This is a genomic window from Natronobacterium haloterrestre (assembly GCF_900112205.1).
Lineage (GTDB): Archaea > Halobacteriota > Halobacteria > Halobacteriales > Natrialbaceae > Natronobacterium > Natronobacterium haloterrestre.
On record NZ_FOKW01000003.1, the window covers coordinates 55,971 to 510,775 of the forward strand.

At 66.4% G+C, this 454,805-nt stretch carries 408 protein-coding genes, 4 tRNA genes and 4 pseudogenes (2 of these 416 cut by a window edge); 199 read left to right on the top strand and 217 right to left on the bottom strand.

Annotation, left to right across the window (positions count from 1 at the left end):
- The 4 genes from BM113_RS06910 to BM113_RS06925 form a co-directional block, all read left to right on the top strand.
- Window positions 1–98, top strand: the final stretch of a protein-coding gene (locus BM113_RS06910; protein WP_089786557.1) for a HEAT repeat domain-containing protein. It extends 1,315 nt beyond the left edge of the window; 98 of the gene's 1,413 nt are visible here — the last part of the coding sequence; its start codon lies beyond the left edge, outside the window; it ends in the stop codon at window positions 96–98.
- A 183-nt stretch (window positions 99–281) separates the two neighbouring features.
- The gene (locus tag BM113_RS06915; RefSeq protein WP_089786559.1) at window positions 282–1,715 is read left to right on the top strand and encodes a PAS domain S-box protein; all 1,434 of its coding nucleotides are present in this window, start codon (window positions 282–284) and stop codon (window positions 1,713–1,715) included.
- A gap of 46 nt (window positions 1,716–1,761) precedes the next feature.
- Window positions 1,762–3,540, top strand: a complete 1,779-nt coding sequence (locus tag BM113_RS06920) for a phospholipase D-like domain-containing protein (RefSeq protein WP_089786561.1) — start codon at window positions 1,762–1,764, stop codon at window positions 3,538–3,540.
- 232 nt (window positions 3,541–3,772) lie between these two features.
- Complete coding sequence (locus BM113_RS06925; RefSeq protein ID WP_089786563.1) at window positions 3,773–4,615, top strand: hypothetical protein; 843 nt, start codon at window positions 3,773–3,775, stop codon at window positions 4,613–4,615.
- A gap of 28 nt (window positions 4,616–4,643) precedes the next feature.
- Here BM113_RS06925 and BM113_RS06930 read toward each other — a convergent pair whose 3' ends face one another.
- The 5 genes from BM113_RS06930 to BM113_RS06950 all read right to left on the bottom strand — a co-directional run bounded on the left by BM113_RS06930 (window position 4,644) and on the right by BM113_RS06950 (window position 9,519).
- Window positions 4,644–5,078 carry a metal-dependent transcriptional regulator gene (locus tag BM113_RS06930; protein ID WP_007140908.1) on the bottom strand — a complete coding sequence of 145 codons (435 nt, stop codon included), beginning with the start codon at window positions 5,076–5,078 and terminating at the stop codon, window positions 4,644–4,646.
- Between the two features lie 133 nt (window positions 5,079–5,211).
- The gene (locus BM113_RS06935; RefSeq protein ID WP_089786565.1) at window positions 5,212–5,706 is read right to left on the bottom strand and encodes a M41 family metallopeptidase; all 495 of its coding nucleotides are present in this window, start codon (window positions 5,704–5,706) and stop codon (window positions 5,212–5,214) included.
- 196 nt (window positions 5,707–5,902) lie between these two features.
- Window positions 5,903–7,120: a Fe-S cluster assembly protein SufD gene (gene sufD, locus BM113_RS06940; RefSeq protein ID WP_089786567.1), complete on the bottom strand. Its 1,218-nt coding sequence runs from the start codon at window positions 7,118–7,120 to the stop codon at window positions 5,903–5,905.
- Between the two features lies 1 nt (window position 7,121).
- Window positions 7,122–8,552, bottom strand: coding sequence for a Fe-S cluster assembly protein SufB (sufB, locus tag BM113_RS06945; RefSeq protein ID WP_089786568.1), 1,431 nt, complete (start codon window positions 8,550–8,552; stop codon window positions 7,122–7,124).
- Between the two features lie 61 nt (window positions 8,553–8,613).
- Window positions 8,614–9,519, bottom strand: coding sequence for an ABC transporter ATP-binding protein (locus BM113_RS06950; protein WP_089786570.1), 906 nt, complete (start codon window positions 9,517–9,519; stop codon window positions 8,614–8,616).
- 314 nt (window positions 9,520–9,833) lie between these two features.
- Here BM113_RS06950 and BM113_RS06955 point away from each other — a divergent pair, with 314 nt between their 5' ends.
- Entirely contained in the window at window positions 9,834–11,675 is a 1,842-nt protein-coding gene (locus BM113_RS06955) for a histidine kinase N-terminal 7TM domain-containing protein (protein ID WP_245757997.1), read from the top strand.
- Between the two features lie 21 nt (window positions 11,676–11,696).
- Here the strand turns inward: BM113_RS06955 and BM113_RS06960 are convergent, their stop codons facing one another.
- Entirely contained in the window at window positions 11,697–14,417 is a 2,721-nt protein-coding gene (locus BM113_RS06960; RefSeq protein ID WP_089786573.1) for a DNA-directed DNA polymerase, read from the bottom strand.
- Window positions 14,418–14,556: 139 nt separating this feature from the next.
- Between BM113_RS06960 and BM113_RS22615 the strand changes: the two genes are divergently transcribed.
- From BM113_RS22615 to BM113_RS06975, 3 genes are all read left to right on the top strand, one after another.
- Window positions 14,557–15,255, top strand: a complete 699-nt coding sequence (locus BM113_RS22615; RefSeq protein WP_245757998.1) for a hypothetical protein — start codon at window positions 14,557–14,559, stop codon at window positions 15,253–15,255.
- Window positions 15,256–15,305: 50 nt separating this feature from the next.
- Complete coding sequence (locus BM113_RS06970; RefSeq protein WP_089786575.1) at window positions 15,306–15,707, top strand: universal stress protein; 402 nt, start codon at window positions 15,306–15,308, stop codon at window positions 15,705–15,707.
- 106 nt (window positions 15,708–15,813) lie between these two features.
- Window positions 15,814–17,331, top strand: a complete 1,518-nt coding sequence (locus BM113_RS06975) for an MATE family efflux transporter (protein ID WP_089786576.1) — start codon at window positions 15,814–15,816, stop codon at window positions 17,329–17,331.
- Window positions 17,332–17,336: 5 nt separating this feature from the next.
- Here the strand turns inward: BM113_RS06975 and BM113_RS06980 are convergent, their stop codons facing one another.
- From BM113_RS06980 to BM113_RS06995, 4 genes are all read right to left on the bottom strand, one after another.
- Window positions 17,337–17,831, bottom strand: a complete 495-nt coding sequence (locus tag BM113_RS06980; RefSeq protein ID WP_089786578.1) for a universal stress protein — start codon at window positions 17,829–17,831, stop codon at window positions 17,337–17,339.
- 418 nt (window positions 17,832–18,249) lie between these two features.
- Complete coding sequence (locus tag BM113_RS06985; RefSeq protein ID WP_089787214.1) at window positions 18,250–18,525, bottom strand: DUF7521 family protein; 276 nt, start codon at window positions 18,523–18,525, stop codon at window positions 18,250–18,252.
- 95 nt (window positions 18,526–18,620) lie between these two features.
- The gene (locus BM113_RS06990) at window positions 18,621–18,968 is read right to left on the bottom strand and encodes an ArsR/SmtB family transcription factor (protein ID WP_007140920.1); all 348 of its coding nucleotides are present in this window, start codon (window positions 18,966–18,968) and stop codon (window positions 18,621–18,623) included.
- Window positions 18,969–19,066: 98 nt separating this feature from the next.
- A complete protein-coding gene (locus tag BM113_RS06995) occupies window positions 19,067–19,819 on the bottom strand; it encodes an alpha/beta hydrolase family protein (protein WP_089786579.1) in 753 nt (250 codons plus the stop codon).
- 426 nt (window positions 19,820–20,245) lie between these two features.
- Here BM113_RS06995 and BM113_RS07000 point away from each other — a divergent pair, with 426 nt between their 5' ends.
- From BM113_RS07000 to BM113_RS07015, 4 genes are all read left to right on the top strand, one after another.
- Window positions 20,246–21,346 (top strand): polysaccharide deacetylase family protein, encoded by a 1,101-nt coding sequence (locus BM113_RS07000; RefSeq protein WP_245757999.1) that lies wholly within the window; start codon window positions 20,246–20,248, stop codon window positions 21,344–21,346.
- Complete coding sequence (locus BM113_RS07005; RefSeq protein WP_089786581.1) at window positions 21,343–22,725, top strand: hypothetical protein; 1,383 nt, start codon at window positions 21,343–21,345, stop codon at window positions 22,723–22,725. The genes BM113_RS07000 and BM113_RS07005 overlap by 4 nt, the downstream gene beginning before the upstream one ends.
- A gap of 100 nt (window positions 22,726–22,825) precedes the next feature.
- Complete coding sequence (locus tag BM113_RS07010; RefSeq protein WP_089786582.1) at window positions 22,826–24,442, top strand: lipopolysaccharide biosynthesis protein; 1,617 nt, start codon at window positions 22,826–22,828, stop codon at window positions 24,440–24,442.
- A 71-nt stretch (window positions 24,443–24,513) separates the two neighbouring features.
- A complete protein-coding gene (locus tag BM113_RS07015; protein ID WP_089786584.1) occupies window positions 24,514–25,335 on the top strand; it encodes an alpha/beta fold hydrolase in 822 nt (273 codons plus the stop codon).
- Window positions 25,336–25,397: 62 nt separating this feature from the next.
- Here the strand turns inward: BM113_RS07015 and BM113_RS07020 are convergent, their stop codons facing one another.
- Complete coding sequence (locus tag BM113_RS07020) at window positions 25,398–26,516, bottom strand: DUF354 domain-containing protein (RefSeq protein ID WP_089786586.1); 1,119 nt, start codon at window positions 26,514–26,516, stop codon at window positions 25,398–25,400.
- Between the two features lie 178 nt (window positions 26,517–26,694).
- Between BM113_RS07020 and BM113_RS07025 the strand changes: the two genes are divergently transcribed.
- The 3 genes from BM113_RS07025 to BM113_RS07035 all read left to right on the top strand — a co-directional run bounded on the left by BM113_RS07025 (window position 26,695) and on the right by BM113_RS07035 (window position 30,597).
- Window positions 26,695–28,116, top strand: a complete 1,422-nt coding sequence (locus BM113_RS07025) for a prenyltransferase/squalene oxidase repeat-containing protein (RefSeq protein ID WP_089786587.1) — start codon at window positions 26,695–26,697, stop codon at window positions 28,114–28,116.
- Window positions 28,113–29,408 (top strand): glycosyltransferase, encoded by a 1,296-nt coding sequence (locus tag BM113_RS07030; protein WP_089786589.1) that lies wholly within the window; start codon window positions 28,113–28,115, stop codon window positions 29,406–29,408. The genes BM113_RS07025 and BM113_RS07030 overlap by 4 nt, the downstream gene beginning before the upstream one ends.
- A 169-nt stretch (window positions 29,409–29,577) precedes the next feature.
- A complete protein-coding gene (locus tag BM113_RS07035; protein ID WP_089786590.1) occupies window positions 29,578–30,597 on the top strand; it encodes a GNAT family N-acetyltransferase in 1,020 nt (339 codons plus the stop codon).
- A 37-nt stretch (window positions 30,598–30,634) separates the two neighbouring features.
- On the opposite strand, the gene BM113_RS07040 is transcribed toward BM113_RS07035, so the two are convergent.
- Window positions 30,635–31,945, bottom strand: coding sequence for a DUF7405 family protein (locus tag BM113_RS07040; protein WP_089786592.1), 1,311 nt, complete (start codon window positions 31,943–31,945; stop codon window positions 30,635–30,637).
- 10 nt (window positions 31,946–31,955) lie between these two features.
- Window positions 31,956–33,881: a twin-arginine translocation signal domain-containing protein gene (locus BM113_RS07045; RefSeq protein WP_089786593.1), complete on the bottom strand. Its 1,926-nt coding sequence runs from the start codon at window positions 33,879–33,881 to the stop codon at window positions 31,956–31,958.
- Window positions 33,882–34,033: 152 nt separating this feature from the next.
- On the opposite strand from BM113_RS07045, the pseudogene BM113_RS07050 reads away from it, so the two are divergent.
- Window positions 34,034–34,419, top strand: a pseudogene (locus BM113_RS07050) (GNAT family N-acetyltransferase); the annotation flags it as partial.
- A 127-nt stretch (window positions 34,420–34,546) separates the two neighbouring features.
- Window positions 34,547–34,804: a hypothetical protein gene (locus BM113_RS07055; protein WP_089786595.1), complete on the top strand. Its 258-nt coding sequence runs from the start codon at window positions 34,547–34,549 to the stop codon at window positions 34,802–34,804.
- Between the two features lie 17 nt (window positions 34,805–34,821).
- On the opposite strand, the gene BM113_RS07060 is transcribed toward BM113_RS07055, so the two are convergent.
- On the bottom strand, window positions 34,822–36,477 hold the full coding sequence (locus BM113_RS07060) for an alkaline phosphatase family protein (RefSeq protein ID WP_089786597.1): 1,656 nt from the start codon (window positions 36,475–36,477) through the stop codon (window positions 34,822–34,824).
- A gap of 121 nt (window positions 36,478–36,598) precedes the next feature.
- On the bottom strand, window positions 36,599–37,666 hold the full coding sequence (locus BM113_RS07065) for a polysaccharide deacetylase family protein (RefSeq protein WP_089786599.1): 1,068 nt from the start codon (window positions 37,664–37,666) through the stop codon (window positions 36,599–36,601).
- Window positions 37,667–38,227: 561 nt separating this feature from the next.
- On the opposite strand from BM113_RS07065, the gene BM113_RS07070 reads away from it, so the two are divergent.
- Entirely contained in the window at window positions 38,228–39,460 is a 1,233-nt protein-coding gene (locus BM113_RS07070) for a carboxylate--amine ligase (RefSeq protein ID WP_177209134.1), read from the top strand.
- A 45-nt stretch (window positions 39,461–39,505) separates the two neighbouring features.
- On the opposite strand, the gene BM113_RS07075 is transcribed toward BM113_RS07070, so the two are convergent.
- Complete coding sequence (locus BM113_RS07075) at window positions 39,506–39,778, bottom strand: hypothetical protein (RefSeq protein ID WP_089786602.1); 273 nt, start codon at window positions 39,776–39,778, stop codon at window positions 39,506–39,508.
- A gap of 110 nt (window positions 39,779–39,888) precedes the next feature.
- Here BM113_RS07075 and BM113_RS07080 point away from each other — a divergent pair, with 110 nt between their 5' ends.
- Window positions 39,889–41,124 (top strand): sulfatase, encoded by a 1,236-nt coding sequence (locus tag BM113_RS07080; protein WP_089786604.1) that lies wholly within the window; start codon window positions 39,889–39,891, stop codon window positions 41,122–41,124.
- Window positions 41,125–41,285: 161 nt separating this feature from the next.
- Here the strand turns inward: BM113_RS07080 and BM113_RS07085 are convergent, their stop codons facing one another.
- The 5 genes from BM113_RS07085 to BM113_RS07105 form a co-directional block, all read right to left on the bottom strand.
- Window positions 41,286–42,884, bottom strand: a complete 1,599-nt coding sequence (locus BM113_RS07085; protein WP_089786605.1) for a hypothetical protein — start codon at window positions 42,882–42,884, stop codon at window positions 41,286–41,288.
- A 417-nt stretch (window positions 42,885–43,301) separates the two neighbouring features.
- The gene (locus tag BM113_RS07090) at window positions 43,302–44,861 is read right to left on the bottom strand and encodes a flippase (RefSeq protein WP_089786607.1); all 1,560 of its coding nucleotides are present in this window, start codon (window positions 44,859–44,861) and stop codon (window positions 43,302–43,304) included.
- Window positions 44,861–46,558, bottom strand: coding sequence for an alkaline phosphatase family protein (locus tag BM113_RS07095; protein ID WP_177209124.1), 1,698 nt, complete (start codon window positions 46,556–46,558; stop codon window positions 44,861–44,863). Before BM113_RS07095 ends, BM113_RS07090 begins: the two co-directional genes overlap by 1 nt.
- 214 nt (window positions 46,559–46,772) lie before the next feature.
- Window positions 46,773–48,644, bottom strand: coding sequence for a hypothetical protein (locus BM113_RS07100; RefSeq protein ID WP_089786610.1), 1,872 nt, complete (start codon window positions 48,642–48,644; stop codon window positions 46,773–46,775).
- A gap of 339 nt (window positions 48,645–48,983) precedes the next feature.
- On the bottom strand, window positions 48,984–50,033 hold the full coding sequence (locus BM113_RS07105) for a DUF1616 domain-containing protein (protein WP_089786612.1): 1,050 nt from the start codon (window positions 50,031–50,033) through the stop codon (window positions 48,984–48,986).
- A 321-nt stretch (window positions 50,034–50,354) separates the two neighbouring features.
- Here BM113_RS07105 and BM113_RS07110 point away from each other — a divergent pair, with 321 nt between their 5' ends.
- The 4 genes from BM113_RS07110 to BM113_RS07125 all read left to right on the top strand — a co-directional run bounded on the left by BM113_RS07110 (window position 50,355) and on the right by BM113_RS07125 (window position 54,874).
- Window positions 50,355–51,365, top strand: a complete 1,011-nt coding sequence (locus BM113_RS07110) for a lipid II:glycine glycyltransferase FemX (RefSeq protein WP_089786614.1) — start codon at window positions 50,355–50,357, stop codon at window positions 51,363–51,365.
- Between the two features lie 39 nt (window positions 51,366–51,404).
- Window positions 51,405–51,599 carry a hypothetical protein gene (locus BM113_RS21815; RefSeq protein ID WP_143095814.1) on the top strand — a complete coding sequence of 65 codons (195 nt, stop codon included), beginning with the start codon at window positions 51,405–51,407 and terminating at the stop codon, window positions 51,597–51,599.
- A 266-nt stretch (window positions 51,600–51,865) separates the two neighbouring features.
- A complete protein-coding gene (locus BM113_RS07120; RefSeq protein ID WP_089786617.1) occupies window positions 51,866–53,482 on the top strand; it encodes an alkaline phosphatase family protein in 1,617 nt (538 codons plus the stop codon).
- A gap of 195 nt (window positions 53,483–53,677) precedes the next feature.
- Window positions 53,678–54,874: a tyrosine-type recombinase/integrase gene (locus BM113_RS07125; protein ID WP_007142964.1), complete on the top strand. Its 1,197-nt coding sequence runs from the start codon at window positions 53,678–53,680 to the stop codon at window positions 54,872–54,874.
- Between the two features lie 175 nt (window positions 54,875–55,049).
- Here BM113_RS07125 and BM113_RS07130 read toward each other — a convergent pair whose 3' ends face one another.
- Genes BM113_RS07130 through BM113_RS07170 form a run of 9 tightly spaced genes read right to left on the bottom strand, consistent with a single transcriptional unit; the run spans window position 55,050 to window position 63,476 of the window.
- A complete protein-coding gene (locus tag BM113_RS07130) occupies window positions 55,050–56,891 on the bottom strand; it encodes a Na(+)/H(+) antiporter subunit D (RefSeq protein WP_089786619.1) in 1,842 nt (613 codons plus the stop codon).
- On the bottom strand, window positions 56,888–58,789 hold the full coding sequence (locus BM113_RS07135; protein ID WP_089786621.1) for a proton-conducting transporter transmembrane domain-containing protein: 1,902 nt from the start codon (window positions 58,787–58,789) through the stop codon (window positions 56,888–56,890). The genes BM113_RS07130 and BM113_RS07135 overlap by 4 nt, the downstream gene beginning before the upstream one ends.
- Complete coding sequence (locus tag BM113_RS07140) at window positions 58,789–60,348, bottom strand: monovalent cation/H+ antiporter subunit D family protein (protein ID WP_089786623.1); 1,560 nt, start codon at window positions 60,346–60,348, stop codon at window positions 58,789–58,791. Before BM113_RS07140 ends, BM113_RS07135 begins: the two co-directional genes overlap by 1 nt.
- Window positions 60,341–60,697, bottom strand: coding sequence for a cation:proton antiporter subunit C (locus tag BM113_RS07145; protein WP_089786624.1), 357 nt, complete (start codon window positions 60,695–60,697; stop codon window positions 60,341–60,343). Before BM113_RS07145 ends, BM113_RS07140 begins: the two co-directional genes overlap by 8 nt.
- Entirely contained in the window at window positions 60,690–61,262 is a 573-nt protein-coding gene (locus tag BM113_RS07150; protein WP_089786626.1) for an MnhB domain-containing protein, read from the bottom strand. Before BM113_RS07150 ends, BM113_RS07145 begins: the two co-directional genes overlap by 8 nt.
- Window positions 61,263–61,802, bottom strand: coding sequence for a DUF4040 domain-containing protein (locus BM113_RS07155; protein WP_089786628.1), 540 nt, complete (start codon window positions 61,800–61,802; stop codon window positions 61,263–61,265).
- Entirely contained in the window at window positions 61,799–62,158 is a 360-nt protein-coding gene (gene mnhG, locus BM113_RS07160; protein WP_089786630.1) for a monovalent cation/H(+) antiporter subunit G, read from the bottom strand. The genes BM113_RS07155 and mnhG overlap by 4 nt, the downstream gene beginning before the upstream one ends.
- On the bottom strand, window positions 62,155–62,442 hold the full coding sequence (locus tag BM113_RS07165) for a cation:proton antiporter (RefSeq protein ID WP_089786631.1): 288 nt from the start codon (window positions 62,440–62,442) through the stop codon (window positions 62,155–62,157). The genes mnhG and BM113_RS07165 overlap by 4 nt, the downstream gene beginning before the upstream one ends.
- Window positions 62,439–63,476, bottom strand: coding sequence for a monovalent cation/H+ antiporter subunit E (locus BM113_RS07170; RefSeq protein ID WP_177209125.1), 1,038 nt, complete (start codon window positions 63,474–63,476; stop codon window positions 62,439–62,441). Before BM113_RS07170 ends, BM113_RS07165 begins: the two co-directional genes overlap by 4 nt.
- Window positions 63,477–63,734: 258 nt before the next feature.
- On the opposite strand from BM113_RS07170, the gene BM113_RS07175 reads away from it, so the two are divergent.
- Both BM113_RS07175 and BM113_RS07180 read left to right on the top strand, forming a co-directional pair.
- On the top strand, window positions 63,735–64,934 hold the full coding sequence (locus tag BM113_RS07175) for a thiolase family protein (RefSeq protein WP_089786635.1): 1,200 nt from the start codon (window positions 63,735–63,737) through the stop codon (window positions 64,932–64,934).
- A gap of 151 nt (window positions 64,935–65,085) precedes the next feature.
- On the top strand, window positions 65,086–66,162 hold the full coding sequence (locus BM113_RS07180; protein WP_089786637.1) for a quinone-dependent dihydroorotate dehydrogenase: 1,077 nt from the start codon (window positions 65,086–65,088) through the stop codon (window positions 66,160–66,162).
- Window positions 66,163–66,185: 23 nt separating this feature from the next.
- Here BM113_RS07180 and BM113_RS07185 read toward each other — a convergent pair whose 3' ends face one another.
- From BM113_RS07185 to BM113_RS07195, 3 genes are all read right to left on the bottom strand, one after another.
- Window positions 66,186–66,425 carry a hypothetical protein gene (locus tag BM113_RS07185; protein ID WP_089786638.1) on the bottom strand — a complete coding sequence of 80 codons (240 nt, stop codon included), beginning with the start codon at window positions 66,423–66,425 and terminating at the stop codon, window positions 66,186–66,188.
- Between the two features lie 320 nt (window positions 66,426–66,745).
- Window positions 66,746–68,128 carry an allantoinase AllB gene (allB, locus tag BM113_RS07190; protein WP_089786640.1) on the bottom strand — a complete coding sequence of 461 codons (1,383 nt, stop codon included), beginning with the start codon at window positions 68,126–68,128 and terminating at the stop codon, window positions 66,746–66,748.
- Window positions 68,125–68,658, bottom strand: a complete 534-nt coding sequence (locus BM113_RS07195) for a hypothetical protein (RefSeq protein ID WP_245758000.1) — start codon at window positions 68,656–68,658, stop codon at window positions 68,125–68,127. Before BM113_RS07195 ends, allB begins: the two co-directional genes overlap by 4 nt.
- Window positions 68,659–68,908: 250 nt before the next feature.
- Between BM113_RS07195 and BM113_RS07200 the strand changes: the two genes are divergently transcribed.
- The 5 genes from BM113_RS07200 (at window position 68,909) to BM113_RS07220 (ending at window position 73,901) form a co-directional block, all read left to right on the top strand.
- A complete protein-coding gene (locus BM113_RS07200; RefSeq protein ID WP_089786642.1) occupies window positions 68,909–69,916 on the top strand; it encodes an NAD-dependent epimerase/dehydratase family protein in 1,008 nt (335 codons plus the stop codon).
- A gap of 193 nt (window positions 69,917–70,109) precedes the next feature.
- Window positions 70,110–70,463, top strand: a complete 354-nt coding sequence (locus tag BM113_RS07205) for a hypothetical protein (RefSeq protein WP_089786644.1) — start codon at window positions 70,110–70,112, stop codon at window positions 70,461–70,463.
- 139 nt (window positions 70,464–70,602) lie between these two features.
- The gene (locus BM113_RS07210; protein WP_089786646.1) at window positions 70,603–70,836 is read left to right on the top strand and encodes a hypothetical protein; all 234 of its coding nucleotides are present in this window, start codon (window positions 70,603–70,605) and stop codon (window positions 70,834–70,836) included.
- 199 nt (window positions 70,837–71,035) lie between these two features.
- Window positions 71,036–71,533: a helix-turn-helix transcriptional regulator gene (locus tag BM113_RS07215; protein ID WP_007142947.1), complete on the top strand. Its 498-nt coding sequence runs from the start codon at window positions 71,036–71,038 to the stop codon at window positions 71,531–71,533.
- A gap of 166 nt (window positions 71,534–71,699) precedes the next feature.
- The gene (locus BM113_RS07220; protein WP_177209126.1) at window positions 71,700–73,901 is read left to right on the top strand and encodes a DUF7282 domain-containing protein; all 2,202 of its coding nucleotides are present in this window, start codon (window positions 71,700–71,702) and stop codon (window positions 73,899–73,901) included.
- 275 nt (window positions 73,902–74,176) lie between these two features.
- On the opposite strand, the gene BM113_RS07225 is transcribed toward BM113_RS07220, so the two are convergent.
- Both BM113_RS07225 and BM113_RS22250 read right to left on the bottom strand, forming a co-directional pair.
- Window positions 74,177–74,680 (bottom strand): DUF7344 domain-containing protein, encoded by a 504-nt coding sequence (locus BM113_RS07225; protein WP_089786648.1) that lies wholly within the window; start codon window positions 74,678–74,680, stop codon window positions 74,177–74,179.
- Window positions 74,681–74,869: 189 nt separating this feature from the next.
- On the bottom strand, window positions 74,870–75,040 hold the full coding sequence (locus BM113_RS22250) for a DUF7563 family protein (RefSeq protein ID WP_007142944.1): 171 nt from the start codon (window positions 75,038–75,040) through the stop codon (window positions 74,870–74,872).
- Between the two features lie 635 nt (window positions 75,041–75,675).
- On the opposite strand from BM113_RS22250, the gene BM113_RS07230 reads away from it, so the two are divergent.
- The 3 genes from BM113_RS07230 to BM113_RS07240 all read left to right on the top strand — a co-directional run bounded on the left by BM113_RS07230 (window position 75,676) and on the right by BM113_RS07240 (window position 77,921).
- The gene (locus tag BM113_RS07230) at window positions 75,676–76,008 is read left to right on the top strand and encodes a winged helix-turn-helix domain-containing protein (RefSeq protein ID WP_089786650.1); all 333 of its coding nucleotides are present in this window, start codon (window positions 75,676–75,678) and stop codon (window positions 76,006–76,008) included.
- A 302-nt stretch (window positions 76,009–76,310) separates the two neighbouring features.
- Entirely contained in the window at window positions 76,311–76,586 is a 276-nt protein-coding gene (locus BM113_RS07235) for a PadR family transcriptional regulator (protein WP_007142942.1), read from the top strand.
- Window positions 76,587–76,910: 324 nt separating this feature from the next.
- Window positions 76,911–77,921 (top strand): DUF1616 domain-containing protein, encoded by a 1,011-nt coding sequence (locus tag BM113_RS07240; protein ID WP_089786651.1) that lies wholly within the window; start codon window positions 76,911–76,913, stop codon window positions 77,919–77,921.
- A 287-nt stretch (window positions 77,922–78,208) separates the two neighbouring features.
- Here the strand turns inward: BM113_RS07240 and BM113_RS07245 are convergent, their stop codons facing one another.
- Window positions 78,209–78,745, bottom strand: coding sequence for a DUF7344 domain-containing protein (locus BM113_RS07245; protein ID WP_089786653.1), 537 nt, complete (start codon window positions 78,743–78,745; stop codon window positions 78,209–78,211).
- A gap of 457 nt (window positions 78,746–79,202) precedes the next feature.
- On the opposite strand from BM113_RS07245, the gene BM113_RS07250 reads away from it, so the two are divergent.
- The 6 genes from BM113_RS07250 to BM113_RS07275 all read left to right on the top strand — a co-directional run bounded on the left by BM113_RS07250 (window position 79,203) and on the right by BM113_RS07275 (window position 85,571).
- Complete coding sequence (locus tag BM113_RS07250; RefSeq protein ID WP_007142939.1) at window positions 79,203–79,790, top strand: acyltransferase; 588 nt, start codon at window positions 79,203–79,205, stop codon at window positions 79,788–79,790.
- Window positions 79,787–81,028: a DegT/DnrJ/EryC1/StrS family aminotransferase gene (locus tag BM113_RS07255; RefSeq protein WP_089786655.1), complete on the top strand. Its 1,242-nt coding sequence runs from the start codon at window positions 79,787–79,789 to the stop codon at window positions 81,026–81,028. The genes BM113_RS07250 and BM113_RS07255 overlap by 4 nt, the downstream gene beginning before the upstream one ends.
- Entirely contained in the window at window positions 81,025–82,077 is a 1,053-nt protein-coding gene (locus BM113_RS07260; protein ID WP_089786657.1) for a Gfo/Idh/MocA family protein, read from the top strand. The genes BM113_RS07255 and BM113_RS07260 overlap by 4 nt, the downstream gene beginning before the upstream one ends.
- A complete protein-coding gene (locus BM113_RS07265) occupies window positions 82,077–83,579 on the top strand; it encodes a nucleotide sugar dehydrogenase (RefSeq protein ID WP_089786659.1) in 1,503 nt (500 codons plus the stop codon). Before BM113_RS07260 ends, BM113_RS07265 begins: the two co-directional genes overlap by 1 nt.
- Entirely contained in the window at window positions 83,566–84,711 is a 1,146-nt protein-coding gene (locus BM113_RS07270) for a glycosyltransferase family 2 protein (protein ID WP_245758001.1), read from the top strand. Before BM113_RS07265 ends, BM113_RS07270 begins: the two co-directional genes overlap by 14 nt.
- A 188-nt stretch (window positions 84,712–84,899) precedes the next feature.
- Entirely contained in the window at window positions 84,900–85,571 is a 672-nt protein-coding gene (locus BM113_RS07275; protein ID WP_089786662.1) for a trimeric intracellular cation channel family protein, read from the top strand.
- 15 nt (window positions 85,572–85,586) lie between these two features.
- Here the strand turns inward: BM113_RS07275 and BM113_RS07280 are convergent, their stop codons facing one another.
- The 5 genes from BM113_RS07280 to BM113_RS07300 all read right to left on the bottom strand — a co-directional run bounded on the left by BM113_RS07280 (window position 85,587) and on the right by BM113_RS07300 (window position 91,104).
- Entirely contained in the window at window positions 85,587–86,699 is a 1,113-nt protein-coding gene (locus BM113_RS07280) for a DUF354 domain-containing protein (protein WP_089786664.1), read from the bottom strand.
- Window positions 86,700–86,772: 73 nt separating this feature from the next.
- Window positions 86,773–87,765 (bottom strand): NAD-dependent epimerase/dehydratase family protein, encoded by a 993-nt coding sequence (locus BM113_RS07285; protein WP_089786665.1) that lies wholly within the window; start codon window positions 87,763–87,765, stop codon window positions 86,773–86,775.
- A complete protein-coding gene (locus BM113_RS07290; RefSeq protein WP_089786667.1) occupies window positions 87,762–88,739 on the bottom strand; it encodes a DUF362 domain-containing protein in 978 nt (325 codons plus the stop codon). The genes BM113_RS07285 and BM113_RS07290 overlap by 4 nt, the downstream gene beginning before the upstream one ends.
- A 2-nt stretch (window positions 88,740–88,741) precedes the next feature.
- Window positions 88,742–89,917 carry a Gfo/Idh/MocA family protein gene (locus BM113_RS07295; RefSeq protein WP_089786669.1) on the bottom strand — a complete coding sequence of 392 codons (1,176 nt, stop codon included), beginning with the start codon at window positions 89,915–89,917 and terminating at the stop codon, window positions 88,742–88,744.
- A gap of 224 nt (window positions 89,918–90,141) precedes the next feature.
- Complete coding sequence (locus tag BM113_RS07300) at window positions 90,142–91,104, bottom strand: polysaccharide deacetylase family protein (RefSeq protein WP_089786670.1); 963 nt, start codon at window positions 91,102–91,104, stop codon at window positions 90,142–90,144.
- A gap of 380 nt (window positions 91,105–91,484) precedes the next feature.
- On the opposite strand from BM113_RS07300, the gene BM113_RS07305 reads away from it, so the two are divergent.
- Window positions 91,485–93,077 (top strand): alkaline phosphatase family protein, encoded by a 1,593-nt coding sequence (locus tag BM113_RS07305; protein WP_089786672.1) that lies wholly within the window; start codon window positions 91,485–91,487, stop codon window positions 93,075–93,077.
- A 97-nt stretch (window positions 93,078–93,174) separates the two neighbouring features.
- Window positions 93,175–93,603, top strand: coding sequence for a hypothetical protein (locus BM113_RS07310; protein ID WP_089786674.1), 429 nt, complete (start codon window positions 93,175–93,177; stop codon window positions 93,601–93,603).
- A 105-nt stretch (window positions 93,604–93,708) separates the two neighbouring features.
- Here the strand turns inward: BM113_RS07310 and BM113_RS07315 are convergent, their stop codons facing one another.
- Complete coding sequence (locus BM113_RS07315; RefSeq protein ID WP_089786675.1) at window positions 93,709–95,013, bottom strand: hypothetical protein; 1,305 nt, start codon at window positions 95,011–95,013, stop codon at window positions 93,709–93,711.
- Window positions 95,014–95,428: 415 nt separating this feature from the next.
- Here BM113_RS07315 and BM113_RS07320 point away from each other — a divergent pair, with 415 nt between their 5' ends.
- The 3 genes from BM113_RS07320 to BM113_RS07330 all read left to right on the top strand — a co-directional run bounded on the left by BM113_RS07320 (window position 95,429) and on the right by BM113_RS07330 (window position 100,846).
- Complete coding sequence (locus tag BM113_RS07320) at window positions 95,429–97,219, top strand: hypothetical protein (protein ID WP_089786677.1); 1,791 nt, start codon at window positions 95,429–95,431, stop codon at window positions 97,217–97,219.
- A 421-nt stretch (window positions 97,220–97,640) separates the two neighbouring features.
- Window positions 97,641–98,588: a hypothetical protein gene (locus BM113_RS07325; RefSeq protein ID WP_089786679.1), complete on the top strand. Its 948-nt coding sequence runs from the start codon at window positions 97,641–97,643 to the stop codon at window positions 98,586–98,588.
- Between the two features lie 476 nt (window positions 98,589–99,064).
- Window positions 99,065–100,846: a hypothetical protein gene (locus BM113_RS07330; protein ID WP_089786680.1), complete on the top strand. Its 1,782-nt coding sequence runs from the start codon at window positions 99,065–99,067 to the stop codon at window positions 100,844–100,846.
- Between the two features lie 444 nt (window positions 100,847–101,290).
- Here BM113_RS07330 and BM113_RS07335 read toward each other — a convergent pair whose 3' ends face one another.
- Window positions 101,291–101,890 carry a DUF7344 domain-containing protein gene (locus tag BM113_RS07335; RefSeq protein ID WP_089786682.1) on the bottom strand — a complete coding sequence of 200 codons (600 nt, stop codon included), beginning with the start codon at window positions 101,888–101,890 and terminating at the stop codon, window positions 101,291–101,293.
- Between the two features lie 739 nt (window positions 101,891–102,629).
- Here BM113_RS07335 and BM113_RS07340 point away from each other — a divergent pair.
- Window positions 102,630–103,595 carry a transcription initiation factor IIB gene (locus tag BM113_RS07340; protein ID WP_089786684.1) on the top strand — a complete coding sequence of 322 codons (966 nt, stop codon included), beginning with the start codon at window positions 102,630–102,632 and terminating at the stop codon, window positions 103,593–103,595.
- Here the strand turns inward: BM113_RS07340 and BM113_RS22255 are convergent.
- Both BM113_RS22255 and BM113_RS07345 read right to left on the bottom strand, forming a co-directional pair.
- Complete coding sequence (locus BM113_RS22255) at window positions 103,588–103,764, bottom strand: hypothetical protein (RefSeq protein WP_007142920.1); 177 nt, start codon at window positions 103,762–103,764, stop codon at window positions 103,588–103,590. The two genes, BM113_RS07340 and BM113_RS22255, sit on opposite strands and share 8 nt — an antisense overlap.
- Window positions 103,765–103,831: 67 nt before the next feature.
- The gene (locus tag BM113_RS07345) at window positions 103,832–105,559 is read right to left on the bottom strand and encodes a methyl-accepting chemotaxis protein (protein WP_089786686.1); all 1,728 of its coding nucleotides are present in this window, start codon (window positions 105,557–105,559) and stop codon (window positions 103,832–103,834) included.
- A 157-nt stretch (window positions 105,560–105,716) separates the two neighbouring features.
- Between BM113_RS07345 and BM113_RS07350 the strand changes: the two genes are divergently transcribed.
- Both BM113_RS07350 and BM113_RS07355 read left to right on the top strand, forming a co-directional pair.
- A complete protein-coding gene (locus BM113_RS07350; RefSeq protein WP_089786688.1) occupies window positions 105,717–107,672 on the top strand; it encodes a DEAD/DEAH box helicase in 1,956 nt (651 codons plus the stop codon).
- 188 nt (window positions 107,673–107,860) lie between these two features.
- On the top strand, window positions 107,861–109,732 hold the full coding sequence (locus BM113_RS07355) for a helicase HerA domain-containing protein (protein WP_089786690.1): 1,872 nt from the start codon (window positions 107,861–107,863) through the stop codon (window positions 109,730–109,732).
- 5 nt (window positions 109,733–109,737) lie between these two features.
- Here BM113_RS07355 and BM113_RS07360 read toward each other — a convergent pair whose 3' ends face one another.
- Entirely contained in the window at window positions 109,738–110,868 is a 1,131-nt protein-coding gene (locus tag BM113_RS07360) for a DegT/DnrJ/EryC1/StrS family aminotransferase (RefSeq protein WP_089786692.1), read from the bottom strand.
- A 270-nt stretch (window positions 110,869–111,138) separates the two neighbouring features.
- Between BM113_RS07360 and BM113_RS07365 the strand changes: the two genes are divergently transcribed.
- Entirely contained in the window at window positions 111,139–112,770 is a 1,632-nt protein-coding gene (locus BM113_RS07365; protein WP_089786694.1) for an alkaline phosphatase family protein, read from the top strand.
- A gap of 3 nt (window positions 112,771–112,773) precedes the next feature.
- On the top strand, window positions 112,774–113,790 hold the full coding sequence (locus BM113_RS07370) for a lipid II:glycine glycyltransferase FemX (protein ID WP_089786696.1): 1,017 nt from the start codon (window positions 112,774–112,776) through the stop codon (window positions 113,788–113,790).
- A 26-nt stretch (window positions 113,791–113,816) separates the two neighbouring features.
- Here BM113_RS07370 and BM113_RS07375 read toward each other — a convergent pair whose 3' ends face one another.
- Window positions 113,817–114,152, bottom strand: a complete 336-nt coding sequence (locus BM113_RS07375) for a helix-turn-helix domain-containing protein (RefSeq protein WP_089786697.1) — start codon at window positions 114,150–114,152, stop codon at window positions 113,817–113,819.
- A 222-nt stretch (window positions 114,153–114,374) separates the two neighbouring features.
- On the opposite strand from BM113_RS07375, the gene glmM reads away from it, so the two are divergent.
- Window positions 114,375–115,721, top strand: coding sequence for a phosphoglucosamine mutase (gene glmM / locus BM113_RS07380; protein WP_089786699.1), 1,347 nt, complete (start codon window positions 114,375–114,377; stop codon window positions 115,719–115,721).
- Window positions 115,722–115,937: 216 nt separating this feature from the next.
- On the opposite strand, the gene BM113_RS07385 is transcribed toward glmM, so the two are convergent.
- Window positions 115,938–116,147: a DUF7563 family protein gene (locus tag BM113_RS07385; protein ID WP_007142911.1), complete on the bottom strand. Its 210-nt coding sequence runs from the start codon at window positions 116,145–116,147 to the stop codon at window positions 115,938–115,940.
- A 406-nt stretch (window positions 116,148–116,553) separates the two neighbouring features.
- Between BM113_RS07385 and glmU the strand changes: the two genes are divergently transcribed.
- Entirely contained in the window at window positions 116,554–117,741 is a 1,188-nt protein-coding gene (glmU, locus tag BM113_RS07390) for a bifunctional sugar-1-phosphate nucleotidylyltransferase/acetyltransferase (RefSeq protein WP_007142910.1), read from the top strand.
- 279 nt (window positions 117,742–118,020) lie between these two features.
- Here the strand turns inward: glmU and glmS (BM113_RS07395) are convergent, their stop codons facing one another.
- Window positions 118,021–119,835: a glutamine--fructose-6-phosphate transaminase (isomerizing) gene (glmS, locus tag BM113_RS07395; protein WP_089786700.1), complete on the bottom strand. Its 1,815-nt coding sequence runs from the start codon at window positions 119,833–119,835 to the stop codon at window positions 118,021–118,023.
- A gap of 925 nt (window positions 119,836–120,760) precedes the next feature.
- Here glmS (BM113_RS07395) and BM113_RS07400 point away from each other — a divergent pair.
- Window positions 120,761–120,946 (top strand): DUF5786 family protein, encoded by a 186-nt coding sequence (locus tag BM113_RS07400; protein ID WP_089786703.1) that lies wholly within the window; start codon window positions 120,761–120,763, stop codon window positions 120,944–120,946.
- A 194-nt stretch (window positions 120,947–121,140) separates the two neighbouring features.
- Here BM113_RS07400 and BM113_RS07405 read toward each other — a convergent pair whose 3' ends face one another.
- The 6 genes from BM113_RS07405 to BM113_RS07430 form a co-directional block, all read right to left on the bottom strand.
- A complete protein-coding gene (locus tag BM113_RS07405; RefSeq protein WP_089786704.1) occupies window positions 121,141–121,971 on the bottom strand; it encodes a helix-turn-helix domain-containing protein in 831 nt (276 codons plus the stop codon).
- A 378-nt stretch (window positions 121,972–122,349) separates the two neighbouring features.
- Window positions 122,350–125,658 (bottom strand): bacterio-opsin activator domain-containing protein, encoded by a 3,309-nt coding sequence (locus tag BM113_RS07410; RefSeq protein ID WP_089786706.1) that lies wholly within the window; start codon window positions 125,656–125,658, stop codon window positions 122,350–122,352.
- A gap of 202 nt (window positions 125,659–125,860) precedes the next feature.
- Window positions 125,861–126,283, bottom strand: a complete 423-nt coding sequence (locus BM113_RS07415) for a universal stress protein (protein ID WP_089786708.1) — start codon at window positions 126,281–126,283, stop codon at window positions 125,861–125,863.
- Window positions 126,284–126,439: 156 nt separating this feature from the next.
- Complete coding sequence (locus BM113_RS07420) at window positions 126,440–127,114, bottom strand: cytochrome c biogenesis CcdA family protein (protein ID WP_089786709.1); 675 nt, start codon at window positions 127,112–127,114, stop codon at window positions 126,440–126,442.
- Window positions 127,114–127,752, bottom strand: a complete 639-nt coding sequence (locus BM113_RS07425) for a TlpA family protein disulfide reductase (RefSeq protein WP_089786711.1) — start codon at window positions 127,750–127,752, stop codon at window positions 127,114–127,116. Before BM113_RS07425 ends, BM113_RS07420 begins: the two co-directional genes overlap by 1 nt.
- A gap of 2 nt (window positions 127,753–127,754) precedes the next feature.
- The gene (locus tag BM113_RS07430; RefSeq protein ID WP_089786713.1) at window positions 127,755–128,564 is read right to left on the bottom strand and encodes an SCO family protein; all 810 of its coding nucleotides are present in this window, start codon (window positions 128,562–128,564) and stop codon (window positions 127,755–127,757) included.
- 262 nt (window positions 128,565–128,826) lie between these two features.
- Here BM113_RS07430 and BM113_RS22260 point away from each other — a divergent pair, with 262 nt between their 5' ends.
- The 4 genes from BM113_RS22260 (at window position 128,827) to BM113_RS07445 (ending at window position 132,448) form a co-directional block, all read left to right on the top strand.
- Window positions 128,827–129,000, top strand: a complete 174-nt coding sequence (locus tag BM113_RS22260; RefSeq protein ID WP_177209121.1) for a hypothetical protein — start codon at window positions 128,827–128,829, stop codon at window positions 128,998–129,000.
- Between the two features lie 217 nt (window positions 129,001–129,217).
- Window positions 129,218–131,038, top strand: a complete 1,821-nt coding sequence (locus BM113_RS07435) for an alpha,alpha-trehalose-phosphate synthase (UDP-forming) (protein ID WP_089786715.1) — start codon at window positions 129,218–129,220, stop codon at window positions 131,036–131,038.
- A 1-nt stretch (window position 131,039) separates the two neighbouring features.
- A complete protein-coding gene (gene otsB / locus BM113_RS07440; RefSeq protein WP_089786716.1) occupies window positions 131,040–131,930 on the top strand; it encodes a trehalose-phosphatase in 891 nt (296 codons plus the stop codon).
- A gap of 167 nt (window positions 131,931–132,097) precedes the next feature.
- A complete protein-coding gene (locus BM113_RS07445; protein WP_007142897.1) occupies window positions 132,098–132,448 on the top strand; it encodes a winged helix-turn-helix domain-containing protein in 351 nt (116 codons plus the stop codon).
- 101 nt (window positions 132,449–132,549) lie between these two features.
- Here the strand turns inward: BM113_RS07445 and BM113_RS07450 are convergent, their stop codons facing one another.
- Window positions 132,550–133,344, bottom strand: a complete 795-nt coding sequence (locus BM113_RS07450) for a peptidase M10A and M12B matrixin and adamalysin (RefSeq protein WP_089786718.1) — start codon at window positions 133,342–133,344, stop codon at window positions 132,550–132,552.
- Between the two features lie 60 nt (window positions 133,345–133,404).
- Window positions 133,405–133,710 (bottom strand): hypothetical protein, encoded by a 306-nt coding sequence (locus BM113_RS07455; RefSeq protein WP_089786720.1) that lies wholly within the window; start codon window positions 133,708–133,710, stop codon window positions 133,405–133,407.
- Between the two features lie 263 nt (window positions 133,711–133,973).
- Here BM113_RS07455 and BM113_RS07460 point away from each other — a divergent pair, with 263 nt between their 5' ends.
- The gene (locus tag BM113_RS07460) at window positions 133,974–134,570 is read left to right on the top strand and encodes a DUF5804 family protein (RefSeq protein ID WP_089786722.1); all 597 of its coding nucleotides are present in this window, start codon (window positions 133,974–133,976) and stop codon (window positions 134,568–134,570) included.
- 28 nt (window positions 134,571–134,598) lie between these two features.
- On the opposite strand, the gene BM113_RS07465 is transcribed toward BM113_RS07460, so the two are convergent.
- The 3 genes from BM113_RS07465 to BM113_RS07475 all read right to left on the bottom strand — a co-directional run bounded on the left by BM113_RS07465 (window position 134,599) and on the right by BM113_RS07475 (window position 137,545).
- Complete coding sequence (locus tag BM113_RS07465; RefSeq protein WP_089786724.1) at window positions 134,599–135,327, bottom strand: hypothetical protein; 729 nt, start codon at window positions 135,325–135,327, stop codon at window positions 134,599–134,601.
- A gap of 88 nt (window positions 135,328–135,415) precedes the next feature.
- Entirely contained in the window at window positions 135,416–136,390 is a 975-nt protein-coding gene (locus BM113_RS07470) for a PLP-dependent cysteine synthase family protein (protein WP_089786726.1), read from the bottom strand.
- A 93-nt stretch (window positions 136,391–136,483) separates the two neighbouring features.
- The gene (locus tag BM113_RS07475) at window positions 136,484–137,545 is read right to left on the bottom strand and encodes a Leu/Phe/Val dehydrogenase (protein ID WP_089786728.1); all 1,062 of its coding nucleotides are present in this window, start codon (window positions 137,543–137,545) and stop codon (window positions 136,484–136,486) included.
- A 161-nt stretch (window positions 137,546–137,706) separates the two neighbouring features.
- On the opposite strand from BM113_RS07475, the gene BM113_RS07480 reads away from it, so the two are divergent.
- Entirely contained in the window at window positions 137,707–138,036 is a 330-nt protein-coding gene (locus tag BM113_RS07480; protein ID WP_089786730.1) for a glyoxalase, read from the top strand.
- Between the two features lie 245 nt (window positions 138,037–138,281).
- On the top strand, window positions 138,282–138,653 hold the full coding sequence (locus BM113_RS07485) for a TlpA family protein disulfide reductase (protein WP_089786732.1): 372 nt from the start codon (window positions 138,282–138,284) through the stop codon (window positions 138,651–138,653).
- A 36-nt stretch (window positions 138,654–138,689) separates the two neighbouring features.
- On the opposite strand, the gene BM113_RS07490 is transcribed toward BM113_RS07485, so the two are convergent.
- Together BM113_RS07490 and BM113_RS07495 are read right to left on the bottom strand one after the other, a co-directional pair.
- On the bottom strand, window positions 138,690–140,915 hold the full coding sequence (locus BM113_RS07490; protein WP_089786734.1) for a thioredoxin domain-containing protein: 2,226 nt from the start codon (window positions 140,913–140,915) through the stop codon (window positions 138,690–138,692).
- A gap of 60 nt (window positions 140,916–140,975) precedes the next feature.
- On the bottom strand, window positions 140,976–141,473 hold the full coding sequence (locus BM113_RS07495; protein ID WP_089786736.1) for a small multi-drug export protein: 498 nt from the start codon (window positions 141,471–141,473) through the stop codon (window positions 140,976–140,978).
- A 146-nt stretch (window positions 141,474–141,619) separates the two neighbouring features.
- On the opposite strand from BM113_RS07495, the gene BM113_RS07500 reads away from it, so the two are divergent.
- On the top strand, window positions 141,620–142,036 hold the full coding sequence (locus BM113_RS07500; protein ID WP_089786738.1) for a hypothetical protein: 417 nt from the start codon (window positions 141,620–141,622) through the stop codon (window positions 142,034–142,036).
- A gap of 68 nt (window positions 142,037–142,104) precedes the next feature.
- On the opposite strand, the gene acnA is transcribed toward BM113_RS07500, so the two are convergent.
- From acnA to BM113_RS07530, 6 genes are all read right to left on the bottom strand, one after another.
- Entirely contained in the window at window positions 142,105–144,870 is a 2,766-nt protein-coding gene (gene acnA, locus BM113_RS07505; RefSeq protein WP_089786739.1) for an aconitate hydratase AcnA, read from the bottom strand.
- A 108-nt stretch (window positions 144,871–144,978) separates the two neighbouring features.
- The gene (locus BM113_RS07510) at window positions 144,979–145,857 is read right to left on the bottom strand and encodes a fructosamine kinase family protein (RefSeq protein ID WP_089786741.1); all 879 of its coding nucleotides are present in this window, start codon (window positions 145,855–145,857) and stop codon (window positions 144,979–144,981) included.
- Window positions 145,858–145,871: 14 nt separating this feature from the next.
- Window positions 145,872–146,435, bottom strand: a complete 564-nt coding sequence (locus tag BM113_RS07515; protein WP_089786743.1) for a dihydrofolate reductase — start codon at window positions 146,433–146,435, stop codon at window positions 145,872–145,874.
- A gap of 1 nt (window position 146,436) precedes the next feature.
- Complete coding sequence (gene thyA, locus BM113_RS07520; RefSeq protein ID WP_089786744.1) at window positions 146,437–147,453, bottom strand: thymidylate synthase; 1,017 nt, start codon at window positions 147,451–147,453, stop codon at window positions 146,437–146,439.
- A 62-nt stretch (window positions 147,454–147,515) separates the two neighbouring features.
- On the bottom strand, window positions 147,516–149,561 hold the full coding sequence (locus tag BM113_RS07525; RefSeq protein ID WP_089786746.1) for a prolyl oligopeptidase family serine peptidase: 2,046 nt from the start codon (window positions 149,559–149,561) through the stop codon (window positions 147,516–147,518).
- A gap of 105 nt (window positions 149,562–149,666) precedes the next feature.
- Complete coding sequence (locus tag BM113_RS07530) at window positions 149,667–150,635, bottom strand: C-terminal binding protein (protein ID WP_089786748.1); 969 nt, start codon at window positions 150,633–150,635, stop codon at window positions 149,667–149,669.
- A 166-nt stretch (window positions 150,636–150,801) separates the two neighbouring features.
- Between BM113_RS07530 and purD the strand changes: the two genes are divergently transcribed.
- A complete protein-coding gene (gene purD, locus BM113_RS07535; protein ID WP_089786749.1) occupies window positions 150,802–152,151 on the top strand; it encodes a phosphoribosylamine--glycine ligase in 1,350 nt (449 codons plus the stop codon).
- A 4-nt stretch (window positions 152,152–152,155) separates the two neighbouring features.
- Here the strand turns inward: purD and BM113_RS07540 are convergent, their stop codons facing one another.
- The 7 genes from BM113_RS07540 to BM113_RS07565 all read right to left on the bottom strand — a co-directional run bounded on the left by BM113_RS07540 (window position 152,156) and on the right by BM113_RS07565 (window position 159,234).
- Window positions 152,156–152,512, bottom strand: coding sequence for a hypothetical protein (locus BM113_RS07540; RefSeq protein ID WP_089786751.1), 357 nt, complete (start codon window positions 152,510–152,512; stop codon window positions 152,156–152,158).
- Window positions 152,513–152,640: 128 nt separating this feature from the next.
- Entirely contained in the window at window positions 152,641–154,245 is a 1,605-nt protein-coding gene (locus tag BM113_RS07545) for a globin-coupled sensor protein (RefSeq protein WP_089786753.1), read from the bottom strand.
- Window positions 154,246–154,618: 373 nt separating this feature from the next.
- Entirely contained in the window at window positions 154,619–155,965 is a 1,347-nt protein-coding gene (locus BM113_RS07550; RefSeq protein ID WP_089786754.1) for an aminotransferase class III-fold pyridoxal phosphate-dependent enzyme, read from the bottom strand.
- A gap of 50 nt (window positions 155,966–156,015) precedes the next feature.
- Window positions 156,016–157,311 (bottom strand): MgtC/SapB family protein, encoded by a 1,296-nt coding sequence (locus tag BM113_RS07555; protein ID WP_089786756.1) that lies wholly within the window; start codon window positions 157,309–157,311, stop codon window positions 156,016–156,018.
- A gap of 234 nt (window positions 157,312–157,545) precedes the next feature.
- Window positions 157,546–157,821, bottom strand: a complete 276-nt coding sequence (locus BM113_RS07560) for a PadR family transcriptional regulator (RefSeq protein WP_005576842.1) — start codon at window positions 157,819–157,821, stop codon at window positions 157,546–157,548.
- Window positions 157,822–158,280: 459 nt separating this feature from the next.
- Window positions 158,281–158,427, bottom strand: coding sequence for a hypothetical protein (locus BM113_RS22265; RefSeq protein ID WP_007142875.1), 147 nt, complete (start codon window positions 158,425–158,427; stop codon window positions 158,281–158,283).
- A gap of 132 nt (window positions 158,428–158,559) precedes the next feature.
- Window positions 158,560–159,234 (bottom strand): hypothetical protein, encoded by a 675-nt coding sequence (locus BM113_RS07565; protein ID WP_089786758.1) that lies wholly within the window; start codon window positions 159,232–159,234, stop codon window positions 158,560–158,562.
- A 233-nt stretch (window positions 159,235–159,467) separates the two neighbouring features.
- On the opposite strand from BM113_RS07565, the gene BM113_RS07570 reads away from it, so the two are divergent.
- From BM113_RS07570 to BM113_RS07580, 3 genes are all read left to right on the top strand, one after another.
- A complete protein-coding gene (locus BM113_RS07570; protein WP_089786760.1) occupies window positions 159,468–160,229 on the top strand; it encodes a DUF7117 family protein in 762 nt (253 codons plus the stop codon).
- Between the two features lie 217 nt (window positions 160,230–160,446).
- Entirely contained in the window at window positions 160,447–162,444 is a 1,998-nt protein-coding gene (locus BM113_RS07575; protein WP_089786762.1) for an OPT family oligopeptide transporter, read from the top strand.
- Window positions 162,445–162,467: 23 nt separating this feature from the next.
- Window positions 162,468–162,818: a PqqD family protein gene (locus BM113_RS07580; protein ID WP_089786763.1), complete on the top strand. Its 351-nt coding sequence runs from the start codon at window positions 162,468–162,470 to the stop codon at window positions 162,816–162,818.
- Window positions 162,819–162,847: 29 nt separating this feature from the next.
- On the opposite strand, the gene folD is transcribed toward BM113_RS07580, so the two are convergent.
- Complete coding sequence (folD, locus tag BM113_RS07585; RefSeq protein ID WP_089787216.1) at window positions 162,848–163,753, bottom strand: bifunctional methylenetetrahydrofolate dehydrogenase/methenyltetrahydrofolate cyclohydrolase FolD; 906 nt, start codon at window positions 163,751–163,753, stop codon at window positions 162,848–162,850.
- A gap of 183 nt (window positions 163,754–163,936) precedes the next feature.
- Window positions 163,937–164,866, bottom strand: coding sequence for a hypothetical protein (locus BM113_RS07590; protein ID WP_089786765.1), 930 nt, complete (start codon window positions 164,864–164,866; stop codon window positions 163,937–163,939).
- Between the two features lie 192 nt (window positions 164,867–165,058).
- Here BM113_RS07590 and BM113_RS07595 point away from each other — a divergent pair, with 192 nt between their 5' ends.
- Window positions 165,059–165,766 (top strand): class I SAM-dependent methyltransferase, encoded by a 708-nt coding sequence (locus BM113_RS07595; protein ID WP_089786766.1) that lies wholly within the window; start codon window positions 165,059–165,061, stop codon window positions 165,764–165,766.
- Window positions 165,767–165,782: 16 nt separating this feature from the next.
- Here BM113_RS07595 and glyA read toward each other — a convergent pair whose 3' ends face one another.
- On the bottom strand, window positions 165,783–167,030 hold the full coding sequence (glyA, locus tag BM113_RS07600) for a serine hydroxymethyltransferase (RefSeq protein ID WP_089786768.1): 1,248 nt from the start codon (window positions 167,028–167,030) through the stop codon (window positions 165,783–165,785).
- Between the two features lie 185 nt (window positions 167,031–167,215).
- Here glyA and BM113_RS07605 point away from each other — a divergent pair, with 185 nt between their 5' ends.
- From BM113_RS07605 to BM113_RS07640, 8 genes are all read left to right on the top strand, one after another.
- Window positions 167,216–169,507, top strand: a complete 2,292-nt coding sequence (locus tag BM113_RS07605) for a hypothetical protein (RefSeq protein ID WP_177209127.1) — start codon at window positions 167,216–167,218, stop codon at window positions 169,505–169,507.
- A 531-nt stretch (window positions 169,508–170,038) separates the two neighbouring features.
- On the top strand, window positions 170,039–170,857 hold the full coding sequence (tbsP, locus tag BM113_RS07610; protein ID WP_089786770.1) for a transcriptional regulator TbsP: 819 nt from the start codon (window positions 170,039–170,041) through the stop codon (window positions 170,855–170,857).
- Window positions 170,858–171,158: 301 nt separating this feature from the next.
- Window positions 171,159–171,593 (top strand): cytidine/deoxycytidylate deaminase family protein, encoded by a 435-nt coding sequence (locus BM113_RS07615; RefSeq protein ID WP_089786771.1) that lies wholly within the window; start codon window positions 171,159–171,161, stop codon window positions 171,591–171,593.
- Between the two features lie 123 nt (window positions 171,594–171,716).
- Entirely contained in the window at window positions 171,717–172,421 is a 705-nt protein-coding gene (locus tag BM113_RS07620) for an RNase P subunit p30 family protein (RefSeq protein WP_089786773.1), read from the top strand.
- Window positions 172,405–173,028, top strand: a complete 624-nt coding sequence (locus BM113_RS07625; RefSeq protein ID WP_089786774.1) for a class I SAM-dependent methyltransferase — start codon at window positions 172,405–172,407, stop codon at window positions 173,026–173,028. Before BM113_RS07620 ends, BM113_RS07625 begins: the two co-directional genes overlap by 17 nt.
- A complete protein-coding gene (locus BM113_RS07630) occupies window positions 173,025–173,519 on the top strand; it encodes an Rpp14/Pop5 family protein (protein ID WP_089786776.1) in 495 nt (164 codons plus the stop codon). The genes BM113_RS07625 and BM113_RS07630 overlap by 4 nt, the downstream gene beginning before the upstream one ends.
- 4 nt (window positions 173,520–173,523) lie before the next feature.
- Window positions 173,524–174,279 (top strand): archaeal proteasome endopeptidase complex subunit alpha, encoded by a 756-nt coding sequence (gene psmA, locus BM113_RS07635; protein ID WP_089786778.1) that lies wholly within the window; start codon window positions 173,524–173,526, stop codon window positions 174,277–174,279.
- 362 nt (window positions 174,280–174,641) lie between these two features.
- A complete protein-coding gene (locus BM113_RS07640; RefSeq protein WP_089786779.1) occupies window positions 174,642–175,367 on the top strand; it encodes a ribosome assembly factor SBDS in 726 nt (241 codons plus the stop codon).
- Window positions 175,368–175,418: 51 nt separating this feature from the next.
- Here BM113_RS07640 and BM113_RS07645 read toward each other — a convergent pair whose 3' ends face one another.
- Complete coding sequence (locus tag BM113_RS07645; RefSeq protein WP_029601710.1) at window positions 175,419–175,739, bottom strand: FUN14 domain-containing protein; 321 nt, start codon at window positions 175,737–175,739, stop codon at window positions 175,419–175,421.
- 349 nt (window positions 175,740–176,088) lie between these two features.
- Between BM113_RS07645 and hflX the strand changes: the two genes are divergently transcribed.
- From hflX to BM113_RS07660, 3 genes are all read left to right on the top strand, one after another.
- A complete protein-coding gene (gene hflX, locus BM113_RS07650) occupies window positions 176,089–177,390 on the top strand; it encodes a GTPase HflX (RefSeq protein WP_007142857.1) in 1,302 nt (433 codons plus the stop codon).
- 167 nt (window positions 177,391–177,557) lie between these two features.
- Entirely contained in the window at window positions 177,558–178,715 is a 1,158-nt protein-coding gene (locus tag BM113_RS07655) for a thiolase family protein (protein ID WP_089786781.1), read from the top strand.
- Complete coding sequence (locus tag BM113_RS07660; RefSeq protein ID WP_089786782.1) at window positions 178,712–179,071, top strand: OB-fold domain-containing protein; 360 nt, start codon at window positions 178,712–178,714, stop codon at window positions 179,069–179,071. The genes BM113_RS07655 and BM113_RS07660 overlap by 4 nt, the downstream gene beginning before the upstream one ends.
- 15 nt (window positions 179,072–179,086) lie before the next feature.
- Here BM113_RS07660 and BM113_RS07665 read toward each other — a convergent pair whose 3' ends face one another.
- Complete coding sequence (locus BM113_RS07665) at window positions 179,087–179,989, bottom strand: DUF7547 family protein (protein ID WP_089786784.1); 903 nt, start codon at window positions 179,987–179,989, stop codon at window positions 179,087–179,089.
- A gap of 119 nt (window positions 179,990–180,108) precedes the next feature.
- Between BM113_RS07665 and BM113_RS07670 the strand changes: the two genes are divergently transcribed.
- From BM113_RS07670 to BM113_RS07680, 3 genes are all read left to right on the top strand, one after another.
- The gene (locus tag BM113_RS07670; RefSeq protein ID WP_177209128.1) at window positions 180,109–180,768 is read left to right on the top strand and encodes a DUF7504 family protein; all 660 of its coding nucleotides are present in this window, start codon (window positions 180,109–180,111) and stop codon (window positions 180,766–180,768) included.
- Between the two features lie 55 nt (window positions 180,769–180,823).
- Window positions 180,824–181,576, top strand: coding sequence for a ribonuclease H-like domain-containing protein (locus BM113_RS07675; RefSeq protein ID WP_089786787.1), 753 nt, complete (start codon window positions 180,824–180,826; stop codon window positions 181,574–181,576).
- Between the two features lie 97 nt (window positions 181,577–181,673).
- Window positions 181,674–182,090 (top strand): acyl-CoA thioesterase, encoded by a 417-nt coding sequence (locus tag BM113_RS07680; protein ID WP_089787219.1) that lies wholly within the window; start codon window positions 181,674–181,676, stop codon window positions 182,088–182,090.
- A 76-nt stretch (window positions 182,091–182,166) separates the two neighbouring features.
- Here BM113_RS07680 and BM113_RS07685 read toward each other — a convergent pair whose 3' ends face one another.
- From BM113_RS07685 to BM113_RS07710, 6 genes are all read right to left on the bottom strand, one after another.
- The gene (locus BM113_RS07685; RefSeq protein WP_089786789.1) at window positions 182,167–182,460 is read right to left on the bottom strand and encodes a DdfA family disk-determining factor; all 294 of its coding nucleotides are present in this window, start codon (window positions 182,458–182,460) and stop codon (window positions 182,167–182,169) included.
- A gap of 944 nt (window positions 182,461–183,404) precedes the next feature.
- Window positions 183,405–183,478, bottom strand: a tRNA-Thr gene (locus tag BM113_RS07690).
- Window positions 183,479–183,494: 16 nt separating this feature from the next.
- Window positions 183,495–184,067 carry a GNAT family N-acetyltransferase gene (locus tag BM113_RS07695; RefSeq protein ID WP_089786791.1) on the bottom strand — a complete coding sequence of 191 codons (573 nt, stop codon included), beginning with the start codon at window positions 184,065–184,067 and terminating at the stop codon, window positions 183,495–183,497.
- A gap of 288 nt (window positions 184,068–184,355) precedes the next feature.
- A complete protein-coding gene (locus BM113_RS07700) occupies window positions 184,356–185,027 on the bottom strand; it encodes a CBS domain-containing protein (protein WP_089786793.1) in 672 nt (223 codons plus the stop codon).
- Window positions 185,028–185,173: 146 nt separating this feature from the next.
- Entirely contained in the window at window positions 185,174–185,935 is a 762-nt protein-coding gene (locus BM113_RS07705) for a GTP cyclohydrolase III (RefSeq protein WP_089786795.1), read from the bottom strand.
- A gap of 93 nt (window positions 185,936–186,028) precedes the next feature.
- Window positions 186,029–186,355: a DUF5785 family protein gene (locus BM113_RS07710; RefSeq protein WP_089786796.1), complete on the bottom strand. Its 327-nt coding sequence runs from the start codon at window positions 186,353–186,355 to the stop codon at window positions 186,029–186,031.
- Window positions 186,356–186,476: 121 nt separating this feature from the next.
- Between BM113_RS07710 and BM113_RS07715 the strand changes: the two genes are divergently transcribed.
- Entirely contained in the window at window positions 186,477–187,028 is a 552-nt protein-coding gene (locus tag BM113_RS07715; RefSeq protein WP_089786798.1) for a type IV pilin domain-containing protein, read from the top strand.
- A gap of 106 nt (window positions 187,029–187,134) precedes the next feature.
- On the opposite strand, the gene mct is transcribed toward BM113_RS07715, so the two are convergent.
- A complete protein-coding gene (mct, locus tag BM113_RS07720; protein ID WP_089786800.1) occupies window positions 187,135–188,307 on the bottom strand; it encodes a succinyl-CoA:mesaconate CoA-transferase in 1,173 nt (390 codons plus the stop codon).
- 137 nt (window positions 188,308–188,444) lie between these two features.
- Here mct and glmS (BM113_RS07725) point away from each other — a divergent pair, with 137 nt between their 5' ends.
- The 6 genes from glmS (BM113_RS07725) (at window position 188,445) to BM113_RS07750 (ending at window position 194,266) form a co-directional block, all read left to right on the top strand.
- Window positions 188,445–188,900: a methylaspartate mutase subunit S gene (gene glmS / locus BM113_RS07725; RefSeq protein WP_089786802.1), complete on the top strand. Its 456-nt coding sequence runs from the start codon at window positions 188,445–188,447 to the stop codon at window positions 188,898–188,900.
- Complete coding sequence (locus BM113_RS07730; protein WP_089786804.1) at window positions 188,901–190,349, top strand: methylaspartate mutase subunit E; 1,449 nt, start codon at window positions 188,901–188,903, stop codon at window positions 190,347–190,349. It begins immediately after the preceding gene.
- A complete protein-coding gene (locus BM113_RS07735) occupies window positions 190,349–191,638 on the top strand; it encodes a methylaspartate ammonia-lyase (protein ID WP_089786807.1) in 1,290 nt (429 codons plus the stop codon). The genes BM113_RS07730 and BM113_RS07735 overlap by 1 nt, the downstream gene beginning before the upstream one ends.
- A gap of 7 nt (window positions 191,639–191,645) precedes the next feature.
- Entirely contained in the window at window positions 191,646–192,713 is a 1,068-nt protein-coding gene (gene mch, locus BM113_RS07740) for a 2-methylfumaryl-CoA hydratase (protein WP_089787221.1), read from the top strand.
- A 28-nt stretch (window positions 192,714–192,741) separates the two neighbouring features.
- Window positions 192,742–193,785, top strand: a complete 1,044-nt coding sequence (gene citE / locus BM113_RS07745; protein WP_089786808.1) for an L-malyl-CoA/beta-methylmalyl-CoA lyase — start codon at window positions 192,742–192,744, stop codon at window positions 193,783–193,785.
- Window positions 193,786–193,876: 91 nt separating this feature from the next.
- On the top strand, window positions 193,877–194,266 hold the full coding sequence (locus BM113_RS07750) for a nuclear transport factor 2 family protein (RefSeq protein ID WP_089786810.1): 390 nt from the start codon (window positions 193,877–193,879) through the stop codon (window positions 194,264–194,266).
- 172 nt (window positions 194,267–194,438) lie between these two features.
- Here the strand turns inward: BM113_RS07750 and BM113_RS07755 are convergent.
- A tRNA-Ser gene (locus BM113_RS07755) sits at window positions 194,439–194,522 on the bottom strand.
- Window positions 194,523–194,589: 67 nt separating this feature from the next.
- On the bottom strand, window positions 194,590–195,372 hold the full coding sequence (locus tag BM113_RS07760) for a hypothetical protein (RefSeq protein WP_089786812.1): 783 nt from the start codon (window positions 195,370–195,372) through the stop codon (window positions 194,590–194,592).
- Window positions 195,373–195,522: 150 nt separating this feature from the next.
- Here BM113_RS07760 and BM113_RS07765 point away from each other — a divergent pair, with 150 nt between their 5' ends.
- Window positions 195,523–195,747 (top strand): hypothetical protein, encoded by a 225-nt coding sequence (locus BM113_RS07765; RefSeq protein ID WP_089786814.1) that lies wholly within the window; start codon window positions 195,523–195,525, stop codon window positions 195,745–195,747.
- Between the two features lie 22 nt (window positions 195,748–195,769).
- Here BM113_RS07765 and BM113_RS07770 read toward each other — a convergent pair whose 3' ends face one another.
- The 5 genes from BM113_RS07770 to BM113_RS07790 all read right to left on the bottom strand — a co-directional run bounded on the left by BM113_RS07770 (window position 195,770) and on the right by BM113_RS07790 (window position 199,277).
- Complete coding sequence (locus tag BM113_RS07770) at window positions 195,770–196,441, bottom strand: uracil-DNA glycosylase (protein WP_177209129.1); 672 nt, start codon at window positions 196,439–196,441, stop codon at window positions 195,770–195,772.
- Between the two features lie 95 nt (window positions 196,442–196,536).
- Window positions 196,537–196,836 (bottom strand): DUF7976 family protein, encoded by a 300-nt coding sequence (locus tag BM113_RS07775; protein WP_089786816.1) that lies wholly within the window; start codon window positions 196,834–196,836, stop codon window positions 196,537–196,539.
- Window positions 196,837–196,838: 2 nt separating this feature from the next.
- Entirely contained in the window at window positions 196,839–197,927 is a 1,089-nt protein-coding gene (locus BM113_RS07780; RefSeq protein WP_089786818.1) for an Mrp/NBP35 family ATP-binding protein, read from the bottom strand.
- A gap of 103 nt (window positions 197,928–198,030) precedes the next feature.
- Window positions 198,031–198,870 (bottom strand): AAC(3) family N-acetyltransferase, encoded by an 840-nt coding sequence (locus tag BM113_RS07785; RefSeq protein WP_089786820.1) that lies wholly within the window; start codon window positions 198,868–198,870, stop codon window positions 198,031–198,033.
- 77 nt (window positions 198,871–198,947) lie between these two features.
- A complete protein-coding gene (locus BM113_RS07790; RefSeq protein WP_007142831.1) occupies window positions 198,948–199,277 on the bottom strand; it encodes a DUF7969 family protein in 330 nt (109 codons plus the stop codon).
- A 392-nt stretch (window positions 199,278–199,669) separates the two neighbouring features.
- Here BM113_RS07790 and BM113_RS21820 point away from each other — a divergent pair, with 392 nt between their 5' ends.
- The 3 genes from BM113_RS21820 (at window position 199,670) to BM113_RS07800 (ending at window position 203,185) form a co-directional block, all read left to right on the top strand.
- Entirely contained in the window at window positions 199,670–200,053 is a 384-nt protein-coding gene (locus tag BM113_RS21820) for a nucleoside/nucleotide kinase family protein (RefSeq protein ID WP_143095815.1), read from the top strand.
- Window positions 200,054–200,974: 921 nt separating this feature from the next.
- Window positions 200,975–201,826, top strand: a complete 852-nt coding sequence (locus BM113_RS07795; RefSeq protein WP_007142830.1) for an eIF2B alpha/beta/delta subunit family protein — start codon at window positions 200,975–200,977, stop codon at window positions 201,824–201,826.
- A 75-nt stretch (window positions 201,827–201,901) separates the two neighbouring features.
- Window positions 201,902–203,185 carry a TIGR00341 family protein gene (locus BM113_RS07800; RefSeq protein WP_089786822.1) on the top strand — a complete coding sequence of 428 codons (1,284 nt, stop codon included), beginning with the start codon at window positions 201,902–201,904 and terminating at the stop codon, window positions 203,183–203,185.
- Window positions 203,186–203,282: 97 nt separating this feature from the next.
- On the opposite strand, the gene BM113_RS07805 is transcribed toward BM113_RS07800, so the two are convergent.
- A complete protein-coding gene (locus BM113_RS07805) occupies window positions 203,283–204,017 on the bottom strand; it encodes a ThuA domain-containing protein (protein ID WP_089786824.1) in 735 nt (244 codons plus the stop codon).
- Window positions 204,018–204,305: 288 nt separating this feature from the next.
- Between BM113_RS07805 and BM113_RS07810 the strand changes: the two genes are divergently transcribed.
- The 5 genes from BM113_RS07810 (at window position 204,306) to BM113_RS07830 (ending at window position 210,012) form a co-directional block, all read left to right on the top strand.
- Window positions 204,306–205,421: a Gfo/Idh/MocA family protein gene (locus BM113_RS07810; protein ID WP_089786825.1), complete on the top strand. Its 1,116-nt coding sequence runs from the start codon at window positions 204,306–204,308 to the stop codon at window positions 205,419–205,421.
- Window positions 205,422–205,611: 190 nt separating this feature from the next.
- Window positions 205,612–206,937, top strand: a complete 1,326-nt coding sequence (locus BM113_RS07815) for an ABC transporter substrate-binding protein (RefSeq protein ID WP_089786827.1) — start codon at window positions 205,612–205,614, stop codon at window positions 206,935–206,937.
- A gap of 42 nt (window positions 206,938–206,979) precedes the next feature.
- Window positions 206,980–207,957 (top strand): carbohydrate ABC transporter permease, encoded by a 978-nt coding sequence (locus BM113_RS07820; protein ID WP_089786828.1) that lies wholly within the window; start codon window positions 206,980–206,982, stop codon window positions 207,955–207,957.
- Window positions 207,957–208,850, top strand: coding sequence for a carbohydrate ABC transporter permease (locus tag BM113_RS07825; RefSeq protein WP_089786830.1), 894 nt, complete (start codon window positions 207,957–207,959; stop codon window positions 208,848–208,850). The genes BM113_RS07820 and BM113_RS07825 overlap by 1 nt, the downstream gene beginning before the upstream one ends.
- 10 nt (window positions 208,851–208,860) lie before the next feature.
- Window positions 208,861–210,012 (top strand): ABC transporter ATP-binding protein, encoded by a 1,152-nt coding sequence (locus BM113_RS07830; protein WP_089786832.1) that lies wholly within the window; start codon window positions 208,861–208,863, stop codon window positions 210,010–210,012.
- Window positions 210,013–210,027: 15 nt separating this feature from the next.
- Here BM113_RS07830 and BM113_RS07835 read toward each other — a convergent pair whose 3' ends face one another.
- The 4 genes from BM113_RS07835 to BM113_RS22270 all read right to left on the bottom strand — a co-directional run bounded on the left by BM113_RS07835 (window position 210,028) and on the right by BM113_RS22270 (window position 214,432).
- A complete protein-coding gene (locus BM113_RS07835) occupies window positions 210,028–210,774 on the bottom strand; it encodes a DUF4013 domain-containing protein (RefSeq protein ID WP_089786834.1) in 747 nt (248 codons plus the stop codon).
- A gap of 98 nt (window positions 210,775–210,872) precedes the next feature.
- The gene (locus BM113_RS07840; RefSeq protein WP_089786836.1) at window positions 210,873–212,576 is read right to left on the bottom strand and encodes an acetate--CoA ligase; all 1,704 of its coding nucleotides are present in this window, start codon (window positions 212,574–212,576) and stop codon (window positions 210,873–210,875) included.
- Window positions 212,577–213,237: 661 nt separating this feature from the next.
- The gene (gene psmB, locus BM113_RS07845; RefSeq protein ID WP_089786837.1) at window positions 213,238–213,969 is read right to left on the bottom strand and encodes an archaeal proteasome endopeptidase complex subunit beta; all 732 of its coding nucleotides are present in this window, start codon (window positions 213,967–213,969) and stop codon (window positions 213,238–213,240) included.
- Window positions 213,970–214,264: 295 nt separating this feature from the next.
- Entirely contained in the window at window positions 214,265–214,432 is a 168-nt protein-coding gene (locus BM113_RS22270; RefSeq protein ID WP_177209130.1) for a hypothetical protein, read from the bottom strand.
- A gap of 336 nt (window positions 214,433–214,768) precedes the next feature.
- Between BM113_RS22270 and BM113_RS07850 the strand changes: the two genes are divergently transcribed.
- The 4 genes from BM113_RS07850 to BM113_RS07865 all read left to right on the top strand — a co-directional run bounded on the left by BM113_RS07850 (window position 214,769) and on the right by BM113_RS07865 (window position 218,100).
- Window positions 214,769–215,125: a DUF555 domain-containing protein gene (locus BM113_RS07850; RefSeq protein WP_007142818.1), complete on the top strand. Its 357-nt coding sequence runs from the start codon at window positions 214,769–214,771 to the stop codon at window positions 215,123–215,125.
- A 111-nt stretch (window positions 215,126–215,236) separates the two neighbouring features.
- The gene (locus BM113_RS07855) at window positions 215,237–216,763 is read left to right on the top strand and encodes a DUF790 family protein (RefSeq protein ID WP_089786839.1); all 1,527 of its coding nucleotides are present in this window, start codon (window positions 215,237–215,239) and stop codon (window positions 216,761–216,763) included.
- Window positions 216,764–216,845: 82 nt separating this feature from the next.
- Window positions 216,846–217,109, top strand: a complete 264-nt coding sequence (locus BM113_RS07860; protein WP_089786841.1) for a glutathione S-transferase N-terminal domain-containing protein — start codon at window positions 216,846–216,848, stop codon at window positions 217,107–217,109.
- A 58-nt stretch (window positions 217,110–217,167) separates the two neighbouring features.
- Window positions 217,168–218,100: a VOC family protein gene (locus BM113_RS07865; protein ID WP_089786843.1), complete on the top strand. Its 933-nt coding sequence runs from the start codon at window positions 217,168–217,170 to the stop codon at window positions 218,098–218,100.
- Window positions 218,101–218,104: 4 nt separating this feature from the next.
- Here the strand turns inward: BM113_RS07865 and BM113_RS07870 are convergent, their stop codons facing one another.
- Together BM113_RS07870 and BM113_RS07875 are read right to left on the bottom strand one after the other, a co-directional pair.
- Entirely contained in the window at window positions 218,105–218,683 is a 579-nt protein-coding gene (locus tag BM113_RS07870; protein ID WP_089786845.1) for a DUF7122 family protein, read from the bottom strand.
- A complete protein-coding gene (locus BM113_RS07875; RefSeq protein ID WP_089786847.1) occupies window positions 218,680–219,588 on the bottom strand; it encodes an RsmB/NOP family class I SAM-dependent RNA methyltransferase in 909 nt (302 codons plus the stop codon). Before BM113_RS07875 ends, BM113_RS07870 begins: the two co-directional genes overlap by 4 nt.
- 221 nt (window positions 219,589–219,809) lie before the next feature.
- Between BM113_RS07875 and BM113_RS07880 the strand changes: the two genes are divergently transcribed.
- From BM113_RS07880 to BM113_RS07900, 5 genes are all read left to right on the top strand, one after another.
- Window positions 219,810–221,186, top strand: coding sequence for a geranylgeranyl reductase family protein (locus tag BM113_RS07880; protein ID WP_089786849.1), 1,377 nt, complete (start codon window positions 219,810–219,812; stop codon window positions 221,184–221,186).
- Window positions 221,187–221,258: 72 nt separating this feature from the next.
- Window positions 221,259–222,779, top strand: a complete 1,521-nt coding sequence (locus BM113_RS07885; RefSeq protein WP_089786850.1) for an amidase — start codon at window positions 221,259–221,261, stop codon at window positions 222,777–222,779.
- Window positions 222,780–222,845: 66 nt separating this feature from the next.
- Window positions 222,846–223,685, top strand: coding sequence for an aldo/keto reductase (locus tag BM113_RS07890; RefSeq protein ID WP_089786852.1), 840 nt, complete (start codon window positions 222,846–222,848; stop codon window positions 223,683–223,685).
- 108 nt (window positions 223,686–223,793) lie between these two features.
- The gene (locus BM113_RS07895) at window positions 223,794–224,564 is read left to right on the top strand and encodes a hypothetical protein (protein WP_089786853.1); all 771 of its coding nucleotides are present in this window, start codon (window positions 223,794–223,796) and stop codon (window positions 224,562–224,564) included.
- Window positions 224,565–224,628: 64 nt separating this feature from the next.
- Complete coding sequence (locus tag BM113_RS07900) at window positions 224,629–224,820, top strand: DUF7333 family protein (protein ID WP_089786855.1); 192 nt, start codon at window positions 224,629–224,631, stop codon at window positions 224,818–224,820.
- A 74-nt stretch (window positions 224,821–224,894) separates the two neighbouring features.
- Here the strand turns inward: BM113_RS07900 and BM113_RS07905 are convergent, their stop codons facing one another.
- From BM113_RS07905 to wecB, 3 genes are all read right to left on the bottom strand, one after another.
- Window positions 224,895–226,826, bottom strand: coding sequence for a methyl-accepting chemotaxis protein (locus BM113_RS07905; protein ID WP_089786857.1), 1,932 nt, complete (start codon window positions 226,824–226,826; stop codon window positions 224,895–224,897).
- Between the two features lie 209 nt (window positions 226,827–227,035).
- Window positions 227,036–228,007, bottom strand: coding sequence for a phosphoadenosine phosphosulfate reductase family protein (locus BM113_RS07910; protein ID WP_089786858.1), 972 nt, complete (start codon window positions 228,005–228,007; stop codon window positions 227,036–227,038).
- Window positions 228,008–228,168: 161 nt separating this feature from the next.
- Window positions 228,169–229,305, bottom strand: a complete 1,137-nt coding sequence (wecB, locus tag BM113_RS07915) for a non-hydrolyzing UDP-N-acetylglucosamine 2-epimerase (protein ID WP_089786860.1) — start codon at window positions 229,303–229,305, stop codon at window positions 228,169–228,171.
- A 538-nt stretch (window positions 229,306–229,843) separates the two neighbouring features.
- Here wecB and BM113_RS07925 point away from each other — a divergent pair.
- The gene (locus BM113_RS07925; protein WP_089786864.1) at window positions 229,844–230,164 is read left to right on the top strand and encodes a hypothetical protein; all 321 of its coding nucleotides are present in this window, start codon (window positions 229,844–229,846) and stop codon (window positions 230,162–230,164) included.
- Between the two features lie 159 nt (window positions 230,165–230,323).
- Here the strand turns inward: BM113_RS07925 and BM113_RS07930 are convergent, their stop codons facing one another.
- The 6 genes from BM113_RS07930 to BM113_RS07955 all read right to left on the bottom strand — a co-directional run bounded on the left by BM113_RS07930 (window position 230,324) and on the right by BM113_RS07955 (window position 235,895).
- Entirely contained in the window at window positions 230,324–230,905 is a 582-nt protein-coding gene (locus BM113_RS07930) for a DUF7110 family protein (protein ID WP_089786866.1), read from the bottom strand.
- Between the two features lie 137 nt (window positions 230,906–231,042).
- On the bottom strand, window positions 231,043–231,387 hold the full coding sequence (locus BM113_RS07935) for a glutaredoxin family protein (RefSeq protein ID WP_089786868.1): 345 nt from the start codon (window positions 231,385–231,387) through the stop codon (window positions 231,043–231,045).
- A gap of 72 nt (window positions 231,388–231,459) precedes the next feature.
- Window positions 231,460–232,821, bottom strand: coding sequence for a PQQ-dependent sugar dehydrogenase (locus tag BM113_RS07940; RefSeq protein WP_089786870.1), 1,362 nt, complete (start codon window positions 232,819–232,821; stop codon window positions 231,460–231,462).
- A 74-nt stretch (window positions 232,822–232,895) separates the two neighbouring features.
- Window positions 232,896–233,879, bottom strand: a complete 984-nt coding sequence (locus BM113_RS07945) for a deoxyhypusine synthase (RefSeq protein ID WP_089786872.1) — start codon at window positions 233,877–233,879, stop codon at window positions 232,896–232,898.
- A 94-nt stretch (window positions 233,880–233,973) separates the two neighbouring features.
- Window positions 233,974–234,771: a M14 family metallopeptidase gene (locus BM113_RS07950; protein ID WP_089787224.1), complete on the bottom strand. Its 798-nt coding sequence runs from the start codon at window positions 234,769–234,771 to the stop codon at window positions 233,974–233,976.
- A gap of 119 nt (window positions 234,772–234,890) precedes the next feature.
- Window positions 234,891–235,895: an arsenic resistance protein gene (locus BM113_RS07955; protein WP_089786873.1), complete on the bottom strand. Its 1,005-nt coding sequence runs from the start codon at window positions 235,893–235,895 to the stop codon at window positions 234,891–234,893.
- 430 nt (window positions 235,896–236,325) lie between these two features.
- On the opposite strand from BM113_RS07955, the pseudogene BM113_RS23020 reads away from it, so the two are divergent.
- From BM113_RS23020 to BM113_RS07965, 3 genes and pseudogenes are all read left to right on the top strand, one after another.
- A pseudogene (locus BM113_RS23020) lies at window positions 236,326–236,538 on the top strand (biotin/lipoyl-containing protein); the annotation flags it as partial.
- A gap of 252 nt (window positions 236,539–236,790) precedes the next feature.
- Window positions 236,791–238,200 (top strand): dihydrolipoyl dehydrogenase, encoded by a 1,410-nt coding sequence (lpdA, locus tag BM113_RS07960; protein WP_245758007.1) that lies wholly within the window; start codon window positions 236,791–236,793, stop codon window positions 238,198–238,200.
- A gap of 146 nt (window positions 238,201–238,346) precedes the next feature.
- Window positions 238,347–238,739 (top strand): OsmC family protein, encoded by a 393-nt coding sequence (locus tag BM113_RS07965; protein ID WP_089786876.1) that lies wholly within the window; start codon window positions 238,347–238,349, stop codon window positions 238,737–238,739.
- A 112-nt stretch (window positions 238,740–238,851) separates the two neighbouring features.
- On the opposite strand, the gene BM113_RS07970 is transcribed toward BM113_RS07965, so the two are convergent.
- On the bottom strand, window positions 238,852–239,346 hold the full coding sequence (locus BM113_RS07970; RefSeq protein WP_089786878.1) for a DUF309 domain-containing protein: 495 nt from the start codon (window positions 239,344–239,346) through the stop codon (window positions 238,852–238,854).
- 199 nt (window positions 239,347–239,545) lie between these two features.
- Here BM113_RS07970 and BM113_RS22840 point away from each other — a divergent pair, with 199 nt between their 5' ends.
- The 4 genes from BM113_RS22840 (at window position 239,546) to BM113_RS07985 (ending at window position 242,770) form a co-directional block, all read left to right on the top strand.
- Window positions 239,546–239,677, top strand: a complete 132-nt coding sequence (locus tag BM113_RS22840) for a hypothetical protein (protein ID WP_281244005.1) — start codon at window positions 239,546–239,548, stop codon at window positions 239,675–239,677.
- Between the two features lie 195 nt (window positions 239,678–239,872).
- Window positions 239,873–239,955, top strand: a tRNA-Leu gene (locus BM113_RS07975).
- Between the two features lie 318 nt (window positions 239,956–240,273).
- Window positions 240,274–241,860: an HTTM domain-containing protein gene (locus BM113_RS07980; RefSeq protein ID WP_245758002.1), complete on the top strand. Its 1,587-nt coding sequence runs from the start codon at window positions 240,274–240,276 to the stop codon at window positions 241,858–241,860.
- Between the two features lie 109 nt (window positions 241,861–241,969).
- The gene (locus tag BM113_RS07985) at window positions 241,970–242,770 is read left to right on the top strand and encodes an inositol monophosphatase family protein (protein WP_089786879.1); all 801 of its coding nucleotides are present in this window, start codon (window positions 241,970–241,972) and stop codon (window positions 242,768–242,770) included.
- Between the two features lie 88 nt (window positions 242,771–242,858).
- On the opposite strand, the gene BM113_RS07990 is transcribed toward BM113_RS07985, so the two are convergent.
- On the bottom strand, window positions 242,859–243,275 hold the full coding sequence (locus tag BM113_RS07990; protein ID WP_089786881.1) for a DoxX family protein: 417 nt from the start codon (window positions 243,273–243,275) through the stop codon (window positions 242,859–242,861).
- A gap of 322 nt (window positions 243,276–243,597) precedes the next feature.
- Here BM113_RS07990 and BM113_RS07995 point away from each other — a divergent pair, with 322 nt between their 5' ends.
- Window positions 243,598–244,722: a DUF63 family protein gene (locus tag BM113_RS07995; RefSeq protein ID WP_089786883.1), complete on the top strand. Its 1,125-nt coding sequence runs from the start codon at window positions 243,598–243,600 to the stop codon at window positions 244,720–244,722.
- 93 nt (window positions 244,723–244,815) lie between these two features.
- Here the strand turns inward: BM113_RS07995 and BM113_RS08000 are convergent, their stop codons facing one another.
- Window positions 244,816–245,631: a TrmB family transcriptional regulator gene (locus tag BM113_RS08000; RefSeq protein WP_089786885.1), complete on the bottom strand. Its 816-nt coding sequence runs from the start codon at window positions 245,629–245,631 to the stop codon at window positions 244,816–244,818.
- An 83-nt stretch (window positions 245,632–245,714) separates the two neighbouring features.
- On the opposite strand from BM113_RS08000, the gene BM113_RS08005 reads away from it, so the two are divergent.
- From BM113_RS08005 to BM113_RS08015, 3 genes are all read left to right on the top strand, one after another.
- Window positions 245,715–247,802, top strand: a complete 2,088-nt coding sequence (locus BM113_RS08005) for a COG1361 S-layer family protein (RefSeq protein ID WP_245758003.1) — start codon at window positions 245,715–245,717, stop codon at window positions 247,800–247,802.
- A 6-nt stretch (window positions 247,803–247,808) separates the two neighbouring features.
- Complete coding sequence (locus BM113_RS08010) at window positions 247,809–250,229, top strand: efflux RND transporter permease subunit (protein WP_089786887.1); 2,421 nt, start codon at window positions 247,809–247,811, stop codon at window positions 250,227–250,229.
- Window positions 250,230–250,351: 122 nt separating this feature from the next.
- Window positions 250,352–251,989, top strand: a complete 1,638-nt coding sequence (locus BM113_RS08015) for a potassium channel family protein (protein WP_089786889.1) — start codon at window positions 250,352–250,354, stop codon at window positions 251,987–251,989.
- Window positions 251,990–252,108: 119 nt separating this feature from the next.
- Here the strand turns inward: BM113_RS08015 and BM113_RS08020 are convergent, their stop codons facing one another.
- Together BM113_RS08020 and trkA are read right to left on the bottom strand one after the other, a co-directional pair.
- Window positions 252,109–253,644, bottom strand: a complete 1,536-nt coding sequence (locus BM113_RS08020) for a TrkH family potassium uptake protein (protein WP_089786891.1) — start codon at window positions 253,642–253,644, stop codon at window positions 252,109–252,111.
- Window positions 253,645–254,979, bottom strand: a complete 1,335-nt coding sequence (gene trkA / locus BM113_RS08025; RefSeq protein WP_089786894.1) for a Trk system potassium transporter TrkA — start codon at window positions 254,977–254,979, stop codon at window positions 253,645–253,647.
- A 467-nt stretch (window positions 254,980–255,446) separates the two neighbouring features.
- On the opposite strand from trkA, the gene BM113_RS08030 reads away from it, so the two are divergent.
- The 7 genes from BM113_RS08030 to BM113_RS08060 all read left to right on the top strand — a co-directional run bounded on the left by BM113_RS08030 (window position 255,447) and on the right by BM113_RS08060 (window position 266,065).
- A complete protein-coding gene (locus BM113_RS08030; protein ID WP_089787230.1) occupies window positions 255,447–257,834 on the top strand; it encodes an amino acid permease in 2,388 nt (795 codons plus the stop codon).
- A gap of 223 nt (window positions 257,835–258,057) precedes the next feature.
- Window positions 258,058–260,370, top strand: a complete 2,313-nt coding sequence (locus tag BM113_RS08035) for an amino acid permease (RefSeq protein WP_089786895.1) — start codon at window positions 258,058–258,060, stop codon at window positions 260,368–260,370.
- 189 nt (window positions 260,371–260,559) lie between these two features.
- Window positions 260,560–261,915 carry an acyl-CoA thioester hydrolase/BAAT C-terminal domain-containing protein gene (locus BM113_RS08040; RefSeq protein WP_089786897.1) on the top strand — a complete coding sequence of 452 codons (1,356 nt, stop codon included), beginning with the start codon at window positions 260,560–260,562 and terminating at the stop codon, window positions 261,913–261,915.
- An 83-nt stretch (window positions 261,916–261,998) separates the two neighbouring features.
- Entirely contained in the window at window positions 261,999–262,895 is an 897-nt protein-coding gene (locus BM113_RS08045; RefSeq protein WP_089786899.1) for an NOP5/NOP56 family protein, read from the top strand.
- Window positions 262,888–263,535, top strand: coding sequence for a fibrillarin-like rRNA/tRNA 2'-O-methyltransferase (locus BM113_RS08050; RefSeq protein ID WP_089786901.1), 648 nt, complete (start codon window positions 262,888–262,890; stop codon window positions 263,533–263,535). Before BM113_RS08045 ends, BM113_RS08050 begins: the two co-directional genes overlap by 8 nt.
- Before the next feature lie 97 nt (window positions 263,536–263,632).
- Window positions 263,633–264,901 carry an outer membrane protein assembly factor BamB family protein gene (locus tag BM113_RS08055; RefSeq protein WP_089787232.1) on the top strand — a complete coding sequence of 423 codons (1,269 nt, stop codon included), beginning with the start codon at window positions 263,633–263,635 and terminating at the stop codon, window positions 264,899–264,901.
- Between the two features lie 81 nt (window positions 264,902–264,982).
- Entirely contained in the window at window positions 264,983–266,065 is a 1,083-nt protein-coding gene (locus BM113_RS08060; RefSeq protein ID WP_089786903.1) for a glutamate--cysteine ligase, read from the top strand.
- A gap of 2 nt (window positions 266,066–266,067) precedes the next feature.
- Here BM113_RS08060 and BM113_RS08065 read toward each other — a convergent pair whose 3' ends face one another.
- The 5 genes from BM113_RS08065 to BM113_RS08085 form a co-directional block, all read right to left on the bottom strand.
- A complete protein-coding gene (locus BM113_RS08065) occupies window positions 266,068–266,655 on the bottom strand; it encodes a DoxX family protein (RefSeq protein WP_089786905.1) in 588 nt (195 codons plus the stop codon).
- A 96-nt stretch (window positions 266,656–266,751) separates the two neighbouring features.
- The gene (locus tag BM113_RS08070) at window positions 266,752–268,002 is read right to left on the bottom strand and encodes a hypothetical protein (protein ID WP_089786907.1); all 1,251 of its coding nucleotides are present in this window, start codon (window positions 268,000–268,002) and stop codon (window positions 266,752–266,754) included.
- A gap of 64 nt (window positions 268,003–268,066) precedes the next feature.
- Window positions 268,067–268,606: an SPW repeat domain-containing protein gene (locus BM113_RS08075; RefSeq protein ID WP_089786909.1), complete on the bottom strand. Its 540-nt coding sequence runs from the start codon at window positions 268,604–268,606 to the stop codon at window positions 268,067–268,069.
- A 73-nt stretch (window positions 268,607–268,679) separates the two neighbouring features.
- Window positions 268,680–269,105, bottom strand: a complete 426-nt coding sequence (locus BM113_RS08080) for a universal stress protein (protein ID WP_089786910.1) — start codon at window positions 269,103–269,105, stop codon at window positions 268,680–268,682.
- A gap of 91 nt (window positions 269,106–269,196) precedes the next feature.
- On the bottom strand, window positions 269,197–269,976 hold the full coding sequence (locus BM113_RS08085) for a sulfite exporter TauE/SafE family protein (protein WP_089786912.1): 780 nt from the start codon (window positions 269,974–269,976) through the stop codon (window positions 269,197–269,199).
- Window positions 269,977–270,179: 203 nt separating this feature from the next.
- Between BM113_RS08085 and gyrB the strand changes: the two genes are divergently transcribed.
- Both gyrB and gyrA read left to right on the top strand, forming a co-directional pair.
- Window positions 270,180–272,114 (top strand): DNA topoisomerase (ATP-hydrolyzing) subunit B, encoded by a 1,935-nt coding sequence (gyrB, locus tag BM113_RS08090; protein WP_089786914.1) that lies wholly within the window; start codon window positions 270,180–270,182, stop codon window positions 272,112–272,114.
- Between the two features lie 419 nt (window positions 272,115–272,533).
- On the top strand, window positions 272,534–275,038 hold the full coding sequence (gene gyrA, locus BM113_RS08095) for a DNA gyrase subunit A (RefSeq protein ID WP_089786915.1): 2,505 nt from the start codon (window positions 272,534–272,536) through the stop codon (window positions 275,036–275,038).
- A 289-nt stretch (window positions 275,039–275,327) separates the two neighbouring features.
- On the opposite strand, the gene BM113_RS08100 is transcribed toward gyrA, so the two are convergent.
- The 3 genes from BM113_RS08100 to BM113_RS08110 form a co-directional block, all read right to left on the bottom strand.
- Window positions 275,328–275,861 (bottom strand): Rrf2 family transcriptional regulator, encoded by a 534-nt coding sequence (locus tag BM113_RS08100; protein WP_089786917.1) that lies wholly within the window; start codon window positions 275,859–275,861, stop codon window positions 275,328–275,330.
- A 136-nt stretch (window positions 275,862–275,997) separates the two neighbouring features.
- Window positions 275,998–276,930 (bottom strand): ZIP family metal transporter, encoded by a 933-nt coding sequence (locus tag BM113_RS08105; protein WP_089786918.1) that lies wholly within the window; start codon window positions 276,928–276,930, stop codon window positions 275,998–276,000.
- 164 nt (window positions 276,931–277,094) lie between these two features.
- The gene (locus tag BM113_RS08110; protein ID WP_089786920.1) at window positions 277,095–277,775 is read right to left on the bottom strand and encodes a metal-dependent transcriptional regulator; all 681 of its coding nucleotides are present in this window, start codon (window positions 277,773–277,775) and stop codon (window positions 277,095–277,097) included.
- Window positions 277,776–277,988: 213 nt separating this feature from the next.
- Between BM113_RS08110 and BM113_RS08115 the strand changes: the two genes are divergently transcribed.
- A complete protein-coding gene (locus BM113_RS08115; RefSeq protein WP_089786922.1) occupies window positions 277,989–279,158 on the top strand; it encodes an NAD(P)/FAD-dependent oxidoreductase in 1,170 nt (389 codons plus the stop codon).
- A gap of 148 nt (window positions 279,159–279,306) precedes the next feature.
- Here the strand turns inward: BM113_RS08115 and BM113_RS08120 are convergent, their stop codons facing one another.
- The 3 genes from BM113_RS08120 to BM113_RS08130 form a co-directional block, all read right to left on the bottom strand.
- Window positions 279,307–279,927, bottom strand: a complete 621-nt coding sequence (locus BM113_RS08120) for an acyltransferase (protein WP_089786924.1) — start codon at window positions 279,925–279,927, stop codon at window positions 279,307–279,309.
- Window positions 279,928–279,989: 62 nt separating this feature from the next.
- A complete protein-coding gene (locus BM113_RS08125; protein ID WP_089786925.1) occupies window positions 279,990–280,829 on the bottom strand; it encodes an Nmad3 family putative nucleotide modification protein in 840 nt (279 codons plus the stop codon).
- A gap of 101 nt (window positions 280,830–280,930) precedes the next feature.
- Complete coding sequence (locus BM113_RS08130; RefSeq protein WP_007142762.1) at window positions 280,931–281,191, bottom strand: hypothetical protein; 261 nt, start codon at window positions 281,189–281,191, stop codon at window positions 280,931–280,933.
- A gap of 755 nt (window positions 281,192–281,946) precedes the next feature.
- Between BM113_RS08130 and BM113_RS08140 the strand changes: the two genes are divergently transcribed.
- Both BM113_RS08140 and BM113_RS08145 read left to right on the top strand, forming a co-directional pair.
- Window positions 281,947–282,399, top strand: a complete 453-nt coding sequence (locus BM113_RS08140) for a type IV pilin domain-containing protein (protein WP_089786929.1) — start codon at window positions 281,947–281,949, stop codon at window positions 282,397–282,399.
- Window positions 282,400–282,405: 6 nt separating this feature from the next.
- The gene (locus tag BM113_RS08145) at window positions 282,406–282,888 is read left to right on the top strand and encodes a type IV pilin domain-containing protein (protein WP_089787239.1); all 483 of its coding nucleotides are present in this window, start codon (window positions 282,406–282,408) and stop codon (window positions 282,886–282,888) included.
- A gap of 26 nt (window positions 282,889–282,914) precedes the next feature.
- Here BM113_RS08145 and BM113_RS08150 read toward each other — a convergent pair.
- A pseudogene (locus BM113_RS08150) lies at window positions 282,915–283,216 on the bottom strand (hypothetical protein); the annotation flags it as partial.
- 218 nt (window positions 283,217–283,434) lie between these two features.
- On the opposite strand from BM113_RS08150, the gene BM113_RS08155 reads away from it, so the two are divergent.
- Window positions 283,435–283,620 carry a hypothetical protein gene (locus BM113_RS08155; protein WP_089786930.1) on the top strand — a complete coding sequence of 62 codons (186 nt, stop codon included), beginning with the start codon at window positions 283,435–283,437 and terminating at the stop codon, window positions 283,618–283,620.
- A gap of 162 nt (window positions 283,621–283,782) precedes the next feature.
- Here BM113_RS08155 and BM113_RS22625 read toward each other — a convergent pair.
- A pseudogene (locus tag BM113_RS22625) lies at window positions 283,783–284,010 on the bottom strand (DUF7563 family protein); the annotation flags it as partial.
- Between the two features lie 109 nt (window positions 284,011–284,119).
- Window positions 284,120–284,190 (bottom strand) — tRNA-Pro (locus BM113_RS08165).
- Between the two features lie 117 nt (window positions 284,191–284,307).
- Between BM113_RS08165 and BM113_RS08170 the strand changes: the two genes are divergently transcribed.
- Window positions 284,308–284,607, top strand: coding sequence for a hypothetical protein (locus BM113_RS08170; RefSeq protein ID WP_089786932.1), 300 nt, complete (start codon window positions 284,308–284,310; stop codon window positions 284,605–284,607).
- A gap of 36 nt (window positions 284,608–284,643) precedes the next feature.
- On the opposite strand, the gene BM113_RS08175 is transcribed toward BM113_RS08170, so the two are convergent.
- The 13 genes from BM113_RS08175 to BM113_RS08230 all read right to left on the bottom strand — a co-directional run bounded on the left by BM113_RS08175 (window position 284,644) and on the right by BM113_RS08230 (window position 297,306).
- Window positions 284,644–285,666 (bottom strand): 3-oxoacyl-ACP synthase, encoded by a 1,023-nt coding sequence (locus tag BM113_RS08175; protein ID WP_089787241.1) that lies wholly within the window; start codon window positions 285,664–285,666, stop codon window positions 284,644–284,646.
- 85 nt (window positions 285,667–285,751) lie between these two features.
- Window positions 285,752–285,883, bottom strand: a complete 132-nt coding sequence (locus BM113_RS22845) for a hypothetical protein (RefSeq protein ID WP_281244006.1) — start codon at window positions 285,881–285,883, stop codon at window positions 285,752–285,754.
- On the bottom strand, window positions 285,880–287,328 hold the full coding sequence (locus tag BM113_RS08180; protein WP_089786934.1) for a branched-chain amino acid ABC transporter permease: 1,449 nt from the start codon (window positions 287,326–287,328) through the stop codon (window positions 285,880–285,882). The genes BM113_RS22845 and BM113_RS08180 overlap by 4 nt, the downstream gene beginning before the upstream one ends.
- A complete protein-coding gene (locus tag BM113_RS08185) occupies window positions 287,318–288,370 on the bottom strand; it encodes a branched-chain amino acid ABC transporter permease (RefSeq protein ID WP_089786936.1) in 1,053 nt (350 codons plus the stop codon). Before BM113_RS08185 ends, BM113_RS08180 begins: the two co-directional genes overlap by 11 nt.
- Window positions 288,367–289,098, bottom strand: coding sequence for an ABC transporter ATP-binding protein (locus BM113_RS08190; RefSeq protein ID WP_089786938.1), 732 nt, complete (start codon window positions 289,096–289,098; stop codon window positions 288,367–288,369). The genes BM113_RS08185 and BM113_RS08190 overlap by 4 nt, the downstream gene beginning before the upstream one ends.
- Window positions 289,095–289,970: an ABC transporter ATP-binding protein gene (locus BM113_RS08195; protein ID WP_089786939.1), complete on the bottom strand. Its 876-nt coding sequence runs from the start codon at window positions 289,968–289,970 to the stop codon at window positions 289,095–289,097. Before BM113_RS08195 ends, BM113_RS08190 begins: the two co-directional genes overlap by 4 nt.
- 9 nt (window positions 289,971–289,979) lie before the next feature.
- Window positions 289,980–291,347: an ABC transporter substrate-binding protein gene (locus tag BM113_RS08200; protein WP_089786941.1), complete on the bottom strand. Its 1,368-nt coding sequence runs from the start codon at window positions 291,345–291,347 to the stop codon at window positions 289,980–289,982.
- A gap of 140 nt (window positions 291,348–291,487) precedes the next feature.
- The gene (locus tag BM113_RS08205) at window positions 291,488–292,189 is read right to left on the bottom strand and encodes a helix-turn-helix domain-containing protein (protein ID WP_089786943.1); all 702 of its coding nucleotides are present in this window, start codon (window positions 292,187–292,189) and stop codon (window positions 291,488–291,490) included.
- A gap of 67 nt (window positions 292,190–292,256) precedes the next feature.
- The gene (locus BM113_RS08210) at window positions 292,257–293,831 is read right to left on the bottom strand and encodes an AMP-binding protein (RefSeq protein ID WP_089786945.1); all 1,575 of its coding nucleotides are present in this window, start codon (window positions 293,829–293,831) and stop codon (window positions 292,257–292,259) included.
- The gene (locus BM113_RS08215; RefSeq protein WP_089786947.1) at window positions 293,828–294,652 is read right to left on the bottom strand and encodes an alpha/beta fold hydrolase; all 825 of its coding nucleotides are present in this window, start codon (window positions 294,650–294,652) and stop codon (window positions 293,828–293,830) included. The genes BM113_RS08210 and BM113_RS08215 overlap by 4 nt, the downstream gene beginning before the upstream one ends.
- Before the next feature lie 79 nt (window positions 294,653–294,731).
- Window positions 294,732–295,646 carry an RNA-guided pseudouridylation complex pseudouridine synthase subunit Cbf5 gene (locus tag BM113_RS08220; RefSeq protein ID WP_089786949.1) on the bottom strand — a complete coding sequence of 305 codons (915 nt, stop codon included), beginning with the start codon at window positions 295,644–295,646 and terminating at the stop codon, window positions 294,732–294,734.
- Window positions 295,647–295,651: 5 nt separating this feature from the next.
- A complete protein-coding gene (gene cmk, locus BM113_RS08225) occupies window positions 295,652–296,227 on the bottom strand; it encodes a (d)CMP kinase (RefSeq protein WP_089786950.1) in 576 nt (191 codons plus the stop codon).
- Between the two features lie 134 nt (window positions 296,228–296,361).
- Window positions 296,362–297,306: a DUF106 domain-containing protein gene (locus BM113_RS08230; RefSeq protein WP_089786952.1), complete on the bottom strand. Its 945-nt coding sequence runs from the start codon at window positions 297,304–297,306 to the stop codon at window positions 296,362–296,364.
- Between the two features lie 111 nt (window positions 297,307–297,417).
- Here BM113_RS08230 and BM113_RS08235 point away from each other — a divergent pair, with 111 nt between their 5' ends.
- Together BM113_RS08235 and BM113_RS08240 are read left to right on the top strand one after the other, a co-directional pair.
- A complete protein-coding gene (locus tag BM113_RS08235; RefSeq protein WP_143095816.1) occupies window positions 297,418–299,886 on the top strand; it encodes a DUF7289 family protein in 2,469 nt (822 codons plus the stop codon).
- A 293-nt stretch (window positions 299,887–300,179) separates the two neighbouring features.
- Window positions 300,180–301,676, top strand: a complete 1,497-nt coding sequence (locus BM113_RS08240; protein ID WP_245758004.1) for a DUF7289 family protein — start codon at window positions 300,180–300,182, stop codon at window positions 301,674–301,676.
- A 3-nt stretch (window positions 301,677–301,679) separates the two neighbouring features.
- Here BM113_RS08240 and BM113_RS08245 read toward each other — a convergent pair whose 3' ends face one another.
- Window positions 301,680–302,315: an adenylate kinase gene (locus BM113_RS08245; RefSeq protein WP_089786958.1), complete on the bottom strand. Its 636-nt coding sequence runs from the start codon at window positions 302,313–302,315 to the stop codon at window positions 301,680–301,682.
- A gap of 72 nt (window positions 302,316–302,387) precedes the next feature.
- Between BM113_RS08245 and BM113_RS08250 the strand changes: the two genes are divergently transcribed.
- The 4 genes from BM113_RS08250 to BM113_RS08265 all read left to right on the top strand — a co-directional run bounded on the left by BM113_RS08250 (window position 302,388) and on the right by BM113_RS08265 (window position 307,248).
- Window positions 302,388–302,816: a DUF7975 family protein gene (locus tag BM113_RS08250; protein ID WP_089786960.1), complete on the top strand. Its 429-nt coding sequence runs from the start codon at window positions 302,388–302,390 to the stop codon at window positions 302,814–302,816.
- A gap of 398 nt (window positions 302,817–303,214) precedes the next feature.
- A complete protein-coding gene (coxB, locus tag BM113_RS08255) occupies window positions 303,215–304,282 on the top strand; it encodes a cytochrome c oxidase subunit II (RefSeq protein ID WP_089786961.1) in 1,068 nt (355 codons plus the stop codon).
- Window positions 304,279–306,789: a cbb3-type cytochrome c oxidase subunit I gene (locus tag BM113_RS08260; protein WP_089786963.1), complete on the top strand. Its 2,511-nt coding sequence runs from the start codon at window positions 304,279–304,281 to the stop codon at window positions 306,787–306,789. The genes coxB and BM113_RS08260 overlap by 4 nt, the downstream gene beginning before the upstream one ends.
- A gap of 192 nt (window positions 306,790–306,981) precedes the next feature.
- Window positions 306,982–307,248 (top strand): cytochrome C oxidase subunit IV family protein, encoded by a 267-nt coding sequence (locus tag BM113_RS08265; RefSeq protein ID WP_007142703.1) that lies wholly within the window; start codon window positions 306,982–306,984, stop codon window positions 307,246–307,248.
- A gap of 361 nt (window positions 307,249–307,609) precedes the next feature.
- Here the strand turns inward: BM113_RS08265 and BM113_RS08270 are convergent, their stop codons facing one another.
- Complete coding sequence (locus BM113_RS08270) at window positions 307,610–308,578, bottom strand: FKBP-type peptidyl-prolyl cis-trans isomerase (protein WP_089786965.1); 969 nt, start codon at window positions 308,576–308,578, stop codon at window positions 307,610–307,612.
- Between the two features lie 88 nt (window positions 308,579–308,666).
- Between BM113_RS08270 and cyaB the strand changes: the two genes are divergently transcribed.
- The 4 genes from cyaB (at window position 308,667) to BM113_RS08290 (ending at window position 313,349) form a co-directional block, all read left to right on the top strand.
- Window positions 308,667–309,305: a class IV adenylate cyclase gene (gene cyaB / locus BM113_RS08275; RefSeq protein WP_089786967.1), complete on the top strand. Its 639-nt coding sequence runs from the start codon at window positions 308,667–308,669 to the stop codon at window positions 309,303–309,305.
- A 93-nt stretch (window positions 309,306–309,398) separates the two neighbouring features.
- On the top strand, window positions 309,399–310,604 hold the full coding sequence (locus tag BM113_RS08280) for a methionine adenosyltransferase (RefSeq protein ID WP_089786969.1): 1,206 nt from the start codon (window positions 309,399–309,401) through the stop codon (window positions 310,602–310,604).
- A 276-nt stretch (window positions 310,605–310,880) separates the two neighbouring features.
- Window positions 310,881–312,110 (top strand): MFS transporter, encoded by a 1,230-nt coding sequence (locus tag BM113_RS08285; RefSeq protein ID WP_089786971.1) that lies wholly within the window; start codon window positions 310,881–310,883, stop codon window positions 312,108–312,110.
- A gap of 54 nt (window positions 312,111–312,164) precedes the next feature.
- On the top strand, window positions 312,165–313,349 hold the full coding sequence (locus BM113_RS08290) for a tRNA sulfurtransferase (protein ID WP_089786973.1): 1,185 nt from the start codon (window positions 312,165–312,167) through the stop codon (window positions 313,347–313,349).
- Here BM113_RS08290 and BM113_RS08295 read toward each other — a convergent pair.
- Window positions 313,346–313,996 carry a helix-turn-helix domain-containing protein gene (locus tag BM113_RS08295; protein WP_089786974.1) on the bottom strand — a complete coding sequence of 217 codons (651 nt, stop codon included), beginning with the start codon at window positions 313,994–313,996 and terminating at the stop codon, window positions 313,346–313,348. The genes BM113_RS08290 and BM113_RS08295 overlap by 4 nt on opposite strands.
- A gap of 87 nt (window positions 313,997–314,083) precedes the next feature.
- Between BM113_RS08295 and hutU the strand changes: the two genes are divergently transcribed.
- Genes hutU through hutH form a run of 4 tightly spaced genes read left to right on the top strand, consistent with a single transcriptional unit; the run spans window position 314,084 to window position 319,750 of the window.
- Window positions 314,084–315,880, top strand: coding sequence for a urocanate hydratase (gene hutU / locus BM113_RS08300; RefSeq protein ID WP_089786976.1), 1,797 nt, complete (start codon window positions 314,084–314,086; stop codon window positions 315,878–315,880).
- Window positions 315,877–316,869, top strand: a complete 993-nt coding sequence (gene hutG / locus BM113_RS08305) for a formimidoylglutamase (protein WP_089786978.1) — start codon at window positions 315,877–315,879, stop codon at window positions 316,867–316,869. The genes hutU and hutG overlap by 4 nt, the downstream gene beginning before the upstream one ends.
- Entirely contained in the window at window positions 316,866–318,101 is a 1,236-nt protein-coding gene (gene hutI, locus BM113_RS08310; protein ID WP_089786980.1) for an imidazolonepropionase, read from the top strand. Before hutG ends, hutI begins: the two co-directional genes overlap by 4 nt.
- Window positions 318,098–319,750: a histidine ammonia-lyase gene (gene hutH, locus BM113_RS08315; RefSeq protein WP_089786982.1), complete on the top strand. Its 1,653-nt coding sequence runs from the start codon at window positions 318,098–318,100 to the stop codon at window positions 319,748–319,750. The genes hutI and hutH overlap by 4 nt, the downstream gene beginning before the upstream one ends.
- 318 nt (window positions 319,751–320,068) lie before the next feature.
- Here hutH and BM113_RS08320 read toward each other — a convergent pair whose 3' ends face one another.
- The gene (locus BM113_RS08320; RefSeq protein ID WP_089786984.1) at window positions 320,069–322,138 is read right to left on the bottom strand and encodes a bacterio-opsin activator domain-containing protein; all 2,070 of its coding nucleotides are present in this window, start codon (window positions 322,136–322,138) and stop codon (window positions 320,069–320,071) included.
- A gap of 328 nt (window positions 322,139–322,466) precedes the next feature.
- Window positions 322,467–322,718 (bottom strand): MTH865 family protein, encoded by a 252-nt coding sequence (locus tag BM113_RS08325; RefSeq protein ID WP_007142691.1) that lies wholly within the window; start codon window positions 322,716–322,718, stop codon window positions 322,467–322,469.
- A 203-nt stretch (window positions 322,719–322,921) separates the two neighbouring features.
- Between BM113_RS08325 and BM113_RS08330 the strand changes: the two genes are divergently transcribed.
- A complete protein-coding gene (locus BM113_RS08330; protein ID WP_089786986.1) occupies window positions 322,922–323,308 on the top strand; it encodes a ribbon-helix-helix domain-containing protein in 387 nt (128 codons plus the stop codon).
- 14 nt (window positions 323,309–323,322) lie between these two features.
- Here the strand turns inward: BM113_RS08330 and BM113_RS08335 are convergent, their stop codons facing one another.
- From BM113_RS08335 to BM113_RS08350, 4 genes are all read right to left on the bottom strand, one after another.
- A complete protein-coding gene (locus BM113_RS08335; RefSeq protein ID WP_089786988.1) occupies window positions 323,323–324,921 on the bottom strand; it encodes a cobyric acid synthase in 1,599 nt (532 codons plus the stop codon).
- Between the two features lie 46 nt (window positions 324,922–324,967).
- Window positions 324,968–326,458 carry a hypothetical protein gene (locus BM113_RS08340; RefSeq protein ID WP_089786990.1) on the bottom strand — a complete coding sequence of 497 codons (1,491 nt, stop codon included), beginning with the start codon at window positions 326,456–326,458 and terminating at the stop codon, window positions 324,968–324,970.
- A complete protein-coding gene (locus BM113_RS08345; RefSeq protein ID WP_089786991.1) occupies window positions 326,455–327,291 on the bottom strand; it encodes an ABC transporter ATP-binding protein in 837 nt (278 codons plus the stop codon). The genes BM113_RS08340 and BM113_RS08345 overlap by 4 nt, the downstream gene beginning before the upstream one ends.
- 91 nt (window positions 327,292–327,382) lie before the next feature.
- On the bottom strand, window positions 327,383–328,069 hold the full coding sequence (locus tag BM113_RS08350) for a cob(I)yrinic acid a,c-diamide adenosyltransferase (RefSeq protein ID WP_089786993.1): 687 nt from the start codon (window positions 328,067–328,069) through the stop codon (window positions 327,383–327,385).
- Between the two features lie 116 nt (window positions 328,070–328,185).
- Here BM113_RS08350 and BM113_RS08355 point away from each other — a divergent pair, with 116 nt between their 5' ends.
- The 3 genes from BM113_RS08355 (at window position 328,186) to BM113_RS08365 (ending at window position 331,979) form a co-directional block, all read left to right on the top strand.
- Window positions 328,186–328,557: a winged helix-turn-helix domain-containing protein gene (locus BM113_RS08355; RefSeq protein WP_089786994.1), complete on the top strand. Its 372-nt coding sequence runs from the start codon at window positions 328,186–328,188 to the stop codon at window positions 328,555–328,557.
- Window positions 328,558–328,641: 84 nt separating this feature from the next.
- Window positions 328,642–329,658, top strand: a complete 1,017-nt coding sequence (locus BM113_RS08360; RefSeq protein WP_089786996.1) for an ornithine cyclodeaminase family protein — start codon at window positions 328,642–328,644, stop codon at window positions 329,656–329,658.
- Between the two features lie 173 nt (window positions 329,659–329,831).
- Window positions 329,832–331,979, top strand: coding sequence for a PAS domain-containing sensor histidine kinase (locus tag BM113_RS08365; protein WP_089786998.1), 2,148 nt, complete (start codon window positions 329,832–329,834; stop codon window positions 331,977–331,979).
- Window positions 331,980–332,168: 189 nt separating this feature from the next.
- Here BM113_RS08365 and BM113_RS08370 read toward each other — a convergent pair whose 3' ends face one another.
- Window positions 332,169–332,756: a response regulator transcription factor gene (locus BM113_RS08370; protein WP_007142682.1), complete on the bottom strand. Its 588-nt coding sequence runs from the start codon at window positions 332,754–332,756 to the stop codon at window positions 332,169–332,171.
- Window positions 332,757–332,883: 127 nt separating this feature from the next.
- The gene (gene purL, locus BM113_RS08375; RefSeq protein WP_089786999.1) at window positions 332,884–335,040 is read right to left on the bottom strand and encodes a phosphoribosylformylglycinamidine synthase subunit PurL; all 2,157 of its coding nucleotides are present in this window, start codon (window positions 335,038–335,040) and stop codon (window positions 332,884–332,886) included.
- Window positions 335,041–335,392: 352 nt separating this feature from the next.
- On the opposite strand from purL, the gene BM113_RS08380 reads away from it, so the two are divergent.
- Both BM113_RS08380 and BM113_RS08385 read left to right on the top strand, forming a co-directional pair.
- Window positions 335,393–336,079 carry a CehA/McbA family metallohydrolase gene (locus tag BM113_RS08380; protein ID WP_089787001.1) on the top strand — a complete coding sequence of 229 codons (687 nt, stop codon included), beginning with the start codon at window positions 335,393–335,395 and terminating at the stop codon, window positions 336,077–336,079.
- Entirely contained in the window at window positions 336,076–337,251 is a 1,176-nt protein-coding gene (locus tag BM113_RS08385) for an asparagine synthase C-terminal domain-containing protein (protein WP_089787003.1), read from the top strand. Before BM113_RS08380 ends, BM113_RS08385 begins: the two co-directional genes overlap by 4 nt.
- A 39-nt stretch (window positions 337,252–337,290) precedes the next feature.
- On the opposite strand, the gene BM113_RS08390 is transcribed toward BM113_RS08385, so the two are convergent.
- The 11 genes from BM113_RS08390 to BM113_RS08440 form a co-directional block, all read right to left on the bottom strand.
- Window positions 337,291–338,037 (bottom strand): ABC transporter permease, encoded by a 747-nt coding sequence (locus tag BM113_RS08390; RefSeq protein WP_089787005.1) that lies wholly within the window; start codon window positions 338,035–338,037, stop codon window positions 337,291–337,293.
- The gene (locus tag BM113_RS08395) at window positions 338,034–338,921 is read right to left on the bottom strand and encodes an ABC transporter ATP-binding protein (RefSeq protein ID WP_089787008.1); all 888 of its coding nucleotides are present in this window, start codon (window positions 338,919–338,921) and stop codon (window positions 338,034–338,036) included. The genes BM113_RS08390 and BM113_RS08395 overlap by 4 nt, the downstream gene beginning before the upstream one ends.
- Complete coding sequence (locus BM113_RS08400) at window positions 338,918–339,784, bottom strand: ABC transporter permease (RefSeq protein WP_089787010.1); 867 nt, start codon at window positions 339,782–339,784, stop codon at window positions 338,918–338,920. The genes BM113_RS08395 and BM113_RS08400 overlap by 4 nt, the downstream gene beginning before the upstream one ends.
- Complete coding sequence (locus tag BM113_RS08405) at window positions 339,781–340,956, bottom strand: ABC transporter substrate-binding protein (protein WP_089787012.1); 1,176 nt, start codon at window positions 340,954–340,956, stop codon at window positions 339,781–339,783. The genes BM113_RS08400 and BM113_RS08405 overlap by 4 nt, the downstream gene beginning before the upstream one ends.
- Before the next feature lie 152 nt (window positions 340,957–341,108).
- On the bottom strand, window positions 341,109–341,474 hold the full coding sequence (locus tag BM113_RS08410) for a cupin domain-containing protein (protein WP_089787014.1): 366 nt from the start codon (window positions 341,472–341,474) through the stop codon (window positions 341,109–341,111).
- Window positions 341,475–341,581: 107 nt separating this feature from the next.
- Entirely contained in the window at window positions 341,582–342,673 is a 1,092-nt protein-coding gene (locus BM113_RS08415; protein WP_089787015.1) for an Mrp/NBP35 family ATP-binding protein, read from the bottom strand.
- Window positions 342,674–342,806: 133 nt separating this feature from the next.
- Entirely contained in the window at window positions 342,807–343,121 is a 315-nt protein-coding gene (locus BM113_RS08420; RefSeq protein ID WP_089787017.1) for a hypothetical protein, read from the bottom strand.
- Window positions 343,122–343,301: 180 nt separating this feature from the next.
- Complete coding sequence (locus BM113_RS08425; protein WP_089787019.1) at window positions 343,302–343,631, bottom strand: hypothetical protein; 330 nt, start codon at window positions 343,629–343,631, stop codon at window positions 343,302–343,304.
- Window positions 343,628–344,995 (bottom strand): NrfD/PsrC family molybdoenzyme membrane anchor subunit, encoded by a 1,368-nt coding sequence (nrfD, locus tag BM113_RS08430; RefSeq protein ID WP_089787020.1) that lies wholly within the window; start codon window positions 344,993–344,995, stop codon window positions 343,628–343,630. Before nrfD ends, BM113_RS08425 begins: the two co-directional genes overlap by 4 nt.
- Window positions 344,992–346,674 carry a 4Fe-4S ferredoxin N-terminal domain-containing protein gene (locus BM113_RS08435; protein ID WP_089787022.1) on the bottom strand — a complete coding sequence of 561 codons (1,683 nt, stop codon included), beginning with the start codon at window positions 346,672–346,674 and terminating at the stop codon, window positions 344,992–344,994. Before BM113_RS08435 ends, nrfD begins: the two co-directional genes overlap by 4 nt.
- 360 nt (window positions 346,675–347,034) lie before the next feature.
- Window positions 347,035–347,712, bottom strand: coding sequence for a helix-turn-helix domain-containing protein (locus tag BM113_RS08440; RefSeq protein WP_089787023.1), 678 nt, complete (start codon window positions 347,710–347,712; stop codon window positions 347,035–347,037).
- Between the two features lie 135 nt (window positions 347,713–347,847).
- Here BM113_RS08440 and BM113_RS08445 point away from each other — a divergent pair, with 135 nt between their 5' ends.
- From BM113_RS08445 to BM113_RS08455, 3 genes are all read left to right on the top strand, one after another.
- Entirely contained in the window at window positions 347,848–348,075 is a 228-nt protein-coding gene (locus BM113_RS08445) for a DUF2249 domain-containing protein (RefSeq protein ID WP_089787025.1), read from the top strand.
- A 58-nt stretch (window positions 348,076–348,133) separates the two neighbouring features.
- Window positions 348,134–348,367 carry a DUF2249 domain-containing protein gene (locus BM113_RS08450; protein WP_007142665.1) on the top strand — a complete coding sequence of 78 codons (234 nt, stop codon included), beginning with the start codon at window positions 348,134–348,136 and terminating at the stop codon, window positions 348,365–348,367.
- Between the two features lie 110 nt (window positions 348,368–348,477).
- Window positions 348,478–348,747: a DUF2249 domain-containing protein gene (locus tag BM113_RS08455; RefSeq protein ID WP_089787027.1), complete on the top strand. Its 270-nt coding sequence runs from the start codon at window positions 348,478–348,480 to the stop codon at window positions 348,745–348,747.
- A gap of 1 nt (window position 348,748) precedes the next feature.
- On the opposite strand, the gene BM113_RS08460 is transcribed toward BM113_RS08455, so the two are convergent.
- The gene (locus BM113_RS08460; RefSeq protein ID WP_089787029.1) at window positions 348,749–349,651 is read right to left on the bottom strand and encodes an alpha/beta fold hydrolase; all 903 of its coding nucleotides are present in this window, start codon (window positions 349,649–349,651) and stop codon (window positions 348,749–348,751) included.
- A 150-nt stretch (window positions 349,652–349,801) separates the two neighbouring features.
- On the opposite strand from BM113_RS08460, the gene nirK (BM113_RS08465) reads away from it, so the two are divergent.
- From nirK (BM113_RS08465) to BM113_RS08495, 7 genes are all read left to right on the top strand, one after another.
- A complete protein-coding gene (nirK, locus tag BM113_RS08465) occupies window positions 349,802–350,893 on the top strand; it encodes a copper-containing nitrite reductase (protein WP_089787031.1) in 1,092 nt (363 codons plus the stop codon).
- Between the two features lie 45 nt (window positions 350,894–350,938).
- A complete protein-coding gene (locus BM113_RS08470) occupies window positions 350,939–351,520 on the top strand; it encodes a cupredoxin domain-containing protein (RefSeq protein ID WP_089787033.1) in 582 nt (193 codons plus the stop codon).
- 150 nt (window positions 351,521–351,670) lie between these two features.
- Complete coding sequence (locus BM113_RS08475; RefSeq protein ID WP_177209131.1) at window positions 351,671–352,435, top strand: SCO family protein; 765 nt, start codon at window positions 351,671–351,673, stop codon at window positions 352,433–352,435.
- A gap of 3 nt (window positions 352,436–352,438) precedes the next feature.
- Window positions 352,439–352,969, top strand: coding sequence for a TlpA family protein disulfide reductase (locus tag BM113_RS08480; protein ID WP_089787037.1), 531 nt, complete (start codon window positions 352,439–352,441; stop codon window positions 352,967–352,969).
- Window position 352,970: 1 nt separating this feature from the next.
- Window positions 352,971–353,633: a cytochrome c biogenesis CcdA family protein gene (locus tag BM113_RS08485; RefSeq protein ID WP_177209132.1), complete on the top strand. Its 663-nt coding sequence runs from the start codon at window positions 352,971–352,973 to the stop codon at window positions 353,631–353,633.
- A 272-nt stretch (window positions 353,634–353,905) separates the two neighbouring features.
- Entirely contained in the window at window positions 353,906–354,991 is a 1,086-nt protein-coding gene (gene nirK / locus BM113_RS08490) for a copper-containing nitrite reductase (protein ID WP_089787040.1), read from the top strand.
- Between the two features lie 60 nt (window positions 354,992–355,051).
- Window positions 355,052–355,630, top strand: a complete 579-nt coding sequence (locus BM113_RS08495; protein ID WP_089787042.1) for a cupredoxin domain-containing protein — start codon at window positions 355,052–355,054, stop codon at window positions 355,628–355,630.
- A gap of 158 nt (window positions 355,631–355,788) precedes the next feature.
- Here BM113_RS08495 and BM113_RS22850 read toward each other — a convergent pair whose 3' ends face one another.
- Both BM113_RS22850 and BM113_RS08500 read right to left on the bottom strand, forming a co-directional pair.
- Window positions 355,789–355,914 (bottom strand): hypothetical protein, encoded by a 126-nt coding sequence (locus tag BM113_RS22850; RefSeq protein ID WP_007142655.1) that lies wholly within the window; start codon window positions 355,912–355,914, stop codon window positions 355,789–355,791.
- A gap of 141 nt (window positions 355,915–356,055) precedes the next feature.
- Window positions 356,056–357,045: a transcription initiation factor IIB gene (locus BM113_RS08500; protein WP_089787044.1), complete on the bottom strand. Its 990-nt coding sequence runs from the start codon at window positions 357,043–357,045 to the stop codon at window positions 356,056–356,058.
- 196 nt (window positions 357,046–357,241) lie between these two features.
- On the opposite strand from BM113_RS08500, the gene gatC reads away from it, so the two are divergent.
- Window positions 357,242–357,520 (top strand): Asp-tRNA(Asn)/Glu-tRNA(Gln) amidotransferase subunit GatC, encoded by a 279-nt coding sequence (gene gatC, locus BM113_RS08505; RefSeq protein WP_089787046.1) that lies wholly within the window; start codon window positions 357,242–357,244, stop codon window positions 357,518–357,520.
- Between the two features lie 3 nt (window positions 357,521–357,523).
- The gene (gatA, locus tag BM113_RS08510; RefSeq protein ID WP_089787048.1) at window positions 357,524–358,795 is read left to right on the top strand and encodes an Asp-tRNA(Asn)/Glu-tRNA(Gln) amidotransferase subunit GatA; all 1,272 of its coding nucleotides are present in this window, start codon (window positions 357,524–357,526) and stop codon (window positions 358,793–358,795) included.
- 165 nt (window positions 358,796–358,960) lie between these two features.
- Here the strand turns inward: gatA and BM113_RS08515 are convergent, their stop codons facing one another.
- From BM113_RS08515 to BM113_RS22855, 10 genes are all read right to left on the bottom strand, one after another.
- Window positions 358,961–359,311, bottom strand: coding sequence for a helix-turn-helix transcriptional regulator (locus tag BM113_RS08515; RefSeq protein WP_007142649.1), 351 nt, complete (start codon window positions 359,309–359,311; stop codon window positions 358,961–358,963).
- A gap of 72 nt (window positions 359,312–359,383) precedes the next feature.
- Window positions 359,384–360,202, bottom strand: a complete 819-nt coding sequence (locus BM113_RS08520; RefSeq protein WP_089787049.1) for an NRDE family protein — start codon at window positions 360,200–360,202, stop codon at window positions 359,384–359,386.
- A gap of 52 nt (window positions 360,203–360,254) precedes the next feature.
- Complete coding sequence (locus tag BM113_RS08525) at window positions 360,255–361,892, bottom strand: class I adenylate-forming enzyme family protein (protein ID WP_089787051.1); 1,638 nt, start codon at window positions 361,890–361,892, stop codon at window positions 360,255–360,257.
- Complete coding sequence (locus BM113_RS08530; protein ID WP_089787053.1) at window positions 361,889–363,004, bottom strand: mandelate racemase/muconate lactonizing enzyme family protein; 1,116 nt, start codon at window positions 363,002–363,004, stop codon at window positions 361,889–361,891. Before BM113_RS08530 ends, BM113_RS08525 begins: the two co-directional genes overlap by 4 nt.
- 1 nt (window position 363,005) lies before the next feature.
- A complete protein-coding gene (locus BM113_RS08535) occupies window positions 363,006–363,953 on the bottom strand; it encodes a 1,4-dihydroxy-2-naphthoate polyprenyltransferase (RefSeq protein ID WP_394327713.1) in 948 nt (315 codons plus the stop codon).
- 77 nt (window positions 363,954–364,030) lie between these two features.
- Window positions 364,031–364,726 (bottom strand): cohesin domain-containing protein, encoded by a 696-nt coding sequence (locus BM113_RS08540; protein WP_089787057.1) that lies wholly within the window; start codon window positions 364,724–364,726, stop codon window positions 364,031–364,033.
- Window positions 364,723–365,919, bottom strand: a complete 1,197-nt coding sequence (locus BM113_RS08545) for a DUF7350 domain-containing protein (protein WP_089787059.1) — start codon at window positions 365,917–365,919, stop codon at window positions 364,723–364,725. Before BM113_RS08545 ends, BM113_RS08540 begins: the two co-directional genes overlap by 4 nt.
- A 10-nt stretch (window positions 365,920–365,929) precedes the next feature.
- A complete protein-coding gene (locus BM113_RS08550; RefSeq protein ID WP_089787242.1) occupies window positions 365,930–367,228 on the bottom strand; it encodes a DUF7405 family protein in 1,299 nt (432 codons plus the stop codon).
- An 82-nt stretch (window positions 367,229–367,310) separates the two neighbouring features.
- Window positions 367,311–368,204, bottom strand: coding sequence for a 1,4-dihydroxy-2-naphthoyl-CoA synthase (locus tag BM113_RS08555; protein ID WP_089787244.1), 894 nt, complete (start codon window positions 368,202–368,204; stop codon window positions 367,311–367,313).
- Between the two features lie 141 nt (window positions 368,205–368,345).
- Window positions 368,346–368,471, bottom strand: a complete 126-nt coding sequence (locus BM113_RS22855) for a hypothetical protein (protein ID WP_281244007.1) — start codon at window positions 368,469–368,471, stop codon at window positions 368,346–368,348.
- 348 nt (window positions 368,472–368,819) lie between these two features.
- Here BM113_RS22855 and BM113_RS08560 point away from each other — a divergent pair, with 348 nt between their 5' ends.
- Complete coding sequence (locus BM113_RS08560) at window positions 368,820–369,794, top strand: DnaJ domain-containing protein (protein ID WP_089787246.1); 975 nt, start codon at window positions 368,820–368,822, stop codon at window positions 369,792–369,794.
- Between the two features lie 22 nt (window positions 369,795–369,816).
- On the opposite strand, the gene menD is transcribed toward BM113_RS08560, so the two are convergent.
- From menD to BM113_RS08575, 3 genes are read right to left on the bottom strand one after another with little or no spacing between them, the layout of a single operon-like run.
- Entirely contained in the window at window positions 369,817–371,619 is a 1,803-nt protein-coding gene (menD, locus tag BM113_RS08565) for a 2-succinyl-5-enolpyruvyl-6-hydroxy-3-cyclohexene-1-carboxylic-acid synthase (protein ID WP_089787061.1), read from the bottom strand.
- A 4-nt stretch (window positions 371,620–371,623) separates the two neighbouring features.
- A complete protein-coding gene (locus BM113_RS08570) occupies window positions 371,624–373,036 on the bottom strand; it encodes an isochorismate synthase (RefSeq protein WP_089787063.1) in 1,413 nt (470 codons plus the stop codon).
- Between the two features lie 32 nt (window positions 373,037–373,068).
- On the bottom strand, window positions 373,069–373,671 hold the full coding sequence (locus BM113_RS08575; protein ID WP_089787064.1) for a sulfite oxidase-like oxidoreductase: 603 nt from the start codon (window positions 373,669–373,671) through the stop codon (window positions 373,069–373,071).
- A 270-nt stretch (window positions 373,672–373,941) separates the two neighbouring features.
- Between BM113_RS08575 and BM113_RS08580 the strand changes: the two genes are divergently transcribed.
- The 3 genes from BM113_RS08580 (at window position 373,942) to BM113_RS08590 (ending at window position 376,146) form a co-directional block, all read left to right on the top strand.
- Entirely contained in the window at window positions 373,942–374,241 is a 300-nt protein-coding gene (locus BM113_RS08580) for a hypothetical protein (protein WP_007142634.1), read from the top strand.
- A 312-nt stretch (window positions 374,242–374,553) separates the two neighbouring features.
- Window positions 374,554–375,804, top strand: coding sequence for an RNA-guided endonuclease InsQ/TnpB family protein (locus tag BM113_RS08585; RefSeq protein WP_089787066.1), 1,251 nt, complete (start codon window positions 374,554–374,556; stop codon window positions 375,802–375,804).
- Window positions 375,805–375,915: 111 nt separating this feature from the next.
- Complete coding sequence (locus tag BM113_RS08590) at window positions 375,916–376,146, top strand: ribbon-helix-helix domain-containing protein (RefSeq protein WP_007142632.1); 231 nt, start codon at window positions 375,916–375,918, stop codon at window positions 376,144–376,146.
- Here the strand turns inward: BM113_RS08590 and BM113_RS22275 are convergent.
- Window positions 376,143–376,313 carry a DUF7550 family protein gene (locus BM113_RS22275; RefSeq protein ID WP_007142631.1) on the bottom strand — a complete coding sequence of 57 codons (171 nt, stop codon included), beginning with the start codon at window positions 376,311–376,313 and terminating at the stop codon, window positions 376,143–376,145. The two genes, BM113_RS08590 and BM113_RS22275, sit on opposite strands and share 4 nt — an antisense overlap.
- A 156-nt stretch (window positions 376,314–376,469) precedes the next feature.
- Between BM113_RS22275 and BM113_RS08595 the strand changes: the two genes are divergently transcribed.
- From BM113_RS08595 to BM113_RS08610, 4 genes are all read left to right on the top strand, one after another.
- Window positions 376,470–377,246, top strand: coding sequence for a hypothetical protein (locus tag BM113_RS08595; RefSeq protein ID WP_245758005.1), 777 nt, complete (start codon window positions 376,470–376,472; stop codon window positions 377,244–377,246).
- A complete protein-coding gene (locus BM113_RS08600) occupies window positions 377,243–378,658 on the top strand; it encodes a transposase (protein WP_089787068.1) in 1,416 nt (471 codons plus the stop codon). The genes BM113_RS08595 and BM113_RS08600 overlap by 4 nt, the downstream gene beginning before the upstream one ends.
- 121 nt (window positions 378,659–378,779) lie before the next feature.
- Window positions 378,780–379,595 carry an imidazole glycerol phosphate synthase subunit HisF gene (gene hisF / locus BM113_RS08605; protein ID WP_089787070.1) on the top strand — a complete coding sequence of 272 codons (816 nt, stop codon included), beginning with the start codon at window positions 378,780–378,782 and terminating at the stop codon, window positions 379,593–379,595.
- Between the two features lie 78 nt (window positions 379,596–379,673).
- Entirely contained in the window at window positions 379,674–380,495 is an 822-nt protein-coding gene (locus BM113_RS08610) for a hypothetical protein (RefSeq protein WP_089787072.1), read from the top strand.
- A gap of 208 nt (window positions 380,496–380,703) precedes the next feature.
- Here the strand turns inward: BM113_RS08610 and BM113_RS08615 are convergent, their stop codons facing one another.
- Entirely contained in the window at window positions 380,704–380,988 is a 285-nt protein-coding gene (locus tag BM113_RS08615; RefSeq protein WP_089787075.1) for a DNA-directed RNA polymerase subunit L, read from the bottom strand.
- Between the two features lie 153 nt (window positions 380,989–381,141).
- Between BM113_RS08615 and BM113_RS08620 the strand changes: the two genes are divergently transcribed.
- From BM113_RS08620 to BM113_RS08635, 4 genes are all read left to right on the top strand, one after another.
- Window positions 381,142–382,956 carry a rhomboid family intramembrane serine protease gene (locus tag BM113_RS08620; RefSeq protein WP_089787250.1) on the top strand — a complete coding sequence of 605 codons (1,815 nt, stop codon included), beginning with the start codon at window positions 381,142–381,144 and terminating at the stop codon, window positions 382,954–382,956.
- A 226-nt stretch (window positions 382,957–383,182) separates the two neighbouring features.
- Window positions 383,183–383,977: an ABC transporter ATP-binding protein gene (locus tag BM113_RS08625; protein WP_089787077.1), complete on the top strand. Its 795-nt coding sequence runs from the start codon at window positions 383,183–383,185 to the stop codon at window positions 383,975–383,977.
- The gene (locus BM113_RS08630) at window positions 383,967–385,280 is read left to right on the top strand and encodes an ABC transporter permease (RefSeq protein WP_089787079.1); all 1,314 of its coding nucleotides are present in this window, start codon (window positions 383,967–383,969) and stop codon (window positions 385,278–385,280) included. Before BM113_RS08625 ends, BM113_RS08630 begins: the two co-directional genes overlap by 11 nt.
- Entirely contained in the window at window positions 385,277–386,539 is a 1,263-nt protein-coding gene (locus BM113_RS08635; protein WP_089787081.1) for an ABC transporter permease, read from the top strand. Before BM113_RS08630 ends, BM113_RS08635 begins: the two co-directional genes overlap by 4 nt.
- A 5-nt stretch (window positions 386,540–386,544) precedes the next feature.
- Here BM113_RS08635 and BM113_RS08640 read toward each other — a convergent pair whose 3' ends face one another.
- From BM113_RS08640 to BM113_RS08665, 6 genes are all read right to left on the bottom strand, one after another.
- Window positions 386,545–386,736: a CbaC protein gene (locus BM113_RS08640; protein WP_394327714.1), complete on the bottom strand. Its 192-nt coding sequence runs from the start codon at window positions 386,734–386,736 to the stop codon at window positions 386,545–386,547.
- Between the two features lie 36 nt (window positions 386,737–386,772).
- Window positions 386,773–388,521: a b(o/a)3-type cytochrome-c oxidase subunit 1 gene (locus BM113_RS08645; protein ID WP_089787083.1), complete on the bottom strand. Its 1,749-nt coding sequence runs from the start codon at window positions 388,519–388,521 to the stop codon at window positions 386,773–386,775.
- Window positions 388,514–389,314 (bottom strand): cytochrome c oxidase subunit II, encoded by an 801-nt coding sequence (locus tag BM113_RS08650; RefSeq protein ID WP_089787085.1) that lies wholly within the window; start codon window positions 389,312–389,314, stop codon window positions 388,514–388,516. Before BM113_RS08650 ends, BM113_RS08645 begins: the two co-directional genes overlap by 8 nt.
- The gene (locus tag BM113_RS08655) at window positions 389,311–389,493 is read right to left on the bottom strand and encodes a halocyanin (protein ID WP_089787086.1); all 183 of its coding nucleotides are present in this window, start codon (window positions 389,491–389,493) and stop codon (window positions 389,311–389,313) included. The genes BM113_RS08650 and BM113_RS08655 overlap by 4 nt, the downstream gene beginning before the upstream one ends.
- A 126-nt stretch (window positions 389,494–389,619) precedes the next feature.
- On the bottom strand, window positions 389,620–390,252 hold the full coding sequence (locus tag BM113_RS08660) for an METTL5 family protein (protein ID WP_089787088.1): 633 nt from the start codon (window positions 390,250–390,252) through the stop codon (window positions 389,620–389,622).
- 10 nt (window positions 390,253–390,262) lie between these two features.
- Window positions 390,263–390,664 carry a DUF7961 family protein gene (locus BM113_RS08665; protein WP_089787090.1) on the bottom strand — a complete coding sequence of 134 codons (402 nt, stop codon included), beginning with the start codon at window positions 390,662–390,664 and terminating at the stop codon, window positions 390,263–390,265.
- 166 nt (window positions 390,665–390,830) lie between these two features.
- Between BM113_RS08665 and BM113_RS08670 the strand changes: the two genes are divergently transcribed.
- A complete protein-coding gene (locus BM113_RS08670; RefSeq protein ID WP_007142616.1) occupies window positions 390,831–391,001 on the top strand; it encodes a zf-TFIIB domain-containing protein in 171 nt (56 codons plus the stop codon).
- Window positions 391,002–391,055: 54 nt separating this feature from the next.
- On the opposite strand, the gene BM113_RS08675 is transcribed toward BM113_RS08670, so the two are convergent.
- Window positions 391,056–392,081, bottom strand: coding sequence for a disk-shape morphogenesis protein volactin (locus tag BM113_RS08675; protein ID WP_007142615.1), 1,026 nt, complete (start codon window positions 392,079–392,081; stop codon window positions 391,056–391,058).
- A 97-nt stretch (window positions 392,082–392,178) separates the two neighbouring features.
- On the bottom strand, window positions 392,179–393,084 hold the full coding sequence (locus tag BM113_RS08680) for a cell division protein CdpA domain-containing protein (RefSeq protein WP_089787091.1): 906 nt from the start codon (window positions 393,082–393,084) through the stop codon (window positions 392,179–392,181).
- Between the two features lie 152 nt (window positions 393,085–393,236).
- Between BM113_RS08680 and dph2 the strand changes: the two genes are divergently transcribed.
- The 5 genes from dph2 to BM113_RS08705 all read left to right on the top strand — a co-directional run bounded on the left by dph2 (window position 393,237) and on the right by BM113_RS08705 (window position 399,512).
- Complete coding sequence (gene dph2 / locus BM113_RS08685; protein ID WP_089787094.1) at window positions 393,237–394,298, top strand: diphthamide biosynthesis enzyme Dph2; 1,062 nt, start codon at window positions 393,237–393,239, stop codon at window positions 394,296–394,298.
- Window positions 394,299–394,570: 272 nt separating this feature from the next.
- On the top strand, window positions 394,571–395,362 hold the full coding sequence (locus BM113_RS08690; RefSeq protein WP_089787095.1) for a DUF7344 domain-containing protein: 792 nt from the start codon (window positions 394,571–394,573) through the stop codon (window positions 395,360–395,362).
- A 176-nt stretch (window positions 395,363–395,538) separates the two neighbouring features.
- Complete coding sequence (locus BM113_RS08695; RefSeq protein ID WP_089787097.1) at window positions 395,539–396,378, top strand: MBL fold metallo-hydrolase; 840 nt, start codon at window positions 395,539–395,541, stop codon at window positions 396,376–396,378.
- A 53-nt stretch (window positions 396,379–396,431) separates the two neighbouring features.
- Window positions 396,432–398,483 (top strand): AAA family ATPase, encoded by a 2,052-nt coding sequence (locus BM113_RS08700; RefSeq protein WP_089787099.1) that lies wholly within the window; start codon window positions 396,432–396,434, stop codon window positions 398,481–398,483.
- A 75-nt stretch (window positions 398,484–398,558) separates the two neighbouring features.
- A complete protein-coding gene (locus tag BM113_RS08705) occupies window positions 398,559–399,512 on the top strand; it encodes a phosphoribosyltransferase HisG-related protein (protein ID WP_089787101.1) in 954 nt (317 codons plus the stop codon).
- A 241-nt stretch (window positions 399,513–399,753) separates the two neighbouring features.
- On the opposite strand, the gene BM113_RS08710 is transcribed toward BM113_RS08705, so the two are convergent.
- The 8 genes from BM113_RS08710 to BM113_RS08745 all read right to left on the bottom strand — a co-directional run bounded on the left by BM113_RS08710 (window position 399,754) and on the right by BM113_RS08745 (window position 409,445).
- A complete protein-coding gene (locus BM113_RS08710) occupies window positions 399,754–400,812 on the bottom strand; it encodes a tyrosine-type recombinase/integrase (RefSeq protein WP_089787102.1) in 1,059 nt (352 codons plus the stop codon).
- Window positions 400,802–401,194: a DUF5805 domain-containing protein gene (locus BM113_RS08715; protein ID WP_089787104.1), complete on the bottom strand. Its 393-nt coding sequence runs from the start codon at window positions 401,192–401,194 to the stop codon at window positions 400,802–400,804. The genes BM113_RS08710 and BM113_RS08715 overlap by 11 nt, the downstream gene beginning before the upstream one ends.
- 1,588 nt (window positions 401,195–402,782) lie before the next feature.
- Window positions 402,783–404,708: an aldehyde ferredoxin oxidoreductase family protein gene (locus BM113_RS08720; RefSeq protein ID WP_089787106.1), complete on the bottom strand. Its 1,926-nt coding sequence runs from the start codon at window positions 404,706–404,708 to the stop codon at window positions 402,783–402,785.
- Between the two features lie 147 nt (window positions 404,709–404,855).
- Window positions 404,856–405,089, bottom strand: a complete 234-nt coding sequence (locus BM113_RS08725) for an HVO_2901 family zinc finger protein (protein ID WP_089787108.1) — start codon at window positions 405,087–405,089, stop codon at window positions 404,856–404,858.
- 267 nt (window positions 405,090–405,356) lie between these two features.
- Complete coding sequence (locus BM113_RS08730) at window positions 405,357–406,772, bottom strand: class II fumarate hydratase (protein WP_089787110.1); 1,416 nt, start codon at window positions 406,770–406,772, stop codon at window positions 405,357–405,359.
- Window positions 406,773–406,857: 85 nt separating this feature from the next.
- Window positions 406,858–408,633, bottom strand: coding sequence for a PH domain-containing protein (locus tag BM113_RS08735; protein ID WP_089787112.1), 1,776 nt, complete (start codon window positions 408,631–408,633; stop codon window positions 406,858–406,860).
- 1 nt (window position 408,634) lies between these two features.
- Window positions 408,635–409,096, bottom strand: coding sequence for a PH domain-containing protein (locus tag BM113_RS08740; protein ID WP_089787114.1), 462 nt, complete (start codon window positions 409,094–409,096; stop codon window positions 408,635–408,637).
- A 94-nt stretch (window positions 409,097–409,190) separates the two neighbouring features.
- Window positions 409,191–409,445, bottom strand: coding sequence for a BolA family protein (locus BM113_RS08745; RefSeq protein WP_089787116.1), 255 nt, complete (start codon window positions 409,443–409,445; stop codon window positions 409,191–409,193).
- A gap of 113 nt (window positions 409,446–409,558) precedes the next feature.
- Here BM113_RS08745 and BM113_RS08750 point away from each other — a divergent pair, with 113 nt between their 5' ends.
- Window positions 409,559–410,089: a DUF7523 family protein gene (locus BM113_RS08750; RefSeq protein WP_089787119.1), complete on the top strand. Its 531-nt coding sequence runs from the start codon at window positions 409,559–409,561 to the stop codon at window positions 410,087–410,089.
- A gap of 27 nt (window positions 410,090–410,116) precedes the next feature.
- Here the strand turns inward: BM113_RS08750 and BM113_RS08755 are convergent, their stop codons facing one another.
- Both BM113_RS08755 and BM113_RS08760 read right to left on the bottom strand, forming a co-directional pair.
- Window positions 410,117–412,078 carry an MEDS domain-containing protein gene (locus BM113_RS08755; RefSeq protein WP_089787120.1) on the bottom strand — a complete coding sequence of 654 codons (1,962 nt, stop codon included), beginning with the start codon at window positions 412,076–412,078 and terminating at the stop codon, window positions 410,117–410,119.
- Window positions 412,079–412,207: 129 nt separating this feature from the next.
- Entirely contained in the window at window positions 412,208–415,249 is a 3,042-nt protein-coding gene (locus tag BM113_RS08760) for a PAS domain-containing sensor histidine kinase (protein WP_089787122.1), read from the bottom strand.
- 144 nt (window positions 415,250–415,393) lie between these two features.
- Between BM113_RS08760 and cysS the strand changes: the two genes are divergently transcribed.
- Entirely contained in the window at window positions 415,394–416,887 is a 1,494-nt protein-coding gene (gene cysS, locus BM113_RS08765; RefSeq protein ID WP_089787124.1) for a cysteine--tRNA ligase, read from the top strand.
- Between the two features lie 24 nt (window positions 416,888–416,911).
- Here the strand turns inward: cysS and BM113_RS08770 are convergent, their stop codons facing one another.
- Complete coding sequence (locus tag BM113_RS08770) at window positions 416,912–417,100, bottom strand: hypothetical protein (RefSeq protein WP_089787126.1); 189 nt, start codon at window positions 417,098–417,100, stop codon at window positions 416,912–416,914.
- 205 nt (window positions 417,101–417,305) lie between these two features.
- Window positions 417,306–417,794: a hypothetical protein gene (locus BM113_RS08780; protein WP_089787130.1), complete on the bottom strand. Its 489-nt coding sequence runs from the start codon at window positions 417,792–417,794 to the stop codon at window positions 417,306–417,308.
- Between the two features lie 171 nt (window positions 417,795–417,965).
- Here BM113_RS08780 and BM113_RS08785 point away from each other — a divergent pair, with 171 nt between their 5' ends.
- The gene (locus BM113_RS08785; RefSeq protein ID WP_089787131.1) at window positions 417,966–418,799 is read left to right on the top strand and encodes a manganese catalase; all 834 of its coding nucleotides are present in this window, start codon (window positions 417,966–417,968) and stop codon (window positions 418,797–418,799) included.
- A gap of 140 nt (window positions 418,800–418,939) precedes the next feature.
- Entirely contained in the window at window positions 418,940–419,659 is a 720-nt protein-coding gene (locus tag BM113_RS08790) for a DUF6517 family protein (protein WP_089787133.1), read from the top strand.
- Here BM113_RS08790 and BM113_RS08795 read toward each other — a convergent pair.
- Complete coding sequence (locus BM113_RS08795) at window positions 419,656–420,732, bottom strand: presenilin family intramembrane aspartyl protease PSH (protein WP_089787135.1); 1,077 nt, start codon at window positions 420,730–420,732, stop codon at window positions 419,656–419,658. The two genes, BM113_RS08790 and BM113_RS08795, sit on opposite strands and share 4 nt — an antisense overlap.
- Window positions 420,733–420,910: 178 nt before the next feature.
- On the opposite strand from BM113_RS08795, the gene BM113_RS08800 reads away from it, so the two are divergent.
- Window positions 420,911–421,390: a hypothetical protein gene (locus BM113_RS08800; protein ID WP_089787137.1), complete on the top strand. Its 480-nt coding sequence runs from the start codon at window positions 420,911–420,913 to the stop codon at window positions 421,388–421,390.
- A 21-nt stretch (window positions 421,391–421,411) separates the two neighbouring features.
- Here the strand turns inward: BM113_RS08800 and BM113_RS08805 are convergent, their stop codons facing one another.
- The 3 genes from BM113_RS08805 to BM113_RS08815 form a co-directional block, all read right to left on the bottom strand.
- Entirely contained in the window at window positions 421,412–421,657 is a 246-nt protein-coding gene (locus tag BM113_RS08805; RefSeq protein ID WP_089787138.1) for an H/ACA ribonucleoprotein complex subunit GAR1, read from the bottom strand.
- 2 nt (window positions 421,658–421,659) lie between these two features.
- Complete coding sequence (srp19, locus tag BM113_RS08810; RefSeq protein WP_007143021.1) at window positions 421,660–421,941, bottom strand: signal recognition particle subunit SRP19; 282 nt, start codon at window positions 421,939–421,941, stop codon at window positions 421,660–421,662.
- Between the two features lie 99 nt (window positions 421,942–422,040).
- Window positions 422,041–423,282 (bottom strand): PGF-CTERM-anchored ABC transporter substrate-binding protein, encoded by a 1,242-nt coding sequence (locus tag BM113_RS08815; protein ID WP_089787140.1) that lies wholly within the window; start codon window positions 423,280–423,282, stop codon window positions 422,041–422,043.
- Between the two features lie 59 nt (window positions 423,283–423,341).
- Here BM113_RS08815 and btuC point away from each other — a divergent pair, with 59 nt between their 5' ends.
- The 3 genes from btuC (at window position 423,342) to gatE (ending at window position 427,880) form a co-directional block, all read left to right on the top strand.
- A complete protein-coding gene (gene btuC / locus BM113_RS08820) occupies window positions 423,342–424,397 on the top strand; it encodes a vitamin B12 ABC transporter permease BtuC (RefSeq protein ID WP_089787141.1) in 1,056 nt (351 codons plus the stop codon).
- A complete protein-coding gene (locus BM113_RS08825; protein ID WP_089787143.1) occupies window positions 424,394–425,941 on the top strand; it encodes an ABC transporter ATP-binding protein in 1,548 nt (515 codons plus the stop codon). The genes btuC and BM113_RS08825 overlap by 4 nt, the downstream gene beginning before the upstream one ends.
- A gap of 64 nt (window positions 425,942–426,005) precedes the next feature.
- On the top strand, window positions 426,006–427,880 hold the full coding sequence (gene gatE / locus BM113_RS08830; protein ID WP_089787145.1) for a Glu-tRNA(Gln) amidotransferase subunit GatE: 1,875 nt from the start codon (window positions 426,006–426,008) through the stop codon (window positions 427,878–427,880).
- Between the two features lie 34 nt (window positions 427,881–427,914).
- Here the strand turns inward: gatE and BM113_RS08835 are convergent, their stop codons facing one another.
- Window positions 427,915–428,397, bottom strand: coding sequence for an Lrp/AsnC family transcriptional regulator (locus BM113_RS08835; protein ID WP_007143026.1), 483 nt, complete (start codon window positions 428,395–428,397; stop codon window positions 427,915–427,917).
- 179 nt (window positions 428,398–428,576) lie between these two features.
- On the opposite strand from BM113_RS08835, the gene BM113_RS08840 reads away from it, so the two are divergent.
- The 4 genes from BM113_RS08840 to BM113_RS08855 all read left to right on the top strand — a co-directional run bounded on the left by BM113_RS08840 (window position 428,577) and on the right by BM113_RS08855 (window position 432,892).
- Window positions 428,577–429,611, top strand: a complete 1,035-nt coding sequence (locus BM113_RS08840; RefSeq protein ID WP_177209133.1) for a DMT family transporter — start codon at window positions 428,577–428,579, stop codon at window positions 429,609–429,611.
- Between the two features lie 82 nt (window positions 429,612–429,693).
- On the top strand, window positions 429,694–430,335 hold the full coding sequence (locus tag BM113_RS08845; RefSeq protein ID WP_089787149.1) for an HTH domain-containing protein: 642 nt from the start codon (window positions 429,694–429,696) through the stop codon (window positions 430,333–430,335).
- A gap of 284 nt (window positions 430,336–430,619) precedes the next feature.
- Window positions 430,620–431,918 (top strand): HEAT repeat domain-containing protein, encoded by a 1,299-nt coding sequence (locus tag BM113_RS08850; protein ID WP_089787150.1) that lies wholly within the window; start codon window positions 430,620–430,622, stop codon window positions 431,916–431,918.
- 149 nt (window positions 431,919–432,067) lie between these two features.
- Window positions 432,068–432,892: a DUF7504 family protein gene (locus BM113_RS08855; protein WP_089787152.1), complete on the top strand. Its 825-nt coding sequence runs from the start codon at window positions 432,068–432,070 to the stop codon at window positions 432,890–432,892.
- A gap of 7 nt (window positions 432,893–432,899) precedes the next feature.
- Here BM113_RS08855 and BM113_RS08860 read toward each other — a convergent pair whose 3' ends face one another.
- Window positions 432,900–433,682 (bottom strand): RNA methyltransferase, encoded by a 783-nt coding sequence (locus BM113_RS08860; RefSeq protein WP_089787154.1) that lies wholly within the window; start codon window positions 433,680–433,682, stop codon window positions 432,900–432,902.
- A 1,371-nt stretch (window positions 433,683–435,053) separates the two neighbouring features.
- Here BM113_RS08860 and BM113_RS08865 point away from each other — a divergent pair.
- Window positions 435,054–436,283 carry a Cdc6/Cdc18 family protein gene (locus BM113_RS08865; RefSeq protein ID WP_089787156.1) on the top strand — a complete coding sequence of 410 codons (1,230 nt, stop codon included), beginning with the start codon at window positions 435,054–435,056 and terminating at the stop codon, window positions 436,281–436,283.
- 488 nt (window positions 436,284–436,771) lie between these two features.
- Window positions 436,772–437,473, top strand: a complete 702-nt coding sequence (locus BM113_RS08870; RefSeq protein WP_089787158.1) for a 6-hydroxymethylpterin diphosphokinase MptE-like protein — start codon at window positions 436,772–436,774, stop codon at window positions 437,471–437,473.
- 421 nt (window positions 437,474–437,894) lie between these two features.
- Here BM113_RS08870 and BM113_RS08880 read toward each other — a convergent pair whose 3' ends face one another.
- Together BM113_RS08880 and BM113_RS08885 are read right to left on the bottom strand one after the other, a co-directional pair.
- Window positions 437,895–438,911 carry a TIGR04024 family LLM class F420-dependent oxidoreductase gene (locus tag BM113_RS08880; RefSeq protein WP_089787161.1) on the bottom strand — a complete coding sequence of 339 codons (1,017 nt, stop codon included), beginning with the start codon at window positions 438,909–438,911 and terminating at the stop codon, window positions 437,895–437,897.
- 138 nt (window positions 438,912–439,049) lie between these two features.
- Window positions 439,050–440,207 (bottom strand): tubulin/FtsZ family protein, encoded by a 1,158-nt coding sequence (locus tag BM113_RS08885; protein ID WP_089787163.1) that lies wholly within the window; start codon window positions 440,205–440,207, stop codon window positions 439,050–439,052.
- Between the two features lie 517 nt (window positions 440,208–440,724).
- Here BM113_RS08885 and BM113_RS08890 point away from each other — a divergent pair.
- From BM113_RS08890 to BM113_RS08905, 4 genes are all read left to right on the top strand, one after another.
- On the top strand, window positions 440,725–442,686 hold the full coding sequence (locus BM113_RS08890; RefSeq protein ID WP_089787165.1) for an ABC transporter substrate-binding protein: 1,962 nt from the start codon (window positions 440,725–440,727) through the stop codon (window positions 442,684–442,686).
- Window positions 442,687–442,818: 132 nt separating this feature from the next.
- On the top strand, window positions 442,819–443,694 hold the full coding sequence (locus tag BM113_RS08895) for a phosphatase PAP2 family protein (RefSeq protein ID WP_089787167.1): 876 nt from the start codon (window positions 442,819–442,821) through the stop codon (window positions 443,692–443,694).
- A 126-nt stretch (window positions 443,695–443,820) separates the two neighbouring features.
- On the top strand, window positions 443,821–445,260 hold the full coding sequence (locus BM113_RS08900) for a cryptochrome/photolyase family protein (RefSeq protein ID WP_089787169.1): 1,440 nt from the start codon (window positions 443,821–443,823) through the stop codon (window positions 445,258–445,260).
- Window positions 445,261–445,445: 185 nt separating this feature from the next.
- Entirely contained in the window at window positions 445,446–445,760 is a 315-nt protein-coding gene (locus BM113_RS08905) for a HalOD1 output domain-containing protein (RefSeq protein ID WP_089787171.1), read from the top strand.
- A gap of 18 nt (window positions 445,761–445,778) precedes the next feature.
- Here BM113_RS08905 and BM113_RS08910 read toward each other — a convergent pair whose 3' ends face one another.
- The 7 genes from BM113_RS08910 to trmB all read right to left on the bottom strand — a co-directional run bounded on the left by BM113_RS08910 (window position 445,779) and on the right by trmB (window position 454,061).
- Window positions 445,779–446,747 (bottom strand): sugar phosphate isomerase/epimerase family protein, encoded by a 969-nt coding sequence (locus BM113_RS08910; RefSeq protein WP_089787174.1) that lies wholly within the window; start codon window positions 446,745–446,747, stop codon window positions 445,779–445,781.
- Between the two features lie 63 nt (window positions 446,748–446,810).
- Entirely contained in the window at window positions 446,811–447,878 is a 1,068-nt protein-coding gene (locus BM113_RS08915) for a Gfo/Idh/MocA family protein (protein ID WP_089787176.1), read from the bottom strand.
- Window positions 447,879–447,990: 112 nt separating this feature from the next.
- Window positions 447,991–449,172, bottom strand: coding sequence for an ABC transporter ATP-binding protein (locus tag BM113_RS08920; RefSeq protein ID WP_089787178.1), 1,182 nt, complete (start codon window positions 449,170–449,172; stop codon window positions 447,991–447,993).
- Between the two features lie 3 nt (window positions 449,173–449,175).
- Window positions 449,176–450,264 (bottom strand): carbohydrate ABC transporter permease, encoded by a 1,089-nt coding sequence (locus tag BM113_RS08925; protein ID WP_089787180.1) that lies wholly within the window; start codon window positions 450,262–450,264, stop codon window positions 449,176–449,178.
- The gene (locus BM113_RS08930; RefSeq protein ID WP_089787182.1) at window positions 450,264–451,307 is read right to left on the bottom strand and encodes a carbohydrate ABC transporter permease; all 1,044 of its coding nucleotides are present in this window, start codon (window positions 451,305–451,307) and stop codon (window positions 450,264–450,266) included. Before BM113_RS08930 ends, BM113_RS08925 begins: the two co-directional genes overlap by 1 nt.
- The gene (locus tag BM113_RS08935) at window positions 451,297–452,775 is read right to left on the bottom strand and encodes an extracellular solute-binding protein (protein WP_089787184.1); all 1,479 of its coding nucleotides are present in this window, start codon (window positions 452,773–452,775) and stop codon (window positions 451,297–451,299) included. The genes BM113_RS08930 and BM113_RS08935 overlap by 11 nt, the downstream gene beginning before the upstream one ends.
- Window positions 452,776–452,996: 221 nt before the next feature.
- Window positions 452,997–454,061, bottom strand: a complete 1,065-nt coding sequence (gene trmB, locus BM113_RS08940) for an HTH-type sugar sensing transcriptional regulator TrmB (RefSeq protein ID WP_089787186.1) — start codon at window positions 454,059–454,061, stop codon at window positions 452,997–452,999.
- A 182-nt stretch (window positions 454,062–454,243) separates the two neighbouring features.
- Here trmB and BM113_RS08945 point away from each other — a divergent pair, with 182 nt between their 5' ends.
- Window positions 454,244–454,805 carry the 5' portion of a mechanosensitive ion channel family protein gene (locus tag BM113_RS08945; protein WP_089787188.1) on the top strand. 500 nt of this gene lie beyond the right edge of the window, so only the first 562 of its 1,062 coding nucleotides appear in the window; its start codon is at window positions 454,244–454,246; its stop codon lies beyond the right edge, outside the window.

A 454,805-nucleotide genomic window follows, 5' to 3' on the forward strand; every position in this document is an offset into this window, starting at 1 on the left:
ACGCCGTCGAGATCGTCGCCGAGTACGAGGACGACCGGGCGTACCTCGTCCAGGTCGAAGCCGAGAGCGTCGACCTCTCGGAGGAGCCCGCGGCCTGATACGGATCCCTGTAGCGATTTCCCGGCGCAACCGTTCCGGGTGGCGATTGCGCCGGAAATGACGTACAGCCGGGTTGGACCTGGCCAGCGGACCGCAATCGATCGATTCGTCCCCGTTCCCGTCCGTCGGGGAGACCGGTGGCTTGTTATATTTCGCGGCCCTGTTCGTCTGCAGAACCGAGAATGGCACCGGATCTCGACAGGGCCCACCTCGAAGCGTTCTTCAACCGCTCACCCGATGCGATCGTCATCGTCCGGGAGAACGGCGAGATCAGCCACGCGAACGATCGCGTCGAAGACCTCTTCGGGTACGCTCCCGAGGAACTGGTGGGCGAACCCGTCGAGCGACTGATCCCCGAGGAGGACCGCGAGGATCACCCTCCCTTGCGCGAGGCTTACATGTCGGACCCGGAAACCCGCTCGATGGGGGCCGGCCTCGATCTGCGCGGGAGGCGAAAGGACGGGTCGACCGTCCCGGTCGACATCAGTCTGAGTTCGATCGAGACCGAAGCAGGCTCGGATCGCCTGGTCATGGCGTCGATCCGCGACATCAGCCGGCGCGAAACCCTCGAGCGAAAGTACCGGGCGGTCTTCGAGGTCGCCCCGGACGCCATGTTCATCGCCGACGCCGAAACCGGCGAACTGCTCGAAGTCAACCGGCGCGCGGCCGATCTGATCGGCGCTCCCAAAGACGATATCGTGGGGCGACACCAGACGGAGTTGCACCCGCCGGCCGAGCGCGACCGATACCGGGAACTGTTCGAGACCGCCGCGGAGTCGACGGAAATCGTCCAGTTGCGCTCCTGTGAGGGGGAGGACCTCCACGTCGTCACCGACGACGACGAACGCGTTCCCATCGAAATCAGTGCCCAGGTGCTCGAGTCCCGGGTCGAAAGTGAGGGAGGGCTCGTCATCGGCGCCTTCCGGAACATCGCGCCCCAGAAAGAGTACGAGCAAAAGCTCCACCACCAGATCGACCGACTGGAACGGTTCGCACACCTCCTTTCCCACGACCTCCGGAACCCTCTGTCGGTCGCCAGCGGCTACCTCGAGCAGGCCCGCGAGACCGACGACTCCGACTACCTCGACCGGGTCGAGGCCGAACACGAGCGCATCGAGGACATCATTGACGACGTGCTGACGATGGTCCGGCACGGCTACGAGGTCGAGTCGGTCGATCCTCTCGACGTCGAGTCGGTCGTCACGGAGTGTTGGAACCGGGCGGGAGCCGACGTCGACCTCGAGATCGAATCCCAGGGGCTCGTCTATGCCGACCCTGACCGGGTCAGGAACCTCTTCGAAAACCTCTTTCGTAACGCCGCCGAGCACGCCGGGACGGACGCGACCGTCAGGGTCGGCCTGCTCGAGGACGGCGACGGCTTCTACGTGGAGGACGACGGCCCGGGTATCCCGCCGGCGGACCGCGACGACGTGTTCGAACCGGGCTGGACGACCGCCGCCGACGGCACGGGACTCGGCCTGAACATCGTCTACGAGGTGGCCCGGGCCCACGACTGGACGGTCGAGATCGAAGACGGCCGCGACGGCGGCGCACGGTTCGTCTTTACCGGTGTCAGGACCGCCGTCGCGGACGGGTCTTTCGAGGGCGACGCCTGACGCGTCGCACACACGTTTAAATACGATCGCGGGGCCACCGTCGGTGATGGTTCGGGAGTCGACCTCAGCCGTCCACATGCTCGTCCTCGCGGTCGTCCTCGCGTGCATCGTCGCTCTCGGGAGTGGAATCCCCATCGCTGCATCCGCCCCCACGACAGACGGGGTCGTCGGCTGCCCTCACGACGAAACCGTTCTCGAGCCGGGCGGAACCGGGCCCGAGCCCGAGCCCGAACCCGACCTCGTCCCGGAGCCACGGATTATCGAACTCTATCCCAATCCGACGACCGACGGGAACGTCGGCGAATACGTGCTCCTCGAGACGCCCCCCGACACGCGCGTCGGAAACTGGACGCTGACGGACGGCTACCGGACCGCGTCGTTCCCGAACGAAACCGTTTCGGGCAGGGTTGCGGCCAGCGTCGACCCCGAGGCGACCGACCCGCTGACCGACGCGCCGGTCGTCGAACTCGAGGGTGCGGTCAGACTCGCCGTCGACGGCGACGACCTCGAACTCCGGACCGAGGCCGACGGGGGAACCGAACGCCTCGACGCGGTGAGCTACGACCGGGCCCCGACGGGGGACCGGTGGTACCGGGCGGACACCGAAACCACTGCCGACGCCGCCACTCCCGCCAGCGGCTACTGGTGGCCCCGTGACGCGACGTGTCGCCCCGTCGTGACCGGCGACGCGGCCGAAGCCACCGCGTTCGTCCTCCCCGACTCACCCGAAATTCCGCTCGAGACGATCCGGAGCGCCGACGAACGCCTCCTGCTGGCCGGCTATACCGTCACCTCCGACGCGGTCGCGGACGAACTGATCGCGGCCGCCGAGCGGGGCGTCGACGTCGCCGTGCTCCTCGAGTCCGGCCCCGTCGGCGGCATACCGAAAGACACTGCCCCGGTCCTCGAGCGCCTCGAGAACGCCGGCGTCGACGTGCGGGCGATCGGCGGCGAGGGCGCACGATACCGGTACCACCACCCGAAGTACGCGGTCGCGGACGACCGGCTCCTCGTCACGACCGAGAACTGGAAGCAGTCGGGGGTCGGCGGCGAGTCGAACCGCGGATGGGGAATCGTCCTCGAGGACGAGACCCTCGCCGCGGAACTCGAGACGGTGTTCGAAACCGACTTCGAGGGATGGGACACCCGGAACGGGGCCGAGTTCCGCCGGGAGGCTTCGTTCGTCGCCGACGACGCTCCACCGCGGGAGTTCCCCACAGTCCACGACACGGCGGCGGTCGAACTCGAATCGGCCGAACTACTGGTCGCACCAGACAACGCCGAACGACGGCTGGTCGAACTCATCGACGAGGCCGACGACGAACTCCTCGTCGTCCAGGGCAGCATCGACCCCGACGCGCGGGTGCTCGAGGCGGCCGTCGACGCGGCCCGTCGCGGCGTCGACGTACGGATCCTGCTCGACTCGACGTGGTACCGGGAGGACGAAAACGCCGCGCTCGCGACGGAACTGGAGCGAATCGCCGGAAACGAAGAGCTACCGCTCGAGGTACGACTCGTCGGGGACACCGATCGGTTCGAAAAGATCCACGCCAAGGGGCTCGTGATCGACCGCGAAGTCGCGGTCGTCGGTAGTGCCAACTGGAACGACAACGCCTTCCGGAACAACCGCGAGGTGCTCGTCGCCGCCCACGGCCCCGAGGTCGCCGAGTTCTACGCTGCGGTCTTCGAGGACGACTGGAGCGGCGACGGCGGATGGACACTTCCGCTCGAGTTCGGCGCGACTGCCGTTCTCGTCCTCGTCGCCGCAGCACTCGTCGGCCGCCGATACCTGCGGTTCGGGGACGAGCGACCGCCCGGCGCGTGAGTTGGCCGGTCCGCTTCCCGGTTCGTCGATCCTAACGATATCCGACACAACGAGGAGCGTCCTGCCTCGGGAACGAGGCGAGGACGTCCCCGGCCCCCGGCCCCCGGCCCCGGGGTCACCGGGTTACCGGGTCCTCGAGTCTCCGGCCCCCCGGCGCTCGATTCCGTCGCCGAACGCGACGTGTACCCGCTGCCTACTAAAGCCGGGCCGCGGCGTCGGTCGACCCGTCTCCATGTCCGGCACCGGACCCGGTACCGACGCCGACTCGCCGACCTCGAGCGCGTACCTGATCGCAGTCGTCTGTCTCGTCGGGGCATCGATGGCCGCCGTAACGTGGCTACTGGTCCCCGAACTGACAGTCGACGAGGGCCCCGAAGCGGAGGTGACGGAGCCACCCGACCTCGAGGAGACGAACGACCTACCGACCGAAACCTCGAGCGGGGACGGTTCCGAGAGCGCAGCAGGCCGGATCGACGAGGACGACGGTACGGAGACCGAAACGACGAATTCGGCCGCGAATAGCGCGTCGGAGACGGATTCCGGCGACGAGGACGATGGCGACGCGAACCCGGCGGATCGATCCGACGCCCCGCCGAGCGGAGGACTGGAGTCGTCACCCGACGAGCGGGGATCGGATGCGCAGGAGGCCGTCGGATCGGAGGGGGAGGAATCCGTTCCGCCGAACGACCCCGGGCCGGTCGACGACGGACCGCCGGTCGACGAAGGGTCCGCCGATGGTACGGGACAGCCGAGCGGTTCGGGGGGGTCCGACAACGATGGCTCCTCGAATGACGATGATCAACGGAGGAATTCGGGGCCGACGGACGATCCAGGCCCACCGATTGACGCCGGACCGCCGGAGGACGCTGGACCACCCGATGACGCTGGTCCCCCTGATAGCGCCGGACCGCCGGAGGACGCTGGACCGCCGGATAACGTCGGACCACCCGAAGACGCTGGACCGCCGGATAACGCCGGACCACCCGAAGACGCTGGACCGCCGGATAACGCCGGACCACCCGAAGACGCCGGACCGTCAAACGACGGAGGGCCACCCGGACGAAACGGCCAATAGACAAACCAAACGGGAGGAAACGAACGAATCAGTCCGCGCAACCGCTCAACTCGGCCTCGAGTCGCTCACAGCAGTCCTTTTCGGGGTCGAAACAGTCGGGACACTCCTCCGGGCGGTCGATGATCGTATCCAGCCGCTCCGCGACCGTATCGTCGATGACGCTTTCCAGCGCGCGGGCCTCCTCCCGGAACTCCTCGACCTCGAGGACGTTCGCGAGGAACCGCTCGATGATACAGTACGTCTGGAGGGCGTCGTGAGCGCGCTCGAGTCCCTCGTCGGTCAGGCTGGCACCCTTGTACTTTTCGTGGTCGACGAGGTCGCGGTCCTCGAGTTTCCCGATCATTTCGTTGACGCTTGCCGGACTCACCTCGAGCAGGTCGGCGAGCGTGCCGGTCGACGCGGGGCCGTCTTCGATTCGTTGGGCGAGGTAGATCGCCTTGAGGTACTGATCTGCGGTGTTCATCGCATCCCTCCGTCGGTGGCGTGTGCGTGTGCGTGTGCGTGTGCGTGTGCGTTCGCGTTCACGTTCACGTTCGCATGCTGTCTTTCGCGAACGGTCGATCCCGGACTCGTTCCCGTCGTCGCGGTCGCCCCGATCATGCTCTGTGCTCCATGATCTCGGTGACCTCTTCGACGCCCTCCTTCTCTTCCTCCCGAATGCCGTACAACGTGTCGAGAAGCCGGTCCTCGTCAAGGCTGTAGTCGGCGTCGGAGGCCTCGATCGCGTCGATGAGGTCGTCGTAGAACTTGTAGGCAGTCTCCTCGTTGGCCAACTGGTCGTAGAGGACGCCGTCCGTGTCCTCGGGCGGCCCGTACTGGGCGTCGACCAGGGCGTTTATCTCTTCGTAGGCGACCGTCTCGGCGTCGAGATCGTCGATCAGCGCCTCGAGTCGCTCGCGGTGTTCGGCCGACTCCTCGCTGGCCTCGACGAGCAACTCCCGCACCTCCTCGTGGACGTCCGCACGCTCTTCCGGCGAGAGCGAATCGAGGTGGTGGGCGGCGCGTGACTCGACGACCTCCTCCAGCACGACCCCGATCTGGAGCAACCGGGCAAGCTGGTGGTCGCTCGAGACGCGCTGTCCCAGACTCATATCTGCACAAGAGAGCCGGTGGCACTTAGTCGTCCCGGAGCGTGGTTTCGGGGATCGAGAGATACTCGGCAATGGAAAGACGAACGCGGGAGACGGAACTCCGGGTCTGGGATTCGGGGAGAGAAGCGAAACGAGGGAAACGGAACCGAGAGTTGAGAGGAGAGACGAGAACGGAGACGGGAGTCGAGTCGTTCCGTCAGTCCCGCTGGCGGAGACGAGCCGCGACCAGTTCCTCGAGGTCGTCACGAAGCTCGTCGACGTCGATCTCCTCGAGGACGGGCACGAAGAAGCCCTCGACGAGCATGTTGCGCGCGGAGCGGGGATCGAGGCCGCGGGAGGTCATGTACAGCAGGTCCTCCTGGTCGATCTGGCCGACCGTCGCCGAGTGGCTGGCCTCGGTGTCGTGGTTGTTGATGATCAGCTTCGGCGAGGCGTCGGCTTCGCTCTCGTCGGAGAGCATCAGCGTGTTCTCACGCTGGTAGGAGCTGGTGTCCCAGGCGTCCTTGCCGACGTCCTGGACCCCCTCGTAGACCGAGCGGGCGACGTCGTCGGTGACGCCACGGGTCACCAGATCCGCCGTGGTGTGCTCGGCGCGGTGCCAGACCTTCGCGTCGAGGTCGAAGTGCTGGTCGTTGTGGCCGTAGAAAGCCCCGACGATCTGGGTTTCGGAGGAGTCGCCGTTGAGCTCCGTCGAGACCTCGGTCTTCGTGAGCTGCGTGCCGAGGTTGGCCTCGATCCAGTCGATCGTCGCGTAGGTGTCGGCGTCGCCGCGCTTGACGGTGAAGTTGTAGGCGTCCTCCGAGAGGTTCTGGAGGCTGCCGTACTGGACGCGGCTGTTCTCGCCGGCGACGACCTCGACGATCCCGCTGTAGTACTGCTCGTCTTGCTTCTCGCCGGTCGACTGTCGCTCGAGGATGGTGACCGACGAGGACTCCTCGGTGACGACGAGCGTGTAGTTGAACAGCGAGCGGGAGTTCTGCTCGGTGCGGATCGTGACGTCCTCGGCGTCGACGCCCTCGGGGACGTAGACGACGGTCCCGGTGCTAAACAGCGCCGTCGACAGCGCCGTCAGATAGTTCTCCTGGGGATCGACGACGGAGCCGAACTGCTCGCGGATGAGGTCCTCGTGCTCGGCGACTGCCTCGGACCACGGAAGGACCTCGGCCTCGTCGGGACCGACCTGGTCTTTGTCCTCGGCCGCGTTCAGCGGGTCCACGAGCGACTCGAAGTCGAGTTCGTGGAGGTTCGTCCAGTCGCGACCCGGCGTCCGGATGACGTCGGGCATGTCGAGGTCCTCGAGGGCCTCGAGGGCCTCGAGACGGGTCTCCGTGAGCCACTCGGGCTCGTCCAAGTTCCCGCTGATTTCGCGTACCTGTTCCTCCGTCAGATTGGCGTGTACCTGCGTCGTGCTCATATTATCCGAGGCTTCCCTCCATCTCGAGTTCGATGAGGCGGTTGAGTTCGACCGCGTACTCGATCGGCAGTTCCTCCGTGATCGGTTCGATGAAGCCGGCGACGATCATCTTCTTGGCGTCGTCGTCGTCCAGTCCGCGCGACTGGAGGTAGAAGATGTCCTCGTCGCCGATCTTGCCGACGGTCGCCTCGTGAGCGACGTCGACTTTCGACTCCTCGATCTCCATGTACGGCATGGTGTCCGAGGTGGACTCGTTGTCGAACATCAAGGCGTCACACTCCACCGCGGTGGAGGAGTTCTCGGCGCCGTCGGCGATGTGGACGAGGCCGCGGTAGTTGGTGCGGCCGCCGTCCTTGGAGATCGACTTGGACTCGATGGTCGAACTCGTGTCGGGCGCGTTGTGGTAGACCTTCGCGCCGGTGTCGATGTCCTGACCCTCGCCCGCGAAGGCGATGGTGATGTGGGTGTCGGTCGCGCCGCGACCCTTGAGGATCGAGCACGGGTAGAGCATGGTGGCCTTCGAGCCCATCGAGCCCGAAACCCACTCCATGGTACCGTTCTCTTCGACGATGGCACGCTTGGTGTTGAGGTTGAAGGTGTTCTTCGACCAGTTCTGCACCGTGGAGTACTGGACGTGGGCGTCCTCCTTGACGAAGACTTCCACTCCTCCGCTGTGGAGGTTGTGGGTGCCGTACTTGGGCGCGGAACAGCCCTCGATGTAGTGGACCTCGCTACCGGGTTCGGCGATGATCAGCGTGTGCTCGAACTGGCCCATCCCTTCCGAGTTCATCCGGAAGTACGCCTGGACGGGCATCTCGACGGTGACGTCCTCGGGGACGTAGACGAACGAGCCGCCGGACCAGACGGCGCCGTGCAGCGCGGCGAACTTGTTGTCGCTCGGGGGGACGCAGGTCGTCATGAAGTGCTCCTTGACGAGGTCGGGATGCTCCTGGACGGCCTCGTCCATGTTCATGAAGATGACGCCCTTCTCCTCCCACTGCTCCTGCATGTTCTGGTAGACGACCTCGGACTCGTACTGCGCGCCGACGCCCGAGAGCGCCTTCTTCTCGGCTTCCGGAATGCCCAGCTTGTCGAAGGTGTCCTGAATCTCGTCCGGAAGTTCGTCCCAGTCGTCGACGCCTTCGCGCTTGTCCACGTCCGGGCGGATGTAGGGGACGATCTCCTCGATGTCCAGGCCCGAGAGGTCCGGCTGGCCGGGCCAGTCCGTCGGCATCGGCATGTTCTGGTACTGCTTGAGCGCGCGGAGACGGCGCTCGAGCATCCAGTCGGGCTCGTCCTTGTCCTCGGAGATCATCCGGATGATCTCCTCGGTCAGGCCCTTCTCGGATTTCACCGCGGCGTTCTGGTCTTTCTTGAACTCGAACCGCGCTTCGGTGTCGGTGTCTTTGAGGTGGTCTTGTTCGGAACTCATAATTTGATTGTGTATGTGGTTACGGCTGTAGGGTTATTACCGTTGTTCTAGCCGAATTCGGTTACGCCGTGCCGTAGACCTCTTCGCGGACCCAGTCGTACCCCTTGTCCTCGAGCTGTTCGGCGAGCTCGGGACCGCCGCTCTTTGCGATCTGACCGTCGAGCATCACGTGGACGTGGTCGGGCTCGACGTAGTCGAGGATGCGCTGGTAGTGGGTGATCTGGAGGATGCCGGTGCCCTGCTCGTCGCGAAGGGCGTTGATGCCGTTCGAGACGTCCTGCAGTCGGTCGATGTCGAGCCCGGAGTCGATCTCGTCCAGAACGGCGATCGAGGGCTCGAGGATCGCAGCCTGCAGCACTTCGTTTTGCTTCTTCTCGCCGCCGGAGAAGCCGGCGTTGAGGTAACGCTGGGCGAACTTCTCGTCCATGTCCAGTTGCTCCATCTTCTCCTGGAGGATCTTCTGGAACTCGGCGACGCCGACTTCGCCTTCGTCGACGTCCCCTTCCATCGGCGAGGATTCGAAGCCCTCCTCCTCGTCTTCTTCTTCACCGTCCTCTTCCTCGAAGAGCTCCTCGCGCTCCTCGATCTTGGCGTTCAGCGCCGTCCGCAGGAAGTTCGTCATCGTGACGCCCTCGATCTCGGCCGGATACTGGAAGCCGAGGAAGACGCCGAGTGCGGCGCGCTCGTTGGGCTCGAGGTCCAGCAGGTTCCAGGTGCGCTGGTCCTCGTCGATCTCGACTTCTTCGCCGAACTCCTCGTCCTCGAGGTGCAGGAGAACCTCACCTTCGGTGACCTCGTAGGCAGGGTGGCCCGCGATGACCTTCGCGGTCGTGGACTTCCCGGAGCCGTTCGGCCCCATCAGCGCGTGGATTTCGCCCGACTCGACCTCGAGATCGACGCCCTCGAGGATCTTCTCGTCGCCCTCTGCTACTTCAGCGTGCAGGTTGCTCAGTTCGAGACGTGCCATAGTACTCTGTCACCCGAAGAGTGGGTCGTATCACTGATAACGGTTTCGTATCCAATTGGATACGGTATCCTATCCGCAAAATAATTTTTTGAATGCGTAACTCCACTTTTATTCGTAGTACTTGTCGGACGGGATTCGAGAACCCGAACGGCCAACGATATAAAAACCGTTCGTACGTCGGTTTCGATTTCGATCGCCGGATCTCTCGGGACTACAGCGGCGCAGGGCGTCCTCTCGACTCTCTTCCCGTCGTCGAGTCCCTGATAAATCATGCGAAGACTTATCAAACGGAATGGAATATGGGATCCCATCCGATGGGGTGGCAATTTACCGCTCGCTTTCTCCCGCTTTTCGTCGCCGCGACCCTCGCTGTGATCCTTTGCGTGCTCGCGGTCCGTAATCGACAACGGGACGAACGAGCGGTCCCGCTCGTCGTCGGCGTGTTGCTGGGTGCCGGGATCTGGGCAGGGGCCGACGCGCTACGGCTTGCGCGTACCGATCTCGCCGCGAAATTCCTCCTGCACAACGTCCGGTTCGTCGGGTCGACGTTGCTTGTCCTCTCCACGCTGCTCTTTACCCTCGAGTATACGAATCGCGACGAGCAGGTCACGACGCGTACGGCCGCGGCGCTCGGCGCGCCGTTTCTCGTGACGCTCGGCCTCGTCTGGACCGACCACACGGCGACTCACGATCTGATCAGGACGAGCGTGGAACTCGTCGTCGTCGACGGGTTAGCCGTCGCCGAGTTCGAGTTCGGCCCCGCCTTCTACCTCAACGCCGCCTACTCCTACACGCTGCTCGGGACAGCGCTCGCGCTGTACCTGCTCGAAATGCTCAGGACGCAGGGCCGGGTGTATCGTCGCCAGTGTGCAACGCTCGTGACGGGGATGCTCGTTCCGTGGGTACTGAACGCGCTGTACCTTCGAGGAACGACAGTGGTGGATCTCACCGGCGTCGGCCTCGTCGTAACGGGGATCGCGTTCTACGCGTCGCTGTTCTGGTTCCAGTTGCTCGACCTGGGGCCGATCGCCAGGAGCACCGTCGTCGACGAGATCGAGCACGGCGTCGTCGTGGTCGACGCCGAAGGCCGCGTGGTCGACGTCAACGAGACTGCAGTGTCGGTGTTCGGTCGCTCCCGGGTCGACCTCGTCGGGTCGGACGCCGGGTCGTTGCCGAACTCGCCCCCTGACCTCGCCGAGCGCCTCGCACGGGAGGAACCGGTCCACGACGAGGTGACGGTATCGATCGGAGACGGCGCGCGACACTTCACCGTCGACGTTTCGCCGATCGCGGTTCGGGACGGTCGCCACGCCGGCCACGTCGTCCTCTTTCGTGACGTTACCGAGCAACGCCAACGGCAGCGCGAACTCGAGCGCCGCACCGAACAACTCGAGACCCAGACCGACCGATTCGAGCGGCAAAACGAGCGGCTGGACCGGTTCGCGAGCATCCTCTCACACGACCTCCGGAACCCGCTTACCGTCGCCCGCGGGTACGTCGAGACCATGGACGAGGATCGACCGCCGGATCCGGAACGGCTGGCAGCGATCGAGGAGTCGCTCGACCGGATGGACGAGATCGTCGACGACGTCCGAACGCTCGTCCGCCAGGAAAGCGAGCCGACCGACCGCGAGCCCGTCGACTTGCGGGCCGTCGCCACCGACGCCTGGAACGGGACCGCGACGAAAGACGCCTCGCTCGTCGTCGAGACCGACCGGACGGTTCGCGCCGACCGGAGCCGTCTCCGTCAACTGCTGGAGAACCTGTTCCGGAACGCGATCGACCACGGCCCGGACGACGTCACCGTCCACGTGGGCGACCTCGAGGACGGGGGATTCTACGTCGCGGACGACGGCCCCGGGATCCCCGAGTCCGAACGCGGAGCGGTCTTCGAGGAAGGATACTCGACCAGCGAGGTCGGAACGGGGCTCGGACTGGCCATCGTCTCGAGCGTCGCGGACGCTCACGGCTGGTCGATCGAACCGCTCGAGAGCGACGGCGGCGGTGCCCGGTTCGAGGTCGTCACCGGGAACGAGGACGGCGATGCCGACGCCGACACCGAGAGCGCGGGCACCGAGCCACCCGTGAACCGTCGGGACCGGGGACCGTTCGACGATCGGGGATCGTCGCAGGAGCCTCCGTCCCCCGTCGACTAACCGGGCGTAGCCGACCCGGGCTCACATGAAACTATCCAGCCCGGTCTGTTCCTGGCCCGACTTCACTTCCTCCCAGGAGACGTCCAGCGCCTCGAGGATGCGCTCGATCGGCCCCTTCAGGGTCTTCTCGAGCATCTTGTCGTAGTCGACCTCGAACTCCTCGGGGATCTGGTCCTCGTACTCGAAGCAGATCACGTCGGGGTCGCGCTTGAACGCGCCGTAGAGCGGATCGCGCTGCGGATCGAACCCTTCCTCGTCCTCCATCCGCCGGAAGAAGGCGGGGTCGACGCGCTCGAGATAGAGCCGCTTTGGCTTGCTGCCGCGCTGGAAGTTGGTATCCAGCAGGAGGTTGGCGTACTTCGCGCCGCGGACCTGTGCGGTGTCGGTATCGTAGTTGTCGAGTCGCTTGCCGATCCCGCCAGGGATGGCGATGTCCTCGAGGCTCACGTCGCCGGCCAGGACGTCCTCGATGACGCCGTTGACGTACTCCTTTGCCCCTTCGACGTCGCCCTCCTTGACGATCGTCTCGATGACCTGGTGCTGGACTTCCTTGGTGATCGGGGCGATGTCCGAGCGCTGGTACTCGAAGCCGACGATGTCTATCGTGTCGACGTCCTTGCCTTCCTTCCAGGTGATGTGTCCGGCGTAGCGTTTCTTCTTGCCCGCCTGGAAGAACCGCCGGTAGAGCTTCTCGAACTCGATCTGGAAGCGATGCTGGTCGGCGTTCAGGTCCTCGCGCGCGAAGTCCTCGTAGCGGTCGTTGATGTACTCCTCGATCTCGAAGGACTGCTCTATGGCCTCGTCCTTCGAGACGTCGGGGCCGAGTTCGAGCATGACGCTGTCGGTGTCGCCGTACGCGACCTCGTAGTCGAGTTCGTTGGCGGCGGTTTCGGTGAACTCGATCACCTCGCGGCCGGTCGCGGTGATCGCCGAGGCGGCCTCCTTGTCGTAGAGCCGGAACTGCTCCCAGCCGGAGACGCCGTACAGCGAGTTCATGATGACCTTCACCGCGCCCTGCTGGCGGTCGTACTGTTCGTACTCGGGCGATCCGGGCTCGTGTTCGTCGCGCAGCGACTTCTTCTCCTCGCGCTCGGCGAGCAGTTCCTCGATCATCTCGCGGTTGACGCCGTCGGGTTCCTTCCGGAAGTGGGTCCCCGTCGGCGCCTCGTAGGTCTCGCCGTCGTACTCGTCGGGGTCGACCTTCGTCTCGGGCGAGGCGTTGATCGTCACCATACACATCGGATACAGCGACTTCAGGTCGAGCACGGTGACGTTCTCCTTGACGCCCGTGATCGGCTCGAAGACGGCACCGCCCTCGTACTCCTCGCCGCCCTCCTGTTGGCCCTTGGAGGGGAGCGCGAACCGGCCGTACGCCTGGTGGAGGACGTACATGTCGACCGCGTCGCCCGGCGTCGGGGCGTCCTCCAGCTTACAGCCGACGAACGACCGCACCTCGTCCCAGAACGGGATGATCTCCTGCTGGCGGTCGAGTTCGACGCAGAGTTCGACGTCCCGGAGGTTGTACTCGAGCAACTGGGTCGGGTCGTCCTCCCAGAGGTCGCCGATGTCGCCGGCGTACCGCTCCTTGCCGACGCCGAGTTCCTCCTCGCCGACGGCGTCGAGCCGGTAGGAGTCGAGTTCGGAGAAAACCATCCGCTGGTAGCCATAGAGGAGGTCGAAGACGACCCGACCCTTGATGTCGGGACCGCCCCAGTTGCTGCGCCAGACCTCGTCGACCCGCGAGAGCCGATCGATCTCGAGGTCGTAGTCGTGGGGCCCCTGGAGTTCCTCGAGGCGGTCGAGGAAGTACGGCGCGTCGAAGTCCTCGAAGTTCCAGCCGGTGAGGACGTCGGGATCGGTCTCCTCGACGTAGTCGACGAACGCCTCGAGCATCGCCTCCTCCTCCCCGAAGGCCCGGACCTCGTGATCGATCTCGCCCTCGATCGGGTCGTACTCCTCGATTTTGGCCGGGATCTCGCCGTCGCCGATCGGGGCCTCGTAGAGCCACATGACGTACTCGTCGCGGTAGGAATCGTGGCTCGTGAGACAGACGATCGGCTCCTCGCCGTCCTCGGGGAACCCCGAGCGGTCGTCGACCTCGATGTCGAACGTACAGATTCGGGGATCGGCGTCGACGTTCGCCGGTTCGACCTCCTCGTGGGGGACCACGAGCGAGCCGTCCTCCGCGCGGCGCTCGGGCACCCGCAGCCCGCTCCGGATGTCCTTGTCGATCAGGAACCGGTTGGGGAACAGGATGTCGGCCTCGTAGTGTTCGAACTCGTCGCGGACCTTCCCGACGTCACGGGGGGTCTGACCGAAGATCTTGGTCAGTCGCTCCCCGCGGATGCTCTCGTAGGGCTCGCCGTCGTCGTCCTCCTCCTCGCTGCCCGTCAGCCGGTCGTACTCCTCCTCGGGCGGCCGCTCGAGGCTGTCCGTCGGCGCGTAGAAGTACGGCCGGAAGCCGACGACCTGGACGTGTTCCAGTTCGCCGTCGGGCGTCCGTCCGAAGACGTGTACGATCGGTCGTTCCTCGTCGCCGTAGCCCGCGACCGTGTAGTCGACCTGCATCACGGCGAGGTCGAGTTCGCCGTCGGGTTCGGGCAGCGTTTCTTCGACGACGTCGATCACGTCGGCCGCGCCGCCGCCGTCCCCGGCGACGGCGACCGCCTCTTCCTCCGGCCGGTCTTCGGACTCGGGTGGGGACGAGAACTCCGCAAGTCCGGTCTGGCCCGCCTCAGTCATGATAGCTGGCTTTGCAGTCGCCGGATAAAAACCCCCGCAATCCGCGGACGCCGTCGTCCTCCTCGGCGGGTTCCGGCGTCGATGACTGTCCCGAACAGGTGAAAAATGATTGATTGGTCCGGTCGGAAAAGGCCGGAGTATGCCACACCTCGAGCGGCGTACGAGGGAACGGCCAGCGAACCGGGTTCCCCTGCCGGTCCTCGACGCGTTCGGTTCCGGAATCTTCGGGGACGGGGTCGCCGGGTTCGACCTCGGTTCGTGGGTGCCCGTTCCGCCGTCGCTTTCACTCGAGCGGGCCGACGACACCGTCCGGAACGGGGAGCCGAACGCGACCGCGAGCGATCGGTCGTCCCCCGCCGATGACTCCAGAGGGGAGAGGAAAGCGAACTCGAGCACCGCGGGTTCGGACGAATCCGAACTCGAGGCGGGGAACGACGGCGAAGCGACGGTCGAGGTCGACGCCGAGGCCGACCTCGAGGTGACGTTCCTCGACTGCGAGACCGTCCGGATCGAGGGGTCGGTCGACGAGGTAATCCTCGCGGCGTTCTGGTGGGACGAGTCCGGCCTCCCCGGAACGATTGCGGAGCCGATCGGCGGCGTCGACGGCGAACGAGTTATCAGCGTCTCCGACGCGTTCGGCTCGTTCGTTCACGGACCGATCCTGTCGGAGGTCCAGGGGTTCCGGGCCGGCACGCCCACGGTCCCCGGCAACGGCGACTGGACCGTCTCGAACCCCCATCTCGAGCGGTGTATCGAGCGCGTCCGCGACCGCTACGACGGCCCCGGTGACCTCGAGGGCCCGTTCCCGGACGCGAAGCGCTCGGAGCGGAAGGGATAGCGGGTCACGGGAAACCGTCTTCAGCACACCCATTGAAGGGTTCGCCCACGATGTACGACGACATCCTGGTCCCGACAGACGGGCGGGACAACACCGAGCGAGCGATCGAGGAAGCCGTCGGCCTCGCGGTCGCCCACGACGCCACCCTGCACGCACTGTACGTCATCAACTCCGCGCAGGTCGCGCCGGGGATCGACTTCGACGACCTCGAGCCGATCGGCGAGGAGGCGGTCGGACACGTCGCCAGCCGGGCCGAAGCGGCGGGCGTCGAGGACGTCCGGACCACGGTCCAGCACGGACTTCGCCACCGGGCCATCCTCGAGTACGCCGACGAGGCGGACGTCGATCTGATCGTCATGGGCCGGAACCGCGGCCTGGAGCGGTTCCTCCGGAAGAGCGTCTCGGATCAGGTCGCCGAGTCAGCCTCGCGGCCGGTGCTGGTCGTCGAGTAGCGGGTGAGACCGCGACCCGTGAGATAGTGTATCGATTCGAAACCGGCTCCGTCTGCCGGGTCGGGAAGGTCTTTTATCCGGTGTTGATTAGCCCGAGTCGGTTCCCGTGGTTCGTACCGTTCCCAACCCGTTCCGGCTCGCGATCCTCTGGATCGGGCTCGCGCTCGCCAAGCTCGGCCTGATCGAGGTCGAGCGAGCGCGCCGAACCACGGACCTCGCCTGGCCGCGGATCGTAACCGGGCTCGCCCGGATGTCGAAAAACGCCGTCGACGTCGCGATGGTCGGCGTCGGCGTCGGATCGGCGGCCATCGCCGGCGTCGGGTTCGCCTCGCCGTTCTGGGGCCTGGCGTTCGCCTTCGGCGGCGGCGTCGCCGGCGGAACGATCGCGCTCGTCTCCCAGCGCTACGGCGCGGAGACGTACGAGCAACTCGAGCAGGCCGTCCGCTCGAGCGCCCTGCTGGTCGTGATGATCACGGTCCCGATCACGGCGGCGTTCTGGCTCGTCCCGACGGAACTGATCTCGCTTCTCAGCTCCGACGCAGAGGCGATCGAACTGGGAGCGACCTACCTCCGGATCGTCGGCCTCGGCGTCCCCTTCGCGGGGCTCAACCTCATCGGCAGTCGGACGTTCGTCGGGATGGACGATGCCTGGACGCCGATGGTCGTCCGCGCGGGCGGCGCGGTGGCCAACATCGTCCTCAACGCCGTGTTGATCTTCGGTCTGGGGCTTGGCGTCACCGGTGCGGCGATCGGGACCGTGCTCGCGAACGTCGCCGTCACGGCGACGTTTGCCGGGGGACTGATCGCGGGCCGGCTGCCGGGTGCCGGGGAGTTCCCGATCAGCGTCGACCCGACCGGGAGCTACGTCCACGAGTCGACGATCCGCGATCTGACGACCATCGGGCTCCCCGTGCTCGGGTCGAAACTCGTCTGGACGGCCGCCGAGTTCCCGCTGCTCGGCATCGTCGATCTGTTCGGCCAGCGGACCGTCTCGGCCTACGTCATCGCCCGTCGCATCCTGGGGCTGATGAACACGCCGGGCTGGGGGTTCGGACTCGCGGCCTCGAGCCTCGTCGGACAGGAACTCGGCGACGGCGACGAGCTACGGGCCGAACGGTTCGGTCGGGAGATCGTCCTGTTCTCGACGGCCGTCTACGCCGTCGGGGCGGTACTCGTCTTCGCCTTCGCGGAGCCGATCGTCCTCGCGTTCACGAACGAACCGGCCGAACTGGCCGTCGGTACCGCGGTGACGCTCGTTCAGGTCGCCTGCGTGGCAGTCGTCCTGAAGGGAGTCTCGACGGGCGCGGCCGGAGCCCTCAGGGCGAGCGGCGATACGCGGTGGCCCTTCTACAGCCAGTTGCTCGGGATGTTCGGGCTCGCGATCCCGCTAACGTATCTCGGAGCCGTCGGCCTCGAGATCCCGTCCTGGACTGTCCCGATCCCGGGACTCGAGGCAACGACCCCCGCGGTTTCCCTGCCGGCGATCGGTCTGCTCGGGCTCTATCTGGCCTTCCTCGCCGAGACCGCCGTTCCCGCAGCCATCAACTACTACCGGTTCTGGACCGGCCGGTGGAAGGCGATCAGTCGCGACTATCGGCCGGACTCGGTGCCCAGCGACGACTGAGGGGTTCATTCCGTCTCCGTCTCCGACTCCGACTCCGACTCCGAATTCGCCTCCGATTCCGCCGTTGCATCGGGCACGGGAACGACGACGACCGGCCGGGACGTCCCCTCGAGAACGCTGTCCACGACCGATCCCGCGCCGGTCGAACCGTCGCCGTTCGCTTCGGCTTCGCTGGAGGCGGTCGTCCGCCCCACGATTACTTCGTCGACTTCGTGCTCGGCGGCGACCTCGGCGAGTGCGGGGGCGAGGGCAGCGTCGCGATACTCCGTCCGAAGCGGGTCGACGAACGGCAGCCTGACACGAGCGACGTTTAGCGCCTCGCGGGCGTCGCGTTCACTCGGTTCCTCCCCGTCGCCGACCCTGTGGCCGCCCTCATCGCCGGACGCCGCGACGACGATAACCTCGATTTCCTTGCCGTCACCGGCTCCCCGTCGCTCGAGGTAATCACAGACCGCTGCCGTAGCGTGTACGGAGTCGGTGCCGACGAGATACACCTGCATACCCGTTCGAGCGGCCGATCGAAGAAGAACGTACGGGATCGATCGATTCTTGTCACTGCTCGCCGGCGGCGTTTTCCGACCCAGAAAACGCCCTCCCGACTCTATTAGTACCCCCGGTAAAGGAAAGGCTGGGGAGATCACAGGTCCGGTTCCCTCACACCACGTGATCCCCCGCTTCCCGACCGCCGGATCGAGCGACGGTCCGCACGCGGGAGCCCGCCACCTCTGCCCCGCCAGTTGACCTCGCGTCCGTCGTTCGGTCCCCTCGCCCCCTTTCGTCCGCCCTGTGGTCCGCTCCGCTTCGGCCCGACCGAACCGGCGCAGTCGGCCCCGATTCGCCTGCGTCTGGACCGGTTTCTCTCACTGTCACGTCTCTGGCGAAATCGAACGTCGGAAGCGTCGAGACTCGGCGCCCGGGTCAATGTCGCCCGTACAGCGAATAGGTGATCGCCACGAGCCCGAGCAGTCGGCTCACGTTCTCGAAGAAGACGGTGGCGACCTGCTGTGCGTCGGTGAACGTGTTGATCGTCACGTTCACGAGGAACGGACAGAGGGTGAGCAACAGCAGGCCGATCGCGAGGTACAACATCGACGGCGCATCGTTGCGGCGGTACCCCCGATACGCCTGGTAGGCGATGACCGTCCCGATCAAGGCGACGAGAAAGAGGCTCGCGACGGTCAGGAGCTCGAACATCGTCGCCTCGTCGATCCTGACGACGTCCGCGCTGGATCCGGGACCCGTCACGGCCCCCGGTTCGAGCCCGGTACGGATACTGATTCCGGCCCCGATCATCGTATCCCCTCCCACATTCGGGTGAACCTGTCCGCGACGTCTTCCTCACGGTAGGATAGTTCGAGGTCGAAGGCCCCGTCCTCCAGCGTCAACTCGAGTCGCTCGAGGTTCGCGCTGTAGACGCTGTAGTGGTTCCCGTCGGGGGCGAGCTCCGTCTCTTCGGTGACGAGCCGACACTCCTCGAGGCGATCGAGGCGGCGATAGATCGTCGGCAGGGACGCGTCACACCGTTCGCTCAGGGTACTGGCAGACATGGGTTCGACGCTCGTATGGGTGAGGATCTCCCGGGCGTACTCGTCGTCGAGAACGGCGAGCACCGTCGACAGATCCGACTCCTCACTCACTGGTACCCGGTCGTTCCGGCAGTAGTATCAAAAACGGTCCGGTTTTTCTGACCGAGAAAACGCCCGACACAACCGGTCGTTCGTGCCGGTTTTCACCTTCACACGTCCAGCCGGGCCAGCCAGTCGACCGTCGACTCGAGCAGTCGATCCTCGGCGACGCTCGAGAAGCGGTGTCCTTCGCCCGGAACCGCCCGGAGGAGGACGTCCGTCTCGAGGTGGCGGGCAGCCTCGAAACTGTCCTCGATGGCTACCGACGTGTCCTCGCGGCCGTGGACGATCAGGACCGGCACCGAAAGGGCGTCCGTAACGTCCTCGAACGCGTACGCGTCGAGGTCCTCGAAGAACCGCCCGTCCACGGACCGACCCTCGTCGAATCGGCACTCGCCCTCCCGTTCGACCGTGGCCCGATAGTCGTCGAACGCCCGCGCGTAAGTCACGGGCGCTCGGGCGACGATCGCCGCGACGTCCTCTCGGTCAAGTGCGGCGTGGAAGGCGACCTTGCCGCCGAAACTCGAGCCGAAGAGGACGGTCGACGGAGGATCGAAGTACTCGAGGACGGCCTCGAGGTCGGCGATGCGGTTGCCGAGCGTCGCGTCGGCGAAAGAACCGTCGGCGTCGCCACAGCCGCGGAAGTCGAACCGGACGGCCTCGTACCCCTCGGCGGCGACGCGTCGACAGCGGCGCTCGTAGCTCCCGGACTTGTCGCTGAGGAAGCCGTGGCAGCAGACGAACCAGGCATCGTTCGCCCCGTGATCGGCCCGTTCGCTCGCAGTCGCGCTCGAGTCGGGTCGGTGGTGGACCGCGAGAACCGACTCGCCGTCGGAGACGGGAACGTCGTGGGTTTCGGGCATCGGGTGGGGGTACGGGCTCGAGTAGGGAGTACGCTCCCATTCGCCGTGGCGTCACGCTCGAGGGGTCGACGGACGCGTCGAACACGGTCGCGTCGACGCCGCTCGGACGAAACCGCGGTAGGCGGGCCGTAACCCCCGCTCGAACGTGTCCGTCAGCCCGGTCCGGGAGTACGGCCTCATTTACTATCGTATCGATCGCGGAGAGTGTACGGACGAGATGACCGAACCGATTGCGAACAGGTACCGCCCGTCCCCGCCGCCGTGGATCGGCGTCGTTCGTGCCGATCGCGGCCGATCGTCGACGAGTCGCCGCTCGGACCCGTTCGCGCGCGCTCGAGTCGATAGCGATGGAACCGGAACCGATTCCGGAAACAGGAACGGAAACGGAACCGGAAACGGAACCGAAACCGGAACGGGGGGACGACCATGAGGACGGATCGCAGTCGTCGCCTCGAACCCGACGCCCTCCCCGACGACGCCGAGTTCGCGCTCTGTCTCACCCACGACGTGGATCGCCCCTACAAGGGGCTCCGCGGGTTGTACTACGCGACCCAGGAACGGCCCGGCTACCACCTCCGGACGCTACTGCCGGGATCGAACCCCTACTGGCAGTTCGAGTCGATCATGGAACTCGAGGCCGATCTGGGGGTTCGATCGGCGTTTTACTTCCTCAACGAACAGCACCTGCTGGCCGATCGGCCCGTCCGGGAGTGGTTCTCCCCGTCGAACTGGGTACAGCATCTCGGCCGGTACGACGTCACCGCCGACGAGGTAGCCGAGACGATACGCGCGCTCGACGACGGCGGCTGGGAGGTCGGCCTGCACGGGTCGTATCACACCCGCGACGACCGAGACCGGCTTCGCGAGGAGAAGCGATCCCTCGAGCGCGTCCTCGGGAAACCGGTCGCGGGCGGCCGACAGCACCACCTCCGCCTGGCAGTGCCCGACACGTGGGACCACCACCGTTCGATCGGCCTCGAGTACGACGCGAGCCTCGGCTCGGCGGCTGAGTGTGGGTTCCACTACGGGTATCGCCCGATTCGGCCGTTCGAGGACGACGGGAGCGACTTCCTCGTGTTCCCGCTGACGATCATGGACCAGGCGCTGCCGGATCCCGGGACCGAGTTCGAGGCCGCGCGGCGCACTTGCGAACGCCTGTTGCTCGACGCCGCGAGAAACGACGCCGTGATGACCGTCCTCTGGCACCCGCGCTATTTCAACGAGCGGGAGTTCCCCGGCCATCGACGCCTCTACCGGTGGCTCGTCGAACGGGCGGCCGAAATGGGGGCGTGGATCGGCTCCCCGGGCGCGTTCTGCCAGCACCTCGAGGAGCGAGTCGAAGCCGACGCCGAGTTGGATGCCCGGGACGACCCGGGCGTGACGCCGGTGACAGGGTCGACGGCGGACTCGGACGGGAAAAAACGCCCCGCTCGAGAAACCGACCCCGGCGGAGTCACGGACGCCGCCGACCCGGCCGAGTCGGGAACCGCCGGCACCGACTCGCCGACCGCGAGGGGTGAATCGTGAGTCCAGCGAAACCCGCGACGGTCGTCGCCGTCGTCGCGCTCGTCGTGTTCGGGACCGTCGGCGCGACTGGAATCGCGATCGCGACGACCCAGAGCGGATCGGGAGCAGGTACGGACGGCGCCGTCACCGGGAGCGGCCCGTCGGCCCAGCTGTCGGCCGACTCCTACGTCGTCGAACAGGGCGACGCCTGCCGGCAGATCGAACCCCTATCGACCGCCGAGTCAGTCGAGTCGTTCTACGACTATCGGAACCACGAGACCCACCCCGAAGGAGTCGACCGGATGTACAGCTCCTACGGCACGGAACACCTTCAGGAGAACAACGCGAGCATCCTCTTTCTCCACGAGGGAACCGACGGGATCAGTCTCGTTATGGTCCACGACCGCGTCGACGGCAACACGACGGGCGGCGTCGCGACGTTCGACATCGTGGGTCTCCCCCACGAGTCCGAGTGGGTCGTCAAGAACGACGATTACGATGGCGAGTCGAACATGGACGAGTTCGACCGCGGCGACGGCTGGGCCGGCGCCTCCTGGATCTGGACGGAGAGCCGAACCGCCGGCGGCGCGATCCAGGGCGGGTTGAACGAGCCCTTCGCCGTCACGATCCACCCGGCGTTCAACGAGGACGCGGAGTACTACGAGAACGAGGACCTCTACAGCCCCGACTGGCACGAGGACGGCGAGATCGAGGAGTGGCACGTCCTCTCCGGCGACGCCGACGACCCCGAACGCGCGGCCTTCTCCTCGCTCGAGGAGCCGGTGACGATCCGAACGGGGACCTGCGACGACCCGTCGGTGAGCTACGACCGCACCGACGACGGGATCAGCGCCGCGATCGAGGGCGCGTCGCCGGACGACGTCGTTCGCCTCCAGCCGACCAACGGAACGGGCGACGCCGTCAGGTTCGATCACGTCGACGTGACCGGCCTCGAGGGCGACGGAACGGTTACCTTCGAGAGCCGCGAACCCGACGACCTCCCGGCGTCGCCGCCAGACCGCGAGTCCCTTGGCTCGCTCGCCGGATCCGCGAGCGGGAACGTGAACCTGACGGCGACGGTCACCGTCAGCGTCCAGGCCGACGCGCTCGAGGAACGGGGGCTCGATCCCGACCGCGTGGCGCTCTACGAGGCTGACGGCGACGGCTGGAGCGAGGCCGACACCGCTCTGACCGCGGAGACGGGAACGACCTACCGCTACACCGCGGAGGTTTCCTCGCTCGAGGGACTGACGGTCGCGGAGACCGGAGAGGCCCCGGCCACGGACGGTGGCTACGCTTCGGCTATCCCCGGGTTCGAACTCGGCGCGGCCGCCGGCGCGGTCATGCTGTTGACCGTCGCGCTGGCGGCGAGATATCGGCTCCGATCGGGATCGGAGTAGACTGGATCGGGTCGGCCATCCGGACTCCCGACCCACCCTGTCTCTCACTTATCGAGAATTTTAACTTCCGGAGAGGATTCCCGGTGGGTAGGTACCGGTCGTGAGCAGCGAGTTACGCGAGGAGTCGAGAGAAAGGGAGCAGGACGGGGCAGAGCCGGGTACCGAGCCGGATACCGGGCCGCGCGCGGACGGTGACGTCACCCCCGACGAGCGCGATGCCCTGCTGACGATCGCCCACGGCGCGGTCGTCACCTCGGGCGGCGTCTCCGTCCAGCGCGGGCTGGTCGCCGGGACGGAGTTCGTCCTCGCGCGGGGGCTCGGCCCCGTCGCGTACGGCGTGTACGCGCTCGCCTGGCGGATCGCGCAGTTGCTCGTTCGGCTGGTCACGTTCGGGAGCGTCCCGACCCTCCAGCGGTACGTACCCGCGTTCGAGGACGATCCCGCGCGGCGGTCGCGGGTCGCAGGACTGGCCTACGCCACCACGACGGGCTTTGGCCTGGCCATCGCCGCGGCGGTGTGGGTCCTCGCGCCGCGGATCGACGCGGCCACGGTCGACCACCCGTCGTTCCCGCCGGCGATGCGGCTGTTCGGCGTTCTCGTCCTGTTGCTCGGCGTCCTGATGATCTACGCCGCACTCTTTCGCGCCGTCGGCTCGGCGCGCGGTGAGGTGATCTTCAACAAACTCCTCCGGCCCGCCGTACGGCTGGTCGGCGCGCTCGTCGCGCTCGCGCTCGGCTACTCCGTCGTCGGCGTCGCCGGCGCGTTCGTCGCGTGTGCCGCCGCCCTCGTGATCGTCGGGTTTCCGGCGACGACGAGCGCGACCGGCATTCGGCCGCGGCTCGGGGGCTCACGGGCCGAGGTCCGCCGGTTCTACGATCACGCCGCGCCGGTGGCGATGAGCAGCCTCGGGAAGGTGTTCCAGAACCGCGTCGACATCCTGCTCGTCGGCGCGCTGCTCTCGGCGACGGCTGCGGGGGTCTACAACGTCGTCCTCGTGTTGATCTCGATCGCGTGGATCCCCCTGCTCTCGTTCAATCAGCTGTTGCCCCCGGTCGCCTCCGACCTCCACTCGAGCGACAGGATGGAGACGCTCAACGCCGTCTACTCGTCGGTGACCCGCCTCATCGTCACCGCCGTCGTTCCGGTCCTGGCGATCCAGGCCGTGTTCGGCCGGGAACTGCTGGCGCTGTTCGGGGCGACCTACGCCCGGGGATACCTCCCGCTGGTCGTCTACCTCGGCGGCGTGTTCGTCGGCAGCGCCGTCGGAGCGACGGGCTGGCTCCTGATGATGACGGACCACCAGTACGCCCGGATGGCCCTCGACTGGCTGCTCGCGGCGTTGAACGTCACGCTGACCTACGCGTTCGTTTCGGCGTTCGGACTCGTCGGCGCGGCGCTCGGCACCTCGCTCGCGATCGCCGTCCAGAACTCGCTGCAGGTCCTGCTGCTCCGCCGGTTCGAGGGGCTGTGGCCGTTCGACGCCACGTACCTCAAGCCGCTGGGGGGCGGCGTCGTCATGGCCGGGGCGATGCTCGGCGTGCGGTCGGCGGCGGACGGAGTGCCCGCCGTTGCGGGAGGGATGGTCGTCGGGCTCTTCGCCTACGTGGCGACGTTGCACCTGTTAGGCGTCGATCCCCGCGATCGGCTCGTCGTCCGCGAACTCGCCGCCCGCTACCGCGAGGACCTCGACGAGGCGGTGTCACGGTACCGGGCGTAGCGGGCCTCCGGTCGAACGCGAACGAGGCCGAGGAGAAGCTATATTCCGCGCGGTCGAGTGTCGAACTCACTGTGAACGAACGGTTGCCGGAGAACTGGGTGGACGACGAGGTCAGGGTAAACGGCGTCCGGCTTCGCTACCTCCGAACGGGCGGGACGGGCCGCCCGCTCGTCGTCGCACACGGCTTCTACGACGACGCGCCGAGTCGGCTGCCACTGATTTCGACCCTCGCCGCCGAGTACGACGTCGTCGCCTACGACGTCCGCGGTCACGGCCTATCGGACGCGCCGCCGACGGGATATTCCGTCGGTGACAGGGTCGACGACCTCCTCGGGCTCCTCGAGGAACTCGGCCTCGAGTCGCCGGTCCTCCTGGGTCACTCGACCGGCGGGAACACGGTCATGGCGGCTGGGGCTCGCCGGCCCGAGCGACCGCACGCGATCGTGGCGATCGATCCCGCCGGCCTGCTCGATCTCGAGCCGGATCCGGCGGGGCGCGAGCGTCGCACTCGCGAGCGGATCGAGGAGTGGCACGGGCTTTCGGTCGAGGAGTTGCTCTCCGTCGAGGAGGGTCTCCAGGACCACGTATCAGCGGGCAACGAACGACTCGCGCGAACGCTCGCACGTGCCCGCCAGCGGGTCCATCCGCACGCCGCCGCGGTCACCCGTCACGGGTTCGCCGATCCCGAGGAAATCTATCCGGAGATCGCTGCCCCGACGCTGGTCCTCCGTGCGGACGGCGACGAACGACAGCGGGAGCGTGACCGAGCCCGCTGTGCCCGCCTCCCGAACGGCCGTCTCCGTCACGTCGACGGGGCGGGACATACGGTCGTCCGCGACGCTCGCGAGGAAACGACTCGAGCCGTCCTGGAATTTCTCGACGAGCGGTCGTAGTCCCTCGCTCCCGGTCTCGATTTCACTCTCGCTTTCGAGGCTCGCGGCGAACCGGTCCCCGGTCAGTCGCCGCCGATGCCGACCGACTGTGCCGGCTCGTGGTCCGGCCGCCGTCCGAACTGACGAACGGACTCTACCTCCTCGACTCGGCCGCGGACGTTCGCCACGTCGACGATGATCTCCGTGAGGTTCGCCGTCCCCGCGAGGAACTCGTCGCGGCGGCGTTGCCAGGTATCCTCGACGGTGTCGTCGGCCAGCAACTCCTCGACGCGCTCGAGGATGGCGTCGGCCTCGGCGACGTTGTGGATCAGTCCCTGGTTCTCCAGCGCGACGAAGTTGCCCATGTCGTCGTCGCCCACGAAGGAGTTCGAGCGGATCGCGGGCGTCCCGAGCAGGGCGGCCTCGGTCACCATCGTCTGGGTGTCGGCCACGAGCAGGCTCGCTTCCGCGAGCGCGTCGTGCATCAGCGCCGGGTGGAGGTCGAACCGGCGGGCCGGCAGCCCCTCGAGGTCGGCCTCGCCGCTCTCGTCGGAGACGAGGACGGTGACGTCCTCGGCGAGGCGCTCGACGATCCGGCGGCGGTCCGCGCCGGTCAGGCCGTGCTTGCCGACGTCGTGCTGGGAGCCGAAGGCGTTGAGTCTGAGAAGGGCGAACCGCTCGTCGGACTCGAGTCCCAGTTCCCCCCGGACCTCGGGGTTCGGCTCGTACGTGTCGGGGTGGAGGTACGCACACTCCTTGAACCCGGGGAAGACGTAGTGGTGTTCGCCGAGGTTCTTGCGGAAGGTGTTGGGCGTGAGGATCGCTCGGGCGAACGGCGTCGAGATCGTGTGGTCGAACGACGCCGGCTCGGAGTCGATGAGCAACACCGTCGGCGTCCGAACGACGGCCCCGGTGTGGGCGGCGTACCCGCCCATCCCGAAGATCAGGTCGGGGTCGTACCGCCTGGCGAGGCGGATCGCCCGGGCGTAGTGGGCCGGTAAACGACTCAACAGCGACCCCTTCGAGGTGTCACACGAGCCGTAGACCTCGTAGGGCAGGTCGTACCACTCGAGCAAGTCGACCGTACAGGTGTAATCCCGCGCGAGGACCAGGACGTCGTCCCCGCGAGCCGCGAGCCGCCCGATCGCGTGCTTGTACAGGTGGACGTGCGCCGGCGTATTCGTAAAGAACAGGTATCTCATGCTGACGGTATCGTCTCCTGACCGAACGGTGAGCGGCCGAGGGGGTTTGTTATCAGGCTCGTACCGACCGTAACGACCGCCCGACGGCGGGACAGTCCCCTCCTGTCCGTCGCGGTTCGAGGGCGGACCGGCGGTAGCGAGCGTATAATAATAGGAATACGTTGCCAGGTGTCCGTAGATGCAGTCTCAGGGTAGTAGCGACATGGACGGCGAGACGCGACCGGCGGGTGCGTACCGACTCGAGAACGAGGGCCACGTCGACGTCGGCGGAGATCGACGCGAGCGATACCTTTCAGTACTCGATTCGACGCTCGCGTACGCTCGCCGCCGGAATTACGTCGGCCCGGACTACGGCGACGGGCTCAGTAGCCGGCTGTTGCAGGCGCTGCCGATCGACAACCGGTGGCTCAACCTGGCCGTCCAGGAGACGGTCAAACGCGCGCCCGTCGACGTCAGACCACTCTTTCGCGTCGAGGAACGGCGCAACTACAAGGGGGCCGCGCTGTTTACGATGGCGAACCTGAACTACTACGACCTGGTCGGTGACGGCACCGAGACGGCTCCCTCGCTTGCCGCGTTCGACCCGCTGCTCGAGGCCGATCGGCTCGCGGACTGGCTGGTCGAGGAACGCATCACCGACTACAGCGGCTTCTGTGGGGGCCACCGCCATCCGATCCAGCACCTCCACACGAAGGGCGTCCCGAGCGATCCCGACATCGTGTCGACCACCTACGCGGTCCGGGCGCTGCTCGAGGTCGCGCGGTTCGCGGAGCGAGAAGACGTCGACCTCGACCCCGAGACCCGAGAGAAGTACGCCTCATACGCCGAACTCGCGCGAACGGCGACTGACTTCCTCGTCGAGGACCTGAACTACCGCGAGGTCGAGGAGGGGGCGAAGATCGACTACCACATGAACCACCCCGACGACTCCTACACGATCAACTCCGCGGCGCTCGGGGCGTCGATGCTCGTCGACCTCTACGACTACTTCGGCCACGACGACCTCCGCGAGCGGGCGACGAAGATCCTCGACCACGTCGCGGCCTGCCAGACCGACCGCGGCGGCTGGCCCTACCGGCTCCCGGCCGACGCCTCCCACCTCTCGATGGACAACCACCACAACGGGTTCGTCGTCGAGGCCTTCCAGCGGTACCGCGACATCGTCGGCGACGACCGGTACGAGGACACCCTCGAGGACGCGCTCGAGTTCTACCGGACCGAACTGTTCGCACTCGACGGCGCGCCGAACTTCGACGAGGAAAGCGCCTTTCCGCGCGACATCCACGCCAGTACCCAGGGAATGCTGGTCTTCGCCCGGGAAGGTGACCTCGAACTCGCCGAGCGTATCCTCCGGTGGACCCTCGCGAACCTCCAGGTGGAGGGCGAGCAGGGCCGGTTCTACTACCGGAAGTACCGCCACCACACGAAGCGGGTCACGCTGATGCGGTGGTGTCAGGGCTGGATGTCGTACGCGATGTCGGAGTTCCTGCTGGCCTGTGCCCGGCGGGGCCGGAGTCCGGAAGGTCCCTTCGAGGCCGAACCGTCCGGAGCCGATCGAGAGACTGACCGACGGGAAGCCGCACCGACGCCCGAGACATGAGCCGCCCCGCCACGGAAGGAGATCCGGCCGACACACTCCCGGAGGCGGGGTCGAGGCCGGATCCGGAAGCGAACGACTGCTCGAGCGACGACCGCTCCGGCCGGACCCCGCCGGACCCGTTCGGCTCGGATCTCGCGGGTTCCGTCGACGACGCCGATCCGGCACCCGAGGAGGCGCGGGTCCTCGTCGTCTCCGGACTCGGTCACAAGAACGAGCGCCACTACGGCCCGCTGGCCGAGGTCGCCGGGGAGACGACGCTCGTCTGCCTGAATCCGCGCCACGACGTGGAGCCTGCGAAATACCGCGAGGTGCCCGACGTCGGCCCGCGGCCGCTGCGGCTCGTCCTCCTGTTTTTCGTGGCGCTGCTCGAGGGGTACCGAACCGAGTACGACGCGGTCGCCTCGATCTCGCTGTTCCCCTACGGGCTCTACGCGCTCGCCCTGAAGGCCATCTACGGCTATCCGGCCTCGCTGGGGATCATCGGGATCGACCTGGACCACCACGCCCGGCAGTGGTACGGCGCGGTACCGCGGTGGGCGTTCGGGCGCTTCGATGCGGTCTCCGTGCCCGGTCCGTCACACGCCGACGCCCTCGAGGACTGTGGCGTCCCCCGCGAGCGGATCGAGATCCTGGCGAACGCGATCGACGTCGAACGGTACCGACCGGACGATCGCGGGACTGGGGACGCCGGGGACGACCACGACCACGACCACGACTACGACTACGACTACGACTTCGTCTGGGTCGGCCGCTTCAGCGACGAGAAAGCCCCCATGCGGTTCGTCGAGTCCCTCGTCGCGCTCGAGAGGCGGGACTCGACGGGCGAGTTCCGGGCCGTCATGGTCGGCGACGGCCCGCTCCGGGACGACGTCGCCGCGACCCTCGAGACCCACGGATTGGGCGACCGGGTCGACCTCCCCGGCTGGGTCGACGACCCCCGTCCCTACTACCGGCGGTCCGCGACCTTCGTCCTGACCTCGCGGCGAGACGCCCTGCCGCTCGTGATGCTCGAGGCGATGGCGTCGGGACTGCCGCCGGTAGTGCCGCCGGTCGGCTCGGTTCCCGACGTCGTCAGCGACGGCGACAACGGCGTCGTCGTTCCGGATCGCGACCCTCGGAGTTTCGCAGCGGCGATGGCTCGCTGTCTGGCCGAGCCCGACGAGCGGGCCGACCTGGGGGCGAACGCGACCGCGGTGCGATCCTCGTTCTCGTACGAGCAGGCCGGCGACGACTGGCGGCGGATCCTGGCGACGCTCGTCCGGTCCCGTCCCTGTTCCCGTTCCCGTTCCTGACCCCAGTCCTGTTCCCGTTCCCGTTCCTGATCCCGGTCCCGTCTCGATCTCGAGCGACCGAGGCGTAACCGGATCTCTCACCTACTTTCGGCCGACGAGGTGGAAACCGGCGGGTTATCGCCGGTAGCGACGCGATAACAAAACGAACACTCGCAGTACGACGACCTACATGGACATCGAACGACTGGACCTCGAGCGGTGGGACGACGCGCTTCCCAGGTCGGGGTTCGAAGTCTTCCACGACCCGGACGCGCTGGCCGTGCTCGACGCCCACACCGACGCCGAACTGCGTCTCTACGGCGCGTTCAAGGGTCAGCAAGCCGTCGGCCTCCTCCCCGTCTTCGTCGACGAAAACGCCGTCGGTCGAACCGTCTTCTCGCCGCCGGTCTCGATGGGCGTGCCGCGGCTCGGGCCGATCATCGACCCCAACAGTCCGAAGCGACGCAAGTGGGAGCGGATCAACGCCGAACTGGCGGAAGGGGTCCTCGAGGACGTCGAGGCAGACCGGCGCTCGACGCTGTTCCGGATGACCTGTCCCGTCGGCTACGACGACCCGCGCCCGTACGGCTGGAACGACCTTTCGGTCGAGCCGCAGTTCACCTACGTCGTCGACCTCGAGGGCTGTAGCGACCTCGAGGACGCGATGGCCGGCTTCAGCAAGAGCCTGCGAAACGAGATGCGCCGCTACGACGACGTCGATCTGACGATCGAGATGGAGGGGATCGACGCCGCCCTGCGGATCTACGACGACGTCGTCGACCAGTACGCGGAGTACGACGACGAAGCGCCGATGACTCCGCAGTTCCTCCGTGACTTGCTCGTGACCCTCGACGACGACAGGTGGCGAACCTACGTCGCCCGGACGCCCGACGGGGAGTACAAGAGCGGCATCCTCACGCTGTTTTCCAACGACCTGGCCTACTACTGGCAGGGCGGAGTGACCGCATCCTACGAGCACGTCAGCGTCAACAACCTCCTGCACCGGCGGATCCTCGAGGACGTCGTTACCGATCCGGACCTCGAGTCGGTCGAGGGGTACGACCTCGTCGGCGCGAACACGGAACGGCTCTGTGAGTACAAAGGGAAGTTCAACGGCGAGTTACGGCCCTACTACGTGGTCGAGTCCTCGGGTCTGGAGATGCAACTGGCGAAGTCGGCCTACCAGCGGGTGAGTGGCTCGCTGAAATGAGCCGTTTGACCGCCGAGTATCGGAACTGACGTCCCGCTTACCGTTCGGGATCGGGTCTCGGTAGCGCCCGATGTGTCCGCGGCGGGACGAGATAACTCCCCCAGTGCCGGAGCCGGAGGTACCGGAGAATTCCGTTGCTCTGGCGTGGGCCGAGTCCATGCTGTCGGAACTCCTCGCCGAGCATCGCTTCCCGGACGCGCCTGAACTCGGACATGGTCCGCTGGAGGGAGACGAAGTGGACACCGCAGCGATTTCCGTCGGTCGTATTCACGTCCCGTCGGAGCAACACCGGCTCCCCGTTTTCCCGTTCCCGGGCGAGCTTTTGGGCGTGGCCGACGGTGTTGCGCTCGCGGGCGTGCTCGTGAATGTCGTCGACGACGGATTCGACCCCGGTCGAACTCCCGAGTCGCTCACCGTACTCGCCGACTGCGTTTCGCTCTGCGTGCTCGGGGCTGAACAGTTGCGCCACGCGTTGCTCGTGGTCGCTCTCCTCGAACCACGCGTCGAGTTCGAGCTCGAGCGTCTCGAAATGCTGAATCGATCCGTCGGCGAACGGCCCCTCCTGGATCGTTACCCGGTCTTCGGTGGCCTGACTCTCGCGAAAGCCGGACCGGAATCCCATGAAGAACGGGGCTTCCTCGGGTACCGGTTCGCTCTCGGGCATCCCGTCGAGGCCGCTCTGTCGTTCGGCCGGAAGCCCCCGTCCGACGAACCCCGTTCGACGGTCAGTCCGCTCGAAAACACTCTCGAGAGACGCCGACAGCGAGTGTCCGTTGAGTTCCGTCCGGTCCCCGAACAGGGCCTCCTCGACCGCGAGTACCACGGCAGGCTCGTCGCTTCCGAGGTGTAACAGCGCATCGGTCGTGTCCACCGTCACGTCGCTCTCGGCGGAGAGCGTGACGATCGGGTCCGGCGCCGGAAGATCGACAGCCTCGTCGAGCGTCGCGTCGAACCGGTCGAAATACGCCGGCGTATATCCGAGCGTAAAGAGGAGGCCGGAACTGCTCCACTCGATGGCCCGTTCGACCCCCTGTAACGCAGCAGTGACGCTTTCCCGGGCGGCGGAATCCGGATCGCTGGACAGCGAGAGGTTGAGGAACACGTGATGGGACGGCGGCTCGACGTTCCCGTCCCGATCCGTCTCCAGCACGTCGTTCCACGCGTGCTGTCGCTCGGGAAGCGAGAGCGGCTCGGGGACGCCGTCGGGGACCTCGAGCGAGGAGCCGTTCTCGAGACACGCCGCGAGAGCGACGGTTCCGCCGGTCGCGACCGCCGAGCGCATAAACGCTCGGCGTGAACGCGCTCGCGTTTCACTCGTCTCCGTCCGATCGTCCGTTGGTGGGGACATCGGTGTGCGATCAGTACCCGGACAGCGTTAGCCGCGCAGTCGTGACGAAGTTCGTCACTCCTGCCGGGTACGGCAGCTGGTTCGTCGACCCGAGCATGAGTAGCCAGACGATGAGCCGCTCCCCCTGGATCGGCTGTTCGTCGACGTACTGTGCCGGATGATACAGTTCGGAGAGCGCGTCCTCGTCGTACAGGCGATGTGCCGGATACTCGCCCGGTCCGATCTCGTCACTGTCTCGACGAACGACGACGAGTTCGAGCGTTTCGTCGAGCGGAACGTCGACCGTCTCAGTCCCGTCGGGGTTACTGAATCTGACGATCGTCCCCGGTTCGCCCTCGAGGTAAAACTCCGATTCGGGCGTCGTCCACTCGTCGCCGTCGAACAGTTCCACCGCCGTGCCGTCTTCCGTCCCGGGAGTGATGTCGATGGCCTGAGCGGAGATGTAGTGGGGAACGACCGGCTCCTCGTAGGTGCCGTTCTCGCCGTAGCTGTCGGCGTTTTGCTCGAGCTTCTGCATGAAGTGAGTCATAAATCCTGGGCCGGCCCGACGGAAGACCGGCGTCAGTACGCCGTCCTCGTAGAATTCGTAGGCGATGTCGTAATTGTAGGGGCCAAACCGGACGCCGGAGTGAAAGTCGATGCTCTCCCGTCCGATCGCACTGGAGTGATAGTGGCTCTTCAACTGGAACCCGTTCGGGACGCCCTCGCGGGCCGGGAAGTCGAGTTTGCCGAGGAGTCCCGGGCCGCCGGTGACCGAGCTGTGGACGTCCCAGAAGAGGAGGTCGCCGCTGAAGACGGTATCGTCGTCGGGGAAGTACCACTCGCGAGTGTTCCGGCCCTCCCGTGGCGGCAAGTAGTAGCCCGTGTAGGTAATCGGGGAGTCCATCGCCTCGAAAACCGGGCTATCGTTGTAAGCGGCGGAAACGGTCGCGCCGTGAACTGCGGATTGCTCCCACTCGATGGTCCACCCGTCCTGCTCGAAGGACTCCGCCGGCGGCTCGATCCGGTGGTAGCCATCGTTGGCGGTATAGTAGGGTCGTTGTTCCGTCGGGACATCCGGAACGGTCGCCAGCACCGATTCCGAGCGTGGCTCGATCGTCTCGGCCAGCCGGTAGAGGGGATACTCTACCGCGTGATCGACAACGGCGACGTCGACGAGCTCCGGATTTCCCGGCTCCGAACCGTCGATGAGCGCGCTGATAACCCGGAGATCACCGTCGTCTTTCACGTGCATGACTGCAGTCGCACCCTCCCCGTGGCGGAGATCCGCCTGGCCGATTCCAGCGTACCCTCCCGCTGCACCCTTCCACGACGGATACCACTCCCGGTCGGTCATATCCCCGAAGGCGTCCTGGACCGTCTCGGTTCGATGAATCATCTGCCCGATCTCCATCTGGGCGGGGTTCTGGGTCACCGTCCACGTCACGTCCTCGGGCTCGGTGATCTCGAGGGCGACGAGCTCGTCGCGATAGCGATCGACGAGTCCGTAGACGGTTCGGCGATTCTCCGCCGTCACCTCGAATTCGGCTTCGTCGCCGTCGGGGAACCCCTGCTCGTCGATACGCAGCGAGGTCGGCCCCTGAATACTGATCGTTTCCAGGTGATTCGTGAGAACCTCGTAGGCCTCGAAGCTGCCGATCCAGTCGGTAACGAGGTCGTTGACCTCCGGATCGGCGAGCAGCGTCTCGATGGCCCGTCGCTTTCGAGAGGCGTGTATACGCTCGTAGTTGCCGTTCTCGAACTGCCGAGCAGAGGCGAAACCGGCGGTCTCCAGGCGGAGTGCGGGGATCGAGGCTGCCCCGTCAGCGTCGGACTGGGGCCCATCTGCCGGCGCTTCACTCGGGTCGGAATCGCTACAGCCCGCAAGCGCCGCGACACCGCCGCCGACCGCAGCTAATTTCAGGCACCTTCGCCTCGAAAACTCCCTGTTGACCATTATGCCGGCGGTACATCACTATGGCATAGGAAGCTTGTGCCGCGTTTCAAATTCCGGTACTGTCGCGACCAGTTTCCTGACCGGGTCACCGTACAAACCCAACAGCCTCCCCCTATACCAACAACTGAAGCGATTTGTACACCGATTGGACATTCCTCCGAGACCTGCTGGCGACGTCCGACGACGACCGGTGGCGCACCTGCGTCCCCGGGACGCCCGATGGGGAGTACAAGAGCGGCATCCTCGCGCTGTTCTCGAACGACCGGGGCTACTACTGGCAGGGCGGGGTGACCGCGTCCTCCGACCATGTCAGCGTCAACAACCTCCTCCATCGGCGAATCCTCGAGGACGTCGTCACCGGTCCGGACCTCGAGTCGGTCGAGGGGTAGGACCTCGTCGGCGCGAACACGGAACGGCTCTGTGAGTACAAAGGGAGTCCAACGGCGAGTTGCGGCCCTACTACGTGGTCGAGTCCTCGGGCCTGGAGATGCAACTGGCGAAGTCGGCCTACCAGCGCGTGAGCGGGTCGCTGAAGTAGCGCGACCACGACGGATCCCTCTCGATAGCGGCAAACGGGCTACGCTACGGCTTTCTTTCGTTCGGTGGACTGTCTGACCGGCTCCCGCAAAGTCAGCGTTTAGCTCGGCGACCTCCAACGGCCACACATGCACTGGCAAAGACGTCGCGACCTGGAGGGCGGGAAGGAAATGGGCGTCTGGCTGCTCGTCGACGACGGGAGCGTCGAGGAGGAACTCTACGTCGAGTCCCACGAGTACCGGGGCGGAGATTTCGACGTCTACGTCGCCACGCCGGATGGAGAGTGGGATCACGAGGGGACCTTCGAGACGGCCGACGAAGCGTTCGATGCCGCCAGGGGATACATCACCGATAGCGAGTTCCCCGTCGAGGGCGCGGGAGAATAGCCAGCCTCCCCGCCCCGTCACTCCATGTAGCCCAGTCCCTTCAGGCGATCCTCGACGTCGCCGAAGTCCTCGTCCTCGCCCCCACCCGCGTCCCCGCCCGCACCGGCGGCGGCCCGGGCCTCCACGCTCCGGACCGTCGGATCCGCGTCGGCCTCGAGTAGTTCCGTCCGGACGTCGCCGTCGATCCCGTCGGGGATCGGCTCGCCGATGCTGTGCAGCAGCGTCGGCGCCACGTCCGCAACCGAGAGGTCGGCGGGGTCGCCCGCCTCGCTCGAGCCGTCGATCGTCGGCCCGCGGGCGAAGAAGACGCCCTCGCTGCGGTGGCTCGCGGCCTTCTTCCCGGCGGGTTCGAAGACGTCGTCGGCGAGCCGGGTCTTCTCCTCGTACCCGGCCTCGCCGACGACGACCAGGTCCGGCGAGGCCTCGTCGTCGGGGAAGGCCTCGTCCCCGTCGGAGACCGACAGGACGCGGTCCCCGGTTTCGGGGTCGGTGACGTCCTCGAAGGCGTCTCGAAGTTCGCGCTTGACCGAGTCCACGTTAGCCGGCGCGACGGTCCCTGACTCGAATCGCTCGGTGTCGTTGACGTAGACGTAGCTCGGACCGTGGGCGAACGCGATCGTGTCGTCGAAGTCGACGTCGTACAGCCCGTGGTCGCCGGGTACCTGCTCTGCAATACCGTCGACCAATCCCTTGGGAAGCGACTGGATGAACCGTTTTTCGTCGATCCCGACCCGTTTCAGCGCGCCGAGGACGTTCGACTTCGTCACGCCGAGGCTGGCCAGCGAATCGCCGGCCGCGCTGCGGTCCTTCCGCGAGAGGAACCCCTCCCGCTCGAGGACCGCGTTCAGGTTGACGAACGTCGAGATCGGGCCGAAGCCGTGGTCGGAGACGACGAAGAGGTTGGCATCGCGTTCGTCGACGTACTCGAGGACGTCTCCGAGGATGTCGTCGAGCACCCCGTAGTGCTCGAGGATGACGTCCTCGTCCCAGATGAGATGCTGGAGGCGGTCGGGCGCGGTGAACACGAAGAAGAAGAGTTGCCAGTCGTCGACGTCCATGAGTCGGTCCATGAGGGCGCGACGCGCCGCGACCAGGGAGTTCAGATCGTTGCGGAACCGGGCCTCCTCGTCGGCGTAGTCGTACCAGTTCAGCCCGATTTCGTAGTCCGGAATCCCCTCGGTGATCTCGTCCGCGAGGCCGTCGGGATGGGCGAACCGCTCGTTGATCGCGGGCGACATCATCCCCGCGACCATCTTCCCGTCGATCTCGCTTGCGGGGTAAGTCATCGGGACGTTGCCGACGACGGCCGGCGAGAGCAGGTCCCACAGCGCCGGTTGCTCTCGGTCGGCACTCGTGTTCATCTGCTGGGTGTAGTCGCCCTCGACGCGCTGGAAGCCGTAGATGCCGTGGTTGTCCGGCCGTGACCCGGTCGCGATCGTCGGCCAGGCGGCGGGCGTCGTCGGCGGCGTCGTGCTCTCGAGGGGCGCGGCGACGCCCTCGTCTCGGAGGCGACGGAACGAGGGGAGTTCGCCGGCGTCGATCCAGTCCCGCAAGAGGTTCCAGGGGACGCCGTCGATGCCGAGGACGAAGGCGCGGTCCGTATCGCTGGCTCGAGTTCGCGCTCCAGTTCCGTTTCCAGTTCCAGTTCCAGTTCCAGTTCCAGTTCGAGTCATAGAGGCGGGTTCGTTCGTCACCCCACCGGGAGCACTGATTGTTATGGCCGGGGTTACCGCTCACAGCAAGGGAGTAACGGGACGAACCCACCAGCTACTCGCCCCTCCGAGATCGGACTGATTACCGGTTCCGTAGCTCCGCGGCAACAGGCGCGTCGGCGTCGCTCTGCTCGCGATCGGAGCGAACCAGCGGCGCTTCGGGTCCCGGCTCCGGCTCGAACCCGCGTTCTCCGGGGTCCCGTTCGGTCGTCGGTTCCGCCGGCGCGTCCAGCGTCGTCCTCGCGACCTCGGCCATCGTCTCGACACGCAGGTCGGTCTCCCGGCGGCGCTCGTCGAGGTACTCGAGGATTCGCCGGAGACGCCGGACGGTACGGGGCGTCGTGAGGTCGTTCGGGTGGAGCCAGAGGTGACAGATCTCGCCGCCGTTTGCCGCGGCTGCCGCGTCGATCCCGCGTTTCGCTTTCCGGACGACGGGGTCCCCGGCGAACGGCTCGACGAGCGATCGGGCCATCCCCTCGAAGGAGAATAGACACAGCGAGCCGGGAACGTCGACGAGCCCGTGCTCGTCGACCGTCGGCTCGACCAGCGGGGGCGGCGTCCGGCCGACGGAGTAGCTGGCGAACTTGCCGACGGGGTACAGCCACGGCCGATCGTACCACCGCGAGGGACCCCGCCCGCGGTAGCAGGTGAAGTCGTGCTCCGCGAGGACGTCACGGTGTCCGACGACGTTGCGCGGGAACACGAACGACTCGAGGTCGATCCCTCGATCCCGGGCGACCTCGCGACAGGCCTGGAGCTCGGCCGCGGCGACCGCCCGATCCGTCGTCTCGCCGTCGAACAGGACGTGCGAGAAGGAGTGACAGCCGATCTCGTGGTCGACGTCGGCGTCCTCGATGCGGTCGATCAGGTCGGGCCCGAACCAGCGGTCGCAGTCCGCGGCGGTTCCGCCGGGATCCGGGGCGAACCAGCCGTCGTCGGCCGCCGGGTGGGACGAGTGGGAACCATCACAGTCCTCCAGGAAGAGGTGGCCGACCACGGCCCAGGTGGCCGGCACCTCGTAGGCGTCCAGCCACTCGACCAGCCGCCGCCACCCGAGCCGGGCGCGGTCGATCCGTCGCTGGGGTGGGTCCTCGAGGTCGTGGAACCCCCACGCGAGTTCGGCGTCGATGGAGAGGACGACACGCCCCATACTACGGTTCCCCCCGGCCGGGATCGGCCGGACGTGTGACCGTCCCGGCTCCGGTGCCGGTTTCACGACGACTGCTCGGTTCGGCTCGGTTCTCGGCGACGGCGGAGAAGAACTCCAGTCGCCGTCGGCCGCCCATCGTCGCCGCCGTCGTTCGATCGATGCCCGTCATAGTAGTTCGGTCTTCGGTACGGCGCTCGGATCGGTACCTCCTGTTACAGAGGTTGAATTATTAAGTATGAATACAGTTATTCGGGCCGTTTCGTCTAGGCGGTTCCTACCGCGGACTCCGAAAACGCTCGTCCCAGCCCGATTTGTGGTCCGGACCGAGCGGCAGTCGGCGACGATGGGTTACTCCGTTGTTAACTAACGTTCAGAATCCGATATGACCTGTCATGATCGACGACGACGCGGGATCGCGCCGGCCTCGAGCGGATGGTTCGTCTCGGACGGGACCGCGAGTCGCCGGGGCGGCCTCCATTCGGACGCAACACGGCACCGGAGCCGAAGGTGGTCTCGATGGCTAAAGCCGACGAGGGAACGATCGATGCGGACGGTGAACCGATGGCCGTAGCGGACGACTGGGCCGACTCCTCGGTCGCGGTACCCGCGATCACGGCCCCGAGCACCCTCGCGTGTTTCCGATCGCTCGGAGGGCGGGACGGCACCGACGTGCGAACGATCGCGCTGGCCGAACGCGACGGGATTCCTGCGACCCGCTCGAGGTACTGCGACGAGACGGTCCCGGTGCCGTCCCCCCACGAGAACCTGATCGCGTACAAGGACGCGCTGCTGTCGGTCGCGATGCGGCCCGACGTGCGGACGATCATTCCGGTGAGGGACGTCGATGTCTACGTGCTGGCGAAGTACAAAGACGAGTTCGACGGCTACGTGAGCACACCCTGGCCCGACCTCGAGACGCTCGCGGCCGTCCAGGACCGGGTGCAGTTGTTCGACGCCGCGGAGGCCGCCGGTGTCTCCGTCCCCGACACCGCGTTGCTGGACTCGACCGACAACGACTGGGACTGGGACTGGGACTGGGACCGCGAGTGGATCGTCAAGGCACGGTACTCGATCCTCGTCGACGAGTACGTCGACCGCTGTACGCCGGCGGAGTACCTCGATCCGCCCAAAACCGAGTACCTCCCGCCGGGCGAGGAACCCGACGTCGACCGGCTCCGCCGGGAGATGAACCACGTCCCCCTGCTCCAGGAGTACGTTCCCACGACCGAGGAGTACGGGTTCTTCGCGCTGTACGACCACGGGGAACCGGTGGCGACCTTCCAGCACCGACAGCTCCGGGGCTACAGTTACGCCGGCGGCGCGAGTTCGTTCCGAGAGTCGGTCCGGATCCCGGCCCTCGAGGAGGCCGGTCGGGACCTGCTCGACCACCTCGAGTGGCACGGGCTGGCGATGGTCGAGTTCCTGCGAGACGACGAGACCGGCGAGTTCAAACTCATGGAGATCAACCCCCGATTCTGGTCGTCGCTGCCGTTCTCCGTCCAGGCGGGCGCGGATTTCCCCTACTACTACTGGCAGCTCGCGAACGGGAAACGAGCGGAGATCGACCACGAGTACGAGGCGGGGCTGGCCGGCCACCTGCTGCGTGGCGAACTCCTGTATCTACGGTCGATCCTCGTCGATGACGTCGAACTGGCCGAGAAACCGTCCTTCTGGTCGGCGGTCGGCGAGATCGCACACTCGATCGTCGAACATCCCCGATTCGACTGTGCGAGCATCACGGACATGCGGCCGTTCGTCCGCGACATGCTCGACGCCTACGACGCGTACAAGTAGCCGGTCGTTCCGTTTTCCGTGCTCTCGGTGTGAGCGTCGACGACCTTAATCCAGATATCCGAGCGACTTCAGCCGCGCTTCGATGTCGGCTTTCTCGACGGTGTCACCCACTTCCGCGTCCGTGTCCCTGCCGTCGCCCTCGCTCGGTTCGTCCAGGCGAGCGAGCACCTCCTCGAGTGCGTACGCGGCGTACTCGTCGACGGTGTCGAACTCGCTGTGGTCCAGTCGTGCTTCGATGCACTCGGTGACGGTCGTCGGAAGTTCGACCGTCGTCGACGTGACCGGTGACGACGTGCGGCCGAGGTCGTTTCCACTCATCGTGTTTTCCTCTGAGAGTGTCGATCGAATTGTTATGTGTTCGCTTCCCGTGGTCGGCGATCCGACAGCCCTCGGATAACTAAGTACGCTGTGACGAATTTCACGGTTCGATGAGCGACAGCGAGGACGTGGTACTGATAACCGTCGACAGTCTCCGCGCCGACCACTGCGGCTTCATGGGGTACGAGGAGGACGTGACGCCGACGCTCGACCACCTCGCCGAAGAGGGACTCGTGTTCGAGAACGCGATCGCCCCCGCCCCGGAGACGAACAGTTCCGTGACGACCATGTTTACCGGCCACTACCCGAACCCGGACCGGGAGTGGGACGCAGACGAGGTCATGCCGGACATCCAGCAGCACATGCAGACGCGACGGACGCTCCCGGAGCGGTTCCGCGAACTGGGCTACGAGACGGCCGGCTTCACGGCGAACCCCTGGACCTCCCGGTACTTCGACTTCGATCGGAACTTCGATCACTTCGTCGACACGATGGACGAGAACGCGACGAGCGATCTGATGGACGATCGCCGGGGCGGTGGCGTCGCGAACCTCGTCGTCGCGCCGATCCTCAACTGGTGGCAGGGCCAGGACATGTTCATGTCGTGGGAACGGCTCTACGAGGGGATCCTCGAGTGGGTCGGAGAGGTCGAATCCCCGTACTTCCTGTGGATATTTCTCGTCGACGTCCACATGCCCTACCTCCCGCCGGACGAGTACCGGACTCACTCCCGGCTGCTGACGTATCCGGCGAACGGGTCGCTGTTCCTCGAGAACCTCGATCTGCCGCTCCAGTCGCCGTTTCACGACGTCCTCGTTCGCACCTACGACGATTCGATCCGGTACACGGACGCGTTCCTCGAGCGGTTCGTCGACGACATCGACGGCGACCCCCTGATCGCGATCGTCGGCGATCACGGCGAGGAATTCGGCGAGAACGGCGTCTACGGGCACGGCTCGAAGGTCTCGGAGACCGCCCTGCACGTCCCGTTCGTCGTCGCGAACGGGCCGTCGGAGACGGTCGAACGCCCCGTCTCCCTGCGGCGGATGCCGGAGTTACTGACGGCGCTGGCGACCGACGGCTCCTACGATCACGTCCTCGAGCCGACCGTTCGCGCCCGGAACTACGACCCCGCAGTCGCCGTGCGCGGCACCCGCTGGCGATACGAGTGGCGGGAGTCGAAAGAAAAGGTCGAAGTCAGACGCGACGGTTCCTGGGAGGAACGGTCGATACCGGAACTCGAGCGGATCGGACGGGATCTCGTCGACGCACACCTCGAGCGGGAGCGCGAGAGAAAGCGTATTCACGAGGCTGCGACGGACGTCAGCCGTATCGAAGCGCTGTAGCTACGTCGGTTAGTTCGCGCCCGGGCACCCGGCCCACAGGAATCGCCGGTTCGGGACTGGGCTCGAGACGGCCGCTTTCGCACCGGTAGACGAGCGGGGTGAACGAGACGAACGCGGGGCCGTGAGGTCAGTTTAGTTCGGATCGTTCGATACGGGACGAATCACTCGTCTCGAGCGTCGTACTCGAGGTGAACCTGCGCGTCACCGAGCAGGCGGAAGTCCGTGATGTCACCTTCGAACCAGTACGCGTCGAGCCAGTTGCCGACGGCACCGCGGACCGTTCCGTCCTCGATCTCGTCCTCGTCGTCGATCGAGGCACCCATGCGTTCGGCCTTCTCGACCGATCCGTCGACGGTGAACGAGTACGTGCTCGGTTCGGACGCTTCGCGGCCGTCGATCACGAGCGCGTGGGGGAGCCCTTCGCCGTCGTCGCCATCGCCCTCGTTCCCGTCCTCGTCGTCCGTTCTGTCCGAGTCGTCCGTTCCGTCCGAGTCGTCGGACTCGTCGGTTTCATCGTCCCACGAGCCGACGCCTTCTAGCTTGCTCAGGTCGAACTCGTGTCCGTTGACGACGGCGGTAACGGTCGCGTCCGATTCGACGGCGGTGATCGCCCCGTCGACGTGGAAATCGTCGACGTAGCCGCCGAGATAGCCCGCGATCTCGAACTCGTCGCCGTCGGACGTTACACCGTCACGGTACGGATCGTCGGGATTCGTGTTCGCGTACTCGCCCGTGCCGGCGCTCCCGAGACCGGAAATGCGGTACTGGACGGCCTGACTTCCCGAACCGGCCTCGAGCTCGAGGTGGTTTGCGGCATCGTCGCGCCAGACGTCGTCGATGGACCGGTCCTCGTCCTCGGGCTCTTCGGGCGGCGATGGATCGGGGGCAGAGCCCGATCCCGAGGCGGCGTCCTCCGCGCTGAGCGGAACACCCGCGACGTCCGATGGCTCGAAGCGCTGTGGCGAGCCGACGGATTCGCCGTGGATCGCGTTGAGCGACGACTTGCGCACGCGGGCATCGTCGAACCGGCAGTTCTCGACGGTCACTTCCGCGCCCGTCTCCCAGCCCGCGCCGGCCTGAATGTCGCGTCCGGCCCGCGCACCGGAGAGATCGCAGTCGATCAGCGTCGGGTTGTTGTAGAAGCCCCAGAAGCCGCGGTCGCCGCCGACGGCGACGCAGTTTTTCAGGGTAGAGCCGTCGGTGCCGAGCCGGAAGTTCGAGGCCTGACAGTCGGCGGCAAAGGAGTTGCTGATGTGGACGTCACCGTTACCGCCGGGGATCGAGTGGTGATCCGGGTTCCCCGGCGCGCTGGCGTAGATCGCGTTGTCGGGACAGTTCTGAATGTTGACCCGATCGATGTGGAGCGTGCCGCGGTGGCGCGGAGAGACGAAGATACCGGTGATCCCGGGGTACGTGTTGTCTTTCTCGTTGCCCATGAAATAGAAGTTCTCGATGTGGCCCTCGGCGTCGGGGCTGTTGACTCGGCAGGCGATCACCTGGTTCTTCTCGAAACTGTCCCAGTTCCCGCGGAGGCCGACGTTTCGGATCGTCCAGTCGTCGGCCATCGCGTTGATGTTGAACGACGCGTTGTCGGCCGTGATGTCGATCAGGACGTTCTCGAACGTTTCACCGTCGCTCAGGGTTTTCGTTCGCGTCTCACCTGGCCCGAGTTCGATCACGTCGTACTCCTCGTCGCCGCCAGCTGCGGCCGCGTTGCCAGCAGCGATCGACGCTGCCGCAACGCCTCCGGCCACCTTCATGTACGATCGACGACCGAGTAATGAGCTATTACTGCCTTTTTCTCCCTCTTTGGGTGCTCTATCGGACGATTTGCTGTCATCCAGTTCCGCAAAGTCGCGTGCCATGCGTCCGGGTAACCGAATCATAACGATATAAGTTTTATCTTCCAGTAGGTCACATTCGATTAAGTATTCATCAATTCATGAGGATACATTCATGGAATAATGAATGAAGTGCCATATTGTTAAATAATTCATGGGGCGTCTGTTCCGGGACCGGGAGAGGCCACGAGTCGCGACCGGATACAAACCGCTTCAGTAGCGCACTAGGAGGAGTCAACCAGCCCGTTCGGTGACAGGACCCACGTCGGTTTCGCCGAGAGCAAGGACTATGGGCGGAACGGGCCCGAATAATACCGGATTACTCCCCGGAACGAGCTAGTTCGGGGAGCTCGCGTCGGAGATCGCCTCGTCGCTTTCCCCGTCGGGGAGCCATCGTCGGACGAACGGAAGCGAGACGCCGACCGTGTCCTCGAGGACGTCGACGACGACCGCGTCGTTGGCCTCGAGGCCGCCGGCGACGGCGACGACGCACAACGACGTGAGGCCGGCGACGACCAGGAACGGACCGATCGTCAGCACGGAGATCGAGATCGCCGGTGCCAGCACGTACGCGACCGGGAGCAAGACCGCGGGAAGCGAGAGATACGTCCGGTTCGCGGCGGGTGAGAACGGCGTAATCCCGTACTGGACCGCAAGGACCGTACAGATCACGAGGTGCAGCGAGATCAGCGAGGTGACCGAGGCGAGCCCAGCTCCGAGGAATCCGTAGCGCGGGATGACGATCAGGTTGATCACGACGTTGAGCGCCAGTGCGGCGACGTTGCCGACGGCGATCCAGGAGGTCGCGCCGAGTGCAGATAGCGTCTCCCGGTCGCGTCCGGCAGCGGCGCTGAAGAAGAAGCCGGCCGCGAGAACGGGCAGCACGGTCGCCGCGTCGGCGTATTCGGGCCCGAAGAACAGCCCGATGACGTCCTCCGGAAACACGACGAACAGCATGAACGCCGGGAACGTGACGACGTAGACCCATTTCGTCGTCGTCGCGTAGATGTCGTCGACGGCCTCGCGGTCGCCTTCCGCGTCGAGTCGCGAGGCGATCGGGAGATAGAGGAACCCGAACGCCGAGAGGACGACGAGCAGTCCGCCCGCGATCGGGTAGGCCGCGTCGTACATGCCGACCTCGTAGGAACTGCGGAAGTAGCCGAGCATCAAGGTGTCCGTCCGCGTAAGGAGGATGCTCACGACGGTCGAGACCACGAGCGGCGCGGAGAACCGGACGAGTTCGGGCACGTGCGTCCTCACGTCCCCGACCAGCGGCATGAGCCGTCCGAGCAGGACGTGGGCGACGACCAGCGCGATGACGGACGCGAGGAGATAGGCGACGCCCGCGGCTGCGATTCCGAAGCCGGCCAGCAACAGTGCGGCGATCAGCCCGATCCGCAGGCCGGGGTCGAGCACGTCGCGGACGACGGTCCGGTAGACCGTGTTCTCGTGGCCGCGAATCCCCGCGACCGCGATCCGAAACCCCGCGACGAACGGGAGCGAGACCGCAAGCAGGCGGACGAACGTCACCGCCTCTCCGGTTTCGAACAGTCGATCCGCGATCGTCTCTGCGAAGAGGAACATCGCGGTCCCGAACGCGACCGACAGCGGAATCGCGACGAGCAGTCCGCTCACCCAGACGCCGCGCCTGTCGGACGTCGAGTCGTACCGCGGGATGAACCGGGAAACGCCCTGGGTACAGCCCGCCAGTGCGATCGTCACGGAGACGGTCAACAGCGCGAGTCCGACGCTGACCTCGCCGTAGGCATCCGGCGAGAGCAAGCGACCGATGACGATCCGTTCGGCCAACTTGGCGGCCGAGCCCATGATGCCACCGACCATCACGATAGCCGCACTCGAGAGCAACGCGGAGAGTTCGCGCGCCTGGTCGGCCATCAGAGGTACCCGAGGTCCTCGAGTCGTTCGGTCACTTCGCCGTCGTCGGCGGTCGGCTCGACGGTCGCCCGCCCGTAGGGAATGTCGCCGTAGTCACTTCGGCGGACGTCTGCCGAGAGGACGCCGGGCGGTACCGACCCCGTCATCCGCTCGGGGACCGGACGGTCGAGTAGCGCCATCGCGATCGGGGCGACGTCGGTGAGCGAGAACCGATCCGGTCCGGAAGCTGAGAAAGCGGGGCCGGCACCGATGAACACGCCGTCGCGCTTGTGGTTGTACGTGTCGACGCTCACGAACTGCCGCCCGTAGAGCGTACTCGAGACGAGGTGGTTCATGTCGGTCGGAAGGAAACAGACGTCCGGCGCCCGGTCGACGTAGGGGCCGTCGTAGAGGTCCTCGCGCCGGCAGACGTACTCGAAGACCGGCTCGCCGTTCGGCGTCTCGAGGGCGGAGAGTATCTCGATGATCTCCTCTCTGGTCGACTCGTAGGCCGACTGCGGGACGACGCCGTCTGGTTCCCGGCCGGCGACGTTGATCCGGACGCCCATCCGGGTGCCGTCGGCGCAGTACGCACGGGAGTTGCGCCAGTCGACGCTCTCGGTGGCGGCCGATTTGACGGCGTCGGGGGCCAGTCGGAGCAGGGTCGATTCGAGGCCGACGCGCTCGGCGGCGGCGTAGACGTCGGCCGGTTCGACGCCGACGCGTGAGGCGAGTCGTTGGCCGGCACGGACGGTACCCTCGAGGAGGGGCGAGGACCCGTTGTCGCCGTTCCGTGCCGGTTCGGCCCCATCGTCGACCGGCCCCGGACCCTGGCTCGGGCCCGGACCGCCGGAGCCGTTACCCTCGACCAGCGATGCCTTCTCCGTCCCGATGGTCGGTCGATCCGTCTCGTCGGTCGTCTCGACGAAGCCGTGATCCCGGAGGACTTCGTTGACGTGAACGTTGTAGCCGGTGACGGGACCGATCCCGTGGTCCGAACAGACGACGACGTTGACCGCGTCGTCGTCGACCGCCTCGAGCACGTCGCCGACCAGCCGATCCGCGGCCGCGTAGATCCGCCGGAACGCCTCGTCGCGCTCGAAGTTGTGGAAGACGGCGTCGGTCTTCTGGACCTGCAGGACCGCGAGCTCCCACTCCTCGCGCTCGACCAGTTCGACCGCCGCGCGTCGACGTCGTTCGATCAGGTCGAGGTAGCCCTCGAACTTCGCGTCTTTGTCGTCGCTGACCTCCGCTCGCGAGTAGATGGTGTACTCCTCGCCGATCGCCGCCGACAGCTCGTCGCGGATCCCCTCGGGGTGGCCCGGTTCGTCCTCGACGGCGAGATAGCCTGGTACGAGCGCTCCCTCGATCGGCTCGGCAGGATGGGTCACGGGGACGTTCATGACGACCGATCGACCGCCATCCCGGGAGTGAGAGAGGTACTCCCAGAGCGCGGGTTTGCGGACGTCGGTCCGTGAGACGAGTTGCGCCTCGTCGGGGTAGCCGTCGTAGGCGAAGAACCCGTAGACGCCGTGATGGCTCGGATCCGTGCCGGTGTACATCGAGGGCCAGGCGCTGCCCGTCCACGGCGGGTGAGTCGACTCGAGGCGCGCCTCGAGGCCCCGTTCCCGGAGCCGCTGGAGGTTGGGGGTGGCGTCGGCGAACCGATCCACGTAGCGGAAATCGAGCGCGTCGAGTCCGATGACGACCGTCTTCATCGTTCCCGCCCCCTCCACGAGGTTACAGAGACGATCGGAGCGTGACTCGAGGTCGGCTCGATACCGTCACCGTCGTGGTCGACACGTCGCTTTCGAGTCGGGTCGTGCGGCCGATTCATTACCCGAACGGACCGTCCTCGCGTGCTTTGTTATCGCGCGGTTTCGGGACGGTAGTAGCTCCAAAACCCGGCCGCCCCGCGGTGTGGCGAGCCGTTCAGGCAGGACTGTCGCCGCCGTCGATCCAGTAGAGGTGGAACTCGCCGTTCGACCGGAGTCGGTCGACCCCCGGCTGGGAGTCGACCGAGTCGAGTTCGCTCTCCGTGTGTCGGAGTTCCCGGTAGGCGACTGTCTCCCGCTCGTAGTCGGACTTGGTGAGGACGAGGTACCGGTCCTCGTCGTACCCCTCCGCGAGGTTCGAGCCGAGTCCGCCCTCGGGTGGCCCCTCGTGAAGCCGCATCCGGTCCTCGTTTCCGTTGATCGCGTCGTCGTATCGGTTCGGACCGTTCCGCAACCCGACGAACGACACGTCCTCGACGCTCTCGTCGAAGGCGTCCTCGTAGCCGCCCATCTCCGCCTCGCTGACGTGTGGCGAGGCGTTGTACGTGTACGGCGAGGGGAAGACGGCCGCAAGCGAGAGCACGAGCAACAGCGCGAACCCGACAGCGAACAGCGGCCGACCGCCCGGCAGCCGCACGCTCATCCTCGAGCGGGGCCCTCTCGAGTCGGTCGCCCACGCGTAGAGCCCGAACAGCGCGATCGAGCCCAGAACCGTGACGAAGACCATCATCAGTCCGAACACGCGGAAGTGCATCGTCGAGTCGGGAGCGACGAAGTAGATCAGGAACAGTGGTCCCAACCCGAGCAGGGCGACCGTGAAGTACGTCGTCTCCGGGCGAACCCGCCGAAGCAGCGACGACCGCGAGATCACGACCCCGGTCACCAGCGCGGCGGCCAGCAGCGTGAACACAAGCTGGGCGAGAAACAGCTTGACGAACACCTCGGTCAGGCTCCCGCCGATCGCCGATAGCGACGCGCCCTGTGTCGCGACGGTGTCGGCACCGCCGCGGCCCTCGAGGAGGAACTCGACGGCCGCTCCGAGGTAGTGCCCGGCCATCCCGCTGAAGAAGCCGTGGTTCGACGTCCAGACGAGAAAGAGCGCGATCAACAGGAACGTGTGCCCGTAGACGGTCGAATGGCCGGCGACGGGACCGTCGCTCGCGACGCGGCGGGCGAGGAACTGGACGAGGGCGATCCCCGCCAGGGCGACGATCAGGTGGGCCACCAGCTGTGGGTGGTAGACGACGGTCGCGACCGCGGCCAGTGCCAGGAGCGTGCCGGTCGCCGAGACCGTCGCAGTCGTCCGGTCGGCACGGACGTATCGGATCAATAGGTAGAAAAACAGCGCCGAGAACATGACCGCCTGCGACATCGCGTGGGCGGACATGTACATCGAGATGGTCGTCACCGGCAGGAGGAGGAAGCCGGCGAACGTCGCGATCGTGACCGCTCGCCGGTCCTCGACGATCGTGCCGACGCACAGCGGGACGAACGTACAGAACACGAGCACCGCGAGCAACACCACGTAGAGCATCGACCGTGCCAGCGGCGTCCCGAGGACGGAGCTGGTGAGCACGGTCACGGTGTGAATCCCGGGGTAGTAGAGGTCGAACGGAACGATCGTCCCTTCGCTGATGGCCCGGGCCCAGCCGAGGTGGGTCAGGGAGTCGTGACGGCCGAAGAACCGGTAGCCGCGGACGATCGGCAAGCCGGCGAAGAGGGCCATCGAGAGCCCGCCGAGCAGGAGGGCGACGGGTCGGGTCCTCGCTCTCGTTGCGGCTCGACCCCTCGAGTCGCCGTTCCGGTTCTCGCTACCGGCCGGCGGGACGAACGCGACGGTCAGGGCGATCGCCGTCGCCAGCAGGAGGCCGCCCCAGACCAGCGGCGGGGTCGAGGTGAAGATCGACAGTTCGTACCCCGTCGCCGGGGCCGAACGGGCCAGGAGGGCGCTGCCGGTGAGGGCCAGGAACCCGATCGCGAGGGCGAGTTTCCTGAACGGTTCCGCGTCGGCGGCTGTGGGGGGAGACATTCGGATTGCTCCGTCGTTGTCCCGTCGTAGCCCTTGTTATTCTCCGCATTCCGGGCGTGTGATGGAGGCTACCGTCCGAACCTCGATCGGGTGGGTAGGACCAGCGAGCGCCCGTGAACTGGACAGAAGACCGGTCCGCGGTCGCTGGTCTCCCGGTTGCCACGGACGGAGCACGGTTCACTCGAGCGGGACCGAACGATCGGACTCTCGCCGCTGGAAGACTGCGGCGAGAAACCGACGACGGGCGTTCGGAAGGAGTGGAGGAGGGGAAGAGGGGAAGAGGACACCCGCTTCCGAACAACGGTGACCTCGAGGGCCGCGAGCGACGATCGTCGCTCGTTACTCGGCCGCCGGCTCGTCCTCGATCTCGACCCAGAAGTGGGCGTGCCGGTAGGCGTCGTCGGTCGTCGGATCCTCGGGCGCGTCGCCGTCGAACAGCATGACGGCGATCCGGACCTCGCCCGATTCGGCTTCCGGCGTCACCTCGCGGTCGCCGAGGGCGGTCGCGCCGTCGGCCACGCTGTAGTCGACCCGGCGGAGGTCGTTGCGCTCGAGGACGGTGCCGTCCTCCGCGACCCACTGTTCCTGGACGACGACGGTGTACTCCATCGACTCGCCTTCCTGGTTCTCGACGGCGACCGTGACCGGGATCGACTCGCCGGGTTCGACGCTATCGGCGTGGTCGCCGACCACGTACTCGCCGGACTCGTCCTCGGTGAGCAGACGGAGATCGGTGTACCGCTCGCCGTCCTGCGGTGCTGCGAGTCCGTACCCGACGGACGTGAGCGCGAGGAGCACGCTGACGACCAGGACGAGGTTGATCGCGGTCGCAGCCAGCGATCGACTCCCGAAGATCGCTGCGCGGAGCCGCCGGAGCTTGCCACCGAGTCCGAGGCAGTACCGGTCCCGGGGGGCGACGCGAATCCGGCGGACGGCGGCGAACGCGGTCGTGACCAGGACGAATCCGGTGACGGTGCCGACGATCGTCGTCGTCTCGAACCGCCAGGAGAGGGCGGCGATTCCCAGGCCGAGCAGCGGCAGCACCGCGAAACTCAGCCCGAACGCGAGCGCGGGGCGTTCGACGTCGGTCGGGGACCCCGTCTGGCCGATTAGCGAGCCGTCGCCGCCGTCGGTGTCGGTCCCGGTGTCGACTCCAGCCCCTCGAGCACGGGGGAACAGGGCGGAGACGACGGCGTACCCCGGTGCGAGAAAGAGCAGCGGGGCTCCGACCGCGGCGCGGACGACCGGCGACGAGACGTCGACGACCGCCAGGAGCGTGGCCGCCGCGAGGGCGAATCCGGTCAGCCCGACCAGGTCGGTCGGAACCCCCGCGAACGGCCTGCGGCCGACGCCGAGCGGTCGTACCGTTCGAATCAGACGTTCCTTCATCCATCGACGCCTCGACCGGTCCGGGCATTGTTACTGGTGGCATAACCGACTGTCAGGGATCGACGACCGTTCGGCGCTCCGAACGATGGTCGGACACACCCCCGCGTTAGCGTTGCGGAACCGCGAAACTGCCGTCCCGTCGCCCGCCCACACACAGCGGAACGACCGCTACCCGGACGACGGCGGAAACCGGGCGCTTACAAAGTGCCTTGGTCTCGAGGTCCCCGCTATGAACCAGCATCGACGAGCGGGCGGTACGGAACTCAGATCGCACGCGGTCCAACGCGGGCGCGAGACGGCGGTCGACCGGGGAGGAAACGAATGAGCGTCGACGTCCGCCTCGCGACCGAGGAGGACCGGGATCGCTGGAACGGCTACGTCGAACGCTCCCCGCAGGGCCGGTTCTGGCACGAACTCGAGGCGCTCGAGGTCCAGGCCGAGCACGCGGGCGCGACGGTACATCCCCTGATCGGATTCAAGGGCCAGGAACCCGTCGGCCTCTTTCCCGTCTTCGAGATCGACAAGAAGGTCGTGACGACGGCGTTCTCGCCGCCGCCGCACCTCCGGGTTCCCTACCTCGGCCCCGCGTTCCTGAACATGGGGAAACTGAAACAGCGCAAGCGCGAGAGCCGCCGGCAGGCGTTCGTCGACGACTGCGCGGAGTGGATCCGTTCCGAACTCGCGCCGAAGTACAGTCACGTCCGGACGGCGACGGCGTTCGAGGACGCTCGCCCGCTCGAGTGGAACGAGTACGAGGCGTCGCCGGAGTACACCTACGTCGTCGACCTCGAGCGCGACCGCGACGACCTCCTCGGGTCGTTCAGCAGCGACGCGCGGAGCAACGTCCGCAACGCGGACGACGACGCCTACGAGATCACGGTCGGCGGGCGCGAGGAGATCGAACTGATCGTCGAACAGGTCCGGAACCGCTACGAGTCCCAGGGGATCGACTTCCGCGTGCCGGCGGCGTTCGTCCTGGACCTCCACGAGCGGGTCGACGGCGGGGAGATCCGTCCCTACACGCTGCGGGTAGACGACGAGTTCGTCGGCGGCATCCTCGCGGTCGAGTACGGCGACACTACGGGTCGGTGGCTCGGCGGCGTCCGCACGGACGCCGACGTCGACCTCCCCACGAACGACCTCCTCGACTGGGCCATCATGGAGGACGGCATAGAGCGCGGACTCTCCGCCTACGACCTCGTTGGCGCGGACAACCGGCGGATCAATCGGTACAAGGCGAAGTTCAACCCGGACCTGCGGACCTACTACAGCCTCGAGTACGGGACCTGGGGGATGCGACGGATCGCGTCGCTGTACGATTCGGTGAAGTAGCGACTGGGTCGTTTTCACGGACTCTCGTTCGATCGGTCGATGGCTGGTCGGTGGCTGATCGACGGCTGGTCGATAGCTGGTCGGTGGCTGATCGACGGCTGGTCGATAGCTGGTCGGTGGCTGATCGACGGCTGGTCGATAGCTGGTCGGTTGCTGACCGATGGCTGGTCGATAGCTGGTCGGTTGCTGACCGATGGCTGGTCGATAGCTGGTCGGTTGCTGACCGATGGCTGATCGACGGCTGGTTCGCGGCTGATCGATAGCCGGTCGACGAATGGTCGACGCTCGAGCGATTCGGTTCGAGCGATCGTCCCGTTATCGAGTCGATCATCGAGTCGTCGGTTCTCCTCGCCCGAACGACGGGGTCGATCGTGACCACGGTATCGGAGTCGGGAACCGACCGAAAGGGACCCCGCGAGCGCCGACGAACCGCCGAAAGCGACGGATTCGCCGCGTAACCGCATCCATAACCAAGGTGGATCCTCGCGGACGTTCCCTCAATGGACGACCGATCCTCGCTCCGGACGCTGCTGGTCGGTATCGACGCGGCCTGCGAACGGGTGCTCGAGCCGCTCGTCGCCGACGGCGAGGTGCCGACCCTCGAGTCGCTGATCGACGATCCCGACGCAGCGAGCGGCCCGCTCGAGTCACAGATCCCGCCGTGGACGGCCAGCGCCTGGCCGTCGCTGTATACGGGCAAGAACCCCGGAAAACACGGCGTCTACGGCTTCCTCTCCTTCGACGGCTACGACTGGGACGTGGTCAACGCGACCGACGTCCGCGAACGGGCGCTGTGGGAACTGCTCTCCGATCGCGGTCTCACGAGCGTCGTCGTCAACGTCCCCGTCACGCATCCGCCCCGCGAGTTCGACGGGGCGCTGATCCCGGGGTACACCGCGCCGGAGGACCCGGACTGCCACCCCGGGGGGTTGCTCGACGACGTTCGCGAGGCGATCGGCGAGTACCGCGTCTACCCCGACGAGGACGGCGACCGCGCCGAGACCTACAGCGACTGCGCTCGCATGCGCGGCGAGGCGTTTCGCTACCTCGCCGACCGGTACGAGCCGGAGTTCGGCTTCCTCGAGTTCCAGGTCACGGACTCGATCTTCCACAAGGAACCCGACAACGACGCGGCGATCCGCGAGATCTACCGGGAGGTCGACCGCCAGGTGGAAGCGATCCTCGAGGAACACGACCCGGACAACGTGATCCTCACAAGCGACCACGGAATGGGACCCTACGACGGCCAGGAGTTCCGTATCAACGAGTTCCTCCGCGACGAGGGGCTCGTCGAGACCGAGCGCGGCGGCTCGGGGATGCCCACCTGGGCGACCGTTCGCGACGACTCGCTCAAGCAGGGCGAGGATCGAACCGACCGAGATCCCGGGCTCGGCGAGCGCGCCATGGCGTCGGCCGCCCGGCTGGGACTGACGAGCCAGCGCATCGGGGCCGTTCTCCGCCGGTTCGGGCTCGGGGAGGTGGTGGCGAGCTACGCGCCGACCGGGCTCGTCAATGCCGGCGCGACCCAGGTCGACTTCGAATCCTCGCGCGCGTACGTTCGTTCCCGAATCGAACTCGGCGTCCGCATCAACCTCGAGGGGCGGGAGCCCGACGGCGTCGTCCCGCCCGCGGAGTACGAGGCAGTCCGGACGCGGGTCATCGACGCCTTGCGGTCGGTGCGGACCCCCGAGGGCGAGCGGGTGTTCGAGACGGTCGCACCCAGGGAGGAGTTCTTCCACGGCCCCGAGACGGACGATGCCGTCGACGTCGTGGCCGTTCCCGCCGAGTTCGATCACTTCCTCTCGGCGACGCTGCGCGGCGACTGGTTCGGTCCGCCCGCCGAGCCCTGGAACCACAAACTCGAGGGGATCGTCGCCGCGAGGGGTGCGGACGTAGACGAGGCGGCCGGGATCGGGGACGCCCACCTGTTCGACGTCGCGCCGACCGTGCTGGCGACGCTCGACGTGCCGATCGACGACCGGATGGACGGCACGCCGCTGCCCTGCGTCGACCCGTCGGGCTACCGCAGTTACCCCCGGCTCGACGACGACCGCTCGGTCGCGACGGCCGACGACGCGGTCGAGGATCGGCTGGCGGACCTGGGCTACCTCGAGTAAGCGTCGGGAGAGGTCGGCGGGATCGAGGGGTGGACGTGGACGACGGCCACGGAAAAGGCGAGGGCGAAACACAGATTTACGGCAGTGACCGAGTAAGAACTGTACGATGATCCGTCGCGTCGACTCCGGTGTTCGACCCCGGACAGGGGCTCCAGCAACGTCGGACTCGAGCGACAACCCGGGGGTGATCCCGGCGTGACCGACGCCCTGCCCTCGGACTCGGGCGCCGCGGAGGACTGCGACCGCGACCGCGTCGCCGTCGCCGACGCGGTCGACGCCTACCTCCAGCGCAAGTCGGTCGGCGACCCCGACGGCTCCGGGGCCGGTGCGTACGCGGCCAAGGCCGGATCGATCCTGCACCGGTTCGCCGACTGGCTCGAGCGGGAACACGACGTAGTCGCGATCCGAGCGCTCGAGGCCGATCACATGCGCTCGTACGCCCGCGAACTCCGGGAGCGAGCCGACGGTGGGACGTACACGGCCTCGACTGCCCACACCTACTACGCCGTCGTCCGGGCGTTCCTCTCGTGGTGCGTTCGCGGGGGAATCGTCCCGGAGAACCCGGCGACCGACAGGGACGCCGAAGCGGCGCTCCCCGACGCCTCGAGCGCCTCTGCCGACGACGACCGCTGGAGCGCCGACTCCCGGCGACGCCTCGAGCGCTACGTCCGCGAGCGCGCACTCGAGGCCGACCGGGAGAATCCCGACGAGCGACGGACCTGCCTTCGCGAGTACGCGATGGTCGCCCTGCTCGCACACTCCGCGGTCCGGGGATCGGAGCTGTTCCGCGTCCCCGAAGACGACCGCCGGGCGGGCGCGACGTGGGACGACGTCGACTTCTACGACGGGACGATCCGCGTGCTCGGCAAGTCCCAGCGACAGGAGGACGTCACGCTGCTCGCCCCGGCCCGGACGCCGCTGCGCCGGTACGGCGTCGTCCTCGACCCGCCGTCGAACGACTGGCCGCTGTTTCCGACGCGTCACGCCCCCTCGATCGCTCGTCGGGTACGCGAACGGCTCCGGGAGCGCGGGCACGACGACGACGAGATAGCGGCGATTCTCGAGGACCGGACGGCGACCGAGGTGGCACGCGAACGCGCCATCGCGCCGCCCGCGATCACGACCGAGGGAGCCCGGTCGGTGCTCAAACGCCTCTGTGCGGACGCGGGGATCGAGGTCGACGGCGATTACCTGACGCCGCGAGGTGTCAGCGGCAACACCGGCAACGACGCGGACGGCAGAACGGCGGCCGAAGGGGAGCACGGCGGCACGCGCGACCGGCGCGAGGCGACGCGGTCGAAGCCCGCGCTTCGGACCTCGAGCGAGGAACGAGCGATCGCCGTTCCAGAGCGGCGGCCGTCGTCCGTCGCGGAGTCGACGGACGCGGAGTGAGTCGGGAGGTCGTCTCCCCGGATCCCCGCTTCTCCTCGGGGCCCGGTGTGTTCTCTGTTCTCCTCGGGCATCGAGGGCCCGGTGTGCTCTCTGTTCTCCTCGGGCATCGAACGTCCGATCGTGACTCCCCGTAACTCGAGTCGAAAACCAGTACCGTACCGACTGCCAGGACCGCTCAACTAACGAGCAGCCACAGGACCACCGTCAACACGATCGTTAGCAGGAGCACCGTCGTCCCGATCGTCGTCCGGAGGTAGATCGTCGATGGCTGTCCGCCGTCGGCTGGCCGACGCTCGTCGACGTCGACCATCGGGACCCGGCGTGCGGCCTCCTCGACGGCCAGGACCGGGTTGTTCCCGATCCAGTAACACCGCGTGACGAACCCGACGACGGCGGCATCGACTGCCGCGTACGTCTCGGTCACCGCGAGCATCGACCAGCGCCCGAGGTAGTAGCCCGCCGGGAAGACGACCCGGGCCGGATCGGAGAGGTCGAGTTTCGAGAGCGGTTTGCGGACGACGACGAAGGTGACGGCCGCGACGCCCGTCAGGATCCCCGCCGTCTCGAGGTGGCTCGCGCTGTAGGGGTGGAGGTGGCTCTCGCCGCCGTAGTACTCGAAGGCGTGGGTACCCTCCTCGATCAGCGGCGCGAGGTCGGCCAGCCCCTGCCACCAGACGCCAAAGAGGAGACAGGCTCCACCCAGCCCGAACATCGCGACGGTCTGGCCGGGCTTGGCGTCGGGCACCGAGATGTCACTCTCACCGTGGAAGAAGACGTAGTAGCCGAGTTTGATGAACGAGAGCAGGGTCCCGATCGCGCCGAGCCACAGGAGATAGTACAGCGCCTGGTACTCGGGTTGGCCGTAGTAGCCCGGATCGGCCGCATCGAAGATCATCCCCTTGCTGACATAGCCGTTGAAGCCGGGGATGGCGGTGATCGACAGGGCACCGAGGCCGAACCCGACCGCAGTCAGCGGCATCTCCCGCCAGAGGCCGCCGAGTTTGTACAGGTCCTCCTCGCCGGTGCGGTAGATGACGACGCCGACGGCCATGAACAGGAGGCTCTTGAACAGGATGTTGTTGAACAGGTGACTCATCGCGCCGGCGGTTGCGAGATGCGAGCCGATCCCGATCCCCGCGACGATGTAGCCGATCTGGGCCTGGATGTGGTACGACAGCAGCGCCCGCATGTCGTGCTGGAGGAGCGCGAACGTCGCCCCGTAGACGGACATCACGCCGCCCATGTACGCGACGTAGATCGTCAGATCGCTTTCGGCGCCGACCGGGAACGCCCGGTAGAGGACGAACGCGCTCGTCTTCGTCGTGAACACCGAGAGGAACACCGACGCAGCGATGTGAGGCCGCGGGTACGTGTCGGGCAGCCAGACGTGCAGGCCGACGAAGCCGACGTTGACGCCCATTCCGATCACGGCGAGCAGCGCCGGGAAGCCGGCTGCAATCCCGGAGCCGTCGTAGACGAACGTGCCGGCTTCCACGTAGTGAGCGGCGACCGCGAGGAGGACGATCACGCCCCCGGTGCCGTGGAACAGCGCGTACCGGAAGCCGGCCCGGACGGCCTCGCCGCCGTAGTGCCAGACGACGAGCGTACTCGTCAGGGCCATCAGCTCCCACATGAACACCAGGACGAGCCAGTCGCCGGCGAAGGCCGCCCCGAGCGACGAGGAGACGTACGCGAGCGCGATGGCCGTCAGCTCCCGGCTCGCCTCGCTCGAGTAGGCGTAGACGACCGAACAGACCCCGAGGAACCCGAGGCCGATCCCGACGAGCCGGGAGAAGTCGTCGACGTAGTAGGGGACGACCTCGAAGTGGCCGAGGAAAGTGCCCGCGAGGTGCTGGCCCTCGGGAGCGGTCAGCGAGATCACCAGGACGGCCCCGAGGCTGAGCGCCCCGACCGCGTAGCCGGCGATCCGTGGCAGGACGAGCACGAGCAGCGCCGCCGCGAACACCAGAAGCGGCGGGTACGCAAGCGTCAGGACGTCGAGTTCGGGTCCGATCATTCGGCGATCACCTCCAGCGCTTCGGAAAGCGACAGTCCCTGTAACTCGCCGAACGACTCGACGCCGAAGACGCCCTCGACGACCGTCGTCGCCACCTCGAGGAAGACGGCAGTGTCGGGGACGATTCCGAGGACGACCGCGCCGGTGGCGATGACGGCGATCGGCGCGATCATGAGCCATGTGCTCTCCGCGAACGGGGAGCGCCGTTCCCAGCCCCCGGCCGGCGGTCCGCCGGTGAGGTGGTCCTCGTGGTCGCCGTGGTGGTCGACGGTGCCGACGCGTTCACCGCCGGTGTCGGTCTCCTCGGGAACGGTGTGGTCGCTCGGGTACTCGTCGACGGCGTACTCGTAGTCGTCTTCGGTCTCGGTCTCGGTTGCTTCCGCCGCGTCTTCGGCCTCGCCGCCGTCGGTCGCCACGCGGTCCTCGGCGAAGTACGATTCGAAGACGCCGCCCCGCGAGAACTCGAGGACGGGTTTCGCGTCGTGGTGGTCCTCGCTCTCGAAGAAGGCCGTGTAGACGACCGGCCAGAGGTACGCGATGTTGAGCACGCCCGAGAGGAGCAACGTGCCCGCGAACAGCCAGTACTCGCCGCCGACGTAGCCGGCCCCGAGCAGCATGTAGAACTTGCTGACGAAGCCGGCGATCAGGGGCATGCCGGCCATCCCCGCCGCGCCGATCGCGAACGCCGACATCGTCAGCGGCATTCGCTTGCCGATGCCGGCCATCTCGCTGACGTAGTCGGTGTGGGTCTCGACGTGGATCGCCCCCGCACAGAAGAACAGGGTGAGCTTCGCGAACGCGTGGGCGGGGATGTGAAAGAGCGCGCCGACGACGGCGTAGGGATGCAACATCGAGAGCCCCAGTACGATGTACGATAGCTGGGCCGTCGTCGAGAACGCGAGCCGGCGCTTGAGGTGGTCCTTGCGCATCGCGATGATGCTCGCGGCGGTCAGCGTAAACGCCGCGACGATCGCGACGGGGACGTTCAGCCCGACTTCGCCGATCCCCGGCACGGAGAGCGGTAGGTCGTGGATGAGCCCTGGGCCGTAGACCTCGAGGATGACCCGCGCGACGCCGAACGCGCCGGACTTGACGACTGCGACGGCATGGAGCAGCCCGGAAACGGGCGTCGGCGCGACCATCGCGTCCGCCAGCCAGGAGTGCAAGGGCATGACCGCGGCCTTGACGCCGAAGCCGGCGATCAACAGAAAGAACGCGGCCTGGGCGTAGCCGGGTTCGGCGACCGCCGCCTCGGCCAGCAGTTCCATCCCGCCGGCCTCGAAGGCCGTCGTCGCCGTCCCGACGGTGCTCGTGAGCCAGTAGATCATGACGGTCCCGGCGAGCAGGAAGACCCCGCCGCCGAAGAACGTGTACGTGAGGTACTTGCGGCCGGCGACGCGGGCCTCGTGGTCCTCGTTGTGTGCGACGAGCGGATAGGTCACGAGCGACAGCAGTTCGTAGAAGACGAAGATCGTCACCAGGTTCGCCGCGAAGGCGATCCCCACAGCCGTCGAGAGGCTGGCCGCGAACGCCGCGAAGAAGCGGGTCTGGGAGTGTTCGTCCAGTCCCCGCATGTATCCCGCGGCGTAGAACGACGTGAAGATCCAGAGGAAACTGGCGAGCGTGGCAAACAGCATGCCGAGCGGATCGGCCCGCAACGCGAAGTCGACGCCGGCGAGGAACTCCACGCCCAGCGAGTCCGCGAGGCTCCACTCGTAGACGGTCCCCGACAGGACGCCGGGGAGCATGCTGGCGACGATCGCGAACTTCGAGACGGCGGCCAGCACGGACCACCCCTCGCGCACGTTCGGCCGACGATACGACGCGACGATCAGAACGACCGCGATCGCCGACACCAGGACGGCGGCCAGCGGTCGAACGCTTTCGACAGTCACCATCAGTTAAACACCTCCGAAACGAACGGATCCAGCAGTTCGAAGAACGCGCCGCCGGCGAAGCCGAGCGCGATCGCGCCGACCGCGGCGACGACGACCAGCGCGACCATCCCGACGGAGACCGCGCCCGGCACACCCCTGTCGAGCGGCGCGGCGCCGTCCCCGCCGTCCGCCGCGACGGGCTCGGAGGGGTGGGCCGCCTCGAGCGGACTCGCCGGCGTGAAGTACATCTTCTCGAGCAGTCTGGCGGTGTAGGCAAGCGTCAACATCGTGCTGAGGAAGATGACGACCGCGACGGGCCACTGTTCGGCCCGGACGGCCCCGAGGCCGATGTACCACTTGCCGACGAAGCCGACCGCCGGCGGGACGCCGACGAGCGCGATCAGCAGGGCGGCCGTCGCCCCGGCGGCGACGGGGCGGTTGGTCGCCAGGCCCGCGTATTCGTCGACGGTCCGGGCGCCGTAACTGACCGAGACGAGGCCGACCGCGGCGAACAGGCCGGCCTTCATCAGCCCGTGGCCGACGAGGTGGATGGTCGCGCCGACGAAGGCAGTCTCGTTGACGAGGCCGTAGGCGGCCACGATCAGCCCGAACTGCGAGACGGAAGAGAACGCGAGCATCCGCTTGACGTCCCGCTGAATCACCGCGAGCGTGCTGCCGGCCAGGATCGACACCGTCCCGACAGTGACGACGATCTCGGTGAGATAGGGCGTCGACGTGAGGAAGTCGGGACCGAACACGGTGTACATCACGCGCCCGAGCGCGTACGCCGAGGCGGTCGACACGAGCGCGGCGACCAGCGGCGTCACGCCGTCGGGCGCGTGCTGGTAGGCGCTGGGCTGCCAGGTGTGCAACGGCCACTGGGCGACCTTCAGTGCGAAGCCAACGAAGATGAACGCGAACGCGGCCCGAACCAGCACCTGCGCTTCTGCCCCGGGGATCGCCAGTGCGAGTTCGGCCATGTTCAGCGTCCCCGTCGCCATGAAGAGGAAGGCGACGCCGGTCAGGTAGATCGAGGCCCCGATCGTCCCCAGGATGAGGTACTTTAGGGCCGCGACCGCCGACTCCGGGCCGTCACCGCTGGCGATCAGGGCGTAGGTCGCGAGACTCGAAATCTCGAGGAAGACGAACAGGTTGAACACGTCGCCGGTCAGCGAGATACCGAGCAGGCCGCCGGTCAACAGCAGGTAGGCGCTGTAGAAGGTGTTCCCGCGCGGACCGCCGCGGCGGGTGTACGCGAGCACGCCCGCGGAAATCGTCGCGACGAGGACGATGATGGCCGTGGAGAACTCGTCGGCGACGAGTTCGATCCCGTAGGTCCGCGGGTAGCCGCCGAGGTTGTGGATCACCGCGCCGCGCGTGTAGACCTCGGCCGCGAGCGCGAGCGCGCCGGAGACCAGCCCAACGGCGGTAATCGCGGCGACTGTCCAGCCGGTCCGGTCGAACCGCAGCCCGAGTGCGACCGGGGCGGCGGCCATGAGGATCGGCGTGACGATCAGCAGGACCGGGAGGAGGTCGACGAAGCCGCCGAGGGCGTCCAGGAGCGATCCGACGCTACTCATCGGCGCGCACCTCCCTGAGCGTGTCTTCGCGGAGCGTTCCGTACTCCGAGTAGATGCGGATGACGAGCGCCAGGCCGACCGCCGTCATGGCGATGCCGACGACGATGGCGGTCAGCACGATGACCTGCGGGAGGGGACTGGCGACCGGCCCGTCGGCGGGCACGATCGGTGCCGACCCGCCCTCGACGTAGGCCATGGCGATGAAAAACAGGAAGATCGCCGACTGGAAGAGACTGACGCCGATCAGCTTCTTGACGAGGTTCTCGTTTGCGATAACCATGTAGATCCCGATTCCGAACAGCACGAACAGCAGGACGTAGGCGTACTGCGTTGCGAGTAGCTCAATCATCGTCGCTCACCTCCGTATCCGAACTGCCGGCGCCGCGTCCGCGATCGCGTCGCTCGGCCGGCGTTTCGGCACCCGTTTCGGTTCTAGCTCCGTTCTGCCGGTCCGGGGTAAATCCGGCCGCCATCGCGAAGAACAGCGTGATGATGACCGACGAGACGATCAGCGAAATGCCGCCGATCTCGATCGCCTCGAGGCCCCACTTCTGCTTGATCCCGAGTTCGTAGTACAGTCGATCGTACTCGAGGAAGTTCCCCCCGAGCGCGATCATCCCGAGGCCGACGGCGGTAAAGATCGCGACGCCGCCGGTGGCGAGCCCTACGAGCACCCCGTCCCGTAGCCAGCGGCGGGTTGGCTCGATACCGAAGGCGAACGCCAGCATCAACACGGTGACGCCGACGATCGTTCCGCCCTGGAAGCTCCCTCCCGGCGTGTTGGCCCCGTGAAAGACCAGAAAGAGGCCGTACGTGAGGGTGAAAGGGGCGATGATCTTGACCGTCGTCATGATTACCTGGCTCTCGGTGTAGGTGTCGTCGTAGGAGTCGGTCCGGGAGTTAGCGTCGGACATTCAGGCGAACACCTCCCGGTTCAGCGCGAGCAGCGTCGAGATGCCCGCGGCGAAGACGACGACCGCCTCGCCGAAGGTGTCGAACCCACGGTAGGCGGCGAGCACCGCCGAGACGGCGTTGTGGATACCGGTCTGTTCGTACGTGTTCTCGATGTAGTGCTGGGTCACGTCCTCGTTCGACCAGACTGGAGCCGTAGTACTCCCGAGTTCGTACATCTCGGGCAGGACGATGGCCGTGAGGACGACGACGAGCGCGCCGACCGCGACGACCGCCGGCACGTCGACCCGCTCGAACAGGCGGTCCGTCGACGGTCTGGCCGTCCGAGCGATGGTCAGCAACAGCAACAGCGTCGTCACGCCGGCACCGATCGCGGCCTCGGTCATCGCGACGTCCGGGGCCAGCAGGAACGTATAGAGGATGGCCATCCCCAGGCTGTACGCGCCGAAGACGATGATCGTCGAGAGCACGTCACGGAACAGGGCCGTCGCGACCGCCGACGCCAGGATGAACACCGCAAGCGCGTAGGCGAACGCGCTCATCGCTTCTCACCCCCGTCGGCGACGGTCTCGGCATCGGTCTCATCCCCTTCGTCCGCCAGCAGCGGTTCGACCCCCGTCTCCGCCGCGGAGCGGGCGATCGCGTGGGCCGCGGTCGGGTTCGTGACGAACACGAAAAACAGCAACAGGACGGTGTAGACCGTCACGTTGCGCCAGCCGAAGGCCACGGCGACCCCGGCGAGGGCGAACCCGGCACCGAGCGTGTCCGTCTGCGAGGCGGTGTGAGCCCGCGAGTAGATGTCCGGCAGCCGGAGGATGCCAACCGTCGAGACGAACGTGAAGAACACGCCGAGCCCGAGCAGGGCGACGGCCGCCCAGAACCGCAGCGTTTCGATCACAGGACACCACCTCGTTCGACGGTGAACTTCGAGATGGCGACCGACATCAGGAAGTTCAGCAGGGCGTAGATCAGCGCCACGTCGAGGAACCACGGCTGATCGAGCGCGACGGCCAGCAGCGCCAGAATGACGACCGTGTTGGTGCCGAGCACGTTCACGGCGAGCAGTCGATCCTGGGTCGTCGGCCCGACGACCGCGCGGTAGAACATCGCGATCGCGAGCACGACGAACAGGCCGGCTGCGACGAGGAACGCCTCCTCGAGGGCGAACGCTTCGGGAATCACAGTTCGTCACCTCCGACGACGTCCGCGTCGTCGCGCTCCCGCGGTGAGGCGATCGCGCCCGCCGCTTCCCGACCGTAGAAGACGAACCGGATCGCCTTCTCGAGGCCGCCATCGAAGAGGTCCTCGCGAGCGGACGGGATCAGGGTGTGGACCAGCAGTCGCTGATCGTCGGCGCGGACGGTCAGGGTCCCCGGCGTGAGCGTGATGCTGTTTGCCAGCGCGGTCAGTGGGAGGCCGCTGCGGACGCGGGCGTTGACTCGGGCCAGCGTCGGCTCGATCGGCATCGATGGGCGGAGGATCACGGCCGACACCGCGATGTTCGCCCTGACGATCTCCCAGAGCAAGTACGGGATGTACAGAATGAACCGACCGACACGGATCGGCGACCGCACGCGGTCAAGCGGGAACGAGAACGTGACCTGTGCGAGTGTCGTCGAGACGATCCCACCGACCGCGACGCCGGTCACGATGTCGAACCAGTAGAACGGATCCCCCAATACGAGATAGAAGCCAAAGGAGATCCAGAACGTCGCGAACAGCTGGTCGAACCGCTGTCCGCCCGTGACCAGTCGACCGTGTCGTGCCGGTCGGTCGACCGGTGCTTCGTCGTACGAGACCCCCCGGCGGTCGAGTTCGCGCTCGAGTGGCTGGAGTATCCGTGCGGTCACCCCGGGCTGGTATTCCGGATCGAGGACGATCCGGTCGATCTCGCGTTCCCTGGCGTAAGACGCGAAGATCTCCGCGTAGTCCCGCGGCCCGAAGAGGTATTCGTCGGTGCCAAGCGCCGCCGTTTCGATCCGCACCTCGGCGTCGCCGGCGTCCTCCTCGGCCCAGTTGCGAGCCCGGGAGAGCAGTTCCTCGGCCTCCTCGGCCTGGGTGCGCCCCTCGGGCATCTCCTCGTCGTACGGGAGCGCGACCACCAGATGACACTCGAGTTCGTCGGCGTCCTCGAGGCCGGACCGGACGGCGTAGTCGACCGTCTGCCGAACAGTCACCGTGTCCGACAGCGGTACGAGCACTCGGTTAGCCGCCACGGCCCATCCCCTCGGGTGGCCGTCGTTTGCTACTCATGGCTCTTTTCGTTAGTCGATTCAAGCGTTAGCCGGAGGAAAACGGTTTCGTTATTCCCGCTCCCGGATTCGACCCGTAACTGGGAGTGACAGGGGCGAGAGCGGCCAGTATCCGGCTTCGCCCGTTCGTTTCGGGAGTGGCTGAGCGACGGCACGACCGGCGATCCGCCGAGGGCTGTAAGTCCGCAAACGTTCATTTTCCCTGACGTTGTACAGCCGGTTATGGCACGGAACGCCGACGCTGACGCCGATACCGACGTCGTGCTGGTCGACGGCGCACGCACGCCACACGGAACGTTGCTGGGATCGCTGGCGGACGTGGACGCCGTCGAACTCGCCCGCACGGCGATCGACGGACTGCTCGAGCGCGTCGCGATCGACGGCGACGACGTCGACTGGGTGAGCCTCGGCAACGCCATCCAGGCGGGAATCGGCCAGGTGCCCGGTCGACAGGCCGTCGTCGAGTCCGAACTGGCGAACGGGACCCAGGTCACGACGATCAACGAGGCCTCCGGGTCCGGGCTCCGGGCGATCACGCTCGCGGCGGACCGGATCGACGCCGGTCGGGCGGACCTCGCGGTGGCCGGCGGCTTCGAGTCGATGACGAACGCCCCCTGGATCCTCCCCGACTACCGGAAAGGGCGTCGTCACGGCGACGTCCGGATCAAGGACTCGATGATCCTCGACTCGCTGTGGGACCGAAACCTCGACGTCCACATGGGAGAGATCACCGAGCGGCTGGTCGATCGCGAGGGTATCTCCCGCGAGGCCCAGGACGAGTACGCCCTCGAGAGCCATCGACTCGCGGCCGAGGCGATCGAGTCCGGCGCCTTCGACGAGGAGATCGTGCCCGTCGAAACGGGGGACGAGCGCGTCGAGCAGGACGAAGGGCCGCGTCCGGACTCGACGCTCGAGGATCTCGCCGAGTTGCCGACCTCGTTCCGCGAGAACGGGACGATCACCCCGGGGAACGCCTCGAAGCTCAGCGACGGCGCGGGGACCGTGTTGCTCGCCGACGCCGAGGCGGCCGACGAACGCGGCCTCGAGCCGATGGCACGGCTGGTCGACTACGATCTGGTCTATCGAGACCCCGACGAGTTCAACAAGGCCGTCGGCGACGTCGTCGAGGGGCTGCTCGAGCGCAACGACCTCGCTGTCGCGGACGTCGACGCCTACTGGATCAACGAAGCCTTCGCCGCGCAGTCGGTGTACGTCATGGAACGGCTCGGGATCCCCCGCGAGCGGATGAACCCGCTGGGCGGCGCGGTCGCCTTCGGTCATCCGATCGGTGGCTCCGGAGGCATGCTCGCGACGAGCCTCGCGTACCAGTTCCAGCGCGAAGACGCCGAACGCGGCATGGTCGGCATGAGCGTCGGCGGCGGCGGGGCGATCATGGCGCTGCTCGAGGAGCCGACGCTGTAGTGGTCGGCGGGGCCGGAGTCGACGTTCACGTTCACGTCCACCTCCACGTCGACGGCCGCTCGCGCCACCACAGTCTCCACCTCCACGTCGACGGCCGCTCGCGCCACCACAGTCCGGGACGTTTACCATCCGGCCGCTCCATCTCCCGCCAATGACGCTGTACTCGAGGGTTCGTCCGCTCGCGTTCAAACTGCCGGCCGAGACCGCCCACGATCTCGGCAAGCGGACGCTCCGGGCGGCCCAGTCCACGCGGCCGACCAGAGCGGCGCTGTCGTACGCCTACGGCTACGACCACCCTGCCCTCGAGGTCGACCTGTTCGGTGAGACGTTCCCGAATCCCGTCGGCGTGGCCGCCGGGTTCGACAAGAACGCCGAAGTGACCCACGCGCTGGCCGCGCTGGGCTTTGGCTTCGTCGAGATCGGGACCGTCACGCCGTACCCCCAGGAGGGCAACGATCGCCCCCGACTGTTCCGCCTGCAGGAGGACCGGGGGATGATAAACCGGATGGGCTTCAACGGCCAGGGGATGGAGCGCGTCAGGGAACGCCTCGAGGAAGACGGCACGCCCGAGGTCCCGCTCGGGGTCAACGTCGGCAAGATGAACTCCTCGACGGCCGACGAGGCCATCGAGGACTACCGGCGGGTCTTCGATCGGCTCTCGCCGTTCGCCGACTACGTCGTCGTCAACGTCTCCTGTCCCAACACGCCCGAGGAGTTCGACGAGTCCTCGCCCGAACATCTCGAGCGCATCTTCGAGACGCTCGCGGCCGAAAACGACGCGGACGTGCCGATCCTCGTGAAGATCGGTCCCGACTCGCCCGAGGAGTCGATCCTCGAACTCGTCGACATCGTGCGCGAGCTGGGCGTCGACGGGGTCGTCGCCACGAACACCTCGACGACCCGCGAGGGCCTCGAGTCGCCCGAGCGCGAGGAGTGGGGCGGACTGAGCGGGAAGCCGATCGCGGATCGGTCGACCGCCGTAATCCGGGCGATCGCCCAGCATACCGACGGCGAGTTGCCGATCGTCGGCGTCGGCGGGGTCGACTCCGCCGAGAGCGCCTACGAGAAGATCCGCGCGGGCGCGTCGCTCGTCCAACTGTATACCGGGTTCGTCTACGGCGGCCCGTCGACCGCGAAACGGATCAATCGGGGTCTGGCCGCGCTGCTCGAGCGGGACGGATTCGCGTCGGTCGAGGACGCGGTCGGCGCGGATCTGGCCCTCGAGTAACGGACGCGGCGCGACAAGGAGCCTTACGATGGGGCGTTCGACGGGTCCGGATCGTCGATAGCGTCGTCGAGGCCGTGCAGTTCCGCGGGACCGACCGCCTCCTCGGCGCGTTTCTCGCGCAACTCCCGGGTCTTCGCCTCCTCGCGTTGGGTTTCGACCGTCGGCTCGGCCTCGCCGTCGGTCACGGAGAGGTACACCGACCGGAGTCGTTCCGTTCTATCCGTCTCGGAGTCGCCGTCCACGTTAGCGTCGGTCGCGGTCATGGGTCGATCCCTCACCCGGTGGAAGGCCCGTGAAGTGAATATAAAGTGTGTGTTACTCTCACTTACTGGGAACATTCGGTCACTCGAGAACGTTCAGAACGCCGACCGGATCCGAGAACGAGAACTGCACGAGGGAAGCCCCGCACGGCAGGGGGTATTCTCGAGCGCTCGCATCGAAACCCGCGCGGATTGAATCCGGCCTATCGGTTTCTCCCCCGGGTCAAACCTCTCGTTTCGGCGGTGATGCCCCCCATTTTGCTCATAACTGTCGCCAGCTGACGTAGTGAGTCAGTTGTGATGGGGAAGACAGTATCGGTCGATCAGGTCGCTGAATCGTCGTCTACCTCGACTCGAGTTCCGTAGCCGCTCTCGCCGACGACGTCACCCTCCTCGTACACTACCTCACCACGAACCACCGTCGCAACGGCCTTTCCCGTAAAGGACTCCCCGACGAACGGCGTTACACAGTTCTTCGAGTGCAGTTCCGAACTGTCCTCGAGCGTCCACTCCCGTTCGGGGTCCACGAGGGTGAAGTCGGCGTCGGTGCCGACCTGCAGCGACCCCTTCTGGGGGTACATCCCCCAGACCTGTGCCGGCCGCATCGAGTGGCGGCGGACCCACTCCTCGAGCGTGAACCGACCCTCGTTCACGAACGACAGCATGACGGGAACCTCGGTCTCGAGGCCGACGAAGCCCGAGGTCGCGTCCCAGGTGTTCCCGAAGGGGTCGTCGACCTTCTTCTCCTCGGGGGTGTGGGGAGCGTGATCGGTCGCGAAGCAGTCGATCGCACCCCCCTCGATCCCGACCTCCCAGAGCCGCTCCCGTTCGTCGGCGTCGCGGATCGGCGGCTGGATCCGGGCGACGTTGCCCTTCTCGCGCATGACCTCCTCGGTGAACCAGAGGTAGTGGGGCGTCGTCTCGGCGGTCACGTCCACGCCGCGGTCCTTCCCGCGGGCGACGGCCTCGGCCGCCGATCCGGAGGAGACGTGGAACATGTGGATCTTCGCGCCGGTCTCCTCGGCGAAGGTGATCATCCGCTCGACGGCCTCCTGCTCGGCGATCACGGGCCGGGAGTGGGAGTGATCGATCGGATCGTTCCTCCCATCGGCCTTGAACCGCTCCGTGTAGTAATCGATGATCTCGCCGTTTTCCTCGTGAAAACCGAGTCGCTTGCCCGTCTCCCGGATGCGCTCCATCGCCTCGAGGATCTCCCCGTCGGTCGGCGGCGGCACGTCCCCGACCGTCGAACCGAGGAAGACCTTGTAGCCGAGGACGCCGGCCTCGGAAAGCGCCGGGATCTCGTCGAGGTTCTCGCTCGTGACGACCGCGTAGCTCTGGAAGTCGACGTGGGCAGCGGCCTCGCCGCGCTCGTACTTCAGTTCGAGGCGGTCGGCGCTGTCGATGACGGGGTCGGTGTTTGGCATCCCGACGACGGTCGTCACGCCGCCGGCCGCGGCCGCCCGGGTGGCCGACTCCCAGTCCTCCTTGTACTCGAGGCCGGGCTCGCGGTTGTGAATGTGACAGTCGACGATACCGGGGACGAGGACACGGCGCTCGCCATCGACGACGCGATCGGCGTCCGGCAACCGGTCGCTTCGGCCGACGGCGACGATGGTGCCGTCCTCGACGGCGACGCCCGCGTCCGGCGTTCGGCCTGCGGGGGTGACCACGATACAGTTCCGCACGACGAGATCGACGGTCATTGGCCAGCGGTTGTCGAGGCGGGCGCATATAGCTTCGGTTGACCGGTCGACGAATCCCTGAGGTGCCGACCGACCCGGCCGCCGCGATCAGATCCCACCGCGTCGCCGATCGCCTCGTGGACCGGAACGAGGGCTTCCTCGGTTCGATCCCGCGGCCGGGCGATGTCGACGTCGATCTCCCGCTCGACGGAACCGGGCTGGTCGTCGAGGACGACCACGCGGGCCGCGAGGTAGGCCGCTTCTTCGACGTCGTGGGTGACGAGCACGATCGTCTGCTCGAGGCGCTCGCGAACCTCGAGCAAGAAGTCCTGCTGTTCGTACCCCACCTGGGAGACGGGGTCGTCGACCCGCTCGTCGTCCTCGCTCCCGTCCTCGATCAGAGCCCGGTCGACGTCCCGGATTCCCGTCGAGAAGTTGAGGTACACCGGCAAAAACGTCCCGAGCGCGATGAGGGTCACCTTCCAGCCCTCACCGATGCCGAACCCCAGGAGGAACAGCAGCACCCACGCCAGCGACGGGATGTTCTTCATGCTTCGGCCGGCGGATTGGCCGGTACCGGTGTCCGACGGGCGGTAGGGACACAAGGGGCCCGGACGCTCGGTTTGCGGGACCATCGAGAGTCGATTTCCGGCCGTGGTAGGTATCGGTACCATTTACGCGAACCCACGACGCTGCGTCAGCGCTTCGAGAGAGCCAGTTCGGCCCCGGTCTCCGCGTAGAGGCCATCTACGGAGCCATAGGCGAGGGATACTAAACGGCGAGCACGACGTCGGTCCGGCGATGGCTACGCCACCGATCCGTGACCGGACGATACTCGTCACCGGCGGTGCCGGGTTCATTGGGAGCCACCTCGTGGACGCGCTCGCTCCGGACAACGACGTCCGCGTGCTCGACGACTTCTCGAGCGGCCGTCGGGGAAACTTGCCCGACGATGATGACGTCGACGTCGACATCGACGTCTACGACGGCGACGTCGGTGATCCCGACCTGCTCCGGCGGGCCGCCGACGGAGCCGATCTGATCTTCCACCAGGCCGCGATCGTCTCCGTCACGCAAAGCGTCGACGAGCCCTGGGAGAGCAACCGGACGAACCTCGACGCCGGCCTGCTCGTGCTCGAGCAGGCCCGTCGGGAGGACGCACGGGTCGTCCTCGCCTCGAGCGCGGCGATCTATGGCCACCCCGACGAGCTTCCGGTCTCCGAGACGGCGACGACCGAACCGACCTCTCCCTACGGGATCCAGAAACTCGCCCTCGACGGGTACGCCCGTCGCTACGAGGAGTTGTACGATCTGCCCACCGTCGCCCTGCGGTACTTCAACGTCTACGGGCCACGTCAGCAAGGCCCCTACAGCGGCGTCATCTCGACGTTTCTGGAGCAAGCCAGCGCCGGCGAGCCGATCACGATCCAGGGGGACGGCGAGCAGACGCGCGACTTCGTCCACGTCACGGACGTCGTCAGGGCGAACCTCGCCGCGGCGACGACCGACGCCGTCGGCGAGGCCTACAACGTCGGAACCGGGGATCGAACTTCGATCCGGACACTCGCCGAGACGATAAAAGAGGTGACCGATTCGGCCTCGCCGATCGTCCATACGGAGCCGCGACCGGGCGACGTTCGCCACAGCGGGGCCGACGTATCGAAAGCCCGGCGCGACCTCGGGTTCGAGTCACGGGTGGATCTCCGGGGCGGTATCCACTCGCTCGTCGACGGGGGGAGCCGTGGAGCCCAATCGGGGTCCGGGGAATTCGTCCTCTCGGACGGGGGAAACACCGATCCCACCGGCTGAAAGTCGACGGTATCGTGAGGTCGGCCCCTGTTCCGTTCGATCACGATCGCGACCGCGGTCGCCCACCCTGTTGGCGTGATCGATCCCCCAATACGATGAATGATGTATTGCTTACGCTTCCATGCGGTTAACGTGTGATCCAGTCCGTGTACGTGAGAGATAACTAACGGTACGGAGGGATTCACCGCCGAATATGATCGATAGTCTCATCGTATTCGGCGTCAGCCTGCTGATCGGCGCGCTCGGGATTTTCATGGGCGCGAAAGTAATCGTGGATGCGGAGAACTACACGTACGCGATCGGTACCGCGTTGATCGGTGCCATCGTCTGGGCCGTCGTCGGCTTTTTCCTCGGGTGGATTCCGCTTCTCGGACCGTTACTCGTATTCGTCTCCTACCTGGCGGTGATCAACTCCCGGTACCCCGGTGGCTGGGTCGACGCGGCGGCGATCACGATCGTCGCGTGGGTCTCGGTACTAGTGGTCCTCTACGCCCTCGCAGTGCTCGGCGTTACCGGATTCGATGCTGTCGGCGTCCCGGGAGTCTGAGTTCCCACCCGCGCGTCGTCGACTCGAGGCGGCGAAAAGCAGTATTACTCGCTGAACCCGGATCGAATCCGACCTAATCGTCCCGAACGTCCGACCGAGTTTATTCGAGGCCTTCGCAAACGGCCTTCTGCGCCCCGGTATGGAACGCGAACTCGTCGTGGCGGTGGCGCTTGCGCTCGTGGTCGTCGTCGCCCTCGCAGGGTGTGGCGGTCCGGGCGATGCGCCGGAAGAGGACGACGATGATCCGGACGAACAGCCGCCGGACGAGTCGGATGAGACCGACGAGACGACCGACGACACGCCGGACGAGGCTCCCGGCGGTCACCTCTCCGTCGACGACCGGGTCGGCGTACCGTGGTCGTCGCCCGGCTAACCGCGACCACCGCTCGAGTTCGCCATCGTATCGGGGGTGGACCGACACGGCACTGGGGCGAACCGATCCATAGTCATACCTGTCATTCCCTGTGAGATACAGAAGAATAAATAACAATAAATGAATTATAAAAAACACTTTGTAGAGCGGTCACGACGGTACAGAGACGAGTGAGCGACCACCACCCAACTCACATGCCATGAGACGCCATTTCCGACATTCGGGTAGTATCGTCGCTCTCACTCTCTCGTCGAGCGAATTCTCCGTCGGGATCGAGTTCGGTTCCTACGGGCCGGTATCGTACGGCCGGGAACCGATCCTCCAGCTCGGCGGCGGGCCACACGTCGCCGCGGCCGTCGGGATCATCGGGCTCGCCTTGCTCGGGGGATTTCTCGCGATCCGCAATCGTCTCGAAAAGGGGGAGTCCATCGGGAACGACCGGGAACCGGATCAAGAGGAGTTTATAACTGATCGGGAACGGGTTCGGCAACTGATCAACGAGAACGGCGGCCGCATGAAGCAATCACGGATCGTCGACTCCGTCGACTGGTCGAAGGCGAAAGTCAGCCGTTTACTGGCCGAACTCGAGGAGGAAGGCAAGGTCACGAAGCTTCGGCTGGGCAGGGAGAATCTCGTCTGTTTACCGGACCACGAACCCACTGCCTCGAAGTCCCGCGAACAGCCGCAAAACGAATAGTTAGGACCCGAGTCGGCGACAAAACACCGGGTTTCCGAATCGAACGGACGCGGTGAGTGCCCGCGAACGTCAGCTTGGTCGGCCTAGTCCGGTGTTTCCACCCGAAAGCGTTGTAGCGGTTTATGCAGCGATACGACGACCTTCGCATGCCTTTACGGCAGTTAACATGAACGCACGCAACCAAGCGCTCGTAGTACTCACCGCGTTGATGATGGTGTGCTCGAGCGGGGCGATGGTCGCCGCAGCCGGTGCCGGCGCACCGGCAGCAGTCGACGAGCACGATACCGACGTCGACGCAGGAGAAGAGGCTGCACAAACACAAGAAGACGGTGACGAGGACGAAGACGATGACGAAGAGGAGGAAGTAGAACTCGAACCGGACGAACCTGAGGACGATGGCCAACAAGGGGCGTACGTAACCTTCGAGGATCAGGCTACTGAGGGCGACGTGGTCGTCGTCGACGAAGTGACGATGGCGAACGGCGGCTTCGTAGTGATCCACGACAGTCGCCTCCTGCTCGACGATCCCAACGCGCCGTTCGACAGCGTCATCGGCGTGTCGGAGTACCTCGAGGCGGGTACCCACGAGAACATCGAGATCACGCTCGACGAACCGCTCGAGGAGTCCGAGACGCTGATCGCGATGCCGCACCGCGACACGAACGGCAACCAGCAGTACGACTTCCTCGGGAACGGGGACCTGGAGCCGGGTGAAGCGGACATCCCGTACCTGACGCCGGATGGTGAGGCGGTGACTGACGACGGTGACGTTACCGTCGAGCAGGTCGAGGAAGAACCGGCTGAGGAGCCCGACGAGGAACCGGTGGAAGAACCGGATGAGGACGTCGAAGAGGAACCGGTCGAAGAGCCTGAGGACGATATCGACGAAGAGCCCGTTGAAGAACCCGACGAGGACGTCGAAGAGGAACCGGTTGAAGAGGAACCGGTCGAAGAGCCTGAGGACGGTCTCGACGAAGAACCCGTCGAGGAACCCGACGAGGCTCCCGAAGAGATCTCGATCGACGTCGTCATCGAACAGGCGACGATATTCACGTACGTCGACCACGGCGACGGAATGCCGGTCGATGACGTGAACGACATCGACGCCGACGACGGACTCGACGACGCCGACGACGGCGACCTCGAGGACGACACCGACGGTGTCGATGATAACGATAGTCTCGACGACGAGGACGAGAACGAGGACCAGAACGAGGACGAGATCGACGATGAGAATGACGAACTCAACGACGACGAGTTGAATGACGACGAACTCGACACGGACGAGTCGGACGACGACGGAATGAACGGCGCAGTCGAGGACGAACTCGAGGACGAGACCGGACTCGAGGTTACCGAGGGCGGACTCGACGTGTCGATCGAACAGGCCACCGTGACGGCGCTCAACGGCGATATCGACGGCCTCGATGACGTCCAGGACGACGAGCCGGACGAAATCGACGAAGAGGAACCGGACGACGTCGAAGATGACGAGTCGGACGGGATCGAGGACGATGAGCCGGATGAGATCGAAGACGAGGAACCCGACGAAATCGACGAAGAAGAACCCGAAGACGTCGAGGACGACGCTGATACCGAAGTAACTGTCAGCGACGCCACCGTCTTCGCGGTGCTCGAGGGTGCCGAACTACTCGAGGACGGCGACGGAACCGCCGCTCAGCAGGACGATAGCGTCGGGGTGTCCGTCGATAGCGCGACGATCTTCATCGTCGTCGACGCCGAGGATATCGACGACGAAGGAGCGACTGAGGAGCCAGTCGACGAGGAAGACGGCCTCGATGACGAGGACGATCTCGATGACGAGGACGATCTCGACGACGAGGACGGGCTCGACGATGAAGACGACATGAACGAAGACGACGGCCTCGATGACGAGGACGAACTTGACGACGAGGACAGCGAAGAAATCGAGGAAACCGACGGCCTCGAGGACGAACAACTCGACGTCATCTTCGAACAGGCGACGATCTTCGTGTACGTCGAAGAACCCGACGCCGTTGGCGAGCCGGTCGACGGGGAAGACGGTCTCGAGGATGAGGATGGGCTCGACGGTGAGGACGACGGCCTCGACGACGAGGACGACCTTGACGAAGACGACGGCCTCGATGACGAGGACGACCTTGACGAAGACGACGGCCTCGATGACGAGGACGACCTTGACGAAGACGACGGCCTCGACGACGAAGACGACGGCCTCGAGGAAGACGACGAACTCGATACCGACGAGCAGTTCAGCATCGTGGTCGAACAGGCGGACATCTATCTCTTCGTCGAGGACGGCGACGACCTCGACGAGGATGAAGCAGTAACCGAACCGGGAGCCGCGATCGGCGCTCTCGCCAGCTGATCGGTCCGTCCTTTTTTATCCAGGCACTCGCACCGGCCGGTGAGCGGACCGGACGTCGATCGCCACTGACACGGATTGCTGCCCCGTTATACCAGCACAACCGCGACCCTGGCGGCGGTTGCGCCGGAACTGACGGCCAGTAAACCGTACGACAGGGTCGATGAAAACCGTCGGATCCGAGCGCCACTCCGGACGTCGCGGGAAACGATCCGAGTCGGAGCGACGGGCACCACGACGCTGCTACTGTTCGGTGGACGGGTGAACCAAACCGGGGATCACTCGAGCAAGCGGTAGAGACTGCTCGCGCCGATCGCAAGCAGTACGACGACGCTCCAGAGCACGGGATCCAGGCTCGAGAGCATCGGCAGTTCCAGCCCCGAGAGCGCGATGATGCCCAGGCCGACGACACAGGCGACGACGTGGAGTTGCAGGACGCGGGAGGGATCGTCGTCGTCGCCGTCGACGTATGTGAGCACGTCGTCGAAGTTCGGCCCGGGGTGGATCGTCTTGGTGTCCGAATCGTATTCGATCACTGCGTCCTCCTCGAGTTGCGGCAGATGTGTTTGCTGGAGCGAGACGTAGACGCTCTTGTAGAGGTTGTTCGGAACCGGAGTCGTGTCCGACTCCGTGGCGGCGATCTCGTTGGCGACGTCGGAAACGTCGATCTGTCCCGACTCCTCGGCGAGCAGTTGAACGATTGCGCGCCGTCGGTCATTACCGAGGATATGGAAGACCTCGCTTTCCGCCAGCGGACCGGAGCGACTCGTCTGGACGGACATTATGAGGAAGAGATTCCTCGATTGCCTTCGGCGAGCAGTCCATCACCGACCATCGTACACGTCTGCCCTATTTGCGAACCACCGACTTTAACCTGCTGTATTTTTTACAGAATAAGATGTGTGAAATGATTGGACTATCGGGAACGAAAACGAGCCGTTACGTCTATCTCGAGCGAATCGCCTCGAGCCTCAGCCGGTTTCCTCCTGTGGGAGGTGGCCGCCGGACTGCATTTCCCGGTACGTCGTACAGCCCGGACAGCCGTGGACGATATCCCCGTTGTCGCCGAAGACGCGTGCGAACTGCTGGGTGACGTGGGTGCCACAGTTTCGACAGCGAGCCCCTGCCGTCGACGATTCCATCGGTCGCCAGTTTTGATGTTGTGGTGTCATAGGTGATGGGTGATGGGTATTGGGTGTTGGGTGTTCCGAGCGTGAAGATTGCGAACGGCGACGAGAGCACCGTCCGATTGGTTCGATTGGTTCGGTCAGTTCGATCGAGCCACGAGCGTCCGTATCGCCCGCGGTGTGTCGTACACAGTACACCCAGGGGAGCAGACGCGAATAAAGGACGGAGACCGTTCAGCCACGGAACGACCGCGAGCGCCGAGAAACACGGTGTTTGAGCGCCGAGATCGGAATCTAGCGAGCCACTGCGGGGCAGTTCGGGCCGATCCGCGACGCGCTCTTGTCAACGTGAATTCAGACGGGTTGGTCCGGGTTCGGTTTCCGGAGCCGCGGTTCGCCGTCGATTAAGCGCGTCGAAATCCGATATTTCCGATCGGAAACTCGATGTTTCGACTTCGAATGATGGTCTTTCCCCGAATAAGGTGGATCGTTATAAAATACTCCGATCGCTTACCGGTCGTATCGCTGGATAGTAATGGTGGTATGCGCGACGACGATCCACGGCAACCCCGGAGCCCCCGTATCGACCCCTCTCCCGATCGAGAGCGAACGGACCCGCCGAACTGAACTGACCGACAACGACACCGACGATGTCTACGCAAGCGAGTAACACCCGAACCGAACCGTCCCCGGACTCCGCCGCACAGCTCGACGTCCTCGGCGACGAGTGCGCACGAACTATCCTCGTCGCGACCAGCGAAGGGCCGAAAACGGCCAAGGAATTGACCGAGCGGACGGACAGCTCCTCCGCTACGGTGTATCGACGCATCAACAACCTGCTCGAGAGCGACTTCCTGGCGGAGTGTGTCAGGTTCGAGGAGGACGGTTCACACACCACCGCCTACGAGGCCACGATCGATCGACTCCGTATCGACGTCGGCCCCGGCGGAATCGACGTTACCCTCTCGGCGGCGGAGGAATGACGGCCAGTCTCGTCTCTCGGAACCGACAGCTCGACGCGGCAGGCATCTGTTACGCGATTTAGGTATTCCCGTTCTCTGGTGTCGGCATCGGGGTCCGCCCCAGCGGATTCGTGAAGGTCACGAAACGGCGGTCGCGACCGCGAACCGAACGACAACCCCGAGACGGCCGACGATCACGGAACCGTTTCGTTCACCGGAACGAACATTTAGTTCCCGGAGGGAAATATGAAAGAAGCACTAACAAGCCTGTATGATACGGATAACAAATATCTACTCAGTGGAACGGTCACTGTGATTGAGCAATGCACGATCTGACCGGCTTCCAGCGAGATCTGCTGTACGTGATCGCAGGGGCGGATCGACCGTCGGGCCAGACCGTCAAAGACGAAGTCGAGAAGTATTACAGCTCCGAGATCAATCACGGTCGGCTGTACCCGAACCTCGATACGCTCGTGAACAAAGAGCTCGTCGAGAAAGGCCAACTCGATAGACGGACGAACTACTACGCGATCACGGAAGCCGGTCGCCAGCGCATCGCCGAGCGCCGCGAGTGGGAAGAGCAGTACGTCGACTTCTGACGGCCTCGTACCCCGGCCCCCAGTTTCCGTTGCTGATCACACTTCCTTCTGACGGGACCTGTATCCCCATCCAAACGGCGCCACGATTCCGATCCGAGCGGCCGACAGACGCCCTCGAGCGGCGTATTCCGGGCCGGATCGATCGATCTCGGTCGGCGGTCTCCAGTCGCGTGCGTTTCGAGGCCGTCGACCGTCTGGGTCGGCCGAGAACCGAACAATAGTACGGTCATAACAAAACGGTTGAACCTCTTTCCACACATTCGAAATGACACGACCGTCCGAAGACGAGTCACGTGCGAGTCGAGGAAAACGGGGGGATCGTCGATGAGCTTTCGAACGGCGACGCGGACACGGCTCGGGTCCATCCGGAAGTACCCGACCGACCTCGCGGTCGTCTCGATCGCGGCCGTTGTAGCGTACCTCGTCGTGACGTCGGTACCCCCCGGTAACGAGATCCGGCTGTTCGCCACGTTCGGTCTCGCGCTGTTCTTTCCGGGGTACGGGCTCGTTTCGGTGCTGTTCCCGGCCGAAGCGCGCAACGCCCGCGAGGCGGCCGCGACCGAGGCGGAAACTCGCCCTCGAGGGATCGACGTGGTCGAGCGACTCGGGCTCTCGTTTGCGCTGTCGATCGCGGTCGTTCCGCCGATCGTGTTGGTCCTGGCGGTCACTGAGTGGGGGGTCACGCCCGAACCCGCCGCAGCGGCCCTCGGGGTCCTTACCGTAGCGTTCGCCCAACTCGGAGCGGTGCGACGGCTTCGAACACCCGAAGCCGATCGGTTTACTTTCTCGCTCGCGTCGCGGATCGCTCGAGTCCGCCGGGTCGGCTCCGGTCTGCAGGTTAGCTCGGTGCTGCTCGTGATCGCGATCGGGGTTGCCGTCGGCGCGCTCCTCGTGGGCTTTCTCGCACCGGCAGCGACCGGCGGTTTCGCCGAACTGGCGCTCTACTCCGAGAACCAGGACGGCGACCTCGTGGCCGGGGACCTCCCGGACGAGGTCGCGCCCGGTGAGCCGGTGCCGATCACGGTCGCGATCGAGAACCACGAGGACGAGCAAACGGAGTACACGGCCGTCGTCCAGCAACAGACCCTCGAGAACGGCGAGGTCGTCGAGCGGACGGAGCTCGGACAACTCGAGAGCAGCGTCTCCCCGGGAGACACCGCGATGAGCGAGTACGAGGCGACCCCGACGGCGGCACCGGGTGAAACGGTCCGGATCAGCGTCCTCCTCTACGAGGGCGAACCGCCGGCGGAGCCGACGAACGACAACGCCGTCGAGGACACCTACTTCTGGGTGACGGTAACTGAGGACGCCGCGGACGGAACTGACGAAGCGTAGCGGCGTTCGTTTCCGATACGGCTTCGGTGGGGTGCGGGATCGCTTTTCCGTCGGTGGATACGTCGTTCGTGTCCGCTGGCTCGGCGGTATATCGGGCTGACCTTGACCTGCTCGAGCGACTCGCGAGCGTGACTCACGTGTCACCCGAGTGGTCAGTGGTCGTCTGTACGCACACGGGAGTCGACATCGGAACGCACCGTCGACTGTGGGGTCGAAACCGTGGGTTCGAACCGGTGAGAAGTTGGAGGGCGACCACCGAACCCGCAGGTGTCTGAACGACTGTCTCGTTATCGACTCGCGGGTCCGAACGGTAACTGTACCTCGGGCCGTCGCGAGACGTGCTGTGCGAGCGAGATCACGAGGACGGCGACACACAGGACCAGGACCACGAGCGGCGCGGCGGCCGCGGTCGCCGGGCCCAGGGAGAGCCAGGCTCCGACGAACGCCGCCGCGCCAACTGCGGTCGCGACCGCGTAGTAGCGGTGCCACGGACGTTCGGCGCCGACGTGTCGGTCGAGGTACGGCTCGAACACCTCCTCGTCGGGGAGGAGTTCGATCCGGTGGCCGTCGGGATCCCAGTCGACGATCCCGTGATCCTCGAGCATCGGCAGGTGCGTCTGGTACAGGGAGATGTACACGCGACGCCGCTGTGTCCGCGTTACGTCGTCCGGTTCGGTGTCGTTCTCCCAGGCAGCGACCTGTTCGACCAGCGGCGCGAGATCGCAACTGCCGCCGCGTCGTTTCAGGTACTGGACCGTTCGACGCCTGCGAGCGTTACTGAACACGTCGAACAGTTCCGCCTGTGTGAGTTCGTGTTCAGACATGGGTGCCCTCGCGGTCCCGAATCGACTGTCGATCGGGGGTGTTCGGATACCTCACACCACCGAGTGCCATACGGGTTCCCTTTACTATCGCTCGGCTACCCGATCGAAATCGAATTGTACCCGTTAGAGCTCGTGACAGACGCCTAATCCGACGGTTCAGCGATCGGAAACTTTCGAACCGCCGGTGCCGGGGACGAGCGACGCTCGCTTGCGGGGTCGGGCAGACGTGGGTTACGAGCCCTGTAGTTCGTGGCTACGGACCCGTCAGGTCGGGGATAACAAAACCTCGTTACCCGCTGTATCAGGACGATTCCCACCCGGGTATCGAGTAACCAATGACACAGCGCCAACTACGACGACGATTACGAGTTCAGGGACGGACGACGGGACCGCCGCGCCCGCGCCCGACCCGGCGCGCGAGTCGACCGATCAGTAGCGGACGAACGGAGGTGAGCGGATGAGCAGCCAGCGACCCGTCGTGCGCGGCGACGACTGTACGATCGCGGACGACGCGACGGTAGGCCACGGCGAGTTCGACGAGCCGACGCGGATCGGCGACGGAGCCACGATCCGGTCCGGGTCGATCGTCTACGGCAACGTGACGATCGGTGACGAATTCACGACCGGCCACGACGTCCTCGTCCGGGAGGCGACCACCATCGGCGACGACGTCCTCGTCGGCACCAAGACGGTCATCGACGGCCGGACGACGATCGGCTCCCACGTCAGCCTCCAGACGAACGTCTACGTCCCGACCCAGACGACCATCCGGGACAACGTCTTCGTCGGTCCCGGTGCGGTCCTGACGAACGACCAGTACCCGATCCGGGTCGATACCGACCTCGAGGGGCCGACCCTCGAGACGGGGGTGTCGGTCGGGGCGAACGCGACGCTGTTGCCGGGCGTGACGATCGGCGAGAACTCGTTCGTAGCTGCCGGCTCCGTCGTGACGGAGGACGTGCCCCCGGATAGCCTCGCGGTCGGCTCGCCGGCGACCACCCGACCGCTGCCCGAACCGCTGAGTGGGACGAACCAGATCGCATGACAGACACGAATTACGATACCGATACCGATACCGATACCGAGCAGGAGGCCGAATCGGACGCGAATCCCGGAGGTAGGTCGGAACCGCAGGTCGAGGTAACCGTAGACGTCGAGGGGATGGAGGCGGACGCCGACTCAGACGGTGTCTCGATTGCGGATCCCGACGTCAGCCCGGCGGCCGTCGAACGCGTCGTCTCGCTCCTCGAGGACGGCGCCCTCGCGGACGGTCCGGAAGTCAGGGCCTTCGAGGAGGAGTTCGCCGCCTACTGCGGGACCGAAAACGCGGTCGCGACGTCGAACGGGACGACGGCGCTGCACGCCGCGCTCGAGGCGTTCGGCGTCGAGGACGGCGACGCCGTCGTCACCTCCCCGTTCTCGTTCGTCGCGAGCGCGAACGCGATCCGGCTCGCCGGCGGCAAACCCGTCTTCGCCGATATCGACCCCGAGACGTACACGCTCGATCCCGAGGCCGTCGAGCGGGTCGTCCGTGACCGGTCGGACGTCGTCGGGATCCTGCCGGTCCACCTCTACGGTCTGCCCGCGGACGTGCCGGCGCTGGTCGACGTCGCGGACGACCACGACCTGTTCGTCCTCGAGGACGCGTGCCAGGCTCACGGGGCCGAGGTCGACGGCGAACGGGCCGGCGAACTCGGCGACGCGGCCTGCTTCTCGTTCTATCCGACGAAGAATATGACGACGGGCGAGGGCGGCGCGGTCGCGACCGACCGGGAGGACGTCGCCGAGCGGGTGACCCGGTACGTCAACCACGGGCGGGCCGAGAGCGGCACTGGCGGCTACGACCACGTCGAACTCGGGCACAACTACCGGCTGACCAGCCCCGCGGCGGCGATCGGCCGCCACCAGCTCGAGCGCCTGCCCGAGTTCACCGAGACACGGCGAGAGAACGCGGCCTACTACGACGAGGAACTCGCCGAACTGCCGGTCGAGACGCCCACGGCGCCGGATGGCTACCGACACGTCTACCACCAGTACACGATCCGGAGCGACGACCGGGACGCCCTCGCAGGGACGCTCGAGGACCGCGGCGTCGACACCGCGGTCTACTACGGGACGCCGATCCACCGCCAGCCGGCCTACGAGACCGTCAGCACGGCCGCGGCGCGGTTCCCCGAGGCCGAACGGGCGGCCGACGAGGTCCTCTCCCTGCCCGTCCACCCGGGCGTCTCCGAATCGGATCGCCGAACGGTCGTCGATGCAGTTTACGAACACTACGAATGAGCGAACACAAACCCTCTCCGTCCACGCCGACGTCGCGGGCTGTCCGCGCGGGCGTCGTCGGCGTCGGTGCGATGGGCGAGAACCACGCGCGCGTCTACAGCGAACTCCCCGGCGTTTCCCTCGCAGGCGTCTCGGATCACGACGCCGACGTCGCCGAACGCGTCGCCGAGGAGTACGGCACCGACTCGGTCCCCCTCGAGACGCTGCTCGAGCGGTGTGACGTCGTCACCGTCGCGGTGCCGACGTCCGCCCACCACGAGGTCGTCTCGCAGTGTCTCGAGGCGGACGTCCACGTCCTGGTCGAGAAACCGATCGCCGAAACCGTCGAACAGGGCCGGGAACTGGCCCGCACGGCTCACGAGCGCGGACTCGTCCTCCAGGTGGGCCACATCGAGCGGTTCAATCCGGCGGTACGGACGATGGCCAACCTGATCGACGACCTCGAGGTCATCAGCCTCGAGGCCGAACGGCTCGGGCCGCCGATCGACCGGACGGCCCCCGGGAACGTCGTCTTCGACCTGATGGTTCACGACGTCGATATCGTCGGTTCGCTGCTCGGGGCCTCGCCCGACTCGGTGGCCGCGATGGGCACCCCGGACGGCCGGTACGCGACGGCGACGATGGAGTACGACGACGTCGTCGCCACCCTGACCGCGAGCCGCGTCACCCAGAAGAAAGTCCGGAAGCTCTCGGTGACCGCCCGGGAGTGTTTCGTCGAGGTGGACTTCCTCGAGCAGTCCGTGCTGATCCACCGCGACTCCTACCCCGAGTACGTCAACGACGAGGGGCAGAACCGCTACCGCCACGAGAGCGTCGTCGAGCGCCCGCGGATCGACAACGGCGAGCCGCTGCGCCACGAACTCGAGTCGTTCGTCGAGTCCGTCCGGACGGGGACGGAGCCCGAGGTCACCCCCGAAGACGGGATCGAGGCGCTCGAGACGGTGTTGACGATCGATTCGCTGGTCGACGGCGACCGCGCGAGTCGGGAAGAGGAGCCCGATCGCGAGCGAGCGCAGGATCCGAGCCAGGACCGGGAGGTGGAGATCTGATGGCCGTGGATGCCACGGATACCGACCCAGAAGACGCACCGATCCCGCTGTACGACTCCTCGCTCGCCGAGTCCCGACAGCGCGAGCGCCTGCTCGAGGGCGACGTGCCGGTCGCGGTCTACGGCCTCGGAAAGATGGGACTGCCGCTTTCGGCCGTCTACGCCGAAACGACCGGCAACGCCACCGGCGTCGACGTCGATCCCGAGGTCGTCGAGACCGTCAACGCCGGCGAGAGCCACGTCGTTGGCGAACCCGGGCTGGCCGACCTCGTCGCCGAACAGGTCGAGCAGGGTCGACTCGAGGCGACGACCGACGGCCCCGCCGCGGCCGACCGCGCTCGCGTCCACGTGATCATCGTCCCGACGCTACTGGACGAGGAGACCGAGCCGAACCTCGCGACCGTCGAGTCCGTCGCAAACGATATCGCTGCGGGACTGTCGCCGGGCGATCTGGTGATCGCCGAGTCGACGCTGCCGCCGGGCACCTGCCGGGACGTTCTCGAGCCCCACCTGGCGAGCGAGAGCGGTCTCGATCCGGACGAGTTCGGGCTGGCGTTCTGTCCAGAACGGACGTCCTCCGGCACCGCCCTGCGGGACATCCGCGGGGAGTATCCGAAGGTCGTCGGCGGGATCGACCAGGAGAGTACCCGCGCCGCGAGCCTGCTGTACGACGAGATCACGGACAACGAGGTCCACCCCGTCTCCGACGCGACGACCGCGGAGGCCGTCAAGGTCTTCGAGGGGATCTACCGGGACGTCAACATCGCCCTGGCCAACGAACTCGGCCGGCTCGCGGACGAACTCGAGATTTCCGTCCGGGAGGCGATCGGGACGGCCAACGACCTGCCGATGTGTCAGCTCCACGACCCCGGCCCCGGCGTCGGCGGCCACTGCATTCCGTACTACCCGCACTTCCTGCTGTCCAGGGCGGGGGAGCCGATGGACCTGACACGGACCGCCCGGCGCGTCAACGACTCCATGCCGAGCGTCGTCGTCGACCGCCTCGAGCGGGAACTCGCGGCCGAAGGAACCGACCTCGCGGACGCGTCGGTGGTCGTGCTCGGGATCACCTACCGTCCGGGCGTCGAGGAGACCCGCGCGTCGCCCGCGCTCGGCGTGATCAACGAACTGCACGACAGGCGCGCGGACGTGGCCGGCGTCGACCCGCTCGTCGATCCCGCAGACTACTGCGCCCGTCCCGTTGGGATCGACGACCTCGAGTCGGAGTCGTTCGACGCCGCCGTCCTCGTGACCCCTCACGAGGAGTTCGACCGCCTCGAGTGGGGTTCCCTCGAGCCGATGGTGGTCGTCGACGGCCGGGACGCCGTCGACCTCGCCGAAACGGATCACCGCGAGTACACGCTCGCGGGGTCCGCGTCGGGACGCGCGCCGCGGCCGAACCCGGCCGGGAGAGCCGACGACGCCCCTCGAGAGCCACCGGATACGAGCGCGGACCCGACCGAAGTCAGCAGAACCGATGGAGGAAACGATGTACAAGGGTAAATCGATCGCCGTCGTGGTCACGGCCTACCAGGAAGCGTCGTTCGTCGGACGGGTCATCGAGACGGTCCCCGAATTCGTCGACCGGATCTACGCGGTCGACGACGCCTCGCCCGACGATAGCTGGGAGGTGATCACCCGGGTCGCCGAGCGGATCAACGAGTCGACCGAGCCCGGTCACGAACTGGCGGTCGCAGACGGCGGTGACGGGCGACGCGTCGTCCCCATCCGGCACGACGAGAACCGCGGCTACGGCACGGCGGTCAAGACCGGCTACCGGCGGGCCGCGGCCGACGGCATCGACGTCGTCGCCGTGATGAACGGTGACGGACAGATGGACCCCGAAATCCTGGACCGGATCATCGACCCCGTCGTCACCGGCGAGGCAGACTACGCGAAGGGGAACCGGCTGCTCTACCCCGAGGACCGCGAAGGAATGTCGACGTTCCGGTTCGTCGGCAACGCCATGCTCACCGGCCTCTCGAAGTTCGCGTCCGGCTACTGGACGATCGGCGACCCGCAGAACGGCTACACCGCCATCTCGCGGGAGGCGATCGAGGAACTCGACCTCGAGGAGATCACGGACGAGTACGGCTTCCTCAACCACATCCTCACGCACCTGAACGTCGAGGGACTACGGGTGGCGGACGTCGCCATGTCGGCCGTCTACGGGGACGAGGAGAGCAGCATCGAGTACACGTCGTTCGTCCGGTACGTCTCCCTCCTCCTGCTGCAAAGCTTCCTGTGGCGGCTCAAGCGCCGCTACGTCGTCGAAGGGTTCCACCCCGCCGTGGTCTTCTACGGCACCGGGACGGCCGGGATGGCCGGCGGCGCGGCGGGACTTGCGGGTGCGATGAGGCGACTGCTCCGCGGCGAGGACGCCCTCGCCGAGTCGGTCGCCTCCTTCGCGACCATGCTACTCGGGGTCTGCTCGCTGGCCACCGCGATCCGGATGGACGCCGAGGAGAGCGAACACCTCGAGGTGACTCGCTACGAGTACGACACGGAAACCGACGCGGACTCCGTGGCTCGTTCGGGGTCGACGTCGCCGCCGGCAGTCGAGACCGACTCGAGCCGGGAACTCGAGGGGTCGACGGCGACCGGGCGGGCCGAACGGAATCGACCCCTCGACTGATTCTCGATCGCCCGGGAGGGGTGAGGGCGGTGCGTTCCGCGGGGAGGGCCGAGAACGAGTAGCAGCCGCTCCCGGCCGCCGAGAACCGGGGGCAATCGGAGACCGACCCTCGAGTGCCGTTGCGGCGCTCTCGGCGGCCCTTGCGGAGGGCACAGTGCTCAAGAGGCCCCCTCCCGTACCCGCGGGCAGTGATCCGGGAGTTCGTCGCAGTCGCGTTCGGTGACCCGTTCGCCGTCATGAACACGGTCGGCCTGATCGCGTTCGCGCTCGTGGGCTCCTCGAAGGCGATCCGCGAGGAGTTCGATCTGTTCGGGATCGCCGTCGTCGGGCTGGCGATGGCCTTCGCCGGCGGAGTGACCCGCGATCTCCTCGTGAGCCGGGTGCCGCTGACGCTGCAGTCGCCGATCGAGATCGCGCTGGGGCTGATCGGCGTCAGCCTGGCGATCGGCCTGAGCGCCGTCCTGTCGTCGCCCGACACCCACCCCATCACGCTCGTCTCCGACGCCGTCGGACTCGCGGCCTTCGCCACGACCGGCGCGATCGTCGCGACCGAAGCGAACGTCTCGGCGTTCGGCGTCGTCGCGATCGCAACGATCAACGCGGTCGGCGGCGGCGCGGTCGCCGACATCCTCCTCGATCGTGCTCCGTTCATCCTCTTCGACGACTTCTACGCGAGCTGTGCAGTCCTGGGCGGGAGCGCGTACTGGGCGGCGGTCACCGTAGGCGCGGCGGGTACCACCGCCGCGGCGCTCTGTGCGGTCGTGACCGTCGGGACCCGGCTGGCCGCAGTGACCTACGGCTGGCACCTCCCCACGATGCAGACCCTGGGGCTGATCGGGGGTCGAACGACCGACGAGTAGAGGGCGAGCGACGACTTACGGACGCTCCGACGCCGTGACCGACGCCGGTTGCAGCGCCGCCCTCGAGGAGCGCTCGAGTTCCTCGAGGTCGCCCGCCGCTTCCGCCACGTCGACCAGCAGGTCGGTCAGGTTCACGAGGTCGCCGACGTAGGTCCGGCGCCGTCGTCGCCAGCGGGCGTCGGCCCCGTCGTCGGCGAGTAACTCTATCGCGCGGTCCCGGACCCCGGCGTAGCCGTCGAACTGTTCGGCGAGGCCAACTCGCTCGAGTTCCCGGAACTCGCCGTACTCGTGATCGTCGGTCCCCCGGTACCGCAGTGCCGGCGTCCCGAGCAGTCCCGCCTCGGTGACCATCGTCCCGGTGTCGGCGATCAGCAGCGACGCCTCGGCCATCGCGTCGTGGATGAGCGCGGGATGGAGGTCGTACGGTCTGGCGGGGAGGTTCCGCAGGTCCATCTCGCCGCCCTCGTCCGAGACGAAGACGGTCGCACGCTCGCTCAACCGATCGATCAGGTCCCGGCGCTGCCGTCGGGTGAACCCCTCGAGGCCCGCGTCGTGGAGCGCGTCGAGGGCGTTGAACCGGACCAGCGCGTAGGGCTCGTCCTCGCCGACGCCGAGGTACTCGCGGACCGCGCCGTCGGCGTCGAAGATTTCGGGGTGGAGATACGCACACTCCTTGAAGCCGTCGAAGGTGTAGTGGGAATCGCCGAGGTCCCGACGGGTCACCCGCGGCGAGAGGATACAGTCGGCGAAGGGCCGCGAGACGGTGTGGTTGAAATCGCCCGGTTCGTCGTCGAGCACGAGCACGGTCGGCGCTCGAGCGACCGTGCCCGCGAGGGCTGCGTAGGGGCCGCGGCCGAAGACGACGTCCGGCCCGAACCGGAGCGCCTCGCGGACGATCGAACCCAGTTGCCCGCCGAGTTCGCGCGCGATCGTCGCCGTGGAGGAGGCGGCCACGTCGTGCTCGCCGTAGCGACGATAAGGAAGGCCGTAGAACTCGAGTAGGTCCGTCGTACAGGCGTACTCCCGGGTCAGTACGAGGACCTCGTGACCGGCGTCCTCGAGTCGATCGACGGCGTGGCGGTACAGGTGGACGTGTGCAGGCGTGTTCGCGAAGACCAGAATCCGCATCGGGTTCGTCAAGGGTCGCTCCGGGCTTTGTAATAGGAACCGTACAGCCGGTCCTCGAGGCCGTTACGGGGGATTAGTCCCGGAATTCCTTCCGGTACCACTCGAGGGTCTCGGGAAGGTGAGCTTCCAGCGGCCGGTACTCGTAGCCGAGCTCTTCGCTGGCCTTCTTCGAGGTGTAAAACAGGCGTTCGGTCGCCAGGCGGGCCATGTCGCGGTTGAACGGGAAGACCTGCCGGTTCGCGACCGCCCCGACCGTCTCCGCGACGGGGCCGGCCGCACGGATCGCGGTCGCGGGAACGCGGACCCGTGCCGGTATCGCAGTCCCGTTCGCCGCGTCGGCGATCCGCCGGACCGCCCGATCGTAGGTGAGGTTCTCGCCGCCGAGGATGTAGTGGTCGCCGGCCTCGCCGTGCTCGTAGGCCCGCACGATGCCGTCGACGACGTCGTCGACACCGACGATGCTCAACCCGCCCGGGAGGTGAGCCGGCATCGTCGGCTCGAGGCCCATCGCCAGTAGTTGCGGCGTAAACGACTCGTCGCCGGGCCCGAAGACCGAGGTCGGGTGGACCGTGACCGCGTCGCCGGCATCGTCGTCCGCGTAGCGATCGACCAGCCGCTCCGCGGCCGCCTTCCCCTCCTGGTAGGCACCGATCGGGTCCGCGACGTCTCCCTCGGCCGCGAAGGCGTCGCCGTTCCCTGGTCGGCGGGTGCCCGCCGTGCTGGTGAACACGAGGCGGCCGACCTCGCCCTCACAGCCCCGACAGGCCTCGAGGACGTTCGCCGTGCCGTCCCGGTTGACGCGGACGACGGTGTCCGGATCGGCGCTCCAGAGGCCGACGCCAGCAAGGTGAAAGACCGCGTCCGCGCCGTCGACGAGCGAACGCAGCGTCGGCCCGTCGAAGAGGTCGCCGACGTACCACTCGACGTCCGAGTCGGCGAGGCGACCGCGGTCCGAACTCGGTCGGCTCAGCCCGCGCACCGCCCAGCCGTCCGCGAGCAACCGCTCGCAGAGGTGGCTCCCGAGGAAGCCGGTCGCGCCGGTGACTGCGGCGGTTCGTCCAGTCATCGTCTCGCCTCGAGTTGCGGCGGCACGGCGTCGTCCCCCACGGCGGCGTAGAGCCGGTAGGCCACCGAGACGGCCGGGTGCGTGTCGTCGGCGGGTGGTAACTCGCCGTCGGGCATCCGTTCCCGGAGCGTCTCGAGGTCCGGCACGTCGCCGATCGGGGAGACGGTGATCGAGGCGTCGTCCCCCTCGAGGGCGGCCGACAGCGCGTCGTCCGCCGGGAGGTCCCGGTCGAGCAACACCGCGCCGAGGGCGTCGACGGCGGTCGTCGGCCCGGCCAGCAGGACGTCGGACGCGTGCGGACGCCCGCCGTAGGTCGTCGCGGCGTCTACCACCGTCCAGGCGGGATCGATCGTTCGCACCGCGCCGACGACGGCCGCCGGGTCTTCGTCGGGTCCCGCCACAGTGGAGCCGCCGGAGCCGACGACCCGAGCGATCGCCCGCATCCCGCCCGCCACGGTCCCGGCCTCGGTCGGCCGCAGCGTCGGCACGGGGACGACGCCCCCCTCCACGAGCCGTTCCGGGATCCGGAGATCGACCGCTCGATCCCCGTCGGAGACGGTCCTGAGCGACCGGCGCCCGTCCGCGAGGTCGACGAGGTCCGCGTCCGCGTCGGCCCGCTCGAGCGCCTCGCGATACCCCAGGTAGGCGGCCGTGCGATCGAAGTCGATTCGGTCGTCGCTGGCACCCGCAACGGACACCTCGGCGTCGGGGTGCTCCCGGCGGATCGTCGCCGCGACCGCGCCGACCACGGCCGGATCGGTCACCATCCCGGAGGAGGGATGGAACGGGTAGTGTGCGTCCGGGAGGATCGTCACCCGGTCGGCGTCGGCCGCGATTTCGACGCCCTCGAGCAGGTCCGCCACCGCAGGCCGGAAGCGGTCGAGTCGACGCTCGAGGTCCGGCGTCCAGCCGGTTCGGGCGTCGTCGCCGTCGGCGCGTGTCACGCGCACCGTCGGATCGCCGGACACGGTCATGGTCACAGGGTCACCTCCGCTTCGTCCTGGTCCCGGTCACCGTCTCGGTCGCTGTCGCGAGCGTCCGCCTCCGCTTCAAACGGTTCCTCGCGGTCGCGCTTCCGTGCGTCCTCGGCCGCCAGTTCGTACGCCTGCTCGGCCAGCGCGAGCGTCCGCCTGCCGTCCTCGCCGTCGACCGGCGGCGACTCGCCCGCGCGGACCGCGTCGCAGAAGTCCTCGAGCGCCCGGTAGTGGGCCTGCAGGTAGAACGTAGGGCCGAACACCGTCGGCGCGTCGTCGGTAACGCGGCTCGCGACGTTCCTCAGGGCTTCCTTCGCCGCGTCGACGTAGAAGTTGTCGGGCAGGTGGTCCTCGTTGCTGATCGTCCCCGTGACGCCCTCGAGCCGAAGTCGGGTGTTCACCTCGGGGAGTTCCTCCCACTGGTAGGAGCCACAGTGCAGCGTGATCGTCGTCCCGGTCTCGGGAGCCTCGAGGAGCACCGTCGCCGCGTCCTCGACGGGGATCTCCAGGGTCGTGCCGAGCGACGCACTCCGCACCTCGAGTTCGCCGAACAGGTGCTCGAGGACGTCGAAACAGTGGATGCCGAGCTCGAGCAGGGAGCCGCCGCCGGCCGCCTCGGGGTCCAGCGGCCACGACGCGGGGGCGGAGTCGGCGGGCGGCCGGCCGAGCGGGCCGTCGTTGAGCCGCGTCATCGAGGCGTAGGGGACGTGTCCGACCGTCCCGTCCGCGTATTCCTCGGCGACGCCGACGATATCGGGCTGGTATCGCAGCGTGTGGTCGACGCCGACCGCGATGGCCCCGTCCGCCGCGGCCTCGAGGAGTCGATCCGCCTCGTCGGTCGAGCGAGCGAGGGGTTTTTCGACGAAGACGTCGACACCGGCTTCGGCGGCCCGTTCGACCGCCTCGCGGTGGAGGACGGGCGGCAACGCGACGACCGCGACGTCGAGGGCCTCGGCCTCGAGCAGCGCCGCGTAGTCGTCGTAGGTCCGGGCCACGCCGGCGCGTTCGGCGCGCCTGCGGTTCTCCGGAACGGCGTCGGCGGCGGCGACGACCTCGACGTCGGCCATCGCCCGTGCCGACTTCAGATGTACCATGCCGATATTTCCGACCCCGAGTACCCCCAGTCGGAGCGTACTCGAGTCGGTCCGCCGGCTGAACGGTGACGAAAGCGAGAGCATCTGGCAGAGAGGGAGCCGTCTGCGGGCTTTGTTATCTGCGACGTACAGCCTCGGGGGTGTGAGTAGCCGTTCCCGTGGCTGGCGGTGATCGGTCGGCCTACCGAATTAGGCGTCAGCAACGGTCGAACGGTCCCGACCGCCACGGTAATGGTCCAGGCATCGACTGCAGGGTCGAATCGAACCACTCCGCCCGATTCGATGCGACAGTCCGGGCTGGACCGCCACTAGTCGTCGTCGGCCGTCTTCGTCTCCGGCCCGCCGTCGGCCGCGACGGTCCCCCCATCGATCCCCCGTGCGACGGCGAGCCGTTCGGCGACGTCACCCATCGTCTCGACGGCGAGGTCGGTCTCGGTCCGGCGACGATCGAGATAGGAGAGGATCGCCCGCATGCGCCGGTCATCCCGCTCGCGAGTGAGGTTGTTCGGGTGGAGCCACATGTGGAACAGGCCGTCGTTTCGCACCGCCTGATCGATCCCCCGGCGAGCCTGGACGACCATCGGATCCTCCCAGATCGACTCCGCGACGGTACGTACCGGCCCCTCGAACCCGAACAGGAACAGCGAGGCCGGCACGTCGATCAGGCCGTACTCGTCGACCGTCGGCTGGACGAGCATCGACCGCGACCGGACCGTCGAGTCGACCAATCCGCGAACCCCATCGTAGGTCGGCGATCGCCCTCTGTACGCGGAGATCCCGTATTCGGCGAGCACGTCGCGATGTCCGACGTCGTTGCGCGGGTAGACGAACGAGTCGACCGACTCACCCCACTCGTCGGCGACCTCGAGACTGCGCTCGAGTTCGGCCCGTGCGATCTCACGGTCAGTTTCCGGCCGTCCGAAGAGGACGTGGGAGAACGAGTGGCTGGCGAACTCGTGATCGACGTCGGAGTCGACGACACCCCGGACGAGATCGGGGGCGAAGCGCAGGTCCTCGCGGTCCGCCCACTCGCCGCGTTCGCGGTCGAACCAGCCGTCGAGCGTGGGATGATCCGCGTGGACGCCGTCACAGGACTCGAGCATGAGGTGTCCGACGACTGCCCACGTCGCGGGCACGTCGAACTCGGCGCAGAGATCGAGCATTCGACGCCAGCCGCGACGGCCGGATTCGACCCGCTCGAGCGGCGGTCGTTCGAGGTCGTGAAAGCCCCAGCCGAGTTCGGCGTCGAGCGATATCACGACGCTACCCACGGAACCCACCACCGGTGTTCATGCTCGTCAGTCTGTGGACCGAACGGTTTTGTTATTGATCGCCTTTCGATAGCAAGGCGGCCCGAGACGATCGTTTCAGAGTCGCTACGGCGTGGAGTGACGAACGGTCCGCCGGTTACGAGGACGATGAGCGATGCTCGACTGTCGTTCCACGGACCGAACCGGTTCGACGCCCAACAGCTCCTCCGTCGGAGAACGTCGTCGCCGCGAACAGTAGGCCGAGCTAACAGCGGCGGTCGCCCGGGACGGCCGAGGTAAGGTCATCGAACGACGACAGACAGGGCGACCGACACGCCTGAACACTCCTTATAACAAAGCGTCAATCGGGTCACCTCCACGACAGCAGGTTTCTCGCAATCATGAGCGGATCTTCCCCCACGTCCCAGCGAGCGTTCGTACTCGGCCTCGACGGCGTACCGTGGCGATTGATCGAGCGGTGGAGCGACGAGGGCGAGCTGCCCAACTTCGCGAAACTCCGCGAAGAAGGAGCCTCCGGCCCGCTCGAGAGCACGACGCCACCGACGACGCCGCTTGCGTGGCCGTCGATCGCGACCGGCGTCTGGCCGGACAAACACGGGATCTACGGCTTCCAGAACCTCTCTTCGGAATACTCCCACGAGATGTACACCAGTCACGACGTGAAGCAGCCGCCGCTGTGGGAGCAGGTCTCGCCGGCCCACGTCGGGAACGTCCCGATGACCTACCCGGCGCGTGAGATCGACGGCACGATGGTGACCGGGATGATGACGCCGTCGACCGAGCGGGAGTTCACCCACCCGCCGGAGCTCAAAGACGAGATCGACCGCCGGATCCCCGACTACGAGATCAGCCTCGATTACCCCGAGTACGCGGATCGGCTGGACGACTTCGAGACCGCCGTCTCGGAGATGCTCGCGGACCGGCGCGAACTGATGCGCCTGCAGATGGAGAACGCCGGCGACGACTGGCGGCTGTTCTTCTTCGTCTACACGGCCCCCGACCGGTTCCAGCACCTCATCTGGGACATGGACCGGCTGCTCGAGCACTACCGGTCGCTCGACGACGTTCTCGGCGAGGTGATGTCGTACACGGACCGTCACGACGCCGATCTCTACGTGGTCTCGGACCACGGGTTCGGGGAGATCGAGCAGCTGGTCTACGTCAACCACATCCTCGAGCGGGAGGGGTACCTCTTCAGGCGCGAGGACGAGGGGACCCGGGGGGCGCTCGCGAGCCTCGGCATCTCCCGGGACCGCATCCGGGACGCGCTCCAGCGCGTCGGCATCTCGGAGGAGGTGCTCGTCTCGAAGCTCCCGCGACGATTGCTCGATACGGTCGCCGAGCAGATCCCCGGCGACCACGCCCTCTACGACGTCGACTACGAGCGGACCATGGCCTTCGTCCACGACGCCGGCAACTGCTACATCAACGACACCGCACGGTTCGACAACGGCGTCGTCGATCCGGAGAACGTCCCGGACATAAAGGCGGAGCTAGCGGAGGTGTTCGAGTCCGTTACCGACAGTGAGGGCCGCCAACTGCTCCAGGTCTACGACGGCGAGGAGCTGTTCCCCACCGACGAGTCGTCGCCGGATCTGATCGTCAACGGGATCGACGGCTACGAGTCGCGAAACGCGATCGCCGACGAGCCCTTCGGCGACACCGGAACCTACGCCGCGAGCCACCGCAGCACGGGGATCGTCCTCTGTCGCGGCCCATCGATCGACGCAGGGGCGACCCTGCGCGGCGCACGCGTCGTCGACGTCGCGCCGACGCTGCTACACGGGATCGGCGAACCGGTCCCGAAGAACGCCGACGGCAGGGTGCTGTTCGACGCCTTCGACGAGGAGGCGAAGCCGGCCACCACGAAGGTCAGGCGGTCCGACGTTTCGCGGCTCGAGACCGACGACGACGTCGACGAGGACTTCGACGACGTCGAGGATCGGTTGAAGGGCCTGGGGTACATGGAGTAGCGGGGTAGCCGGGCGGACGGCCGACCCGTCGGTCCCGGCTTCAATCGGGCGGTTTCGCAAGCACGAGGTCTACACTGGTCGCGAGCGTGGGCGTCGTATGGTCGACGACGACCTCGAACTCGAGCGCGACCTCGGCGAGGCGACGATCGTGTACGAGGACCCCGACGAGGGGACGGTCCGGAAGACGGTCCCGAACGAGCACGTCGCGTACTTCCAGGACCACTGGATCATCAAGACCGACGAGGACGAGGAGGGCAACGACATCGTGCGACGGATCCCCTCGAGGCGGGTCCACTACGTCGAACGATCGGTCGAACGGTTCGAAGAGGAGGTGGAGACGCTGGTCGATCAGGTCCAGTCGTTCGCGTCGGAGCTCCGGACCAAGATCCCGGTCGGCGGGGACGACGAGGAAGGGGCCGAACGCGGCGGGGAGACCGAACCGCTCGAGATCGACATCGACGAGGGCGAACCCGGCGGGGGAGCTGGAGGCGCGAACCGGCCCGGCGGCACGGACCGGGACGAGTGATACGGGTTACTGTGAGTCAGTTCCGGCGTACCCGCCGTACGGGCCGCGGGTGCGCCGGTCCATCGGGACAGGGACCCGTCTGAGGTGACGGCGTTCCCACCGAGGTTACTGCGAGCGTACGCGATCCAGTCCCGACTGGATCGATTTCCAGGTCGGGTAGGCCACGTTGTAGACGCTCGAGGGCGTGTTCCGCGCGCCCGCACGAAGGAGCCGGTGGGAGAGCGGCGACTCCGCCTCGGAGACGAGCGCCTCGAGATCGGTCTCGGCCAGCCACTCGAAAAAGCGGCGTTCGGCCGGTGACGACGGTTCCGTCTCGCGGGCTCGCTCCCGAATGTCCGCCCACATGTATCGCTCGTCCTGGCCGAGTTCCCAGTCGCCGCGTTCCATGGCTCGCCGGATCTCGTCGTACTCCTCGTGGGAGAACGGGTAGCCGTGTGCGGTCGGATCGAGGCCGGACAGTCGGAGGCCGACGGCCGTCCGGTAGCACTTCTCGCACTCGCCGCAGTTGCCGTCCATCCGCCGGTTGCAGGTCTGTAGCTCGAGGGTGGGGGCCTCCGCCTCGACGTAGTCGGCGATGACGTCGACCCGCTCCTGGCGGGTGAGTTCGTAGCCGTCGTGGTGACACCGGGTGCCGGCCCACCGGACGCGGTCGTCGATCGCCGGGCACGACCCCCACTCGAGGTCGATGCCCTCCCAGTGGGTCGCGGCGACGTACACGTCCTCGACGCCGCGGACGTACGCCATCGGAGCGCAAAGCCCCAGCAGGCCGAGGCCGTGCCCGACGGAACTGTACCAGGCCCCGTCGACGCGGTGTCTGTAATGGGCGAGCAGCATGGCGTGGTCGAGCGCCTCGAGGGCGTTGGTCTCGAGGAACGCGGTCTCGAGGCCGCGATCGGCGGCGAACGCGGAGACGCGATCCCGGAGGTCGTTCCAGTCGTCGTCGTCCGCGGGATCGGGCGTGATCGTCCACCCGCGGATGCTCGCGAGGATGGGGGTCTCCTCGCGGTGACGGACGTACGAACAGGTCGAATCGACGCCGCCCGTAAAGAGGAGGGCACTCTCGCCGGCCGCGGTAGGGTCCGGGTCGACCGTCCGGCGGGCGTAGAGGTCGCCGCCCTCCATGAACTCGTACATCGACTCGAGAACGTCCTGGACGTCCTCGAGCGCGTGGGCGAAGGTCTCGTCGACCTCCTCGACGTAGACGTCCGCGCCGTTCGCCCAGGCGACGGGGCAGACGTTCGCGAGCACCGGAATAGCGAGGACGCCGTCGGGGACGTCCTCGATCGGGCGGTCGTAGGTGACTTCGAACGGCTCCCCCGTGAAGAACCGTTCCACCCGTCCCCGCGGGCGCACGTCACACTCGAGACTCCTGCCATCGGCGGTGATATCGTCGATAACGATCGCTGACATGCTGAAAGTCGTTGCTCCGAGACATCACGACCGTCGTCAAAAACTATCGGTATCGTTGATCCGTCGTCGCAGCCGAAACGTCTCCGTAGCGACGACGCCGTTCGGATAGGATCGGCGTACACGGTCGAGAGGGCTGGATCGTGATCGGATCCGCCGTCGCCGACCACTCGAGTCTCCGACCCGGGTCCCGTCCTGCGATCGGTCGGTCCTCTGGAGGATCGCCCGCTCGCCGAGCGTCGCCCGTACGCTGCCGAAACGAGCAGTCCCGTTCTCCCCCGGAACGCCCCGAGAACCGCCGATACCGCGCTCGAGCGGTATGATCCGTATAACAAACTCCGATATCGGTGAGGGATTTCCAAGAGATGCGTTTCGACGTGACGCGAACCGAACGCGAGACGGAGGGGAGACTGAACCGATGAGACGAACGATACTCGAGGGCGTGTTCGCGGGCGGATTCGTCGCCGTCGCGGCCGGCGTTCTCATCGCGCGCGAGAACCCGGCAACGGGGTACGAGTCGTCCGTCTACGCGGGCACGCCGTCCGCGACGTGGGCCGCGTTCGCGCTGGCGCTGGCGATCGCCGTCGGCACCGCAATCGTCTGTCGCGGCTGGTACCAGGGAGTCGGGATCGGTCTCGGCGCGCTGACCGTCACCGCCATCGTGAGCCTCCCGGTGATCCGGAACTACCGGTACGCCGGGATGGGTGACGCGATGACCCACCTGGGCTGGACACGGGACATCGTCGGCGGCAAACTCGAGCCCCACGAACTGTTCTATCCGGCCGTCCACTCGATCGGCTCGGTGCTTGGCGAGGTCGGCGGCATCCCCGTCGAACGGGCGTTGCTGGTCACGATGGTCGTCCTGTTCGTTCCCTTCCTGGTGTTCGTTCCGCTGGTCGTTCGGAACGTTAGCGGGAGCGCTGCGGCGATCGGGTTCGGCGCGATCGTCTCCTGGATGGTGCTGCCGGTCAACAACGTCGCGACGCACATGGGCGTGCACACGAACTCGAACGCGCTGTTTTTCGTCCCGGTGGTCGTCTTCGCGGTCGTCGCGTATCTCCGGCGGCGGGCGGTCATCGAGCGACTGCCGCTCGGCCTCTCGCCGTTCAGCGTGCTCATCTTCCTGAGCGGCGTCGCGCTCCTCCTGATCCACCCCCAGCAGATGGTCAACGTCGTCGTCCTCGTCGGTGCGATCGCGCTCGTCCAGTTCCTCGCACGCCGCCAGTACGACGACCACCCGATGGTCGACCACCCGACCGCGTACGCACACGCGGCGGTCCTCGGGCTCGTGTTCCTCGCCTGGTCGGCCTCGAACGAACGGTTCAGGGACGCGATCTCGAGCGTCGTCTACGGACTTTTCGCGGAGGACATCGGAGCCGGGGCCGAGGTCGGCCAGCGCGAGGCGTCCCTGGTCGAGATCGGCGGCAGCATCGGCGAACTGTTCGTGGCGCTGTTCCTCGACGCTGCGATCATCGGTCTCATCGTCGCGCTGTTCGTCCTGGCGATGTGGCTGGGGCGGACGAAGGTCGAACGGGAGACCGCCGCGTTCGTCACCTACCTCGCGCTCGCGTTGATTCCGCTCGGAGGAATCCTGGCGCTGTACTTCGTCGGCACCCCGACGATGGCGTTCCGCCAGATCGGCTTCATCTACGTCGTGGTGACGATCCTCGCCGGCGTCGCCGTCGCCCACCTCGCCGGCGGCCTCGGGCGGTTCGTGACTCGCCCGGGGGCGAACGCCGTCGTCGCGCTCGCGCTCGGTGCGTGTCTCATGCTGGGACTGCTGACGGTCTTCACCTCGCCCCTGATCTACGACCCCGGTCAGCACGTGACCGACCAGCAGTTCAGCGGCTACGAATCGAGCTTCGAGCACGCCGCCGAGGACCGACCCCATGCCGGCCTCGGGTACGATCCCTACCGGTACGACCACGGACTCTACGGCCTCGAGCGTGAAGACGTGCTCAGCGGCGCGACGATCGAGACGGGCGAGGTCGATCCCGACCGGTTCGGAGCGGGCAACTACAGCGGGGCCTACCATGGCGTCGACTACTACCTGACCGTCACGGAGTACGATCTCACTCGCGAGGTCGACGTCTACCAGGAACTCTACTACAGCGAGTCGTCGATCGCCGAACTCGAGTCCAGCCCCGAGGCGGACAAGGTGATTTCGAACGGCGAGTTCTCGATGTACGCGGTCGACGGCACCGAGTAGTCGCCCCCGCTTCATCTCGTCTCATTTCATCTCATCTTCACCGGTCGGTTCGATCCTGCACATTTCCACCCCCCTGTTGTCCCGTCGGTTCGATTCCCGACCGCTCGAGACCGGCAGTAATCGACCGCTGTTTTCTCCCTCGAGAGTGACTCTCCGCCCGGCTGACCCGTTTCTCGGATCGCGCCGGGTTCGGCCCCAATCTCGAAAACCGGCTGCAGAACGACTCTGGCCGGAGTAATAGACTTTTTATTCGGAAAACATCCCGTTGCGACGGCCGTTTCGGCCCGGTTTTCGTTCGTATCTTCCTGAACGAAGTCGGCTAGATTGTGTCCAGAACAACATCGTTACAAATTATTTGCGTAAATTTAATCGATGGCTCCAAAGAAAAGTTTATGAGTGTAAGTCGGAGTTACCCAAGTGTATGGCGCAGCATCCCCGAACGTCCGAGACGGACGAAACTTCGATTGCAGACCGTAACAACGGATTAACCCGCCGAAGCTACGTGCGCTCGCTCGCTGCGGTCGCGACTGCGGCGACGTCCGTCGGCGCGGCCGGCACCGCGGCGGCCGACGGAGACGACTACGAAGTCATCGAGGCCTCCGGTCAGACGATCACCATCGACTCCGGTGAGACCTGGGAGAACAAGCTGATCGACATGACGACCGGCCAGGACGTGGTCATCACGGCACACGGCACCGACTGGACGATCCGGAACGTCGGCTTCAAGGGGGAAAACACGTCCGGCACCGGATCGGCCACGTTCGGTATCTCCGACACCGACCCGAACGGCTCGAGCACCATCGAGAACGTCTACCTCGGTGACGGCTCCGACAGCCGTAACGCGAGTTCGAGCGGTCACGGCCAGACCGCGTTCTGGGTCGACCCCGACCACGCCGGCCACATCGACTTCGAGAACGTCAACATCCAGGGGTTCGCGGACAACGCGATCTACGGCTCGGCCCCCGGCTCCGGTGCGGGCGGAACGATCCACATCGACAGTAGCTTCGCCGCGAACTGTTACGTCTCTCACTTCCGTCTCGCGACGGAGGGGAGCAAGGTGACGAACTCGAGCGTCTACGTCGACGACGAGGGCTACGCCGGCCGCGGTATCTGGGCGTGGGCCCCCGGCACGATCGAGGTCGAGAACTGCCAGATCGAGATGAACGGGCAGAACACGGCCATCGACGCCGGCGCGAACGGCAAAGCGACCGACGTGGTCGTCAAAGACACCGACTACGACGATGCCGCAGGGATCAGCGAACACGCCGGCTCGAACGTCCGGCTGGGGGACGACGTCGGCACGGACCCCGAGCCGTTCATCCCCGAGGGCGTCCCGCGCAGTCCGGAAGAAGCCGCCGCCGGCGACTGATCGACGGACCCCGCTGACGCAGCTCTCCGTGGTGGGATTGCTGCACCCCTCCTTCCGTCTCGGTACCCGTCGACACGACGCCGCCCCCGGCCCCCGCTGACGTTTTCGTTCGATTTCGTTCCCGTTTTTCGACGTTCGCGCTCGAGCGGTGCGGCCGCGATCGTCCAGTCATCCGGTTGCGTTCCTGCGGTCGACGACGCATCGCAGTACGCCCGTTCGACGCCGTCGGAGGCTGACGGTTCGAGTCGGTAATACGGTTTTACCCGACAACGACGTGGAACGTATATGCACGAAACGGGCCGGAATTCGGGTAATACTGAGTTACTTCCGTCGTCGGCTATCGATTCTCCTCCGTTGCAATCGACGACGAAAAGTAAAAATTCTATGAACGAACAGTATGTATCTTGTTACAGTACGTAAATTTTAGGGCTGTGTAAAGGGAAAGTTTATGCCGGTAGTTTCCAATTACTGGATACATGGCACGCGAACCTTCGGTACCGGACGACGAATCGCTCGGGGACGATGGCGACGGGACGGCGACGAACGACGGTAATACCGGATTACTGGATCGGCGGTCGTACGTCAAACTGGCCGGCGTGACGGGTGCGGCCGCCGCGGTAACCCTTCCGGGGGCCGTCACCGCCGACGAGGAAGACGAGGAGTACGAGGAGATCACCGCCCGCGGCCAGGTCATCAGGATCGGCCGCGGGGAGACGTTCGAGAACAAACTCATCGACCTCACGACCGGCGACAGCGTCCTGCTGCTCGTCGAGGGCGGCGACTCCGTCATCCGGAACGTCGGATTCGAGGGGCTTCACCGCGGCGACGAGTTCATGATCTCGATCAACGCGCCCAGCGGCGACGTCCTCGTCGAGAACGTTTACCTCGGCGACGGCTCGACCAAGGAGGGCGAGAGCTTCGTCCACGGCCCCGGCGCCGTCTTCTATCACAAGCAGGCCGGTTGCGACGTGACCTTCCGACACTGTAACGTCCAGGGGTGGCCGAACAACGGCTTCTACTGTTCGAACACCGCCTCCGGTGGCTCGGTCCGGTTCGAGAACTGCTACGGGAAGAACAACGGCGTCTCCACGTTCCGGGTCGCCGGCGGAAACGACGCCGTCGTGAACTGCGTCGCCTACAACGACGGCACCGACTACGGCCCCGGCTGGGGCGGCTACACCGAGGACGCCGGTCGCCCGCTGTGGGTCTGGCCCGGCGGAACGGTCGAGGTCAGGGACTCGGAGTTCGCCGCGGGATCGTACCCCTACGCGGCCGTCATGCGCAACAGCGGCTCCGCGCGGATGACCGGCGGCGCGATCCAGGGACAGGTTCAGGGCAGCGGCCTCCAACGCTCCGACGTCTCGAGTTCGCCCGACCTCTCGCTGCCGCAGGGCGTTCCGACGTCGGCCCGTGAGGCCGCGGCGGGCGGGTCCGACTCGAGTGCCGGACGGAGCGACGACGACGAACTCCCGCACGTCCTGCTGTTCGACGGCGACGAGTCCGACGTTTCGCGATACGAGTTCGTCGTCGACGGCGAGGTCGAACCCGCGACCCACGACGGCGCGACGATCGACGAGGAAACCGAAATCGAGGACGGTACCGTCTACGGGGTCGTCGCCGACTGGAAGGACGCGTTCCGCTTCGATGGCGAGGTCGAGACGCTAACGGTCGACGGCCCGGCGACGGTCCTGCTCGACGGCGAGGAGGTCGACCCCGACGAGTTCGGCGAGGAACTGCCCCACACCCTCACGGTCGAGGGACGGGGCGAGCCGACGAGCTACGAGATCACGGTCGACGGCACGATCGAGTTCGACGGGGCCGAGGACCCCGACGACGAGGCGACGACGGTGTCGGGATCGACGGTCCAGAGCTCCGTGACCGACGCGAGCCAGTCGTTCCGGTTCTCGGGTACAGTGACTGACGTGGCGATCATCGAGGGTGAGGCCGTCGTCACCATCGACGGCGAAGAGATCGATCCCGACGAGTACGGCGACGACGAACTGCTGCCCCACGCGATCCTCATCGACGGGGCCGACGCGGAGGATCCGACGACGTACTCCTTCGAGGTCTCCGGCAAGATCGTCGAAGCGAGTTTCTGCGATCTCACGATCGACGACGAACGCGTCTACGAGGACGGCGTCGTCCGCGGCGCGGTCGGCGACGGCCGCGATGCGTACTGGTTCGACGGCGGCTTCGAGGACTTCAGGCTGCTGGGCGATGCCTCGGTCGACGTCCAGTTCAACGCCCGCGACCAGTAGTCAGGTACCGCTTCCCCTCCAGACACCTCGTCGCCGCTACGGCACGCCCGAGTTCGACCCGATCGGTGATGGCCGGACGGGGTCGCGCCGGTCGCGACTACGTCTACGTAGTTGAACGGCCGCGTAGGAAAGTGGCTCCCGCGCCTGGAACAGCAAGCTGGCACGCGAACTGCTCCGGTACTGGATGACGGTCGCCGGGAGCCATTCGACGATACGCGGGGCATGACTAAAAGTCCTTCCTGAATTATCCCGCCGCGTAGGAGATGTATTACGAGGCCGTGAGACGGCGGAGAGGCCACAGCGAGAACTGGGACGGGACGACTGGACGAAGAACCGACGCTCGAGGCTCGTGACCCGGGACTCGAGTTCGGTTTCGGGCTCGAGGTGAGACACGGAGCCGCGGGGTACGGGCCGGGAACGCAGAGAACGTGCGAGTCGGCGAGGTCACTCGATCCGGTCCAGTTTCCCGTCGACGTTTCGCTCCTGTTTTCGATTGGCCACGGCATGGGCGATCGAGAGACCACAGAGCGCGACGAGGATCGCTCCGGCGAGCCCGATCGTCGGGATGGCCGAAAGCACCGGTGCCCCGAGGAACGCGCCCCCGATCAGGACCGCGCCGATCGCGCTCAACGCGCCGTACCATCGGTCCCACCGATCCCGTTGATGCGACTCCGTATCCAGGTACATCATCAGGAGATCGGCGTTGTCCGACAGCGAGATCAGGCCCCGATCCTGATCGTACTCGACGATTCCGGCGTCGTCCATCTTTGGCAGGTGGGTCTGGTAGAGGGCAACGTAGACGCGCTTTCGCTGGTCGGAACTGAGCGCGTTGACGTCCGTATCGTTCTCCCAGGCCGCGATCTGCTCGGCGAGTTCGCCGAGAGTCACGGTCTCTTCGGCCTCGAGCAGGTAGGCGAGCACTTCCCGTCGGCGACGGTTCTTGAGGAGTTCGAAAATGACGTCCTTCGAGAGTCGTTCGTCGTCGTCTCCGTCACCGACGGAGGAGGCGAGTTCGTCGGGCAAAGAGGTATCGATCGACGACATTATCGGGACCCTCCGGCGGCCGGACCCGGGGACAGCGTCCGGCTTCGCCACCGCGTGCGGTCGAGAACGTCGCCGCGGTTCCGGCCCGGCGACGACCGCTGTACGTCCAAACGGCGATTCGCAGTCACGATTGACACACCAAGTTGTATACCAACGAAGACACTCTTAAGCACGGTCACGTTTCGCAACGGCTGCAAAGCCGGTACGGGACGGCTTCGATCCCCGTGACTCGAGGCGGGTCGCGGGCGGCGCGTACGGCGATCCGACCGGCCAGCCCCGGGCCGACGGTATCGACCGATTTGGGGAGCGTATCCGGGGCGTACTTCGGGCCGGACCGGCGGCCGCCGCCGGGCCCTCGAGGATCGGGGAGTGGGTCGGCAACGGGGCACTAGTCGAACGTTTGGCTCCAACGACATAAATTCGCGCCACGGTTCTGTCTCGAAAGCGATATTTACGGGATGAACGCTCGATTTACGGCGCCGGCGCCGTGGAACGATCGATACGATTCATGTCACGGCGTGGCATCCGAAGGGATGGGTCGAAGCGACCGGCGCACTCGCTTCGCCCGGAGACGACCGATGGGACACGGCGTCGGCGCGGGTTTCGAACGGTTCCGAACGAGCGGCGTCGGAACCCGTGCCGATTATTTTCTCTCTCAGGTGGCGTGCCGGTAAGTCGGGCTTTCCCACGAAACCATGTTACCCCCTTACAATGCCTGCAGGCTTTCAGAACGATACGGATGACACAGCCCATCATCGACCACGCGAGAAGCGAACATAGCAAGCAAAAACCCGAACGGGAGACGGAGCTGTGTCCCGAATGTGAGACCGACACAATCGTGCACGATCCGGACCGCAGCGAGCGCGTCTGCGAGCAGTGCGGGCTCGTCCTGACGGAAGATCCCATCGATTACGGCCCGGAATGGCGCGCATTCAACGCCCAGGAGCACGACGAACTGTCGCGCGTGGGCGCACCACTAACCCAGTCGATGCACGACCGCGGGCTGACGACGACGATCGACTGGCGAAACAAGGACGCAAACGGCCGCTCGATGTCCGCCGAAAAACACGGACAGATCCACCGGCTCCGGGTCTGGCAGGAGCGCATCCGGACGAAAAACGCCGGCGAGCGAAACCTCAAGTACGCCCTCTCGGAGATCGACCGCATGGTCAGCGCGCTCGGCGTCCCGAACCCGGTCAAGGAAACTGCAAGCGTCATCTACCGGCGCGCCCTCGAGCAGGATCTCATCCGCGGCCGATCGATCGAAGGCGTCGCCACCAGTGCGCTCTACACCGCCTGCCGCAAGGAGGACATCCCTCGCAGCCTCGAAGAGGTGACGGCCGTCTCGAGGGTCGACCAGCGCGAGATCGGTCGCACCTATCGCTACATCGCCGACGAACTCGACATCAACCTCGAGCCAACCAACCCGCGCCAGTTCGTGCCCCGGTTCTGTTCGGAACTGGACGTCGGCAAGGAGGTCGAGACGAAAGCCGTCGAAATCATCGAACAAACCACCGAGCAAGGGCTGCACTCGGGCAAGTCGCCAACGGGTTTCGCCGCGGCGGCGATCTACGCGGCCGGGTTACTCTGCGACGAGACGATCCCGCAGCGCGCGGTCGCGGAGACGGCACAGACGACCGTCGTCACGGTCAGAAACAGGTACCGGGAACAGCTGGACGCGATCGACCAGGCGCCGGCTACATGATCGACCGGTCGTCCGCCGAGTACACGTCCTCGTCGACCAGCGCGTGGAGGTTGTCGTACGGGACGAACGCCACGAGTTGATCCGTCTCGTCGTAGAGTTCGAACCCTTTTTCGCCCTGCTCGTACCGGTCACAGAGAATCTGCCCCTCCGGAAGGATGGCACGGTACATACGAGCGGATACGTCGGCCTCCCGCATATACTGTTCGCCGGTAGCGGTACCTGAGAGGTCGGCCGCGTCACCCCTCGACCGTAAAGGCCTCGAGCTGCCCGTTCAGTTCCGCGGCCGTCTGTGACAGCGACTCCGCCGCGCCGGCGATCTCCGAGACCGTCGCGGTCTGTTCCTCGGCGGCTGCCGCGACGCTGCTGGTCTCCTGGAGGGTCCGTTCGCTCTGTTCGGTCGCCTCGTCGACCATCGTCACGACGCCCTGGCTCGTCCGGGCCTGCTCGTCGGTCGCCTCGTTGATCGACTGCACGCCGTCGTTTGCCTCCTGTACCCGATCGGCGATCTCCTCGAGCACCTCGAGGCTCTCCTCGATCGTCTCGGCGCCGTCGACGACCTCGCGTTGCATCGTCTGGATCTCCTCGACCGCCTCCTGGGCCGACGCCTGGACGTCGGTTACCATCTCGTCGATCTCGCCGGTCGCGTCGCCGGTCTCCTCCGCGAGGGACTTGATCTCGCTGGCGACGACCGCGAACCGGCTCCCGTCGCCGGTCGCACGGGCGGCCTCGATCGAGGCGTTGACCGCGAGCAGGTTCGTCTCCTCGGCGATCTCGTCGATCAGGGTGACGACCTCCGTGACCGCGGTGAGTTCCTCGTCGAGGGCCTCGATCCGCTCGACGATCGCCTCGGTCCGTCGCTCGAGCCGATCGAGTTCCTCGATCGCGGCGCTCGCCGTTTCGCGGCCGGTACGGGCGCTGTCGGCTGCCTCCTCGGAGACGTCGGCGACTCCGTCCGCCGTCGACGCGATCTCCTCGATCGTCGCCGACAGGTCGCTCATCTCGTCGAGTACTTCCTCGAAACGGTCGTTCTGCTCGTCGGTCGCGACCGAGATCTCCTCGGCGGACTCGCTGACCTCCGCGCTCGCGTTCTCCATCTCGGCGACGCTCGTCGAGACCTCCGTCCCGACCTGGTCGACCTCGTCCGCCATCGTCTGGATCCGGTCGAGCGTGGCCGAGACGTCGTCGAGCATCGCGTTCAACCCGTCGGCGATCTCGACCATCGCCTCGTGGTCGCTTTCGAGGTCGACGCGGTGGGTGAAATCGCCCTCGGCACACCGCTCCAGGACGTCCCGGCACCGCTCGGCGTCGGCCTCGAGGGCGGCGTTGCGCTGTTCGACCTCCCGGCGCTGCTGTTCGATCTCCTCGCGACTCGCCTCGAGTTCGTCGATTCGTTCCTCGAGCCCGGTTCGCATCCGCTCGAGGGAGTCGCCGAACTCCCCGGGGACGTCCTCCTCGAGGACGTCGGCGTCGAACTCCTCGCGGGCGAGGGCGTCGGCCTGGTCGCCGACGGTGGTCAGGTAAGCGTGCATCGAGACGACGGACTGTTGCAGGTCGCCGACCTCGTCGTCCTGATCGGGTGCCGGCGGCTGGGTGTCCAGGTGGCCGTTCGCGATGTCGTCCGCGACGGCCTGGATCTCCTGCAGCGGTCGGATGATGTCCTCGCGGGCGATCAGCATCGTGTTGACGAACGCGACTACGGCGAGGAGGAACACGACACCGGTGAGCACGATCTGTGCGGTCGGGAACACGGAGAACGCTTCCCCCGGTCCGAGGAAAACGAGCGGAAGCGCGAAGACGGCGATCGTCCCGAGAAACTGCAGGACGACCGCCGCGATCATCTTCCGTTCGGCGCTTTCAGTGATTCCGAGGTGATCCATCATCCCCCAGAGGATCGCCTCGTACCGGCCGCGGAGCCCCCCCGCTCCGTCGGCGACGTCGACTCGGTCGCTCGAAACAGCTGCCATACCCAAGTAATCCGATGAACTACACTTAAGCGCGCTGGCTGTTTCCATCCGGTCGGAACCTGGCGGAAGACCCTGGCGTCCGAGCGACGCCGGCCGACTCCCGGCGGTCGGTCCCCGAGCGAAATGGGTTTACCCACACCGCCGTTACGGCCCGCCAGTGACCGACGAACGCTCCTCGTCCGCCGACGCCGGTAGCGACAGCCGGGACGACCCCGCCAGCACCGACGCGTCTGACGAACCCGGCGCAGACGTCGAATCGAACGGAGACGAGATCGACGCCTCGAGGCTCTCGCTCGACCGATTCCACGAGGCCTGTCAGGAGGCCGGACGACCCGTGCTGACCGCAGACGCCGTCGCCCGCAGCCTCGAGCGCTCCCAGGAAGCGGTCAGCGAAGACCTCGAGGCCCTCGCCGAGGCGGGTTCGGTCCAGCGGCTCTCCGTCTCGAACGACCCCGTCGTCTGGTACCCCTCGGAACTCGAGGATCTGACCCAGGAGGAACGGGTCGTCGTCTTCCCCAAGCGCCGCGAGATCGTCGTCGACAAGCCGACGCAGTTCACGCGCGCCCAGTTGTCCCAGTTCGCCCACCTCGCCGACGGGAACGGCGAGGAGGGATACCGCTACGTCGTGCGGCCGGAGGACGTCTGGCAGGCACCCCACGACGAGTTCGAGGCCCTCGCCCGGACGATGCGCCAGGCGCTGGGCCAGCGCTCGGCGGAACTCGAGGAGTGGGTCCGCAGCCAGTGGGAGCGGGCCCGCCAGTTCCGGCTGTACACCCACGAGGACGGCTACACCGTGCTCGAGGCCCAGACCCCCGAGGTCATGGGCAACGTCGCCCGCCAGAAGCTAGAGGAGGAACACGTCCACGCGCCCATCTCGGACACCGAGGACTGGGTTCGGGAGGGGGCCGAAGCGGCGATCAAACGGATCCTCTACGAGGCGGGCTACCCCGTCCAGGACCACCGCGACCTGGACGCCGGCGACGCGCTCGAGGTGGCCCTCGAGGTCTCGCTGCGTGACTACCAGCGGACCTGGGTCGACCGGTTCGCCGAGGCCGGCGAAGGGGTCTTCGTCGGCCCGCCGGGCAGCGGCAAGACCGTCGCCGCGATGGGTGCGATGGCCGAGGTCGGCGGCGAGACGCTCGTGCTCGTCCCCAGTCGGGACCTCGCGCGCCAGTGGGCCGACGCCGTCGTCGAGTACACCAGTCTCGGCCCCCACCAGGTGGGCCAGTACCACGGCGGACAGAAGAACGTCCGCCCGGTGACGATCGCGACCTACCAGATCGCCGGCATGGACCGCCACCGCTCGCTGTTCGACGACCGCGAGTGGGGGCTCGTGATCTTCGACGAGTGCCAGCACGTCCCCTCGGACGTCTACCGGCGCAGCACCCACCTCCAGTCCCAGCACCGCCTCGGGTTGAGCGCGAGTCCGATCCGGGAGGACGACCGACAGACGGAGATCTTCACGCTGGTCGGCCCGCCGATCGGCACCGACTGGCAGGCGCTGTTCGATGCCGGCTTCGTCGCCGAGCCCGAACTCGAGATCCGGTACGTGCCGTGGGGCGACGACGAGCAGCGAAACGCCTACGCCTCCGCGGAGGGCCAGGAGAAGTACCGGATCGCCGCACGCAACCGCGGGAAGATCGACGAGGTCCGGTACCTGCTGGCCGACCACCACGACGCGAAGGCGCTGGTCTTCGTCGACTACCTCGAGCAGGGACGGGAACTCTCGGAGGCGCTCGACACTCCCTTCCTCAGCGGCGAGACTCCTCACCACGAGCGCCGGCGGTTGCTCGAGGAGTTCCGTCGGAACGAGCGCGACCTGCTGATCGTCTCCCGGGTCGGCGACGAGGGGATCGACCTCCCGACCGCGGACCTGGCGATCGTCGCCTCGGGGCTGGGCGGGTCACGGCGACAGGGCACCCAGCGGGCCGGCCGGACGATGCGTCCCGCGGGGGGCGCGCTCGTCTACGTGCTCGCGACCCGGGGCAGCCGCGAGGAGGAGTTCGCGCGACGCCAGCTCCAACATCTGGGTCGGAAGGGGATGACGGTTCGCGAGCGGACAGTGGATCGAGAACCGGACGGGGAGGACGCGGACTCGGGCGAAGCGACCTGATCGGACGCCGTCGACCTCCAGGTGCGGAACCGTCGCGTCGCTCCGCCGACCGCTCGAGCCCCGGACTCGAGGCCAATATTCAAGGTACCACGATCGGACTGTACGGATAGCATGAACGACGCGGTCGCGAGCGAACGCGTACGCGAGGGCGCGACGGCTCTCGAGGTCGAGGGAGAGGTGAGCGAGCGGTGAGCGACGACAGCGACCAACAGCGCGAGATCCTCGTCGGCGAGACCGACGACGGCGACGACCTCTACCTGCCGGTCGTCGAGTTGCTGACCGGACGCGGGTTCGTGACCGGCAAGTCCGGCTCCGGGAAGTCGAACACGGCCTCCGTCATCGCGGAAGAACTGCTCGAGGCCGGCTTTCCCCTGCTGATCGTCGACACCGACGGCGAGTACTACGGGCTCAAAGAGGAGTACGAGATGCTCCATGCGGGGGCCGACGAGGAGTGTGACATCCAGATCGGTCCCGAACACGCGGAGCAGATGGCCGAACTCGCCTTGGAGGAGAACGTCCCGATCATCCTGGACGTCTCGGGCTATCTCGACGAGGACGTCGCGGACGAACTGCTGCGCAAGATCGCGCGCCAGCTGTTCGTCAAGGAGAAGAAGCTCAAGAAACCGTTCCTGCTGGTCGTCGAGGAGGTCCACGAGTACATCCCCGAGGGCGGGGGCGTCGGCGAGACCGGGAACCTCCTGATCAAGATCAGCAAGCGCGGCCGGAAACACGGGCTCGGCATTCTGGGCATCAGCCAGCGGCCCGCTGACGTCAAGAAGGACTTCATCACCCAGGCCAACTGGCTGGTCTGGCACCGGCTGACCTGGAACAACGACACGAAAGTCGTCGGCCGGATCATCGACACCGAGTACTCGGAACTGGTCTCCGACCTGAACGACGGCCAGGCGTTCGTCCAGACCGACTGGACCGACGTCGAGGTCCGCAAGGTGCAGTTCCGCCGCAAGCGGACCTTCGACGCCGGCGCGACCCCCGGCTTGGACGACTTCGAGCGACCCGACCTCAAGTCGGTCTCGGACTCCCTGGTCGGCGACCTCGAGAAGATCTCCGAACGGAAGGAACGCGAACAGGACCGCATCAACGAACTCGAGAACGAACTCGAGAAGAAAGAAAAGCGGATCGAGACCCTCGAGGACGAACTCGAGTCGGCCCGCGACGTCTCCTCGGCGGCGAGACAGATGGCCGACGCGCTGACGCGGCCGGAGACGTTCCAGACGCAGTTGCCCGACGAGAGCGCGGCCGGTGCCGGGGCCGGGCCCGGTAGCGAGGACGTCCGGCAGCTTCACGAGGAGATCGTCGATCTCGAGACCGAACGGGACGAACTCGAGGAGAAGCTGGCGGACCGGGAAGACCGGATCGAGAAGCTCGAACTGCAGGTCGAGTCCCGGGCCGACGCGATGGAACGGCTCCGCGAGGAGAACGAGGGGCTGCGGGAGCGGGTCCGGAGACTCAAAGAGCGGATCGATTCCGGTTCCGGTTCCGATCCCGATCCCGATCCCGTCTCGGATCGCGAGACCGGGTCGGCCGCCGACTCCGAAGCCGCCCCCGAGACCGACGACGCGATCGTCCAGGCCGGCGGCGATCCGGTGGAGTTCGGCTACACGGACCCAGGGTCGGCTCCGGACGGCAACTCGGCCGAGACCGAAATACGAACGGCTGGTGAGGGGTCGGCCGGGGCCACAGCCGGGTCGGAGGGCGACGACGGCACGGCGGTCGACGGCGACTCCGGACTCGTCGTCGCGACCGACCAGGAGTCGCTGGCGGATCGCCTCGAGTCGACCCCGCTTGGCGAACGGCTCGAGGCGGCGAGCGAGCGATCCCAGTGTACGGTCGAGACCGCCGGGCGGGTGCTCGGCGTCCTCGCGCGGGACGAGCCCCTCGAGACGGAAGCCATCGCCGAGCGGGTCGAGCGGTCGCCGGTCGCGGTCCAGGGGCTGCTCTCGGAACTGCGGACGGAGGCGGTACTCGATCGCCGGGACGAACGCTCCTACCTGCTCGAGGACGACGTCAGGTCGACGCTGCTTTCGGTCGAGAACGACTGATCGGCCTACCGGCGCAGTCGGTCGCCGAGGGCCGCGATCCTCCCCGGTTCGATTTCCTGGTGGACGGGGAGCGTGACGATCTCACGGGAGAGCCGTGTCGCCGTCTCGTACTCCGGATCCTCGAGGACCTCGTCCGAGAGTCGCGGCCAGGTGTGGGCGCCGATCCCGGCGGTCTCGAGTTCCGCGAGAAACGCGTCCGGACGGGCGGCCCGGACCGGAAACGCCTGCGGGCAGATCCCTCGCGGCAGCGAGTCGTAGACCGGTTCGAGATCGGCTCGCCCGCCGAGGACGTCCAGCCACGCGCGGTAGTTCGCCCGGCGAGCGGTTCGTATCTTCTCGGGGTCGGAATCCTCGACGATCCGCATCGAGAGTTTCGACATCCGTACTTTCGCACGCTCGTAACGGGCTTTCGGGCCGCCGACCGCCGGTGCGTCGCCGTCCCCCCGTTCGGCCAGAATAGCCTCGACCGAGTGTCTGAGCATCGCGTTCGACTCGAGCAGGTCGCCGACGAACGACTTGAGCACGAACCGGCAGTCGGCGGCGCCGAGTCCGTCACGAACGCCCGCGAGATCGGATGGATCGTACCCCTCACGCACGTCGTCGCCGGTGAGATAGAGGATCGCCCCGTTCGGGACCGGCAGGAGCTTCCAGAGGCTCGTGATCCCGAGGTCGCCGAGGGTGCCGAGGAGCCGTCCCTCGGAGCGGCTGATCGGTGCGTGTGCGTTGTCGTCGACGTGGTACCAGCCCCGGTCGGCGGCGATCGCCGCCACCTCCTCGAGGCCGGGCTGGGGGAACCCGAAGTAGTCGACCGACACCACCGCGCCGGTGTTGCCGTCGGCGCGGCCCTCGATGTCAGCGAAGTCGGGTGCGAGCGTCGATCGGACGGCGTAGTACCGCGGCTCGAGGCCGAGTTCGTACAGCGGTTCGACGACGCCGTCCGGCAGGTACGCCGGGAGGAGGACGTTCTGTCCGGCCTCGAGTACGCCCGCCAGCCCGTCCCGGAGCGCGACCTTGCCCGACCCGTAGTAGGTGAACGCCCGCGCGTGGCGATCGAAAAACGAGTCGAGGCCGGCGGGCCGGCCGTGACGGCGTCGCGATAGCGCCTCGACGGTCAGCGACGGCACGTCGTCGATCATCCCTGCGAACGGCCGAGGGATCCGGCATCGCTCCCCGCGCTCGTGGTGGTCGGTGTGCTATGCATGGCGGATTCACCGTTTCCGGGCGCGTCCTTAGTGATTCGGCGGATACGGGTTCCGGGTCCGCGACAGTCCGCGCTTACAGGGCGAACGCGGAACGGGGACGGGCAGGGCGGCGTTCGACGCGGGTTCGACGCCGCTCCGGAAGAGCCGGCTTACACGGCGCAAAACACTCGCATAACAAAGCGGTGACGGGTAAACCGCTGGCCTATGACGGAGACGACCGGCGACACCGACCTCGAACTGCTCGTCGTCGGACTCGATGCCGGCTGTCGGCCCGTGCTCGAGCCGCTGTTCGACTCGGGGGCGGTGCCGACGCTACGGCAGTTGATCGAGTCCGGCACGGACGGGCCGCTCGAGTCACAGATCCCGCCGTGGACGGCGAGCGCCTGGCCGTCGCTGTACACCGGGAAGAATCCCGGAAAACACGGTGTCTACGACTTTCTCGCGTTCGACGGCTACGACTGGGACGTGGTGAACTCGACGCACGTTCGGGAACGGCCCGTGTGGGAACTGTTGGACGAACACGGCTACACGAGCGTCGTCGTCAATCTCCCAGTCACCCACCCCGCGAGGCCGTTCGACGGTGCGTTGATTCCCGGAATGACCGCACCCGAGGACCCCGACTGTCACCCCCAGGGCGTCCTCGAGGACGTCGAGATCGCCTGCGGCGGCTACCGGATCTACCCCCAGAGCGGTCCGGAGGCAAACGGGTCGATCGAGTCGTACGAGCGCACTGCCGAGAAACGCGGGAAGGCGTTTCGCTACCTCTGTCGGCGGATGGAACCGGAGTTCGGCTTTCTGCAGTTCCAGATCACCGACTCCGTCTTCCACGAGCGGCCCGGGGACGGGAAGGCGATCCGGGCCGTCTACGAGGCGGTCGACCGACAGATCGAACGGACTCTCGAGGAGACCGAGCCCGACAACGTCCTGATCGTCAGCGACCACGGGATGGGGGAGATGACGGGCCACGAGTTCCGGATCAACGAGTTCCTGCGCGATGGCGGCTATCTGACCGGCACCGAGGACGGCGGCGGCATGCCCAACTGGTCGAAGAGCTGGGAGAACGACCTCCTCGAGGGCGAGGAGGCCGGCGAACACGAGGAGAGCCTGCCGGAAAAAGCGTTGAACGTCGCTGCCCGGTTCGGCCTCACTACACAGCGCGTGGCCGCGGCGCTCGATCGCGTCGGCCTGAAAGAGCCGATCGGCACGCGCGTCCCGAACGACCTTATCCGGGCCGCGAGCGAAGGGGTCGACTTCCCCGAGTCGCGTGTCTACATGCGCTCGAAGAGCGAACTCGGGCTCCGGATCAACCTCGAGGGCCGGGAACCCGACGGTCGAGTGCCCGAATCCGAGTACGAGCGGGTCCGCGAGGAAGTGATCGACGAACTATCGGCGGTCCGGACGCCCGACGGCGAGCCGATGTTCGACGCCGTCGTACCCCGCGAGAGGTACTTCGAGGGCCCCCACGTCGACAAAGCACCCGACATCGTGACGGTGCCCGCCGACTTCGACAACGCCCTCGCCGCCGACCTCGGCACGGAGCAGTTCGGCGAGCCGATGGAGCCGTGGAACCACAAGCGAACCGGAATCGTCGCCGCGAGGGGGCCGGCCTTCGACGAGGACGTGCCTCTCGAGGAGGCCGGGGCGACGATTTTCGACGTCGCGCCGACGATCTGTGCGCTGTTCGACGTGCCGATCGACGCGGCGATGGACGGCCGACCGCTGCCGATCGTCGACCCGGGAGCTGAAGCGGAGTACCCCGCCTACGAGCCGGAGCCGGTGACCGCGACCGACGATCGCGTCGTCGAGGACCGCCTCTCCGATCTCGGCTACCTCTAACCAATGAGTATCGAAGTCACGACGCTCGATCCGTGGACCGACGCCGACGAGTGGAACCGCTACGTCGAACGCTCCGACGGGACGAACCCGTTTTTTCGCGCCGAGGCGCTGCGACTGCAGGCCGACGACACCGGAACGACGCCGCACCTGCTTGCGGGGTTCAAGGGCCAGGAGGCCGTCGGTCTCCTGCCGATCTTCGAGTACAATCGCGGTCCCATTACCGGCGCGTTCTCCCCGGCCCCCCGATCGTGGTCCTGTTATCTCGGTCCCGCGACGCTGAACGTCGACAAACTGAAACGACGCAAGGCCGACCGGCGAGTCAGGCGCTTCCTCGAGGGGGCGATCGAGTGGATCGAGCGGGAAATCTCGCCGGTCTACACCAAGATCGTGGCCGCGGAGTTCGAGGACGTGCGGCCGTTCGTCTGGAACGACTTCGACGTCCAGCCGGGGTACACGTACGTCGTCGACCTCGCCGACGCCGGCGACGAGGAGGAACTGGCGAAGCGGTTCAGCAGCGACGCCCGGAGCAACGTGCGCAACGCCGACGAGGACGCCTATGTCGTCGAGGAAGGGGACAACGAGGACGTGGGTGAGATCGTCGATCAGGTCGCCCGGCGATACGAGAGTCAGGGCCAGTCGTTCCACCTGAGTCCAGAGTTCGCCCGGGCGGCCCACGCGACGCTGCCGGACGGTTCGATCCGGCCCTACGTCTGTCGCGTCGACGGCGACACCGTCGGCGGCATTCTGGTCGTCGAGTCGGACACCACCCGGTACCGGTGGCAGGGCGGGGTCAAGCCCGACGTCGACGTCGACCTGGCGATCAACGACCTGCTGGACTGGCACGTCATGCGTGACGGCCTCCGGGAAGGGCTCGAGCGGTACGACCTCGTCGGGGCCGGCGTCCCGAGCATCAACCGGTACAAGGCGAAGTTCAATCCGGGCCTCGAGACGAATTACACGATCACCTCGGGCGCGTTCGGCCTCGATCTGCTCGTCGACCGGTATCGGAAACTGCGGTAGCGGCCGGTTTCACTTCGATTACTCGTTCACTCCGGAATCCAGTACTTCGACTGGCGTGCATCCTCGAGACAGACACGGCTGGCGACCAGTTCCTGCCCCTCGAGTTTGTCGAGCGCGTACCGGACGGTCCGGGAACAGAGCCGTGACTCGCCGGCGATCTCCTCCTGGGTCAGCGATCCCTCGTACTCGAGAACCTTGTAGACGAGTTTGGCGCTGGGCGGGAGTTCGGTGACGGCGGCTTCGGCGTTCGGGTTCGGATCGAGATCTGGTTCGTGCTCGAGGTCCGGGTCGGGTTCGGTTCGGGTCCCGGACTCGGCCTCGGAATCGACGTCGGAGTCGGAATCGCGGTCGGTAGCGCTCATACGATCGTACCGAATCGTACGCCGGTCAGCGGTATATACGATCCAGACGGTTCAGAAATCTAGGGATGTACTAATCCCGTTCGAACGGTCCGCCTCCGCCGCCGGATCGGCATCGCTCGCTCCCGACCGTTCGGCGGCGATCGACCGACGCCGTCGGGTGCTCGAGCGCGCCCGAACGGTAGTCCCCGCATAGTAAGGGCGTGGCCCCCGTCACCGACGGGTATGTTCGGAACCAGCGGGATTCGCGGAACCGTCGGCGAAGACGTGACGGCAGCCCTCGCACTGTCCGTCGGGCGGGCAGTCGCCTCCGAGGGGTACGACACCGTCGTCGTCGGGCGGGACGTCCGCGAGAGCGGATCCGTCCTCGTCGACGCCGTCGCGGCCGGCCTCCGGGAGTGTGGCGCGGACGTCGTCGAGGTCGGCGTCGAGTCGACCCCGACGATCGCACGCTCGATCGCGGCGCTCGAGGCCGACGCTGGGGTCGTGGTCACGGCCTCGCACAACCCGGCGACGGACAACGGGATCAAACTCTGGACGCCGTCCGGGAAGGCGTTCGGCCCCGAGCAGCGGGAGGCGATCGAACGCCGCGTTCGCGAGGACGACTACGACCTCGCACGGTGGGACGGGCTCGGCGACCGCCGGGAGCACGGCCGCGCGCGGAACGCTCACGCCGAACGGATCGCCGACGCGGTCTCGCTCGAGCGGACGCCCTCGGTCGTCGTCGACCTCGGCAACGGGGCCGGCGCGGTCACCCCCGACGTACTGGACGACCTGGGCTGTGACGTCCAGACGCTGAACGGACAGCCCGACGGTTCCTTCCCCGGGCGGCCCAGCGAGCCGACCGCCGAGACGCTCGAAACGCTGTCGACGGTCGTTGCAAACACCGACGCGGAGCTGGGGATCGCCCACGACGGCGACGCCGATCGAACCCTCGCGGTCGACGAGACGGGAACGTTCGTCCCCAAGGACGCGCTGCTTGCCCTGTTCGCTCGAGCGGCGGTCCGCGAGCACGGCGAGCGAGGGGTCGACGTCGCCGCGCCCGTCGACACGAGCCTGGCGGTCGACGACGCGGTGGCGGACGTCGGCGCGTCGGTGATCCGGACCAGGGTCGGCGACGTCTACGTCGCGGAGCGGACGACCGACGATGGAGTCGTCTTCGGCGGCGAGCCGAGCGGCGCCTGGATCTGGCCCGAGGAGAGTCGCTGTCCCGACGGGCCGCTCGCGGCGGCGAAACTGGTCGAACTCGTCGCGAACCGGGGGCCGCTATCGGAACTCGTCGGAGAGATCGAGCGGTATCCGATTCGGCGGACGTCGCTCGAGGTGGAGGACAAGGCGGCGGTCGTGGCGGCGGTTCGCTCCCGCCTGACCGACCGGTACGACGAGGTCGACACGCTGGACGGCGTTCGTGTCGAGACGGAGGACGGCTGGTTCCTGGTTCGCGCCAGCGGGACCGAACCCCTCGTTCGGATCACGGCTGAGGCCCGATCGGAGGCGGCCGTCGATCGGGTGTTCGACGAGGCGAGCGAGGCGGTCGAGGAAGCGATCGATCGGGTCGCAGCGGGCGGGTGATACGGATTACTGTAACCATGTACCGGCGCAACCGTGACCCGGGCGGCGGTTGCGCCGGAAATGACTTACAGTGAACCGTACGAGGCCGGCGAGCCGACGGCGACCGATGGGACGGGTGCGCCGCGGTGTCGATCGGGTTCGAGGCCGCGGCCGAAGCCGAGATCGGGGAGCCCCCGTTCCCCGAGTCGGACGACCGGACCGGCGACCGAACGTGGCTTATCGGGCTTCCTTGGGAATGAAGTCGGAGGTCTTCATCTCGCGGTAGGTCGCACACTCCGGACAGGCGTGAACGACGTCGCGATTGTCCCCGAAGACCCTGGCGAACTGTCGCGTGACCTGGTTCCCGCAGTTGACACACCGGGGGGCGCTCGTCTGTTCTCGAGACGTCATCGGCGTCCACTTGGCGTCGGATGGTTCCGTCGACATCACCAACGCGTTGCCACAGAAGGGTATTTACTATAGACTGCATAACTCCGTTCCTCGAAGTTAGTCTCGGATTTAGACCGGGTGATCGGCCCGTCCATACCACCTCGCTACCTCGCCGTCTCGCCCGGTTCCCCGCCGGAAATTCAGTATTTCTTACCGGTAATAGGTCGTTTATGGGCCGGTTATGGGGTCGCGATCGGTGCGGTTCCGTCGCGAGCGACGAACCGGTCCGGTTCTCGAGAGCCGTGGCGGATCGATCGGCTCCGGTTGACCCGTTCCGGTAGCCTCCGACCGGTACGCCACTTCATCCGAATCGAGGGACGGGGATGGCGTCGCCCCGCGTTCGGGGCGCGTACGACGGGTAGATGCTGCATATTTATCCCCGGAATCGCCGTACGTTGGCGTCATGAAAGCTGTCGTTCTCGCGGCGGGTAAGGGAACGCGGATTCGACCGCTCTCGGAAACCGTGCCGAAACCGATGCTGCCGGTCGCCGACCGGCCGCTGGCCGCCCACGCCGTCGACGCGGCGATCGGTGCCGGGGCCGACGAGGTCGTCCTCGTCGTCGGGTACGAGGCCGACGTCGTCCGGAACTACTTCGGCGACTCGTACCGCGACGTCCCCGTGTCCTACGCCGTCCAGACCGAACAGAACGGGACGGCGGACGCCGTCGACGCGGTCCGCAGAGCAGGGCTGCTCGAGGGACCGTTCGCCGTCCTCAACGGCGACAACCTCTACGACCCCGCGGCGATCGAACGGCTCTTCGAGCGGGCGCCGGCGGTCGGTGCCGTCGAAGTCGAGAATCCCCGCAACTACGGCGTGCTCAGCACCGACGACGGGACGATATCGGGTATCGTCGAGAAACCCGACGATCCGCCGACGAACCTCGCGAACGCGGGCGCGTACGCCTTCCCCGCGAAGGCCCGCGAGTGGCTCGAGGTGCCGGCAAGCGAACGCGGCGAACGCGAGATCACGGACGTACTCGCGCGGGTCATCGAGGAGTTCGCCGTCACGCCTGTCACCGTCGATCGCTGGATGGACGTCGGCCGCCCCTGGGAACTGCTCGAGGCCAACGAGTGGAAGATCCGCGAACTCGACCGGCGGATCGACGGCGAGGTGAGCGACTCGGCCCACCTCGAGGGCGACGTGGTCGTCGAGGCGGGCGCGACGGTGAAACCGGGCGTCGTGATCGAGGGGCCGGCGCTGATCCGGTCGGGCGCGACGGTCGGGCCCAACGCCTACGTCAGGGGTGCGACGCTGATCGGCGAGAACGCGTCGGTCGGCAACGCCGTCGAGATCAAAAACAGCGTCCTCTCGGCGGGGACGTCGGTCAGCCACCTCTCGTACGTCGGGGATAGCGTCCTCGGTCGCGACGTCAACTTCGGCGCGGGGACGACCGTCGCGAACCTCCGCCACGACGACGCGGACGTGAAGTTCACCGTGAAAGGCGACCGCGTTTCGACCGGCCGCCGGAAGTTCGGCGTCGTCGCCGGCGACGGCGTCAAGACGGGGATCAACACCAGTCTTACGCCCGGCCTGCGACTCGACGCCGGGGCGACGACGCGTCCGGGCGAGACGGTCGACCGGGATCGGTAGCCCGGATCCGGACGTATCAGGTGCGGTATTTATAGCGAATCGGATCGGTTTTCAGCGTGGGGGGTGACGATCGGTAGCACGCGTTGTGCGACCGCCGAAGCCCTCCGGTTGCGCCCGAGAACGCAACCTCGCCGAGCGCGAGTCGTTTCCGACCGACGCCGTCCGGACGGGGGCTACGGGGGTGGCTTCGCGTCCCGCGGCCTCGGGGCCGCACTCGGCGACCGGCGTCCCTGTTCGTTCGTCTCGAAGAAAAGGGGGATCGGGACCGTCGCGCGGACACTACTCGACTGTAACGCTTTTCGCCAGGTTCCGCGGCTTGTCGATCGGTCGTCCGAGGAGGTCGGCCGCGTAGTACGAGACCAGCTGGAGCTGTACGTTCGCGAACAGGCCCGCGAGGTCGGAGTCGACGTCCGGGATCTCGAGGTGGTCGTCGGCGACCTCGACCGCGCGGTGGTCCGCCGGACAGACCGCGATCACCGGCGCGCCGCGGGTCTGGGCCTCCTCCGCGTTTTTCAGCGTCTTCTCGTCCTCTTCCCCGGTGAAGATCGCGAACACGGGTGTCTCGGGGGTCACCAGCGCGAGGGGCCCGTGTTTGAGTTCCCCGGAGGCGAAGCCTTCGGCGTGTTCGTAGGTGATCTCCTTGAACTTCAGCGCACCCTCGAGCGCGACGGGGAAGCCGAGCCCGCGACCGATGAAGAAGAACGCCTCGCTGTCGAGGTAGTGGCGGGCGACGGCGTCGGCCTCGGAGGTTTCGAGCAGGTCGTCGATCCCTTCGGGCATCCGGGCGAGATCCGGCAGAAGCGACTCGAGGTCGGCGGGCACCTCGCCGCGGGTGTCGTCGGCGATCCGCTGGGCCAGCAGGACGAGCATGACCGCCTGCGAGGAGAACGTCTTGGTCGCCGCGACGCCGATCTCGGGGCCGGCCCGGATGAACAGCGCGTCGTCGGCCTCGCGGGCGGCGGTCGACCCCACGACGTTCGTGACCGTGAGCGTGTCCGCGCCGTGGCGTTTGGCGCGTCGAAGCGCGCTCAGGGTGTCGGCCGTCTCGCCGCTCTGGGAGACGGCGATGACCAGCGTGTCGTCGTCGACCGGCGGCGCGGCGACACTGTACTCGTTCGCCAGCAGCGCCGTCGCCTGTACTCCGGCGCTGTTCAGGGCGAGCGAGCCGTACAGCGCGGCGTGGTACGAGGTTCCGCAGGCGACCAGCTGGACGCTGTCGACGCCCTCGAAGGTTCCGGGGTCGAACCCCTCGAGCGAGATCCGTTCCGCCTCGGGGTCGATGCGGCCCTCAATTGCCTGGGCCAGCGAGGTCGGCTGCTCGTGGATCTCCTTGAGCATGAAGTGGTCGTACTCGCCCTTCCCGGCCTGTTCGGGGTCCCAGTCGACGGTCTCGGGTGTCCTGTCGATCGGCTCGCCCTCGAGGTTCGTGAACTCGATCCCGTCCTCCTCGACGACGACCACGTCACCGTCCTCGAGGTAGACGACGCTGTCGGTGTACTCGAGGAAAGCGGGCACGTCGCTGGCGAGGAAGAACTCGTCGTCCTCGATGCCGACGACGAGCGGCGACCCCTTCCGGGCGGCATAGAGGACGTGTTCGCCGGAGAGCATCGCCGCGACGGCGTAGCTGCCCTCGAGTTCGTCGATCGCGCGGCGGAACGCGGCCTCGTTGTCCAGTCCCCGGTCCAGGTAGTACTGGATCAGGTGGGGGATGACCTCCGTATCGGTGTCGCTGGTGAACTCGTGGCCGCGCTCGCGGAGCCAGGACTTGAGTTCGGCGTAGTTCTCGATGATGCCGTTGTGGACCACGGCGACGTCTGTCGTCCCGTCAGTGTGCGGGTGGGCGTTCTCGTCCGTAGGTGGCCCGTGGGTACTCCAGCGGGTGTGACCGATCCCGACCTCGCCCTCGAGGCTCTCGTCGGTGACGGCGTCTTTCAGTTCGTCGACCTTGCCGGAGCGTTTCTGGACGGCGATCCCGGAGCCGTTCTGGACCGCGACACCCGCCGAATCGTAGCCACGGTACTCGAGGTTCTCGAGTCCGGTCAGCAGCGTCTCGAGAGCGTTGCCATCGCCGACGTGACCGATGATTCCACACATGTCCGATCACCTGGTGTCCGTTTCCGGGCCGGTTCGGGAGGCGAGGCGACCGTCGGATGCGCGGCCGTTCGTCCGCAGCGGACGTGCGCCGGGAGGCGAACGATCCCCCGCCGAGCGCCCGCCCGAGAGCGTTCTTCGAGCGACGAAGCAGTACGTGGACATGATAGATACGGAAGCAATCCTGGCCCATTACTATAGATAGGCTACCGCGGCCGGTAGCGTCGGGGTAATTCGTTCGAGATAGTTTGCGGCTAATCCGACTCGAGATGCGGGAGAACGGACCGATCACACTTATTGACAGGACGTTCGTCCACCATATATCGAAATACCGTGAAGATCCACCATCCCGTGGCGTCAGTAGTGGGGTATGTCAACCGAACACCCCTGAAACCGGAGGGTACAGGTCATAAACGGAGGCCGGGCTGTCGATCGACGTCCCACGATCGAGGCGTCGTTCCTGCCCCCGGTTTCGGCGCTCCGCCACGGGGTCGACGACCCCAGCAGCCCGATAACAGCGGCGTACACCACCGAATCCGGGCGGCTCTCGGATCTACCGATTCCGGCCGGTATCGACGCTCGAGTCGACCGGCCGGTCGGTACAGCAAGCGACGATCCTCTCGCCGAAAAGCAACGGCTTATCGTTCCCATGCAGTACGTTTCGCGCCGATTACGCCGTCCGGAGCGGCGTTCTGGAACCCCCGTTCGCCCGCTCGGTTCGGGGCCGTGAGGCCGACACCGGACGGAGCGTCGAGGACGAGATCGTCGCCCCGATCTCGCCCCGACGGGGGCGAGTACAGTTCGAGAAGACAACCGTCTCGAGTGCGGTTCGGCGGCGACGGTTCCCGTTGGCGCGATTACAGTGGGACGGTGTCGCGGAGAGGTCCCGAACCGCCACACCTTTGAACGACCTTGCCGTTGTACGGGTATGGGTTTTGGTAGCTACGACGAATCCGAACAACAGCAGCAGACGGCCGACGACGACGAAGACGTCGAAGCTGTCAACGTCCACGAGAACGACCACGACGGCGAGATGTCCTTCGAATCCGACGCCTCGACCGACGAACTGGTCTCGCAGCTCGGGGCGATGAAAGACGACGACGGCGAGGACTGACCGGCCAGCGTCCCTCGGTCGGTATTCGAGCTCGAGTTCACGTTCGAGTTCGAATTCAAATTCAGGGCTCGAAACTCGAAACTCGAAACTCGAGGGTCGAGGGTCGAGGGCTGAGCTTCACGGCGATCATGTTTTCTCTTCGTGTGCACCGAACGAACCAGCGACAGCACTGGGGCCTCCTCTACCGTGAGAAATCAGGACAGCGTCGCGCCACAGAGCTGGCCGATCGCCCGCCGGAGCCGCTGTGAGACCGCCGACTTCGAGACACCGATCCGGTCGGCAAGCTCGTCCTGGGAGATCCCCCGCGGCACGTCGAAGTACCCCTCCTCGTAGGCGGTCAGGAGCAGGTCCTGCTGTTTCTCGGTCAGCGCGACGACGCCGTCGTCGCCGTCGTCCGAGACCCGCAAATGGTCGACCGTCACGGAGACGCCCCGCTCGTCACAGTCGGCGTTGAACGCGACGAGGTCGTCCCGGCTCGGGAACCGGAACTGCACGCACCAGCCGTCCCCGTCGCGGCAACTCGAGAGTTCGAGCAGGTGTGCCCCCACCTCGGCAGCCCGGTCGACGAACGTGACCGTGCCCTCGGCGACCGCGACGCGATAGACGCGTCCCTCGCTGTGTCGGTCGAGCAGGACGGGGTCCGCGATGGTCGGATCGGTCTCGAGGGCGGCCTCGAACTCGCAAAATGCGGTACCTCGGACGGTCAGGAACACGAGCGTTCGGCCGTCGACGGCCGTCCAGTACTCGGGTTCGACCGTGACCTCCGGCGTTCGCCGCAGCGTCGGCCGCAGGAAGAGATCGGGGTGATCGAGCCGGAGTTGGGCGACGACGCCCCCGTCGGCCCGGGATCGGACGGCGCTGTGGTCGGAACTGCGTTCCTGTTCGCGTTCGTGTTGGTGTTGTTCGTACTCCCGCTCGGATTCCGACTCCGGTTGCGGTCCACGGCCGGACCGCTCGCGTTCGTGCTCCCCGTGTTCCGGCTCCGGCTCACCTTCGTTTTCGGCGTCGGCCACGTCGATGCTCACGATTCGATCCCTCCGACCCACGGATCGTCGCTGTAATCGCTCGTTACCGGGAACGCGCTCATCGAATAGACGATTCGACGCCGAACGTATGGTCGTGGCCGCTATACAGGCAACCATCAAAAAATCTGATATCAATACCTATTCATCGGTCCATTCTCGATTACGTTGGCACCGGCAAGAAAAACGAAGTTTCTCCGCTCGTCGATGGTCTCAGTCGTGGCGATCTCCCGGTAACAGCGTACTACTCGCGTCCCAGCCGATCGGTCGAGTCCGGCCGACGTGGGCCCCTGGAATCGAACCGAAGCGGTCACCACCGGTCACGGTCTGCGCGCTCGAGTCGAGTAAATCCGCTATTGGGCCCGCGACGTTCGCCCGGGCTCATTCGGGCGCACTGAACCGCTCGTCGAACAGCAGTTCGAACAGTTTCCCCTCGGCCAGCCGGAGGTGCCGGCTGAAGGTCGGCTGGGAGACCCCCAGCGACTCGGCGACTTCCTCGCCGGTACTCTCCCGCGGCCAGGCGAAAAAGCCGCCGTAATAGGCGCTCTCGAGGGTCCTGAGCTGCCGTTCCGAGAGTCGATCCCGGAGTTCGGCCTCGAAAGGACGTGTCGTCCGCGTGGCCCGGTCGCGCTCGCGGCGTGCGACGAGTTCCGTCCCCGGGTACGCGCGCTCGAGCGCGTCGAGGAACGACCTGACCTCGAGCGTCCGCGAGAGTTCGATCACCAGCCGGACCCGGTCGTCGACCGCCCGTGCCGAGCGCAACACCCCGCCGTGGGTCGCGATCCGCTCCGCGACGGTCGCGCCGGCGAACTCGAGTTCGACGAGTTGCGAGCGGGCGTCTTCGGCATCGTCCCCGACCAGCTCGACCGACTCGAGGTCGGACACGGAGTCGGCGGCCGACTGGAGGGGGTCGTCCTCGGTGGCCGCGTTTTCGTTTCCGTTCCCGGCCTCGGTCGCCGCCGCATCATCCGCCGGCGCGATCGCGCAGTAGACGGTCGCTCCCCCCGAGGACCGCGGGACGACGGCTCGTACGTCGACCCGCCGGCCGACCCGCCGGACGAACGCCGCGAACGGTTCCGAGTCGTCCCGGAACACGACCTCGAGTTCGACGACGCCGTCCGCCAGCAGCGCGCGTTCGCGCTCGAGCGAGCCGATCGCGTACGCCGCGACCCGGGCGAGGAAGCCGACGATACGCCGGAGCCGGTCGCCGAAGGCCCCGGATCGCTCGGCGTACGCGGTGACCGTTCCGTACCGGAACTCGTCCCGATCGTGAGAGAGCGGGACGCTCAGCGCCGACCGGAAGCCGGCCTCGCGGGCACGACGGCGTTCGCCGTTGGAGTCGTCGGGGTCGGTGGCCGCGTCCGCAGCGGTCCCGGTCGGCGCAGCCTCGAGGTCGTCGACGACCGTCGCCTCGCCCCGGGCCGCCGTTCGACCCGTCGGGTCCGGGGCCTCCCGATCGACGGGAAGCTCGAGCCCGTCCAGCAGATCGGCAACATCGCGGCCGGCCCGGGCCCGCGGTGTGACGGTCCCGCTGCCAGCGTCGACGCCGCCGACCCAGACGACCGCCGTCGCGCCGCCTGGCCCGTCGGTTTCCCGTCGGCTCCCGTCGCCGAGTTCGACGAGCCCCTCACACAGTCGCCGTTCGACCCCCTCGCGGCTCCGCGCCTCGAGCAGTGACCGTGCGAGGTCCCGGGCGTCGGCTTCCAGGGTCAACTCGCGCTCGAGTCGCGAGCGGTCCCGCCGACAGGTCCGCAGGCTCGACTCCCGGGCGAACCCCGCGAGCGCCATCGCGGCTCCGTCCGCGATGGCTTCGACCGCCTCCCGGTCGCGGTCCCGATCGAGGGACTCGAAGGCCAGCGGTTCCGGGCTCGTCGCGAGCGCGACGGCCGCGTCGCCGACGGGTACGACCAGTGCGCGCTCGGCGTCGATCCCCGCCGCCGCGAGGAAGTCGCCGACCTCGTCTCTATCGACGGCCGTCGGTCCCGTGCGGTCCTCGAACAGCGCGACTCCATCGTCGCTCAGCCGGTCTCGATCGATGGGCGGCGGCTCGAGCGACGGGCTCGGGCCAGCCGTCTCGATCGCAGCCGGGCTGTACCGGTCCTCGTCGGCGCGGTACCAGACCGCGAGGTCGGCCTCGGTGCGCTCGAGCAGCGTCTCGAGGACCGTCCGCCGGACGCTCGCGGCGGTCTCGGCCCGCTCTATCGCGGTGAGCGCGCGGCGAGCGGCCGACAGTGCGCCCGCGCCGGAACGCCTCCGATCCCGGACGACACAGAGGGTTCGATCCCGGCCGGGCTCCCGGAGCGGGGCCACGTAGACGTCGACCGGCACGCCGTCCTCGACCGCGAGTTCACCCCGGACCGGTTCCATCCACCGTACGATCGACGACTGCGCTCGCTCGCGGACGGCGGCGGCGAGATCGTCGTCGAACAGCCGCGCAACCTCGTGCCCGACGAGGTCGTCCTGGCCATAGCGGTCGGCCAGCGCCCGGTTTGCGAGTTCGATGGTCCCGTCGTCGACGACTGCGATCCCGTCCTCGAGCGCGTCGATGGCAGATTCGAGGACCGCGAGCCGGTCCGATTCGCCGGTTTCGCCGTCGTGTCGCTCTCGAGCGAGGACGGTGAGGCCGCCGTTCGCGGCCGCCTCATCCTCCCGGGCCGGCGCTGCCGACACCGCGAACGTCGTCGACCCGTCCTCGTCGGAAACGGTCGCCTCGAAGCGCGTGCTCGAGGCGGACGCGACCGCCTCCCGGAGTTCGCGGCCGAATTCTTCCCGGAGTTCCCCCCGGAGGACGTCCCAGAGGACTCGTCCCGGTTCCGGGTCGTCCGCGAACAACCGCCCTGCAGCCGCGTTCGCCCAGCGGAGTTCCCAGTCCGGGCCGACCGCGAACAGCGGCTCCTCGAGGCGATCGATCGCGTCGCGAACGTCCGACGGGGCAGTCGCACCCGGAAGCGCCGCCGTCGCGACGACCCCCTCGAGAGCGGGATCCTCGAGCCGGTTGGCCAGCGTCAGCGTCGCGACGCGCCACTCGCCGTCGACGCTGCCGATCCGGACTGCGAGCCGGTCCGTCGCGCCGAACGGTCCGTTCGCGATCCCTTCGAGCGCCTCCCGGAGGGTCGGTCGATCGTCCGGGTGGAGCAGCCGCTCGAGCGGCGTCCGCTCGAGTTCGCCCGGCGCGTACCCGAACCGATCCTCGACGGCCGTGCTCGCGTACGTGACGGTACCGTCGGCCTCCAAGAGCCAGATCGGCGCGTCGGCACTCTCCATGAGAGCGCGGTGGCGTCGGTCGGCCGCCCGCTCGGCGCGACGGCGACACTCGGCGACGTGTCCCACTCGGGCCGCGAGAACGTCCGCGGAGGCGTCGGGGGAGACGACATCGGTCGCGCCGGCCTCGAGCGCGCGTTCGGCCGCGCCGTCGTCGGTCACCGCGACGATGGGAACGCCGTCGGCGGTCGACTCGAGCAGTTCCTGGCCGGTCTCACCGGGAAACTCACAGAGGGCACAGTGGACGTCCTCCCGGTCCAGCCGCTCGCGTGCCTCCTCGAGCGTTCTCGCGCGCACCACTGCGGCGGGGACCAGTTCGGCGGCGAGCGCGTCGGCCGTCGCGTCGATCCGGGGCGAGTCGCCCGCGACGAGCACGCGCAGGGCGTCGCCGACGACGGTCGCTCCGCCGGGGTCGCCGCGTCCGTTCATCCGTGTCTCACCAGTAACGCTCCCACCGCCGAACGACGTGGATCTCCGGGGACCGCGGCCGACCGAGAACGAAGGCCGTGCGGTGGGTCGCGGTACGACGGCGTACGCCGGGCACGCGGTTAATTATCACACTCGTACCTCGCAGTAAGACGGCGTTTCCCACCGCGTGGAGACCGGTCGGGGCCCGATCCCGACTCGCGGACTACGATCGCTCGCGAACCGTCACGACCGGAACCGGCGCGTTCCGGACGACCTCCTCCGCGACGCTGCCCAGGAGGATCTTGTCGATCCCGGATCGCCCGACCGTGCCGACGACGATCGCATCGATCGGGTTCGCCTCCGCGACGGCGACGATCTCCTCCTGGGCGACGCCGTGGCGGATCGTCGTCGTCGCCTCGAGGCCGGCGTTCTCGGCCTCGCGTGCGGCCTCTTCGGCCGCCTCGTGGGCTTCGCCCTCGGGGTCGCTGCGCATCTCGTCGCGCCGGTCAGTGCTGTGAGGGCCCTCCTCGGCGACCGAGACGACGTGCAGGTCCGCCTCGAGTTCGCGTGCGAGCTGGATCGCGTGATTGGTCGCTCGCCGTGCCCCGTCGCTCCCGTCCGTCGCGAGCAGCAGATCCGAGTACATCTCGTCTGCCCTTCGCCGGTCGGACGAATACGCTTCGGACCTGCTGGTGCCGGGCGTACTTCACGCGAGTGGAACGTTCCGGGTAGGTTTCGACTCGAGGGGGAGAGGGGGGAGAGAGGGGGAGAGAGGGGGAGAGAAAGACGAAGCCGAAATCGGTCAGAAGACGTTGTACACGACGATGGCGAGGTAGAGCTGCCCGATCCCGGCCAGTATCATGATCGCGCCCGCGAACTGCTTGAGCTGATTGCTGTAGGCCGCGAGTCTGCCGGCGCTGGCAAGCACTCCCATTCCGGTCGCGACGGTTAGCGAGATCATCAGCAGAACGATACTGCCGACGTACGTGCCGAGAACCAGTGCGGCATCGACGAGCGGCATCGAGACCGCCTGCCCGACGACGGGGAGGAAAAGCGGCAGCGCACAGCCGGCACCCGCCAGCGCGTAGCCTGCCCCGAACACGCCGAACCCGAGCACGCTCGAGCGCCGCTGCGGGAGCGTCACCGACAGCGAGGGAGCCCGATCGAACAGGATCAAGAGCCCGAACCCGAGCACGATAACGCCCATGATGGGCTCGAAGTAGAGGATGTTCGACATGACCCCGTGGCCCACTCGATAGGCGATCGCGAGGATCGCGGTGAACGTCACGAGGACGCCGAGACCGGCGACCAGCCCGCGGCTGACAGCACCGCCGACCGAGGCGTTTTCCCCTTCGGTCTGGCTCACGTAGAACCCGACGTAGCCCGGTAACAGCGGATAGGCACACGGGGAGAAGAACGTCCCGATCCCGGCGCCCAGCGCCACCACCATCCAGGTAAGGACGTCCGGCTCGATCATCAGGCATCCTCCGTGCCTTCGGAGTCGGGATCGGATTCACCGCCGTCCTCGAGATCGAGCACGGCCTCGATCTTCGAGACGATTTCGTCAGCCGTCTTGATGCCGCTGTCCGACCATCGAATTCGTCCGGACGTGTCGATCGTCATCGCCGTCGGGTAGCTGGTAACACGGTAGCTCAGTTGCGCCGCCGGGTCCAGTCCGACGGTCCACTGTCCGCCGTGTTCGTCCCACCACTCGACCAGTTCCGCCTCGGTAACCATTCCGTCCTCTCCAACCGACTCGCTGGTGATCGAAATGAACAGGACCTCGTCACCGATCCGCTCGTGGGCCTCGGCGAGCGCCGGCATCTGCTCCTTGCAGGGCGGACACCAGGTTCCGAAGAAGTCGACGAACGTCGGGCGGTCCGTCGCGGGGACGAGGACGGTCCCAGCCTCGCTGCCCGGTGCGTCGACCGTCTCGATTTCGACCGAGTCGTAGCTGTCGCCGCCGTCACCGCCGTCACTACCGTCGTCCCCGGTACTCCCGTCGGCCCCGTCACCGAAGTCGTCACCCGTCGGGAGCCCGTACACCGCTGCGACACCGGCTCCGCCGATGATACCGACGCTTCCGAGTCCGGCGAGAATATCCCGTCGTTGCATGGCTATGCCGTGTTCCCTTCCGATTCCGTTTCGAGGTCCAGTTCCGAGTGCTGTCCTGCGACGACCGCCCTCGTGTCCTCGAGCACGCGCTGTGCTCCGCCGCCGAGATCCTCGTTGAGCGCCTGTGGATACGATCGTTCCACGATCCCGTCTTCGTTCGCCAACAGTATCAGATTGATGTGGTCGAAGCTGTAGCCGTGATCGTGGCCGTCGTGGTCCTCACGGTCCTCGAGATCCTCCTCCTCGACACGCCGGATCCGCATGCCGAAGTCGTCGTGGAGGGTTTCTTTCCCTTCCTCGTAGCTTTCGGGTCGCAGGAAGTGCCAGTTGTCGGCCTGGTGGTCGACACCCTGTTGGGCGGCGAACTCCTCGAGGGCCTCGGCATCGTCCCGTTCTGGATCGAACGTCATCGCGAGCAGTGAGATGTCGTCACCGTATCCTTGCTCGGCCGCGTCGGCCTGAATGCGCTGGAAGTACGTCATCAGCGCAGGACAGGCCCCGTCCGGACAGGTGGTGAAGAAATACGTCATCAGAAACGACCGCTCGCCGACGAGATCATCGAGCGAGACGGGTTCCCCGGCGATGGGATCCGGGAGCGTGAACTCCGGGAACTCCTCGCCGTGGATCGGGTGCGAGGGATCGCCCCGGGTCTGTTCCGGCGGCTCGAGGACCGTCGGGCCGTCGCCCCAGTGGGTCTCCTCGGACTCCTCGCCGCCGACGGCACCCAGAGAGTCCTCGAGACAGCCCGCCAGGCCTGCGGCCCCCACCGTGGCCGCCGCCCCGAGCGATCGCAGATACGTTCGGCGTTCCATATGCGGTTGTTGGGCGGAGCGATCAAATGTCCGTTGGTACGCGTGCCGAACTGCGGCCGGACCGCTACGTGTCGGTTCGGATCCCACGCCTCGAGTTCCACGCCGGTCGGGCGTACGGCCGGGATACCGGCGCGGAAGGCGCTCGCTTCCGACGATTCGACGGCGTAAACGCTACCGTACGGAAGCGAACGGTTCGAAACGGCACGAAACCGGCGCGGTACGGCTGGTATAACTATCGGCCGGGGTGGCATACACCGCCGACATGTCGCGATCGAACCGCTCGGCGATGGACATCGGGTGCCCGAACTGCGATGCAACGGTCTCAGCGTCCGTTCCGCCCGGTCCCGGCATCGGCGGCGACGACTCGAACCGACTCCAGGGAAAGAACGCGCGCTGTCGGAGTTGCGGTCACGAACTCGAGGTCTACTATTACTGACCGACGGCACGAGCTACGTTCTCCTTTTTCGACGCGTCCCCGTCGTCCCCGTCATCCCCATCCTTCCCGTGAGAGTCACCACTTCGAGACGGTCGGCGTTCGAAAACGGTACGGTTCGGCGACCGGTTCGTCGGAACGAACGAGGGGAAAAAGTATTGGATCCCCTGCGGTTGCAGGCCGCGAATCAACCAGTGGCGGCGCTGTGATATTGCAGCGAATGCGACCTACCGACGAGCGGTCGTCGTCGACGCACTGGGAGTCACCGTACCGACGGGCAGACGAGAGCGGTCGGCCGCGGGGAGGTGACGCGGGTACCGATCCCGACCGCGAACGGACCGACGCGGACGGCCGTGACGGCGGACCGGTCTGTCCCGGGTCGCTGATCGTCGTGTCCAACCGGCAGCCGTATCGACACGAGTACGAGTCGGACGGCGGAGTGGACGCCGGGAACGGAACCGACGCCGACCCCTCGATCACGGTCGACGAACCCACGGGCGGGCTGACCGCCGGCCTCGACCCCGTCGTCCAGCGAACGGACGGCACCTGGATCGCCTGGGGCGACGGCGACGCGGACTTCGACGTCGCGGACGAGAACGGCTGCGTCGCGGTGCCGCCGGGGGAGGAAGCTTACACCCTCCGCCGGATCGACCTCCCTGACGAGGCCATCGACTCGTACTACTACGGGTTCAGCAACCGCGTGCTCTGGCCGCTCTGTCACGGCTTTCCGGAACTGGTCGAGGACCGGGCGAACGACTTCGAGTGGTACCGCACCGTCAACGAGCAGTTCGCCGACGCGGTGGTCGAACACGCCGACGAAGACTCCGTGGTCTGGTTTCAGGATTATCACTTCGCGCTCGCGCCGCGGATGGTCCGGAACGCCGTGGCCCCCGGAACCACCGTCGCGCAGTTCTGGCACGTCCCCTGGCCCGATCCCTCGACGTTCCGATACTGTCCCGCGGGCGGCAACGTCCTCGAGGGGCTGCTCGGGAACGACCTCCTCGGGTTCCACGTCGACCGCTACGTCGACCGGTTCCTCGAGTCGGTCGAGCGGTTCCTGCCGGCGGCGAGGGTCGACCGGAAGGGCCGAACCGTCCACTACGAGGGGACGACGACGCGGGTCGTCGCGACCCCGATGGGCGTCGATGCCGCGAGCTACGACCGTGAAGCCCGGGAGGTCGGTGCGGGACCCCTCGAGTCGCTGCGCTCGGAGTATGACGTCCCACACCCGGACGACGCCGTCATCGGCCTCGGGGTCGATCGCCTCGATTACACGAAGGGGATTCCCGAACGCCTCGCCGCGCTCGAGCGGTTCTTCGAGCGCTACCCGGACTGGCGCGGGGAGTTCACCTTCGTCCAGAAGGCGACCCTCTCGCGGACGGACATTCCCACCTACGAGCGCCACGGCGACCTGGTCCGCAGCGAGGTCGAGCGGATCAACAGCCGCTTTGGCACCGACGACTGGCAGCCGGTGATCTACACGGAGGACTACCTCGAGCAGGCGGAACTCTGTGCGCTCTACCGCCACGCGGATCTGTTGCTCGTCAGTCCGCTGGTCGACGGGATGAACCTCGTCGCACAGGAGTACGTCGCCGCCAGCGTCGACGACACCGGCGACACGTTGCTGTTGAGCGACCGGGTCGGCGCACACGACCTGCTGGGGTCGCACGCGATCACGATCGATCCGTCGGACATCGACGGGATGGCCGAACGGATCGCGGACGCACTCGAGATGCCGATCGACGAGCGACGGCGACGGATGCGAACGCTCCGTGATCGGGTGTTCGACGCGGACATCGAGCGCTGGATGAGCGCGCAGTTCGACTGGATGCGTCGGCTCCACGGTGAGCCGAGTCGGTCCGGCAGAAGGCGACAGGAGCAGGGTCGGGGACGGAACCGACCGTGCTCCGATTCGGGACTCGAGTCGGACTCGAGGTCCGGGATGGAGTTCGACGCTGACCCTGGCTCGGACTCGGGATCGGACTCGGACTCCGACCCGGATCTCGACTCGGACCACCCCGAACGAACACCTCCCGCATAACATGACGGCCCGAAGCGAAGCCGCCTCCGCCGACTCGGTTCCGGTCCCCCTCGAGCGACGGCTGCCTCGCGTCCGCGAGCGGATCGAGGGCGGCTCCCGGCTCCTGCTCTGTCTGGACTTCGACGGGACGCTCGCCCCCATCGTCGACGAACCCGACGAGGCGGCCCCGACCGAGGACAATCGGGCGGCGGTCGCCGCCCTCTCCGACCACCCCGCGATCGACACTGCGATCGTCAGCGGCCGCGCGCTGGCCGACGTCCGCGAGCGGATCGACGGCCCGTCGATCTACGCCGGCAACCACGGGCTCGAGCTCGCCCGCAAAGGGTCGGTCGCCGTCCACCCCGTCGCCCGGAAGCGTACCAGACTGATCGAGGCCGTCTGTGAGACGCTCGAGACCGCCCTCGATACGGTCCCGAACGCCCGTATCGAGAACAAGGGGGTGACGGCGACGGTCCACGTTCGGTCCGTCCCGAGCGCCGCCAGGCCCGTCGTCGCCGAGCGGACGCGCGCGGTCGTCGACCGGCTCGCGGGCGACGACCTCGAGATTTCGACCGGGAAACGCATCCTCGAGATCGAACCCGCGGTCCCCTGGGGAAAGGGGAACGCGGTGGCGCTGATCGCGGCGGACGCGCCGGCCGACGCCGTCCCGATCTACGTCGGCGACGACGTTACCGACGAGTCCGCGTTCCGGACCGTGTTGCCCGAGGGGATCGCCGTTCGCGTCGGCGACTCGGCACCCTCCGCGGCCTCCTGTCGGGTCGAGGATCCCGACGACGTGACGACGTTCCTCCAGTGGCTCGGAACGGCGGGGATCGATCTGCTCGATCCGCCCGATACGTCGTGGATCGACGAGCCCGCGTTCCCGGACGACGACCGCCCTCACGTGTCCTAGTCCGACGGGAACGCGCCGCTCGAGGTTCCGCGAGTCGGTTCGTGACTGCGTGAACTGTCGACACCGATCGCGATATTTGTTGTCAATAGCTACCCCGAACTGTCGGACCAGAGCCGAAAGTATTAGTTACCACTGGAAATATACCTACGGTACGAGAGTGAACGAGAGTGAAGCTGCGCCAACCTACTGACTTCCTGATCCTCGAGGCGCTCGAGGACAAGGGACGGAACGTCGCAACGAACCTTGCAGCCCACACGGGCAAGAGCCGAAAGAACATCAACACCCGACTGCCGGTCCTCGAGGATTACGGTCTCGTCGACAAGATCGGACCGGCCGAGCGGTCCGGTCTCTACGAAATCACCTCGAAGGGGAAGGCAGCGCTGGTGTACCGCGATCAGTACGGGGAGGTCGACGACTTCGAGGACCTCATCGAAGGCCCGAACGCCGGTACCGTCGACGATCCAGAGGCCCAGGCCGGGTTCGTCCGCGGCGAAGACGAAGAAGACGACGAAGAATAATCTCCGGACTTCGACTCGAGAAATTCCGCTTTTCGATTGGTCCCCGTTACTCGGTACCGTGTCCCGTAGCAGCGGGACGTCGGTTCCACGCCCGCGGGACCTTACGGCCTCACGTCGCCGGCGTACGTCTCGAGTCGACGCCGAGCACAGCCGGAAAACGAGAGCGTAATCGCCCTGTCGCGGCCCGTCGTCTCCGGATAGGCCGTTTTGCAGGCCGACCGATCGCCGTCGTACGACGACGAGAACGCGTACGTGCTCAGCATCGGCGTCGCGACGACCGTCTCACCGGACCGAAAGACGACGCCGTGATCGTGGTCGAGGCCGAGCGCGTGGCCGACCTCGTGGAGCAACACCTGCATCGTCCGCGTCGGCGTCGTCAGCGGCACGATCGGGTGGTCGATGGGGACGTCCGGGTTCTCGTCTTCGGCGTCCGGAACGGTCGCCGGCAGTTCGTCGATCGGCTCGAGCGCGGCGAGGTGTCGCGCTCCGCCAACTGACGCGACGTGTGGGAGCCCGTACCCCGTCGGTGCGTCGACCATTCCGCCGTCGGTGACGAGGAGGTTCACGTCGGCGGCCGGTTCGAGGTCGCTCGCGCCGGCCAGCCCGCCGGCCAGCGTCAGGGGCCACTCGCCGCGGGTCGTGACGCGAGCGCCGTCCTCGTGAGCGACCGCCACCGTCCCGCCGAAGGAAAGCTCGAGCGACCAGTACGGGAGGTCGAGGAACCGCTCGAGGTACTCCCGGACTCGGTCCCGGACGCCGTCGTATCGGGCCGCCCGTTCGGAGCGCCAGACACGGACGGCGAGCGTGTCGACGGTCGACCGATCGCGGCGCGTGTACGCGAACGCGCCGAGCGATGCCGCCGATCCGACCGCGCCGAGGAACGTCCGCCGGTTCACGACGGCCCGTTTCGCGGCCCATGGCTCGACTCCCGGGGTTCACATGGCCGCGTTTTATCCTCACGGCTGGACCGCAGGCCTCCGCGACGGGCACCTGCGCGTATCGACCGCCAGCGTCGCCTCACCGACGACTCTGACCTCGAGCCAGCACGGGACGTTTGCCGGCTCGATCGGCGTCAACATGAGCAACGCGCCCTCGTCGGTCTCGACCAGTCGCCGGTCGGGGCCGGGTTCGCGCTGGCGAAGGCAGCGACGCCACTCGCCGATCCGAAGTCGTCGTCGCACCTGCCAGGCCGTGTAGTAACGCCCGTTCGATCCCTCGAGCAGTTCCAGGTCCTCGAGCGGGGCGTTCGGCGCTACGGCCACGTGAGACCACCCGCGGCGGCCGCGCCGTCGGCTCCGCTCCCGTCCTCGCCGTCGCTGTCTTCGACTCGCACGTCGCTCCGGTCCATCGTCGATATCGCTCTCGTCGGCGCGTTCGACGCCCGGTGGCCCCATCGGCGCTCGGGTTCACATGCGAGAGCTTTAAGAAATCGTGAGAGTCACTCACACTGGAAGACCGTCTGCGAACGACTGTCCGGACGACGAACCCGAAACCCACATTACGGCCACGCACCCACCACAGGACAGTGACTCGCGTCTGTCTCATCGGGAACGACGACGTCAACCTCCAGTACGAACTCCTCTCCCGGGAAACCTCCCGCGAGGCACTCGCGACGTACGACCTCCGGCGGCCGTTCGAGAACTCACTCGCCGTCCGGACGGTCAGCGTCGGCGCGGCCGTCACCCTGCTGAACGACCTCCAGTGGTACCTCACCCGGTTCGTCGACGCGGCCCTGGTTCAGGAGCCGAGCATCAGCGACGAGGAGTGGCTCTCGCGGTCGCTCGCGACCGACCTCCGGAACGGCGACGTCGAGCCCCACGAGACCGGCGAGTTCTGCAAGGTCTACGGGCTCGAGCGGGTCGACAGGGGAGAAACGAATCCGTCGCCGCCGGAGACGGGAGCCAACGTCCCCGTGGATCGCGGAGCCGAAGCCGACGGCGACGGCGACGGCGACGGGAACGGCGGGGACGACTCCGAAGACAGCGACGAGGCCGACGCGACGCTCCGACTGGTCGAACCGCTGTACGTGCGCCGGACGGACGGCGACCTCCCGGCCTACGACCTGCGGGACGTCGAGGAGACGCTGGTCGTTCGACTCACGGAGTCGGAGTACTCGCCCTGAATGGGGCTCGAGGGCGGTCGGCGTCCGGTTACTTGCGGTCGGAACCCTCCTCGCTCGCCGAATCGACGCCGATCCCGAACCCGTGTTCCTGGCCGTCCTGATCGACGATCGTCGCCGAGAGTTCCGTGACGGGGTCGTCCTCGAAGGTCACGCGGACGAGGAGGCCGACCGCCGTGATCTGTTCCGCGCAGGCCTGTGCCTCGTCCTGCCCGTCGTCCACGCTGGCGTCGACGGCCAGTCGCTCGTCGTCTCCCTCCTGCTCCTCGTCCTCGAGGTCGATCGCGTCGAGAACCATCTCGTGACAGAGGTCCGACCCCCCGGCCTCGAGGGCGACTAAGAGGCCGTCGTCGAACGGCGTGTCTGCGACGAAATCGGCGAGGGCGTCGGAGGACCCGCCGGCCGATTCGCGCTCCTCGAGCCAGTCGTCGGCGTCGTCTTCCTCGAGGAAGAGCCAGGCTTCCGGGCTCGAGGGGGGCTGGGGGTGTTGGTAGGCGTACGTCTCGTAGGAGAAGCCGTCGCCCTCGCCGCCGGTCTCGTTCCCGTCGTTCTCGTCGTTCTCGTCGCCGTCGGTCTCGTTTCCGCTCTCGTTCGAGTCCGATTCGTTCCCGTCGCCTTCGTCGTCGGTCCCGTCGTCACCCGACGGGTCGGAGACGCCGCCGAACTCGTCGCCGAGACAACCGGCGGCCAGCGCGATCAGGCCCGTCCCGCCAGCGAGAAGGGCTCGTCTGGAGCGCGTAGATTCGGAGGGTCGTTCCATCGTGTCCGAAGGTATCAGGGGGACGGTAAAGACCGTTCCCCAAGGTAAAAGAGACGTTTTGTCAGTGCGATCAGAGGGGAGAACCGGGTCAGTCGAACAGCCCGGTGGAGAGGTACCGCTCCCCGCTGTCCCAGAAGACGGTCACCACCAGCGGGCAGTCCTCGGCCCCTCGTCCCCCGTCGGTCTCGGGCGGCGCGGCCTCGTCGAACGCGCCGACGACCTCCGGGCAGTCGGTTTCCGGTTCGGCGATCTCCGCGGCCACCTGGCGGGCGACCAGGCTCGTCGCGCCGCTTGACTGCCCGACGAGGATCCCCTCTTCGCGGGCGAGGCGGCGACACTCCGCTTCGGCGTCCTCGAGGCGAACTGTCTCGACGCGATCGATCAGATCCCGGTCGAGGTTTTCGCTGACGAAGCCCGGTCCCATCCCCTGGAAGTCGTCGTTGCCGGCCTTCCCCGTCGAGAGGACGGCGTTACGAGCGGGCTCGAGGGCGACGATTTCCATCTCGGGGAACTCCTCCCGGAGTCGTCTGCCCGTCCCCGAGATCGTTCCGCCGGTGCCGACGCCGGCGACGAAAGCGTCGATTTCCCGGTCGCCGACCTGTTCTACGATCTCCTCGCCGGTCGTCCGGTAGTGGGCCTCCGGGTTCGCGGGGTTGTCGAACTGGCCGAGCTGGATCGCGCCTTCCTCGGCGAGTTCGTCGGCCCTGTCTCGGGCATCCTCCATGGTGCCGTCGACGAGCTCGAGGTCGGCCCCGTAGGCCGCCATCACCTGCCGGCGCTCCTCGGACTTGTCCGACGGCATGACGATGGTCAGGTCGTAGTCGCGGGCGGCGGCGACCAGTGCGAGCCCGATCCCCGTGTTCCCGCTCGTGGGCTCGACGAGCCAGTCGCCGGGCTCGATCCGGCCCTCGCGCTCGGCGGCCCGGATCATCTCCCGTGCGGGACGGTCCTTCGCCGAACCGCCGGGGTTGAAGGATTCGATCTTCGCGGCGACCGTCGCCCCCTCTGGCGAGTCGACCTGGACCAGCGGCGAGCCGATCGTGTCCAGGATACTTGCCTTCATTACACCCGCATAAGGGGTGGATACGTAAACGCGTGCCGGACGTCGGCAGTTCGTGCCGGTGTCGGGCGTCCGGATCGATCCCCAGCTATCGATCTACTCCGCCGGAACGGCGGTTTCGTCGACCGACTCGGCGTTTTCGATGCGCTCCTCCGCGTACTCCTCCGCGGCGGCGAGTACGGTCGTGTCCTGGCGCTCGGCCCGGTCGATCATCTCACTGAGGCGGTCGCCGATCGCGGCCGCCTCGTCGAAGGCCCCCTCGCGGGTCCCGCCGAGGTACTCCTTCGCGACCGTGATCAGGCCGCCCGCGTTGATCACGTAGTCGGGCGCGTAGACGATCCCCTCCTCCCGGAGTGCCTCCGCGTGGCGGCGCTCGGCCAGGACGTTGTTCGCCGCGCCGGCGACGATGTCACACTCGAGTTGCGGGATCGTGTCGTCGTTGACGACGCCCCCGACCGCACACGGCGCGAAGACGTCACAGGGCTCCTCGTAGACGTTCTCCGGCGCGACGGTGTCGACGTCGTGTTCGTCTGCGAACGCCGCGACGTGGTCCTCGTCGATGTCCGAGACGGTGACCTCGGCCCCGTTGTCCGCGAGTTCCTCCGCGAGCGCCTGGCCGACTTTCCCGAGTCCCTGCACGACGACCTCGAGGCCCTCGACCGACTCCGTCCCGTACACGTGGTCGGCACAGGCCTGGATCCCGCTGAAGACGCCGTGGGCGGTGATCGGCGACGGGTTCCCCAGGCCGTCGCTGGTTCCGACGGCGTAGTCGGTCTCGCGGCGCACGATCTCCATGTCCTCGACGCCCGTGTTGACGTCGACCGACGTGATGTAGCGGCCGCCCAGGTGATCGACCGCGCGACCGTAGGCCTCGAGCAGGTCCTCCGTCTTGAGCTCCTCGGGGTTCCCCACGATGACGGCCTTTCCGCCGCCCAGCGGGAGGTCGGCGGCGGCCGCCTTGTAGGTCATCGCCTCGGAGAGCCGGAGCACGTCCTCGAGGGCGTCGTCTTCCGTTTCGTAGTCGTAGAAGCGTGTGCCGCCGAGGCTGGGCCCGAGCGCCGTGTCGTGGATCGCGACGATCGCCTTGAGCCCCGTTTCGGGATCGGTGAAGTACGATACCTGTTCGTGGCCGCGGTCGTCGATCGAGTCAAATACCATACTATAACTCTTTGGTTTGGCGTAAAAATTCTACCGACTCCGAGACGGGTTCGACGTCCCGCGGATGAACGCCGAATTCGCTGGACGGACCGTCGGCGACGAGCGGAAAAAGGCCGGCGGTTCGTCGGAGACTTTTTGTCGAGTCGCTGTGACGTCGTGGTATGGACGGCATCGTCTTCTTTCGGACGGAGCGCCACGACGAGGTAGTCGAGTTCTACCGCGAACTCGGCGCGACGGTCTGGCGGGAACAGCCCGACTGCACCATCCTGCAGGCCGGTTCGTTCCGGTTCGGGTTCTGCGACCGCGAGTCGGCGGACACGGAGGGCATCGTCACGTTCGTCTTCGACGACCGCGCCGGCGTCGACGACGCCTACGAGGAACTGGCCGAACTGGCGGACGAGGAACCACGGTACAACGAGACCTACGACATCTACCAGTTCTTTGCGTCCGATCCCGAGAGCCGGACGGTGGAGTTCCAGACCTTCGAGTAACGTCGGACTCGCACGGCTCGACGCCTCGAGGAGTACGACGGCAAGAAAACGCTGAGTGGCACCCCAGGTACCACGTGCCTCTGACACCGAGGCGGTTGAGAATAGTTTACGAAATCGCATTAATCTTTGCACGTCGGACAGAGTTTCACCTACCGATCCGAACACAGTCCGGAACACGTTCGGCTCCTCGCGAGAACCCTGTCGGAAACACCGCCGTTAAGCCGGCGGGGCCGCAAGCCGTGGGTATGAGTCTCGAGACCCTCACCCCCAACCCGACGTGGGACGCCGCCTCCTACGAGGACGCGGTCGATACGCTCGCAGCGTACAACGACGACCTCGTCTACAAGGTCTGGGGCGGCGACTGGTGCAAGGACTGCCGAAAGCTACTGCCCGACCTCGGCGCGGCCCTCGAGGCGGCGGAGGTCCCAGACGACCGGATCGAGGAGTACGCCGTCGACCAGGACAAGCAGGGTCCCGGCGTCGACGAGTACGGGGTCGAGTACATCCCGACGGTCGTCGTGGAGACGGACGACGGCGAGGAGGTAACGCGGTTCGTCGAAGAGGAGGACCTGCCGCCGGCGCTCTGGCTGGCCGAGCGGATCGACGAGGAACTGTAGCGCCGCCGACTCCTGCTTTTCCCGCCGTTGTCGCTTTCAGAACGGGCTCTCGAAGTCGTCGTCCTCCAGATCGTCGCCGTCACCGTCGGTCTCGACGTCGACCGCCGCGTTCCCGTCGAGCCACTCGAGCGCGTCGTCGACGTCGTGGGTCGGCGGCGAACACGTCCGGCCGCGGCAGACGTACAGCGTCGGTTCGCCGTCCCTGGCCTCGCGGCCGGCCCAGATCGGCGGCGCGTTCTCGAGTCCGAGTCGGTCGAGCCACGCCTCGAGGCCGTCCTCGGTCGGCGGCCGGCGGGCGATCTGTCGGTCGGGGTAATGGCCCGCCGCGAACGCCTCGCGCCACTCGTCGGGCACCTCCTCGGCCGCGACCGTCACCTCGAGCGCGCCCGACTCGAGCCGATCGGCCGCGAGACACAGCGTCGCGTGCTGGAGCGGACTCCCCTCGAGCCGGTCCGCGTGGGTCGCGAGGACCGTCTCGGCGATTTCCGCGTAGTCGGCGTCGGGGACGAAGCTCTCGAGCGCGAGCAGCGTCTCGACGGCGACGCCGGTCGCCGAGGGCGTCGACTGGTCGCTCAGTTCCTGGGGCCGCGTGACGAGGTCTTCGCCGCTCTCGGGGGTGAAATATAGCGTCCCGGCTTCCTCGTCCCAGAACTCGCCTTCGATCTCGCGGGCGACGTCGAGCGCGAAGGCGAGGTGGTCGACGTCGCCCGTCGCCTCGTAGCAGGCGAGGGCACCCCGCGCGAGGAAGGCGTAGTCCTCGAGGTAGCCGTCGATGGCGACGTCATCGTCCTTGTACCGCCGCGAGAGGCGGCGTTCGTCGGCGTCCCACAGGCGCTCGCGGACGAACTCGAGCGCGTCGACGGCCATCCTCGCGTACTCGTCCGCGCCGAGGGTCATCGCGGCCTCGGCACAGGTCGCGATCATGAGGCCGTTCCAGCCCGCCAGTACCTTCTCGTCGCGGTTCGGGCGGGGCCGTTCCTCGCGGGCCGCGAACAGCCGTTCGCGGGCGTCCGCGAGTCGGTCCCGAACCTCGCTCTCCTCGAGGTCGAACGACTCGGCGAGGTCCGCGACGGAGCGGGCGCGGTTGGGCTGGTTCTCGCCCTCGAAGTTGCCCGACGCCGTGATATCGTACCGCTCGCAGAACAGTTCGGCGTCCGTCTCGTCCTCGAGAACGTCGCGGACCTCGTCGGGGGTCCAGACGTAGAACGCGCCCTCCTCGCGGTCGCCGGTCTCGGGGTCCTCGCTCTGGGCGTCCAGCGTGGCGAAGAACCCGCCCTCGGCGTGAGTGAGTTCGCGGTCGACGAACGCGAGGGTCTCCTCGACGACCTCGGCGTAGCGGTCGTCGCCCGCGAGTCGATACCCCGTCAGGAACGCCCGCGGGATCTCCGCGTTGTCGTACAGCATCTTCTCGAAGTGCGGAACGGTCCAGTCCCGATCGACGCAGTAGCGGTGGAAGCCGCCGCCGACGTGGTCGTAGAGCCCGCCCGCGGCCATCGCGTCCAGCGTCTCCTCGAGCACCTCGCGGTACGTCTCCTCGCCCGTGCGGTCGGACGCGCGGGCCAGCACCCGGAGCCGCGAGGGCTGGGGGAACTTCGGCCCGTCGGAGCCGAAGCCGCCGTACTGCCGATCCGCGCTCCGGACCGCCGCGTCGGCGGTCGTCTCGAGCAGATCGCTCGAGGGCGGCGTGGGGTCGGCCGACTCGCCGACGGCACCATCCGTCCCCGGCGTTTCCTCGAGTTGGTCCCGCGCAGCGTCCGTCCACTTCCGTGCGCGGTTCTCGATCTCCTCGCGGTCCGTCTCCCAGGAGTCGATCACGTTCTCGAGGACGTCGACGAACCCGGGCTGGCCGCGCTTGCTCTCCTTCGGGAAGTAGGTCCCGACGTAGAACGGCTTCCCCTCGGGCGTGAGCCACGCGGAGAGCGGCCAGCCGCCCCGCCCGCTGACGAGCTGGCAGACCGTCATGTAGATCGAGTCGACGTCGGGTCGCTCCTCGCGGTCGACCTTGATCGGGACGAAGTGGTCGTTCAGCAGGTCGGCGACGTCCTCGTCGGCGAAGCTCTCCTCCTCCATGACGTGACACCAGTGACACGCCGAGTAGCCGATCGAGAGGAAGATCGGGACGTCGTGTTCGCGGGCCGTTTCGAGGGCCTGTTCGTCCCAGGGCTGCCAGTTGACGGGGTTGTCCGCGTGCTGGCGCAGGTACGGACTTTCCTCCTCGTCGAGGCGGTTTCGGTCGGTCGGGGGCGCGCTCGGCTCGCTCATGGCGGCGTCTACGGCTGGCGCTTGTAAAAGCCCGACGTACGTCCGCACGCTCGAGCGAGCCTACGCGAGCCCCAGTACCGAGACGCCGTACGCCGAGACCGCGACCAGGACGATCGTCCACGCGAAGATGCCGGCCGTCATCCAGGCCGCGACCAGCCGACTCCGGCTGCCCGCGAGCAGCGCGACCAGCGCGGCGACGTGGACGCCGGCCAGCACCGGCCCGCCGACCGCCAGCCCCGGCAGGCCGTACCGGTCCCAGAGCCGCCGCGCTCGAGCGTACCGGTCGCTGGGCTCCGATCGGTCGCCGCGGCGACGCCGTAGCCAGGCCGCGACCCGCCGGTAGCAGGCGATCAGCGCGTACACCGAGAGCACGTTGCCGGCGAACGCGACCACACCCGTGACGACGGGGTCCAGCCCCAGTCCGATCGCGATGGGGACGACGACGAGGATCTCGATCACCGGAATCGCCGCGAAGACGAACACCAGCAGGTACCGGACGAGGCCGGTCGCCTCCTCGAGGCTCGAGCCGACGTCGACGAGCAGCGGGGCGAGTGACATAGCGGCGCGAGGGGACGGCTCCGGCGCGAGGCGAGGCGGCGACCGCGCCGGCCCGTGTACGGTGTGCCGTAGGGCGTACAGACGACAAATACGTGGCGCTACCGGCCCACCGAAGGATTGTTTTTCCGACGGGTCGGACGACGAACATGGACGCGCCCCGGCGGTATCTGGCGAGCGAGCGGCCGCGGCTCTCCCTCGCGGTGGTCGCCGCCGTCGGAGCGACGACCGCGGCCGTGCTCGTTCCGCTCGGACTCCTCGGTATCGGCACATCGGGGCGTCCGGGGATAGTCGGGTTTCGAGTCGCGTTCGGGCTGGTTCCGGCGGTAGCCGGCGCGATCTGCGGACTGTATCGGCTCGGCCTCCCCACAGCCGTCGCGTGCGGCCTCGCTCCCGGCGGGACGTTCTCCCTCGTCGTGGTCGTCGGGACCGCCCTCGAGGTCGGCACCTTCGGCGGCGGGGACGCACCGCTCGGGCCGCTTTCCGTCGCGCTGACTGCGCCGAGTTTCGTCCTGGCACTGGTCGGCTTCGCGGCCGGTCTGGCGGTCACCGCCGTTCGCGAGTGACGGGTGGATCGCACTCCCGTCAGGAGTCGGCCTACCGTTCCTCTGTTGCCCTACGGCCTCGAGCGACGTCAGTCCAGTTCCTCGTGCAGCAACTCGCGGAGCACCATGTGGAGCACGCCGCCGTGTTCGACGTACTCGACCGCTGCCGGCGTGTCGACCTGCGCCGTAACCGTAAACTCGGTGACGTCGCCGTCCTCGGATTCGGCCGTCACCTCGAGTTCCTGATTCGGCTCGAGACCGTCCTCGAGCCCTTCGATGGTGAAGTACTCGGAGCCGTCGAGACCCAGTTCCGCCCAGCCGTCGCCGTCCTCGAACTGCAGCGGGAGGACGCCCATGCCGATCAGGTTGTCCCGGTAGATGCGCTCGTAGCTCTTCGCGATGGTCGCACGGACCCCCAGCAGGTCCGTTCCCTTGGCCGCCCAGTCGCGGCTCGAGCCGGTGCCGAACTCCTCGCCGGCCGTGACGACCAGCGGCGTCTCGTCCTCGCGGTAGCGTTCGCTGGCCTCGAAGACCGTGGTCTCTTCACCGGTCGGATGGTGGATGGTGTAGCCGCCCTCCGTCCCGTCCAGCATCTCGTTCTCGATGCGGACGTTGGCGAAGGTTCCGCGCATCATGACCTCGTGGTTCCCGCGGCGCGAGCCGTAGGTGTTGAACTCGTGGGGGGAGACGCCGCGCTCTTTCAGCCACTGGCCCGCGGGCAGGTCCTCGCCGAACTGGCCCGCGGGGCTGATGTGGTCGGTCGTAACCGTATCGCCGAGCGTCAGCAGACAGCGGGCGTCCTCGACGTTCTCGACGCCGGGCTTCTCGAGCGGGAACTCCTGGAAGAACGGCGGCTCGCGGATGTACGTCGACTCGGGATCCCAGTCGTAGACGTCGCCCGTCGGCGCGTCCAGCGCCTCCCAGCGCTCGTCGCCCTCGTAGACCTGCGAGTACTTCTCCTCGAACAGTTCGGGGGAGACGCTCCCGTGGATGGCCTCGTGGATCTCCTCGGCGTCGGGCCAGACGTCCTCGAGGTACACGTCCTCGCCCTCGTCGTTCGTGCCGATCGGCTCCTCCTCGAGGTCGACGTCCATCCGTCCCGCGAGGCCGTAGGCGACGACCAGGGGCGGGGACGCGAGGTAGTTGGCCGCGATCCTGGGGTGGATTCGCGCCTCGAAGTTGCGGTTGCCCGAGAGGACGCTGGTCGTCCAGAGGTCGTGCTCGGCGATGGCTTCCTCGATCGGATCCGGCAGTGGCCCGGAGTTGCCGATACAGGTCGTACAGCCGTAGCCGACGACGTGGTAGCCGAGCTCCTCGAGGTACGGCAGCAGGTCGGCCTCCTTCAGGTACTCCGTGACGACCCGGCTGCCCGGTGCGAGCGAGGTCTTGACGTACTCGGGCACCTCGAGGCCGGCCTCGACGGCGTTTTTCGCGAGGAGTCCAGCCGCGAGCATCACCGACGGGTTCGACGTATTGGTACAGGACGTGATCGCGCTCACGAGGACGTCGCCGTGACCGATCTCGACCTCCCGCCCGTCCTCGAGTTCGACGGCGACTTTCTCGTCGAGCCCGAGACCAGGGCCGGCGTCGCTCGAGTCGACCGTGGCCCCGCCGCCGTCGCCGACAGCGGGTTCGCCGCCGGAACCGATCACGCCCTGCTCCTCGAGCAGGCTCGGGAAGTGCTCGTCGAGATCGCCCATCGGGATCCGCGAGTGGGGCTTCTTGTGGCCCGCGAGGCTCGGCTCGACGTCGCCGAGGTCGAACTCGACGACCTCGGTGTACTCGGGTTCCTGCTCGCCGAACAGCCCCTGGGCCTCGAGGTACTCGCGGACGAGGTCGACGTGGTCGGGGTCCCGGCCCGTCAGCTCGAGGTACTCGAGGGTCTTCTCGTCGACGGGGAACATGCTGATCGTCGAGCCCTGTTCGGGGGCCATGTTCGAGATGGTCGCCCGGTCCGCGACCGATAGCTGGGAGACGCCGGGGCCGAAGAACTCGACGAACTTGTCGACGACGCCGACCTCGCGCAGCCGTTCAGTGATGTGGAGGACGAGGTCCGTCGCGGTCGCGCCCTCCGGCAGTTCACCCTCGAGGCGGACGCCGACGACCTCCGGCAGCGACATGGTGATCGGCTGGCCGAGCAGCGCGGCCTCGGCCTCGATCCCGCCGACGCCCCAGCCGACGACGCCGATACCGCCGATCATGGGTGTGTGGCTGTCCGTGCCGACGAGCGTGTCCGGGAGCAGCCACTGCTCGTCACCCTTCTCGCGCGCGTGAACGACCTGCCCCAGATGCTCGAGGTTTACCTGGTGGACGATGCCCGTCCCCGGCGGGACGACCTCGAAGTCCTCGAAGGCCTCCTGGGCCCACTTGATCGCTCGATAGCGCTCCTCGTTGCGCTCGTACTCGAGTTCGACGTTGCGCTCGTAGGCCTCGTCGCTGCCGAAGTAGTCGACCTGGACGCTGTGGTCGATCACGAGATCGCAGGGGACTTCGGGTTCGACGGCCGTCGGGTCGACGCCCTTCCGATCCGCAGCGGAGCGCAGCGCCGCGAGGTCGACGACCGCGGGGACGCCGGTCAGGTCCTGCAGGACGACGCGGGAGGGCTGGAAGGGGACCTCGGCGTCGGGCACGTCCGGCTCCCAGGACGCCGCCGCGCGCACGTGGTCGGCGTCGATCGTTTCGCCGTCCGTATGTGCCTTACGCAGCACTGACTCGAGCAGGATCCGGATGCTCACCGGCAGCCTCTCGAGGTCGCAGAGCCCCTGCTCCTCGAGCACGGTGAGGTCGGCCATCTTGTACGTCTCGCCGTCGCGTTCGAACTCCCGGATCGCCTCCGAGAAGTCATCGGTTGACATACCCCGAACTTGTGAGTCACTGCATTTGAATCCCTCGAGAACCTCCCGCTGAGCCCATTGAAACCCGCCATTTGTCGGCCCGGGGGCAGTTTATAAGACCTTCTGCGATTAGTATCCCAGCCGATCCAGCGTCCCCTCGAGGCGCTCGACGTATCGCCCGCCGAACAGGAGGACGTGGACGAGCAGCGGATAGAGCCGGTAGACGTACCGTCGCCGGTCGAAGAAGCCGGGTGCGATCGAGCGATGCTCCCGGTAGCGGTCGAAGAACGGGTCGGCGAACGTGTCGGTCCAGTCGACGTACGCGAGTTCGACCTCCGGATGCGCGTAGTACGTCGCGGGGTCGAGAAACGCCGTCACCCGTCCGTCGGCCGAGAGCACGTTCGTCCGCCAGACGTCGCCGTGGATCAGCGCGGGGTCGTCCGGTTCCTCGAGCAGGGTTCCGAGGTCGTCGGCGACGGCGTCGACGCGATCCGCGAGCAGCGAGGGGAGCGCCCCGTCCTCGAGCGCGAGTCGTTTGACGTGCTCGAGGCGGTGCTCGCGGTAGAACTCGATCCACGAGTCGGTCCAGGGGTTCGGCTGCCGGACCGGCCCCGTGAGCGTGTCGCGCTCGAGGCCGAACGCGTCCGCGGTGTGTTCGTGCAGCGCCGCGAGGCGGTCCGCCGCGTCCCGGGCGACCGCGGCGTCGTGGTCGGTCGACCCCTCGACGTACTCGAGCACGAGCAGGTCGTCGTCGGCGTGATGAACGGCGGGCACGGGCAACGCGCTCTCGCGGGCGAGCGTTCGGAGCATGAACGCCTCGACCGACAGCGGCGTCCGGCCGACCTTCGCGACGACGCGGGAGCCGTCCGCGAGGTCGACCCGGTAGGCCGAGCCGATCTGCCCGCCCTCGAGTTCCCGCGCCTCGGACGGGGCGGAGTCGTCCTCGAGGTCGAGCGCGCGGGCGACGGTGGCGACGACTTCGGTCTCGTCCCGGTTCGATTCTGCCATCGAATCCCTCCGTTTCAGCCCTGCCGGACGTACTCGACGAACGCGAAGCCGTCGCGCTCGTCGCGGTCGGTTTCGATCCAGTGCTCGGAGTCGATATCGGGGAAGAAGGCGTCACCCTCGGGCTCCTCGTGAACTTCGGTGACGATCAATCGGTCGAGCGCGGGCAGGAACCCCTCGTACACCGTCGCACCCCCGGCCACGAAGATCCGTTCGGCGTCGCCGTGGCGCTCCCGGGCCGCGCGGTCCGCCCGTTCGACGGCCTCCGCGAGCCCGTTCGCGACGACGGCGTTCTCGGGCGTCTCGAGGTCCCGGCTCGTCAGTACGACGGTCGTTCGTCCCGGGAGCGGTTCGCCCAGCGTCTCGAGGATCCCCTCGTAGGTCACCCGGCCCATGATCACGGGGTGGTCCATCGTGGTCTCCTTGAAGTGGGCGAGGTCCGCCGGGAGGTGCCATGGCATCTCGCCGTCGGCCCCGATGACGCCGTTGTCGGCGACGGCGACGATGCCGACGAGTTCGCGGTCGGTGGCCTCGGCGGCCTCGAGTGCGGAGACCGTCTCCGAGTTCGGCTCCTCGGCCATGCTACTCGGCGACCCCGAATTCGATCCCGTCGTGGGACTCGTAGTCGCGCAACTGGACGTCGTCGGCGGTCAACTCGTCGATGGAGACGTCCGCGACCTCGAGCGTCGGCCGCTCCAGGGGCTCCCGCGAGAGTTGCTCGAGGAGCCCGGGGACGTGATCCAGTCGCTCGTCGCCCTCGGCCTCGGCGGGCGCTTCGGCCTCGAGCCACTCCCTGATCTCGAGGTACTCCTCGCGGTCCTCGACGGCCTCGAGGCGGGACTGCAGGGCCTCGAGGTTGTCGGCGTACCACTCGCCGCGGTCGGCGCGCCCGCAGTAGACGTGGGCGTCGACGACGGTGTGGGCGAACGTGCCGGGCTCGAACCCGGTCTGCTGTGCGACCACTTTCGTCAGGAGCGCGTACGCGGCGATGTTGAACGGCACGCCGAGAGCGATGTCGCCCGAGCGCTGGGTCAGGTGGCAGTTCAGGCGGTCGCCCTGGACGTTGAAGACGAACGTGTAGTGACAGGGCGGCAGCGTGGAGACGGCCGCATTCGCGGGGTGCCAGGCGTTGACGACCAGTCGCCGGGAGTTGGGCGAATCGGAGAGCGTGTCGATCACGTATCCCAGTTGGTCGAACGTGCGCCGACCGTCCGCTTCCTCGCTGACCCACTGCTGACCGTCGTCGGGCCAGGACTCGCCCGGCAGTCGGGCGTCCCCTTCCGGGACCGGAAACCGTCGCCAGAAGCGGCCGTAGGCGGTGTCGAGGTGCCCCTCCTCGTCCGCCCAGGCGTCCCAGATCTTCGTCTCCTCGCGGAGGTTCCGGATGTGTTCCTCGCCTGAGAGGTACCAGCAGACCTCGTGGATCATCGAGTTCCACCGGTAGCCGTCCATCTTTTTGGTCGTCAGTAGGGGGTACCCCTCCCCGAGATCGACCTCGTAGTGCTCGCTGAACGACGAAATCGTATCGACGCCGGTCCGGTTCGGCTTGTAGGTCCCCGTAGAGAGCGCGGCGTCGACGAGATCGAGGTACTGTTGCATCGTCGCTCCCTTTCGTGCGGCCGTTCTTTAGCTTTCAGTTCCATCCCGCCCCGCCCGTCGCGCTACGGTGCCACGTACTCGACCCCGAGTTGGTCGAAGAGGAACGACCAGTTGTCGAGTTGCTCCTCGACGACCATCCAGGTCGGCTTGCCGGTGCCGTGGCCGGTGTCGCGGTTGGTCTTGCAGAGGAAGGGGCCACCGTCGGCGACCGCCTGCATGCGGGCGGCGGTCTTCCAGGCGTGGACCGGGTGGACGCGGGTGTCTCCCTCGGCCGTTTTGAAGAAGACGGGCGGGTACTCGGTTCCGCTCTCGACGTTGTGGTACGGCGAGTACTCCTTGATCCACTCGTAGGCCTCGGGGTCGTCGGGCGAACCGTACTCGCTCGTCCAGGAGGCCCCGAGCAGGAACGTGTGGAACCGGAGCATGTCCAGCAGGGGGACCTGACAGCAGACGGCACCGACCAGGTCGGGTCGCTGGGTGAGGACCGCACCGACGGTCAGCCCGCCGTTCGACCCGCCCTGGATCGCCAGCCGCTCGCTCGACGTATAGTTCTCGTCGAGCAGGTACTCCGCGGCGGCGATCATGTCGTCGAAGGTCTGCTGTTTGTCCTCGTGTCGGGCGGCCTCGTGCCACTCCTTGCCGAACTCGCCGCCGCCCCGCAGGTTCGCCTGCGCGTAGACGCCGCCGGAACGGAGGAACTCGCGGCCGAACTTCTGGAAGCCGGGCGTCAGGCTGTTCTCGAACCCGCCGTAGCCGTACAGCAGAGCAGGGTTGTCGCCGTCCCGCTCGAGGTCGGCACGGTGGACGACGAACATCGGGACCTCGGTGCCGTCCGCGGATTCGTAGCGGACCTGCTGGACGGTCAGGTCGAACGCCAGGTCGACGTCCGGCCGGTCGAGTTCCTCGGCGTCGTCCCCCTCGAGGTCGTAGCGGAAGACGGCGGGCGGGTGATCGAACGACTGGTAGCCGAAGAACGCCTCGGGGGCGTCGCGGTTTCCGGCCAGTCCAGTGACGGTGCCGGTGCCGGATCCCGGCAGTTCGATCGATCGCACGTGCTCGCCCTCGAGGTCGAAGACCTCGAGTTCGGAGACGGCAGCGCGCTCGTACTGGACGACCAGCCGATCGTCGGCGATCGTCGCGCCTTTCACGATGCCCTCGCGCTCGGGGACGACCTCGGGCAACTCGGCGGGATCGACCTCGCAGACCTCGCCCGAGAGATCGAGTTCGAGAAACCGGTAGTAGGGGGCGTCCAGATCGGTCCGGACGTACGCGGTGTCGCCGTGGACCAGCGGCGTGTAGAAGTGGTCGGCCTCCGTGATCACCGGCGTCAGTTCGACGTCGCCGACCGGAGCGTAGTAGAGATCGCTTCGCTCCCAGCCGGTCACGAACGCGACCAGCAGGTGCTCGCCGTCCCGGTCGGTCGAGAGCATCGGCCAGGTCGCCGGGTCGTCGACCTCGTACACCAGCACGTCCTCCTCCGGATCGTCGCCGTGTTCGTGGTAGCGGATCTCCTTCTCGAGTTGGGCCTCACCTTCCAGCCCGGTCCGACCGTAGTAGAAGCCGTCGGGCGTCCACGCGAGCATTCCAGGGTTGGCCCGGCCGAGTTCGGGCAACTCTTCGAGGACGTCGCCCGAGAGGACCTCGAGGACGGTCACGTCGTACAGTTCGTCGCCGCCCTCGTCGACGCCGTAGGCGAGGCGCTCGCCGTCGGGCGAGACGGTCCACCAGCCCATCGACTTCGTGGCGTCCTCGCTGAACTCGTTGGGGTCGACCAGCACCTCGCGGTCGTCGGCGAGCGACTCCCGGAAGTAGAGGACGGGCTGGTCGTCCTCCGGAGCCTCGACCTCCTGGAAGTAGCCCGTCGGCGCGGGCGTGATCGAACCGTAGTCGGTCGTCCGCGCGAGGTCCTCGAACCGGGGTCGTAACTCCTCGCGGACGTCGACGGACCCGAGGTAGGCGTCGGCGTACTCGTTCTGTTTCTCGACGAACTCGTCGACGGCCTCGTCGTCGCCGTTCTCGAGCCAGAGGTACGGGTCCTCGACGAGGTCGCCGTGGCGTTCGTAGCTCGTGTTCTCGCGTTTCGCCTGGGGAGGGCTACCCGGTTGCATACCGCACCGGTTCGAACGGAGGGTCATTGAAACAACCGGTCGCGGAAGTCACGGGCGAGAGATTCGACGGGAGCGCCGGAGCCGGCGTCGACGCCCGGACCGCGCTCACGACCAGGGGTCCGGATCGATAGCGTGGTCGGGTTGCTGTCCGTCGAGGGCCTGCTCGAGTTGGCGGGCGATCGTCCGGTTCAGATCGTCGTAGGCCTCGAGCGACTGCCAGCCGCTGTGTGGCGTGATGACGACGTTCTCGAGGTTTCGAAGCGGCGTTTCGCCCGGCGGCTCCTCCGCGAGGACGTCCAGCCCCGCGGCCGCGATCTCGCGGTTCTCCAGGGCCGTCGCGAGGTCGTCCTCGTCGATGATCCCGCCGCGCCCGACGTTCACGAGGACGGCGTGCTCGGGCATCCGCTCGAACGCGTCCGCGTCGAAGAGTCCGCGGGTCTCCTCCGTCAACGGCGCGTGGATCGAGACCGCGTCGGACTCCGCGAGCAGTTCCGGAAACTCGACGAGACGGCCGCCGTACTCCTCGACGACCTCCTCGTCGACGTACGGGTCGTAGACGAGCAGATCGAGGTCGAACCCCTCGACGTACTCCGCCAGTCTTCGGGCGATCCCGCCAAAGGAAACGAGCCCGAGCGTCGAGCCGGGGACGCGCCGCATCGGCCGATCGGTCTCCCAGCTCCACTCGCCGTCGCGGATTTCGCGGTCGGCGGCCGGGATCCGCCGTCGGCACGCGAGCAGGAGGCCGAAGGCGTGGGTCGCGACCTCGGCGGTGCAGTAGTCCGGGGCGTTCGTCACGTAGACGCCGTGGTCGGCCGCCGCGCCGACGTCGACGTTGTCGAAGCCGGTCCCGGCGCGAGCGATCAACCGGAGCCCGTCGGCACGCCCGAGGGCGTCGGCGGTCACCGGCGAGTGAACGTCGACGACGAGTGCGTCCGCGTCGACCGCGGCCTCGGCGACGGCCCCTTCGGTGTGTGTATCCCGAACCTCCACCTCGATCCCGTTCGCCTCGAGCGCCGATCGCTGGAACTCGACGTCGACGAACGGCGTCTCGCTGATGATGACGCGTTTCCTCATATATTAACTACCTTCGTAGTTCCCTCTTTGTCCCAACTCCTCTTAACTGTACCCTCCGTTCCCGGTCGGCTGAAACGGCGTCGCTACCAGCTTCTGTCCACGAACGTGCTTACTACGTAGTCGGAAAAGAACAACCTTTACAGGTTCGTGTGTTCCGCTAGCCACCATGTCCGAGACCGTGCTCCTGATCGGTGGCGGTGGCCGCGAACACGCCATCGCCCGTGCACTCGAGGAAAGCGACGCCGACCTCTACGCCTGTGCGGGTAACCGAAACCCCGGTATCGCCCGCATCGCGGAGGGATTCGAAACGCTCGCGACGACCAACCCACAGGCGGTCGTCGACTACGCCACGACGGTCGACGCGGGGATCGCCGTCATCGGACCGGAATCGCCACTCGAGGCCGGCGTCGCGGACGCACTCGAGGAGGCCGGGGTCTACGCGTTCGGCCCGAAGGAAGCCGACGCCCGAATCGAGACGGACAAGGCCTTCCAGCGGCGGTTCATGCGGGAGAACGACGTACCGGGCTGTCCGGACTTCGAGACGTTCGACGACATGGAGGCCGCCTGCGACTACATCGACGAGTACGACGGCGACCTCGCGATCAAGCCCGCCGGTCTCACGGGTGGCAAGGGCGTGAAGGTCATCGGCGATCAGGTCACCGCCGAGGAGGGCAAGGCATACATCCGCGAGTCGGAGTACGACCGGATCGTCCTCGAGGAACGGCTGATCGGCGAGGAGTTTACGATCCAGGCGTTCGTCGCCAACGACACGCTCGAGACCGCGCCTGCTGTCCAGGACCACAAGCGCGCCTACGAGGGCGACGAGGGACCCAACACCGGCGGCATGGGGAGCTACTCGGACGCGACGACCCACCTGCCGTTCATGACCGAAGACGACTACGACGAGGCCGTCTCGATCATCGAGGCCGCCGTCGACGCCCTCGAGGACTACCGCGGGATCCTCTATGGCCAGTTCATGCTCACGAGCGAGGGCCCGAAAGTCGTCGAGTTCAACGCCCGCTTCGGCGACCCCGAGGCGATGAACACCCTCCCGGTGCTCGAGACTGACTTCCTCGACGTGCTCACCGCGGCCCGGGACGGCGATCCGGTGCCCGAACTCGAGTTCGCCGAGCAGGCCACGGTCTGCAAGTACGCCGTCCCGGAGGGGTACCCGACGGATCCCGAAGCCGGTGCGAAGGTGAAAGTTGACGAGGAGAGCGTGGCGCGAGCGGTCCGCGCCACGAAAGACTCGAGCGGCGACGAGCCGCGAGAGAGCGCCGGCGACGCCCTGCTGTACTACGCCAGCGTCGACGAACGCGACGACGGCATCTACACGACCACCTCGCGCTCGTTCGCCGTCGTCGGCGTCGCCGACTCGATCACCGACGCCGAGGAGATCGCCGAAGACGCGCTCGCCGTCGCCGGCGACGAGGGACTACACGTCCGTCACGACATCGGCAAGCCCGACCTCGTTCAGCGGCGGATCGACCACGTGAACGACCTTCGCGGAGAATAGCAAGCTACGGCGACGTGTCGCCCTCGTCGTCCGTGAACTCGCTCGTCTCCTCCGAAACCGACGACTGGACGTCCTCGAGGTCGATCCCCTCCCGCAACCGGTCCGCGTCGATCGCGTTCTCGAGGGTCTCGACGTCCGCTACCGATCCGAGGCCACCCTCGTCGACCGCGTTCTCGATCGATTGGGCGTCGATCGCTTCGGTGAGCGTGTCTTCGTCCTGGTTCGTCGCCGAGCGCAGCGCCCGCCGCACGGCGACGAAGCCGGCGAGGGCAACGCCGCCCGAGACGACCGCGCCGGGCACGCCGTACCGCTTGTAGCCGAACTGTACCGCTTTCTTGCCAACTGTGTAGGCCCCGATCATCGTATCGTGGCTCGAGTTAGCCGAGGAGCGAAAAGAGAAGTCGGCCTTCGTACGCCGACGCGTCGATGGGGACGTGGAGCTTCGTACACCGACGCGTCGATGGGGACGTGGACTCGAGGCCCGCGGCCCTACCGATCCGCTGTGAGTCGGGCGATCGACCGCTCGATCTCCTCGGTTCGTTCGGCCTGTTCGTTGATCGCGTCGGCGACCTCGTCCGTCTCCGCCGCGACCTCCCGGGCGTCGTCGGCGATCCGATCGATCATGCTCGCGACCTCCTCCGTGCTCGCGGCCTGGTCGTCGGTCGCGGCCGCCACCTCCTCGATCCCGGTCGAGGTCTCCCCGACGGCGTCGGTGATCCGCTCGAGGCCGTCGACGGTCCGCCGGACTTCCTCGACCGCCCTGGAGACGCGTTCCTCGGCGACGTCGATGCTCTCGGTGGTTTCCTCCGTGTCCTCCTGAATGCGGTCGATCGTGTTCGTGATCATCTCGGCCTGCTCCTGGGACTCCTCGGCCAGCGACTTCACCTCGTTCGCGACGACGGCGAACCCGTCTCCCGAACTCCCCGCGTTGGCCGCCTCGATCGACGCGTTGAGCGCGAGCAGGTTCGTCTGGTCGGCGATGTCGTCGATGACCGAAACCAGGTCGTCGATCTCGTCGACGCTCTCGCGAAGCCGTTCGATGTCGGCCGAAACCTCCGCGGCGGCATCCTCGACGGCCTCGATCTGTTCGATCGCGTCCTGGGCGGCGTCGGAGGCCGTCTCCGAGATCTCCTCGGCCTCCTCGCTGGTCGCGTTGACCTCCTCGGCGCTCGCCGCGATCTCCTCGACGGTCGCCGAGAGATCAGACACTTCCTTCGACACCTCTTCCACCGACTCGACCTGTTCGTCAGTGATCTCCGCGATCTCGGCGGCGCTTTCCTCGACGACGCCCGCCTCCGACTCGAGGCGTTCGACCGACTCCTCGACGTCCGCCGCGACCTGTTGCTGGCGCTCGATCTCCTCCTCGATCTCGCTGTAGGACCGAATGTAGGTGTCGATGGCGACCTGCTGGTCGAGCAGCATGAGCTTCAGGGCCGAGAGGGTACGATTCCGGATCTCGTCGGTGACCGCCTCGAGTTCGGTTTCGAACGTGTCGCGGTCGATCGAGTCGGTGGCGGGTTCGTCGTCCGGGGTCTCGTCGGAGTCGAAGGCGGAGGCGGAAGGGGAGTCGGAAGGGGAGTCGGAAGCGGAGGCGGCGACATCGTCACCCCCGAACCGTCGCTCGAGTGCTTCGTCGACCGCCTCGGACACGATTCCGTCGAGGATCTGCTCGTAATACAGCGAGTACGACCCCAGATAGACCTTCGGCTCGAGGTCGATCAGTTCGTGTACCTTGCCGATCCGGGCCCGGGTCTCGAAGTACGACCGGTCGTACGTCCCCTCCCCGAGTTCGCGAAGGTACTGCGCCTGCAGACCTTTGAGCTGGTCGATGGAACGCGAAGAGCGATCGAAGATCGCGTTCGTCTCGGGGTTCGACTGCAGGTGGTCGTAGAACGCGTCGACCGTTTCGTCCTCGATCGCCGCGAAGAGCGGTTTCATCTCCGCGAGTCGCGCCGCGTCCTCCTCGTCGAACTGGGTGATCCGCTTCCTGGCAGCGATCTCCCGCTCGTCGACACCGAGGTCCTCGAGCAGTTCGCTGCCGTCGACGTTGCGTCGCTGTTCCTCCGTCAGGGTCGTCGTGTTCGCGCGTGCCATGAGTTGAACTGAATCTAGAGATCGACCCGTCCTCCGCCGGTCGTCGACGGATCCGGGTCGGTCGGAACTCGGGCGGCTTGCGAGCCGTTGCCCCGGCTCCGATCCGGCCTTGGCGACGACTCACCCCCGTCGACTGGATCACGTCCGTGTTCGTCGATGGGGAAGTCCCCGCACCTGAGTTCATATACTCCCGTGATACGACGGGGCCTAATCACTTTGCTGGCCGACTCGAGTGATTAAATCATCGACAACTCGTCATCGATTTTCGAACGGACGAAGCGGTGTCGAGTCGGCCAGTGCACGCGGACGGAGAAAACGGGAAAGAACAGTCCTCGATCGTCGTCGGTAGACGATCGCCGGGCGGTCGGTATCGTTACTGCGAGTCGGCGGCGTCGTCGATCGCCTCGAGCAGCAGGTCGAGCGCGAGATCGATCTCGCGTTCGGTGACGTCGAGCGGCGGCAGCAGTCGCAGCGTCTTGTGACCACAGCCAAGCAGCAGGAGGCCACGCTCGAAGGCGGCCTCGACGACGGCTTCGCGCCGATCCTTGGTGTCGAACTCGACGGCCTGCATCAGTCCGCGGCCCCGGGCGTCGACCAGTTCCGGACGGTCCTCGACGGCGTCGTCGAGGCGACGACGGAGCTGTTCGCCCCGGGTCCGGGCGTTCTCGAGCAGGTTCTGCTCGTGGATGATGTCCATCGTGAGCGCGCCCTGCATCGAGCCGATGACGTCCCCTGCACCCCAGGTCGAGGAGAGTCGGCCCTCTTCTTCGGGGAACACGTCGGAGCGGGAGATGGTCGCGCCGACGCGCAGTCCCTTCGCCGCCGTGATGGCGTCCGGGGTGAGATCGAGGTGGTCGACGCCCCACATCTTTCCGGTACGGCCGAGGCCGGCCTGGATCTCGTCGGCGATCACGTGCAGGCCGTACTCGTGGCGCAGTTCCTCGAGGTCACGCGCGAACTCGGGGTGGGCGGGCCGGTAGCCGCCCTCGCCCTGGATCGGCTCGAGGATGAGGTAGGCGACCTCGTCGGGGTCGATGACGCCCTGTTCGGGGTGGAGCTTGTCCGCGACGACGTTTCCGCCGGGGCCGTCGGTCTGCCAGTTCGACTCGTACTCCGCCTGCGTGGAGGGATAGGGGACGCTGACGATGCCCGGCACTTCGGGGAAGCCCTTCCGGTGGACCGTTTTCGAGCGGTTCAGCGAGAGCGCACCGAGGGTGCGGCCGTGGAACGCGCCGTCGGTCGTGAACCCGCGGTGGCCGCCGGAGGCGTAACAGATCTTGATCGCGTTCTCGACGGCTTCGGCACCGGAGTTCGAGAGGAACACCCGGTCCATGTCGTAGTGGTCGGTCGCGTCCACCAGCCGTTCCATCAGCTGGCTCGGGCCGGGGAGGTCGGGATCGGACGGGGACCCGCCCGCGCTCACGTAGAAGTCCTGGCCGGCGATCTTGAGCGGATCGACCAGATCGAACTCCTCGAGTTTCCGCTGGAGGGTCGGGTTGTTGTATCCGAGCGGGGAGGCGGCGACGTGACTCGTGAAATCGAGCAGGACGTTGCCGTCGACGTCGGTACAGAACGGTCCGGTCGCCTCGGCGCTCGCGTCCCAGACGAACTCGTAGACGTACGTACTCGGGGCGGCGAACTCGTGGTGGTAGTTGGCCCACTGTTTCGCTCGTTCGCCTGGCATCTCCTCGACGCTCGGCTCGGCAGTCTCTCTGTCCATATGTGAATATCTACCTTTAGGGGATTAAAATAATTCGAAAGACGCCCCGCCTAGATAACTAAAAGGACCGACGCTACGGCACCACCGAGTAACAATATCGTACTGTACACCGCCACCTGGTTCCGGAACGCGTGATTCGCCGACGTCGCTGCCAGCATCGCTTTGACGACGATGCTCGAGACCGTCGCCAGAAGGATGCCGATGGTGGCTTCGGCCGGCCCCAGTTGGCCGCCGCGGTAGAGGACCACCGCCGACGTGGTTGCCCCCGCACTCGAGACGAAGCCGCTGGCGACGGCGGTCGCGTAGAAGCCGAGGGTGCCGAACCAGTCCTCGGCGAGCGACCCGAACACCAGCACGACCAGGAAGACCGCGCCGAACGCCAGGGCGTTTTTCATCGAGAACGGGCTCTCGAGTTCCATCGGCCCGGATTCGCCCCAGTCGGCGGTCATGCCGGCGACCGCGAACGCGATCAGGATGACCGCCCCGAGCGGGATGGCAGCCTCGACGAGGAGGCCGGTATCGCTCCCGACGGTGAACCCGACCGCGATCGCCAGGTTCCGCGCTGCCATCGCCGCGTTCGCGAGCAATATCGCGGCGACCGCGTACGACGAAGCCTCGGGCCGCTGGTTGACGTGATCGAGCATCGTCCCGACGACTGCCGTGGACGATGCGAGCCCGCCGAAAAAGCCAGTAATGGCGATCCCCCGACCGCCGTAGGTCGAGACGATCGCGTAGTTGACGATGCCGATCCCCGCGACCGCGACGACCATTAGCCAGATCACCTGGGGCTCGAGATCGATCGTGACCGTCCCGATATCGAGTGGGTACTCGGCCGGCAACAGCGGGTAGATGACGAACGCGAGGATAGCGAACTCCGTCGTCGCGCGCATCTCTTCCCGGGAAAGCCCGCCCGCGAACTCGTGGAGTTCGCGCTTGAGTACCAAAAGCAGCGACGAGAGCACCGCCACCGTCACGCCCTCGATGATGAATTCGGCCGCGACGAGGGCCCCCACGCCGTAGGCGACCAGCATCGATACGGACGTCGTCAGCGAGAGGCTGGTCCCCGGTTCGCCGACGAGGCCCTTGACGGCGAGTAATACGCCCTGGACGATCACGAGCAACCCACCGAGTATCAGCAGGTTCCCGCCGACGAGCGGCTCCTCGAGGACGAGAATCGTAAAGACGGCCCCCAGCAGGCTGATTAGCGAGAACGTCCGGATTCCGGCCGACTTCTGGGACCACTCCCGCTCGAGGCCCAGGAACATCCCGAGCGCGCCGGCCAGCGCGATCCGAACGACCGTCTCATCGAGGGGCGCGTCGGCGAGTTGCAGCGCGACCTCGTTCACCCGCGATCATTCATCGTGACCGTACATAAGCGGCCTGCCGAAGTGACGTCGTGGAGAATGGGCTCGGACGAATTCGAGTGGAAAGGGAACGGAAGGCGGCGACAGGGCCAATACGAAATCGGATAGGTCGAGACGTCAGGTCGAGACGATCCGGGATGCATCGCTGTGCGGAGGAACCGCCGATTCGGCCCAGCAGCCCCGGCAGTCGGCCGCGGCTCACGGTTCGATCGGTACCTACAGGTCGACGTACTGGGCTTCCCACTCGCGGCGCGCCTCGAGTTCCCGCTGTCCCCGGCGAGTGAGTGTGTAGAAGTTGGTGCGCCGGTCGCGTCGTCCTTTCTCGACGAGCCCCTTGTCGACGAGGGTATCGAGGTTCGGGTAGAGCCGCCCGTGGTGGATCTCTTTCTCGTAGTACTCCTCGAGTTCCTCCTTGATCGCGAGTCCGTGAGGTTCCTCCTCCCCAGCGATCACGTAGAGGAGGTCACGCTGGAATCCTGTCAGGTCGTACATTGGGAAAGTACCACTCGTACTTACTGTCGAATTTTAATAAGGCTATCGGGATCGATCCACCGGAGGCGTCAAATCACCAACGATGAGGGCCATATCGAGGATATCTGAATGATAATTACCGTGATCGATTCGCCCTCGATCCACACATAACGGCGAGGTCATGTTTAGGGTACGTGACGTACGTTTCCGTATTCTTATACTGGATCGGGTGAAGAGATGCCGGCTCGTCGTTCGAATCACTACGGAACGCGCAGCCGTGACTGATCGGTCAGTGACACAGTAAACAGGAAAGCAGATCGCGTGACGTGAAAAGAGTCACGCGATCGCTTGCCGCCCTGAATTGGTCCCCGCTGACGCTTCGGCCCTCCAAGCGAAGCGTCAACTGAAAGATTCCCCTGGTTGTAGTTAAATGTATCGAAATCGCTCCACACTCTGATACGTCATGGACCTGTGACAGTTCTAGATGTGTTCCTCTTCGAGCACCCACCCGATCGCGCGCTTGTAGTAGGTGAACATCTCCTCGACGCCGTCGTGGCGCATCTCGTCGCTCTCGAGGTGTTCCTTGAGAAACTCGTACTGCTCGCGGATTTCTTCTTCGTCGCGCATACTCGTGAGTAACGGCCGAGCATCAAAAAAGTGGACGGGCAGTCGGGCGGAGCGGTGCGTACCGGATATCGACTGCGCGGAAAGGGGAAATCGAATCCGCTGCCGGGAACGGAACCGGAAACCGAGCGCCGATTAGCTGTCGCTTTCGTTGCCGTCTTCCGAATCCTCCGACTCCTCGCCGTCCATCCCGCCGTCTTCGCCGAGCGTCAGCGTAACCTCCTCGTCGGCGCCCTCGATCGTGACTTCGTCTTCGGCTTCGTCGCCTTCGTGTTCGGCGGTGACGAGGTAATCGCCGTCCTCGAGTTCTTCGAACTCGACCTCGCCGTTTTCGTCGGTTTCGTCCTCGTCCATCGGTTCCTCGTCTTCCTCTTCATCCATCCCGTCTTCTTCGTCGGTGGTGTCTTCCTCGTCTTCGGTATCGGTGTCGGTTTCGTTATCCTCAGTGTCCTCGTCCGTTTCGTCTTCCTCGGCCGTCTCCTCGTCGTCCATGCCCATCCCGTCTTCCTCGAGCTGGACCGTCGCGCCCTCGACGGGTTCTGCCTCGTCGTCTTCGACGGTAACGGTCAGGGTGTACGTCTCGCTCTCGCCGTCTTCTTCTTCCTCGTCTTCCTCGTCTTCACCCATTCCGTCCTCTTCTTCTTCTTCTTCTTCGGTACCCGTGTCACCGTCACCGGCAGGTTCCTCTTCGTCGTCACCGGCTGGCTCCTCTCCATCACCGCCTTCGTCCGCACAACCGGCCAAAACGAGCGCACTCGCTGTACCTGCTGCGGCGACGAACTTGCGACGGTTCAGTCTTTGATGGGACATATCCCTGGATAGGACGTTTCTCTTGGTTTCAGTGTGGCCTGCAACTGCCGTACGTTAATCACCCGTTGAACGGAGTACAGCCTCTCGTGACCGTCATCGCCGATGAATCGTTCGTTCGCGGGGGTTTGCGCCGATATTCTCCTCTCGAGTCGGGGGCGAGGGGTGAACGGGCTCCCTCATCTCCCTTCGGCGACTCCGTGGCCTCTTTCCCGCTGGTTCCCCTAGTACTGCACATGAAGATCCGGGGCGAGCGCGAGTGCAAGGAGTGTGGGACCCGCTGGTCCTATTACGAGACCGGGAGCATCGACTGTCCTGGGTGTGGCAGCCTCCACAGCGTCGGTGTCGACGAACGGACCGAACACACGGACCTGCAGGTAGCCTTCGACCTGACGCCGGTCCGCAACGACGTCGACGACGCGTCGACCAGTGAACTCGCGGAGCGGGCACGCGAGCGCTGCCGCGAGTACGTCCGCCGTCGCGGCTTCGTCAACGCAGGCAACCTCCAGACCCTCGACGATACCTATCTGGCGGCGATGGAACTGCTCCACGTCGCCGACGTGGTCGCCCGCGTGATCGACCCGGAGCGCGACGACCGCGAGGAACTCTACTTCCTCTCACTGCTCCGGGACGCCGACACCGGCGAACGACCGCCCGCGACGGACGTCCCCGTATCGTTAGCGTCCGCCCGCGGACTCGCGTACGCCAACGCCGTCCGGGAATACCGCCGTGACCTTCGCACCTGGATCGAAGAACGCGACCGGGAACTGACGACCGCGGAACGGGCCGCACTCGAGACGCTCGGCGAACACGTCAAACGCCTGCGGATGCTCGACGGCGACGTCGACCCCGAGATCGCGGAACGACTCGTCGAAGCGACCCGCAATCTAGCAAACGGTCTGCGGGGCGACGAAATCGCGTTCACGCGGGCCCAGGAGGGCCTCGAGAACCTCGAGTTCGACGGCGGGGAGGCCGGCGGCCGGTTCGGCGGGGATTGAAGCGGCTGTCGGCAGTTTCGACCGGTCACGAGTCGGTCCTGCAGGACGGTAGGGGAATTGACACTCCGGTCGCAGATCTTGCCGCTCTTATACCATCGGTCGAGAAAGTCCGAACGAACGGACCGCCCTCCATCGGTCGACTGCGACGACCCGGAGATTCGTTTCGTCGCGGACCGGCCGAAGCGAGCCATCGCTCGCGGGCGTCCACCACAGGACCATGGCACACGGATCACCGGAAGAGCACCAGCAGGCGAGCGACAGTCGCACAGTTCGCGAACGATCGTCGGAAGAGGGACCATCCCCGTACGTGCCCGCAGGGAAGCGCGTCGCCGAGTTAACGATCAAGGCAGTCGTCATCGGTCTCGCGCTCAACGTGGTGATGTTGACCGCGAACATGTACCTCGGGATGCGCTCGGGGATGACGATCAGTGCGTCCATTCCCGCGGCAGTCATCAGCATGGGGCTGTTCTACGGCCTCCGCCGGATCGGCGTCGGCGGAACCATCCTCGAGAACAACATCGTCCAGACGATGACGTCGGCCGGCGAGGCGCTGGCAGCGGGAGTCATCTTCACGATCGCCGGCGTTACCTTCCTCGACCAGCCGATCGACGTCGTCAACACTGCCGTCGTCGCGGCGCTCGGCGGCCTGCTCGGGATCCTCTTTATGATCCCCATGCGTCGCTACCTCATTGTCAAGCGCCACGAGGAACTCCCCTACCCGGAGGGGACGGCCTGTGCGGACGTCCTCGAGGCGGGGTCCCGGGGTGACGAGGGCGTGAAACTCATCTCCTTTGGCTTTCTCGTGAGTTTCGTCTACATGTGGCTGGCCAACGGGATGGCCGCCTTCCGGACGACGCTCGAGACGGCGTTTACCGCCGGCGAAACGGAAGGGTTTGCCATCGGCGGCGATTTCACCCCCGCGCTCGTCGGCGTCGGCTACATCATCGGGCCCCGGATCGCGGGCTACGTGTTCGGCGGCGGCCTGATCGCCTGGATGATGCTGATCCCGCTGTTGATCACCGGCGGATTCGTCCCCGAATCGGCCGCCGACGCGGCGTTGATGGCACAGGCGAACGCGGTCTGGGACGCCTACATCCGCTACGTCGGCGCGGGCGCGATGATCGTCGGAGGCTTCTACGCGATCGTCTCGATGCGCGGGACGATCGTCGACGCCCTGGGAACCGCCGTAGCGGAGATCCGCGGCTCCGGATCTGGATCGGCCACGACGGGCGAGCGCAAGCGTACCCAGCGGGACCTCCCGATGAAGATCGTCGTGATCGGCGCGGTCCTGATCGCGCTCGCGCTCGTCGCGGTCCCCCAGGTACAGGTCGGCCTCCTCGGCGGCTTCATCGCCGTGATCGCCGCGTTTCTCTTCGTCGCCGTCTCGGCGTACCTCGTCGGGGTCGTCGGCAGTTCCTCCAACCCCGTCTCCGGGATGGCCGTGGCGACGATTCTGATCGCCGCGCTGGCGTTGCGCTCGGCCGGCGTCACAGACCCAGTCGTGGTGCTGATGACGGCTTCGGTCGTGGCCATCGCCGCGGCGGTCGCCGGCGACACCTCACAGGACCTCAAGACCGGCTACCTGCTCGGTGCGACCCCCCGGAAGCAGCAGATCGCACAGGTGATCGGGATCGCCCTCTCGGCGCTGTTCGCCGGCTGGGTCCTGCACTTCTTCCACCAGGCCTACGGCATCGGCAGCGACACCATCCCCGCGCCCCAGGCCGGGATGATGGCGCTGATCTCGGAGGGCGTCCTCACCGGCACAGCCCAGTGGGGGATGATCCTCATCGGCGCGGTCTTCGCGTTCGTCCTGATCCTCATGGACGTCCCCGTCCTGCCCTTTGCCGTCGGGATCTACCTCCCGATCACGCTCGCGACGCCGATCTTCCTCGGAGGCCTGCTCCGTGCGGGGATCGACCGCTACGTCGCCCGCCGCGACGACGAGGACGGTACGCTCGCCGAGCACGCGACCTCGAGAGGGCGGATCGTCGCCGCCGGGCTGATCACCGGTGAGGCGATCATGGGAATCGTCATCGGCGCGTTCTACATCGCCGGGATCGGCAACGCCGACGGCGCACCGTTCCCGCTCGGCCTCGACGCGGGGACCCAGACGATCCTCGGCGTCGTCGCCCTCGCCGCGCTGGTGGGCCTGTTCGCGGCCAGCGTGCTTCGGAACGCGCCCGACACGGCGGCCGGCAACGCGACCGATCGGTGAGAACCTTCCACGCTTTCAGTATCATGAGCACCCACGCGCCGGACGCGATCCCCAGACGAACCGCCGACGACTGGAAGGAGCGTGTCGTCGATGGCGAGCGTCGCGTCACCGTCCACTGGACGAAGGCGCCGCGCAACCGGATCGACGCGTTCCTGTTCGACCTGTTCGGGACTGATCTGGACCGCGAACTCGCGCTGGACCCGGTCGGGACGACCGTCTGGCGCCACTGCGACGGGGACCACACCGTCGCGGAAATCGCGTCGATCGTCGCCGAAACTCACGACGCCGACCGCGTCGATCCGGTCGACGAGACGCTCGCGCACTTCCTCCTGCAACTCGAGGAGCGGGGGCTGATCGGGTTCGAGGACGAGTGAGGGGGCAGGTCAGTGCAGGTCAGTGCAGGTCAGGGCAACTCGACGTCGACGCCTTCCTGCAGACTCGCGGCCTTGACCGTGTTGTAGAGCAACATCGCGCGGGTCATCGGCCCGACGCCGCCGGGGACGGGGGTGATGGCGCTTGCCTTCTCGGCCGCGCTCTCGAACTCGACGTCGCCGACCAGTTCGTACCCTTTCTCGTTGTCTGCGTCCACTCGGTTGACGCCCACGTCGATCACGACCGCGCCCTCGCCGATCATCGAGCCGTCGACGAGTTCTGGCGCGCCCGCGGCCGCGACGACCACGTCCGCGCTCCGGGTCTTCTCGGCGAGGTCCTCGGTCCGCGAGTGACAGACCGTCACCGTCGCGTTCCCGTCGTCGGCCTTCTGGATCAACAAATTCGCCAGCGGCTTGCCGACGATGTCCGAGCGGCCGACGATCGTCACGTCCGCGCCCTCGGTCTCGACGCCGGCGGCCTCGAGCAACTTCTGAACGCCGTGGGGGGTACAGGGTCGGAAGCGGGCGTCGCCGGCGACGAGGCGGCCGACGTTCTCGGGGTGGAAGCCGTCGACGTCCTTCGCGGGGTCGACCCGTCGGATGACCTCGCGGTAGTCGACGTGGTCCGGGACCGGGGCCTGGACGATGTAGCCGTGGACGTCGTCGTCCTCGTTGAGCGTGGCGATCTCGTCGTACAGCTCTTCGGCTGGCGCGTCGCCGTCGACGTCGACGTGGTAGCTCTCGATTCCGACCTCCTCGCAGTCCCGCTGTTTCATGTTTACGTAGGTCTCACTGGCGGGGTCGTCTCCCATCAGGACCGTCGCCAGCCCCGGCCGCGCGCCGGCGTCCGCGAGGGTCTCGATCGCGTCGGTCAGATCGTCGCGGATCTCGCTCGCGACGGCGTTGCCGTCGATGATCTCGGCGTCGATGTCCGTCATACCCGAGACGGCGGCCGCGAGGGTAATCAACCCTCGGGTTCGTGCTCAATACCTGGTGACGAATCGTATCTAATACCCACGTATGTGTACAACCGGACGGCTGCGGAGGGGGGTTCGCTACATCCTCGCCTACACTGTACTCCATCCCACCCAATCGTGCCGCCCACCGTCGTTACGCTCCCGTCACGTCTCGGTGACCTCCCACTCCGCCGTATCGCGTTCGTTCGTCACCACGACGTCGTACTCCCCTTCGAGGTCGTCGTACCCGCCGTCCGCGGCCTCGAGCAGCCGATCGGCCTGTCGTTCGTGGGCCTCCCGTGCCGCCGCGAGCGCGTCCGGATCGACGTCGACGTCGGCCGCCTCGAGTTCGGGGGCCAGCCGCTCCACCCAGGCGTCGTCCTCGAGCAAACAGATCGCGCGGTCGTCGACCGTCACCGGATCCGCACCTGCGACGTGGTTCCCTGCGCCGACGAGGTCGTGAGTCCGGATGGCCTCTAGAACGCCGACCACGTCGGACTCGGGGACGTCGTTCGGCGCGTCCGCGAGCACGCCGTCGAGCACGACGGGATCGATCGGCGCGTCCATCGTCTCGGGTCGGGGCGTCGGATCGGCGTCGCGTTCGTGGTCGATCGTCCCCTCGGCGACGGGGTCGCTCTCCCCGGACGCCTCGGGCAGCGGCTCCTCGCGGTAGGGCTCGCCGTCGCCGAACCGGACGGGAACGAACCCGATCGTCTCCCCTGCGGTGATCGGGTCGAACAGCAGCGGCCGGTCGGGATCGTACGCCTCGAGGTCGAGCCCGAGTCCTTCGGGCGGAGCCGCCCGCACGATCGGATCGGGGACGGGAACGACGAGCGCGTCGTCGTCGTCCTCGAGGACCCGTCGCGGGTACGGCGCGTCGCCCGTCTCCGCGTCCGCGATGGCGCTGCAGACGAGCATGGGCAGGTCCCCGTGCTCGTCGACGCCCCAGTCGACGTCGTCGCCGGCCGACGCGTCCATGAAGTCGGCGACCGGTCCGAGCTCGAGAGCCAGTTCCGAGGCCGCCGTCTCGTCGGTCTCACGGAGCGCGAGCAGCCGATCGTCGTCGAGGATCGTTCCGGTCGGTCGGGTGGACATACCGCCGGTAGGAGCACCCGGAGGAAAAGCCGCGTGCCGGCAATTGGCAGGGCCGGCGACTCGGATACGGGTGACTCGAGGGAGGATCGGGTCTCGAGCCACGGTAACAGCCGTCGATTCCTCCGTACATCCACGTCAGTCGGTACCGCATTTCATGATGTATTTATTACAATTGACTGTATGTCACACAGTATGACGGATACAGATCCGTTCGGTCGCGCGATCCGCGACCACTTCCTCGGCGAACGCTCCGAGCCACTGATCGACCGCGACGGCGACGACACGCGCGAGCACGGGATCGAGGAGTGGTACTTCGGCGATCACGAGGAGGGGGCCTGGCGGGACGAGTGGCTGAACGGTCCGCTGCTCGATATGGGCGCCGGCGCTGGACGGGACGCACTGTACTATCAGAAGCGATTCGAGACCGTCGCCATCGAGGTAAGCGAGCACCTCGTGGAGACGATGCGGGACCGTGGCGTCGAGGACGCCCGCTGTGCCGACATGTTCGCGCTCCCCGAGCATTTCCCGCGCGATCGGTTCCGGTCGGCCCACGCGATCGGGACGCAGATCGGTTTGGCCGGCTCGATGGCGGGCGTTCGGGAGTTCCTCGCGGACCTCGCGTACGTGACGACCCCGGAGGCCACCGCCGTCCTCGACAACTACGCGCCGGAACTCGAGGCGACGAGCGACGTCTTCGCCTACCGGGAGGACCCCGCCCCGGGCCTCGCGTACCGGGTCTACCACGAGGAGTACGAGGAGGAGGTCGGCTCGACGCTCGTCTTTCGGGTCTTCAGCGTCGACCGGCTACGGGAAGCGACGGTCGGGACGCCGTGGGAAGTCGCCGCAACCGACTACGGGGACGTGCAGTGGCGTGCGGTCCTCGAGAAACACGGAGAATAACGGCGAGCGTCGACGCCTACTCGTAGAGCGGGTTCTCCTCGCAGAGCCGGTCGACCTCCTCGCGGACCTCGGCGAGAACGGCCTCGTCCTCGGGGGCGTCGATCACGCGAGTGATCAGGTCGCCGACCTCGCGACAGTCCGCCTCGTCGAAGCCGCGCGTGGTCAGCGCAGGCGTGCCCGCGCGGATGCCCGAGGGGTCGAACGCCGACCGGGTCTCGCCGGGGACGGTGTTTGCGTTGAGGACGATTCCGGCCTCCTCGAGCGCTTCCTCGGCGTCGCCGCCGGAGGTGTCGGGATGGCTCTCGCGCAGATCCACGAGCACGAGGTGGTTGTCGGTGCCGTCCGAGACCAGCGAGAACCCGTTCTCGGACAGCGACTCGCCAAGCGCCTTCGCGTTGGCGACGACCTGGTGCGCGTACTCCTCGAACTCCGGCTCGAGCGCTTCCTTGAAGCCAACGGCCTTGCCGGCGACGTTGTGCATGAGCGGGCCGCCCTGGCCGCCGGGGAAGACGGCGGAGTCGACGTCGTCCGCGTACTCCTCGTCGCACATCACGATGCCACCCCGGCCCGCGCGGATGGTCTTGTGAGTCGAGCCAGTGACGAAGTCCGCAATGCCGACCGGCGAGTCGTGAACGCCGGCGGCGACCAGGCCCGTGATGTGGGCGATGTCCGCGAGGTGGTAGGCGTCGACGTCGTCGGCGGCCGCCTGGATGCGCTCCCAGTCGATCTCGCGCGGGTACGCGGAGTAGCCCGAGACGACGATGTCCGGATCGAACTCCTCGGCCAGGTCGGAAAGCCCCTCGTAGTCGATGTAGCCCGTCTCGGGGTCGACCTCGTACTGCTCGACCTCGTAGAGCTGTCCGGTGAAGTTGGCGGGGTGGCCGTGGCTGAGGTGGCCCCCGTGGGTCAGGTCCAGCGAGAGGATCCTGTCCCCGGGCTCGAGCATCGCGAAGTAGACTGCCTGGTTGGCCTGGGTCCCCGAGTGGGGCTGGACGTTGACGTGCTCGGCGCCGAACAGTTCGGTCGCCCGTTCGATCGCGAGTTCCTCGACCTCGTCGGCGTACTCGCAGCCGCCGTAGTACCGCGAGCCGGGATACCCCTCCGCGTACTTGTTCGTCAGGGCACTCCCCTGGGCGTCGAGAACCGCGGGGCTGACGTGGTTCTCGCTCGCGATCATCTGCAACGTCGACCGCTGACGGTCTACCTCGTTCTCGAGCGCATCGGCAACGGCGGGATCGACCTCCCGGACGTGCTCGTGGTCCATGTGCGATAGGGTGACTGGCAATCGTATAAGTGTACCTTTCCCGTGCGCTCCCGTCCGTCTCCGGCGTCTGCCGCGAACGTAACGGCTCGCCGTCGCCGCCCGAATCCCCTGAACCAGTAGATATAATTATCAGTATCGGTTCATCCAGTACAACTAACTAATCGCGGCAACATTCCGCTGCTCGAATGATAGAGTGGGAACTGGACGACCGGGCGCTCCGCGTGACCGACGCGGATAACGCCGAGTTGTCCGTTCAGGCCGAGGATCTCACCGTCGACGGCGACGGCCCCGGCCTCCCGCGGCCGGTCGACGATACGATCGTCGCGCGCACCTCTCGTCTCTCCTTTCCCCACGCCGTCGTCTACGCGTTCTCGCTCGGATCCGACGGGATGGGCGTCGACACTGCCAGCAGGAGCAGTTCCGAATCGGCCGCCGGCGAACGCCGCTACGAACTCGATCCCGGCGGAGACCCGCTTCGGTTACCACCAGGCGAGTACGTCGTCGACGTCGACACGGAGATCAAGACCTATCTCCGGTTCTCCGGCCGGGCCACCATCGAGAAGACTCCTGACTTCGAATCGGTCGTCGTCTCCTTTCCCCGCAGCACCCGCGTCGTCCTCGGGTTCCGGAGCCGTCACGAACGCCCCGCCGGAACGATCACCGTCCCCGACGACCCGACGCAGGTCGCGGACGCTGTCTCCCACCTCGCCGCCTCCCACAAGACCACCGGCCCCGAACGCTCCTACCCGACCCTTCGGGGCCACCCACCGTTGCTCGAGGCCGGCGACGAACTCGCGGTTCCGGACTGCATCGCCGCCGATACACCCGAAACCGGGATCGAACTCGTCGTGCCGCCGATCTACGAGGTCCTGTACGTCACCGCACCGCTTGCCTACTACCTGCAGGCGACCGTTCGCACGGACCCAGCCCTGGGCGGCACCGGCGATGGAGTGGGCGGCACTCGTCGAGGGCAACGCCGCGCCGAGGGACCACGCCTCAGGCTCCTCGACCACGGGATCGAACGGGAGCTCTCGCCGATGCCGGCGCTCGAGCGCGACGTCGAGCGCCTGCTCCGGAAGACGTTCTTCCTCGACTGTCTGGTCCGCAACGCCGGCCCGTACGGGACGACGCTCGCGGAGAGCAGCGTTCTCCAGGCGCTCGAACTCGACGCGGACGCGCTGTACGAGGCCGACCCCCAGCGACGGCTCGCGGCCTACCTCGAGGTACCCTTCACAGCGATCGAGCATCGCCTGCCGGAGTGGCACCTCTCGACGTACGTCGCGCCGGAGTTCGGCCGCCTCGAGACGTTGCCGTTCCTGCTCGACCGAATGAGCCTGATCTACCGGCCCCGGACCTCGACGCTCGAGGGCCAGGAGTTGATCGAGCGATCGCTCGAGGACTTTTACCGCGGTCCGAAGCCACAGGGTCCGGCACAGTCGACGGAACCGACGACAGCCGACCGCGCCAGCACCGGCGAGGTCGCGTCCGTCGACGTCGTCAAACCCGAACTCCGACACGGCCGCGTTCACGGCTGGCTCGCCGAGGGGGTCCCCATCGACGTCTTCAAATCCGCGCCGGGAGCCTACCAGAACCGCCTCGACTACCTCGAGCGGGCGAGCGACGGGACCTCGATCCGGATCGTGCTCAACGACCCCGAGATGGCGGGCGAAGGGGACGCCGTCGCCGAGATCTACCGTCGCCGGTCGGACGAACTGTCGATCGACGTCGCCGTCGAGGAATCGCTCACGACCGCCGAACTGGCACGGACGTTCGAAACGAACCACGACTTCGTCCACTACATCGGCCACTGCGAAACCGACGGATTCCGGTGTCCGGACGGCACCCTCGCAGTCTCGAGCCTCGAGCGGTGTAACACAGAGACGTTCTTCCTCAACGCGTGTGGCTCCTACTACGAGGGGCGAGCCCTGATCGAGAAGGGAAGCGTCGCCGGCGCGGTGACGTTCTCGCGGGTGCTCAACGACCACGCCGTCCGGGTCGGGTCGACGTTTGCGAAACTGCTCGTCCACGGGTTCAGCATCGAGCGTGCGATGCGACTCGCGCGCCGTCGCATCATGATGGGGAAAGACTACGCGGTCGTCGGCGACGGTACCCACTCGCTCACGCAGGCGGACCACCGGCTCCCGACGACGGTGACGATCGAATCGCTCGACGGAGAGGACGAGGCCGGCGACGGGGTACAGCGGAGCGAAAACGGGGCGGCAAACCCCAACGCTCTCGAGCGAAGCGATCGGTACTTCGTTACGCTCGACTGTTACGCTACGGGCGAAACCGGCGGCTACTACCATCCACACACCGGGGTCGACGAGTACGCCTACCTCTGCGGGAACGAGGCCGCACTGATACTCTCGGGGACGGAACTTGCGACGCTGCTCAAGGAGACGGAGGCGTCGGTGATCTACGACGGCGATCTCTACTGGTCCGGGGAACTGTGGCCGCGGTTCGAGAGTGGCCAGTGAGACCACTGCCGATTCCCAGGGCTCAGCTTCGGAAGGCACTGTCCGTGCTCGTCGTCGCTTCGTCCGGGCCCGGATCGAAATCGGAATCGGAAGCGGGACGGAATGGGATCAGAAGCAGGATCAGGACCAGGATCCGCCGTCCGTCCTAGATCAGGGTCCGCCGTACGTGCTAATACCTTTCGCGTGAACCGTTTCCGACTTCGTTCGTTCGGACTGTTCGCTACCGTGTCCGTTCGCGACCCACCACGGTCGCTGTCCTCGATCACCCATGCGGTTCGGTAATCGCAGATGAAGGTTATATATTTACTGTAAGTTAGGAAATATGATATCCGCGGCGGGGATTCCCGAATCGACCCCTCGAGGAAACCGAGAGACCGGTCCGAACCGTCGCCATCGACCAGACGGGATCGGCCGAGTTCGATACCGGATCCTCACGGAGAAAATTACCGGTTGACCGCCGAGAGCAGAAGTTCTGCCGGGTCAACGGCCGACAAAATTAAGTAACTTTCTCACGTTTACTTCTGTATAGGCATGACCTCGAATTTACTCAATCACCAGATTGACGATATCCTCGAGAGTGTGCTCGAGGACGCGAGTGGGGACATTTACATGGTCAATCCCTCGTGGGAAGGAATCGAGCAGTTCGTCTCCGTGGCGACCGGGTTCGACGACTCGCTTCCGACCGTCCACATGCTCGCCGACGAACGGACACTCAAGGACGTCATGGACGACTTCATCGTCGCCTCGAACGCCGCCGACCTCATCAGCGACGACGCGCTCGCCCTGCGGACGCTCGAGGAAGCCCCCGAGAACTCGCTTTTGATCACCGAAGACCGGATCGTCGCGATCGTCCACGCCGGCGACCGCGTCGGCGGCCTCGTCACCGAGGACGAGAGTTTCGTCGAGGACACCTACGACACCTACGCGGCCCGCTGGGAGGACGCCGAGACGTTCAACCTCCGGACGCCGCCGATCACGGACGTCCAGGACACCCTCTCCGACGAGATCGGCCCCGACGCCGAGGAGGATTTCTCCGCCATTCTGGACTCCCTCGAGACCGCCCGCGGCGACGGCGACGGACTCGACGAGGTCACCATCTCGCTTCTGGTCGCGGCCAAGAACGAGGCGCTGCTGTACGACATCAGCAAGTGGGGCGAGGACGTCGGGATCGCCTCCAAGGCGACCTTCTCGCGGACGAAGACCAAACTCGAGGACATGGGCCTGATCGACACCGAGAAGGTTCCGATCGACGTCGGTCGTCCGCGTCTTCGTCTGAAGATCGGCGACGAGCGTCTGCAGGAGGCCGACAACGGCCAGCTCGCGACGGTCGCGCAGTCTATTCTCAATTAACGAACTTTTGCTCTGCGGGCGGGGCTGTGCCGCGCCCTCGGCAAAATCTCGAGGGAGTGAAACTCTCTCGGACCTCGCGGAATCGAAGATTCGCTTGGCTTCGATGATAAGCACTCCTCTCTCCGTTCGTTCGTCCTGCCGTCCTCGCTCACATCAGTCGTCGGCCCGCTCGCTCCCTGTGGTCGCTCGGGGTTGATAATAGGGTGACCGCCTGCCCTTCCCCTGACCGCGTGCCCTCACCGTTGTTCGGACACGCTCTCGGCCGCCGTATTGATATGGTTGGTGATTGATTGGTCCGACGATGGATACGTCGCCGCTGACTCCCGACGACGAAGCCCTGCTCGAGCACGTCGTCGAAACCAACGAGCGAACGGTCGACGAGGAGTTCTTCGACGGCGCACACATCGTCGCCGCGGGGGTGCGGACGAACGACGGGAGCGTCTACGACGGTGTCAGCCTCCCGGCGAGTATCGGCCGCGCCTCGATGTGTGCGGAACCGGTCGCGGTCGGATCGGCAATCGCCGACGGCTATCGACACGACGACCTCGAGACCTGCGTCGCCGTCGCCTACCCGATGGCCGACCACGACGCGACCGGGGTTCGGGTGGTTCCCCCGTGTGGCCCCTGCAGGGAGTTGCTGGCGGACTACAACGAGGAAATGCGGATCATCGTTCCCGTCGACGGCGAGAACCGGGTGGGGACGGCGATCGATCTCTTGCCGACCAGAACGTGGTAGCTGGTTCCTGCTCGCAATCGGGCTCACGCACACGCACACGCACCCGCTCTCATTTCCCCTCCCACTCCCACTGGCCCGTCGGATGACGCAAACACCAAGTCGCCGCCCCGAGACCCCTCGAGCATGTACGAGGCCGTCCACGCCCACCCCGACGGACAGAGTACGGTCGCCAGGCTCGCCAAGACGGCGGCCGACTACGGCTTCGAGGGCGTGGTCGTTCGCAATACTCCGAACGCCCGCCCCGCGTACGACCCCGACGAGATCCGCGACGAGTACGGAGTAGACGTCGTCGAGGGGGTCGAGATCCGGACGGACGACCCCCAGGAGGCGAGCGGCGCGGTCGGGAACCACCGACCCGACGAGACGATCGTCGCGGTCGCCGGCGGCTCGACCGCGATGAATCGCTTCGCCGTCGAAAACGACAAGGTCGACGTGCTCGCTCGCCCGATGGCCGACGACGGCGACGTCAACCACGTCGTCGCGAAGGCGGCCCTCGAGAACGGCGTCCGCCTCGAGTTCGACCTCTCGCGGGTGCTGGCCGATCACGGCGGTCGGCGGGTTCGAGTGCTCCAGTCGCTGCGGAAACTCTACGAGATCGTCGATCACTACGACGCGCCCTACGTCGTAAGCGCGACGCCGACTACACACCTCGAGTTCCGGGCGCCCCGCGAACTGACCGCCCTCGGCGAGCAGATCGGACTGCCGGCGGATTTTATCGAGGACGGCCTCGCGGAGTGGCGGAATCTCGCCGAGCGCAATCGGCACATCCAGTCCGAGTCGTTCATTGAGCCCGGGGTCGAACGTGGCAGGTATGAAGAAGAGCATTGAGGATCACGCCGCCCGGTTCGACGAGGTTGCCGGGGAGTACGACGAGGACCAGTCCGACGAGTACAGGGCCTGTGCGAACCTGGTGATCGAACGCGCGGATCCCGACGATTCGGATACCGTTCTCGATCTCGGGACCGGAACCGGCGCGATCGCGCTCGCGCTGGCTCCCGACGCCGATCGGGTGGTCGGCCGGGACATCAGCGAGGGGATGATGGAGGAAGCAAAGCGGAAGGCCGACGAGCGGGGCCTCGAGAACCTCGAGTTCGATTACGGCCGGTTCCGGGACCCCGAGTACGACGGCGAGGTCGACGTCATTACGTCGAACTTCGCGATGCACCACCTCTCGGACGAGGAGAAACGCGAGGCCATCGAGACGATCGCCGATCTCGAGCCACGCCGGTTCGTGCTCGGTGACGTGATGTTCTTCGGGGAACCCGACCCGGAGGAGCCGTTCTACTCGCCGGAGGTCGACGACCCCGCGACGGTCGGCACGCTCGCGGACGCCTTCACCGACGCCGGCTTCTCGCTGACGGCGGTCGAACGCGTCCACGACCAGGTCGGCGTGCTGGTCGCCGAACGCGGGCGGGTGACGGACGAGCGGGAATGAAACACCTCCCGAAGCACCTCCGTCCGCGGTGGCGCTATCTCGCCGTCGCCATCGAGTCCTGGCCCGACGCCGACATCGACCGGCGGGCCTTCCAGCGCGAACTGTGGTATGCGGGCCAGAACCTGCTCGGCGATCCCGGCAGCGCAGCGGCCGATCTCACCGTCGTCAGGTTCGCGTTCGGGGACGGAACCGGGCACGCGCTGGTCAAAGTCCGCCGAGGGGAGACCGAACCCGCTCGAGCGGCGCTTTCCTGTATCGACGAGATCGACGGCTCTCCCGTCGGAATTCGAGTCTGCGGTATCAGTGGCACGATCCGTGCCGCTGAAGAAAACTATTTAGGACGCGGCCGGCAAGATTTGGAAGAGAGAAACGTCGTGTTCGGGAACGAGGAGCGAGTCGCCGTCGTACGCGATGGCGACGGATCTGCAGACGTGCGACTCGCAGACGAATCGTTCGCGGGCGCGACAGACCTCGATTACGATTTAGCGTGATACTATGCAGGGACAAGCCCAACAGCAGGCGTACGACCGAGGCATCACGATCTTCTCGCCGGACGGCCGACTCTACCAGGTCGAGTACGCCCGCGAGGCGGTCAAGCGCGGTACGGCAAGTATCGGCGTCCGAACACAGGACGGGGTCGTCCTCGCGGTCGACAAACGAGTTCCCTCCCCGCTGCTCGAGGACTCGAGCGTCGAGAAGATCCACAAGGCCGACGACCACGTCGGAATCGCGAGCGCCGGTCACGTCGCCGACGCCCGCCAGCTGATCGACTTCGCGCGCCGTCAGGCGCAGGTCAACCAGCTGCGTTACGGCGAACCGATCGGCGTCGAGACGCTGACCAAGGAAGTCACCGACCACATCCAGCAGTACACCCAGGTCGGCGGCGCGCGCCCGTTCGGCGTCGCGCTGATCGTCGGCGGGATCGACAACGGCGAACCGCGCCTGTTCGAGACCGACCCGTCCGGCACCCCCTACGAGTGGAAGGCCCTGGCCGTCGGCGCCGACCGCGGCGACCTCCAGGACTACCTCGAGGAGAACTACGACGAGGAAGCCGATCTGGACGGCGGCATCTCGCTCGCGCTCGACGCCCTCGCATCGGTCAAAGAGGGCGGTCTGCTCCCCAACGAGGTCGGACTCGCGACCATCGACGTCGAGTCCGAGCGCTTCGAGCAGTTCGAGCAGGACCGGATCGAGACCCACCTCGAGGAGAACGACCTGCTCGAGGAGCCCGACGAGACCGACGACGAGTAACGTAATCGAGTCGCATCGAGACCTCGGATCGGTCCGAGTCGGCGTACTCGAGCGACGTTCCGGGCCGCGTTCGAACCCGAGATCGAAACCGTTCGGGTGAAGGCGACCGGGATCGTCGACCCGACCGCCGGCCCCCGGCGTCGATCGGAAGCGTCCGTTTTCCGTTCCCGATTTCCGGCCAGCCGTTCGCTCGCTGTTGTCCCGACCAGAAGTGGCTACGCCCCCGCACGGAGCTCCCGAGGTCGACCCCCGATCCCAACGGGACTCCGGGAGTCGACGATCCCGCTCGGACGGGACCGCACACCGCTCCGACCGCCGCCGTCAGGAAAAGCTCTTTTACCCGTCCGGCGGAACTCATCGGTATGATATCACTCGACGAGGCGGTGACGGCGCGACTCGAGTCACACGGGGCGCGCTTCGAGGTACTGGTCGATCCGGACGCGGCCCTCGAGATCAAGCGCGGCGAGTTCGAGGGCGACCTCGAGGACGTCATCGCCGCCGAGGACGTCTTCGAGGACGCCTCCCGAGGCGACCGGCCGGCCGAGAGCGACCTCGAGAAGGTCTTCGACACGACCGATCCCCTCGAGATCATCCCCGAGGTGATCAAGGAGGGGGAGATCCAGATCACGGCCGAGCAGCGCCGCGAGATGCAAGAACAGAAGCGCAGGCAGTTGATCGACACCATCGCGCGCAACGCGATCAACCCGCAGATGGACAACGCTCCGCACCCACCCGAACGGATCGAGAACGCCCTCGAGGAGGCCGGCTTCACGGTCGATCCGATGGAACCGGTCGAGAGCCAGGTCGACGACGCGCTCGACGCGCTTCGACCCGTGATCCCGATCCGGTTCGAGGAGGTAACTGTCGCGGTCCAGGTGCCCGCCGACTACGCGGGCAGCGCCCAGGCGAAGATCCGCCAGTTCGGCGACCTGGAACGCGAGGAGTGGCAGCCCGACGGCTCGTGGATCGGCGTCGTCACCTTCCCCGCAGGGATGCAAAACGACTTCTACGACGTGGTCAACGAGCACTCGAGCGGCGAAGCCGAGACGGAAATCGTCAAGGACAAGGACGACCTGAAGACCCGGTAACGGGGTATCGGTCGAGCCGGGATCGACCCGACTTCTTCGAAAACGGGTTCGCTACCCGCGGTGGTACCCGATCAGGAACCCGCTCGCGAACCCAGCCCCGATCGCGACCACCGACAGTGCCGACTCGAGCCAGTGGACCCCGACTCCGGCCGCCTGCATACTATCGCCGCTCCCGATAGCGCCGGCCGTGAGCCGCTCGTAGTCGACGACGACGATGCCCTGGGACTCGAGGTAGCGAAAGAGCATCAATTCGACGCCGAGGACGATCGCGAGCAGTTTCGCGACGCGTTTCGTTCCATACCCCACCAGCGCGCCGAGGACGGCACCGCCTCCGAACTCGAGCAACAGCGTCGTCGGATCGACCGAAAGCATCAGATCCAGCATTCGAGCCGTCGATAATTACTGTTGCGTTGTCCCGTTTGCCCAAGAGAGAAATCGACGGTGGGGATGGTCGTGAGTCCCCGGCCGCCGCGGCGCTGCCGAGCGGCAAGAATTTCCGGGCGCGGCATTCAAGGCGGTCGGATACGTACGGAACGGTATGGCTGAGGCTCGTCTAACGGAGGTGTTCGACCGCCATCGTTAGTCGATTCCGAGCATCGTCGACCGATCGCGGCCGCGACCGGAACCGTCAGTCCGTCGCGGGCGGAACCGAAAGCGGTCGTAACGATCAGTCACGTCCGCGGGCGAGCCAGCAGGCAGCCCATCAACTACTCGTACTCGCATGAGAGCGATCATCGCAAAACGCGTCGACTCCGGCACGCCCGACACGAGCGAGATCCGCGACCTCGCCGAAGCGGCGGGATACACCGTCGTCGGCGAAGTCACGCAGTCCCGACGGGCCGATCCCGCCCTCCAGATCGGGGAAGGGAAAGCCGAAGAACTCGCGACGAAAGCCGCGGAGACCGACGCTACGACCGTCATCTTCGACAACCGGCTCGGTCCATACCAGACGTACAACCTCGGGCAACTGCTCCCCGAGGGCGTCGAGGTGATCGACCGGTTCACGCTGATCCTCGAGATCTTCGGCCAGCGTGCCCAGACCCGCAAGGCGCAACTCCAGGTCGAACTCGCCGAACTCCGGTACGAACTCCCCCGGGCCGAGGCCAAGACGAGCCTCGCGAAACGGGACGAACACCCCGGGTTCATGGGGCTCGGCGAGTACGACGAGAGCCGCGAACGGGACATCAAAGACCAGATCAGTCGGATCAAGGACGAACTCGAGCGGATCGAACAGACCGAGGAGCACCGGCGCGAACGCCGCCGGGACTCCGGTTTCGATCTGGTCGCACTCGCCGGCTACACGAACGCCGGCAAGTCGACCCTGCTGCGCCGAATGGCGGCGGATCTCGACGTCGACGAGAACGAGGACCTCCACCGGGACCTCGAGTCGACGGCCGAGTCACAGGACAAACTGTTCACGACGCTGGGGACGACGACCCGGCGGGCCGACATCGAACCTCGCGACGTGCTGGTGACCGACACCGTCGGGTTCATCAGCGACCTGCCCCACTGGCTCGTCGAGTCGTTCAAGTCGACGCTTGACTCCGTCTACCGGGCCGACCTGGTTTTGCTCGTGGTCGACGTCAGCGAGCCGATCGAGGAGATCCACGAGAAGATCGTCACCAGCCACGACACCCTCTACGAGCGCAACGAGGCCCCGATCGTCACGGTATTGAACAAGATCGACCAGGTGAGCGACGAGGAACTCGCGGAGAAACGCGAGGCGCTGTCCTCGCTGGCCCCGAACCCGGTGGCGGTCAGCGCCCGCGAGGGGACCAACGTCGATGCCCTGCTCGACCGGATCGACGACGAACTCCCGGACTGGGAGGAAGAACGGCTCGTGCTCCCGATGACCGAGGACACGATGAGCCTCGTCTCGTGGATCCACGACAACGCGAACGTCGAAGACGTTACCTACGGCGACGACGACGTGCTGGTCTCCTTCGAGGCCCGCCCCGCGGTAATTTCACAGGCGCGCTCGCGCGCGAGCGAGTTGCAGGCGACGGCGCCGGAGTCGGCCTGACGGCGGACCACAGCGCTCTCGTTTTCCGCTTTGCGTTCGTCCTGGCCGCTCGAGGCTCGAGCAGGTAGAGACGGCAGCGAGTCCTGCGGAGGCCCCAGCCGCTACGGACCCACTCGACGCCGTGATCGACCCCACAATATAAATCGGAGACTCGAGTCCAGTAGGATATGGAACGTGTTGCAATCATCGGCGCCTCGATGACCCAGTTCGGGCAACGCGAGGACGAGTGGATCCTCGATCTCCTCGCCGAGGCCGGACTCGAGTGTCTCGAGGACGCGGGCGTCGACGCTGCGGACGTCGAACACCTGTACGTCTCGAACATGGCAAGCGGCGAGTTCGAGGGCCAGACCGGCGTCCCGAACGCGCTCGCTCACGACATCGACGCGGTACCGGCATACACCCAGCGAGTCGATCAGACCAGTTCCAGCGGCGGCGCGGGGATCTACGCCGCCTGGCAGTCGGTCGCCAGCGGGGCAAGCGACATGACCCTGCTCGTCGGCGGGGAGAAGATGACCCACCGCACGACCGGCGAGGCGACCGACGTGATCGCGTCGCTGACCCACCCCGCCGAGTACAAACACGGGGTCACCCTCCCCTCGTTCGCGGGGCTGACCGCGCGCCACTACCTCGAGAAGTTCGACGCGCCCCGGGAGAGTCTGGCGAAGGTGGCGGTCAAGAACCACCGCAACGGCGTCGACAACCCGAACGCCCAGTTCCGGAAGGAGATCGACGAGGAGACGGCCCTGGAGTCGCCGATCGTGGCCGATCCGCTGCGGCTGTACGACTTCTGTCCGATCACGGACGGCTCGGCCGCGCTGATGCTCTGTCCGGAGTCGGTCGCCGAGGAGTACGCAGACGAGTACGTCGTCGTCTCGGGCATCGACGGCGCGACCGATACCCACGTCGTCCACGAGCGCGAGGACCCGACCGTGATGGGTGGCGTCGTCGAGAGCGGGAAAGGTGCCTACGAAATGAGCGGCCGCGACCCCGAGGACGTCGACGTCGCGGAGCTTCACGACATGTTCACGATCCTCGAGTTCCTCCAGATGGAGGGGCTGGGCTTCGCCGAGCAGGGCGAGGCCTGGAAGTTAGTCGAGGACGGCTACACCGAACGCGACGGCGAACTGCCGATCAACACCTCGGGCGGGCTCAAGTCAAAGGGCCACCCGCTCGGGGCCAGCGGCGTCGCACAGGGTGTCGAGATCTACGAACAGCTCATGGGCGAGGCCGGTCCGCGACAGGTCGACGCGGACGTCGGTCTCTGCTGTAACGTGGGCGGGTTCGGCAACTGCGTCATCACCACGATCATGGAGGCAGCACAATGACGATGGAAGCGATCCGCTACGAGGACGGTTCGATCAGTTACCCCGGCCACCCGCGCGGCCCGGGCGGCGCGGAGCCGGCGGAGACCATCGACCTGAGCGAGTACACGGCCGAGGTCGTCACCTGGACCACCAGCACCGCGACGCCGCCGGGCGTTCGCGAACCAAACACGATGGCGATCGTCGAGTTCGACGTGGAGGGCGAGTCGGTGCGCGCGCTCGGCCAGGTCACGACCGACGACGTCGAGACCGGCGACGAGGTTCAGCCGGTCCACGTCGACGAACTCCGGGAGCCCGGTGCCGGCATTCGAGAGCCAGACAGCCAGGACTGGGACGGCTACCGGTTCGAGCCGGTCTGACGGGTTCGGTTCGTTTTACTCCTCGTTTTCGTTTTCGTCGTCTCCCGTACCCTCCGACCGGTCCTCAGGATGCTCCTCTGACCGCTTCTCCGACCGTTCCCCCGATCGCGAACCGACTTCTGAATCGGGGTCGACATCGTTGCCCTCGTTTTCACCGACATCGGTCGCCGATTCGTCCTCCGGAGTGGCGTGCTCGCCGGCGTCCGCCTCGGTCTTCTCCTCCGGGCCGTACTGGTCTTTGAGCGTCTCGAGTTCGGCGTCGACGTCGATCGTCGGGTCGGGCTCGGGACTCGAGTCGGCCTCGACCCCCGTATCGGACTCCCCGTCTCCATCCTCGGGTTGCCCATCCTGGATGTCGATGCTGATCGCCTCGCTTCGCTCGCTCGACCGTCTCTCCCATCCGTCCGGTCTCCTGCTCGCGTCACCGTCGGTCGCCGACTCGCGGTCCGTCGTCGCCTGCCGGAGTCGCTCGTCGACCTCGTCACGGAGCGCTCGAGCCTCCGAGAGGAGGTCGCTCGCCTCCTCGTCGGCGGGGAGCGCCCCTTCGGAGGCGGCTCGCTGGAGCTGTCCGAGGACGGTATCGAGCTGGGTCAGCGTCGTCTCGCGGAGCGACGCCGCGCGGTCGCCCGCGACGGTCGACGCCTCGTCGGCCCGATCCCGGACCTCGCGTTCGGTTCTGACGAGTTCAAGCCCTCGCTGAAAGCTCTCGAGGGCGCGCACGCTCGCCTTGAGGACGGCCAGTGCGGCCGGCAGCGCCACCTCGTCGGTAAACGCCAGTAGCTCGCGCGGCGTCGGCGGGCGCAGCGACGGCCGCGGCGACCCTCGACGGGACGAGGACGACTCGAGTTCCCGGCGAAGCTCGTCGACGGTCCGGGTGAGTTCGCGGATCGCTTCGGCGAGCTCGTCGTTGTCGGCCATACCGATCCTACGGGAGCCGGTGTAAAAAGCCGGGTGGTCAGATGAGAGCCCAGAACGCGGGTTTCTAGGGACGCGATGGCCGCAATATTTATTCCTGAATGTTGTATTTGTTATGTCGAATGGTGACGGAATACGGGAGCGGGGGGACCGATCTGGGGACGTTCGCGCGGACGCTCGAGCGGCTCAAGCGGGAGGGGTGTAACGTCTTGCTGGTCGGCGCGAACGCCACGGACTGTCACGGCGTCGTCTGTCGTCGACTCTGTGGGGCCGCGGGACCGGAGCCGCGACGCCGGCTGTTCGTCACCGATGGCGAGGGACCGGTCGCCGAGGACGCCGCGATGGAACGGGGGGCAGCATCCGGAAACGAGGTGGCGGTCCGTGACGCCGATCACGTCGGCGAGACGATCCGGATCGACGAGCACGACTCGCTCGGTGCGATCGGGATCGACATCGTCGAAGCCATCGACGACCTCGAGGACGAGGTCGGCGGGTTCGCGCCGTCCGAACTGCGGCTCTGTATGGATTCGGTCGCCGGCCTCTTCCGGGAGCACGACGCCGAGCGCGTCTTCAGACTGCTTCACGTGACGGCCTCTCGCGTCGATCACATCGACGGAATGGGCCACTATCACCTTCCGCTCGAGCGCGACCACGACGCCGTCAACCTCCTCGAACCGCTGTTCGACGCGGTCGTCGAACTCCGGGTCCGGTCCGATGGCGACCGGCGCGAACAGCGGTGGCATCTCCGCGAGGGGGAGACCACCGACTGGATTTCGCTGTAGTCGCGGCCCGTGGCCGATCCAAGCGCTTTTGTTGCTTCCGTGCCCCCGATCCCCTGTGCGAATCGAGAACAGTTTCATTCCCGTTCGGGGGGTCGGCGAGAAGACCGAGCGACGCCTGTGGGAAGCGGGGGTCACGCACTGGGACGAGTTCGACGGCAGCGTCGTCGGGGAGACGCTGGCGGACCGGATCGACGCGTTCATCGAAGAGGGCCAGCGACACCTCGATCGTGGCGACGTCTCGCCGTTCGCGGAGAAACTCCCCGCTGCGAGCCGCTGGCGGCTCTACGAGAACGTCAGGGAGGAAACCTGCTTCCTCGACATCGAGACGACGGGACTCGACGCGAGCTGTAACGACGTGACGACGGTCAGCCTCCACCGCGGGGGCGAGACGAAGACCTTCGTCAAGGGCCGGGATCTCACTGCGGATCGGCTCGGCCGGGAACTCGAGTCGTCGGCGCTGCTGGTCACGTTCAACGGCCAGCGGTTCGACGTCCCCTTCCTCGAGACCTGTTACGACCTCGACGTGTCGGTCCCGCACGTCGACCTCATGTACCCCTGCAAGAAGCTGGGGCTGGACGGCGGTTTGAAACAGATCGAACGGGACGTCGGCATCGACCGCGAGCTGGACGATCTGAGCGGCCGGGACGCCGTCCGACTCTGGCACGAGTACGAACGCGGCGACGAATCGGCCCTGGAGACGCTGGTCGAGTACAACCGGGCCGACACGCGGAACATGGAGCCGCTGATGGACGTCGTCGCCGACAGGCTCCACGAACGGGTGTTCGAGGCCGCACGCCCTTCCGAGTGAGGATCGTGGCGCTGTGCCGGCCTGCTCCGCGTGTGAACGGACGGCCCGACGCTCGCGGAACGGTACGCATACGACGGTCGGCCGCGTCTCCACGGACGTGAGCGACGACAGTGACGACTCAGATTACGAGTACGAGGTCGAACTGGAGGTACGGCTCCGGGACATCGACTTCATGGGGCATGTCAACAACGCGACGTACGCCACGTATCTCGAGCAGGCCCGCGAAGCGTTTTTCCGGGACGTACTCGGCGTCTCGCTCGTCGATACCGGAACGGTTCTTGTCAACCTCGAGATCGACTACGTTCGCCCGATCGCGGCCGACTCGGACGTTACCGTGGCGGTCGAAGTGCCGGAACTCGGCGACTCGAGTCTCCCGCTCGAGTACGAGATCCGCGCGGACGGCCGGCGTGCGGCGACTGCGAGTACCGTGCAGGTCGTCCGCGATCCGGACACCGGCGATTCGGTTCCGTTACCCGACGAGTGGCGCTCCCGGATCGAAACCCACTGGGAGTAGATTCGGGACGGCTCCGAGCGATCGATGGAAGCGGAGACCGAGGGCGGAGGACCGAAGGTAGACAGACCGACCGCGTCTACGGGTGGGAGTGATCGAATTCGGAAACGTCGACTTCCCCCTCGCTCGTGACGACGACGTGGTATCCGCAGAACTGGAACTCGACCTGTCCCGTCCCCCGGGGGGTCCCATCCTCCCGAGGAGCGAACAGCGAGTCCAGCGCTTCGGGGTTGACCACGTCGTACAGCGCGTCGTATTCGGGGGGTTCGATTTCGGTGGGATCGACGCCCTCTCGTTCGGCGATCGCAGCGATTACCTCGAAGCTGAGCGGCTGGACGTCGTCTCCTTCCGTACGGTCGACTGAGAGTAGCATTGACCGGACGCTTTCCTCGGTCACACATAAATCCTATGGGCCCAACCCAATATTGATGCTGTTCTTTGGCTATTGTACACCATAAATGGCCATTGAAGGATTATTTGGTCAATATTAGGGGTAGAATCCTACTACATTCACTCGATCCTGGAGAAAAGTCGAAGAAAGCTATCTTTCAGGCAGGCCTTGTAAGCCCGCAACGGGCAAAGAAACCGAAGCGGACAGGTGCAACCGCTCGAACGATGTCAGTGACGGAACGACGATGGCGTCCGGATGAAAGATACGGGGATCCGAGGGGGCCTCCATACGGGCGTTGATACCAATCCCCCAACCGACCGCCGAGCGTAAAACGATCGTTCCCGGCGAATAGCGACCGCCGATGCGGCACGGAGCGATCGAACGGAACGTTTATGTCGATCTTGACTGAATAGTCAGTTGGCGAGGAACCAGGTGGACCTCCTGACATACTGCTTGATCACACTCTCGGACCCGTTCCTCGCCACCGCCGATCTCGTCCGATCAACTCATCGCTGACGCGATCCCGACCCTCCGTTCGAGGTTCGACGGCTTCGAATACTCCTCAGGAACACCCGCCTCTCTTCTTTCGATTCCGTCGAGATAGTCCATCCAGTGTTCCCTACGGAGTAGTACCCGCCAAGATTCCCACCGCCGATCCCGATCAACCCCGGAGCCGGACCGCTGTGGGGATCGAAGGAACAGAAAGTTGATAATGGCTCTGACTGAACGGTCAGTTGGGGACGGCGGCGAGACGCCCCGATCGACCGCCGTTACCCCACCGGACCATCTCCACCCTTCCGAACTCTGTGGGACATGACTCTTTTGACCCCGGTCTCGCACCACCGGGGTTTGGAGGGACGACGAAAACTACGCGCGCGTTACTGAGGTCTCGAGACCGGTCGGTAAAAGAGTTCGTTCGGAAGGAAAGCCAGGGGTGGGATTTGAACCCACGAAATCTCGATTACAAGTCGAGTGCATGAACCGCCCATGCTCCCCTGGCGCGAGACATTCTGCAGTTACCCGTCCTCCTTTGAGTGTGTGTCGTTTTCCGACCGGTCGTCGAGCGAACGCTGCATTCCGACCCGGAACGGATCGTATCCCCGGTCCCGGTAAAACTGCCGAGCAGCGTCGTTCTGGGCCATCACCTCGAGCGTCATCACGTCGACGCCCTGCTCGGCGAGTCTGCGTTCGGCGGCCTCGAGCAGCGCCGTCCCGATCCCCCGGTCACGGTAGGGTGGTTCGACGTAGAGGTTCGTGAGCGTTCCCCGGTCGGTGTCGAGTTCGAGGGTACCGTGTTCGATCGAGAAAGAGGCGAACCCGGCAATGTCGCCGTTTACTCGCGCGACGAGGAGCCCACCCGCGGTACAGTGGGCCGCGAGCGTCTCCCGCATCACGGCGCGGTTCGGCTCGGCACGAACCGCGGATTCGTGGCGTCGCTGGTCGCGAGCCAGCCGCACCCATAGTTCGGTGATGGTGTCGATGTCGGCGGTCGTCGCGGGCTCGATTTCGATGCTCGAGTCCATGTTGTTCTCCCCGTTTTCGTCCTCGTTCTGGTCCCCATCCTCGTCCTCCGCCGAGTCCGATGTCATCGTCTCACCGGTCTGTGCCCGTCGCCTCGAGCGACTGCGACGCGTTTCCCTCCTCGATCGGACGGACACGAACGGTGGTCGCCTCGGCGTCCGAGCCATCGACGGTGTCGATCATTGTCGCTCACATCCACTGCCGCACCCGAAAGGTCTTTTCATCGTATCGGTCGGCCAGTCTGACTATCAGCGATACTGGTCTCTTCCGGACGAAGATCGATGGGACGGAACGAGGGAGAATCGAGGTGTCGGAAGGAGTGCGGGGTCGTGCGCGGCCGACGGCGAACCCGTCGGTCAGACCGTCCGACAGTCCGAACAGACGAGCTGGCCGTTCGACTCCCACAACGAATCGGCGAGCGAACCACAGGCCTCGCAGACGCCCTGCGTGGAGTACTCGTCACCGCCGTTGGGCAGGACCGATGACTCGCCCTCCTCGGTCCCGAGCGGGGGCTCTCGAGACAGGTCGTCGGATATCGGCTCGCCTTCGGCCCCTGTCTCGGAACCGGCCACGGCGGTCCCCGGGTTCGTTCCGGCACCGGTGCCGGGGTCGGTCGATCGTGGTGGCGCCACCGTCCCCTGGAACGATCCCGCCGCGGCGATGACGTCTCGCTGGGTGACGAGGCCGAGAACCTCGCCGTCGGTTTCGTCCTCGACGACGACGTTGCGGATGTTCTCCCGGGCCATCAGGTTGGCCGCGTCGGAGAGGGAGCGATCCGACGAGACGGAGATGACCGGCGTCGTCATTACTTCGCCGACCGTCGTTTCGGCGGGGTCGTGCTCCTCGGCGACCAGCCCGAGGACGTCCCATTCGGTCATGATTCCGACCGGGTCCGTCCCCCGAACGACGAGCACTGCGCCCGCCCGTTCCTCGCGCATGAGTTTGACAGCACCCTGGACGGAGTCCGATTCACTGACCCCAACGTATTCGGTCGTCAGGACCTCCTTGACCGACAGTTCCGATTCCATACTCGAACAATGAGCGCAGACGGGCTAAAAACTACCTCCACCACGCTTAAGCGCGTTGCTGACGAAGTTTTATCGTTCGGGTGATTTCCCACGGGGCTGTCGGAAGCCACCGTATCAGTGTCACAGGTCGGCCCGGCCGAGCGAGGCTACCACTCGAGTTCGACCCGGGTCCCGTCGGCACGACAGGTCTCGAGGGCGTGTTTCGCCGCGAAGCCGGCGTCGTGGGCTGTCTCGCCCCGGCCGACGCCGACCTGGAGGCTGACGTCGACGGCGTCCTCGACGTGGTGGATCGCCTCCTCGTAGTCGGGCTCCTCGAGGTCGGGACAGACGACGATCACGTTGTCGCCACCGACGAAAAACGAGAGGCTGTCGTGGGCGTACCGCATGTGTCGCATGAGTTCTGCGTACCCCTGTTCGATCTCGATGAACGTGTCGAAGGCGTTGAGTTCGTCCGTGTAGTTGCCGGTCGCGTTGATCACGTCGAAGTGGGCGATCTGGACGTCGTCGGCGGTTCGGTGGGCCTCCTCGATGGCCCGTCCCTCGAGACACTCGCGTCGGTCTTCGTCCTGGGCGCTCCCGGCCTCCTGCAGCCGCTCGGTCGCGTCCGACAGCGCCTGAACCGGGTCGGTGCCGGTGGCGACGCCGAGGCTGAGCGTGACGGGGTAGCGGTTTCCGACTGACTCCTGTAACAGTTCGTGGTCGGTCATCGAGAGGCCGTTGGTGACTGCGATCATGTTGTCGAAGCGGGTGAAAAAGACGTAGCCGCCTCGAGCGCCGACGAACTGCGAGATGTCGGCGAAGAGTCGCGACTGCAGCGTCTGGAGATCGGCTTCCCGACGGGGCTCCGGCGTCACCGTCCACGGACCGTAGTTGTCGATCTGGACGAGCGTAACCTGCGTATTTGTCACGGTGAGCGATTCTTTCGAACGCCGTCGTATAAGTGATACGTAATCCAGATTCGTGATGCGCCGGAGAGTCGGTCCCGTCGGCGATCGCGGTCGTTACGCGTGGACCTTCTCGGGGTCTTCGCCCTGCGGGTGGTACTTCCAGAAGTTCCCTTCGCGCATGGCCGCCCCGACGGCCTTGTGCATGTCGACGATCTCCTCGAACTCGTCGGCGTCGATGTACTCGAAGATCTCGCTCATCGCGACGACCTTCTCGTGGTTGATGCGGATCGGGTAATCGCCGTACTCGTCGACGAACTCCGCGACGTCGAGCGGGAAGTCCTCTTCCTCGTCGACCTTGTCCGCGATGATACGCATGTCGTACTTGCGCATCCCCTCGCTGCCCTCCTCGCCGTCGGGATCGACTGGCCACTCGTTGCTCATACTCGAACGTGTGCAGGGATCTTGCAAAAGGGTTACTCTTGGTGGCGGTCGTCGGGAGGGACAATGCGCTGGGGATCTCACCAGATATTTCTCATACGGCTGCTAACATGCCGGAAAGCCTATGTCGAATCTCCGGGGGACGAGTTCGGTCGTCGGGGTCGTATTGCTGGTCGCGATCACCGTTATTCTGGCCGGCTCCGTCGGCGCGTTCGTGTTCTCGCTCGGGGATACCCCGTCCGAACCGGGACCCATCGCCGGAGTGACGACGGACGCGACCTTCACCCTCTCCGGCACGGCAAGTTGCGACGAGGAGGTCGTCAGGTTACGGCACGTAGCCGGCGATCCGATCGACGTTACCGACATGGAGGTCACGGTACGGATCCGCGGCGGCGACATGGAAGCGACGTTAACAGATCTGCCCTCGGAGAACTCGAGTCTCGACGACGATCACGTCGACGGCGACGCGGACGTGATCGACCAGAGCGGCTGTGCTGGCGGCGCTATCGTCGACTCGAGCGACGGTTCGCCGGAGTGGACCTCCGGGTCCGCTATCGAGTTCCGGGTGAACCACGGCTCGAGCACCACGGACCTCGAGTCCGGCGATGAGGTCGAGATACTCGTGACGGACACCGACGGCGGAACCGTCGTCGTGTCCGAGACGTTGACCGCCTGACCGAGCCGGTTCCTCGAACGGGAGGTCGAACCCGTCGGACCCGTTTCCCTGGTGAAGGGCCCATGACGTGGGATAACGGCCGGACGATCGGCCCGAACCGCCCAGGTCAGTCGTCGGCCGGCGTCTCCGCTTCCTCTCCAAGCACTTCCTCGCGGTGCTCGTCCAGTAGTGGTGCTCGCCCCCCCGGCTCCGGCGGCGTCTCGGTCATCTTGATCGGCGACCCCGCGATCTCCACCGCCGTATCCGTCCCCGGTTGTTCCACCGGCACTAGCATGTCCCGCGCGTGAACGTGCGGGTCCGCGAAGATGTCCTCCGTGTTCTGGACCGGCGCGACCGGGACGCGGCCCTCCAGCGCGTCGACGAGGTCGTCGGTCGTGCGCTCGAGGGTCCAGTCGGCGATCTGCTCGCGCAGGTATTCGCGGTGCTCGAGCCTCGAGGCGCGGTCCGGGTACTCCTCGGCGAGGTCCTCGCGATCCATGGCGGCACAGACCTCCCGCCAGTGGTTGGTGCCGAAGGCGGCGATCACGGCGTAGCCGTCGGCGGTCTCGAAGGCGTCGTAGGGGAACAGCGTCGGGTGGGAGTTCCCGCGGCGCGTGGGCGCCTCGCCGGTGTAGGACTGCTGGTAGATCGCGCGCTCGGTGAGGCTGAGCATCGCGTCGTACATCCCGGTGTCGACGTACTGGCCCTCGCCCGTCTGTTCGCGGTGGTTGACGGCCGCGAGGATGCCGATACAGTTCAGCGTCGCGGTGAACAGGTCGCCGACCCCGGGACCGACCTTCGTCGGCGGGCCGTCGGCCGGCCCCGTGATCTCCATGACGCCGCCCAGCGCCTGCGCGATCAGATCGAAGGAAGGCTGGCCCTGTCGGTGGGTCTCGCCGGTGCGGGGGTCGCCAAAGCCGCGGATCGAGGAGTAAATGAGCAGTGGGTTGTGCTCGCGGAGCGTCTCGTACTCGAGGTCGTACTTCGCCATCGTTCCCGAGCGGTAGTTCTCGACGACGACGTCGGCCTCCTCGACGAGCGAGAGGAAGTCCGCACGATCCTCGTCGTCGCCGAAGTCGAGTTCGATGCTTCGTTTCCCCCGGTTCACGCTCTGGAAGTAGCCGCCGTAGGCCTCCGTTTCGGCGTCGTCGACGAACGGCGGGTTCGACCGAATCAGGTCGCCGCCGGGGCGCTCGATCTTGACTACGTCCGCGCCCATGTCCGCGAGCAACATCGTACAGTACGGTCCGGCGAGCACCTGCGTCAGATCCAGCACGCGCAGGTTCGAAAGCGCACCCATGCGAAGGGGTGATGCGAACTGGCGCCAAAAACCTTTACTATCGATAATGATGTTGTGACGGTATCACACGCCCACCCCTCAAACATCATTAAGGAATATTATCATGGAAGATCATTAAGTTTATAGCCCCGTTTCTCATGATTGGGAACACGATGTCCCAAACGGTTGTCCTCGGCGTGATCGGCTCGGACGCTCACGTCGTCGGCATCACGATCCTAGAGCAGGCGTTCAGTGCGGCCGGCTTCGACGTCGTCAACCTCGGCGTCCAGACCTCCCAGGAGCAGTTCGCGGAGGCAGCGGCGGATCACGACGCCGGGGCCGTACTGGTCTCCTCGCTCTACGGACACGCCGAGCAAGACTGCCAGGGCTTCCACCAGGTGCTCGAGGAAGCGGGCGTCGACGCCGTCACCTACATCGGCGGCAACCTCGCGGTCGGGCAGGACGACTTCGAGCAGACCCGACGCACCTTCCGCGAGCTCGGGTTCGACCGGGTCTTCGACTCGGAGACCGATCCCGAGGAGGCGATCGCTGCCCTCCGGCAGGATCTCGAGATCACCCCGACCGAATCGGAGCGTGTTTCTGTTAGTTCCTAAATGATACGCGACGAACGCATTCCCTCCGACGAGCTACGGCGTATCGACGACGAAATCCGATCGAACTGGGAGACCGGGAGCGAGGTCGACTTCGAGGAAGCGATCTCCTACCACGAATCGCTCCCCGATCACAAGCGGTTCGCCGACGTCCTCGAGTCGGCCGACAAACCGCTCTTGCAACCGCGTGCCGGCGTTCCCAGGCTCGACGACCAGATCGAACTGCTGGAGTACCTCCACCGGGAGGGGCAGGCCGATCTCCTCCCGACGACCATCGACTCGTACACGCGCGACAACGAGTACGGGAAGGCCCAGGAGGGACTCGAGAAGGCCCGCGAGACCGGCGAGGACACGCTCAACGGCTTCCCCGCGGTCAACCACGGCGTCGACGGCTGCCGGGAGCTGATCGAGGCCATCGACGCCCCGATCGAGGTCCGCCACGGCACGCCCGACGCCCGACTGCTCGCGGCGATCACCTTCGCGGGCGGCTTCCAGAGCTTCGAGGGCGGGCCGATCTCGTACAACATTCCCTACACCAAGCGCCACGGCCTCGAGGAGACGATCGAGCGCTGGCAGTTCGTCGACCGGCTGGCCGGGGCCTACACAGAGCGCGGCGTCCGGATCAACCGCGAGCCGTTCGGCCCGCTTACGGGGACGCTGGTGCCGCCCTCGATCGCCATCGCGATCATGCTGGTCGAGGGGAAACTCGCCGCCACGCAGGGCGTGCGCTCGATCACGCTCGGCTACGGTCAGGTCGGCAACGTCGTGCAGGACGTGGCCGCCCTGAACGCCCTCCAGAAGCTCGGGGACGAGTACCTCCCGGACGAGGTCGTCGTCACGACGGTCTTCCACGAGTGGATGGGCGGATTCCCGCCGGACGAGGCCCGCGCGAACGGCGTGATCGGGCTCGGCGGGATGACCGCCGCGATCGCCCGGCCGGACAAGGTCATCACCAAGTCTCCCCAGGAGTTCCAGGGCGTGCCGACCAAGGAGGCCAACGCCTCCGGACTGCGGACGACGAGACAGGTCATCGACATGGCTATCGAGCAGGACATCGACATCGACGGCATCGAGGACGAACAGGAGTTGATCGAACGCGAGACCCGCTGTCTCATGGAGACGATCCACGAGCACGGCGACGGCGACGTCGTCCAGGGGACGATCGAGGCCTTCGACTCGGGTGCGCTCGACGTCCCCTTCGCCCCGAGCGACAGCGCGAAGGGTGCGGTTCTCCCCGCACGGGACGACGACGGCCGGGTCCGCATCTTCGAGTGGGCCGACCTCGAGATGGACGACGACATCAAGGAGATCCACAAGGCCCGGCTGTCGCGGCGCGCCGACACCGAGGGCCGCGATCAGTCGTTCCGGATGGTCGCCGACGACGTCGACGCGATCAGCGACGGAAAGCTCATCGGCCGCCCGCGGTCGACCCAGTCCCAGGAGGGAGCCTGATGGCGGGGACCGAGATCACCGGAGTCCACGCGACGCCCGGCTACGCCGGGTTCTTCTTCGACGACCAGCGCGCGATCAAGCAGGGGGCCCGCCAGGACGGGTTCACCTACGAGGGAGCGCCCGTCACGGACGGCTTCGAGGAGATCCGACAAGCCGGCGAGAGCCTCGTCGTCGACGTCGAACTCGCGGACGGCCGCGTCGTCCGCGGCGACTGTGCGGCGGTCCAGTACTCCGGCGCCGGCGGCCGGGATCCGCTCTTCCAGCCCGCGGAGTACGCCCCCGTCGTCGAAGGTCCCGTCGCGGACGAACTCGAGGGCCGGGACGCGACGGAGTTCCTCGCGAACGCGGACGCGCTCGAGGAGATGGCGGTCGAGGGCGACCGCCTCCACACGGCGATCCGGTACGGCGTCTCGCAGGCACTGCTCGGGGCGGCCGCCGAAGCCGCGGGAACGACGAAAACCGACGTTCTCGCCGACGCGCTCGGCGCCGAGCCCGCGACGGAGCCGGTGCCGGTCTTCGGCCAGTCGGGCGACGACCGCTACGCGAACGCCGAGAAGATGTTCGTCAAGGGCGTCCCCGTCCTCCCCCACGGGCTGATCAACAGCGTCGAGAAGATCGGCGAAAACGGCGGGACGCTGCTCGAGTACGTCGAGTGGCTCGTCGAACGCTCGGAGGAACTCGGCCCCGAGGGATACGAGCCCCGGTTCCACATCGACGTCTACGGGATGATCGGCGAGATCTTCGGCGCGCCGTACGACCGCGAGGAGGTGATCGACTACTTCCGGGCGCTCGAGGACGCCGCCGCCCCCTATCCGCTCCAGATCGAGGGGCCGATGGACGTCGGCGGCCGGGCGGACCAGATCGCCGCGATGGTCGAGTTGCGCGAGGGGCTCGCCGACGCGGGCGTCGACGTCGACCTCGTGGCCGACGAGTGGTGCAACACCTTCGACGACGTGTGTGCGTTCGTCGACGCCGGCGCGGCCGACGTCGTACAGGTCAAGACGCCCGACCTCGGCGGGGTCCACCGCAGCGGCCAGGCCGTCCGGTACTGCGAGGGGACCGACACCCGCGCGTACCTGGGGGGCACCTGCAACGAGACGGCGACCTCGGCCCGGGCCTGCGCCCACGTCGCGCTCGCGACCGACGCGGCGCAGGTGCTGGCGAAACCCGGCATGGGGTTCGACGAGGGGTACATGATCGTCGAAAACGAGATGCGACGGACGCTTGCGCGGCGGGCGCGGGCGGGACGAACCGACACGACGACCGACGAACTCACTGCAGACGACTGAGACCGACATGACCGACTGGACAGACCCAGATACGTTCGCACAGGCGCTCGAGCGCGCGGAAACCCGGGAGAAGGGCAACTTCTTCGAGGACTTCGCGGAGGGCGACGTCATCGAACACGACCCCGGACTCACGCTCTCCCGCTGGGGCAACGAGGAGTGGATGAGCCAGACGCTGAACCACGACCCGGCCTACTGGCGGGGAGACGCCGCCCGGGAACGCGGGTTCGACGAACCGCCGATCCACCCCGACTACCTCACGGCCGCGACCCTCGGGATCACCGTCGAGGACTTGAGCGAGAAAGGCGGCTACTTCCTCGGCCGAACCGACGTCAGGTTCCCCGGCACGCCGGTCTCGCCCGGCACCGACCTGCGGGTCGAGAGCGAGGTCGTCAGTACTTCGACCTCGAGTTCCCGGCCCGAGTACGGGATCGTCACCTGGCGCACCCGCGGGACGGACGCCGAGACGGGCGAGGCCCTGTGTGCCTACGAGCGCACGAACATGATCCCGCGCCGGGAACCCGTCGCGACCGACGGGAGCGGCGCTACCGCTACGGAGGAGGGCGACGACGGTCCAGACCTCCCCGGCGAATTCCTCGTCCCCGAAGGCGGCTACTTCGAGGACTTCGTCGCCGCGCTCGAGGAGGCCGCCGACCGGGACGCCGCCGTCGCCTATCGCCACGAGCGGGGCCGCACGCAGGACGACGTCACCGTCGCCTCGCTTCCGCTCGCGACGCTCAACACGGCCAAGCAGCACCACAACGCCGACGTCATGGCCGAGGCGCCGTCCGGCGACATCGTCACCTACGGCGACGTCACCCGCTCGACAGCGCTGGGTCACGCCCGTTCGGACGAACGGACCTGGCGCGAGGTCGGCTTCGACGACGAACGGTTCCACACCTTCGTGACGCCGGGCGATACCGTCTACGCGTTTACACGCGTCCTCGAGGCCGAGGACGACGCCTCGCGGCCGGACCGGGCCGGCACCGTCCGGTTCGAGCACATCGCCTTCAACCAGGACGACGACCCCGTCTACTCGGGGACCAGAACTGCGGAGATTCGCAAGCGACCGAACTGATATCCAGACCACACCGCTCACCGATACCATGACCGACGACATCCGACTCTGTCGAACCTTCCAGACCGCACCGGCCGCCGTTCCGAAAGACGACTCGGCGAAGTACCTCGTCTCCGGCCTCGAGGCCGAGGGGTTCCAGGCCCCCGACTGGCTCGTGCCCGACCTCGAGGACGGCACCGCGCCCGACATGAAAGCCGAGGGGCTCGAGAACACGATCGAGAAGGTGCCCGAGTACGAGTTTCCGGGGGAGATCTGGCCCCGCGTCGAGTGGAGCTACGAGGACGCGTCGTTCCGCGAGAAGGGCCGGGAGCAGATCGACCGGCTCGTCGCCGACCTGGGCGACGACATAGAGGGCGTCGTCGTCCCCAAGGTGGGGCGGCTGGCGGACGTCGAACGCGCCGCGGAGGCGGTCGCCGAGGCCGAGCGCGAACACGGCTACGCGGACGGCTCGATCGGTCTCTCGATCATCGTCGAGACCGGACGGGCCCGGTCGGACCTGCGCGAGATCGCGAAGTTCGGTGCGGATTCGCGACTCACCGCGCTGGTCTTCGGCCCGGTCGACTACGCCGCGGAACTCGGCGGCCGCGACCTCGGCGACGGGATGCCCCGCTGGGAGGGCCTGCTCGAGGCGCTGTCGAACGAGGCCAGCGCGGCGGGCCTGCTCGCGATCGGCGGTCCGTTCGACGACCTGTTCACGGAACGTGCCGGGCTGACCTACTACAACGCCGAGGAGTACGCCGACCAGATCGAGTACGAGGCCCGGATCGGCCTCGACGGCTCCTGGTCGCTGTATCCGAAACAGACGATTCAGGCGAACACCGTCCACATGCCCACGCCCGAGGAACTCGAGCGCGACGTGAGCAAGATCGAGCGGTTCAACGCCGCCAAGCGGGAGGGAACCGGCGCCGTGACCCTGGACGGTCAGATGGTCGACGAGGCCACGTTCAAGAACTTCAAGAACACCGTCGAGCAGGTGCGGGCGATCGACGCGACCCGGCCCGAGCAGACCGCTGACTACTACGACGAGGACCTGCTCGAGCGCGCGCTCGAACTCGAGTTGTCCTACCGGTAACGGGGCCTGTGGCGGATCGGGATCGAAGCGACTACCGGCCGATCCGGCCGGCGACCATGACCGTTTTGTGATCGGTCACGTACACGTCGGTATGGCAGATACCGACACGGGACGCGATCCGGAAGCGCTCGTCAGGGAGTACTACGACCTCGTGGACGCCGACGAATACGACGACCTCGTCGCACTCTTCACCGACGACGTTCGGTACGAACGTCCCGGACAGGGTGCGATCGAGGGCCGCGAGGCGCTGCGGCGGTTCTACGAGGCGGAACGGCCGCTCGAGGAGGGGAGCCACGAGGTGCACGACGTGGTCGTCGACCGGGAGCGAGGTGACGGCCCGACGGTCGCGGTCCGCGGCACCTTCTCCGGCCGGCAGAGCGAGGAGACGGTCGAGTTCGGCTTTGCCGACTTCCACGAGTTGACCCCCGAAAGGGACGCTATCGCTCGCCGCTACACGTTTACTGATCGCGACGAGGTGTGAGCCTCGCCACCGGACCCGTCACGCGGATTGGCGGTGGCGGAGGGAGGGGATGCGATTCGAACGACGTGACGACGGTCCGGGTCGCTCGCTCCGCTCGCGTTCCGGGCTGGGACGTCCCTAGTTCAACTCCCATCGACGTCGCTGTTGCTCACGAATTAGTTTGCGAGAGCAACGGTGGGGATGGGATTCGAACCCATGAGGCTTGACAGCCACCTGCTCTCAAGGCAGGCGCGTTAGGCCGCTCTGCCACCCCACCTCACCTCGGCTTACCCGGTCCGCTCAAAAAGGGTTATCGGTCTCGAGTTCGGTCTCGGTCGTCCAAGTCACCCGTCGCCTTCGTCCTCGAGTTCGATCTCGTCTCCGTCCCCGACGGTCACGCCGATCTCCTCGAGCGTCGCCTTCGTCGCGGTCGCCGTTAGCCGCCCGGCGACCGCTCGAGCCTCGAGGGTCGCCGTCGTCGCCGCGAGCCCCGAGGGCGTCGACACGGTCGGAACCATCGGCGCGAAGCCGAGGTCCACCCCCGCCTCGCCGACCCGGTTCGCGAGCGTCGCGTGCGACGGCGGCGCGTACGCGTCCGCGAAGTCGATCGGTTCCGCGACCCCGAAGGCGGCCAGGTACGTGTGCCCGCCGGAGGACGGCCCGAGCACGACGTCGTGGCGGCGCAGGGCCATCGCCGCGCCGTCGATCTCCGAGCGTCCCACCGCGGGGGCGGTCGGCTCCAGTATCCCTGCGCTGCCGGCCTCCTCGCGCTCGAGGAGGTGCGTGACCGTGTTCCCGACCCGCGCCGAGCGGGTCGAACCGACCTGACGCTCGAACCGGACGTCCGCGAGGTCGATCGCCGCGTCCGCGAGAGCGTCGGCGACGAGGTCGCGGATCTCGGATTCGGGATCCGGCCGGTCATCACCGGCGTACTCGACGGGGAGCGTCCCGGCGTCGCGGTAGTTGACCAACAGGTCGCCGCCGCTGTCGGCGGCCGCACGAACCGTGTCCGAGACGGCCGCCTCGTAGAGGGCGACGGCGTCGGCCGCCGAGAGCGGCGTTCGTTCGACGAGGGCCGGCAGGACCAGCCCTTCCCGCGGCGGATCGACCGGCAGGACGACGATCATGTCCACTCCTCCGTCGGCCCGACCCTTGAACGCGACGTTTCTGCCTTTCGGCGGTTCGCTGTCCCGGTTTCGATCCCGGCGCCGCGTGAATCACCGCTTGGACCCGAACACGACGAATAAATTATACCCGTCGCGTCCGTTGGTCGGGGTATGAACGATCGTACTCTCTCCATCACCGGACTGGTCGGAACGCTCGTCGCCGTCGCGCTCGCGGCGCTGGGCGTCTACGGTTTCCTCACCGGCTACGCTCTCGAGAACCCGGGCGACCTGTTCGTACCGTCGCTGGGCGTGCTGGCGATCGTGGCCGTCGTCGTCGGCGCGCTGGTCCTCCTGGGAGCACGCTCGAGGCGGTGGCGGGAGAACCCGTACTGGTGAGCAGTCGGACGGCGACCGACGACTACCGCTCCCGTCGGCCCTTCGTCTGCCGGTAATCCGATGCCATCAGCTCCGCGAAGTGCTCGAGCCACGCCTGCGTCTGGGCGTCGGTCTGCTCGCGGGGATCGATCATCGGCACCAGGGCGAACCCGCGCCCGCGGATGGTCGTCGCGTGTGCGTCGGGAAGCGAGAGGTCCTCGGCGGGGGTCGTCGTGTACTCCGTCCCGAGTTCCTCGAGGGCTCGCTCGCCGACCGGGACGAGCACCTCGGGGTTGATCGACCTGATCTCGGCGTTGAGGAAGGGCTCGCAGTTGCCGATCTCCTCGTCGGCCGGCGGGCGCTCGGGATCGCGACACCGCGTCAGGTTCGTCAGGTAGACCTTCTCGAGGGTGGGGCGATCCGCGGGCGAGGTGGCGTCACAGAGCGCGAGTCGCTCGAGGATGCGCCGGAGCGTGGTGCCGTCGTTTTCGTTCTCGTTCTCGTTCTCGGCCTCGTCCCCGTCGCCTTCCGACAGAAACGGAACCCCGACGTCGTCGGCCCGCGCGGTCGGCCGCTCGCCGACGAACAGGAAGTCGGCCCCGACGTCGCCGTAGCCGTGTACGATCCGGTTCCGGGTCTCGCACAGCGCCGGACAGTTCCGGCAGTCCTCGTCCATTCCGTACGGGTTCGCTCGGGTGTGCTGGTTCGCGTCCACGTTCGCGTTCGACTCGGCGTTCGGCGGGCAAAAGGTGTGCGGCTGGCGACGGATCCAGCACGGGGTACGCGTCGCCGCTCGAGAGCCGAGCCGGTTCAGCGACCGAGACCGCCCTGCTCCGTGACCTCGAGGATGAACTTGACGTTGCGGACGATCTCCTCGGGCGTCGTGTCCTCGTCCTCGTCGTAGAGGTCGCTGGTCCGGTAGAGGATGTTCGCGAGCTGTTTGCTCTCGCTCGTCTCCCCGCGGACGTCGTCGGCGATCTCGCGGAGGAACTCGACGCGCTCGGGGTCGGGGTCGGGCTGGTAGCCGCCGCCGTCGGCCGCCGGGGTCGGGGTCGGGGTCGGGGTCGAGGTCGATTCGGCGTCGTCCTCGGACGAACGTTCGCCGGTCATGGTTAGCGGTCGGGGGCCGTCGGTTCGCCGCCGCTCGCCCGGGAGACGTTGCGCCGGTGGACGATCCCGACGTTGTTCGCGACGTTCTCGGTAATCGTCCGGAACGCGTCGCCGGCCTCGCTGCCGTCGTCCCCGTCGCTCTCGAGTACCGTCGGCTCCCCGCCGTCGCCGCCCTCGCGGACGGCCGGATCGAGCGGGATCGAGCCCAGGAACGGCATCTCGTGGGTGTCCGCGAACTCCTCGCCGCCGCCGGAGTCGAAGATGTCGTGTTCGCTCCCGCAGTCGGGGCAGGCGAACGTCGACATGTTCTCGGCGATCCCCAGCACGACGGTATCGTGTTTGGCGAACATCTCCAGGCCCTTCCGGGCGTCGTCGAGGGCGACGTCCTGGGGCGTCGTGACGATCACCGCGCCCGTGACTGGCATCGTCTGGAGCATCGTCAGTTGCGTGTCGCCGGTGCCCGGCGGGAGGTCGACCACGAGGTAGTCGAGGTTGCCCCACTCGACGTCCTCGGTCAACTGGGTGATCACCTTGTGGACCATCGGACCGCGCCAGATGACGGGGTCGTCCTCGCCGGTGAGGAAGGCCATGCTCATCAGCTTCACGCCGTACTTCTCCGGCGGGACGAGCGTCTCCTCTTCGGTCGCCATCGGCGGTTCGTCGGCGTCGACCATCCGCGGTACGTTGGGGCCGTAGACGTCGGCATCGAAGAGGCCGACGCGCGCCCCGAGTTGCGAGAGGCCGGCCGCGAGGTTGACCGCGACGGTCGACTTGCCGACCCCGCCCTTTCCGGAGGCGACGGCGATGACGTTCTTGACGCCCGGCAGGACCGCCTCCTCGTCGCTTCCCTCGTCGCGGTCCGCGATGCTCGCCGAGAGGTCGGGGTCGAGGCCCTCCTCGAGCAGGACCTCGCGGACCTCCGCCGCGATGTCGGATTCGGTGGGCGAGTACGGGGCCCCGAGCGCGAGGTCGACGTCGACCTCGTCGCCCTCGACCGTGAGGTCGTTGACGAGCCCGAGCGAGACGATGTCGTCGCCGAGTTCCGGGTCCTCGACCGATCGGAGCAGGTCGAGAACGGCGTCTTCGTCCATGTCGGTAGGTTCGTCCGACGGTCGAAAAGGGTTGTGTTCACCGGAGGGGCCGTCGCCGCGGGCCTCGAGGGCGCCGTGGGGCGATCGATCACGAAAGGGTCGCTTACTCTTCCCCTTCCCCTTCCCCTTCCTCCCGATTCGCCTCGAACCAGTCGACGGCGAAGTCGACGAGCGGGCGCTGGGCGAGCAGTTTCGCGTCGCCGACCCCGACCTGGCCCGCCTCGAAGGCCTCCGGGCGAGCACGCTCGAAGGCCTCGCCACAATCCGGGAAGTCATCGTCGTCGATCGCGAGGTCCTCCCACTCGACCCACTCGCGGTCGCCGTCGACGAGCACGGCGCTCGCGTGGCTCGTCGTCTCGAGGTCGACATCCGCGCGATACTCCGCGAGGTGGAGCGAGGTGTTCGTCGCGTGGGTGGTGCCCAGAAACAGGACCCGACCCTCGAGGTCGTAGACTCGGGCGAGCGGCGACGACTCGCCGAGCGAGTAGTCGTACGGGTGATCCCCGGTGACGAACTCGGCGTCGGCCCCCCACGCGGCGAAGGAGTGTTGCGGGTGGGCGCTCCGGCGGACGCCCGGGTAGGACCGGAAGCACTCGCCGATGGCGCCCATCCCCTGGGTCGGTGTCACGGCGGGCCGGTACGGCGGCATCTCCTCGCGAACCGTATCGTACCAGGAGTCGGGTACCGGCGGGTTCCCCATGTTGGTCGGGTCCCTGTTGCCGGGCGAGTGCGTCGGCATCACGAGCGTCCCGTCCTCTCCGAGGACACGCTGGAGGGCGTCGACCACGGCAGGAGCGCCACCACAGACCCACCCCAGGGAGGACAGCGAACCGTGGACCAGCACCGTCTCCCCGGCCGCCACGCCGAGGTCGCGGAGATCCGTCGTCAGCGACTCGACCGTGATCGGCTCCGACGATCGCTCTTCGGGCAGCGGATCGCTCATGGGCCGACGTCCGCGGGTCACGGCATAAGTTTCGTGGCGGAAGGGCACTCGAGCCTCGAGCCCGCCGTTCGACACGGTCACCCCATGAAGTCGAACCGCGGCCCGCCGTAGGTCGGCGGATCCGGCTCGAGTTCGACCCCTTGCTCGTAACGGACGAAGTTGAGGTAGAACGGCCGGCCACAGCCCTCGATGGGCGCGCCCTCGAGGTCGGTGACGGGGCCGTCCTCGCCGCAGACGAAGGCGATGCCGTCGGCGGCCTCTCGCTGCTCGAGGGGGTCGTCCGGGGCGGCGTACTCCCAGCCGGGCTGGGAGCGTTTCGTGACCGAACGATCCGCGAGGTCGAGCGGCCGTTCGATGCTCGTGACGGATCCACAGTGAGGGCAAGTGTATCGGACGGTAGCGGTCATTAGACGGAGATAGGTTCCACAGCCATCTATATTTTTCATATCGCATACACACCCACACTTGGACATAACTATAGTAAATTGAACCATCAGTTCTAGTAACACATTTGATATGGAAAACAGAGTCCCTCGAGCAGTTAGATCCCAGAATATCTAATATAGTTAGATTACTAGAAATGAAAAATATGGTGCTAACCAGACCTAAATGGTAGGTATTGATCAGGAGTTTGAATTGTATTATATGCGTTATAATTATGATTACGATGGTTTTGAGCATATGTACAACTCATCCGGTGAAGTAAACACTACCAAATTTATTAAGATTGTAGGGTAGTATAAAATGTCGTATTATTTTAAGTCATGAAGCACTAATCTATGTGTTGAAATAACTGATAATGAAACGACGGAAGTTACTGATCAGCTCGTACTCAGGAGTATTATTTACCTCTTCCGGTTGCATAAATTTAAAGCGTGATGAAAACGTTGATATTTATCTTGCAAATGCGACTAGTGATTTTATCACGTTTCATATAAAGTTTCAAACATTATCTGACCGACTAGTCCTATGCGAAAATTATGAGCTTGAGCCAAACACTCGAAGGCGCATTGAAAACGTTGTCCCGCATGGAAAATATTCCGTATCAGTGAATATCAATGGGAAGCTTGTTAGTGAGAATTATCCATTTATTGAAACTGATTGTGAGGAGCAAAAACTAACTGCTGAAATTTGGGAAGAAGACGGAGAGTATCGGACTGAATTAGACCAAAACAGATGCTGAGTAGAATTCTCTGAGCATGATTTCACAGAGGACTGGACTGGGTTATGTCGTCTCAGTCTTCCGTGAGTTCCCGGCTCTCTACGATCCCTACTTGTTTCAGGTCATCACTCTTTAGAAATTCACCACCTACTTCGAAGAACGCGAAGTCACCTACTCGAACGTCTACAACGACTTAGCAGATACTACGACTCGTAGATGCTCAAACGATCGACTGGCAAGTACTGAGCGATAGGAGCCGGTCTATCTGTATAACAGGTAGCAATGTTCCGCGGACGAACGAGCGGGCACCGCCCGCTCGAATGCGATGGAGAGTTTCACATCAAAGCCTACGCCCACATAGGGAGTGAGTCTGTCCCGTCACCGACCACGACCAGTTCGATAAGGTCCTCAACCAGTGATCGAGGAGATCGAACGGGGGGTTGCGGCGGACCTTCGATTCGACGACTGATTTAGCTCGTCGTAACAGTAGCTTCTTCTTCATTCAGGGGGATGAAACTAGATCGCTCGACGGGCCAACTGACCGTCCGAGGGAGAAAGATTATTTCTGCATATCACTACTATCAATCATTCACTTAAACAGACACCTATAGCAAGTCGGCGAAGAAATCTACAACGTTAGAACGTATCTGAGAGAAGAAACCGCTGATCTCTTCCATTTCGGCGTCACTATTGGCAACGTCAGCATACCGCCAACAAAAATAGCACCTCACTCACCGTCAAACAGCGTCGTAGGCACTGGACCAACTTTCCGCGAAGTCCGGTGGGGTGGACGGTATGGCCGACGGAAGGTTGGAGTTAGAGTACGGCCTCACGAAGACTACGGACAAAGCCTAACGGATACTGTTGCTTCCAGCGAGGGTGGGGTTCGAGCCGCTGACAACTCCCGGAACACCTTTCTCCCTGACGGGAATCGATTCAGGTATGATCGACGAGACGGTCGAGGAGATCCAGGAGATGCAGACCCACAGCTCCTCGGTGGTCGCCGTCAACGCGACCCGCGCCTTAGAGGAGCTGACCGAGCGGGAGTTCGCCACCGTCGACGAGTACGTCCGCGCCCTCGAGCGCAACGGCTCCGTGCTCCGGCGAGCCAACCCCTCCCACGCGTCGCTACAAAACGCCGTCCGTGACGTCGTCGAGGACGTCGCCGAGGCCGACCCCGACAGCGTCGACGAGGCGAAGGAGCTTACCCGGGACCGCATCGACGCCGTCGTCTCGCGGGTCGAGTCCGGCAAGCGCCTGGCCGCCGAAAACGCCGTCGACCTCCTCGAGGACGGCGCGACGTTGTTGACCCACGACTACTCCTCGACGGTCATCGAGGCCCTCGAGTTGGCGACCGACGCGGGCAAGACCTTCGACGTCTACGTCACCGAGGCCCGACCCCGCTACATCGGTCGGAAAACCGCCCGCACGCTCGCGGATCTCGAGGGCGTCGACCCCACGCTCATCACCGACAGCGCCCACGGCCACTACCTCGCCGAGTGCGACCGCGTGCTCGTCGGGATGGACTGCATCGTCGAGGACACCCTCTACAACCGGGTCGGGACCTTCCCCATCGCCGCGAGCGCGGCACAGGTCGACGTTCCCGTCACCGTAGTGGGGTCGGCCTCGAAGATCGTCAGCGAGGGGTTCGTCTTCGAGACCGAGTTCCGCTCCGGCACCGAGGTGATGCCCGAACCCGCGGAGGGGTTCGACGTGGAGAATCCGGCCTACGACGCGACGCCGGTCGACTTGCTCGAGAGCGTGGTGACCGACGAGGGGCGACAACGGTTCTGATCGCCTCGTTCGTCGCTACTGGACGTTCTTCACCGCCTAGGGACGCTTTTCCTTGCTTTCCGTCGTACGGGAAGTATGCGTCTCGTCCAGGTGTTCGTTCCGCGGGGAAAGCTCGAGGTCGTCCTCGAGACGGCCGACGAAGCCGGCGTCGACTACGCCGTCTCCGAAGCGGCGAGTTACGGCGAGTTCGAGGCGCTCGTCTCGATCCCCGTCCCCCCAGACGCCGTCGAACCGCTCCTGGCGGCGTTTCGCACCGCCGGGCTCCCGGAATCGTCTTACACCGTCGTCACCGCCGCGGAGACGATCATCTCCGAGCGGATGCCCGAGATCGACGACGGCACCGGAACCAGGATTTCCCGCGAGGAACTCGAGGCTCGAGCGCGGGAACTCGCGCCGGCCGCGTCGACGTACTTCGTCCTGCTAGTTGTGAGCACGATCATCGCGACGGCCGGGCTGTTGCTCGACTCCGCGGCCACGATCATCGGCGCGATGGTCGTCGCGCCGCTGATGGGACCGGCGCTGGCCGCCAGCGTCGGCGTCGTCGTCGACGACGAGGAACTCGCGGCCCGCGGGGTCGTCCTGCAGGTCGCCGGGCTGGCGGCGACGGTCGCGACGGCCGCCGTCCTCGGCTGGCTGCTCCGGGGAACCGTGTTGCTCCCGCCCGGGTTCGACATCACCGCGGTGCCCCAGATACGAGAGCGGATCACGCCGAACGTGATCGCACTGTTTCTCGCACTCGGCTCCGGGGTTGCGGGCGTCGTTAGCCTCGTTCGGAACGTCGGATCGGTGCTCGTCGGTGTCGCCATCGCGGTCGCGCTCGTTCCACCGGCCGCGACGGTCGGGCTGGGAATCGCCTGGTGGCACCCGACGGTCGTCGTGACTGCCGGGACCCTCGTCCTCGTCAACTTGCTCTCGATCAACCTCACCGCGCTCCTGTTGCTGTGGGGCGTCGGCTACCGTCCGGAACGGACCGAACGGATCGACCGCGTCTACGACCGCCTCCGATCGCGCGTCGTCGTGTTGCTGGCCGCGATCGCCGTCCTCTCGCTCGTCCTCGGCGGCGTCACCTACGGCACCTACCAGACCGCCGCGGTCGAACACGAGGTCCGGACCGAACTCGAGTCGATGAGCGACGATCCGGCGTTCGAGGCGTTCCGGTTCCAGGAGATCGGCGTCGATTACGAACTCATCGACGTCTACAGGGACGACCCCCCGTCGGTGACCGTCCTCGTCGAACGGCCGGCCGGTGAGGCCGAATCCGCGGACTTCGCCGACCGCGTCAGGGAACGACTGGAAGAGGCCACCGGGACCGATCTCGAGGTCACCGTGGAACTGGTCGATACGCAGCGAAGCGGGTGACGGTCGGTCCTGGCGTCATACGGATTGCTGTAACTGTTTACCGGTGCAACCGCAGGACGGTCGCGGTTGCGCCGGTAATGACTTACAGCAGTCCGTATCAGTCCAGGTCCCGCTCGCGGTTGCCGAACGTCCGGCCGGTCCCTTCTTCCCCGTCGGTCGGCCCAGCCCAGTCGACGGCGTTGCGAAGGACCCGGCGCACCTCCTCGTTCTCGTAGATCGGGTACGTCTCGTGACCCGGTCGGAAGTAGAAGATCCGACCGTTGCCCCGCCGGTAGCAACAGCCGCTGCGGAACACCTCGCCGCCCTCGAACCAACTCGAGAACACGAGCCGATCGGGTTCGGGAACGTCGAACGGCTCGCCGTACATCTCGGTTTCGGGCAGTTCGATGTACTCGTCGATCCCCTCGGCGATCGGGTGGCCGGGGTCGACGACCCAGAGCCGCTCGGTGCCGCCGTCCTCGCGCCACTGGAGGTTACACGTCGTCCCCATGAGCCGCTTGAACGGCTTCGAGAAGTGCCCCGAGTGGAGGACGATCAGCCCCATCCCCTCGAGCACCCGTTCCTGGACACGGTCGACGACCTCGTCCGCGACCTCGTCGTGGGCCTCGTGACCCCACCACAGCAGGACGTCCGTCTCCTCGAGGACCGACGGCGGGAGGCCGTGATCCGGCTCGTCCAGTGTCGCGGTTCGGATCTCGAGAGTCGAGTCCGCCGGCTGTCCGTCGGCGAGCGCGTCGGCGATCGTCTCGTGAATCCCGTCGGGGTACACCGCCGCGGCCTCGTCCTCCTCGCGCTCGTGGCGGTACTCGTTCCAGATCGTAACGGTGGTCATCCCGTGGGTCTGGGCCGGCGACGTCCTTAGTTCGGCCGGTCGGCTCACCCCCCGTTGACCCGTAACATGCGATTTCGGCCGGTTCCGATCGCCCGACGAACGCCGATCGGCGACCGACGCTCACGTCCGCGTGACAGTCACGATCTCCGAGTAATTAATCGGTCACAACCCTTATTTCGATCGCTGCCCGCGTTTCGCTATGAACCGGGATCGTTCGAAATCGGGATCGAAACGACGTATTTCTGACCACTCGACACCACGACTCGGATCGAAAGGAGGTGTTTCGCGGTGATCGGCACGGGCGTCGGTGTCGGTATCGTCGGTCTCGGGGGGATGGGCCACCTCCACGCCCGTCACCTCGAGGAACTCGGCGCGGACGTCGTCGCCGGCGCGGACCTGGTGCCCGACCAGCGACGGCGCTTCGCGGAGGAGTTCGCCGCGGAGACCTACGAGACCCACGAGGGGCTCGTCGTCGACGACGCCGTCGACGCGGTCGTCGTCACGACGCCCAACCGATTCCACGAACCGATCACCGTCGACGCGCTCGAGGCCGGTCGCCACGTGCTCGTCGAGAAACCCCTCGCGCACACGCTCGATAGCGCCGAGCGGATCGCCGAGGCGGCGGCCCGGAGCGACGCGGTCTGTATGGTCGGGTTCCACAACCGTCACGCCGCGTCGATGGCGATGTTCGACGAACATCACGCGCGCGGCCGCTTCGGCGAACTCACCCACGTCGAAGCCAACTACGTCCGGCGGCGGGGCGTCCCCGGCCCCGGCTCCTGGTTCACCGATTCCGACCTCTCGGGCGGCGGTGCCCTGCTGGATATCGGCGTCCACGCCCTGGATCTGGCCCTCTATACGCTCGATTTCCCGGAGATCGCCGAGGTGTCGGGCGTCACGCGGACCACGTTCGGCACCCAGGAGGAGTACGCCGACCCCGAGGGGTTCGGCGACAACTGGGACGCCGAAGCCGAGACCTACGACGTCGACGACTCCGTCAGCGCCTTCATCCGAACGACCGCCGGCCAGACCATCTCGCTCGAGGCCGCGTGGGCGACCAACCGCGAGGAGAGTATGGACTTCCGGATCCGCGGCACCGAGGCCGGAGCCCAGTTCGACATCGGCGACACCGACATCGATATCCTCGAGGCCGGCACGGCCGGCGGCGACCACTACGCCGACGTCTCGCTCACCGGCGACGCCTCGATGACCGGCTACAAGAAACAGGATCGGGAGTTCCTCGAGGCCATCGTCAGCGAGACGCCGCCGACGACGAACACGGTCGACGAGGCCCTGACCGTCCAGCGTGTCATCGATGCGATCTACCGCTCGAGCGAAACTGGCGGTTCCGTGAGCCTCGCGGAGACGAGCGAGGCGGTCGAACGGCGAACACAGATCAACTGAACCGATTCGGCCTCCGCCGAGTTAGCCCGGGTCAGACTTTTCACGTCCGTTTTCAGCCGTTCTCCGATCGTTTTACGATCTCGGACAGCGAGTAGTGTCTCGGCGTTCCGCTCCCGGACCTGGTAGTGCGGATCAGTACCAAAGGTATTAATACGTATCATAACGATTTTTTCCAGTACAGAAGTTCACTATGGATCGTAATAATTCTGGCAATCGTGGGAGGACGCGACGAACCGTACTACAGGGAGCGGGGACTGCAGCCGTCGTCGGCCTCGCCGGGTGTCTCGGCGGTGACGATGAAGCCGAAGACCTGGACGAACTGCTCGAGGAGGATCCCGACGAGTACGAACCCGTCGAGATCGGTCACTGGTGGACTGCGGGTGGCGAGGAAGAGGCGTTCCAGGCACTCGTCGAGGGCTTCGAGGAGGAGTACCCAGAGATCGAGGTCGAATCCTCCCCGTCCCCGGGCGGCGCAGGGAGCGCCCTCGAGGCGGACATCCGGAACCGCGTCGTCGACCAGGATCCGCCGAGTACCTTCCAGGTGTGGCCCGGACAGGCGCTGACGGATTACACCGAGGAAGACCTGCTATACGACATCGAGGGCCACGTCTGGGACGACGACATGCGTGAGGCCTATCTCGATGGCCCGGTCGACGTCTCGCGACCCCACGGCGACTTCGTCGCCGTACCGATCAACATCCACCGGCTGAACAACCTGTTCTACAACGTCGACGTCGTCGAAGAGGCGGACGTCGACGTCGAGTCCATCGACTCCCCGAGCGCGCTGCTCGATGTGATGGAGACCGTCGACGAGGCGGGTTACGTCGGGATGGCACAGCAGACCCAGTCGGCGTGGTCGACGCTCCAGCTATGGGCGCAGGTGCTGCTCGGCGAGTACGGTGCCGACGTCTACGAGTCGTTCATCGAGGGCAACGTGGAGGACAACGAGTCCGAGATCCGCGACAGCCTGCAGATCGTCGTCGACTACAACGAGTACTTCAACGAGGACGCGAGTTCGCTCAGCTGGGACGAGGCCAGCGGCTACATCAACCGCGGCGAGGCCGCCTTCTTCCACCAGGGCGACTGGGCCGCCGGCGAATACGAGGCCGACGAGGACCTCGAGTACGGCGAGGACTGGGACCACGTCGCCTTCCCCGGCACCGAGGAGATGTACGCGCTGAACATGGACTCGTTCGTCTTCCCGAAGCACAACCCGTCGCCGAACGCGACCGTTCGGTTCCTGCGGTACGCCGGCTCGGCCGACGCACAGGAACGGTTCAACCCGGCGAAGGGGTCGATCCCGCCGCGGACGGACGTTCCCGACGACGCGTTCACTCCGTTCCTGCAGGACCAGATGTCCGACTTCGAGGGCTCGAGCGAACAGCCGCCATCGGTCGCCCACGGACTGGCGGTCGCCCCCAGCATTCAGACCGACATCGAGGGCGCGTTCGCCAACTTCATCGACAACTGGGACGTCGACGCGGCCTACCAGGAACTCGTCGACAGCTTCGAATAGGATCAGCATCGCCACCTCACCTGACCCGACCTGACCTGATCTATGGATTCGTTACGTAATTCGTTACAACGGCTCGATCCCCGCTCCGGTCACGGGGCCGACGAGCCAGTTTCTCGGGAGCGAGAGGGGAACCGCTTCGCGCAACTCCGGGGTAGCGACTTCGTCGAGTCGATCCCGTTCTGGTTGCCGGCGACGCTGCTTGTTTTGTTGTTCGTCTACGGGGCAATCGGCTGGAACGTCGCAATTTCGTTTACCGGCTGGTCCGGTCTCGGACAGCCGGATTACACGAACTTCACGCTCGAGATGTATCGCCAGATGCCGGCCGACCAGAACTTCAGGGCCTCGCTGCGTAACACGGTCGCGCTCCTGGTCGCGTTCACGAGCGTCTCGCTGGTCGTCGGGCTGGGACTTGCCCTGCTCGTCGATCGCAAGATCCGTTTCGAGAACACGTTCCGAACGATCTACCTGCTGCCGATGGCGCTGTCGTTCGTCGTGACCGCGATCTTCTGGTCGTGGATGTACGCCAGCGACGGGCTGATCAACACCACGCTCGCCGCCGTCGGACTCGAGGCGCTCGCGTTCGACTGGCTGGGCGATCCGCGGTTCAAACTCGCCGCGGTCATCTTCGCGCTGGTCTGGCAGTTCAGCGGCTACTGTATGATCGTCTACCTCGCCGGGTTGCGGTCGATCCCGGACGACCACTACGAGGCGGCCCGGATCGACGGCGCGTCGACGCTGACGCTGTACCGTCGGGTCATCATCCCGCAACTGCGCTCGTCGACGATCGGCGCGACCGTCGTATTGATGGTGTTCGCGCTGAAGGCGTTCGACTTCATCTACGTCATGTTCGGGGACAACCCCGGTCGATCGGCCGACATCCTCGCGGTGACGATGTATCGCCAGGCGTTCTCCGCGAGCGAGTGGGCCTACGGGGCGGCGATCGCCGTCGTCCTCTTCGCGCTCGCGCTGACGATCATCGGCCCCTACGCGTACACGCAGTACAAACGAGGTGCACTCTGATGGCAACCGAAACGAGCGACGAAAGCGGCCTCACTGGGACGGTGTCCGATCTATCACTCAACCGCGTCGCCCTCTACGGGGCGTTGCTCGCGTTCGTCGGGCTCTACCTGTCGCCGCTGTACAGCGGCCTGACGACGTCGTTCAAGACCCAGCAGGCGTTCACCCAGACCTCGCCGCTGCAGCCGCCGATCGAACTGTTGCCGGTCCCGCACCTCGAGGGGTTCACGATCGACCCGTGGCTCACCGCCGGGAGCGAACTGGCGTTCTCGATGATCAACAGCTTCGCGATGGTGATTCCCGCCACGGTGTTGTCGGCGCTGCTGGGGAGCCTGACGGCCTACGGACTGACGAAAGTCGACTGGCGCGGCCAGGCGTTCCTGCTCGCGCTGTTCCTTGCCGCGGTGTTCATCCCGTACCAGGCGGTACTGGTCCCGCTGCGGCAGTTCTGGTCGATCGTCGACATTTCGAGTCTCCACGAGCGGGGCGAACTCGTCGAACTGACGATCACGCACATCGCCTACGGGATCCCGATCTGTACGATCCTGTTCCGGTCGTACTACCAGACGCTCGACGACGAACTCATCGAGGCCGCCCGCCTCGACGGGGCGAGCCTCGCCCGGATCTACCGGAAGATCGTCCTGCCGCTGTCGCTGCCGATGTTCGCCGTCACGCTGATCTACCAGTTCACGCAGGTCTGGAACGACTTCCTGTTCGCGCTGGTGTTGCTCAGCAACCGGGCGAACTACGTCGTCACCCTCGAGTTGAACGCGCTCCAGGGGTCGATGGCGACGGACTACGGCGTCCAGATGGCCGGGGCGTTCATCGCGGCGTTGCCGACGATCCTGGTGTACATCATGTTCGGGGAACAGTTCGCCAAGGGGCAGACGCTCTAACTACCAAACAATGGCAGACCTCACACTCGACGACGTAAGCAAAGTCTTCGTAGAGAACGACGGCAACGAGATCACCGCCGTCGACGACGTCAGCCTCGAGATCGACGACGGGGAGTTTCTGGTCCTCGTCGGCCCCTCGGGCTGTGGGAAGTCGACGACGCTGCGGATGGTCGCGGGCCTCGAGACGGTCTCGTCCGGCGAGATCCGCCTCGACGACAGGGTGATCAACGACCGACAGCCGAAAGAGCGGGACATCGCGATGGTGTTCCAGTCGTACGCGCTGTACCCCCACATGACCGTGCGCGAGAACATGTCGTTCGGCCTCGAGGAGTCGACCGACATGCCCGACGACGAGATCGCGTCGGTCGTCGCGGAGGCGGCCGAGATGCTCGGCATCGACGAGTTGCTGGACCGGAAACCGGACGACCTCTCGGGCGGCCAGCAACAGCGCGTCGCGCTCGGCCGTGCGATCGTCCGCGATCCGGAAGTGTTCCTGCTGGACGAGCCGCTTTCGAACCTGGACGCGAAGCTCCGTGCCCAGATGCGGACTGAACTCCAGCGGCTCCAGGAGGAACTCGACGTGGCGACGATCTACGTCACCCACGACCAGACCGAGGCGATGACGATGGCCGACAAGATCGCCATCCTGGACGATGGCCAACTCCAGCAGGTCGGCACGCCCCTCGAGTGTTACCACGAGCCCGAGAACCTGTTCGTCGCGGGCTTCATCGGCGAACCCTCGATGAACTTCTTCGACGTCTCCCTCGACACCGCGGACGAGCGCCTCGTCCACGACGACTTCGACTACGCCCTCTCCGCGGAGACGCAGTCGGCTCTCGACGGAACCGAAGCGCTCGTGCTGGGCATCCGCCCTGAAGACATCTCGATCGGCGGGGACGCCGACGACGACCACCGCTACGAAACCGTCGTCGACGTCGTCGAGCCGATGGGCAACGAGAATAACGTCTACCTGACGTTCGAGGAGGGTGACGGCTCGGAGACGTTCGTCGCGACGATCGACGGCCTCGAGCGCGTCGAGGAGGGTGAACGCGTCGTCGCCCACGTCCCCGAGGACGCCATCCACGTCTTCGACCGGCGCACGGGTCGGGCGCTTCGAAACCGGCGACTCGAGTCCGAGACGGCGACCGAGCCGCAGTTGTAGCCCCCACGCCCGTCGCTACTTCTCTTCGCCGTCGACGTCCGCCGCCAGTCGATACCCGCGGCCTACCAGCCGCGCCGCCACGACGTGGACGTAGAAGGCCGCGAAGACGGCCGCCACGCCGACCGGCGTCGCGCTCGAGAGCGCGGTCGGGAGCACGATCCAGCCGGGTGCGAGGAACAGCGCCGCGACGGTCCAGGCGATGAAGTAACTCCCGTGGCCGATCACCGACCGATACGAACGGAGTCCCAGGGCCTCGCGGAGGCTGCCGCCCGCGGCGAGCCGACCGACCGCCGCGGGGTAGACGTAAGCGAACGACAGGACGACCAGGAGGACGGCCGTCGAGATTCCGAACAGCGAGAGCGCGCCCACGAACCCGATCTCGTCGGCCGAGGCGACGGGCAGTCGACGCAACCCGGCGACGGCGACGGCGACCACTAATACGGGGACCACGGCGTACACGACGGTGAGGGCGGAGAGGCGACACCCCTTCCACGCCAGTTCGGCGAACGGTCGGAATCCGGGTGGGTCGTCGCCGCCACGGACGCTTCGCTCGACCACTCGCAGGAGATAGCCCAGGAGCGCGACGACGGGCACCGCGGCCAGCGAGCCGACGACGGCGGCCAGCGGGGACGGGGCAGTAACGAGAGTCAACTGCACCAGGATCGCCGTTGCGATCCCGAGGACCCCACCCGTTGCAAACAGGTCCGCAGTGCGGTCGCCGCGGAAGGGATAGCGGGCCCCGTCCTCGATTCCGAACACCATTCTCGAGCGTGTGCCCCGTTCGGACGGGGGTCGTATAACGATTTCAGTACGCGGCGACGACGTCGTGAACGGCGTCCGTCGGCTCGGGAGCGGCCCTCTCAGACCGACTCGCCGGCGTCCGCCTCCTCGGTGGCCTCGTCCCGCAGTTCCGTGCGCCGGATCTTTCCGGTCACCGTCTTGGGTAACTCCTCGCGGAACTCGATCTCGCGGGGGTACTCGTGGGCGGACAGTTCTTCGCGGACGTGGGTCTTGATGTCCTCCGCGAGGTCCGCGGACGGCTCGGCGGTCTCGCTGGGCACGACGAAGGCCTTGACGATGGTTCCGCGCTTGCGGTCCGGCTTCGGGACGACCGCCGCCTCCGCGACGGCCGTGTGTTCGCCGAGCGAACTCTCGACCTCGAACGGGCCGATCCGGTAGCCCGAGGAGATGATGATGTCGTCGGCCCGTCCCTCGAACCAGAAGTAGCCGTCCTCGTCCTTGTGCGCGAGGTCGCCCGAGAGGTACCAGCCGTCGACGAAACACTCCTCGGTCTTCTCGGGCTTCTCCCAGTAGCCCGCGAAGAAACAGGGGTAGTCCCCCCGCTGGGCGATCTCGCCGGTCTCCCCGGGCTCGAGCGGTTCACCCGTCTCGGGGTCGACGATGTCGGCGGTGACGCCGGGCAGGGGCTTGCCCATGCTGCCGGGCCGGACCTCCATGGCGGGGTAGTTGTTGATGATCATGTTCCCCGTCTCGGTCTGCCCGTAGGTGTCGTGGATCGTCACGCCGAGGGTCTCCTCGCCCCACTCGACGACGCCGGCGGAGAGCGGCTCGCCGATCGAGAGGGCGTGACGAAGGTCGAGGTCGACCCCCTCGAGGACCTCCTCCTTCTCCCGGAGCATCCGGTAGGCGGTCGGCACGCTGAACAGCACGGTGATCGGGTACTCGTCCAGTAGCTCGGCCCACTCCTCGGGGTCGAACTCGCCTTCGTAGGTGAAAAGCGAGGTGCCCCAGAACCACGCGCCGAGGATGTTGATCGGTCCGGTCAGCCAGCCCAGATCGCCCGTCGACCAGTAGAGGTCGTCGTCCCGGAGGTCGGCGGCGAACCGCTGGGTCGCCGCCACGCCCGTCACCCAGCGGTGTTCGTGGAGGACGCCCTTCGCCGGACCGGTCGTCCCGCTCGTGTAGTACAGCAGTGCGTTGTCATCGCCGCTCGTTTGTGCCGTCTCGTAGGTCGGCGCAGCGTCCGCAAGCGCCGCGTCGAACTCGAGGTCGTTGTCCGCGAGGTCCCTGTTCCCGTCCCCGTCGTCGTCCCCGTCCCCGCGGTCGACGACGATCACGTGCTCGACCGACGGCGCGTCCTCGAGCGCCTCGGCGACGGTGTCGCGGTTTCCGCTCGTCGTCACCACGGCCGACGCGTCGCAGTCCGCGAGCCGGTAGGAGATGCCGTCGGGGCCGAACCGCTCGTTGATCCCGCCGAAGACGGCACCCCGCTTGAGCGTCCCGATCAGGGCGACGTAGTGTTCCGGGATTCGGGGCAAGTACGTGAACACGCGTTCGCTGCGCTCGATGCCGAGGTCCTCGAGGACGTTCGCGAACCGGTTCGATCGTTCGGAAAGCGCCTCGAAGGTCAGGGTCCGGGACTCGCCGTCGACGCCGACCTGGCGGAGCGCGACGCGGTCCCCGCCAGCGGCGTGGCGATCACAGACCTCGTGTGCGACGTTGATCGACTCGGGCGCGTCCCAGTCGGCCTCGGCGTAGATATCCTCCCAGTCGAACGATTCGTAGGTCGACTCGTACTCCTCGAGGTTGTATTCGTCCGGCATATGTTCGGCGACAACAATGACCGATATAACTGTTATCCCGCCTCGATCTCGAGGACAGCGGAGGCGGATCAGTTCCGGGAATCGGCGGCGAGAATCGGATCGGGATCGGTCGCGACGCTGTCGAAGAACGGTCGACGGCGAAAACGTGGAAGGCCGCGATGAAGTACCACGGGCGCGGTGGCCCGTGGCTTCGCCGTGGTCTCTGGCACGAGGCCAGCGGAACGACCGATGGCGGATTTAATTCCGCCCGCGCTCGTCTCTGGAGAGACTCGCGTGGAACCAGTAACACCCGAACACACTGGGAGTGCCACCGCAACAGAGGGCGTCTGTTGCAGCCGTGGCGGGTGTATCCGTGGGCGTCCGCCCCTTCACGAGGGCGCGACACAGGCCCGGCGTCGTTCGAAAATCTCCGATTTTCGTGATCACGAAAGACTCCGTCTTTCGGACGACACCGCGTCTTATCCTGAAGTGGGTGCGCGGGTTTTGCGAGGCCGATAACGTGGGTTCCAGCTAACAGTATGGCATCCCGATAGTTAAAAACGGGGACGCAGCCGAGCGGACGTGCTTCACCCCCGCCCGCGGTGTTGACGCAAATCGAAGATTTGCGAAAGCCGAAAACCGCAGGTTTTCGGAAGGGCGGGAAACTCGCGCTGCTTTTTGTTTAGACGACTTCGTCGAAGTCGTGGTGCCCGTGGATGTCGACGCCCTCGTCGGTGATTTCACAGAGGAAGACCCCGTTACCCGATCCCGTGTCGCGCTCGGCGGCGGACTTGATCGAGCGGGCGGCGATCGTCGTCGCCTCGTCGTTCGAGAGGTCGTCCTCGTAGGACTGCTCGAGGTGACCGTAGGCCAGTTGCATCCCGGAACCGGTGACGGTGTAGTCGTCCTCCATGACGCCGCCGGCGGGGTCGATGCTGAAGACGTGGCTGCCCTCGTCGTCGACGCCGCCCAGGATCGGGTGGATGGCGAAGAACGGGCCGCCGCGGGCGAAGTTACCTGCCAGGTTGGCCAGCGCCTCGATGCTCATGTCCTCGCCGCGGCGGGACTCGTAGAGGTTGACCTCGGCGCGCAGCGTCGAGATGAACGACTGGGCACCGCCGACGCTGCCGACGAGCGTCAGGGCACCGGTCGGGTGGATCTGTTCGACCTTCTGGACGTTCTTGTTCGAGACGAATCGGCCGCCGAGGCTGGCGCGCATGTCCGTCGCGATGACGACGCCGTCCTCGGTCGTGATGCCGATGGTCGTCGTTCCCGTCTTGTTGACGTTGTCGAGATCGGCCTGGGTCAGGTCGTTGCGGGGCATCGAGCCGACTTCGGGCTCGTACGGGTTCGAGCTGTCGGCCAGCTGGTCGACCGTCCGAGAGAAGTCCGAGTCGTGTGTGGGCGTACGCATTGCTCGAAGGATACGGCCGGGAAGATATAAAACCCCGGCGGTCACCACCGGCGTTTCCGCTTTCACGGCCGAACCGCAGACGAACACCCCTCGGCGTCGGTGCGTCGACCGCTTTCCCTCACGACATCCGACGACAGGACGGCTAGAGGGGTTATGCGTCGGCTCTCGAGGGGGTCGACCCTCGAGAGCCGGGACGGTTCGGTCGTCGGCCGTCGGCTATCGCTCGTCGCCCGAGACGCGTCGCTTGTCGGTGTCGTGACCGTCGAAAAGCTCGGATCGCGGTATCAGTCCATGGTTACTGGGCGGCTTCGTAGGCGTCCTCGACGTTTCCGAGGACCTGGTGGATCGGCAGCGTTACCCCGGCCTGTCGGGCGGCCACCGCGAGCGGCATCGCCAGGATGCCGACCACGATACACAGCTGGTACAGTGCGAACAGGGTTGCGCGGTACACGCGGGATATCATCAGCGTTCAGCCGTGGCTCAGACGAGGGCAGTATATAAGCTTTCTTGAAACACTGTTTCTATAATGGTTGTTAATGTAAGAACGGGTCGACGCCGTCGTGCGATTCAACTCGAGTTGCGCTAGCAGCAACTCGAGTCGGACCGGAGCCGAAATCCGACTATCCAGGCGGGAATCGACGGGAGGAATTCTCGTAACTTATGAGCATAATCGGACTCACGTGCGCACCTGGCCCGCGGAGACGAGCCCTGTCCCGCCGTCTCGATCGGGGAGCGTTCGCGTCGCCTCGTGACGAGTCCGAACCGCAAAGCAGGAAACCCCCCGGAACGACCACCGTATATGGGCAACTATCTCGTCGCGATGGAAGCTGCATGGCTCGTTCGTGACGTCGAAGAGATCGACGACGCGATCGGCGTCGCCGTCAGCGAGGCCGGGAAACGACTCAACCAGGAGGACATGGACTACGTCGAGGTCGAGGTCGGCGCGACGGGCTGTCCCGCCTGTGGCGAACCGTTCGACTCCGCGTTCATCGCGGCCGACACTGCCCTGGTGGGGCTCGCACTCGAGATGGAGGTGTTCAACGCCGACGGCGAGGAACACGCCTCCCGTATCGCCAAAAGCGAGGTCGGTGGGGCACTGCGTGACGTTCCGCTGACCGTCGTCGAGGTCATCGAATCGCCGGACGAGGACGCGTAACGGCTCGACTGACGGGCGTTCGTCACGCCCTCCAGGGTCGCCGGCGGTCAACGACCCACGGCCCGGACCACTGCGGACGACTTTTGACGATGCCGCCTCGAGTGTCAGGGGATGCTGCGCAAGGAGTTCCTCCGCGTCTCGCGGGCCGGCGGCGGCTACCACCCGGGGTTCGCCGAGCGGTCGGACCGGCCCCTCGCGGCCCGCGTCATCGGCACATTTCAGGGCCACGTCGGGGAACCCCGGGGCGACCTCGAGGACGCGCTGACCGACCTCGAGCGCGAGAGCGACGACTACAAGCTGGTCCGCGGGCTCGCGGCCCTCGTCGAGCGCGAGACGACGTTCGAGACCGACGCGCCGATCGAACCCGAACGCGCGCGGCGCGCGGCGTTCGAGGCCGCGGAGGCCGTCGGCGTCGTCAGCGAGGAGGAACGGGCGATGGCGCTCGTCCGCGCCGGCGAGTCCCTTCCCGTCTCGGCCGACGACCTCGAGCGATCCCTCTACGCCGACCTCGAGGAGCGACAGGTCCTGACCGCGGTCGAGCCGCGCTGGGACCCGGACGGCCTGCTCGCACAGTACAACCTCTCGCTGGCCCAGACCGCGCTGTTCGACGCGACCGAGCTCCGGGTGCGCTCGAGCGATCCGAAGGCGCTGGTGTCGGCGATCAAGCGGCTCCGGCTCATGTACGAGATCCGGCGGGACGACTCGTCGAAGGGAAACGACGCGGCCAGCGACCGCGAACTCGTCGTCACCGGCCCTACGCGGCTCTTCCGCTCGACGCGGCGCTACGGGACGCGGTTCGCGCGGCTCCTGCGAACGGTCGCGAGCGCCGAGGCGTGGCACCTCGAGGCGACGATCGACGACCGCGGCACGGAACGGACGCTTTCGCTCTCCCACGAGGACCCCGTCGACGTCCCCGACGCCGATCCCGTCACCGACGTCAGCTTCGACAGCGGCGTCGAGGCCGACTTCGCGGCCCGGTTCGAGGACCTGGACCTCGACTGGGAACTCGTCCGCGAACCCGAACCGCTCGCGGCCGGAACGCGGGTCATGATCCCCGACTTCGCCTTCGAGTATTCCCACGGGGAGTTTCGCGTCTACTTCGAGATCATGGGGTTCTGGACGCCCGAGTACGTCGAGAAGAAGCTGGGGCAGCTCGAGGACCTCGAGGACGTCGACATGCTCGTGGCCGTCGACGAGTCGCTCGGCGTCGGCGAGGAGATCGCCGCGCGGGACCACCGGGCGATCCCGTACTCGGGGTCGGTGCGGGTCAAGGACGTCGTCGACGCCCTCCGGGAGTACGAGCGGGACCTCGTCGCCGAGAGCGCGGCCCGACTCCCCGAGGAACTGATCCCCGAGGACGACGCCGTCGGCCTCGAGGAACTCGCCGACCGTCACGGCGTGAGCGCGGACGCCCTCGAGGAGGCGGCGTTCCCCGAACACGAGCGGGTCGGCCGGACGCTGGTCCGGCCCGCCGTGCTCGAGGAGGTCGACGCGGAGATCGAACCCGGAACGGACCTCGCGGCCGTCGAGTCGTTGCTCACCGAACGAGGGATCGGCGACTCGAGTGCCGTCCTCTCGCATCTCGGCTACCGGGTCGAGTGGGAGGGGCTCGGCGGCGGCACGGTCCGCGAGCGGTGAGTGCGGGCGATTCCGTCTACTGGGGCCGATGTCTTCGCCTGCCTGTCGAACGCTTAGGGCCGCCCGCGATGTACGGTGCCCGATGCTCGAGCTCTACCAGGCCGAGGGCTGCCCGCACAGCACCGAGGTGCGCGAGAAACTCACCGAACTCGGCGTCTCCTACGTCGTCCACAACCCGCGACTGACGGGGGACGAGGGCGGGGACGTGCTCAACGGGCAGGCCCACGCCGAACTGACTGCGATCGGCGGCGAGGACTCGATCCCGTTCCTCGTCGATACCGCCCGCGAGGAAACGCGCTACGAGAGCGAGGCGATCGTCGACTACCTCGAGGACCACTACGCGTAGCGGTTCAGCAGTAGGGCGGGTGCTCGGACGTTATCCCGCTCGAGCGCGTACGGCCACTATGGACGCATCCACGCCCGGCATCCACCACGTTACGGCCGTCGCGAGCGATCCCCAGCGGATACACGACTTCTACGCCGAAACCCTCGGCCTGCGGCTCGTCAAGCGAAGCGTCAACCAGGACGACACGGACGTCTATCACCTCTTCTACGCCGACCACGAGGGCCGGCCCGGAACGAGCATGACCCTCTTCCCCTATCCCGAGGCGGGCTCCGGCCGGGTCGGGACGGGACAGGTCGCGGCCGTCTCGTTTCTCGTCCCTGCGGGGTCGCTCGAGTACTGGCGCGAGCGCCTCGAGGAGGCCGGCGCGGAGCCCGGGGAGGTCGTCGACCGGTTCGGGGACGACGTCCTCCCGTTCAGCGATCCGGACGGCCTCCCGCTGGAACTGGTCGCCCGTCCCGACGCCCCCGAACCGAATCTGCCGGAGAGCCCCGTCGCGCACGCCCACGCGATCCGGGGTTTCTTCGGCGTGACGCTGTCGCTGACCGGCACCGAACCGACGGCGGACCTGCTCACGGGAATGGGCTACCGGCAGACTGACCGTTCGGCGGACGGGACCCGACTGCGCTACGAGGCCAACGGCGACCTGGGGTACGTCGTCGACGTCCTGGCGAAGCCACAGGCTCCCCGGGGCCTCCCGGGAGCGGGCACCGTCCACCACGTCGCCTACCGGATCGACCGCGAGGACCAGGGGGCGTGGCGGGAGTTCCTGATCGACCGCGGACTGCGTCCGACGGAGGTCATCGACCGGAAGTGGTTCGAGTCGATCTACGTCCGCGAGTACGAGAACGTCCTCTTCGAGTTCGCGACCGAAGAACCGGGCTACACCGTCGACGAGGACCTCGAGGCCCTCGGCGAACGTCTGGTCCTCCCGGAGTGGCTCGAGGACCGGCGGGCGGGGATCGAGGCGTCGCTGCCGGCGCTGTCGACGTAGTCGGCTAGAGGTCTCGCTGGCGCCCCTTCGGCACCATCGACCGCAACTCCCCGTGGACGTACAGGCCGATCCCGAGCGGCTCGAGGGCGTCCCGGTCGACGGGTTCACCGTCGCCACTCCGTTCGTCCTCCGCCCCGACTTCGACCCCGACCTCGTGGGCCGCGATCAGGTACCCCCAGTCGCCGTCCCACTCGAGTTCCTGGTCCTCGCCGGCGGCGAACCGCCGGGCGCGCTCGCGGTCGAGTTCGATCACGCACGCCTCGGCGTGGCGGCCGAACCGCTGGGCGAAGTCCGTGGTCGGCTTCCAGTGTTCCTGGCGGGTCCGCAGGCAGGTCATCCCCATCGCCTCGATCTCGACCGGCGTCGGTGCCTCGCCGCCGTAGATCCAGATCTTGCCCGCGCCCTTCTCCCAGAACGTGTGCCCGTCGAAGGTCTCCGGCGGGATCGCGAACCGGTCCGCGAAGTACTCGAGGACCTCCTCGCGGCTGACCCGGCCCTCGACGGTGCGATCGGCGGGCGTTTCGGGGAGTCGATCGAACCGCTGGCCGTCGTTTTTCTCGAGTTCGTCGGGTCCGTCGCTCATGCTGTCACCTCCAGTTTCGCCACGAAGAACCCGCCCGTGTCGTTGTGGTGCGGGTAGATCCTGGCCGCCCGCTCGAGGCTCTCGTCGAACTCCTGGCCGTCCCACTCGGTGAGTCCGGGCGCGTGCTCGAGACCGAGGTCGAACTCGAGGACGCGACAGTCCTCCTCCTCGAGGACGTGCTGGACGACCGCCTCGTTCTCCTCGGGGGCGAAGGTACACGTCGAGTAGACGACGGTGCCGCCCGCCGTCGTGGCCTGGACGGCCCGTCGGAGGATGCCCTTCTGGATGCCCGAGACGGAGGCGATGTGGTCCTCCGACCAGTTCTCGAGGGCGTCGGGGTTCTTCCGGATCGTCCCCTCGCAGGAACAGGGCGCATCGACCAGCGCGCGGTCGAACTCGTCGAACGAGAACGGCGAGAGCGAGTAGTTGCGCGCGTCGGCGTTGGTCACGGCGAGGTTCGTCGCTCCCAGCCGTTCGGCGTTAAATCGGAGCGCCGAAATCCGTCCCAGGTTGCTGTCGTTGGCGACCACGGTCCCCTCGTCGTCCATCAGCGCCGCGATCTGGGTCGCCTTCCCGCCAGGGGCGGCGCAGGCGTCCCAGACGCGCTCGCCGGGTTGGGGATCGAGGACGACCGGCGGGACGGCCGAGACTTCCTCCTGGCCGTGGGTGAAGCCGTGGAACGAGGCCCAGGTTGCCCCCGGCGAATCCGTCTCGAGGCGCAACACCCGCGGGTTCCAGTCGGCCTGATCGAACTCGACGCCGTCCTCCTCGAGGGTGGCGGTCGCTCGCTCGACCGAGGTCTTGATGGTATTGACGCGGACGGCGGTTCCAAGCGGCCGCCGACAGGCCGCCAGAAACGCCTCGAAGTCGTCGACGATCGGTCGATACCGCTCGAGTGGCTCCATCGGGTGGCGGTTCGCGGGGACGGCGCTTGTGGGTTTCGAAGGCTCGCGCCGCGGCGTCGGCCGCGAAACGGGACCGACTCGAGGATTGCCGGGACTCCGTATCGGTTGTCGGCGACGGAACGACGGCGTATTGCCCTCCAGCATCGATTTCGTCGTCCGATCGCCATCAAAAACACTTCCAACGAATTTTTTATTCCTCGTTTCGTTCCGGCCGACGAGAAATGACTACGGAGACGGACGCTCGAGACGTCGTGGTCGTCGGCGGCGGAACCGCCGGCTGTTTCGCGGCGGCGACCGCGGCCCGTGACGGACTCGACGTCGTCCTCCTCGAGCGGAAAACCGAGGCGGAAGCCGGCCACATCGCCTGCGGGGACGGTATCAAGGGAAAGAGTACCTTCCCGGACGTGATCGACCGCGAACGACTCAAGGAGGAGTCGTTCACGAACCGCTCGATCACCCGCGGCATCTTCGAGAACCCGCAGACGGGCGAGACCCTCGAGATCCCCTTCGGCGAGTCAGGGGCCGTCGTCGACCGATGGCAGTACGGCCGGGTTCTGCTCGACGAGACCGAGCGCGCCGGCGCGGAGATCCACTACGAGACCGTGGTCAACGACGTGATCCAGCCCGACGAGCGCGTCGAGGGCGTCGTCGCCGTCCGTGACGGCGACCCGATCGAGTACGAGGCCGAGGTCGTCGTCGACGCCGCGGGCGCGCTGTCGGTGCTGCAGGATCGGGCCGACCTGACGGGTTCGACGTTCGATACTAACATCGACTACTCGCAGTTCTGTTCGGCCTACCGGGAGGTACTCGAGGTGCCAGAGCCAGTCGACTGGTCGGACGCGCTCGTGTTCAAGCCGACCGAAGAGCTCGGATACCTGTGGTATTTCCCGCGCTCGGCGACGGAGATCAACGCCGGGCTGGGGTTCCAGATGAGCGAGGAGCCGATGCACCTCGTCGACGCGCTGCGGGCGGACCTGACGAACCGCGCGGAGTTTGCCGACGCGACGGTGACGGACAAACTCGGCGCGGCACTGCCGACGCGCCGTCCCCTCGACTCTGCCGTCCATCCCGGATTCGTCGCGGTCGGCGACGCCGCAGCCCACGTCAACCCCTGTACCGGCGGCGGCATCCCGGGCGCGGCGGAGGCCGGCCACTGGGCCGCCGAGGTCGCCGCGGAAGCCATCGCCGACGGCGACGTGAGCGAGGCCGCCCTGTGGCCGTACAACGAGCGCGTCCAGACCGGCTTCGGGAAACGGTTCGCCGCGATGGACTGTTACAACATCTTCGGGACCGCCCACGACCTCGAGGAACTGGTCTCCGTCGTCACCGCCATCCCCGGCCAGCAACTGATCGACGCGATCGGCAAAACCGGGACCGCCGAGATGGACCTGGGGCTCAAACTCAAGACCCTGCTCCGGACGGTCGGCCACTGGGACGTGATCTACGAACTGTACAGGGTCCAGCGGACCGCCACCTCGCTCAAGGACGTCTACGACAGCTACCCCTCGAGTCCCGACGGGTTCGACGCCTGGCAGGCGGAACGCGATTCCGTGATGGATCGCCTCTACGAGATCACGGACGCGGCGCCGAAGTACTGACGGCGCGCGGCGTTTCGGCCGCGGTAAAATATCAGGGACGCTTATACCCCACGGGACCGACGGGCCGATACCGTGTCACACGAGAGGCCCCTCACGGCGCTGTCAGCGACCGAACTCGCCGACCGGATCCGACGACGCGAGATCACTGCAACCGAGGCCGTCGACGCCCACCTCGAGCGCATCCGCGAACGCGACGCCGAGATCAACGCGTTCGTGACTGTCACCGGGGAGCGGGCGCTCGAGGCCGCCGCGGCGGCCGATCGGGTCCTCGAACGTGGCGAGGCACGAAGGGCCTCGGGGCCTCGAGCGGGGAGCGAAGCGACCCGTGAGACCGGCGAGGCCGTCGGCCCGCTGCACGGCGTGCCCATCGCGCTGAAGGACCTCGGCGGGCTGAAAGAGGGAGTTCGGCACACGTTCGGTTCGGCGCTGTTCGCCGACCACGTCGCGGACCGGACGGCGACGATCGTCGAGCGACTCGAGGACGCGGGCGCGATCGTCCTCGGGAAGACGAACACGCCGGCGTTCGGCCACAAGGGAACGACCGTCAACGACGTCGTCGGTCCGACGGCGTCGCCGATCGACACCGACCTGAACGCCGGGGGCTCCTCGGGCGGGTCGGCCGCGGCCGTCGCGGCCGGGATGGTCCCGATCGCGACCGGCAGCGACGCCGGCGGCTCGATCCGCATCCCGGCCGCCTGCTGTGGCGTCTACGGCCTGAAGCCCACGTTCGGGCTGGTCCCCGACGACGGCCGGCCGAGCGCGTTCGGGCGGTCGACCCACAACGTCACGAAGGGGTCCCTGACCAGAAGCGTCGAGGACGCCGCGCTGGCGCTGTCGATGATGGCCGGTCCCGACCCCGCCGATCCGCGAAGCGTCCCCGTCGACGTCGATCCGTTCGCCGCCCTCGAGCGCCCGGCGTCGGAGCTCCGGATCGCCTACAGCCCCGACCTCGAGGCGTTCCCCGTCGAGGACGACGTCCGGGCCGTCGTCGAGGACGCTCTCGGGGCGTTCGAGGCCGCGGGCGCGACGGTCGAGGAGGTGCGGGTCGATCACGGTTACTCGATGGGCGAGTTGGGGGAGGCCGTCGAGCCGACGTTCACGACCGCGATGCTTCGAGCAGCGACGATGCTCGAGGAGTCCGCCGGGATCGACCTCCGGGAGCACGAGGACGAGGTGCCGGACAGCCTCCTCGAGATGATCCGGACCGGCGAGGGGTACGGTCCCGCCGACCTCGCGCGGACCGAACCCGTCAGGACGGACGTCTTCGACGCCGTCCAGGACGTGCTCGGGGAGTACGACGTCCTCGTGACGCCGACGCTCTCGCGGGTCGGCGTCGGCCTCCGCGAGGACCCCGGCGTCGACGCCTGGGACTGGTCGCTCGCGTGGCCGTTCAACTGGACCGGCCACCCGGCCGCCTCCGCACCCGCCGGCCTGACGGAGCGGGGCCACCCCGTCGGCATCCAGCTCGTCGGTCGCCGGTTCGAGGACGGAACGGTGCTCGCGGCGAGTGCCGCCCTCGAGCGGGAACGACCGTGGGACCGGCTGTACGGATTCGAGGGCCGAGCCGGGGAGGGCGGCGACGAACGGGAGTAATCCCGAAATACCGTCTCGCTGTCCGCAACCCAAACCCACTTTCCTCCCCTCTCCCTTCGTTCGAACATGACCAACTCCGCCGACGAGATTTCGCTGGAGAACTGTCCGACCGCAAGCGGCGTCCCGATGCTCGGACTCGGCACCTGGCAGAACACCGATGCCGAAGCGTGCACTGAGAGCGTCCGCACGGCCCTCGAGATGGGGTATCGCCACATCGACACCGCCCAGGCCTACGACAACGAGGAGGCCGTCGGCGAGGGGATCGCACGCGCCGACGTCGACCGCGAGGACGTCTTCCTCGCGACGAAGATCTGGATCGACAACCTCTCGGGCGAAGACGTCCTCGAGACCGCCCGCGAGAGCCTCGACCGACTCGGCGTCGACTACGTCGACCTGCTGTACGTCCACTGGCCCGCGCGGGAGTACGACCCCGAGGAGACCCTCGCGGCCTTCGATCAGCTGTACGACGAGGGGCTGATCGAGAACGTCGGCGTGAGCAACTTCCTGCCCGAGCAACTCGAGGAGGCCGCCGAGATTCTCGACGCGCCGATCCTGGCCAACCAGGTCGAGTTGCACCCGCTGCTTCCCCAGGAGGAGCTCCGGGAAGCGTGTGCGGCACACGACGTCGAGGTCGTCGCCTACTCGCCGCTGGCCCGCGGCGAGGTGTTCGACCGGCCCGAAATCGGGGAGGTCGCCGAGAAACACGGCGTCAGCGAGGCCCAGGTGAGCCTGGCCTGGCTGCGCGAGAAGGGCGTTATCGCGATCCCGAAGGCGACCGGGGAAGCCCACATCCGCGACAACTGGGAGTCACTCGCCCTCGAACTCGACGAGGAGGACGTCGAGACGATCGACGCTATCGACGCGCGAGAGCGACAGGTCGATCCCGACTTCGGCCCCTGGAACTGACGGACGACGGCGGGAGCGGATAATATCGTCTTACCGTCGGTTGAGTAACCTGTAGGCGACGCTGAAAAAGAAGGAAAGTTTACGGTACGCCGGTATTTTAGGTTGGGTATGTCCACCCGCACGCGGAGCCGTGGCGGTGGTGGGATAGTCGGTGCGGTTAAGACCGACTTACGGCGGTTACACGGGGCCTGGATGGAACTCGTCTTTCCCAGGCAGCGTGGCCGCGGCCACTCCGTCATGGGCAGATGGGAACCGGAAACGCTGCCACAGAAGATCGCCTACTACGCCTGGAGCGCGCTCGGCACGATCGGTCTCCTCGTTCTGTATCCGCTGACGGTCGTCGGCCTCGCCACCCGCTACTACGCGGCGAAACTCGACTCGACCCGAACCCGCCTGGGTATCGTCGGCGTGACCGTGGTCGCGCTGGTCGGCTGGGGGCTGCTGACGCTCGCCTGGGGCGTGATGTCCTACATGGAACAGATCGACATCCCGATCGCGTCGGTGGTCGCCGTCGCGGCGGCAAGCGGCGTTGCAGTCGTCTCGACTGCACTCGCCGCGGCCTGTGCGAAGTTCGGCGGCCGGTGGCTCACCGTCCTCCTTGCCTATCCCTTCGCGATGACCTCGCTGTTCCTGCCGCCGGTCGTCGCCGCCCTGGTGACGCCGGCCCTGGAACCGCACGTCCTCGAGCCAAGCTACGCCTTCGCCGTCTGGCTGCTCGAGAACCCGCTGTCGATCGGCGGGATCAACGAGTTCCTCTGGGCGAACTTCGAACTCGAGGGCGCAGCCTACGCGGGGATGTGGGTCGGCATCTCGTTCCCGCTGGGTTGGTTCCTCGGAATCGTCGTCGCGCTGGCGAACCTGGTTCGTCCCTCCGAGTAGGACACGCCGACGAACCGGCCCCCGGTTTCGGGAAACATAAGGGAAGCTACTCCTAACCTTGCGTATGGACTTCGACCTGAAGACCACCGCAGGCGTCTTTGTCGCGATCGTTGCGCTCGGCACCCTCGGTCTGATCGGGGCACCGATGATGACCACCGAAACCATCCTGATGATGGTCACGCCGTCGATGGCCGTCTTCGGCCTCGTCATGCTCGCACTCGGTGTCAAACACGGCGAGTACCGCGCAACGAACTGAGAAAGCCGGTAGAATCGACCCCTGACCGTCCTCGAGCGCGTGAACTGCGTGTTCGAGTCCGAGACGCCGATCGACTACGCTTCTCGATCGCCGCTCGAGTTCGAGAGTTTCCGAACGTTCTCCGCGAGTTCCTCGACCGCAGCCTCCTGTTGTTCCGTCTCGTCGACGATCTCCTGGGTCGTTTCCCGCACGGCGTCCGAACTCGAGCGGAGGTCCTCGACGGTGGCCGCGACCTCCTCGACGGTCGTCGCCTGGTCGTCGTTGGCGTCGGCGACCTCCTCGATGCCGGTCGCGGCGGACTCGGCCTGTCTGGAGATTTCCCGGAACGACTCGAGGGCGTTCTCGATCTCGGCGTCGACGTCCTCGATCCGCTCGCGGGCGGTTTCGACCCCGTCGACCGTCTCGTCGGCCTGTTCGCGGACGAGCTGGATCTGGTCTGCGATCTCCTCGGTGTAATCTTGGGTCTCCGTGGCGAGGTTCTTCACCTCGTTGGCCACGACGGCGAAGCTCGCGCCCGTCTCGTCGGCCTTGGCCGCCTCGATGTTGGCGTTGATCGCCAGCAGGTTGGTCTGGTCGGCGATGTCGTCGATCAGTTCGACGACGGCGTCGATCTCCTCCATGTACTCGTCGAGTTGCTCGACGGTCTCGAACAGGTCCTCGCTGGTTTCGACCAGTTCGTCGGTCACCTCGCGGGCATCCTCGCCGGCCTCGACGCCGCTGTCGGCCTCCTCGAGTGCGTCCTCGGCCGCCTCGACGACCCCGTCGGAGGAGGCGGCGACCTCCTCCATCGTCGCCGAGAAGTCGCTGATCTCGTCTGCGACCGCCTCCAGGGAGTCGTTCTGGTCGGCGACCTGCTCGTCGATGCGGTACGCCGACTCGGCGGCGCGCTCGATCGACCCCTCGAGATCCCGCGTGCGGTCGTCGACGCGTTCGACCAGTGACTGGAAGTTTTCGGCCATCTCATTGACGTCGTCAGTCAGCTCCAGCAGCGCCGGATTGACGACGTCGTGCTCGTCCTCGAAGGTCGCGCGGGCCGAGAGGTCGCCCTCGCCGATCCGTCCGAGCGTGTCGGTCACCTCGCCGATCAGTTCCGTGACGGCCCGCTCGTGGAGGATCTCCTCGCTGCGGTCCTCGACGAGTTCCAGGACGGCCTCGAGGTCGCCGTCCTCGTCGAACAGCGCCATTGCGAGAAACGAGATGTGCGTCTCCCGGCCCTGCTTGTCCTTGGTGACGCTCGTGTCCTCGTAGACGATCCGGTCGGCGTAGCCGTACTCCTCGTCGACGCGCTCGACGTCCCAGTGGTCTTCCGCGTCGCGCGGGTTCTCGGCCACCTTGTCGACGAGGCTCCGGTGGCGACGGCCGTCGGTGTACGTGGCCGCAGCGATGGTCTCCCGGTTGTCCTCCCCGAGAAACTCCCGGTGGCCCTCGTCCAGCCCGAGCAGGCGATTGAGGGGGTCGTTGTACGCCAGTACGGTGTGATCGTCGGCGATGAGAAACGCCGGGTAGGGGATCGCCTCGAAGACGTCCGCGAGCGGAACCTCGCTTTCGACGCCCTCGTCGGCGAACGCGTCGGCCGCCACCTGCAGATCGACCAGCGTCGCCCGGAGCCCGGCACGGAGCGCCTCGCGTGCCTCCGACGGCGAGGCGCCCGCCTCGAGCGCGTCGAACGCCTCGTCGACGAGGTCGTCGACGACCGCCCCGTAGCTGGCGACGAATTCCGAGGGCGAGGCCCCCTGACTCGCCTGCGCCCCGACGACGTCGGCGACCTGCCGTTCGCGATCGGCCCCCGCCTCGGACTCGAGCACCGACGAGAGGAGCGCGGCCTGGTCGGCGGCCGCGTCCGCCCCGATCGAACTCGAGTACGCCGACTCGACGTCGTCGGTTCCGATCTCGAGTTCCGGTTCTCCATCCGGCGCGACTGCATCGAACTGCCGCTTTGCATCCCCGCCGTACCCTACTGCTCGCCTCGCGCTATCGATCCGCGTGTCGGCGATTCGTTCAGCCATACCAGGGAATCACACGGATCGATATTATAGCCGCAGGCCGACATGTAAACCCGTTCGGGCGCGTCGCTTCGGCCCCGTTACCTCTCTCGCCTCGCGGGGCCGCCACAACGGGGAAGAAACGGGCAATGCTGAGTGCCCCGACCGGGAGAATAGAACTGAACTGAACTGAACTGGCTGGACTGGTCGAAACCGCCCGCGTTTCGGTTACCTCACATGTAGCCGAGGTCGCGCAGTCGCTCCATGAGGTCCTCCTTGTCCTGGGCGCGACCCGCACGCTCGGTCGTCCCCTCGAGGTCCTGGAGCCAGGCGGGGTCCTCGTCGCTTTTCTCCGTACTGACTTCGCTGCCGAGCGAGCGGAAGCCGGCGAAGTACTTCGGCGAGATCGGGATATCCTCCTGGGTGACGCCCTCGGGGAGGTCGTCGTCGGCCTCCGGGACGTAGCCCTCCTCGGGGAACTCGTCGACGGTGTCCGGGACGACGAAGTTCCAGAAGGCGTCCCAGACGGCGGCCTCGTCGAACTGGAGGATGGGCTGAACCCGGTCGTGGGGCGGGTAGATGTCGGGATCGTGGCGCGGCGAGAAGAACGTCTCGTCGGCGCGGGCCTCCTGTTCGTCCCACCGAACGCCCGAGATGACGCCGTCGATGTCGTACTCCTCTAAGGCGTCGTTGAGCGCGACCGTCTTCAGCAGGTGGTTGCCGACGTAGGTGTCGAGCAGGAACGGGAACGTGTCCTCCTCGTACTCGAGGATCTCGCGGACGTGGTGGCGGTTGTGATCGGATAGCTCCGAGATGTCGATCTCGTCGCCGGGCTCGAGGCCGTGTTCGTCGACGTATCCGCCGACGTCCTCGTTGCGCGCGTAGATGACCTCGAGGTCCCACTCGTCGGCCCAGTGGTCGACGAAGTCGTGGATCCCGTCGAAGTGCTGGTAGTGGTCGATGAAGACCGCCGGGGGAACCTCGAGGTCGAACCGGTCCGCGACCTCCTTGATGAAGTACAGCGTGAGCGTCGAATCCTTGCCACCGGTCCACATGACCGCGGGGTTCTCGTACTCCTCCAGTCCCTCCCTGGTGACCTCGATGGCCTTCTCGATCTTGTCCTGGATATGCGGATAGTCCTCCGGGTCTTCGCCGTCGCCCTCGTCGTAGTCGACGTCGACGTACTCGGGGAAGTTCTCTGACATCGTGTAATTAGATATAATTACCACGGTAAAACCCTTTTGGGGACCGGAAACCTCTGTCGGAAGCCTGGGACGGGAGAGCCGCCGGTACGGGCACGATTTTCCGCCGACCCCGCTGATCCCGTCGATCCCGCCGACCCCGCCGACCCCGCCGATCCCGTCGCTCAGTCCAGTGGCACCGCTTCGATTCCCCGAGTCGGTTCGTCGATCTCGACGTCCTCGACCTCGACCTCACCGTCGATTTCCCGCCGGAGAAGCGTAACGATCCGTCGACTCGCCAGCCCATCGCCGTAGGGCCTGGGATGGGAGTCGGGATCCCAGTCGGTCGCGAGCGCGTCCCGAATCCGGTCGTCGTCGGAGCCGACGAGCCGGTTCCAGCCCGCTTCGACCGTCTCGACCCACTCGGTCTCGGACCGCAGCGTGACACACCGCGTCTCGAGGAAGAACGCCTCCTTCTGGACGCCACCGGAATCGGTCGCGACCCGCTCGGCCGCGTCGAGCAACCGGACGAAGTCGAGATACCCCTGCGGTTCGATCACCTCGAGCGCGTCGGTCGCCCGGTCCCAGAGCCCGTACTCTCGGAGCCGTTCGACGGTCCGCGGATGTGCCGGGAAAACGACCGGCAGCGGCGCGTCGGCAAGCGCAGAGACGATCGACTCGAGGTTCTCTCTGACGTCGGTGTTGCGCTGTCTGTGGACCGTCGCCAGGACGAACTCGCCGTCCTCGAGGCCGAGATTCTCGAGGATCGTCGAGGCCTCCTGGGACCGCTCGCGGGCCTCGAGTAGGGCGTCGTACATCACGTCGCCGGTCCAGTAGACGCCGTCGGAGATGCCTTCGTCGGCGAGGTTCCGGACGGCCGCCTCGCTCGGGGCGAAACACAGTTCCGAGGCGTGGTCGGTCATGATCCGGTTGACCTCCTCGGGCATCTCCCGGTCGTCGCTCCGGAGGCCGGCCTCGACGTGGGCGACCTCGACGTCGCGTTTCGCGCCGACGATCGCCCCCGCAAGCGTCGAGTTCGTGTCGCCGTACAGCAGGAGTGCGTCCGGGGAGACCTCCTCCAGTACGGGCTCGAGGGCGGCGATCATCTTCGCGGTCTGGCGTCCGTGGGTGTCCGACTGGACCCCCAGGTTGTAGTCGGGCTCGGGGATGTCGAGTTCCTCGAAGAAGACGTCCGACATCTCCTCGTCGTAGTGTTGCCCGGTGTGGACCAGTGCCTCCTCGCCGACGTCGCGGAGCTTTCTGGAGACGGTCGCGGCCTTGACGAACTGGGGACGAGCCCCGACGATCGAACAGACGCGCATCAGTTCACCTCCGCGACTGCGGGTCGGTGGGTCCGAACGTCCGGGACGATCGATCCGACGAGAAACGCAAGCGGGCGGGTAAAGCGAGTTAGAGTTGCGCCCGCGGGCATCGCGCGGAGGGACCACTCCCGTCGACTGACGTTCACCTCGGAGAGCATGTACCCGTCGTTCCAGCGGCCGGCATATCGTTATCAGCGCGCTACCCCGTACAGCGCCGTTCTGTCGGGCTATAGCGCCCATGAACCCCGAATTCGACCGTGATGGGGCTCGAGCCGAGGGTTTCAGGTCACGGCCCGAACGCCTATCGATACGATACAGTTCGGAAAGGAAACCGTTCCGAACTCCACGAAAACGGGGACCTCCGAACAGGAACCGCCTTCCGTCGCGAATCGAGTCGCTACTCGCGCCGGCCGTTCGCGGCCGTCCACGCCGGCGACGGTTTGCGGCCGATTTCCGTCCATGTACGGTGACCGAACTTCAAGGAGGTCGTGATTAACGCGAACGGTGATCCGTTATCGTCCCCGACGAATCGATCGATATGACCGAGCGGCCGCCCTCACCGCCGTCCCCCGACCTACAGTCTCCCACCCCGATCGAGTCCGACGACGCCGAGGCCTCCCCGGCCGATCCGATCGTCGTAACCACCACACAACTCGCCACGACCCTCGAGGAGTGGCTCGGCCACCCGCCCGACGAGGACCTGCTCGAGACCCTGTTGCTGGAACTGGATCGACGCGACTTCCTCGAGTGTGCGGGCGTGACTCGAGACGGCGACTACCGGTGGAACGTCACCGAAACGCCGGAGCGGGTGGGCGACGCGATCGCCGAGGTCGTCGTGAGCGCGCTGTGCTCCGACTAACGGCCACGGTCGTCTACGACGCCGACCGGTCGGAGACGAGCGTCTCCGGTTGTTTACGACTGTGTCGATGGTGCCGACCGCAGGCCGATCGAAGAAACGACTCGAGCGAGTAAGGCGAGAGAAGCAAACGCGGCGCGGAACGCCTCGTGTACGCGCCGATCAGTCGCTGATGAACTTGTTGTCTCGCCAGTTGACACCCGTCTCGCCGGACCCGTGATCGCGCGGCCCTTCGACGACCTCGATGTCGGCCGGCCGGGGCTCCCCCTCGACGATCCGGGTCGCCTCGAGTTCGCCGTTGCGCTCCGAAATAGCGGTCAGCGTCCCCTTCTCGGCTGCCTCGGCGATCTCACAGAGGACGAGGAACATCTCGTACTGGAGCAGCGAGTTCTGGAGGACCGTCTCCCGGTCACCCTTGAACGCCGCGAACTCGACGAGTTCGGATTCGATCTCCTCTTCCTCTTCCTCGTCCCAGCTGAAGGATTGGCGGCGCTCGTCCGGGTCCTCCTCGTAGACGCGGTTCTCCGTGACGCTGGCCTTGAGCTGGGCGGTCGGCGTGTACTTGCTGACGGACTGATCCTCCGCGACCGCCTTGAGGATCAGGGTGTTGTTCCGCCGTGTGATCTCGACGTCTTCGATCCCGTCGGGGTATTTCGCCTCCTCGATGTGGTCCCGAAGGTCCTCGAGGGGTAGTTCGAGCGTCGAATGCAACCGATATACGTGTCTGGATTCCTCAGTTGACATAGTGGGGAGTACGGCGAGGGTTCTTGCTCGCTAGTACGCCCGGGTGACTTATATGATCTGCTATTAACTGCGTGAAATACCAGTACGGACAAATTCAAGTCCCGGCTACGGTCCGTCCCGGTGAACGGGGACAGAACTCACTCCGCGTTGAGCGTCTCGGCCAGTTCGCCGCGTTCCTCGAGTTCCTCGAGAACGTCCGAGCCACCGACGAACTCCCCGTCGACGAACGTCTGCGGGATGGTCTCCCAGCCGCTGTGGTCCTCGAGGGCGACGCGGAACTCGTCCAGCGATTCGAGGACGTCGACCGTCTCGTACTCGTCGCGGTGCTGATCGATGAGGCCGAGCGCCTTTCGCGAGTAGCCACACTGGGGCATGAGTTCGGTCCCCTTCATGAAGAGGACGACCTCGTTGTCCTCGAGCGCCTCGGCGACCTGCTCGTTGACCTCCTCCTGATCGAGTCCCTGGTTCGGTGGGAATTCCATGTCCCGTCGTACGGCAGTGAAAGGGATAGGCCTTGCGTCACCACCCCGCGGAGGTAACTGAAACGGGTTACGTCACGGCTCGAGCCGAACGACGCGGTCGTCGCCGCTTCGCGGGAAGTCGCCGCCGGCGCGGCCGTCCCGGTTGGACGTCAGCAGGTACAGCGAGCCGTCGGGTCCGGGTTCGACGTGGCGAAGTCGACCGTAGGTTCCCTCGAACAGCCGGGTGACGGTCGCCTCGAGACGGTCGTCGAGCCACGGGAGGTCGGCAGGATGGCCCTCCTCTCCGGTTGAATCGCCGCTCGCGTTCGCGTCCCCCGGACGCAAGGCGACCGCGTACAGCGTCCCCGAGGCCAGCCCGCAGACGAGCACGTGGTTCTCCCACGGACCGACCGCGCCGTCCGCGTAGAACGCCAGCCCGGACGGGGCCCACGTCTCCTCCGGCCCGGTGTTGACCACCGGCGGCGTCGCAGCCTCGTGATCCTCGTCGTCGTAGCTCCCGTACTCGGAATCGTCCGGGCCGCCACGGACGACCGGCCAGCCGTAGTTCCCGCCCGGTCGAAGCACGGATACCTCGTCTCGAGCGGACGGGCCGTGCTCGGCGATCAGCGGCGTTCCCTCGGGCGTGAAGTCGATTCCCTGGGGGTTCCGGTGGCCGAGCGTGTAAATCCGGTCGTCGCCGTCAGCCCCCCAGTCGGGGTTCCCGGAGGCGGGGTCGCCGTCGGGCGTGAGCCGAAGGACGCTTCCCGCGAGCGAGCCGGGATCCTGCGCGAGCGCCGGTTCCTGAGCGTCACCCGTCGTCACCCACAGATGATTGTCGGGGCCGAACGTGATCCGGCCGCCGTTGTGTGTCGTCGCGCCCGGGACCCCCTCGAGGATCGGCGTGAGTTCGGGGTCGGGGTCGGGGTCGGGGTCGGGGTCGTCCCCCTCGAGATCACACCGGACGACGCGGTTCTCGATCCCGCCGTCGTCGACGGTGTAGTAGACGAACGCGACCGCCGGATCCGGGTAGTCGGGGTGGACGGCGACGCCGAGGGTGCCGCCCTCCCCCGGTGCGGCGCGGTCCGGCAGGTCGCCCGCCTCGAGGACGACGTCGCCGTCCTCGGGCGCGAGTTCCTCGCCGGTCGCGAGGTCGGCGGCGTCGAACCGCCGCAGTCCCCCGTCGCGTTCGGTGAGGAAAGCATCATCGCCCGCGAACGCGAGGTCCCAGGGCACCTCGAGGTCGGCGACGGCAGTCGTCGCGTCGACGTCGTCCTCGGTCGGCGTTCCGTCGGCGGGTCGCCAGTCGGGTTCGGTCCAGTCGTCTCCGGGCGCCTCTTCGGGGGTGACCAACTCGAGCGAGTCGGTCCCGGGCCGGTCGAGACAGCCGGCGATGGCGACCGGGATCGAGAACGAAAGGCCGGCCGCGGAGAGCAGTCGACGGCGCGTGGGGGACATGGCTATAGTCCGCTCTTTGGACCGGAGAAGTGAGTGTCTTTGTCCTCGACGCGGGCGAAGCGTCGAGAGCGGGGTCAGTTGTAGAAGGCTTCCGCCACGAGCAGCGGGAAGACAAGCGTCGCCTCGGCCTCGACCTGGGCGTAGTTCGTCTCGGTGTCGTCCTTGATCTTGCCCCACGAGACGGCCTCGTTCGGCGGCGCGCCCGACAGCGAGCCGTCGCCTTCCATCCCCGTCGAGATGTAGACGGCGTAGTCCGCGCCGCCGCGGAAGAGGTTCGTCATGATGGCGTGGTGTTTCGGCACGCCGCCGCCGACGGCGATCAGGCCCGTCGTATCCGCGAGCATGCCGTCCTCGATCAGCTTCTCGTAGTCGTCTAAGATCTCGATGCCGATGTCCGAATCCGTGTCCTGTCGCTGCCGGTAGTAGTAGAGGAAGTTCCCGACCTCGGCGTCGGTCAGTGCCGGACAGTAGACCGGCACGTCGTTGTCCGCGGCCTGCTTGAGCACCGAATCCTCGTCCTCGAGGGTCGCACCGAGTTCGCGGGCGAACTCGGTCGGCGTGCGGATCGACTCCTCGGCGAAGAAGTCGTCGAAGAAGTCGTAGAGGTACTCCTCGAGCCAGACGTACCGGTCGGAGGGGACGAAAATGTTGCCCAGCCGGTTGATGCCGCGTTCGCGGAGTTCGGCCTCGTCGGCGTCCCACTCGCCCATCTTGAACGGCTTGGCGGTCTTGATGACGTCCTCGGTCAGCGACCCCGAGGTGGTGATGACGACGTCGACGTAGCCGTCGCGGACGAGCGCGGCGACGACCTCGCGAAGCCCCGAGGAGACGATGTTCGAGGTCAGCGTGAGATAGATCGTCGCCTCCTCCTCCTGCATCCGTTCGGTGACGTCGATCGCTTCGGAGAGGTGGGTCGCCTGGAAGCCGGTCGTCTCGTAGGACTCGAGCAGCGTCGACAGGTCGAGGTCGCCACGGAAGTCGTGGCCGCGAACGTCCGCCGTCTCCAGGTCTTCGTCGCTACCCGGGACGACGTGATCGCGGGACGAATCGTCGGTCATACACGACACCAGGAAGAGGAACGGTTTAAGCTACGTGTTAGCCGTCCGGTATGCGCCGCTTACCCAGTCCCAGTCGGCCGTCCGGCCGGCTGAGTCAATCCGCCGCCGTCGGCGACTCGAGCACCTCGAGTTTCTCGGCGGCGTAGCCGAAGACGTCCCGGTAGCCGTACGGCGACATCAGTACGGGGTAGAACGGTTCGTCGGCGACCTGTTCGTTCCCGTCGGCCGCCGCGAACGGTGCTCCGGCCTCGACTTCGGTGAAGTTCTCGACGAACACCTCGTAGGTGTCGGCCGGTTCCTTGGGCACGACGTCGGTGAGCCGGAAGACCGGCAGATCCCGCGAGACGGTGTCGCCGGGCAGCACGCCGACGGCGGTGAGAAACGCCCGCATCAGTCGGTTCGCGTTCTGGGCGGCCGACTCCGATCCCTGCTGTCCACACTCGACCTCGATCGTGTCGATCTCGGTCATCAACCGCCCTTCGGCGAAGTTCTCCGTCTCGACCATCGCCGTCACCGGGAGTTGCGGACACAGTCTCGCCGCGGTCTCGTCGACGCCATCGACGATCGCGAACGGATCCGCGTAGCTCTGGGTCGAGTGCATCGAGAACGTGAGACAGTCCTCGAGTTCCTCGACGAGACGGTGGGCGAGCCGACGCTCGTGGGTCTCGGCGTCGGGATCGCCGGGGAAGACCCGGTTGAGGTCCTCGTCGACGAACCGGACGCGTCGCTCGAGGGCTTTCTCGTTGGCGACGACGAGTTTGACTGGGCGCTGGACGGTCGGCCGTTCCTCGAGCAACCGTTCGACCGCGCGGACGCCGCAGGGTTCGTCGCCGTGAACGCCGGCGAGGACCGCGATTTCCGGCGTCCCCGACCCGATCTGTGCGACTCTCATCAACATACGGGAGGATCCGAAGCCCCAAAGGCGACACGGTTCGGGCGCCACGGCGGGGATCGGCTCCCGTCGCGGTCGGTGTCAGGCCGCAATCGTATCGAACCGTGGGCTCTACGACCCTACACGAGCGACCGAACCACGTCGCCGACGGCGCGCCCCTCCGCGACCACGTCGCGACGGTAGTGCATGTAGACGGCCCCGAGCGGCGGTTGGAGCAGGTATGCCAGCGCGATGGGCAGGATCGCTTCGGTCGGGAGCGTCTCGGAGGCGGCGGCGATGGCGACGGCGATCGAGAGGTTGCGCATGCTCGTCGCGTAGATCAGCGCGATTCCCTGTTCGGTCGGCAGTAGCGTCCGACCGACGGCGACCCCGACGAGCAGTAATCCAGCGTAGAACAGCACCAGCGGCACGATCGTGATCGCCGAGCCGATCGGATCCGAGAGGATCGCCTGGCTGCGCATCGTCATCGCGATGAACACGATCGCCATCACGCCGAGTGAGCTCGCGCCGCCGAACAGCGGCTTCAACCGCCTGAAGCCGCTCGAGCCCTGCTTCCGGAGGAGGAGCCGCCGCGTGACGTTGCCGGCGATCATCGGGACGACGACGAACAGTGCCATCTGTCGGTAGAGTGCCCCCGGGTCGAAGGTAGCGCCGTCCCCGACGAGCAGGGAGAGATACGCTGGCAGGACGACGACCGCGGTGAGTAGATTCGCGGCCATCGCAACCAGCGCGGCCTCGAGGTCGCCGTCGGCCAGGCCCGTCCAGGCAGCCGTCATCCCGGAGGTCGGGATGAGCGCGATGAGATAGAGGCCGACCGCGTAGGCCGGATTACCGGCGAAAAACAGCCGTGCCAGGGCGATTGCGAGCACCGGCACCACCGCGAAGTTGATCGCGAGACTGAGCGCGACCGGCGCGACGTGGTCCCGGACGTTGAGCACCTCCTTGAGATCGATGTTGATCATCATCGGGTAGATCATGAGGAACAACACCGGCGTGATCGCGCTCTGCAGGAGTCGTTTGGTCCCCGCATCGAACACCTGGCCGGCCAACAGTCCGAGCACGAGCGAAGCGACGACCACGTAGAGCAAGTTCCGCTTGATACCCAGTAGTACTCGCCTGATCATGCCGTCGCCTCCGCGGTTCGCAGCCGAGACAGTTCCTTCGGCCGTGTTGCGGTTCGACCGCGTGACTCGAGGGCCGCTCCGCCGACGGACCGCCCTCTCGTGGTAGCTACCATGATTGTATAGTTACCACTATACTACAAATCACTTTCGACACCGCTACCTGCACAGTAGCCCTGTTCATCGAGTTGCCACGCGGATCGACGACGATCGAACGACGATGGGTGACCCCTGCTACTACAGCGTTCACGAACCGCCACCGTCCGGTTTATCGATCGAACCAGCGATCGTTCGACTGTTCGGATGCCGGACCAGTGAGGTCGACCGGCGGACGGAGCGACCCAGCCGAACGAACCGCCGGGCTTCCCCGGTAACGACACACAATAATTGTGCATCAAAGACAATATTAACCACAACTACCAACCGTCGAACGATGACCTACGAGTTCGAGGTCCCCGAACTGGGAGACGACGTCGCTTTCGGACTGCTGGTGAATTACAACGTCGAAGTCGGAGACGAGGTCGAGGAGGGGGAACTCCTCGCCGAAGTAGAGACGGACAAGTCGGTGATCGAAGTGACTGCGCCCGTCTCGGGAACCGTCCGCGAGCGCGTCGCCGACGGCGGAGAGACCGTCCGGGTCGGCGAACCGTTGCTCCGATTCGAAGACGTCGACGAACCGGGAAGCGACGGGGGGAGCGAAGACGACGATCTGACGCCCGCAGTTACCCGACTCGAGGCCGACGGCGAGTCCGGCGACGAGTCGATGCCGGCCGACGACGCGGACGACAGTGTGACCCCCGCAGTCACACGGGTCTCGGACATCGGCTCCGACACAGGCTCCGACACAGGCTCCGACTCCGACTCCGAGGACGGAACGGAGATCGACCTCGCGCCCGACCTGACCGTCGACGCCGTGCCAGAAGAGACGGAAGTCCTCGTCGTCGGCGGCGGCCCCGGTGGCTACGTCGCGGCGATCCGCGGCGCACAACTCGGGCTCGAGGTCACGCTCGTCGAGCGCGACGCCTACGGAGGAACCTGTCTCAACAGCGGTTGCATTCCGTCGAAGGCCCTCATCCACGGCGCGAACGTCGTCGAGGAGGCGACGAGCGCCGAACACCTCGGTATCACCGCCGAGGTCGACGTCGACGCTGCGGAGTTGGCCTCCTGGAAGAATGGCGTCGTCGACGATCTCACCGGAGGCGTCGAACAACTCCTTCGTGGCGCCGGCGTGACGCTCGTCGAGGGGCGGGCGGAGTTCGTCGACGACCACCGGGCCCGAATCGCGACCGAGGAAGGCGACGCATCCCTGGCGTTCGAGTACGCGATCGTCGCCACCGGCAGTCGCCCCCTCGAGGTGCCCGGGTTCGAGCCCGACGGGGAACGCGTGCTGGACTCCAGTGACGCGCTCGACCTCGAGTCGATCCCGGAGCGGCTGGTCGTCGTCGGCGCGGGCTACATCGGGATGGAACTGTCGACGGTCTTCGCGAAGCTCGGGACCGACGTCACCGTCGTCGAGATGTTCGACGACGTGCTTCCGATGTACGGGGAGGCCGTCTCGCGCGTCGTTCGCGAACGCGCCCGCGAACTGGGGGTCGAATTCCGGTTCGGCGAGCGCGCGGCCGACTGGGAGCCGACCGGCGACGGCGTCGAGCTCACGACGGAGGCCGAGGACGGCTCGACCGCCCGCCTCGAGGCCGACGCGGTGCTCGTCGTGGCCGGTCGCGAACCCGTCACCGACACGGCGAACGTCGAGGCGCTGGGACTCGAACCCGACGACGACGGGTTCCTGTCGACCGACGCCCAGGGCCGAACGACTCGAGATCACGTCTTCGCCGTCGGCGACGTCGCTGGCGAGCCGATGCTGGCACACAAGGCGAGCTACGAGGGAGAGATCGCAGCGGCCGCCATCGCCGGCGAACCCGCCGTGCTCGACCGCGATGCGATGCCCGCCGCAGTGTTTACGGACCCCGAAGTCGCGACCGTCGGTCTGACCCGCGAGGAGGCCACAGAGGCGGGCTACGATCCCGTCGTCGGAAAGATGCCCCTCCGTGCGAACGGCCGGGCGCTCACCGTCGAGGCGACCGACGGCTTCGTCCAGGTCGTCGTCGATACACCCTCGGAACGACTCCTCGGTGCACAACTGGTCGCGCCGAACGCCTCCGAACTGATCGGCGAGGTCGCGCTCGCGATCGACGTCGGCCTCGAGGCTTCGACGGTCGCCGAGACGGTCCATACCCATCCGACGCTCTCCGAGGCAGTCATGGAGGCCGCGGCCGACGCTCTCGGCGAGGCGGTTCACACGCGATGACGACACTCGAGGGCTGATACGGTAATCTATTCGACGGAGGCAATCGGCCAGTTTTCATCCCGTTACCCCCGTATTCGACCCCGCTATTTACGGATCGGCGAGACACAAGGTATTTCATAAAACTGTGTTAACTAAGCAATACTAATATGACAGACATCGACCTCACGACGACCAACGAGGACGGGTTCGATACGAAAAGCGTCATCGGCGACTTCGCCGTCGCCGTCGATCCAATGAACGAAACCGGACCGAACCCCAACGAGGTACTCGTCGCCGACTACGCGTCGTGTTTCCTCCCTGCGGTTCGGATGGGCGCCCAAAAGAACGGCCTCGAGGACCCCGGGAAGATGGAGATCGATGCCGAGGCCGACCTCGACGACCACGACAATCTCGAGTCGATCCGGTTCACACTGAAAGTCGAAGCCGATCTCGACGACCCCGAAGAACTCGTCGAGATCGGCGAACAGTATTGTCACGTCCACACAGCGCTACGTGACGGACTCCACGCCGACGTGACGGTCGTCGACGACGCGTTCTGATCACGGCGACCACTCGAGAGACCACACGCTCCTTCCCCACCCTTCAGACGGACCGTTGGACAGCAGTGCCGGCGAAATCAGTCGTCTCCGTGTGCCCACCGTTCCGATCGGCTCACTCCTCGAGTGACGCTGCGTACTCGCGGTCGACCTGTCGCGCCGTCGGGTACTCGGCGTCGAGGCGGATCTGCCACCCGTCGAGGTAAGACGGATCCTCGAGGGCGTTCGAGACGGCCGTCCGAACGTCGAGGACGTCGACCCCGTAGTAGTCGGCGGGCGTCCCGCGGAGGTACTGCAGCGCCGTCCGGAACAGCGATCGCATCCCGTCGTCGTCCTCGAAGTCGTGGTGTTTGTACGCGCCGGCGGCGACCTGGACCATCCCGTGGAGGAAGGCGCTCTCGGTCCGGCCGCGACCGTAGTTGTACCACTCGTCTTCGAAACAGTCGTGGCTCTCGTGATAGTCGCCGGCGTTGAACAGGCGGACGCCGTGAACCGTTGCCCGCCGGAGCGTCGCGTGTTTCCAGCGGTTCTCGGACTCGAGCCAGCCGGTCGGCGGATCGGTGGGATCCGGCGGCGGATCGACGGTCGGGTCCGTCGTGTGGTCGGCCATGGCTCCGTATTGGAGTCGAGGACGGGTATACCGTTCGGCGTACCGCCGAAAACCGACGGGTAACGCGACAATCAACGAGATATTTCGACCATGTGGCGGGAGGCCACCGGAACGTCGACGGTGGGGTCCGTCGCCGTATATAGTGCATACACAGTGTCAGGCAAGGCCTTATTCGCCTGTGGACCGTTTCCCGAGATAGATGAATCATCCGTACGGGCGGTGTGAGAACTGCGGGAACCGTCTCTACGAACACGTCGACGGCGGCTACCGGTGCCCGAACTGCGAGACGCTGTACTCACAGGACACGCTCGAACAGTCGCCCTCGGTCTGAGGCCGCTCGAGACTGGCCTGGCCGGTCGTTTCTTCGAGCGCCCCGATCGGGTGGTATACGATAGCGACGCGAACGGACGCCGGTCGCCGACGGAGACTCGATGCTACCCCTGCCGAACCGGAAGAGGGGGCGACCCTCGAGAGACGAGGAAAATCGCAGACTATTCAAACGACACGGACGTACGGACGATTGCGTGCGAGGGTAGCCAAGCGGTCAACGGCGGCGGACTCAAGATCCGCTCGTGTAGACGTTCGTGGGTTCGATTCCCTCCCCTCGCATCGCAACGAAGTGCAAATCGCACTGAGTGAGATGCAGGAGGGATCGAACGACGCCGGGGTTCCGCCGAAGCGCAAATCCCGGAGGTAGTTCGATTCCCTCCCCTCGCATCGCATGCGGCGCGAACGCGCCGGAAAGATGCGGAAGATCAGCACGACGCGATCTTCCCTCGCAAAATTCTCGAGAACCCGATCCCCGTCGAGAGCGACGGCTCCGTCTCTCGCCGTCGCGTGAAGAGGACAAAACACTTATACGACGGCTGAAAACCGCGCTACCGACTCGGGACGCGAACAACGACCTCACGAGCGGAGTACGACGGAATGTCCGCCACAGCAACGACCGACGATCGGGAGGACCGCGACGGGGCCGACGGAACGGCCACCAACGGGTCGGTCCGGCGCGCCGCGAGCGCCCTCCTCGCGCCGCGATTCGGGATCGATCCCCGGGCGCTCGCGGCGTTCCGGATCGCCGTCGGTCTGGTCGTGCTCGGTGACCTGCTTTTCGTGCGCCTCCCGGGCGTACGGGCCTTCTACACCGACGCCGGGGTGTTCCCGCGGTCGACGCTGGCGACGCTGTACCCGCCGTTCGAATCCGCGTCGTTGCACGCACTGTCCGGCGACGCGTGGTTCCAGTACCTCCTGCTCGGGGTCGCCGCCGTCGCCGCGCTCTCGTTGACCGTCGGCTACCGGACCCGGATCGCGACGGCCGTTTCCGCGATCCTGCTTGCGTCGTTACACGCCCGGAACCCGCTGGTGTTGAACGGTGGCGATACGATCCTGTTGTCGCTGCTCGTGCTGGGACTCTTCCTCCCGCTCGGCGTGCGGTGGTCGGTCGACACGATGCGACGCGCCGAAGACGCGACGGAGAGCAGACGCGGGACCGACGACGACCGCGTCCTCTCGGTCGCCACCGGGACGATCCTCGTTCACTTCGTCGTCATCTACGCGATCAACGGTGCGGTCAAGTTCCAGAGCGAGGCCTGGATGGACGGGACGGCGACGCCGCGTATCTTCCACCTCGAGCAGTACATCGTCTGGCTCGGCCCCTGGGTGGCGAACCTGGGGACGACGCTGGTCGTCGCGAACTGGGCCTGGGTCGCCCTGCTCTGTGGCTCGGTCCTGTTGCTCGTCTTTACCGACCGACTCCGGGCCGCACTCGCGTTCGCGTTCGTCGGCTGTGAACTGGGGCTGGCCGCGACGATGCGACTCGGCGCGTTCCCGTTCGTCATGGTAGCGGCCCTGTTGTTGTTCCTTCCGCCACGGATCTGGGACCGCCTCGAGGCGGCGCTGAAAACTGTGGGCGGTCGGGATCCGCGGGCCGTCGGGGAGTCGATCGGCTCCCGGATCCTCGCCGTAGAGCGCGCTGCGTTGCCATCGGTTCCGGTGGGGAGAAGGGACGTTCCGGCCCGGACGACCGTCCGCCGGCTGGGACGCGTGACAGTCTCGGTCGTCCTCGTCTGTTTCCTCGTCGCCGTCGTCACCTGGCAACTGGCCGGCGCGGGGTTCGTCGACTCCCCGACCGACGTCGACGAGATCGAGGAGGCGAGCTGGTCGTTCTTCGCGCCGAATCCCCCCGACGCCTACTGGTGGTACGCCTGGGAAGCCGACCTCGAGGGCGGCGAGACGGTCGGGACGCTCACGGATGGGGCCGGCGAAATCGATCGCCCGCCGGACGCCGCGGACACCTACCCCTCGGTCCTCTGGAAGCGGTACGGCACCGACCTGCGGTACGGTGGCGACGCTCACTACGAGCCCCTGGCCGACTACCGCTGTCGCCGGGTGGCGGACGATTCCACCTACGACGGCGAACCGGAGACGGTGCGGCTGTACCACGTCGAGCAGCCGGTGACGGTCGACGGGCGGGTCGGCGATCCGGTCGCGGACCTGCGCCTCGAGCACGACTGTTGACCGGGCGATGCCCGACGCCGGACGGACGCGAATCGAGCCGAGGGAAGGGGCCGAGGGCCGATCGTCACGAACCGCTACACCTTTTCGCCGCCGGGGCGATCCTTCGGCAATGAGCGAGCAATCGGATCGCGAATCCGTCGCCCTGGAGGCGGCCGAAGCCGGCGCCGAGGTCGCCGCCGATTCTTTCCGTGGCAGCCTCGACGTCGACAAGAAAGACGGCAAAACGGACGTCGTCACCCAGGCAGATCACGAGGCCCAGGAGCGCGTCGTCGAGACGATCCGCGCGGCGTTCCCCGAGGACCCGATCGTCGGCGAAGAAGACGAGGAACTGAAGGCCGTCCCCGAGGAGGGGCCGGCCTGGATCGTCGACCCCATCGACGGGACGAACAACTACGTCGCCGGCATCCGGGCGTTCGGGACGGCCGTCGCGGCGGTCGTCGACGGCGAACCCGTCGCCGGGGCGAACGTCTTCCCCGCGCTCGGGGACACCTACCGCGTCGGCCCCGAGGGTGCATTCCGCAACGGACGAAACCTGTCGGTCAGCGACTACGAGGACCCCGACATGGCGACGGCCTGTCCGACCTTCTGGTGGGATTTCGACCACCGCGGCGAGTACGGCCGGGCCGCCCGCGCGCTCGTCGAGCGGTTCGGCGACGTCCGCCGGTTCGGCTGCGCTCAGCTCGAGCTCGCGCTGGTCGCCGCCGGGGGGCTCGAGGGTGTCGTCACTAACAAACAGGCGAACCCGTGGGACACGGTCGCCGGCGTCGCGATGATCCGGGAGGCCGGCGGCGTCGTCACCGATCTCGAGGGGAACCGCTGGCGACACGACAGCCACGGGCTCGTGGCCTCGAACGGCGGGATCCACGACGAGTTGCTCGAGGCGGCCAACGAGATCGAGGCCGACGACTGATACGGATTGCTGTAACTGTTTACCGGTGCAACCGCAGGACGGTCGCGGTTGCGCCGGTAATGACTTACAGCAGTCCGTATGACGAGTGCTACAGGATCGTCACGTTGAGCGCGTACGGCCAGGTCGCGTTGGCCACCGCGAGGAAGGCCAGCGCGCCGCCGGCCCCGAAGACGTTCTTCAGGAAGTGGTTCAACTCGTTCTGTGCCTCCTCGCCCTCGAGCGACCAGAAGTCGTGCATCGTCATCGCCGACCCGAGGAGGAAGACGGCGAGTGCACCGGCCCCGAGGGCAGGAACGACACCGAGGACGACCGAGACGCCGCCGAAGATCAGCGTGCCGCCGCTGAGCGGCACAAGGAGTCGCGGGGCCGGGAGCCCCTTGAACTCGGCGTACCCGATCATCGACTCGGCGTCGACCAGGTTGTTCACCCCCATGAACGCGAGGATTCCGCCGAAGATCAGACGGGCACTCAGAAACGCCACGTCCGCGAGCGCGGATTCGAACATCAGTTTCCCACCCCCCGGAGTCGCGTCCGGAAGCGGGAGCGATCATCGTGTGCTTCGTGTATCGAGAGTCGGTCGACCATTGCACCCTCACATCGTCGCCGCACGGATATATCGTTTCGCGAACATCAATGTAAGCGGGTAACACCGGCGTCAACGGGGGACGCCGGCAAAACCCAGTCGGGAAAAATACGCCAGCCGATAGGTTCCGGTGGGGATGGTGATAGCCTCGAGCGTCCGATTCCGCGGGGACCGGGACACGACACGGGGATACGCCTCCGGAGAAATCGGAAACGGTAAGCGGACGCCCCGACGGATATCGGATATGTACGAGTCCGTCGAGCGGTACGGGCCCGAGCGCGTCTGGGCCGCGACCGTTCTCGTCCTCGCGTCCGCGGTGATTCTGCTCGCCGCCCTCTTTCCACAGCGGGTGTACGTCGACATCATCTGGCAGTACTACTGGGGCCCCGTCGTCGCCGACGCCCACGGCTGGAGTTGCGTCGCCTGGGCCGGCGGCGAACAGGTCCCCTGTGGCGAAGCCCCCAGCGCGGGGCCGACCGCCGAACCCGGCTATACGTTCGTCTCCTACGCCGGCTACATCCCGACGCTGGTACTGGCCGTCATCGGCGTCGTCTTCCTCATCAAGCGCCTCGAGATCGAACGCTACCGTGCGGGTTTCTACGGACTGTTCCCGTTCATGCTGTTCGGCGGGGCGCTCCGCGTCGTCGAGGACACGAACGTCGCCGCGTTCCGCTACACCGGCGAACTCGCGATCGATCTCCCCTGGGTCGGCTTCCTGATCAGCCCGCTGATCTACTTCGTGGTCTTCCTCGTGACGCTGTTTGCCGTCGTCGGTTCGGTCTGGCTCGACCGGAACGACTACGTATCGGGGTACGAGTACCCGCTGTTCGGCATCGGCACCGCATTGCTGACCCTGACCGTCGGCTACCTCGGAGTCACCGCGGCGACCGAAGAGTACGCCACCTTCTACCCATACCTGCTGTTGACGACGCTCGCGGTCGCGACCCTCGCGACGTGGCTCACCTGGACGGCGATCGAACGCTTCGCACCCGAAATCAACCGCGGTACCCGGTTCATGGGCGCGGTCGTCATCTGGGCGCACGCGGTCGACGGCGTCGCGAACGTGATCGGACTCGACTGGGCGACGGCCTTCGGCCACGATCGGAACCTCGCGCCCAAACACCCGGTCAACGAGGCCATCGTCGACTTCACCGGCTCGATTCTGCCGGCCGAAATCGCCGAGGTGACGGGAGCGGCCTGGCCGTTCCTGCTCGTCAAACTCGCAGCCGCAGTCTTCGTCGTCTGGATCTTCAACGAGGAGATATTCGAGGAGAGTCCGCGCTACGCCATCCTGCTGATGATCACCGTCGTCGCGGTCGGACTCGGTCCCGGGACTCGTGACATGCTGCGGGCCACGTTCGGCGTCTGATACGGGGTACCGTCCGTCAGCACCGGCGCAACCGTGATCCGGCCGTGTTGTGCCAGTAACCCGGTAGGAATCCGTCTGAACCGGGCCGTCGCCCTACTCGCCGCTTGCGTCGCCGCGTTCGGTCGGCTCCCACGCGTCGGCGTCAGCCCAGAGTTCGTCGAAACTCGCCGCGAGTTCGCGGGCCGTATCGTCCTCCCGGAAGTTGACGACCGCCAGCAACTCGTCCGGCGCGGCCGGGTTGACGACCTCGAGACAGGCCTCCGCGTCGTCCAGTACGATGAACCGCCGTTCCGGGACGCTGTCGGCCCGTCGGATCTCCATGCCGGCCTCAAGCAGGTCCGTGACTCGATCCTCGGCCTGATCGATCTCGGTCACCAGCAGTCGGATCGAGACGCCCAGATCGAGGAGATTCCGGAGCCGATCGGCGAACGCCGCCTCGAGTGCCGGGCTGACGTCGACCGTCGCCGCGGCGATCCGGATGGAGTCGTCGACCGCGGCGAACCGCTCGAGCAACAGATCGCGGGCCGCCTCCTCGTGGAGCGCGCTCGTCGTGAACCCCTCGTCCTCGTCGCCGTCCGTGATTCCCGAGAGCGCGTCGGACGCTGACGCCGCCGTTCGTTCGTACGCTGCCCGTTCTTCCTCGAGTTCCTCGAGCCGTCGCTCCTTGAGCCGGGCGACCGCCTCCTCGGGTTCGACGTGGACGTACGTTCGGGGGCGACCGTCGTCGGCTCTCGCGAGCGACCGATCGACCAGCGAGTTGAGGACGTCGTAGACTCGCCCGCGTGGGACGTCGGACTCGTCGGCGACCTGGTCCGCCGTCATCGGACCGTTGCCCGCGAGTACGACGTAGGCCCGCGCCTCGTAGTTCGAAAGGCCGAGTTCGGCCAGTAGCTCGGTGTGATCGTCCATACTGGACCTACCGGTGAAAGAAACAACAAGCTTGTGGTTTGTAATAGAAAGGTTGATACGTCACCTGCCGCAACAGTCACGCAATGAGACGGACTCGGATCGTCGCCCTCGGTTTCGTCTTGCTACTGCTGGCTGGAGCGCCGCTGATGACACCAGTGTCGGCCTCCGACGAGCCCGATTTCGACGTCTACCTCACGGAAAACATCGTCGCGCCGGGCGAGGAGACGACCCTCCAACTGGAGATTCGCAACGCCGCCTCGCCGTACGAGAACGATAGCGACGTCGGTGACCCGCCGCCGACCGAGGCGCGCGACGTGACGGTCGAACTCAACGGGACGGACGCACCGGTCGACGTCAAGACCAACGAGACACCGGTTCCGACCATGTCGGCCCAGACGCTGCTGTCGGAATCGTTCACGATCGCCGTCGACGAGGACGCCGAGGCCGGGACGTACGAACTCGAGGCCGAGATCGAGTACACACACGGCGAGGACGACAGCAGCACCGACACCGAGACTGTCACGATCGTCGTCGAAGAGCGAGCGCGGTTCGAGGCCGTCGACGTTCACTCCGGCCTCGTCGTCGGCGACCGGGGACTGGTCACCCTGAAACTGAACAACACGGGCGTCGAGAACGCGAGCGACGCCGTCGTCCAGTTCGAGTCGCCGGATCAGAACGTCCAGACGATTACCGCGGCGGCCGACGGATCGGAGTCCCAGACGGGGCCGGCTGGCGGGGCGGCGCTCCAGCCGGTCGCCCCGACGAGCGAGGGATCCGACCTCCAGTCGTCCGGCAGCACGGAGTACGTCGGCGACTGGAAGATCAACGAAACCGCGACGGTACAGGCAGCGATGGACGTCGATGCCGACGCGGTCGCGCGGACGTACCCCATCTCCGTGACCGTCGACTTCCGCGACGGCGAGGGCGTCGATCGGACCTCCCGTGAGGTCCGTGTCGGTGCCGAGACAGCACCCGAACAGCAGTTCGCCGTCGAAAACCTCGAGACCGACCTCTACGTCGGCGAGGACGGGACGATCGAAGGGACGATCGTCAACGACGGTCCGAAACCGGTCAACGACACCGTTCTCGTCGTCGACGACGGAGAAGAGGGGATCGTCCCGAACCTCGAGGAGGGACTCGGGAGCGGATCGAACGTCTACCCGCGCGAGACCCAGTATGCTGTCGGCGACCTGAAACCCGGTGAGGCGGCACCGTTCGAATTCCGGGTCGGCATCGGCGGGGAAGCCGAGCCCGGGCCGCGGGTGATGGAAGCAAACGTCAGGTACCGTAATATCCACGACGACGTTCGAACGACGGGGGAGCCGGTCGACCTCCCGCTCGAGGTCGCACCCGAACGTGACGAGTTCGAGGTCGATGTGCTCAACGCCACCCAGAAGGTGGGCGAAACGCAGGAAATCTCGCTGCAGGTGACGAACACGAAGTCGGAGACGCTCACTGATATCGAGGCGAAACTCTACACGAACGATCCGCTCGACAACCACGACGACGAGGGGTTCATCCCGTCGCTCGAACCCGGCGAGTCGGCGACGGTCACCTTCGAGGTCGAAGTCAGCGACGACGCGACCCCGCAGACCTACCCGCTTCGAATGGACTTCCGATACGACGACGAGCGCTCCAACTCGCAGTTGACCGATACGTACCGGATCCCGCTCGAAGTGGTCGAGCCCGAGGAGGGGATCTCCACCCTGGCCATCCTCGCTGCGGCCGGGCTCCTCGGCGGCGTCGTGGCGGTCTGTTGGTGGTTCCGCGCTCGGATCGCCGCCGCCCTCGAGGGCGTGCCGGTGCTCGGGCGGATCGGGGACCTCGAGCTCCCTGGGCCGATCGCAAAGCGGCTCGGAGGGGACGAGAGCGGGGCCTCGGGAGCCGAGAGCGGGACCGGAACCGGCTACGGCGGCCACAGCCAGGTCGAAACCCCCGGAACCGACGCCGCCGAATCGGCGTTCGGTTACGACGAGACCGGCGACGTGGCATCGGATTCGGACGTCTGGCCGGCCGACTCCGACGATCCCGAAGACGCGTCCGATCCCTCCGTCGAACGGACCGAACGGACCGGCCCGACCGGGGACCGACTCGAGTACGACGAGACCGATGCCGACGACTCCGAGGAACAGCCCGCCGATTCCGGCACCGAGTCAAACGTCGACCGCTAACGAGCGATGTCCGACCAACCGGAGTCCGTCGAACGGATACTGGGGACGATCAATCACTGGATTATCGATCGTCCGCGGACGGTCATCGTCGTCTTCCTCCTCGTTACTGCGCTGTTTGCTGGCGGACTCGGTGCGATCGAAATGGACGCGGGGTTGAACGCGTTCACTGACGGGATCGACGCGCAGAACGCCCAGGACCAGGTCAACGAGGAGTTCGAGCCGCCGTTCGAGGAAGACGCCCCGACGACACAGCTCATCCACCGTGGCGAGAACGTGGTTAGTCGCGATGCCTTACTTCGGATGCTCGAGATCCAACACCACCTCGAGGAAAGCGAGGAACACCGCGTCACAGAGAGCTCGAGCGTCGCGGAAGGGGTCGCCCGGTCGATCGATCCCACGGCCGACACCAGGGAAGAACAGATCAGAACGCTCGAAGGGGCGACCGACGCCCAGGTCAGAGAAACGGTCAGAGAACTGGGGGAAAACCCCGAGTTTGCGGCCTCGCTGAGCGAAGACTTCAGTCCCGCCGAACCCGAGGCATCGGCGACCGTCGCGGTCGTCACTCACGAGAGCGACGTCGACGAACAGGCGATCCAGTACCGGGTCCGTAGCACCGTCGAGTCGATGGACGGCAACATCGTTACCTTCGGGAACGGCATCCTGGACACCGAGTTCGAGAACGTGATTTCGGACTCGATGGCGATCATCGTGCCGGTGGTCATCGTTTTGATCCTCGCGTTCCTGATTACGGCCTATCGTGACCCGTTCGACGTGGTGCTGGGACTCGTCTCGCTCGTCATGGCGGTGATCTGGACGTTCGGATTCACCGGGCACGCCGGGATCCCGTTCTCGATGGTGATGATCGCGATCCCGCCCCTGTTGCTCGCGGTCGGGATCGACTTCGGGATTCACGCCGTCAACCGGTACCGGGAAGAGCGCGTCGACGGTGCCGGGATCGAAGCGGGGATGGACACCGCCGCCACGCAGTTGCTCATCGCGTTCTTCATCGTCACCGGAACGACCGTCATCGGCTTCGGCGCAAACGTCACCAGCGACCTCGCGCCGATCCGCGAGTTCGGGTTCGTCGCGAGCATCGGAATCACCTTTACGTTCTTCATCTTCGGGATCTTCCTGCCGGCGGCGAAGGTGTATCTCGATCAACTGCGAGACGCGTACGGTATCCGCGAGTTCGGCTCTTCACCGCTTGGCTCCGAAGATTCGCTGCTCGGGCGAGCCCTCCCCGTCGGTGCACACGTGGGGCGGCGGGCACCGATCGCGATGGTACTCGTCGCCCTGGTGGTGACCGCTGGAACCGGTGCGTACGCGACGACCGTCGATACCACCTTCGAGGAGGAGGATTTCCTCCCGGCCGAGGAACTGCCCGGCTACGCCGAGACGATGCCCGAACCCCTGGCCCCCGAAGAGTACACCGTCACCGCGACGATCAACTACCTCGAGGACACCTTCGAGAGCGGCGAGGACGACGAGGTGACGATCTACGTCGAAGGGCCGATACACGAGGATCACGCCCTGGAGTCCGTCCACCGCGCCGGGAACGATCCGCCGTCGACGATCGTCACCGAGGATGGCCGGGCCGAGAGCAACAGCATCGTCGACGTGATGCACGACCACGCGGAGAACGACGACGAGTTCGCTCGCCTGCTCGAGGCCAACGATATCGACGGCAACGGCGTCCCCGATCGCAACGTCGGGTACGTCCTCGATCGCCTCCTCGAATCGGACGCCCGTGACGACGCACTCGAGTACATTACCGAAGATCAGCGCAGTATGCGGGTGATCTACACCGTCGAGGCCGACGCTACTCAGGCCGAGGTCACGGAAGACGCCCGGGAGCTGGCGGCCGACTTCCGCCTGGATACCACACCGACCGGGGATATCGTCGTCTTCCACGAAACCTCGAAGGTGATCCTGAACTCGTCGCTGTTCAGCCTCGCGCTGGCGCTCGTGTTCACCCTGGTGTTCCTGATGCTCATCTACCACGTACTCGAGGGGCGTGCGTCGCTAGGGATTGCGAATATGTTTCCCATCGTGGTGACGGTCGCAGTGCTTGCCGGGACCATGCCGATACTCGACCTTCCCTTGAACGCGCTGACGGGAACCGTGCTGTCGCTCACGATCGGTGTCGGCGTCGCCTACTCGGTCCACGTCACTCACCGCTTCATCGACGAGTACAACGAGTGTGGGGACGCCTACGAGTCGCTCCTGACGACGCTGCGTGGGACCGGTGGCGCGCTCACGGGGTCGATGCTGACGACCCTCGGTGGCTCGGCGTCGCTGATTCTGGCGATCACTCCGCTGCTCGGCCAGTTCGGACTCCTGATGTCGATCAGCGTCATCTACTCGTTCCTGATGGCGGTGGTCGTGTTGCCGCCGACGCTGGTGGTGTGGGAGCGTGTGGTCGGCTGAAGGGGAGCGGCGGTCCCGGACTCGAGTCGAGAGACCGGTCGGCGAGTTCGGGTCCCACCCGAACTATTCCGTTCGGACCAGTAACACCCAAAACGGCGGCCGACAAACGACAGATATCACCGATGATCGAATGGCGACGGCGGATCGTGCTGGCGACGGCGTTCGTCGTGGGGCTGGTGGCGTTGTACACCGTGGCATACCAGTGGGCGTTGCTCGTGTTCGAAGGCCACCAGACCTCGCTCGCGGACTCGTTACAGGTCGTCATCGAGGCCTTCACGACCGCAGGCTTCGGCGGCCACACCGACCACTGGAACAGTACGGCGATGAACCTGTTCGTCGTCGGGATGAACCTCACCGGCGTCCTCCTCGTGTTTCTGGCACTGCCGATCTTCGTCGTCCCCCTGTTCCAGGAGGCGATCGCGGACCGGCCCGAGACGGAGACCGATCTCACGGATCACGTCATCATCTGTTCGTACTCCCCGCGCGAAGACGTCCTCCGGTCGGAACTCGAGGCCGCGGACGTGCCGTACGTGATCGTCGAGGAGGAGCCGGACGTCGTGCTCGAACTGAACGACGAGGGGATCGAGGCGATCCTCGGCGACCCCGAACTCGAGGAAACGTTCGAACGGGCCAACCTCGACTCGGCCCGGGCGGTGGTCGCCGACGTCTCGGACGAGCGGTCCGTCTCGGTCATCCTGACGGTCAGGGAACTCGGCGACGACATCGACATCGTGAGCATCGCAGAAAGCAGGGAAGACGCCGTCTACCACCGGTACGCGGGCGCCGATCACGTGATCCGGCCCCGGCAGGTACTCGGCCACAGCCTCGCGGAGAAAGTGACGCTGTCGGTCACCCGGGAGCTCCGGGACACGATCGAGATCGGCGACGACTTCGAGATCTCGGAACTCGTGGTGAAAGGGGACAGCGACCTCGCGGGGAAAACGATCGCCGAGGCCGGACTCCGGGACCGGATCGGCGCGACGATCATCGGCGCGTGGTCCAACGGCGAGTTCGTCCCGACGCCGGAGCCCGACATGCGGATCGAGGGGAACACGATCCTGCTGGTCGCCGGCAGCCACGAGGAACTCGAGGAGGTTACGTCCCGAACGATCGCCCCGAACGGGCTGCGTGACGGGCAGGAACGGGTCGTCGTCGCCGGCCACGGGATCGTTGGACGAAGCGTCGCCAAGGCGCTGGACGAGGCCGGGCTCCCCCACACGGTGGTCGACACCGACAAAAACGGATCGGGCGTCGACGTGGTCGGGGACATCACGGATCCGACCACGCTGCTGGATGCCGAAATCAAGGACGCCGACATCGTCGTGCTGGCGCTCGACGACGATACGGAAACGATGTACACGACGGTCGTCCTCGAGCGGATCACCCCCGAGACGGAGGTCATCGCCAGGGCAAACGAGATCGAGAACACGGGGAAGCTCTACCGGGCCGGCGCGGAGTACGTGCTCGCGCTGTCGACGGTCACGGGACGGATGCTCTCGACGGTGCTGCTCGAGGACGAGGAAGTGCTCTCCCCGGAGACGCAGTTCGAGATCATCCGTACGTCCGCGCCGGACCTCGCGGGTCGCACGCTCGAGGCGGCGGGGGTCCGGGAACGCACCGGTGCGACCGTCGTCGCCGTGGAACGAAACGGCGACCTGGTGACCAATCCCGGTCCCGAGTTTCGGGTTCGACGCGACGACATGCTGGTCGTCACGGGGAGCGATACGGCGGTCAACGAGTTCATCAAGCTCGTCAGGTAATCGCCGCACTGCGGACCGACGCTCGGGCAGTCGCTTCGGCCCTGCCTATTGGACTCGGACAGAGGGGAACGGAGCGCAGTCGAGATCCGCAAAACCGAACGGAAACGGCACGACGGCTATCAATCCGTCCAGTACGCCTTCGTCAGCAAAACGAGCACCGGGAAGATCTCCAGGCGGCCGATCCACATATAGAGGATCATCAGCAGTTTCGAACTCGTGGGGAAGTCGACGTACCCACCCATCGGGCCGGTGATCGTCCCCAGCCCCGGTCCGATGTTCCCGAGCGTCGCGATCGATGCGCTGATGACGTCGAGCAGGTGGAGATCGAACCCTACGCGGGCCGCGTCCGCGGCGAACAGCGCGACGCCGGCGAAGAAGAGCACGAGGTACAGCAGCGTGAAGGCGTATATTCCCCGGACGGCCTCTTCGTCGAGGACTTGACCGTTCATCCGGACGGGACGGACGGCTTCGGGATGGATCGTCGTGAACAGCTCCCGCCTGAGTGACTTGAGAATTACCAGCCACCGGAGAATCTTGACCCCGCCGCCGGTCGATCCCGTCGAACCGCCGATAAACATCGCGAACAGCAACAGCCCCTTACCCGGGCCATTCCAGGCGTCGAAGTCCATGTTCGCGTACCCCGTCGAGTTCGTCAGTGAGGCGATCTGGAAGGCCGCGTACCGAGCCGAACGCTCGATGTGTCCCCCCACCTGACCGGTTTGGGGCGTCTCGAGCGCGGAGAAGAACAGCACGACCACACCCACGACGGTCAGGACGGACACCGAGCCGAGGTAGAGGCGGAACTCGTTGTCCTGGAGCAGAGTCCTGACGTCCCCGGTGATGACGTGCCACCACAGCACGAAGTTGACCCCGGCCGCGAACATGAACGGGATCACGAGCCACTGGACCAGCGGTGAGAACGCCTCGATACTGCGAGCTTCCGGGGAGAACCCGCCGGTCGGGAGGGTCGTGAACCCGTGAGCGATGGCGTTGTAGAGGTCCATGTTCGGTGCGTAGCCGAGCAGGTAGACCCCGTACAGCAACAGAATATAGATCACCGTGAGCGCGACGTAGGCGATCCAGAGCACGCGGGCCGTTTCGGCGATGTGGGGCGTGAGTTTCGAGACGCCCGGGCCCGGCGTCTCGGCTCGCATCAGTTCGGCGCCACCGACCGCCATCTGGGAGAGGATCGCGACCGCGAGGACGATAATCCCCATTCCGCCCAGCCACTGGGAGAGCTGACGCCACATCAGCATCGCCCTGGAATGGGTGTCGAAGGAGATATCGCCCATCACCGTTGCTCCCGTCGTCGTGAAGCCGCTCATGCTCTCGAAGATGGCGTTGACCGGGTGCGCAACCGTTCCGTCACCCGCGAGGATGTACGGGAGCGCGCCGAAGACCGCCGCGAACAGCCAGGTCAGGGCGACGACGAGAAACGCCTCTCGAGCGCCCGGATCGGGCTCGGGATCGAGTTCACGAAGGAGGAGACCGAACGTGGCGGTGATGGCCATCGATGCGACGAACACCCAGAGGTCCTCGCCGCCGTAAACGAGCGCGATCAGGATGGGGACGACGAACGCGAGCGAAAGGAAGGCCAGTAGCGTTCCGACGAGACTCAACCCTGCCCGCCAGTCGACGTGTAACCTCCGTCGCATTCAGATCGCCTCGATTACGTCGTCGATGACTGCCGAGTCGACGAAGACGACGACGTGATCGCCGGGTTGGACGACCGTCTCGCCACGGGGGGTGATGAGTTCACCCTGTCGGGAGATCGCCCCGATGACGACCCCATCGGGGAGCGACCGCATCGCGTCGACGATCGGCTTGCCGGAGAGGACCCCGTCGCCGTTGACCTCGAACTCGATGACCTCTGCCCGATCGTGCTCGAGCATGGCGACTTTTTCGGTGTGATCGGCGCGGGTAAAGCGGACGATCTCCTCGGCGGTTTCCTCGCGAGGGTTGACCGCGACGTCGACGCCGACGGTCTCGAAGAGGTCGGCGTACTCGCGGTTCTCGATGACTGCCACAGTGCGCTCCACGCCGATGCGTTCGGCCAGCAGCGAGACGAGCAGGTTCTTCTCGTCGCTGTCGAGCGCAGCGACGACGAGATCCGCCTCGTCGACGTGCTCGCGTATGAGAAACTCCGCATCGGTCGCGTCGCTCTCCATCACCATCGTATTCGGCAGCGCCTCGGCGACTTCCCGGGCGCGCTCGTGGTCCCGTTCGATCAGTCGCGGCCGGTAGCCGTGGTCCTCGAACTCCCGGGCGGTCTGGTAGCCGACCTCGCCGCCGCCCACGACCACGACCTCGTTGCCCTCTTCGCTCGCCGGTGCAGCCACGTCTCTGGCGAAGTCGGCGACGGAACTGGTACTTCCGATGACCACGATTCGATCGCCTGCCTGCAACACCGTATCCCCGGTCGCGACGATCATCTCGTCGTCCCGGAAGACCCCTGCGAACGTCAGCGAGTCGTATCGGTCGGCGTCGCTCACCGTCGATCCGGCGACCGGACTTTCCGGACAGACTTCGAACTCCGCCATTCTGACCAGTCCGCCGACGAACGTGTCGACGTCCTGGGTCGCGGGCAGGTCGGAGATTCGAACGATCGCTCGCGCCGTCAACAGGTCCGTACAGACCATGAAGTCGACGCCGAACGCCCCCTGGGATCCCTCCCAGGTCTCGAGCAGGGTTCGGCGGCGCACGCGGGCGATCGTAAACGCGTCGCTGACGGTTTTGGTTGCACCGCAGACGACGACGTTCGCTTCGTCGTCGTCCGTACAGGCGATGACGAGGTCGGCCCGTTCGACGTCCGCTTCCTCGAGCGTTCCCAGTTCGGTGCCGTCGCCCCGGAGCGCGAGCACGTCCCTGGAGTAGGTCAGTTCCTCGACGACGTCGGGGTCGCGGTCGACGACGACGACGTCGTGGGACTCCTCGAGGTTGTGGGCGATGGTCCGACCGACTTCCCCGGCTCCGACGATGACTACGCGCATCGTTTCCTCCGGACAGTTCGTTGTATCATGGGCGTGAGTATTAGTGTCATCGTATCGACCCGCCAGTCTCTTTACGACGGTCGCTCGGATCACCGCCGCTCTCTTGGCGCTTGACCTTTGCGTTTGGGGCTTATCAATCCGCTATCTCAGCGGAACCTATAACGTTGTCGATCGGTTTTTGGATCGCAAAACAGGGTCGGAAGAGATTATCGATCGGCAAGAGATCGGCGCTGAAACCGTAATAATCGGAATCGACAGGTGCGAGTCGACGCGCTCGCACTCCCCGGATGGACAGTGAACAAACGAACCAATTAAGGGTTGGCTATCACTTGTTCCAGATGTTCTGGCACTGCCCCCGTGAGAGGGGCTGTTCGACGCGACCAGTGCGGCGAACCGAACGAAAAGACGGACTACTCGAATATGTCTATTCGAACGCTGAATCGAACACGGACGATCGGGAGGACAGTATGAGTGCCGACGAAGAACTCGCGAAGGACATCGGCCCGCTCGCCGCGCTGACGATCGGGATCGGGACGATGATCGGTGCCGGAATCTTTGTGCTTCCCGGAACGGCCGTCGGGGAACTCGGTCCGCTCGCTTCGCTCGCGTTCGTCATTGGCGGCTGTATCGCCCTTCTAACCGCGCTGTCGGCGTCGGAACTGGGGACCGCGATGCCCGTTTCCGGCGGGGCATACTACTACGTCAACCAGGGGCTGGGCCCGCTGTTCGGCTCGATCGCCGGCTGGGGGAACTGGATGGGACTTGCCTTCGCCTCGGCGTTTTACATGTACGGTTTCGGCGAGTACGTGAACGGTTTCGTGGCCGTCTCCGGCGTGACGGTCGGCCCGCTTGCCCTCAAGCCGGCTCAGATCATTGGTCTGGTCGGTGCCGTGTTCTTCATCGCCGTCAACTACGTCGGGGCGAAAGAGACGGGACAGATCCAGAACGTCATCGTCATCACCCTACTCGCGATTCTGTCGGTTTTCACCCTGTTCGGCCTCCTCAACGCGGACGTCGAGACGCTGCGACCGTTCGATCCCTTCGGCTGGGATCGGCTGTTCCCGGTGACGGGACTCGTGTTCGTCTCCTATCTCGGCTTCGTCCAGATCACGTCGGTCGCCGAGGAGATCCAGGATCCCGGACGGAACCTGCCACGGGCCGTCATCGGCAGCGTCGTGATCGTAACGGCCGCATACGCCCTCATCCTCCTGGCGATGCTCGCCGCCGTCGAACTGGACCTCGTGGCGAACAACGAAACCGCCGTCGTCGAAGTCGCCGAACTGTTGATCGGCCCCCTCGGTGCGGCCGCGCTGTTGTTCGGCGGCCTGCTCGCGACCGCCTCGAGCGCGAACGCCTCGATCCTCGCGTCCTCGCGGATCAACTTCGCGATGGGCCGGGACAAACTCATCACGCCGAAGATCAACGAGGTTCATCCCCGGTTCTCGACTCCGTACCGCGCGATCGGAGCGACCGGCGTGCTCATTCTGGCGTTTATCGCGCTCGGCAACCTCGAGTTGCTCGCCAGCGCGGGCAGCGTATTACATTTGATCGTCTATGGACTCCTGAACCTCGCGTTGATCGTGTTCCGCGAAGCCAACCCCGAGAGCTACGACCCGGATTTCACCGTTCCCCTGTACCCGATCACGCCGATCCTCGGAGCGATCTTCTCGTTCGCACTGATCGTCTTCATCGAGCCCGTCGTGATCGGGCTATCGCTCGCGTTCGTCGCCTTCGGCGTCATCTGGTACCTCGGCTACGCCCGGTCACAGATCGAATCGCCCGGCGTCCTCGCCCAGTACGTCCTCGAGCGCTCCGAGGAGTTGCCCGACGCCGCCGTCTCGGCGACCACCAGCGTCCAGCCCGAGGGGAACGACTACCGCGTGATGGTCCCGCTCGCGAATCCGGCCCACCAGCACAACCTCATCACGCTCGGTTCGGCCATCGCGGACCAGCACGACGGGACGGTCGTCGCCCTCAACATCGAGACCGTGCCCGACCAGACCTCGCTCAAGGCCGCCCGCGAACAACAGGAGTACGAAGCCGCCAAACACATCCTCGAGCAAGCGCGGGACGACGCCGAAACCTACGGGGTTGACGTCGAAACGCACGCAGTGCTCTCCCACCGTGGCTTCGAGGAGGTATTCGACTCCGCAAACCGGTACAACGCTGACCTCTGTGTGATGGGCTGGGGCCCGGAGGCGGCCGGCTCCCCGGGCCGGGTGGAAACGCCGATCGACGAACTCGCCCACTCGCTGCCGTGTGACTTCCTGGTCTTCAGGGATCGCGGGTTCGATCCGTCCCGCATCCTCCTGCCGACCGCAGGGGGGCCGGACTCCGACATCGCCGCCGGGGCCGCACGCACGCTGCGGGACCAGTACGACGCCGAGGTCACGCTGCTTCACGTCGCCGAGGACCCCGCGGCGGGCCGGCAGTTCCTGACCGAGTGGGCCGCCGAACACGGCCTCGAGGACGCGGAGATCGCGGTCGAAAGCGGCGACGTCCAGACGGTGATCGCAGACGCCGCCGAGGACGCGACCATGCTGATCGTCGGCGCAACCGAAAAGGGACTGCTCTCCCGGCTCGTTCGGGGGTCGCTCGTGCTTGACGTCCTCGAGGACGTGGAGTGTTCGGTGTTGCTCGCGGAGAAGAGTCACACCCGGAGCCTCCGGGAACGAGTGTTCGGGAGCGATCGAACCGAGACGGAAGAAACCGGCGTCACGCCGGAACCGGCGACCCCGGAAGTCGAAGCCTCGGGTTCGGATTCGGATTCGGACTCGGACCGGGATCCCGACTCGACGACGGACCCGACTTCGGACGCGAAATCGGAGTCCGACTCGACCGTCGAGCAACCGTAACGCGCCACCGCCTGATTTCGAATCGCAAATAACGCCTCCCCTCGCTTCGGATTCGTACCTATATTTGGTTATAGTTTCGCCATCGAATACATTAAGGGAGGGTGTGCCCTCAGTGCCGATACCGAACCATGTCGAGTATACGCCAACCGTCTCCTGCCGAAGTCGACGTATTTGCCGTCTCGAACGTCCGATCGCGCCTCCGCCCGCCAGGTGGTGAAGGAGGATGACCGACGGGGATCAGGAACTCGCCAAGGACCTGGGGCTGATCTCGGCCCTCGCGATCGGTATCGGGACGATGATCGGCGCAGGGATCTTCGTTCTGCCCGGCGTCGCGGCCCAGGAGGCCGGGCCGGTCGTCGTCCTCTCGTTCGTCATCGGTGGGTTGATCGCGATGATCAACGCGCTCTCGGTGAGCGAACTGGGGACGGCGATGCCCAAGGCCGGTGGCGCGTACTACTACATCAACCGCGCGCTCGGTCCCCTGTTCGGGTCGATCTCCGGGATGGGTGACTGGATGGGGCTTGCCTTCGCCAGTGCCTTCTACTGTATCGGGTTCGGCGGCTACCTCGCGACCTTCCTCGGGGACGTCGTCGTCCCCCTTCCGGGCGTCGGCGAGGTCGCCGTCCTCCCGACGATCGCGCTCGGCCCGCTCGTCCTCTCGGAGGTACAGGTCGGCGCGTTCGTAGCGGGCCTCGCGTTCGTCGGGGTCAACTACATGGGTGCGAAAGAGACCGGCGGCGTCCAGACCGCGATCGTCGCGCTGTTGCTGACGATCCTCACCGTCTTCTCCCTGCTCGGGTTCTTCTCGTTCGACTGGGGCACCGTGATGGTCGACGACACCGTCGCCCCGTTAGGCTACGGCGAGATCCTGCCCGGAACCGCCCTCGTCTTCGTCTCCTTCCTCGGGTACGCGAAGATCGCGACGGTCGGCGAGGAACTGAAAAATCCCGGGCGGAACCTCCCGATCGCAATCGTCGGCAGCGTCGCCATCGCCACCGTCATCTACGCGATCATCGTCGGACTGCTCGTCGGGATCATCCCCTACGACTCGATCAGCGACCAGACGCCGATGTCCGACGCCGCCGAGATCATCTTCTCCGGAAACCTCGGCGTGATCGGCGTGACCTCGATCACGCTCGGCGCACTGCTGGCGACCGCCTCGAGCGCGAACGCCTCGATCCTCGCGTCGGCCCGGATCAACTTCGCGATGGGACGGGACAAGATCGTCACCGCGTGGCTCAACGAGATCCACCCGCGGTTCGCGACGCCGTACCGTTCGATCGCGGTCACCGGCGGGATGATCCTGCTTTTCATCGTCGTCCTCGGCAACGACCTCGAGGTGCTGTCGAAGGCCGCGAGCATCCTGCATCTGGTCGTCTACGCGCTCATCAACGCCGCGCTGATCGTGTTCCGCGAGGCCGACGTCCCGGAGTACGATCCCGACTTTACCGTTCCGCTGTACCCGATCACGCCGATCCTCGGGATCGTCTTCTCGCTGGGACTGATCGGCTTCATGAAGGAGATCGAGATCGCGCTCAGCCTCGTGTTCGTCGTCGGCGCGGTGCTCTGGTACGGGGTCTACGCCCGCCACGAGACCGATCGGGAGGGCGTCCTGAGCAACTACATCCTCTCGCGCTCCGAGGAGATGCCCGACCTGGCGGTCTCGGCCGCGAACGCGGCCCGTCCGTCCGGAAACGCGGAGCATACGGTCGTCGTCCCGGTGTCGAACCCGCGCACCGAGTCCTCGCTGCTGTCGCTGGCGAGCGTGATCGCCAAGGCCAACGACGGGGCCGTCGAAGCCGTCCACATCGTGGAGGTCCCGGACCAGACGCCCCTCGAGGAGGGCTCCGAGCACATCCAGCGGATCGACGAGGAGTCCCAGCAGTTGATGGAACGGGTCCGCGAGAGCACGGAGACGCTCGACGTCCCCGTCGACGTCAAGACCGTGGTCTCGCACCGATCCGTCGAGGAGATCTTCGACGTCGCCCGACGGGAGAACGCCGACACCGTTGTCATGGGCTGGGGTCCCGGCCGCGCGTGGTCGGCCGGCCGCGTCGAGAGCCCGCTCGACGAACTCACCCACGACCTGCCCTGTGACTTCCTCGTGTTCGACGACCAGGGCCTGGAGACCGACCGCGTGCTCGTCCCGACGGCCGGCGGCCCCGATTCGGACCTGAGCGCCGAAGTCGCCCGGGACATGCGCGAACAACTCGGCTCCGAGATCACGCTGTTGCACGTCGTCGACGAGGACGAACGTGCCGAGGGTGAACGATTCCTGACCGAGTGGGCCGCGGACCACGGCCTCGAGGACGCCCGGATCCTGATCGACGACTCCGGCGACGTCGAGGGCGCGATCGCCGAGGCCGCCGAGGACCACTCGCTGATCGTCATCGGTGCGACCGAGCGGGGGCTGCTCTCGCGGCTCCTGCGCGGGTCGCTCGCCTACGACGTGATCAACGAGGTCGACCGGTCGGTGATCCTGGCCGAACGGCCGACGGGCCGCTCGCTGCGGGAGCGGCTGTTCGGTCGCCGATAACGGGTTTCCTTTCTTCCGTCCGCTCGGTCGGTAACCGTTCATGTCCCGTCCTGTCCGCCGCTGTCCGGTCGCGGGTCCCCCTCGTCGATCCGAGCGTGTCTCTCGAGTCCTCGAACCCTCGAACGGGTCGGCCACTCCTGTTACTCAATCAAAACTTTTGTCCGGCCCGATCGTAGGGCCCGTATTTCGATGCGCTGGCACGAGCGATCGAGGCGGCGGACGCTGACCCTTCTCGGGAGCTTCGGTACCGCCACCCTCGCTGGATGCACCCTCGGTGTCGAAGCCGATCCGTCGTTCGACCATCCGGGGCAAGTCCACGTGGACGAGCCGTTCGAAATGAGGATCGAGGACGTCCCCGACGGGGACCCACTCGAACTCGTGCTCGAGGGAGGGGACGGGACCGGAGACCGCTTCGGCGCGGCAGTCGAACTCGAGGTGGACGGCGATCCCGTCGACGTGAACGATGCAGCCGTCGTCGGGGGCGACGTACCGGCTGACCTCGAGGTCCCGACCACCGTGGCCCTGCTCCAGTTCGCCGACGTGTCGTGGTGGGAGTTTCATTACGGCGGCCGAAGGCGACAGGGGTCCTTCGAGTGGCCCGACGAGCGAACGCTCCGGTTCGTCCTGCGAAACCCGGCAGGCGACGAACTCGGATCGACATCGGTCCGGCGACAGTACCCCGCGGTCGAGAGCGTCGAGCCCGACGGCGATCTCGTGGGAACGGCGTTCGAACCCGAGCGAAACGGGGAGGCGTCGGGAATCGTCGTCCTCCATGGCTCCGATGGCGAGCGGTGGGATCACGTCGCCGCGTTGCTGGCCCGACACGGGTACACTGCCCTCGCCCTCGAGTATTTCGACGGGCCTGGACTCCCCGACGATCTGGTCGAAATCCCGCTCGAGTACGTCGAGCGCGCGATCGACTGGGTGCTCGACCGTGACCGGGTGACCGGCGACCGCGCGGGGCTCTGGGGCGTCTCGAAGGGCGGCGAACTCGCCTTGCTCGCGGGGAGCCGGCTCGACTCCGTCGGCCCCGTCGTCTCGATCGCCGGCAGCGGCCTGGTCTGGGAGGGTGGAGCGTCGGCCGACGACCTCCCGGAGACCTCCTCGTGGTCGATCGGCGGCGACCCCGTTTCCTATCTCACGCTGAGCGACGTGGACTGGGAACCGGGACCGAACTCCCCGGTCGTCGAACTCTTCGCCGACGCGCTCGAGGTCGCCGACGGGGCGGCTATCGACGAGGCGACGATCCCCGTCGAAGAAATCGAGGGGCCAGTTCTGCTGGTTTCGGGGGGCGACGACCGGCTGTGGCCCGCGGAACGCCTACAGAACGTCGCCGTCGCCCGGCTCGAGTCGGCCGACCACCCGTCTCATCGGCACCTCGTCTACGAGGATGCCGGCCACGGGATCTTCCAGCCGTACTTTCCGCTCGAGGAAACCTACGGCCGTGGGTACGGCGGTACGCTCGCGGCGAGTGCCGAGGCCGCACACGACCACTGGCCTGACGTACTGACCGCGTTTTCGGCCCTGGATGTGCCGGCCAGGTGAGGGCGATCCCCGTCGCTTTTCCGGCCGAACGGCTCCAGTCACTTCGAGAACGCATATACAACCGGAGCGACTACTCCCCGGCAATGACCACGACCGATCCCGCGAACGCGGGCTGGTTCTCCGAGGCCGATCCGGACGACCCCGAGTCGGCCGCCGAGGCCGTCCGGGACGGTTCCGCCGACGAACCCCGAGACTGGCCCGCGCTGGCCGTCGAGGCGGGCTTCGCCGACGACGAGGACGAGTACTACGACGCCCTGAAAGAGGCGACGACCGCGGCGACCCGCGCGGCGGTGACCGAACGAGAGGCCGCCGACGACCGGCAACTCGTCCACGCGGTGCGGGCGATGGACGACTGCGAACGGACGGCGAACGAACTCGCCGAGCGACTCGCCGAGTGGGGCGGTACCGTCGATCCGGACGTCGGAACCGGCATCGACTACGCGCGGGAACTGGCCGCTCGAGACGGAAACGGGGCCGACCTCCCGGGCGACGGCGGGGACCGGATCCGCTCGCTCGCCGAACGTGTCGCGGACCTGGCCGACGAGGCCGAGGACCTCCGGGAGTTCGTCGAGCGACAGACGCCGACCGTCGCGCCCAACCTCGCCGCGCTCGCGGGCCCGGTCCTCGCCGCGCGGCTGATCTCGCTGGCCGGCGGCCTCGAGGAACTCGCGAAGAAACCCAGCGGCACGGTCCAGGTACTCGGGGCCGAGGACGCCCTGTTCGCTCACCTGCGGGGCCACGCCCCGTCCCCGAAACACGGCGTCATCTACGTCCACGACGCCGTCCGGGGGACCCGCCCCGAGGACCGCGGCTCCGCGGCGCGGGCCGTGGCCGGCAAACTCTCCATCGCCGCACGGGTCGACCACTACTCGGGCGAGCGCAAGCCCGAACTCGACGCGGAACTCGAGGAGCGCATCGAGACGATCCGGGCGCGAGCGGACGGCGACGACGCGGCGACGGGAGGTGAGGGCGATGACTGACGCCCTGCCGGACGGCGTCGAGCGCCGCCGGTTCGACGGCGCGGAACGGCTCGCCACCCGTGGCGAACCCGTCTACGGCGAGCCGACCGATCGGGAGTGGCGCGCCTGGAACCCCGACCGGTCGAAGCTCGGCGCGATGCTCGAACTCGGGATGGACGTCGGCCTCGCCGGCGGCGACGAGGAGACGGTCCTCTACCTGGGGGCTGCGAGCGGGACGACGGTGAGCCACGTCGCGGACTTCGCGGGGCCGACCTACGCCGTCGAATTCGCCGCCCGCCCGACGCGGGACCTGCTGTCGGCAGCCGAGTCCCGACCGCGGCTATTCCCGCTGCTTGCCGACGCACGAAAGCCCGAGACCTACGCCCACGTCGTCGAAGCGGACGTCGACGCCGTCGTCCAGGACGTCGCGACCCGCGGACAGGCCCGGGTCGCCCTCGAGAACCGGCGGTTCCTCGCCGACGACGGGCGGCTCCTGCTTGCCGTGAAGGCCCGCAGCGAGGACGTCACCCGCGACCCCGAGGACGTCTTCGCGGACGTCCGGGAGGAACTCGCCGAGGGGTACGAGATCCTCGAGCAAGAACGGCTCGAACCCCACCACGCGGACCACCTGGGGATCGTCGCGCGGCCGCTCGAGGGGTGAACGTGATGCCGTTCGCCCGCCCCGCTCCGGCCGGCCCGGGTCGCTCTCGCCCGCCCGATGCAGGAAGCATATGTAGGCGGGCCGAATGGGACCGTTCATGAGAGACGAACGCGCTCGGCGCGGGTTCCTGCGGACGGCCGCAGTCGTCGGCACCGTCGGACTGGCCGGCTGTGCGGCCGAATCCGACGACAGCCCGAACCCCGACGACGAGTCCCCCGACCTCGACCTCGACCTCGAGTTCGACGGCTCCGACGGCGACGAGGAGCCGCCGGACGCCTGGCCCTCCTTCCAGTTCGACACCGGAAACACCGGTTTCACCGCGGCGTCCGGCCCGATCGACCGGGCCGAGACCCGGTGGGAGTTCACGACCGGGAGCGCGGTCTACAGCAGCCCGGCAGTCGTCGACGGGTTGGTCTACGTCGGCAGTAGTGACGGCCACCTGTACGCGATCGATGCCGACTCCGGCGACGAGGAGTGGGCCTACCGGACCGGGGACGACGTCTCGAGCAGCCCCGCGGTCGCCGACGACACCGTCGTCGTCGGGAGCCACGACGGGACTGTCTACGCGTTCGCCGCGGATTCCGGCGACGAAGAGTGGACGTTCCAGACCGGCGAGATGGTCGCGAGCAGCCCGACGATCGTCGACGGGACGGTCTACATCGGGAGCAACGACGGCTCGCTGTACGCACTCTCCCTCGAGGAGGGCGAGGAGGAGTGGGCCGTCGACACCGCGGGCTCGATCCAGCGCGCGCCCGCGATCGCGGACGGGACGGCCTACGTCGGGAGCACGGACGGCCACCTGTACGCGGTCGACGCCGACTCCGGCGACGAAGAGTGGGCGTTCGAGACCGACGACTGGATCCAGAGCCGACCCACGGTCGCCGACGGCGCGGTCTACGTCGGGAGCAACGACGACTCGCTGTACGCCCTCGAGGCCGACTCGGGCGACCTCCGGTGGGAGTTCCCGACCGAGGGGTCGGTGACGAGTTCCCCGGCGGTCGCCGACGGTGTCGTCTTCTTCGGCAGTTACGATACCAGGGTGTACGCGGTCTCGGCCGCAGCGGGCGACGCGCCGGCGGACGGAAATCCCCGTCCAGAGTCGTTCTACTGGTACCACACCGGCTTCTTCGAGGTGCGAAGCAGCCCCGCCCTCGCCGGGGACACCCTCTACGTCGGCAACGAGGACGGCACGCTCACGGCGCTCGAGGCCGAGACCGGCGACACGCGCTGGCAGTTCTCCGGCGAGAACTGGGTGGCCAGTTCGCCGGCAGTGGTCGACGGCGCGGTGTACGTCGGCAGCGGCGACGGATCGGTGTACGCCCTCGAGGAGTCCGGGAGCGAGGAAGCGAACACCGAGGAGGAGTAGACAACCGGCCGACGAGAGCGGTTCCGGCCGTACGCTCCGACTCCAAACCGTATTTACTGTCGGCGGCGAAACGGGGACACGATGGAACGCGGGTCGCCGGATTCGTTCACGCGCATGGGCACGCTGGGGATCGAGGAGGAGTGTTTCGTCGTCGACGAGCGCGGTCGGCCGACGAGCGGCACCGACGAACTCGTCTACGAACGCGATCCCCCCGAGATCCTCGAGGATCGCCTCGATCACGAACTGTTCAAGTTCGTCATCGAGACCCAGACGCCGCTGATCGAGGACCCCGGAAACGCCCGCGAGGCTCTGCGCGAGATCCGACAGGCGCTGCTCGATCACGCCCACGCGGCCGGCTACGACGTCGCCGCCGCCGGCCTCCACCCGCTCGCGAAGTGGCGCGAACTCGAGCACGCCGAGAAACCCCGCTATCGCTCCCAGTTGGACCGGATCCAGTATCCCCAACACCGGAACACGACAGCCGGCCTCCACGTCCACGTCGGCGTCGACGACGCCGACAAGGCCGTCTGGATCGCGAACGAACTCCGGTGGTACGTCCCGATCATGCTCGCGCTGTCGGCGAACTCGCCGTTCTGGAACGGGTTCGACACCAGGCTCCAGTCGGCCCGCGCGAAGATCTTCGAGGGACTGCCAAACACCGGGATGCCGACCTACTTCGAGGACTTCGAGGACTTCGATCGGTTCGAGCGCCGGATGCTCGAGACCGACTCGATCAACGACCGGGGGGAACTCTGGTACGACGTGCGCCCCCACACCGCCCACGGGTCCGTCGAGATCCGAACCCCGGACGCCCAGGCCGACCCGGACGTCGTGATGGCGTTCGTCGAGTACTCCCACGCGCTCGTCGAGGCCCTGGCCGAAGAGTACGAGGACGGCACGAGTCCGAGTCGACACCGGCGGGAACTGCTCGACGAGAACAAGTGGCGGGCGATCCGGCACGGCCAGGAGGCCGCCCTGATCGACCGCGACCTCGAGAGCACCGTCGACCTCGGCGAACTCGTCGACCGGGAGTGCGAACGACTGGGGATCGACGGCATCAAGGAGATCTACGAGCGCGAGAGCGGCGCAAAGAGGCAGCGGCGACTCCTCGAGGACGAAGGACCGGACGCGCTCTGCGAGTCGCTACTGCTCGAGGCGGAGTAGCCCTAGCCGAGCAGGTAGCGCAGCCAGGGGTTTCGTCTCACGACTCCTGCCTTCTCGAGTCTCGCGTCCAGGCCCATGACGCGGCCCGCACCCCACGCCGCGAGGCCGAACAGCAACAGCAGGTAGACGAACGTACTGTCGACGAAGTAGCCGTGTTCGACGGGGAAGCCGGCCGCGAGCCCGCCCTGCCAGGCGGCGGTCCAGAAGAACAGCATCTGGATCGCACCCATCAGCGCGGCGAACCGGAAGAAGACGCCGAAAAGCAGCGCCAACCCGATGAGGACCTGCCCGAAGACGACCAGCGGATCGACGATCGCGGTGTAGTCGGCGAACCAGGTGAACACCCCGTATAGCGGGTTGGCCTCGGCGATGGCGTTGTTCAGGAAGCCCGCCGAGGACCACGCCAGCGGATCGCCCCAGCCGCCTTCGGCCCACTTCTCGAGGCCGGCCTGGAGGAACACCCAGGCCATCACGATCCGAAGGCCGAATATCGAGTACGCCAGCCAGGTGTCCGAGTACCGAAGCGAGATGTTTCGTCCCAGCAGGGACGTATCGAGCGTCTGTTCCGCGGGTCGCCGGTCGATTGCCATCGTTGGATCCCTCTGTATAACGGTTCTTCATTCGCGGAGTTAATAAATTTGTAACTAGGAAAACATGAATGTCGAGGGATCGGCTCGAGCACTCCGTTACTCGTCGACGACTTCGGACAGCACCTCGGCGACCGCGCGGTTGGTCGCCGGGCTGTAGTGACCGCCTTCGCCGCGGTCGACGTACAGCGATTCCACGTCCTCGTCGGCCGGCGAGAGCCGGCGTGCCATGTCGACGGTCTCGAGGGCGTCGTATCGATCGTCGAGGCGGTCGAGCAGGTCCCCGTAGATGGGCCCCCGTTCGGCCTCGTACTTCGCGTACCGGAGTTGCTGCACCATCACGAACACTGGGACGAACTCGTTCTCGGCGGCGTAGTCGACGAACCGCCCGATCAGCGCGTCGAACAGCGGTTCGTGGGTGTCGAACAGCCGTTCGTGGTACCGGACCCGTGGCCGTTCCATCCGCAGCGCCGACCGTGTCTGCGCCCGGTCGAAGTCGACGTCGATCCCCGGAATCGGTCGTCCGAGCCGCTTCTCGATCTCGATGCCGGCCTCGAGCAACGCGTATCGAACCTTCTCGGCGTCGTCGAGGAAGTCCGTCGCGTACGGGCGTGACGCGAGGTGAGGACGAAACCAGTGCTCGTAGTGGAAGTCCCGCTCCCGCAGGAAGTCGGCGTTCGACTCGAGATCGAGCAGGTCCGACTTCTCGTCGACCGGGCTCTCGATGCGCTCGAGGTCGCCGTCCTCGAGGGTGAACCGCGGTTTGACCGCGAGGACGTTACCGAACTCCTGGTAGTGTTTCCAGACGCTGAGGATACGGGCGATCGAGGAAGCGGTGACGACCACGAACACGTAGTCGGTGGGATCCTCGGGGTAGTTCCGCTCGAGGCGCAACAGCGCCTGGTCGAGCCCGTAGTTGCCCCCGCCGTAGTTGCCGACGTGGGTATCCAACCGCTCGGCCATGTAGTGCTGGAACGTCTCGTCGTCGTCGACCTCGCGGCAGAAACAGTACGAGTCGCCGTACGTCGAGACCGTGAGGTCCGCGTCGTCGTCCCGGTCCGCGGCGGGACAGACCCGGCTCCCGTGGTCGTCGGTCGAGTAGGTGACCGTGGTCCGGACCTCCTCGCCCGGCAGGTGGTCGCCGGTGTCTTTCTGTTTCTCGCGGTTCGGCTGGGGACACCACCCGAGTTCCGGGTCGAAGCTGCTGAACTTCTCGAGCAACTCCCGGTCGATTTCGGGAAACTCCTCCGTCGCGACCGAGGGGATCCGGTTCAGCGACACGGAGGAGACGGCCTCGAGAACGACGACGCCGACGAGCACTGCAATCGCGATCGCTACGAACGGGAACATCCGATACGATGTACGTTAGGGGCCGTACCAAAGGGGATTGGCCCGGCAACTGCGATGTCGCTTCTTACTGACCTCGCCGGTCGTAGACCGCCGTCGATCGAGCGTCCGCCTCGCGCCGACGCTTGTGCGCAATCGCCGCGCTGTAGGAGCCGACGCCGAACGCAAGGAGGCCGACGATCAGCAGGAAGCCAGCGCCGATCTCGGTTCCGGCGGCGGCCGGTCCCGCGGTTCCGGTTTCGGGGCCGAACAGGAACGGCGACGCCAGGAGCCACAGCCCTGCGATGGCGGCGAGCGTCTCGACGCCGACGCTCCCGAGTTCCTGGTTCGCCCGCCGGTAGTAATTGTACGCGCCGAAGACGCAAAGCGCTACGCCGATCAGGGCGGCGTTCCAGGCGTGACTCTCGGCGAAGTCGATCGCGAGCGCTCCAGCGATCGTCACGACGCCGAGGAGGACGACGGCTACGGAGAGCAACGTCCCTCGCTGTTCGCGGTTCGGTCGGTACTCGATGACGTCCCGGTCAGTCCGGCGGTCGTCGGTGTGACTTCGCTCGTCGTGTTTCGCGTCCGGGTCGTGCTCGCTCGCATCCCAGTCAGATCCGGTCATCGCTCTCGACCGAAGCTGTACGCCGAGCCGAGACAAGTCTGGTGCCCGCCGCTGCAGGTCGCCCCACCGTCGCTCAGCGAACGACCGTCACCGGTACCGACGAGTGCCTGACGACGACTTCCGCGACGCTCCCGAGCAGAATTCGCGTGACGCCCGACCGGCCGTGGCTCCCCATCACTACGTGGTCGAAGTCGCTTTCCTCGGCGTACTCGATGATCTCCTGGGCCGGCGATCCGATCGCCACGTCGGTCTCGAGCGGACGGTCCCGGTCGGTCGCGATCGCTTCCGCGGTCTCGAGTCGCTCGCTGGCCTCTCCGAGCAGTTCCTCGAGCCGGTCGTCCGTCTCGTCGTCGGTCGACGAGTTGGGAATGAACGGAACCGCCGACGTGTCGACGACAGTTAGCGCGACGAACTCGCCGCGGGGAAAGAGGTCGAAGGAGTACTCGAGGGCGTCGCGGGCGGGATCGGAGTCGTCGAAGGGGACGAGGACGCGTGCCATCGCCGGGCTTTCCACTCCGATCGCCTTGAGTCTGGTACCTGTATCAGTCTCCGTCGCGGGAACTCCCTCCGGGCGGGAACTGACCGGCCGATCACAGCGCCAGGTACGGACCGACTCCCAGCATCACGACCCCGAGTGTGACTTTCAGTCGGTTCGGATCGACGGCGTGAGCGACTTTCCAACCGACGACGACACCGAACAACAGCGGCACGCTGACGACGACCGCCAGGGGGAGCAACACCGTGCCCTGGAGGGCGTAGCCGGCCGTCGCGAACGCCGCGATGAAGATCGACTGGACCTGCGCGACGGCGACGGCGAGCAGCATGGGAACGCCGACCAGAACCAGCGTCGGGACGGCCAGAACCGGGCCGCCGATCCCCAGCAGGCCGCTGGCGACCCCGAGTCCGAACCCCAGGAGGGCGAGAGCCACCCGTCCGGTCGACGTCCCGATCTCGAGGTCGTAGACGGGGCTGAAGCCCCGACGAACCCGGTAGAGGATGACCCCGCCCACGAGCATCGCGACGCTGCCGAGCAGCGCCCCGAAGACCGCCCGATGGACGAAGGCGTTGACGTACGCGCCGACGAGCGCCCCCAGGACGCTCGAGAGGCTGAGAACGATCGCGAGCGCCCGCCCCTCGCCGGTTCGCATCTCGCCGGAGCGGAGGTACGCCGCACTGCCGACGAGGCCGGTGGCGACGAAGGTCGCGTGGGCGGTGCCGGCGACCTGTCCCGAGGAAAGCGGCGTCAGCGAGTAGAGCGCGATGGTCACGAAGATGCCCCCCGGACCGATCGTGGTGATGCCGATCCCCGAAAGGAAGGCGACGGAGACGAGCAGGAGCAACAGCGAAGCGTCGAAGGGGAATCCGAACATCGGCCGCTATCGTGTCGTTCGTACCCGCGTCCGTGACTCTTCTCGTTGCGTATTCAACCACCTGGAGGGTAGAACCCCGTCGAGAGTGGCCGGCGATAGCAGGGGGAATCGATTTACTCGCCCTCGGTGGGCACCGCGCTCGCGCTCGCGCGCGTACGTGAACCTTTATAGGCCGTCGTCCACTACCCGAAAGCAGGTTTCTCATGTCCCAGGAAAGCGAGTACGGCGCTGGACAGATCCAGGTCCTCGAAGGCCTGGAGGCCGTGCGAAAACGTCCGGCGATGTACATCGGCTCTACCGACTCTCGAGGGCTCCACCATCTGGTCTACGAAGTGGTGGACAACTCGATCGACGAGGCGTTGGCCGGCCACTGCGACGACATCACCGTCACCATCCACGAGGATCGGTCGGTGAGCGTCGCGGACGACGGCCGAGGCATTCCCGTCGACACGCACGAGGAGTACGATCGCCCCGCGCTCGAGGTCATCTTGACGGTTCTCCACGCCGGCGGCAAGTTCGACAACAAGTCCTACCAGGTCTCCGGCGGGCTCCACGGCGTCGGCGTCAGCGTCGTCAACGCCCTCTCGGAGCGACTCGAGGCCGAGGTCAAACGCGACGGCGGCGTCTACCGGCACGCGTTCGAGGCCGGCGAACCCGTCGGCGACATGGAGCGAGTACGCGACATGGAGAGCGACGAGGAGACCGGCACGGAGATCCGGTTCTGGCCCGACGAGAGCATCTTCGAGGCCGACGACTTCTCGTTCTCGACGCTGTCGAACCGGCTCCGTGAACTCGCCTTCTTGAACTCCGGCGTCCGCATCACGCTGCGCGACGAACGCGAGGAGGCCGCCGACGCGGAGGGCATCGTCGAGGAAACGTACGAGTACGAGGGTGGCATCCGGGAGTTCGTCGAGTACCTGAACGAGACGCGCTCGGCGATGCACGAGGAGGTCATCTACTTCGAGGACGAGGCCCAGAACATCCAGGTCGAGGTGGCGATGCAGGCCACCGAGGAGCTTCAGGGCTCGATCCACGCCTTCGCGAACAACATCAACACCCGCGAGGGCGGCACCCACCTCACCGGGTTCAAAACCGCCCTGACGCGGACCGTCAACGACTACGCCAACGAGAACGACCTGCTCGGCGACCTAGACGAGAACCTCAAGGGCGAGGACATCCGCGAAGGGTTGACCGCCGTCGTCTCGATCAAACACCCCGACCCGCAGTTCGAGGGCCAGACGAAGACGAAGCTCGGCAACTCGGAGGTCCGAGGGATCGTCGAGAGCGCCATGCACGAGGGCCTCGGCACCTACTTCGAGGAGAACCCCCACACCGCCGAGGCGATCATCAACAAGGCGGTCGAGGCCGCGAAGGCGCGCAAGGCCGCCCAGAAGGCCGAGGAACTGACTCGGCGGAAGTCGGCCCTCGAGTCGACATCGCTTCCCGGCAAGCTGGCCGACTGCCAGACGAAAGATCCCGGGGAGGCCGAACTGTTCATCGCGGAGGGTGACTCCGCCGGTGGGAGCGCAAAGCAGGCGCGAAACCCCGAGTTCCAGGCCGTCCTCCCCATCAAGGGGAAGATCCTGAACGTCGAGAAACACCGCCTCGACCGCATCCTCGAGAACGACGAGATTCGGAACATGATCACCGCGATCGGCGCGGGGATCGGCGACGAGTTCGACCTGGAAGACGTCCGCTACGAGAAGATCATCATGGCGACCGACGCCGACGTCGACGGCGCCCACATCCGCACGCTCCTGTTGACGTTCTTCTACCGGCACATGCGGCCGCTGCTCGAGAACGGCTACGTCTACGCGACCCAGCCGCCGCTGTACCGCATCCGGTATCGCGGCGACACCTACGACGCGATGACCGAACAGGAACGCGACGAGATCATCGAGGAGAAGTGCAACGGCAGTCCCTCGCAGGTCCAGCGGTTCAAAGGTCTCGGCGAGATGAACCCCCAGCAGCTCTGGGATACGACGATGGACCCGGAGAACCGCATCCTCAAACAGATCACGATCGAGGACGCGGCCGCCGCGGACAAGATGTTCTCCGTGCTGATGGGCGACGCCGTCGAGCCGCGCAAACAGTTCATCAAGGAGAACGCGCCGGAGGCCGAATGGATCGACATCTAACGAACTTTTACGCTGCGGGCGGTCGCTTCGCGACCGCACTCGGCAAAATCTCGAAAGAGCGCGAAGCGCTCTTTCGGACTGCGAGGGACCGGAGGTCCCTCGAGCAGTCGGCGCAAAGCGCCGACGACCTCGCGGGAGTGGTTCGAAAGGTGCCTCCGGCACCTTTCGTCATCACGAGACGCCTTCGGCGTCTCGAACGACTTCGCTCCCGCTTAGCGTCGATGAAAAGCACTCCTCCCTTCCCTCCGCGCAGCAAGCTGCGCTCGGCTCACGGCCTTCGACCGTTCGCCTTTCCGCGGTGCTTCGCACCGCGCTCTCCGGGTCGGTCGTCGGCCCGCTCGAGCGTCCGCAGAGCGGACGCTCTCGCGGATGCAATGCTCGCCAGCTAATTCGCACAAACTACGAAACCCAATGAAGATATGAGTTCAGACGTACCCGATCCCACAGACGTAGACGCTCGAGCGGTAGAGAACGTCCGCATCGAGGACGAAATGGAACAGAGCTACATCGACTACGCGATGTCCGTCATCGCGGGTCGTGCGCTCCCCCGCGTCGAGGACGGCTTAAAGCCCGTCCACCGCCGCATCCTGTACGCGATGCACGAGATGGGCGTCTCCTCGGGCAGCAGCCACCGCAAATCCTCCTCGATCGTCGGGGAGACGATGGGTGACTACCACCCCCACGGCGACAGCGCGATCTACGACACCCTGGTCCGGATGGCCCAGGACTTCTCGATGCGCTACCCGCTGGTCGACGGCCAGGGGAACTTCGGCTCGATGGACGGCGACCCGGCCGCTGCCCAGCGGTACACGGAGGCCCGGATGTCGCCCATCTCGGAGGAACTGCTCGCGGACATCGAGAAAGACACCGTCGACTTCTCCGCGAACTACGACGACCGCCTGCAGGAGCCCGACGTCCTCCCCGCGGCGTTCCCGAACCTGCTGGTGAACGGCTCCTCGGGGATCGCCGTCGGGATGTCGACCAACATCCCGCCGCACAACTTAGGCGAGGTGATCGACGCCACCATCGAACTCATCGACAACCCCGACGCGACGGTCGAGGACCTGATGGAACACGTCAAGGGACCGGACTTCCCGACGGGGGCGAACATCGTCGGTCGCGACGCCATCTACTCCGCGTACAAGACCGGCCGCGGCCGCATCCGCGTCCGCGCCGAGTTCGAGGTCGAGGAGTGGAAGAACGGGCGCGAGCGGATCGTCATCACCGAACTCCCCTTCCAGTCCAACAAGGCCCGACTGGTCGAGCGTATCGCCGAGGACGTCCACGAGGGCGAGATCGAAGGGATCTCCGACCTCCGCGACGAGTCCGACCGCGACGGCGTCCGCATCGTCGTCGAACTCAAACGCGGTGCGAACACCGAGGTCGTCAAGAACCGACTGCTCGAGAACCACCTCGAGCGTACCTTCGGCGTCATCAACCTCGCGCTGGTCGACGGCCAGCCTCAGGTACTCTCGCTGAAAGAAACGCTCGAGGAGTACGTCGCCCACCGCCGCGAGGTCGTCCGCCGGCGCAGCGAGTACGACCTCGCCGAGGCCGAGGATCGCGCCCACATCCTCGAGGGGCGGCTAAAGGCCGTCGAGAACGCCGAGGACGTGGTCGAACTGATTCGGGACAGCGAGACCCGGGACGACGCGAAGGAGGCCCTGCAGGACGCCTACGGCTTCTCGCAGGATCAGGCCGACCACATCGTCCGCATGCAACTCGGCAGCCTCACGTCGATGGAGGCCGCCGAGATCGAAGACGAGTACGAGGAGGTCCAGGCCGAGATCGAGCGCCTGACGGAGATCCTCGAGAGCGAGCAGGAACTGCTCGAGGTCATCAAGGACGAACTCCGGGAGGTCAAAGACGAGTACGACGACGAACGCCGCACCTCGATCGTCGAGGACGAGGGGACCGTCACTCACGAGGACCTCATTCCCGAGGAGGAAGTCGTCGTCGTCATGACCGAAGACGACTACGTCAAGCGGATGCCGATCGAGACGTTCGACCCCCAGGGTCGAGGCGGTAAAGGGATCATCGGTGCGGACGTCAAGGACGAGGACCGCGTCGCCACCGTCTTCCGGGCGAACACCCACGACTACCTCCTGTGCTTTACGAATCAGGGCCAGGTCTACCAGCTCAAGACCTACGAGATCCCCGAGATGGGTCGGACGGCACGCGGCAAGTCCGCGGTCAACATTCTCGATCTGGACGACGGCGAGGACATCACCGCCATCGTCGACACCGACGCCCTCGAGGGCGACGAGTTCGTGACGATGGCTACCCGGAACGGCTACGTCAAGCGGACCGCCGGCGAGGAGTTCGACAACATCCGCTCGACCGGGATCATCGCGGCCGACTTGGAGGAAGGCGACGAACTCGTCGACGTCGAGGTCACCGACGGCTCGCAGGACCTCGTGATTGCGACCGAGGGCGGTATGACGATCCGGTTCGACGAGGACGACGTCCGCGCGATGGGCCGGAACGCCCGCGGCGTCAACGGGATCAAACTCCAGGACGACGACGCAGTCGCCGGGCTGGTCGCGGCCAACGGCGAGGACGGCGACGACCAGGCGCTGCTTACCGTCACCCGGAACGGGTACGGCAAGCGGACCCCGCTCGAGGAGTACAGTACCCAGTCCCGCTACGGGAAGGGGCTGATCGACATCAAGACCGAGGGCCGGAACGGCCCCGTGACCGCGATCAAGGCTGTCTCTCCCGACGACCATCTCGTGTTGATGAGCGAACGCGGCCAGATCGTCCGCACCCGCGTCGACGAGGTGTCGACTGTCGGACGGAACACGATGGGCGTAATCGTGATGGAGGTCGAAGACGAGGACGCCGTCGCAAGCGTCGACGTAATTCCTGCGGACACCGTCGAGGACGAAAGCGGTTCCGAAGCGGCCGACGGCGACGACGAATAACCGCCGCGTTCGAGTTTTCTCCCGGTTTTCGCGCTCTGAGCGTCGTCGGTCGATCCCGGTTAGGCTCGTCTCTCTCAGCAGGAGGCACGCTGGAACCGACTCGAGTCCGTCTCGAGTCGACGGCGGTCGGACCGTCGGGGGCAGGGGTCGAGAGCGGGAGAGCGGGAAATCGGGAGACAGCGAGACGTGTGGAAACCGGAAGTCCGTAGAGACCGACGGAGCAGCGGCACCCCGCCCGGCGAAGGACGGAGAACGGCAGAAAGGTGGAGAGTGGAAACGCGAGTCCCGATCAGTGGTCGGGCTCTTCCGCGGGGGCGACCATATCCTCGATCCGGAGGATGAGGATGTTGTTCGTGTCGTCCTTGCCGTCGACGCGTCCGTCGATGACGAGCTTCGAGAGCGGCGTCGGGCCGACGGTGACGGCGTCGTCCTCGGAGATATCGCTCATCGATCCCTGCATGTGGACCTCGGCGCGACAGAGCTCGGGGTGGTGGACGCTCGAGAGATCGATTTCCTCGACGAGGACGTCCTCGACGGGCTCGCCCTCGTGTTCGATCGGGACGGAGGCGGGATCGTCCATCTGCTGGATCTCGAGGGCCTCGTAGGCCGCCGCCGTCGGTTTGTAGCCGCCTTTCGGTCCGGGTACGCCCTCGACGAGCTGGAGGGCCTTGAGACTCTGCATCTGGTTGCGGATCGTCCCCGGGTTCCGGTCGACCTGCTCGGCGATGTCCTCGCCCTTGATGGCGTCCTCCGACTCCTTGTGGAGGTTCGTCAACGCACGCAGGATCTTCTTCTGGCTCGGGGTCAGTTCGATTGATGACATAGCGAATTGTTCGTAATTGTATTCCTTAAACCCGGCGGGTGAGGCCGGTCGTTTTCTTCCGGATTTCGTCCTTCGCGCCGGGGAATCTAAGGCGTTTCCTTTGACGGTCGAACGGCCGCCCGCATTTCGGAAGTCGTCAGACGGAAGCCAGCCATCCCTCGAGTAAGACGGCGGTGAGGACGTCCTCGAGGAGGAACATCAGGGCAAAGCCCATCGAGAAGGTGGCGGCGTTGGTGCGGGTGATCACGGCCTCCGCGTCGAACCGGATGAGTTCGGCGACCTCGATGAGGACCTGCAGGACGGCACCGATCGCCATCCCGAAGAAGACGGCAGCGAGAGCGGCCGACTGGGCGATGCTGCCGATCCAGCCGCCGAGGATGACCGGTCCGCCGGCGAGCAGCCCCATCCCCGCGAAGTGCCACAGCGGAGGTGTCTCGTGGTCGCGTGCAACGGCGACGACGACCGTCGGTCCCTCCATCACGTTGTGCATGATGAAAGCCAGTACGAGGAGTGTGAGCAGGGACGCGTTCCCCTGGACGTAGGCGACGCCGATGCCCAGCCCCTCGCCGATGCTGTGGAGGCCGAGCGCGAACGCGACCAGGTAAGCGACCTCGAGACCGCTCTTTTCGCCCTCTGCGGCCGTGCGCTGTCGCCACCGGCTGACGAGGTACATGACGGCGAACGTGGTCCCGATGCCGGCGAGCGCGAGCGTGAACACGACCGGGGTGGTGTTCGCTTCGCCGGCGTAGTCGGCGACGTCACCGACCATCTCGACGGCGATGAACGCGAGGATTCCCGCTGCCAGCGTCATGAATCCGTGGACGTATCGAGTCCCGAGATTTCGGATGAACGGGAACCAGAGCATCCCGATCGCGACGGGCACGATCCCCGCGATGGTGCCGATCACCGTCAACACGCGAACGATCTCGAGCGTCGTCGCGCCTTCGCCGGCCGAGAGGTCCCCGAACGGGGAGGTCAGGGAGAGGAGCCCGAACACGACCGCGAGGACGACGAACGGACCGATGGCGAGCAGCCACCGCGGCGGATCTCGGAGCGACCGGTCACGCATCCGGCCCGATCACCACCGTCGAAGCACACAGCAATAGCACTCCCATCATCCATGGTTTAGACCATTCTAAACTTATGCCTTTTCACGCGACTCGCCGTTAGAGTCGATCTAAACCCGTATATTCGGCGACCGAGAAACAGCGAGAACGAGGGCCGAAGAGCGCTCTACTGCTCGAGTTCCGGCGGACGAGCGACTCGAACGTGATGGGCAACTCGGTCGGGCAGGGAGACGGGCTCGTCGGCGTCGCTCGAGCGGGCCGTCACCATTCCGAAAGGAGCGACCTCGAGAATTTCGAGTTCGACGCCGGGTTCGACGCCGTGGTCCGCCAGGTACGAGAGGATCTCCGGGTCACGGTCGGCGACCTCCTCGACGACGACCGTGTCGCCCTCCTCGAACTCCGCGATCGATTCGCCGTCGGGCCGTTCGGGAGGCTCGAGGTCGGCGCTCGGGATCGGCGAGCCGTGCGGATCGACGTCGGGTTCGCCGAGCGCGTCGGCGACGCGAGCCTCGAAGTCCTCGCTGATGTGGTGTTCGAGTCGGTCGGCCTCGGCGTGGACCTCGGACCAGTCGTAGTCGAGATGCTCGGTGAGATAGGCCTCGAGCAGCCGATGGTGGCGGACGACCTCGAGCGCGACGGTCTCTCCCTCGTCGGTGAGCGTGACCCCGCGGTATTTCTCGCGGTCGACGAGCCCGCGCTCCTCGAGTTTGTCGAGCATGCTGGTGACCGTCGGCGACGTGACGTCCAGCTCCTCGGCGATCTCGGACGTCTTGATCCGGTCGTCCGTCCCGCGCTGGAGCTGGTAGATCGCTTTGAGGTAGTCCTCCATCACGTCGCTCAGCATCATACACTCGGTTTAGGGCCGTCTAACCCTAAATCTATTGTCGTTCGAACTCGCTCGAACTCGCGCGGATTCGTCCCCACTCGACCACCCGGCATGCTGATCCGTTACCCGAGGCGGCCAGGTTCGCGACCGGTTCGAAGTATGATTGGTGACAACACCTAACACGCCGATAACGGTTCCAACACCTTTGTATCATAGGGTTTCAGAGTGTGGGGTATGACTGAGAACGTCGTCGTGCTCGGTGCCGGGTACGCCGGGGCCGGCGCGATCAAGAAACTCGAGTCGGAACTCGGTGATTCCGCTCGCCTGACGTGGATCGCCGACGTAGACTACCACCTCGTCCTCCATGAGTCCCATCGGGTCATTCGGGATCCGTCGGTCCGATCGGACGTCACCTTCCCCGTCGACGACATCGCCGCACCGTCGACCCGATTCATCCAGGCCGAAGTCACCGGACTCGACGTCGACGACCGAGTCGTCGAACTCGACGGTGCCGAAGACGTCGAGTACGACTACGTCCTCGTCGCGCTTGGCACCCAGACCGCGTTCTACGGCATCCCCGGCCTCGAAGAGCACTCCCTGACGCTCAAGAGCCTCGACGACGCCCTCGAGATTCACGAAGCCGTCAAGGAAGCCAGCCAGGAAGCGACCCGCGGCGACCCCGCACAGGTCGTCATCGGCGGCGCCGGCCTCTCGGGCATCCAGACCGCCGGCGAGATCGCCGAATTCCGCGACAACCACCGCGCCCCGATCGAGATCCACCTCGTCGAAGCCCTCGAGGAGATCTTCCCCGGGAACGATCCCGAGATCCAGCAGGCACTGCGTGACCTGCTCGAGGACGCGGGCGTCCAGATCCACACGGACGACCCGATCACGGAGGCTACCGAGGACCACATCGAGTTCGACGAGGGCGATCCCCTCGAACACGACGTGCTCGTCTGGACCGGCGGGATCACGGGCCGGGACGCCCTCGACGACACCGACCTCGAGAACGAGCACAACCGCGTTACCGTCGAAGCCAACTTCCAGACCTCCGACGAACGCGTCTTTGCCGTCGGCGACTCGGCGATCGTCGACCAGGGCGACCAGCCCGCACCGCCGACCGCCCAGGCAGCCTGGCAGGCCGCCGAAGTCGTCGGGGAGAACATCGCCCGCGCAATCGAGAACCGCCCGCTCAAGACCTGGGAACACGAGGACAAGGGGACGGTCGTCTCCGTTGGCGACAAGGCCGTCGCTCACGACGTCAAGCCCGCATTCGGTGTCTCGCTGCCCGTCGATACCTTCAGCGGCGTTCCCGCGGAAACCCTGAAGAAGCTGATCGCCGCCCGCTGGATCGCTGACGTCACCTCCTGGAACGAGGCCCGCAAGGCCTGGTCGTCGCTGTAGCGGTCCCGTAGACCGATACGAAAAACAGACCGAACCTGACCACACCGGACCCGACTGAGCCGGATCCGACCGCCCCGCCCCGACCGAAATCGTACTCGAGCCCCGGACCGACTCGAGTTTCGTTCGCCTCTTTGTCTTTTCCTTTCCCCTAAGCGTCGCTCTCGTCGCTCTCGTCGCTCTCGTCGCTCTCGTCGCTGTCGGTTTCCTCCGACGGCGCGTCGTCGTCGGCGGTCCCCATCGGTCGCGCGGGTACACCCGCGACGGTGGTCCCCGGTTCCACGTCTCGCGTCACGAGCGAGTTCGCCGCCACCCGCGCGTCGGCACCGATCTCGACCCCCGGGAGGACGATCGCCCCCGCGCCGATCATCGCCCGTTCGCCGACGACGACTTCGCCCGTCCGGTACTCCTCCTGGAGGAACTCGTGACACAGCAACGTTGCGTCGTAACCGACGATCACGTCGTCCTCGAGCGTGATCAACTCCGGCCAGAACACGTCCGGCGTGGCCTCGAGCCCCCAGGAGACGCCCTGCCCGACCGTGACGCCGATTCGGCGCAGACACCACCGTCGGAGCCGCAGGCTCGGCGCGATTCGGGCGAGCCAGACGAAGACGTAGTTGATCGCGACCCGTAGCGGGTGTTTCGCGTCCGTCCAGTACGCAAGCGAGTTGCGCCGCCCCGGCGTCGGGTGCCGATCCACGCGGTCGTGTCTGGACAGGTCTTGGGAGGAAGCGTCCTCTGCCGTCGAATCGGGGTCCTGGTCGTCGGTCACTGCCGGTGGTTCGACCTTTCACCACAAGAAACCGATCGATTGCGGTCGGATATGGGGGCGATTTACCGTGCCGTCTCCGTCCGTTCCGACGGCTCCACACCGCTCGCGTCGCCGGGCCGCTCTCCCGGCCTCCCGACCAGATCGACGAACTCCGCTCCCGTCAGGTCACAGCGGTACGCCGGTTTGTACATCATGTTGTCGCCACCCGCCGTGACCGCCCAGTCGTCTGCGATTCCCTCGCGGAGGTAGTACTGCGCCCGCTCGTTCCCCGGCTTGACGTAGTAGTCGCTGAGTCGAATCGGATCGCGCTCGAAGAGCCCACCCGGTTCGCGGCCGTCGACGAACACGACAGTCTTTTCCGTCAGGTAGAGTTCTCCCTCGCGGGCACGCTTCGTGTGGGCGTTGTCGGGATGGGACGCTAAGATCGCCTCCCGATCGGCGGGCGGCGTCTCCGGCATAACGACGTCGACCGAGTCGACGGTGAAGTATCCGATCAGGTACCGATGGGCCCGGTCGCCATCGGGTCGGCGAAGGCCAGCGTAGAACCCGACGACGTCGCCCGGCTCGAGTTCCCGGAGCCGCGAGACGTAGCCGCTCGTCCGGTGTTCGCCGTACGTAAGCGCCTCGAAGTTGGGGTCGCGGTGAAGCGGCCACGACTCGAGAGCCGCGCCGCTGACGCTCTCGGTACCGCCCCGGACCGGTTGCGGTTCGATCCGGGACGTCAGATCGGCCGCGGTTCGATCGTCGACCCGCAGGTCCCACGAGCCGAGCGTTTCCGTCTCGCTCGTTTCGCGGGTCTTCTCCGGGATCGGAACGTATTCGAAGCGTCCGTCGTCGTACAGCGGTCCCAGGGCCCCGAGGTTCGTGCTGTCCGCACCGACACCGGCGAGGACGACCGTCATTACTCCCTACTGTGGCGAGTGCGGCGATAAACCCGGCGATAGCTGGTCTCCGAGTCTCGAGTCGACGACGCGTACTTCGGGCCAGTTCGCTCGGCGCTCGCTCAGCGCTCGTTCGAGCGCGAGGTATACAACAGCGGAATCAACAGCACGAGCAACAGCATCCCCATAACGGCGATCGCGATCCAGATCGTCGAAAGGAGCGTCTCCGGAATGATCCCCGCGACTTCGGCGAGCCAGAAGAGACTGTAGGCACCGGCAACCAGCAAGGCCCCGATGTACAACTGGAGTCCCAGCCGAAACGCGTGATAGACCGTCGTCTTCGTCACCGGCGTCGGAAAATAGTCGTCGAGCGACTGGATCATCCCGACCGATCACCCGCGTTACGCGGTCGGTACCGGGCCTCCGTCGCGGCTGTAAATACGCGGCCTCGAGTCCGGTTCCCCGTCGAACTCGAGCGTTCCACGATTCGATCGCTGTGGCTCCGGTCGACGCCGACGGGCTCGAGTACCGTGGGGGGGAGACCGTGCCGGTCCCGTCCTCGAGCCGGCGAAGCGGAGCCGAACACAGCCATCGATCGTTGCAAACCTAGTATCGGCTTTCGTTCGCCGATTCTTGAATCTTACTGGTAGTTGAATTTCACCGGATCGGAAACGTCGCCGCGGGAAGGTAGCAACCGAGCGACAGCATCGGCGGATCGACTCCCGCTCTCGAGGGGGCGTCGGCGTCCTCGATCCGGGTGGGCTCGACTCGGTGACAGGCGGTTCGACGCCGGTCGAAGAGCGTTCTCGCAGCGCGAAGTTCGCCCGCGGTCTCGAGGGACTCGAGAAAGGGAAAACCACCGGACGGCGCGGCTTCAAGGCGGTGCTGTAGTGGTTCCACACACGGCTAATTCTCAGATCTGAAACCGTCGTGGACAGTCGTTTTCACCGACGAGATACACTATGAGGTAAATATATGTACTCGTAGTCAACTGGTTGTTACCAGCACCAAAATCGACGGGTGGCGGGAAGGTGTGGCGGGGTGGTCATGCCTGGACCCCCAATCCCCGCACAGGTTCGACGTCCACGTGTGGGGACATAGGCCTTCCGGCGACCCTGGCTGTGGTGCTGTGAAAACAATGTTCGACGGAAGCAAAATCCGCGATAAACTGGTTGGATCGGACGAAGAACGGGCCGTGAGCCCCGTAATCGGAGTTATCCTAATGGTGGCCATTACTGTAATTCTGGCTGCCGTGATCGCCGCGTTCGTACTCGACCTCGGCGATTTAAGTGAATCCGCCAATGCTGGGGTTGAATTCGATGAATCTGGATCTGAAGTGACCGTACGGATAATTGATGAAGGCAATACAGATTCGATCTACGTAGAAGCCCATGAGGGGTCTGATTCGGAATGGGTGGACACAAGTGGTAGTCAGTCTAATGACGAAACTGCCTGGACTGTGGGTGACTCAGCGACGTTGGACTCAGATAGTCCATCAATCGGCGGTGATATCAGCAGTAGTATCGATGAAATAATTATTTACGGTGAAGTTGATGGAGAGAAGCAAGTTATCCAAACTTGGGAACCCTAAAATATGATGGACGGAAAAATCATTCGCGACAAATTGGTCGGCAATGAGGAGGAGCGAGGAGTCTCGCCTGTTATAGGAGTTATCCTAATGGTTGCAATTACCGTAATCCTGGCTGCAGTTATTGCAGCGTTCGTGCTGGATCTTGGAGATATGAGCGAGTCCGCCAATGCGGGTATCGAATTTGACGAATCTGGTGAATATGTAACCCCTCAAGTGATTGATGAAGGGAACACTGATTCAATCTATGTTGAAGTCGTGAATGGAAGTGGCGGTGCAGATTATATCGCTGTTAACGGAGATACATCTGATACGACTGAAGATTGGGAAGTCGGTGATTCAGTCCAAATCAACAGCGATGGACTAGGGGAAGACGAAGGCGAAATCAGTAATCTCGGCAGTCACGAACTTCAGAGCAGTGACACAGTTGATGAAATCATAGTTTATGGAGAAGTTGAAGGTGAACAGCAAGTCATCACAACCTGGGATTAACTACTAGTACACTTCTACTTTTATTGGTACATCCTGCCCGCCTCGAGGAGCCGGTCGTGCGCTCGGCGTTTGACGTAGTAGCGGCCGTGTGTCGGATACTCGCCTTGCTCGTCTGGTACTGACAGCCCTTGATCTCGATCGGGATCTCTGGCTCCAGGAGGACGACGCCGTAGAACGGCAGCGACCGATCCGGCTCGAGGACGGCCGTTGTCTTCGCGTCGTGCCACTCGGCCGTCCGGTCGTCGACATACTCCAGGGCGTCGATCCGCTGGACGATCTCGCCCTCGAGGAAGTCACCACTGGCTTTCGCACTCTCGAGTTCCGACATCGGACTCACAGAGGACCACCTCGCGCACTGCGAACCTCTCGAGCACAGTCGGGACAGAGTCGACGGGTCGCGGGAATCGACTCTTCACACCGCTCGCACTCGTCGGAATCGACGACACGGCTCATCGACGACCACCGCCTTCATGGCCCGTTTTCTCAGTGATCCATCGCAGCCCTGTTAGATTCAAATAGCTGAACGTGGTCCCTGGACACAAGCAGATGGGGAACGAGACAGAGGAACACGATTTTCTCGCCACCTGCGACGAATGTGGAAGAGCATATGCTGCCACGCTCACCGAAGATGAGGAGATTCTCCCGCTCGGGGCCCGGCCAGGTTGCAGATGCGGTGGAAAATCGTTCTCACCGGTGAACGAAGCGGATTTCGACGAAGCTTTTGACGACTGATCGCTCGCCCTCGAGGACGGGCCACCGTCGGCCCGAATCTCGCGATCCTCGAGGGCTTCCTGTCCCTCTTCGTTGCTCGCTTGATGGCCGGATGGGCGATGGGCGTCCGGCTTTCGACGTGATAGAGCCGACTCGCGGGGACGAACTCTTCACACATCGGCCTCCTCCGTGACGGCCGGGCGACGTCTCGGGATCGGGAGCGTCGACGTCTTTTCCGGCTGCGGACCCGCGGCTCGATCGTCGGTAGCTATCGCACTCGGGACAGCGATGAGCGCGATCGCGATCGTCACCGAAGACCCGCGCGAATCGGTCGGTAACGTGACTTCCGCAGTGCTGGCACCTCGAGTCGGTGCCGGCCGACGGCCACTGAGTGACAGTCACGTCGACCACCCCACGACAGCCTGTCGACTAACCTTAATTATACCGAAACCGAGAATTGGATTTTCAGTACGCTCGAGGGTATGAACGGCTAAGAGTTGACGTTTCGGAGAATTTCGAGTGGGACCGCCGAGAATTGAACTCGGGTCCTACGGACCCCATCCGCAGAGGATACCACTACCCCACGGTCCCGCGTTTTGACCGAGGGCAGTCTGCCGTTTAAGCGTGTCGTTTCGATTCCGACTCGAGCCCGCCACCCATGACAGTTCGTGCCACTCCATTAGGACACCAGTGGTGCAGGGTTCCGCTATGGACTGTGCGTTCTGTACGACGCCGGTCGAATTCAGTCAGGCGAAAATGGCCTACCGGATCCTCGAACTCGAGGAGCCCGAGAACAAGTGGTGGCTCTGTCGGGACTGCGCCGGGATACGGTCCGAGGGAGCGAAGACGAAAGGGACCGTCGGCGGGCCGGGCGACTGCATCGACTGCGACGACCCCGCGGAGTACGGCATCGCGATCGTGAAGAAAACGCCTCGAGGGGACGTCGTAACGGACGGGACGGTTTTCCAGACCCTCTGCGAGGAACACTTCGAAGAACGCCGGGCCTGAGACTCCCGATCGGTGGCCCGTGGGGCGGAACGCGAGTCAGCCCTGCCAGGTCAACGCCGTCGCCGACCACGTGTAGCCGGTGCCGGCCGCCAGGAAACAGACCAGATCGCCGGGCTCGAGCAGCCCCTCGCGTCGGCCCTCCTCGAGCGCGATGATCTGATCGGCGCTCTGGACGTGACCGTACTCGTCCAGGTAGTGGCCGTCCGTCGCCGGATCGAGCCCCAGTTCATCGAATAGCCGCTCGTGGAACGACCGCTTCATGTGCGTGACCGCGACGAAGTCCAGGTCACCACGGGAAAAGCCCGACCGCTCGAGGGCCGTGTCGGCGACCTCGAGGTAGTTCGGCAGCGAGACGGGGGCGAGCCGCTCTTTCATCCCGTCGGGATCGGGCACGTCGAGCCGGTGCAGCCCCGTCGAGACCGTCTCCTCGCTGGGCGGTTCGATCGATCCACCGGCGGGCATGATCACGTCCTTCGAGAACGAACCGTCGGTGACGGCGGCGCTCTCGTGGACGACCGCCCGGCTTCGCTCGCCCGGATCGGACTCGAGCACCATCGCGCTGGCCCCCGAGCCGAAGTTGAACATGAACGACGACCGGTCGTTCTCGTAGTCGATCAGGTCCTCCTCGCGGCTCGCGGCGACGAGCAGGGCCGTGTCGACGTGGTCCGCGCGCAACTGCGCCCGGGTCTGGCGGACGGCGATCGGCGCGCCGGCACAGAGGGTGTAGCTCTCCGTGGCGTAGGCGTTCTCCGTCCCGAGCCGTTCGGCGACGTTCGCGGCGGCCGACCAGACGACGTGGTCCTTGTACTCGCTGCCGTGGTACAACACCAGATCGACGTCCGCGGGTTCGAGGTCGGCGTCGGAGAGCGCTTCCTCGGCGGCCGCGACGCACATGTCGGTGGCGTGGTCCCCGTCGGGGGGACAGACCCGCTTCTCGCGCAGGCCCATCTTCTCGCGGACGACGGATTCGGGGACGCCGCTCTCGGCGGCGATCTCCTCGGCGGTGACGGTCTCCTCGGGGAAGTACCGCCCGTAGCCGGTGAGCCCGACGGTCGTCATCGGGACCACCCCGGGATTCCAGCGAGGGCCGAGTGCGTCGTGACCGTCAGACCCTCGAGGCTCGAGCGGGTCGGTGACCGAGGCGTCACGTTCGATCACCCGCCCGCTCGCCGGATCCCGCCTCGAGCGTCGCTCGACCGATCTTCCCGGAGCCGACTCCGTGGTCGACGGGCCGCCGGGCGGGGTCGTCAGCGTCTGCGTGAATCGAGAGCGTCATCGTCGGTATCGATCGAGGTAGTCGGGCAGTCGTTTCGCAACGGGACCGCCGATCCGATCGCGGACCGAGCCGAGCAGTCCGTTGGGGACGAACAGCACGAACAGGACGAAGACGATACCCAGGTACAGCTGGCTCCGTCCGTCGACGGCCCCGTTGATCACCTCGAGGAAGGAGACGCCCCCGACGTCGGCCTCCAGCACGCTCTCGGGCAGCCCCTCGCGGAGGTAGGGGGCGAGTCCGCCCTGCTCCGAGGAGAGGACGTCCTCGAGCCACTCGAAGAACGCCGAGCCGAAGAACGGGCCGGCGAGCGTCCCCAGTCCCCCGATGATCGCGACGATCAGGGCGTCCGCGGTCACGAGGAAGTAGAACGTGGTGTCCGGCGACGCGGCCCCCGAGTAGGCGGCGAACAGCGCGCCGGCGATCGCGGCGAAGAAGCCGCTGAAGCCGAACGCGGCCATCTTGTACCAGAACACGTTGTAGCCCACCGCGCGGGCGCGCTCCTCGTTCTCGCGGATGGCGATCATCACGCGGCCGAACGGGGAGTGGATGATCCGCTGCATCGCGAAGTAACAGCAGACGACCACCAGCCCGATCGCGTAGTAGGAGGTCAGCGTCGCCGACACGTCGATCCCGAGCCCGAGGACGTTCTCGAAGCTGTCCCCGGCGAGGCGGCCGAGCGCGACCGACAGGGAGTCGACGTAGGGGACGCCGATTTCGGGCGTCGGGCCGCCCAGGTTCGGCCCCTCCTGGGGGTTCGCGGCGACGTAGCCCCAGTTGCGGATGAGTTCGTACAGCACCTGGGCGAACCCGAGTGTGATCATCGCGAAGTAGACGCCGGTGAGCCGGAAGGAAACGGCTCCGATCGCCAGCGCGGCGAGGAAGGCGAGGATGGCTCCGAGTAGCATCGTGATCACGAACGGCGTTCCCTCGGGCAGGAAGGGCACGTCCCCGTTGGCCACGAGGACGATGAAGTACGCCCCGATACCGTAGAACGCGGCGTGGCCGAACGAGAGGTAGCCGGTGTAGCCGCTGATGAAGTCGAAACTCATCGCGAACAGCCCCAGGAACAGCATCGAGATCACGAACGTCGTCCCGGGGAGGAACGCGTCGAAGAACGCCGCCGGGGCGAACGACGCGACCCCGAGGTCGATCCCGGGCAGTCGCAACAGGACGCCGTACAGCGGCGGGTAGATCGCGAAGAACGCGATCACGAGCGCGTGAGCGGTGTGCTCCCGCAGGTAGCGGCGAACCCACCCGTTCTCGGCGAGCGGGCTCTCGGCCGTCGCGGTCGCGCCGTCGCCGAGGTCCCCTTCGTCGGCGGTCGCGTCCGGACCGGCGCTCGAGGCGGATTCGGTGCCGCCGTCGGTGGCCGTCCCGCTCGATGTGGAGTCGGCAGCGTCCGGATCGTGGCTCCGGTCGCCGTCACGAGTCGGGCTAATGGCCACCCACCTCCTCGACGCCGTACAGCCCCTGTGGGCGGACGATCAATACGATCACCAGCAGGGCGAAAATCGTCACTTCGGGGAGGCCGGGGAACGCGACGATCCCCGTGTTGAACAGCCAGGTCGTAAAGGAGTCGGCGATCCCGACGATCACCGCCGCGGCCAGCGTCCCCTTGAACGAGCCGAGGCCGCCGATGACGACCACGACGAACGCGTAGAGCAACGCGTCGATGTTCAACAGGACGCTCGGCCCCCACGTGGGGTCCCACATGAGGAAGACGCCGCCGACGGCCGCGAGCCCGGTACCGAGCCCGAAGACGACGGTAAACGCCTTCCGGACGTCGATGCCGAGCGCCTCGACCATCTCCGGGTCCTCGCTGCCGGCCCGGATGTAGAGGCCGTACAGCGTCCGGTTCAGGAACGCCCAGACCGCCGCCGCGACGGCGACCCCGGCGACGATCGCGAACATGTAGAACCCGCGGATGCTCGCCCCGAGGATCGAGTAGAACGTCTCGAGGGCGTTCGGGATCGTCGCCGCCGCGCCGGTCCAGGTCGGCTCTGGCTGGATTCCCCGCGCGGAGGTGGCGATCCGGGCGCCCTCCTCGAGGATGAGGCCGACGCCGAACGTCAGTAGTATCTGGTACATCGGCGTCCGGTCGTAGATCGGCCGGACGAGCCCGATCTCGAGGACGCTCCCGACGGCCGTCATGAGCGCGAAGACGACCGCGGCGACGACGACGAAGAAGGCGACGCGGGCGTACGGGCCAGTGCCACTCGAGACGGCGAGCACCATCAGGACGCCGCCGGCGTACGCGCCGAGCATCGCGAACGCGCCGTGGGCGAAGTTGAGCACGCCCATCAGCCCGAACACCAGCGTCAGCCCGACGGCGATGATGAAGTAGATCGACGCCTTCCCGAGCCCCTCGATGAGGATGCGCGCGACGGTGTCGGGACGGAACAGTCGCGAGACGGCGTCGACGACGAGCGGGACGTCGGGGGCGACCCCGGACGCCGCGACCGCCAGTGCGGTTTCCGTTCCGGTCATGCCGACAGATACCTCCGGATGCGTTCGTCCTCGGCGGTGACGCCCTCGGTGTCGCCCGACTCGACGACGGTCCCGTGGTCGAGCAGGTAGAACCGATCCGCGAGGTCCATCGCCAGCGGGAAGTTCTGTTCGACGAGGATCATGGTCGTGTCCGCGGAGGCTTCACGAAGCGCCTCGACGACCTGGTCGACGATCATCGGCGCGAGTCCCTCGCTGGGTTCGTCGACCAGCAGCAGGTCGTTGTCGCCGACCAGCGCGCGAGCGATCGCGAGCATCTGCTGTTGGCCGCCGCTCAGGTTCCGGGCCTCCTTTTCGCGGAACCGCTCGAGGTCCGGGAACAGGTCGAAGACGTACTCGCGCAGGGCCTCGTAGTCGCGGTCGGGACCGACGGAGACGCGGACGTTCTCCTCGACCGTGAGGTAGCCGAACATCCGCCGTTCCTCGGGCACCCACCCGATGCCGCGCCCGGCGACGTCGTGGGTGCTCTCGCCGGTGACGTCCTCGCCGCGAAACCGAACCGTGCCCTCGCGTGGCGGGGTCAGTTGCAGGATCGAGCGCAGCGTCGTCGTCTTCCCGACGCCGTTGCGCCCGATCAGGGCGACGATCTCCCCCTCGTCGACGGAGAGGTCGACCCCCTGGAGGACGTGGCTCTCGCCGTAGTAGGTGTGGACGCCCTCGAGTTCGAGCAGCGGGTCGGGGCCGTCGGCGGAGTCGCCTGGATCGCTCATCCGGCCGACACCCCCGGATCGAACTCGCCGCCGTCGGTCGCGGCTTCGCTCGCGCTCGAGGTGCCGTCGCCGGTCCCGTTCCCCTCGTAACCGCCGAGGTACGCCCGCTGGACGGCCTCGCTCTCCCGGATCTCGTCGGGTTCGCCCTGGGCGATGAGGTCGCCCTGGTTGAGCACCGCCACGCGGTCGCTGATCTCCATCACGACGTCCATGTTGTGCTCGATCAGCATGACGGCGTGATCCTCGGCGACGTCCTCGATGATGTCCGTCACGCGGTCGACGTCCTCGCTCGAGACGCCCGCCGTGGGCTCGTCGAGCAACAGGACGTCGGGGTCGCCGGCCAGGGCGATCCCGATCTCCAAGTTGCGCTTCTCGCCGTGGCTGAGGTTCTCGGCCGGTTCGTCGGCGTACTCGAGCAGGCCGATCCGCTCGAGGATGGCGTCGGCTTCGGCGACGTGGTCCTCGAAGGCGTCGACGTTGCGCCAGAACCGCCAGGAGTCGCCGTCCCTGTGGGCCTGGACCGCCACGCGGACGTTCTCGCGGACCGAGACCGTCGGGAAGATGTTCGTGACCTGGTACGATCGGTGGAGGCCGAGCAGCGCGGTCTCGTGAGAAGGGGCGTCCGTGATGTCGATCATGCCGTCAGAACCGGCCGCGCCGCCGTCGAGCCCCCCTCCACCCGACGGGGAGAACTCGATCGTCCCCCGGGTGGGCTCGAGTACGCCAGTGAGGAGGTTGAAGAAGGTGGTCTTGCCCGCGCCGTTCGGGCCAATGACCGAACAGAGTTCGTCCTCCTCGAGCCGGAAGTCGACCCCGTCGACGGCAGTGATCCCGCCGAACTCCTTTGTGAGATTCTGGGTCGAGAGTAGCATTCGATCACCTCACCCCAGGTCGCAGGACGCGTCCTCGGCCGGAACCACGACCTCCTCTGCCGCGTAGGTCTCGACCGGTTCGCCCGGCATCACGGCCGCGTCCCAGGTGTCCTCGTACTCCTCGCTGGTCGGCACGGGCCAGGCGACCGTCATCTCGGAGGCAGCCTGGTTGTTGTGCTCCTGGAACGTGTACGCGTTCTCGCCTTTCGGCGTGTCCGTGACGGTCATCCCGTGCATGGCGTCGGCGATGTCCTCGCCCTCGGTCGACCCGCTCTCCTCGATCGCCTGGACGAGCGCCGACGCACCGACGAAGGTCCCGGCGCTGAACAGGTCCGGCACCTGGTCGTAGGCGTCGATGTGGAGATCGACGAACTCGTCGTTGATCGGGTTGTCGTACTGGTTCCAGTGGTACCGCGTCGTGAAGGGACCGAGCCCCGCGTCCTGAATGTCTTCGGCGGTGAAGTCCTCACCGAGGACCGCCTCGACCGTCTGCCCCGTGATCTGGGTCGTGACGAGCGCGGCGAACCCGCCGAAGGCCTGAATCTCGTCGTAGGACATCGCCGTCGGGAGGAACTCCGGCAGTGTGATGAACGTGAACCCGCCGACGACGCCGTCGGCACCCTGCTCGACGGCCTCGTCGAACATCCCCTCGAACTCGCTGTAGCCGGCCTCGACGAACCGCGGCTCGAGGACCTCGACGCCCTGGTTCTCGAGGACCTCCTGGTAGTTGTTCGCGACGCCTTCGCCGAACGCGCCCTCCGCGGCGAAGATCGCGACCGTCGAGACGTCGCCCTGTTCGGCGACGTATCTCCCGCCGGCGCGTGCGTCCATCGCCGTGTGTTCGCTCGCGCGGAACGCGAGGTCGTGACAGTGCTCGCTCGAGACGGTGATATCACCGTCCGCGGCCGGACCGATGATGAATGGCACGTCCGCCTCGTCGACGACGTTCGGGATGATCCGCCGGGCCGAGTCCGACGACGACGCGCCAAAGAGAAGGTCGACGTCTTCGTCCACGACGAGGCTCTCCGCGACGTTCTGAGCCGTCTCCGGATTGAACTCCGTGTCCTCGACGATGATCTCGAACGTCGGTCCGTCGTCGGGGTCGAGTTCGTACGACCCCGTCGTCATGTCTTCGATCGGATCGACCCCGTACTTGTACGCCAGCCCGGAGTAGAACCCCATCAGGCTGATCTGTCCGTAGTACTCGAGTTCGCCCGACACCGGCTGCAACGCGCCGATCGTTATCGTTTCGTCTTCCGGGTCGCCGCCCGCCTGTCCCCCTTGCTCGTCGAGACAGCCGGCGAGTCCACCGAGGCCGACCGCGGTCAGTGCACCCGTTCGCTTCAGCGCCCCACGTCGAGTGGTATTATATCCCATACTAAGCATAGGATGTGTTTATACCAACAATATTGGATGGGTTGGTATACCAACCCGAGGACGATAGTGGCCGGATCCACGTCTGAACGATCGAGTTAGGCGCCTAAAACAGGCCGAAAGTACCTCTCCGGCCGTTCGATCTACTCGACGGACTCGAGTGCCTCGACGACCCGCCGGAGAATCTTCCGTTCGGCCCGACGAACGTTCTTCGAGACGGCGGTATCGGAGATGTCGAACTCGTTGGCGAGCATCTGCAGCGTGGCACCCCGGGGCTGATCGAAGTACCCCTTCTCTGCCGCGACCCGCAGCGTATCACGTTCGACCGTCGAGAGTTCCCGACACCCCTCGAGTAGTTCGCGGGCGGCCTCGGCGTGTTCCAGGACGTCGCCCCCGGCGTCGAACGCCATGACTTCCCGGCTTTCGAGCGAGTACTCGTTGTTTCGCTCGAGTTCCGCGAGCGCGGCGTCGGCGTCCCGCTCGTCGTCGAATCCGATATCCCAGCGTTCGCTTCCGTCCTGGATGTGGAACGGCCCCGTGATGTAGCCGCCGTTGGCCCTGATCGTCGCCATCGCGTCGGTCTCGTCGATAACCGTCTTGATCACCGCCCGCTCCTCCCGTTTCTTGAAGAGGTCACAGGAACGCATGGTCGGGTGCTCCTGGACAGCCGACAGCCCCGACTCGAGGACGGACCTGTCCTCCCCCTCCACGATCATCCGCGTCTCGAGTTCCCGACTGTGGCGGTCGAACTCCCACTGGAGCGTCGAGAACGACACGTCGTGATCGTCCGTCGTGTCGATGAACGGGCAGTCGTACTGCTCCATGTCCAGCGTAAGGTCGATCATGAACGATCCTGTCGTTCGTCCCGACTTTGATATGTCACCACTTGCCTCTGTCGGTGGGTCGACGGCGTCACTCCGGCTCACCTCCGTACCGATCCTTGACGGTCGCCCGGTCGAGCTTCGAGGGGCCGCTCGTCGGCATCTCGTCGACGAACTCGAGGTACTTCGGGATCTTGAATCGGGCGAGGCGGCCGTCGAGGTAGGCCTCGAGTTCCCGCAGGGTCAGCGGTGCCCCGTCTTCGGTCTCGGCGTCCTCGGCCGGTTCGACGACGGCCTTCCCGACCGTCCCCCACTGGTCGTCGGGGACGCCGATGACGAGGACTTCGGCGACGGCGGGGTGGTCCGCGATCTCGTCCTCGACCTCGGGCGGGTAGACGTTCTCCCCGCCGCTGATGAACATGTTCTTCTTCCGACCCTCGATGTGGTAGAAGCCGTCATCGTCCCGCCGGGCCAGATCGCCCGTCGAGACCCAGCCGTCGGCGAACGTCTCCTCGCCCTCGCCCGAGTCGCCCCAGTAGCCCGCCGCGGCGTGGGGGCCGGCGAGTTCGAGTTCGCCGATCTCACCCGTCTCGAGCGGCCGTCCGTCGTCGTCGACGACGCGGACGTCCGTGTGCATCACGGGCTTGCCGACGCTCGCGACCTTCTCGTTGTCCCACTCGTCGGGCATCGCGAAGTTGTTCGGCCCGCACTCGGTCAGCCCGTACCCCTGCGAGAACTCGACGCCGCGGTTTCGCCACGCGCGGACGATCGCATCCCGGCAGGGACCCCCGCCGCTCTTGACGAAGCGAAGCGTCGACAGGTCCGCTCGCTCCCAGTCGTCGTGGCGGGCCATCGTCCGCAACACCGCCGGGACCGCGACGAGCACCGTCGCACCGTGGCGATCGATCTGCTCCAGGACGCGGTCGGGTTCGACCTCGCGGTCGATGAGCAGCGTCCCACCCATGTTGAAAAACGGGAGCGTGAGGACGTTCCAGCCGCCCGTGTGGAAAATCGGGAACACCATCGGGGCGACGTCGTCGGGCCGCAGTCCCCAGGCCGTGATCGTGTTGAACGAGTTCCAGTAGATCGAGCCGTGGGTGATCGTCGTCTCCTTGGGCGTCCCCGTCGAACCGCCAGTGTGCAACAGGAGGTGGGGGTCCGAGAGCGACCGCTCGGCGGTTTCGACCGGAGTCCCGTCGTCCGGCATACGATCGGCATACAGGTCCCAGCCGCCCGCGATCTCGTCCGCCGCCAGTTCGAAGACGATCGGATCGACGTCGGCCCGGGCCAGCGCGTGCTCGATCCGCTCGACGAACGGCGACTCGATGACCAGCAGCCGCGGCTCGACGAGATCCAGCAACTCGGCCAGTTCCGGCGGCGCGAGCCGATAGGACAGCGGCGCGAGGATCGCACCCAGCTTTCCAGTCGCGAAGAACAGGTCGAACGCCTCGACCCGGTTCCGGGAGACGACGGCGACCCGTTCACCCTCGTCGACACCGATCGACTCGAGCAGTCGCGCCGTCGCGTTGGCCCGTTCGTCGAGGTCGGCGTAAGTGTACGCTTCACCCTCGGTCTCGTCGATCACCGCGGTCCGGCCCGGCGACAGCGACGCCCGGCGCCCGCTCCAGTCGCCGACCCACTCGTAGGGATCGGACCCCCAGTTCATGCGCGACCCTCCTCGAGGGGGTGTCGCGACAGGAACTCGCGGAGCCGCTCGTTGACCCACGCCGACTCCTCGATGAAAAAGAGGTGGGGACCGCCCTCACATAGCGCGAGCGAGGCGTCGGGGAGCCGCTCGGCCAGCAGTTCCGCGTTCTCGACGGGGACGACCCGATCCTCGGTCCCGTGGAGGACCAGGGCCGGCACCTCGAGGTCGGAAACGCGGTCGCTCTCGTCGAACGCCTCCACCGCCGCGGCCTGGGCGGCACGGGGCTCCTCGTCGGCGTCGCTCTCGAGCCGCCAGTCGACGATCCGGTCGACCAGATCCGGGTTCTCGTCGTAGAATCCGTCGGAAACGGCCGGTTCCATCCGGTAACGGATCGTCTCGCGCTCGTCTGCCCCCTCGGGAACGTCGAGCAGGCGTTGCTGGGTCCTCTCGGGGACCGGCTCGGCCTCCGGCCCGCCGGGACTCGTACAGAGCAGGGAGATCGTCGCTGCCCGATCGTACTCGAGCGCGTACGTCTGGGCGATCATTCCGCCCATGCTCGCGCCGACGACGTGAGCTTCCTCGACGCCGACGTCGGCGAGGACGGCCTCGAGGTCGGCCGCCATCCCCTCGATCGTGTACGGGCCCGACGGCGCGTCGGACTCGCCGGTTCCCCGGTTGTCGGGCAGGATCGTCCGGTATTCCTCGGAGAGTACGCGTCGCTGCCAGCGCCACATCCATCGCCCGTACCCGAGGCCTTCGACGAAGACCACCGGCTCGCCGTCGGCAGGGCCGTCGACCTCGTAGGCGATCGAGGTTCCGTCCCTGTTAGCTGTTGGCATACCTTATACTGTGCAAGGACGTTCAAAGTATTACGGCGTTCGAGTATCAACCCCGGCAGAACAGCGCGGCCAAACCGATTCAGACCAGAACCCGCTCGAGGTCGACGACGACGCCCGACCCGGCGTCTGCCGGGCCGACGAACTCGCCGAGACAGACCGCCGCGCCGTCTGGCGTGTAACAGGCGACCAGTTCGCCGGACTCGATGCCGTCGTCGACTTCGATGACGCCGGGCGCGTAGACCGGCGCGCCCTCGGCGACTTCGCGGGCCGCGCTCGGCGCGATCGAAACCCCGGGAATACCCTCGAGGATGCGCTCGGCGGGGTCGACGACCTCGTACAGGGGTTCGGGGTCGTCGTCCTCGACCCAGAACGCCAGCGCGTCGAGGAACTCCTGGGCCGAGTGGAGGTCGCGATCGTCGAACGACGACGTCGCCGACCGCCGCAGATCGCCCATGTGAGCCCCCGTTCCAAGCGCCAGCCCCAGGTCGTGACAGAGTTTACGGACGTAGGTCCCGCTCTCGCACTCGATTCGGAGCAACAGCCGGCGGTCCTCGGCCTCGAGTACCTCGAGATCGTACAGTTCCCGTACGCGCAGGCGGCGGGCGACCGCGCTCTTGCGCGGCGGTTTCTGGTAGATCGGCCCCTCGAACTCCGCGACGATCGACTCGGCGTCGGCCGGCACCGACCCGTGACACTCGAGGACGGCGACGTACTCCTTGGGCCCCTCGAGGAAGACCTGTGCGAGGCGGGTCGCGTCGCCGAGCATGACCGGGAGACAGCCCGTGACCTTGGGGTCGAGCGTCCCGGCGTGGGCGGCCCGATCGATCGACGCCTCGAGGCCGCGGTCCGCGAGCGTCCCGTCGACGGCGTCCCGCAGCCAGCCACTCACCTGGTGGGAGGACGGCCCAGGGGGTTTGTCGAGGTTGACGACGCCGAACGTCAGCAGGTCCGCGGGCGAGCGCTCGTCGGGTGGGTCGCGGAGGTCGCGCGTCATCGGAATCAGAACTCGTACTCGAGGTCGATCCGGGCTTTCCCTTCGTCGCCGTCGGGATCGTACTCCTCGACCGCCGTGACGAGCATATCGAGCACCGCGTCGGGTTCCCAGCGCGCCGTGTTCACGGAGAGATCGTAGATCGTCAGGTCGCGAATATCGATTCCGTAGTACTCCTCGTAGCGCTGGGCCTCGCTCGCTTCGCGGGCCTTGGTCTCCTCGGTCGCACGGACGGGATCCTTGTCCTCGCGCTCGGCGATCCGCTCGCCGCGGACCCGCGCCGGCGCGTCGAGCCAGAACCGGAAATCGGCCTGGTCGCCGGCCAGCCAGCCGGCGAGTCGTGACTCGAGGACGAGGTCGTCCTCCTCGAGGGCGATTTCGCGGAGCCGACGGTCGAGATCGCGATCGATCTCGTCGTTCTCCTCGGCGAGTTTGTTGAACTCGAGGGGTGTGTAGCCCCGTTCGTCGGCCAGTTCGCGGAAGATGTCGCCGCCGCTGACGTGGTCCAGGTCGAAAGCGTCGGCGAGCAGCTCCGCTGTCGTGCTCTTCCCGCTTCCTGGCGGGCCGGAGACGGTCAGTAACATATCCGATCTGCGACGTGGCGGCTAAAAGGGGTTTTGAAACGGGCGGCAGGTCACACCCTCCGGCCGTCGGGTCACGCCGTCATCGTGAGGGGGACACGGTTCCGGTGCCGGTGCCGGTGCCGGTGTCGGACCGATCAGGTCGGCGTCATATCGATGTTCAGCGACTTCCGGAGCAACTGCGTGAAACCCATCGAGCACAGGAAGTACCAGACGATCCACGCCCACATCGGCCCGAGCAGGCGCTCGTCCAGCGAAACTTCACCAGCGATGGGCATGATCATCCGCATCTCCGCGTCGGGGACCTCCCCGGTGAGGATGTTCCAGTACATCCACAGGAACAGCGGGATGGTAAACAGCATGATCCAGACCATCGGGCGGAACTGCTCTTTGAACATCCCGAGGTTGTCGGCCATCGCCTCCATCTGCTCCTCGCGAACCTCCTCGAGTTCGTTCTCGAGGCGTTCGATCTCGGCGTCGCTCGCACCGCGCTCTTCGGCCTCCTGTTTGCGCTCGCGGACGTTTTTCTGCTTTTCCTGCATGGCCTTCATCCGTTCCTGGTACTTGCCGATGATCTCGGGGTTCATCAGGTTCGCCTGCAGGAGCGTCGAGTACAGCCCCGTCAGCATCGCGACCGCGAGAATAACTGCGTAGAACGGCAGGGCAGCGTCTAGCGGTCCGAGGACCGTGTCGATCGCGCCGCCGACCGTGTTTCGGACGGAGTCGAACCAGTACCCGATCATCAACAGGAGCGAGCCGACGCCGGCCATCTTGTCCCACTGTGACCACTGCGACTCCTCAGCGTCGACGTCGACATCGGGGACGTCGATCTCCTCGGCATCGCCGTCGAGAGCCTCGTCGTAGGCGTTCCGATCGGCGATCTCGAACCCCTCGTCGCCGTCGACCAACAATCCTTTCTCGATCAACCGGCCCCACTGCCCGCTCGTGAGCTCGTCGTTGACGTCTCCCCACTGAATCTCGCCGCCGTTCTCGTCGGCCGCCTCGCGGACCGCCTCGAGAGCGTCTGACATGGAGGCATCCTCGCGGACGAGGGCGTTGACCTTCTCGGCTGTACGCGTCATCTGGTGGAGCTAGTACACGTGCGGTATACAAGTGTTTATCTTCGGAGACCAGTCCAGATAAGTAGCTTCCCCCCAACATTTAATATCTTCATCCATATACTATATGAAATAATGAGTGAGAGAGACGAGGAGACATCCGGCATGAAAACGGACAACCGAGGGTTATCGCCACAAATAGGATTTGTCCTTTTATTCGGGATGGTGATCATTGGAGTGTTACTACTTGCGGCAACTGGATGGGTACTCCTCGACTCGCTCGAGTCCGAAAGCCAAGCGGAAATGACTCGGGCAACAGTGGAGATGACCAACCATGGAATCGCTACTACTGCATCCACGGGACAAATGCAGACAATTCCATGGGAAGACGCACACTATCAGGACGACGGGGAAGTGTATATAATCTGGTACGATGACTCTCCGGAAGGCTCAAGTGAGATTGTCCACATCAACCCGCTGGGTGCGATCGAGTACGAATCGGCTGATCGGACGATCGCCTACCAAAGCGGTGCGAGTTGGGAACAGTACGACGATGGGACCCAAGTGACGTCAGCGCCGGACGTTGGGTACGAGGACGGTGTCCTAGAGCTATATTTCGTGAAACTCGACCAGGAGTCCGTGAGTGGAAGCGAAGCCGTCGTCGAGTTGGATCAGTCCAGTGATCTCTCCGAGCGTATCTCTGATGCAACTGACGAGGCAGCACAAAACGGATATAACAATTTGACAATAGTCGTTGATAGCAAATATCACGATGGATGGTATTCACACTTGAACTCCTCTTTCCAGGAGAACGAAAATACGACTGTCACACCACGCGCCACCGATGCGCCAGTAATCGATGGAACGGAGAATACGGTCCAAGTAACGATCGAAAACGCGACGGAAACGGAGCCACCCGAGTTTATCGTGGCTGAAGACCAGGTCTTGCCGTACACGGACGAACACGGGGATGCACACAGGTTCGTAGCAGACACCCACGGCGACCTCAAAATCAACGCGGACATCGAAAACGTCGGGGACGAGCGACAAACACAGGACGTGACTGTCTCGATCGACAATCCGGACATCGAGGAAGCCAAAACCCTGACACTCGCTGGGGGAGAGGAAGAATCAATAAATATCACGGTTCCGGAGAGTGAACTGGACGAACTTGATTTCGGTGAGAACTACAACTACACGATCTCCACCGAAGACCACGAGGTGGAGAACAGTTCGTTCTATTATGCGAAAACCGATAGCTCGTATCTCAATGTCTCGCGTCCGCAAGTAAACGGTAACGAGGCGGATAGCGAAACAGACCCGACCACTATCGGTTCGGGCCAGGAGAACGTTTCAATCGGTGCTGACGTTGGAAACATCGGCGCCGAAAACATTACTGGGAGCGATGTATCCCTGAGCCTCAAATCCCTAGACGAGGATATTATCTCAGCGTACGGTGAAGATCCATACAACATCTCCGACAATGAGAACCCGATCGTCAATCGGAGTTACGGCGAAAACGGCACTGTCGTCTGGAACACGAGCCGTACGGAACTACTCGAGACCGAACACGAATTTACGATCACTGCCGAGGAAACTGGAGAGAACGTAACCGGGTACTTCAACGTCACACATGCGATAGAATCGGGAGACACGGAGGTGTTTACCCCTGCAAACTCGAGTGTCAACGTCTCGGTCATCGGGACCGAACTCGGTTATACACCTCGTCTGGTATGCATCGAACCCGGCTTTTTCGGGTGTAATGAAGACGGGTACCAAGTAGACTGGATCCCCTCTTTCACCAATATCTACACACAACCGGTCGACGAAAATGGCGATCCACTAGATGATCCGGAGCGTCAGGCTGGGATGGACTGGGCCGACGAAAATCTCAATCAATGGGACGAACGACTCGAGACGTTCGATTACGACTTCACCACCGATGGAGACAACCGGACCAGTTTGATGGTACAGACGACATCATACCTGGACTGTGACGAGTGGCAAGTAGCGGGTGAAGAAAATCGTGGCGGAACCACGTACCAACATCGTTCGTGTCCGACGGACGAAGAACAAAACGAACTCGTCGATCTCACGGCTGATACCCAGACTGAAGAAACGAACGTTCGCGTTCTGAGCGAGGAGCAGAATACGATGCCCGAACTGGATCCCGGTAACGACGTGCAGATCCCAGCAAACGAACTGCTCGAACGTGATGGGGTCGATATCGACGTTACGGAAAACCCCGACGGATCCGCAGACCTAGATCTGAGTGAAAACGAGTTCGTATTCGTCTTCGAGGCCACACACCACCCAGAGCAGTATAATTACAATCCGGAGCTAGATGATCCGGGGCTATCAGCCGACGAGTACTGGCAGGAAGCCCACGATCGCGATGGTGATCCGAACTTCAACGACGTACTCGTCCACGTCGATATCGAACCTGGCGGGGACGGAATAAACCCGGGAGACACTGTACTTTTCCCCGAGGTAAATGATGGTGAAGTGCCAGACCTCGGCGCTGGGAATGGCGGTGAGGGAGGGGCTTCGGGGTACGATAGTGACGATATTGAAATCGGTTCTGACGAGATTATCATTGGATAAAACACACTGTTGAACATCCCTTCTGTAGAGATCGGATCAGCGGAAACTGCGCGGTAGATTGGTTTTCTAAGCGGCGGTTGGTGGCGTACTACTTGAGTCACGTTGCGAATACGACCCGGAAGCGACCGACCGTTCAAACAGTTTATCGCCGCCTGCAGGCCTCGAGCAGTTCTTACTATCGGTATTGGTCAGCCGACGACGACCGTGGTGCGGGGCCACAAACGGACGTAAACGGTCCTGAAGTGTCTGACCGAAGGTGGCCATTATTCTATCAGTGACTGTCCGATTAGCGTATGCCTTTCCGCAGTTCCGAGGGTGCAAGTCGGGCCCGTCGCGGGCAATCGACGCTGATCGGCCTCGTCCTTCTCATCGGAATGGCCGCGGCCATCAGCACGAGCATGTTGCTCGTCGCGGGGACGACGACGGCCGACATTCAACAGGACTCCGAAGACGAGCGGGTCGAGAGCGCGTTCGTGGAACTGGGCCAGCAGATGATGACCACGTCGACCGAAAGCGACGTCGCTCGCTCGATCGACATCGACGTCGGTCAGGATGGTGCGGTCGTACGAGAGGACAGCGGAACGATCAACGTCTCCTCGGAAGCCCTCGAGACCACTGCGTTAGAGAACCTCACGATCGGAACCGTCGAGTACGAAGGGGAGGGTGGAACGACGATCGCGTACGAAGCCGGCGCGGTCTTCCGCGAGACGGGGAACGAAACTCGCGTCGTCTCCGCACCGCCTATCCACTACGAGACGGAGACAGATACCCTCACGATGCCGGTTACGACGATCACCGGCGAGCAGGAACTCGGGACTGGTGACGTGCGTCTCGAGCACGCGGAGACGGAGGCGTTCAGGGAAGCGACCGTGGTCGAAAACGATAGCGTGACGATCACGATCGAGAGCGATTACTACCGCGGCTGGGAGTCGTTCTTCCGGAATCAGGCCGGCGATACGTCGGTCCAGCGAGTGGACCACGAGAACCGAACTATCGAGGCCGAAGTGGGGTACATCGACCTGGAAAGCGCCTACGATTCGGGCGTGACCTACTCCGAGGAAGTGGACGACTTCAAAGACGAGTTCGGAGACGACGCTCGCGTCGGAAATATGCCCGAGATGGACCCGGTCATAGAGGAGATGCGAGAAGACGCAATCGAAGAAGCCAACGACAACCCGGCCCAAGACCTTGGAACGGTCACCGGTGACGTGAGTTTAGACGACGGGCTATACTACGCCGACGAGATCGATCTGCAGGACTCGAACACGATCTCGGCGGACGCCTCTTCAGGTAACGTCACGATATTGGTCGACGGGGATGTTACGATCTCTGATCCCCATGCCGAAGTAACCGTAGACACGGAAGGCGAAGATAACGCGTTGCGGATTTATCTCACCGGGAATTTCAATATGGACAAAGGAAAGATCGCTCCCGATTCGTCCATCGGCGAAACGAAATCCGAACAGTTGCAGGTGTACGGAACTTCTGACCTGGACGGTCGGTTCTGGGACGGGAACTTTAGCGGCACGTTCTACGCTGCGAGCAACGATTGGGAAGGGCCCAACGAGTTGACCGGCAGCGAGTACCAGGTCGACTTTCACTCTAATCCCGAATTTAACGGCGGAATCGTGGTCCACTCGGCCAACATTCATGCCAGTGCGGCAGAATTCGAATACGACGACTCCCTCGAAGGTGGCGAATTCAACGCCTACCCGGGAGACTATACTCTGCCGCCGCAACTGACCTACCTCAACGTCGCAAAACACGAAATCGAAATCGACCAGAACTAACCGTTACGCCGCGTCTTCGATCGTCTCCCTGACGTCCTCCCAGACGTCCTCCGGCGCCTGCTCGCCGTCGACCCGCTCGAGCGTTCCCTTCTCGTCGTAGTACTCGATCACGGGCTCGGTGTTCTCGCGGAAGACGCGGAGTCGCTCTTTGACCGTCTCTTCGGTGTCGTCGTCGCGCTGGACGAGTCGCTCCTCGACTTCGGGATCCTCCGGCGGGTTGTACTCGAGATGGTAGATCTCGTCCGTCTCGGGGTCGAGTCGGCGGCCGGTCAGCCGGTGGACGAGTTCGTCCTCACTGACGTCCAGATAGAGGACGACGTCGAGATCGGCCATATCCTCGAGTTCCTCGGCCTGCTCGAGGTTTCGCGGGTAGCCGTCGAGGACGAAACCGTCGGCCTGGGAGAGCGCCTCGTCGACGATGGCGTTGACGACCTGGTCCGGAACGAGTTCGCCCTGGTCCATGTACTCCCGCGGCGTGTCGTACTCCGTGTCCATGTCCGAGATGTCCATGTCCTTGTTTGCACGGAGCGCGTCGCCGGTGGTGATGTGCTCGACGTCGAACTCTTCGGTGATCTTTGCGCTCTGGGTACCCTTCCCTGCCCCGGGCGCGCCGAGGATCAGGATGCGTGGCCCTGCCATACATCACCGTTCAGCGGCGGCGCATAAAGGCTTAAAGAAACGGGCACGTCCGTACGCGTACGACGAACCATCATGACTCGATTCGACGCGTCCGACCCGACGGAACGACGAAAACTGTACGTCGACGGGATCACGGCCCACCGGAAGCGGGGCCACGGGTTTTTGACCCTCGAGGTCGACGATGACGTCCTGACCGACGACGGGGGCGACTCGAGCGAGGAGGGGCCCGACCCGGACCTCGGAACACCCTGGCTCCAGTTCGCGGACGGGACGATCAACCTCGACTGCACCGACGACGAACTCGAGACGCTCAAGTCGACGATCGGTGATTTCCCGGCGTTCAAGATCAACGAGGTCAACCGTCCTGAAGGAGCGGCCGGGACCAACGTACGGATCAGCGCGAAAGCCGATGGGAATCGGATCGCCCAGTTCATCGACGCGGTGTTTCTGGAGGTGTACGAACTGCCCGAGACGTTCCGTGTGTGGGTCGTCGAGATCTGAATCGAGCGACCGCCGGGACTGAGCAGATCGGGCCTCGGTAGTTCCGACGTTGCGCGCAAGCGCTGGCTACACCCACGACGGCAAGGTGACCCTCGATTCGGGTCGTGGTCGGCATTCTGTGCCCGAACTGGTTCGGGAGAGGGGATTCTCGACCCGAAAGTAGTTTTCATACATACAGGAGTGAGGTGAAAGGTCGACAGAAAAAAGTGCACGCGACCCTACGAACCCGTGAGGACTAATAGAAGGTCATCATGTATCATGGTACATCCCAACAATGGTCGAACAAGAGTGGAATGCGGGCGGTTTCCAAATAGATAAGTGGCCCGGGACACCATCGACCGACATATAGACGGTCTTCAAAAGAGGTGAATACAATCTTCAGCGCACTACAACTTCCGATGGAGGTGGTCCCGAGGACGCGTGTCGACGTGTTCGAGGATATCTTCCTCGTATTCCTCGGGCTGGGTACGCTCGTCGGCATCGTGGTCATCGCGTACACGCTGTACAACGCGTACAAGTACCGCGACACCGAGGATCGATCCGACGACGAGGACCTCCCTTCCGTCGGAGAGCTACCGACCGGTGGAAAGGGCGGAAAAAAACTGTTCCTGTCGTTCGGGCTGAGTGCCATCATCGTCATCTCGCTGGTCATCTGGACCTACGGGATGTTGCTGTACGTCGAAGACCCCGGAATGGAGAACCCGGGCGAAGACGCGATGGAAATCGACATCGAAGGCTGGGCCTTCGAGTGGGACTTCTACTACGAGAACGGCGTGGAAACGTCGTCGCTCGACGAAGGGCTGGTACTCCCGGCTGATAAACCGATCTGGATAGAGGTGACGTCGACGGACGTCTGGCACACGTTCGGCATATCCGATCTCCGGGTGAAAGCTGACGCCATCCCCGGCGAATACGACCAGACCTGGTTCGTCGCCGACGAACCCGGCGAGCACACCGTGGAGTGTTTCGAACTCTGCGGGCCCGGTCACAGCGGGATGACGTCCGACGTTACCGTCTACGAACAAGATCGGTTCGACGAATGGATGGACGAACAACTGACCATGACGATCACCCTCGAAGACGAAAACGAGGAACGGGTAACCGACGGCTTCGAACTCTCGCTCGAGCACCAGAACAACGACGAGTTCGAAGACGACCTTAGCTTCACCTTCGAGGACGACGAGTTCGAGAACGGGTCGATCACCATCGAGGACATCGAGCAGGGCGGCCCCTACGACGTGGAAATCACGTTCGAGGGCGACGAATTCGATGACGTCGAGGATACGATCGACTTCACCGGACCCGTCGACGAGACCTACACCCTCGAGACTCCCGGCGGAGACGACGAGAACGGCGGCGAAGACGGTGGAAACGGCGACGAGGGTGACGAAAACGGAGAAGAGAACCAAACCGACGATGAAAACACCGACGAAGAAACGACCGACGACGGAGGTGACGGCGAATGAGTGAGCTTCCACCGAGAACGTCGGTCAAGCGCTGGCTCGTTACGACCAATCACAAGGACGTCGGCATCCTCTACATAACGACGGCACTGTTCTTCCTGCTGTTTGGCGGGGTGCTCGCGCTGGCGTTCCGAGCCCACCTCTGGGAAACCGGCGGAACTGGGCTCCTGGCGGACCGCGAGTTCAACCAGGCCGTCTCGATGCACGGTCTCTTGATGGTCTTCTGGTTCCTGTCGCCGATCGCGACCGGTTTCGCGAACTACTTCGTGCCGCTCCAGATCGGTGCGGACGACCTCGCGTTCCCCCGACTGAACGCCCTGAGCTACTGGTTCTACCTGTTCTCGGGGATCATGGTCGCCCTCTCTTTCTTCCAGGGGAGCGCCTACGCGGGCGGCTGGACGATGTACGCCCCGCTGAACGTCCCAACCTACACGCCGGCAATGCAGGCGACAACCGGTGGGACGGCGACGATCCTCGGATTGGCGCTGTTCCTCATCTCGGTGACGGTCGGGACGGTGAACTTCCTCGTGACGATTCACCGCCAGCGCGCGGAAGGTCTCGGCCTCTGGAACATGCCGATCTTCACGTGGTCGTGGCTGTTGACCGCCTGGATGATGCTATTCGCGTTCGCGGCACTGTTCGCCGCGGCGCTGCTGTTGCTGTCCGACCGCCTGTTCCTGACCCAGTACTTCTCGACGGACCAGGGGTCGGGGCTGTTGTGGGGACACCTCTTCTGGTTCTTCGGCCATCCGGAGGTGTACATCGTCTTCTTCCCCGCGTTGGGAATCATGTTCGAGACGTTCCAGACCTTCTGTGGTCGACGACTCGTCGGCCGGAAGTGGGTCATCATCGCGATGGTCCTCGTGGCCGTTCAGTCGTTCCTCGTCTGGATGCATCACATGTTCCTGACGACGATCAACCTCGAGATCAAGACCCTGTTCATGGCGACGACCATCGGGATCTCGCTCCCGTTCGACCTGATGGTCTTCGCCCTGATCTACACGATGGTCAAGGGACGGGTCCGGTTCACGACTCCGTTCCTGTTTAGTCTCGGCGCGCTCGTCCTGTTCATTCTGGGCGGGATCACCGGCGTCTTCCTGGGTGCCGTCGTGCTCGACTACGAGTTCCGTGGCACCTACTGGGTCGTCGCTCACTTCCACTACGTGATGGTCTCTGGCGTTACTGCGCTGGTCGGCGGGCTCTACTACTGGTGGCCCAAGATGACCGGAAAGATGTACTCCGAGACACTCGGGAAGCTCAACTTCGCCGTCTACTTCATCGGCTTTAACCTGCTTTACTTCCCGCAGTTCCTCGCGTGGGAGACGCCGCGACGCGTCTTCAACTACGCCGAGGGTGCACAGTTCTACCACCAGCTCTCGACCGTCGGGGCCTTCGTCTTCGGCGCGTCGTTCCTGATCATGTTCTACACGTTCGCCAAGAGCTGGGTCTCCGGTCCGGACGCGCCCGACAACCCATGGGAGTACTCCCGCACGGCCGAGTGGGCGGTCCCGTCGCCGCCGCCGCTCGAGAACTGGACCGGCCGGCCGAGCTACGCCAGCGGCCGACTCGAGTTCGTCGACGACTCCGCGGCCGCGACCGACGGTGGCGTCGCTCAGGGCGAAGGGAAAGCAGCCGAGGCGACCGTCGCACACGAGGAGGAACACGCCGACCACGCCAGCATCTGGCCGCTCGGGATCGGATTCGGGACGTTCGTGTTCTTCCTCGGGCTGGCCGGTATCACGCCCTACGTCGTCCAGTTCGCGGAGGGCGTCGCCGAAACCGTCGAGTACGAACCGACGCGAGAAGCGCTGTCCGGACTCGTCGGCGTCGCCGCCGAGCCGAACATCATCTACCCGGCGCTGACGTTGCTGGGGATCGCGATCATGGGCGTCTCGCTGTTCAAGTTCGGCGTCGAGGAGTTCAACGTGCCCGAGCCCGCGATCGCCGAACGGTGGCCGTTCGAGGGCGTCGATAACACGAAGTTCGGCGTCTGGGTGTTCCTCGCCTCGGACGTCATGGTCTTCGGCGCCATCATCGGCGGCTACATCTTCCTGCGACTCCACATGGGCTGGGGTCAGTGGGAGAAGGTGCCGTTCGCCTCCTGGCCCGGCCTGCTGAACACCTACGTCCTGCTGACCTCGAGTTTCACGGTCATCCTGGCGCTGGTGTTCGCCGAGCGCAAGAACAAGAAGGGGCTGCTCGGTTCGATGCTCGCGACGCTCCTGCTCGCGTTCACGTTCATGGGCGTCAAGGCCTACGAGTACGGCTACAAGTTCTCCCACGGCGAGTACTGGTGGACCAGCATCGAGTACTCGGTCTACTTCGTCACGACGGGGCTGCACGCCCTGCACGTGATCCTCGGGGTCCTGATCGCGCTGTTCATGGTCTACCGGATCGTGAGCGTCGACGCGTACCTCGAGGACCATCGTCCGGTCGAGTACTTCGGGCTCTACTGGCACTTCGTCGACATCGTGTGGGTGTTCCTGTTCCCGCTGTTCTACCTGATGTAGGACGGGGGTAACGGACGCCTCCGGTTTTCGTCTCGCTTTCGTTCTTCGGTCTTCTCTCACCGTTCGCTCGAGACTCCTAGGGGTGGCTACGTCTCGCGCACATGGCTGGTGTCGAGACTCGTGTGGGTCGGTGACGGTCCTCTCCGTTCATATGAGGAAGGTATAAGTGGTCGCCACCCTCAATTGGGGGCAATGGCTGAGATTCGAACGTACGCCCTGATCTACGTGGCACTGTTGCTCCTGGGTACGGGCAAGTTCGTGTTCTTCGAGTTCGATCAGTACTTCACGTATACGATGGCAATGGGGGGAACGATCCTGCTGGCGGTTACGAAGTCATTGCTGATCGCTGGCTTCTACCAGCACCTCGTCGAAGAACCGCGTTCGATCACGTACATGATGGGAGTCGCCGTGTTCATGGTCTTCCTGCTTGCCGTCGCGGCGGGCTACTCCATCCAGTAACGGTTCCGAACAGGTCTGCGGTCGTTTCTCTCGGCGTTTGGAACTGGTATCCGTTCTGTCCCGACTCGTTCCGTTCTGTCCCGACTCGTTCCGTTCTGTCCCGACTCGTTCCGTTCCGTTCCCCGTCTAACCCGTTCATATCCATCCCGCTCGTAGCGACTGTTCTGCAGTGACACAGGCTCCTGTATCGCCTCGAGCGATCCCCGGGAAAGTTCGAACCCGACCGAACGGACAAACGACTGTCGACGACGAACAAGGAAGGTGGAGGCGCAGAAACGGCCCGTCGGGACCGTCCGAGTACGGCCGCTCGAGTACGGAAACGAAAACGAGCCGGAAAAACCGGCAGGAGAAAACGGCTGCGTTACTCTTCGGCGCCTTCGAGCTCTTCGACGATCTCGTCGGCGTCGACGTCGGCGTCCTCGAGGGCGTCCTCGATGTCACCGCCGCCGGCACCGCCCATGCCGCCCATCATGCCGGGCATGCCCATGCCGCCCATGCCGTCGATGACTTCCTGGACGATGATGCGGTCGACGCCGATCTGGTCGATGATCTGCTGACCGATCTGCTGTTTGCCCATCATCCACTGCTGGTTCATCGTCATCTGGGGCGTCGCCTCGAGGTAGAGGGTCTCCTTCTCGACGACCTCAGTCTCGAACTCGGGCTCGGCGTCTTCGTCGTCCTCGTCGGGTTCGACGGGGACCTCTTCCTCGACCTCGTCGGTCTCGATCCAGAGCTCGGGTTCCATGCCGAGCATCATCTCGAAGAGACCGGCGGCCTGCTGCTCGCGGTCGTCGACGACGTCGACGACTTCGTACTCGTACTCGACGTCCTCGCCGGCCAGCGGGTGGTTGAAGTCGACGCGGGCACGACCGCCGATGATCGTGCTGATGTAGCCCTGGCGACCGTCGACCTGGACGTTCGCGCCGGGGTAGCGGTCGTCCTCGTCGATTTTCTCGGCGCTGACGGTCTCGACGTTGTCGGGGTCGTATTCGCCGAAGGCGTCCTCGGCGGGGACCGCCACGGTACCCTCGTCACCGGGCTCGGAGCCGATGACGGCTTCTTCGACGTCCTCGAAGATGTGACCCTCGCCCAGCACGATCGTGCGGGGCTTGAACTCCTGGCCCTGGTCGTCGACACCTTCTTCCTCGGCGACCTCGGGGTCGGTCGTGTCGACCAGCTGTTCCTCTTCGACGGTGTAGGCAGTGTAGTCGAGCTTGACGAAATCGCCTTCCTGAAGCCCCTCGGCTTCGGTCTCGGTTTCGTCTTCGGCTGCGGCTTCGTCGACGTCATCGGCCTGCTCGTCTAGCTCGGCCTCTTGATCCTCGGTCATACCTTGTACGTCCGCCCGTCTACATTTAAGTACGACGTTTTCCCGCGAGAGCGACCGATACTTACGACCGCTCGTCGTCGCAGCGAGTATGTACGAGGTCGAAGTCAAGGTCCCGGCGGACTTACAGCGAGTCCGGGAACGGCTCGAGAGCCTCGAGGCCGGTGCGCGACCGCTGGAGAGCGTGATCCAGGTCGATACCTACTACGATGCACCCCATCGCTCGTTCCCCGAGACCGACGAGGCGCTTCGGATCCGGTCGGAACGAACGGTGAGCGAGGCTGACGTGGGGGAGACCGAACCCTCCCAGGCAGAAGAAAGCGAGGGGGGCGAGGAGCGAACGAAGATCACGTACAAGGGCCCGCTCGTCGACGACGAGTCGAAAACCCGGGAGGAAGTCGAGACCCTGGTCGACGACCGGACGGCGATGGACGCGCTCTTGACGAACCTGGGCTTCGATCCGGCGGCGACGGTCCGGAAGTCCCGTGATCGGTACGCCGTGTCGGTCGCGGACCTCGAGTTCGAGGACACGGCTGCCGAGACGTTGCTGGTCACCCTCGACGAGGTCGACGGCGTCGGCGAGTACGTCGAAGTCGAAACCGAAATCGACGACGAGGGGGACCTCGAGACCGCACGGGAGGCTGCCTATGCTCTCCTCGAGCGGCTGGGACTCGATCCCGACGACGGGGTTCGGACCTCGTATCTCGGCCTATTGCTCGAGCGGTCCTGACGCCCTCGGCCCGCGATCGTATAACCCACGGGTATCGGATCGGCGAAATCCCTTTCCGCAAGTTATAGAACCACGCTGTTCGAAGAGCCGGCAATGAGCGAGCGGAATATTCGAGTCGAGCCGATCGACCGGCAGGCAGTAGAAGACCAGGAGGTCGAGATCGTCGAGCGAAAGGGGATCGGCCATCCCGATTCGATCTGTGACGGCGTCGCCGAGAGCGTCGCCAGCGCCCTGGCCCAGGAGTACCTGGACCGGGTCGGCAAGGTGTTGCACTTCAACACCGACGAGACCCAACTCGTCGCGGGCGAAGCCGCGCCCGCGTTCGGCGGCGGCGAGGTCGTCGATCCCATCTATCTCCTGATCGTCGGCCGTGCGACCAAACGTTACGAGGGCCAGACGATTCCGACCGAGCGGATCGCGCTGACGGCTGCCCGCGAATATTTGGAGGAGACGATCCCCCAACTCGAGTACGGCGAGGACATCATCGTCGACGTCAAACTCGGCGAGGGCAGCGGGGACCTGCAGGAGGTCTTCGGCGAGGACGAAGTGAGCGTCCCGATGGCCAACGACACGAGTTTCGGCGTCGGCCACGCGCCGCTGACGGAGACCGAGCGGATCGTCTCCGAGGCCGAACGCCGGCTGAACGGCGAGTTCGCCGAGGAGAACCCCTACCTCGGCCCGGACGTGAAGCTCATGGGTAAACGCGAGGGCGACAAGATCGACGTCACCGTCGCCGCGGCGATGATCGACGAGTACATCGCGGATCTGGACGAGTACGACCGGGCCGTCGAGTCGGTCCGCGAGTTCGTCGCCGAGGTCGCAGCCGATCACACGGACCGCGAGGTCGACGTCCACGTCAACACGGCCGACGACTACGACGAGGGTTCGATCTACCTCACCGTCACCGGCACGTCCGCAGAACAGGGCGACGACGGCTCTGTCGGCCGCGGTAACCGCGCTAACGGACTCATCACGCCGAACCGCTCGATGTCGATGGAGGCGACCAGCGGCAAGAACCCCGTCAACCACATCGGGAAGATCTACAACCTGCTCTCGACAGAAATCGCCGAGTCCGTCGTGAGCGAGGTCGACGGCATCCGCGACCTGCGGGTCCGACTGCTCTCCCAGATCGGCCGGCCGATCGACCAGCCCCACGTCGCCGACGTCCACGTGGTCACCGAGGACGGCGTCACAATCGACGACGTCGACGGAGAGATCGAAGCGATCGTCGACCGCGAACTCGCAGACGTCACGGAGATCACGCGCCGCGTGATCGACGGCGAACTCTCGACGTTCTGAGCGGTCCAGCCGGTCCGAATCTCGAGTCACGTTTTCCTCGCGGTTCCGCCCCAGTAGCCGCTGTCGTCCGATCCAGTAGCCGCTGTCGTCCGATCCAGTAGCCGCTGTCGTCCGATCCAGTAGCCGCTGTCGTCCGACATCGCACTCCAGCGTCGCGTCCCACCGGATCAATCCCGGCGCGGTAGCGACAGCGCGGACCGGATCCGACAGAACGATTAGCCGGGCCCCCGTTCGTCGAGACGAGTTACGTTTCGAAATAGTACGGAGCGATCACCAGTGAACCTCCCCTCCATAGAGTCCAACCGGGTCGTGCTCGCGGTCGTCGCCAGCACCTTCTTCGTCGGGTTCGGCGGCGGGGTCATCTTCCCGATCCTGCCCAACCTCGGCGAGTACCTGGGGATCTCCGCGTTCATGGTCGGCTTCATCCTGAGCGCGAACCGGTTCACCCGGCTGGTGGCGAACGCGCCGGCCGGCGCGCTGGTCGACCGGATCGGCACCCGCACACCGTTTATCGCCGGACTGGCGATCGAGGGGCTCGCGACCTCGATGTACGTCGTCGCGCTGTTCTCGCCGCTGCCGGAGTTCTGGTTCGTCGTCGCACGGGTTCTCTGGGGCCTGGGCAGCGCCCTCGTCTTCGCGACGGCCTACACCATCACGGCCGACGTCAGCGAGGCCGACTCGAGGGGGACGAGCATGGGCATCGTACGTGCGGGGATCACGTTCGGCTTCCCCGCCGGCCTGGTGCTGGGCGGGATCGTCAGCGACGTCTGGAGTAACGGGGCGGCGTTCGTCCTCGCGGCCTCGTTCGCGGGACTTGCGAGCGTCATCGCGTACCTGATCGTCCCCGAAACGCACGTCGAGGGCGAACAGGAGTCGGTCAAGCCCTGGGACCTCGAGATTTCGGTCCCGGCAGTCACCGTCGGCCTCGTGAACTTCGGGCTCTACTTCGCGTACATCGGCGTGCTGTTCTCGACGCTCGTGCTCCTGCTCGATGCGCGTGCCGTCTCGATCTTCGGCCTCGACGCGCAGGGGTCGTCGGGCATGCTGATGGCCGTAACGGTGCTCACCGGGTCGGTGTTCACGCTCGGCGGCGGCGTCCTGAGCGATTCGGTCGGCGCTCGTGTGCCCGTCCTGCTGGGCTTTCTGCTCACCTCGTTCGTCGGGTTCGTCGCGCTGTCGGTCGGTCGGAGTTTCGAGGTGCTGGTACTGGCCTGCGTGCTGATCGGCGCGGGACAGGGCGGCGTCGGCGGCCCGCTGACGGCGCTGCTTGCCGATCTCACCCCCGAGGACAGGGTCGGTCGCGCGATGGGGACCAACAACGTCCTCGGCGACGTCGGGGGCGGACTCGGGCCGCTCGTCTCGCTCCCGCTCGTCGAGGCCGTCAGTTTCGAGTTCGTCTACGGAGTCAGCGCCGCCCTGCCGCTGCTCGCGGGAGTCGTCCTCGTCGCCGGTATCTACGCCCATACGGGCCGGATGAACCCCTCGATCGGCGAGTCGGCCGGGTAATTCGACGGGCCACGCTCGTAACCCCCTTATAGCCCCGGTCATCTATCCACGCCCATGCGCCCCCCTGGAGCCGACACGGTCCTCGTCCGCCACGGCGACCTCAATACGAAGAGTAACACGGTCAAACGCTACATGGAAGACCTCCTCGCGGCGAACCTCGAGGCCTTGCTCGACGATCGATCCATCCCCGGCGAGGTCGAGCGCCGCTGGAATCGCCCCCTGGTCCATACCAGCGAGGACGCGATCGACGCCGCAACTGCAGCCGCGACGGATACCTTCGGCGTCGTCTCCGCGAGTCCCGCAGTGACCGTCAGCACGGAGAAAGCGCGAATCCTCGAGGTCCTCGAGGAGACCGCACGCGCGTGCTACGACGGGGGGACGTTCGCCGTCGACGCCCGCCGGGCCGACAAGACCCTCCCCTACGACAGCGAGGACCTCGCTCGAGAGGGCGGGGCGGCCATCTGGGACGTCGTCGAGGACGAGTGCGAGTTCGAACCGGAGGTCGACCTCGACGACCCGGACGTCACGTTCGGCGTCGAGGTCCGGGAGGACCTCGCGTTCGTCTACCTCGAGTCGGTCTCCGGCCCGGGCGGGCTCCCGCTCGGGGCCCAGGAGAAGACGATCGCGCTCGTCAGTGGGGGGATCGACTCGCCGGTGGCTGCCTACGAGATCATGAGACGCGGCAGCCCGATCGTCCCGGTCTACGTGGACCTCGGGCAGTACGGGGGGATCGACCACGAGGCCCGGGCGATGGAGACGGTCCGGACGCTCGCCGAGTACGCCCCGAACTTCGACATGCAGGTCTACGAGGTCCCCGGCGGCGAGACGGTCGATCTGCTGGTCGACGAGATGGAGGTCGGCCGGATGCTCTCCCTGCGGCGCTTCTTCTACCGGGCCGCGGAGGTGCTGGCCGAGCGCGTCGACGCCCACGGAATCGTCACGGGGGAGGCGGTCGGCCAGAAGTCGAGCCAGACCGTCCAGAACCTCGGGGTCACCAGCCGGGCGACGTCGCTGCCGATCCACCGACCGCTGCTGACCTGGGACAAACACGACATCGTCGACCGCGCCCGCGAGATCGGGACGTTCACCGACTCGACGATCGACGCGGGCTGTAACCGCGTCGCGCCCGACCGCGCGGAGACGAACGCACGCCTGAAACGGCTCCTCGAGAACGAACCGGGCGACCTGCTCGAGCGGGCCGAGGAGGCGGCGAAGGCGGCGTACCTCGTGGAACCCTAGTACAGGTACGACACCAGCGTCGTCAACAGTTTCCGCTCGGCCCGCCGGAGGTGGTCCTCGACCGTCCGCCGGCTGACCTCGAGTTCCCCGGCCAACGCCTCGGTCGTCGTCTCCCGCGGCAACTCGTAGTAGCCCCGCTCGACGGCCAGCGACAGCACCTCGCGCTGGCGGCCCGTCAGTTCCGGCAGGGCGTCGTCCAGCGTCAGCAGCGGCGAGGAGTGGGAAGGGACGGTGATCTCGCGTTTGCTGCGGACGTCGATGTGGAACCCGTCCTCGAGCAGGTCGACGTACAGGTCGGTGAGGCTGTCGGCCTCGAGCGCGAGGATCCGGCAGTGTTTGGTGCCGTCCTCGTACCGCAGCGGCGGCACGAGCAGACAGTTGTGGGCCGCCAGGTAGCGGTCGATGTGGCTCTCGTCGTGGCCTTTGAAACACGAACTCGTGATGACGACGGCTTCACCGTCGTGTCGGACCTGTTCCTCGACCCCGACGGTGTCGCGGATCCGCGAGAGCAGCGGCTCGATCCGGGAGCCAGCGGCGTAGAGCAGGTCCGAGTGCTCGTTACACCAGAGTTCGATCCGGCAGTCGCCCCCTTCCGTCGGTTCCGTGTAGACCGTCGAGTCTGCGATGGCGAAGGTCGCTTCGTACACGTGGTACCAACGAGCACGCCTTAACATATAAAGCCACTTCCGAAGGGAACGTGACCGGTATTGGGTCGCCACGTGCTAGTACTAGACATGGCAGAACAACGATCGTCGACGCAGGAACGGGATCGACTCGGCGAGCCGAGCGACCAGTGGCGTGAGTACCAGGGCGCGCCGACCGGTACCGACCTCGAGTGCGAGGGGTGGCGACAGGAGGCCGCACTCCGGATGCTCAACAACAACCTCGATCCGGAGGTCGCCGAAAAGCCGGAAGAGCTGGTCGTCTACGGCGGCACCGGCCGGGCGGCCCGATCGTGGGACGCCTACGACGCCATCCTCGAGGAACTCCGGACGCTCGCGGACGACGAGACCCTCCTCGTGCAGTCCGGCAAACCCGTGGGGCGGTTCGAGACCCACGAGCGCGCGCCCCGCGTGCTGATCGCGAACTCGAACCTCGTCGGCAACTGGGACGACTGGGAGCACTTCCACGAACTCGAGGCCGAGGGCAAGATCATGTACGGCCAGATGACCGCGGGCTCGTGGGCCTACATCGGTACCCAGGGGATCATCCAGGGGACGTTCGAGACGCTCGCCGAGTTGGCACGGCAACACTTCGAGGGCGATTTGAGCGGGAAAATCGTCGCGACCGCCGGGCTGGGCGGCATGGGCGGCGCACAACCGCTCGCGGTCACGATGAACGGCGGCGTCTGCGTCGCGGCCGAGGTCGACGACGAGCGGATCGACCGACGCATCGAGACGGGCTACTGCATGGAGAAGGTCGACGGCGTCGACGAGGCGATCGAACGGGCTGAAGAGGCCGCAGAGGCGGGCGAGCCCTACAGCGTCGGCGTCCACGTCAACGCCGCCGAGTTACACGAACGGTTCCTCGAGCGCGGGTTCGTCCCCGACGTGGTCACCGACCAGACCAGCGCCCACGACGTGCTCGAGGGGTACTACCCCGCGGGCTACACGGTCGAGGAGGCCGACGAACTCCGCGAGCGCGATCCCGAGACTTACCGCGAGGAGAGCCTCGAGACGATGGAACGCCACGTCGACGGCATCCTCGAGTTACAGGAACGTGGCGCGGTCGCCTTCGAGTACGGGAACAACATCCGCGGGCAGGTCGAAGACCACCGGGAGGAACGCCCGTGGCCCGTTTCTGGCAGCGATCCCGACGAGCGAGGGTCGTTCGACTTTCCCGGATTCGTTCCCGCCTACATCCGCCCGCAGTTCTGCCGCGGGAAAGGGCCGTTCCGCTGGGTCGCGCTCTCGGGCGATCCGGCGGACATCCACCGCACGGACGAGGCCGTCCTCGAGCTGTTCCCCGAGAAGGACCACCTCCGGCGGTGGATCGAACTCGCTCAGGACGAGATCCAGTTCCAGGGGCTCCCCAGTCGGGTCTGCTGGCTCGGCTACAACACGGAGGGCGAGGGCGACGAGGAACTGACCGAGCGCGCCCGCTTCGCCCTGCGGATCAACGAACTGGTCGCCGAGGGCGAGATTTCGGCCCCGGTCGTGGTCACGCGCGACCACCTCGACGCGGGGTCGGTCGCGAGCCCCAACCGGGAGACCGAGGCCATGAAGGACGGCACCGACGCGGTCGCGGACTGGCCGATCCTGAACGCCCTGCTGAACTGCGCGGCCGGCGCGGACATCGTCAGCGTTCACGACGGCGGCGGCGTCGGCATCGGCAACGCCCTCCACGCGAACAACCACGTCGTCCTCGACGGGAGCGACCTGGCCGCCGAGAAGGCCCGCCGGGTGTTCACCACCGACCCCGGGATAGGCGTGATCCGCCACGCCGACGCGGGCTACGAGGAGGCACTTTCAGAAGCCCGCGAGTCGAACGTCGAGGTACCGATGGCAACGGAGGCCGATCTCGAGCGATGAGCGGAGACGACGACCTCGGCGACCGACTGACCGTCCACCCCGACTGGGAGGCGGACGGGGGGTGGCGAACGGTCGCGGCGGCGAGCGACCCGAACGACGAACTGTTCGGCCACGTGGTCGAGACGCCGCCGGCTGACGCCGGAGAGTCGGACGCCGCGGCCGTCCTCGTCGGCGAACCCTACGACGGCGCGGTCATCGGCCGCGACGGCGCACGCGAGGGGCCGACGGCGATCCGGCGGTCGCTCGCGCGGGTGAAGACCCACCACTTCGACGGCGGTCCCGTCCGTTCGGTGGCCGACCTCGGTGACGTCCGACGGCTCGTCGACGGCCCGGAGAACGAGGGATCCGTCGCCGACGTCCAGTCGACCCTCGAGGCGACGACGGCGCTCGTCCACGACCGCGAGGCGCTCCCGGTCTTCCTGGGCGGGGACAACTCGCTTACGTACCCGAACGTCGCGCCGTTGCTCGAGGACGCCGCCGTCGGCGTCGTTAACCTCGACGCACACCTCGACGTCCGCGAACCCGTCGACGGGCCGACCAGCGGCACGCCGTACCGCCAACTGCTCGAGGACGGACTCGACCGCTACGCCTGTCTCGGGGCGCGGCACTTCGAGACCTCGACGGCCTACCACGACTACGTCCGCGAGCACCGCGGCGAGGTCGTCACCGCCGAGGAGGTCGGCGAAGATCCGGTCGCGGCGACGGGACGCGCGCTCGAGGCGATGGACGACGTCGACCGCGTCTACGTCAGCGTCGACTGCGACGTCCTCGACGCGGCGGCCGCGCCCGGTGTGAGCGCGCCGACGCCGGGCGGGCTGTCGACCCGCGAACTGTACCGGGTCCTGCGGGTGCTCGCCGGCGACGACCGGATCGCCGGTTTCGAGGTCGTCGAGTGTGCACCCGAACTCGACCGGCGGGACCTCACCGTCGACGCGGCGGCGCGAGCGGTCGCGCACTTCCTCGCCGGCTACCTGGAGGGGAGACGATGACGGAGCGTACGTGCGTCGTCTACGGCGCGAGCGAACTGGTCGTCGGGCCGCCGTCCGGGGACGGGGACGACAGCCCCCTCGAGACCCTCGAGAACGGGGCCTTCGCCGCGGTCGACGGCGAGGTCGTCGCCGTCGGCGAGACGGCCGAAATCCTCCGTGAGCATCCGCCGGAGAACGCCGACGTCGCGGTCGACGCCGACGGGAACGCCGTCGTCCCCGGCTTCGTCGATCCCCACACCCACGCCGTCTTCGCCGGCGACCGCTCGGACGAGTTCGAGGCCAAACTCCGCGGGAAGAGCTACCAGGAGATCCTCGAGGACGGCGGGGGGATCCTGCGGACCGTTCGGGCCACCCGCGAGGCGGGCGACGACGAACTCCTCGAGAACCTGCTCGGCCACCTCGACGCCATGCTCGCGCGGGGAACGACGACCGTCGAGGTCAAGTCAGGCTACGGCCTCGACACCGAGACCGAACTGCGCCTGCTCGAGGCGATCGATCGGGCCGACGACGCCCACCCCGTCGACCTCGTCCCGACGTTCCTGGGCGCTCACGCGGTCCCGGAGGGCGAGGAAACCGACGACTACGTCGACCGCGTCGTCGAGGAACAGCTCCCGACGGTCGAATCCCAGGGGATCGCCGAGTTCTGCGACGTCTTCTGCGAGGAGGGCGTCTTCGACGTCGAGCAGTCCCGGCGGGTCCTCGAAGCGGGCCGCGAGGCCGGACTGACGCCGAAGGTCCACGCCGAGGAGTTCACGCGCCTGGGCGGGGCGGAACTGGCGGCCGACCTCGGGGCCGCGAGCGCCGACCACCTCCTGCACGCGACCGACGAGGACGTCGAGGCGATGCGCGCGGCGGACGTGGTCCCCGTCCTGCTGCCGGGGACGGCGTTCGGCCTCGGTGCCGACTACGCCGACGCGCGGGCGTTCCTCGAGGCCGGCTGGCCGGTCGCGGTCGCGACGGACTTCAACCCGAACTGCCACTCACGGAGCATGGGGTTCGTCCAGACGCTGTCCTGCGTCGAGATGGGCATGACGCCCGCGGAGGCGCTGCGCGCGTCGACCAGCGCGGCCGCCCGAGCGCTCGACCGCGACGACGGCACCGGGACGCTGGGAGTCGGCGCGCCGGCCGACGCGGTCGTCCTCGAGGCGCCGTCGTACGCCCACATCGCCTACCGGTTCGACACGCCGGCCGTCGATACGGTCCTGAAGGGCGGCGAGGTGGTTCGATCGTGAGCGCGGTCGAACTCGACGGCGAGAGGCTGACGCCCGAGGACGTCGTCGCGGTCGCCCGGGAGGACGCAAGGGTCGTCGTGCCCGAACCGGCCCGCGAGCGGGTGCGAGCGTCCCGTCGGCGCGTCGAGGACGTCGTCGACGGCGAGGAGGCCGTCTACGGGCTCAACACCGGCTTCGGCGAACTCGTCGACGAGCGGATCCCGGCCGAGGACCTCGAGGCGCTCCAGCACAACCTGCTTCGCAGCCACGCCGCGGGAGCTGGCCGCGAACTCGAGCGGGAGGAGGTCCGCGCGATGATGGTCGCCCGGATCAACGCCCTCGTGAAGGGCTACTCCGGGATCCGCGAGGACGTGATCGACCACCTGGTCGCGTGCTGTAACGAGGGCCTCCACCCGGTCGTCAAGTCCCGCGGCAGCCTCGGCGCGAGCGGCGACCTCGCGCCGCTGGCTCATATGGCGCTGGTGCTGGTCGGGGAGGGCGAGGCGGTCGTCGAACGCGGCGAGCGCACGGAGCGTCTCCCCGGCGACGAGGCGCTTTCCGAGATCGGCCTCGAGCCGCTGTCGCTGGCCCCGAAGGAGGGGCTCGCGCTCATCAACGGTACCCAGCTGACGGTCGGGCTGGCCGCGCTCGCGGTCGTCGACGGCGAACGGCTCGTCCGTGCGGCCGACGCCGCGGGCGCGCTGACGACCGAAACGAGCCTCGGCACGACGGCGACCTCCGATCCGGCGATCCACGAGGTGCGACCACACACGGGACAGGCGGACAGCGCCGCGGCGATTCGCCGGCTCACCGCGGGGAGCGAGATCGTCGAGGCCCACCGGAACTGCGATCGCGTCCAGGACGCCTACTCGCTGCGGTGTCTCCCGCAGGTCCACGGCGCGGTCCGGGACGCCCTCGAGCACCTCCGGGAGGCCGTCGCCGTCGAACTCAACAGCGCGACGGACAACCCGCTCGTGTTCCCCGCCGAGCGCGTCGCCGACCCCGGCCGCGCGTCGGGGACCGACCAGGCGTCGGTGCTGTCGGGCGGGAACTTCCACGGCGCGCCGCTTGCCCTGCGCCTCGAGTACGTCCGCCTCGCGCTGACGGACCTGGCCGCCATCTCGGAGCGGCGAATCGACCGGCTGCTGAACCCGAACCTGCAGGAGCCCCACCTCCCGCCGTTCCTGGCGGCCGACAGCGGCGTCGAGTCGGGGTTCATGATCGCCCAGTACACCGCCGCCGCCTTGCTCAACGAGATTCGATCGATCGACGCGGCCTCGAGCGACAACACGCCGGTCAGCGGCGGTCAGGAGGACCACGTCAGCATGAGTTCCCAGTCCGCACTCGGCGTGCGGACGGCCCTGGAGAACGCGACGTGGATCGTCGCGGCCGAACTCGTCTGTGCGACCGAAGCCGCCGAGTACGTCGACGACGCCTTCGACGCCGCGACGGCGGCGAGCGACTCGACCGAGGTCGAAGACGGAGACGGGAACGGATCGGGGCTGTCACTCGGCGACGGAACCAACGCCGTCCGGAACCTCGTGCGGGAGGTCGTCCCACCCCTTACCGAGACGGGTGATCGCCCGGTGCATACCGACGTCGAGAGCGTCGTCGCGCTGCTCGAGGACGGACTCGTCGACGCGGCGGTCGATGACGCACTCGAGTCGTAGGATCCCTTTTTCTCGTTCTTCGCGGCAGGGCGCCCGCCGACTTCACTCCGGGTGCGATCGCCGTGACGAACGATCCGGCTCACACGTGTCTATCGGACAAGGTTATGCCTCTCCAGACCGTAGCCGCCGCTGCCTTCGGATATCCGGAGGCGTCGGGTGCGAGGAAATCCATTCGAATCCCCACCACCTACCGTCCTCGCGACCCGACCTACCACTCCTCTACAGCAATGAATGATTACGCACCCGATGTGACAAGTGTAGCTCCTAAAGAGTTAGGGGTAGCCAGGGGGCACACGGAACGGGTCCTCGAGCGGCCGCTCACTCGCTCTCGTCCGGAGCGGGCCCGTGTTCCTCGAAGAACTCGCCGAGAACGGTCTTGAGGCCCTTCCGGAGGTGCTGGTGCATCGTCGGCGGCGAGACGTCCATCATTTCGGCGATCTCCTCGCCGGTACTCTCGCGGGGCCAGTCGAAGAAGCCGCCGTAGTATGCGAGCCTGAGCGTCGTGAGCTGACGGTCGGTCAGTTCGTCGAGAATGCGGTCCCGCCGCTCCGAGGCGGTCCTGACGGGTCGGTCGACCTCCCGGCGGGCCACGAGTTCCGTGTTCTCGTAAACGAGCGAGAGCGCGTCGGCGATCTCCCTGACGTCCGCGTTCTGCGGAACCTCGACGAGACAGGTTCCGACGCCGTCGCTGACGGTGACGTCCCTGATCGTCGCGCCGTGGTTCGCGAGCGTCCGAACGCCCGACTCCGACAGCCGCAACTCGAGGGTGCACTGTTCGTTCCCGTCGTAGATGAGTCGGCACTCCTCGATCGACTCGTGGTTTCGCGCCTCCTCGAGGACCGTTTCCCCGCCGACGCCGTCGATGTTCACGAACTGGTAGGTGCGGCCGTTGGTACCGGTACCGGCCCACTCGAGCGAGCAGGTACAGCCGTACTCCTCGGAGAGGTCGAACGACAGCGAGTCGCCGCCGTCGATACGGAACTCGAGTTCGACGACGGCGTCGGCGAACAGGAGTTGTCGGTTCCGGACCGCCATGATCGCAAAGCCCATCGTCTCGCCGAGGAGTTCGAACCCGGCCTGTTCGCTCTCGCTAAAGGCGTCTTCGCGGCTCGCGAGGACGGAGAGCACCCCGTAGGTGACGTCCTCGTAGATGATCGGTACGGAGATGGCCGCGCGCACGTCGTCCTCCCGGGCTGCCTCCTCGAGTTCGTCCGGCAGCGAGTTGCTCTCCAGCACGTGGTTGACCGCCTCGACCTCGCCCGTCCGGGCGACGCGTTCGACCGGCCGCTCGTGGTCGATGTCGATCTCCCGGATCCGCTCGAGGTACGTCTCCGCGTCGCCCGCTCCCGTTCGGTAGGAGAGGGTGCCTTCGCCGGTCCGCCCGACGATCCACGATCCCGAGTACAGCTCCGAGGCGACGAGCTGTTCGCAGACGTCACACTCGATGGCCTCGCGGGTGGGGGCCTCGACGAGCGTCTCGATCACCTGGCGGACGACCGCGTTGATCCGATTCAGCGTCTCGAGTTCGGCCCGCTGGGAACGTAACTGCCGTTCTCGCTCGACTCGCTCGGTGATGTCTCGGGCCAGCCAGACGACCGCCCGTTTGCCGTCGATGCGTTCGTCGACCGGCACGACGCGCCCCTCGAACCGGCGTAGCCCCTCGACCGTCGGCGCGTCGTACTCCACCGTCTGGATCTCCTCGGTCGCTATCGCCCGCTCGATACACGCCATGAGCCGTTCCGCCTCTTCTTCCGGAAACGCGTCCGTCAGGTGGTTCCCGGTCAGCTCGCTGGGCGATATGGTATACAGTGCCACGGAGTCGGAACTCATCTTGCTCTCGAGGTACGTTCCGTCTTCGCTGATGACGAACGCCTCGTCCGGGAGCTCCTCGGCGATAATCCGGTGGAACTTCACACTCGGGTCGGAGCGCTCCGACCCGGACGAGACCGTCTCGAGGATGCGGTCGGCGGGATCGTTGCCCTCGATCGGAACGTAGTCGTCGGCGTCGGCCCGGACCGCGGTCGCCGCGAGTTCCTCGCTACCGCTCCAGGGTGAGACGATCGTCGGTACCCCGTCGTCGAACTCGTCGTCGAGTCGGGCGAGCAGCGCCTCGAGAACCTCCGGTCGGGGGTCGCGGAGTTCGATCACCAGCCCGTCCGGAGCGGTCGCCTCGCCCGTCCCTGTTCCCGCCGAACTCCCGTCGGGGACCGGCATCGACCCCAGGTCCGGATCGTGGTCGTCGCCGTTTTCCTCGAAATCCGGATCGACCGACCGGACGACGACGTTAGCCGTGCCGCCCAGTCGCTCACGGAGACGACTCTCCTCCCGCGATGCGGTCGTGATAACGACGATCGTCTCGCCGCGAGACTCGTTTTGCTCCCGTGTCATTCGCGACCTACCCTCAGTCGGCTCCCTTTCTATCCCGGATTACGCCGCGGACTAAGAATGTGGTGGTCCGGGGACCGCCCGGCGTCGACGGGTCGACGCGCAAGGTAGTAGTCGGGTAGGGGCTGGACGCTAAAAAGTCGGGACCGACTGCGGGAAATCGCTGCCGGTGGATCCGTCCCGGCTTCCCGGTTCCGTCTCCGGTATTCGCCCGAGTATTGGTTTCCGTCGACCCAGCGTTCGGGCGGCGACGCCGCGAGTCGCGGGTTGCGGGTCGCGGGTTGCGGGTTGCAGGTCACCGGCCTCCGTTCGCCGATCGAGGGCTTCCAGGTTACAGTTCGTCCTGTTCCTTGAGTTGTTCGATGATGTCGTCGACGAGCGTTTCCACGTCGTCGTACGGGAAGTCGCCCCCGGAGGCTTTCGTGTTCAGTTCCATTGCTGTCATCGAGAAGTCGCCGGACTCGAACTTCGTCCCGGGACCGTTCGGCAGCGCCGGAACGAGGTCCATCGGACTCGAGATCGGGTAGTCGGCTCCTTCGAACGCGTCGATCATCTGCTCGCGGATTTCGGCTTCGTCTGCCATTGCACCCCACAGTTGAGGGCGATAAATAATAAATTTGTAGGTAGTTGCGAGTGGCCGGCCGGATCGAGTACCCGTCGACGAGCAAATTACTCCCGTTCAACCCGGACTTCGAACCGAAAAACTACGCCGCTTTCCGGCAGAAACCTATGCGTACCGATAATTCGCCGAAACAGTAATGAACGAGCAACGTGGAGATAGCCAGTATGGCGAAAGATACCGTCAGGTACCCCGACGAGGTCGTCGAAGAGATCGACGCGCTCGTCGAAGACGGTATGTTCGAGAGCAAGTCCGAGTTCTATCGGTTCTCCGCGGAGTACGTGCTGACCCTCATCAACCCCGACCACGAGGTCGAGACGTTCAACTTCGACGAGATCAAAGCCGAGATCGACATCTCCGAGGAGGATCACGCGAAGGCGCTGGGTACCGACGGTGGGACGTTTTTCCTCGACGCGGTCATTACGGTCCGCAAACACGGCCTTCGCGGAGATTACGAGGCCGCAGAGCGGTTCATCGACACCCACTACGACTCGACCGACCAGGAGTGTATCATTCTCGAGGAGTTGCTGGGGACCTACCGCGGCAGCGCCTGAGCGGCCCCGTTTCGTTATTGGGACCGCGACGAGAACGGCTCGCCGAGCGCCTCGAGATCCACGTGTTCCGCGACGAGTGCGGCCGCCCGGTCGTACGGCGACGAACCGCCTTCCGCACTCGCCTGCGCTGACCTGTCGGTCCCCCCCACAGCGGGCAGATCGACGCCCGCCGACCGCGCGACCGCCTCGAGGAAGGCCCGTCGGACGTTCTCGTTGTCGAACAGGCCGTGGAGGTAGGTCCCTAGCACCGTTCCCCGGGCCGCACTCGAGTCCTCGAGCGGCCGTGTCACGTCCTCGAGCGCCCGCGTCCGGCCGGCGTGGATCTCGTAGCCGGAGACCGTCCCGGTCGCGCCCTCGAGCAGCGGCGTCGCCGACCCGTCGACGGCGACGGTCGTTCGTTCGAGTCGCTTCTCCGGGTCGAACCGGGTCTCGACCGGGAGCAGCCCCAGCCCCTCGACGACGTCGACCGAGCCGGTGCCCTCGAGCGAGGCGTCGGTGATCCGCTCGCCGAGTTGCTGGTAGCCGCCACAGACGCCGACGATCGGCCCGTCGAACGCGGCGAGCGCGCGATCGAACCCCGCCTCCCGGAGCGCGAGCAGGTCGTCGACGGTGTTCTTGCTCCCGGGGAGGACGACGGCGTCGGGGTCGACGGCGGCGACCGGGCCTTCGCTGGCTACGTCCTCGAGGTCGGCGGCCGAATCGACCGGCACGAACTCCACCGAGACGCCCGGCTCGTCGGCCAGCGCCTCGAGGTCCGTGGCGTTCGAGATCCGTGGTAACCGGGGAACGGCGATCCGGACCCGTCGCTCCGCCGGAACGCCGTCGTCGTCGCCGAGCGTCCCCCGCTCGTCGGTCGCGGGGAGGCCGACGCTGTCCTCCTCGGGGAGTCCGGGATCGTCGTAGGGGACGACCCCCAGGATCGGAACGCCGGTCCGGGACTCGATCTCCGCGATTCCGGGCTCGAGTAGCGACGGATCCCCGCGGAACTTGGTGATGACCGCGCCAGCGACCCGCTCGCGGACGTCGTCGGGGAGCAACTCGAGCGTGCCGTAGAGGCTGGCGAACGCGCCGCCGCGCTCGATGTCGACCAGCAGGAGGATCTCGGCGTCGGCGAACCGCGCGGTCTCGAGGTTCGCCAGGTCGCGGTCGTGGAGGTTGATCTCGGCGATGCTGCCGGCGCCTTCGGCGACGATCGCGTCGTGGTCGGCAGCGAGTCGGCGGTAGGACTCCTCGGCCGCCGCCCGCGCTCGTTCCCAGTGGTCCTCGTAGTAGGAACCGGCGGGAACGTGCTCTCGCGCCCGCCCCTGGATCACCAGTTGGCTCTCGCCGTCGCCGCGGGGCTTGAGCAGAACGGGGTTGCAGTCGGTCGTCGGCGTCGTCCGGGCCGCTCGAGCCTGGACGAACTGGGAGACGCCGATTTCGCCCCAGCGGTCGTCAGCCGCCGTCTCCGCCGCCGTGGAGCGAACGACCACTCGAGCGTTGTTGCTCATGTTCTGGGCCTTGAACGGGGCCACCGAGACGCCGCGGTCGGCGAGCAAGCGACAGAGTCCGGCCGCGACGGTCGACTTGCCGACGTGACTGGCGGTGCCGGCAACCAGCAGGGTTCGAGTCATCCGCGTATACTCGTCTGCCGGCGCGGACACTATCGTCCTGTCGGTTCTACCGGTCGGTCAGGTAGCGGCGCTCCCAGCGCGGGCCGGCGCGACTCGAGAGGACGTACCCGACGATTCCGAACCCGAGGCCGGCGGCGGCGAGCGCGGCCCCGGACGCGAGCGAGGGCGGTACGACGACGAAGCCGACCACCAGCGCGGGGACGAGCGCGACGGCGACGCCGACGGTGAACGCGCCGAACCGCACGGCGTCGAAGAGGAACTCGTTCGGGTCGAAGCCGGCGACGTAGACGGTGAGCCCGTAGTAGTAGAGGCCGTAACCCCCGAGCAGGACGGCCCCCACGACGGCATCAAGCGCCGTCGCATCGAACCAGACGACCGCCGCGAGGTACGGGACGAGGACGGTCGGCGCGCCGACGAGGGCGAACGCCGTGCGCTTCGCGCGGAACACGTCCTCGACCGCGATCGGGTAGACCAGATACGACTCGAGGTCGTCGAACTGGGTCAGCCAGTTGTACGTCGTAAACGCCGACAGGCCGAGCACGCCGCCGAAGAAGACCCCTGGCGCAGGCTCGATTCCAGTGATCGCGTCCACGATACCGACCAGCGCCGCGACGAGGGCAAACAGGATCGTCGCCGAGACCAGCGGCTTCCAGACGCCGCCTGACGACCGGGAGAGGTCGAGCAGCGTCTTCGCGACGAGCGCGTCCGTTCCCGACTCGAGCGGAAGCCTGTCGCTGAGCGCGGCGAACCGGTCGCCGACCGTTCGCGTCGGTCGGCCGTAGGTCGGGTCGTACGCGACGAGAGCAGCAATCGCGAGAAGGACGGTCCCGGCGGCGATCCCGACCGCGGCGAGCGGGCCGGCCTCGAGTGGAACGACGACGGCGCGAACGTACGGGACGGCCGTTCCGCTTCCACCGCTTACCCCAACGACGACGGCGACGAGGGCGACGGCGGCCGCGATGGCCCAGGTCGGAACGCCGCGGGTCCGGACCGCGATCGACGCGACCGTCGCGGTCATCCCCACCGCGAAGGCAATCGACAGCGAGAGCCACAGCCCGACGACGGCCGCCGCGATCGCCGCCGGAGTCCGGGCCGGCGCGAGGACGACCGCCGCCGCGGCCATCGGCAACACGAAGACGACGGCGTAGAAGAGTCCGTCCTTCAGCAGGAAGAGGCCGAGCAGCCGTCGCCGGGAGAGCGGGAGCGTCTCGGCCGAGCCGAGCAACAGCGACAGCTCCCCGAACACGTTCTCGAGCATGTCAGAGCCGGCGAAGGCCGCCGTCCCGCTGTAGAGGCCGAAGCCGGCCGCGAGGACGTGGACGCCGAGCAGGATCGTGCCGTCGGCGAGCCCGCTCTCGAGCAGGGCGACCGTTCCCGCGACCGCGACGGCGGCGACGACGAGCGGGAAGAACGCGAACCGCCAGCCGCCGAACAGTCGCGTGTGCAGCCGCCACTCCTCTCGCAGCAGAGCGACGAACAGGAGCCTCGCGTTCGACGACCGGTCGTCGTCCCCGTTCCCGTGTGCGTCCGTGCTCATCGGCCCGTCGCCTCGAGTCGCGGATCGCGTTCGGAATCGCCCGCTTTGCCTTCGATCCGATCGTGGGCCGACGACGGCAGGTCGCGGGCGTCCGCGTCGGTCACCTCCCGGAGGAACACCTCGAGCAGCGGGTCCGCATCCGCATCCGCGTCAGCGTCCGCGTCCTCGCCCCCCTTCGCGAGCGAACGTTCGGTCACCATCCGCCCGTCGGCGACGATTCCGACGCGCGTACAGATCGACTCGGCCACGTCGATGTTGTGCGTCGAGACGAAGACGGCGTTGTCGTCGGCCGCATATGCGACGAGGAACCGCTTGACCTGCTCCTGGACGAGCGGGTCGAGGTTCGCCAGCGGCTCGTCGATCAGGACCGCATCCGGCTCGTGGAGGAACGCCTGCGCGATCATCACCTTCTGTTGCTGGCCGCGCGAGAGGTCGGTGTGCAACGTGTCGAGTTTCCCGCCGAAGCCGAGCCGATCCGTCCAGCGATCGATCCGCTCGGCGACGTACTCCGGCTCGAGGTCGCGGACGCTGCCGACGAACTCGAGGTACTCCCGTGGGGTGAGGAAACTCGGCGGCGAACCCTGTTCCGGAAGGATGCCGACGCGTCGCCGTGTCTCGATCGGTTCGGCCGTCGGATCACAGCCGAGGACCCGAACGTCGCCGCCGTCGGGGGCTATTTGCCCCGTCAGCGCCCGGATCGTGGTCGTCTTGCCGGCCCCGTTCGGGCCGAGAAAGCCGAATAGTTCCCCGCGCTCGACGCGGAAGTCCATCCCGTCCACGGCGCGGACGGACCCGTACGACTTGCACAACTCGTCGACCCGAATAGCAGCCATTCAATCGCCTCGGTTCGCAGCGATCGGTTATATCGATGGCGACACCGGCGAACGGGGCGGCCGAACCAGTTCGGCCGACGTCTTCTGGCAGTCAGAACTCCGTCCCGCGGCGGGCCCGCTGTCCGTCCTCGATCGGATGGGCCTGCTTGCGGACGTTCGTGATCAGGTCCGCACGGTCCTCGAGGTACGTCGGCTCCGTGTGGCTCCCCGAGAGCACGAGTTCGAGGTCCGCGGGCTTGTCGTCGATCAGCGCGAGCACGTCGTCCTCGGCGATCAGGCCGCGCTCCGCGGCGTACAGCACCTCGTCGAGGACGAGCATGTGGACGCCGTCGTCGGGGTCGCCGTCGAGGGCGATCGGTTCGTCGAGGGTCGCTTCGGCTGCTCCCGCGAGCAACTCGCGGGCCCGCTCGAGGCCCGCCTCGGCCTGGGCCTCGTGTTTCTCCTCGTCGCTGCCGTCGGGCATTCCGTGCCAGCCGTAGTGGCCGAGGTTCTCGTAGCTGAACCCGGGCAGTGCGGCGATGGCGTTGTACTCGCCGCGGACGGCGTCGACGCTCGAGGCGCCGCCTTTCATGAACTGGAGCATGTGGACGCGGAAGCCGTGGCCGGCCGCGCGCATGCCCATCCCGAGCGTGGCGGTCGTCTTCCCCTTGCCGTCGCCCCACCAGACCTGGACGAGGCCGAACTCCTCGGGTGCCGACGGCTCGATGCGCTCCGGTTCCGGCGTTCGTCCCTCGCCGGGCGTGTCCTCGACCCCCGCAGCTGGCGTATCGTCGCTCATATCGGGCCCCTCGTGCCGGCGCTACATGTAGACACCGACCGGCCGGACCCTCGCGAACGCAGCGGCCGTCGGTTCGACCACGCACGTCATTAGGCTCCGCTCCTAACCCGTCCGCAATGTCACTCGGCGTTCCGTCGTCAGACGACGGGTCGGCGCCAGACCTCGCGGCGATAGTCAGCGCCCTGGACGACGACGGCTGCCGCGAAATCGTCACCGTCCTCGAGGAGCCGCTGACCGCCCAGGAACTGGCCGGCCGGATCGGCCTCCCGCTGTCGACGACCTACCGGAAACTCGACCGGCTGACGGAGGCGGGCCTGGTCACCGAAACGGTCGGGGTTCGGTCGGGCAGCCACCACAAGTCCCGCTACGTCGCCGACTTCGAACGGGTCTCGATCGGGATCGGCGACGACGGCGATTTCGACGTCGACCTCGAGCGGTCGAAGGACCGCTCGGTCGGCATCTGGTCGGAGATCCAGCGCGAGTTCTGACGCGTCCGATCGCGTCCCCTCTCGAACGTCGGTGCCGGAGACGTCGACCTACAAGTACTCGAGCGACGATACTCGCCCATAGCCATGGTACGCGTACTCTCCGACGAGGACGTCGCCTCGGTCCTCGACCTCGAGGACCTGCTTCCCGTCGTCGCAGACGCCTTCCGGAAGACGGAGGCCGACGAGGTCGAACGGCCGGAACGCCCCCACTACCCGATCGGGGCGGGACTCGAGTCCGACTCGAGTACGAGCGAGACGGCGGAGCCGACCGGCACCGGACTCTGTATGCCCGCGTACGTTCACGGGGCCGACTACGCCGCGACGAAGCTCGTGACGGTCGTCGAGGACAACCCGGAACGGGGCCTGCCGACCGTCACCGCACAGATCGCGCTGGCCGACGCCGAAACGGGTCAGCCGGTCGGCTACCTCGCCGGCAACCGGATCACGGGCGCACGGACCGGCTGTATCGGCGGACTGGCGGCCCGCGAACTCGCGCCCGAACCCGACGAGCAGGACACGCTCGACGTGGCCGTGATCGGCGCGGGCACGCAGGCCCGCTGGCAGACCCGTGCGATCGCCGCGGCGACCGACGCCGACCTCGAGTCGGTCCGGGTCTACTCCCCGAGCGACTCGCGGTTCGACTGCGCCGCGGATCTCGAGGCCGAACTCGACGCGTCCGTGGACGCCGTCTCGTCGCCCGCCGCCGCCGTCGAGGACGCGTCGATCGTCGTTACCGCGACGACGAGCACGGAGCCGGTGTTCCCGGGCGACGCCCTGGAACCGAACGCGCTCGTGATCGCCGTCGGCGCGTACACGCCGGAGATGCGCGAACTGGACGCGACGACCGTCGAACGCGCCGAGCGGGTCGTCGCGGACGTCCCCTCGGAGGCCCTCGAGACCGGCGACTTGCGGGAGTTCCCGGCCCTCGAGGACGGGATCGAGTCGCTCGGTGCCGTTCTATCGGGCACCGAGGGGTCGGACCGGGGAGACGGGATCGTCGTCGTGGAAAGCGTCGGCTCCGCGGTGCTAGACGCCGCGGCTGCGTCCTTCGTCTTCGATCGCGCGGCCGAGCGCGGTGTCGGGACGACGGTCCCGCTTTGACCGACGACCGTCGCCCGAGCCGCGAGCGTCGAGCGTCGAACCGGCCACGACACTAAAGTAACCTGTCGGCCAAGTGCGACGAACCGTCAGTAGATCTTTCAAACGGGCTGTCTGTATATGGAGACGATGAACACCGATCGCGTTCGCGACGCGCGACTGGACCGCAGGCGAAGATGCTGGCGCGCGAGCGAGCGCTCGAACAGCGCATCGGGGGGAGCGCGGTCGTGACGTCCCGCACCGTTCCGATCGTCGACCGCGTCACGGACGCGTTCTTCGCGCTCGACACCGACTTCCGGTTTACGTACCTCAACGAGCGAGCCGAGACCCTTCTGAAACGGTCTCGAGAGGACCTCATCGGCCGCGTCATGTGGGACGAGTTTCCGCAAACGGTCGAGACGCAGTTCCCGGACGGGTTCCATCGGGCGATGGACGAACAGGTTCCGGTCTCGTTCGAAATCTACCATGCGCGCCTGGAGACCTGGTTCGAGGCCCGGGCCTACCCCTCCGAGACGGGGCTGTCGGTGTACATGCGCGATGTCACCGAGCGCAAGCAACAGGAGACCACCATCGCCCAGCACGCGGCCGTCATCGAGGCGATCAACGACGGCGTCGTTACGCTCGACCGGAACCGGGAGATCGTCTCGGTCAACGGCGCGATGGAGCGACTGCTCGGCCGCGACCGGGAGGCCCTGGTCGGCGAACACGTCGAGGTCGTCCCCGAACTCGCTGGCATCGACGACGAGGACGCAGTCGAGATGGGACGAGCTATCGCCGACGTGGACGTTGGCAACGCCGACAAACGGCAACTCGAGGCGACGATCACCGACGCCGACGGCGTCGACCGGATGGTCGAGATCAGGTTCGTTCCGATCGAGGACGACGCGGCGACGATCGCCGGCGTCCTCCGCGACATCACCGACCAGCACGAGTACGAACGGGTGGCCGCCTCGCTGCACGAGATCACCCGCTGGCTGCTCGAGTCCGACGACCCCGAGGAGATCTGTGCGATCGCCGTCCACTCGGGCAGCGACCTGCTCGATCTGCCGATCAGCGGGATCTGGCTCCTCGAGGACGAACACGGCTATCTCGAGCCCGTCGCTGGCACGGCGGGGGCGTACGAGGAGTTCGGCGGCCTCCCCCGGTTCAACCCCGGCGAGGGACTCGTCTGGAACGTCTTCGAGGCCGGCGAGGTCGAGCGGTTCGACGATCTCGAGTCCAACGAGGAAACCTACAACCCCGAGACACCCCTTCGCTCGGAGATCATCGCGCCGATCGGTACTCACGGCGTGCTCATGACCGGCGCGCTCGAGCCCGGCCAGTTCGACGAGACCGACGTCGAACTGCTCTCGACGCTGGCGGAGAACATCCGTGCCGCGCTCGACCGGGCCGACCGCGAGCGGATCCTGCGGGAGCGCACCGAGGCCCTCGAGCGCCAGACCGAACGGCTCGAGGGGGTCGCCAACGTCCTCTCGAACGACCTGAAACAGCAACTCGAGACGGTCGCCGAGCGACTCGAGGACGACGACGCCGACGAACTGGGCTGGGAGTTCCCGCTCGCAGAGGACTCCGTCGAGACGACGCTCGACCGCGCCGAGCGACTGGTCGACGACGTCCGCGAGTTCGCCCGCAACGCCTCGGCGGTCGGCACCCGGAGCCGCGTCAGGCTCGACCGAGCCGTCGAAGCGGCTGCCAGGACCTCCCGGCTCGACGAGTCGAACGTGACCGTCGAACGCCGTGCCACCGTCCGGGCCGACGCCGACCGCCTCGTGAACCTGCTGGAGACGGCGTTCGACGATGCAGCGGCTCGCGACGGCGTCTCCCCGGGCGACCCCGGAGACGAGACGGCGGACGTAACGGTCCGGGTGGGTCTTCTCGGGTTCGACGATCCCGGCCGGTCCCGCGGCTTTTACCTCCTCGACGACGCGGCTGCCTCGCCGGAGACCGCTCGAGATCGGCTGCTGGCGTCCCCGGACGGGACGGGAAGCGGAGCGGGGGCCGCTGACGGGACACCCGACACCGGAACCGGCGCGATCGACGGTCTCGGACTCGCGCTCGTCCGCGCGATCGCCGAAGCCCACGGCTGGGAACTGACGGTCGAGACCGTCGAAGGCGACGGGACGAGCGAGTGCGGTGTACTCGACCACGAACCCAACTCCGACCCTGACCACGACTCGGACGAACTCGCGAACAGAACCCGGATCGAAATTCGGGACGTAACTACCCTCGAACTCGAGGGCAGCGATCGTCACAACGGGGACGAAGACGGCAAGCGGCAGCGAGACGGTCTTCCACGGCCCGGAGCGGGTCCGGGCGGTCCCTGACCGCCCTGTTTCTTGTTTTGCCCTGTCTCGTCCTGTCTCGTCCTGTCTCGTCCCGTTTCGACCCGTTTCGACCCGTTTCGACCCGTTTCGTCCTGTTTCGCTACGTTACTCCCAATTCCGCCCACCGCGTGCGATGCGCTACCTTCTCCGGAAGCTATCGCGCCGGTGTGTCGAGTTCGAGACCCCCCCTTACTCCTCGGGAACCGGATCGGCGGCGATGTCGCGACAGAGCTGACGGTACTTCCCCTCCTCGAGCAGTTCCGAGGTCGTCTCCGTGACGTGGGCCCGCAGCGCCGCGAGCCGGTCCTCGAGTTCGGCGTACTCCCGGCTCGACTCGAGTTCGGCCTCGGACTTCTGGGCGTCGAGCAGGGCCTTCTTCGACGCGAGCGCGAAGAACTCCCGAAGTTGGTCGTCGTAGGACGAACGCAGCAGTAGCTGATCGACGATCCGCAACAGCTCTTCTTTCGAGACGGGTTTGACGAGATAGTCGTCGAACCCCATGCCGACGATGTCGAAATCGGGTTCGATCGCGGTCACCATCGCAACGTAGCAATCGAGATCGTGCTCGCGGATCGTCTCGAGCACGGTATCCCCCGACAGCCCCGGCATCCGGCGGTCTAAGAGAACCACGTCGATCGACTCGTCGATCGCCGCGAGCGCGTCGTCGCCGTCGTAGGCCGTCCGGACGTCGTACTCGCTCTCGAGCCACGCGGCATAGAGATTAGCGAGGTCGGGCTCGTCTTCGACGATCAGTACGGACGGGGTGTCTGTGGCCATCGAGCGGAATCCTCCGGATCTGTCGTCCGGTCGAAGCACTCGCAGGCGGGCTATATCAAAATACCGGCACCGGAATCGTCGTCAGGGCAGCATGCCCCGGAAGCGAGTGCCCGCCGCGTCCGGACGGCTACGCGAGTTCGTCCTCGATCGTCGACCGCAACTCGTCGATCGTCCCGGCATCCGTCTCGAGCAGTTCCGTTCCGTCCTCGGCCTCGAGCGCGAGCGCCCCGTCGTCGGTGGCGGAGCCGAGTGAGACGACGGGAGCGACGCCGTCGAACGCCTCGCGGACGGCCGCCGGCTCCGCGGTCTGGATCAGCACGCGGCCGGGCTGTTCGTGGAACAAGGCACCGGCAACCTCGCCCTCGGAAACCGGGAGCGTCGCCTCGAGGCCGGCCTCCTCGGTGACCATCTCGGCGAGCGAGACCGCGAGCCCGCCGTGACTGACGTCGTGGGTGGCGCGGGTCGCGTCGTCGTCCGCGACCTCGGCGATCGTCTCGACGAGGGCGGCCGGCTCCGCCGGCAGTTCGGGGAAGGCGTCGGTCCCGTCGAAGCGGGCGAGGTACTCCGAGCCGCCCAGGTCGAACGCCCCGGACTCGAGGCCGCGGTCGCCGACCAGCAGCAGTTCCGCGTCGGCCTCGGGCGCGAGCGACAGCGGCGGTGCGTCGTAACCGGCCTTCGCGCCGACCAGCGCGAGCGTCGGCGTCGGGGGGATCGGCCCCGCCGCGGAGTCGTTGTACAGCGAGACGTTGCCGCCCACGACCGGCGTCTCGAGGGTGGCACACATGTCGGCGAGGCCGTCGACGATCCCCTCGAAGCCGCCGTAAACCTCGGGCTTCTCGGGGTTGCCGCCGTTGAGACAGTCGACCGCGGCCAGCGGCGTCGCGCCCTTGGCCGCCACGTTGGTCGCGTTCTCGAGTGCGACGGCGCGTGCACCCTCGTAGGGTGCCGTGTCGGTCCAGTTGGGGGCAGCGCCGGACGATATCGCGAGTCCCTGCTCGGCTTCTCTGACCGCGATGAGCGCCGCGTCGTCGCCCGGACCCACGCTCGTGCGGACGCCGACCTCGTGATCGTACTGGCGGTAGACCCACCGCTTCGAGGCCGTGTTCGGGCTCGCGACGACGGTCTCGAACGCCTCCTCGAGGTCCACCTCGGGAAGATCAGTCTCGGGCTGCTCGACGTCGACGCTCTCGAGGTCGTTCATCGGCGCACCCTCGCCGAGGAACTCGGCGTCGACGTCGACGACCGTCTCACCATCAAAGGTCGCGACGTAGTTGCCCTCGGTGACCTCGCCGATCACGGAGCAGCCGAGGTCGAACCGCTCGGCGATCTCGCGGACGCGCTCGACGTTCTCGGGGGCGACCTCGTAGCACATCCGCTCCTGGGACTCGGCGAGCAGTATCTCGAGGGCGTTCATGTTGGGCTCGCGCTGGTGGACGCGCTCGAGTTCGATCTCGGCCCCCAGACCGCCCTTGGCGACCAGTTCGCTCGACGCACCGCCCAGGCCGGCCGCCCCGAGGTCGCGCGCGGACTCGATCAGGTCCTCCTCGATCAGTCGCTCGTTGGCCTCGATCAGCAGTTTCTCCGCGTAGGGGTCGCCGACCTGGACCGCGGGCCGGTCTTCGGTTTCGGCGTCCTCCGAGAGGTCCTCGCTGGCGAAGGAAGCACCCCCGAGGCCGTCCCGGCCGGTCGCGTTGCCCACGAGCACGAGTTTGTTCCCCGGTTCCTGGGCCTCGGCGGTGACGAGCCGTTCCTCGCTTGTCAGCCCGACGCAGGCGACGTTGACGAGCGGATTGCCCTCGTAGTCGGGATGGAAGTCGACGCTGCCCGCGACGGTGGGGACGCCGATGCAGTTGCCGTAGTGGCTGATCCCCTCGACGACGCCCTCGAAGAGGTACTTCGAGTGTTCGCGGTCGAACTCGCCGAAGTACAGCGAGTCCGCCAGCGCGATCGGGTACGCGCCCATCGAGAGCGTGTCCCGGACGATGCCGCCGACGCCCGTGGCCGCGCCGTCGAACGGGTCCACGTAGGAAGGATGGTTGTGGCTCTCGATCCCTATCGTCACGTACGTCCCGTCGTCCCCGGGCAGCGAGACGACCGCCGCGTCGTCGCCCGGCCCGATCACGACCTCCTCGCCCTCGCTCTCGAACGCGGACAGCAGGGGCCTCGAGGAGCGGTACGCACAGTGTTCGCTCCAGAGGTTCTCGAACAGCGCCGCCTCCGCCGGAGTCGGTTCCCGGCCCAGCTCCTCGACGACGAGTTCGCGGTCCGAATCGGCAAGACTCATTCATCTAAGTGATGAAAGTCGGCCGGTAAAGGGGTTTCTATATACACGTTCGTGTATTCCAGAACCGCTCGAGTCCGCGGAAGAAGCGAGCGAGGAGAGTTACCGAGTGACGGCCGCGCAGGTGTCGAGCTACCTCGAGCCGTAGTACCTGTTCTCGTACTCGTCGGGTCGTTCGGCGGTCCTGACGGCCCGTTTCGAGGACGATTCGTGTCTCTGTGTGGGAGATCACGGCCCTCACATCGGACCCGAACCCCGAGCGTCGACGGCGGAACTCGAGGCTTGAGTGCTCCGATCGATCACAGCAAGCGGGAGGACCGAGGCGCTTTTGATCAGGCGAAAGAAACGTACGCACGTGCTGTCGGTCGAACTCCACGTCCACTCGTCGCTGTCCTACGACGGCCGGGACTCGGTCGAACTCCTCCTCGAGCAGGCCGAGGCCGTCGATCTCGACGCCATCGCGGTGACCGACCACGACGAGATCGACGCCAGCCTCGAGGCCGCCGAGCGCGCCGCCGAGTACGGCCTCGTCGGGATTCCGGGCATCGAGATCTCGAGCAAGGCGGGCCACATCCTCGGACTGGGCGTCGAGGAGGCGATCCCGCCGGGGCTCTCCTACGAGACGACGCTCGAGAAGATCCGCGAACAGGGCGGGCTGGCGGTGATCCCCCATCCGTTCCAGGAGTCGCGACACGGCGTGATGGCCCGCATTTCGCGAGAGGAACTCGCAAAGGGCGACGCGATCGAGGTCTACAACTCGCGGCTGCTGACCGGCCGGGCCAACCGCCAGGCCGAACGGTTCGCCAAGTCCCGGAACCTGCCGATGACGGCCGGCAGCGACGCCCACATCGGCGAGATGGTCGGCCAGGCGGTCACCCGCGTCGACGCCGACGAGCGATCGGCCGACGCGATCCTCGAGGCGATCAGCCAGGGGAAGACCTCGGTGGAGGGCAAGCGGACGCCCTGGCACATCAGCTTTCGACAGTTCGCCGGCGGGGTTACGCGCCGGGTCAGGAACAGCGTCATGGGGTTGATGCGATGACCGCGAGCGAGACCCTCCGCGGGGCCGACGCCGACGTCGTCCGCAGGGCCCTCGAGTCCGGCGATCCGTTCCCGGGAACGGCCGGCTTCGCGGGCGACGTCGATGGGCTGCTCGTCCGGGACGTCCTCGGGCGGGAGCCGCTGTTTCTCGAGGGTGCAGGCGGTACGGAAAACGGGCCGGAGTGGGCCTTCGAACCCGCCGCCCTCGAGGATCCGGTTCCGTTCCCGGCGGGCGGCGTTCTCGAGACGACCGACCTCGGAGACACACCGATCGAGGGGGTCGACGACCACTGGACGCTTCCGGACCCCGAACCCGACACCGACACCGACACCGACGATCCCGAGGCCGCCCTCGAGGCGCTCGAGGACGCCATCCGGCGGGCGGCCGACGAGGCGCTCGCGAGCGACCGCGAGATCGCCGTCGCCTTCTCGGGCGGCGTCGACTCGGCGCTGGTCGCCGAACTCCTCGACGCCCCGCTGTACGTCGTCGGCTTCCCGAACAGCCACGACGTCGAGGCCGCCCGGACGGCCGCCGAGGCGATGGGCCGCGAGTTGACGGTCGTCGAACTCGAGCCCGCGGACCTCGAGCGGGCCGTCCCCGAGATCGCCCGCGCGACCGGGCGGACGAACGCGATGGACGTCCAGATTGCACTGCCGCTGTACCTGGTCGGCGAGCGGGTCGCGGCCGACGGATTCGACGCGCTCGCGGTCGGCCAGGGCGCGGACGAACTGTTCGGCGGCTACGAGAAGGTCGTCCGGCTGGACCACCGCGTCGAGGCCGAGACGACCCGCGGCGCAGTGCGCGAACAGATCCGTAGCCTGCCCGACCAGCTCCCCCGGGACGTGCTCGCGATCCGGGCGACCGGCCTCGAGCCCGTCGCGCCGCTGTTGCACGATGCAGTCGTCGACGCTGCACTGGGGCTGCCGGACGAGTTACTCGCCGACGAGGAGACCCGAAAGCGCGGCTTCCGCCGAGTGGCGACGCGGTATCTCCCCGACGAGGTCGCCGAGAGGGACAAGAAGGCCGTCCAGTACGGGAGCCTCGTCGCCCGCGAACTGGACCGACTCGCCCGCCAGGCGGGCTACAAACGGCGGATGGACGACCACGTGACGAAGTACGTGGCGTCGCTGCTCGAGGATTCGGACGACACGGCTACGGCGGGCGAAACGTAACCGCGAGCGACGAAAACGATTTTCGGCGGATTCACGCCGTCAGGCAGACCGGTTCGCCCAGGGGACGAGCCACCGGTCGAGCCGACCGACCGCGGCCGTCGACGCCGCGCCCAGGGCCGCGATCGAGAGCATGCCGACGACGATGTGAGGGTACGAGCCGCCCGTGTAAGCGGACCACGTCAGGTAGCCCAGGCCGCTGCCGCCCGCGAGCATCTCCGCGGCCACGAGGTTGAGCCACGCCAGCCCCATCCCGACGGAGAGCCCGGTCGTGATCGACGGCAACGCGCCCGGCACGGCGACGTGGCGGAACGTCGACGCCGAGTCGGTGCCCAGCGACCGGGCCGCCTTCGCGTACTCCCGGTCGACGCTCCGGCCCCCCTCGAGCGCGTTCAGCAGGATGGGGAAGAACGCGCCCAGGAAGGTGATGAACATGATCCCGGGTTCGGTGCCGGGGATCAACAGGATCACCGCGGGAATCCACGCGATCGGCGGGATCGGCCGGAGCAACTCGAGCGCCGGCAGCGTCAGGTCGGCGAACGGATCGTGCCACCCCGCGAGCAACCCGACGGGGACGGCGAGCGCGACAGCGAGGAGGAAGGGAACGTACACCCGGACGGCGCTCGTGGCGGCCGAGGCGAGAAACGACGGGTCGGTCGCCACGGTTGCGGCGGCACCGGCGACGACCGGCGGCGTGGGCAGGCCGGGCGCGACGGTCGCACCGACGAGCCACCAGACGGTCCCGAGTCCGAGCAGCGACGTCGCCGGGCCGATCCGGTCGCCGGTCACGGGGATCCGCCTCCGCCGGAGCTGTCGGCTGCGTCGTCCCCGTCGCCGTCGTCACCGCCGTCCGCGAGAGTCGCGGGCCGCGCTCCCGCCTCGGCCGCGAACTCCGAGCCGGCCTCGTCGTGGATCGACGCCAGCAGCCGCCGCTTCAGGTCGGTGAAGGCCTCGGTCGTCCGGGCGTCGTGGCCTCGAGGCCGCTCCAGCGGGACGTCGACGACCGTCTTGACGGTTCCCGGCCGGGCCGTCATGACGACCACGCGGTCGGCAAGCAGGATCGCCTCCTCGACGTCGTGGGTGACGAAAAGCGCCGTCGCGTCCGTCTCCCGCCAGGCCGACAGCAGTTCGACCTGCATGCGCTGTTTCGTCATCGCGTCGAGCGCGCTGAACGGCTCGTCCATCAGCATGATCGACGGCTCGTTTGCGAGCAGGCGGGCGAGTTCCGCCCGCTGGGCCATCCCGCCCGACAGGTCGCTCGGATAGGAGTCGGCGAACGAGGACAGCCCCATCCGCTCGAGCAGTTCGGGCACTCGATCGGTCGAGCGACCCCGCACGGACGGCCCGAACGCGACGTTCTCACGGACGGTCTTCCAGGGGAACAGCCGATTCTCCTGGAAGACGACCCCGCGGCTCGGATCGGGCCCGGTCACGGGGTCGCCGTCGACCGTGACCCGGCCCTCGGTCGGTTCGACGTGACCGGCGACGCAGTCGAGCAGGGTGCTCTTCCCGCAGCCAGAGGGGCCGAGCACGGTCACGAACTCGCCGGGTTCGATCTCGAGGTCCAGATCGTCGACGGCGACGACCCGCTCGTCGTCGGCCTCGCCGCCGTAGGTCTTGGTCAGCCCCTCGATGGCGATCCGACCGCCAGAGGATTCGCGACCGGGGCTCATCGCGTCACCCCCGTCGGCGCGCCCTCGAGCCAGGGAGCCGCCCGCTCGACGGCGGCCGACAGCAGGGCCGTCGAGGCAGCGCCGAGGAACCCGACGGCGATCATGCCGACGACCACCGATTCGACGTCGATCAGCCGGTAGGCCTGGAAGACGACGTGGCCGAGCCCGTACTCGCCGGTGATCATCTCCGCGGCGATGACCGTCACCCAGCCGAGACCGACGCCGATGGTGACGCCGGTGAAGATTGCCGGGAGCGCCGACGGCAACACGACGTGACGAAGCACCTCGCGGTCGCCCGCGCCGAGGCTCGCCGCGGCACGGCGATACTCGTCGTCGACCGATCGAACGCCGTTGACTGTGTTGACTAGCACGGGGAAGAACGCCCCGAGGAACACCACGAATACGACGCCGAGCCGAACGGTGGGGAAGATCACGAGTACCAGCGGCACCCACGCGATCGGCGGAATCGGCCGCAGGAACTCGAGTGCCGGCAGCAGGAACCGCTCCCAGCGGCGCTGCGTGCCGATCACCAGCCCCAGCGGGATGGCGACCGTGACCGCGACCGCCACCCCGGCGAGCACGCGCGCCGTCGTGTAGGCGGCGTGCAGGTAGATCGTGCCGCCGTCGGCAACCGGTTCGCCGGTCAGGTGAGCGGCGACGGCGGCGGCCGTCTCGACCGGCGAGACGAAGAAGGCGAACCCGGCGACGCCGAACCGGACCAGCGCCCACCAGATCGCAAACACCGCGAGCACCGAGACGGCGCGGCGAGCGGAGCGCGGGACCGCCTCGAGACGGCGGGCGAACGTCGTCGCGCCGGTCGCGGCGGACCGGCGAACGCGGGCGACGGTCGCGGCCCCGCTCACGATCGATCACCCGCGCGGCGGGGGTTCCAGTCGACCTCCGACTCGAGGTCGTCGGCCGCCTCCGACAGCAGGTCCGTGTCGTACCGGTCGCTCGGCGGCGTCCGATCGATCACCTCGGCCTCCTCGAGCAGGAACTCGGGGCCGGTGTCGGTAAGCAGGTCCCGGGCCGGCCCGACTGCGGAGAAGTCGGTGTAGAACCGCTGTCGGTCGACCTCGGGGTTGACCTCGAGGTTCTCGTACAGCGTCGTCCGGACCGTCTCGCGCTCGAGGTCGCGGCTCAGTTCCGACTCCTCCATCCCCAGATCCAGCGCGCGGTCGGGTTCGGTCGCGAGCAGGTGTTTGGCCTCGAGTTCGGCCTTCAGCCACCCCTTCGCGACCTCGGGCCGGTCCTCGATCAGCGAGTCGGGCATGACGAGCGCCCCCAGGTCGGGTTCGTCGTAGTCGGCGCCGGTGAACAGGTAGCGCCCGGACGAGGCCTGGTCGACGACGCGGGCCATCGAGGGCTCCCAGCCGAAGGCGACGTCGATCGACCCCTCGCGCAGGTTCGTGACGATCGTGTTGATGTCCTGGTCCCTGATCGTCACGTCGATGTCCTCCTGCTCGAGGACGGTCAGCAGGAAGCGATGCGAGAGCGTCCCCTGGGTGACGTTGACCTCGCGACCGTCCAGATCCGCAGCCGACTCGAGGTCCGCGTCCTCGTGGACGACACAGAGGTTGCCCTGCTGGCCCATCGAGTAGCCGCTCAGCCCGACGATCCGGATCGGCGTGTCGTCGTTCGCCGCGGCGATGATCGCCGGGTTGTCGCCCATGTACCCCAGGTCGGTCTGGCCGGAGATGAGCCGGTTGACCGTCGGGGCACCCTGCAACACGGCGTGCCACTCGACGTCGTACCCGTCCGGGAGGTGTTTCTCCCAGAGTTCGCCGTGGCGGATCACCAGCGCGGAGAAGGCCTCGCTGTAGTAGGGATGGTAGTCGACGGTGATCGTCTCGGAGCCCCCGACGGCACCGCCCAGACAGCCGGCGACGCCGGAGAGGCCGACGGCCGCGCCCGCCGCGCCGACGGTTTCGAGCACGCTTCGCCGCGAGCGTCCGCTGCCGTCGTCGCCGTTTCCTGCTCCACGCTCGAGAGGGGGGCGTGACCGATCGTCCCGCCCGGATCGTTCTCGTTCCATACCCGTTCCTCTCGCCACCGGGTCAAAGCGGCGCTGAAGGTGGTGACGCTCGCCTCCGCTCGGGGATTCGGTCGAAAGTTACCGCTTTCGACGAGACTGTAGGCGGTCGCGAGCCGTGACCCGCGAAGCGAAAGGATAGCGCGAGCGAGCGATCAGGACGGCAACGGACACAGACTCGCCGTGAATATCACCGTCTCCTCGGTCTCGTTTCGCGCCCCGTGGGCGACGCCCCGATCGTGCCGGACCACGCCCGGTGCCTCGATCGCCTGCTCGTCTTCCCCGCGGACGACCGTCACCGTCCCCTCGAGTACGTGGAAAACGTTCGTGCTGTCGGGGTGATCGTGAGCCTCGAGTTCCGCGCCCGGACCGAGCGCGAACGCCTTGACGAGCACGTCGTCGGTGACGACCAGTTCCGCGGTTTCGACCTCGCCGTCGCCCGGCTCGAGTCCGGAGTCGGCGAGCGCGTCGGCGTATTCGTCGAGTCCGGATTCGCTATCGGAATCGCTATCGGATGACATGGCCGTGGCTACCTTCGACGACGAGTGGCAAAACGACTCCGTTCGCAGTCCTGGCGAGCCGAAGAGCGGATCGGCGATCGGAACGAAAGAGCGGAAAACCGGCGCGGTCAGTCTTCGGTCTCGGTCGGCAGAACGTCCGCCGGTTCGTCCGAGGTGTGCTCGGCGACCGTGCGACGGTTGGCCTCGCCGATCCGGTCGGCGATCTCGGCGACCACGTTCTCGACCGGCTCCTGGACCTCGCTGTCGTCGTCCTTGACGATCGGTCCCTGGCTCCCGTCCGCGCCGAAGTCCGGGTGGATCGGGATCTTGCCCAGCAGCGGCACGTCGTACCGGTCGACGATGTCGTCCGCGCCGTCGGTTCCGAACAGGCCGTGCTGGTCGCCACAGGACGGACAGACGAACGAACTCATGTTCTCGACGACGCCCAGGACGGGCGTGTCGTGCTTGTTGAACATCTGGACCCCCTTTCGGGTGTCCTCGAGCGCCATTTCCTGGGGCGTCGTGACGACGACCGATCCCGTGACGGGCATCGACTGCAGGAGGTTCAGCGTCGCGTCGCCGGTCCCCGGCGGCAGGTCGACGACGAGGTAGTCGAGGCGGCCCCACTCGACGCCCTCGAGGAACTTCATCATGAACTTGTTGACCATCGGCCCGCGGAGGATCGCGGGGTCGTCGTCCTCCTCGGTCATGAAGCCCATGCTGATGACGCGGACGCCGTCCGAGCGCGGCGGGACGATGTCCTCGTTGGGCATCACGCCCGGTTCGCCCTCGACCGGCAGGATCTTCGGGATGTTCGGCCCGTGGATGTCGGCGTCGAGCAGACCGACCATCGCGCCGCGTTTCTCGAGGCCGGCCGCGAGGTTCGCGGCGACCGTGGTCTTGCCGACGCCACCCTTCCCGGAGGAGACGGCGATCACGTTGCGGACGCGGGGCAGCACTTCGTCGTCGAAGCCGTGTTCCTGGCCGACGTGGGCCCGGAGGTCGGCCTCGAGGCCGACCTCGTCACAGACCTCACGTACCCGGTTGCCGAGTTCCATCTCGGAGGGCGCGTAGGGGGCGTTGAGCGCGAGCGAGATGCGGGCGGTCTCGTCGTCGATCACGACGTCGTTGACTAGCCCGAGGGTGACGATGTCCTCGCCGATGTCGGGATCCTCGATCTCCTCGAGTTTGATCTTGAGTTCGTGTTCTGTGATACTCATGCTGCGTCGTTACCTAGAGCGAAAGGGGTCGACGGGGATACGTGTGATGGTTCCGCCCCGTAGCGGGACGAAGACGGTTTCGAGACGGGATAGCGGACGGTCAACGCGATTCGTAACGAGCGGCTTTCGGAGACTACGGACCGGTCGCCCCGATCGGCTCCGGCGCGCCGCCGTAGAAGACGATACCGATGATGACGGTCAGGAAGAACATACTGATCCACATCCCCGAGGTCAGGCCAACGAGGTAGGTGACGCCGAGCAGTCCCGTCTTCGTGTTCCGCGGCGTACCGACGAACCACGCGATCACCATGACGTAGATCGGTACGAGGATCACTGCGAAAATCAGCCAGGTCCCCGTGTTCGGGAACCCGGTCAACCCCTGGGTCCCCTCGTAGCCGTGGTACAGCACCGTCGCGGTCACGGCTCTCGCGGCAGCGAGGGAAAGCATAGCCCGAGTACCACGTCTTCCGTGGTTTCGCTACCGCCTGCACGTGCAAGGGGTTGGGATCGGGAGCAGAAAAGACGGGCAGGTGGCCGTCCCGAAGCGTTCGATACTCGAGTCCGGTAGCTACGGGAAGACGAAAATCGAAAGAGAAAACGAAAGCGACCGCGACAGCGACGCCGCCCGTTACGGGCCGGTCGCGCCGATCGGTTCGGGCATTCCGCCGTAGAAGACGATGCCGATGATCATGGTCAGGAAGAACATCCCGACCCACATCGACGTCGTCAGGCCGACGAGATACGAGACGCCGAGCAGTCCCGACTTGGTGTCCCGCGGTTCACCGACGAACCACGCGATCACCATGATGTAGACCGGCACCAGGATCACCGCGAAGATCAGCCAGGTACCGATGTTCGGGAAGCCGGTCAGGCCCTCGGTCCCGTCGTACCCGTGATACAGCAGTTCCGGGGACAGGAACGCAAGCGTTGCGGCGATGGACGTGAGGGTTGGACTCATGCTTTCACCTCCTTCTCTGCGGCGGTTTCACCGTGTTCCTCGTGTTCGTGGCCGTGGTCGCCACGAAGGTGTTCGATCGCGTGAAGTTCGACGACCGGAACGACCTTCGAGACCGACAGGAAGATCAGCACTACCATGCCGATCGTGCCGGCAAGCGAGAGCCACTCGATGGCACTCGGGAAGTACTCCCCGGGCGTCGCGGCGTAGATCTCGAATTCCGGGTGCATGAACCCTTCGACGACGAACAGCAGCTTCTCGAGGAAGGTCGCGGTCAGCACGACGATCCCCGAGAGGATCGCTCGAGCCTTCGTGAACAGCGACGGGCGGATCGTCTGTGCGAAGATGTACGCGAGGGTCGCGAACACGAGGCCCATCGAGAGCAGGTAGATCGGGTGGTCGAGAGTGGCACCCTGTGCGGTGCTCGTCGAGAGCGGCGCCTTGAACAGCCCGGTGACGTTCTGCTGGAGCTGGAGCCAGAGGAACAGCAGGCAGAAGAACCCGAGCCACAGCAGCAGGCCGCGGAAGACGTCGTCGGTCATGATGTGTTCCCAGTCGTACGCACGACGGAAGGCGTAGGCGACGAGGATCACGCCGCTGATCGCCGAGGTCAGTGCGATGGTGAGGAACTGCGGCCCCTGGACGGCGCCGAACCAGGCGGGCATGCCCGGTAGCACGGCGAACAGCCACGGAATGACGCCACCGTGGAGCAGGAGCGGGGCCATGATGATGATCGCCAGGGCGAGCCACCAGACCATCCGTTCGATGACCCGATCCTCCTCTTTGGTGTAGCCGATCGTCATGATCTTGTAGACCGGCTCGAAGAGGTCCGGCAGCTGGTCACGCAGTCGCGTGATGTCGTACCGGAGCGTCAGGGCGAGATAGGTGGCGGTCAGGACGAAGTAGGCGGTAATGACCGTCACGTCCCACACCAGCGGCGAGTTGTTGACCGTGATGTGGTAGTGGCCAAGGACGCTGGTGACCATCCGGTCGGGGCGACCCATGTGGACCAGGATGTAGAACCCAGCGGCGGAGAGGCCGGCGATCGTCAGCAGTTCGGCGAGGCGGGCGACCGGCATGTAGCGGTCCATGCCGAGCAGACGCACAGCGGCCGAGAGGATGATCCCGCCGTGTGCGATACCGACCCACCAGATGAACGCGCCGATGTACAGGCCCCAGGTGACGCCGCCACCGGAGCCCCAGTCGCCGAGGCCCGTGACGACCAGGCCCTTCTGGAGCTGGTAGGCCCAGGCGACGAGGAACGCGCCGAAGGCCAGTGCACACACGCCGAACAGCGCGATATACTTCTTCGTGAACGTGTTGATCGGTCGAAGGATGTCGGCCTCGGAGGGAGTCTTCGTGCTCACAGCGACCACCCCGTGTCACCGACGGTTTCCTCGTCGAGCACTTCCTTGCGGTTGTCGACGAGGTCGATCGTTTCGCCGTTGACCGCTTCGTAGCTGAGCTGCTCGTACTCGAGGCTCGTCGCTCCGGTCGGTTCGGTCTGCTCGGCATGCGGGCCGGGCTCCTGACCGAGGTAGACGATGTTCGGGTTGGTGCCCATGTCCTCGAGCAGTCGGAAGTTCGACTCGGGCGAGCCGGTGAACGCTTCCAGACGCTGCTGGGCGTCCTCGACGCTCGGTCCGTCGAACTCCTCGTCCTCGTCGGTCTCGTCGGCGAGGTCGAGTTCGACGAGCACGTCTTCGCTGTCGAGGTCGAGTCCGTGGTCGGCGAGCGCGTCGAGCGCTTCCTGGAACTCGCGTTCGTATCCGGCGAGTTTGCCGTCGCCGGTGCCGAGTTCGCCGGTGATCTCGACGGCCTTCATTAGTGCGAGCGTGTCCTCGTCGAGGTCGGTCGCCTCGAGAACCGACTCGAGGTCGTCGTCGGCACCGTCGAGCGACTCCTCGAGCGCGTCGGCCGACGGCGGCGAGATACGCTCGAGCGTCCGACCCCGGCTCGGGTTCGCGGCGTACTTCTTGGGGTCGCTTTCCTCGTCGCTCATGTTACCGAACTGGATCGCACCGGGCGGGCAGGCCTGCTGGCAGGCCGTAGTGCCGACGTATTCCTCGCCCATGTGACCGTCCTGTCGGCTGGGACACATCGTACACTTGCTCATGACGCCACGCGGGGCGCGGCTGTCGACCCAGCGACCGCGGTCGTCGGTCATGTGATCGCCCTGACCGAGTTCCTCGTGGTGCTCCGCGATGTCCTCGGTCGAGACGTCGGGTTCGTCCCACTGGAAGTAGTTGACGCCGTACGGACAGGCAACCTGACAGTATCGGCAGCCGATACAGACGTCGTAGTCGGTCAGGACGAGGCCGTCCTTGTCGCGGGTGTGGCGGGCAGTCGTCGGACAGACCTTCTCACACGGCGCGTCAGTACAGTGCTGACACGGCCGGATGAGGCGGTTCGGGCTCGGTCCGCTCGTGCGGGCGAGCGAGGAATTCGTGTTCGCAGACTCACCCGGGTCCTCGAACTCGAGGACGTACATCCAGTTGACCCCGCTGTCGAGCTGGTTCTCCGTCGCACAGGCAGTAACACAGGAGAGGCAACCGTCACAGCGCTCGAGGTCGAGGGCCATCCCCCACTGGGTGCGGTCGTGCTCGTAGGGGTCTTCTTCCTCTTCAGCGGCGGCGGCGACGTCGGGTTCCGGGTCGGGCTCGTTCCCGTTCTCGACCGTGCCCCACGCGCCGAGGCCGACGGCGGCCGCGCCAGCGCCCATCTTCTTCATGGCTTCGCGGCGGCCCTCCTCCCCGTCGCCCTCGAACTTCGAGAGCATGCGGGAGGCGGCCCCTTTCGCTTCTTCCTGGGCCGCTTCGAACGCCTCCGCAGTCGGGCGGTTGTCCTCGCCGAACTCCTCCATCACGTCTTCGTGATACTTCTCGTGGAATTCGGCTTCCGACAACTCGCCTTTCGTGACGCGGAACGCGTCCTGGGCCATCTCCATACCGAGTTCCGTATCGTACTCGGTATCGTCGAGCATCGTCTCGAGTTCGTTTTCCCACTCGTTTCCGAGCGGGTGGAATGATTCGTCGTCCGTACTCATCAGATCAGAACACCTCTGTACACGGCGTTTTCGTAGCGCAGTAACTCGCCGGTACCCACTTTAATATGTTCATCTGTGTCCCCTAGCCCGGATTCACAACCATATGCGGATGAAGTATAGAGCCGATTTCCAGCCGGTGAGAATCGGCACGAACATATTCGCATGTATATCAACTGGAGGAGCCAAAACCAGTTTCGTTTCGTGTTGGATGACACCACATCTCGTTACGAAGCTACGTCGCAAATTCCTCGCAAACACGAAGAAACGTCGTCTTACGACGGGTGGGGGCTGCCCGAGCAGTCGGGTCTACATCGACGGTGCAAACTGGAACGGCCCCTCGACTCCGACGACCTGCGAGTATCAGCTCACTGCCAGTTGCTCCTCGAGGGACTCTTCGCCGTCGTCGAGGGCGGGCAGGTCCTCGACGAACCGTTTGATAATCGCCTCCTCGGCGCGGTGGAGGGTCTCGCTACAGGTCGACTTCGCGATGTCGAGGTGTTCGGCCAGTTCGGTCAGGGAACACTCGCGGGGCGTGTCGTAGTACCCCCGTTTCACGGCAGCGGCGACGACTTCGAGTTGGCGTTCCGAGAGTAGCTGACTCTCGTGGAGGCGCTCGCGAACGTTCTCGATGCGGTACTGGAGACCGAAGTGCTCGAGTTGCTCGGCCAGTTCCGCCAACCGGTCACGAGAGCCGGTGACCTCGATCGTCGCCTCGCCGTCCTGGATCTCGACGGGGAGTTCGATCGGCATCCCCGACTCCTGGGACGAGAACATCAACAGCGGAGCCGTCGTCTCGAAGTGGATCGTCGCCTCGTTCTCGCTCCACTGGGCGAGGGTTAGCTCCGTGATCTGGGAGTGGTCGTTCATGGCGTCGACCACGTCGGGGACCTCCGGTCCCGTTACCCGAACGAGTGCGAACCCGCTGTCGGTGCCGGGGACCGCTGCGAGGACGCGGAACGTCGCCGCCGGAAACTCGGTCGAAATCTGTTCGATCCAGACCTGCTCGGGCAGCGTGATAGTGAGCGTCGCTTGGGCCATACGGATACCTTCTAAACGTGGCCATATACCCGTGGCGACGAATATGTTCGGCGTAATTCCTACAGCGTGGGAACTCCGATGGCGCGAACACGTTCGAGTAAATATCCAATCCCGAGCAGACCGAAGTCCGGGGCGATGCCCACGAAATCAGTCGACCGGACGATCGACGTGCGCGAGATCGACGGCCCGCCGTTCGACGACATCATGTCTGCTGTTGGCTCCCTCGAGGACGGTGAACGCCTGGAGTTGCTCGCTCCGTTCGAGCCGGAACCCCTCTACGAAGTACTCGATTCGCGCGGCTACACGCACGAGAGCGACCGGCGAGATGAGGACCTCTGGCGAGTCCTCATCGAGCCCGCGTGAATATCCCGAACGGGTTCGGCCAAAGGCAAAGGACGCTTCGAGACCCACCAGCATTCGCATGACGCGACTCGACGTCAGGGACATCCCGCCGGTGAACCGCCACCCCACAATCCACGAGGAATTCCAGGACCTTGAGCCGGGTGAGACGCTGACGATCGTCAACGATCACGAACCAAAACCGCTGTTCTACGAGTTCCAGGCGGAAGTCGAGAGCTTCGACGCCGACGGCTACGAGGTCGAACGCGTCGACACAGACGAGTTCGTCGCCAAGTTCCCCAAGCAAGAGGCCTAACGACCGCTTCGTCCGCCCTTTCCATCGCTTCTCTTTCCGCACGGACCGCGAATTCGGACCCTAACATGTACGGCACGGGAGCTACGCCCGTCGGACGCGTCAGTACGCGTATGCAGTCGTACGCTTCCGTCGTCGACCGTACCGACGCGCCCGGCGACAGCCCGCGCGAGGTCATCGACGTCCGATCGCTGGGTCCGCCGGAGCCGCTCAAGAACACCCTCGAGACACTCGTGGACCTCGACGACGGGACCGTGCTGGTCCAGCGAAACGACCGCGTCCCGCAGTTCCTCTTCCCGAAACTCGAGGATCGAGGCTACGCTCACGAGACCGTCGAACTCGAGGACGAGGTGGTGACCGTCATCTGGGATCCAGACGCCTAGCTCAGCCGGACAGGTGGTCGACCAGCAGGTCGGTGAACCGCCCGGCCGCCTCGTGTTGGATCCAGTGGCTCGTTTCGGGGAACAACTCGAGGCGGCCGTCCCGACAGAACTCGTAGCTGTCGACCGCGAGCGACGGGACGAGCGCCCGGTCGGCTTCTCCCCAGGCAACGAGTGTCGGGACGTCGACGTGTCCGCGCGACATCGCCGCCGGATACCGGCCGCTGGCACGGTACCAGTTCAGCATTCCGGTGAGCGCGCCGTCGTGACGCCACGCCCGGCGATAGCGCTCGAGGTCGACGTCCGAGAACGTTCCCGGCGCGGCGCTCTCCCGCAGGCCCCGCTCGAGGACCCGGAACTCGTCGTATCGACAGAGCCGTTCGGGTAGCCACGGCAGTTGGAAGACGTAAGCGTACCCGCTCCGCCACATCTGTTCCGGGTTCGACAGCCACTGTCGCAGGTACGCAGTCGGATGGGGCGCGTTGGCGACGACGAGTCGGTCGACGACGTCGGGACGGCGGAGGCCGAGCTCCCAGGCGACCATCCCTCCCCAGTCGTGTCCGACGACGTGGGCGACGTCTTCCCCCTCGCTTTCGATCAGTTCGACGATGTCCTGCGAGAGTGTCGACCGGCGATACGCGCGTACGTGTAATGGTTTATCGCTGCGGTTGTAACCCCGCTGGTCCGGCACCAGAACGCGGTAGCCGGCCCGGACGAGCGGTTCGATCTGATCCCGCCACCCGTACCAGAACTCCGGGAACCCGTGTAACAGCACCACCAGTGGGTCGTCCGGGTCGCCGGCGACCACCGCGTGCAGCCGAACGCCGTTGACCGTTCGAACGACTGATTCGGCCTCGCTCGAGGGTAGCGGTGCCGATATCGACGGTTCTGGAGGCCGCGTTACCATGGAATTACTACGACGGATCGGCATTTCAATCCCAGTTTCTGGGAATACCGTGCGATTTCGTCGAACGGGTTCGGTTGCGTTCCATGGTCCGTAGAATCGTCGAGACCGATGTATGTACCTCCCCCCAATCGGCAAATGAGGAGAAGACCAATGACCCAATTCGACGCTAACCGACGACGGTTTCTTCAGGGGATCGGGGCAGCGGGTGCACTTGCGGTCGCCGGCTGTCTCGAGAACGATGGATCGGCTACGACCGAAACGACGTCCGAAGACAGCGGAAACCAGGCGGGACTGTCGGCCGCGGAGAGCGTCGACGTCGATCGGATCGCCCGTGACCCGACGGACATCCCGGATCCGGTCGACTGGGACGAGCCCCGCGAACACGACATCACGATCGAGACCGAGCGGCTGACCGCCGAGATCGAGCCCGGCGTCACGTTCGACTACATGACCTTCGAGGGGCAGGTGCCGGGACCGATGGTTCGGGTCCGACGGGGCGATCGGGTCAACCTCACGTTCGACGTCCCGGACGACATGAACATCGAGATGCACAACATGGACTTCCACGCGGTCTACGGCCCCGGCGGCGGCGCCGATGCGACGACGATCGCGCCGGGAGACGACCCCGCAGAGATCAGCTTCACGGCTGACTACGCGGGCGTGTTCATCTACCACTGTGCGGTCCCGAACATGGACCAGCACATCAGCTCCGGCATGTTCGGTTCGATCCTCGTCGAACCCGAAGACGGGCTGCCCGAGGTCGACCACGAGTTCTACCTCGGTCAGCACGAGATCTACACCGAAGGCGAGGCCGGCGAGGAAGGCCACCACGGGTTCGACTTCGACGCGATGAAGAGGGAAGATCCCACCTACGTGGTGTTCAACGGCCAGGCCTACGCCTTCACGGAGAACGGCGTCGGACCGATGGAAGCCGAAGTCGGCGACACCGCACGGGTGTATCTCGCCAACGGCGGTCCGAACCTCCTGAGCTCCTGGCACCCGATCGGGAACGTCTGGAGTAACTTCTACCGCGACGGCGACCTGCTCTCCGAACCCGACAACAACATCGAGACGGCGCCGGTCGCACCCGGTACGACCGCGGCCGGCGAGATGGAGTTCCCCGTCCCTGGCCCGGTCAAGATCGTCGACCACGCGCTCAGCCGCGTCGTCCACAAGGGCGCACTCGGCGTCATCGACGTCCAGGGCGAGGAGAACCCCGAGATCTACGACGAAGATCCGTAAGCCCCAGTCCCATTCGGGACGGGCGAATTACGACTTTCCACACCCATGACGCTCACGTCCCGCCGCCACGTGCTTCGATCGTCTGCGCTCGCAATAGCCGCCTTCGGGGGGTGTCTCGATACTGCAGCGGATCGCTTCGACGACGACGAGCAGGCCCCGGAAGACGCCGGGGAGTTGGGAGCGCCAGCCGAACGGGTCACGGTTACGATCAACTCCCAACCGTACCCCGAGTTCGAGCCCCAGGTCGTCCACGTCGTTCCCGGCGGGACCGTCGAGTGGCTCGTCGAAACTGGCCGTCACGACGTCACCGCCTACCACGAGGACGAGCACGGCCCCCATCGGACGTCCGACGGCGTCGGGAGCTGGGGGAGCGACCGGCTGACCGGCGTGGGGTCGTCCTACGAACGGACGTTCGACCAGGCGGGCGTCTACGACTACGTCGATACCCAGCAGGTCTGTACCTCCCACGAGATCGCGGGTAACATCGGCCGCGTCGTGGTCGGCTGGCCCGACACCGACGACGAACCCGCGATGGCCGAACCCCAGCCCGAACTCCCCTCCCAGGCCGCCCGGGCGATCGAGCAGTTCAACGAGGAGACCCGCCCCGTCCTCGAGGCCGGACCGTAGAGGAGGTTCGACGACGGTGACGTCGCCGCGGTCCGGATCGGATGCTTCGTCACGGGGCCGGAACGGGACCGAACATATTCGATGGTTTCTAAGCGGGTGGGAATCCGAGCGGTGCTTTAGCCCGTCGAAGACCGACTTTCACTCGAGAACATGACCCCTACATCCACATCTACATCCGTCGACAGGCGAACGATCTTGCGCGCGACGGGAGCAGCGGCACTCGGTACGTCCCTCGCGGGCTGTTCACAGCTAACCAGTTCCGACAACGGGGCGGACGGCGTCGTCCTGGATCCGCCGGAGAACCACGAGCGAATCAAAGAATCGGATATTCCGCATCCGATCTATGGGGAGGAGATTCCCGAAGCCACCGTCCCGGCTCCGCTGCACGACCGGTCGGTCACGACCACGGAGTTCGAGGGCGATCGACACGTCATGCTGACGTTCATCTACACCAGCTGTACGACCGTCTGTCCCGGTTTGACCGCAGCCCTGCGGCGCGTTCAGGCCGATGCCCACGAAGAGGGATACGAGGGCGAGATCGCGTTCCTCCCGATTACCTTCGACCCCGAGTACGATACGCCCGAAGTGCTCGAGGCGTACGGCGAGGACTACGGCGTCGACTTCGATGCAGGTAACTGGTACTTCCTGCGGCCGGAGACACACGAAGACGCCAAAGGGGTCGTGGAGGACACGTTCGGCGTGGCGTTCGAGCACGGGGAAGAGTCCGGTGACATGGACCACGACGAATCGGACGAGATGGACGACGAGGAAATGAACCACGAGCGACACATCACTCACACGTCGCTAATCTTGCTCGTGAACAAGGACGGCCTCGTCGAACGGGCCTGGACGGGCGGCTCACCCGGCGGCAACGAAATCGTCGACGCCGCCCGCGCCGTCGTCGAGGGGTGGTAATCGATGCGCCGTCGTGAGGTCCTCGCGGGAGCCGCCGGACTCGCCGCCCTCGGCGGCGGCGCGATCGCAGTTAGCGAACGGAACCCGCTCGAGAGCGACGCGGCCGTCGATCCGATCGAACTGGAGACGATCGACGCGCCGGGGAGCGATGCCGGAACGGTGGCGGTGCCGGAACGCGGCCGGGTGACGTTCGTCGAACTGTTCGCTACCTGGTGTGGCGTCTGTCAGGACATGATGGAACCCCTCGGTCGAGTTCACGAGGACCTCGACGGGGACGTCCAGTTCGTCTCGGTGACCGGCGAACCGATCGGGAACACCATCACTCGCGAGGACGTCGCGGACTGGTGGCGCGAACACGACGGTAACTGGCCGGTCGCGCTCGACTCCGACCTCGAACTGACGGAAGCGCTCGACGGCTCCGGGGTGCCGTACGCGTACGTCCTGAACGAGGACAACGTCGTGACCTGGTCCGGACGGGGGCGAAAGTCCGCCGAAGAGATCCGATCGGCCATCGACACAGCAGGGGGTGAGTGACGTGGCGACCGGCGAACTCCTCGGAACGATGCTGTTCGCCCTCGGGATCGGCGTAGCGACGTTCTTCTCGCCGTGTGCGTACGCGCTGTTGCCCGGCTACGTCGGCTACTACGTCGCCGCGACTGGCGAGGAGACGACCCCGCCGCTGTCCGGCACGCTGGCCCGCGGGATCGCGGCGGCCGTCGGCGCGATGAGCGTCCTCGGCGTCCTGTCGGTCGCCGCGATCCTCGCCGGCGAGACGGTCGAGCGGGCGTTGCCCCTCCTCGAGTACGGCGTCGGCGTCGCCCTGATCGTGCTCGGCCTGTGGGTGCTGTACGGCGGGAGCGGTGCCGTCCACGTCCTCCTGCCCGAGCGCCGATCGACCGTCCTCGGGTTCGGACTCTTCGGCGCGATGTACGCCCTCGCCGCGACGGCCTGTGTCCTCCCCGTGTTCCTGGGACTGGCGTTTCGCTCGCTGACCATGCCGCCACTCGAGACGGCGCTCGTCCTCGGGACCTACGCTGCCGGGTTCGGGACGCTCATGATCGCGGTCACGGTCGCGACGGCCTTCGGATACACGCTCGGAGCGGGGCGTATCGCGAACTACGTCGACCGTGTGATCCGTATTGCAGGCGTCGTACTGGTGATCGCCGGCGTCGGCCAACTGTACGTGGCTGCGGTCTGAGGTCGCCTCGATCGCGTCCGTTTGCCTTCGCATCGATCTACGAAAGGGGCTGCGTTCCGACGACCTCCACGCCGAACCGTCCAGGACCCTAGTAATACGCAGTCGCCGTCGACCGTCGTCGATCGACCGTGCGAGGCGATCGACGACCGACCGCTGGGCCCGCCGGAAGAGCCCTCCACTGGCCGAACATGTTCACCAGTATTCCCTCTCGTGTAGAATTAGCGAGATCGTTCTACATATGGGGGGTGTTTATCCGAATGAGGAGAAGGACAATGACCACGATCCAGGCCAACCGACGGCAGTTCATGCAGGCGATCGGGGCAACCGGCGCTGTAGCGGTAGCCGGCTGTCTCGGCAACGACGACGTGTCGGGGAGCAGCACGACAACCGAAAGCGAGGAGGGACTGCCGGCAGCGGAGGCTGTCGACGTCGATCGGGTCGCTCGAGATCCGACCGACATTCCGGCTCCCGTCGACTGGGACGAGCCCCGGGAACACGACATCACACTCGAGACGGAACAGATGACGGCCGAGATCGAGCCGGGAGTCACCTTCGACTTCATGACCTTCGGGGGGCAGATCCCGGGACCGATGGTCCGGGTCCGTCGTGGCGATCGGGTCAACCTCCGCTTCGAGGTCCCGGAGGACATCAACATGGACCTCCACAACGTGGACTTCCACGCGGTCTACGGGCCCGGCGGTGGTGCAGATGCCACGACCATCGCGCCGGGTGACGACGCGGCCGAAATCAGCTTCACGGCCGAGTACGCCGGCGCGTTCATCTACCACTGTGCGGTCCCGAACATGGACCACCACATCAGCGCCGGCATGTTCGGCACGATCCTCGTCGAACCCGAAGAGGGACTGCCCGAGGTCGACCACGAGTTCTACCTCGGCCAACACGAGATCTACACCGAAGGCGAGGCCGGCGAGGAGGGCCACCACGGCTTCGACTTCGACGCGATGCAGTCGGAGGACCCCACCTACGTGACTTTCAACGGCCAGGCCTATGCCTTCACCCCGGACGGCCTCGGCCCGATGAAGGCCAATACGGGTGAAACCGCCCGGGTGTACTTCGCCAACGGTGGTCCCAACCTGACCAGTGCGCTCCACCCGATCGGCAACGTCTGGAGCCGCTACTACCGCGACGGCGACCTCATCTCGGAACCCGACCGCAACATCGAGACGGCGCCGGTCGCACCCGGTACGACCACGGTCGGCGAGATGGAGTTCCCCGTCCCTGGCCCGGTCAAGATCGTCGACCACGCGCTCAGCCGCGTCGTCCACAAGGGCGCCCTGGCCGTCATCGACGTCGAGGGCGAAGAGAACCCAGAGGTCTACGAGGAGGATCCCCAATAGAGCGGAACCTCCCGCTCGCCACGCACAGAACCGCATACGACCGATACCCACCCCAGGACCATGACACCAGTTACCCGCCGTACCGTCCTACAGGCGTCCGCATCCGCGGTCGGAATCGCCCTCGCCGGCTGTCTCGAGAGCACAGCGGATCGCTTCGGCGCTGGGGAGGGCGACGGTACCGGCGAACTGGGATCGCCGACCGATCGGATCACGGTCACGGCGAACTCTCAGCCCTACCCCGAGTTCGAGCCCCAGATCGTCCACGTCGTTCCCGGCGGGACCGTCGAGTGGCTCGTCGAAACGGGCCGGCACGACGTCACCGCCTACCACGAGGACGGGCACGGCCCGCACCGAACGCCCGACGGCATCGAGGCCTGGGGAAGCCGCCGACTGACCGGCGTGGGATCGTCATACGAACGGACGTTCGATCGGGCGGGCGTCTACGACTACGTCGATACCCAGCAGGTCTGTACCTCCCACGAGATCGCGGGTAACATCGGCCGCGTCGTGGTCGGCTGGCCCGACCCCGACGACGAACCCGCGATGGCCGAGCCCCAGCCGGAGCTTCCATCGCAGGCCGCCCGGGCGGTCGAGCTGTTCAACGAGGAGACCCGCCCCGTCCTCGAGGCCGGACCGTAGGAGGGAGTCTCGAGTTCACTCCGGGTCCGAACGCGAGCGACCGGAGGTCGATTCCCGTGTCGTTGCGTCCCGTCACCCCGAATCGAAGCCCCGCTTCGTGTCGGCAGCCGGTATCCCGCGGCCGAAGACGCCGGCCGACGCGTCGCGCGTTCGGGCGCTCACGCCCAGACGTTGAGACAGTCCGCGGAGCAGAAGTGCAGATCGACGTGCTCCATGCCGTCGTCCTCGGGGTAGGTCGTGAGGGTGTACGCTACCTCTTCCGAACGACAGTTAGCGCATTCCATACCGTTCCCGACGTGATCCCTACTGTTCAGTATAGACCGACTAACTGCGTGGCTGACCGGTTACGATCGAAATAACTCGAGTCAACAGGAGGTTGCCGCCGTTCCGGCGGGCGGTCCGATCCCAGCGGCGCGGGGAACGGGTCAGGCCGGCGCGCCGTCCTCGGCCTCGAGGAGTTCGTGGTACCGGTTGCGGATCGTGACCTCGGAGATGCTGGCGACCTCGCTGACGTCGTTCTGGGTGACCTTCTCGTTGGTCAGCAGGGCGGCGGCGTAGACCGCGGCGGCGGCGAGGCCGACGGGCGACTTGCCGCTGTGGATCCCCTCGTCCTTGGCGGTCTTGAGCAGTCGCCGGGCGCGGCGTTCCGTCTCGTCGGGCAGTTCGAGGTCGCTCGCGAAGCGGGGGACGTAGCTCTCGGGATCGGCCGGCTGAACCTCGAGGCCGAGTTCGCGGACGACGTAGCGGTACGTGCGGGCGATCTCGTCCTTTTCGACGCGGGAGACGGCGCTGATCTCGTCGAGCGAACGGGGGGTGCCGGCCTGGCGGGCGGCGGCGTACAGCGACGCGGTCGCGACGCCTTCGATCGAACGGCCCGGGAGGAGGTCCTCCTCGAGGGCGCGGCGGTAGATCACCGATGCGGTCTCGCGGACGTTCTCCGGGAGGCCGAGCGCCGAGGCCATGCGGTCGATCTCGCCGAGTGCCTGCTTGAGGTTGCGCTCCTTCGAGTCACGGGTTCGGAACCGCTCGTTCCAGGTGCGCAGGCGCTGCATCTTCTGGCGCTGGCGACTGGACAGCGAGCGGCCGTAGGCGTCTTTGTCCTGCCAGCCGATGTTCGTCGACAGGCCCTGGTCGTGCATCATGTTCGTCGTCGGGGCACCGACGCGGCTCTTCTCGTCTTTCTCGGCGGCGTCGAACGCCCGCCACTCGGGGCCGCGGTCGATTTCGCCTTCGTCGACGACGAGCCCGCAGTCCGCACAGACCGTTTCGGCGTGCTCGGCGTCCGAGACGAGGCGACCGCCACATTCGGGACACTGTTCTCGCTCACGCTCGTCTTCCTCGGACGTCTCCTGCGACTCGGCGCGGTCCGCCTGGCGTCGCTGGTCGCTGCGGGTTCGGATGGTGGAGTCGGTCATTGTTTTCGAAACGGCGCTGAAAACGCTCCGTAGTGCTGACTAGTAACGCAACTCAGTTACTTAAAAGCTCCGGTGACGGGAGCCGTAACTGAGAGCGGTTACACCCTGTCCGTGACGACCCGGGTCGACACCGGTCGACTCCGCGGCGTTCCGTCGTATCGAAACCCTTACTCCCCGGAGGCCGGTTTCAACAGGTATGAGCGACGACGCCGTCAGCCCCGAGGAGGTCCGCCACGTCGCGGAACTCGCTCGCGTCGGCCTCGAGGACGACGAGGTCGACCAGTTCACCCGGCAGTTCGCGGACATCCTCGAGTACTTCGAGACGTTGGACGAGGTTCCGGAGGTCGATCGGGAGGCCGACCTCGTCAACGTGATGCGACCGGACGAAGAGCGCGACTCCCTGGACAGCGAGGAAGCGCTCCGGAACGCCCCGGAAACCGAGGACGGCTACTTCAAGGGCCCGAACGTCTCCTGATCTATGTCGGACGCAAACATCTTCATCACCGAGAAATCGATCGAAGGCGACGGGGACGGCCCCCTCGCCGGCACGACCGTCGCCGTCAAGGACAACATCTCCACCGAGGGCGTCCGGACGACCTGCGGCTCCGAGATGCTCGAGGACTACGTCCCGCCGTACGACGCGACCGTCGTCTCCAGCCTGAAGGAGGCTGGCGCGACGGTCGTCGGCAAGACGAACATGGACGAGTTCGGTATGGGAACGACGACCGAGACCTCCGCGTTCGGAGCGACCGACAACCCCGCCGCGCCGGGGCACGTTCCGGGTGGCTCCTCCGGCGGGTCTGCGGCGGCCGTCGCGGCGGGCGAGGCGGACGTCGCGCTCGGGTCCGACACCGGCGGCTCGATCCGCTGTCCCGCGGCCTTCTGCGGCGTCGTCGGCATCAAACCCACCTACGGCCTGGTCTCGCGGTACGGCCTCGTCGCCTACGGCAACAGCTTAGAGCAGATCGGTCCCTTCGCCAACACCGTCGAAGACGCGGCCGAACTGCTCGACGTGATTGCCGGCAGCGACGAGCGCGACGCGACCACCCGCGATGCGGGCGACGAAACCGATTACGCCGACGCCGCCACCGGTGACGTCGACGGGCTGTCGATCGGCGTCCCCACCGAACTGCTCGAGGGGGCCGACGAGGGCGTCGTCGAGACCTTCTGGGACGCCATCGCGGATCTCGAGGACCGGGGCGCGGAGTATCACGAGGTTTCCCTCCCGTCGGTCGAGCACGCCGTCGAGGCCTACTACGTGATCGCGATGTCGGAGGCTTCGTCGAACCTCGCGCGGTTCGACGGCGTCCGGTACGGGAACTCCGGCGGCTACGAGGGCAACTGGAACGAGGCGTTCTCGAGGGCCCGCGAGGAAGGGTTCGGCGACGAGGTCAAGCGCCGCATCCTCCTCGGAACCTACGCCCTCTCGGCGGGCTACCACGACAAGTACTACAAGAAGGCCCAGGACGCCCGCGCCTGGGTCAAGCAGGACTTCGACGAGGCCCTCTCCGAGGCCGACGTCCTGGCGTCGCCGACGATGCCCGTTCCCCCGTTCGAACTCGGGGAGAGCCTCGAGGACCCCCTGCAGATGTACCTCGCGGACGCGAACACCGTCCCGGTGAACCTCGCGGACCTGCCCGCGATCTCGGTGCCGGCGGGCGAAACAGACGGGCTGCCGGTCGGCCTGCAGTTGATCGGCCCGGCGTTCGGCGAACGGCGGCTGATCCGGGCCGCGAGCGCGCTGGCGTAGCGACTCGAGGCGACGATCAGGGGCAGTGTTTCTTTCAGCTCTCGGGTCCCGAACTGAACCCCGAGCCAGCGGCTCGAGATCCGATCCAGGCGAAAAAACGATCGATCGTGGCCTCCCGACGGTTCCAGTTGCGCGACCGTCTTCGTCTTCGTCTTCCTCTTACTCCTACTCCTCGTACGCCAGGTTCATGATCCACTGCGAGAAGGCGTCGCTCTGTGGATCGATCTCCTCCTCGCCGATAAACGGCGAGAGCATGTCGCCGGCCATCAGCAGCCGGAAGTCCAGATCGCGAGCCGTCGGGCTGATGTAGTACGTGTTGTGTCCGTCGTAAACCGTCTCCTCGCGGTCGACCAGGTCCTTCTCGACGAGCGACTCGACGATGCGGCTCCCCTTGCGCGAGGAGACGTCCAGTTCCTTCCAGAAGTCGCTCTGGTGGATCCCGCCGGTCTCGCGAACGAGCTCGAGCCCGGCGCGCTCGTCCTCGGTCAGCTCCTCTTCGGCCGCTGAGACGCTCACGGTGACCACCCCTCCGTGTTCGACGCGACAGGCAGGAGTTCGTCCATGTCCATATGAGATGCGGGGAGCCGCTTAAATGTGCCCTTCGCCGTCGACTTCGCGGGAAACTTCGGCCTCGAGCGAACGCGCCGCGGGTTCGTACTCGGTCCGACAGGGCGGCCCGTCCGCGAACGAGTAGCGGGCCGGCGGAGCGTCGCCGTCGCCGCCCGAGCCGAGCGCGATCAGCGACGACGACCGCGTGCCGAACCCGTCCTCGTGGATACAGACGCCGTACTCGTGATCTCCGAGGACCTCACTCGCGCGCTCGAGCCAGTCGTCGACCGTCTCGATCGGCTCGCCCGCGGCGTCGGTCTCGACGGCGAGTTCGCGACGCACCGTTCGGGCGTTTTCCGCCTGTGCCCGCGCGGCCTCGGTCCTGACCGGTGGGATCTCCGCATCGTCGTCGATCGCGACGTTGACCACGACGTGGACCCCGGGCTCGAAGGTCGTCCGGGTTAGCTCGCCGTCCCAGGCGTAACAGTAGGCGTCGTCGGCGTCCGCCACGACCAGGTTGAACCCGTCGTACTCGGCTTCGCTGGTCGCCGACTCGACGACCTCGGCGGCCTCCCGCGCGGACGTCGCGGCGAGGACGTCGGCGACGAGCAGTCCGCGCGAGCGCTCCCCCGCGAGATCGGCCTCGAGCCATCGGTTCGTGATCCCGGCGAAGACGCCGTGTTCGTTGTAGCCGATCCAGGTGCCGCCGGCCTCGGCGTCCCGCGGTGCGATGACGAGCGGCTCCTCCCGATAGACGTCGGGCGGCAGCGAGTCGCGCTCGAGGGCCTCGTCGCGGTTCGCCGCGACGGCGACCGGTGCGTCCTTGAACACCTGCCACGCGAGCGTAAGCGTACACACGGCCTCGCGTAGGACGGCCAGCGTCTTTACACCGGCGACGACGCGGATCCGCTCACCGTCCGGAACCGGACCGATCCTCGAGGTCGGCCGCGTCGACCCCGCTCCGGAGCAGGCGCTCGCGGACCGCGTCGCGGTCGACCGTCCCCGAGGCCGTCCGCGGCAACTCGTCGGCGACGGCGAGGGTCTTCGGTCGCTTGAACCCCGCGAGGCGGTCGTCGCAGTGTGCGAGCACCGACGCGTACTCGAGGCCGTCGCCGGTCGAAACGAGCAGCGCGCTCACCCGTTCGCCCCACTCCTCGTCCGGGAGGCCGACGACGGCCGCCTCGTCGACGGCCGGGTGCTCGCGAAGCGCCGCGACGACCTCGCCCGGGTCGACGTTCTCGCCGCCCGTGACGATGCGATCGCTGCGCCGGTTGAGGATCCGGAGGCGTCCGCCTTCGTCGCGGTACCCCACGTCGCCAGTGTGCAGTCCGCGGTCGTCGAACGCCGCTTCCGTTATTGCGGGCTCGAGATAGCCCGGCGTCACCGTCGGGCCGGCGACGACGAGTTCCCCCGGCTCGCCCGGTTCCACGGGGTCCCCGTCGTCGTCGACGACCGTCACCTCGGTGCCGACCAGCGGCCGGCCGACGGTGCCCTCGTACCGGCGGACCTCGTCGGGGGTCGCCGTCGCGATCTGGGAGGCCGTCTCGGTCATCCCGTAGGTCGGGTGGACGGGCACCCCGCGATCGAGACAGCGCTCGAGCAACTCGTCGGTGGCGGGCGCACCGCCGAGGAGGACGAACCGCAGCGTGTCGGGTGGCTGCCACCCGTCCTCGTCGTCACCGCCCCCGTCGCCGTCCCTGTCGCACTCGAGCAGGCGTTTACACATCGTCGGGACGAGCGAAACGCCGGTCACGTCGTACTCCTCGAGCACGCGGGCGACCTCGCCGGCGTCGAACTCGCGCTGGATCACGACGGTCGTCCCGTACAGCGTCGAGCGAATCACGGGCGCGAGCCCGCCCATGTGGTACATCGGGAGACAGCAGAGCCAGCGGTCCGCGGGGTCGACGCCCAGTCGGAAGGCCGAGGCCGTCGCGCTGGCGACGAGGTTCGCGAGGGTCAGTTCGACGCCCTTCGGGTCGCCGGAGGTCCCCGACGTGAACATGATCAACTGGGTGGTTTCGGGGTCGATCCCGCCGCGCGTGTCGGGTGCGGAAGCGTCGTCGCTCGCGTCTCCGCCCTCGAGTCCGGTCAGCAGTCGAACGCCGACGTTCGCCCGCTCGGGGTCGTCGACCGATGCGACCGAACACCCCCCGGCGCGGTCGGCGAGTTCGACCGCCGTCGACTCGGTCCCGCGCTCGCAGACGATCGCCTCGAGGACGGTGCGCTCGACCTTGTCGGCGAGTTCCGGCACCGTCTCGCGGACGTTCAGCGGGACGACGGTCGTCCCCGTCCGCACCGCGGCGAAGAAGACGACGGCGAAGGCGGGCCGGGTGTCCATGAGGACGCCGAGTCGATCGGGCGGGGTTTCGCCGTCTCCCAACTCGCCGAGGGCTCGAGCGACCCGGTCGACCCGTCGATCGAACGCCATGTAGGTCCACTCTCGGTCGGTCTCGACGTCGATCACTGCTGTGGCGTCCGGCGTCGCCGCCGCGCGCGCCGAGAGCGGATCCCGTTCGGGGACCTCACCCGGATTCGAGAGGGGGATCATTCCGGCCACACCCCGTCGACGCCGATCCCCTTCGCCTGCGGAACGAGCGCGGCGCCGTTCTCGAAGACGACCGGATCCCGCCCGAGATCTTCGGCCAGCAGGTCCGCAGTTGCGAGCCCGCAAGCCGGGACGTCCGGGATCGCCGCCGCGAGGTGGACGGCCGCGGTCCGAGCGACCACCCCGTCGATCGTCGTCGTCACGAGCGGCGTCAGCCCGAACTCGCTCACCCAGGCCGCGACCTCGCGGGCGACGTCGACCCCGCCCAGGGCCATCGGTTTCAACACCACGACGTCGGCCGCACCGGCCTCACAGATGCGATCGACGCCGTGCTCGAGCAGCCCCTCGTCGAGCGCGATCCCGACCTCGCCCGCCTCCTCGCGGAGCGCGGCGTGGCCCCCTAACGCGCCCGCCGGGAGCGGCTGTTCGAGGACGGAAACGCCGAGGTCGTCGAGCGTCTCCAGGGCGCGTTCGGCCTCTTCGTAGGTCCAGGCCTCGTTGGCGTCGACGCGGAGTTCGACATCGGACCCGACGGCGTCCCGGACGCGGCGGACGCGCTCGAGGTCGTCCTCGAGCGAGCGCATGCCGACTTTCAGTTTACAGCAGTCGAAGCCACCGTCGACCGCTTCGTGGGCCGCCGCGGCGGTTTCCGGCGCGGCGGCGTCTCCGACGGTCGCGTTGGCCCGGACCCGACCGACCATCGACTCCTGGCCGAGGTGGCGGTACAGCGGCGTCGCCGTACGGGACGCCTCGAAGTCCGCGAGGGCGAGCGAGACGGCGTGGCGCGCCGCGACCTGCTCTTCGACCGCGGCCAGCGCCGCGCCCGGACCGTCGTTGCGGATCGCCGTCCGGGCACGCTCGAGGGCGGCTTCGCAGTCGTCGTCGGACTCTGTCCAGCCGGTGAGGGGGGTCGCTTCGCCGTAGCCGACGGTCGACGTCGGGTGGTCCTCGCTCCCATCCGATCGCTCCGCGATACGGACCAGGAACCCGTCGCGGGACTCGATCGCGCCGCCCGCGGTCTCGAGCGGCTCCGCGAGCGGCAGGGAGAACGACCGGACCTCGAGTTGGAGGTCGAGATCGTCCAGTCCCGTGTCGCCGTTCGTCTCAGTAGTCATCTCAGATCACCAGTCCCGCCGCGAACAGAACCGAGTGGATCGCGAGCAGTTTGCCGGTCCCCTCCAGTGCGGGGTTCAGCGCATCGCCGTCGGTTCGCGTACAGACCGTTCGGGCGACGGCGGCGGCGTAGGGCAGGGTCAGGAGGGGCAACAGGACGGACGGCCCGAACCCGTTCGCCCTCGAGACGGGCCAGAACCACAGGGGAGCGAGGTACGCGAGCGCGATCAGCGCGACGTACTCGACGCGGCTCACCCGGTAGCCGAACCGCACCGCGAGCGTACGCTTCCCGGTTTCGGCGTCGGTTTCCCTGTCGCGGATGTTGTTCACGACGAGGATCGCCGTCGAGACCCCCGCCACGGGGAGGCTGGCGACGAACGCCTCGAGCGTGACGGTTCCGTCCGGTACCGACGTCATCAGCGGCCCGACCGGGGCGACTGCGGCCGCCTGTACGTAGAAGGTACCCATCACGGCGACGATCCCGAAGAAGACGAAGACGAAGAGATCGCCCAGGCCGTGGTAGCCGAGCGGGTACGGGCCGCCGGTGTACGCCCAGCCACAGAGAACGCTGACGAGTCCGATGACGAGGATCGGGAGGCCGCCGACGTAGACGAGATACGTGCCCGAGAGGATCGCCAGGCCGAAGGTGACGATCGTGGCGAGTTTGACCCGTTCGGGCGGGATGAGTCCGGATTGCGTGACTCGAGTGAACCCGTCCCGGTCCTCCGTGTCCGCACCCTTGATCGCGTCGTAGTAGTCGTTCGCGAAGTTGGTCCCGATCTGGATCAGCGCCGCACCGACGAAGGCCATCAGGGCCGGCAGCGGCGCGAAAACGCCCTCGTGGACCGCAAGCCCTGTCCCGACGATGACGGGACCCGCGGCAGCGGGCAAGGTCTGGGGGCGTGCCGCCATCAGCCACGCCTTCGTTCGTGACGTCTCGACCTCGGTCATGCCTATACCTCGAGTGTCCGACTCGCGAGAGTGTCAACGTTGGCATTGCGACCGACGAACCGGGTGGGACGGGTTCGTCAGCGCCGCCACATCGCCCGACGAGCGCCGATCGCCGCCAGGGTCGCGGTGAGGGCGACGGCCGCGAGAACCGCACCGGCTCCGAACCCGGGAGCGGGGATGGCGTCGGTGACTCCACCTTCGGCCTCGCCCGCGTTCTCGACGGCCTCGACCGCGACAGTGGCGTCCCGGACCGTCGTCCCCTGCGGATAGTCGGTAACGAGGATCGCCGACGCCTCCGTCACCTCGATCGTCTCGTTCGCCGTCCGCGCGTTCGGCGCGACGTCGAACCGAACGGTCGCCGCCGGGGCCGTCGTCGCCGCGCCGTCTCCTGACGGATCGCGCTCCTGTTCGATCGTCACCGTGCCGTCCCCGTCGTCGACGGTCGCCGAGCCGTCGACCGACGCGTCCGGGCCGCCGTGGGCGAGCATCCCCTCGTGTGTGACCTCCGCGACCGAGAAGACCGCAGGGTCGTAAGCCAGCGTCGCCGACAGTTCGTCGATCCCGTTGCCGGCGTAATCGCCGTGGGTGCCGACGACGAGCGACAGCTCGACCGTCTCGCCTGCCTCCGCGTCGACCTCGGCCGGCTCGAGGGCGAAGATCGCGACGTTGTCGCCCGCCGCAGCCGGGACCGCGAACGTGCCCGTGACGATGGCGAGAGAACAGGCGAGCGCCAGGGCGAGCGCGACTCCAGCGCGACCGAACGCTCCGCTCACCGGTCGGTCACCTCGAGTTCGACCGGCGGCATCTCGAGGAACGCGGTCTCGTACCCCTGGTGGCGGGCGACCTGCGGCGGCGACTCGAACGCGATCGTCACGGCGTCGCCCGGTCGGACGTCGGCGAGCGACGCGCCGTAGTGGTGGCCGACCTCGCCGTCGACGGCCCCCTCGAGGGGGACCTCCGACGCGATGGGGTCGCCATCGCGTTCGACCGTCGCGGAGGGCGACGCGTGGGGCAAGGGAACGCCGTTGTAGGGCGTCCGCAGCGAGACGAGCAGGTATGGATCGTCCGCAGCGAACCGGTTGCCGGACTCGACAAGGGTCCCGAGAACGGCTGCGTCACCGCTCCGCGGAGGGCCCGCGCCGTCCTCCGATCCGCCGTCGGGAGCGACGAGCGGCCTCCCGGGGTAGTCTGCGATGGTCGGCCCGCCAGCGACCGCGTTCCCCATCGGCTCGAGCGCGTCCCGCCGCCCCCACTCCTCTTCCTCGAGGTAGTCGACGCCGCCGACGACCGCCTCGCGGAACGCGTCGTCGTAGACGAACTCGAAACTCGCGGTCGCTCGTTCCCCGAACCGTCCCTCGAGGTCGCCGGTCGTCCGGGCCGAGAGCGGCGCCAGCGTGATCTCGACGCGGTAGGTCCCGTCCCCGGGCAGCGAGACGTTGTCCCCGAAATGGAACCCCATCTCCTGGGAGATCATCGGCCACGGGGAGCGCGGACCGTCGACCGGTTCGCCGTCCGCGAAGATTTCGATCCTGGCTCCGTCTTCGACCGGGAGCACGATGTCGGTCTTCGCGTCCCGAAGGACGAACATCAGGTGGACGCCGCGGCCGTCGTCGGGCACCTCGCGGGACACGTCGTCCTCGCCGGTCCCGCCCGTCACGAGCCAGAACGGGTGCGGATAGGAGAGCATCGGGACGAGGATGTAGTCTCCGGCCTCGAGCGGGTCGACGGTCCGCATCGCCTCCCGGTGGGTCGGCAGGTAGACCGCGTCCGGCGGGTCGTCGACCTCGCGGAAGGCGGGGCCGACCTCGAAGTCCGCGTCTTCACCCTCGTCTCCATCGCCGCCCTCGCTCGCGTCGTCGCCTTCCGATCCTTCGTTCGTACACCCCGCCACCGCGAGGCTACCGGCTGCGACGCCGGTCACGAACGTCCGTCGATCGATTCCCTCTGAGGTAGTCGGGTCTCGCATAGCTGTCCTCTCAGTTTCCGTCCGGGTTCGCCGGCGGCAGCGCCCGCAGCGACCGCGGCGGCAGCAGGTAGTTCCCGCGCCGGTCGACGAAGACGTAGTGGCGGATGCCGTCGTTCGCCGTCGGGACGTCCAGTTCCTCGTCGACCATCGCCTCCCGGACGCGAGCGAAATCAGCGATCGTCCGCTGCAGCGAGAGGAAGTGTATTCCCGGCCGGTCGCCGTCGACCGTGTTGAAATCGCGGCGCAGCAACGGTGGCTCGCCGTCCTCCCTGGCGCGGGCCGCCTTCTGGGCGTGGCCGACCACGCCGTGCTCGCGGGCGTCCGCGGCGGTCGAGTCGATCCGCTCCGCTGTCAGTCCGTTCGAGGCCTCGAGCGCCTCGCCGTACTCGCCGACCAGGTCCGCCGCGGCGTGTTCCCGGCTGAACAGCTTCGAGACGCGCTGGAAGTGGTTGTCCTGTTCGAACCAGGCCTCGAGTTGCAGGGCCGTCGTCGAGATCTGCTGTGTGGTACCGCCCGCGAACGGCCCCGACTCGATCGTCACCCGGTCCTCGGTCGCCTGGCTGCGCCGGAACCCAGAGCGAAAGCCCATGAAGAACGGTGCTTCCGCCGGGATCGAATCCGGGACCCCCGGGACGTCGGTGTGTTCGGCCGGGAGCCCCGCACCGACGAACCCGGTCCGACGCCGCTCCGCGAGCGGGTCGAAGACCGCCGTCGCGTCCGCCTCGAGGGGGACCCCGTTGACGGTCTCGCGGTCGCCGAACAGCGCCTCCTCGGCCTCGAGGACGACCGCCGCCTCGTCGCTCGCCAGGTGGAGGACGGCGTCGTGTGCGTCGACCGCGGGGTCGCCGCCGGGAAACAGCGGTCCGGGCTCGGGGAGGGAGAGGTCGTCGGGCAACGGCTCGTCGAACCGATCGAAGTATCCCGGAGTGTACCCCAGCGTAAACAGCAGTCCCTCGTTGCTGCGTTCGTACGCGCGCTCGAGCGTTCGCAACGCGGCCTCTAGGGTCTCCCGAGCGTCGCCGCTCGGCGGGACGTCGACCCCGTCCGCGAGGGACAGCGCGACCAGCACGTGGTGTTCCGGCGGTCGAACGTTCCCGTGCTCGTCGGTCGGGAGGGCTTCGTTCCAGGCGTGCTGGCGCTCCGGCAGCGCGTCCGGGTCTGTGCCGGACGGCACGGACACGGCGTTCGGATCCCCTGCTCCGTCGCCGTCGGCCCCGAGGTCGAGACACGCGCCGAGCGCGCTCGTACCGCCGACGGCGACAAGCGCCCGGAGATGCTCGCGCCGGGAGGGGTCTTCGGGGAGCGTCACGGCACGCATTTCGAGTGTCGGGTGGAAATGGTTTGCTCCCAACGGCTACCGAACGAGCGAGCTCCCTACCGGGCGAGGCCCGTCAGTAGTGCCACGGGTAGTCGTCGAACTCCGGTTCGCGGCCCTCCACGAACGCGTCCCGCCCCTCCTTCGCCTCGTCGGTCATGTAGCCGAGTCGGGTCGCCTCGCCGGCGAAGACCTGCTGGCCGATCATGCCGTCGTCGGTCATGTTGAACGCGTACTTGAGCATCCGCATCGCCGTCGGGCTCTTGGAGTTGATCCGCTCGCCCCACTCGAGAGCGGTCTCCTCGAGTTCTTCGTGGGGGACGACCTCGTTGACCATGCCCATCTCCTCGGCTTCCGCGGCGTCGTAGGTCTTCCCGAGGAAGAACACTTCCCGAGCCTTCTTCTGGCCGATCTGTTTGGCGAGGTACGCCGAACCGAAGCCGGCGTCGTAACTCGCTACGTCGGGATCGGTCTGGAGGAACTTCGCGTGGTCCTCGCTCGCCAGGGTCAGATCGCAGACGACGTGCAGCGAGTGGCCGCCGCCGACCGCCCACCCGGGGACGACGCAGACGACCACCTTCGGGATGTGGCGGATGAGTCGCTGGACCTCGAGGATGTGCAGGCGTCCCTGTTCGGACGCTCGTTTTTCGTCACCCTCGTACTGGTATCCGTCCTCGCCGCGGATCGTCTGATCCCCGCCGGAACAGAACGCCCAGCCGCCGTCCTTCGGTGAGGGACCGTTCCCCGTCAGCAACACGCAGCCCACGTCGGTCTGGCGCTTCGCGTGCTCGAGGGCGTCGTAGAGTTCGTCGACCGTCCCGGGACGGAAGGCGTTGCGCACCTCGGGGCGGTCGAACGCGATCCGGACCGTCCCGGAGTCGACCGCGCGGTGGTACGTGATATCCCGAAAATCGGCGTTCAGGTCCTCGATCGGCTCCCAGCGATCGGGGTCGAAGAGTTCCGATACCATCTGTCTTGCCTCGAGTTTGGCGACGGCGACGTGAAATAGGTTCGCGTGTCGGTTCGCGACGCGTCGGACGGTCCGGTGTAACGACGTACCGGTGTACCCGGTAGTCACGGGTACACCGAATATGACGGACAGCAGACCGTTTCAGGCTTCGACGCCGCGGTCGGATCGAGCCTCGCGCTGGCGGTAGAACCGGTCGAACGCGATGCCCGCGAGGAACGAGAGGACGCCCGTCAGGCCGATCAGTCCGTACGCCGTTGCTTCGCTCATGCCGTGATGCAAGAGAGTTGGGTCCATCGTGTGATCCATCCGAACGGTTCCGCTCCACCGTATAAAATATACTTATTTACTTGTGCAAGAGAAAATATAGTTGGATTAGGCCGGGGATACGCCACGGTCGGCCACCGTCGTGGGTCAGCCGTCGGCTCCGAGCGAGTCCGAACGGCGGCCTGCAGCTCCGTCGCTCACTCGAGGAACCGGATCGCGAGCACGACTCCAGACGTCACCCCAGTACGCGATTCTGTATACCATCATGGGGTGTATTCGTACGGAATCCCACGAACGGACGTCGAGTCGGTCGACGGTAGCGTTTTTATTGCGGCGACGGAATCCGCGGACGTGGCCGAGACGTACTACGACGTCCTCGAGGTCGATTCCGACGCGACCGCGGCGGAGATCGAAGCCGCCTATCGGGAGCGCGTCCTCGAGACCCACCCGGACCAGAGCGACGACCCGGACGCCGCCGAGGAGTTCCAGCGGGTCGCCGAAGCGGAGGCGGTGCTCGGGGACGAGGCCGAACGCGCTCGGTACGATCGCCTCGGCCACGAGGCGTACGTCGAGTTAGCCGACGGACCGGCGACGGGCGATAGCGGCGAGTGCGCCTGGTCGACTGGAGACGAGGATCCGTCGGCCGACCCTGGCCACGGGAGCGCCGACGACGCGCACGGAACAAATACTCGCGGGACTGGTCGACGCGGATCGACCACCACCCACTCCGGAACCTCGAGCGGCAGATCCAGCCGCCGAGGGGGCCGTCGACGTACCGGCAACCGGAGTCGGTGGCAGGAGGTCTACGAGGAAGTCAACCGGGAAACGGGTGGGTCCGGGACGTCCGAGCGGGCGGACCCGGGGAAGGAGTTTTCGACGGCCGAGGGTACGTCGGCGGCGGAAACGGGCGCTGGGACCGGCGAAGCCGGGACCGAATCCGCCGCGGACGACGGCTACGCCGTCCACGACTGGAACGACGACGTCGACCTCGAGTGGCAGGGACGACCGCTTACGCGATCCGCGGCGGTGACGCTTGCCTGTATCTGGGCGCTGTACCCGCTTTTCGTCTACTCGAGCGTCGCACCTGGATTCGCGACCTGGACCAACGCGATCGTGGCGGCATGTACGCTCGCGCTCGTAGGCTATGCACTCACGTTCCCGCGTGTCGCGACCGCGATGTTCGGGTTCTGGAGCCTGGCGATCCCGGCCGTGGTGGTCCGGACCGCGATACTGTCGCCGTTCTCGCTTTCCGGCGCCGCGACGATCGGCCTCGCCTGGATCCCGTTCGGGTACGCCATCGTCGTCTGGTGGGCGTTGCGGCCCTGAAACGGCCGTCGAGAAACCCCGCCTATCCGTCGTCTTCGACCGCGTTCGAGACCCGTCGCGCGAGTTCTTCGCGTCGGCGGTGGCTCGTCTCCGCGTCGAACGAGACCGAAAGCACCTGCGTTCCCGACCGCTCGAGCGACCGTTCGTAGGCGTCCGCGAACCCGGCGGGCGAGACCGACTCGAACTCGAGGCCGTAGAGGTCCGCGAGCGCGTCGAACTCGAGGCCGTGAGGCGTCTTGAACTGGTCCGTAAACGGCGGATCGAACTCCTCGATCGGGAGTTTGTGGAAGATGCCGCCGCCGTCGTTGTCCAGCAGGACGATCGTCGCGTCCACGCCGCAGCGATCGACCGCGAGCAACCCGTTCGAGTCGTGGTAGAAGGCGAGGTCGCCGGTGACGAGCACAAGCGGTTCGTCGGCGGCGCTCCCGGCGCCGAGGGCCGTACTCGCGATGCCGTCGATCCCGCTCGCGCCACGGTTCGAGAGAACGGTCAGGTCGGCGTTCCGTGGCTTGCCGAACCGATCGGCGTCCCTGACGGGCATGCTGTTCGAGACGAAAATCGTCGCGGGGTCGGGCGCGCGCTCGAGGACGGACGCGAGGACGGCCCCCTCGAAGGGCGTCTCCGCGAGGGACTCGCGGGTCCGGGCGTCGTCCCGGAGCTTCCAGTGGCGGCGCTCCGCGGCGTCGAAGCGGGATCGCCACGCATCGTCGGCTCGTTCTCCGTCGACCTCGAGTCCGTCCAGTGCCTCGAGGACGGCTTCGACGACCGACTCCGGCCGTGCGGCGAGCAGATCGGTCGCGGTGAACGTCGCCTCGCGCCACGCGCCCGCGGGGTCGATCAAGAACTGGCGCGCGTCGGCGTCCCGCAGCGCGTGGCGCAGCGATTTCGAGGTCGGGGACGCGCCGAATCGGAGGACGACGTCGGGATCGACGACCGCGTCGGCGTATACGTCGTAGCCGCCGTAGACCGGGCCGTCCCCGTCGACGTGCGGGCCGAACCGGAGCCCGGAGAGGGGGTCCGCGAGGAGCGGCGCGCCGACCCGCTCGGCGAGTTCGACCGCACGATCGGGCTCGAAGTCCCGGAGATCGGTCGGATCGGCCGGCCCGGCGACGATCAGCGGGCGGTCGGCGTCCGCGAGCGCGTCCGCGACGGGGCCGCCCCGCTCGAGTGCGAGAGTGACGTCCCCGCGCTCGACGTCGACGAACGGTCCCTCTCGCCCGCGGGCGGCCTGCGTTTCCGCGAACGACTCCGGGACTGAGCCGGGGAGTTCGGTCGGCTCGAGCGGTTTCCGGAACGGGCAGTTCAGGTGGACCGGTCCGGGTTCGGGGCCGCCGGTCTCGGCGAGGGCGCGCGCGGCGGTCGTCCGGAGGCTCCTGACTTTCCGCTCGTCTGCCTCCGGTTCGGGTAGCTCGGCGAACCAGCGGACGGCGTCGCCGTAGAGCTTGGTCTGATCGATCGTCTGGTTCGCGCCGCTGTCGCGCAGTTCGGGCGGCCGATCCGCCGTCAGCACGAGCAGCGGGACGCGGGCCTGGTTGGCCTCGATCACCGCGGGGTGGAAGTTCGCCGCGGCGGTGCCGGACGTACAGATCAGCGCTGTCGGCTCTCCCGTCCGGCGCGCGCGGCCGAGCGCGAAGAAGGCGCTCGATCGTTCGTCCAGGTGCGAGTAGACGTCGATCTCCGGGTGTTGCGCGAAGGCGACCGTCAGCGGCGTCGAACGGCTTCCCGGGGCGATACAGACGGCCTCGAGGCCGCCGGCGGCGAGTTCGTCGGCGAGCGTCCGTCCCCACAGGGTCGCGGGGTTCGGGCTCGGGTTGGGATCGGTCATCGTGTTAGCGGAGTTCGTCGAGAATCGAGCGCAGCTTCAACTGGACTTCCTCCCACTCGTCGTCCGGGTCGCTGTCGGCGACGATGCCGTTGCCGGCGAACAGCGTGATCTCGGCCTCGCGGGCGACGCCCGAGCGGATGCCGACCGCGAACTCGCCGTCGCCGTGGGCGTCGAACCAGCCGACCGGCGCGGCGTACCAGCCGCGAGCGAACGATTCAGTCTCGCGAATCGTCTCCCAGGCAGTCGCGGGGGGAACGCCCCCGACGGCCGGGGTCGGGTGCAGCGCCTCGGCGAGTTCGAGGACGTGCCGATCCGCGTCGAGTTCGGCCTCGATCGGCGTCCGGAGGTGCTGGATCGTCGCCAGCTTCCGGACCTCCCGCTCGGCGATCGTGAGTTCGCGGGCCAGGGGCTCGAGTTGCTCCCGGATCGACTCGGCGACGAGACCGTGCTCGCGCCCGACTTTGTCGCTTGCGAACAGGTGTTCGGCGTGTTCGTCGTCCTCCTCGGGCGTCTCGCCGCGGGGGACCGAGCCGGCCAGGGCCTCGGTCTCGACCCGAGTTCCGGTTTTCGCGACCAGCCGTTCGGGCGGCGCGCCGAAGAAGGTCCTGCCGACCTCGTGGCCGACGAGGAAGCGATAACAGTTCGGGTAGCGACGACGCAGCCGCTCGAGGGCCGCCGCGACGTCCAGTTCGGCCGCCAGCTCGACCGAAAGCGCCTGCGCGAGCACGACCTTGGTGAGTCGGCCATCGGCGATCCGCTCGAGCGCGGTCTCGACCTGGTGGGTCCACTCGGCGGGCGAGGTGCTGCGGCGGGTGTCCGTGATCCCGGGACCCGACCCGCTCGGTCGCATCGCGGGCATGTCGGCCAGCCGGTCGGTCCACCGCTCGAGGCGGTCCTCGGCCGCGTCGGCCGTCTCGGCGACGGCCGTCAGCCAGGTTCCCTCGTCGCTCCTGACCACGAGAACCGCGGGGATGACGAAGGAAGCCGCGTCGAACCCGGTCCACGGGGCGGCGTCCGGGTCGTGTTCGTCGTGGAAGGCGAACCCGCCGAACGCGCGCGGTCGGGCGACCGCCGGCCCGTCGTGCTCGAGGGTCGCGAACAGTCGATCCGCGCGCCGGCGAACGGTATCGAACCGGTCGGGGCCGGTCGCCGTGATCTCGGCGACTGCCCCGCGACCGACGACCTCGAGGCCAGCGGGCGTCGCCCACTGGATCCGCGTCTCGGCGTCCGTATCGACTATCGCGCCGAAAGAAACGTCCTCGTCCTCGAGGTCCCGACTCCGGGCGACGAGTTCGCGAGTGTCGCCCGCGGATTCGGTCCCGCCTTCGGTTCGGGTGTCGGTCTCGGTGTCGGTATCGGCCGTAACTCGGCCTCGCTCCGACTCCCGATTCCGGCCCTCGCCCGACGTCCTCTCCATCGAACGAGGTTCAGGACCGCCGCGCCTTCAGCCTAACTATATCGCTCTTCTTCCCAGGGGTTGGCCGTCTCCGAGTAGCCGCGACGCTCCCAGTAGCCGAGTTCGGGTTCGGTGAGGAACTCGACGCCGTCGACCCATTTGGCCCCCTTGTAGGCGTACTTGTGCGGGGTGACGACCCGGAGCGGGCCGCCGTGGTCCGCCGGCAGTTCCTCGCCGTCGAACGCCCACGTGAACAGGACCTCCTCGCGCATGCAGTCCTCGAGCGGGAGGTCCGTCGTGTACCCGTCGAGCGCCGAGAACAGGACGTGGCAGACGTCGTCGTCGAGGCCGGCCCGCTCCGCGAGTTCGGTGAACGGGACCCCGGTGAACTCGCAGTCGAACTTGCTCCAGCCCGTTACGCAGTGAAAGTCCTGGCGCTGGGTCTCGCTCGGCAGGTCGCGGAACTCCTCCCAGGAGAAGGTCAGTTCCTCGTCGACGGCCCCGGTGACGGTGAACTCCCAGGTTTCGGGATCCCAGTCGGGAGTGGAACCCTTCGAGAGGACCGGAAACGCGGTCGTCTCCCGCTGTCCCGAGGGGAGCCGGTCGTCGCCGAACTCCTGGTAGAGGTCCGTGACGTCGGTGACGTCGTCAGTCATACGCGTAGGTTAGTGGGGACGACCGTAGATGTGACGCCTTCCGGTTCGACCGAAGGCGGCGAACCGTTCACCGTATCGACGTGTCGCCTGCGAGTGACGTCGGCCCCCTCGAGCAGGACGATCGGAACGCGTAACGACGAATTTCCGTCCCGGTGGCGGGATCGAAACGATTCGAAACACGTCGAAACGGTCGTCTCCTCGTCACAAGTCGAGGGATTCCTCACGAAACCCTCGCCACCCCTTAGTACAGTCTCGACTACGCTCATCTGTATGGCAAGTAGACAGCAGCTACCCGAACGGGAAGTCACGGAACAGGCAGCAGAAGAAGTCGGCGAGGAAGCCATGGGCCCTGCGGCCATCGCGTCGGCGGCATCCGTGGGCCTCTCCCTTTACTACTTCTTCATCCGCGGAGAGCGCCAGCTCGGCACGTTCATCGGCCTCTGGCCGCCGACGATTCTCGCGTTCGCGAGCTACTTCAACCAGCGGAAGATGCTCAACAAGCTGCAGTCGATCACCCAGCCGGGGACGTCGCTGCGGAACGCCATCGACTCGATGATGGGGAACCGCTAACGCCGGGGGCCCGATTCGGGCCGCACGGACGCGGGCCTGCAGGTTCGGTCGACGGAGAGTCGGAAATCGCAACTGTCACCGTGTCCAGCTCTGCGACTTCACCCTGATCAGCGGACGGAATCGGTCGATCGCTGCGGGGCCGGGGCGGTCCGTCGACGCCGTTTTTCGATCTATCTTTGGACAGCGAGAGAATCCCACCGTTTACGGTGGGCGTGAATCGCGTCGTTGGATGACACAATCCACTGTCGGTAGCAGGCTGGATATTCCACGATAATCCGCACCATTAAGTTGGATTATCAACATAGGCTATACATGGCGATCGAGGTCACTCGTACTTACGTTGGCTCTATCCAGAACCAGCGACAGGTCTGCGATGGCCTCGATTCGCTCGGAGACTCCGCCTCGAAGATCTGGAACGTCGCACGCTGGACAGCCGACCGCATCTGGAACGCAACAGGAGAAATCCCATCTGAAGGCGTCCTGAAAGCGTATATGAAGACCCAATCATGCTGGAAAGATTTGAACGCACAATCCAGTCAGAAAGTCATCGAAGAACTTTCTGATGCTTTCCAGTCGTGGTTCGATCTGCGACAGACAGACGACGAGGCGAATCCGCCCGGCTACCGCAAACACGGCGATGACCGACCCAAGAGTACGGTCACGTTCAAAGCAGACGGGTTCAAACACGACCCAGAGAACAACCGCGTCCGACTCTCGAAAGGGTCGAACTTGAAAGAAGGGTGGTCGGACTTCATCCTCTGTGAGTACCAGACCCGGCCAGACGTTGACCTCTCGGAAGTCACCCGAGTGCAGAACGTTCGTGCCGTCTGGAACGGTAACGAGTGGGAACTGCACTTCGTCTGCAAAGTCGAACGCGAGACCAATGACTCGGCAGGCGACAGCGTAGCAGGGATCGATCTCGGAATCACGAATATCGCCACGGTTGCATTCCCTGACGAGTACGTCCTGTACCCCGGGAACTCGCTTAAGCAAGACAAGCACTATTTCACCCGAGCAGAGTACGAGACTGAGGGTGAGAACGGCCCGTCAGAGAAGTCGATGTGGGCACGCAGGAAACTCGCAGACCGCGAGACGCATTTCTACCACGTTCTCACGGACACCATCATCACCGAGTGTGTCGAACGTGATGTTGGCACGCTCGCGGTGAGCTGGCCTGAAGACGTGCGGAACTCAGACTGGGGCAAAACGGGGAACAAGAAGTTGCACTCGTGGGCGTTTGACCGCATCTACCAGTACCTCGCGTACAAGGGTGAGATCCGTGGCGTCGAGGTGCTGAAGGAGAACGAGTGGAACACCTCGAAGACCTGCTCACGGTGTGGTGACGACACGAAGTCGAACCGTGTCGAACGTGGCCTGTACGTCTGTTCGTCGTGTGAGTTGGTAGCCAACGCAGATTGTAACGGAGCGGAGAACATGCGCCAGAAGATAACTCCGAGTCCTCACGGCGAGGATAGGAGTAACGGCTGCGTGTCACAGCCCTCGACACACCTGTTCGACCGCGAGAGCGGGACATTCAAACCGAGAGAACAGGTCGTGTCGTAGACCAGCAAATATCCCACCCACGGTACGGGAAGCCGCGTCCTTCAGGGCGCGGAGGATGTCACGTTTGTTCCCCGTCAAACCTAAATACCCCCTCGCCGAAAGCGGAATCAGATGCCGAAAGTAGAGATCACCATCCCGGAACACCTCGAGATGCAGATCGCCCAGATGGTCGAACGCGGTGAGTTCGTCAACCGCGAGGAGGCCATCGAGGACCTCCTGTCGACGGGCATCAAAGCCTACAAGACCAGCGGGCCGATGGACGAAGAGGAGGGAGCTACCGGTGGCGGTACCGGCCTCGAAGACGACGGAATGATGGGCCACGACGACGAGTACGTCTTCTAAAACGCGATCAGCGGTATTCCGAACGCGACCGCGACGCCGATCAGCATGACGACGAAGCCGACGGTGACGTCGCTCGCCGTGTACTCGCTCATCGGTGCCGTCGTTCGTTCGTCCTCGAGGTCGTGACCGACGTCTGCGGCCGAGTCGTGGTCGGTGTCGTCTGCCATGTCCGGGCGTTGTCCCCTCGAGGTCTTAAAAACACCTACACGCCGCGAGCGGCGGCTCCGGCCGACGCGGTCGGTCGCTGACGGGGAAGATCGGACGCGAGGCGAAGCGTCGTGTCACCCGGAGATATTTACCGCTCTGGCGACGAGTCGGCACCGATGCCCTCCACGTTCGGATCGACGTCTCCATCCCAGTCCCCATCGCGGTCACGGTCGCGAAGGCGGCTGCTCGCCGCCGCAGGCGGCTGTCTCGCGACGGTATTTGCCGGCTGTGCCGGCGACGGAAGCGAATCCACGACCGAATCGTCGGCGAGCGAAGGTCCTCCGGACGGTGGGTTCGACTCCACCCACGAGTACGAGTCGCTGTTCGTCCGCGCCGACGACCCCGACCCGTTCGTCTATCGGTCGGAAGACGAGGCCGAGGATGCCCAGGACGACGAGACCGTCGCTCATCGACTCTCGAGGCTGTTCGTCGTCGACGAATCGGCGGCCGCCGACCTCTGGATCGAGCCCGGCCTCGCCGACGAGGACGAGAGTGAGATCCGGGACTTCCTCGAGGCTACCGACTTCGAGAGCCAATCGGTCGTCGTCCACCAGCGAACGATCGAGGACTGCTACGAACGGCGATTGCTCGGGATCGAAGCCCGGGACGACGAGTATCGGGCGCGGTTCTGTCAAACCCTGAAGGCTCCGATGACGCCGTGTGAAGCCGACAGGGAACTGATGGAGGCGATCCTCGTCAGGATCGACCGGTCGTACGCGGAACGGCCCTCGACTAGCGGAGGTTCCGAACACATGTCGTGTCCCGATTCGACGACCCCCGACGCCGGGGAATCCGACGGGTCCGAAAGCGATCGGGGCGGCGGGACCGACACCGACGGGAACGACTCGAGCACCGGATCGAGCGAGACGACCGACGGAGGTGAGGACGAATGACCGCGAACGACCGCGGCGCGGCCGGTCGGTCGTCCCGTCGGCGCTTCCTCGCCGGCCTCGCGGGCGTCGGCGGGGTCGCCCTCGCGGGCTGTAGCGCCCTCCCCTGGAACGACGAGACGAGTTCGTCGGTCCGGTTCAGCGCGGGGGACGTCGAGGCCGCCCTCGAGGACGTCGATCCCGTCGAGTTCTCGTGGCCGGTCCCCGTCCGGCCCGACTCGACCGCGCTCGAGGCCGCCCTCGAGCGCGTCGATACCTTGCTGGCCGAGGTTCCCGACGGCCTGGATCCCGAGGACGTCCCCAACGGCGTCGTTCGGAATGGAATCGTCGAGCAACGCGACGAGGCGGTCGCGGGACGCGACGACGCCGCCGACGCGACCGGCGACGCGCAGTACCGCGCCCTGCGGGAGAGCCGTAGCGCCCGGCAGGCGGCCCGCCACGCGCTGACGAGTTGGCTCGCGGTCAGGTTCGAGGACGAAGACGACACGGACCGGCGAACGCGCCTGCTCGAGGAACTCCGCGACGAACGAGGGTCGGTTCGGTCCGTCGCGCGGGACCGCCACGACGGGATCGAGTACCGCGGGACAGACACCGGGGACGGCCGACTGCGGGCGTCGCTGTACGCCTATCGCCGCGAGTCCGACCTGGGACGTGCCGCCGCGACCCTCGACCGCTGGAGCGTCGCCGCGAGCGACGACCCCCTCGAACTCGGCGAGGGCGCGGGTACCCTCGAGCACGCGACGGCGACCGTCGACGTCTGGGAGCACCTCGACGAACGCTACCGGGCGGACCTCCAGGACGACGGGGCCGACCTCGAGCCGGCCTTCGAGGACGCCCTCGAGCGGTCGATCGAGGCCGCCGACGCGGCCGATTTTCCCGAACAGGACGAGGAGTGGCTCGAGGGGGTCGGCCTCGGCGACCTCGACGACTCGTACCTCGAACTCACCGTCTGGCGTGCCGGTCAGCCGGTCGACAGCGCCCGCAAGCGGCTGAAGACGGCCGCGGACGACGGCGAGTTGGGGACCGCGCTCTACCGCGGGCTCGAGTTCGAAGTCGCCCACCGGGCGTTCGAGTCGGTTCGCGACCGGATCGCCGGCGGCGAGTTCGGCGATCCCTCCCTCGAGGACGTGCTGGCGGAGCGGACGGCGGCCCTGGCGGCGGCCGAGGAGATCCGCGACCTCGAGGTGGCCGGCGAACCCGTCTCGCCGTCCTCGCCGTCTCTGGCGGCCTACGTCCTCGCGGAGACGCTGCGCGGGATCGAGTGGGCCGACGACGGCCTCCGCCGGGCCGCCGAGCGGGACCCGGAAACGAACGTCTCGCTGGGCGACCAGTACCGCGACTACGCGATCGCTCGGGGGCGACTCGAGGGCTTCGGAGAAGCAGTCGAGACCTTCCGCGGGCGAGTGCTCGAGTAACGGCACCCGCGGGTACCGACGGCCGAAACGGACGGCGAGCGAGCGCCACGCGACGGCGGCCGCAATCGCCCGATCCAGACCCCTTTACTACCCTCGGAACGAACCCTCGCGTAACAGCGACATGGCACTGACCAAACGAATCATCCCCTGTATCGACGTCGACCTGGACGAGGACGGGAACCCGGCGGTCTACACGGGCGTTAACTTCGAGGACCTGAAGTACACCGGCGACCCCGTCGAGATGGCCAAGGCCTACAACGAGTCCGGGGCCGACGAGTTCGTCTTCCTCGACATCACCGCCTCCGCGGAGGGTCGCGAGACGATGCTCGACGTCGTCCGCGACGTCGCCGACGAAGTGTTCATTCCCCTTACGGTCGGCGGCGGCATCCGCAGCACCGACGACATCAAAGAGACCCTCCGGGCCGGCGCGGACAAGGTGTCCATCACTACGGGGGCGCTCGAGCGACCCGAACTGGTCAACGAGGGTGCCTCGGCCTTCGGCAGCCAGTGTATCGTCATCAGCGTCGACGCGCGCCGCCGGTTCGACGAGGAGGGCGAGCACTACGTCGAAATCGACGGCGAATCCTGCTGGTTCGAGTGCACGAAGAAGGGCGGCCGCGAGGGAACCGGTATCGACGTCCTCGAGTGGGCCGCCGAGGCCGAGTCCCGCGGCGCGGGCGAACTGTTCGTCAACTCGATCGACAAGGACGGCACGAAGGATGGCTACGACCTGCCCCTGACGGAGGCGGTCTGTGACGTCGTCGACACGCCGGTCATCGCCTCTTCGGGCTGTGGCGGCCCCGAGGACATGTACGACGTGTTCACCGAGGCCGGCGCGGACGCGGGGCTGGCGGCCTCGATCTTCCACTTCGACGAGTACTCGATCGCCGAGACGAAGGAGTACCTCGACGAGCGGGGCGTTCCGGTTCGGCTGTGAGCCGGTCTCCCGTCTCGTCTCCCCCGTAACGTTCGTCGTTCCAATACGCTTATCCCGACGGAGTCGACCGTTTTACTAGTGAAGTGGCGGTGCACGTGGTGTGGCAAACCACACGAGGAAAACGACCCGCCCTGTGACAACTGCGGGCACAACAAGTTCGAGAAGGCGATCGTCCGCGAGGACGACCCCGGCAACCGGCAGTCGACCGACACCGTCGACACCGGCACGACCTACGTCTGGAAGTGTCCCAACTGCGGGCGCGAACACGTCAGGAACAACCCGCCCTGCTCGCGGTGTGGCAACCCCGAACTCGAGAAGACCGAACAGACCTACGACGACGTCGAACGGGAACTCGACACGCCGGGCTGGTTCGAGGTCGCCAGACCGTACCTCCCGGTGTTCGCCGTCGTCGGCGTCGTCGTCCTGCTGTTTGTGACCGGAATCGTCCCGCCGGAGATACTGCCCGGCATCGGCCCGCCGGACCCGCCCGAGGCGTCCGGCAACGGGAACGTCGTGGGCGGTCTGGACCTCGAGGCCACGGAGGGAGCGATCCACGAGCGCCTCGAGGCCGACCGGCAGGGCTCGCGGAGCTACGACGACAGCCTCGCGGCGTTCGCGGAGTACCAGAACCGCGGGTTCGTGGCGCTGGAGTACGACGACGCCCAACCCGAGCCCGTTTCCCCGGACGAGTTCGGCGTCGAGTGCGCCGCCGATCTGAGCGGAGACCGGATCGCGCTTTCGGGTCCGGACGAGTACGAGAACGAGGACGAGTTGGCCGATACGGTCGCCGAGCAGTTGCTCGCCGCGAGCGACGTGAGCACGGCCGACGGCCCCGCCGCCGAGGGGGTCGACCTCCACGCCGTCGAGGGGACGATTTACGTCACCTACGTTGCCTGTTGAGGGACGGGGTAACGCGTTTTCCCGCGGTCGACCAACGTCGGGGACCCCGGGACCCCACCCCCCTCGCGTTCGTAACGGCGGACGGAACTGAGAGTGCAAGGGAACTCGAGCACTCCATCGAAGACTGTCGAAGCGTCGCTACGCGACGAGGAAAGCCACGGAAGACGACGTCCCGGTACCGACGTAGTCGCGGGGAGAAACGGGACCGTTACGCGGCGGCTTCGAACGCCTCGCGGAACGAGACGGCCTTGTCGCGAACGTCGCCGGCCGCTTCCTCGAGGGCGTCGATGGGGTCGACGTCGTCTTCGGTCTTGATCGTCAGGATCGGTTCCGTCTGGCCGCCGGACTGCTCGGGGTTGACGTCGTAGGTGGCCGCGCTCACGTCCTCGTGCTCGAGCAGCGTGCCTTTGAGGACGTTCATGAACGTGTGATCCTCGCCGGCGATTTCGATCGAGAGTTCGTCGTCGGTGCGCTCGGTGACCCGCAGTTCCATGTCAACGAATCCGGCCGTCGGCCGCTTGTACCTTTCGAAGCCGGTTTCCGGCGGGGATCGATTCCGCGCCCTGAACGGATGTCGGGGATCGCGACCGAACCCGAGAGAGAGGGGAAGGTAATCACTATACGGCTCCGGTCGAACCAGAGTGACATGCGCTTGCTCGGGACCGTGCTCGCGGCCGCGGTCGCGGTCACCTTCGCGGCGTCGATCGCCGCCGTTCGACGCCTCCAGAACCCCGAACGCCCGTGGCGAGCGGTCGCCGGCGATCGGCTCGTCCTGGGCGTCCCCTGGGGTACTCTCGTCGTGGTCACGTTCGTCCTCGCGGTCTACCTGTTCGTCCAGGACGGGATCACGGACTTCTCCGATCCGGTCACGATCCCCTACCGCGCCTGGTCGTATTTCTACCCGCTGGGGATACTCACGGGGTCGTTCGCCCATGCCGGACCGGGCCACCTCGTCAGCAATCTGGCGGGGACGGTCGTCGTCGCCCCGCTGGCGGAGTACGCCTGGGGCCACTATCCGGACAGTGGCGACGACGACCGACTCCGATCGAACCCCTGGGTCCGGGCGCTTTTCGTCTTCCCTGCCGTCGTCATCGGGATCGGCCTCCTCACGAGCCTGTTCTCGCTGGGCCCCGTAATCGGGTTCTCGGGCATCGTCTTCGCGTTCGTTGCCGTCGCGCTCGTCCATTACCCCATCACGACGCTCGTCGCCGCGATCGGCGTCCAGAGCGTACTCACGACGATCTACCGCGCGCTCCAGTCGCCGATCTACCGCTACGTCGCCGAGCCGAGTCCGCCGTCCGCGCCCTCGTGGGCCGCCGTCGCCATCCAGGGCCACGCGCTGGGCTTCTTCGTCGGCCTCGTGATCGGGATCGCCCTCCTCGAGCGCCGCGACACCCGTCCCGACGCGCTCCGAATCTGGGCGGCCGTCCTGATCTACGCCGTCTCGCGTGGCCTGTACCAGATCTACTGGTTCGGCGAGGGCAACGTCTTCTACCTCTACCGGGGCCCCGGCATCGTCATCGTGGCCGTGCTCGCGCTCGTGATCACGGTCGCGCTTACCGCCTCGGAGCGACCGGCCGTGCCGAGAAAGATCGGCCGCCGACTCGCTCGCGCCCGGACCGAACTGTCGGTCGATCGGCCACTCGAGATCGCGGCGCGGAGCGGTCCCGATCGAGGAGCCGAGGGCGGCAACCCCGACGCGGACGGCACGGACCGGTTCGACCGGGTCTACGACATCGCCGGCGGCTACCGCAGCAGTCGGGCAACCAGACTGTCGTCGCTGCACCGCCGCGGTGTCGCGTTCCTCTGTGTCCTGTTAGTCCTCGCGGCCCTCGCGGGCATGGCGATCCCCGTGAACGTGGTCGCAGTCGACGGCGCGGCCCACTCCCCCGAGTCGGCCATCGAAATCGAGGACTACACGATCGAGTACGCCGAAAACGTCGAGAACGAACTCGTTTCCGACTTCGGTATCGAATACCTAGACGAGAGCCTCGAGGCCAGTGGCGTCATCGTCGCGAGCGAGCGGCGCAACATCTGGATGGAAGCGGTCACCGCGGATCACCTCGCGTACACCGGCGAGGAGACGGTCACCGTCGGCGGCCCGGGCTGGCGTTCGACCGTCCACGTCGAGCGCGCGGGCTGGGAGCCGGTCGGGAACGACCCCGTCTACCAGGTCCGGATGGGTGAGTCGCCCGACCCCGAGACCGTCGTCTTCGAGTCCGACGACGCCCAGGCCGAGGTACGGATCGACGACAGGTTCGTCACCGTCGCCTCCGAGGACGGCGAGTTCGTCCTCGAGGTAACCGTCGACGGGACCGACGCCGTCGAGACCGCACCGATCCCCGCGGCCGACGAGTCCACCGCGGCCGCCGGCCTCGAGTTCGAGCGGCAAGACGACACGGTCTACGCGATCAACGACGGGACCGTCGTCGCCGTCGCGACCGAGGAGAGCTACGACTGAGCCTCGAGTCAGTACGCCGAACGGTCGGCTGTACGTGGACGTTTCGTCGCCGTTCGTCGTCAACACCGGAGTTGTAGCCGCTACAAACGTTCCGCTCGAGTCGGAAGACCGCCGGCCGGGTTCGACCGCCCGCGTCCGGGATGTGGTTAACCGCAACGTGGCCGCAGGAAGCCGGCGGGAAACAATGGCCCGGTGGACCGTTCGCTCGAGCAACTGGACCGGACCAATGATCGACCTACACCTCTCACTGCGGCGGACGGCCTCGACGTCGGGGGCGACTCGGGCTGACGATCGCGACGGTTCGAGCGAGGATTCGGCAGCGGCCGTTCGTCTCGAGGCCGTCGGTCACGAGTACGGGACGGACAGCGGCCGACTCCGCTCGGGGCCGGATTCCTCGGTCACGGCTCTCGAGGACGTCTCCCTCGAGATCCGGCCGGGCGAAGTGGTCGGCCTGAAGGGCCCGAGCGGGAGCGGCAAATCGACGATCCTGCACTCCGTGGCGGGGCTACTGGTCCCGACCGAGGGACGGGTCGACGTCCTCGGGACCGACGTCACCGAACTCTCGGCCCGGGAGCGAACCCGCCTGCGACGCCAGCACGTCGGGATCGTCTTCCAGCGGTTCCACCTGCTCCCGTCGCTTTCTTCCCGCGCGAACGTCGCCCTGCCGCTCGTCCAGGCCGGCGTCCCGCGGTCGCGACGCCGCCGCCGGGCCGAGTCGCTGCTCGAGGAGGTCGGGCTGGGCGACAGGACGACCCACCTCCCCGGGGAGTTGAGCGGCGGCGAGTGCCAGCGGGTGGCGATCGCCCGGGCGCTCGCGACGGACCCCGACGTCATCGTCGCTGACGAGCCGACCGGCGAACTCGACACGACGACCGGCGCGGAGGTGCTCGACCTGCTGACCGACGCCGGCCGCGACGGCGATCGGGCGGTCCTGGTCGCCTCCCACGACGACGCCACGCTCGAGGTCGCCGACCGGGTGATCCCGCTCCGCGACGGACGGGTGGTGACGGATGAGCGATGAGCGCGGCGGACGCGGGTCGCGGTGGCTCGGGGTCGTCGGGTTCTCGCTCGATCGCCTGTGGAAGCGAGCGACCCGCACCAGGTCGGGCCGGATCGCGGCGACGACCGCCGCCGTCGCGATGACGATTGCCCTGCTCGTGATCGTGACGGGGATCGCGCTGGCACTGGCCGACGGCGGGGTGACGACCGAGACGGACGCCGACGTCCGGGTCGCGCCCGAAGATACGGGCTCGCTCACCGCCGTCGACGGCGTCGAGGGACCACGACTGGGCGAGACGAACCAGCGGGCGGAGACGATCGCCGCGGCCGACGGCGTCGACCACGCGACGCCGATGCTGGTCGAGAAGGTCCGCCTCGAGGCGGCGAACGGGAGCGACGCGAACGGCGCGGCGTCGGAACCGCGCACGATCCTCGTCATCGGCGTCGTTCCCGACGAGGAGCCACGGACCGTCGCCGGCCTCTCGACGGGTGCACTCGAGCCGGGTGACCCCCACTACGCCGGCGGCACCTACGCCGGGGCACAGCGCGGCGAGATCGTCCTCTCGGCGACCGCGGCCGACAGGCTGGGCGTGAGCGACGGCGATCGACTCGCACCGGCGGGCCTCGATCCGGCCGAGATAGCCGACGGAGACGCTGCCGACGCCGACTCGAGACCGGCACCCACCGTCACCGTGACCGCCGTCGAGGACGCCGGCGGCGACGCCCCCGTCGCGCTCGCACCGCTCAGCGAGGTACAGACCGTCTCCGGGGCCTCGGACGGCGAACTCGCGGACAGCGTCCTCGTCTGGGGCGACGACGAAGACGCCGCCGCCGTCGCGGGCGAGGCCTACCCCGAGGCGGCGGTCGAGACCGACGCCGGGACCGACCCCTCGAGCCTGTTCGACGACGGGCTCGCGTTCGCGACGAGCGCCCTCGCGCTCGTCGTCGGCGTGACGATCTGTGCCTCGTTCGTCGCGACGACGACGGGGATGACGGTCGACCAGGACCGGCGGACCCTCGCCGTCCTCGAGTCGGTCGGCTTCCCGACCGGCAGTCGGCTCGCGGTCGTCGCACTCTCGACGATCGTGACGACGCTGTTCGGAGCCCTGCTCGGTGCTGCGCTCGGATTCCTCGGGATCGAGGCGGTCAACGCCGTCGCGGCGTCGACGGTCGCGGGCGCTTCGGGTTCGGGGGCGGTCGCCCAGACACATCCGCTGTTGCTCCCGTACGCCGTCGTCGTCGGGCTGGCCTCCGGCCTGATCGCCGTCCCCTATCCGCTCGCGGTCGCCCACCGGACGACCGTCCTCGAGGAGGTGGGCCGATGACCCGGGCGCCGCTCGCGCTGGTGCTGTTGCCGCTCGTCCGGACCCGCGCGATACTGGGGATCGCCGTCGCACAGCTCCGGCGCTCCCCCGGTCGGACCGTTCTCGCGGTCCTCTCGGTGGCTCTCGCGGTGCTCGCCGTTACCCTGCTTGCGAGCCTGGGGGCCGGCGTCGTCGCCACCGGTGAGGAGGGCCTTGACAACGCCAATCGGGACATCTGGATCTCGAGCGACCCCGTCGATCCGGACGCGAGCGGGACGGAGAACCCGATCGTCGGCGCTCACGGGACCGCGGCTGAACTCACCCAGCGCGACGACGTCACGTCCGCGTCACCGCTGGCGCTCCAGGACGTCTACGTCGGGACGGACCCCGATCCGGCGGAACTGCAACGCCACCCCGCGATCGGGGTTCAGGAAACCCACGACGGGTTCGACTTCCGGGCCGGCGGCGGCTTCGAGACGCCCGAGTCGGCCTACGAAACGGACCAGCCGCGGTCCGACGATCCAGTGACGAACGAGATCGTGCTCGATCCGCGGGTCGCGGACGAACTCGACGCCGAGGTCGGCGACACCGTCTACGTCGGCACCAGCCGACAGACCGCGCCGGAGTACGAGTTCACCGTCGTCGGGGTTTCGGACTACTACTCCCAGTACCTGGGGTCGGAGACGGTGACGATGCCGCTCGTCGACCTGCAGGCCGTCGCGGGAACGACGGGGACCGATCGCGCGACCTTCCTGACCGCCGACGTGGCCGACGACGCCGACCGGGAGGCCGTCGCCGCGGACCTCGACGAGTCGTACCCCGAGTACGACGTCCGGACCAGCGACGAACAGGTCGAGGCGATGATCGGCGAGCGCCCGCTCGTGGTCGCCAGCGGGGCGACGCTCGTCGGCCTCGCGGTCGTCGGCGGCGTCGTCCTGACGGTCAACCTGTTCGCGCTCGTGGCTGCCCAGCAACGCGAGGAGTTGGCCGCGCTGCGGGCCGTCGGCCTCTCCCGGAGGCTCCTCGCGGGGACGGTCGCGGCCCAGGGACTGGTGATCGGGCTGCTCGGCGGGTTCGTCGGCATCGCCGCGACGCCGCTGCTCGCGTCCGGGCTGAACCGCTTTGCGGCCTCGATCGCGAGTTTCGACGGCCTCGTCCGGACCTCGACGGACGTCTACGTCCTCGGGATCGCCATCGCACTCGTCGTCGGCACCGTCGTCGCGCTCGTCGCCGGGTGGCGGGCCGGCCGGTACGCGACGATCGATCACCTCGAGGGATAACGCGATCACTCCCCGCTTCCTGCCGGCCGCACCGCCCAGAGCAACAGCGCCGCGATCGCGGCGACCCCGACCGCGACCGTCGCCCCGATCGACAGGGAGACGCCGACGAACGCGAGCGCCGTCCGCAACTCGACGAGGACGACGAGACAGAGCGCGACCAGAACGAGCAACTTCGCCGGGGAGGTACGCAGCCGCATAGTAGATACCACACGGGGCGAGCCTTCAACCCGCCGTTAGCGAACGACGGCCGAGACGGCCTCGAGCGCCGTCCGCGCTACCGTCGACGCGGCGTCGATGGCAACCGGGATCGGACCGATATCGGGGCCGAACAGGCCACCCCTCGAGACGATACTCGCGAGCGGGAAGCTGTAGGCGATGACGACGAGGACGGCCGCGATGGCGACCCACAGTTTCAGGTTGTCGAGGACGGCAGGGGAGTCCTCCGGGCCCGAGAGCGCGGGCGGGATCGAGCCGTCGTCGATCGGTTCCGTCCCGCCGTTGAACGCGGTCAGGACCATGAGCGCGAGAAAGAGCATCGCGGAGACGAACAGGATCGTGCCGCCGATGGCGAGCTGGGCGTTGAGTTCGCCGACCGAGCCGGCGGCCACCTCGTACTCGAAGCCCTCGTACTGCGGTTCGGCCGTCCGGCGGGGAATGCCGACCAGCCCGCCGCGGTACATCGAGTTGGTCATGAAGACGATGCCGACGAACCAGAGTACGACCTGTACCAGCGCGAGACCCCGTCCGACGAGTCGGTTGCCGGTGAGCTGTGGAACCAGCCAGTAGGCCCCGGCCATGAACGTCAGCGCGGCCGCGGTGCCGACCTGCGTGTGGATGTGGCCGGGGACCCACAGCGTGTTGTGGACGAGGTAGTTGATGTTCATGCCGGCGTTGACGATGCCGGTGAACCCCCCGAAGGCGAAGACCATTCCGGCGAGCGCCATCCCGGTAAAGGCCGGGTCGCGCCAGGGGAGCGCGGTCAGCCAGTTGAAATAGCCCTCGCCGCCGCGCTGACGCGCGCCGTGTTCCATGCTCGCGATGATCGTGAACGCGGTCAACAGGCTCGGCAACAGGAGGAACATCGTGTTCGTCATCGCGATGAACTTGAACCCCTCCGAGATGCCGGGGTCGAGGTACTGGTGGTGGATCCCGACCGGCGTCGACAGCAGGACGAACAGGATGAACACGACGCGGGCGAGCGGGTCGCTGAACAGCCGTCCGCCGGCCAGTTTCGGCAGGAGGATGTACCACAGCAGGTACGCCGGCAGCAGCCAGAAGTAGACCACCGGATGCCCGAAGTACCAGAACAGCGTCCGGGTCAACGTCGGGTTCAGCGACCCGGTGAGCTCGAGCGACCACGGCAGAATAAAGGCCAGGATCGCGACGGCGACGCCGATCGAGGAGATGTACCACATAATCATCGTCGTCAACACCATGAACGTCGGCAGCGGGATCCGCTCGCCGGGGTTGTCGCCCTTCCAGGCCAGCCAGCTACGGAACCAGTCGGCTCCCGCGAGCCAGGTGCCGACGACGAACACGACCAGCCCGACGTAAAACAGCGGGTGTGCCTGCAGGGGTGCGTAGAACGTAAAGAGGACGTTAGCTCTCACGTCGATCGAGTCGGTGAAGCCGGCGAGGATTGCAAACGCCGTGAGCGACGCGCCGAGCGACATCAGGCCGTACCAGCCCCACGTGAACCGCATGTCGACGGGCGGGCGCTCGAGGCTGTCGGTGACCGCCCACTGGAAGACCCCGACCAGAAAGAAGATGGTAAACGAAATCACGAGGAAGACCCCGTGTGCGGTCAACACGGTGTAGTAGGTCTGTGATTCGATCACGCGAAGGATGTCGGTCCGGTGGAGCGCCTGGATCAGGCCGAAGAACGCGCCGACGCCAAGCGAGAGGAACGACGCCCAGAACGCCGCCCTGATGTGGCGTGCCTGGGTGGGGTAGGCGTCGGCGAAGGTAGCGCCGTTAGGCATCGTCGCCCCCCTCGGTGTCGTCCTCGCTCCCTTCGACGACCGACACCGTACCGCTCTCCGTCAGGTCACCCGCCGACGCCGTCCAGTCGTGATCGCCCTCGCCGAGGTCGGCCGCGTCGACGGTCAGCGTCACCGACTCGCTTTCGTCCCCCTCGACCGTGACCGACTCCTCGAGCGTCTCGTCGCCGAGTTCCACCGTAACGGTCTCCTCGATCGCCTCGAGTTGGCCGTTGGTCACCGTCGCGGTGATCTCGATCTCCCCGTCCGGTTCGACCTCGTCGGGAGCCTCGACCTCGAGTTCGGTCAGGTCGAACTCCTCGTCCTCGAGGACGGCCAGTTGCCCCTCCATCTCGTGGTGGGCGGCACCACAGTACTCGGTGCAAATGAGACCGTACTCGCCGGGTTCGTCGAACTCGACGGTCACGACCGAGATCTCCCCCGGGATGACCATCGTGTTCGTGTTGGTCCCGACGACGTAGAAACTGTGAATCACGTCCCGGCTCGTGACGTAGAACGTGACCTCGCTGTCGGCGGGGATCTCGATCGGATCCGGCTGGAAGGCGAAGGTCATCGCGACGGCGTAGACCTCGTACTCGTCGTCGCCGACCTGCTCGACTCGCGGGTCGCCGAATCGCTCGTCCTCGTTGATCTCGTCCGGCGCGATCGTCGCCCCGCGATCGTCGACCATCGTGATCCCAAGCCCCACCGCGCCGTACGTGATCGTCGCGATGAACCCGACGATCAACACCATCGACGCGAGCAACCACACCCGTTCGTACTGATGGATCCTCATGCGACGACCACCGGCGTCGGGACGTTCCCCAGAAACTCCACGAAGTACGTGAACAGCCACAACAGAACCAGCACGGCGAAGTAGAACGCGATGAGCGCGAGCGTTCCGACTGGATCGAACTCGTCGTGTTCGATCCGCTCAACGGAGGCCGGATCTTCCTGTCTGGCAACGTTCGACATGCTACGGATGCCCACTATGGCGGCAATTATAAAGCTCTCATTCGGTTTTCGACCCGTTCGTTCGGCTACTCGAGCCGTTAGCGGACCCCCGGGCGACCGAGCGTCGACGCCGTTGCGAAGCGCACCCTACCCCCACTCGATCCGGAAGACCTCCGCCTCGAGGGTCTCCGTCGCCGCGGTGTGGAACTCGAACCGCCGTTCGATCGGGAACGGCGCCCGAAAGGCGTGCGTGACCGTCCCCCCCTCGTCGTCCGCGTACGATTCGACGAACTCCTGGCTCCCCTCGTTGTGGATCGTGTAGGAGACGGCGGCGATCGAGCGGGCGGTCTCGAGGAACTCGCGGTCGGCGTGGCGGTTCCCGTGCTGTGCGCCGAAAGGCGGGTTCGAGACGACGGTGAGTCCGTCGTCGGCGTCGGACTCGGGGGAGCAAAAGGGTGGCCGAGTGACGTCTCCGCGGACCCAGTCGACGTCCGCGCCGACACGGGCGGCGTTCTCCGCGGCGGTCGCGAGGGCGTCCGGGTCGACGTCGATCCCGGCGATCCGATCGGCGCCGGCCAGCGACGCCGCGACCGCCAGCATGCCGGTTCCGGTGCCGAGATCGATCACCGGCCGCTCGAGGTCGCTTTGCAGCCCGGCGAGATGACAGACGTGGGCGGCGACCTCCGGCGGCGTGAGGTACTGTTCGAGGTCGGGATCGGGATCGGAGAAGTCCGCGAGCGACTCGAGTTCGCGGGCGAGCGTGCGCCGGGAGGGTGCCATCGCGCCGACGTTAGGCGTCGAGCGTGATAGGCCCCTCGAGTTCGAGGACGATGCCCTCGCGGTCGGCCCGTTCGGCACAGGCCGCGAGCGCGGGGCGTACCTTCTCGGGGTTCTCGACGTCGGAGACCGAGACCGTGATCGAGGCGACGCCCAGGAACGCGCCGGCGCGGACGTAGCCGCGGATGCGGTCGACCTCCTCCTGGGTCGCGAGCGAACAGTCCTCGTCGAAGCAGGCCTCGACGGAGAGGCCGGTCGGCGCGAGGTCGGATTCGGCCAGATCGCGCTTGAGATCCCGGAGGTACTCCGGCGCGGTCGACTCGAGGTCGCTCGCCTCGATGGTGACGGGGGTGACGTCTGCCTGGTTACAACAGTCGATCGACGACAACTGGTCGGGGGACGAGGTCGTGCTCATACGAACTCATACATAGGCCTCATACAAAAACTTTGTTGCATGCATAGTAGTAATTCGACGGCGGAGATTTCGGGGACGGCACGGCGATACAGGTCGGGCAGCCGACACCTCCCAGTTTCGGGACAACTACGCATAGAGTTAAGGACGCTCCGTCGGACGATCAACTATGGACGAGTGCCCCAGATGTCAGCGCTCGCTCGAGGAACTCTCGCTGGGCGAGGTGTCGACCGTCACCTGTCCACACTGCGAGTACGCGGACATCCCCGTCGAGCACGAGTCCCGGCGGGAGGAACCCGAATCCTGGCGGGACGCGTTCAATCGCTTCTACGAGGAGTGAGTGTCACGGTCGGCACTATCCATCGAAAACGGAACGAACGGGAACCGAACGCCGCTACTCGCTCGCGGTCGCCGCTTCCGCGTCTTCCTCTTCGCGATCGACGTCCTCGTCGGATCGTGCGGCAACGAGTCCGCCACGAGCCACGCTGTAGAGCGGTTCGTCGGCGTGGGTCACGTCGCTGATCGAGAACGGAATGTTCGCCTCGTCGAGGTGGTCGCGGAACAGTTCCTCGAAGCCGTCCGGACTCGAGGTGCCGCCGGTGACGACGACGGGGACGTCCAGGCCTTCCTCGACGTCCTCCTCGTCGACTTCCTCGACGATGTTGTCGATGACGTAGTCGAGCAGGTTCTCGTAGTAGATCGATAGCGCACCCTCGACGCCGCCGACGTCGGTGGTGAAGTCCAGTTCGAAGTCGTCCTCCTTGATGGAGGTGACCTTGTCGACGGGCGTGCCGGTCGCGCGGGCGGCCTGTTCGTCGACCCAGTCGCCACCGCGGGCGACGGAGAACTTCATGACGGGGACCGCGTAGTAGGACAGGCAGACGTTTGTCATGCCGGCACCGAACGAGATCCCGAGGCCGGTGAAGTTGTTGTCCGCGAGTTCGGAGTAGATGACCGACATCCCCTCGTTGATGGGTTCGGCGTCGTACCCCATGTCGTCGAGGAAGGATTCGATCGTCTTCTGGTGGTACAGCGTCGAGAGGTCGGAGTCGATCGGATCGGCCGGCGTCGAGAAGTACAGTTTCTCGTCGGGATAGGCGGGTTCACCGACGACCTGCTCGATGATGAGTTTCATCATCGGGATCGCGCTCTGTTCGTCGTTCGAGAGGATCCCGTGTTTCATCGGCCGGCGGGTCTCCTTGTTGAAGATGTTCGCGAAGTTCAGGGCGTCGTCCCCGACGACGTAGACCTTGTCGTCTTTCCGAATGTGGAGGACTTCGCTCCGCGAGAGCATCTGCTCGGCCATGTCCGAGTACTCGATCTCTACGAAAGAGTTGCGCTGTTGCACGAACACCGTGTCGTTCCCATCCTGCTGTGCCGACAGGATGTTCATCGTTCCGACGTCTAGGCCTTTGGCCATAGTTGAGCAAGGCGGTTGACGGATTATAAATCTATGTGCTTTAATTTCAATTAAGGAAAACAGGTAAATATATAACGTTACTCGAGTTAATAGATTGTTATTTCCGGTCGAGGAGGGCGCGGAACCGATCCACCACGGCCTCGAGAACGCGTGCAGGCCCGCTCTCGTCTTTCGTCGCGAGTTCCTCGGCGCGTTGCTGCTCGCGGAGTTCCTTCAGCTTCTGGGTCTGGTCGTCGACGGTCGAACTCGAGGTGGTCGTCTCCGTCTCGCCACCTTTCAGGCCCTTAAGTCCGGCGACCTGGGCGTCGACGCCGGACGATCGTTTCGTCTTCGTGCCGGCGTCGGTGTTGACCTCGACGTCGTCGAACTCGTCGCTCGAGAAGCTCAGGCGCTTGTGTTCGGTTTTCTCGACGCCGCCCCAGGAGAGTTCGACGCCCTCCATCGCCTCGTCGATGTCCTCCTGAATCTCCTCGTCGGTGTAGGATTCGCCGTCCTCGTCGGCGTCGCCGGCCTCGAGGTGGTCGGCCGACTGTGCCATGTCGAGGTAGTGGGCAATCAACGCCGCGCCGGTCGAGGCCGCGACGCCGGCCAGCCCGACGGCGTAGGTCGCGACGACTTCGACGGAGTAGTCGGCCCCGTACAGCCAGTCGTCCGGATAGGCGAGCAGGAACCCGACGACCGCGGCGACCGTGATCGCCACGCCGGCGACCGAGGTGTAGAGGGTGCGCCGTTCCGAGGGCAACAGGACGACGACGCCCAGCAGCGTCGCCGGCACCGACAACATCGCGATGGCGTAGGCCGGTTGGACCCACGCGAAGTACGTCGCCGTCCGGGCCTCGAGCGTGGTGCTCCACAGGAAGAGCAACAGGGCCACGACGGCAAGGCCGATTCCGCCGAGGAACAGTCCGAAGCCGACGTAGACGTCGGTCCGGCCCTCCGGTTCGCCGATGTAGCGGCGATAGAGGTCGAAGAGATATCCATCCGCGGGCGCTTCCGCTGACATTAACCCCTGGTTTAGACTCCAGTACTATGACTGTTGGGTCGACACCGCTCTCAGGTCACACCAGGAAGACCCCTCGCCGCCGGTCGAACCGCCTCTCACGATGAGAACCGAAAAGCGCGGCCGTTATACGTCCGTGGCCGTTAACGCGGCCAATGAGTCAGGAGTCGGAGCCGGGATCGGAGTACACCGAAGGCGACCTTCGGAACACCGGAATGCGTCTCAAACACGATCGCGAATGGGACTACGAACTCGAGCGGATCATCGACGCGATCGAGGAACGGGACGCGGAAAAAGTCGGCCTGCAGTTCCCCGAGGGGCTCAAACGTCGCGGCCCGTCGGTCGCCGACGACCTCCGGGAACTGGTCGACGACGACGTCACGTTCCTGCTGTCGGGCCAGCCCTGTTACGGGGCCTGTGACCTCGACACCTATCTGATGAAACGTACCGACGTGTTCGTCCACTTCGGCCACTCGCCGATGAAGAACACGGACAAGGTCATCTACGTCCCCCTGTTCTCGAACGTCGAGGTGACGCCGATCATGGAGGAGGCACTCGACACCCTCGAGGACCCCGAGGAGACCGAGGGCGTCGGCCTCGTCACCACGGCCCAGCACATGAACCGCTACGAGGAGATGTCCGAGTTCCTCGAGGAACGCGGCTACGAAGTTCACAGCCGCCGCGGCGACGAACGACTGACCCACGAGGGCCAGGTCCTGGGGTGCAATTACGCGAGCGCGGACGTGCCTGCGGACCAGGTTCTGTACGTCGGCGGCGGGAAGTTCCACCCGCTCGGGCTGGCGATGGAACATCCCGACAAACACGTCGTCATCGCCGACCCGGTCAACAACGTCGTCACCGTCGCCGACACGGAGAAGTTCATGAAACAGCGCTACGCCTCGGTTCACAAGGCAATGGACGCCGAGAAGTGGGGCGTCATCTTCTGTACCAAGATCGGCCAGGGCCGCTGGGACCAGGCCCAGGAGATCATCGAGGACAACGACGACGCCTACCTCATCACGATGGACGAGGTCACGCCCGACCGCCTCCGGAACTTCGACATGGACGCGTTCGTCAACACCGGCTGTCCGCGGATCACGACCGACGACGGCCCACAGTTCCACAAGCCGATGCTGACTCCGGGCGAGTACGAGATCGCCGTCGGCAACAAGCCGCTCGAGGACCTGTCCTTCGATACGTTCCACGGAACCTGGTAGGCGGATCGTCGAGGGCCCGGTTCGTCCGCAACGGTCCGAGTTCTCGAGTTGCGTCGGCGGCCTCTCGATCGGGGCCGTCCAGCGAGGGTGGGACTGTCTCGTCGCCGCAACGTTCTCCCAAACGAACGTTTACTACCGTTCAATCCGCCACGGTACATCAAGGATCTCTTCTATTAATCTTCGAGAAATTCGGCAGTACGGTGGTAATTCCCTGCTGATTCCAAATTGATTTGGAGCAGTTCTTATGCAGAAACGGCTCCGACGAGTAGTCGATGAGTAACCCATCGTCCGACGACCGATCGACTCACGCCGGGGACGACCTCTTCGGAGCACTCGCCGACGGGACGCGCCGCCGACTGCTCCGAATTATCTACGAACGATCGCCGGAAGGCATCGGGAAAGAGGAGCTTGCCACCGAACTCGCCGCGGTAACGAACGACAAACCCGTCGCGGCAGTCGACGAAACCGAACGCCAACGCGCCCACATCGAGTGTCACCATCGCTCGCTCCCGGCACTGATCGACGTGGGCCTCGTCGAAGAAACCGACGCCGAGACGGTCGCCGCGACGGACCATCCCGTTTACGGCGACCCGAACCTCGAGCCCATCGTTGCGGGGCGGACCGACGCCTCGAGTGCCGAACTCGACGCGCTGTTCGCGGCGCTTTCCGACGACCGACGGCGATCGATCCTCTCCGCGCTGGGCGGTCGCCGTCGGCGGCTCTCGACGGCCGAACTCGCGCGGGCCGTCGCCGCCCTCGAGGGCGGAACGATCGAACGCGACGTCGACTGCGAACGCGTCGAGCAGGTCCGGACGTCGCTGGTTCACGTCCACCTGCCGGCCCTGAGCGAGACTGGCCTCGTCGCGTACGACCCCGACGCCGACCGCGTGTTCGCAGAGAACGACCGGTTCGTCTCCGCGGCCTGGCTCGTCGACGAGTCGGGCAGTCGAACCCACGCCGGCTCGGAGACGGCCGGGAGATGCGCCGAAGTCGGTGCAGAGACCGGGGTCGAAGTTCGATCGCTCGAGGGCAGCGAAGCGCTCATCTCCCTTCGCCAATCGTGAACGCGATCGATCCACTGTTCTCCCCGTTCGGCGGGCGAGGACTGCACGAGGACGAAACGGACGACATTTCGGACGACCGGCGGTCACGGATCCGCGATCGAGACTGCTGACGATCCGCTCTTTGGACGTGAACACAGACGGTAACACTTACCCGCACGGTAGTCACACCCCCGAGTATGGAAAGCGACTGGGACGATTGGCTCCTTCGTGACGTCGAAGCGGCGACGCCCGACGGCGTCGCAGTCTGGTATCTGGGCTGTAACGGGTTCGTTCTCAAGGGAACCGACGGGACGACGCTCTTTATCGATCCGTATCTCGGACTGGGCGATCCGCCGCGAACGGTCCGGATGATCCCGGTCCCGTTCGATCCCGAGGACGTCGCCGAGGCCGACGCCGTTCTCGCGACCCACGAGCACACCGACCACGTCCACGGGCCGAGCCAGGCCCCGATCCTCGAGCGCACGGGCGCGACGTTCTACGCCCCCGACGACAGCCTGGCCGTCGCGCGCGAGGACGAGAACTGGACCGAGGAGTGGAACGTCACCGAGGACCAGCTCACCGAAGTGAACGAGGGTGAAACCGTCGAGATCGGCGAGTTCACGGTCCACGTCGAGGAGGCCCACGACGCCGACGCGACCCACCCGGTGAGCTACGTGATCGAACACGACGCCGGCACCTTCTTCCACGGCGGAGACACGAAACCCGGCGAGGCGTTCGACCGGATCGGACAGGAGTACGACATCGACCTCGGCGCGCTCGCGTTCGGTACCGTCGGGCGGATTCCGGACAAGGAGACCCGCGAACCCAAGCGCACGCGCTGGTACAACGACGAGAACCAGATCGTCGAGACCGCGGCCGCGCTCGAACTCGAGCGGCTCCTGCCGACCCACTGGGACATGTGGAAGGGGCTGACGGCAGACCCGAAAGTCCTCCATCACCACGCGGCGAGTTTCGAGTTCCCGCGGCGACTCGAGATCGTCGAGATCGGCGATCGGGTCGACCTCGGCGACGACTAGCGCTCCCTGACTCCCCCCATCATTTATATTAATGGTATGGTAACGTTGGCTCCATGAGCAGCACCGCCGACGCGGACGACGTAATCGAAGTCAGCGCCGACGGGTTGACCGTCTCGAAGACGTTCGAGGCGGACGAGTTCCCCGTTCCGGCGATTCGATTCGAGATCGAGTCCGAACGCGACGAACAGGTCGAGTTTCGGCTCTCCGAGGACATCCCGTCCTCGTTTCCGATGGACAAGATCGGGTTCCACCCCGACTATCACAGCGACGACTGGACGGCGTTTCAGGACAACCACGTCGAGTTCACCGGGACGCTCGAACCCGACGAGCGGATCGTCACGGTCTACGGGATCCGGCTGGACGAGGACAGCGCCGTCGAAGAGTTCCTGACCGAGCCGACGATCGTCGAGGTCAGTGCCGACGAGGAACGATCGACCGGTAACGAAGTCGACGACGCGGTGATCGACAGCATCGTCTCCGACGACAGCGACCGAGCGGTCAAAGAGATGATTTCCGGGGAGTCGTCTGCGGTCCCCGGACTCGAGAACGGTGCTGGGGGAGCCGAACCGACGACGAGCGAGGAGGACGCCGACGAGTCGGGGGCTGCCGACGAGGAGCCGGACGACCTCGAGGAACTCCCCGAAGACGGGGCCGAAACGACCGAGGACGGGGGAGTGAAAGCGGAATCCGAGGACGGACTCGAGACCGAGGGGACGGACGCGGCTTCGGCTGACGACGAAGTCGGGACGGACGACGCTGGCGGTCTCGACCTGGATCTCGACGACGTGGACGCCGAGCCGGTCGACCCCGACCCGGCCCAGGAGACCGACGACGAGGATGCCCCGGACATCGACCTCGGCTTCGAGGAAGAGGAGATTCCGGAACCGGAAGCACCCGTCTCCGAAGCGGACGACGAGATCGACATCGATCTCGAGAGCGGTGCCGCGGTGCTCGACGAGGACGGCGAGGAGGCCGTCGGTATCGACGCCGACGGCGACGCGGACACGGACTCGGACATCGACGCCGACCCGACCGAACCCGAGTCGGACGAAACGACCGAGCCGGAACTCGAGAGCGACCTCGAGTCGGAACCGACGCCGGACGCGGCCGACGAACTCGAGGACGTAGAGAACCAGGCAGAGGCCGACGAGTCGGAGCCGTCCGTTGCCGAACCGGTCGACACCTCGGACGAGGACGAGGACGAGGACGAGACTGGGGACGAGCACGAGGACGAGACCGTTACGGAGGCCGGTACGGAGCCGACGTCCGAACCCGAATCGGAGCCAGAGCCGGAGCCGGAATCCGAGCCAGCGGCGGAATCGAACGAACCACTGGCCACCGAGACCGGAACCGAAACCGAGACCACGACCGAAACCGCGACCGAAACCGAAACCGAAACCGCGACCACACCCGTCAGCGGGAACAACACCACCCTCGCAGCCCGACTCGCCGACGAAATCCGCAGCGGTGATGTCGCCGACGAAGATCTCGAGACGCTTCGCTCGGAACTCGACCTCGAGGACGACGGCGAGCCGACCACGGCGGCGCTCGCGAAGGTCGATCACCTCCAGTCCCGGGTCGAGGAGGTCGCCGCCTACACCGAGGCACTCGAGGAGTTCCTCGGCGAGCACGGTACCGGCGAACAGCTCATCGAGGAGTTCCGGGAAGAACTCGCCGATCTCAAAGACGACTTCGAGGCCGTCGACGACCGGCTCGACCGAACCGCGGGGCGTGTCGACGAGGCCGAAACCGAGATCGAAACCCTCACCGACTGGACGGCCGACATCGAGGACGACCTCTCCGCCACGACCTCCGACGTCGACGCGCTCGCTGACCGGACGGACACGGTCGAATCCGATCTCGAGACGGTGACGACCGACGTCGACGAACTCACCGACAAGGCCGTATCGGTCGAGGACCACGTCGAGGAGGTCGACGACTCCGTCGGGCACCTCGCCGACGACCTCGACGACCTCGAGGAGGAGGTCGAAGACGTCGAAGACGACGTCGAGGATCTCGAGGACGACCTCGAAGAGGTCCGCGAGGACGTGACCGACCTCCACAAGTGGCGCGACCAGCTCGGCTCGATGTTCTCCGACGACTGATTCCTCGAGGGGACGCGAACGTCTCCGGAAACACAACCTGTTTATCCGTCGCCGGCTGAAACCCGCTCGATACTGATGGGCGAGACGATTCCGATCGCTGTCCCCCGCAAGGGGCGACCCCTCGAGGCGGTGCTCGACCGCCTCGCACGCCGGCTCGACGTCCCGGACCTCGCCGACGACGTGACGTCGACGCTGCGACACGAGAAGGCGCTCACGAAAGGGACGCTCGATCCCGACCATCCGGAGCGCAGCGTCTACCATCGTCTCGCCGACTACAGCGACGTCGACGATCCGACCGAACCCGAGTACACGCTTCTCCGGGACGATCGCGCGGGCAAACCCCGTCGGATCGTCTTCGACAGCGTCACCATCCCGCTCGCGGAGGCCGGTCCGGACGCCGAAATCGACGGCCGCGTTCCCGACGATACCGTGGTCCAGCTCGTGGGACGCGAGGAACCGTTCCGCGCGCTTCGCACCCACGAGTTCGCGCTCGGGTTCGACAGCGCCGATCTCGTTCTCGAGGAAGTCGTCGAACTGCGTCCCGATCCAGTCGGCCGGATCGAGGACGTCAACGCCCGGATCGACCCCGCCGAAAGCGACGTCCGCGTCGTGACCGGACTCGGTGATACGGTCTACCACACCCTGATGGCGACGCCCGACGTCGCCCCTTCGGCGGGCCACCTCGACCGCGAGTTCCTCGAGTCCTACGAAGGACCGCTGTGTATCGAACCCCGATACGAACGGCTGGTTCGCGCGGTGCTCGGAACGCGCGCGCTCGAGGGAATCGAGTTCCGTTACCCCGAGGAAGGCCAGGAAGAAGAGGCCGCCATCGCCGACACGGGCCTCGGTGTGTATCTCACCGTCACCGGATCGACGGCCCGCGAACACGGCCTGTTACTGGGCGAGCAACTGTTCCCCAGCGAGACGGTACTGCTCGAGAGTCCGCCCGAAGTTTCGAGGGCGACCGCCGCCGTCCGTTCGCTGTTGAACGGCCCGGACCTCGAGACGGAGCTGGCGGTTCAGGAGTGAGTCCGAGGTCCCGAGAGTAGCCGATAGACGACCGCGATTACCTCTTCTCCCCTTCCCCGCTCGAGTAGTGTTACGACCTCGGAATTCGATTTCGATTCGATCGCCAGACTCGAGTCATTCAATATAGCGATATAAGATTTATTGGAGCCATTTGAGCCACCAGTAGTTAGTACAAACGTCGTGGCAATCCCCCGAACGTGTAGAAGAGCTACCGGAGCGAACCAAAACCGACGCTCGAGTCTCAGCTAGTCACGGCGTAGATATGCTCGAGGTACGTCTCCCTGACTCGATCGCCCCAGTTGTGGGTGTAGGTGTCGATCACGTCGCTCGCGACGTCTCCTCGGAGGTACTGGACGATACCGCGATCTCCGGTCCGGTCCCGAAGATGGGTGGTGAAGAAGTGCCGGAAGTAATGGGGCGTGACGTTCTCGGTCGTCCCGCCCCCTTTCCGGTACCAGCCTCGGTCTTCGGCGTGTTTTTTGACGATATAGCGCACGTCGGACGGCTCGAGACGCTGTCCCCACGAGTCACCGGTATCGAGGAACAGCGGCCGGGCCTCCGAGATCGGATCCGGTCGAATCGCCAGCCACTCGAACAGTACGTGCCGGAGTTCGGCGTCGACCGGGACCACCGTATCGCGCTTTCGCTTGTTCGAGGCCGTCCGCTCCTCGCCGTTAACGGTCGTTCCCCGGGAAGGATCGGCCGAGACGAACAGCGAGTCGGGGCGCCGATCCAGTTGGACCCGCGGGGTCCACTCGAGATCCAGTTCCACAGTCCCGGTCTCGAGCCGTAGATCCCGTAGATCCAGGTTACAGAGTTCGCCGACGCGCATCCCCGTCTTCAGCAGGGTGACGACGACCGCTCGCTCGAGCGGGTGAGTGATCGAGCCGACGAACGACCGCATTTCCGGCACGGAGACGTCGCGTCGCGTCGGATCCGTGTCGATCGACTCGGACATCTCCTCCATGACCAGCGCCATCGGGTTGTCGTCGAAGACGCCGACGCGGTTCATGTAGTCGTAGAACCGGTTGAGATAGGACGCGTAGGTCGCGATCGTACTGGGCTCGAACTCCCCGCGCAGCGAGTGGATCCAGGCCATACACTCCCGCCTCTCGGCATCTCGTACCCCGTCGACGCCGTCGAACCGCTCCCGGAGGAACGCCTCGAACCGGTGGAGTACCCGGTCGTAGGCCTCGAGAGTGCGTTCGCTCTTGCCGTGGTACCGCTGGTCGTCGAGGAAGTACTCGATCGGCTCCGCCACGTCGGCCGCCGCCTCGACGTCACGAGGGTCAGTCGCCATCGCTATCACCGACGGTAGTGTACCCGCCGTGGCGACCGCTGTATCGAATCTCGTTTTTCGCCTGGAGCTCCTCGAGGGCGTCGTCGAGTCGCGACTCGATGTCGTCGCTGACCGCTTCCAACAACTCGTCCCAGGAGTACGTGTCAGCGGACAGCAATTCGAGAACCCGTGTTTCGAGGCCGTCACCCCCAGGGTTAGCGTCGGGAGAACCGGGTTCCTCGTCACCGGGTTCGAACCCTCGTCGACCGGCCTGAACCATCGTCCGGACGAACTCGCTTTGGCTCATGTCGAGTTCGTCTGCGTGGGACTGCCACTCCTCTTTCTGGTAGGCCGGGACGTAGGTTTTGACGGTTTTTCTAGATGTGTCCGCCGAATCGCTCATGTGCTACCGGTCAAACGCCGTGACCTTCAACCTTCCCGTTATTCGGGCTAAGTGAGTTTATCTCTACTAAGGGGACAAACTAGACGCCAATTATAGCCCCATGATTATAGATTAGTGGTTTGGGCGTCCCACCAATTGGTATCTAAATGCTGGGCGGGGAGTACTATCGTTCGAGATTTAATATATGGCCGGAACGGGGCGACGACAGTCTACCTCGAGTCACCGCGCTACATATCGATCACCCGAGTGAGAAATAGCGGCGACCACGACGGGGTCGGATCGCGATTCCGTGGGTCGGAGGCGGATATCTCACCCACCGGCGAAGAGAGGGCGTCGGATCCGGGAAAGGGGCCGGACGTCTTCGCCGCGGGAGTCCATCACGAGTCTGCGCGAACGCGGCCGCCGAACGTCGGAACGACTTTCGCCTCCGTTCCGGAACCGGTTCGATGGCCCCGTTGACGATCCGTCTTCGCTTCCCTCCGCAACCGTCTCGTTCGGGTTCCGCGATTCGATCCACCCGGTCGGCGAAGAGACGTTCGCACCCGCACCCAGCAACTCACCTCGAGTTCGAGTGGACTCCCTTCGGCCCTGGTTCGACGGGGAGAACCGGCAAGACGGGTCGTAGCCCTCGGCGTCGGGCCGTTCCCCTGAGCTGGTGACGGCACCGTACGTTCTATCAGAGAGAACGCCCCGTCCCTCTCGTGGAGGGTGAGATCACGCTACGGGTACGAACTCCGCCGGATCGAGTAAACGAAACCGATCGGCGAGATGGGCCTGAGTACCATAGAAGCGTTATACGAGAGTGTCATCTCCCGAGCCTAGAAGGACCACACTCGGACGTAACCTGCCTAACAGCCGCAGTACGGAGCTTTCGTACTCAACATACGTCGGGCCGAAGTCGAACAGCAACCGTGCTCGAGACGGAGCTCTCGCCCGGTTGGCCGCCTTTGACTGGGGGTGGCGACGGAGCGTAATGACGGATCCGGAGAGGGTGTGAGCCGACGTCGACCCGGCCGAAACCTCGCGGAAGCCGAGGTCCGCGGACAGGAAGCTTTCGTCGTGTACGGATCGGAGACTCGACGAAGAGTGGATCGAAGCGGCGGGGGTCTCGAGTAAGCCGACGGTAGCCAAGTCGCGGCGTGATTGTAGCCCGACTACGAATCCTGCGGGATATTCGGTCGCAGTTCCTGGTCCCCGGTGAGTCCGTTTCCCTTCGTGATCCTCCAGGCCGTCTCCGGGAGCGCTGAACGGTATTCCGGTGTATCACCGGTATCGGGCCCGTTGCTGTGAGATTAGGCTTCGACTCCATTTCAGTAGTCTCGACGACACTGACACGATGTGAGGAAAGTTAGAGCGATATTCCTGTTTTTGGACTCCTCGGGGCCTGATCTGACGTTTCTCGTTTCAGAAATGACGTGGAATCCCGCCGCAGACCAATCTATTAAACCCCATGTCGCTATATCGAACTTCGGACTTCTCATCGACTGGGGCTGAAACGGAAACGGAAATCGGGGACCCGAAAATAGCACTCGAGTCGACCTGCTGCGGGAATCGAGGCGATCCGCAACGGGAGAGTCGAGAACCGAAGTTACCCCGAGACGGCTAGCTCGTTCGCAACGCCGACGTCGTCGGCCACGTCGTGGAGGTCGAGTTCGCCGAGCGTTTCGGTCAGCGGCACGCCGTCGGCGTTCCAGCCGCGGGCCGTGTAGTACCGGTCGAGTTCACGTTCGTACAGTTCCTCGTCGATCGATTCGCCCTCGTTCGGGCCGTTGGGTACCTCCTCCGTGAAGCGCGGCGGGATCCGGTCGTCGTCCCGGTCGAAGCCTTCGCGGACGTTGAACGCCTTCGAGAGGTTGTACATCCGCTCGCCGACCGTCAGCAGTTCGGACCGCGAGAGGTCGAAGCCGGTCGCGGCGTTGAGCAGTTCCCGGACCCCCTCCTCGAGCGTGAGCCCGCGGGTGAACTTGCAGACCCCGGTGATGTCGTAGACCGCCATCAGGTCCTCCATGGACTTGAGCGCGAGGGCCTTCCCGTCCATCCGCGTCCGGTCGTAGCCCTCGAACTCCCAGAAGTCGCCGTTCATCTCGAGGGCGTACAGACAGGAGGTGAGGTGGTCGGCCCCGCGCGGCGAGACGCCGAAGGCAAGCGCCATCCCCTTGATCCCGCGGGGTTCGAACCCGGCCGGGGCCTGGTTTTTGACGTGGACGGCGAACTCCTCGCCGCCGCCGGCCCGTCGGGCCGCACGGACGTGGCCGTCCTTCAGGAGTCGGCCGAGGTCACCCTCCGCACGGGCCATCCGGCGCAGCGTCTCGAGGACGGCCTCGGCGTCGCCGAACTCGAGGTCGACGTCGGTATCCAGATCGTCCAACAGCCCGCGTTCGTCGGCCTCCATCGCCCAGGCGATCGCGTTCCCGGCGTCGATGGTGTCGAGACCCAGGCGATCGCAGATCTCGTTTGCCTTCGAGACGGCCTCGATGTCGTCGACCTCGACGTTGCCCCCGAGCGCGTACTGGGTCTCGTACTCCGGCCCGTCGACCGCGATGTCGCCGTAGTCGGTGTCCTCGGCCTCGAAGAACTGGCTACAGGGTTTGGTACAGTACGGACAGGGCCGCTTGGTGTCGACGTACTCCTCGGTCCACGCGCGCGGATCGATCGAGATGCGCTCCTCCGAGGGGCTCTCGAGCCGTTCGTAGGCGCGTTCGAAGTAGCCCGACTGCCAGTTCCGCGTCGGGAAGATCCCCATCGCCGTGTTCTTCGCGTCCAGGGCCTCGCCGGTCCCGTACTGGACGTCGACCGAGGCGTCGCCGGTCCCCGAGATCTCGATCTCGCCGCGGCCGGTCGTCTCGAGCCGCCACTTGTGGTTGTACTCCTCGAGTTCCTCCGGCCGCGCGACGGGGAGGTCCTTCGACCCGCTGACGGCGATCGCCTTGAGGTTCTTCGAGCCCATGACCGCGCCGGGTCCGCCGCGGCCCGCCTGGCGGTCCTCGCACTCGATCATCGAGATTCGCGACTCGTGTTCCCCCGCCGGCCCGATGATGGCCGTCCGGAACTCGGAGCCGTAGCGTTCCTCGATCCGGGCTTTGGCCGCTCGGGTGTCGAGTCCCCAGAGATCCGCTGCGGACTCGAGTCGGACGTCTTCGTCCTCGACGACGAGGATCGACGGCTCCTCGCACGCGCCCGTGATCGTCAGGACGTCGTAGCCGGCGCGTTTGAGCTGATCGCCGAGTTTCGCGCCGACCAGCGACTTGCCGTAGCCGCCGGTCAGCGGCGACTTGAACCCGAACGTCGTCTTCGAGCCGGTCGGAACCGACGGGCCGACGAGGACGCCGGGCGCGACCGCGAGGACGTTCGCCGGATCGAGCGGATCGACGTCCGGCCCGACCTCGTCGTAGAGGATCCGCGTCGTAAAGCCCGCACCGCCCAGATATTTCCGGACGAACTCCTCGGACAGTTCCGTCGCGTCGCCATCGCCGTCGGTCAGATCGACCTCGAGACGTCGGTACCAGTGGGTCATACTCGAGCGGCCGACTCCTGGACGAATAACGATGTGCCGTATTTCCCAGTGCCAGGGGTTTGACACGGACGTTTATTTGATACGAGAGGAGACGGAGGAGGCGTAGAGACGACGGAAAGATGCGAAAAGGAACGGATCCGGACCGAGTCAGTGCGTTGCGGTACGGACGTCGTCTACGTGGTACAGATCGTCCTCTAGACCCTCACCGTCACAGTCCTCGTTCGGACATTCGTAGTGCCATCCGTCCTGTGTAGCGTCGCCTTCCCGGAACCGGTCACCACATTCCTGACAGAAGAGTTGTCCCTTCTTACAGGTGTCTCGGTGGAGTTCGAGGGCGAGTTCGGTCCGGAAGGACTGGTTGCAGTTGCGACAAGTGTGCATATTTCGTCTGACGCGAGCCTCCACCAAAACTGCTTGGGTTCTTTTATTACGCCGAATTCGCGCGTGATTAGGGCCCTATACCCCGATTTTCCCGTTTCATGATCGGAAGAAAGAACTCCAGGCGAGCGAGAGTACCGGAACGCGAGTACGACGAGAACTGTCACGTGAGGCGTTCACACGCTCCATCGCCGTCGACCTGGAACGGAGTCGGGACGCCCCAACCGAACGGTTAGAAATCGGAACGGATCGGCGAGGTGCGGCGACGGCTCAGTCGTCCTGGCCCAGAATACCGCGTTCGGTCATTTTCTCGGGGTCGAGTACCTCGTCGGCCTCCTCCTCGGTGAGATAGCCCTTCTCGAGGACGACCTCGCGGACGGTCTTGTCCTCCTTGAGGGCGGTCTTTGCGACCTCGCTTGCCTTGTCGTAGCCGATGTGGACGTTGAGCGACGTGGCGAGCGCCATCGACTGTTCGACCTGCTCCTCGCAGTGGTCGCGGTTCGCCTCGAGCGGGTCGACGAACCGCTCGGCGAAGACCTGACTCGCGTTCGAGATGAGTTCGGCGGACTCGAGGAAGTTGTGTGCGAGGACGGGTTTGTAGAGGTTCAGATCGATCTGCCCCTCGGCGGCGCCGGCGGAGACGGCCGCGTCGTTGCCGACGACCTGCTTGTGGACCTGGTTGACGGCCTCGGCGACGACGGGGTTGATCTTGCCGGGCATGATCGAGGAGCCGGGCTGGTTCTCGGGCTGTTCGATCTCGCCGAGTCCGTTCCGGGGACCGGAGGCGAGCAGCCGCAGGTCGTTGGCGATCTTGTTGAGCGAGCCGGCGATCACGCGGAGCGCGCCGTGGGCCTCGCTCATCGCGTCGTGGGCGGCCTGGGCCTCGAAGTGGTTGTCCGCTTCGCGGAACTGGACGCCGGTCTCTTTGGTGATGTACTCGGCGGCACGGCCGGGGAACTCGGGGTGGGTGTTCAGGCCCGTTCCCGTCGCGGTCCCGCCGAGGGCGAGTTCGGCGAGGTGGTCGCGGATCTTGTCGACCCGATCGAGGCCCTTCTCGACCTGCGTGCGGTAGCCGGAGAACTCCTGACCGAGCGTGACAGGCGTCGCGTCCTGGAGGTGGGTGCGGCCCGTCTTGACGACGTCGTCGAACTCCTCTTCTTTCTCCTCTAGGGCCTCACGGAGCGTGTCGAGCGCGGGGAGGACGTCCTTCTCGACGGCCTCGAGCGAGGCGACGTGCATCGCGGTCGGGATGACGTCGTTGCTGGACTGGCCGTAGTTGACGTGGTCGTTGGGGTGGACGACGCGGTCGCCGATCTCCGCGCCCATGAGCTCGGCGGCGCGGTTGGCGATGACCTCGTTGGCGTTCATGTTCGACGAGGTGCCCGAGCCGGTCTGGAAGATGTCGACGGGGAACTGGTCGTCGTGTTCGCCCTCGATGACCTCGTCGGCGGCGTCGACGATGGCCTCCGCGACGTCGTCCTCGATCAGGCCCAGATCGCGGTTGGCCTGTGCGGCGGCCTTCTTGACGACGCCGAGTGCGCGGACGAATCGCCGGCTGAACGTGATCCCCGAGATGGGGAAGTTCTGGATCGCGCGCTGGGTCTGGGCGCCCCAGTAGGCGTCTTCGGGAACCTGCATTTCGCCGAGGCTGTCCTCCTCGATTCGGTAGTCGTCTTCGCCTCCCATACGCGGAGCCTCTCGGCCGGCGGGGTAAAATCCACCGAAACCGGCGGCGTCGCGTGGCTGTACGCGTACAGTCCACCGGCCGGCGTCAGGTGAAGTCGACCGAGAGACCGACGTCGTCAGCCTCGGCTCGCTCGCGCAGCGCAGTCTGGAGTCGTTCCCGGCTGGCCTCGCGAACCGCCCGGGCGTCCTCGAGGTCGACGTCGTAAATCGTCGTCGACGACCAGAAGAACGACCGCGAACTCGCGGTGTCGACGACCAGCGAGGCGAGGCCGAGACGCCGCTGGAAGATCGAACGGCGGGCCGAGACCGTCTGGATGCGGTAGTAGGGGATCACGGTCGTCCGCCGGCGCCAGAACCCGCTTCGGATCACGAGGTGGTCGTCGCCGACGTAGTAACCGATGTGGACGTACCGGAGGTGCGCCGCGGGCGGCACCGCCAGGAACGCGGCCGCTGCGACGTACCAGCTTTCGAATGGAGTCAGGGTAGAAACGCCGAATGCGATCGCGACGAACGCAGCGGCGACGAGCGAATACCGTACCGCGTACCGGCGGCGGGCGATCGGCGACGGGCTCTCGAACGACGGCGTCTCGACGCCGGTGAGGTTCTCGGCGAATCGGTAGACGCGGCCGTGTTTCGCCAGCGGGACGGCCGACTGGCTCCCGCCGTTGCTCTCGGGGCCGTAGCCGGCAGTCTCGACCCACAGCCCGCCGTACTCGATCAGCCGCTGGAGGGGATTGTCGGTCACGGTGACTGACTGTACTTTCTCGGCCGGAATCGAGCCGCTGTAGCGCTGGAGGAGCCCCCGCTCGTAGACGAAGTCGTCCCCGACTCGGCCGAGCTGGAAGTCGTAGTACGTCGCGAACGTGTACGCGACGCTGATCGCGTAGGTAACCAGGATACTAATGACCCCCGAGACGATCGTCAGGATCCCGTAACTCGCCGGGTCACCGGTTCCGAGGTCCGCCGGACCGCCGAACGGCTGGGCGGCGGTGATAAACGCCTCGAGGATCGTCTCCGTCGCGAAGAAGAACACGAAGAGGGCGGCGGCGACCGCCGCGGGGCGGAACGACGTGAACGAGTACAGGAGCAGTTCCCGCGGCTCGAGGTCGAACAGCGGCTGTTGCTGGGGGTGTCTGGTCGGGTCCTCCCGCCGGTCGCGGTCGGCGACCGGGCCGAGAGTGGTGCCCTCTTGTGCGGGTTCCTCCGCCGGACGTCGTGAGCGAACTCGAGTCCCGTCCTCGGCCGCTCGCGGTTCTTCGCCGGCCTCGGGCGGGCGTTCGGCGTCGGAGCCGCTCGAGACGTCCTCTGACGGGACGGACGCGTCCCCTTCCTCGACGTCCGGTGGCTCCGGGCCGACGACGGTCGAGTCCGTCCCGGCGACGGATCGGTCCCGTTTTCGCTCCCGGCGGCGGTCCTTCGCTTCGGCCGTTCGGCGGCGGATCTCGGCCTGGAGCCGGTTGGCCTCCGTCTCGCTGACGAAGTTCAGCGCCGCCTCGGTGTCGCCGCCGCCGGCCGTTTCGATCGAGACCGTCGCGAGGCCGAACAGACGCTGGAACACGCTCTGTCTGATGTCGACGTTCTGGATTCGGCCGTAGGGGATCTCCCGATCCCGTCGGGCGACGACGCCGGAAGCGACGTCGACGGTGTCCGAGGTGATCTCGTAGCCGAACCGGTAGTAGTAGACGACCCCGTAGGCGGTCCCGAAGAGGAACCCGAGCGGCGCGGCGATGGGGACCCACGCGGCGCGTATCGGATCGAAGATGCCGGAGAGTACGACGACGAAGACGACGGGGATCCAGAGCCAGAAGAACCCGTACTGGAGGGCGTACGCCGCGGCGCTGAGTGGGTGGAGCCGGTTCATATTAGACCGCGTCGTCGGCTTCGCTCTCGATCGCGAGGTCACGCAGCGCGTCCTGAAGTTCGCGGGCGCGGTCCGGCGTCAGCCCGGGAATCCGGACGTCAGCGTTCCGCGAGCCCGCGGTGTAGACGACGACGCTCGAGAGCCCGAGCGCCCGTTCGATCGGCCCGAACTGCGTGTCGACGTGCTGGACGCGGACGAACGGCACCGCGGTCTCGACGAGCGTGACGACGCCGCGCTCGAGGTAGAGCGCGTCGTCCTGGAGTTCGAACTGCCAGATCTGGTAGAGGCGGATCGCATAGAGGGTGCCAGCGGCGAGAACGAGCGCGACGACGGCCCCCAGTGCGGCCGTCGGGACCGGACGGACCCACTGGTCGACGGCGGCGAGGACGACGCCGAGGACCGCCGCCACGAGCACCCCCTGGGCGATCCAGAGGAGTCGAATGCGCGGATTGAGCGATTCCATACGGGTATCCTATCAGGATAGCAGGATAAAGCTGCGGGTCTCTCGGACGCGCTCGGCGGACGCGACGGTACCGTCGCGGGCCACCGTGGGGCGATCAGGCGTCGACCTCGTCGTACTCCTCTGGCGTGTACGTCGACAGTTCCAATGCATGGATGTCCGTCGTCATGTGGTCGTCGAGTGCGTCGTACACTAGCTGGTGTTGCTGGACCAGCGGCAGGCCGTCGAACGCCGGGGAGACGACCGTCGCTGCGAGGTGGTCGTCGTCGTGTTCGTCCCGGGCGTAGGTGACGGTCGCGTCGGCGTCCTCGAGTTCCGATTCGATGAGTTCCTCGACGGCAGGTGGTTTCATACTCGACCCGTCGGGCGCTCGGGGCAAAAGCGCCGCGGTCCCGGAACCCGGAACCCGGAACCCCTGCGGTCGTCGCGTTTATGCGCCCCGCGCTCGCTCTCGAGCACATACGCATGTCACTGGCAGCCGAGACCCGGGCTGAACTCGAGCGGCATCCGTTCCTCGTGGCGGCGCTGCGGGCCGGCGTGGTCAACTACACCGCCGCCGCACGTTTCCTCGAGGTCGACGGCGAGACGGACGCGATCGCGACCGCGCTGCGCCGGTACGCAGACGAGTTGCCGGCCCACGAAACCGACTCGCGGGACGTGCGGGTCAGAATGGAAAGCGGCATCGGCCCGGTCGACAGCGGCGTAGATCGAGATTCGGGCGACCCCGAGCCTGTCGTCACCGTCGGCGGGACGGGCTTCGGACCGAGCGACGGCGATCGGACCGCGATCGTCGCGACCGGAGCCGTCGATTCGGCCGCGCTCGCGGACGCACTCGAGCGGCTCGCCGTCGAGGGAATCGCGCCGGAGGCGGCTGGGGTCGCCGAGGGAACGATGACCCTCGTGGTCGACCGGCTCGAGGGGGCAAACGCGGTCCGGGCGGTGGAAGACGCGCTCGATCGGAGTCGGGTTCGACCGAAGGAAGACGAGAGCGGGTGATCGATCGCGGGACGGCAGGGGAGTTCGTTACGGGTCAGTCCCGCCGGTGGTCGCGGCCGGCAACGTCACCGAGAACGTCGACCCCTCGCCCGGCTCGGAGTCGACCCGGATCTCCCCGCCGTGGCGCTCGACGATCCGCTCGCACAGCGCCAGCCCGATGCCGGTTCCGTCGTATGCCTCGCGGCTGTGGAGCCGATCGAAGAGATCGAAGATCCGATCCTGCTCCGCGGGGTCGATTCCGATCCCCTCGTCGTGGACCGATATCGTCCACTCGTCGCCGTCCCGTTCGGCCGTGACGTCGACCTGCGGCGGTTCGTCGCCGGAGTAGGTAATCGCGTTCTCGATCAGGTTCCGGAACAGTTGCTGGAGCTGTTCACCGTCGCCGTTCACGCGTGGCAGCGGCTCCGCGTCGAGGTCGGCGTCGGTTTCCTCGAGCCGGAGCTGCAAGTCGCTACGGACGTCCGCGAGGACGTCCTCGAGGTCGACCGGCTCGAGCGGGTCGCCGTCGGACTGGACCCGGGAGTAGGCGAGCAGTCCGTCGACCATCGCACGCATCCGGTCGGCGCCGTCGATGGCGAACGAGAGGAACTCGCGGGTCTCGCCGGAAAGGTCGTCCGCCCGGCGCTCGATCAACTGGAGGTAACTCGAGACCATCCGCAGCGGTTCCTGCATGTCGTGGGAGGCGGCGTAGGCGAACTGCTCGAGGCGTTCGTTCGACGTCTCGAGGCGGTCGACCGTCCGCTCGAGTTCGCGTTCGCGCTCGTGTTGCTCGAGTTCGTACTTCGCCCACTGGCCCATCGAGCGGAGGAACTCCCGTTCGTCCGCGGAGAACGGTTCGTCCCGCGTCTCGGACCCGATGAAGGCGAAGGTACGGTCGGACCCGCCCTCGATCTCGATGTACGTGCCGAGGTACGCCCGGACGTCGAACTCCCGATACGAGGCGATGTCGTCGTGCCCCTCGAGTTCGGGGTCGGTAACGCCCGTGACGCTCTCCGTTCGGACCGGCAGCGCACAGAAGGTCTCCGACAGCGGCAGTTCGACGCCGGGTTCGAAGCGGTCGTGGTCGCCGCTCAGGCGTTCGACCACGAACCTGTCCTCGTCGGGGTCGACGCGGGATATCCCGCCGAGTTCGAGGTCGAACCGTTCACAGCCCAGGTCGAACAGCGCGTCGAGTTTCTCCTCGAACGAGCGGTCGGGGTCGGAGATGATCTCGTTTTGCCGCTGCTGGTAGCGCTTTCGGTCCCGCAACTCGGTTTTCGCCTCGGTGCGGTCGAGGAGGGTCCCGAGCATCCGATCGAGTTCGTGTGCCGGACGGTTCGGCCCACAGAACTCCTCGGGCGGCGTATAATAGAAGTTGTGACAGACGGTGTTGTCGTAGATCAGGTGGGGATGAACGCGGACGACGTCGCGGATCACCTCGGCCGGGAACTCGGTGCGGTCGTACTGGCAGACTGCGATGGCGTCCTCGTCGTCGAACAGTTCGTTCACCTTGCTCTCGTAGGCCATCGAGTCCTCGATCGAGACGTCGTCCTCGAGGATCCACGACATCTCGGCGGCCAGCCGAAACGCCTCGTACTCCTCGGTGGTCTCCTGGATGACGTCCTCGTAGAACGACATCATTCCGTCGACGTCGAAGGCCCCGTCCCTGAGGTAGGTGTCCTGGAACGTCTCGACGACGAGCGAGCCGGACTCGGTCGCGGACTCGACGTCGATCCCACCGTCCCGGAGCGCGGCCCGAACCTCCGCTTCGGACGCCTCGTCGGTGACGTAGACGCACCGCTCGCCCCGCTCGAGTCCCTGTCTGAGAAACGGGACGACGGCGGCGAACTGGTCGGCCGGGGACTCGTAGATCAGGGCGAGATGATCGTTACAGAACTCGCCGTCCATCGGCTCGACGGGGCCTCGGAAATCCGAGCTCGTTTCCAGTGCTTCGAGCGGACTTTCGAGACCGAGAACGTCGTCAGTGGCGGGGGAAGGACTCTTGCTCATGGTTGGGAGACCGGTATTCGTGGAAGCGGATGACGCGGGATAAAAGCGCCGGTCAAACACGTATAAGCGGTCGTGAGTGTCCGTCATCGTCCGTCGTCGTCGAATTCTGTTCCGGCCTCTCGACCGGGACTATCGGTCCCCGTCGTCGGCCGCCGGCAGGGTAAACGAGAACGTCGACCCCTCGCCCGGCTCGGAGTCGACCCAGATCTCGCCGTCGTGGCGCTCGACGATCCGCTGACACAGCGCCAGCCCGATCCCGGTTCCGGGGTGGTCGTCACGGCTGTGCAGCCGGTTGAACACCTCGAAGACCGACTCCTGATCGTCGGGGTCGATCCCGATGCCCTCGTCGTGGACCGAAATCCGCCACTCGTCGCCCCGGCGCTCGGCGTCGACGTGGACCCGCGGGGACTCGTCTCCGCTGTACTCGAGTGCGTTACCCAGCAGGTTCTGGAACACCTGTCGAAGCTGGCTGGCGTCGCCCTCGACCCGCGGGAGCGGGTCGGTCGTGATCTCGGCGTCCGTCTCCTCGATCCGGAGCTGCAGGTCCGCGAGAACGTCCTCGAGGATCGGATCGAGTTCGACGGGCTCGATCGGCTCGCCCTGTGTCTCGACCCGTGAGTAGGCGAGCAGCCCGTCGATCATGTCGCGCATTCGGTCCGCGCCGTCGATGGCGAATTCGAGGAACTCCGTCCCGTCCTCGTCGAGGGCATCGGCGTAACGGTTCTCGATGAGTTGGAGGTAGCTCGAGACCATCCGCAGGGGCTCCTGCAGGTCGTGGGAAGCGGCGTAGGCGAACTGCTCGAGTCGCTTGTTCGACTCCTCGAGTTGCGCGATCGTTTTCTCGAGTTTCCGCTGGTACTCCTTGCGCTCGGTGATGTCGTGGGCCATCGTCACGCCGGCGAAGACGTCGCCCCGGTTGTCGGTGATCGGAACCGCGTACAGCACCCACTCCCGGCCGGCGTACTCGAGTTCGACCGAGCGCTGCTCGCCGTTTAACGCCGCCCGGAATGCGGGCTCGAGCGTCTCGGTCGTTTCGGCGGGCCAGACCTCGTCGAAGCTCCGTCCCTCGAGGTCGTCGGGGTCGACCGGGAGTTTGTCGAACCCCTGGCCGGCGGCGAGCGTGTACTCGAGGTCGTGATCGAACAGCGTGACGAGGCCGTTCGGGAAGTACTCCGCGAGGGTCCGGTAGCGCTGTTCGGACTCCTCGAGTTCCCGTTCGCGTCGCCTGCGTTCGGTGATGTCCCGATCCGAGACGATGATCGAGACGACCTCGCCGTCGTCGTTCGTCACCGGCCGAAACACGCCGTTGAGCGTGTACCAGTCGCCGTTCGGCCTAGTGAGGTCGGTCTCGAACTCGACGTACTCGCCGGCCGCCGCGCGCTCGGTCCACTCCCGGACCTGGTCCTGGACGCCGTCGCCCTCTCCCCACCAGGGTGTCTCCCAGAAGGGTTCGTCCGTCACGTCCTCGAGGTCCGCGTCGACGTAGTCCATCGCGGTTCCGTTGATGTCAAGCACCGTCCCGTCCGGTTCGAGCAGTCCGACGAGGATGTTGGGGTCCTCGAAGATCGCCTCGAAGCGCCGTTCGGTCCGCTCGAGGTCCCGTTCGCGTTCGACTCGCTCGGTGACGTCCCGGAAGTACACCGAGATCCCGGTCTCGGAAGGATAGAGGTTCGCCTCCACCCAGAAATCCAGCGTGTCGTAGTAGAGTTCGTAGCTGGTCGGCTCCTGGCTCTCCATGGCCGTATGGAAGGCGTTCCAGACCTCGTCGAGATCGACGAGGTCCGGAAACACGTCCCAGAGACGCTCGCCGAGGAGTTCCTCCTCGGAGTGGTCGAGCAGTTCCGCGGCGCGGTCGTTGACGTGGGTAAACCGGAACTCGTCGTCGACCGCGTAGAACGCGTCGGAAACACGGCCGAGCACCCGCTGGAGTTCGCTCTCGAGTTCCTGTTCGCGCTCCCAGCGGTCGGTCATGTCCCGGGTCACTTTCAGGTACCCCCGGTGAGTGCCGTCGGCGTCCAGAACGGGCGTGATCGTCACGTTCGCCCAGAACCGCGAGCCGTCCCTGCGGACGCGCCACCCCTCGTCCTCGACGGAGCCGTTCTCGGTCGCTCGCTCGAGGTTCCGCTCGGGGATCCCCTCCGCGCGGTCCTCCTGCGTGTAAAACGTCGAGAAGTGCTCGCCGACGATCTCCTCGCGGTCGTACCCCTTGATCCGTTTCGCCCCCTCGTTCCAGCTGATGACGGTCCCCTCGGGATCGAGCCGGAAGATCGCGTACTCCTCGACGGCGTCGACGAGCGACTGGAACGCTTCCCGGCTCTCGCGCAGTTCGCTTTCGGACCGTTTCTGGTCGCTGATGTCGTAGTAGAGTTCGATCCGGCCGCCGGCGTACTCGCCGGACTCGATCGGCTTGCTCCGGTACTCGAGCCAGCGGGGATCGTCGCTTGCGTCGGTCACGCGAAACTCGAAGCGATCGAGGTAGCTGTCGTTCTCGTAGGTCGCCAGCACGCGCTGGACGAACGTCTCCGGATCCGCGAGTCGGTCGGCGACGGTCCCCTCGATCACCGATCGGTGGTCCCGACCGAGGACCCGGTCGCGCTCGAGGCCGAGGTACTCCTCGGCCGTCTCGTCGATCCACTTGACCTCACAGGCGTCGTCGAGGACGACGACCCCGACGTTGGTCTCCTCCAGGACGGTCCCGACCGATCCGTAGGATCGCTCCAGTTTCGCCGCCTCGAACGACTCGAGGCGCCGGATCGGTTCCGAGCGGCCGCGAACACGGACGACGCCGATCGAGCCGCACAGTTCGTCGTCGTCCGTCAGGGGAGAGATCCGGACTTCGCAGGGAAGGGGGTCGCCGTCCGCCGTCCGGACGGCGAGTTCGAAGGTGGAGACGTCACAGCCGGTCGCGACGGCCTCGGCCAGTTCGCGTTCGATGGCGTCGACGTCGTCCTCGTCGAGAAGCAGGGAGACGTGTTCCCCGAGGAGGTCCTCACGATCGTAACCGGCCGTCTCGACGATGACGTCGTTGACCGCGACGAACCGCCCGTCGGCGTCGAGTTGATAGATCCCGTCGTCGATCGTCTCGACGAGCGTCCGGTACCGCTCGAGCGCCACGTCGTCGTCGGCATCCCCCCAGAAGGCGCTCGCTGCGGGATCCGATCGAGTACTCATGGCTTATCCGCTAGCTAGTCCGACGGATAAATCTCCCGTCGATCACCAGGCGGCCCCGGTCGTCGGGCGACCGTCGAACTCCCGGGAGCGGCCGATTTGAGTTGCATCACACCGTTTAACTATCGTCCGGGGCAAATACGGGTAATGACCCTACACGTGACGAACACGTTGACGGGCGAAACGGAGCCGTTCGAGCCACAGGACCCCGATAACGTCTTACTCTACTACTGTGGCCTGACGGTCTCCGACCCGCCCCACCTGGGCCACGCGCGGTCGTGGGTCCACGTCGACGTCATGCACCGCTGGCTCGAGTTCCTCGGGTACGACGTACGTCACGTCGAGAACTTCACCGACGTCAACGAGAAGATCGTCGCCCGCGTCGGCGAGGACGACCTGGGCGAAGACGAGAGCGAGGTCGCCGAAAGCTACGTCGAGCGCACCCTCTCGGATATGCGCTCGCTGAACCTCCTGCGGGCGGAAGTCTATCCCCGCGTATCGGAACACGTCCCGGAGATCATCGACCTGGTCGAAACCCTGGTCGAGAAGGGCTACGCCTACGAGTCGAACGGGTCGGTCTACTTCGACGTGACGCAGTTCGACGACTACGGCAAGCTCTCGAACCAGGAACTCGAGGAGATCGAGTCCCAGGGCGATCCCGACGAGCGCTCGGAGAAGCGCCATCCCGCGGACTTCGCGCTCTGGAAGGCCGGCGGCGTCGACGCGGACGCGATCGAGGAACACCGCCACGAGGGCGCGGCCGAGCCCGAAAAGGCCTGCGAGACCGCCCAGACCTGGGACTCGCCGTGGGGCGAGGGACGGCCAGGCTGGCACATCGAGTGCTCCGCGATGAGCATGACCCACCTCGACGAGACGCTCGACCTCCACGTCGGCGGCCGCGACCTCGTCTTCCCCCACCACGAAAACGAGATCGCCCAGTCCGAGGCGGCGACCGACGCCACGTTCGCGAACTACTGGCTCCACTGCGAACTGTTCGAGATGGACGACGAGAAGATGTCCTCGAGCCTGGGCAACTTCGTCACCGTCGAGGACGCGGTCGAACGCTGGGGTACGAACGTCCTGCGGACGTTCCTGACCGCGGGGTCGTACAACAGCACCCAGCTGTATTCCGACGAGACGATCGCCGAGGCCGAGGAACGCTGGGAGCGACTCGAGCGCGCCTACGAGGCGGCCGCCGACGCCGTCGACTCGCCGGACGCCCGGACGAAGGTCGAAGACGCGGAGTTCCGCGCCACGGTCGAGAAGGCCCGCGAGGCGTTCGGCGAGGCCATGAACGACGACTTCAACACCCGGGAGGCCCAGTCGGCGCTGCTCGAGGTCGCGACGGCGATCAACAGCCACCTCGAGGGCCGCGAGGAGTACGATTACCGCGGACTTCGCGAAGCCGTCGAGGCCCTGGAGGAACTGGGCAGCGTGCTCGGACTCTCTTTCACCGGCGAGACGACGGGCGAGGCCAACCTCGCCGGCGACGTGGTCGACCTCGTGCTCGACGTCCGCGAGCAGGAACGCGAGGACGGCAACTACGAGCGGGCCGACGAGTTGCGCGACGAACTCGAGGCCCTGGGGATCGAGGTCCAGGACACCGACGACGGGCCGACCTACCGGCTGCCGTCTGAGTAACGGAACCCTATTTTTCGCCGGCGCTTAGGTGTCGTCCTCGAGGTCGTCGACCTCCTCCCCCTCGAGGATCCGGAGCGCCGGATCGCCACAGTCACAGATACCGCGGCCGCTGACCGGTTCGATCCGGCCGTTCTCCCAGATCCTGACGAGCCCGATCGTTCCGCACCGATCACACCGGGCGGCCGCCCGGCGTTTCTCGCTACCGTCGGTCATTCGTGGTCGATCGCCCCGGCTGTCGTCGGACGGTTCGCGACGGTCGACGCCTCCGGCCGGTCGGTGTCGACCGGGAGTCGCCTCGAGCGACGGTGACGGCGGCGACAGCAGTGACTACTGGGTCGGTAGCGGGACCGGAACACTGCGACGAACGTGATGGCGATACCGGAGACATGAGTGCGAACGCGGGCGACCACCGGTCCCGTCACTCGTGCTCGAGTTCGAGTTCGAATTCGAGTTCGACGCCGGTCAGGGGGACGGATCCGGATCCCGCGGGGCAACCGGATACGTCCCGGAGGGCGAACGTGTCGAATCCGTTCCCGTCGGTTTCCGCCGACAGCCCCCCGTCCGTGAACAGGAACGCTCGAAGCGATGGCGACCGTTCGTAACTGACGACGTGGGTCCGGTACGACGGGGCGAGCGCCGACGGCCGCCACTCGAGGTCCCGTTCGGCGACACTGACTCGTCCGGGGGCGTACTGGTAAGCGAACATCGCGCCGTCGACGGTACTGTGAGGGGACGGGGATGAGGACGATTCGCCCTCGGTCGGAGCCTCGTTCGCGTCGTCGCCGGTCGCCCCAGTGGCCCCCGTCGTGCCGACGATACCACCCGTTACCGCGACGCCGCCGTACTCGAGGACGCGACGCCGGGAGGGTCCGGTTCGGGTCGTTTCGGTGTCGTGGTTCTTTGGCATCGAGATCGGCCTACGACACCGTCACCGAGGGTCGAAAAAAGGTTTGTTCCGGGTCGGGTTGACCTTCGCTGAACCGACCTTTTCACGCCCGGAAGGTAGTTCACCGATCGTAATTATCCGTCGGTTCGCAAGTGAAATCTTCATGGACGGACTCGATGTCCGTTCGTCCGAATGTTCTTCCACGAACCGGAGTTACAGTACGAGGTCACCGTCGAAGAACCGGACCCACACTTCGCGAAACTCCTCCAGCAGGCGATCGGCGGCCAGGAGGGCGAGATGCGCGTCGCCCTGCAGTACATGTTCCAGGCGTGGGCGCTGCCCGAGGAGTACGAGGCCTACCGGAAGCTGCTCATGGAGACCGCCACCGAGGAGCTGGGCCACATCGAGATGCTCGCGACGGCGGTCACGAAGAACCTCCGGGGTTCGCCGAGGCAGATGCGCGAGGAAACGGAGCAGACGGCGGCCGCCGCCGCGGCGATGACCGGACAGAACCCCCGGCAGTTCCTTTCGTCCGGACTCTCCGCGATGCCGGTCGACAGCAACGGCGTCCCGTTCGACGGAGCCTACGTCGCCGCCTCGGGGAACCTCGCGGGCGACCTCTACGCGAACGTGATGGCCGAGGCGACCGGCCGCACCCTCGCGACCCGCCTCTGGGAGTACACCGACGATCCCGGGATGAAGGACATGCTCTCCTATCTCATCGCCCGGGACACGATGCACCAGAACCAGTGGCTCGAGGCCCTCGAGAGCCTCGACGACCCGATCCCGGTGCCGGCGAGTTTCCCACAGGAGGAGGAGAATCAGGACGTCAACTACGCGTTCATCTCGACGCGCCGGGATCCCCAGGAGGATCCGGGCTTCCCGTGGACCCAGGGACCCGCGCCCGACGGGAAAGGCGAGTTCTCCTACCTCGCCGAACAGCCGGGTGACGGCGACGGGGTGCCGCCGGCACCGGATCCGAGGACGTACAGCGAGCCGGAACCGGACGGGTCCGACGGCGACTGACTGGGTATCAGCACCAGACCTCGGCCCTCCCCGCCCCGCTCCGCCCCGCTCGAGTCCCCTTCTCCAACCTCCGCTACGAGTCCATCTACGGGCGTGATAGCCTGCCCGAGACTTATCCCGCCGAACGTCGAGGTGGCGATATGCACCGACGGCAGTTCGTCGCCGCGCTTGCGTCCGGCGGCGTCGTCGCCTCGGCCGGCTGTCTCGGCGACCTGCTCGAGGAGGTAACGACGGTATCGGCGTCGCCGGCGATCGTTCCCGAGTCGGTCGCGACGGAGGTCGGGTACGACTACCGCGGGACCGAAGAGTCCGTCAGGACGGAATCCGTGGCGGGCGAGACGGTCGAGGTGACGAACTACGCCAGCGAGTACGTCCGGACGATCGACCTCCCGCTGGACCCGTTCGGCGGCGGCGAAGACGACGGCGAGGACGACGGGAACACGGACGGCGTCGAGGCCGGCGTCTTCGGTCTCCTGACGACCCCCGAGGTCAGCGTCGCCGGCGAGAACTTCAATCCCGTCGGCGACATGAACCGCGCAGAGATCGCCGAACGCGTCCAGGACCGGTACGGCGAACTCGAGGTCGGCGACGATCCCGTCGGTCGCCGCTCGGTCCCGGTGCTGGGCGACACGACGACGGTCGAGACTTTCGAGGGGGAAGCGACCATCCAGGAGGTCACGATCGACGTCGTCGTCGACGTCGCGCGCCCGGATCGGGGCGGTGATCACCTCGTCGTCGTCGGCGTCTACCCCGACGAGACGGGATTCGATCGGGAGGCCGAGGCCGAACGGATCGACACGCTGATCGAGGCGATCGAACACGGGGACGGCGTCGAGGTAAATCTCGAGGAGAGCGACTAGAAACCGAGCGCGGTCGCGATCGACAGCCCGCTCGCGAGCGCGCCGAGCAAGTATCCCCCGATGGCGCCACCGTTGAGCAGCGGCAGGCCCGCGTGGGCGCGCCCCTTCAGGACCATGTACATGAGTACCAGCAGCCCCACGATCGTGCCGAGCAACGCCCCCAGTGCGGGGAGGTTCAGCGCGATCCAGGGGAGGCCGAGCGTACCGACCTCGAGGAAGAAGGCCGCGCTGACGACCAGAATGGTGGGGATGACCGCGTCGCCGAGCCCGATGAACAGGGCGTCGCGCTCGAGTTCCTCTCCGTCGTCCTCGTCCGCGTCCGCATCCTCGGTCCCGTCGCCCGACACCGAGGGATCCGGCTTGAGTTCGGGATCCATCTCCCCGTCGGCCTCGAGACTCCGGTCGGCACCGCCGTCGGAGGCGGCCCCGTCCCCGTCGGACTCGAGGGTCTCGGGTTCGCCCGCGCCCGACTCGAGGTAGGAGTAGGACAGCGTCGTCGGGATGACGAGCACGACCGGGATCTTCAGGTCCATTACGCCCTCCGCGAGGTCGAGCATGTGTTCGGTGCCGTAGACGCTGATCGCGTCGTAGACCGCGAGGACGGTCAGCAACAGCAGCGCCGGGAGGAGGCCGAAGCTGATGCCGAACAGCGCGGCCGCACCGGCACCCATCAACATCCCGGTGAGGTCGATGACGTACCACTCGGGATAGAGGAGGAGCGCGGCTCCGACGCCGGCCGCCGCGAGGGCGGCGAGGGCGTTGACCGAGCCGACGGTCACCGTCGGCGGGACGAACTCGCTGAAGACGAACCAGGAGAGCATCACGCTCACGCCGACGATCAGCGCGCGGATCAGCCACTGCTGGTCGAACTTGAACGCCGCGAGCATGAGCGCGGTCGCGGCGAGGATGATGCCGAAGTAGACGACGCTGTTGGTCGGGTCCTCGGGGTTCTCGACGGCCTGGCGCTCGGACTCGTAGAAGGGTTCGATCAACGCCAGCGCGCCGAGTTGCACGCCGAGGAAGAGGAGGACCGTCACGCCGACGGCCCCGAGAATGCGCGTCCGATCGTTCATAGCGCGCCGTTTGCACCCCGGTCGTATGGGTGTTTTCGTTGGCGGGCGGACGCCGAGCGGATCGCCGAGTAGATCGCCGGCCGGTTCGAACGCAGTCCCCGTTATCACTAGCGTCGAGTTACCGAATACAAGGGACAGGATCGAAGAAATGTTGAAACTCTAGCACGTACAGCGGGGTGTGCCCTCCAGCATATCGCGACGCGATTTCGTCACCGCACTCGCTGCCGGCGTACCGATCGCGGCCGCCGGTTGCCTCGGAAGCGACGAAGCGATCGCCCGGTGTTCCAGTCAGGGTGCAAACCTCGAGGACGGTCCCCTCGAACGCGCGAAAGTGATTCGCGGTGACGAGGAACTCGCACTCGGGATCCTCGTCGACGCCGACGCACCAACCGACGAGTCGGCCGACGCGGTCGTCGTGCGCAACCGCGACGGCGACCTCGTCGCCGACGTGCCGATCAGGGACAACCGAGAGATGAGCGCCCTCGAGCCGGATATCGATCCCGCCTTCGACGAGGATGGCGAGCTGTACGCCGTCCGGCTCGGCGCGCCGCCACAGCACGGGGACTTCGACCTCGAGGTGGTCGATCCGGAAGGTGAGATCGTCCAGTCGGTACACACTCGGTTCAACTGCTACGATCCGGATGGCGAACTTCCCTGACCGGACTCGAGAAGCGAGGAATTATCGGGCGTACAGCGTCCCACCGACCAGCGACGGGAGATGAACGTCGTCGTCGGGTGAGACGGCCAGGTAGGGTCGGTCGACGGGACCGAAGACGTCGACGACGCGGCCGACCTCCTCGAGCGAGTCGTCGAGGACGGGGGTGCCGACTTCGTTCCGGAAGCGGTCGTCGTCCCCGTCGCTCTCGTCGGCCCGCAACACCGCGAGCCCCTGTGCCGTTCGAACGACGGTGCCGACGCGACGCATGCTCATTCGCGCATCGCGGCGACGTACGCTGCCACGGCCTGGACGAGGTCGTTTTTCGTCGAGTCGTCGGCTCCGCGGACGACGACCCGGCCCCGCTGGGCCCAGTGCTCGCGGGAGTAGGACTTGTCCCGCTCTATCGTGGCGTCGTATCCGATCTGCTGGACGGCTTTCGCGATCTCGTCGACCGTCGGCTCCTCGACGGCCAGGTCCTCGGAGACGCGACGGCCCTCCGAGCGGGAGAGCGACGCGTCGAGGTAAGCGGGCCAGATAACGTTCTCGACCATGCGTTGGTGTGTGCAGGCCGACGAGTAAACGCTTGTGAACTCCGCGTCCCCCGATCGGCCGTGGCTCGCGACGGAACTGGGTAAGAAAGCGAAAGCGGGTTACGTTCCTCGAGCGGAGCGAGCGGCTCCGACGACCGCGAGCATCGCGAGGACGGCGACGGCGACCGGGACGCCGAAGCCGGGGATGGAGTCGCCCGATTCCGCGGTGTCGTCGGCCTCGGTGTCGCCGGTATCCTCCTCGTCCTCGTCCGACGTTTCGGAGCCCGACTCGTCGGCATAGGCGTTATCACTGCCGTCGGCCTCGTCACCATCGCCCTCGCCCTCACCCTCGTCGTCGCTCGAGAAGTCGCCGTATTCCGCGATCCGATCGTCGTCGGCGAGGCCGGCCTCCTCGTAGGCGTCGGGGTGGACCTCGTGGACCATCTCGGCGATCGCCACCACGACGAGCGGGCCGGGCTGGTTCATGTACTGATCGTTCACCGCGACGAACCGCTCGTTCTGGTAGGCCGAGGTCTCCATCACGCCCTCGCTGACCGGCGGTTCGCCCCAGGATTCGCCGTAGACGATCCAGTCGGGATCCTCCTCGATGACCTGCTCGTCGTCGACCATCTGCCAGCCCTCGATACCGATCTCCGCGCCGAGGTTCTCGAGGCCGGCCGTCGTCAGGAGTTCGTGGGAGAAGGTCCCTTCGCCGGCGGTGAAGCCATCGCCCATCTCGTAGTAAGCCAGCGGGCGGTCCTCCGACGGGACGGCGTCGTCGATGTCGGCCAGCGTCTCGTCCATCCAGTCGAGGGTCTCCTCGGCTCCCTCGCACTCGCCGGTGATCTCGCCGGTCCAGCGGATGTTCTCGGCGACGCCGTCGAGAGACTCGCCGGTCGGGAAGACGAAGACGGTCAGCCCGGCGTCACGTAGCTGGTCGACTACGGCGTCGTCCTCGAGGGTGTTGGCCGCCAGGACGACGTCGGGTTCCTCGGCGATCACTTCCTCGGCGATCGGCGTGAGGCCGTCGTCCTCGGTGATGTCGAGGTCCTCGTCGGCCTCGAGGTAGGCGGTGTACTGCCCGACGGGCATGCCGACGACCTTGTCCGCTGCGCCAATCTCGAACATCGTCTGTGCGTCGCTTGGTTGCAAGGCGACGACTGCGTCGGGTTCTTCCTCGACGGTGACGGTTTCGCCCGTCGCGTCGGTCGCCTCGAACGGGAACTCGCAGGTCGGCGACTCCTGTGCACTCAACGCCGCGTTCGATCCGCTCCCGGCCGCCAGACCGGCTCCGGCGGCTGGAGCGGCCGTGAACGCGAGGGCCATCGATACCGCAACGATAACGACCAGTGACTTTCGCATCGACGGAGTACAGACGGCACTCCAACAAATATTTGACTAATGCAATCGGGGTTTCAGACATGCGAATCCCCCGGGTCTCCGGACGGATCCTCACCTGGTCGCTGGCGCTTGTGGTCCTCCTCGCCGGAACCGTGATCGGCAGCGCGATGCTCGGACCCGTCCGGATCGACCCGATCACCGTCTCGAAAGCCGTACTCAACCTCACGGGGATCGTGGCCTACGAGGTTCCCTCCGCCCACCAGACAATCGTCGCGGACGTGCGACTGCCACGGATCGCCCTCGGCGCGGTCGTCGGTTTCTCGCTCGCGGCCGCGGGGACGGTCATGCAGGGGTTTTTCAGGAACCCGCTCGCCGATCCGTCGATCATCGGCGTCTCGACCGGCGCGGCGGCGGGTGCGGTCGCCGCCATCGCGTTCCCCGCCCTGTTGCCGTTCTCGAGCGTCCACGTCCCCGCCTTCGTCGGAGCGATCGGAACGGCGCTGTTCGTCTACGCGGTCGCGACCGAGGGCGGGCGGACGCCGGTCGCCACCCTGTTGCTTGCCGGCGTCGCGGTCCAGGCGTTTCTCGGCGCGGTGATCTCGTACATGCTGGTTCTCAGCGGCGAGAACCTGCGGGAGGCGGTCGTCTGGATGATGGGCCACCTCCACCGGAGTAGCTGGGACGACGTCACGTTCGCGTTGCCGGTCGCCGTCGTCGGGACGGTCGTCCTCGGCGCGTACGCACGCGAGATGAACGTTCTCCTGCTGGGCGAGGAGGACGCCCACCACCTCGGCGTCGACGTCGAGCGGACCAAACTCCTCTTGCTCGCGCTGGCCAGCATCGTCACCGCCGCAGGGGTGGCCGTCGCCGGCGTCATCGGCTTCGTCGGCCTGATCGTCCCCCACATCATGCGCCTGATCGTCGGGCCGGACCACCGGATCCTGCTGCCGACCAGCGCGCTCGCGGGGGCCTCGTTTCTCGTCGCGACCGACACGATCGCACGACTCGATACCCTGCCGCTTCCGCTGGGTCTCGAGGTCGGGACGCCGATCGTCCCCGTCGGGATCGTGACGGCCGCGCTCGGCGCGCCGTTTTTCCTCTATCTGCTCACCAAACGGGAGGTGCACGCGCTGTGATCGATCCGTTCGGCGTTCGGAGCGACGGAGACGGGGGAGGTGGGAGAGGCGACCGCGAGAACGAGAGCCACGGCGACGCATCGCCGTTCGACGTCGGCCCCGCGACGATCGCCATCGACGACGTTTCCGTCTCGTTCGGCGACCTCTCGGTCCTCGAGGACGTCTCCGCGACGGTTCGACCGGGCGAGTTCGTCGGACTCGTCGGCCCGAACGGGGCGGGGAAGACCACCCTGCTGCGTACGATTAGCGGGGCGCTCGAGCCCGATGCCGGACGGGTGACGGTCGACGGCGTCGACGTCCACGACGTCCCCTCGCGAGAGTCGAGCCGGCTCGTCGCGGTCGTCCCGCAGGACACAACGCTCTCGTTTTCGTTCCCCGTCCGGGACGTCGTCGAGATGGGGCGACATCCCCATCGCTCGCGGTTCTCGCCGCCGACCAACCGGGATCGCGAAGCGGTCGCCCGGGCCCTCGAGCACACTCGTACGGCCGAACTCGCCGACCGCCCGATCGACGAGATCAGCGGCGGCCAGCGCCAGCGGGTCGTCCTCGCGCGGGCGATCGCCCAGGGGACGCCCGCACTTCTGCTGGACGAGCCGACCGCGAGCCTCGACGTCAACCACGCGATCGAGACGCTCGAGCTGGTCCGCGAGCTGGTCGCGGACGGCCGGACCGCGGTGGCGGCGATCCACGATCTCGATCTCGCTGCGCGGTACTGCGATCGACTGGTGATGGTCGCCGACGGCGGCGTGAGAAGCGTTGGCTCGCCCGCGGAGGTACTCACGAGCGAGGCGCTCGCGGACGCGTTCGACGCGACGGCGACGGTGACCCCGAACCCGGTGACGGGGACGGAAACGGTGACGGCGCTGCCCGACGCCGACGATGCGCTGGCGGCCGTCGAATCGGCGACGGTCGACACCGATGCCCCCGGCGAACGGGAGCCAAGCACCGAACGGTCGGCCGACGCAGCCAGACTCGAGGGCGACGGCGGACGGATCGTCGACGTCGACCGGGATGACCTCGCGGTTCACGTTCTCGGAACGGGAACGACCGCCGCGGGCGTGCTCGCGCGCCTCGAGACCGCCTTCGATGGGGCCGATCGCCGGATCACCCTTACTACGTCCGTCGGCCCCGTAACACCGGGCGTCGTCACCGAAACCGCCGACCGCCTCGGGGTCGAGGTCGAGGTCATCGAGGCTGAACCGCACGCCGCGCTGTCCGAGGCTCGCCGGGAAACGCTCGTCGAACGGATCCGGACCGCCGACGCAACGGTGCTGGCCGATCCCGTGCTGGGCTCGGCGGGCGTCGTGCTCGAGACCCTCGAGGCGGCCGAACCGGCGGCGCTGGTCGTCACGGATCGGCGACCGCTCGAGGAGCGCAATTTCGCGGGCGAGACGGCCCGCCGACGGTACGAGCGGCTTCGCGATCCCGACCGGGACGGAGTCGTGGAAGCGACCCCGGAAACGGTGCTCGAGGGGCTCTCGAAGGTACTCGGGCGGGGCGGCTCCGACCGCGTCGACCTGGCCGCCGAGTCAGCGACCGACTGACCGTTCCACGGCCGGAACCGCGAACTGGACGGTTTTTTACCCCTCCGTCACCGAGTCACCGGCAATGAGCGAGACCGAGTACGACTACGACGAGCTCGGACTCGTCGCCGGGCTGGAGATCCACCAGCAACTCGATACGGCGACGAAGCTGTTCTGTCAGTGTCCGACCGCCCTCCGCGAGCCAGAGGAGGCCGAGCGTACCTTCACCCGCTATCTCCACCCCACACGGAGCGAACTGGGCGAGATCGACGAGGCCGCCTTAGAGGAGAGCAAGGTCGACCGCGAGTTCGAGTACCTCGCGTACGACACCACCTGTCTCGTCGAGGAGGACGACGAGCCGCCCCACGAACTCGACGACGAGGCCCTCGAGACGGTCCTCGAGATCGCCCAGCTACTGGACATGGAGCCGGTCGACCAGGCCCACGTCATGCGCAAGATCGTCGTCGACGGCTCGAACACGTCGGGCTTCCAGCGGTCGACGCTGATGGCGACCGACGGCGAGATCGAGACGAGCGAGGGGACCGTCGGCGTCGAGGACCTCATGCTCGAGGAGGAAAGCGCCCAGCGCGTCGAAGAGACCGACGACGGGGTTCGCTACAGCCTCGATCGGCTCGGCATCCCGCTGGTCGAGATCGGCACCGAGCCGGACATCTCGACGCCGGAACAGGCGCTCGAGGCCGCCGAGCGGATCGGGATGTTGCTCCGCTCGACGGGCAAGGTCAAGCGTGGGCTCGGGACGATCCGCCAGGACGTCAACGTCTCGATCGCGGAGGGCGCTCGCGTCGAGATCAAGGGCGTCCAGAGCCTGGACGACATCGACGATATCGTCCGCAACGAGGTCGCCCGGCAGGTCGAACTCGTCGAGATCGCCGACGAGCTAACGGGGCGCGAGGCGGAAGTCGGCGAGCCCGAAGACGTCACCGCGGTCTTCGAGGACACGGACAGCGGCGTCATCAAGGGCGCGCTCGGCTCCGGCGGGAGCGTGATGGCCGTCCCGCTGTACGGGTTCGACGGCCTCGTCGGCCGCGAGATCGCCCCGGACCGCCGTCTCGGCACGGAGTTCTCCGACCACGCGAAGCGCCACGGCGCGGGCGGCATCTTCCACACCGACGAACTGCCGGCCTACGGCGTCACCGAGGAGGAGGTCGAGGTACTCCGGGACGCGGTCGACGCGGGGCCGGAGGACGCCGTCGCCATCGTCGCCGACGACACCGACACGGCCGAGGCGGCGATCGAGGCCGTCGCCGAACGCGCCGCAACCGCCCTCGAGGGCGTTCCCGAGGAGACTCGGGGCGCGAACGACGACGGGACGACCCGCTATCTGCGACCGCTCCCGGGCGCGGCGCGGATGTACCCCGAGACGGACGTACCGCCCGTCGAGCCCGACCCGAGTGACGTTCCCGAACCCGAACTGCTAACCGAGAAGGTCGAGCGCTACCAGGCGGAGTACGACCTCGGCGAAGGACTGGCCGAACAGGTCGCCTACGGGAAGCACATGCCGCTGTTCGAGGACGTCGTCTCCGACGGGATCGACCCCACACTGGCCGCGTCGACGCTCGAGTCGACCCTGACCGAACTCCGTCGTGACGACGTCCCCGTAGAGAACCTCGAGGATGGGCACCTGCGCGGCGTGCTCGAACTGGTCGAGGACGGCGAGCTTCCCAACGAGGGCGTGCCGGACCTGCTGACCGCGCTGGCCGAGGACCCCGATCGGACCGCCGCGGAGGCGGCCGAGGAAGAAGGGCTCGGCGGTGCGGACGAGCAAGAGGTTCGGGAAGCTGTCGTCGAGGTCGTCGAGCGAAACGAGGCCCAGGTCGAGCAAGAGGGGATGCAGGCCTTCTCGGGCCTGATGGGCGAGTGCATGGGCGCACTCCGCGGGAAGGCCGACGGCGACCTCGTGAGTCAGTTGCTGCGCGAGGAGATCCAGAAGCGCGCCTGAGCTGCCCACCTTCCGTTCGACGCCGGTCGGCGTCTCAGTCGTCGACGAGTTCCTCGAGCAACGTCTCCAGTTCGTAGCTCTGTAACGCGTCCCGTTCCTCGATCGCCGAGATGACGAACGTCGAGTCGGTACGCTCGACGCCCTCGAGTTGCTCGAACTCGGCGATCAGCCGCTCGACGGTCTCGCTGCTGCTCAGACGGGCGACGACGATGAAATCCGTCTCGCCCATCGTGAAGTAGACGTTCGTGACGCCCTCGACCGTCAGGAGCCGATCCGCGAACGACTCGTACGAGCCCTGGTAGTCGGCGTGGACCTCGACGATGACGGTCACGCCCAGTCCGAGTTTCTCGAGGTCGAGGTCGTACCGGTCGTTCGTGATGATGCCCTCCTCACGGAGGTTGGAGAGCCGGTAATGGATCGTCGAGACCGGGATGTCCGTTTCCTCGTGGAGCTGTTCGGGGCTTCCGGTTCCGAGTTCGGAGATGGCCTTCAACAGTCGCACGTCGCGCTCGTCCATACGCGCACACTGGAGACTGGGGAACAAGTGTCCTTCGGCTGATGATATTGGAGAAATCTACAACGTACCACCGCGATATGGAGGGTGTTTGAATGCCATCCATATGTATGATTGTCAATCCGAGATTTGCAGGGTTGTTGTAGAAGGACCTAAGTACAACCACCTATTCTGAATTCCGTATGAAGATATCCGGATTAGTTCCAGAGAAATACCTCGAATTGGTGTTGTTTTCGATACTCGCGATCTGCTGGGGAGGGTCGTTCGTCGCGATCGAGATCGGGCTCGAATACGTCCCGCCGCTGCTGTTCGCCGGGCTGCGGTACGCCCTGGCTGGCGTGATCGTCCTGGGATACGCCGTCCTTACCACGAACCACGTCTGGCCCGCCGATCGTGGGGAGTGGCTCGCCGTCGGCGTCGCCGGGACGCTCGTCATCGCGCTCTATCACGGACTGCTGTACGTCGGCGAACTGTACGTTTCGGGCGCCGTCGCCGCGACGCTCGTCAGTACGGCCCCGATCCTCACGGTCGCGTTCGCCGGTGTCGTACTGCCGAGCGAACGGCTTGGGCCCGTCGGTCTGGTCGGGTTCGCCCTCGGACTGCTGGGCGTGATCATGGTCGTGCAGCCGACGCCCTCGATGCTCGGCGCGGACGCGACGGTCGGGGCTGCCCTCGTCTTCGCCTCGGCGATCGCGTTCGCGCTGGGCGGCGTCCTCGTACGGCCGATCGAATCGGATCTCCCGATCGAGTCCCTCGAGGGCTGGGCGATGATCCTCGGCTCCGCCGTGTTGCTCGGCTGGGGGTTCCTGCGGGGCGAGTCGGTCGCCGCGATCGAACTGACGGCGACCGCGATCGTCTCCTACGTCTATCTCACCTTCGTCTCCGGCGTGTTCGCGTTCCTGCTTTACTTCGAGTTGCTCGACCGGAGCGGCCCCACGCAGGTCAACCTGGTCGGGTACGCCGAGCCGGCGGTCGCGATCGTCATCAGCTGGCTCGTCCTCGGGTCGGTCGTCGACTCGTTGACTATCGTCGGCTTGCTGACGATTCTCGTCGGGTTCGTGCTGATCAAGCGGCGGGCGATCCGACGTCTCCTGCGATCCCACTGGAAGCCGACCGCGGCGCGTCACGGCGGCCGAACGCCGTCCGTCTCGAGCGAGCGAGCGCAGCCGCGAACCGACGGCGGAACGCCCGAGTCGGAACCCGAATCCGCCGACTAGACGCTCTCTCGACGGCATAGTTGTTTGTTATCATTTAACATCCTAGAAAGATTTATCAGCGGGAACGTGGGCCGTACGAATGATGACTGCACCGACACGTACGATCGTGGCCCACGTCCGCGCACCCCTGCTACTCGAGCCCGTCGACAGCCAGATCGAAACGCTGCGGGCCTGCGAGTCCGAGGGAGCGATCGACGACCTGCTGTTGCGCAGCTGGCCCAAGGAGGTCACGCGCTCGGAGGCGAGCCCGCACCAGGAGGTCCTCGAGGCATACGAGCGATTCGAGTCGTGGGCTGATCGCCGCGGGGTGAGCATCCGCCCGCCGTTCAGGGAACGGACCAGCACCTCGCAGGTGACCGGCGAGACGCGGGAGTTGCTGGTCACGCCACTGCTCTGTCTTGAGGTCTACGCTGACGACGAGTTCGTCGGCGTCTTCCCGCACTCGGAGGCCGACGGGGAGGAGACGTACACGACCGACGAGGCCATCGCGACGCTCCGGACCGGCGAGCTTCCGACGCCGCTGGGCGAGGAGCCAACCGTGGAAACCGCAGCGAACGACGGGGCCTGCCCCGAATGTGGTGGCTCCCTGGTCGATGGCCAGGGGCTGTACGCCTGTGCCGAGTGCGAGTGGGTCGGCACCGCGACGGCAACCGGCGAGTTCGCCGCATACGAGACACCAGCGGTCGAATCGGAGCGCCGCGGTCGAGTGCTCGAGAGCCGGTAGCTTCCTCGCCCCCGTTCTCCACGTTCGTCTCGAGCGTCCCCGCGAAGTGGGGCATGGCGTCCGTAGGGGCGAATACGTGTTACACGATACGCGTTACACGTCCCGATCCCAACCGACTATCACACGTCCCGACCCAACCAACTGTCATACGTACCGATCCCAAACAACTATGTAATCGAGTGATAATTTCTCGAACAGCAATCGGTTCGGGTTGCGGTCGATTGCCGTCGGCGATTCGGCCGACAATCCGGAGCGTAGCCGGGACTTCAGGGGAAATTCAGATCATGCGCGAGGGAGATACGGCGTTCCTGTACGAGTTGGCACGCGATTCGGAAGAACTGAAGCTTCTCGAGTACCTGACGGACGCGGAGAAGCCGATCATCCGGTACCGAGCGGCGGAACTACTCGGCGGCCTTCGGACGGGAACGAATTCACAGAGCGAGGAACGGATCGGGACGGCGTTGCTCCGGACGGCCAAGACCGACGAGAGCGACGACGTACGTGCGGCCGCGATCGACGCGATGTACCTCCGCGACGAGGGCTACCTGGAGCGGCTGATCGAGGAGGTCGCCGCGGGCGAGGTCGACGATCCGCCGGAGTGGATGGACGTCGACCGGGTCACCGACTGGCTCGCGGCCGATCAGCCCGAGTTCCGGATGGTGGCGGCTGCCGCCGTCGGTCGCATCGGCGACGACACCGGCGTACCGGCTCTCGTCGACGCCGTCGCCGACGCCGACGTTCGCGTTCGAACGAAAGCGGCCGAAGCCTGTGGAAAGATCGGGGACCCGCGTGCTATCGACGCGCTCGCGTCGCGGCTGGACGACCCACAGAATCAGGTGCGTCGCGCTGCGGCAGCGGCGCTTGCCTCGATCGGGACGCGACGGGCCGTCGAAGCCCTCGCGCCCGCCGCGCGCTCGGATACGGAGTCCGTTCGCGTCATCGCCGTCGGCGAACTCGATCGATTCGGCTCGCTGGAGCCGCTGCCGCTACTGATCGAGGCCCTCGAGGACGGGTCCGAACTCGTCCGCCGGACGGCGACGCGGACGATACTCGAGTTGCTCGCGAACGCTCCTGCGGAACGGAGCCACGACGTTCGACACGAGGTGGCCGAAGCGATCTTCGACGCCTCGCCGCCGGATCTCGCGGCGCAACTCCTGACGATACTGCGGGGGAACCAGCCGGCCTACATCCGGCGGAACGCGACCTGGCTGCTCGGTCGCGTCGCCGAGAACGAACGGGAGTATCCCGACGCGGTCGTCGACTACCTGATCCGCGCGCTCGACGACGAGGACGAACTCACCGCGAAGTTCGCGCTCTCGACGCTGGTCGAACTCGAGGACCCGAGCCTGCTCGAGCGACTCCGGGAGTTCCTCGACCGCGACGACGTCTCCGAAGCCGCGACGTCCCGGGCCGAGTTCGTCCGGAAAAAGCGGGCCGAAGCGAATCGCCCCTCCCGGGAAGCCGTCACGAATTCGGTGGAGTACACGTACGTCTCGGATCCGTCGGACTACACGGCGAAAAAGCGCGAGCGGGGAAGCGACTCGTCGACCGACGCAGGGGACGACTCGGATTCGAACGAATGATCTCCCCGATGGCATTCCGCCCTGCCGTTCGTCTCCCCGCCTTCGCGGTCTCCGAATCGAACCCCTCCATCACGTTCGCCGAAACATGATACGTACTGTCCAACGGTATACCGGCCCAATCACGGCCGACACGGAGCGGGGGAGGATGTATGGTCTATAGGTGGGACTGTCGGCAGTGCGAGTTTACGGTCTGGTCGCCGTCGGAGGGGACGACCCGCGACGCGGTGAGTTCGCACCTGCTCGAGCACAACCGTCGGTCGCTCTACAGGGAGGGGTACCAGATCGGCTGGAACTGTCCGCGGTGCGGGGCGGCCACCCTGAAACACGACAAGGACGAGGCCGTCGGGGCGTTCAAGCGCCATCTCTACGAGCACGTCGAGGGACGCGTACAGTCGGGAACACACGTCGCCAGCGAGGTCGATGGCACCGGGAACGCCCTGGTCCTCGCATCGCCGGACAGCACGGGTGCCAACAACGCCAGGGTCCACTTCTTCGCCCCCTACGACGTCGCGATCCTCGTGACGACGGCCGTCGCGGATCGCCTTCGCCTGCTCGAGGCCCACCAGTCGTCGTGGCCCGACCGAACGATCGTGCTGACGACGAAACGGCAACCGCTGTCCTCGGCCGACGACCTCGACCTTCGCGACGTGCCCCTCGAGATCGTTCAACTGGATCCGGGGATCGGACTGGACGGGATCGGGGAGACTATTTCGCGGGTCATCGCCGAGCACAACTCGCCGGAAACGACCATCTCGCTGTCGTTCGAGATCCTTTCCGAACTGCTCGTCAAGAGCAAACTGGAGACGCTGTTCAAGTTCCTCCACCTGCTTACCTCGCGAGTCGACAGCGCCGACGCGTTCTCACATTTCTACTGCGATCCGGAGACCAAGTCCGGACCGACGATCAACCTGCTCTCGGAGGTGTTCGACCTCCGAATTTCGGCGACCGACGATCGCCTCGTTCTCGAGTCCTGAGTCGACGCTACCGTTCGGGACGTTCCGTCGCGCGGCGCAACAGCCCGAGGAGGGTGTTCGCCTCGCGCGCGGTGAGATCCGCCCGGCCGTGGATTCTGCGGAGCATCCGCATCGTCTTCTCGCGTTTCTCCTCCGGATGGTTGATCTCCTCGAGGAGATCGCCCCACTGGTCGTACAGGCGTTCGACCGTCTCCTCGGGCGCGCGAACGCGCTCGAGGTCCGGCAGTTGCGTCTCGTCCTCCGTGAGGGTCAGCGTCCGCAGTTCGTAGAGAGTCACCGTCGCCGCCTGGCCGAGGTTGAGCACGGGATACTCCTCGCTGGCCGGGATCGAACAGATCTCGTCGATTTCGGCCAGTTCCTCGTTCGTGAGTCCGACGCGTTCGCGCCCGAAGACGAGGGCGGTGGGTGCCTCCACGGTCGGCAGTCGGCCGGCGAGGTCGGCGGGGGTCGAGAACGGGAACCGGACGTGGCTCCGGTCGTCCTCGTTGGTGACGGCCGTACAGCCGATCGTGTGGTAGTTCGAGACCAGTTCGTCGAAGGTGATCTCCGTCGCGTTCGGGAGAACGTCTTCTCGAGCGTGACCGGCGAACCCGTACGCCTCGCCGTCGGGGTCCAGTTCCGGCGGATCGATCAGCAGGAGATCCTCGAAGCCGAAGTTCTTCATTGCCCGGGCGATGGTTCCGACGTTGCCGGGTGACTGTGCGTCGACGACGGCGACGGACGGCGGCGTTCGACGGGTCGGATCGGACGGCGCGCTCGAGTCGTCCGTCGGTGACGACGGGTCGGTCATTGCTAGAGTCAGGCGGGAGCGCGAGGTTACGGGTTTCGGTTTCGAGGACGGCTCGAGACGGACTCGAAGCGACCGGATTCGAGGCGTTGGAGACCGAAGAAGGTCAAGACGTTCGTGGTGGAGGGACGACGTGACCGTTGTCGGTCGTCCCTGTCCTCTCTTCTTTCTCTTCATCTCATCATCTAGTTTCTAGCTTCTAGATACTCTCTAGAGAGACTAGTTAAGCGAGAAGAGTAGCAGAAGTGTGGAGAGTGGGGAGAAGTGTGAAGTACCTCGGGGACAAGCCCCGAGGCTTCACCGTTTTGCCCATGTCGTCCAGAAACGGACGGATAGGCGCAGGCGAATTTAATTCCCCTCGACCTTCTTCTCTCGAAGTCGGCTGGAATTAACACCCGAACACTCGCTGTGTCCGTGAGGGTCGGTCGCTCCACCACGACCCGACAACACCCGTCGCACCACGTCAAGGACGCGGGTTTTGAGAGGTGTCGCATTCCTCGCAACTGCGCGCAGTTGCTTCGGATTACGGTCTTTAATCCACGTCGCAACTGTACTCGTTAATACGGTGGAATGCGTCATATAGCTTACGCGATTCACCCTCGGGGTCAAGTGGTTCGAGACGCTTCGCGTCTCGTCATCACGGAAGACAAGTCTTCCGTACGACCCCGAGGCACTCTCGCTGTATCTCTGTAGAGATCGGTGTTACCGATAGTGGAAATCGTGAAAGAAGGAAGAAGGGTGAAAAAGGGAGGACTCGGGAGGAAGAGACGAACTATGGCCTCTCGAGACCGTGGGTTCGCTGTCCTGGGTCCCGTGGATGGGGCACACACCTCCCTCGCGTTTGTAACCGCTATTGGGTGTGGGGGAGTTCCGTTCGGGAACACACCACCGTCGCGGATGTAAAATATCGGGTGTGATCGAGCGAAAATAGAAATATCGCCAGTTTTCTTCGACCCACCCCCACCTAGTCAACGTTACATCCGCGACGGTGGTGTGTGTGCCAAACGGCCGGTTCGAGACCCCTCGTTCGATCGAGGGACCTAGTTTTGTGGTCGAACGAGCCTGGATTCTATTCCGAGACGCGATTTCGGTCAGTTCTTCGAACCGGATCTCGTTTCCCCGGCCCCGTCGATCCCGATTTCGTCCGTTACATACGCGAGGGGGGTGTCGGCCCCCGTCGCCGATTATCGATCGCGCCGACGAATCGAACCGACGGTACCCCTCGATCGATTAGAAGCGCGAGGAAGGCAGTCGGATGAAATTCAACCGCTCGGGACGAATAGACCCTCGACAGGTTCTCAGGCTTCGCTTTTACATCCGCGATCGATCTCCATAGCTTTATTTCAGTCCAGTTGGTAGGCACCCGGTACTGCAATGTCCGCGAACGACGATCGTGATCCACTCTTTCGGTACGACGATCCGGTCTTCGCCGACGAGCGGCTGCTCGAGATCACGCACCTGCCCGGTCCGGACCGGATCGTCGGGCGTGACGAGCAGATGCAACGGGTCGCGGACGCCCTGAATCCGGCTATTTTCGGGAGCGAGCCGAACCACCTGTTCATCTTCGGTAAGACCGGTACCGGCAAGTCGCTCATCTCGCGGTCGGTCACCCAGCGGGTGATCTCGGAGGCCCAGCACGACGGTGTCACGGTGAAGTACGCCTTCATCGACTGCGGGGAGCAAAACACCGAGGCGTCGATCATCAAGACGATCGCCCAGATCGTCAACGAACCGGACGACAGCGGCGTCACGATTCCCGACCGGGGGCTCGGGACGGGCGACTATTACAAACGGCTCTGGCAGGCCGTCGACCGCTGTACGGACGTGACTATCGTCATCTTGGACGAGATCGACATGCTCGAGGACGACGAGGTTCTTCGGAAGCTCTCCCGGGCGGGCGAGAACCGGCGGATCTCGGACTCGAGCATCGGGATCATCGGCATCTCGAACAAGATCGACTTCCCGGATCACCTCTCGGAACGGGTCAAGTCCAGCCTCTCCCGGGACGAACTCGTCTTCCCGCCGTACGACGCGAACCAGCTCGTCGAGATCCTCGAGAAGCGACGCGACGCGTTCCACGACGGCGTCCTCTCGGACGACGTGATCCCGCTGACGGCCGCGCTCGCGGCCCAGGAACACGGGGACGCCCGCAAGGCGATCGATATCCTCCGGAACGCCGGCCGGATCGCGAAGAAGCAAAACGACAGCCGCGTCACTGCCGATCACGTCCGGGACGCCAAGGAGAAGACCGAAGCCGACCGGTTCAACGAGTTGATCGAGGGCTCGCCACAGCAGGCGAAGGCGATCCTCTACGCCCTGACGATCCTCACCGAGAACAGTTCGGAGAAGGAGTTCCCCACGAAGATCATCTACAACCAGTACAAGGAGATCGCTCGCCAGCTCGACTTCGACGTGCTCTCGGAGCGACGGGTCCAGGAGATCCTCCAGGAACAGAACTTCCTCAACGTGATCCAGTCCGAACGCGAGGGCCGGGGACGCGGACGCGGTGCTCACGCGAAACACCGCCTGCTCGAGAACCCGTCGATCGTCAAGAAGGTCCTCCTGCGGGACGCACGACTGGCGGTCCTCGAAGACGACGAGTAGCTCCACCCGAACGACGGACCGGGCTCGCGCCGACACCAATTCTTTTCGTTCTCCTCACACGACTCGTGTGCTCGAGTCGAGGCCCATCCCCGTCCGACCGAACACGATCGGACACTGACCCGTCCGGCTGCAGGGGGGGCTCCAAGTTACGTCGTAATACGATATTACCGAGCGGGGAACCGCGGGAACCTCGTTCCCAGTTCGGTCGTTTCAACGGGTCGAACAGGGGAATGTGATCGTTGTCGGTAGAAATAGAGAATATACTACAGTAAGAGAAAGCTTATGCCGGATGCTTCGAAATGAGGGAGTGGACGCCGGGCGGCCTCCCGGGTAGGGGTACTTCGGAGGCGACCCCCGGCCCACAACACGGAATTATTGTGGCATTACGCCGACCAGTAGCGACGCAGAGGGGATGGCATCGCGGACTATGCAGGTCACGACCGGTAGAGCCGAGTGTCTCGAGCGCGCAGCGCCGACCGAGAACGAGTATGGAGTTCGACGACTGGGACCCCGTTTACGAGGCGATACTGCAGGATTTCGGCTTCGACCGCGCCGAGGATGAGCGGGCGCGTGACCTCCTCGCGTCGCTCACCGACCCCTTCGACGTCGATCGATTGTCGGCGGTCGACGGCGCGAGGGTCGCCGTCGCCGGGGCCGGCCCCTCACTGACGGGTGACGCCGAACTCGAGCGCGCGGAAAACGCAGACGTCGTGTTCGCGGCGTCGACGGCCGCGGACGTGCTTCGGGACCGGGGGCTCGAGGTCGACTGTCTGATCACGGACCTCGACAAGAACCCGGAGACCGTCCGTCGGCTGACTCGGGAGGGAGTACCGGTCGCGGTCCACGCCCACGGGGATAACGTCCCCGCGCTCCGGTCGGTGGTCCCCGACTGCGTGGACGCGTTCGTCCTCCCGACCACGCAGGCGGCTCCGGCCGATCACGTCGTAAACCCAGGCGGGTTTACCGACGGCGATCGCGCGGCGTTTCTGGCCGACTGGCTCGGGGCGGCCGACCTCGTCTTCGTCGGCTGGGACTTCGACGACCCCGACGTGAGCCCGATCAAGGCCCGCAAACTCGAGTGGGCCGAGCGGCTCCTCTACTGGCTCGAGTCGCGGCGGGAGGAGCGGTTCGGCGTACTCGACGGACGACGTGACGGGATCGAGACGGGTCCGCTTCCCGTCGGGGAGTAACGGCTGGCCGCGAGTGAGATCCCGGACGGAAAAGCCGGATCGACGCTACTGAATTCGATACTCGACGAAATCGGCACAGCCGCAAGCCGGACAGTCCCCCTCTGCCCCGTCGATCGTCTTTCCACAGCGCCGGCACTCTTCGATCGTCGTCGCCTCATCGCCGCGGAAGAGAACCGATTTGACTGCCTCTCGCATCGTCGACCCCGTGGTACGCCCCGAACGGTTCTGGCTGGCCATGGAGTACTCGAAGCCGATATCATAGTTCGTTATTCTCTCGCTAACGAAACTTTCAGGAATTCGTTTAGTTCGCGAGGGCTCATTCCGACGGTCGATGTCCGAAGAAATCGGCTCGCGAGGCTCTGCTGTGTCACAGACCGGAGTCGTTGCCGGTCGAACGAGCGAGTACCGGTGACGGCGCAGGTCAGTGCTCCGCCGCGGGCGCGAGGGCGTCGATCGTGTCCTCGATCTCTTCGGGGGTCGCTCCGCGGGGGAAGCCGATCGCGATATCGTCGAGGCCGTCGATCTCCTCGAACTTCCGGAGTTCCTCCCGGGCTCGTTCGGGGGTTCCGGCGGCCCCGATCGCGTCGAGCAACGCCTCCGGGATCGCCTCGAGGGCACCCTCTTTGTCGCCGCTCGCCCAGGCAGCAGCGATCTCGTTGGCCTCGTCCTCGTACCCCTGTCGGGAGAGCGATTCCCGGTAGTACGTGCCCATCGCACCGACGTAGAACGCCAGGTGCTCGCGCGCCAGTTCGCGGGCGCGCTCGCCGTCCTCGAGCGCGCAGGCCGTCAGCGAGAGCGTGACGCGGACGTCGTCGGGATCGCGGTCGCCCAGGTCGGCGCCGCGGCGGAGGTCCTCGAGTCGATCCTCGAGGCCGTCGGACGTGAAAACGGTCGCGTGCCAGCCGTCGGCGAACCGGCCGGCGAGTTCGACCGACTTGGGGCCCATGCCGGCGGCGTCGATCGGCACGGGGTCTTCGGGCGGATCACAGCGCAGTCGGAAGCCCGACAGCGAGAAGATCTGGCCGTCGTAGTTGACAGTCTCCCCGGACATGACCGCGCGCATGATCTCGAGGTACTCGCGGGTGCGTCGCAGCGGGCGGTCGAAGTCGACGCCGTGCCAGCCCTCGATGACGGCGGGGCCGCTGGGGGCGATCCCCATCCGGAGGCGGCCGTCGGCGACCTCCTGGAGGGTCGTCGCGGTCTGGCCGAGCAGGGTCGGCGACCGGGAGTAGACGTTGACGATGCTCGGCCCGAGGCCGATCGTCTCGGTCTCGCGCGCGATGTTCGTGAGCACTGTCGGGGCGTCCCGGCCCCACGTTTCGGGGAGCCAGGCGTACTCGTAGCCGCGTTCTTCTCCGCGTCGGGCGTAGTCGACGATGGTATCGACGCTCGGCTGTGCAGCGACCGGGAGGTGAAGGCTTCTGTCTGTGTCTGTCATGGTGGTGTCCGCCGTCCTGCTCGTACGGACACAGTCAACTCTCTTAAAGTTCCCTCCGTTCGTGACCCTCGAGGACGGGAGACCAGGAGAACGGACCGATCGAAACGACGGGTCGAAACCGTCCGTCGAACGCGGCGATCAGAACAGCGCGTCGAGTTCCCCGCCGGTGTCCATCAGCGAGGCGAACTCGTCCTGGGCGTTCGCGCGCACCGATTCGGTCGTCTCCTGGGCCTCGATGGCGACCTCCTGGAGCTGGTCGACCCGCGGCACGTCGGTCACGCCAGACAGGAGCACGATGGCGCCGACCTCGTCGCGGTCCGACAGCGGGTAATCGCCGCCGCGGATCTCCATGCTCCCGGTCTCGTCCTCGAGCCACTGGCGGCCGCGTTCGACGCCCTTGCGGTTCAAATGCTCCGCGGGGCCGGTCGCGACGACCAGCCCGCGGTCGGCACTCGAGACGTCGCAGGGGAGCGTGAGCCGGCCGAGCGTCGCCTTGCGGACGAGACTCGTCATCCGGTTCGTCGCCTGCCCCTCGTCGAACTCTTCCTCACCGCGGAACGACGAGAGCAGTCCGCCCGACGTATCGACCTCCTCGCGGGCGTAGCCGATCGTCGAGACGCCCTCCTCGAGGGTGTTGATGATCTCCGAGGAGTCGACGACGCTCTCGGCGACGTCGTCGTCGTCGTCGACTTCGCCGGCCGCGAACAGCAGTCCGAACCGTTCGACGATCTCGCGGTTGATCCGATCGTAGCCGTCCTGGACGGACTCGCCGGCGCTGCGCCAGACGTCGTTGTCGAAGACCAGGAGGTTGTCGACCTCGCGGACGAACGTCTGGAACGAACGCGCGGCGTTGAGCGTGTAGATCCCCCCCTCGTCCGTGGCGGGGAGGATACCCAGCCCGTAGACCGGTTCGTTGTAGATCCGCTTGAGGTGTTTCGCGAGGACGGGTGCGCCGCCCGATCCCGTCCCGCCGCCCATTCCGGCGACGATCAGGAACGCGTCGATCTCGTGGACCGGGATCCGGTCGATCGCTCCCTGGATCTCGTCGATGTCCTCCTCGGTGACGGTCGCGCCGAGTTCGTTGTCGGCGCCGACGCCGTGGCCCTTGACACGGGCCTGTCCGATGAGGACGCGGTTCTCTTTCGGCACGTTCTCGAGTCCCTTGAGGTCCGTCGTCGCGGAGTTGACGGCGATCGCGGAGTTGATGAATCCGCCGCCGATCGCCTCGTCGTACGCCAGGAACTCGTCGACGACCTTCCCGCCTGCCTGTCCGAAGCCGATGAGTGCGAGTTTCATGGTTGTCTCTCGTGGTCGTTCCCGAACCCGACGCGACAGATCGGCGAGTCCCTCGTCGGCTGCAGTCGGCGTCGCGTACGCGCTCGAATCCCGTCGGCGAGCGATCGGCCGCGTCTCGAGGTGGGAACGGATGCCACGCTCCGATGGTATCCGAATACGGCTATTGTTATGCTGCTCGTATAACTGAAGGAAAGACGTTCGTCGCGAGAGTATCGTCGTGAAATCAGTATAGTCATCGATTACTGATACTCAGAAATTCAAAACAGTCACTCGTTCGTACCTGTCTGCACAGTCGGTCGATCGTCCTCTCGTGGGCGATGCGGCGATCCGACACTTCCGGGTTCCCGACCGTTCTCGCGGTCCCGCCGCTCGCCATCCGTCTGCGATGGGAAATGCTCGCACTCCCGCCGCTCACCGTCCGTCTGCGATGGGAAATGCTCGTCCCGCTCGGCCTCGAGCCTCGAGGTGTCGTTCAGAGAGTAAGTCCTATACATCGTGGAGATGTACCTGCTATGATATGGACGAAGGCGCGCCGTCGGCGACGCGACGAGGGGCACTCGCAGGGGCGGGGAGTGCAATCGCCACGGCACTCGCGGGCTGTTCGGAACGGCTCTGGTCACGGGCGGGCACCGCCGGTTCCGAGCAGATCGAACTGACGATCAAGACGGTGCCCGCGGACGACGACCTCGCGGCGGCCAAGATCGTAAGCCAGTTCCGCGAGAACCTTCGCGACGCCGGGATCGGCGTCACCCACGAACCGGTTCCGGAGGCCGACCTCTACCGGGACGTCCTCCTCGACGAGGAGTACGATGTTTTCGTCGCCCGGCATCCGGGGATCGAGGAGTACGACGCGCTGCGGGGACTGTTACACTCCGAGTTCGTCAACGAACAGGGGTGGCAAAACCCCTTTCACTTCTCGGACGTGCTCGCGGACGACTACCTCGACCGACAGCGCCGCGAGACTGGAGAGCAACGCCGGGAGACGATCGCCGAGTTGCTCGAGTACCTCGGCGACACCGTGCCGTACACGACCATCGGTTTCCCGATCGAGATCGCCGGGCACCGCGCGGGGATCGACGCCAGGCGGACGCTCTCCTGTCCGGGGGATTACTTCGATCTCCTCTGTCGCGAACCGGCCGACGGGCCCCGGGACGGGCCGCTCGAGGTCGGGGTCTACGGCGATCGGCTCGGTCAGCGCCTGAATCCGCTCGTCGTCGACCGGAACCGAATCGATGGCCTGCTGGGACTGCTGTACGAACCGCTGGTTCGCCGAGTCGAGACGGGCCCGTCGCGCGAGGAAACTCGAGTAGACGACGAGAACGGCGACGATACGGGAGCCGGGTCACAGCCGAACTGGTCCGACTCCGGGACGGAAACGGAAACGGAAACGGAAACGGAACGGGTCCCGTGGCTCGCGGAGGAGGTTTCCTGGGACGAGCGTGGCACCGGATCGGAGCCGCGACTTCGGGCCGACGTTACGCTCCGCGAGGGCCTGGAGTGGCACGACGGGGAGCCCCTCGAGGCCGACGACGTCGTCTTCACCTACCGGTTCCTGGCGGACACCTCCATGGGCGCGGTCGACGGCGGGGTGCCGGCACCGCGATACCGGAGCCAGGGGACGGTCGTCGAGACGGTCGACAGGCTCGACGATCGCACCGTCCGGTTTTCCTTCGGTGAGACGTCGCGACCCGTTGCGACCACCGCGTTTTCGATCCCGATACTGCCCGCACACGTCTGGCGCGACCGGACGGAACTCGTCGCCGATCAACGCACCGAGGCACTGACGACGGACAACGAGGAGCCGGTCGGCTCCGGCCCCTTCGAAATCACCGACATCACGATCGACAGGATCGAACTCGAGCCGGTCGAAGACCACGTATTCAGAGAGCCCGACGACCGGCCCGAGTTCCTCGAGGGATTCTCACAGTATTCCGGGATCAGCTTCCGGATCGACCCGAACGTCGGGACGATGATGGACTCGCTGCTCGACGGCGAGATCGACGTGACAGGCGACGGCATTCCACCCGAAGATATCGGCCGGTTCACCGATGCCGAGGACGTGTCGACGGTTACGGGGCAGGCCGATTCGTTCTACATGATCGGGTACAACCATCATCATCCGGAACTGGGTAACCCTCGGTTCCGGCAGATCGTCTCTCGACTCGTCGACCGGGAACACATTGCGCTCGATCTGTTCAATGGGTTCGCGGAGCCGGCGACCTCGCTGGGGTCGCTCGTCGGTCTCTCCGACGACGAGTTCGGGCCGAACGGTCGGTCCGGTGAGGGAACAGGTGATCAAAGTCAGGACGCAAACGAAGACGAGGACGAAAACGAAGACGGAGACGAAAACGAGGACGAGGCAGACGGCATCAAGATCACCGACTTCCCCGGCACCGACGGCGAGATCGACGTCGAACTCGTGCGGTCGCTGTTCCGGGACGCCGGCTACCGCTATGCCGACGGGGAGTTGCTCGAGTAAACGGATTCGCCGCCTCGAGGCCGTTCCGTCCTCCGATTCGTCCGCAACGCGTGGCCCACCTCGAAGTCGTTCATCGGCGATACCAACCACGTTCTATTAATGGGTCATGGATCTTACCTCGAGACGAGACGAATGACGCTCGCCGCCGTCGTCCTCGAACTCGCCCTGGTCGTCGCGACGATGCTCGCGGTCGCGACCCTGGTCGTCGTCGGGCCGCGACCGGTAGCGACGGCCCTGAGCGACTTTCGATGGCGACTCAGGGCCTGTCTGTTGCCGCTTGCCGCGCTCGCGGTCGTGTTACTTCTCCGATGGGCGACCGTCGACGTCGTCGTGCGTCTCGAACGGGAGGTGGTCGGCACACCGGTTACCTCGTATCTCTTCGAATTCGAACGGTTAGTCTTCCCCGAGTATCCGGTGGCCGCCCTCCAGTCGTTCCAGACCCCGGAAGTGACGGCCTACTTCGTGTTCGTCTACATCTACGGCTACGCGTTCCTGCTGTTGTTCCCGTTTATCGCGTACTTCGCGCTCGAGGAGATGGAGGAGCTATCGACGCTGATCGTCGCGTTCGCGGTGAACTACGGCGTCGGCCTCGTCTGTTACGTCCTCTTCCTCTCGATGGGGCCGCGCAACCTCGAGCCGACGCTGTTCGAGGGGCTGCTGTACGACGCGTTCCCGCAGTCGCGGACGCTCACGAACCAGGTGAACCAGAACACCAACGTGTTCCCCTCGCTGCACTCGTCGCTGTCGATGACCGTCTTCTTCATCGCCTGGCAGACCCGGGAGAAGTATCCGCTCTGGGTGCCCATCTCGGGCGTGCTCGCCATTAGCGTCGTCGTCTCGACGATGTATCTGGGGATCCACTGGTTCCTCGACGTCGTCGCCGGGACGGCGCTGGCGGCCGCGAGCGTCTACGTCGCCCGCAACTACACGATCGAAAGCGCGGTCGGCGGGATCCGCGGGTACCTCGACGGTCGACTCGGCCGCAACGGGCGACCCGACCGCGACTGACGGAATACCCTGGACCGAAAAACGAGCGAGGCCCCGCGCCGTCTCGGAACCCGTCGGCACCGATGGTACGCCGACGCCAACACTGATGCCCCGCACGCTTTCAGTCCTCGAGTGGTCAGATCCGGTATGATCGTTCACTGGCACCGCAGGGATCTGCGGGTACGGGACAATCGCGGGCTGGGACGGGCCGCGGCGATGGGATGCAGCGAGGACGAGGGAAAGCGTGAGGACGCCCACGTCGTCCCCCTGTTCGTCCTCGATCCGACCGTCCTCGAACACGCGTCGCCGGTCCGGGTTTCCTGTCTCCTCGAGGCGCTGGAGGGGCTTCGCGACCGGTACCGCGAGTTGGGCAGCGACCTCCTCGTTTTCCGTGGTGAGGCCAGCGAGGTCGTCCCCCGAGTCGCGGCCGAGCACGACGCCGAGACCGTCACCTGGGGCGAGGACTACAGCGGACTCGCCGCCGAACGGGACCGCGCCGTCACCGCCGCGCTCGAGGACCAGGGGGTCGAAACGGAGACGGTCCACGATTCGATCATTCACGAACCGGGCTCGATCACGCCAAACCAGGGGGATCACTACTCCGTCTTCTCCTATTTCTGGAAGAAGTGGCGTGACCGGGAGAAGCCCGCGCCCGTCGAGCCGCCGGCTGCGGACGACCTCGTGGACCTGCACGGCGACGACGGCACCGAGCCACTGCCCTCGCTCGGGGACCTCGGGTTCGACGAGCCGGCGGCGTCGACCCGGCCAGTGACTCAGGCGGCGGCCCGCGAACGCGTCGCGTCGTTCTGTGGGGGGCCGATCTACGAGTACGACGAGCGCCGCGACTACCCGGCTGCGGGGGCGACCTCGCGGCTCTCGGTCCACTACAAGTGGGGAACCGTCGGCCCGCGGGCGGTCTACGCCGCGACCGAGCGAGCTATGGACCGAGCCTCGAGCAACGACGAGCGCGAGGGAGTGACGGCGTTTCGTCGGCAGCTCGCGTTCAGGGAGTTTTACGCCCACGTGCTGGCGTTCAACCCGGAGATCGTCTCCGAGAACTTCAGCGACGCGACGGGCGAGATCGACTGGCGGAACGATCCCGACGAGTTCGACGCCTGGAAGGCCGGGAAGACCGGCTACCCGATCGTCGACGCCGGAATGCGACAGCTTCGCGAGGACGGGTGGGTCCACAACCGCGTCCGGATGATCGTCGCCGCGTTCCTGACCAAGGATCTCCTCGTCGACTGGCGGAAGGGGTACGACTGGTTCCGGTACAACCTCGCCGATCACGACACGGCAAACGACGTCGGCGGCTGGCAGTGGGCCGCCTCGACGGGGATGGACGCCCAGCCGTACTTCCGGGTCTTCAATCCGACCAAACAGGGTCAGGACTACGACCCAGACGCGGAGTACATCCGCGAGTACGTGTCGGAACTGCGGGACGCGTCGGCGGACGAGATCCACGACTGGGGTTCGCTCTCCGATGCAGAACGGGAGCGTATCGCTCCGGAGTATCCGGCACCGATCGTCGATCACGGGGAGCGTCGGGAACTCGCGATCGAGACGTTCGAGCGGGCGCGTGACTGATTCGGTCTGCTGTACCGGCTTCCCGGCCCGATCGCAGGGGTTCGCGGTCCGGCCGGCAGGAGTTTCCAGTGTCCTGTATAAAATCAGTAACTGCTTTCGGTAACATCACCGCAGCGTGCCCCATCGACCCTATTGTCAGGATATTGGGCACCATTCTTATCTGCATGAATCTGTTAGTTCGGGACATGTCCTCTCCCGGAGATACGTCGACGCCGAGCGGAGAGGTGCCCCCTTCACAGGCCATCGTCGAAGCGATCGCCGCCCACGAAGGCGTCGACCCTACCGAGATCGAGCCCCCGGAGTACGAACCCCTGTATTCGGTCGTCAACCCGGAAGCGCTCGACTCGCTCTTTCGAACGTCTCACGCGACCGGCCAGCGCCAGGCCATCGTCGCGCTCGAGTACGAAGGCTACGACGTTGTCGTCCACGGCGACGGCCGCGTCGACGTCCACGAATCAGGTTCCGACGAGAGTCCCCTCGCCGACCGGGTTCTGGAGTAAGAGCCCCGAATCCGCCGGTCACTCGGCCCAGTAGGCCTCGCCAGGCTGGGTCTCGAAGACGACCCGGTCGAGCAGTTCGATCGCCTTCTCGAGGCCTTCCCGCGAACTCGTCAGCGAGTCCTCGTGTTCGATGCTCAGCGTGTCGTCGTAGCCGACCATCCGCAGGGTCGAGACGAGGTCCTTCCAGTGGGATTCGTCGTGGCCATAGCCGACCGAGCGGAACAGCCACGAGCGGTTGGGTTCGTCGTCGTAGCCGGTCGTATCGAGAACGCCCTTCTCGCGGGCCATCGCCTCGTAGATCCGCGTGTCCTTCGCGTGGACGTGATGGATGGCGTCTCGTTCGCCCAGATAGCGGATCGCGTCGGGGACGGAGATCCCCTGCCAGTAGAGATGTGACGGGTCGAAGTTCGCCCCGACCCGCTCGCCCGTCTCATCGCGCAGTCGGGCCATCCCGTGGGGTTCGTAGACGAGCATGTTCGGGTGCATCTCGATCGCGACGTCGACCCCGTGTTCGTCGGCGAACGCGGCCAGATCCGACCAGTAGTCGATGGCGGTTTCCCACTGATACTCGAGGGCGTCGGCGTGTTCGGGCGGCCAGGGCGCGGTGATCCAGTTGGGGACCTCGTCGTTCGGGCCGCCGGCCGGGAGCCCGGAGAAGCAGGTGACGACTCCGACCTCGAGTTGGTCGGCCAGTCGGATCGCCTCACGGAGTTCGGTGTCGGCATCCTCGGCCCGCTCGTCGTCGGGATGTAACGGGTTATTGTGGGTCGCGAGCGCACTGATCCGCATGTCGTGGTCGTCCAGCAGGTCCCGGACCTCCGCCTGGGCGTCCTCGTCGTCGAGGTACTCGGCCCGGGGGAGGTGGTCCTCTCCCGGGTGGCCGCCCACGCCGGGCTCGATCGCGTCGACGCCCAGGTCGTCGAGATAGGCCAGGGCGTCGGCGAGCGTTTCATCCGCGAGCGGTGGGGTGTGAACGCCGATCTCCATGGATCGACGAACGCCCCCAGTTTCAATAAAACGGTGGCACGCGGACCCTCTCCCGCGAGTCGGTCACTCGTCGATCGGAATCGTTCGGCCCTCCTCGCTCGAGCGGTAGATGGCGTCGACGATCCGCTGGACGGCCAGCGCCTGCTCGACGCTGTCGTCGTCGGGGTCGTCCGCGGCGATACGGTCGAAGAACGTCTGCTGTTCGTCCGTGTGCGTGTCGTTCTGGCGCGTCTGGATCGACGTATCCTCGAGGTGGTCCGGGCCGACTTTGCTCGCGGAGTAAAAGGAGAGATCGCCCTCGAGCAGGTCGAACCGGGCGGCGGATTCGGTGCCCCGGACGACGAACTCGTGGTTCGCGGGCCGGTTGGTCGCCCACGCGACCTCAAGCGAGATCGACTGGTCGTCCGCACAGCGGACGAACGCGCTGGCGGAGTCGTCGACGTCGAACCCCGCCGGTCCCGCGTCGTCGGCCCACATGTCGAGGTACGCGTACTCCTCGCGGGAGCCGAACTCGCTGCGGGCGATCCCGCTGACTTCCGTGACCTCGGGGTAGTCGAGCAGATACATCGCGAGGTCGATCGCGTGGACGCCCAGATCGATGAGTGCGCCGCCGCCGGCGATCTGGCGTCGGGTGAACCACGACCCACGGCCCGGGATGCCCCGGCGTCGGACGTAGTTCGCCTCGACGTGTGAAACCTCGCCGAGATCGCCGCGGTCGAGGCGGTTCTTGACGATCCGGACCGCGTTGGCGAAGCGGTTGTTGAATCCCACCATACAGTGACCGTCGGCCTCCCGTGCCGCCTCGGCGATTCGCTCGGCGCTTTCCATCGAGTGAGCCAGCGGCTTCTCGAGGAGCACGTGCAGGTCGTGTTCGAACGCGTCGATCGCGTACTCCTCGTGGTACTTGTTCGGCGTCGTAATGACGACGGCGTCGAGCGTGTCGTACAGATCCCGGTGGTCCTCGTAGACGTCGACGTCGTACCGTCGCGCGAACCGCGTCCGGGCGTCGGCGGCGACGTCCATGCCGCCGACCAGCGGCACGCCCAGATCGACCAACCGCTCGGCGTGGTACTGTCCGATGTTACCGAGGCCGACGATGCCCGTTCTGATGTCCGTTCGATCGCTTGTCATTCCTCTGTGTTCCGCGTTCACTTTCGAGTCTCTACACTGCTAATCGCTATATCGAATCTTGGACTCGATCGACTTTGTTCCGTCGCCGACAACCGGGGTCGCGGGGAAGTGATCAGCCCGCTTTCGACGTCTCCCCCGACTCGGGCTCGGACCGCTCGACCAGTCCGTGCCGTAACGCCTCGCCGCTCGCCGAGTCGAAGAGGTGGAGCTTCGAGCGATCGAGGACGACCTCGAGGTCCTGTTCCTCGTGGACCTCGGTATCGGGGGTGACGCTCATCAACAGCTGATCGGATGCGGTAGCCGGGTCCTCGGCCATCGAGCGGCCGGCTTCCTCGGCCAGCAGGAGGTAGACGAAGACCTCGTCACCCATCGGCTCGAGGACGTCCGTTCGGGCCTCGATCGGTGCGGTCACCGCGGGGAGGTCTCCCGCGGCCGACGCGATGTGGACGTCCTCGGGTCTGACGCCCAGGGTGACGGCGTCGCCGACGGTCACGCCCGGAACCTCGCCCGGATCGAGGTCCACCCGGAAGTTGTCGGTCTCGAGGCCGTCGGCGACGAGTTCGCCGTCGGCGAAGTTCATCGAGGGCGAGCCGATAAAGCCCGCGACGAAGCGGTTCGCGGGCTCGTTGTAGCAGGTAAGCGGCGGCGCGATCTGCTGGAGTCGCCCCTCGTTCAGGACGGCGATCCGGTCGGACATGGTCATCGCCTCGGCCTGGTCGTGGGTGACGTAGATGATCGTCGTCCCGAGTTCGCGGTGCAACCGCTGGAGTTCCGTCCGCATGTGGACCCGGAGCTTCGCGTCTAAGTTGGCAAGCGGCTCGTCCATCAGGAACACGTCCGGATTGCGAACGATCGCACGGGCGATGGCCACCCGCTGGCGCTGTCCGCCCGAGAGTTCGTCGGGCATCCGATCGAGCATTCCCTCGAGCTGGACGACGTCGGCGGCCTGTTCGACCCGGCGTCGGATCTCCTCGTCGTCGTAGGTCCGCAGCCGGAGGCCGAACGAGATGTTCTCGAAGACGTCCATGTGGGGAAACAGCGCGATGTTCTGGAAGACCATCGCGACCCCGCGATCCTTCGGCGCGAGGTTCGTGACCTCGTCGTCGCCGATGTAAACGTTGCCCTCGCTCGGGCGCGTCAGGCCGGCGACCGTTTCCATCGTCGTCGACTTCCCACAGCCCGAGGGGCCGACGAAGGTAACGAACTCCCCGTCCGCCACCTCGAGGCTGACGTCGTCGACTGCGGTGACGTCTTCGTAGCGTTTCGTGATGTGTTCGAGTCTAACTCGTGCCATGGATTACTCTTTGAGTGCGCCTGCGGTCAGTCCGCTCACGATCTTCTCCTGGGCCACGATCACGAGGATCGCGACCGGGATCACTCCGATGATGCTCGAGGCGGCCATCAGGTGGTACATCACCTCGTACTGGCCCTGGTAACCCAGGATGCCCTCGAGGATCGGGGCCCAGTTCTCCGGTTGGCCGTCGGTCATCAGGAACGAGAAGAAGAACTCGTTGTAGACGGCGATGAAGGTCAACACGCCCGCGGTCGCGACCCCGGGGGCCGACAGCGGGATGATGACCCGGAACAGCGCGCCGAGTCGGGTGGTCCCCTCGACCCTGGCGGCGTCCTCGAGGCCGTCGGGGATCTGCGCGTAGAACGTCGTCAGGATGAAGATCGCCAGCGGCATGAAGATCGCCGACAGCGGCAGGACCATCGCGCCGGGCGTGTTGTAGAGGGTGCCGTCGCCGGTGATCGGCTCGAGGGCGAAAAACTGCGTGTTGAACAGGTCGTTCAGCGGGATGAAGAAGGCCGCCGGCGGGAAAAACGAGATGATCAACACGAGCAACATCAGCGGCGTCTTCCCGGGGAATTCGAGGCGGCCGAACGCGTAGCCGGCGAGGCTGGCGACGACCAGCACGACGACCGTCGAGGCGGTCGCGATCACGAAGCTATTGAACATGTACCAGTGGAACGGCAGCGTCTGGAAGACCTCGATGAACGCTCCGGGATTGAACCCGTTGGGTGTGAGGATGATGTCCTGCTGTTGCCCTTCAGGGGTCAGCGCGACCATGAGCAGCCAGTAGAAGGGAAACAGCGTCGTCAGCAGGAAGAAGATCGTCGCCGTGTAGAACATCGCCCGGTAGGCCCGTTTGGGGTTGCTGATCGAGGTCGCGACCCACTGCTGGAACGGGCCGCGATCGAGTTCGGCGTCGTCCTCGTCCTCGAGGAGGAAGGCGTGGGGCGCGTCCTGGTCCCGCTCTCGTCCGCGTTCGGCGGGCTGTCCGCCGTCGGTGATCCGTCGAGCCTGCCGCCATCGTTCGGCGAGCGGGTCGTCGCTGTTACCGTCCGATTCGGTCGATTCCGTGGTCTCGTGGTCGTCGCTCATCAGTAGAGCCCTCCCTCGGTGTCGCGGAAGAAGAACACGTACACCGAGATGATCAGTCCGATCACCAGCGCGGTGGCGAACGCCACCGCGGCGGCGGTCGCGAAGATGCGGGTGCCGCCGAACATCGCCTCGACGACCAGGCAGGTCAGCGACGGGACCGTCGTACAGCCGGCCGTCGACTCGATCAGCCCGTAGACCCGCATCGCGTCCATCGTCCGGAACAACATCGCGACGAGCAGTGCCGGCATCACCAGCGGCAGGGTGATCATCTTGAACCGCTGCCACGGCGACGCGCCCGCGACGCGCGCGACGTCGTAGAGGCTCCGGTCGACGCTCTGTAGCCCCGCCAGGATCAGCAGCGCCATGAACGCCGCGGACTTCCAGATGTCGGCGATCAGGATGATGACGAACGCGTCCCGGCTGTCGGCTAACGGATCCGCGCCGAAGACGCCGAGCCACTGCATCACGTCCGTCCCGAATCCGACCTCCGGCTGGAACAGCAGGAAGAAGATCATCCCCTGGATCACGATCGGCACGGCCCACGGGAGGATGATCGCCACCCGGACCCACCGCCGGCCCCGGAAGTCCTGGTCCAGGACGTACGCCTGCCCGAAGCCGATCACCGTCTCGAAGATCACGCTGATCACGGCAAAGCCAAGCGTCACGAAAAGCGCCTGCTGGAGCAAGGGCACGCCGAGTTCGACGAACGGGAACGAGGTCGACAGCGAAACGTCGACGAACTGCCGGGCGAGTCGCGCGTTCCCCGTGAGGATGTCGACGTAGTTCTCGATGCCGACGAACCCGCCGAGCGGGTCCGCACCCCGCGTCTCGTCGGCCCGCAGCGACATGACGAAGGTGCGGATCAGCGGGTAGAACGCGATCAGCGCGAGCAGGGCGAACGCCGGAATCAGCAACAGGTAGGCGTAGGCCGCCTCGCTCAGGTTCTCCATCCGGTTGACGACGGGGTTGCCGGTCCGCTCGCGGCTCTCGGCCGGGTGGTCGGTCCCGCCCGTCAGCGGCGACTCGTCCGTATCAGCCGCCATGCTGTTCGGCCACCTCCTGTTCGCTGCCCTCGAGCCGATCCGCCAGATCGGTCATCGCTGCCTCCGGGGCTTTCGCGCCGCGGTAGGCCGCGTGTACCTCCTGGAAGATCAACGCGGACTGTTCCGGCCAGACGTCGGTCACCGGCCGCGAGATCGCGTTCTCGCCGGCGAGCTGGATCTGGTCCGTGTATCGCGCGATCGGTCCGATCTCGTCCGGGTCGGCTTCCTCGACCAAGTCGATGTTCGGGGGCAAGAAGCCCTGGAGTTCGAAGATCGTGAGCATGACGTCTTCGTGGGTGAACGCCTCGAGGACCTCGAGTGCGAGGTCCGCACGTTCGGTGTAGGGGCTCAGCGTGAGGTGCCAGCCGCCGAGCGCGGCGGCCGTGCCGCCGACGCCCTCGAACTCGGCTTCGTCCTCCGAGACGGCGTACGGCTGGGTCATGACGCCCAGGTCCTCACCGAACGCGTCGTCCGATCCGGCCTCGTCGATCGCGAACGGCCAGTTGCGGTGCGCGACGGCGTCGCCGTCCGCGAACGGACCGAGCGACTCCTGCTCGGACCACTGGACGATCGCCGACGGGCTGATCTGGGGGTAGCCGTCGAGCGCGTGTTCGTCGTCGTCGCCGTGGACGAACGCGCGCATCATCCGGATGGCGTCGAGTACCGACTCGTCGTCGACCGTGATCGGGCGGTCGCCGGCGGTAAAGAGGTTCTCGGCGCCGCCGAAGTAGCCGCCGCCCCAGGTCGTCATCACCTCGTTGAACGTACAGCAGGCCAACCCCTCGTAAGCCGCCGCCTGCGTCGTGTACCCGTACTGAAGGCCCTGCTCGGATCTGGCGTCAGCAACCGCATTGGCGAACTCCTCCCAGGACGGCGGCTCCGTCGCCCAGTCGCCGGTGTCGTAGCCGACGTCTTCTATCAGGTCTTGCCGGTAGAGCATCAGCCCGAAGTCGGGGAACAGCGGAACGCCGTGCAGGTTCCCCGTCTCGGGGTGTCGAGCCGTCTCGAGTGCGTCCTCGAGGTAGTCGTCTTCGATCCGGGACACCACGTCGTCGGGCAACGCCTCGCTCAGGTCGGTCGTCTGTTCGCGCAGGATGAACGGGATCGTCCACCCGCTGTCCATCATGTGGATATCGGGGGGCGATCGGCCGGCCTGCAGCGTCGACTGTGCCTCCTGCATCCGCTGGACCGAGTCGCTGACGACGGTCTGGAGTTCGACCCGCACGTCCTCGTCGAGGCCGGCGTCCCACAGCGCCTCCTGGACGGACGGTTCCCCGTCCTCGGTGTGGAGGATCTCCTCGAAGTCCGTCGCGCCGGTCATTACGACGGTGTTCGGGCTGCGACCCCGGCCGAGACAGCCGGCGATCGCCGTGGTTCCGACCGCGGCGACCGCTGACGCCCCGGCCACGAACGAGCGGCGGGATGGCCCCTCGCGACGTCGTTCTGAGACTGAGGTCTCGTCTCCCATCCGGGGTAACTACACGCCGTTCGGACGCTTAACGAACTGGCTTGCACGAACCGACCCGTTCCGTACGGCGAGCGGCCCGATCGGCGTAAGGCCCTGTTACCGTGCCGTCACTCTTGTCGGGGGTGAAAATCGAACCGAAAAGAGGACTGTGAACTGGCGACCCGGGGCGGTCGTGGGCGGTCGTGGGCGATCGGGAATCGGGGTGGCCGACGACGGCCGCGTTACTCCTCGAGCGTCGGCGGTTCGTGGCGGCCGATATGGATCTCGTGGGCCTCGAGGTCCTCGAGCGCGGCGACGCGGCCGCCGACGGTCACCTCGCGGCCGTCCTCGTTCTCGAGGGTCATGCTGGCGACTTCCTCGCTGACCTCGAACGAGACGTCGACGATCCGACCGCGAACGATCTGGGTGCTGCCGACCTCGACGTCGCGGCCCTCGATCGTCGCGTAGAACTCGCCGCCCTCGTCGATGACGTCCTTGACACAGCGGCGGATCGAGGCGTATTTGCGCGGGTAGGTCCGCGCGGTGCCGTCCTCCGCGAGGGTGCGTTCCGCGGTCGTCCAGAGGACGGTCCCGAAGAACCCGGAGACGAGGAAGCCAAGCGCCGAGCGGTTGAAGATGACCCCATAACGGTCCTGGTCGTCGCGCAGTGCGTCCTGGGTCGCGTAGACCGAGTAGTTCCCGTCCGCGACGGCGACGACCGGGGTCGTGATCCCGCGGCGCGCGCGGGCCGTCGTCGCGACCGACAGATAGTCGAACTCCTCGGGAGCGGGTGCTTCGCTCGCCGGCGTCACGATCAGGTCGACGCTAACGCCCGCGTCGACGGCGGCCTCGAGTTGGTCCTCGAACCGCGTCAGCAGGTCCGGCGTCAGCGACAGGGAGAGTTCGTACTCCGCGGAGTCGATGACCTCCTCGAAGTACCGCAGGATCGTCGATCGGGACTTGACCAGCGACACCGCCTCCGTGTCGCGGGCGGGGGCCGTGTAGCGGGCCTCGAGTTCGTCGATCATCTGCTCTAAGGAGCTCTGGACGTCGTCGAAGGCTTCGGCGGGGTCGATCGCGACGACTTTCATCGGGCGGGACTCCCGCAGTTCGACCAGGCCGCGGTCGCTGAGGCTGCGGACCGTGTCGTAGACGCGGGGCTGTGGAATCTCGGTCCGGTCGGCGATCTCGCTTGCGGTGAGCTGTCCCTGTTCCAGGACGGTGAGATAGGCATCGATTTCGTACTCGCCGAGGTTGAACCGGTCCCCAACGCGCTCGACCGTCGAGCGCAGTTCGTCTGGTGCCATACGCCGCCGTAGGATTCCTACGGATAAATGATTTATTATACACCGAGTAGCATCTATTTTCGAAATCGGGTTGTCCCCGTCGGATAGCGATACTTCGCCGAAGAAAGCGCCACGGGCACGATAACGCCGACGGCGGCGGACCGGTCAGAACCCTTAACCACCACGGGACTGAGTGTGTTCCCATGTACGGCGACCTCCAGGGAGAGGAGTCCGGGGGCGACCCCGGCGCCGGCACCGAGTCCGAGGCGACCGACGGGCTCGTCGAAGCCGCCAGTTCGTTCCCCAGCCTCGAGGAGATCGCCCTCGCGCTCGTCGTCCTCGTGATCGGCTGGTTCATCTCGAAACTCGTCGTCCGGATGGCGGGGCGGACGGTCGCACAGCGGATCGAACGCCCCAGCGTCACGCGAACGGTGCTTCGCGGCGTCAGGGTCTCCGTCCTGCTCGTCACGCTCATCGTCGTCGCGTACATCCTGGGCGTCAGCGGCGGCGAAATCTTCCTCTCGGTGACCGTCATCTCGGCCGTGATCGCCGTCGTCCTCGCGCCGCTGGTCGGAAGCCTGATAAACGGCTTTTTCGTCCTCGCGGACCAGCCATACGAGATCGGTGACATGATCGAGGTCGTCGACCAGGGCCACCGTGGCTTCGTCGAGGACATCACCATCCGGTACACGAAGATCTTCACCCTCGAGAACACGTTCATCGTCATCCCGAACTCCGAGATCCAACAGCGCGACGTCGTCAACT

Excerpts from the sequence above, each read along its gene's own strand:
- BM113_RS07840 (WP_089786836.1), bottom strand. The coding sequence starts at position 212,576 with ATGCCGGACGAATACAACCTCGAGGAGTACGAGTCGACCTACGAATCG.
- BM113_RS07715 (WP_089786798.1), top strand. The coding sequence starts at position 186,477 with ATGTCGAATCTCCGGGGGACGAGTTCGGTCGTCGGGGTCGTATTGCTG.
- gatE (WP_089787145.1), top strand. The coding sequence starts at position 426,006 with ATGAGCGAGACCGAGTACGACTACGACGAGCTCGGACTCGTCGCCGGG.
- BM113_RS08450 (WP_007142665.1), top strand. The coding sequence starts at position 348,134 with ATGACGCGACTCGACGTCAGGGACATCCCGCCGGTGAACCGCCACCCC.
- BM113_RS06950 (WP_089786570.1), bottom strand. The coding sequence starts at position 9,519 with ATGGCACGTCTCGAACTGAGCAACCTGCACGCTGAAGTAGCAGAGGGC.
- BM113_RS07875 (WP_089786847.1), bottom strand. The coding sequence starts at position 219,588 with ATGGAGCCACTCGAGCGGTATCGACCGATCGTCGACGACTTCGAGGCG.
- BM113_RS07325 (WP_089786679.1), top strand. The coding sequence starts at position 97,641 with ATGGCGCAGCATCCCCGAACGTCCGAGACGGACGAAACTTCGATTGCA.
- nirK (WP_089787040.1), top strand. The coding sequence starts at position 353,906 with ATGACCACGATCCAGGCCAACCGACGGCAGTTCATGCAGGCGATCGGG.
- gyrB (WP_089786914.1), top strand. The coding sequence starts at position 270,180 with ATGTCCCAGGAAAGCGAGTACGGCGCTGGACAGATCCAGGTCCTCGAA.
- BM113_RS07710 (WP_089786796.1), bottom strand. The coding sequence starts at position 186,355 with ATGAGCAACGAGTGGCCAGTCGATCCCGACGGCGAGGAGGGCAGCGAG.
- BM113_RS07575 (WP_089786762.1), top strand. The coding sequence starts at position 160,447 with ATGGCACACGGATCACCGGAAGAGCACCAGCAGGCGAGCGACAGTCGC.
- BM113_RS08525 (WP_089787051.1), bottom strand. The coding sequence starts at position 361,892 with ATGATCCCCCTCTCGAATCCGGGTGAGGTCCCCGAACGGGATCCGCTC.
- BM113_RS08720 (WP_089787106.1), bottom strand. The coding sequence starts at position 404,708 with ATGACCCACTGGTACCGACGTCTCGAGGTCGATCTGACCGACGGCGAT.
- BM113_RS07890 (WP_089786852.1), top strand. The coding sequence starts at position 222,846 with ATGACCAACTCCGCCGACGAGATTTCGCTGGAGAACTGTCCGACCGCA.
- BM113_RS08215 (WP_089786947.1), bottom strand. The coding sequence starts at position 294,652 with ATGCCAACAGCTAACAGGGACGGAACCTCGATCGCCTACGAGGTCGAC.
- BM113_RS08925 (WP_089787180.1), bottom strand. The coding sequence starts at position 450,264 with ATGAGCGACGACCACGAGACCACGGAATCGACCGAATCGGACGGTAAC.
- BM113_RS07760 (WP_089786812.1), bottom strand. The coding sequence starts at position 195,372 with ATGATCGTCGTCCTGCCGGTCGATCCGCCGCGGGAAGGGCTGGTCCTG.
- BM113_RS06920 (WP_089786561.1), top strand. The coding sequence starts at position 1,762 with ATGGTTCGGGAGTCGACCTCAGCCGTCCACATGCTCGTCCTCGCGGTC.
- BM113_RS08335 (WP_089786988.1), bottom strand. The coding sequence starts at position 324,921 with ATGACTCGAACCCTGCTGGTTGCCGGCACCGCCAGTCACGTCGGCAAG.
- BM113_RS08640 (WP_394327714.1), bottom strand. The coding sequence starts at position 386,736 with ATGCGGCTGCGTACCTCCCCGGCGAAGTTGCTCGTTCTGGTCGCGCTC.
- BM113_RS07080 (WP_089786604.1), top strand. The coding sequence starts at position 39,889 with ATGAGCGACAGCGAGGACGTGGTACTGATAACCGTCGACAGTCTCCGC.
- BM113_RS08930 (WP_089787182.1), bottom strand. The coding sequence starts at position 451,307 with ATGGCGGCTGATACGGACGAGTCGCCGCTGACGGGCGGGACCGACCAC.
- BM113_RS08910 (WP_089787174.1), bottom strand. The coding sequence starts at position 446,747 with ATGGAGATCGGCGTTCACACCCCACCGCTCGCGGATGAAACGCTCGCC.
- BM113_RS08725 (WP_089787108.1), bottom strand. The coding sequence starts at position 405,089 with ATGCACACTTGTCGCAACTGCAACCAGTCCTTCCGGACCGAACTCGCC.
- BM113_RS08715 (WP_089787104.1), bottom strand. The coding sequence starts at position 401,194 with ATGAGCGATTCGGCGGACACATCTAGAAAAACCGTCAAAACCTACGTC.
- BM113_RS07155 (WP_089786628.1), bottom strand. The coding sequence starts at position 61,802 with ATGAGCGCGTTCGCCTACGCGCTTGCGGTGTTCATCCTGGCGTCGGCG.
- BM113_RS07130 (WP_089786619.1), bottom strand. The coding sequence starts at position 56,891 with ATGATCGGACCCGAACTCGACGTCCTGACGCTTGCGTACCCGCCGCTT.
- BM113_RS08850 (WP_089787150.1), top strand. The coding sequence starts at position 430,620 with ATGCGCGAGGGAGATACGGCGTTCCTGTACGAGTTGGCACGCGATTCG.
- BM113_RS07540 (WP_089786751.1), bottom strand. The coding sequence starts at position 152,512 with ATGATCGGGGCCTACACAGTTGGCAAGAAAGCGGTACAGTTCGGCTAC.
- BM113_RS07900 (WP_089786855.1), top strand. The coding sequence starts at position 224,629 with ATGGACTTCGACCTGAAGACCACCGCAGGCGTCTTTGTCGCGATCGTT.
- BM113_RS07870 (WP_089786845.1), bottom strand. The coding sequence starts at position 218,683 with ATGAGCGACGGACCCGACGAACTCGAGAAAAACGACGGCCAGCGGTTC.
- BM113_RS08590 (WP_007142632.1), top strand. The coding sequence starts at position 375,916 with ATGCCGAAAGTAGAGATCACCATCCCGGAACACCTCGAGATGCAGATC.
- BM113_RS21815 (WP_143095814.1), top strand. The coding sequence starts at position 51,405 with ATGGCTGGTCGGTGGCTGATCGACGGCTGGTCGATAGCTGGTCGGTGG.
- BM113_RS22265 (WP_007142875.1), bottom strand. The coding sequence starts at position 158,427 with ATGCGCGACGAAGAAGAAATCCGCGAGCAGTACGAGTTTCTCAAGGAA.
- BM113_RS08290 (WP_089786973.1), top strand. The coding sequence starts at position 312,165 with ATGCGCCCCCCTGGAGCCGACACGGTCCTCGTCCGCCACGGCGACCTC.
- gatC (WP_089787046.1), top strand. The coding sequence starts at position 357,242 with ATGAGCGACGACGCCGTCAGCCCCGAGGAGGTCCGCCACGTCGCGGAA.
- BM113_RS08645 (WP_089787083.1), bottom strand. The coding sequence starts at position 388,521 with ATGCCTAACGGCGCTACCTTCGCCGACGCCTACCCCACCCAGGCACGC.
- BM113_RS07035 (WP_089786590.1), top strand. The coding sequence starts at position 29,578 with ATGGACATCGAACGACTGGACCTCGAGCGGTGGGACGACGCGCTTCCC.
- BM113_RS22855 (WP_281244007.1), bottom strand. The coding sequence starts at position 368,471 with ATGAGCGAAGCAACGGCGTACGGACTGATCGGCCTGACGGGCGTCCTC.
- BM113_RS08370 (WP_007142682.1), bottom strand. The coding sequence starts at position 332,756 with ATGGCCACAGACACCCCGTCCGTACTGATCGTCGAAGACGAGCCCGAC.
- BM113_RS08035 (WP_089786895.1), top strand. The coding sequence starts at position 258,058 with ATGACCGACGGGGATCAGGAACTCGCCAAGGACCTGGGGCTGATCTCG.
- BM113_RS07135 (WP_089786621.1), bottom strand. The coding sequence starts at position 58,789 with ATGGTGACTGTCGAAAGCGTTCGACCGCTGGCCGCCGTCCTGGTGTCG.
- BM113_RS08445 (WP_089787025.1), top strand. The coding sequence starts at position 347,848 with ATGCCCACGAAATCAGTCGACCGGACGATCGACGTGCGCGAGATCGAC.
- BM113_RS08480 (WP_089787037.1), top strand. The coding sequence starts at position 352,439 with ATGCGCCGTCGTGAGGTCCTCGCGGGAGCCGCCGGACTCGCCGCCCTC.
- BM113_RS08580 (WP_007142634.1), top strand. The coding sequence starts at position 373,942 with ATGGCAAGTAGACAGCAGCTACCCGAACGGGAAGTCACGGAACAGGCA.
- glmM (WP_089786699.1), top strand. The coding sequence starts at position 114,375 with ATGTTCGGAACCAGCGGGATTCGCGGAACCGTCGGCGAAGACGTGACG.
- BM113_RS07775 (WP_089786816.1), bottom strand. The coding sequence starts at position 196,836 with ATGACCGGCGAACGTTCGTCCGAGGACGACGCCGAATCGACCTCGACC.
- cysS (WP_089787124.1), top strand. The coding sequence starts at position 415,394 with ATGACCCTACACGTGACGAACACGTTGACGGGCGAAACGGAGCCGTTC.
- BM113_RS07330 (WP_089786680.1), top strand. The coding sequence starts at position 99,065 with ATGGCACGCGAACCTTCGGTACCGGACGACGAATCGCTCGGGGACGAT.
- BM113_RS08665 (WP_089787090.1), bottom strand. The coding sequence starts at position 390,664 with ATGAGCACGACCTCGTCCCCCGACCAGTTGTCGTCGATCGACTGTTGT.
- BM113_RS07315 (WP_089786675.1), bottom strand. The coding sequence starts at position 95,013 with ATGTCAGCGATCGTTATCGACGATATCACCGCCGATGGCAGGAGTCTC.
- BM113_RS07820 (WP_089786828.1), top strand. The coding sequence starts at position 206,980 with ATGGATTCGTTACGTAATTCGTTACAACGGCTCGATCCCCGCTCCGGT.
- purD (WP_089786749.1), top strand. The coding sequence starts at position 150,802 with ATGTCCGAGACCGTGCTCCTGATCGGTGGCGGTGGCCGCGAACACGCC.
- BM113_RS07095 (WP_177209124.1), bottom strand. The coding sequence starts at position 46,558 with ATGAAGACGGTCGTCATCGGACTCGACGCGCTCGATTTCCGCTACGTG.
- gyrA (WP_089786915.1), top strand. The coding sequence starts at position 272,534 with ATGAGTTCAGACGTACCCGATCCCACAGACGTAGACGCTCGAGCGGTA.
- BM113_RS07150 (WP_089786626.1), bottom strand. The coding sequence starts at position 61,262 with ATGTCCGACGCTAACTCCCGGACCGACTCCTACGACGACACCTACACC.
- BM113_RS08795 (WP_089787135.1), bottom strand. The coding sequence starts at position 420,732 with ATGAACGATCGGACGCGCATTCTCGGGGCCGTCGGCGTGACGGTCCTC.
- BM113_RS07280 (WP_089786664.1), bottom strand. The coding sequence starts at position 86,699 with ATGCGGATTCTGGTCTTCGCGAACACGCCTGCACACGTCCACCTGTAC.
- BM113_RS07400 (WP_089786703.1), top strand. The coding sequence starts at position 120,761 with ATGGGTTTTGGTAGCTACGACGAATCCGAACAACAGCAGCAGACGGCC.
- tbsP (WP_089786770.1), top strand. The coding sequence starts at position 170,039 with ATGACCTCGAATTTACTCAATCACCAGATTGACGATATCCTCGAGAGT.
- BM113_RS07655 (WP_089786781.1), top strand. The coding sequence starts at position 177,558 with ATGGAACGTGTTGCAATCATCGGCGCCTCGATGACCCAGTTCGGGCAA.
- BM113_RS07360 (WP_089786692.1), bottom strand. The coding sequence starts at position 110,868 with ATGATCGACGACGTGCCGTCGCTGACCGTCGAGGCGCTATCGCGACGC.
- BM113_RS07430 (WP_089786713.1), bottom strand. The coding sequence starts at position 128,564 with ATGGAACGCCGAACGTATCTGCGATCGCTCGGGGCGGCGGCCACGGTG.
- BM113_RS07800 (WP_089786822.1), top strand. The coding sequence starts at position 201,902 with ATGCGTCTCGTCCAGGTGTTCGTTCCGCGGGGAAAGCTCGAGGTCGTC.
- BM113_RS08210 (WP_089786945.1), bottom strand. The coding sequence starts at position 293,831 with ATGAACTGGGGGTCCGATCCCTACGAGTGGGTCGGCGACTGGAGCGGG.
- BM113_RS08855 (WP_089787152.1), top strand. The coding sequence starts at position 432,068 with ATGGTCTATAGGTGGGACTGTCGGCAGTGCGAGTTTACGGTCTGGTCG.
- BM113_RS07195 (WP_245758000.1), bottom strand. The coding sequence starts at position 68,658 with ATGAAGAACATCCCGTCGCTGGCGTGGGTGCTGCTGTTCCTCCTGGGG.
- BM113_RS22850 (WP_007142655.1), bottom strand. The coding sequence starts at position 355,914 with ATGGAATGCGCTAACTGTCGTTCGGAAGAGGTAGCGTACACCCTCACG.
- BM113_RS06935 (WP_089786565.1), bottom strand. The coding sequence starts at position 5,706 with ATGAGTCTGGGACAGCGCGTCTCGAGCGACCACCAGCTTGCCCGGTTG.
- BM113_RS08110 (WP_089786920.1), bottom strand. The coding sequence starts at position 277,775 with ATGATGCTGAGCGACGTGATGGAGGACTACCTCAAAGCGATCTACCAG.
- BM113_RS08425 (WP_089787019.1), bottom strand. The coding sequence starts at position 343,631 with ATGAGTCCAACCCTCACGTCCATCGCCGCAACGCTTGCGTTCCTGTCC.
- BM113_RS22255 (WP_007142920.1), bottom strand. The coding sequence starts at position 103,764 with ATGTACCGTGCCATCCTTCCGGAGGGGCAGATTCTCTGTGACCGGTAC.
- BM113_RS07565 (WP_089786758.1), bottom strand. The coding sequence starts at position 159,234 with ATGTCCCATCAAAGACTGAACCGTCGCAAGTTCGTCGCCGCAGCAGGT.
- BM113_RS07435 (WP_089786715.1), top strand. The coding sequence starts at position 129,218 with ATGCGACCTACCGACGAGCGGTCGTCGTCGACGCACTGGGAGTCACCG.
- BM113_RS08535 (WP_394327713.1), bottom strand. The coding sequence starts at position 363,953 with ATGACCGAGGTCGAGACGTCACGAACGAAGGCGTGGCTGATGGCGGCA.
- BM113_RS07250 (WP_007142939.1), top strand. The coding sequence starts at position 79,203 with ATGAGCAGCCAGCGACCCGTCGTGCGCGGCGACGACTGTACGATCGCG.
- BM113_RS22840 (WP_281244005.1), top strand. The coding sequence starts at position 239,546 with ATGAATCATCCGTACGGGCGGTGTGAGAACTGCGGGAACCGTCTCTAC.
- BM113_RS08805 (WP_089787138.1), bottom strand. The coding sequence starts at position 421,657 with ATGCGTCGCGTCGGCACCGTCGTTCGAACGGCACAGGGGCTCGCGGTG.
- BM113_RS07235 (WP_007142942.1), top strand. The coding sequence starts at position 76,311 with ATGCACGATCTGACCGGCTTCCAGCGAGATCTGCTGTACGTGATCGCA.
- BM113_RS08905 (WP_089787171.1), top strand. The coding sequence starts at position 445,446 with ATGTCCTCTCCCGGAGATACGTCGACGCCGAGCGGAGAGGTGCCCCCT.
- BM113_RS08055 (WP_089787232.1), top strand. The coding sequence starts at position 263,633 with ATGAGAGACGAACGCGCTCGGCGCGGGTTCCTGCGGACGGCCGCAGTC.
- BM113_RS07045 (WP_089786593.1), bottom strand. The coding sequence starts at position 33,881 with ATGGTCAACAGGGAGTTTTCGAGGCGAAGGTGCCTGAAATTAGCTGCG.
- BM113_RS08080 (WP_089786910.1), bottom strand. The coding sequence starts at position 269,105 with ATGGCACGCGTCCTCGTCCCCTTCGACGACTCCGATCCCGCCCGCGAC.
- BM113_RS07465 (WP_089786724.1), bottom strand. The coding sequence starts at position 135,327 with ATGGAACGACCCTCCGAATCTACGCGCTCCAGACGAGCCCTTCTCGCT.
- BM113_RS08395 (WP_089787008.1), bottom strand. The coding sequence starts at position 338,921 with ATGAGCCCCGGTCGCGAATCCTCTGGCGGTCGGATCGCCATCGAGGGG.
- BM113_RS08030 (WP_089787230.1), top strand. The coding sequence starts at position 255,447 with ATGAGTGCCGACGAAGAACTCGCGAAGGACATCGGCCCGCTCGCCGCG.
- BM113_RS07510 (WP_089786741.1), bottom strand. The coding sequence starts at position 145,857 with ATGGCAGAATCGAACCGGGACGAGACCGAAGTCGTCGCCACCGTCGCC.
- BM113_RS08620 (WP_089787250.1), top strand. The coding sequence starts at position 381,142 with ATGCGCTTGCTCGGGACCGTGCTCGCGGCCGCGGTCGCGGTCACCTTC.
- BM113_RS06985 (WP_089787214.1), bottom strand. The coding sequence starts at position 18,525 with ATGTTCGAGCTCCTGACCGTCGCGAGCCTCTTTCTCGTCGCCTTGATC.
- BM113_RS07730 (WP_089786804.1), top strand. The coding sequence starts at position 188,901 with ATGATACGCGACGAACGCATTCCCTCCGACGAGCTACGGCGTATCGAC.
- BM113_RS08700 (WP_089787099.1), top strand. The coding sequence starts at position 396,432 with ATGAGCAGCACCGCCGACGCGGACGACGTAATCGAAGTCAGCGCCGAC.
- BM113_RS07925 (WP_089786864.1), top strand. The coding sequence starts at position 229,844 with ATGACCGAGCGGCCGCCCTCACCGCCGTCCCCCGACCTACAGTCTCCC.
- BM113_RS07370 (WP_089786696.1), top strand. The coding sequence starts at position 112,774 with ATGAGTATCGAAGTCACGACGCTCGATCCGTGGACCGACGCCGACGAG.
- BM113_RS07425 (WP_089786711.1), bottom strand. The coding sequence starts at position 127,752 with ATGCAACGACGGGATATTCTCGCCGGACTCGGAAGCGTCGGTATCATC.
- BM113_RS08600 (WP_089787068.1), top strand. The coding sequence starts at position 377,243 with ATGACCGCGAACGACCGCGGCGCGGCCGGTCGGTCGTCCCGTCGGCGC.
- BM113_RS07470 (WP_089786726.1), bottom strand. The coding sequence starts at position 136,390 with ATGAAGGCAAGTATCCTGGACACGATCGGCTCGCCGCTGGTCCAGGTC.
- BM113_RS07950 (WP_089787224.1), bottom strand. The coding sequence starts at position 234,771 with ATGAGAGTCGCACAGATCGGGTCGGGGACGCCGGAAATCGCGGTCCTC.
- BM113_RS08890 (WP_089787165.1), top strand. The coding sequence starts at position 440,725 with ATGGACGAAGGCGCGCCGTCGGCGACGCGACGAGGGGCACTCGCAGGG.
- BM113_RS08730 (WP_089787110.1), bottom strand. The coding sequence starts at position 406,772 with ATGGGAGGCGAAGACGACTACCGAATCGAGGAGGACAGCCTCGGCGAA.
- BM113_RS07345 (WP_089786686.1), bottom strand. The coding sequence starts at position 105,559 with ATGGCAGCTGTTTCGAGCGACCGAGTCGACGTCGCCGACGGAGCGGGG.
- BM113_RS07955 (WP_089786873.1), bottom strand. The coding sequence starts at position 235,895 with ATGATCAGGCGAGTACTACTGGGTATCAAGCGGAACTTGCTCTACGTG.
- BM113_RS08760 (WP_089787122.1), bottom strand. The coding sequence starts at position 415,249 with ATGAGTACTCGATCGGATCCCGCAGCGAGCGCCTTCTGGGGGGATGCC.
- BM113_RS07335 (WP_089786682.1), bottom strand. The coding sequence starts at position 101,890 with ATGTCGTCGATCGATACCTCTTTGCCCGACGAACTCGCCTCCTCCGTC.
- BM113_RS07940 (WP_089786870.1), bottom strand. The coding sequence starts at position 232,821 with ATGTCCCCCACGCGCCGTCGACTGCTCTCCGCGGCCGGCCTTTCGTTC.
- BM113_RS22270 (WP_177209130.1), bottom strand. The coding sequence starts at position 214,432 with ATGATATCCCGCGTGTACCGCGCAACCCTGTTCGCACTGTACCAGCTG.
- BM113_RS07060 (WP_089786597.1), bottom strand. The coding sequence starts at position 36,477 with ATGACTCGAACTGGAACTGGAACTGGAACTGGAACTGGAAACGGAACT.
- BM113_RS08895 (WP_089787167.1), top strand. The coding sequence starts at position 442,819 with ATGACGCTCGCCGCCGTCGTCCTCGAACTCGCCCTGGTCGTCGCGACG.
- BM113_RS08530 (WP_089787053.1), bottom strand. The coding sequence starts at position 363,004 with ATGACTACTGAGACGAACGGCGACACGGGACTGGACGATCTCGACCTC.
- BM113_RS08065 (WP_089786905.1), bottom strand. The coding sequence starts at position 266,655 with ATGGCAATCGACCGGCGACCCGCGGAACAGACGCTCGATACGTCCCTG.
- psmA (WP_089786778.1), top strand. The coding sequence starts at position 173,524 with ATGCAGGGACAAGCCCAACAGCAGGCGTACGACCGAGGCATCACGATC.
- BM113_RS07070 (WP_177209134.1), top strand. The coding sequence starts at position 38,228 with ATGGCCGTAGCGGACGACTGGGCCGACTCCTCGGTCGCGGTACCCGCG.
- BM113_RS08130 (WP_007142762.1), bottom strand. The coding sequence starts at position 281,191 with ATGATCCAGTCGCTCGACGACTATTTTCCGACGCCGGTGACGAAGACG.
- BM113_RS08190 (WP_089786938.1), bottom strand. The coding sequence starts at position 289,098 with ATGAGCGATCCAGGCGACTCCGCCGACGGCCCCGACCCGCTGCTCGAA.
- BM113_RS08455 (WP_089787027.1), top strand. The coding sequence starts at position 348,478 with ATGCAGTCGTACGCTTCCGTCGTCGACCGTACCGACGCGCCCGGCGAC.
- BM113_RS07550 (WP_089786754.1), bottom strand. The coding sequence starts at position 155,965 with ATGGACAGAGAGACTGCCGAGCCGAGCGTCGAGGAGATGCCAGGCGAA.
- BM113_RS08745 (WP_089787116.1), bottom strand. The coding sequence starts at position 409,445 with ATGAAACCACCTGCCGTCGAGGAACTCATCGAATCGGAACTCGAGGAC.
- BM113_RS07525 (WP_089786746.1), bottom strand. The coding sequence starts at position 149,561 with ATGCAACCGGGTAGCCCTCCCCAGGCGAAACGCGAGAACACGAGCTAC.
- BM113_RS08870 (WP_089787158.1), top strand. The coding sequence starts at position 436,772 with ATGGAGTTCGACGACTGGGACCCCGTTTACGAGGCGATACTGCAGGAT.
- BM113_RS07780 (WP_089786818.1), bottom strand. The coding sequence starts at position 197,927 with ATGGACGAAGACGCCGTTCTCGACCTGCTCCGATCGGTCGAGGACCCG.
- BM113_RS08785 (WP_089787131.1), top strand. The coding sequence starts at position 417,966 with ATGTTCTTCCACGAACCGGAGTTACAGTACGAGGTCACCGTCGAAGAA.
- BM113_RS08790 (WP_089787133.1), top strand. The coding sequence starts at position 418,940 with ATGCACCGACGGCAGTTCGTCGCCGCGCTTGCGTCCGGCGGCGTCGTC.
- coxB (WP_089786961.1), top strand. The coding sequence starts at position 303,215 with ATGGAGGTGGTCCCGAGGACGCGTGTCGACGTGTTCGAGGATATCTTC.
- BM113_RS07485 (WP_089786732.1), top strand. The coding sequence starts at position 138,282 with ATGAGTCTCGAGACCCTCACCCCCAACCCGACGTGGGACGCCGCCTCC.
- BM113_RS08770 (WP_089787126.1), bottom strand. The coding sequence starts at position 417,100 with ATGACCGACGGTAGCGAGAAACGCCGGGCGGCCGCCCGGTGTGATCGG.
- menD (WP_089787061.1), bottom strand. The coding sequence starts at position 371,619 with ATGACCGATCCCAACCCGAGCCCGAACCCCGCGACCCTGTGGGGACGG.
- BM113_RS07815 (WP_089786827.1), top strand. The coding sequence starts at position 205,612 with ATGGATCGTAATAATTCTGGCAATCGTGGGAGGACGCGACGAACCGTA.
- BM113_RS07140 (WP_089786623.1), bottom strand. The coding sequence starts at position 60,348 with ATGAGTAGCGTCGGATCGCTCCTGGACGCCCTCGGCGGCTTCGTCGAC.
- BM113_RS07985 (WP_089786879.1), top strand. The coding sequence starts at position 241,970 with ATGAGCGAGCAATCGGATCGCGAATCCGTCGCCCTGGAGGCGGCCGAA.
- BM113_RS08265 (WP_007142703.1), top strand. The coding sequence starts at position 306,982 with ATGGCTGAGATTCGAACGTACGCCCTGATCTACGTGGCACTGTTGCTC.
- BM113_RS07785 (WP_089786820.1), bottom strand. The coding sequence starts at position 198,870 with ATGAGCGATCCGCTGCCCGAAGAGCGATCGTCGGAGCCGATCACGGTC.
- BM113_RS08880 (WP_089787161.1), bottom strand. The coding sequence starts at position 438,911 with ATGACAGACACAGACAGAAGCCTTCACCTCCCGGTCGCTGCACAGCCG.
- BM113_RS07500 (WP_089786738.1), top strand. The coding sequence starts at position 141,620 with ATGGACGCGCCCCGGCGGTATCTGGCGAGCGAGCGGCCGCGGCTCTCC.
- BM113_RS07420 (WP_089786709.1), bottom strand. The coding sequence starts at position 127,114 with ATGATCGAGCCGGACGTCCTTACCTGGATGGTGGTGGCGCTGGGCGCC.
- BM113_RS08420 (WP_089787017.1), bottom strand. The coding sequence starts at position 343,121 with ATGCTTTCCCTCGCTGCCGCGAGAGCCGTGACCGCGACGGTGCTGTAC.
- BM113_RS08235 (WP_143095816.1), top strand. The coding sequence starts at position 297,418 with ATGAGTGAGAGAGACGAGGAGACATCCGGCATGAAAACGGACAACCGA.
- BM113_RS08200 (WP_089786941.1), bottom strand. The coding sequence starts at position 291,347 with ATGGGATATAATACCACTCGACGTGGGGCGCTGAAGCGAACGGGTGCA.
- BM113_RS08340 (WP_089786990.1), bottom strand. The coding sequence starts at position 326,458 with ATGAGCACGGACGCACACGGGAACGGGGACGACGACCGGTCGTCGAAC.
- BM113_RS07965 (WP_089786876.1), top strand. The coding sequence starts at position 238,347 with ATGACAGACATCGACCTCACGACGACCAACGAGGACGGGTTCGATACG.
- BM113_RS07570 (WP_089786760.1), top strand. The coding sequence starts at position 159,468 with ATGAAGATCCGGGGCGAGCGCGAGTGCAAGGAGTGTGGGACCCGCTGG.
- purL (WP_089786999.1), bottom strand. The coding sequence starts at position 335,040 with ATGAGTCTTGCCGATTCGGACCGCGAACTCGTCGTCGAGGAGCTGGGC.
- BM113_RS06925 (WP_089786563.1), top strand. The coding sequence starts at position 3,773 with ATGTCCGGCACCGGACCCGGTACCGACGCCGACTCGCCGACCTCGAGC.
- BM113_RS07475 (WP_089786728.1), bottom strand. The coding sequence starts at position 137,545 with ATGGTATTTGACTCGATCGACGACCGCGGCCACGAACAGGTATCGTAC.
- BM113_RS08710 (WP_089787102.1), bottom strand. The coding sequence starts at position 400,812 with ATGGCGACTGACCCTCGTGACGTCGAGGCGGCGGCCGACGTGGCGGAG.
- BM113_RS08075 (WP_089786909.1), bottom strand. The coding sequence starts at position 268,606 with ATGACCGGATCTGACTGGGATGCGAGCGAGCACGACCCGGACGCGAAA.
- BM113_RS08845 (WP_089787149.1), top strand. The coding sequence starts at position 429,694 with ATGACTGCACCGACACGTACGATCGTGGCCCACGTCCGCGCACCCCTG.
- BM113_RS07075 (WP_089786602.1), bottom strand. The coding sequence starts at position 39,778 with ATGAGTGGAAACGACCTCGGCCGCACGTCGTCACCGGTCACGTCGACG.
- BM113_RS08145 (WP_089787239.1), top strand. The coding sequence starts at position 282,406 with ATGGACGGAAAAATCATTCGCGACAAATTGGTCGGCAATGAGGAGGAG.
- BM113_RS07090 (WP_089786607.1), bottom strand. The coding sequence starts at position 44,861 with ATGGCCGACCAGGCGCGCGAACTCTCCGCGTTGCTCTCGAGTGCGGCT.
- BM113_RS07595 (WP_089786766.1), top strand. The coding sequence starts at position 165,059 with ATGACGGATACAGATCCGTTCGGTCGCGCGATCCGCGACCACTTCCTC.
- BM113_RS22250 (WP_007142944.1), bottom strand. The coding sequence starts at position 75,040 with ATGGAATCGTCGACGGCAGGGGCTCGCTGTCGAAACTGTGGCACCCAC.
- BM113_RS08410 (WP_089787014.1), bottom strand. The coding sequence starts at position 341,474 with ATGTCATCCGATAGCGATTCCGATAGCGAATCCGGACTCGACGAATAC.
- allB (WP_089786640.1), bottom strand. The coding sequence starts at position 68,128 with ATGACCGTCGATCTCGTCGTGCGGAACTGTATCGTGGTCACCCCCGCA.
- BM113_RS08040 (WP_089786897.1), top strand. The coding sequence starts at position 260,560 with ATGCGCTGGCACGAGCGATCGAGGCGGCGGACGCTGACCCTTCTCGGG.
- BM113_RS07030 (WP_089786589.1), top strand. The coding sequence starts at position 28,113 with ATGAGCCGCCCCGCCACGGAAGGAGATCCGGCCGACACACTCCCGGAG.
- BM113_RS07410 (WP_089786706.1), bottom strand. The coding sequence starts at position 125,658 with ATGAACGGACGCGGCGACCCCGGCGGAGCGACCGTCGTCGGCGACGCC.
- BM113_RS07825 (WP_089786830.1), top strand. The coding sequence starts at position 207,957 with ATGGCAACCGAAACGAGCGACGAAAGCGGCCTCACTGGGACGGTGTCC.
- BM113_RS07805 (WP_089786824.1), bottom strand. The coding sequence starts at position 204,017 with ATGACCACCGTTACGATCTGGAACGAGTACCGCCACGAGCGCGAGGAG.
- BM113_RS08435 (WP_089787022.1), bottom strand. The coding sequence starts at position 346,674 with ATGAGTACGGACGACGAATCATTCCACCCGCTCGGAAACGAGTGGGAA.
- BM113_RS07620 (WP_089786773.1), top strand. The coding sequence starts at position 171,717 with ATGTACGAGGCCGTCCACGCCCACCCCGACGGACAGAGTACGGTCGCC.
- BM113_RS07100 (WP_089786610.1), bottom strand. The coding sequence starts at position 48,644 with ATGTCTCCCCCCACAGCCGCCGACGCGGAACCGTTCAGGAAACTCGCC.
- BM113_RS22845 (WP_281244006.1), bottom strand. The coding sequence starts at position 285,883 with ATGACGCTCTCGATTCACGCAGACGCTGACGACCCCGCCCGGCGGCCC.
- BM113_RS08185 (WP_089786936.1), bottom strand. The coding sequence starts at position 288,370 with ATGACCGGAACGGAAACCGCACTGGCGGTCGCGGCGTCCGGGGTCGCC.
- BM113_RS07930 (WP_089786866.1), bottom strand. The coding sequence starts at position 230,905 with ATGTCAACTGAGGAATCCAGACACGTATATCGGTTGCATTCGACGCTC.
- BM113_RS08195 (WP_089786939.1), bottom strand. The coding sequence starts at position 289,970 with ATGCTACTCTCGACCCAGAATCTCACAAAGGAGTTCGGCGGGATCACT.
- BM113_RS08105 (WP_089786918.1), bottom strand. The coding sequence starts at position 276,930 with ATGCGTGACCGGTCGCTCCGAGATCCGCCGCGGTGGCTGCTCGCCATC.
- BM113_RS07495 (WP_089786736.1), bottom strand. The coding sequence starts at position 141,473 with ATGTCACTCGCCCCGCTGCTCGTCGACGTCGGCTCGAGCCTCGAGGAG.
- BM113_RS08020 (WP_089786891.1), bottom strand. The coding sequence starts at position 253,644 with ATGCGACGGAGGTTACACGTCGACTGGCGGGCAGGGTTGAGTCTCGTC.
- otsB (WP_089786716.1), top strand. The coding sequence starts at position 131,040 with ATGACGGCCCGAAGCGAAGCCGCCTCCGCCGACTCGGTTCCGGTCCCC.
- BM113_RS08250 (WP_089786960.1), top strand. The coding sequence starts at position 302,388 with ATGACTCGATTCGACGCGTCCGACCCGACGGAACGACGAAAACTGTAC.
- BM113_RS08595 (WP_245758005.1), top strand. The coding sequence starts at position 376,470 with ATGCCCTCCACGTTCGGATCGACGTCTCCATCCCAGTCCCCATCGCGG.
- BM113_RS08705 (WP_089787101.1), top strand. The coding sequence starts at position 398,559 with ATGGGCGAGACGATTCCGATCGCTGTCCCCCGCAAGGGGCGACCCCTC.
- BM113_RS08860 (WP_089787154.1), bottom strand. The coding sequence starts at position 433,682 with ATGACCGACCCGTCGTCACCGACGGACGACTCGAGCGCGCCGTCCGAT.
- BM113_RS07220 (WP_177209126.1), top strand. The coding sequence starts at position 71,700 with ATGAACGCACGCAACCAAGCGCTCGTAGTACTCACCGCGTTGATGATG.
- BM113_RS07415 (WP_089786708.1), bottom strand. The coding sequence starts at position 126,283 with ATGTACTCGGATCTGCTGCTCGCGACGGACGGGAGCGACGGGGCACGG.
- BM113_RS08125 (WP_089786925.1), bottom strand. The coding sequence starts at position 280,829 with ATGACGGTCGTCCTCGCCGGTGTCGGTGCGGACAGCACGAACCTCGGG.
- BM113_RS06960 (WP_089786573.1), bottom strand. The coding sequence starts at position 14,417 with ATGACTGAGGCGGGCCAGACCGGACTTGCGGAGTTCTCGTCCCCACCC.
- BM113_RS07185 (WP_089786638.1), bottom strand. The coding sequence starts at position 66,425 with ATGACCGCGACCGACGCTAACGTGGACGGCGACTCCGAGACGGATAGA.
- BM113_RS08635 (WP_089787081.1), top strand. The coding sequence starts at position 385,277 with ATGACCCGGGCGCCGCTCGCGCTGGTGCTGTTGCCGCTCGTCCGGACC.
- BM113_RS08155 (WP_089786930.1), top strand. The coding sequence starts at position 283,435 with ATGGGGAACGAGACAGAGGAACACGATTTTCTCGCCACCTGCGACGAA.
- hisF (WP_089787070.1), top strand. The coding sequence starts at position 378,780 with ATGGCACTGACCAAACGAATCATCCCCTGTATCGACGTCGACCTGGAC.
- BM113_RS08070 (WP_089786907.1), bottom strand. The coding sequence starts at position 268,002 with ATGTTCCCGTTCGTAGCGATCGCGATTGCAGTGCTCGTCGGCGTCGTC.
- BM113_RS06970 (WP_089786575.1), top strand. The coding sequence starts at position 15,306 with ATGTACGACGACATCCTGGTCCCGACAGACGGGCGGGACAACACCGAG.
- BM113_RS06955 (WP_245757997.1), top strand. The coding sequence starts at position 9,834 with ATGGGGTGGCAATTTACCGCTCGCTTTCTCCCGCTTTTCGTCGCCGCG.
- BM113_RS08555 (WP_089787244.1), bottom strand. The coding sequence starts at position 368,204 with ATGGTATCGGAACTCTTCGACCCCGATCGCTGGGAGCCGATCGAGGAC.
- BM113_RS08680 (WP_089787091.1), bottom strand. The coding sequence starts at position 393,084 with ATGTCAGCGGAAGCGCCCGCGGATGGATATCTCTTCGACCTCTATCGC.
- cmk (WP_089786950.1), bottom strand. The coding sequence starts at position 296,227 with ATGTTACTGACCGTCTCCGGCCCGCCAGGAAGCGGGAAGAGCACGACA.
- BM113_RS07685 (WP_089786789.1), bottom strand. The coding sequence starts at position 182,460 with ATGCTACTCTCAGTCGACCGTACGGAAGGAGACGACGTCCAGCCGCTC.
- BM113_RS08015 (WP_089786889.1), top strand. The coding sequence starts at position 250,352 with ATGATCGAATGGCGACGGCGGATCGTGCTGGCGACGGCGTTCGTCGTG.
- BM113_RS07880 (WP_089786849.1), top strand. The coding sequence starts at position 219,810 with ATGACTACGGAGACGGACGCTCGAGACGTCGTGGTCGTCGGCGGCGGA.
- hutI (WP_089786980.1), top strand. The coding sequence starts at position 316,866 with ATGACGGAGCGTACGTGCGTCGTCTACGGCGCGAGCGAACTGGTCGTC.
- nirK (WP_089787031.1), top strand. The coding sequence starts at position 349,802 with ATGACCCAATTCGACGCTAACCGACGACGGTTTCTTCAGGGGATCGGG.
- BM113_RS07830 (WP_089786832.1), top strand. The coding sequence starts at position 208,861 with ATGGCAGACCTCACACTCGACGACGTAAGCAAAGTCTTCGTAGAGAAC.
- BM113_RS22260 (WP_177209121.1), top strand. The coding sequence starts at position 128,827 with ATGTCGCGATCGAACCGCTCGGCGATGGACATCGGGTGCCCGAACTGC.
- BM113_RS08735 (WP_089787112.1), bottom strand. The coding sequence starts at position 408,633 with ATGAACCGGCTCCACCCACTCAGCGCCGCGGCGTACGCCCTCCAGTAC.
- BM113_RS08230 (WP_089786952.1), bottom strand. The coding sequence starts at position 297,306 with ATGACGCGTACAGCCGAGAAGGTCAACGCCCTCGTCCGCGAGGATGCC.
- BM113_RS08355 (WP_089786994.1), top strand. The coding sequence starts at position 328,186 with ATGTCACTCGGCGTTCCGTCGTCAGACGACGGGTCGGCGCCAGACCTC.
- BM113_RS08050 (WP_089786901.1), top strand. The coding sequence starts at position 262,888 with ATGACTGACGCCCTGCCGGACGGCGTCGAGCGCCGCCGGTTCGACGGC.
- BM113_RS08100 (WP_089786917.1), bottom strand. The coding sequence starts at position 275,861 with ATGTCATCAATCGAACTGACCCCGAGCCAGAAGAAGATCCTGCGTGCG.
- btuC (WP_089787141.1), top strand. The coding sequence starts at position 423,342 with ATGCGAATCCCCCGGGTCTCCGGACGGATCCTCACCTGGTCGCTGGCG.
- BM113_RS07695 (WP_089786791.1), bottom strand. The coding sequence starts at position 184,067 with ATGACATCGGACTCGGCGGAGGACGAGGATGGGGACCAGAACGAGGAC.
- BM113_RS07970 (WP_089786878.1), bottom strand. The coding sequence starts at position 239,346 with ATGGCCGACCACACGACGGACCCGACCGTCGATCCGCCGCCGGATCCC.
- BM113_RS07855 (WP_089786839.1), top strand. The coding sequence starts at position 215,237 with ATGCTGCGCAAGGAGTTCCTCCGCGTCTCGCGGGCCGGCGGCGGCTAC.
- BM113_RS07210 (WP_089786646.1), top strand. The coding sequence starts at position 70,603 with ATGGAACGCGAACTCGTCGTGGCGGTGGCGCTTGCGCTCGTGGTCGTC.
- BM113_RS07000 (WP_245757999.1), top strand. The coding sequence starts at position 20,246 with ATGAGGACGGATCGCAGTCGTCGCCTCGAACCCGACGCCCTCCCCGAC.
- BM113_RS08060 (WP_089786903.1), top strand. The coding sequence starts at position 264,983 with ATGGAACGCGGGTCGCCGGATTCGTTCACGCGCATGGGCACGCTGGGG.
- BM113_RS07530 (WP_089786748.1), bottom strand. The coding sequence starts at position 150,635 with ATGAGGAAACGCGTCATCATCAGCGAGACGCCGTTCGTCGACGTCGAG.
- dph2 (WP_089787094.1), top strand. The coding sequence starts at position 393,237 with ATGAGTCAGGAGTCGGAGCCGGGATCGGAGTACACCGAAGGCGACCTT.
- BM113_RS07515 (WP_089786743.1), bottom strand. The coding sequence starts at position 146,435 with ATGGCCGAGGAGCCGAACTCGGAGACGGTCTCCGCACTCGAGGCCGCC.
- BM113_RS07180 (WP_089786637.1), top strand. The coding sequence starts at position 65,086 with ATGACGCTGTACTCGAGGGTTCGTCCGCTCGCGTTCAAACTGCCGGCC.
- BM113_RS07945 (WP_089786872.1), bottom strand. The coding sequence starts at position 233,879 with ATGACCGACGATTCGTCCCGCGATCACGTCGTCCCGGGTAGCGACGAA.
- BM113_RS08240 (WP_245758004.1), top strand. The coding sequence starts at position 300,180 with ATGCCTTTCCGCAGTTCCGAGGGTGCAAGTCGGGCCCGTCGCGGGCAA.
- BM113_RS07850 (WP_007142818.1), top strand. The coding sequence starts at position 214,769 with ATGGGCAACTATCTCGTCGCGATGGAAGCTGCATGGCTCGTTCGTGAC.
- BM113_RS08630 (WP_089787079.1), top strand. The coding sequence starts at position 383,967 with ATGAGCGATGAGCGCGGCGGACGCGGGTCGCGGTGGCTCGGGGTCGTC.
- BM113_RS07735 (WP_089786807.1), top strand. The coding sequence starts at position 190,349 with ATGGCGGGGACCGAGATCACCGGAGTCCACGCGACGCCCGGCTACGCC.
- BM113_RS08915 (WP_089787176.1), bottom strand. The coding sequence starts at position 447,878 with ATGACAAGCGATCGAACGGACATCAGAACGGGCATCGTCGGCCTCGGT.
- BM113_RS08570 (WP_089787063.1), bottom strand. The coding sequence starts at position 373,036 with ATGGAGAGGACGTCGGGCGAGGGCCGGAATCGGGAGTCGGAGCGAGGC.
- BM113_RS08360 (WP_089786996.1), top strand. The coding sequence starts at position 328,642 with ATGGTACGCGTACTCTCCGACGAGGACGTCGCCTCGGTCCTCGACCTC.
- BM113_RS07590 (WP_089786765.1), bottom strand. The coding sequence starts at position 164,866 with ATGTCCACCCGACCGACCGGAACGATCCTCGACGACGATCGGCTGCTC.
- BM113_RS07625 (WP_089786774.1), top strand. The coding sequence starts at position 172,405 with ATGAAGAAGAGCATTGAGGATCACGCCGCCCGGTTCGACGAGGTTGCC.
- BM113_RS07385 (WP_007142911.1), bottom strand. The coding sequence starts at position 116,147 with ATGTCGACGGAACCATCCGACGCCAAGTGGACGCCGATGACGTCTCGA.
- BM113_RS08085 (WP_089786912.1), bottom strand. The coding sequence starts at position 269,976 with ATGTTCGGATTCCCCTTCGACGCTTCGCTGTTGCTCCTGCTCGTCTCC.
- gatA (WP_089787048.1), top strand. The coding sequence starts at position 357,524 with ATGTCGGACGCAAACATCTTCATCACCGAGAAATCGATCGAAGGCGAC.
- BM113_RS07765 (WP_089786814.1), top strand. The coding sequence starts at position 195,523 with ATGAACGATCGTACTCTCTCCATCACCGGACTGGTCGGAACGCTCGTC.
- BM113_RS08755 (WP_089787120.1), bottom strand. The coding sequence starts at position 412,078 with ATGAGCAAGAGTCCTTCCCCCGCCACTGACGACGTTCTCGGTCTCGAA.
- BM113_RS07665 (WP_089786784.1), bottom strand. The coding sequence starts at position 179,989 with ATGGCCGACAACGACGAGCTCGCCGAAGCGATCCGCGAACTCACCCGG.
- BM113_RS08365 (WP_089786998.1), top strand. The coding sequence starts at position 329,832 with ATGCTGGCGCGCGAGCGAGCGCTCGAACAGCGCATCGGGGGGAGCGCG.
- thyA (WP_089786744.1), bottom strand. The coding sequence starts at position 147,453 with ATGCAACAGTACCTCGATCTCGTCGACGCCGCGCTCTCTACGGGGACC.
- BM113_RS07630 (WP_089786776.1), top strand. The coding sequence starts at position 173,025 with ATGAAACACCTCCCGAAGCACCTCCGTCCGCGGTGGCGCTATCTCGCC.
- BM113_RS06915 (WP_089786559.1), top strand. The coding sequence starts at position 282 with ATGGCACCGGATCTCGACAGGGCCCACCTCGAAGCGTTCTTCAACCGC.
- BM113_RS08920 (WP_089787178.1), bottom strand. The coding sequence starts at position 449,172 with ATGGCACGAGTTAGACTCGAACACATCACGAAACGCTACGAAGACGTC.
- BM113_RS08670 (WP_007142616.1), top strand. The coding sequence starts at position 390,831 with ATGGACGAGTGCCCCAGATGTCAGCGCTCGCTCGAGGAACTCTCGCTG.
- BM113_RS08345 (WP_089786991.1), bottom strand. The coding sequence starts at position 327,291 with ATGGCTGCTATTCGGGTCGACGAGTTGTGCAAGTCGTACGGGTCCGTC.
- BM113_RS07670 (WP_177209128.1), top strand. The coding sequence starts at position 180,109 with ATGGTGACGGAATACGGGAGCGGGGGGACCGATCTGGGGACGTTCGCG.
- BM113_RS07795 (WP_007142830.1), top strand. The coding sequence starts at position 200,975 with ATGATCGACGAGACGGTCGAGGAGATCCAGGAGATGCAGACCCACAGC.
- BM113_RS07290 (WP_089786667.1), bottom strand. The coding sequence starts at position 88,739 with ATGACCGTGTCCGGCGATCCGACGGTGCGCGTGACACGCGCCGACGGC.
- trkA (WP_089786894.1), bottom strand. The coding sequence starts at position 254,979 with ATGCGCGTAGTCATCGTCGGAGCCGGGGAAGTCGGTCGGACCATCGCC.
- BM113_RS08140 (WP_089786929.1), top strand. The coding sequence starts at position 281,947 with ATGTTCGACGGAAGCAAAATCCGCGATAAACTGGTTGGATCGGACGAA.
- BM113_RS07605 (WP_177209127.1), top strand. The coding sequence starts at position 167,216 with ATGATAGAGTGGGAACTGGACGACCGGGCGCTCCGCGTGACCGACGCG.
- wecB (WP_089786860.1), bottom strand. The coding sequence starts at position 229,305 with ATGCGCGTCTGTTCGATCGTCGGGGCTCGTCCCCAGTTCGTCAAGGCC.
- BM113_RS08470 (WP_089787033.1), top strand. The coding sequence starts at position 350,939 with ATGACGCTCACGTCCCGCCGCCACGTGCTTCGATCGTCTGCGCTCGCA.
- BM113_RS07265 (WP_089786659.1), top strand. The coding sequence starts at position 82,077 with ATGGCCGTGGATGCCACGGATACCGACCCAGAAGACGCACCGATCCCG.
- trmB (WP_089787186.1), bottom strand. The coding sequence starts at position 454,061 with ATGGCACCAGACGAACTGCGCTCGACGGTCGAGCGCGTTGGGGACCGG.
- BM113_RS08325 (WP_007142691.1), bottom strand. The coding sequence starts at position 322,718 with ATGGCAGACGAAGCCGAAATCCGCGAGCAGATGATCGACGCGTTCGAA.
- BM113_RS07255 (WP_089786655.1), top strand. The coding sequence starts at position 79,787 with ATGACAGACACGAATTACGATACCGATACCGATACCGATACCGAGCAG.
- BM113_RS07320 (WP_089786677.1), top strand. The coding sequence starts at position 95,429 with ATGAGACGAACGATACTCGAGGGCGTGTTCGCGGGCGGATTCGTCGCC.
- BM113_RS07990 (WP_089786881.1), bottom strand. The coding sequence starts at position 243,275 with ATGTTCGAATCCGCGCTCGCGGACGTGGCGTTTCTGAGTGCCCGTCTG.
- BM113_RS07340 (WP_089786684.1), top strand. The coding sequence starts at position 102,630 with ATGACACAGCCCATCATCGACCACGCGAGAAGCGAACATAGCAAGCAA.
- BM113_RS08650 (WP_089787085.1), bottom strand. The coding sequence starts at position 389,314 with ATGAGGATCCATCAGTACGAACGGGTGTGGTTGCTCGCGTCGATGGTG.
- BM113_RS08690 (WP_089787095.1), top strand. The coding sequence starts at position 394,571 with ATGAGTAACCCATCGTCCGACGACCGATCGACTCACGCCGGGGACGAC.
- BM113_RS07860 (WP_089786841.1), top strand. The coding sequence starts at position 216,846 with ATGCTCGAGCTCTACCAGGCCGAGGGCTGCCCGCACAGCACCGAGGTG.
- BM113_RS07305 (WP_089786672.1), top strand. The coding sequence starts at position 91,485 with ATGAGCGGATCTTCCCCCACGTCCCAGCGAGCGTTCGTACTCGGCCTC.
- BM113_RS07375 (WP_089786697.1), bottom strand. The coding sequence starts at position 114,152 with ATGAGCGCTACCGACCGCGATTCCGACTCCGACGTCGATTCCGAGGCC.
- BM113_RS07750 (WP_089786810.1), top strand. The coding sequence starts at position 193,877 with ATGGCAGATACCGACACGGGACGCGATCCGGAAGCGCTCGTCAGGGAG.
- BM113_RS08865 (WP_089787156.1), top strand. The coding sequence starts at position 435,054 with ATGTCCGCGAACGACGATCGTGATCCACTCTTTCGGTACGACGATCCG.
- BM113_RS08045 (WP_089786899.1), top strand. The coding sequence starts at position 261,999 with ATGACCACGACCGATCCCGCGAACGCGGGCTGGTTCTCCGAGGCCGAT.
- BM113_RS08575 (WP_089787064.1), bottom strand. The coding sequence starts at position 373,671 with ATGACTGACGACGTCACCGACGTCACGGACCTCTACCAGGAGTTCGGC.
- BM113_RS08170 (WP_089786932.1), top strand. The coding sequence starts at position 284,308 with ATGGACTGTGCGTTCTGTACGACGCCGGTCGAATTCAGTCAGGCGAAA.
- hutU (WP_089786976.1), top strand. The coding sequence starts at position 314,084 with ATGGCAGAACAACGATCGTCGACGCAGGAACGGGATCGACTCGGCGAG.
- BM113_RS07560 (WP_005576842.1), bottom strand. The coding sequence starts at position 157,821 with ATGTACGACCTGACAGGATTCCAGCGTGACCTCCTCTACGTGATCGCT.
- BM113_RS08220 (WP_089786949.1), bottom strand. The coding sequence starts at position 295,646 with ATGACGCGCGACCTCCGCGACCCACCCGACGAGCGCTCGCCCGCGGAC.
- BM113_RS07995 (WP_089786883.1), top strand. The coding sequence starts at position 243,598 with ATGTACGAGTCCGTCGAGCGGTACGGGCCCGAGCGCGTCTGGGCCGCG.
- BM113_RS07270 (WP_245758001.1), top strand. The coding sequence starts at position 83,566 with ATGTACAAGGGTAAATCGATCGCCGTCGTGGTCACGGCCTACCAGGAA.
- BM113_RS07110 (WP_089786614.1), top strand. The coding sequence starts at position 50,355 with ATGAGCGTCGACGTCCGCCTCGCGACCGAGGAGGACCGGGATCGCTGG.
- srp19 (WP_007143021.1), bottom strand. The coding sequence starts at position 421,941 with ATGGTCGAGAACGTTATCTGGCCCGCTTACCTCGACGCGTCGCTCTCC.
- BM113_RS08545 (WP_089787059.1), bottom strand. The coding sequence starts at position 365,919 with ATGCGAGACCCGACTACCTCAGAGGGAATCGATCGACGGACGTTCGTG.
- BM113_RS07295 (WP_089786669.1), bottom strand. The coding sequence starts at position 89,917 with ATGCTCTCGCTTTCGTCACCGTTCAGCCGGCGGACCGACTCGAGTACG.
- BM113_RS08885 (WP_089787163.1), bottom strand. The coding sequence starts at position 440,207 with ATGAAACTCGCACTCATCGGCTTCGGACAGGCAGGCGGGAAGGTCGTC.
- acnA (WP_089786739.1), bottom strand. The coding sequence starts at position 144,870 with ATGTCAACCGATGACTTCTCGGAGGCGATCCGGGAGTTCGAACGCGAC.
- sufD (WP_089786567.1), bottom strand. The coding sequence starts at position 7,120 with ATGAGCACGACGCAGGTACACGCCAATCTGACGGAGGAACAGGTACGC.
- BM113_RS08695 (WP_089787097.1), top strand. The coding sequence starts at position 395,539 with ATGGAAAGCGACTGGGACGATTGGCTCCTTCGTGACGTCGAAGCGGCG.
- BM113_RS07245 (WP_089786653.1), bottom strand. The coding sequence starts at position 78,745 with ATGTCTGAACACGAACTCACACAGGCGGAACTGTTCGACGTGTTCAGT.
- BM113_RS07660 (WP_089786782.1), top strand. The coding sequence starts at position 178,712 with ATGACGATGGAAGCGATCCGCTACGAGGACGGTTCGATCAGTTACCCC.
- BM113_RS08780 (WP_089787130.1), bottom strand. The coding sequence starts at position 417,794 with ATGCCAAAGAACCACGACACCGAAACGACCCGAACCGGACCCTCCCGG.
- BM113_RS08320 (WP_089786984.1), bottom strand. The coding sequence starts at position 322,138 with ATGACACGGGAGCAAAACGAGTCTCGCGGCGAGACGATCGTCGTTATC.
- BM113_RS08750 (WP_089787119.1), top strand. The coding sequence starts at position 409,559 with ATGTCACTGGCAGCCGAGACCCGGGCTGAACTCGAGCGGCATCCGTTC.
- citE (WP_089786808.1), top strand. The coding sequence starts at position 192,742 with ATGACCGACGACATCCGACTCTGTCGAACCTTCCAGACCGCACCGGCC.
- hflX (WP_007142857.1), top strand. The coding sequence starts at position 176,089 with ATGAGAGCGATCATCGCAAAACGCGTCGACTCCGGCACGCCCGACACG.
- BM113_RS08900 (WP_089787169.1), top strand. The coding sequence starts at position 443,821 with ATGATCGTTCACTGGCACCGCAGGGATCTGCGGGTACGGGACAATCGC.
- BM113_RS22615 (WP_245757998.1), top strand. The coding sequence starts at position 14,557 with ATGCCACACCTCGAGCGGCGTACGAGGGAACGGCCAGCGAACCGGGTT.
- BM113_RS08115 (WP_089786922.1), top strand. The coding sequence starts at position 277,989 with ATGACTGAGAACGTCGTCGTGCTCGGTGCCGGGTACGCCGGGGCCGGC.
- BM113_RS08675 (WP_007142615.1), bottom strand. The coding sequence starts at position 392,081 with ATGGCCAAAGGCCTAGACGTCGGAACGATGAACATCCTGTCGGCACAG.
- BM113_RS08280 (WP_089786969.1), top strand. The coding sequence starts at position 309,399 with ATGAGCGAGCGGAATATTCGAGTCGAGCCGATCGACCGGCAGGCAGTA.
- BM113_RS22275 (WP_007142631.1), bottom strand. The coding sequence starts at position 376,313 with ATGGCAGACGACACCGACCACGACTCGGCCGCAGACGTCGGTCACGAC.
- BM113_RS07240 (WP_089786651.1), top strand. The coding sequence starts at position 76,911 with ATGAGCTTTCGAACGGCGACGCGGACACGGCTCGGGTCCATCCGGAAG.
- BM113_RS07040 (WP_089786592.1), bottom strand. The coding sequence starts at position 31,945 with ATGTCCCCACCAACGGACGATCGGACGGAGACGAGTGAAACGCGAGCG.
- BM113_RS08005 (WP_245758003.1), top strand. The coding sequence starts at position 245,715 with ATGAGACGGACTCGGATCGTCGCCCTCGGTTTCGTCTTGCTACTGCTG.
- glyA (WP_089786768.1), bottom strand. The coding sequence starts at position 167,030 with ATGGACCACGAGCACGTCCGGGAGGTCGATCCCGCCGTTGCCGATGCG.
- glmS (WP_089786802.1), top strand. The coding sequence starts at position 188,445 with ATGATTGGGAACACGATGTCCCAAACGGTTGTCCTCGGCGTGATCGGC.
- BM113_RS08625 (WP_089787077.1), top strand. The coding sequence starts at position 383,183 with ATGATCGACCTACACCTCTCACTGCGGCGGACGGCCTCGACGTCGGGG.
- BM113_RS08245 (WP_089786958.1), bottom strand. The coding sequence starts at position 302,315 with ATGGCAGGGCCACGCATCCTGATCCTCGGCGCGCCCGGGGCAGGGAAG.
- BM113_RS08815 (WP_089787140.1), bottom strand. The coding sequence starts at position 423,282 with ATGCGAAAGTCACTGGTCGTTATCGTTGCGGTATCGATGGCCCTCGCG.
- glmU (WP_007142910.1), top strand. The coding sequence starts at position 116,554 with ATGAAAGCTGTCGTTCTCGCGGCGGGTAAGGGAACGCGGATTCGACCG.
- mch (WP_089787221.1), top strand. The coding sequence starts at position 191,646 with ATGACCGACTGGACAGACCCAGATACGTTCGCACAGGCGCTCGAGCGC.
- BM113_RS08350 (WP_089786993.1), bottom strand. The coding sequence starts at position 328,069 with ATGAGCGACGATACGCCAGCTGCGGGGGTCGAGGACACGCCCGGCGAG.
- BM113_RS08270 (WP_089786965.1), bottom strand. The coding sequence starts at position 308,578 with ATGACCGAGGATCAAGAGGCCGAGCTAGACGAGCAGGCCGATGACGTC.
- BM113_RS08660 (WP_089787088.1), bottom strand. The coding sequence starts at position 390,252 with ATGGCACCCTCCCGGCGCACGCTCGCCCGCGAACTCGAGTCGCTCGCG.
- BM113_RS08935 (WP_089787184.1), bottom strand. The coding sequence starts at position 452,775 with ATGGGAGACGAGACCTCAGTCTCAGAACGACGTCGCGAGGGGCCATCC.
- BM113_RS08615 (WP_089787075.1), bottom strand. The coding sequence starts at position 380,988 with ATGGAACTGCGGGTCACCGAGCGCACCGACGACGAACTCTCGATCGAA.
- BM113_RS07700 (WP_089786793.1), bottom strand. The coding sequence starts at position 185,027 with ATGGAATCGGAACTGTCGGTCAAGGAGGTCCTGACGACCGAATACGTT.
- BM113_RS06930 (WP_007140908.1), bottom strand. The coding sequence starts at position 5,078 with ATGAACACCGCAGATCAGTACCTCAAGGCGATCTACCTCGCCCAACGA.
- BM113_RS07205 (WP_089786644.1), top strand. The coding sequence starts at position 70,110 with ATGATCGATAGTCTCATCGTATTCGGCGTCAGCCTGCTGATCGGCGCG.
- BM113_RS07935 (WP_089786868.1), bottom strand. The coding sequence starts at position 231,387 with ATGGAATTCCCACCGAACCAGGGACTCGATCAGGAGGAGGTCAACGAG.
- BM113_RS07285 (WP_089786665.1), bottom strand. The coding sequence starts at position 87,765 with ATGACTGGACGAACCGCCGCAGTCACCGGCGCGACCGGCTTCCTCGGG.
- BM113_RS08330 (WP_089786986.1), top strand. The coding sequence starts at position 322,922 with ATGGCGAAAGATACCGTCAGGTACCCCGACGAGGTCGTCGAAGAGATC.
- psmB (WP_089786837.1), bottom strand. The coding sequence starts at position 213,969 with ATGCGTACGCCCACACACGACTCGGACTTCTCTCGGACGGTCGACCAG.
- BM113_RS08495 (WP_089787042.1), top strand. The coding sequence starts at position 355,052 with ATGACACCAGTTACCCGCCGTACCGTCCTACAGGCGTCCGCATCCGCG.
- BM113_RS07145 (WP_089786624.1), bottom strand. The coding sequence starts at position 60,697 with ATGATTGAGCTACTCGCAACGCAGTACGCCTACGTCCTGCTGTTCGTG.
- BM113_RS07085 (WP_089786605.1), bottom strand. The coding sequence starts at position 42,884 with ATGAAGGTGGCCGGAGGCGTTGCGGCAGCGTCGATCGCTGCTGGCAAC.
- BM113_RS07310 (WP_089786674.1), top strand. The coding sequence starts at position 93,175 with ATGGTCGACGACGACCTCGAACTCGAGCGCGACCTCGGCGAGGCGACG.
- BM113_RS08500 (WP_089787044.1), bottom strand. The coding sequence starts at position 357,045 with ATGACCGACTCCACCATCCGAACCCGCAGCGACCAGCGACGCCAGGCG.
- BM113_RS08835 (WP_007143026.1), bottom strand. The coding sequence starts at position 428,397 with ATGGACGAGCGCGACGTGCGACTGTTGAAGGCCATCTCCGAACTCGGA.
- BM113_RS08740 (WP_089787114.1), bottom strand. The coding sequence starts at position 409,096 with ATGGAATCGCTCAATCCGCGCATTCGACTCCTCTGGATCGCCCAGGGG.
- BM113_RS08010 (WP_089786887.1), top strand. The coding sequence starts at position 247,809 with ATGTCCGACCAACCGGAGTCCGTCGAACGGATACTGGGGACGATCAAT.
- mct (WP_089786800.1), bottom strand. The coding sequence starts at position 188,307 with ATGGGTGCGCTTTCGAACCTGCGCGTGCTGGATCTGACGCAGGTGCTC.
- BM113_RS07905 (WP_089786857.1), bottom strand. The coding sequence starts at position 226,826 with ATGGCTGAACGAATCGCCGACACGCGGATCGATAGCGCGAGGCGAGCA.
- sufB (WP_089786568.1), bottom strand. The coding sequence starts at position 8,552 with ATGAGTTCCGAACAAGACCACCTCAAAGACACCGACACCGAAGCGCGG.
- BM113_RS08000 (WP_089786885.1), bottom strand. The coding sequence starts at position 245,631 with ATGGACGATCACACCGAGCTACTGGCCGAACTCGGCCTTTCGAACTAC.
- BM113_RS07645 (WP_029601710.1), bottom strand. The coding sequence starts at position 175,739 with ATGCTTTCGGTCGATCCGACGACGCTGTTGCTCGAGTTCGGAGGCGGT.
- BM113_RS08260 (WP_089786963.1), top strand. The coding sequence starts at position 304,279 with ATGAGTGAGCTTCCACCGAGAACGTCGGTCAAGCGCTGGCTCGTTACG.
- hutG (WP_089786978.1), top strand. The coding sequence starts at position 315,877 with ATGAGCGGAGACGACGACCTCGGCGACCGACTGACCGTCCACCCCGAC.
- BM113_RS07790 (WP_007142831.1), bottom strand. The coding sequence starts at position 199,277 with ATGACCGCTACCGTCCGATACACTTGCCCTCACTGTGGATCCGTCACG.
- BM113_RS07025 (WP_089786587.1), top strand. The coding sequence starts at position 26,695 with ATGCAGTCTCAGGGTAGTAGCGACATGGACGGCGAGACGCGACCGGCG.
- BM113_RS07545 (WP_089786753.1), bottom strand. The coding sequence starts at position 154,245 with ATGGCACGCGCGAACACGACGACCCTGACGGAGGAACAGCGACGCAAC.
- BM113_RS06980 (WP_089786578.1), bottom strand. The coding sequence starts at position 17,831 with ATGCAGGTGTATCTCGTCGGCACCGACTCCGTACACGCTACGGCAGCG.
- BM113_RS08840 (WP_177209133.1), top strand. The coding sequence starts at position 428,577 with ATGAAGATATCCGGATTAGTTCCAGAGAAATACCTCGAATTGGTGTTG.
- BM113_RS08205 (WP_089786943.1), bottom strand. The coding sequence starts at position 292,189 with ATGATCGACCTTACGCTGGACATGGAGCAGTACGACTGCCCGTTCATC.
- BM113_RS07260 (WP_089786657.1), top strand. The coding sequence starts at position 81,025 with ATGAGCGAACACAAACCCTCTCCGTCCACGCCGACGTCGCGGGCTGTC.
- BM113_RS07225 (WP_089786648.1), bottom strand. The coding sequence starts at position 74,680 with ATGTCCGTCCAGACGAGTCGCTCCGGTCCGCTGGCGGAAAGCGAGGTC.
- BM113_RS07835 (WP_089786834.1), bottom strand. The coding sequence starts at position 210,774 with ATGGTGTTCGGAATCGAGGACGGGGCCCGCTATCCCTTCCGCGGCGAC.
- BM113_RS08440 (WP_089787023.1), bottom strand. The coding sequence starts at position 347,712 with ATGGCCCAAGCGACGCTCACTATCACGCTGCCCGAGCAGGTCTGGATC.
- BM113_RS07020 (WP_089786586.1), bottom strand. The coding sequence starts at position 26,516 with ATGAGATACCTGTTCTTTACGAATACGCCGGCGCACGTCCACCTGTAC.
- BM113_RS07200 (WP_089786642.1), top strand. The coding sequence starts at position 68,909 with ATGGCTACGCCACCGATCCGTGACCGGACGATACTCGTCACCGGCGGT.
- BM113_RS07480 (WP_089786730.1), top strand. The coding sequence starts at position 137,707 with ATGGACGGCATCGTCTTCTTTCGGACGGAGCGCCACGACGAGGTAGTC.
- BM113_RS07980 (WP_245758002.1), top strand. The coding sequence starts at position 240,274 with ATGTCCGCCACAGCAACGACCGACGATCGGGAGGACCGCGACGGGGCC.
- BM113_RS21820 (WP_143095815.1), top strand. The coding sequence starts at position 199,670 with ATGAAACGACGGAAGTTACTGATCAGCTCGTACTCAGGAGTATTATTT.
- BM113_RS08475 (WP_177209131.1), top strand. The coding sequence starts at position 351,671 with ATGACCCCTACATCCACATCTACATCCGTCGACAGGCGAACGATCTTG.
- BM113_RS07490 (WP_089786734.1), bottom strand. The coding sequence starts at position 140,915 with ATGAGCGAGCCGAGCGCGCCCCCGACCGACCGAAACCGCCTCGACGAG.
- BM113_RS08585 (WP_089787066.1), top strand. The coding sequence starts at position 374,554 with ATGGCGATCGAGGTCACTCGTACTTACGTTGGCTCTATCCAGAACCAG.
- folD (WP_089787216.1), bottom strand. The coding sequence starts at position 163,753 with ATGACGGACATCGACGCCGAGATCATCGACGGCAACGCCGTCGCGAGC.
- BM113_RS07640 (WP_089786779.1), top strand. The coding sequence starts at position 174,642 with ATGATATCACTCGACGAGGCGGTGACGGCGCGACTCGAGTCACACGGG.
- BM113_RS08460 (WP_089787029.1), bottom strand. The coding sequence starts at position 349,651 with ATGGTAACGCGGCCTCCAGAACCGTCGATATCGGCACCGCTACCCTCG.
- BM113_RS08655 (WP_089787086.1), bottom strand. The coding sequence starts at position 389,493 with ATGTCGAACGTTGCCAGACAGGAAGATCCGGCCTCCGTTGAGCGGATC.
- BM113_RS07175 (WP_089786635.1), top strand. The coding sequence starts at position 63,735 with ATGGCACGGAACGCCGACGCTGACGCCGATACCGACGTCGTGCTGGTC.
- BM113_RS07215 (WP_007142947.1), top strand. The coding sequence starts at position 71,036 with ATGAGACGCCATTTCCGACATTCGGGTAGTATCGTCGCTCTCACTCTC.
- BM113_RS08415 (WP_089787015.1), bottom strand. The coding sequence starts at position 342,673 with ATGAGTATCACAGAACACGAACTCAAGATCAAACTCGAGGAGATCGAG.
- BM113_RS07120 (WP_089786617.1), top strand. The coding sequence starts at position 51,866 with ATGGACGACCGATCCTCGCTCCGGACGCTGCTGGTCGGTATCGACGCG.
- glmS (WP_089786700.1), bottom strand. The coding sequence starts at position 119,835 with ATGTGTGGAATCATCGGTCACGTCGGCGATGGCAACGCTCTCGAGACG.
- BM113_RS07895 (WP_089786853.1), top strand. The coding sequence starts at position 223,794 with ATGTCCACCCGCACGCGGAGCCGTGGCGGTGGTGGGATAGTCGGTGCG.
- BM113_RS07230 (WP_089786650.1), top strand. The coding sequence starts at position 75,676 with ATGTCTACGCAAGCGAGTAACACCCGAACCGAACCGTCCCCGGACTCC.
- BM113_RS08175 (WP_089787241.1), bottom strand. The coding sequence starts at position 285,666 with ATGACGACCGTCGGGCTCACCGGCTACGGGCGGTACTTCCCCGAGGAG.
- BM113_RS07865 (WP_089786843.1), top strand. The coding sequence starts at position 217,168 with ATGGACGCATCCACGCCCGGCATCCACCACGTTACGGCCGTCGCGAGC.
- BM113_RS07910 (WP_089786858.1), bottom strand. The coding sequence starts at position 228,007 with ATGTCAGAGAACTTCCCCGAGTACGTCGACGTCGACTACGACGAGGGC.
- BM113_RS08405 (WP_089787012.1), bottom strand. The coding sequence starts at position 340,956 with ATGGAACGAGAACGATCCGGGCGGGACGATCGGTCACGCCCCCCTCTC.
- cyaB (WP_089786967.1), top strand. The coding sequence starts at position 308,667 with ATGTACGAGGTCGAAGTCAAGGTCCCGGCGGACTTACAGCGAGTCCGG.
- BM113_RS07365 (WP_089786694.1), top strand. The coding sequence starts at position 111,139 with ATGACGGAGACGACCGGCGACACCGACCTCGAACTGCTCGTCGTCGGA.
- BM113_RS07615 (WP_089786771.1), top strand. The coding sequence starts at position 171,159 with ATGGATACGTCGCCGCTGACTCCCGACGACGAAGCCCTGCTCGAGCAC.
- BM113_RS07055 (WP_089786595.1), top strand. The coding sequence starts at position 34,547 with ATGCACTGGCAAAGACGTCGCGACCTGGAGGGCGGGAAGGAAATGGGC.
- BM113_RS07065 (WP_089786599.1), bottom strand. The coding sequence starts at position 37,666 with ATGGGGCGTGTCGTCCTCTCCATCGACGCCGAACTCGCGTGGGGGTTC.
- BM113_RS07580 (WP_089786763.1), top strand. The coding sequence starts at position 162,468 with ATGAGCACCCACGCGCCGGACGCGATCCCCAGACGAACCGCCGACGAC.
- BM113_RS07105 (WP_089786612.1), bottom strand. The coding sequence starts at position 50,033 with ATGAAGGAACGTCTGATTCGAACGGTACGACCGCTCGGCGTCGGCCGC.
- BM113_RS08385 (WP_089787003.1), top strand. The coding sequence starts at position 336,076 with ATGACCGCGAGCGAGACCCTCCGCGGGGCCGACGCCGACGTCGTCCGC.
- BM113_RS06995 (WP_089786579.1), bottom strand. The coding sequence starts at position 19,819 with ATGCCCGAAACCCACGACGTTCCCGTCTCCGACGGCGAGTCGGTTCTC.